The sequence below is a fragment of the Pseudomonas sp. GQ91 genome, assembly GCF_059758795.1.
On sequence record NZ_JCAXED010000002.1, the window covers coordinates 57672 to 515153 of the forward strand.

Annotated in this window: 430 protein-coding genes, 5 tRNA genes, 1 other RNA gene, 5 pseudogenes and 1 riboswitch (2 of these 442 running past the window's edge); of the genes and pseudogenes, 197 read left to right on the top strand and 244 right to left on the bottom strand. The window is 59.9% G+C overall.

Annotation, left to right across the window (positions count from 1 at the left end; translation table 11 throughout):
* From AC6CIA_RS02400 to AC6CIA_RS02420, 5 genes are all read right to left on the bottom strand, one after another.
* Positions 1 to 112, bottom strand: the beginning of a protein-coding gene (locus tag AC6CIA_RS02400; RefSeq protein ID WP_498310467.1) for a FadR/GntR family transcriptional regulator. 548 nt of this gene lie to the left of the window's left edge; the window shows 112 of its 660 coding nt (coding positions 1-112); the start codon lies at positions 110 to 112; its stop codon lies beyond the left edge, outside the window.
* A 411-nt stretch (positions 113 to 523) separates the two neighbouring features.
* Positions 524 to 1288, bottom strand: a complete 765-nt coding sequence (locus AC6CIA_RS02405; RefSeq protein WP_084376198.1) for an amino acid ABC transporter ATP-binding protein — start codon at positions 1286 to 1288, stop codon at positions 524 to 526.
* Positions 1289 to 1299: 11 nt separating this feature from the next.
* Complete coding sequence (locus AC6CIA_RS02410) at positions 1300 to 2397, bottom strand: amino acid ABC transporter permease (protein ID WP_498310468.1); 1098 nt, start codon at positions 2395 to 2397, stop codon at positions 1300 to 1302.
* A gap of 10 nt (positions 2398 to 2407) precedes the next feature.
* On the bottom strand, positions 2408 to 3589 hold the full coding sequence (locus tag AC6CIA_RS02415) for an amino acid ABC transporter permease (RefSeq protein ID WP_084376200.1): 1182 nt from the start codon (positions 3587 to 3589) through the stop codon (positions 2408 to 2410).
* A 65-nt stretch (positions 3590 to 3654) separates the two neighbouring features.
* The gene (locus tag AC6CIA_RS02420) at positions 3655 to 4686 is read right to left on the bottom strand and encodes an amino acid ABC transporter substrate-binding protein (protein WP_498310469.1); all 1032 of its coding nucleotides are present in this window, start codon (positions 4684 to 4686) and stop codon (positions 3655 to 3657) included.
* Positions 4687 to 5031: 345 nt separating this feature from the next.
* Here AC6CIA_RS02420 and AC6CIA_RS02425 point away from each other — a divergent pair, with 345 nt between their 5' ends.
* The 3 genes from AC6CIA_RS02425 to AC6CIA_RS02435 all read left to right on the top strand — a co-directional run bounded on the left by AC6CIA_RS02425 (position 5032) and on the right by AC6CIA_RS02435 (position 8527).
* The gene (locus tag AC6CIA_RS02425) at positions 5032 to 5688 is read left to right on the top strand and encodes an alpha/beta hydrolase (protein WP_498310470.1); all 657 of its coding nucleotides are present in this window, start codon (positions 5032 to 5034) and stop codon (positions 5686 to 5688) included.
* Between the two features lie 96 nt (positions 5689 to 5784).
* The gene (gene rhlB / locus AC6CIA_RS02430; protein WP_498310471.1) at positions 5785 to 7236 is read left to right on the top strand and encodes an ATP-dependent RNA helicase RhlB; all 1452 of its coding nucleotides are present in this window, start codon (positions 5785 to 5787) and stop codon (positions 7234 to 7236) included.
* A 151-nt stretch (positions 7237 to 7387) separates the two neighbouring features.
* Positions 7388 to 8527 carry an NAD(P)/FAD-dependent oxidoreductase gene (locus AC6CIA_RS02435; RefSeq protein ID WP_498310472.1) on the top strand — a complete coding sequence of 380 codons (1140 nt, stop codon included), beginning with the start codon at positions 7388 to 7390 and terminating at the stop codon, positions 8525 to 8527.
* Between the two features lie 130 nt (positions 8528 to 8657).
* Here the strand turns inward: AC6CIA_RS02435 and moaE are convergent, their stop codons facing one another.
* The 5 genes from moaE to AC6CIA_RS02460 form a co-directional block, all read right to left on the bottom strand.
* Positions 8658 to 9107: a molybdopterin synthase catalytic subunit MoaE gene (gene moaE, locus AC6CIA_RS02440; RefSeq protein WP_498310473.1), complete on the bottom strand. Its 450-nt coding sequence runs from the start codon at positions 9105 to 9107 to the stop codon at positions 8658 to 8660.
* A gap of 2 nt (positions 9108 to 9109) precedes the next feature.
* Positions 9110 to 9352 carry a molybdopterin converting factor subunit 1 gene (gene moaD / locus AC6CIA_RS02445; protein WP_498310475.1) on the bottom strand — a complete coding sequence of 81 codons (243 nt, stop codon included), beginning with the start codon at positions 9350 to 9352 and terminating at the stop codon, positions 9110 to 9112.
* Positions 9349 to 9822, bottom strand: a complete 474-nt coding sequence (gene moaC / locus AC6CIA_RS02450; protein WP_084376207.1) for a cyclic pyranopterin monophosphate synthase MoaC — start codon at positions 9820 to 9822, stop codon at positions 9349 to 9351. The genes moaD and moaC overlap by 4 nt, the downstream gene beginning before the upstream one ends.
* Positions 9823 to 9918: 96 nt before the next feature.
* The gene (locus tag AC6CIA_RS02455; protein WP_498310476.1) at positions 9919 to 11313 is read right to left on the bottom strand and encodes a PhoH family protein; all 1395 of its coding nucleotides are present in this window, start codon (positions 11311 to 11313) and stop codon (positions 9919 to 9921) included.
* Between the two features lie 323 nt (positions 11314 to 11636).
* Positions 11637 to 12761 (bottom strand): polysaccharide deacetylase family protein, encoded by a 1125-nt coding sequence (locus AC6CIA_RS02460; protein ID WP_498310477.1) that lies wholly within the window; start codon positions 12759 to 12761, stop codon positions 11637 to 11639.
* 162 nt (positions 12762 to 12923) lie between these two features.
* Between AC6CIA_RS02460 and yaaA the strand changes: the two genes are divergently transcribed.
* The 13 genes from yaaA (at position 12924) to AC6CIA_RS02525 (ending at position 31314) form a co-directional block, all read left to right on the top strand.
* Positions 12924 to 13703 carry a peroxide stress protein YaaA gene (gene yaaA, locus AC6CIA_RS02465; protein ID WP_498310478.1) on the top strand — a complete coding sequence of 260 codons (780 nt, stop codon included), beginning with the start codon at positions 12924 to 12926 and terminating at the stop codon, positions 13701 to 13703.
* A 918-nt stretch (positions 13704 to 14621) separates the two neighbouring features.
* On the top strand, positions 14622 to 15938 hold the full coding sequence (locus tag AC6CIA_RS02470; protein ID WP_498310479.1) for a nucleotide sugar dehydrogenase: 1317 nt from the start codon (positions 14622 to 14624) through the stop codon (positions 15936 to 15938).
* Positions 15939 to 16046: 108 nt separating this feature from the next.
* A complete protein-coding gene (gene alg8, locus AC6CIA_RS02475; protein ID WP_498310481.1) occupies positions 16047 to 17516 on the top strand; it encodes a mannuronan synthase in 1470 nt (489 codons plus the stop codon).
* Positions 17517 to 17566: 50 nt separating this feature from the next.
* The gene (locus tag AC6CIA_RS02480) at positions 17567 to 18736 is read left to right on the top strand and encodes a PilZ domain-containing protein (RefSeq protein WP_498310482.1); all 1170 of its coding nucleotides are present in this window, start codon (positions 17567 to 17569) and stop codon (positions 18734 to 18736) included.
* Positions 18737 to 18738: 2 nt separating this feature from the next.
* A complete protein-coding gene (gene algK, locus AC6CIA_RS02485; RefSeq protein WP_498310483.1) occupies positions 18739 to 20127 on the top strand; it encodes an alginate biosynthesis TPR repeat lipoprotein AlgK in 1389 nt (462 codons plus the stop codon).
* Complete coding sequence (locus tag AC6CIA_RS02490) at positions 20124 to 21608, top strand: alginate export family protein (protein WP_498310484.1); 1485 nt, start codon at positions 20124 to 20126, stop codon at positions 21606 to 21608. Before algK ends, AC6CIA_RS02490 begins: the two co-directional genes overlap by 4 nt.
* 14 nt (positions 21609 to 21622) lie before the next feature.
* On the top strand, positions 21623 to 23200 hold the full coding sequence (algG, locus tag AC6CIA_RS02495) for a mannuronan 5-epimerase AlgG (RefSeq protein WP_498310485.1): 1578 nt from the start codon (positions 21623 to 21625) through the stop codon (positions 23198 to 23200).
* A gap of 11 nt (positions 23201 to 23211) precedes the next feature.
* Complete coding sequence (locus AC6CIA_RS02500) at positions 23212 to 24660, top strand: alginate O-acetyltransferase (RefSeq protein WP_339528835.1); 1449 nt, start codon at positions 23212 to 23214, stop codon at positions 24658 to 24660.
* Positions 24661 to 24668: 8 nt separating this feature from the next.
* Entirely contained in the window at positions 24669 to 25778 is a 1110-nt protein-coding gene (locus AC6CIA_RS02505) for a mannuronate-specific alginate lyase (protein ID WP_498310487.1), read from the top strand.
* 541 nt (positions 25779 to 26319) lie between these two features.
* Positions 26320 to 27852 carry an MBOAT family O-acyltransferase gene (locus tag AC6CIA_RS02510; protein WP_084376217.1) on the top strand — a complete coding sequence of 511 codons (1533 nt, stop codon included), beginning with the start codon at positions 26320 to 26322 and terminating at the stop codon, positions 27850 to 27852.
* Positions 27853 to 27863: 11 nt separating this feature from the next.
* Entirely contained in the window at positions 27864 to 29042 is a 1179-nt protein-coding gene (locus tag AC6CIA_RS02515) for an alginate O-acetyltransferase (protein ID WP_498310488.1), read from the top strand.
* 14 nt (positions 29043 to 29056) lie between these two features.
* Positions 29057 to 29713, top strand: a complete 657-nt coding sequence (locus AC6CIA_RS02520) for an alginate O-acetyltransferase AlgF (RefSeq protein ID WP_498310489.1) — start codon at positions 29057 to 29059, stop codon at positions 29711 to 29713.
* Positions 29714 to 29862: 149 nt separating this feature from the next.
* The gene (locus tag AC6CIA_RS02525) at positions 29863 to 31314 is read left to right on the top strand and encodes a mannose-1-phosphate guanylyltransferase/mannose-6-phosphate isomerase (RefSeq protein ID WP_498310490.1); all 1452 of its coding nucleotides are present in this window, start codon (positions 29863 to 29865) and stop codon (positions 31312 to 31314) included.
* Positions 31315 to 31401: 87 nt separating this feature from the next.
* On the opposite strand, the gene AC6CIA_RS02530 is transcribed toward AC6CIA_RS02525, so the two are convergent.
* On the bottom strand, positions 31402 to 31734 hold the full coding sequence (locus AC6CIA_RS02530) for a hypothetical protein (protein ID WP_498310491.1): 333 nt from the start codon (positions 31732 to 31734) through the stop codon (positions 31402 to 31404).
* A gap of 196 nt (positions 31735 to 31930) precedes the next feature.
* Here AC6CIA_RS02530 and AC6CIA_RS02535 point away from each other — a divergent pair, with 196 nt between their 5' ends.
* Positions 31931 to 32395 carry a multidrug transporter gene (locus AC6CIA_RS02535; RefSeq protein WP_498310492.1) on the top strand — a complete coding sequence of 155 codons (465 nt, stop codon included), beginning with the start codon at positions 31931 to 31933 and terminating at the stop codon, positions 32393 to 32395.
* A gap of 20 nt (positions 32396 to 32415) precedes the next feature.
* Positions 32416 to 33228 (top strand): SDR family oxidoreductase, encoded by an 813-nt coding sequence (locus tag AC6CIA_RS02540; RefSeq protein WP_498310493.1) that lies wholly within the window; start codon positions 32416 to 32418, stop codon positions 33226 to 33228.
* Between the two features lie 147 nt (positions 33229 to 33375).
* On the opposite strand, the gene AC6CIA_RS02545 is transcribed toward AC6CIA_RS02540, so the two are convergent.
* The 4 genes from AC6CIA_RS02545 to AC6CIA_RS02560 are packed head-to-tail and all read right to left on the bottom strand — an operon-like array spanning position 33376 to position 38143.
* Entirely contained in the window at positions 33376 to 34236 is an 861-nt protein-coding gene (locus AC6CIA_RS02545) for an efflux RND transporter periplasmic adaptor subunit (RefSeq protein ID WP_498310494.1), read from the bottom strand.
* Between the two features lie 10 nt (positions 34237 to 34246).
* Positions 34247 to 34447 (bottom strand): DUF1656 domain-containing protein, encoded by a 201-nt coding sequence (locus tag AC6CIA_RS02550; RefSeq protein WP_084376226.1) that lies wholly within the window; start codon positions 34445 to 34447, stop codon positions 34247 to 34249.
* Positions 34437 to 36620, bottom strand: a complete 2184-nt coding sequence (locus AC6CIA_RS02555; RefSeq protein ID WP_498310495.1) for an FUSC family protein — start codon at positions 36618 to 36620, stop codon at positions 34437 to 34439. Before AC6CIA_RS02555 ends, AC6CIA_RS02550 begins: the two co-directional genes overlap by 11 nt.
* An 11-nt stretch (positions 36621 to 36631) precedes the next feature.
* The gene (locus tag AC6CIA_RS02560; RefSeq protein WP_498310496.1) at positions 36632 to 38143 is read right to left on the bottom strand and encodes an efflux transporter outer membrane subunit; all 1512 of its coding nucleotides are present in this window, start codon (positions 38141 to 38143) and stop codon (positions 36632 to 36634) included.
* Between the two features lie 181 nt (positions 38144 to 38324).
* Between AC6CIA_RS02560 and AC6CIA_RS02565 the strand changes: the two genes are divergently transcribed.
* The 5 genes from AC6CIA_RS02565 (at position 38325) to AC6CIA_RS02585 (ending at position 42840) form a co-directional block, all read left to right on the top strand.
* Positions 38325 to 39293, top strand: coding sequence for a LysR family transcriptional regulator (locus tag AC6CIA_RS02565; RefSeq protein WP_498310498.1), 969 nt, complete (start codon positions 38325 to 38327; stop codon positions 39291 to 39293).
* Between the two features lie 207 nt (positions 39294 to 39500).
* Complete coding sequence (locus tag AC6CIA_RS02570) at positions 39501 to 40475, top strand: 2-hydroxyacid dehydrogenase (protein ID WP_498310499.1); 975 nt, start codon at positions 39501 to 39503, stop codon at positions 40473 to 40475.
* Between the two features lie 123 nt (positions 40476 to 40598).
* Complete coding sequence (locus AC6CIA_RS02575; protein WP_498310500.1) at positions 40599 to 41501, top strand: chemotaxis protein CheV; 903 nt, start codon at positions 40599 to 40601, stop codon at positions 41499 to 41501.
* 3 nt (positions 41502 to 41504) lie between these two features.
* Positions 41505 to 41987: a GNAT family N-acetyltransferase gene (locus tag AC6CIA_RS02580; RefSeq protein WP_498310501.1), complete on the top strand. Its 483-nt coding sequence runs from the start codon at positions 41505 to 41507 to the stop codon at positions 41985 to 41987.
* A 106-nt stretch (positions 41988 to 42093) separates the two neighbouring features.
* A complete protein-coding gene (locus AC6CIA_RS02585; protein ID WP_498310502.1) occupies positions 42094 to 42840 on the top strand; it encodes a YkgJ family cysteine cluster protein in 747 nt (248 codons plus the stop codon).
* On the opposite strand, the gene AC6CIA_RS02590 is transcribed toward AC6CIA_RS02585, so the two are convergent.
* Both AC6CIA_RS02590 and AC6CIA_RS02595 read right to left on the bottom strand, forming a co-directional pair.
* Positions 42837 to 43619, bottom strand: coding sequence for a transporter substrate-binding domain-containing protein (locus AC6CIA_RS02590; RefSeq protein WP_498310503.1), 783 nt, complete (start codon positions 43617 to 43619; stop codon positions 42837 to 42839). The two genes, AC6CIA_RS02585 and AC6CIA_RS02590, sit on opposite strands and share 4 nt — an antisense overlap.
* Before the next feature lie 167 nt (positions 43620 to 43786).
* Positions 43787 to 44029: a hypothetical protein gene (locus AC6CIA_RS02595; RefSeq protein ID WP_498310504.1), complete on the bottom strand. Its 243-nt coding sequence runs from the start codon at positions 44027 to 44029 to the stop codon at positions 43787 to 43789.
* A gap of 214 nt (positions 44030 to 44243) precedes the next feature.
* Between AC6CIA_RS02595 and AC6CIA_RS02600 the strand changes: the two genes are divergently transcribed.
* From AC6CIA_RS02600 to AC6CIA_RS02620, 5 genes are all read left to right on the top strand, one after another.
* The gene (locus AC6CIA_RS02600; protein WP_498310505.1) at positions 44244 to 45410 is read left to right on the top strand and encodes an efflux RND transporter periplasmic adaptor subunit; all 1167 of its coding nucleotides are present in this window, start codon (positions 44244 to 44246) and stop codon (positions 45408 to 45410) included.
* Positions 45407 to 48502, top strand: coding sequence for a multidrug efflux RND transporter permease subunit (locus AC6CIA_RS02605; RefSeq protein ID WP_498310506.1), 3096 nt, complete (start codon positions 45407 to 45409; stop codon positions 48500 to 48502). The genes AC6CIA_RS02600 and AC6CIA_RS02605 overlap by 4 nt, the downstream gene beginning before the upstream one ends.
* A 9-nt stretch (positions 48503 to 48511) precedes the next feature.
* Entirely contained in the window at positions 48512 to 49189 is a 678-nt protein-coding gene (locus tag AC6CIA_RS02610) for a heavy metal response regulator transcription factor (RefSeq protein WP_498310507.1), read from the top strand.
* A complete protein-coding gene (locus AC6CIA_RS02615) occupies positions 49179 to 50543 on the top strand; it encodes a heavy metal sensor histidine kinase (RefSeq protein WP_498310508.1) in 1365 nt (454 codons plus the stop codon). Before AC6CIA_RS02610 ends, AC6CIA_RS02615 begins: the two co-directional genes overlap by 11 nt.
* 98 nt (positions 50544 to 50641) lie before the next feature.
* Positions 50642 to 52135, top strand: coding sequence for a sensor domain-containing diguanylate cyclase (locus AC6CIA_RS02620; RefSeq protein WP_498310509.1), 1494 nt, complete (start codon positions 50642 to 50644; stop codon positions 52133 to 52135).
* A 70-nt stretch (positions 52136 to 52205) separates the two neighbouring features.
* Here the strand turns inward: AC6CIA_RS02620 and lpxC are convergent, their stop codons facing one another.
* The 18 genes from lpxC to rsmI form a co-directional block, all read right to left on the bottom strand.
* Positions 52206 to 53117, bottom strand: a complete 912-nt coding sequence (lpxC, locus tag AC6CIA_RS02625) for a UDP-3-O-acyl-N-acetylglucosamine deacetylase (protein WP_029297841.1) — start codon at positions 53115 to 53117, stop codon at positions 52206 to 52208.
* Between the two features lie 112 nt (positions 53118 to 53229).
* The gene (gene ftsZ, locus AC6CIA_RS02630; protein WP_169994570.1) at positions 53230 to 54420 is read right to left on the bottom strand and encodes a cell division protein FtsZ; all 1191 of its coding nucleotides are present in this window, start codon (positions 54418 to 54420) and stop codon (positions 53230 to 53232) included.
* 160 nt (positions 54421 to 54580) lie between these two features.
* Positions 54581 to 55840, bottom strand: coding sequence for a cell division protein FtsA (gene ftsA, locus AC6CIA_RS02635; protein WP_339528855.1), 1260 nt, complete (start codon positions 55838 to 55840; stop codon positions 54581 to 54583).
* Positions 55841 to 55855: 15 nt separating this feature from the next.
* On the bottom strand, positions 55856 to 56722 hold the full coding sequence (locus tag AC6CIA_RS02640; protein WP_339528856.1) for a cell division protein FtsQ/DivIB: 867 nt from the start codon (positions 56720 to 56722) through the stop codon (positions 55856 to 55858).
* Positions 56723 to 56726: 4 nt separating this feature from the next.
* Positions 56727 to 57683, bottom strand: coding sequence for a D-alanine--D-alanine ligase (locus AC6CIA_RS02645; RefSeq protein ID WP_498310510.1), 957 nt, complete (start codon positions 57681 to 57683; stop codon positions 56727 to 56729).
* A complete protein-coding gene (gene murC, locus AC6CIA_RS02650; protein WP_498310511.1) occupies positions 57680 to 59125 on the bottom strand; it encodes a UDP-N-acetylmuramate--L-alanine ligase in 1446 nt (481 codons plus the stop codon). Before murC ends, AC6CIA_RS02645 begins: the two co-directional genes overlap by 4 nt.
* Entirely contained in the window at positions 59118 to 60188 is a 1071-nt protein-coding gene (murG, locus tag AC6CIA_RS02655; protein ID WP_498310512.1) for an undecaprenyldiphospho-muramoylpentapeptide beta-N-acetylglucosaminyltransferase, read from the bottom strand. Before murG ends, murC begins: the two co-directional genes overlap by 8 nt.
* On the bottom strand, positions 60178 to 61401 hold the full coding sequence (gene ftsW, locus AC6CIA_RS02660; protein WP_339528860.1) for a putative lipid II flippase FtsW: 1224 nt from the start codon (positions 61399 to 61401) through the stop codon (positions 60178 to 60180). Before ftsW ends, murG begins: the two co-directional genes overlap by 11 nt.
* Positions 61398 to 62744 carry a UDP-N-acetylmuramoyl-L-alanine--D-glutamate ligase gene (gene murD, locus AC6CIA_RS02665; protein ID WP_498310514.1) on the bottom strand — a complete coding sequence of 449 codons (1347 nt, stop codon included), beginning with the start codon at positions 62742 to 62744 and terminating at the stop codon, positions 61398 to 61400. The genes ftsW and murD overlap by 4 nt, the downstream gene beginning before the upstream one ends.
* A gap of 6 nt (positions 62745 to 62750) precedes the next feature.
* A complete protein-coding gene (mraY, locus tag AC6CIA_RS02670; RefSeq protein WP_339528862.1) occupies positions 62751 to 63833 on the bottom strand; it encodes a phospho-N-acetylmuramoyl-pentapeptide-transferase in 1083 nt (360 codons plus the stop codon).
* The gene (locus AC6CIA_RS02675) at positions 63833 to 65203 is read right to left on the bottom strand and encodes a UDP-N-acetylmuramoyl-tripeptide--D-alanyl-D-alanine ligase (protein ID WP_498310515.1); all 1371 of its coding nucleotides are present in this window, start codon (positions 65201 to 65203) and stop codon (positions 63833 to 63835) included. The genes mraY and AC6CIA_RS02675 overlap by 1 nt, the downstream gene beginning before the upstream one ends.
* Positions 65196 to 66659, bottom strand: coding sequence for a UDP-N-acetylmuramoyl-L-alanyl-D-glutamate--2,6-diaminopimelate ligase (locus AC6CIA_RS02680; RefSeq protein WP_498310516.1), 1464 nt, complete (start codon positions 66657 to 66659; stop codon positions 65196 to 65198). Before AC6CIA_RS02680 ends, AC6CIA_RS02675 begins: the two co-directional genes overlap by 8 nt.
* A complete protein-coding gene (locus AC6CIA_RS02685; RefSeq protein WP_498310837.1) occupies positions 66659 to 68401 on the bottom strand; it encodes a peptidoglycan D,D-transpeptidase FtsI family protein in 1743 nt (580 codons plus the stop codon). Before AC6CIA_RS02685 ends, AC6CIA_RS02680 begins: the two co-directional genes overlap by 1 nt.
* Positions 68401 to 68694, bottom strand: a complete 294-nt coding sequence (gene ftsL / locus AC6CIA_RS02690; protein ID WP_339528865.1) for a cell division protein FtsL — start codon at positions 68692 to 68694, stop codon at positions 68401 to 68403. Before ftsL ends, AC6CIA_RS02685 begins: the two co-directional genes overlap by 1 nt.
* Positions 68691 to 69638, bottom strand: coding sequence for a 16S rRNA (cytosine(1402)-N(4))-methyltransferase RsmH (gene rsmH / locus AC6CIA_RS02695; protein ID WP_498310517.1), 948 nt, complete (start codon positions 69636 to 69638; stop codon positions 68691 to 68693). The genes ftsL and rsmH overlap by 4 nt, the downstream gene beginning before the upstream one ends.
* Entirely contained in the window at positions 69635 to 70090 is a 456-nt protein-coding gene (gene mraZ / locus AC6CIA_RS02700) for a division/cell wall cluster transcriptional repressor MraZ (RefSeq protein ID WP_339528866.1), read from the bottom strand. Before mraZ ends, rsmH begins: the two co-directional genes overlap by 4 nt.
* Before the next feature lie 354 nt (positions 70091 to 70444).
* Positions 70445 to 70798: RNase P RNA component class A (rnpB, locus tag AC6CIA_RS02705), an RNA gene on the bottom strand.
* 95 nt (positions 70799 to 70893) lie between these two features.
* Positions 70894 to 71799, bottom strand: coding sequence for a 16S rRNA (cytidine(1402)-2'-O)-methyltransferase (gene rsmI / locus AC6CIA_RS02710; protein WP_498310518.1), 906 nt, complete (start codon positions 71797 to 71799; stop codon positions 70894 to 70896).
* Between the two features lie 186 nt (positions 71800 to 71985).
* Between rsmI and AC6CIA_RS02715 the strand changes: the two genes are divergently transcribed.
* From AC6CIA_RS02715 to AC6CIA_RS02730, 4 genes are all read left to right on the top strand, one after another.
* Positions 71986 to 73797: a penicillin-binding protein activator gene (locus AC6CIA_RS02715; RefSeq protein WP_498310519.1), complete on the top strand. Its 1812-nt coding sequence runs from the start codon at positions 71986 to 71988 to the stop codon at positions 73795 to 73797.
* Positions 73797 to 74168, top strand: a complete 372-nt coding sequence (locus AC6CIA_RS02720) for a YraN family protein (protein ID WP_339528869.1) — start codon at positions 73797 to 73799, stop codon at positions 74166 to 74168. The genes AC6CIA_RS02715 and AC6CIA_RS02720 overlap by 1 nt, the downstream gene beginning before the upstream one ends.
* Before the next feature lie 105 nt (positions 74169 to 74273).
* Positions 74274 to 74867, top strand: coding sequence for a phosphoheptose isomerase (locus AC6CIA_RS02725; protein WP_003171862.1), 594 nt, complete (start codon positions 74274 to 74276; stop codon positions 74865 to 74867).
* Positions 74864 to 75445: a BON domain-containing protein gene (locus AC6CIA_RS02730; RefSeq protein ID WP_498310520.1), complete on the top strand. Its 582-nt coding sequence runs from the start codon at positions 74864 to 74866 to the stop codon at positions 75443 to 75445. Before AC6CIA_RS02725 ends, AC6CIA_RS02730 begins: the two co-directional genes overlap by 4 nt.
* Positions 75446 to 75513: 68 nt before the next feature.
* Here the strand turns inward: AC6CIA_RS02730 and AC6CIA_RS02735 are convergent, their stop codons facing one another.
* Positions 75514 to 76281, bottom strand: a complete 768-nt coding sequence (locus AC6CIA_RS02735; RefSeq protein WP_339528871.1) for a YiaD family glycine zipper/OmpA-like lipoprotein — start codon at positions 76279 to 76281, stop codon at positions 75514 to 75516.
* 210 nt (positions 76282 to 76491) lie between these two features.
* Positions 76492 to 77136, bottom strand: coding sequence for an MBL fold metallo-hydrolase (locus tag AC6CIA_RS02740; RefSeq protein ID WP_498310521.1), 645 nt, complete (start codon positions 77134 to 77136; stop codon positions 76492 to 76494).
* A 205-nt stretch (positions 77137 to 77341) separates the two neighbouring features.
* On the opposite strand from AC6CIA_RS02740, the gene AC6CIA_RS02745 reads away from it, so the two are divergent.
* The 5 genes from AC6CIA_RS02745 to AC6CIA_RS02765 are packed head-to-tail and all read left to right on the top strand — an operon-like array spanning position 77342 to position 81158.
* On the top strand, positions 77342 to 77938 hold the full coding sequence (locus tag AC6CIA_RS02745) for a paraquat-inducible protein A (protein ID WP_498310522.1): 597 nt from the start codon (positions 77342 to 77344) through the stop codon (positions 77936 to 77938).
* On the top strand, positions 77935 to 78579 hold the full coding sequence (locus AC6CIA_RS02750) for a paraquat-inducible protein A (RefSeq protein ID WP_498310523.1): 645 nt from the start codon (positions 77935 to 77937) through the stop codon (positions 78577 to 78579). The genes AC6CIA_RS02745 and AC6CIA_RS02750 overlap by 4 nt, the downstream gene beginning before the upstream one ends.
* Entirely contained in the window at positions 78560 to 80215 is a 1656-nt protein-coding gene (locus tag AC6CIA_RS02755; protein ID WP_498310524.1) for a PqiB family protein, read from the top strand. Before AC6CIA_RS02750 ends, AC6CIA_RS02755 begins: the two co-directional genes overlap by 20 nt.
* A 17-nt stretch (positions 80216 to 80232) precedes the next feature.
* Entirely contained in the window at positions 80233 to 80790 is a 558-nt protein-coding gene (locus AC6CIA_RS02760) for a PqiC family protein (RefSeq protein ID WP_498310525.1), read from the top strand.
* Positions 80791 to 80813: 23 nt separating this feature from the next.
* Complete coding sequence (locus AC6CIA_RS02765) at positions 80814 to 81158, top strand: hypothetical protein (RefSeq protein ID WP_339528877.1); 345 nt, start codon at positions 80814 to 80816, stop codon at positions 81156 to 81158.
* A 6-nt stretch (positions 81159 to 81164) separates the two neighbouring features.
* Here AC6CIA_RS02765 and AC6CIA_RS02770 read toward each other — a convergent pair whose 3' ends face one another.
* From AC6CIA_RS02770 to AC6CIA_RS02790, 5 genes are all read right to left on the bottom strand, one after another.
* The gene (locus AC6CIA_RS02770) at positions 81165 to 83903 is read right to left on the bottom strand and encodes a winged helix-turn-helix domain-containing protein (RefSeq protein ID WP_498310526.1); all 2739 of its coding nucleotides are present in this window, start codon (positions 83901 to 83903) and stop codon (positions 81165 to 81167) included.
* 214 nt (positions 83904 to 84117) lie between these two features.
* Positions 84118 to 85482: a DUF1329 domain-containing protein gene (locus AC6CIA_RS02775; protein ID WP_498310527.1), complete on the bottom strand. Its 1365-nt coding sequence runs from the start codon at positions 85480 to 85482 to the stop codon at positions 84118 to 84120.
* Between the two features lie 43 nt (positions 85483 to 85525).
* On the bottom strand, positions 85526 to 87418 hold the full coding sequence (locus tag AC6CIA_RS02780; RefSeq protein ID WP_498310528.1) for a DUF1302 domain-containing protein: 1893 nt from the start codon (positions 87416 to 87418) through the stop codon (positions 85526 to 85528).
* 335 nt (positions 87419 to 87753) lie between these two features.
* Complete coding sequence (locus tag AC6CIA_RS02785) at positions 87754 to 89436, bottom strand: fatty acid--CoA ligase (protein ID WP_498310529.1); 1683 nt, start codon at positions 89434 to 89436, stop codon at positions 87754 to 87756.
* 145 nt (positions 89437 to 89581) lie between these two features.
* Entirely contained in the window at positions 89582 to 90211 is a 630-nt protein-coding gene (locus AC6CIA_RS02790) for a LysE family translocator (RefSeq protein WP_498310530.1), read from the bottom strand.
* An 84-nt stretch (positions 90212 to 90295) separates the two neighbouring features.
* Between AC6CIA_RS02790 and AC6CIA_RS02795 the strand changes: the two genes are divergently transcribed.
* The 3 genes from AC6CIA_RS02795 to AC6CIA_RS02805 all read left to right on the top strand — a co-directional run bounded on the left by AC6CIA_RS02795 (position 90296) and on the right by AC6CIA_RS02805 (position 93124).
* On the top strand, positions 90296 to 91261 hold the full coding sequence (locus AC6CIA_RS02795; protein ID WP_498310531.1) for a 2-hydroxyacid dehydrogenase: 966 nt from the start codon (positions 90296 to 90298) through the stop codon (positions 91259 to 91261).
* 31 nt (positions 91262 to 91292) lie between these two features.
* Positions 91293 to 92291: a methyltransferase gene (locus AC6CIA_RS02800; protein ID WP_498310532.1), complete on the top strand. Its 999-nt coding sequence runs from the start codon at positions 91293 to 91295 to the stop codon at positions 92289 to 92291.
* 50 nt (positions 92292 to 92341) lie between these two features.
* Positions 92342 to 92463: riboswitch (yybP-ykoY riboswitch) on the top strand.
* 88 nt (positions 92464 to 92551) lie between these two features.
* Positions 92552 to 93124, top strand: coding sequence for a TMEM165/GDT1 family protein (locus tag AC6CIA_RS02805; protein ID WP_422630750.1), 573 nt, complete (start codon positions 92552 to 92554; stop codon positions 93122 to 93124).
* Between the two features lie 278 nt (positions 93125 to 93402).
* On the opposite strand, the gene AC6CIA_RS02810 is transcribed toward AC6CIA_RS02805, so the two are convergent.
* A complete protein-coding gene (locus tag AC6CIA_RS02810) occupies positions 93403 to 94212 on the bottom strand; it encodes a M48 family metallopeptidase (RefSeq protein ID WP_498310533.1) in 810 nt (269 codons plus the stop codon).
* A 1305-nt stretch (positions 94213 to 95517) separates the two neighbouring features.
* Here AC6CIA_RS02810 and AC6CIA_RS02815 point away from each other — a divergent pair.
* Positions 95518 to 95712: pseudogene (locus AC6CIA_RS02815) on the top strand (HAMP domain-containing protein); the annotation flags it as partial.
* Positions 95713 to 95826: 114 nt separating this feature from the next.
* The gene (locus AC6CIA_RS02820) at positions 95827 to 96570 is read left to right on the top strand and encodes a methyl-accepting chemotaxis protein (RefSeq protein WP_498310838.1); all 744 of its coding nucleotides are present in this window, start codon (positions 95827 to 95829) and stop codon (positions 96568 to 96570) included.
* A 9-nt stretch (positions 96571 to 96579) separates the two neighbouring features.
* On the opposite strand, the gene AC6CIA_RS02825 is transcribed toward AC6CIA_RS02820, so the two are convergent.
* From AC6CIA_RS02825 to AC6CIA_RS02835, 3 genes are read right to left on the bottom strand one after another with little or no spacing between them, the layout of a single operon-like run.
* Entirely contained in the window at positions 96580 to 97200 is a 621-nt protein-coding gene (locus AC6CIA_RS02825; RefSeq protein WP_498310534.1) for an SOS response-associated peptidase, read from the bottom strand.
* Between the two features lie 36 nt (positions 97201 to 97236).
* A complete protein-coding gene (locus AC6CIA_RS02830; protein WP_498310535.1) occupies positions 97237 to 97497 on the bottom strand; it encodes a putative signal transducing protein in 261 nt (86 codons plus the stop codon).
* A 9-nt stretch (positions 97498 to 97506) separates the two neighbouring features.
* Positions 97507 to 97689: a CPXCG motif-containing cysteine-rich protein gene (locus AC6CIA_RS02835; protein WP_084376274.1), complete on the bottom strand. Its 183-nt coding sequence runs from the start codon at positions 97687 to 97689 to the stop codon at positions 97507 to 97509.
* A gap of 144 nt (positions 97690 to 97833) precedes the next feature.
* Between AC6CIA_RS02835 and AC6CIA_RS02840 the strand changes: the two genes are divergently transcribed.
* Both AC6CIA_RS02840 and AC6CIA_RS02845 read left to right on the top strand, forming a co-directional pair.
* On the top strand, positions 97834 to 98997 hold the full coding sequence (locus AC6CIA_RS02840) for a 1-acyl-sn-glycerol-3-phosphate acyltransferase (protein ID WP_498310536.1): 1164 nt from the start codon (positions 97834 to 97836) through the stop codon (positions 98995 to 98997).
* A gap of 189 nt (positions 98998 to 99186) precedes the next feature.
* Positions 99187 to 99393, top strand: a complete 207-nt coding sequence (locus tag AC6CIA_RS02845; RefSeq protein WP_339528890.1) for a hypothetical protein — start codon at positions 99187 to 99189, stop codon at positions 99391 to 99393.
* Positions 99394 to 99534: 141 nt separating this feature from the next.
* Here AC6CIA_RS02845 and AC6CIA_RS02850 read toward each other — a convergent pair whose 3' ends face one another.
* Positions 99535 to 100119, bottom strand: a complete 585-nt coding sequence (locus tag AC6CIA_RS02850; RefSeq protein ID WP_339528891.1) for a YajG family lipoprotein — start codon at positions 100117 to 100119, stop codon at positions 99535 to 99537.
* 195 nt (positions 100120 to 100314) lie between these two features.
* On the opposite strand from AC6CIA_RS02850, the gene AC6CIA_RS02855 reads away from it, so the two are divergent.
* The 3 genes from AC6CIA_RS02855 (at position 100315) to mqo (ending at position 102816) form a co-directional block, all read left to right on the top strand.
* The gene (locus AC6CIA_RS02855) at positions 100315 to 100548 is read left to right on the top strand and encodes a hypothetical protein (RefSeq protein ID WP_498310537.1); all 234 of its coding nucleotides are present in this window, start codon (positions 100315 to 100317) and stop codon (positions 100546 to 100548) included.
* A 552-nt stretch (positions 100549 to 101100) separates the two neighbouring features.
* Positions 101101 to 101277: a hypothetical protein gene (locus AC6CIA_RS02860; RefSeq protein WP_339529024.1), complete on the top strand. Its 177-nt coding sequence runs from the start codon at positions 101101 to 101103 to the stop codon at positions 101275 to 101277.
* Positions 101278 to 102816 (top strand): malate dehydrogenase (quinone), encoded by a 1539-nt coding sequence (gene mqo / locus AC6CIA_RS02865; RefSeq protein WP_498310538.1) that lies wholly within the window; start codon positions 101278 to 101280, stop codon positions 102814 to 102816.
* 102 nt (positions 102817 to 102918) lie between these two features.
* Here the strand turns inward: mqo and AC6CIA_RS02870 are convergent, their stop codons facing one another.
* The 3 genes from AC6CIA_RS02870 to AC6CIA_RS02880 form a co-directional block, all read right to left on the bottom strand.
* Positions 102919 to 103206 (bottom strand): PA4642 family protein, encoded by a 288-nt coding sequence (locus AC6CIA_RS02870; protein ID WP_498310539.1) that lies wholly within the window; start codon positions 103204 to 103206, stop codon positions 102919 to 102921.
* Positions 103207 to 103281: 75 nt separating this feature from the next.
* Positions 103282 to 103749, bottom strand: coding sequence for a WbuC family cupin fold metalloprotein (locus tag AC6CIA_RS02875; protein ID WP_498310540.1), 468 nt, complete (start codon positions 103747 to 103749; stop codon positions 103282 to 103284).
* A 3-nt stretch (positions 103750 to 103752) separates the two neighbouring features.
* Positions 103753 to 104310, bottom strand: a complete 558-nt coding sequence (locus AC6CIA_RS02880; protein WP_339528896.1) for a hypoxanthine-guanine phosphoribosyltransferase — start codon at positions 104308 to 104310, stop codon at positions 103753 to 103755.
* Between the two features lie 162 nt (positions 104311 to 104472).
* Between AC6CIA_RS02880 and upp the strand changes: the two genes are divergently transcribed.
* Together upp and AC6CIA_RS02890 are read left to right on the top strand one after the other, a co-directional pair.
* Positions 104473 to 105111, top strand: coding sequence for a uracil phosphoribosyltransferase (gene upp / locus AC6CIA_RS02885; protein ID WP_339528897.1), 639 nt, complete (start codon positions 104473 to 104475; stop codon positions 105109 to 105111).
* A gap of 2 nt (positions 105112 to 105113) precedes the next feature.
* Positions 105114 to 106388 carry a uracil-xanthine permease family protein gene (locus AC6CIA_RS02890; RefSeq protein ID WP_498310541.1) on the top strand — a complete coding sequence of 425 codons (1275 nt, stop codon included), beginning with the start codon at positions 105114 to 105116 and terminating at the stop codon, positions 106386 to 106388.
* Between the two features lie 123 nt (positions 106389 to 106511).
* Here the strand turns inward: AC6CIA_RS02890 and hisC are convergent, their stop codons facing one another.
* The 10 genes from hisC to AC6CIA_RS02940 all read right to left on the bottom strand — a co-directional run bounded on the left by hisC (position 106512) and on the right by AC6CIA_RS02940 (position 114583).
* Positions 106512 to 107564, bottom strand: a complete 1053-nt coding sequence (gene hisC / locus AC6CIA_RS02895; RefSeq protein WP_498310542.1) for a histidinol-phosphate transaminase — start codon at positions 107562 to 107564, stop codon at positions 106512 to 106514.
* Between the two features lies 1 nt (position 107565).
* Complete coding sequence (hisD, locus tag AC6CIA_RS02900) at positions 107566 to 108891, bottom strand: histidinol dehydrogenase (RefSeq protein WP_498310543.1); 1326 nt, start codon at positions 108889 to 108891, stop codon at positions 107566 to 107568.
* A gap of 124 nt (positions 108892 to 109015) precedes the next feature.
* Positions 109016 to 109651: an ATP phosphoribosyltransferase gene (gene hisG, locus AC6CIA_RS02905; RefSeq protein WP_010213102.1), complete on the bottom strand. Its 636-nt coding sequence runs from the start codon at positions 109649 to 109651 to the stop codon at positions 109016 to 109018.
* 248 nt (positions 109652 to 109899) lie between these two features.
* Positions 109900 to 111165 (bottom strand): UDP-N-acetylglucosamine 1-carboxyvinyltransferase, encoded by a 1266-nt coding sequence (gene murA / locus AC6CIA_RS02910; protein ID WP_498310545.1) that lies wholly within the window; start codon positions 111163 to 111165, stop codon positions 109900 to 109902.
* Positions 111166 to 111188: 23 nt separating this feature from the next.
* Positions 111189 to 111428 (bottom strand): BolA family protein, encoded by a 240-nt coding sequence (locus tag AC6CIA_RS02915; protein WP_339528902.1) that lies wholly within the window; start codon positions 111426 to 111428, stop codon positions 111189 to 111191.
* A 114-nt stretch (positions 111429 to 111542) separates the two neighbouring features.
* Positions 111543 to 111848, bottom strand: a complete 306-nt coding sequence (locus AC6CIA_RS02920) for an STAS domain-containing protein (RefSeq protein WP_498310546.1) — start codon at positions 111846 to 111848, stop codon at positions 111543 to 111545.
* The gene (locus AC6CIA_RS02925) at positions 111845 to 112498 is read right to left on the bottom strand and encodes an MlaC/ttg2D family ABC transporter substrate-binding protein (RefSeq protein ID WP_498310547.1); all 654 of its coding nucleotides are present in this window, start codon (positions 112496 to 112498) and stop codon (positions 111845 to 111847) included. The genes AC6CIA_RS02920 and AC6CIA_RS02925 overlap by 4 nt, the downstream gene beginning before the upstream one ends.
* Positions 112499 to 112509: 11 nt before the next feature.
* Positions 112510 to 112977 carry an outer membrane lipid asymmetry maintenance protein MlaD gene (mlaD, locus tag AC6CIA_RS02930; RefSeq protein WP_498310548.1) on the bottom strand — a complete coding sequence of 156 codons (468 nt, stop codon included), beginning with the start codon at positions 112975 to 112977 and terminating at the stop codon, positions 112510 to 112512.
* Positions 112977 to 113774 carry a lipid asymmetry maintenance ABC transporter permease subunit MlaE gene (gene mlaE / locus AC6CIA_RS02935; RefSeq protein WP_339528906.1) on the bottom strand — a complete coding sequence of 266 codons (798 nt, stop codon included), beginning with the start codon at positions 113772 to 113774 and terminating at the stop codon, positions 112977 to 112979. Before mlaE ends, mlaD begins: the two co-directional genes overlap by 1 nt.
* Entirely contained in the window at positions 113774 to 114583 is an 810-nt protein-coding gene (locus AC6CIA_RS02940) for an ATP-binding cassette domain-containing protein (protein ID WP_339528907.1), read from the bottom strand. The genes mlaE and AC6CIA_RS02940 overlap by 1 nt, the downstream gene beginning before the upstream one ends.
* 287 nt (positions 114584 to 114870) lie before the next feature.
* Between AC6CIA_RS02940 and AC6CIA_RS02945 the strand changes: the two genes are divergently transcribed.
* The 10 genes from AC6CIA_RS02945 (at position 114871) to AC6CIA_RS02990 (ending at position 121878) form a co-directional block, all read left to right on the top strand.
* The gene (locus AC6CIA_RS02945) at positions 114871 to 115845 is read left to right on the top strand and encodes a KpsF/GutQ family sugar-phosphate isomerase (RefSeq protein WP_498310549.1); all 975 of its coding nucleotides are present in this window, start codon (positions 114871 to 114873) and stop codon (positions 115843 to 115845) included.
* On the top strand, positions 115846 to 116370 hold the full coding sequence (locus AC6CIA_RS02950; RefSeq protein ID WP_498310550.1) for a KdsC family phosphatase: 525 nt from the start codon (positions 115846 to 115848) through the stop codon (positions 116368 to 116370).
* Positions 116371 to 116378: 8 nt separating this feature from the next.
* Positions 116379 to 116951 carry an LPS export ABC transporter periplasmic protein LptC gene (lptC, locus tag AC6CIA_RS02955; RefSeq protein ID WP_498310552.1) on the top strand — a complete coding sequence of 191 codons (573 nt, stop codon included), beginning with the start codon at positions 116379 to 116381 and terminating at the stop codon, positions 116949 to 116951.
* Positions 116938 to 117471, top strand: a complete 534-nt coding sequence (gene lptA, locus AC6CIA_RS02960; RefSeq protein WP_339528911.1) for a lipopolysaccharide transport periplasmic protein LptA — start codon at positions 116938 to 116940, stop codon at positions 117469 to 117471. Before lptC ends, lptA begins: the two co-directional genes overlap by 14 nt.
* Positions 117471 to 118196: an LPS export ABC transporter ATP-binding protein gene (lptB, locus tag AC6CIA_RS02965; RefSeq protein WP_084376299.1), complete on the top strand. Its 726-nt coding sequence runs from the start codon at positions 117471 to 117473 to the stop codon at positions 118194 to 118196. Before lptA ends, lptB begins: the two co-directional genes overlap by 1 nt.
* A gap of 185 nt (positions 118197 to 118381) precedes the next feature.
* The gene (locus tag AC6CIA_RS02970; protein WP_339528913.1) at positions 118382 to 119875 is read left to right on the top strand and encodes an RNA polymerase factor sigma-54; all 1494 of its coding nucleotides are present in this window, start codon (positions 118382 to 118384) and stop codon (positions 119873 to 119875) included.
* A 73-nt stretch (positions 119876 to 119948) separates the two neighbouring features.
* Positions 119949 to 120254 carry a ribosome hibernation-promoting factor, HPF/YfiA family gene (gene hpf / locus AC6CIA_RS02975; protein WP_003171804.1) on the top strand — a complete coding sequence of 102 codons (306 nt, stop codon included), beginning with the start codon at positions 119949 to 119951 and terminating at the stop codon, positions 120252 to 120254.
* 10 nt (positions 120255 to 120264) lie between these two features.
* Positions 120265 to 120729, top strand: coding sequence for a PTS IIA-like nitrogen regulatory protein PtsN (gene ptsN / locus AC6CIA_RS02980; protein ID WP_498310553.1), 465 nt, complete (start codon positions 120265 to 120267; stop codon positions 120727 to 120729).
* A 2-nt stretch (positions 120730 to 120731) separates the two neighbouring features.
* Positions 120732 to 121589 (top strand): RNase adapter RapZ, encoded by an 858-nt coding sequence (gene rapZ / locus AC6CIA_RS02985; protein ID WP_498310554.1) that lies wholly within the window; start codon positions 120732 to 120734, stop codon positions 121587 to 121589.
* A 16-nt stretch (positions 121590 to 121605) separates the two neighbouring features.
* The gene (locus AC6CIA_RS02990; RefSeq protein WP_339528916.1) at positions 121606 to 121878 is read left to right on the top strand and encodes an HPr family phosphocarrier protein; all 273 of its coding nucleotides are present in this window, start codon (positions 121606 to 121608) and stop codon (positions 121876 to 121878) included.
* Positions 121879 to 121900: 22 nt separating this feature from the next.
* Here AC6CIA_RS02990 and AC6CIA_RS02995 read toward each other — a convergent pair whose 3' ends face one another.
* From AC6CIA_RS02995 to pmbA, 6 genes are all read right to left on the bottom strand, one after another.
* Positions 121901 to 122794, bottom strand: a complete 894-nt coding sequence (locus AC6CIA_RS02995; protein ID WP_498310555.1) for a ZIP family metal transporter — start codon at positions 122792 to 122794, stop codon at positions 121901 to 121903.
* A 30-nt stretch (positions 122795 to 122824) separates the two neighbouring features.
* Positions 122825 to 123436, bottom strand: a complete 612-nt coding sequence (locus tag AC6CIA_RS03000; RefSeq protein WP_498310557.1) for a superoxide dismutase — start codon at positions 123434 to 123436, stop codon at positions 122825 to 122827.
* Between the two features lies 1 nt (position 123437).
* Complete coding sequence (locus AC6CIA_RS03005; RefSeq protein WP_498310558.1) at positions 123438 to 123881, bottom strand: DUF2753 family protein; 444 nt, start codon at positions 123879 to 123881, stop codon at positions 123438 to 123440.
* Positions 123882 to 123908: 27 nt separating this feature from the next.
* The gene (locus AC6CIA_RS03010) at positions 123909 to 125285 is read right to left on the bottom strand and encodes a class II fumarate hydratase (protein ID WP_498310839.1); all 1377 of its coding nucleotides are present in this window, start codon (positions 125283 to 125285) and stop codon (positions 123909 to 123911) included.
* Positions 125275 to 125670, bottom strand: a complete 396-nt coding sequence (locus tag AC6CIA_RS03015) for a FagA protein (RefSeq protein ID WP_339528920.1) — start codon at positions 125668 to 125670, stop codon at positions 125275 to 125277. The genes AC6CIA_RS03010 and AC6CIA_RS03015 overlap by 11 nt, the downstream gene beginning before the upstream one ends.
* 154 nt (positions 125671 to 125824) lie before the next feature.
* Positions 125825 to 127171, bottom strand: a complete 1347-nt coding sequence (pmbA, locus tag AC6CIA_RS03020; RefSeq protein WP_498310559.1) for a metalloprotease PmbA — start codon at positions 127169 to 127171, stop codon at positions 125825 to 125827.
* Between the two features lie 108 nt (positions 127172 to 127279).
* On the opposite strand from pmbA, the gene yjgA reads away from it, so the two are divergent.
* A complete protein-coding gene (gene yjgA / locus AC6CIA_RS03025; protein ID WP_339528922.1) occupies positions 127280 to 127801 on the top strand; it encodes a ribosome biogenesis factor YjgA in 522 nt (173 codons plus the stop codon).
* 45 nt (positions 127802 to 127846) lie between these two features.
* On the opposite strand, the gene tldD is transcribed toward yjgA, so the two are convergent.
* The 8 genes from tldD to mreB all read right to left on the bottom strand — a co-directional run bounded on the left by tldD (position 127847) and on the right by mreB (position 139047).
* Positions 127847 to 129289 (bottom strand): metalloprotease TldD, encoded by a 1443-nt coding sequence (gene tldD / locus AC6CIA_RS03030; RefSeq protein ID WP_498310560.1) that lies wholly within the window; start codon positions 129287 to 129289, stop codon positions 127847 to 127849.
* Positions 129290 to 129305: 16 nt separating this feature from the next.
* Positions 129306 to 130154 carry a carbon-nitrogen hydrolase family protein gene (locus AC6CIA_RS03035; RefSeq protein ID WP_498310562.1) on the bottom strand — a complete coding sequence of 283 codons (849 nt, stop codon included), beginning with the start codon at positions 130152 to 130154 and terminating at the stop codon, positions 129306 to 129308.
* Between the two features lie 48 nt (positions 130155 to 130202).
* On the bottom strand, positions 130203 to 134018 hold the full coding sequence (locus AC6CIA_RS03040; RefSeq protein WP_498310563.1) for a YhdP family protein: 3816 nt from the start codon (positions 134016 to 134018) through the stop codon (positions 130203 to 130205).
* Between the two features lie 75 nt (positions 134019 to 134093).
* On the bottom strand, positions 134094 to 135551 hold the full coding sequence (gene rng, locus AC6CIA_RS03045) for a ribonuclease G (RefSeq protein WP_339528926.1): 1458 nt from the start codon (positions 135549 to 135551) through the stop codon (positions 134094 to 134096).
* A 69-nt stretch (positions 135552 to 135620) separates the two neighbouring features.
* On the bottom strand, positions 135621 to 136217 hold the full coding sequence (locus AC6CIA_RS03050; RefSeq protein WP_498310565.1) for a Maf family protein: 597 nt from the start codon (positions 136215 to 136217) through the stop codon (positions 135621 to 135623).
* A gap of 51 nt (positions 136218 to 136268) precedes the next feature.
* Complete coding sequence (gene mreD, locus AC6CIA_RS03055; protein WP_498310566.1) at positions 136269 to 136757, bottom strand: rod shape-determining protein MreD; 489 nt, start codon at positions 136755 to 136757, stop codon at positions 136269 to 136271.
* Positions 136757 to 137869 (bottom strand): rod shape-determining protein MreC, encoded by a 1113-nt coding sequence (mreC, locus tag AC6CIA_RS03060; RefSeq protein ID WP_498310840.1) that lies wholly within the window; start codon positions 137867 to 137869, stop codon positions 136757 to 136759. The genes mreD and mreC overlap by 1 nt, the downstream gene beginning before the upstream one ends.
* 140 nt (positions 137870 to 138009) lie before the next feature.
* Positions 138010 to 139047 carry a rod shape-determining protein MreB gene (gene mreB / locus AC6CIA_RS03065; protein ID WP_002555108.1) on the bottom strand — a complete coding sequence of 346 codons (1038 nt, stop codon included), beginning with the start codon at positions 139045 to 139047 and terminating at the stop codon, positions 138010 to 138012.
* 210 nt (positions 139048 to 139257) lie between these two features.
* Between mreB and gatC the strand changes: the two genes are divergently transcribed.
* The 6 genes from gatC to AC6CIA_RS03095 all read left to right on the top strand — a co-directional run bounded on the left by gatC (position 139258) and on the right by AC6CIA_RS03095 (position 144515).
* The gene (gene gatC, locus AC6CIA_RS03070; protein WP_003188556.1) at positions 139258 to 139545 is read left to right on the top strand and encodes an Asp-tRNA(Asn)/Glu-tRNA(Gln) amidotransferase subunit GatC; all 288 of its coding nucleotides are present in this window, start codon (positions 139258 to 139260) and stop codon (positions 139543 to 139545) included.
* A gap of 16 nt (positions 139546 to 139561) precedes the next feature.
* Entirely contained in the window at positions 139562 to 141013 is a 1452-nt protein-coding gene (gene gatA, locus AC6CIA_RS03075) for an Asp-tRNA(Asn)/Glu-tRNA(Gln) amidotransferase subunit GatA (RefSeq protein ID WP_498310567.1), read from the top strand.
* 10 nt (positions 141014 to 141023) lie between these two features.
* Positions 141024 to 142469, top strand: a complete 1446-nt coding sequence (gene gatB / locus AC6CIA_RS03080; protein WP_498310568.1) for an Asp-tRNA(Asn)/Glu-tRNA(Gln) amidotransferase subunit GatB — start codon at positions 141024 to 141026, stop codon at positions 142467 to 142469.
* A 191-nt stretch (positions 142470 to 142660) separates the two neighbouring features.
* Positions 142661 to 143032: a septal ring lytic transglycosylase RlpA family protein gene (locus AC6CIA_RS03085; protein ID WP_498310569.1), complete on the top strand. Its 372-nt coding sequence runs from the start codon at positions 142661 to 142663 to the stop codon at positions 143030 to 143032.
* Between the two features lie 50 nt (positions 143033 to 143082).
* Positions 143083 to 144138, top strand: a complete 1056-nt coding sequence (locus AC6CIA_RS03090) for a calcium/sodium antiporter (protein WP_498310841.1) — start codon at positions 143083 to 143085, stop codon at positions 144136 to 144138.
* Positions 144135 to 144515, top strand: coding sequence for a carboxymuconolactone decarboxylase family protein (locus AC6CIA_RS03095; RefSeq protein ID WP_498310570.1), 381 nt, complete (start codon positions 144135 to 144137; stop codon positions 144513 to 144515). The genes AC6CIA_RS03090 and AC6CIA_RS03095 overlap by 4 nt, the downstream gene beginning before the upstream one ends.
* Here the strand turns inward: AC6CIA_RS03095 and AC6CIA_RS03100 are convergent.
* From AC6CIA_RS03100 to kdgD, 5 genes are all read right to left on the bottom strand, one after another.
* Positions 144512 to 145453, bottom strand: a complete 942-nt coding sequence (locus AC6CIA_RS03100; RefSeq protein ID WP_498310571.1) for an AEC family transporter — start codon at positions 145451 to 145453, stop codon at positions 144512 to 144514. The genes AC6CIA_RS03095 and AC6CIA_RS03100 overlap by 4 nt on opposite strands.
* A 175-nt stretch (positions 145454 to 145628) precedes the next feature.
* The gene (garD, locus tag AC6CIA_RS03105; protein WP_498310572.1) at positions 145629 to 147182 is read right to left on the bottom strand and encodes a galactarate dehydratase; all 1554 of its coding nucleotides are present in this window, start codon (positions 147180 to 147182) and stop codon (positions 145629 to 145631) included.
* A gap of 13 nt (positions 147183 to 147195) precedes the next feature.
* Complete coding sequence (locus AC6CIA_RS03110) at positions 147196 to 148560, bottom strand: MFS transporter (RefSeq protein WP_339528935.1); 1365 nt, start codon at positions 148558 to 148560, stop codon at positions 147196 to 147198.
* 126 nt (positions 148561 to 148686) lie between these two features.
* Positions 148687 to 150132: an aldehyde dehydrogenase family protein gene (locus tag AC6CIA_RS03115; RefSeq protein WP_498310573.1), complete on the bottom strand. Its 1446-nt coding sequence runs from the start codon at positions 150130 to 150132 to the stop codon at positions 148687 to 148689.
* Positions 150133 to 150186: 54 nt separating this feature from the next.
* Positions 150187 to 151098: a 5-dehydro-4-deoxyglucarate dehydratase gene (kdgD, locus tag AC6CIA_RS03120; RefSeq protein ID WP_498310574.1), complete on the bottom strand. Its 912-nt coding sequence runs from the start codon at positions 151096 to 151098 to the stop codon at positions 150187 to 150189.
* A gap of 452 nt (positions 151099 to 151550) precedes the next feature.
* Here kdgD and AC6CIA_RS03125 point away from each other — a divergent pair, with 452 nt between their 5' ends.
* Entirely contained in the window at positions 151551 to 151955 is a 405-nt protein-coding gene (locus tag AC6CIA_RS03125; RefSeq protein WP_498310575.1) for a hypothetical protein, read from the top strand.
* Position 151956: 1 nt separating this feature from the next.
* Here AC6CIA_RS03125 and AC6CIA_RS03130 read toward each other — a convergent pair whose 3' ends face one another.
* The 8 genes from AC6CIA_RS03130 to rplM form a co-directional block, all read right to left on the bottom strand.
* Positions 151957 to 152706 (bottom strand): FadR/GntR family transcriptional regulator, encoded by a 750-nt coding sequence (locus AC6CIA_RS03130; protein WP_498310576.1) that lies wholly within the window; start codon positions 152704 to 152706, stop codon positions 151957 to 151959.
* Positions 152707 to 152868: 162 nt separating this feature from the next.
* On the bottom strand, positions 152869 to 153288 hold the full coding sequence (locus AC6CIA_RS03135) for a ClpXP protease specificity-enhancing factor (RefSeq protein WP_498310577.1): 420 nt from the start codon (positions 153286 to 153288) through the stop codon (positions 152869 to 152871).
* Between the two features lie 17 nt (positions 153289 to 153305).
* Positions 153306 to 153923 carry a glutathione S-transferase N-terminal domain-containing protein gene (locus AC6CIA_RS03140; protein ID WP_084376331.1) on the bottom strand — a complete coding sequence of 206 codons (618 nt, stop codon included), beginning with the start codon at positions 153921 to 153923 and terminating at the stop codon, positions 153306 to 153308.
* A 150-nt stretch (positions 153924 to 154073) separates the two neighbouring features.
* The gene (locus AC6CIA_RS03145; RefSeq protein ID WP_498310579.1) at positions 154074 to 154853 is read right to left on the bottom strand and encodes a cytochrome c1; all 780 of its coding nucleotides are present in this window, start codon (positions 154851 to 154853) and stop codon (positions 154074 to 154076) included.
* Positions 154853 to 156064 (bottom strand): cytochrome b, encoded by a 1212-nt coding sequence (locus AC6CIA_RS03150; RefSeq protein ID WP_084376333.1) that lies wholly within the window; start codon positions 156062 to 156064, stop codon positions 154853 to 154855. Before AC6CIA_RS03150 ends, AC6CIA_RS03145 begins: the two co-directional genes overlap by 1 nt.
* The gene (petA, locus tag AC6CIA_RS03155) at positions 156064 to 156657 is read right to left on the bottom strand and encodes a ubiquinol-cytochrome c reductase iron-sulfur subunit (protein WP_339528941.1); all 594 of its coding nucleotides are present in this window, start codon (positions 156655 to 156657) and stop codon (positions 156064 to 156066) included. Before petA ends, AC6CIA_RS03150 begins: the two co-directional genes overlap by 1 nt.
* Positions 156658 to 156924: 267 nt before the next feature.
* Entirely contained in the window at positions 156925 to 157317 is a 393-nt protein-coding gene (rpsI, locus tag AC6CIA_RS03160; protein ID WP_002555064.1) for a 30S ribosomal protein S9, read from the bottom strand.
* A gap of 14 nt (positions 157318 to 157331) precedes the next feature.
* Positions 157332 to 157760: a 50S ribosomal protein L13 gene (rplM, locus tag AC6CIA_RS03165; protein ID WP_029291908.1), complete on the bottom strand. Its 429-nt coding sequence runs from the start codon at positions 157758 to 157760 to the stop codon at positions 157332 to 157334.
* 248 nt (positions 157761 to 158008) lie between these two features.
* Here rplM and AC6CIA_RS03170 point away from each other — a divergent pair, with 248 nt between their 5' ends.
* Positions 158009 to 159049, top strand: coding sequence for an NADP(H)-dependent aldo-keto reductase (locus AC6CIA_RS03170; protein ID WP_498310580.1), 1041 nt, complete (start codon positions 158009 to 158011; stop codon positions 159047 to 159049).
* Positions 159050 to 159161: 112 nt separating this feature from the next.
* Here AC6CIA_RS03170 and AC6CIA_RS03175 read toward each other — a convergent pair whose 3' ends face one another.
* Entirely contained in the window at positions 159162 to 160298 is a 1137-nt protein-coding gene (locus AC6CIA_RS03175) for an acyl-CoA dehydrogenase family protein (RefSeq protein ID WP_498310581.1), read from the bottom strand.
* Between the two features lie 244 nt (positions 160299 to 160542).
* On the opposite strand from AC6CIA_RS03175, the gene AC6CIA_RS03180 reads away from it, so the two are divergent.
* Positions 160543 to 161439 (top strand): GlxA family transcriptional regulator, encoded by an 897-nt coding sequence (locus AC6CIA_RS03180; protein WP_339529019.1) that lies wholly within the window; start codon positions 160543 to 160545, stop codon positions 161437 to 161439.
* A 130-nt stretch (positions 161440 to 161569) separates the two neighbouring features.
* Here AC6CIA_RS03180 and zapE read toward each other — a convergent pair whose 3' ends face one another.
* The 3 genes from zapE to AC6CIA_RS03195 form a co-directional block, all read right to left on the bottom strand.
* Positions 161570 to 162664, bottom strand: a complete 1095-nt coding sequence (gene zapE / locus AC6CIA_RS03185; RefSeq protein WP_498310582.1) for a cell division protein ZapE — start codon at positions 162662 to 162664, stop codon at positions 161570 to 161572.
* Between the two features lie 79 nt (positions 162665 to 162743).
* Complete coding sequence (locus tag AC6CIA_RS03190) at positions 162744 to 164099, bottom strand: tryptophan--tRNA ligase (RefSeq protein ID WP_498310583.1); 1356 nt, start codon at positions 164097 to 164099, stop codon at positions 162744 to 162746.
* A gap of 24 nt (positions 164100 to 164123) precedes the next feature.
* On the bottom strand, positions 164124 to 164753 hold the full coding sequence (locus AC6CIA_RS03195; RefSeq protein WP_498310584.1) for an alpha/beta hydrolase: 630 nt from the start codon (positions 164751 to 164753) through the stop codon (positions 164124 to 164126).
* Between the two features lie 147 nt (positions 164754 to 164900).
* Here AC6CIA_RS03195 and AC6CIA_RS03200 point away from each other — a divergent pair, with 147 nt between their 5' ends.
* Positions 164901 to 165338, top strand: a complete 438-nt coding sequence (locus AC6CIA_RS03200; protein WP_084376340.1) for a Z-ring associated ZapG family protein — start codon at positions 164901 to 164903, stop codon at positions 165336 to 165338.
* A 201-nt stretch (positions 165339 to 165539) separates the two neighbouring features.
* On the opposite strand, the gene AC6CIA_RS03205 is transcribed toward AC6CIA_RS03200, so the two are convergent.
* The 3 genes from AC6CIA_RS03205 to AC6CIA_RS03215 all read right to left on the bottom strand — a co-directional run bounded on the left by AC6CIA_RS03205 (position 165540) and on the right by AC6CIA_RS03215 (position 169163).
* The gene (locus AC6CIA_RS03205) at positions 165540 to 167258 is read right to left on the bottom strand and encodes an ABC transporter ATP-binding protein/permease (protein WP_498310585.1); all 1719 of its coding nucleotides are present in this window, start codon (positions 167256 to 167258) and stop codon (positions 165540 to 165542) included.
* An 89-nt stretch (positions 167259 to 167347) separates the two neighbouring features.
* On the bottom strand, positions 167348 to 167908 hold the full coding sequence (locus AC6CIA_RS03210) for a response regulator transcription factor (protein WP_084376341.1): 561 nt from the start codon (positions 167906 to 167908) through the stop codon (positions 167348 to 167350).
* Positions 167901 to 169163: an ATP-binding protein gene (locus AC6CIA_RS03215; RefSeq protein ID WP_498310587.1), complete on the bottom strand. Its 1263-nt coding sequence runs from the start codon at positions 169161 to 169163 to the stop codon at positions 167901 to 167903. Before AC6CIA_RS03215 ends, AC6CIA_RS03210 begins: the two co-directional genes overlap by 8 nt.
* 224 nt (positions 169164 to 169387) lie before the next feature.
* Here AC6CIA_RS03215 and AC6CIA_RS03220 point away from each other — a divergent pair, with 224 nt between their 5' ends.
* The 10 genes from AC6CIA_RS03220 (at position 169388) to AC6CIA_RS03265 (ending at position 184322) form a co-directional block, all read left to right on the top strand.
* Positions 169388 to 170104, top strand: a complete 717-nt coding sequence (locus AC6CIA_RS03220; RefSeq protein WP_498310588.1) for an SIMPL domain-containing protein — start codon at positions 169388 to 169390, stop codon at positions 170102 to 170104.
* An 835-nt stretch (positions 170105 to 170939) separates the two neighbouring features.
* Complete coding sequence (locus tag AC6CIA_RS03225; RefSeq protein WP_498310589.1) at positions 170940 to 172565, top strand: ABC transporter substrate-binding protein; 1626 nt, start codon at positions 170940 to 170942, stop codon at positions 172563 to 172565.
* A gap of 303 nt (positions 172566 to 172868) precedes the next feature.
* Positions 172869 to 174473: an ABC transporter substrate-binding protein gene (locus AC6CIA_RS03230; protein WP_339528951.1), complete on the top strand. Its 1605-nt coding sequence runs from the start codon at positions 172869 to 172871 to the stop codon at positions 174471 to 174473.
* A gap of 168 nt (positions 174474 to 174641) precedes the next feature.
* Positions 174642 to 176036: an OprD family porin gene (locus tag AC6CIA_RS03235; RefSeq protein WP_498310591.1), complete on the top strand. Its 1395-nt coding sequence runs from the start codon at positions 174642 to 174644 to the stop codon at positions 176034 to 176036.
* An 80-nt stretch (positions 176037 to 176116) separates the two neighbouring features.
* Complete coding sequence (locus tag AC6CIA_RS03240) at positions 176117 to 177712, top strand: ABC transporter substrate-binding protein (RefSeq protein WP_339528953.1); 1596 nt, start codon at positions 176117 to 176119, stop codon at positions 177710 to 177712.
* A gap of 73 nt (positions 177713 to 177785) precedes the next feature.
* Positions 177786 to 178796, top strand: coding sequence for an ABC transporter permease subunit (locus tag AC6CIA_RS03245; RefSeq protein ID WP_339528954.1), 1011 nt, complete (start codon positions 177786 to 177788; stop codon positions 178794 to 178796).
* 10 nt (positions 178797 to 178806) lie between these two features.
* The gene (locus AC6CIA_RS03250; protein WP_339528955.1) at positions 178807 to 179718 is read left to right on the top strand and encodes an ABC transporter permease subunit; all 912 of its coding nucleotides are present in this window, start codon (positions 178807 to 178809) and stop codon (positions 179716 to 179718) included.
* A gap of 10 nt (positions 179719 to 179728) precedes the next feature.
* Positions 179729 to 180697 carry an ABC transporter ATP-binding protein gene (locus tag AC6CIA_RS03255; RefSeq protein ID WP_498310593.1) on the top strand — a complete coding sequence of 323 codons (969 nt, stop codon included), beginning with the start codon at positions 179729 to 179731 and terminating at the stop codon, positions 180695 to 180697.
* The gene (locus tag AC6CIA_RS03260; protein WP_339528957.1) at positions 180697 to 181668 is read left to right on the top strand and encodes a peptide ABC transporter ATP-binding protein; all 972 of its coding nucleotides are present in this window, start codon (positions 180697 to 180699) and stop codon (positions 181666 to 181668) included. The genes AC6CIA_RS03255 and AC6CIA_RS03260 overlap by 1 nt, the downstream gene beginning before the upstream one ends.
* A gap of 395 nt (positions 181669 to 182063) precedes the next feature.
* A complete protein-coding gene (locus AC6CIA_RS03265) occupies positions 182064 to 184322 on the top strand; it encodes a TonB-dependent siderophore receptor (RefSeq protein ID WP_498310594.1) in 2259 nt (752 codons plus the stop codon).
* A 470-nt stretch (positions 184323 to 184792) separates the two neighbouring features.
* Here the strand turns inward: AC6CIA_RS03265 and AC6CIA_RS03270 are convergent, their stop codons facing one another.
* Positions 184793 to 186376, bottom strand: coding sequence for a peptide chain release factor 3 (locus AC6CIA_RS03270; protein WP_339528959.1), 1584 nt, complete (start codon positions 186374 to 186376; stop codon positions 184793 to 184795).
* A gap of 295 nt (positions 186377 to 186671) precedes the next feature.
* Between AC6CIA_RS03270 and AC6CIA_RS03275 the strand changes: the two genes are divergently transcribed.
* From AC6CIA_RS03275 to AC6CIA_RS03305, 7 genes are all read left to right on the top strand, one after another.
* On the top strand, positions 186672 to 187421 hold the full coding sequence (locus tag AC6CIA_RS03275) for an ABC transporter permease (protein WP_498310843.1): 750 nt from the start codon (positions 186672 to 186674) through the stop codon (positions 187419 to 187421).
* Between the two features lie 20 nt (positions 187422 to 187441).
* Positions 187442 to 188335 carry a glycine betaine ABC transporter substrate-binding protein gene (locus tag AC6CIA_RS03280; RefSeq protein WP_498310595.1) on the top strand — a complete coding sequence of 298 codons (894 nt, stop codon included), beginning with the start codon at positions 187442 to 187444 and terminating at the stop codon, positions 188333 to 188335.
* 14 nt (positions 188336 to 188349) lie between these two features.
* Positions 188350 to 189003 (top strand): ABC transporter permease, encoded by a 654-nt coding sequence (locus tag AC6CIA_RS03285; RefSeq protein WP_498310596.1) that lies wholly within the window; start codon positions 188350 to 188352, stop codon positions 189001 to 189003.
* A complete protein-coding gene (locus tag AC6CIA_RS03290; protein ID WP_084376356.1) occupies positions 189000 to 190157 on the top strand; it encodes an osmoprotectant ABC transporter ATP-binding protein OsmV in 1158 nt (385 codons plus the stop codon). The genes AC6CIA_RS03285 and AC6CIA_RS03290 overlap by 4 nt, the downstream gene beginning before the upstream one ends.
* 477 nt (positions 190158 to 190634) lie before the next feature.
* The gene (locus AC6CIA_RS03295; protein ID WP_498310597.1) at positions 190635 to 191798 is read left to right on the top strand and encodes a type III PLP-dependent enzyme; all 1164 of its coding nucleotides are present in this window, start codon (positions 190635 to 190637) and stop codon (positions 191796 to 191798) included.
* 182 nt (positions 191799 to 191980) lie between these two features.
* On the top strand, positions 191981 to 194506 hold the full coding sequence (locus tag AC6CIA_RS03300) for a PepSY domain-containing protein (RefSeq protein WP_498310598.1): 2526 nt from the start codon (positions 191981 to 191983) through the stop codon (positions 194504 to 194506).
* Between the two features lie 511 nt (positions 194507 to 195017).
* The gene (locus tag AC6CIA_RS03305) at positions 195018 to 195422 is read left to right on the top strand and encodes an endonuclease domain-containing protein (RefSeq protein ID WP_498310600.1); all 405 of its coding nucleotides are present in this window, start codon (positions 195018 to 195020) and stop codon (positions 195420 to 195422) included.
* Here AC6CIA_RS03305 and AC6CIA_RS03310 read toward each other — a convergent pair.
* From AC6CIA_RS03310 to ptsP, 4 genes are all read right to left on the bottom strand, one after another.
* Positions 195364 to 196905: an alkaline phosphatase D family protein gene (locus tag AC6CIA_RS03310; protein WP_498310601.1), complete on the bottom strand. Its 1542-nt coding sequence runs from the start codon at positions 196903 to 196905 to the stop codon at positions 195364 to 195366. The two genes, AC6CIA_RS03305 and AC6CIA_RS03310, sit on opposite strands and share 59 nt — an antisense overlap.
* A gap of 66 nt (positions 196906 to 196971) precedes the next feature.
* Positions 196972 to 198690 carry a PTS fructose-like transporter subunit IIB gene (locus tag AC6CIA_RS03315; RefSeq protein WP_498310602.1) on the bottom strand — a complete coding sequence of 573 codons (1719 nt, stop codon included), beginning with the start codon at positions 198688 to 198690 and terminating at the stop codon, positions 196972 to 196974.
* Positions 198691 to 198701: 11 nt separating this feature from the next.
* Positions 198702 to 199643, bottom strand: coding sequence for a 1-phosphofructokinase (pfkB, locus tag AC6CIA_RS03320; RefSeq protein WP_498310603.1), 942 nt, complete (start codon positions 199641 to 199643; stop codon positions 198702 to 198704).
* Positions 199644 to 202502: a phosphoenolpyruvate--protein phosphotransferase gene (gene ptsP / locus AC6CIA_RS03325; RefSeq protein WP_498310604.1), complete on the bottom strand. Its 2859-nt coding sequence runs from the start codon at positions 202500 to 202502 to the stop codon at positions 199644 to 199646.
* Between the two features lie 294 nt (positions 202503 to 202796).
* On the opposite strand from ptsP, the gene cra reads away from it, so the two are divergent.
* Complete coding sequence (gene cra / locus AC6CIA_RS03330) at positions 202797 to 203792, top strand: catabolite repressor/activator (RefSeq protein ID WP_498310606.1); 996 nt, start codon at positions 202797 to 202799, stop codon at positions 203790 to 203792.
* A gap of 2 nt (positions 203793 to 203794) precedes the next feature.
* Positions 203795 to 204571, top strand: coding sequence for a TatD family hydrolase (locus tag AC6CIA_RS03335; RefSeq protein ID WP_498310844.1), 777 nt, complete (start codon positions 203795 to 203797; stop codon positions 204569 to 204571).
* A 21-nt stretch (positions 204572 to 204592) separates the two neighbouring features.
* On the opposite strand, the gene AC6CIA_RS03340 is transcribed toward AC6CIA_RS03335, so the two are convergent.
* From AC6CIA_RS03340 to AC6CIA_RS03360, 5 genes and pseudogenes are all read right to left on the bottom strand, one after another.
* Positions 204593 to 205306: a methyl-accepting chemotaxis protein gene (locus AC6CIA_RS03340; protein ID WP_422630752.1), complete on the bottom strand. Its 714-nt coding sequence runs from the start codon at positions 205304 to 205306 to the stop codon at positions 204593 to 204595.
* Between the two features lie 144 nt (positions 205307 to 205450).
* Positions 205451 to 206590 (bottom strand): annotated as a pseudogene (locus tag AC6CIA_RS03345) (HAMP domain-containing protein); the annotation flags it as partial.
* 208 nt (positions 206591 to 206798) lie between these two features.
* On the bottom strand, positions 206799 to 207635 hold the full coding sequence (gene ampE / locus AC6CIA_RS03350; protein ID WP_498310607.1) for a regulatory signaling modulator protein AmpE: 837 nt from the start codon (positions 207633 to 207635) through the stop codon (positions 206799 to 206801).
* Positions 207632 to 208195: a 1,6-anhydro-N-acetylmuramyl-L-alanine amidase AmpD gene (ampD, locus tag AC6CIA_RS03355; protein ID WP_498310608.1), complete on the bottom strand. Its 564-nt coding sequence runs from the start codon at positions 208193 to 208195 to the stop codon at positions 207632 to 207634. Before ampD ends, ampE begins: the two co-directional genes overlap by 4 nt.
* Before the next feature lie 61 nt (positions 208196 to 208256).
* Complete coding sequence (locus tag AC6CIA_RS03360; RefSeq protein WP_498310609.1) at positions 208257 to 210440, bottom strand: DUF1631 domain-containing protein; 2184 nt, start codon at positions 210438 to 210440, stop codon at positions 208257 to 208259.
* Between the two features lie 278 nt (positions 210441 to 210718).
* On the opposite strand from AC6CIA_RS03360, the gene nadC reads away from it, so the two are divergent.
* On the top strand, positions 210719 to 211567 hold the full coding sequence (gene nadC / locus AC6CIA_RS03365; RefSeq protein WP_339528974.1) for a carboxylating nicotinate-nucleotide diphosphorylase: 849 nt from the start codon (positions 210719 to 210721) through the stop codon (positions 211565 to 211567).
* 79 nt (positions 211568 to 211646) lie between these two features.
* Here nadC and AC6CIA_RS03370 read toward each other — a convergent pair whose 3' ends face one another.
* The 4 genes from AC6CIA_RS03370 to AC6CIA_RS03385 all read right to left on the bottom strand — a co-directional run bounded on the left by AC6CIA_RS03370 (position 211647) and on the right by AC6CIA_RS03385 (position 214127).
* Positions 211647 to 211952 carry a DUF6388 family protein gene (locus AC6CIA_RS03370; RefSeq protein WP_498310610.1) on the bottom strand — a complete coding sequence of 102 codons (306 nt, stop codon included), beginning with the start codon at positions 211950 to 211952 and terminating at the stop codon, positions 211647 to 211649.
* A gap of 135 nt (positions 211953 to 212087) precedes the next feature.
* Positions 212088 to 212160: transfer RNA gene (locus tag AC6CIA_RS03375), tRNA-Thr, on the bottom strand.
* A gap of 39 nt (positions 212161 to 212199) precedes the next feature.
* The gene (locus AC6CIA_RS03380) at positions 212200 to 213618 is read right to left on the bottom strand and encodes an O-antigen ligase family protein (protein ID WP_498310611.1); all 1419 of its coding nucleotides are present in this window, start codon (positions 213616 to 213618) and stop codon (positions 212200 to 212202) included.
* Between the two features lie 95 nt (positions 213619 to 213713).
* Positions 213714 to 214127, bottom strand: coding sequence for a pilin (locus AC6CIA_RS03385; RefSeq protein WP_498310612.1), 414 nt, complete (start codon positions 214125 to 214127; stop codon positions 213714 to 213716).
* A 250-nt stretch (positions 214128 to 214377) separates the two neighbouring features.
* On the opposite strand from AC6CIA_RS03385, the gene AC6CIA_RS03390 reads away from it, so the two are divergent.
* Genes AC6CIA_RS03390 through yacG form a run of 4 tightly spaced genes read left to right on the top strand, consistent with a single transcriptional unit; the run spans position 214378 to position 217278 of the window.
* A complete protein-coding gene (locus AC6CIA_RS03390; protein WP_498310613.1) occupies positions 214378 to 215586 on the top strand; it encodes a type II secretion system F family protein in 1209 nt (402 codons plus the stop codon).
* A 2-nt stretch (positions 215587 to 215588) separates the two neighbouring features.
* On the top strand, positions 215589 to 216461 hold the full coding sequence (locus AC6CIA_RS03395; protein ID WP_498310614.1) for a prepilin peptidase: 873 nt from the start codon (positions 215589 to 215591) through the stop codon (positions 216459 to 216461).
* Entirely contained in the window at positions 216458 to 217081 is a 624-nt protein-coding gene (gene coaE / locus AC6CIA_RS03400) for a dephospho-CoA kinase (RefSeq protein WP_498310616.1), read from the top strand. The genes AC6CIA_RS03395 and coaE overlap by 4 nt, the downstream gene beginning before the upstream one ends.
* Complete coding sequence (yacG, locus tag AC6CIA_RS03405) at positions 217078 to 217278, top strand: DNA gyrase inhibitor YacG (protein ID WP_003188437.1); 201 nt, start codon at positions 217078 to 217080, stop codon at positions 217276 to 217278. Before coaE ends, yacG begins: the two co-directional genes overlap by 4 nt.
* On the opposite strand, the gene AC6CIA_RS03410 is transcribed toward yacG, so the two are convergent.
* A complete protein-coding gene (locus AC6CIA_RS03410) occupies positions 217275 to 217490 on the bottom strand; it encodes a hypothetical protein (protein ID WP_084376378.1) in 216 nt (71 codons plus the stop codon). The genes yacG and AC6CIA_RS03410 overlap by 4 nt on opposite strands.
* A gap of 63 nt (positions 217491 to 217553) precedes the next feature.
* Positions 217554 to 218243 (bottom strand): energy-coupling factor ABC transporter permease, encoded by a 690-nt coding sequence (locus AC6CIA_RS03415; RefSeq protein WP_498310618.1) that lies wholly within the window; start codon positions 218241 to 218243, stop codon positions 217554 to 217556.
* Positions 218244 to 218480: 237 nt separating this feature from the next.
* Here AC6CIA_RS03415 and AC6CIA_RS03420 point away from each other — a divergent pair, with 237 nt between their 5' ends.
* From AC6CIA_RS03420 to AC6CIA_RS03430, 3 genes are all read left to right on the top strand, one after another.
* On the top strand, positions 218481 to 219110 hold the full coding sequence (locus AC6CIA_RS03420) for a DUF1780 domain-containing protein (RefSeq protein WP_130909238.1): 630 nt from the start codon (positions 218481 to 218483) through the stop codon (positions 219108 to 219110).
* Positions 219111 to 219262: 152 nt separating this feature from the next.
* Positions 219263 to 219436: a DUF3094 domain-containing protein gene (locus AC6CIA_RS03425; protein WP_498310620.1), complete on the top strand. Its 174-nt coding sequence runs from the start codon at positions 219263 to 219265 to the stop codon at positions 219434 to 219436.
* A 60-nt stretch (positions 219437 to 219496) separates the two neighbouring features.
* On the top strand, positions 219497 to 220795 hold the full coding sequence (locus tag AC6CIA_RS03430) for an NAD(P)/FAD-dependent oxidoreductase (protein WP_498310622.1): 1299 nt from the start codon (positions 219497 to 219499) through the stop codon (positions 220793 to 220795).
* Positions 220796 to 220917: 122 nt separating this feature from the next.
* Here the strand turns inward: AC6CIA_RS03430 and AC6CIA_RS03435 are convergent.
* From AC6CIA_RS03435 to rluD, 7 genes are all read right to left on the bottom strand, one after another.
* A tRNA-Pro gene (locus tag AC6CIA_RS03435) sits at positions 220918 to 220994 on the bottom strand.
* Positions 220995 to 221090: 96 nt separating this feature from the next.
* A tRNA-Lys gene (locus tag AC6CIA_RS03440) sits at positions 221091 to 221166 on the bottom strand.
* A gap of 5 nt (positions 221167 to 221171) precedes the next feature.
* A tRNA-Pro gene (locus tag AC6CIA_RS03445) sits at positions 221172 to 221248 on the bottom strand.
* Positions 221249 to 221257: 9 nt separating this feature from the next.
* Positions 221258 to 221333: transfer RNA gene (locus tag AC6CIA_RS03450), tRNA-Asn, on the bottom strand.
* A 407-nt stretch (positions 221334 to 221740) separates the two neighbouring features.
* On the bottom strand, positions 221741 to 224305 hold the full coding sequence (clpB, locus tag AC6CIA_RS03455) for an ATP-dependent chaperone ClpB (RefSeq protein WP_498310624.1): 2565 nt from the start codon (positions 224303 to 224305) through the stop codon (positions 221741 to 221743).
* A 154-nt stretch (positions 224306 to 224459) separates the two neighbouring features.
* Positions 224460 to 225185: a peptidoglycan editing factor PgeF gene (gene pgeF, locus AC6CIA_RS03460; protein ID WP_498310625.1), complete on the bottom strand. Its 726-nt coding sequence runs from the start codon at positions 225183 to 225185 to the stop codon at positions 224460 to 224462.
* Positions 225182 to 226144: a 23S rRNA pseudouridine(1911/1915/1917) synthase RluD gene (rluD, locus tag AC6CIA_RS03465; RefSeq protein ID WP_084376385.1), complete on the bottom strand. Its 963-nt coding sequence runs from the start codon at positions 226142 to 226144 to the stop codon at positions 225182 to 225184. The genes pgeF and rluD overlap by 4 nt, the downstream gene beginning before the upstream one ends.
* 149 nt (positions 226145 to 226293) lie before the next feature.
* On the opposite strand from rluD, the gene AC6CIA_RS03470 reads away from it, so the two are divergent.
* Positions 226294 to 227319 carry an outer membrane protein assembly factor BamD gene (locus AC6CIA_RS03470; RefSeq protein WP_339528984.1) on the top strand — a complete coding sequence of 342 codons (1026 nt, stop codon included), beginning with the start codon at positions 226294 to 226296 and terminating at the stop codon, positions 227317 to 227319.
* Positions 227320 to 227443: 124 nt separating this feature from the next.
* Positions 227444 to 227677, top strand: coding sequence for a PP0621 family protein (locus AC6CIA_RS03475; protein ID WP_339528985.1), 234 nt, complete (start codon positions 227444 to 227446; stop codon positions 227675 to 227677).
* A 52-nt stretch (positions 227678 to 227729) separates the two neighbouring features.
* On the opposite strand, the gene thiO is transcribed toward AC6CIA_RS03475, so the two are convergent.
* From thiO to pilV, 5 genes are read right to left on the bottom strand one after another with little or no spacing between them, the layout of a single operon-like run.
* Complete coding sequence (thiO, locus tag AC6CIA_RS03480; protein WP_498310627.1) at positions 227730 to 228827, bottom strand: glycine oxidase ThiO; 1098 nt, start codon at positions 228825 to 228827, stop codon at positions 227730 to 227732.
* Positions 228828 to 228887: 60 nt separating this feature from the next.
* Entirely contained in the window at positions 228888 to 229286 is a 399-nt protein-coding gene (locus AC6CIA_RS03485; RefSeq protein ID WP_498310628.1) for a type IV pilin protein, read from the bottom strand.
* 12 nt (positions 229287 to 229298) lie between these two features.
* The gene (locus AC6CIA_RS03490; protein WP_498310629.1) at positions 229299 to 229796 is read right to left on the bottom strand and encodes a pilus assembly PilX family protein; all 498 of its coding nucleotides are present in this window, start codon (positions 229794 to 229796) and stop codon (positions 229299 to 229301) included.
* A 28-nt stretch (positions 229797 to 229824) separates the two neighbouring features.
* The gene (locus AC6CIA_RS03495) at positions 229825 to 230529 is read right to left on the bottom strand and encodes a PilW family protein (protein ID WP_498310630.1); all 705 of its coding nucleotides are present in this window, start codon (positions 230527 to 230529) and stop codon (positions 229825 to 229827) included.
* Entirely contained in the window at positions 230526 to 231011 is a 486-nt protein-coding gene (gene pilV / locus AC6CIA_RS03500; protein ID WP_498310631.1) for a type IV pilus modification protein PilV, read from the bottom strand. Before pilV ends, AC6CIA_RS03495 begins: the two co-directional genes overlap by 4 nt.
* 236 nt (positions 231012 to 231247) lie before the next feature.
* Here pilV and AC6CIA_RS03505 point away from each other — a divergent pair, with 236 nt between their 5' ends.
* Entirely contained in the window at positions 231248 to 231829 is a 582-nt protein-coding gene (locus AC6CIA_RS03505; protein WP_498310632.1) for a GspH/FimT family pseudopilin, read from the top strand.
* Here AC6CIA_RS03505 and ispH read toward each other — a convergent pair.
* The 6 genes from ispH to murJ all read right to left on the bottom strand — a co-directional run bounded on the left by ispH (position 231783) and on the right by murJ (position 239296).
* Positions 231783 to 232730: a 4-hydroxy-3-methylbut-2-enyl diphosphate reductase gene (ispH, locus tag AC6CIA_RS03510; RefSeq protein ID WP_339528991.1), complete on the bottom strand. Its 948-nt coding sequence runs from the start codon at positions 232728 to 232730 to the stop codon at positions 231783 to 231785. The genes AC6CIA_RS03505 and ispH overlap by 47 nt on opposite strands.
* Before the next feature lie 160 nt (positions 232731 to 232890).
* The gene (gene fkpB / locus AC6CIA_RS03515; RefSeq protein ID WP_172832089.1) at positions 232891 to 233328 is read right to left on the bottom strand and encodes an FKBP-type peptidyl-prolyl cis-trans isomerase; all 438 of its coding nucleotides are present in this window, start codon (positions 233326 to 233328) and stop codon (positions 232891 to 232893) included.
* Positions 233329 to 233335: 7 nt separating this feature from the next.
* Positions 233336 to 233863, bottom strand: a complete 528-nt coding sequence (gene lspA / locus AC6CIA_RS03520) for a signal peptidase II (protein WP_339528992.1) — start codon at positions 233861 to 233863, stop codon at positions 233336 to 233338.
* On the bottom strand, positions 233856 to 236687 hold the full coding sequence (gene ileS / locus AC6CIA_RS03525) for an isoleucine--tRNA ligase (RefSeq protein ID WP_498310635.1): 2832 nt from the start codon (positions 236685 to 236687) through the stop codon (positions 233856 to 233858). The genes lspA and ileS overlap by 8 nt, the downstream gene beginning before the upstream one ends.
* Before the next feature lie 13 nt (positions 236688 to 236700).
* Positions 236701 to 237639 carry a bifunctional riboflavin kinase/FAD synthetase gene (ribF, locus tag AC6CIA_RS03530; protein WP_498310637.1) on the bottom strand — a complete coding sequence of 313 codons (939 nt, stop codon included), beginning with the start codon at positions 237637 to 237639 and terminating at the stop codon, positions 236701 to 236703.
* 118 nt (positions 237640 to 237757) lie between these two features.
* Entirely contained in the window at positions 237758 to 239296 is a 1539-nt protein-coding gene (gene murJ / locus AC6CIA_RS03535) for a murein biosynthesis integral membrane protein MurJ (RefSeq protein WP_498310638.1), read from the bottom strand.
* A 254-nt stretch (positions 239297 to 239550) separates the two neighbouring features.
* Between murJ and rpsT the strand changes: the two genes are divergently transcribed.
* A complete protein-coding gene (gene rpsT / locus AC6CIA_RS03540; protein ID WP_003215870.1) occupies positions 239551 to 239829 on the top strand; it encodes a 30S ribosomal protein S20 in 279 nt (92 codons plus the stop codon).
* A gap of 183 nt (positions 239830 to 240012) precedes the next feature.
* Here rpsT and AC6CIA_RS03545 read toward each other — a convergent pair whose 3' ends face one another.
* The 5 genes from AC6CIA_RS03545 to rplU all read right to left on the bottom strand — a co-directional run bounded on the left by AC6CIA_RS03545 (position 240013) and on the right by rplU (position 243760).
* Positions 240013 to 240477, bottom strand: a complete 465-nt coding sequence (locus AC6CIA_RS03545) for a CreA family protein (RefSeq protein ID WP_084376400.1) — start codon at positions 240475 to 240477, stop codon at positions 240013 to 240015.
* 16 nt (positions 240478 to 240493) lie between these two features.
* The gene (gene proB / locus AC6CIA_RS03550; protein ID WP_084376401.1) at positions 240494 to 241612 is read right to left on the bottom strand and encodes a glutamate 5-kinase; all 1119 of its coding nucleotides are present in this window, start codon (positions 241610 to 241612) and stop codon (positions 240494 to 240496) included.
* Between the two features lie 123 nt (positions 241613 to 241735).
* Positions 241736 to 242959: an Obg family GTPase CgtA gene (gene cgtA / locus AC6CIA_RS03555; protein ID WP_498310640.1), complete on the bottom strand. Its 1224-nt coding sequence runs from the start codon at positions 242957 to 242959 to the stop codon at positions 241736 to 241738.
* 194 nt (positions 242960 to 243153) lie between these two features.
* Entirely contained in the window at positions 243154 to 243411 is a 258-nt protein-coding gene (gene rpmA, locus AC6CIA_RS03560) for a 50S ribosomal protein L27 (protein ID WP_003176049.1), read from the bottom strand.
* 34 nt (positions 243412 to 243445) lie between these two features.
* On the bottom strand, positions 243446 to 243760 hold the full coding sequence (gene rplU, locus AC6CIA_RS03565) for a 50S ribosomal protein L21 (protein ID WP_003176051.1): 315 nt from the start codon (positions 243758 to 243760) through the stop codon (positions 243446 to 243448).
* Between the two features lie 239 nt (positions 243761 to 243999).
* Between rplU and AC6CIA_RS03570 the strand changes: the two genes are divergently transcribed.
* The 3 genes from AC6CIA_RS03570 to AC6CIA_RS03580 all read left to right on the top strand — a co-directional run bounded on the left by AC6CIA_RS03570 (position 244000) and on the right by AC6CIA_RS03580 (position 245965).
* A complete protein-coding gene (locus tag AC6CIA_RS03570; RefSeq protein WP_084376403.1) occupies positions 244000 to 244968 on the top strand; it encodes a polyprenyl synthetase family protein in 969 nt (322 codons plus the stop codon).
* 209 nt (positions 244969 to 245177) lie between these two features.
* On the top strand, positions 245178 to 245519 hold the full coding sequence (locus AC6CIA_RS03575; protein ID WP_498310641.1) for a zinc ribbon domain-containing protein YjdM: 342 nt from the start codon (positions 245178 to 245180) through the stop codon (positions 245517 to 245519).
* Between the two features lie 188 nt (positions 245520 to 245707).
* Complete coding sequence (locus AC6CIA_RS03580; RefSeq protein ID WP_339528999.1) at positions 245708 to 245965, top strand: PA4570 family protein; 258 nt, start codon at positions 245708 to 245710, stop codon at positions 245963 to 245965.
* 145 nt (positions 245966 to 246110) lie between these two features.
* On the opposite strand, the gene bamJ is transcribed toward AC6CIA_RS03580, so the two are convergent.
* The 4 genes from bamJ to AC6CIA_RS03600 form a co-directional block, all read right to left on the bottom strand.
* The gene (gene bamJ, locus AC6CIA_RS03585; protein ID WP_498310642.1) at positions 246111 to 246728 is read right to left on the bottom strand and encodes a BamJ family beta-barrel-assembly machinery protein; all 618 of its coding nucleotides are present in this window, start codon (positions 246726 to 246728) and stop codon (positions 246111 to 246113) included.
* A gap of 145 nt (positions 246729 to 246873) precedes the next feature.
* Complete coding sequence (locus AC6CIA_RS03590) at positions 246874 to 247362, bottom strand: TIGR00645 family protein (protein ID WP_339529001.1); 489 nt, start codon at positions 247360 to 247362, stop codon at positions 246874 to 246876.
* Between the two features lie 173 nt (positions 247363 to 247535).
* Positions 247536 to 247865, bottom strand: a complete 330-nt coding sequence (locus tag AC6CIA_RS03595) for a PA4575 family protein (protein WP_498310644.1) — start codon at positions 247863 to 247865, stop codon at positions 247536 to 247538.
* 202 nt (positions 247866 to 248067) lie between these two features.
* Positions 248068 to 250506 (bottom strand): Lon protease family protein, encoded by a 2439-nt coding sequence (locus AC6CIA_RS03600; protein ID WP_339529003.1) that lies wholly within the window; start codon positions 250504 to 250506, stop codon positions 248068 to 248070.
* A 264-nt stretch (positions 250507 to 250770) separates the two neighbouring features.
* Here AC6CIA_RS03600 and AC6CIA_RS03605 point away from each other — a divergent pair, with 264 nt between their 5' ends.
* From AC6CIA_RS03605 to AC6CIA_RS03615, 3 genes are all read left to right on the top strand, one after another.
* Positions 250771 to 251259 (top strand): DUF3015 domain-containing protein, encoded by a 489-nt coding sequence (locus AC6CIA_RS03605; RefSeq protein WP_339529004.1) that lies wholly within the window; start codon positions 250771 to 250773, stop codon positions 251257 to 251259.
* A gap of 93 nt (positions 251260 to 251352) precedes the next feature.
* Positions 251353 to 253206: an Lnb N-terminal periplasmic domain-containing protein gene (locus AC6CIA_RS03610; protein WP_498310645.1), complete on the top strand. Its 1854-nt coding sequence runs from the start codon at positions 251353 to 251355 to the stop codon at positions 253204 to 253206.
* Between the two features lie 284 nt (positions 253207 to 253490).
* Positions 253491 to 253988, top strand: coding sequence for a GreA/GreB family elongation factor (locus AC6CIA_RS03615; protein ID WP_498310647.1), 498 nt, complete (start codon positions 253491 to 253493; stop codon positions 253986 to 253988).
* Here the strand turns inward: AC6CIA_RS03615 and gdhA are convergent.
* Both gdhA and ettA read right to left on the bottom strand, forming a co-directional pair.
* Positions 253985 to 255322 (bottom strand): NADP-specific glutamate dehydrogenase, encoded by a 1338-nt coding sequence (gene gdhA, locus AC6CIA_RS03620; RefSeq protein WP_498310649.1) that lies wholly within the window; start codon positions 255320 to 255322, stop codon positions 253985 to 253987. The two genes, AC6CIA_RS03615 and gdhA, sit on opposite strands and share 4 nt — an antisense overlap.
* Before the next feature lie 358 nt (positions 255323 to 255680).
* Positions 255681 to 257345, bottom strand: coding sequence for an energy-dependent translational throttle protein EttA (gene ettA / locus AC6CIA_RS03625; RefSeq protein ID WP_084376414.1), 1665 nt, complete (start codon positions 257343 to 257345; stop codon positions 255681 to 255683).
* A gap of 285 nt (positions 257346 to 257630) precedes the next feature.
* On the opposite strand from ettA, the gene AC6CIA_RS03630 reads away from it, so the two are divergent.
* Both AC6CIA_RS03630 and glyA read left to right on the top strand, forming a co-directional pair.
* Positions 257631 to 261482: a sensor domain-containing protein gene (locus AC6CIA_RS03630; protein WP_498310650.1), complete on the top strand. Its 3852-nt coding sequence runs from the start codon at positions 257631 to 257633 to the stop codon at positions 261480 to 261482.
* A gap of 224 nt (positions 261483 to 261706) precedes the next feature.
* Positions 261707 to 262960: a serine hydroxymethyltransferase gene (gene glyA / locus AC6CIA_RS03635; protein ID WP_339529010.1), complete on the top strand. Its 1254-nt coding sequence runs from the start codon at positions 261707 to 261709 to the stop codon at positions 262958 to 262960.
* A gap of 202 nt (positions 262961 to 263162) precedes the next feature.
* Here glyA and yjiA read toward each other — a convergent pair whose 3' ends face one another.
* The 3 genes from yjiA to AC6CIA_RS03650 all read right to left on the bottom strand — a co-directional run bounded on the left by yjiA (position 263163) and on the right by AC6CIA_RS03650 (position 266581).
* Complete coding sequence (yjiA, locus tag AC6CIA_RS03640; RefSeq protein WP_498310651.1) at positions 263163 to 264122, bottom strand: GTPase; 960 nt, start codon at positions 264120 to 264122, stop codon at positions 263163 to 263165.
* Positions 264123 to 264302: 180 nt separating this feature from the next.
* Positions 264303 to 264500, bottom strand: a complete 198-nt coding sequence (locus AC6CIA_RS03645; RefSeq protein WP_084376418.1) for a YbdD/YjiX family protein — start codon at positions 264498 to 264500, stop codon at positions 264303 to 264305.
* Positions 264501 to 264514: 14 nt separating this feature from the next.
* The gene (locus AC6CIA_RS03650; protein WP_498310652.1) at positions 264515 to 266581 is read right to left on the bottom strand and encodes a carbon starvation CstA family protein; all 2067 of its coding nucleotides are present in this window, start codon (positions 266579 to 266581) and stop codon (positions 264515 to 264517) included.
* Positions 266582 to 266755: 174 nt separating this feature from the next.
* Between AC6CIA_RS03650 and AC6CIA_RS03655 the strand changes: the two genes are divergently transcribed.
* Complete coding sequence (locus AC6CIA_RS03655; protein WP_498310653.1) at positions 266756 to 267124, top strand: PilZ domain-containing protein; 369 nt, start codon at positions 266756 to 266758, stop codon at positions 267122 to 267124.
* 23 nt (positions 267125 to 267147) lie between these two features.
* Here AC6CIA_RS03655 and radA read toward each other — a convergent pair whose 3' ends face one another.
* Genes radA through AC6CIA_RS03670 form a run of 3 tightly spaced genes read right to left on the bottom strand, consistent with a single transcriptional unit; the run spans position 267148 to position 270645 of the window.
* A complete protein-coding gene (gene radA / locus AC6CIA_RS03660) occupies positions 267148 to 268515 on the bottom strand; it encodes a DNA repair protein RadA (RefSeq protein WP_498310654.1) in 1368 nt (455 codons plus the stop codon).
* A 37-nt stretch (positions 268516 to 268552) separates the two neighbouring features.
* A complete protein-coding gene (locus AC6CIA_RS03665; protein WP_498310655.1) occupies positions 268553 to 269092 on the bottom strand; it encodes an ankyrin repeat domain-containing protein in 540 nt (179 codons plus the stop codon).
* Positions 269093 to 269148: 56 nt separating this feature from the next.
* A complete protein-coding gene (locus AC6CIA_RS03670) occupies positions 269149 to 270645 on the bottom strand; it encodes a catalase (protein WP_498310845.1) in 1497 nt (498 codons plus the stop codon).
* Positions 270646 to 270976: 331 nt separating this feature from the next.
* Between AC6CIA_RS03670 and mscL the strand changes: the two genes are divergently transcribed.
* Positions 270977 to 271393, top strand: a complete 417-nt coding sequence (gene mscL / locus AC6CIA_RS03675) for a large-conductance mechanosensitive channel protein MscL (protein WP_339530311.1) — start codon at positions 270977 to 270979, stop codon at positions 271391 to 271393.
* Positions 271394 to 271502: 109 nt separating this feature from the next.
* Here the strand turns inward: mscL and AC6CIA_RS03680 are convergent, their stop codons facing one another.
* The gene (locus AC6CIA_RS03680) at positions 271503 to 272279 is read right to left on the bottom strand and encodes a ferredoxin--NADP reductase (protein WP_339530309.1); all 777 of its coding nucleotides are present in this window, start codon (positions 272277 to 272279) and stop codon (positions 271503 to 271505) included.
* A gap of 473 nt (positions 272280 to 272752) precedes the next feature.
* Between AC6CIA_RS03680 and AC6CIA_RS03685 the strand changes: the two genes are divergently transcribed.
* Together AC6CIA_RS03685 and AC6CIA_RS03690 are read left to right on the top strand one after the other, a co-directional pair.
* The gene (locus tag AC6CIA_RS03685; RefSeq protein WP_498310656.1) at positions 272753 to 273463 is read left to right on the top strand and encodes a helix-turn-helix transcriptional regulator; all 711 of its coding nucleotides are present in this window, start codon (positions 272753 to 272755) and stop codon (positions 273461 to 273463) included.
* 191 nt (positions 273464 to 273654) lie between these two features.
* Entirely contained in the window at positions 273655 to 274779 is a 1125-nt protein-coding gene (locus AC6CIA_RS03690; protein ID WP_498310657.1) for a methyltransferase, read from the top strand.
* A gap of 69 nt (positions 274780 to 274848) precedes the next feature.
* Here AC6CIA_RS03690 and AC6CIA_RS03695 read toward each other — a convergent pair whose 3' ends face one another.
* The 3 genes from AC6CIA_RS03695 to AC6CIA_RS03705 are packed head-to-tail and all read right to left on the bottom strand — an operon-like array spanning position 274849 to position 277479.
* On the bottom strand, positions 274849 to 275016 hold the full coding sequence (locus AC6CIA_RS03695) for a DUF2474 domain-containing protein (RefSeq protein ID WP_498310658.1): 168 nt from the start codon (positions 275014 to 275016) through the stop codon (positions 274849 to 274851).
* Positions 275017 to 275028: 12 nt separating this feature from the next.
* Positions 275029 to 276036 carry a cytochrome d ubiquinol oxidase subunit II gene (gene cydB, locus AC6CIA_RS03700; protein ID WP_339530304.1) on the bottom strand — a complete coding sequence of 336 codons (1008 nt, stop codon included), beginning with the start codon at positions 276034 to 276036 and terminating at the stop codon, positions 275029 to 275031.
* A gap of 3 nt (positions 276037 to 276039) precedes the next feature.
* Complete coding sequence (locus AC6CIA_RS03705) at positions 276040 to 277479, bottom strand: cytochrome ubiquinol oxidase subunit I (protein ID WP_498310659.1); 1440 nt, start codon at positions 277477 to 277479, stop codon at positions 276040 to 276042.
* Positions 277480 to 277823: 344 nt separating this feature from the next.
* On the opposite strand from AC6CIA_RS03705, the gene AC6CIA_RS03710 reads away from it, so the two are divergent.
* Complete coding sequence (locus AC6CIA_RS03710) at positions 277824 to 279065, top strand: MFS transporter (RefSeq protein ID WP_339530301.1); 1242 nt, start codon at positions 277824 to 277826, stop codon at positions 279063 to 279065.
* A gap of 287 nt (positions 279066 to 279352) precedes the next feature.
* Here AC6CIA_RS03710 and AC6CIA_RS03715 read toward each other — a convergent pair whose 3' ends face one another.
* From AC6CIA_RS03715 to AC6CIA_RS03730, 4 genes are all read right to left on the bottom strand, one after another.
* Complete coding sequence (locus AC6CIA_RS03715) at positions 279353 to 281536, bottom strand: xanthine dehydrogenase family protein molybdopterin-binding subunit (RefSeq protein ID WP_498310660.1); 2184 nt, start codon at positions 281534 to 281536, stop codon at positions 279353 to 279355.
* Positions 281533 to 282522: an FAD binding domain-containing protein gene (locus AC6CIA_RS03720; protein WP_339530297.1), complete on the bottom strand. Its 990-nt coding sequence runs from the start codon at positions 282520 to 282522 to the stop codon at positions 281533 to 281535. Before AC6CIA_RS03720 ends, AC6CIA_RS03715 begins: the two co-directional genes overlap by 4 nt.
* Positions 282519 to 283043 (bottom strand): (2Fe-2S)-binding protein, encoded by a 525-nt coding sequence (locus AC6CIA_RS03725; protein ID WP_339530332.1) that lies wholly within the window; start codon positions 283041 to 283043, stop codon positions 282519 to 282521. The genes AC6CIA_RS03720 and AC6CIA_RS03725 overlap by 4 nt, the downstream gene beginning before the upstream one ends.
* Before the next feature lie 105 nt (positions 283044 to 283148).
* Positions 283149 to 283595 (bottom strand): DUF4879 domain-containing protein, encoded by a 447-nt coding sequence (locus tag AC6CIA_RS03730; RefSeq protein ID WP_498310661.1) that lies wholly within the window; start codon positions 283593 to 283595, stop codon positions 283149 to 283151.
* A 211-nt stretch (positions 283596 to 283806) separates the two neighbouring features.
* On the opposite strand from AC6CIA_RS03730, the gene AC6CIA_RS03735 reads away from it, so the two are divergent.
* From AC6CIA_RS03735 to AC6CIA_RS03745, 3 genes are all read left to right on the top strand, one after another.
* Positions 283807 to 285102: an NCS2 family permease gene (locus AC6CIA_RS03735; RefSeq protein ID WP_084376433.1), complete on the top strand. Its 1296-nt coding sequence runs from the start codon at positions 283807 to 283809 to the stop codon at positions 285100 to 285102.
* Positions 285099 to 286178, top strand: a complete 1080-nt coding sequence (gene trmA / locus AC6CIA_RS03740; protein ID WP_498310662.1) for a tRNA (uridine(54)-C5)-methyltransferase TrmA — start codon at positions 285099 to 285101, stop codon at positions 286176 to 286178. The genes AC6CIA_RS03735 and trmA overlap by 4 nt, the downstream gene beginning before the upstream one ends.
* Before the next feature lie 310 nt (positions 286179 to 286488).
* Positions 286489 to 287337, top strand: a complete 849-nt coding sequence (locus AC6CIA_RS03745) for a shikimate dehydrogenase (protein WP_498310663.1) — start codon at positions 286489 to 286491, stop codon at positions 287335 to 287337.
* An 11-nt stretch (positions 287338 to 287348) separates the two neighbouring features.
* Here AC6CIA_RS03745 and AC6CIA_RS03750 read toward each other — a convergent pair whose 3' ends face one another.
* Positions 287349 to 288014, bottom strand: a complete 666-nt coding sequence (locus AC6CIA_RS03750; RefSeq protein WP_498310665.1) for a TetR/AcrR family transcriptional regulator — start codon at positions 288012 to 288014, stop codon at positions 287349 to 287351.
* A gap of 71 nt (positions 288015 to 288085) precedes the next feature.
* Positions 288086 to 289978 (bottom strand): 3-dehydroshikimate dehydratase QuiC, encoded by a 1893-nt coding sequence (gene quiC / locus AC6CIA_RS03755; RefSeq protein WP_498310667.1) that lies wholly within the window; start codon positions 289976 to 289978, stop codon positions 288086 to 288088.
* A gap of 253 nt (positions 289979 to 290231) precedes the next feature.
* Here quiC and AC6CIA_RS03760 point away from each other — a divergent pair, with 253 nt between their 5' ends.
* Complete coding sequence (locus AC6CIA_RS03760; protein WP_498310668.1) at positions 290232 to 291566, top strand: MFS transporter; 1335 nt, start codon at positions 290232 to 290234, stop codon at positions 291564 to 291566.
* Between the two features lie 7 nt (positions 291567 to 291573).
* Here AC6CIA_RS03760 and AC6CIA_RS03765 read toward each other — a convergent pair whose 3' ends face one another.
* Positions 291574 to 292452 carry a DMT family transporter gene (locus AC6CIA_RS03765; RefSeq protein WP_084376440.1) on the bottom strand — a complete coding sequence of 293 codons (879 nt, stop codon included), beginning with the start codon at positions 292450 to 292452 and terminating at the stop codon, positions 291574 to 291576.
* A 369-nt stretch (positions 292453 to 292821) separates the two neighbouring features.
* On the opposite strand from AC6CIA_RS03765, the gene AC6CIA_RS03770 reads away from it, so the two are divergent.
* From AC6CIA_RS03770 to AC6CIA_RS03780, 3 genes are read left to right on the top strand one after another with little or no spacing between them, the layout of a single operon-like run.
* The gene (locus tag AC6CIA_RS03770) at positions 292822 to 293232 is read left to right on the top strand and encodes a hypothetical protein (RefSeq protein ID WP_339530329.1); all 411 of its coding nucleotides are present in this window, start codon (positions 292822 to 292824) and stop codon (positions 293230 to 293232) included.
* A gap of 60 nt (positions 293233 to 293292) precedes the next feature.
* Complete coding sequence (ypfJ, locus tag AC6CIA_RS03775; protein ID WP_498310670.1) at positions 293293 to 294180, top strand: KPN_02809 family neutral zinc metallopeptidase; 888 nt, start codon at positions 293293 to 293295, stop codon at positions 294178 to 294180.
* On the top strand, positions 294180 to 295154 hold the full coding sequence (locus AC6CIA_RS03780) for an alpha/beta hydrolase (protein ID WP_498310671.1): 975 nt from the start codon (positions 294180 to 294182) through the stop codon (positions 295152 to 295154). Before ypfJ ends, AC6CIA_RS03780 begins: the two co-directional genes overlap by 1 nt.
* 39 nt (positions 295155 to 295193) lie before the next feature.
* Here AC6CIA_RS03780 and AC6CIA_RS03785 read toward each other — a convergent pair whose 3' ends face one another.
* The 3 genes from AC6CIA_RS03785 to AC6CIA_RS03795 form a co-directional block, all read right to left on the bottom strand.
* Entirely contained in the window at positions 295194 to 295781 is a 588-nt protein-coding gene (locus AC6CIA_RS03785; RefSeq protein ID WP_498310673.1) for an HAD family hydrolase, read from the bottom strand.
* Positions 295778 to 296647 (bottom strand): acyl-CoA thioesterase II, encoded by an 870-nt coding sequence (gene tesB, locus AC6CIA_RS03790; protein WP_084376443.1) that lies wholly within the window; start codon positions 296645 to 296647, stop codon positions 295778 to 295780. Before tesB ends, AC6CIA_RS03785 begins: the two co-directional genes overlap by 4 nt.
* 78 nt (positions 296648 to 296725) lie before the next feature.
* Positions 296726 to 297295 (bottom strand): GNAT family N-acetyltransferase, encoded by a 570-nt coding sequence (locus tag AC6CIA_RS03795; RefSeq protein WP_498310674.1) that lies wholly within the window; start codon positions 297293 to 297295, stop codon positions 296726 to 296728.
* 76 nt (positions 297296 to 297371) lie between these two features.
* Between AC6CIA_RS03795 and AC6CIA_RS03800 the strand changes: the two genes are divergently transcribed.
* Both AC6CIA_RS03800 and AC6CIA_RS03805 read left to right on the top strand, forming a co-directional pair.
* The gene (locus tag AC6CIA_RS03800; RefSeq protein ID WP_339530281.1) at positions 297372 to 298292 is read left to right on the top strand and encodes a histone deacetylase family protein; all 921 of its coding nucleotides are present in this window, start codon (positions 297372 to 297374) and stop codon (positions 298290 to 298292) included.
* Positions 298293 to 298463: 171 nt separating this feature from the next.
* Positions 298464 to 299696: a TIGR03862 family flavoprotein gene (locus AC6CIA_RS03805; protein ID WP_498310675.1), complete on the top strand. Its 1233-nt coding sequence runs from the start codon at positions 298464 to 298466 to the stop codon at positions 299694 to 299696.
* A gap of 115 nt (positions 299697 to 299811) precedes the next feature.
* On the opposite strand, the gene rhlE1 is transcribed toward AC6CIA_RS03805, so the two are convergent.
* Both rhlE1 and yedA read right to left on the bottom strand, forming a co-directional pair.
* On the bottom strand, positions 299812 to 301143 hold the full coding sequence (gene rhlE1 / locus AC6CIA_RS03810; RefSeq protein ID WP_498310676.1) for an RNA helicase RhlE1: 1332 nt from the start codon (positions 301141 to 301143) through the stop codon (positions 299812 to 299814).
* A 48-nt stretch (positions 301144 to 301191) separates the two neighbouring features.
* Positions 301192 to 302088 carry a drug/metabolite exporter YedA gene (gene yedA, locus AC6CIA_RS03815; RefSeq protein WP_498310677.1) on the bottom strand — a complete coding sequence of 299 codons (897 nt, stop codon included), beginning with the start codon at positions 302086 to 302088 and terminating at the stop codon, positions 301192 to 301194.
* Positions 302089 to 302247: 159 nt separating this feature from the next.
* Between yedA and AC6CIA_RS03820 the strand changes: the two genes are divergently transcribed.
* Together AC6CIA_RS03820 and AC6CIA_RS03825 are read left to right on the top strand one after the other, a co-directional pair.
* Positions 302248 to 302697, top strand: coding sequence for an Lrp/AsnC family transcriptional regulator (locus AC6CIA_RS03820; RefSeq protein ID WP_498310679.1), 450 nt, complete (start codon positions 302248 to 302250; stop codon positions 302695 to 302697).
* Between the two features lie 403 nt (positions 302698 to 303100).
* Positions 303101 to 303409 (top strand): DUF6124 family protein, encoded by a 309-nt coding sequence (locus AC6CIA_RS03825; protein WP_498310680.1) that lies wholly within the window; start codon positions 303101 to 303103, stop codon positions 303407 to 303409.
* Between the two features lie 198 nt (positions 303410 to 303607).
* Here the strand turns inward: AC6CIA_RS03825 and AC6CIA_RS03830 are convergent, their stop codons facing one another.
* The 3 genes from AC6CIA_RS03830 to AC6CIA_RS03840 form a co-directional block, all read right to left on the bottom strand.
* Positions 303608 to 304219, bottom strand: coding sequence for a 3'-5' exonuclease (locus tag AC6CIA_RS03830; protein ID WP_498310681.1), 612 nt, complete (start codon positions 304217 to 304219; stop codon positions 303608 to 303610).
* Between the two features lie 24 nt (positions 304220 to 304243).
* Complete coding sequence (locus AC6CIA_RS03835) at positions 304244 to 304720, bottom strand: LabA-like NYN domain-containing protein (RefSeq protein WP_090221602.1); 477 nt, start codon at positions 304718 to 304720, stop codon at positions 304244 to 304246.
* 120 nt (positions 304721 to 304840) lie between these two features.
* Positions 304841 to 305578 carry a DUF2076 domain-containing protein gene (locus tag AC6CIA_RS03840; protein ID WP_498310682.1) on the bottom strand — a complete coding sequence of 246 codons (738 nt, stop codon included), beginning with the start codon at positions 305576 to 305578 and terminating at the stop codon, positions 304841 to 304843.
* A gap of 170 nt (positions 305579 to 305748) precedes the next feature.
* On the opposite strand from AC6CIA_RS03840, the gene AC6CIA_RS03845 reads away from it, so the two are divergent.
* Entirely contained in the window at positions 305749 to 306411 is a 663-nt protein-coding gene (locus tag AC6CIA_RS03845) for a YciC family protein (RefSeq protein WP_339530261.1), read from the top strand.
* A gap of 71 nt (positions 306412 to 306482) precedes the next feature.
* Positions 306483 to 307571 (top strand): endonuclease/exonuclease/phosphatase family protein, encoded by a 1089-nt coding sequence (locus tag AC6CIA_RS03850; RefSeq protein ID WP_498310683.1) that lies wholly within the window; start codon positions 306483 to 306485, stop codon positions 307569 to 307571.
* Here the strand turns inward: AC6CIA_RS03850 and hrpB are convergent, their stop codons facing one another.
* Positions 307572 to 310079: an ATP-dependent helicase HrpB gene (hrpB, locus tag AC6CIA_RS03855; RefSeq protein ID WP_498310684.1), complete on the bottom strand. Its 2508-nt coding sequence runs from the start codon at positions 310077 to 310079 to the stop codon at positions 307572 to 307574.
* 87 nt (positions 310080 to 310166) lie between these two features.
* Here hrpB and pmcY point away from each other — a divergent pair, with 87 nt between their 5' ends.
* Positions 310167 to 310586, top strand: coding sequence for a periplasmic Zn2+ metallochaperone PmcY (gene pmcY / locus AC6CIA_RS03860; RefSeq protein ID WP_498310685.1), 420 nt, complete (start codon positions 310167 to 310169; stop codon positions 310584 to 310586).
* Positions 310587 to 310602: 16 nt separating this feature from the next.
* Positions 310603 to 311508: a cation diffusion facilitator family transporter gene (locus AC6CIA_RS03865; RefSeq protein WP_498310686.1), complete on the top strand. Its 906-nt coding sequence runs from the start codon at positions 310603 to 310605 to the stop codon at positions 311506 to 311508.
* A 33-nt stretch (positions 311509 to 311541) separates the two neighbouring features.
* Here the strand turns inward: AC6CIA_RS03865 and AC6CIA_RS03870 are convergent, their stop codons facing one another.
* On the bottom strand, positions 311542 to 312390 hold the full coding sequence (locus AC6CIA_RS03870) for a DUF6515 family protein (RefSeq protein WP_498310687.1): 849 nt from the start codon (positions 312388 to 312390) through the stop codon (positions 311542 to 311544).
* A gap of 418 nt (positions 312391 to 312808) precedes the next feature.
* Here AC6CIA_RS03870 and AC6CIA_RS03875 point away from each other — a divergent pair, with 418 nt between their 5' ends.
* A complete protein-coding gene (locus AC6CIA_RS03875) occupies positions 312809 to 313288 on the top strand; it encodes an Lrp/AsnC family transcriptional regulator (protein WP_084376464.1) in 480 nt (159 codons plus the stop codon).
* Positions 313289 to 313597: 309 nt separating this feature from the next.
* A complete protein-coding gene (locus tag AC6CIA_RS03880; RefSeq protein WP_084376520.1) occupies positions 313598 to 313807 on the top strand; it encodes a DUF2788 domain-containing protein in 210 nt (69 codons plus the stop codon).
* Here AC6CIA_RS03880 and AC6CIA_RS03885 read toward each other — a convergent pair.
* From AC6CIA_RS03885 to AC6CIA_RS03900, 4 genes are all read right to left on the bottom strand, one after another.
* Entirely contained in the window at positions 313802 to 314443 is a 642-nt protein-coding gene (locus AC6CIA_RS03885; RefSeq protein WP_498310689.1) for a pseudouridine synthase, read from the bottom strand. The two genes, AC6CIA_RS03880 and AC6CIA_RS03885, sit on opposite strands and share 6 nt — an antisense overlap.
* Before the next feature lie 71 nt (positions 314444 to 314514).
* Positions 314515 to 316014 (bottom strand): AMP nucleosidase, encoded by a 1500-nt coding sequence (gene amn / locus AC6CIA_RS03890; protein ID WP_498310690.1) that lies wholly within the window; start codon positions 316012 to 316014, stop codon positions 314515 to 314517.
* Between the two features lie 99 nt (positions 316015 to 316113).
* Positions 316114 to 317766: an acyl-CoA dehydrogenase family protein gene (locus AC6CIA_RS03895; protein WP_498310691.1), complete on the bottom strand. Its 1653-nt coding sequence runs from the start codon at positions 317764 to 317766 to the stop codon at positions 316114 to 316116.
* 89 nt (positions 317767 to 317855) lie between these two features.
* Positions 317856 to 320225: a hybrid sensor histidine kinase/response regulator gene (locus AC6CIA_RS03900; RefSeq protein ID WP_498310692.1), complete on the bottom strand. Its 2370-nt coding sequence runs from the start codon at positions 320223 to 320225 to the stop codon at positions 317856 to 317858.
* A gap of 285 nt (positions 320226 to 320510) precedes the next feature.
* Here AC6CIA_RS03900 and AC6CIA_RS03905 point away from each other — a divergent pair, with 285 nt between their 5' ends.
* The 4 genes from AC6CIA_RS03905 to AC6CIA_RS03920 all read left to right on the top strand — a co-directional run bounded on the left by AC6CIA_RS03905 (position 320511) and on the right by AC6CIA_RS03920 (position 324029).
* Entirely contained in the window at positions 320511 to 321308 is a 798-nt protein-coding gene (locus AC6CIA_RS03905) for a hydroxymethylpyrimidine/phosphomethylpyrimidine kinase (protein WP_498310693.1), read from the top strand.
* Between the two features lie 18 nt (positions 321309 to 321326).
* Complete coding sequence (gene thiE / locus AC6CIA_RS03910; protein ID WP_339530245.1) at positions 321327 to 321950, top strand: thiamine phosphate synthase; 624 nt, start codon at positions 321327 to 321329, stop codon at positions 321948 to 321950.
* 16 nt (positions 321951 to 321966) lie between these two features.
* The gene (hemL, locus tag AC6CIA_RS03915; RefSeq protein ID WP_498310694.1) at positions 321967 to 323250 is read left to right on the top strand and encodes a glutamate-1-semialdehyde 2,1-aminomutase; all 1284 of its coding nucleotides are present in this window, start codon (positions 321967 to 321969) and stop codon (positions 323248 to 323250) included.
* A gap of 224 nt (positions 323251 to 323474) precedes the next feature.
* Positions 323475 to 324029, top strand: a complete 555-nt coding sequence (locus tag AC6CIA_RS03920; RefSeq protein ID WP_339530242.1) for a tetratricopeptide repeat protein — start codon at positions 323475 to 323477, stop codon at positions 324027 to 324029.
* Between the two features lie 118 nt (positions 324030 to 324147).
* Here AC6CIA_RS03920 and AC6CIA_RS03925 read toward each other — a convergent pair whose 3' ends face one another.
* On the bottom strand, positions 324148 to 324474 hold the full coding sequence (locus AC6CIA_RS03925) for a DUF1820 family protein (protein WP_003236992.1): 327 nt from the start codon (positions 324472 to 324474) through the stop codon (positions 324148 to 324150).
* 132 nt (positions 324475 to 324606) lie between these two features.
* On the opposite strand from AC6CIA_RS03925, the gene miaB reads away from it, so the two are divergent.
* The 8 genes from miaB (at position 324607) to AC6CIA_RS03965 (ending at position 333165) form a co-directional block, all read left to right on the top strand.
* Positions 324607 to 325935, top strand: a complete 1329-nt coding sequence (miaB, locus tag AC6CIA_RS03930; protein WP_498310695.1) for a tRNA (N6-isopentenyl adenosine(37)-C2)-methylthiotransferase MiaB — start codon at positions 324607 to 324609, stop codon at positions 325933 to 325935.
* A gap of 215 nt (positions 325936 to 326150) precedes the next feature.
* A complete protein-coding gene (locus AC6CIA_RS03935) occupies positions 326151 to 327155 on the top strand; it encodes a PhoH family protein (RefSeq protein ID WP_084376474.1) in 1005 nt (334 codons plus the stop codon).
* Positions 327148 to 327621, top strand: coding sequence for an rRNA maturation RNase YbeY (gene ybeY, locus AC6CIA_RS03940; RefSeq protein ID WP_498310697.1), 474 nt, complete (start codon positions 327148 to 327150; stop codon positions 327619 to 327621). The genes AC6CIA_RS03935 and ybeY overlap by 8 nt, the downstream gene beginning before the upstream one ends.
* A 27-nt stretch (positions 327622 to 327648) precedes the next feature.
* A complete protein-coding gene (locus AC6CIA_RS03945; protein ID WP_049711385.1) occupies positions 327649 to 328488 on the top strand; it encodes a CorC family transporter in 840 nt (279 codons plus the stop codon).
* Between the two features lie 14 nt (positions 328489 to 328502).
* Positions 328503 to 330026 carry an apolipoprotein N-acyltransferase gene (lnt, locus tag AC6CIA_RS03950; RefSeq protein WP_498310699.1) on the top strand — a complete coding sequence of 508 codons (1524 nt, stop codon included), beginning with the start codon at positions 328503 to 328505 and terminating at the stop codon, positions 330024 to 330026.
* A 284-nt stretch (positions 330027 to 330310) separates the two neighbouring features.
* Positions 330311 to 331381: a hypothetical protein gene (locus tag AC6CIA_RS03955; RefSeq protein ID WP_498310701.1), complete on the top strand. Its 1071-nt coding sequence runs from the start codon at positions 330311 to 330313 to the stop codon at positions 331379 to 331381.
* Between the two features lie 53 nt (positions 331382 to 331434).
* Positions 331435 to 332409: a hypothetical protein gene (locus AC6CIA_RS03960; protein WP_498310702.1), complete on the top strand. Its 975-nt coding sequence runs from the start codon at positions 331435 to 331437 to the stop codon at positions 332407 to 332409.
* Positions 332410 to 332433: 24 nt separating this feature from the next.
* On the top strand, positions 332434 to 333165 hold the full coding sequence (locus tag AC6CIA_RS03965) for a hypothetical protein (RefSeq protein ID WP_498310703.1): 732 nt from the start codon (positions 332434 to 332436) through the stop codon (positions 333163 to 333165).
* A gap of 150 nt (positions 333166 to 333315) precedes the next feature.
* Here AC6CIA_RS03965 and AC6CIA_RS03970 read toward each other — a convergent pair whose 3' ends face one another.
* Positions 333316 to 334077 (bottom strand): YdcF family protein, encoded by a 762-nt coding sequence (locus AC6CIA_RS03970; RefSeq protein ID WP_498310704.1) that lies wholly within the window; start codon positions 334075 to 334077, stop codon positions 333316 to 333318.
* Positions 334078 to 334182: 105 nt separating this feature from the next.
* Positions 334183 to 334500, bottom strand: coding sequence for a hypothetical protein (locus AC6CIA_RS03975; RefSeq protein ID WP_498310705.1), 318 nt, complete (start codon positions 334498 to 334500; stop codon positions 334183 to 334185).
* 261 nt (positions 334501 to 334761) lie between these two features.
* Between AC6CIA_RS03975 and leuS the strand changes: the two genes are divergently transcribed.
* The 5 genes from leuS to AC6CIA_RS04000 all read left to right on the top strand — a co-directional run bounded on the left by leuS (position 334762) and on the right by AC6CIA_RS04000 (position 340928).
* Positions 334762 to 337368, top strand: coding sequence for a leucine--tRNA ligase (gene leuS / locus AC6CIA_RS03980; RefSeq protein ID WP_498310707.1), 2607 nt, complete (start codon positions 334762 to 334764; stop codon positions 337366 to 337368).
* 90 nt (positions 337369 to 337458) lie between these two features.
* Complete coding sequence (locus AC6CIA_RS03985) at positions 337459 to 338064, top strand: LPS-assembly lipoprotein LptE (protein ID WP_498310709.1); 606 nt, start codon at positions 337459 to 337461, stop codon at positions 338062 to 338064.
* A 39-nt stretch (positions 338065 to 338103) separates the two neighbouring features.
* The gene (gene holA, locus AC6CIA_RS03990; RefSeq protein ID WP_498310711.1) at positions 338104 to 339141 is read left to right on the top strand and encodes a DNA polymerase III subunit delta; all 1038 of its coding nucleotides are present in this window, start codon (positions 338104 to 338106) and stop codon (positions 339139 to 339141) included.
* Positions 339142 to 339376: 235 nt separating this feature from the next.
* A complete protein-coding gene (arfA, locus tag AC6CIA_RS03995; protein WP_498310713.1) occupies positions 339377 to 339541 on the top strand; it encodes an alternative ribosome rescue factor ArfA in 165 nt (54 codons plus the stop codon).
* Positions 339542 to 339602: 61 nt separating this feature from the next.
* Positions 339603 to 340928: a lytic murein transglycosylase gene (locus AC6CIA_RS04000; protein WP_498310714.1), complete on the top strand. Its 1326-nt coding sequence runs from the start codon at positions 339603 to 339605 to the stop codon at positions 340926 to 340928.
* A gap of 131 nt (positions 340929 to 341059) precedes the next feature.
* Here the strand turns inward: AC6CIA_RS04000 and AC6CIA_RS04005 are convergent, their stop codons facing one another.
* From AC6CIA_RS04005 to AC6CIA_RS04065, 13 genes are all read right to left on the bottom strand, one after another.
* Positions 341060 to 341980, bottom strand: a complete 921-nt coding sequence (locus AC6CIA_RS04005; protein ID WP_498310715.1) for a S66 peptidase family protein — start codon at positions 341978 to 341980, stop codon at positions 341060 to 341062.
* 150 nt (positions 341981 to 342130) lie between these two features.
* The gene (lipA, locus tag AC6CIA_RS04010) at positions 342131 to 343132 is read right to left on the bottom strand and encodes a lipoyl synthase (protein WP_339530325.1); all 1002 of its coding nucleotides are present in this window, start codon (positions 343130 to 343132) and stop codon (positions 342131 to 342133) included.
* Positions 343133 to 343157: 25 nt separating this feature from the next.
* On the bottom strand, positions 343158 to 343805 hold the full coding sequence (gene lipB, locus AC6CIA_RS04015; RefSeq protein WP_498310716.1) for a lipoyl(octanoyl) transferase LipB: 648 nt from the start codon (positions 343803 to 343805) through the stop codon (positions 343158 to 343160).
* Positions 343805 to 344080, bottom strand: coding sequence for a DUF493 domain-containing protein (locus AC6CIA_RS04020; RefSeq protein WP_498310717.1), 276 nt, complete (start codon positions 344078 to 344080; stop codon positions 343805 to 343807). Before AC6CIA_RS04020 ends, lipB begins: the two co-directional genes overlap by 1 nt.
* An 83-nt stretch (positions 344081 to 344163) precedes the next feature.
* Positions 344164 to 345321: a D-alanyl-D-alanine carboxypeptidase family protein gene (locus AC6CIA_RS04025; protein WP_498310718.1), complete on the bottom strand. Its 1158-nt coding sequence runs from the start codon at positions 345319 to 345321 to the stop codon at positions 344164 to 344166.
* Positions 345322 to 345504: 183 nt separating this feature from the next.
* Positions 345505 to 346497, bottom strand: a complete 993-nt coding sequence (locus AC6CIA_RS04030) for a septal ring lytic transglycosylase RlpA family protein (protein ID WP_498310719.1) — start codon at positions 346495 to 346497, stop codon at positions 345505 to 345507.
* Complete coding sequence (gene mltB / locus AC6CIA_RS04035; protein ID WP_339530216.1) at positions 346497 to 347507, bottom strand: lytic murein transglycosylase B; 1011 nt, start codon at positions 347505 to 347507, stop codon at positions 346497 to 346499. The genes AC6CIA_RS04030 and mltB overlap by 1 nt, the downstream gene beginning before the upstream one ends.
* A gap of 17 nt (positions 347508 to 347524) precedes the next feature.
* Complete coding sequence (rodA, locus tag AC6CIA_RS04040) at positions 347525 to 348628, bottom strand: rod shape-determining protein RodA (RefSeq protein WP_498310846.1); 1104 nt, start codon at positions 348626 to 348628, stop codon at positions 347525 to 347527.
* Positions 348629 to 348659: 31 nt separating this feature from the next.
* Positions 348660 to 350555, bottom strand: a complete 1896-nt coding sequence (mrdA, locus tag AC6CIA_RS04045; protein ID WP_498310720.1) for a penicillin-binding protein 2 — start codon at positions 350553 to 350555, stop codon at positions 348660 to 348662.
* Between the two features lie 15 nt (positions 350556 to 350570).
* Positions 350571 to 351038 carry a 23S rRNA (pseudouridine(1915)-N(3))-methyltransferase RlmH gene (rlmH, locus tag AC6CIA_RS04050; RefSeq protein WP_003185785.1) on the bottom strand — a complete coding sequence of 156 codons (468 nt, stop codon included), beginning with the start codon at positions 351036 to 351038 and terminating at the stop codon, positions 350571 to 350573.
* Positions 351039 to 351047: 9 nt separating this feature from the next.
* Positions 351048 to 351542, bottom strand: coding sequence for a ribosome silencing factor (gene rsfS, locus AC6CIA_RS04055; RefSeq protein WP_339530212.1), 495 nt, complete (start codon positions 351540 to 351542; stop codon positions 351048 to 351050).
* 69 nt (positions 351543 to 351611) lie between these two features.
* Positions 351612 to 352256, bottom strand: a complete 645-nt coding sequence (nadD, locus tag AC6CIA_RS04060) for a nicotinate-nucleotide adenylyltransferase (RefSeq protein ID WP_498310721.1) — start codon at positions 352254 to 352256, stop codon at positions 351612 to 351614.
* Positions 352256 to 353521 carry a glutamate-5-semialdehyde dehydrogenase gene (locus AC6CIA_RS04065; protein WP_498310722.1) on the bottom strand — a complete coding sequence of 422 codons (1266 nt, stop codon included), beginning with the start codon at positions 353519 to 353521 and terminating at the stop codon, positions 352256 to 352258. The genes nadD and AC6CIA_RS04065 overlap by 1 nt, the downstream gene beginning before the upstream one ends.
* 177 nt (positions 353522 to 353698) lie before the next feature.
* On the opposite strand from AC6CIA_RS04065, the gene AC6CIA_RS04070 reads away from it, so the two are divergent.
* Together AC6CIA_RS04070 and AC6CIA_RS04075 are read left to right on the top strand one after the other, a co-directional pair.
* The gene (locus AC6CIA_RS04070) at positions 353699 to 354382 is read left to right on the top strand and encodes a DNA-3-methyladenine glycosylase (protein WP_498310723.1); all 684 of its coding nucleotides are present in this window, start codon (positions 353699 to 353701) and stop codon (positions 354380 to 354382) included.
* A gap of 146 nt (positions 354383 to 354528) precedes the next feature.
* Positions 354529 to 355845, top strand: a complete 1317-nt coding sequence (locus AC6CIA_RS04075) for a bifunctional DedA family/phosphatase PAP2 family protein (protein WP_498310724.1) — start codon at positions 354529 to 354531, stop codon at positions 355843 to 355845.
* Positions 355846 to 355902: 57 nt separating this feature from the next.
* Here AC6CIA_RS04075 and AC6CIA_RS04080 read toward each other — a convergent pair whose 3' ends face one another.
* The 3 genes from AC6CIA_RS04080 to AC6CIA_RS04090 are packed head-to-tail and all read right to left on the bottom strand — an operon-like array spanning position 355903 to position 357587.
* A complete protein-coding gene (locus AC6CIA_RS04080) occupies positions 355903 to 356490 on the bottom strand; it encodes an LON peptidase substrate-binding domain-containing protein (protein ID WP_498310725.1) in 588 nt (195 codons plus the stop codon).
* A 21-nt stretch (positions 356491 to 356511) separates the two neighbouring features.
* A complete protein-coding gene (locus AC6CIA_RS04085; protein ID WP_498310726.1) occupies positions 356512 to 357228 on the bottom strand; it encodes an LrgB family protein in 717 nt (238 codons plus the stop codon).
* Complete coding sequence (locus AC6CIA_RS04090) at positions 357225 to 357587, bottom strand: CidA/LrgA family protein (protein ID WP_498310728.1); 363 nt, start codon at positions 357585 to 357587, stop codon at positions 357225 to 357227. The genes AC6CIA_RS04085 and AC6CIA_RS04090 overlap by 4 nt, the downstream gene beginning before the upstream one ends.
* Before the next feature lie 283 nt (positions 357588 to 357870).
* Here AC6CIA_RS04090 and AC6CIA_RS04095 point away from each other — a divergent pair, with 283 nt between their 5' ends.
* The 3 genes from AC6CIA_RS04095 (at position 357871) to AC6CIA_RS04105 (ending at position 360909) form a co-directional block, all read left to right on the top strand.
* A complete protein-coding gene (locus tag AC6CIA_RS04095) occupies positions 357871 to 358326 on the top strand; it encodes a MaoC family dehydratase (protein ID WP_498310729.1) in 456 nt (151 codons plus the stop codon).
* Between the two features lie 192 nt (positions 358327 to 358518).
* Positions 358519 to 360237 (top strand): C13 family peptidase, encoded by a 1719-nt coding sequence (locus AC6CIA_RS04100; protein WP_498310730.1) that lies wholly within the window; start codon positions 358519 to 358521, stop codon positions 360235 to 360237.
* A gap of 30 nt (positions 360238 to 360267) precedes the next feature.
* The gene (locus AC6CIA_RS04105; protein WP_498310731.1) at positions 360268 to 360909 is read left to right on the top strand and encodes an oxidoreductase; all 642 of its coding nucleotides are present in this window, start codon (positions 360268 to 360270) and stop codon (positions 360907 to 360909) included.
* A gap of 78 nt (positions 360910 to 360987) precedes the next feature.
* Here the strand turns inward: AC6CIA_RS04105 and AC6CIA_RS04110 are convergent, their stop codons facing one another.
* The 4 genes from AC6CIA_RS04110 to AC6CIA_RS04125 all read right to left on the bottom strand — a co-directional run bounded on the left by AC6CIA_RS04110 (position 360988) and on the right by AC6CIA_RS04125 (position 365228).
* On the bottom strand, positions 360988 to 361272 hold the full coding sequence (locus tag AC6CIA_RS04110) for a YceK/YidQ family lipoprotein (RefSeq protein ID WP_084376502.1): 285 nt from the start codon (positions 361270 to 361272) through the stop codon (positions 360988 to 360990).
* Positions 361265 to 361894: a flavin prenyltransferase UbiX gene (gene ubiX / locus AC6CIA_RS04115; protein WP_084376503.1), complete on the bottom strand. Its 630-nt coding sequence runs from the start codon at positions 361892 to 361894 to the stop codon at positions 361265 to 361267. Before ubiX ends, AC6CIA_RS04110 begins: the two co-directional genes overlap by 8 nt.
* Entirely contained in the window at positions 361891 to 363240 is a 1350-nt protein-coding gene (gene mpl / locus AC6CIA_RS04120; protein ID WP_498310732.1) for a UDP-N-acetylmuramate:L-alanyl-gamma-D-glutamyl-meso-diaminopimelate ligase, read from the bottom strand. The genes ubiX and mpl overlap by 4 nt, the downstream gene beginning before the upstream one ends.
* Positions 363241 to 363311: 71 nt before the next feature.
* Positions 363312 to 365228: a sigma-54-dependent Fis family transcriptional regulator gene (locus tag AC6CIA_RS04125; protein ID WP_498310734.1), complete on the bottom strand. Its 1917-nt coding sequence runs from the start codon at positions 365226 to 365228 to the stop codon at positions 363312 to 363314.
* Positions 365229 to 365518: 290 nt separating this feature from the next.
* Between AC6CIA_RS04125 and exaC the strand changes: the two genes are divergently transcribed.
* The 11 genes from exaC (at position 365519) to AC6CIA_RS04180 (ending at position 377351) form a co-directional block, all read left to right on the top strand.
* The gene (gene exaC / locus AC6CIA_RS04130) at positions 365519 to 367039 is read left to right on the top strand and encodes an acetaldehyde dehydrogenase ExaC (protein WP_084376506.1); all 1521 of its coding nucleotides are present in this window, start codon (positions 365519 to 365521) and stop codon (positions 367037 to 367039) included.
* 210 nt (positions 367040 to 367249) lie between these two features.
* Complete coding sequence (eat, locus tag AC6CIA_RS04135; RefSeq protein WP_498310735.1) at positions 367250 to 368683, top strand: ethanolamine permease; 1434 nt, start codon at positions 367250 to 367252, stop codon at positions 368681 to 368683.
* A gap of 52 nt (positions 368684 to 368735) precedes the next feature.
* Complete coding sequence (locus AC6CIA_RS04140; RefSeq protein ID WP_498310736.1) at positions 368736 to 370130, top strand: ethanolamine ammonia-lyase subunit EutB; 1395 nt, start codon at positions 368736 to 368738, stop codon at positions 370128 to 370130.
* Positions 370127 to 370972, top strand: coding sequence for an ethanolamine ammonia-lyase subunit EutC (eutC, locus tag AC6CIA_RS04145; RefSeq protein ID WP_498310738.1), 846 nt, complete (start codon positions 370127 to 370129; stop codon positions 370970 to 370972). The genes AC6CIA_RS04140 and eutC (AC6CIA_RS04145) overlap by 4 nt, the downstream gene beginning before the upstream one ends.
* A gap of 105 nt (positions 370973 to 371077) precedes the next feature.
* Positions 371078 to 371536, top strand: a complete 459-nt coding sequence (locus AC6CIA_RS04150; protein ID WP_339530181.1) for a GNAT family N-acetyltransferase — start codon at positions 371078 to 371080, stop codon at positions 371534 to 371536.
* 339 nt (positions 371537 to 371875) lie between these two features.
* The gene (locus AC6CIA_RS04155; RefSeq protein ID WP_498310740.1) at positions 371876 to 372535 is read left to right on the top strand and encodes a DedA family protein; all 660 of its coding nucleotides are present in this window, start codon (positions 371876 to 371878) and stop codon (positions 372533 to 372535) included.
* Positions 372536 to 372541: 6 nt separating this feature from the next.
* Positions 372542 to 373354, top strand: a complete 813-nt coding sequence (locus tag AC6CIA_RS04160) for a M90 family metallopeptidase (protein ID WP_498310742.1) — start codon at positions 372542 to 372544, stop codon at positions 373352 to 373354.
* A 111-nt stretch (positions 373355 to 373465) separates the two neighbouring features.
* The gene (gene ppa, locus AC6CIA_RS04165) at positions 373466 to 373993 is read left to right on the top strand and encodes an inorganic diphosphatase (RefSeq protein ID WP_084381889.1); all 528 of its coding nucleotides are present in this window, start codon (positions 373466 to 373468) and stop codon (positions 373991 to 373993) included.
* Positions 373994 to 374219: 226 nt separating this feature from the next.
* Complete coding sequence (locus AC6CIA_RS04170) at positions 374220 to 374996, top strand: LexA family transcriptional regulator (RefSeq protein ID WP_498310744.1); 777 nt, start codon at positions 374220 to 374222, stop codon at positions 374994 to 374996.
* Between the two features lie 370 nt (positions 374997 to 375366).
* Positions 375367 to 376581, top strand: a complete 1215-nt coding sequence (locus AC6CIA_RS04175; protein ID WP_498310746.1) for a tyrosine-type recombinase/integrase — start codon at positions 375367 to 375369, stop codon at positions 376579 to 376581.
* Positions 376582 to 376640: 59 nt separating this feature from the next.
* On the top strand, positions 376641 to 377351 hold the full coding sequence (locus AC6CIA_RS04180; RefSeq protein WP_498310748.1) for a hypothetical protein: 711 nt from the start codon (positions 376641 to 376643) through the stop codon (positions 377349 to 377351).
* 51 nt (positions 377352 to 377402) lie between these two features.
* On the opposite strand, the gene AC6CIA_RS04185 is transcribed toward AC6CIA_RS04180, so the two are convergent.
* Positions 377403 to 378494 (bottom strand): YagK/YfjJ domain-containing protein, encoded by a 1092-nt coding sequence (locus AC6CIA_RS04185; protein ID WP_498310750.1) that lies wholly within the window; start codon positions 378492 to 378494, stop codon positions 377403 to 377405.
* Positions 378495 to 378717: 223 nt separating this feature from the next.
* Complete coding sequence (locus AC6CIA_RS04190) at positions 378718 to 378936, bottom strand: helix-turn-helix transcriptional regulator (RefSeq protein ID WP_498310752.1); 219 nt, start codon at positions 378934 to 378936, stop codon at positions 378718 to 378720.
* 815 nt (positions 378937 to 379751) lie between these two features.
* On the opposite strand from AC6CIA_RS04190, the gene AC6CIA_RS04195 reads away from it, so the two are divergent.
* Positions 379752 to 380720 (top strand): DUF932 domain-containing protein, encoded by a 969-nt coding sequence (locus AC6CIA_RS04195; RefSeq protein WP_498310754.1) that lies wholly within the window; start codon positions 379752 to 379754, stop codon positions 380718 to 380720.
* Between the two features lie 251 nt (positions 380721 to 380971).
* On the opposite strand, the gene AC6CIA_RS04200 is transcribed toward AC6CIA_RS04195, so the two are convergent.
* Entirely contained in the window at positions 380972 to 381289 is a 318-nt protein-coding gene (locus AC6CIA_RS04200) for a helix-turn-helix domain-containing protein (RefSeq protein ID WP_498310756.1), read from the bottom strand.
* 172 nt (positions 381290 to 381461) lie between these two features.
* On the opposite strand from AC6CIA_RS04200, the gene AC6CIA_RS04205 reads away from it, so the two are divergent.
* A complete protein-coding gene (locus tag AC6CIA_RS04205; protein WP_498310758.1) occupies positions 381462 to 382097 on the top strand; it encodes a hypothetical protein in 636 nt (211 codons plus the stop codon).
* 79 nt (positions 382098 to 382176) lie between these two features.
* Here the strand turns inward: AC6CIA_RS04205 and AC6CIA_RS04210 are convergent, their stop codons facing one another.
* The 3 genes from AC6CIA_RS04210 to AC6CIA_RS04220 all read right to left on the bottom strand — a co-directional run bounded on the left by AC6CIA_RS04210 (position 382177) and on the right by AC6CIA_RS04220 (position 386440).
* The gene (locus AC6CIA_RS04210; RefSeq protein WP_498310760.1) at positions 382177 to 385005 is read right to left on the bottom strand and encodes a TrlF family AAA-like ATPase; all 2829 of its coding nucleotides are present in this window, start codon (positions 385003 to 385005) and stop codon (positions 382177 to 382179) included.
* A 191-nt stretch (positions 385006 to 385196) separates the two neighbouring features.
* Positions 385197 to 386078, bottom strand: coding sequence for a Cfr10I/Bse634I family restriction endonuclease (locus AC6CIA_RS04215; protein WP_498310762.1), 882 nt, complete (start codon positions 386076 to 386078; stop codon positions 385197 to 385199).
* Between the two features lie 125 nt (positions 386079 to 386203).
* Positions 386204 to 386440 carry a helix-turn-helix domain-containing protein gene (locus AC6CIA_RS04220; RefSeq protein WP_459743373.1) on the bottom strand — a complete coding sequence of 79 codons (237 nt, stop codon included), beginning with the start codon at positions 386438 to 386440 and terminating at the stop codon, positions 386204 to 386206.
* Between the two features lie 116 nt (positions 386441 to 386556).
* On the opposite strand from AC6CIA_RS04220, the gene AC6CIA_RS04225 reads away from it, so the two are divergent.
* The 3 genes and pseudogenes from AC6CIA_RS04225 (at position 386557) to AC6CIA_RS04235 (ending at position 389196) form a co-directional block, all read left to right on the top strand.
* A complete protein-coding gene (locus AC6CIA_RS04225; protein WP_498310764.1) occupies positions 386557 to 387834 on the top strand; it encodes a DNA cytosine methyltransferase in 1278 nt (425 codons plus the stop codon).
* 133 nt (positions 387835 to 387967) lie between these two features.
* Positions 387968 to 388087 (top strand): annotated as a pseudogene (locus AC6CIA_RS04230) (phage integrase central domain-containing protein); the annotation flags it as partial.
* A 461-nt stretch (positions 388088 to 388548) separates the two neighbouring features.
* The gene (locus tag AC6CIA_RS04235) at positions 388549 to 389196 is read left to right on the top strand and encodes a carboxypeptidase regulatory-like domain-containing protein (protein ID WP_498310766.1); all 648 of its coding nucleotides are present in this window, start codon (positions 388549 to 388551) and stop codon (positions 389194 to 389196) included.
* A gap of 472 nt (positions 389197 to 389668) precedes the next feature.
* On the opposite strand, the gene AC6CIA_RS04240 is transcribed toward AC6CIA_RS04235, so the two are convergent.
* The 3 genes and pseudogenes from AC6CIA_RS04240 to AC6CIA_RS04250 form a co-directional block, all read right to left on the bottom strand.
* The gene (locus tag AC6CIA_RS04240) at positions 389669 to 389815 is read right to left on the bottom strand and encodes a hypothetical protein (protein WP_498310768.1); all 147 of its coding nucleotides are present in this window, start codon (positions 389813 to 389815) and stop codon (positions 389669 to 389671) included.
* Between the two features lie 284 nt (positions 389816 to 390099).
* Positions 390100 to 390231 carry a hypothetical protein gene (locus AC6CIA_RS04245; protein WP_498310848.1) on the bottom strand — a complete coding sequence of 44 codons (132 nt, stop codon included), beginning with the start codon at positions 390229 to 390231 and terminating at the stop codon, positions 390100 to 390102.
* A pseudogene (locus AC6CIA_RS04250) lies at positions 390222 to 390623 on the bottom strand (SOS response-associated peptidase family protein); the annotation flags it as partial. The pseudogene AC6CIA_RS04250 and the gene AC6CIA_RS04245, both read right to left, overlap by 10 nt.
* Here AC6CIA_RS04250 and AC6CIA_RS04255 point away from each other — a divergent pair.
* Together AC6CIA_RS04255 and AC6CIA_RS04260 are read left to right on the top strand one after the other, a co-directional pair.
* Positions 390597 to 390760, top strand: a pseudogene (locus AC6CIA_RS04255) (IS5/IS1182 family transposase); the annotation flags it as partial. The pseudogenes AC6CIA_RS04250 and AC6CIA_RS04255 overlap by 27 nt on opposite strands.
* 49 nt (positions 390761 to 390809) lie before the next feature.
* Positions 390810 to 391118 (top strand): hypothetical protein, encoded by a 309-nt coding sequence (locus tag AC6CIA_RS04260; protein ID WP_498310770.1) that lies wholly within the window; start codon positions 390810 to 390812, stop codon positions 391116 to 391118.
* Between the two features lie 70 nt (positions 391119 to 391188).
* On the opposite strand, the gene AC6CIA_RS04265 is transcribed toward AC6CIA_RS04260, so the two are convergent.
* The 8 genes from AC6CIA_RS04265 to ehuR all read right to left on the bottom strand — a co-directional run bounded on the left by AC6CIA_RS04265 (position 391189) and on the right by ehuR (position 400425).
* Positions 391189 to 392574, bottom strand: a complete 1386-nt coding sequence (locus tag AC6CIA_RS04265; RefSeq protein WP_498310772.1) for an aspartate aminotransferase family protein — start codon at positions 392572 to 392574, stop codon at positions 391189 to 391191.
* Positions 392575 to 392585: 11 nt separating this feature from the next.
* Entirely contained in the window at positions 392586 to 394058 is a 1473-nt protein-coding gene (locus tag AC6CIA_RS04270) for an NAD-dependent succinate-semialdehyde dehydrogenase (protein WP_498310774.1), read from the bottom strand.
* Between the two features lie 133 nt (positions 394059 to 394191).
* A complete protein-coding gene (locus AC6CIA_RS04275) occupies positions 394192 to 394671 on the bottom strand; it encodes an Lrp/AsnC family transcriptional regulator (RefSeq protein WP_498310776.1) in 480 nt (159 codons plus the stop codon).
* A gap of 29 nt (positions 394672 to 394700) precedes the next feature.
* Positions 394701 to 395702: a N(2)-acetyl-L-2,4-diaminobutanoate deacetylase DoeB gene (gene doeB, locus AC6CIA_RS04280; protein ID WP_498310778.1), complete on the bottom strand. Its 1002-nt coding sequence runs from the start codon at positions 395700 to 395702 to the stop codon at positions 394701 to 394703.
* A 3-nt stretch (positions 395703 to 395705) separates the two neighbouring features.
* Positions 395706 to 396896 (bottom strand): ectoine hydrolase DoeA, encoded by a 1191-nt coding sequence (doeA, locus tag AC6CIA_RS04285; RefSeq protein ID WP_498310780.1) that lies wholly within the window; start codon positions 396894 to 396896, stop codon positions 395706 to 395708.
* Between the two features lie 39 nt (positions 396897 to 396935).
* On the bottom strand, positions 396936 to 397928 hold the full coding sequence (eutC, locus tag AC6CIA_RS04290; protein ID WP_498310782.1) for an ectoine utilization protein EutC: 993 nt from the start codon (positions 397926 to 397928) through the stop codon (positions 396936 to 396938).
* Between the two features lie 33 nt (positions 397929 to 397961).
* Positions 397962 to 398933, bottom strand: coding sequence for a hydroxyectoine utilization dehydratase EutB (eutB, locus tag AC6CIA_RS04295; RefSeq protein WP_498310784.1), 972 nt, complete (start codon positions 398931 to 398933; stop codon positions 397962 to 397964).
* 97 nt (positions 398934 to 399030) lie between these two features.
* Positions 399031 to 400425 carry a MocR-like ectoine utilization transcription factor EhuR gene (gene ehuR, locus AC6CIA_RS04300; protein ID WP_498310786.1) on the bottom strand — a complete coding sequence of 465 codons (1395 nt, stop codon included), beginning with the start codon at positions 400423 to 400425 and terminating at the stop codon, positions 399031 to 399033.
* A gap of 282 nt (positions 400426 to 400707) precedes the next feature.
* Between ehuR and ehuB the strand changes: the two genes are divergently transcribed.
* The 9 genes from ehuB (at position 400708) to AC6CIA_RS04345 (ending at position 410234) form a co-directional block, all read left to right on the top strand.
* A complete protein-coding gene (gene ehuB / locus AC6CIA_RS04305; protein WP_498310788.1) occupies positions 400708 to 401565 on the top strand; it encodes an ectoine/hydroxyectoine ABC transporter substrate-binding protein EhuB in 858 nt (285 codons plus the stop codon).
* A gap of 68 nt (positions 401566 to 401633) precedes the next feature.
* The gene (gene ehuC, locus AC6CIA_RS04310) at positions 401634 to 402293 is read left to right on the top strand and encodes an ectoine/hydroxyectoine ABC transporter permease subunit EhuC (RefSeq protein ID WP_339530153.1); all 660 of its coding nucleotides are present in this window, start codon (positions 401634 to 401636) and stop codon (positions 402291 to 402293) included.
* Positions 402290 to 402946, top strand: a complete 657-nt coding sequence (gene ehuD, locus AC6CIA_RS04315) for an ectoine/hydroxyectoine ABC transporter permease subunit EhuD (RefSeq protein ID WP_498310790.1) — start codon at positions 402290 to 402292, stop codon at positions 402944 to 402946. The genes ehuC and ehuD overlap by 4 nt, the downstream gene beginning before the upstream one ends.
* Before the next feature lie 83 nt (positions 402947 to 403029).
* Positions 403030 to 403824 (top strand): ectoine/hydroxyectoine ABC transporter ATP-binding protein EhuA, encoded by a 795-nt coding sequence (gene ehuA / locus AC6CIA_RS04320; protein WP_498310847.1) that lies wholly within the window; start codon positions 403030 to 403032, stop codon positions 403822 to 403824.
* A gap of 157 nt (positions 403825 to 403981) precedes the next feature.
* Positions 403982 to 404614 (top strand): isochorismate family cysteine hydrolase YcaC, encoded by a 633-nt coding sequence (ycaC, locus tag AC6CIA_RS04325; protein ID WP_339530147.1) that lies wholly within the window; start codon positions 403982 to 403984, stop codon positions 404612 to 404614.
* A gap of 444 nt (positions 404615 to 405058) precedes the next feature.
* Positions 405059 to 405301, top strand: coding sequence for an exodeoxyribonuclease VII small subunit (locus AC6CIA_RS04330; protein WP_339530145.1), 243 nt, complete (start codon positions 405059 to 405061; stop codon positions 405299 to 405301).
* Entirely contained in the window at positions 405298 to 406185 is an 888-nt protein-coding gene (gene ispA / locus AC6CIA_RS04335; RefSeq protein WP_498310791.1) for a (2E,6E)-farnesyl diphosphate synthase, read from the top strand. The genes AC6CIA_RS04330 and ispA overlap by 4 nt, the downstream gene beginning before the upstream one ends.
* 110 nt (positions 406186 to 406295) lie before the next feature.
* Positions 406296 to 408194, top strand: a complete 1899-nt coding sequence (gene dxs, locus AC6CIA_RS04340) for a 1-deoxy-D-xylulose-5-phosphate synthase (RefSeq protein ID WP_498310792.1) — start codon at positions 406296 to 406298, stop codon at positions 408192 to 408194.
* A 153-nt stretch (positions 408195 to 408347) separates the two neighbouring features.
* The gene (locus AC6CIA_RS04345) at positions 408348 to 410234 is read left to right on the top strand and encodes a TonB-dependent receptor domain-containing protein (protein WP_498310793.1); all 1887 of its coding nucleotides are present in this window, start codon (positions 408348 to 408350) and stop codon (positions 410232 to 410234) included.
* 272 nt (positions 410235 to 410506) lie between these two features.
* On the opposite strand, the gene AC6CIA_RS04350 is transcribed toward AC6CIA_RS04345, so the two are convergent.
* From AC6CIA_RS04350 to nrdR, 11 genes are all read right to left on the bottom strand, one after another.
* Positions 410507 to 411307, bottom strand: a complete 801-nt coding sequence (locus AC6CIA_RS04350; protein WP_498310794.1) for a cobalamin-binding protein — start codon at positions 411305 to 411307, stop codon at positions 410507 to 410509.
* Positions 411304 to 411723, bottom strand: a complete 420-nt coding sequence (locus AC6CIA_RS04355; protein ID WP_498310795.1) for an MFS transporter — start codon at positions 411721 to 411723, stop codon at positions 411304 to 411306. Before AC6CIA_RS04355 ends, AC6CIA_RS04350 begins: the two co-directional genes overlap by 4 nt.
* Positions 411720 to 412337, bottom strand: coding sequence for a GTP cyclohydrolase II (gene ribA / locus AC6CIA_RS04360; RefSeq protein ID WP_339530136.1), 618 nt, complete (start codon positions 412335 to 412337; stop codon positions 411720 to 411722). Before ribA ends, AC6CIA_RS04355 begins: the two co-directional genes overlap by 4 nt.
* 129 nt (positions 412338 to 412466) lie before the next feature.
* Positions 412467 to 413195, bottom strand: a complete 729-nt coding sequence (locus AC6CIA_RS04365) for a substrate-binding periplasmic protein (RefSeq protein WP_498310796.1) — start codon at positions 413193 to 413195, stop codon at positions 412467 to 412469.
* Positions 413196 to 413233: 38 nt separating this feature from the next.
* A complete protein-coding gene (gene thiL, locus AC6CIA_RS04370) occupies positions 413234 to 414199 on the bottom strand; it encodes a thiamine-phosphate kinase (RefSeq protein ID WP_498310797.1) in 966 nt (321 codons plus the stop codon).
* An 18-nt stretch (positions 414200 to 414217) separates the two neighbouring features.
* Entirely contained in the window at positions 414218 to 414718 is a 501-nt protein-coding gene (nusB, locus tag AC6CIA_RS04375) for a transcription antitermination factor NusB (RefSeq protein ID WP_498310798.1), read from the bottom strand.
* Positions 414715 to 415191 carry a 6,7-dimethyl-8-ribityllumazine synthase gene (gene ribH, locus AC6CIA_RS04380; protein WP_003194576.1) on the bottom strand — a complete coding sequence of 159 codons (477 nt, stop codon included), beginning with the start codon at positions 415189 to 415191 and terminating at the stop codon, positions 414715 to 414717. Before ribH ends, nusB begins: the two co-directional genes overlap by 4 nt.
* Positions 415192 to 415281: 90 nt before the next feature.
* The gene (gene ribBA / locus AC6CIA_RS04385; protein WP_498310800.1) at positions 415282 to 416373 is read right to left on the bottom strand and encodes a bifunctional 3,4-dihydroxy-2-butanone-4-phosphate synthase/GTP cyclohydrolase II; all 1092 of its coding nucleotides are present in this window, start codon (positions 416371 to 416373) and stop codon (positions 415282 to 415284) included.
* 15 nt (positions 416374 to 416388) lie between these two features.
* Positions 416389 to 417063, bottom strand: a complete 675-nt coding sequence (locus tag AC6CIA_RS04390; RefSeq protein ID WP_084379764.1) for a riboflavin synthase — start codon at positions 417061 to 417063, stop codon at positions 416389 to 416391.
* Between the two features lie 34 nt (positions 417064 to 417097).
* Entirely contained in the window at positions 417098 to 418234 is a 1137-nt protein-coding gene (ribD, locus tag AC6CIA_RS04395; RefSeq protein ID WP_498310801.1) for a bifunctional diaminohydroxyphosphoribosylaminopyrimidine deaminase/5-amino-6-(5-phosphoribosylamino)uracil reductase RibD, read from the bottom strand.
* Positions 418231 to 418695, bottom strand: a complete 465-nt coding sequence (gene nrdR / locus AC6CIA_RS04400) for a transcriptional regulator NrdR (protein ID WP_165447488.1) — start codon at positions 418693 to 418695, stop codon at positions 418231 to 418233. The genes ribD and nrdR overlap by 4 nt, the downstream gene beginning before the upstream one ends.
* Positions 418696 to 418833: 138 nt before the next feature.
* On the opposite strand from nrdR, the gene AC6CIA_RS04405 reads away from it, so the two are divergent.
* Genes AC6CIA_RS04405 through trxA form a run of 3 tightly spaced genes read left to right on the top strand, consistent with a single transcriptional unit; the run spans position 418834 to position 420871 of the window.
* A complete protein-coding gene (locus AC6CIA_RS04405) occupies positions 418834 to 419289 on the top strand; it encodes a YbaY family lipoprotein (RefSeq protein WP_339530125.1) in 456 nt (151 codons plus the stop codon).
* On the top strand, positions 419286 to 419966 hold the full coding sequence (locus AC6CIA_RS04410) for a class I SAM-dependent methyltransferase (RefSeq protein ID WP_498310802.1): 681 nt from the start codon (positions 419286 to 419288) through the stop codon (positions 419964 to 419966). Before AC6CIA_RS04405 ends, AC6CIA_RS04410 begins: the two co-directional genes overlap by 4 nt.
* 32 nt (positions 419967 to 419998) lie before the next feature.
* Complete coding sequence (trxA, locus tag AC6CIA_RS04415; RefSeq protein ID WP_498310803.1) at positions 419999 to 420871, top strand: thioredoxin; 873 nt, start codon at positions 419999 to 420001, stop codon at positions 420869 to 420871.
* A 126-nt stretch (positions 420872 to 420997) separates the two neighbouring features.
* Here trxA and AC6CIA_RS04420 read toward each other — a convergent pair whose 3' ends face one another.
* Complete coding sequence (locus AC6CIA_RS04420; RefSeq protein WP_498310804.1) at positions 420998 to 421354, bottom strand: hypothetical protein; 357 nt, start codon at positions 421352 to 421354, stop codon at positions 420998 to 421000.
* 134 nt (positions 421355 to 421488) lie between these two features.
* Here AC6CIA_RS04420 and AC6CIA_RS04425 point away from each other — a divergent pair, with 134 nt between their 5' ends.
* From AC6CIA_RS04425 to AC6CIA_RS04445, 5 genes are all read left to right on the top strand, one after another.
* Positions 421489 to 422106, top strand: coding sequence for a DUF2796 domain-containing protein (locus AC6CIA_RS04425; protein WP_498310805.1), 618 nt, complete (start codon positions 421489 to 421491; stop codon positions 422104 to 422106).
* A 6-nt stretch (positions 422107 to 422112) separates the two neighbouring features.
* Entirely contained in the window at positions 422113 to 422823 is a 711-nt protein-coding gene (locus AC6CIA_RS04430) for an ABC transporter ATP-binding protein (protein WP_339530117.1), read from the top strand.
* 1 nt (position 422824) lies between these two features.
* Positions 422825 to 424090, top strand: a complete 1266-nt coding sequence (locus tag AC6CIA_RS04435; protein ID WP_498310806.1) for an ABC transporter permease — start codon at positions 422825 to 422827, stop codon at positions 424088 to 424090.
* An 11-nt stretch (positions 424091 to 424101) separates the two neighbouring features.
* Positions 424102 to 424620 (top strand): DUF3299 domain-containing protein, encoded by a 519-nt coding sequence (locus tag AC6CIA_RS04440; protein ID WP_084379755.1) that lies wholly within the window; start codon positions 424102 to 424104, stop codon positions 424618 to 424620.
* 116 nt (positions 424621 to 424736) lie between these two features.
* On the top strand, positions 424737 to 425435 hold the full coding sequence (locus AC6CIA_RS04445; protein WP_339530113.1) for an OmpW/AlkL family protein: 699 nt from the start codon (positions 424737 to 424739) through the stop codon (positions 425433 to 425435).
* Positions 425436 to 425548: 113 nt separating this feature from the next.
* Here AC6CIA_RS04445 and AC6CIA_RS04450 read toward each other — a convergent pair whose 3' ends face one another.
* Positions 425549 to 426436, bottom strand: coding sequence for a sugar nucleotide-binding protein (locus AC6CIA_RS04450; protein WP_498310807.1), 888 nt, complete (start codon positions 426434 to 426436; stop codon positions 425549 to 425551).
* A gap of 263 nt (positions 426437 to 426699) precedes the next feature.
* On the opposite strand from AC6CIA_RS04450, the gene AC6CIA_RS04455 reads away from it, so the two are divergent.
* The 3 genes from AC6CIA_RS04455 to AC6CIA_RS04465 are packed head-to-tail and all read left to right on the top strand — an operon-like array spanning position 426700 to position 429729.
* Entirely contained in the window at positions 426700 to 427479 is a 780-nt protein-coding gene (locus AC6CIA_RS04455) for an endonuclease/exonuclease/phosphatase family protein (protein WP_498310808.1), read from the top strand.
* Complete coding sequence (gene clsB, locus AC6CIA_RS04460) at positions 427476 to 428780, top strand: cardiolipin synthase ClsB (protein WP_498310809.1); 1305 nt, start codon at positions 427476 to 427478, stop codon at positions 428778 to 428780. The genes AC6CIA_RS04455 and clsB overlap by 4 nt, the downstream gene beginning before the upstream one ends.
* The gene (locus tag AC6CIA_RS04465; protein ID WP_498310810.1) at positions 428758 to 429729 is read left to right on the top strand and encodes a lysylphosphatidylglycerol synthase domain-containing protein; all 972 of its coding nucleotides are present in this window, start codon (positions 428758 to 428760) and stop codon (positions 429727 to 429729) included. Before clsB ends, AC6CIA_RS04465 begins: the two co-directional genes overlap by 23 nt.
* Here AC6CIA_RS04465 and AC6CIA_RS04470 read toward each other — a convergent pair whose 3' ends face one another.
* The 3 genes from AC6CIA_RS04470 to AC6CIA_RS04480 all read right to left on the bottom strand — a co-directional run bounded on the left by AC6CIA_RS04470 (position 429730) and on the right by AC6CIA_RS04480 (position 432761).
* Positions 429730 to 430488 (bottom strand): alpha/beta hydrolase family protein, encoded by a 759-nt coding sequence (locus tag AC6CIA_RS04470; RefSeq protein ID WP_498310811.1) that lies wholly within the window; start codon positions 430486 to 430488, stop codon positions 429730 to 429732. It lies immediately after the preceding gene.
* Positions 430478 to 431587 carry a DUF3182 family protein gene (locus AC6CIA_RS04475; protein ID WP_498310812.1) on the bottom strand — a complete coding sequence of 370 codons (1110 nt, stop codon included), beginning with the start codon at positions 431585 to 431587 and terminating at the stop codon, positions 430478 to 430480. The genes AC6CIA_RS04470 and AC6CIA_RS04475 overlap by 11 nt, the downstream gene beginning before the upstream one ends.
* A gap of 181 nt (positions 431588 to 431768) precedes the next feature.
* Positions 431769 to 432761: a GlxA family transcriptional regulator gene (locus tag AC6CIA_RS04480; RefSeq protein WP_498310813.1), complete on the bottom strand. Its 993-nt coding sequence runs from the start codon at positions 432759 to 432761 to the stop codon at positions 431769 to 431771.
* Between the two features lie 96 nt (positions 432762 to 432857).
* Here AC6CIA_RS04480 and AC6CIA_RS04485 point away from each other — a divergent pair, with 96 nt between their 5' ends.
* Positions 432858 to 433403, top strand: coding sequence for a cysteine hydrolase family protein (locus AC6CIA_RS04485; protein WP_498310814.1), 546 nt, complete (start codon positions 432858 to 432860; stop codon positions 433401 to 433403).
* 61 nt (positions 433404 to 433464) lie between these two features.
* Here AC6CIA_RS04485 and AC6CIA_RS04490 read toward each other — a convergent pair whose 3' ends face one another.
* Positions 433465 to 435849, bottom strand: coding sequence for a glycoside hydrolase family 31 protein (locus AC6CIA_RS04490; RefSeq protein ID WP_498310815.1), 2385 nt, complete (start codon positions 435847 to 435849; stop codon positions 433465 to 433467).
* Positions 435846 to 437162 (bottom strand): MFS transporter, encoded by a 1317-nt coding sequence (locus AC6CIA_RS04495; RefSeq protein ID WP_498310817.1) that lies wholly within the window; start codon positions 437160 to 437162, stop codon positions 435846 to 435848. Before AC6CIA_RS04495 ends, AC6CIA_RS04490 begins: the two co-directional genes overlap by 4 nt.
* Before the next feature lie 210 nt (positions 437163 to 437372).
* Between AC6CIA_RS04495 and AC6CIA_RS04500 the strand changes: the two genes are divergently transcribed.
* The gene (locus AC6CIA_RS04500; RefSeq protein ID WP_498310818.1) at positions 437373 to 438440 is read left to right on the top strand and encodes a LacI family DNA-binding transcriptional regulator; all 1068 of its coding nucleotides are present in this window, start codon (positions 437373 to 437375) and stop codon (positions 438438 to 438440) included.
* Positions 438441 to 438488: 48 nt separating this feature from the next.
* On the opposite strand, the gene tam is transcribed toward AC6CIA_RS04500, so the two are convergent.
* Entirely contained in the window at positions 438489 to 439250 is a 762-nt protein-coding gene (gene tam / locus AC6CIA_RS04505) for a trans-aconitate 2-methyltransferase (protein ID WP_498310820.1), read from the bottom strand.
* 267 nt (positions 439251 to 439517) lie between these two features.
* Here tam and AC6CIA_RS04510 point away from each other — a divergent pair, with 267 nt between their 5' ends.
* Together AC6CIA_RS04510 and AC6CIA_RS04515 are read left to right on the top strand one after the other, a co-directional pair.
* A complete protein-coding gene (locus AC6CIA_RS04510) occupies positions 439518 to 440765 on the top strand; it encodes an OprD family porin (RefSeq protein WP_498310822.1) in 1248 nt (415 codons plus the stop codon).
* Positions 440766 to 440782: 17 nt separating this feature from the next.
* Complete coding sequence (locus AC6CIA_RS04515; protein WP_498310823.1) at positions 440783 to 442393, top strand: argininosuccinate lyase; 1611 nt, start codon at positions 440783 to 440785, stop codon at positions 442391 to 442393.
* Positions 442394 to 442468: 75 nt separating this feature from the next.
* Here the strand turns inward: AC6CIA_RS04515 and AC6CIA_RS04520 are convergent, their stop codons facing one another.
* Positions 442469 to 443689 (bottom strand): cation:dicarboxylate symporter family transporter, encoded by a 1221-nt coding sequence (locus AC6CIA_RS04520; RefSeq protein ID WP_498310824.1) that lies wholly within the window; start codon positions 443687 to 443689, stop codon positions 442469 to 442471.
* A gap of 120 nt (positions 443690 to 443809) precedes the next feature.
* On the opposite strand from AC6CIA_RS04520, the gene AC6CIA_RS04525 reads away from it, so the two are divergent.
* Positions 443810 to 444712 carry a LysR substrate-binding domain-containing protein gene (locus tag AC6CIA_RS04525; protein ID WP_498310826.1) on the top strand — a complete coding sequence of 301 codons (903 nt, stop codon included), beginning with the start codon at positions 443810 to 443812 and terminating at the stop codon, positions 444710 to 444712.
* 102 nt (positions 444713 to 444814) lie between these two features.
* Here the strand turns inward: AC6CIA_RS04525 and AC6CIA_RS04530 are convergent, their stop codons facing one another.
* Positions 444815 to 445330 carry a single-stranded DNA-binding protein gene (locus tag AC6CIA_RS04530; protein ID WP_020302451.1) on the bottom strand — a complete coding sequence of 172 codons (516 nt, stop codon included), beginning with the start codon at positions 445328 to 445330 and terminating at the stop codon, positions 444815 to 444817.
* 9 nt (positions 445331 to 445339) lie between these two features.
* Complete coding sequence (locus AC6CIA_RS04535; protein WP_498310827.1) at positions 445340 to 446734, bottom strand: MFS transporter; 1395 nt, start codon at positions 446732 to 446734, stop codon at positions 445340 to 445342.
* Between the two features lie 178 nt (positions 446735 to 446912).
* On the opposite strand from AC6CIA_RS04535, the gene uvrA reads away from it, so the two are divergent.
* Positions 446913 to 449747: an excinuclease ABC subunit UvrA gene (uvrA, locus tag AC6CIA_RS04540; protein WP_498310828.1), complete on the top strand. Its 2835-nt coding sequence runs from the start codon at positions 446913 to 446915 to the stop codon at positions 449745 to 449747.
* Between the two features lie 68 nt (positions 449748 to 449815).
* On the opposite strand, the gene bfr is transcribed toward uvrA, so the two are convergent.
* From bfr to rpsE, 12 genes are all read right to left on the bottom strand, one after another.
* On the bottom strand, positions 449816 to 450280 hold the full coding sequence (bfr, locus tag AC6CIA_RS04545; protein ID WP_339530084.1) for a bacterioferritin: 465 nt from the start codon (positions 450278 to 450280) through the stop codon (positions 449816 to 449818).
* Positions 450281 to 450435: 155 nt separating this feature from the next.
* Positions 450436 to 451884, bottom strand: coding sequence for a catalase (locus AC6CIA_RS04550; RefSeq protein WP_498310829.1), 1449 nt, complete (start codon positions 451882 to 451884; stop codon positions 450436 to 450438).
* Positions 451885 to 452122: 238 nt separating this feature from the next.
* Positions 452123 to 452509 (bottom strand): 50S ribosomal protein L17, encoded by a 387-nt coding sequence (rplQ, locus tag AC6CIA_RS04555; RefSeq protein ID WP_003176402.1) that lies wholly within the window; start codon positions 452507 to 452509, stop codon positions 452123 to 452125.
* Positions 452510 to 452550: 41 nt separating this feature from the next.
* A complete protein-coding gene (locus AC6CIA_RS04560) occupies positions 452551 to 453552 on the bottom strand; it encodes a DNA-directed RNA polymerase subunit alpha (protein ID WP_002555464.1) in 1002 nt (333 codons plus the stop codon).
* Between the two features lie 22 nt (positions 453553 to 453574).
* Entirely contained in the window at positions 453575 to 454195 is a 621-nt protein-coding gene (gene rpsD, locus AC6CIA_RS04565; RefSeq protein WP_084379730.1) for a 30S ribosomal protein S4, read from the bottom strand.
* Positions 454196 to 454213: 18 nt separating this feature from the next.
* Positions 454214 to 454603, bottom strand: coding sequence for a 30S ribosomal protein S11 (gene rpsK / locus AC6CIA_RS04570; protein ID WP_002555466.1), 390 nt, complete (start codon positions 454601 to 454603; stop codon positions 454214 to 454216).
* Positions 454604 to 454633: 30 nt separating this feature from the next.
* Complete coding sequence (gene rpsM / locus AC6CIA_RS04575; protein WP_047295790.1) at positions 454634 to 454990, bottom strand: 30S ribosomal protein S13; 357 nt, start codon at positions 454988 to 454990, stop codon at positions 454634 to 454636.
* A gap of 129 nt (positions 454991 to 455119) precedes the next feature.
* Positions 455120 to 455236 (bottom strand): 50S ribosomal protein L36, encoded by a 117-nt coding sequence (gene rpmJ, locus AC6CIA_RS04580; protein WP_002555468.1) that lies wholly within the window; start codon positions 455234 to 455236, stop codon positions 455120 to 455122.
* Between the two features lie 27 nt (positions 455237 to 455263).
* Positions 455264 to 456592 (bottom strand): preprotein translocase subunit SecY, encoded by a 1329-nt coding sequence (secY, locus tag AC6CIA_RS04585; RefSeq protein ID WP_084379729.1) that lies wholly within the window; start codon positions 456590 to 456592, stop codon positions 455264 to 455266.
* Positions 456593 to 457030, bottom strand: a complete 438-nt coding sequence (rplO, locus tag AC6CIA_RS04590; RefSeq protein ID WP_003176407.1) for a 50S ribosomal protein L15 — start codon at positions 457028 to 457030, stop codon at positions 456593 to 456595. It lies immediately after the preceding gene.
* Between the two features lie 3 nt (positions 457031 to 457033).
* Positions 457034 to 457210: a 50S ribosomal protein L30 gene (rpmD, locus tag AC6CIA_RS04595; RefSeq protein ID WP_028621547.1), complete on the bottom strand. Its 177-nt coding sequence runs from the start codon at positions 457208 to 457210 to the stop codon at positions 457034 to 457036.
* A gap of 2 nt (positions 457211 to 457212) precedes the next feature.
* Positions 457213 to 457482: the 3' portion of a 30S ribosomal protein S5 gene (gene rpsE / locus AC6CIA_RS04600; RefSeq protein WP_010566852.1), read on the bottom strand. The gene runs 231 nt beyond the window's last position; only the last 270 of its 501 coding nucleotides appear in the window; its start codon lies beyond the right edge, outside the window — the gene reads right to left on this strand; it ends in the stop codon at positions 457213 to 457215.

The window sequence follows — 457482 nt, forward strand, 5'->3', positions numbered from 1 at the left end:
CGGTGGGCAAACGCTCGCCCACCGCCCATTTGCCTTGGGTGATGCGTTGGCGCAGTTGCTCGAGGGCCAAGTCGACCAGGGAGCGTTTGATAAGGGGGGCGATGGTGGGCATGACGTTATGATTTTCGTCCAATCATAGGATGAATTACCCTGCAGCTTATTCGGACTCGCCCATCAAGGCAACCTGTGGCGAGGGGGCTTGTCACCGTTGGGCTGCGCAGCTGCCCCAAAAAGCCCCACCCAGACCTCCAGTCAAACCGGGGTGACAGGTTTGGGGGCTGCTGCGCAGCCCAACGGGGGACAAGCCCCCTCGCCACAAGAGGTGAGTCAGCCCTGATTGAAACGCCTCATAAGAGGTGAGTCAGCCCTGACTGAAACAGCTTCATAAGAGGTGAGTCAGCCCTGACTGAAACAGCCTCATAAGAGGTGAGTCAGCCCCTGACTCAAACAGCCTCAAAAGAAGTCGTTCAGCCTTGACTGAACACTCTCCTCAGGCTGGGTTTATGCCGACATCACCTGTCGATCAATGCAGGATCTGGCTCAAGAACAGCTTGGTCCGATCATTCTGTGGGTTATCGAAGAAGTCATTCGGCGCCGCCTGTTCAACGATCTCGCCCTTGTCCATGAAGATCACACGGTTGGCCACGGTCCGCGCAAAGCCCATTTCGTGGGTCACGCAGAGCATGGTCATGCCGTCTTCGGCGAGGCCGATCATGGTGTCGAGTACTTCCTTGACCATTTCCGGATCGAGGGCCGAGGTCGGTTCATCGAACAGCATGATTTTCGGCTTCATGCACAACGCCCGGGCAATCGCCACGCGCTGTTGCTGACCGCCGGACAGTTGCCCCGGGTACTTGTGAGCCTGCTCCGGAATACGCACCCGCTCCAGATAGTGCATGGCGATTTCCTCGGCCTTGCGCTTGGGCATCTTGCGCACCCACATCGGTGCCAGGGTGCAGTTCTGCAGGATGGTCAGGTGCGGGAACAGATTGAAGTGCTGAAACACCATGCCGACTTCACGGCGGACCGTTTCGATCTGCTTGAGGTCGTTGGTCAGTTCCACGCCATCCACCACAATGCGCCCTTGCTGGTGCTCTTCCAGGCGGTTGAGGCAACGGATGGTGGTGGACTTGCCGGAACCCGACGGGCCGCACAGCACGATACGCTCGCCCTGTTTGACGTCGAGGTTGATGTCTTTCAACACGTGGAACTGGCCGTACCACTTGTTCACGCCCTGCATCTGGATAATGCCTTCAGGGCTCACAGGCTGTTTGTTTGCTTCGCTCATCGATAGAACTCCTAACGCTTGTGGCCTGTGTCGAGCTTGCGTTCCAGATGCATGGAATAGCGCGACATACCAAAACAGAAAATCCAGAACACCAGGGCGGCGAATACATAGCCTTCAGTGGCCATGCCCAGCCATTTGGGGTCGGCGGCAGCTTGCTTGACGCTGTTGAGCAGGTCGAACAGGCCGATGATGATCACAAGGCTGGTGTCCTTGAACAGCGCGATGAAGGTGTTGACGATACCCGGGATCACCATCTTCAAGGCTTGCGGCAAAATCACCAGGCCCATGCTGCGCCAGTAACCCAGGCCCATCGCGGCAGCGGCTTCGTACTGCCCTTTGGGGATCGCCTGCAAACCACCGCGCACCACTTCGGCCACATAGGCCGACTGGAACAGAATCACCCCGATCAGTGCCCGCAGCAGCTTGTCGAAGTTCATGCCTTCAGGCAGGAACAGCGGCAACATCACCGACGACATGAACAGCACCGTGATCAACGGCACACCGCGCCAGAACTCGATGAAGGTCACGCACACCACACGAATCGCCGGCATGTCCGAACGTCGACCGAGTGCCAGCACGATACCCAACGGCAAGGCGCCAGCGATGCCGACAGTGGCGATCACCAGCGTCAGCATCAGGCCGCCCCAGCGACTGGTGGGGACATTGGTCATGCCGAAAATCCCGCCGTGCAGCAGGTAGAAGGCAATGATCGGGTATAGCACCAGGAACCCCAGGCCGTAGACGGCCTTGCGCGGGAAACGCGAGATGAATAGCGGCGCTGCGCCGATGACCGCCAACCACACGGTCAGGTCGACGCGCCAGCGCAGGTCCACCGGGTAGTAGCCGTACATGAACTGGCCGAAGCGCTGCTGGATGAACACCCAGCAGGCGCCCTCCTTGGTGCAGTCGGCCTGGGTGGTGCCGACCCAGTTGGCGTCAATGACCGCCCAACTGAGAATCGGCGGGACCACCAGGTAGATCAGGTAGAACGCGAACAGCGTCAGCAGGGTGTTAAGCCAGCTGGAGAACATGTTCGCGCGCATCCATGCCACCACGCCGATACTGCTGTTCGGCGGGGGCATGTCGGGTTTGAAAGTATGGGATGTCATGCGCGTTTCCTCACCGTTCGATCAGCGCAATGCGCTTGTTGTACCAGTTCATCAGCAGGGAAATGCTGATACTGATCGCCAGGTACACGCTCATGGTGATGGCAATGACTTCGATCGCCTGCCCGGTCTGGTTCAGCACCGTACCGGCAAACAACGAGACCATTTCCGGGTAACCGATGCCGGCTGCCAACGAAGAGTTTTTTGCCAGGTTCAAGTATTGGCTGGTGAGCGGAGGAATGATCACCCGCAGGGCTTGCGGGATGATCACCTTGCGCAGGGTCGGCCCGTTGCGCATGCCCAGCGAGTGCGCCGCTTCCGTTTGGCCGTGGCTGACCGACTTGATCCCGGAGCGCACGATTTCAGCGATAAACGCCGCCGTGTACACCGTCAACGCCAGGGTCAAGGCCAGCAGCTCTGGAATCAGCACCCAGCCACCCACGAAGTTGAAACCCTTGAGTTCCGGCATTTCCCAGTGCACTGGCGCGCCGAACAGCAGCGCGCACAGCGCCGGGATCGCCAGGAACAGCGCCAGCCCGACCCAGAATTTGTGGAACGGCTGCCCGGTGGCCTCAAAGCGTTTGGTGGCCCAGCGGCTCATCAGTACGATCGCGACGATCGCCAGCACGACGCTGACCACGAACGGCCAGAACCCTTCGGTCACCAAGGCGCCCGGCATGTTCACACCGCGGCTGCTGACAAAGAAGATGTCGCCGACGTTATGCGCGCCGCGCGGCCCCGGCAGGGTCAGGAACACCGCGAAGTACCAGAACAGAATCTGCAGCAAGGGCGGGATGTTGCGGAAAACCTCCACGTACACCGTTGCCAGTTTGGCGATGATCCAGTTCTTCGACAGACGCGCCACGCCGATGATGAAACCGAGAATGGTCGCCAGGATCACGCCGATAAAGGTCACCAACAGGGTGTTGAGCAAGCCGATGACGAAGACGCGGGCATAACTGTCCGCTTCGGTGTAGTCGATCAGGGTTTGGGCGATGCCGAAACCGGCACTGCGCTCCAGAAAGCTGAACCCGGAGGTAATGCCCCGGTGTTCAAGGTTGGTTTGCGTGTTATCGAACAGAAACCAGCCCAATGAGACGACCGCCACAATCGTGACGATCTGAAATACCCAGGCACGCACGCGTGGATCGCTGAGGCTGAGCCTCTGCTTGGGTGCGCCGATTGAATTTTGCATGAAGTGCCCCGCAAGGAATGGAACAGAACATCACCCGGCGGTTGGCCCACCGGGTGATAGAACCATCAGCGCACTGGTGGTGCGTATTGAATGCCGCCGTTGTTCCACAGCGCGTTCAGGCCGCGGTCGATTTCCAGCGGGGTGCTCTTGCCCAGGTTTTTCTCGAACACTTCACCGTAGTTGCCGACTTGCTTGACGATCTGCACGACCCAGTCTTTCGGCAGTTTCAGGTCCTTGCCATACTCACCGTCAGCGCCGAGCATACGGGCGACGTCCGGGTTCTTGGTGGACTTGGCTTCGGCTTCGACGTTCTTCGAGGTGATGCCGGCTTCTTCGGCATTGAGCATGGCGTAGCCAGTCCAGCGCACGATTGCCAGCCACTCGTCGTCACCGTTACGCACGACCGGACCCAGCGGCTCCTTGGAAATGGTTTCCGGCAGAACCACGTAGTCCTTCGGCGCGGCCAGTTTGCTGCGCTGGGCGAACAGTTGGGACTTGTCGGAGGTCAGCACGTCGCAACGACCGGACTCCAGCGACTTGGCGCTTTCATCGGAGGTGTCGAACGTGATCGGGGTGTACTTCAGGCCGTTGCCGCGGAAGTAGTCGGACACGTTCAGCTCGGTGGTGGTACCGGCCTGGATGCAGATGGTTGCACCGTCCAGTTCCTTGGCGCTCTTGACACCCAGTTTGTTGTTTACCAGGAAGCCGATGCCGTCGTAGTAAGTGATGAAGCCCGGGAATTTCAGGCCCATGCCCGCGTCACGGGAGCTGGTCATGGTGGTGTTGCGCGACAGGATGTCGATTTCGCCGGACTGCAGCGCGGTGAAACGCTCCTTGGCGTTCAATTGACTGAATTTGACTTTGGTCGCGTCGCCGAATACCGCAGCGGCTACGGCACGGCAGAAGTCAGCATCGATGCCGAGGATCTTGCCGGTGGCGTCCGGTACCGAGAAGCCCGGCAAACCGTCACTCACACCACATTGCACAAAACCTTTCTTCTGTACGGCGTCCAGGGTTGCGCCCGCCTGGACGAAACTGCTGGCACCCAGTGCCGCGGCCGCGCAAACGATGGCCAGGGTGGATTTCAATACCTTCATTCAAACCTCCAGTTGCTCTTGTTGTGTCGGAGCTTGAGCCCTGCCGCACCCTTATGAGGCGAAATTGACCTGTGTTGGCTTTTTTTGAGGTCAATCGGCATGAAGCTGTCGCTGTAAGTCCAATTGCTATCCCACAAGCGGCAGTCACTGCTAGTGTTACCGCCCGGGTTCAGCGATGACATCAGGGTTCTTATAGCAAGCGCCGTACCAGACTGGCGGCCGAGTCGGTTCAGTCAGAGGTCAATAGAAAAAGTTTCAACCTTGCGACATCTTGTTAACAGATAACCCCGTCGCGCACCGACCCGATGCACTTCATCGGAGCACACGCACATTTATGGAGCAGACATGACCCAGCCCTTGATTCTTCAGCCCTCCAAGCCCGCAGATGCCTGCGTTATCTGGTTGCATGGCCTGGGCGCCGATCGCTACGACTTCCTGCCGGTCGCCGAAGCGCTGCAGGAAACGTTGTTGTCCACCCGCTTTGTTTTGCCCCAGGCGCCGACCCGACCGGTGACTATTAATGGCGGCTACGAGATGCCCAGCTGGTACGACATCAAGGCCATGAGCCCGGCGCGTTCCATCAGCCTGGAAGAGCTGGAAGTATCGGCAAAAAACCTCACCGACTTGATCGACCAGCAAAAAAGCAGCGGAGTAGACGCCTCGCGAATTTTTCTCGCAGGTTTCTCCCAAGGCGGCGCCGTGGTCTTGCACACAGCGTTTCTGAACTGGCAGGGCCCGTTGGGTGGCGTGATCGCCCTCTCCACTTACGCGCCAACCTTCGGCGACGAACTTGAGTTATCCGCCAGTCAGCAGCGGATTCCGACCCTGTGCCTGCACGGCCAATACGATGAAGTGGTGCAGAACGCCATGGGGCGTAGCGCCTATGAGCATTTGAAGACCCGTGGTGTCACCGTCACATGGCAGGAATACCCAATGGGTCACGAAGTGTTACCCCAGGAGATACGCGATATCGGCACCTGGTTGAGCGCACGCCTGGACTGAAAAACACTGTTTATGTAGCCGTATGACAGACGCACTACGCCGCGCCCGATTCTTGCATTACACTGGCCGGCGTATATTCCTTAACCAATTGATGAGATGACCGTGCTCAAAGCACTCAAGAAGATGTTCGGTAAAAGCGAGGCTGAGCCGCTCGCCCCTGTCGCCAGCGTACCCGTCCAAGCGTCCGGTAGCCGCAACGAGGCTAAACAGCCTGTCCGCACCGCTGCCGTTGCTTCGCCAAAAAAGCCGCCAACGCCACCCTCGGCTCCAGCGACCAGCGCCGCGCCTGAAAAAGCCCGCCGCGAGCGTGCGCCCAAGCCGGTGGTGAAGCCGTGGAAACTGGAAGACTTCGTGGTCGAACCCCAGGAAGGCAAAACCCGCTTTCATGATTTCAAGCTCGCCCCGGAACTGATGCACGCCATTCAGGACCTGGGATTCCCGTACTGCACGCCGATCCAGGCCCAAGTGCTGGGCTTTACCCTGGCGGGCAAAGACGCCATCGGCCGTGCCCAGACTGGCACCGGCAAGACGGCTGCGTTCCTGATTTCGATCATCACCCAGTTGCTGCAAACCCCGCCGCCCAAAGAGCGCTACATGGGCGAGCCACGAGCGCTGATCATCGCCCCGACCCGGGAACTGGTGGTACAGATCGCCAAGGACGCCGCCGACCTGACCAAATACACCGGCCTCAATGTCATGACCTTCGTCGGCGGCATGGACTTCGACAAACAGCTCAAGCACCTGGAAGCGCGCCACTGCGACATCCTGGTCGCCACGCCGGGCCGTTTGCTGGACTTCAACCAGCGCGGCGACGTGCACCTGGACATGGTCGAAGTGATGGTGCTGGACGAAGCCGACCGCATGCTCGACATGGGCTTCATCCCGCAAGTGCGCCAGATCATTCGCCAGACCCCACCCAAAAACGAACGCCAGACGTTGCTGTTCTCCGCGACCTTCACTGAAGACGTGATGAACCTCGCCAAACAGTGGACCACCGACCCCTCCATCGTCGAGATCGAGGCGCTGAACGTCGCCAGCGAAAACGTCGAACAGCATATCTATGCCGTGGCCGGCGCCGACAAATACAAACTGCTCTACAACCTGGTCAACGATAACGGCTGGGAGCGGGTGATGGTGTTTGCCAACCGCAAGGATGAAGTGCGACGCATCGAAGAGCGCCTGGTGCGCGATGGGGTCAACGCTGCGCAGTTGTCCGGCGACGTGCCACAGCACAAGCGCATCAAGACGCTGGAAGGCTTTCGCGAAGGCAAGATCCGGGTCCTGGTGGCCACCGACGTGGCGGGTCGCGGGATTCATATCGACGGCATCAGCCACGTGATCAACTTCACCCTGCCGGAAGTGCCGGACGACTACGTACACCGTATCGGCCGTACGGGGCGTGCCGGGGCGGCGGGCGTGTCCATCAGCTTTGCCGGTGAGGACGATTCGTATCAGTTGCCTTCGATCGAAACGCTGCTGGGTCGCAAGATCAGTTGCGAAACACCGCCAACGCACCTGTTGCGTGCGGTTGAGCGCAAACGCCCATAATCAGCCCCGTAGCAGCTGTCGAGCCTTGGCGAGGCTGCGTCAGCGGTCTATCTGACACACTGTCGACGCTGCCTCGCCGGGGCTCGACAGCTGCTACGCAATACCGCTTCAGAGATGGGTCGAAACAAGGGAGATGTTCAAGGAGGCAGGGATGAACCAGGTCGACTACATCATCATCGGTGGGGGCATCGCCGGGGCATCCGCCGGTTACTGGCTGTCGCGGCACGCCCGGGTGATCGTGCTGGAACGTGAGTCGATGCTGGGTTATCACTCAACCGGCCGCTCGGCCGCGTTGTATATTGCGGCCTATGGCACTCCGCAAGTCCGCGCCCTGACGCTGGGCAGCCGCGCCTTCTTTGATCATCCTCCCGCAGAGTTTGCAGAACATCCGTTACTGACGCCCCGCGCCGAACTGCTGGTGGATTTTATCGGTGACCCTGACGAACTGCAGCGCCAATACCTGAGCGCCAAGGCGCTGGTCGCGCAGACCCGCTTGCTCGACGTCGAGGAAGCCATGGCCATGATGCCGATCCTGCGCCGTGAAAAAGTGCATGGCGCCCTCTACGATCCAACGGTCTGCGATATCGATACGGATGCGCTGTATCAGGGTTATCTGCGCGGCATCCGGCGCAACGGCGGCGTCATCCACACCGACCACGACGTCCAGAAACTGAGCCGTGACCCGCAAGGCCAATGGCAGGTGCGCACCTCGCAGCAGCGCTTTTGTGCACCGGTGATTATCAATGCGGCGGGCGCCTGGGCCGATCACATCGCAGAACTGGCCGGCGCCCAGAAAATCGGCTTGCAGCCCAAGCGCCGCAGCGCGTTTGTCTTCGCCCCGCCCGACGGACTGGATATACACGCCTGGCCGGAACTGGCCGCCCTCGACGGCTCGTTCTACATGAAGCCCGACGCGGGCATGTTCCTCGGCTCGCCGGCCAATGCCGATCCGGTTGCGCCCCACGATGTGCAGCCTGAAGAACTGGATATCGCCATGGGCATCTTCCAGATAGAGGAAGCCACCACCCTGACCATCCGCCGTCCAACGCGGACGTGGGCGGGGTTGCGCAGCTTTGTCCACGATGGTGACCTGGTGTGTGGGTTTGATCCGCAGGTGGAAGGCTTGTTCTGGATTGCCGCGCAAGGTGGTTACGGGATTCAGACGTCACCGGCCATGGGCCAGGCGAGCGCGGCGTTGGTGCGCGGTGAAGCGTTACCCAACACATTGGCCGAGTTTGGATTGACTGAAGCACTGTTGTCGCCCAAACGCCTTATCCAGACCCACACCTGACCCAGGTGGGAGCGGGCTTGCTCGCGATGGCGATGAACCAGTCAGCCTATCTTTAGCTGACCCTGCGCCATCGCGAGCAAGCCCGCCCACCTTTGAATCTCGGTTGATTCCAAAACTGGTATCAGGCCTGCTATTTCCAGCGCTCCGCCGCCGCATGGTCGCTGTCCCGGCCGTCTACCCAGCGCGGCCCTTCGGCGGTCTGTTCCTTCTTCCAGAACGGTGCCCGCGTCTTCAGGTAATCCATGACAAATGCGCAGGCATCAAACGCTGCCTGGCGGTGGGCGCTGGCAGCCGCCACGAACACGATGGGCTCGCCCGGCTCAAGGGCGCCGATGCGGTGCAGCACTTCCAGCTTGAGCAGCGGCCAGCGTTGCCCGGCCTCCACCGCGATCTTGCCGAGGGCCTTCTCGGTCATGCCCGGGTAGTGTTCCAAGAACATCCCCGCCACCTCGCGGCCCTCATTGAAATCACGCACATAACCGACAAAGCTCACGACCGCGCCCACCCCGACGTTGGCCGCGTGCATGGCGTTGACTTCAGCGCCGGGGTCGAAGGGTTGGGACTGCACACGGATGGTCATGCTCAGCCTCCGGTCACAGGCGGAAAAAAGGCCACTTCATCGCCGTCAACCAAAGGCTCCTCAAGCGCGCACAGCTCTTCGTTACGGGCGCACATCAGGCCGCTCTCGTTGAGCACCGCAAACGCGGGATCCTTCAGCAAGTCCTGGCGCAAAGCGTCGATGGTGGCGAACTCGCCCTCAACCTCCAGCGAGTCCAGATCCAACGCTTCCCGGTAACGGGCAAAAAACAACACCTGAATACTCATTGCGCATCCGCCTTGAAATGCCCGCTCTTGCCGCCGAGTTTTTCCAGCAGGCGAATGCATTCGATGGTCATGCCTCGATCTACCGCCTTGCACATGTCGTAGATAGTCAACGCGGCGACGCTGGCGGCAGTCAGCGCTTCCATCTCCACACCGGTCTGTCCGGAGAGTTTGCAGCGGGCAACGATATGCACCGCATCATGGCCTTCGGCGCTGAGTTCGACCTTGACGCCGGTCAACATCAGCGGGTGGCAGAGCGGGATCAAGTCACTGGTCTTTTTCGCCGCCTGGATCCCGGCGATCCGTGCCACGGCGAACACATCGCCCTTGGGATGGGCGCCGTCGACAATCATTTGCAGGGTCTCGGGCAACATGCGCACCCGCGCTTCGGCCACGGCTTCACGAAACGTCACGGACTTTTCGGTGACGTCGACCATGTGGGCGCGACCTTGGGAATCGAGATGAGTCAGCACAGGGCCTCCTTGAGGCAGCTATAAAGCGACAAGCTGCAAGCGGCAAGTGAAAAACTCACAGGACCCGCTTGCAGCTTGTAGCTTAAAGCTTGCAGCTCAGAGATGCGACTCTGCGTATTCGGCCAGAATCGAACGTGGGACACCCTGCAGGGCGATGTGCACGCCGTTGGGGAAGTCCTTGAAGCGTTCCGTCAGGTAAGTCAGCCCGGAGCTGGTCGCGGACAGGTAAGGGGTGTCGATCTGTGCCAGGTTGCCCAGGCACACCACTTTGGAACCGGCGCCGGCACGGGTGATGATGGTTTTTATCTGGTGCGGCGTGAGGTTCTGGCATTCATCGATCAGAATCAGGCTCTGCTGGAAGCTGCGACCTCGAATGTAGTTGAGGGATTTAAACTGCAACGGCACTTTGCTGAGGATGTAATCGACGCTGCCATGGGTGTTTTCGTCATCCATGTGCAAGGCTTCGAGGTTGTCGGTAATCGCCCCCAGCCACGGCTCCATTTTCTCCGCCTCGGTGCCCGGCAGGAAGCCGATTTCCTGGTCCAGGCCCTGCACGCTGCGGGTGGCGATGATGCGCCGATAACGCTTGGTGACCATGGTCTGTTCGATGGCGGCGGCCAGGGCCAGGATGGTTTTCCCCGAACCGGCGGCGCCGGTCAGGTTGACCAGGTGAATATCCGGATCGAGCAACGCGTACAACGCCAGGCTCTGGTAGATATCACGCGGTTTCAGGCCCCAGGCTTCCTGGTGCAACAAGGGTTCCTGATGCAGGTCGAGGATCAGTAGCTTGTCGACCTGGATTTCCTTGATCCAGCCGACAAAGCCCTGTTCGTCGACAATGAATTCGTTGATATGCACGGCTGGCAGATTGTCGGTCAGTTGCACCTGATGCCAGGTGCGACCGTGATCCTGGCGGGTCTCGACCTTGCTGACGCGGTCCCAGAACGACCCGGTCATCATGTGATAACCACGGGACAGCATCGACACATCGTCGACCAACTGATCGGTACTGTAGTCCTCGGCGGCGATCCCACACGCCCGCGCCTTGAGGCGCATGTTGATGTCTTTGGTCACCAGCACCAGGCGCAGCGCCTTGTCACGCGCGTGCAGGTCGATCAATTGGTTGATGATTTTGTTGTCGTTGAGGTTTTCCGGAAGCAGGCTATTGGGCTCGCTGCGCTTACTCATCAGAATCGACAGCAACCCCTTGGGCTCGCCTTTGCCACGCTGGATCGGTACACCGATCTCGACATCTTCAGGCGAGGCCTCGCCCAGGGTCTTGTCGATCAGGCGGATGGCCTGGCGGCATTCGGCGGCAACGCTGTGGTGCCCGCTCTTGAGCTTGTCGAGTTCCTCGAGCACGATCATCGGGATGGCGACGTGGTGTTCTTCGAAATTGAGCAGCGCGTTTGGATCGTGGATCAATACGTTGGTATCAAGCACATAAAGGATTGGCTGGTTGGAAGAAGAGTTACGTCCATGATCATCCATACTCGGTCACCTTTGTGGGAGCCAGTCGACGCAATACCACGACAGTGCTGCGCCTCGATTCGACCGCCGAACACACCACGGAGGGAGTCCTGGAAGACGCCACCTGTGTTGCAGGTTTCGGCGATCTGACTTCGTAATACCGCAAAACACATGACAGGAAAAAGCACTTTGACGCTTTTTTGAAGTTTATTTTTCAGGATGACGAATAGCACTAGGCGCAGGGGCATGACCCCGTTAAAGTCGGAAGTCCGCCTGTATCAAATTTCAATGCATTTTTGCCCCGAGAAAGCCTCAGCCCCAACAGGGCCGGGCCTCTAGGTATTTCAGCGAAACGCTTGCCGGCAATCCTGCCAGCCCAGCCCACTTTGCGCTGTCGCGTGCAACAGCCAGGGTAGCGCCACTTGGGCCGTGCCTTGCGTGTCATGAAACAGGATCACCCCGCGCCGCCACAGCAGCATCAAGGTCAGCACCCGATTGGCCGCCTCCTCGGCCTTGAGCAGCCCCGGCTCATCCTGCGAATCGATATCCCATAACGCCACCTGCAACCCCTGCGACTGGAAAAAACCCTGGCTGTCAGCACGGCGCTGGCCGTAGGGCGGACGGAACAACGGCAGGTAGTTTTCGGGCAACAGGTTCTGGGTCAGCGATGCGCTACGGGTAATCGACGACTGCCAGTCGACCCAATGGCTGTGGGAGCGATATTGCCACCCCTGGATACCGACGCATTGCCCTTGATACAACGCCTGCACGTCCGTCGAGGGGTTCTTCTCGACCCGCGTCTGTAGGCTGTTGCCCAGGACGAAGAAGATCGCGTTCATCTTTTGCTTGCGCAGGTAGTCAGTGAGCCAATCGGTATGGCCACCGCTCGCGGTCGGGCCGCTGTCGAAAGTCAGGAGGAACATACGGTCATTGAGTTCATCACCGTTGCGCTCGTGCTCGCCGAAACGGGCGACCTCGCTGCTGATCTGCGGGAACAGCGCGGCCTTGCGCAGTAATTCGTCCAGGTAGCGTTCATGGAAGACACGGCTGGGGCCGGCCCAGCCTATATAGAAAGAATCGTCGCTGACTTCGAACTTGCCGGCTTGTTCACGCAGGTCCTCGAGGTTTTCCACCAGGTAGCAGAATGAGGCGTCCTGCTCGCAGCTTTGCTGGGCGAAATTGTAGCTTTCCAGCAAGCGTTTCCACAGTTGTCGGCGCAGTTCGGCGATAGCGGCCTGGTTGATGATTTTCAGGCCCAGCCGCTGCTTGAGGGTGGGTTCGTCGAGGGTTTCGGTGGTCAGCAACGCGTGGGCGAACATCAGGATTTCCGCGCGGGAAGCGACGTCGAACAGTGCGGGGCTGGTGAATTGTTCGGGCCAGGTAGTGCGGTCCAGGCTGGCGACGTCCTGCGGTGCGGCTTGCGTGGCCAGGCTGAACAGGCAGGCGGATAACAGGAGTGCGATGCGCACGGGGTGGTCTCCATCGTTCGGGGGCGCCCGGGACTATAGCTGATTGGGTCGGCAGGATGGGGCCGGACGAATAGCGCCTATCACCATCATAGGTGGAGTCAAACCGCCCAACCCCCTAGAATCGCGCCCACGCTACACGCCATGATTCCAGGAGACAACTTCATGCTGATGGTGATTTCCCCCGCCAAAACCCTCGACTTTGACACCCCGCCGGCCACTGCCCGTTTCACCCAGCCGCAATACCTCGATCACTCCCAGGAACTGATCGAACAACTGCGCGAGCTGACGCCGGCGCAAATCAGCCAACTGATGCATGTTTCCGACAAGATCGGCGGCCTCAACGCCGCGCGTTTTGGCACCTGGACACCTGCATTCACGCCGGCCAATGCCAAGCAGGCGCTGCTGGCCTTCAAGGGCGACGTCTACACGGGCCTGAATGCCCAGACCTTCACCGACGCCGATTTCAGCTATGCCCAACAACACCTGCGCATGCTCTCGGGCCTGTACGGTGTGCTGCGCCCGTTGGACCTGATGATGCCGTATCGCCTGGAGATGGGCACCAAACTGGCCAATGCCCGCGGCAAGGATTTGTACGCCTTCTGGGGCAGCCGTATCAGCGAATGGTTGAACGAAGCGCTCGCTGAACAAGGCGACGATGTGCTGCTTAACCTGGCCTCCAACGAGTACTTTTCGGCCGTCAAGCGAGCGAGCCTGAAGGCGCGGATCATCAACACCGAGTTCAAGGACCTGAAAAACGGCCAGTACAAGATCATCAGCTTCTACGCCAAGAAAGCCCGGGGCATGATGAGCCGGTTTGTGATTGAAGAACGCATCAATGATCCGGCCCAGCTCACACAGTTCAATGTGCAGGGCTATCGCTTCAATGCCGAGCAGTCCAAGCTGGATAACCTGGTGTTCCTGCGCGATCACGCACCGAAATAAAGCGCCACCGTTCCCGTCGACGCTGCCCCAGTGCACGTGTCGAGTCGCGGTTCTCCTGAACCTCCCGTAGATACCGTTTTGAACTTGGCCGGGCAAGCTCACATTGTGCTCCCGTAGCAGCTGTCGAGCGCCAGCGAGGCTGCGTCGGGAGCGACTCGGATTTACCCCCGCGCCCACGCAAATCGTCAGCAATTTGACGTCAAAAATAATTGTTCAGATTTGATGACTATTCCTTCACTGGACATTCGTCAGTTTTTTTCATAGTGGCACCACTTTTTTTAAACAGTAGTGGCACAAAACTATAACTCCCGCTGAACCCCCTATAACTACACGTTAAAATAACAAGTGCTATCACTATAACACTAGTGCCATCTAGGCTAATATTTCAAGAAATTTCTGAAAACAGGATGAGTGGCTAGGAACTATGTCCCCAGGTGCCGCTCATACCACCGGTAACGATTATCTCTGTGTTCGTACGAGATGACTTACACGGTGACCATCGGTCAGTAACTAAGTTGTCATAACAACTTTTACGCCGCGGTCAAAACACCAGCGTTTAGTTGAGGGCAGGCGATAACAGTTTATTGCTATCTCCTATAAGGCCAAGGCTGAGCTCCCCTAAATGGGTCAGTGACTTAACTCAAGAGCTTGATTTGACTGGATTTTCAGGTCACCTCAAGTCCTTGCAACACTGGCGCCAGGTTCTTCCCTCCAGGAAGGCCGGCTGCATTTCAGGGCAAGCCCCAATAATAAGGCCACGTTGCGCACAACTTGAGTGCATTAGTTAGTCACTCGACTTTAAGTATGCCTGTACAGGGTAGATCGGCGTTTACTCGCTGAACTTTCCGGTGCCTGAGTGACGCTTGAAAACATGAACTCCGCCTTTTAATGGCATGATTTAATACAGAGGTAAATGCGATGCGCATCAGCATATTTGGTTTGGGTTACGTTGGCGCAGTCTGTGCCGGTTGCTTGTCTGCACGGGGCCACGAAGTGGTCGGCGTGGACATCTCCAAGGAAAAGATCGACCTGATCAACGCGGGCAAATCCCCCATCGTTGAACCGGGCCTGGGTGAACTGTTGAGCCAGGGTATTCAGACCGGCCGACTGCGCGGCACCACCAACTTCGCCGAAGCGATTCGTGACACCGACCTGTCGATGATTTGCGTCGGCACGCCGAGCAAGAAGAACGGCGACCTGGAACTCAACTACATCGAATCGGTATGCCGTGAGATCGGTTTTGTGCTGCGCGACAAGGCCACGCGCCACACCATCGTCGTGCGCAGCACCGTATTGCCCGGCACCGTGGCCAACGTGGTGATCCCGATTCTCGAAGACTGCTCCGGCAAGAAAGCCGGTGTCGATTTCGGCGTCGCGGTCAACCCGGAATTCCTGCGCGAAAGCACCGCCATCGCCGACTACGACTTGCCCCCGATGACTGTCATCGGCGAGTTCGACAGCGCTTCCGGCGATGTACTGCAATCGCTCTACGAAGAACTCGACGCGCCAATCATCCGCAAGGACATCGCCGTCGCCGAGATGATCAAGTACACCTGCAACGTCTGGCACGCCACCAAAGTGACGTTCGCCAACGAGATCGGCAACATCGCCAAGGCTGTCGGCGTCGACGGTCGTGAAGTGATGGACGTGGTGTGCCAGGACAAGACCCTCAACCTGTCCCAGTACTACATGCGCCCAGGTTTTGCCTTCGGTGGTTCCTGCCTGCCCAAGGACGTGCGTGCCCTGACTTACCGCGCAGGCTCCCTGGACGTCGAAGCCCCGCTGCTGAACTCGCTGATGCGCAGTAACGAGTCCCAGGTGCAGAACGCCTTCGATATCGTTTCCAGCCACGACAAACGCAAAGTCGCGCTGCTCGGCCTGAGCTTCAAGGCCGGTACCGATGACCTGCGCGAAAGCCCGCTGGTGGAGTTGGCGGAAATGCTGATCGGCAAGGGCTTCGACCTGAGCATCTACGACAGCAACGTCGAATACGCTCGTGTCCACGGCGCAAACAAGGATTACATCGAAGGGAAAATCCCCCACGTGTCGTCCCTGCTCAATTCGGACTTCGACGCCGTGATCAACCACTCCGACGTGATCATCCTCGGCAACCGCGACGAGAAGTTCCGTGCCCTGGCGCAAAACGCACCGCACGGCAAGCAAGTGATCGACCTGGTGGGCTTCATGACCAAGGCTACCAGCGTCAACGGCCGTACCGAAGGTATTTGCTGGTAACGCAAGAGCAGCGGCAAGTTTCAAGCTGCAAGCGGCAAGTTAGAAGCTCTTATCTTGCAGCTTGAAGCTTGCAACTTGCAGCCCTTCTCCACTGCGACGGATGCAAATATGCAAAGGCTAAACCAAGCGACTGGCTGGCTACTGTTTCTGGGGCTTTTGATGTGCCTTGCCCTGATGTTGCCGGCGAGTACATTCGACTCCGAATCGAAGCATTTCATTTTCCTGATTGGCGCCGTCGGTATCTGGCGCTACTCGATGGGTGCCATCCACTTTGTGCGTGGCATGCTGTTCCTGTACGTGGTCTACCCGCACCTGCGGCGCAAAGTGCGCAAGCTGGGCAAGACCGCAGACCCGTCTCATGTGTTCCTGATGGTCACCAGCTTCCGTATCGACGCGCTGACCACCGCGCAGGTCTACAGCTCGGTGATTCGCGAGGCGATCGAATGTGGTTTCCCCACCACCGTGGTCTGCTCGCTGGTGGAAATGTCCGATGAGCTGCTGGTCAAGAGTCTCTGGGAAAAGCTGAACCCACCGAATCACGTGAAGCTGGACTTTGTGCGCATCGCCGGCACCGGCAAGCGCGACGGCCTGGCCTTCGGTTTCCGCGCCATCTCGCGCCACTTGCCGGACGACCGCGCCGTCGTGGCGGTGATCGATGGCGATACCGTGCTCGCCGAAGGCGTAGTGCGCAAGACCGTGCCGTGGTTCCAACTGTTCGGCAATGTCGGCGGGCTGACGACCAATGAGTTCTGCGAAGTGCGCGGCGGCTACATCATGAGCGAATGGCACAAGCTGCGCTTCGCCCAACGCCACATCAACATGTGCTCCATGGCCCTGTCCAAGCGTGTATTGACCATGACCGGACGCATGTCGGTGTTCCGCGCCAGTGTGGTCACCGACCCCGGTTTTATCGCCGACGTGGAAAGCGATTCGCTGCAGCACTGGCGCCTGGGCCGTTTCAAGTTTCTCACCGGGGATGACAAGTCCAGTTGGTTCAGCCTGATGCGTCTGGGCTACGACACGTTCTACGTGCCGGACGCGGCGATCCACACCGTCGAACACCCACCGGAAAAGAGCTTTATCAAAGCCAGCCGCAAGCTGATGTTCCGCTGGTACGGCAACAACCTGCGCCAGAACTCCCGAGCCCTGGGCCTGGGCGTCAAACGCCTCGGTGCCTTCACCAGCGTGGTGCTGTTCGATCAGCGCGTGTCGATGTGGACTTCGCTGCTGGGCCTGACGGTCGCGATCATCGCCACCTTCAAATACGGCGGTGCGTTCATCCTCGTCTACCTGCTGTGGATCGGCATCACACGCTTGATTCTGACCCTGTTGCTGTCGTGTTCCGGCCACACGATCGGCCCGGCCTACCCGATGATTCTCTATTACAACCAGATCATGGGCGCGCTGGTGAAAATCTACGTGTTCTTCCGTCTTGATCAACAGTCCTGGACCCGCCAGGACACCAAACTGACCCGCGATTTGGCCAGCTTTCAACGTTGGTTCAACACCTGGTCGTCTCGGACCATGACCTTCTCCGCCGGCAGCATTTTTGTCGCCGTGTTGCTGATGATGGTCTGACCCTGCCAAGCCTGAATTAACTGAGGAATTACACCGCCATGAATAGCCCAATGAACCCAGCTGTCAACGCCAACGTCGTCCACGAATCCGAAGCCCAGCGCCAACACGCCCGGGTCAAGATCCCAGCCAAACTGCGCTTCTTCGGCGCCGACCGTACGCCCATGGAAGTCCGGGTCATCGACCTGTCTGCTGGCGGCCTGGCCTTTAACGCTGCCCAGCAACCGCTGAAGGTCGGCGATGTGCATAAGGCTCGGTTGCAATTTGTGATCGACAACCTGGGCCTGGCCATGGACGTCGAGTTGATGGTGCGTTCCCACGACCGCCAGACCGGCCGTACCGGTTGCCAGTTCCAGAACCTCGACGCCCAGGACATCTCCACCCTGCGCCACCTGATCACCTCGCACCTGTCCGGCGACATCGTGACCATGGGCGACGTGCTGGCGACGCTGCAGCGGGATAACTTCACCAAGGCACGCAAGGTCAAGGACGGCGGCAGCGGCATGAGTGCGTTCGGTCGCCTGCGCGCAGTGACGTTCAGCCTGGCGATCTTCCTGGTAGGCCTGGCAGCGTTCGGTTTCATCTTCAAATCGGTGTATGGCATGTACTTCGTCAGCCACGCCCAGGCCGGCCTGGTGAGCGTACCCGGAATGAACGTGACCATGCCCCGCGACGGCACGGTGCAAAGCCTGATCAAAGACAACGGCGTCGCAGCCAAGGGCGCGCCACTGGCGACCTTCAGCACGAGCATGCTCGACGTGCTCAAGGGCCATCTGGACGAGGATCAATTGCAACCGGCCAAGGTGGAAGAACTGTTCGGCAAGCAAATGACCGGCACCCTGACCTCGCCTTGCGATTGCGTCGTGGCTCAGCAACTGGTGGCTGACGGTCAATACGCCAGCAAAGGCGACGTGATCTTCCAGTTGGTGCCACGCGGCAGCCAGGCCAATGTCGAGGCACGCTTCACCTATCGCCAGTTTGCCGACGTCCGTCCAGGTACCCCCGTGAGCTTCCAGGTAGCGGATGAAGATCAGGTGCGCACCGGCACCATCGTCAGCAGCACCAGCCTCAACAGTTCCGACCTGTCCTCCGACATCCGCGTGCAGATCAAGCCCGATGCACCGCTGGACAGCGTTTACGCCGGGCGCCCGGTGGAAGTCACCAGCGACCGTGGCCCGTCCCTGAACTGGCTGATCGATAAAGCCATGGCTGCAGGTCTCTAATCATGAACGCCCTTCGAACCTTGCCGGTGCCACTGGCGCTGGCCATCGCCCTGGCCGGTTGCGCCGGCCTGCCTGATCAACGCCTGGCCAACGAAGCGCTCAAGCGTGGCGACACCGTCACCGCCGCGCAGAACTACCAGCAATTGGCCGACCTGGGTTACAGCGAAGCCCAGGTCGGCATGGCAGACATCCAGGTCGGCAGCCGCGACCCGGCGCAGATCAAACAGGCCGAAGCCACCTACCGTGCGGCCGCCGATATCTCGCCCCGCGCCCAGGCGCGTCTGGGTCGCCTGCTGGTGGCCAAGCCCGGCGCCACCGCAGCCGAACACCATGAAGCCGAAAGCCTGTTGAAAAAGGCGTTTGCCAATGGCCAAGGCAACACCCTGATCCCACTGGCAATGCTGTACCTGCAATACCCGCATGATTTCCCGAGCATCAACGCCCAGCAGCAGATCGACACCTGGCGCAACGCCGGTTATCCGGAAGCGGGCCTGGCGCAAGTGCTGCTGTACCGCACCCAGGGCACCTACGATCAACACCTGGATGACATCGAAAAAATCTGCAAGGCCGCGTTGAACAGCACTGACATCTGCTACGTCGAGCTGGCCACCGTCTACCAGAAACGCCAGCAGCCGGAGCAACAAGCCGAGCTGCTCAAGCAACTGGACGCCGGCTACAGCCATGGCACCGTCACCGCGCAGCGGGTAGACAGTGTGGCCCGTGTGCTGGCCGACGCGAACGTGGGCACGCCGGACGAAAAAACCGCCCAGGCGCTGCTGGAAAAAATTGCTCCCGGTTACCCGGCCGCCTGGGTCAGCCTCGCGCAACTGCTCTACGACTTCCCCGAAATGGGCGACGTCGATCAGATGATGAAGTATCTGGACAATGGCCGCGCCGCCGACCAACCGCGCGCCGAACTGTTGCTCGGCAAGCTCTACTACGAAGGCAAGTGGGTTCCGGCCGATGCCAAGGCCGCCGAGGCGCACTTCCAGAAGGCCCAGGGCCAGGAAGTGGCCGCCGATTACTACCTCGGCCAGATCTACCGCCGTGGCTACCTGGGCCAGGTCTACTCGCAGAAGGCACTCGATCATTTGCTGACCGCCGCACGCAACGGCCAGAACAGCGCCGACTTCGCCATCGCCCAGCTGTTTTCCCAAGGCAAGGGCACCAAGCCCGACCCACTGAATGCCTATGTGTTCAGTCAACTGGCGAAAACCCAAGACACGCCACAGGCCAATGAACTGGCTGCGCAGCTGGAAGCACAACTGCCGCCCGCCCAGCGCGCCGAAGGCCAGCGCCTGCTGCAACAGGAACTGGCGGCCCGTGGTGCCCTGACGCAAAACACGCTGCAACTGCACGCCCTGCAAGAAGAAGGCGAGGACTCCCTATGAAACTCAATCCATTCGTCAAGGCCGGTATTGGCCTGACCTTCGCCCTGCTGTGGTCGTGCCCGACCCTGGCGGCCTTGACCGAAGACCAGAACTTCGGCCTGGACGTGAAAATCACCGGCCAGTCCGAAGACGACCGCGACCTCGGCACCCAAGATGGCGGCGACGTCAACGGTATCGGCCTGGACATACGTCCCTGGATCTACGGTGAGCGCGGTAACTGGAGCGCCTTCGCCATGGGCCAGGCCGTGACGTCCAGCGACATCATCGAGACCGACACCCTGCAACAGTCGGATGGCGACAGCACGGAACAATCGAGCAATGACGACCGCAAGACCAAGAAAAACTACCTGGCCCTGCGTGAGTTCTGGGTCGGCTACAGCGGTTTCACGCCCTACCCCGGCGAGATCCTCAAGTTCGGCCGCCAGCGCCTGCGCAACGACGATGGTCAATGGCGCGACACCAATATCGAAGCGCTGAACTGGACCTTCGACACCACCTTGCTGAAGGCCAATATCGGCGCCGCCGAGCGTTTCAGCGAATACCGCACCGACCTCAAGGAGCTGTCCCCGGAGGACAAGGATCGCCAGCACTTCTACGCCGATGCGGCCTACCAGTGGACACCCGGTCATTGGGTGGGCCTGCGCGCCCATCACTCCCACGACAATGGCAAGCTCGACTACCCGCAACCGGGGGTGGCCGCCGATTCGCTGGACAAGCGCGAAAATGGCGACCTGACCTGGCTCGGCATCGAAGCCAACAGTGATGCCTATAACTGGCGCAACACCAACACGCTCAACTACTGGGCGAGCGTCACCGGCATGCAGGGCGAGCGCAGTAACGTCAATGCGCTGAACGCCGACGGCTCGCGCCCCACCAACGCCAAGCGCAACACCGATGTCGACGGCTGGGCCACCGACCTCGGGGTACGCCTGCGCCTTGATCCGCAGTGGCAAGTGGGTGCGGCCTATGCCCGTGCCAGCGCTGACTATGAGCAGAACGGCCTGCAAAGCAACCGCTCGAACTTCACCGGCACGCGTTCACGACTCCACCGTTTCGGCGAGGCATTTCGTGGCGAGATGAACAACCTGCAGTCCATGAGTCTGTTCGGTTCATGGCAAATGAACGACGAGTACGACGCCAGCCTGGTGTATCACAAGTTCTGGCGTGTCGACGGCAACAAGCCCGTTGGCAGCAACGGCATCGATGCGATCGAAAACACCACCGACCCGACCGGCGCGATCCTGTCCAGCACCTCCCTGCCCCTTGAAGACGGCAAGAAAGACCTCGGTCAGGAAATGGATCTGGTGGTGACCAAGTACTTCAAGAACGGCCTGTTACCCGCCGCCCTCAGCCAGTCGATTGACGAGCCGTCGGCCCTGGTGCGTTTTCGTGGTGGTGTGTTCAAACCGGGCGATGCCTACGGCAAGCAAGTCGACTCGTACATGCACCGCGCCTTTGTCGACGTGATCTGGCGCTTCTGATGGGAGCCTGCGCAATGAATTCTCCAGCCCTCAAAGGCTCGGTCAGCCTGCTGGTCGCAGCGATGCTGCTCGCCAGCACTTCGGCCATGGCCAATGTTGAGCCAGCAGTCAAAGCGCCGATCACCGCCAAAGAGCTGCAACAAGCCAAGACCTACACCATCACCAGCCCGCCCACCGCGCCGCTGGAGATGGCCAAGCCGGCGCTACCGGACTTGTCGGGTTATACCGCCGAGGCCGCCGCGGCAAAAATTGTCCGCAGCAAGCCCGGCAAGGTCAGCGTGCGCCGGATGATGCAGGAGCCTGCCCTCAAGGACTTTATCGGTGGCGACAACAAAATGGCCGAATGGGTGGTGCGCCAACATGGCATTCCCCAGGCGATTTTTATCGACGACGGCTACCTGAACCTCAAGGATCTGGCCAAGAAAGTGCCCAAGCAATACCTGAGCGAAACCTCGCCCGGCGTATTTCTGGCCAGGTTGCCGATCGTGGTCGGCGAGAAAGGCATCCTCGAAATCGACAAGCAGACCCAGGAACTGCGCCTGTCCCAGGAAGCCGGTTCGTTCCTGGTCAACGATGGCCAGTTGTTTGTGAGTGATACCAAAATCACGGGCTGGCGCGAGCAAAGCAATGGCCCGGCGACCTTTCGCTCGCCGAAGGAATTCCGTCCGTTCCTGCTGGCCTGGGGCGGCACCGAGACCTATATCGTCAACAGCAAGATGGCCAGCTTCGGCTACGCCAACAGTAAATCCTACGGCGTGAGTATTTCCCAATACACGCCGAACATGGCCAAGGTACTGAAGCGTCCGGAGCCCACCGGCTGGATTATCGACTCCGAATTCTCGGACATGTGGTACGGCTTCTACTGCTACGAAACCGAAGGGTTTGTGATCAAGGGCAGCACCTACAAGGACAACATCGTCTACGGCATCGACCCCCATGACCGCTCACACGGCCTGATCATCGCCGACAACACCGTCTACGGGACGAAGAAGAAGCACGGCATCATCATTTCCCGGGAAGTGAACGACAGCTTCATCTTCAACAACCGCAGCTACGACAACAAGCTTTCGGGCCTGGTGATCGACCGTAACAGCGTGAACAACCTGATCGCCGACAACGAGATCTACCGCAACCATACCGACGGCATCACGCTCTATGAGAGCGGCGACAACCTGCTGTGGGGCAACAAGGTGATCAGCAACCGACGCCACGGTATCCGCGTGCGTAACAGCGTGAATATTCGCCTGTATGAAAATATCGCCATGGCCAACGGCCTGACCGGCGTCTACGGCCACATCAAGGATTTGACCAACACCGACCGCGACATCGCCCTGGACCCCTTCGATGCCCAGGTGTCGCTGATCGTGGTCGGCGGCGAACTGGCCGCCAATGGCAGCGGACCGCTGTCCATCGACTCGCCGCTGAGCATCGAGCTGTACCGCGTATCCATGCTCGCGCCGACCAAAACCAGCGGCATCAGCTTCTCGGGGATTCTCGGCGAACGCCAGGATGAAATTCTCGATCTGCTGGTGCGCCAGCAGAAAGCCGTGCTGATCGACCCTGTCGAACGCCAGACCCAATTGCAGGACTGAGGATGACTTTTATGCACCCACACATGATCAAGCTGCTCAGCCTCTCGGGTTTGACCCTCGGCATTCTGGCTGCCAGCAGCGGCGCGCGCGCCGACACCGTCGCGGCGCCGACGTTTACCGCCGAGCCATGCTGCAACCTGTGCCCGGCCGCCCATGACGCGAAAAACTACACCACGCGCTACCAGCAAAACTTCACCACCCTGGTGCAAGCCCAGGGCGATTGGTTGTTCCGTACCCAGGAAGACCTGCGCACCCAGTTCGAGACCACACCTGCCGGCTACAAACGCTTGCAGCAGTTGCACGACGCGTTCAAAAGCAAAGGTGTGGAACTGGTGCTGGTCTATCAGCCAACCCGTGGCCTGGTGAACCGCAACAAGCTCAATCCGGAGGAAAAAGCCAAGTTCGACTTCGACACGGCGCTGGGCAATTACAAGTCCATGCTCGGCCGCTTTGCGAAGATGGGCTACGTGGTGCCGGACCTGTCGCCATTGACCAACGAGCAACTGCCCGATGAGTTGCCGGCGCATGATTTCTATTTCCGCGGCGACCAACACTGGACCCCTTACGGCGCCCAGCGCACGGCAAAAATTGTCGCGGCCAAGGTCAAACAGTTGCCCGAGTTTGCCGACATTCCCAAGCGCGAGTTCGAGACCAAAAAGTCCGGGCGCATGGGCAAGACCGGCACCCTGCACAACATGGCCGGACAGTTGTGCGGCACCAGCTATGCGATCCAGTACATGGACCAATTCACCACCGAACCCAAGGGTGAAGCGGGCGACGGCGATCTGTTCGGCGACTCGGGCAATCCGCAGATCACCCTGGTGGGCACCAGTCACAGCGGCAAGAACTACAACTTCGCCGGCTTCCTTCAGGAAGAAATCGGTGCCGACATTTTGAACGTCGCGTTTCCCGGCGGTGGCCTGGAAGGCTCGATGTTGCAGTACCTGGGCAGCGATGAGTTCCAGAAGAGCCCGCCGAAAATCCTGATCTGGGAGTTTTCGCCGCTGTATCGCCTCGACCAGGAGACCATCTATCGCCAGATGATGTCGCTGCTGGACAACGGCTGTGAAGGCAAGCCGGCGCAGATGAGCGCCAGCACCACCCTCAAGCCCGGCAAGAATGAGTTGATGGTCAACAGCAAGAACATGGACCTGCGCAACCGTAACCATCAGGTCGACATTCGCTTCGCCGATCCGTCGGTGAAAACCCTGCAAGCCACCCTCTGGTACATGAACGGGCGCCACGAGGACATCAAGATCGATAAACCCGAAACATCCGAGACAGACGGGCGTTTCGCCTTTGAACTGCGCACCGATGAAGACTGGGCCTCGCAAAACCTGCTGGCTGTGGAAGTGCAGGGTCCCGAAGCGGGTGCTGCCGCGCAGAAAGTCGAAGCGAAAATTTGCACACGCAACGTATTCCCTTCCGGTGGTCAACAGACCGCATCGGTCGGGCAATGAGGTTACTTATGCACAAGCTACTGACTCCAACGCTGCTGGGCCTGGCGATGTTTGCCGGCTCGGTGAACGCCGCCGCGCCACTGCGTCCTCCCCAGGGCTACGCCGCACCAATCGAGGCGTTCAAGACCGGCGACTTCAAGGACGGCTGCGATGCAATGCCGACGCCTTACACCGGCCCGCTGCAGTTTCGCAGCAAGTATGAAGGTTCCGACAAAGCGCGTTCGACCCTGAACCTGCAATCGGAAAAAGCCTTTCGCGACAGTACCGCCGACATCACCAAGCTGGAAAAAGACACCAGCAAACGCGTGATGCAGTTCATGCGCGATGGCCGTCCGGAGCAGTTGGAATGCACCTTGAACTGGCTGGTGACCTGGGCCAAGGCAGATGCATTGATGTCCAAGGACTTCAACCACACTGGCAAATCGATGCGCAAATGGGCGCTGGGCAGCATGGCCTCGGCTTATGTGCGCCTGAAGTTTTCCGAGTCGCGTCCGCTGGCCAATCATCAGCAGGAATCCCAACTGATCGAGGCCTGGTTCAACAGACTGGCGGATCAAGTGGTCAGCGACTGGAGCAATCTGCCGCTGAAAAAAATCAACAACCACTCGTACTGGGCTGCCTGGTCAGTGATGGCGACTTCCGTCGCCACCAACCGCCGCGACCTGTTTGACTGGGCGGTGAAGGAATACAAGATCGGCGCCAATCAGGTGGATGCCCAAGGCTTCCTGCCCAACGAATTGAAGCGTCAGCAACGGGCCTTGTCGTATCACAACTACGCCCTGCCGCCATTGTCGATGATCGCCAGCTTTGCCCTGGTCAATGGTGTCGATCTGCGCCAGGAAAACAACGGCGCACTCAAACGTCTCGGCGAAAACGTGCTGGCCGGTGTTAAAGACCCGGAGATCTTCGAGCAGAAGAACGGCGAGGAACAGGACATGAAAGACCTGAAAAAGGACATGAAATTTGCCTGGTTGGAGCCGTTCTGCACCCTCTACACCTGCGCGCCGGATGTGCTGGAACGCAAGCATGAAATGCAGCCTTTCAAGACGTTTCGCCTGGGTGGAGACCTGACCAAGGTCTATGACCCGGCACATGAGAAAGGTGGCAAGGGGTCGTGATGTGCGGGGCGGCTGAAAACCGCCCCTCACCCTAACCCTCTCCCCGGAGGGGAGAGGGGACTGACCGAGGTGAAGGATCAAGGTACTGCAGCCTGAAATACCGAATCGGACTCAGGTTCGAAAGCGAGCCGAACACAGCTTTCGCAAGCAACCTGAAATACCGAGTCGGACTCAGGTTCGAAAGCGAGCCGAACACAGCTTTCGCGAGCGACCTGAAATACCGAGCCGAACCCAGGTTTCGAAAGCGACCGGGATCGGCTCCCTCTCCCCTCCGGGGAGAGGGCGGGGGGTGAGGGGCGGCGTACTGCGAGCTGAAATACCCGGCTGAACTCAGGCTCGCAAGCGACCTGAAATACCGAGCCGAATCCAGGTTTCGAAAGCGACCGGGATCGGCTCCCTCTCCCCTCCGGGGAGAGGGCGGGGGGTGAGGGGTGGATTTCACTGACACTCACCCTCCGTCAGCTACACCACCGCCCGTTTCGACGGGGGGTTTGGGGGGGCCGTTGGCCCTTGACTGTTGGTTAAACGTGGAGAGATCGGGATGGTTTTCTCGTCCAATGTGTTCCTGTTTCTGTTCTTGCCGATCTTTCTCGGCTTGTACTATTTGAGCGGGCAACGCTATCGCAATCTGCTGCTGCTGATTGCCAGTTACGTGTTCTACGCCTGGTGGCGAGTGGACTTCCTGGCGCTGTTCGCCGCGGTGACCCTGTGGAATTACTGGATCGGCCTCAAGGTCGGTGCCGCCGGGGTTCGCACCAAACCCGCGCAACGCTGGCTGCTGCTCGGCGTGGCGGTTGACCTGTGCATCCTCGGCTACTTCAAGTACGCCAACTTCGGCGTCGACAGCATCAACGTAATGATGAAGTCGGCGGGCCTGGAGCCGTTTATCCTGACCCATGTGCTGTTGCCGATCGGCATCTCGTTCTACATTTTCGAGTCCATCAGCTACATCATCGACGTCTACCGTGGCGACACGCCTGCAACCCGCAACCTGATCGACTTCGCGGCGTTCGTGGCGATCTTCCCGCACCTGATCGCAGGTCCTGTCCTGCGTTTTCGCGACCTCGCCGACCAGTTCAACAACCGCACCCACACCCTCGACAAGTTCTCCGAGGGCTGCACGCGGTTCATGCAGGGGTTCATCAAGAAGGTCTTCATTGCCGACACCCTCGCGGTGGTCGCCGACCATTGCTTCGCCCTGCAAAACCCCACGACCGGCGATGCCTGGCTCGGTGCGCTGGCGTATACCGCGCAGCTGTATTTCGACTTCTCCGGTTACAGCGACATGGCCATCGGCCTGGGCCTGATGATGGGTTTCCGCTTCATGGAAAACTTCAAGCAGCCCTATATCAGCCAATCGATCACCGAGTTCTGGCGGCGCTGGCACATCAGCCTCTCGACCTGGCTGCGCGATTACCTCTACATCACCCTGGGTGGCAACCGCAAAGGCACCCTGACCACCTACCGCAACCTGTTCCTGACCATGTTGCTCGGTGGTCTGTGGCATGGCGCAAACATCACCTACATCGTCTGGGGTGCGTGGCACGGCATGTGGCTGGCGATTGAAAAAGCCATCGGTCTCAACACCTCGCCACGCAGTTTCAATCCAGTGCGCTGGGCCTTTACCTTCCTGCTGGTGGTGATGGGCTGGGTGATCTTCCGCGCCGAAAACCTGCACGTCGCCGGTCGCATGTACGGCGCAATGTTCAGCTTTGGCGAGTGGTCGCTGTCGGAACTCAACCGCGCCAACCTCACCGGCCTGCAAGTGGCAACCATGGTGGTGGCGTACGCCACGCTGGCGTTCTTCGGGCTGCGCGACTTTTACCGCAATCGTCCGGCTGAAAAGACCCGGCCTGCCGACCCGAGCCTGATCAAGGCAGTCCCGGGCGACAACCCCGGCAGCATCCAGGAGCCTGGTTTCAGCGTCGGCAGCAACGCCGCCGTGCAACCGGCCTACTGGACCGCCGACTGGCCCCGCTACGCCATGCGCGCGCTGATCCTGCTGCTGTTCGTTGCTTCGATTCTCAAACTTTCGGCGCAAAGCTTCTCGCCGTTCCTTTACTTCCAATTCTGAGGGAGCCGACCATGACCCGTTCATTACGCATCCTCTACACCGCCCTGTTCATGGCCTTGCTGCTGGCACTCGGCGCCTGGTCGATACGCAGTTTCTTCGGTTTCAGCACCAACGCCGAGGCCACCGTACTCAATGGTCGCTGGGCCAAGGCCGTCGAAACTCATTACGACGATGAGTTCCCGATCAAGCGCCTCGGCACCAACCTCTGGGCCGCGCTGGACTACAAACTGTTCAACGAAGGTCGCCCCGGCGTGGTGCTGGGTCGCGATCACTGGCTGTACAGCGACGAAGAGTTCAACCCCACCGCCAATGCCGAGCAGAACCTGCAAGGCAACTACGCGTTGGTCGAAGGCGTACGCCAGACCCTCAAGGCGCGTGGCGTGCAACTGGTGATGGCGATTGTCCCGGCCAAGGTGCGCCTGTACCCGGAGCATCTGGGTGAAGTGCGCCCAGCGAGTATTCATGCCGGTCTTTACCAGGATTTCCACGCCCGGCTTGCCGCCGACAAGATCATCGCCCCCGACCTGCTGGGCCCGCTGCAACAAGCCAAGCTCCACGGTCAGCAAGTGTTCCTGCGCACCGATACGCACTGGACCCCGGACGGCGCCGAAGTGGCCGCCAGACAACTGGCCAAGGTGATCAACGCCAAGACCCTGCTCAGCGGCGAACCCCAGCGGTTTGTGACCGAAGCCGAGTCCACGACACCCCACAAGGGCGACCTGCGGCTGTTTCTGCCGCTGGACCCGCTGTTCGAAAACCTGATGCCGCCCAAGGAGCCGCTGCAAAAGCGCGTGACCCACGCGGTGCAATCCCAGGCGGCCGGTGATGCGGCGTTGTTCGCCGACAGCGAAATGCCGGTCGCCCTGGTGGGCACCAGCTACAGCGCCAATCCCAACTGGAACTTCGTCGGGGCCCTGAAGCAGGCCTTGGGCAGCGAGGTGGTGAACTACTCCGAAGACGGCCACGGCCCGATCCTGCCGATGCTCAGCTACCTGAAAAGCGACGACTTCAAGAACAGCCCGCCGCAGGTGCTGGTCTGGGAGTTTCCTGAACGTTATCTGCCTGTGAACAACGAAATCGGCGATGCCGACCCGCAGTGGGTCGCGCAACTCAAACAAGCCGGTACGCGCCAACAGAACATGGCAATCAACACCGCAAAATCCGAGACGCCCGACCGGGCGCAAAACTGAAAGAGAGGTACACCATGACTTTCACTAAAACTCCTCGTCGTCTCGCCAAGACCCTTGCCCTCGTTGCAGGCATGAGTGTTGTGTCGATGTCCGCCTTCGCCGGTGGCGACGCCGCCCTCTATGGCCCTGTCGCGCCGAAAGGTTCAAGCTTCGTGCGCCTGTTCAACGCCAGCAATCAGGAAGTCAGCGCCACGGTCGGCAACACCGCCCTGAACGATGTCGCCCCCCTGGGCAGCAGTGACTTCAGCTTCCTGCCAGGCGGCGACTACAGTGCCAAGGTCGGCAGCCAGGCCGTGACGGTCAAGCTGGCCGCCGATCATTACTACACCCTGGTCAACAGCGGTAGCGGCCAGCCACAATTGATCGAAGAACCGCCGTTCAAGAACAAACAGAAATCCCTGGTACGCGTGCAGAACCTCAGTGACAAGTCCCTGACCCTGAAGACCGCCGATGGCAAGACCGAAGTGGTCAAGGCAGTGGCCGCCAAGGGCCGCGGCGAGCGTGAAATCAATCCGGTAAAGGTCAGCCTGGCGCTGTTCGACGGCGACAAGAAAGTCGGAGACCTGAAGCCAGTGGCCCTGGAACGCGGTGAAGCGGCGGTACTCTATGTCACCGGCCAAGGCTCCAACCTGTCGCCAGTATGGGTCAAGCGCCCTGTGTCGACGCGCTAACCAGCGGTTGAATTGACGCATTCCCCCTGGTGGGAGCGGGCTTGCTCGCGATGCAGGCGACTCGGTGTCTCAGTTACACCAAGCTGACGCCATCGCGAGCAAGCCCGCTCCCACAGGCTCTAACCCATACAGATTCAAGGAGAAACACCATGATCCCAGTAATCCTTTCCGGTGGTAGCGGCTCACGTCTTTGGCCGCTTTCGCGTAAACAGTTTCCCAAGCAGTTCCTGGCGCTGACCGGCGAACACACGCTGTTCCAGCAAACCCTCGAACGCCTGGTGTTCGAGGGCATGGACGCGCCTATCGTGGTCTGCAACAAAGACCACCGTTTCATCGTCAACGAGCAACTGAGCGCACGTAAGCTCGACACCCAGCGCATCCTCATGGAGCCCTTCGGCCGCAACACCGCGCCGGCCGTAGCGCTGACCGCGATGATGCTGGTCAACGAAGGCCGTGACGAACTGATGCTGGTGCTGCCGGCCGATCACGTACTGGACGATCAAAAAGCCCTGCAACGCGCCCTGGCCCTGGCCACCGTAGCGGCCGAGCGTGGCGAGATGGTGTTGTTCGGTGTACCGGCCACGCGTCCGGAAACCGGTTATGGCTACATCAAGTCGACCAACGATTCGCTGCTGCCAGAAGGCGTCAGCCGCGTGCAGCAGTTCGTCGAAAAGCCTGACGAAAAGCGCGCGGTGGAGTTTGTCAAAAGTGGCGGGTATTTCTGGAACAGCGGCATGTTCCTGTTCCGCGCCAGCCGCTTCCTGGAAGAACTGAAAAAGCACGATCCGGACATCTACGACACCTGCGTGCTGACCCTGGAGCGCAGCCAGCAAGACGCCGACACCGTGACTTTCGACGAAGCCACGTTCGCCTGCTGCCCGGATAATTCCATCGACTACGCCGTGATGGAAAAGACCCAGCGCGCCTGCGTCGTACCACTGAGCGCCGGCTGGAGCGACGTGGGTTGCTGGGCTTCGCTATGGAGCGTCAACGAGAAAGACGTCGACGGGAACGTCAGCAAAGGCGACGTGGTGATCCAGGACAGCCGCAACTGCATGATCCACGGCAATGGCAAGCTGGTGTCGGTCATCGGCCTGGACAACATCGTGGTGGTGGAAACCAAAGACGCAATGATGATTGCCCACAAGGACAAGGTCCAGGGCGTCAAGCAGATGGTCAACACCCTCAACGAACAGGGCCGCAGCGAGACCCAGAATCACTGCGAAGTCTACCGTCCGTGGGGCTCCTACGATTCGGTGGACATGGGCGGACGCTTCCAGGTCAAGCACATCTCGGTCAAGCCCGGCGCGTGCCTGTCGCTGCAGATGCACCACCACCGCGCCGAACACTGGATTGTGGTCAGCGGCACGGCCGAAGTGACCTGCGACGAGAACGTGTTCCTGCTCACGGAAAACCAATCCACCTACATCCCGATTGCCTCGGTACACCGCCTGCGCAACCCGGGCAAAATTCCGTTGGAGATCATTGAAGTGCAGTCGGGCAGCTACCTGGGCGAAGACGATATCGAGCGGTTTGAAGATATCTATGGTCGCTCGACGCCGATCGAACGCGGGGTTTCGGTGAAAACTATCGCGCAGTAACAGTGTCGTACAACAAGCCCCCGTTCAGCCGACTGCGTCCCCTATCCGCAGCCGGTTGAACGGGGGCTTGCTGCTTAAAGCGCGGCGTTATTTCTTTGAACCGAAGTACGTCGACATGCCTTGACCAATCCCGACCATAGCCGCTCCGGCAACTTTCACTTTGTTATTCGCTGAATGCATACCGAACTCGCCGGCGGTTTTCATCGCGGTTCCGAGTTTTGACATGTTCGAGTTAAAGCCGCTGTTGGAACCCGATTGAGGCTTATTTTTCCTGTCCCCCGCCTGCATGATGAACGGCGTTCGGGTATTGCACACCCCCATCAAGAACTGCGCGACGGGCCCTGAGAAGCTGCTTGGTGCTTTGAATGGCGTGGTGTTGATAGAAGAAAGCGGCGCACCGCTGGTTGCTGCAATTGTCATAAAAACCTCTTGATTCCAGATCAGTCAGGCTCGGCATTCCCTGGCCATAGTGTTTCCTTTTACTCTGTGGCAGAAACCCATGCATCGGTTCCACGCCTGTGTGCACACCTGAAAGCGCTCGGCGCCCATACCTCACGGATGGTCAACATCGCCTCTGCACAGGTACGATGGTTCATCCATCCGCGAGGTTGCCTCCATGTTCTTCGGCGTTCTACTGATCATTACCTGGCTGATCCTGCTGCTGCGCTATCCCGCCAAGGCATTGCCAGTATCGCTCGCCGCCGCTGTTGGCCTGGCTTTCGTCGCGATGTGGGTGGTGTGGCTGGACAACCGCGAAGCCTCGCAACTGGCGCGCCTGGAACTGCGCGTCAACTACGCACCTGAAGAATGCCCGGCCGACCGCCCGCTGAAACTGACCCTCAACAACGGCACCGACGTGCCCCTGACCGAACTGCGCTGGCGCCTCGCAGCCTATGCACCGGGCGATACGGTGAACCTGGCGGAAAATGTCTATTCTGCTCCCCGTTATCGTGGCCCCGGCGAATTGCAGGCCGGGGCCAACTGGCAAGACTGCCTGCCGGTGCCGCCACTGCGTCCCGGCTATCGCCCGCAAACCCTGGAGTTTCGCGCCGAGCATGTACAAGGCAGCTTCTCCGACTGACATCGACAAAGGACGGCTTCATGCCCAACGTACTGATCACCGGTTGCTCCAGCGGTATTGGCCGCGCCCTGGCCGATGCCTTCAAGTCCGCCGGTTATGACGTCTGGGCCAGCGCCCGACGTAACGAAGACGTCGCCGCGCTGACCGCGGCCGGTTTTACCGCAGTGCAGTTGGACGTCAACGACGGCGTCGCGCTGCGCCAACTGGCGGAACAACTCGGCGAGCTGGACGTACTGATCAATAACGCCGGTTATGGCGCGATGGGCCCGTTGCTCGACGGTGGCACGCAGGCCATGCAGCAACAGTTCGAGACCAACGTGTTTGCCATCGTCGGCGTGACCCAGGCGCTGTTCCCCGCCCTGCGCCAACGCCGGGGATTGGTGGTGAATATCGGCAGCGTTTCCGGCGTGCTGGTAACCCCGTTTGCCGGCGCGTACTGCGCGTCCAAGGCCGCCGTGCATGCGTTGAGCGATGCGCTGCGCATGGAGCTGGCCCCCTTTGGCATGCGGGTGATGGAAGTGCAGCCTGGGGCTATCGATACCCACTTCGCGAAAAACGCCGGCACCCAGGCTGAATTGTTGATCAATCCACAATCGCCATGGTGGCCAATGCGCGAAAGCATCCGCGCACGCAGTCAGGCGTCCCAGGACAAGCCGACACCCGCCGTGGTGTTTGCCGCAGAAGTGCTCAAGGCCGTGCAGCAGCCATCGCCACCGCGCCTGCTGCGCTCAGGCAACGGCAGCCGGGCATTGCCATTGATGGCGGCGCTGCTGCCCAAGGGTTTGCTGGAAAAAGTGCTGATGAAACGCTTTGGGCTGAATAAAACGTTGTAATGCCCTCGGAGCCAGTGCTGTGCTCTGTAGGAGCGAGCTTGCTCGCGAAAAACCTACATTCAACGCAGCGATGCGCCTGGAATATCTTCGCGAGCAAGCTCGCTCCTACAGGGGATGGATCTGGATCTCGGACGGCAACCCCAACACTCAGTCCAACGTCGGCTCAACCACCACGGTACAGGTAATCCCCGCCGCCAGCAGCACCCCGTCCGGGACCTCGTCAATATGAATCCGCACCGGCACCCGCTGCGCCAACCTCACCCAGTTGAAGGTCGGATTCACATCCGCAATCAACTCCCGACTCTCTGGGTTATCACGGTCGTAGATCCCCCGCGAGATGCTTTCCACGTGCCCTTTCAGGGTTTCGCCACTCATCAACTGCATATCGGCCTTATCCCCGACCTTCACCCGCGGCAGCTTGGTTTCCTCGAAAAACCCGTAGACCCAGAACGAATGCCTATCCACCACCGCCATCTTCGCTTCACCGATACGCGCGTAGTCCCCCCGATGCACATTCAGATTGGTCACATACCCGTCCACCGCCGCCAGCACCTGGGTGCGTTTCAAATTGAGTTCGGCGGCCTCCAGTTGCGCCAACGCATGTTGATAATCGGCCAGCGCAGCGTCGGCGATGTTGCTCGCGTCGTCGCGGTTTTCCCTGGAGATCACCAGGGCGTCGAGGTCGGCACGCCGGTGGGCGTTGAGCTTGCGCATCTGCCACGTGGCCTTGCGTGACGCCACCAACGATTGCGCCTGCTTCACCGCGATCCGGTAGTGCTCGGGATCGATCTGCATCAGCAGGTCGCCCTTTTTCACCAACTGGTTATCCCGCACCGGGACAGCAACCACTTCGCCAGTGACGTCGGCGGCAACGTTGATGATGTCGGCGCGCACCCGGCCATCGCGGGTCCACGGGGTGTGCATGTAGTGGACCCACAGCGTGCGGCCAATCCAGATCGCCAGGGCCAGCACCAACAGGGTCGCGAGCAGGCTGAAGAACTTTTTCATCGGGACATTCTCAACGGTAGACGGTCAGCGACAAGGCGCCGAACAGGCAAACGAACAGGCTCAGGCGCAGCAACGCCGGGTGCCAGAAAAAACGGTACAGGTCAAAACCCGCCAGGAACCGATCCAGCGCCCAGGCGAGTCCTGCCGCGATCAAAAACATCAGGCTCATGCTTGGCATGTAAATGCCATGGAATGCGATTTCACGAGGCATCGGTGGATCCTTCAAGCTTATAAGCCGCCAGCGGCGATTGCGGGTCCAGCAAGGACGTGCGGATAAAGTGCAGGTAGCTTTTCACCCGGCGCAGGGCCGACGTATCGAAGTGCGGGGCGAAAGGTTCGTCGGTGGCCTGCACACGGCTGATGGCGTGATCGACCGCCACCAGCGCGCGCTCAAGATTGCTCTGGCCGGGTTGCAGGAACAGGCGCACCAGCGAGCGGCCCATCACGCGGATCGCCTGGCGCCAGGGCTGGGACTCGGCGTAGGCCGGGTGCACCGGCAGGATCGCCTGCTCCTTGCGCAGTTCAATGATCGCGTGGCCGACCTCCAGCACCACCAACATCCAGCGCAGCAAGTGGCGCTGCACCAACGGCTGGCCGGCCGCCAAGCCATAGGCCTGGTGCAGCAGATCGCGGGTGCGGCTTTCGAAACTCGATGCCAGGCCCTTGAGCTTGCCGCTGATGGCGTAGACCACTTGCTCGCGCAGGTCGCGCTCCAGGCGGCGCCACAGCCACGGACTGTTGGGCGGCAGGATGATCGCACCCGCGGCGGCACACACCAGCATGCCGAGGATCATCGCGATGTAGTCATTGATAAAGCTGTAGGGGTTGTAGATCGTCAGGTTGTCCGGCACCGAACCGGTGCTGAAGAAAATCAGCAAACCCAGGCCGACACCGGCGTATTGCGCTCGTGACGAAAGGAAGGCGCCGAACACAATCACCGGGGCGAGCATCACACACAGCAAGGGGAAACCGTCGATCCAGGGGAACACGAAGAACATTTCGACAAACCCCACCACGGCGCCAATCAAGGTGCCGCAGGCCATCTGGACGGCCATGCGTTTCGGGTTGGGCGTGGCGGCGGAAAGGCCGACGGTCGCGGCGGCGATCAGGGTCATGGTCGCACCGCTGGGCCAGGCAGTCGCCACCCAGTAACTGCCGAGTACGATCAGGATGAACGAGGCGCGAATACCCGAGGCGGCGCAGGCCAGCCAGTTGGTTTTCGGGATAAAGGTATCGTCCCATTGTTCACGCACATGGTGGTGTTCGGCCAAGGAAGCGTGGGTCTGTGCATAGTTGTGCAGATCGTCGACGAAGCGGTAAAGCAGTTCGTAGGCAGTATGAAAGTCCAACTGCTCGGCTTCGCTCGGGTTGCCCTCCTGGAAGCTCGCGCGCAGGCTGCGCACCTTGGCGGGCAAGCCGTCCTTGTAGGCGCTCAGTTGAATCACCAGGCGTGCTGCATCGAGGCTGGTGAGGGCCCGCCCGGAGAATCCGTCGAGCACTTCGGCGAGGTCTCGCAGGCCGGGTTTGATCGCGCCGACCACGTGGTCCGCCGCATCCGTGCGCAGCCGCTGAAGCAACTGATGCAACGCGTTGAAGCGCGTGGTGACGCCCATGAATTCGCTGTTCAGGCGACTGAGACGACCATTACGCCGACGCATGTGCGGGTCTTCAAACACCGTAACGCTGCGCAGCCCTTCCAGCCCCACGGCCTCGGCGATAAAGCGCACGTTGCTGCGTTCAAAACCATCGCGCTGACTTCGCCCGCGCAGGCCGTCGGTGACAAACAGCGCGAACACCCCGAAGCGCTGGTACAAGGCGTTGCGCATGGCGGCGCTGGCGGTTTGCGGCAGGATCGCGGCACTGACCAGGGTCGCGCAGAGAATCCCCAGGGAGATTTCCAGTACGCGCCACACTGCCGCCATAAACGCACCCTCGGGATGGGCCAGGGCCGGCAAGCCGACCATGGCCGCGGTGTAGCCGGCCAGCACAAAACCGTAGGCGCGAAAATTACGATAACGCGCCGCGCCCGCCGAACAGAGGCCGACCCAGATCGCCAATGAGCCGAGGAACAACTCGGTATTTTGCGCGAACAAGGCGATCAGCAGCACCATCACCACCGAGCCCGCGAGGGTACCGAGCAAACGATAAAAGCTCTTGGCAAACACCTGTCCGCTCTGGGGCTGCATCACAATAAACACGGTGATCATCGCGGTGCGCGGTTGCGGCAGCTCCAGGCGCATCGCCAGCCATAAGGTCAGGAACGCCGCGATCAGCACTTTGAAGATGTAGACCCAGGTCACGCCGTCGCTGCGTGCCCAGTCGAAAAAACCACGCTGCCATTCCAGGGAATGCAGCCAACGCAGCGGTGCAGGCAAGGGAGTCATGGGCAACCTGATCAGTGATCAAACACGGCGAATGCCGCCGGGGTCTGGCTCGGTAGGGTTGTGTCGGGAGCCGGAACGTCGTCGCCGGCCCCCAGGCCCCCGCCCAGCGCGGTGACCAATTGGGCATGGGCACTCAAACGCGCGGCCTGGACCTGTTGCTGGATCTGTTGTTGGCGGAACAGCAAGGTCTGGGCATTGAGTACATTGAGGTAGTCGGTGAGGCCGCGCTGGTAGGCGATCATGGCGATGTCGTAGGTTTTCTGTGCCGAAGCCACCGACTGCGCGGCGAAGCCTTGTTGCTTGAACATGGATTCGCGGCGGATCAACTGGTCGGAGATGTCGTTGAGGGCGTTGATCAACGTTTGGTTGTAATGCGCGACAGCGATGTCATAGCCGGCGCTGGCTGCACCTAATTGCCCACGCAGACGACCGCCGTCGAAGATCGGCAAAGTGATCGCCGGACCGACGTTGTAGTTGAATTTCCTGCCGGCCAGAAACGCCAGCACGCCGCCGCCGGTGGCCACGTAACCGAGGCCACCGACAAGATCGACGTTGGGATAGAAACCGGCGTGAGCGACATCGATACCCCGCGCTTGTGCCGCGACTTGCCAACGGCTGGCAACCACGTCCGGGCGCTGGCCGAGCAATTGTGCGGGCAGGCGGGACGGCAGTTTCAGCGGTGCGCCAAGGGACAGGCTGGGGCGTTGCAGGTGCGCGCCGGTCCCCGGGCCTTTGCCGGCCAGCGCCGCCAGTTGATTACGGCTCAGGGCGATTTGTTCGTCCAGGGCGTCCAGTTGGCGGTGGGTTTCGGGCAACGGGGTTTCAGCCTGGCTGACATCGAAGTGCGTGCCAATGCCCGCATTCAGGCGCTGGTTGGCCAGGTCGAGTATCTGCTGTTGCTGGGCCAAGGTAGCCGCGACGATATCGCGATTGGCGTAATGCAACGACAGTTGGATGTACGCGCGCACCACGTTGTTCTGCAATTCGAGCCGTGCCTGGCGCGCTTCGGCGGCGCGCATATGCGCCAGGTCAACCGCACGCTCGCTGGCGTTACGCTCGCGACCCCAGAGATCGAGTGCGTAGCTCAGGCCCAGTGAGGCGTGGTTGTCCCAGGTGCTCGCATCACTTAGCGCGCCGGGTCCGTAGAACTGATCCTCAGGCCAGTTATGGCGTTTGAGGCGGGTGTCGCTGGTGATTTGCAACGCCTCGGCCGACTCGGCAATCCCGGCCATCGCCCGCGCCTCACGCACCCGCGCCGCGGCCATCGCCATGCTCGGACTGTCGTGTGTCGCGAGGTCGACCCAACGGTTGAGTTGCGGGTCACCGTAGGCTTGCCACCATTGGGCGGTGGGCCAGTGGGCGTCCTGCGCGGCGCTCCGGATGGCGTCGTCGGTGACCAGGTGGTCGGCGTTCAGGACCTGGCCCTGAGGGGCAATTCCTGCGTTTGCGATGCAGCCGCTGATGGCTAGCGATAAGGTCCAAACACTGAGAGTCTTCAGCTCTCTGCTGATGCGACGCGGCACTGCGGCGAATTCCTGAGGTGGGTAAAGCAGGTAGGTCGCGCAATTCTAGGGGGTGGGACAGATGCCGATAAGCTGGTATTCCTGTGAATCTTTGTTACCGTTCAAGCGATAATCCGTTGGTAGGGAGCACTGGACGGCGTAACTTTCTGTCACAATTTGTCATCTCCCCTGAGAGCACCCCATGGACACTTTGCAAAACATGCGCGCTTTCAGTTGTGTCGCCGAGGCCGGCAGCTTCACCGCCGCCGCCGCACAACTGGACACCACCACCGCCAACGTCTCGCGCGCGGTCTCCAACCTTGAGGCCCATCTGCAAACCCGCTTGCTCAACCGCACCACCCGCCGCATCGCCTTGACCGAGGCCGGTAAGCGCTATTTGTTGCGCTGCGAGCAAATCCTCGCCTATGTCGAGGAAGCCGAGGCCGAGGCCAGCGACGCGCATGCCCGACCTGCCGGACAGTTGAAAGTGCATACCATGACCGGTATCGGTCAGCATTTTGTGATCGACGCCATCGCCCGCTATCGCCGCACTCACCCAGATGTGACGTTCGACCTGACCCTGGCCAACCGCGTGCCGGACTTGCTGGACGAGGGTTACGACGTGTCCATCGTGCTCGCCAGCGAACTGCCGGACTCCGGATTTGTGTCCCAACGCCTGGGGATCACCTACAGCATCGTTTGCGCCTCGCCGGCCTACGTCAAAGCCAACGGCTGCGCACAACGCCCCAGTGACTTGCTCAACCACGCTTGCCTGCGCCTGGTGAGCCCGGTGATCCAGCTGGACAAATGGGCGTTCAATGGCCCCGACGGCCAGGAAAGCGTCAGCATCAACAGCTCGCCATTTCTGGTGAACTCCGCCGACGCAATGAAGACCGCGATCACCAGCGGCATGGGCGTTGGCCTGTTGCCGGTGTATGCAGCCATCGAAGGCCTGCGCAACGGCACGCTGGTACGGATGATGCCGAACTACCGCTCCCAGGAGCTGAACCTTTACGCCATCTACCCGTCACGCCAGTATCTGGATGCGAAGATCAAGACGTGGGTGGAATACCTGCGCGGTTCATTGCCGGAAATTCTGGCGGCGCATCAGGCTGAATTGGTGGCGTATGAGTTGAGCGGGAATGTGGGCAGCACACGGCTGCCGCTGTAGGCATTGCAAATCAGAGAGCGGGTGATGTGGGAGCGGGCTTGCTCGCGATAGCGGTGTGTCAGCCAGTATTTATGTAACTGACCAACCGCTATCGCGAGCAAGCCCGCTCCCACATAAGCCCGCCCCTGCTGCCACAGAGTAGTTTTGCAGCGTTGGGATAAATGTTAGCTTGCTTGGCATCCCTTCGTGCCGATGAGCCCGCTCCCGATGAAAAAGACTGTTCTTGCTTTCAGCCGTGTCACGCCCGAAATGATCGAACGCCTGCAACAGGATTTCGACGTCATCGCCCCCAATCCCAAGCTTGGCGATATTGCCGCCCAGTTCAACGAAGCGCTGCCCCACGCCCACGGCCTGATCGGCGTCGGTCGCAAGCTGGGACGGGCACAGCTTGAAGGCGCGAGCCATCTGGAAGTGGTCTCCAGTGTGTCGGTGGGTTACGACAACTACGACCTGGCGTACTTCAATGAACGCGGGATCATGCTCACCAACACTCCGGACGTGCTGACCGAAAGCACCGCCGACCTGGCCTTCGCCCTGCTGATGAGCAGCGCCCGCCGGGTTGCCGAGCTGGACGCCTGGACCAAGGCCGGGCAGTGGAAAGCCAGCGTCGGCGCACCGTTGTTTGGCTGTGATGTACACGGCAAGACGCTGGGGATCGTCGGCATGGGCAATATCGGCGCGGCCATCGCCCGGCGCGGACGCCTGGGTTTCAACATGCCGATCCTCTACAGCGGCAACAGCCGCAAGACTGCCCTGGAACAAGAGCTGGGCGCACAGTTTCGCGATCTCGACCAATTGCTGAGCGAGGCCGACTTCGTTTGCCTGGTGGTGCCGTTGAGCGAGAACACCAGGCACTTGATCAGCCATCGCGAGCTGGGACTGATGAAGTCCAGTGCGATTCTGGTGAATATCTCCCGTGGCCCGGTAGTCGACGAGCCGGCGCTGATCGAAGCCCTGCAAAACCGGCGGATTCGCGGTGCCGGACTGGATGTGTACGAGCAAGAGCCCTTGACCGAATCGCCGCTGTTCCAACTGAGCAACGCGGTGACCTTGCCCCATATCGGTTCGGCCACGAATGAAACCCGCGAAGCCATGGCCAATCGTGCCCTGGACAATCTGCGCAGCGCATTACTGGGGGAGCGGCCGCAAGACCTGGTCAATCCGCAAGTGTGGAAGGGCTAGAACACAGACCGGCCGACGTGTTGCAGGAGCGAAAACCAGACGTCCCCTTTCGCTCCTACAGTTTTTCGCACACGCGTCGATAACCCTCTAGAGAGTGTTCCCGCTGATCCACTGAAGGTTGCCATGTCCATCACCAAAGCCCGCGCAGACTCCCTTTCGCTGCTGCTCTTTACCTTGCGCAGCGGCAAGCTGATGGCGATCAACCTGCTCAAAGTCAGCGAAATCATCCCTTGTCCACCGCTGACCAAACTCCCGGAGTCCCACCCGCACGTCAAAGGTATCGCCACCCTGCGCGGTGCCGCGTTGTCGGTGATTGACCTCAGCCGGGCGTTGGGCGAAATGCCTTTGCACGATCCGGACGGCGGTTGCCTGATTGTCACCGACATCAGCCGCTCCAAGCAGGGCCTGCACGTACAGGCGGTGAGCCGGATCGTGCATTGCATGACCACCGACATTCGTCCGCCGCCCTTCGGTTCCGGAGGCAGTCGTGCGTTTATCACCGGCGTGACGCAGGTCGACGGAACATTGGTGCAAGTGCTGGATATCGAAAAAGTCATCCATGCGATCGCCCCAGCCCCCATTGAAGTGGCGCCCACCGACTTGACCATGGAGGAAGCCGAAGTACTCGGTCATGCGCGGATTCTGGTAGTGGATGACAGCCAGGTCGCCCTGCAACAGTCAGTGCACACGCTGCGCAACCTCGGCCTGCAATGCCACACGGCCCGCAGTGCCAAGGAAGCCATCGATTGTCTGCTGGAGCTGCAAGGCACCGCTGACCAGATCAACGTGCTGGTCTCCGATATCGAAATGTCCGAGATGGACGGCTATGCCCTCACCCGCACGCTGCGGGAAACTCCGGATTACCAAAACCTTTACATCTTGCTGCACACCTCGCTGGACAGCGCGATGAACAGTGAAAAAGCCCGCCTGGCCGGCGCCAACGCGGTGTTGACGAAATTTTCCTCGCCGGAACTTACCAAGTGCCTGGTGGTGGCCGCGCAGTCCCTGCCACAGCACGGCCGGTAGCCGATGGACGAACACTTCCAGCTGTTGCGCCGCGACCTCACTGGCCCCCTGCCCGCGCCGCAATGGCCGGCTGGCATTAGCCTGGACCACTACCGCGAAACGCGGGCTGCGGCGATCCACGCGGTGCTGTGCATGGCGCAAGAACAAGGCGGCGGACGTGTGGGTAGCCTGGCGCAGTGGCGTCAACAGTTCGTCACCGATGCCGAGTTCGACCCGAAACTATGCCTGGTCGCCAGCAACGCCCACGGTATTCTGGGTGTAGCGCAATGCTGGACCAGCGCCTTCATCAAAAGCCTGGCTATTCACCCCACGGCCCAGGGGCAAGGCCTGGGCCGTGCATTGTTGTTGCACAGTTTCCTGGTGTTCCAACAGCGCGGCGAGGCCTTTGTCGATCTCAAGGTGCGCGAGTCAAATACCCGCGCCCGTCAGTTGTATGAAAGTGCGGGCATGGTGTTTGTGCTGCGCGATCGGCTGACCGAGGACTGACAGGCTGGCGCATAACTTGCTTCGCACAAGGTCCGTACGGTGGACAGAGGTGTAAACCCGTCACCGCGCCCATGCGCCTTCTGACCTAGCCTGGTGACAGACTCCCATGACCACCACCCACTTTTCCTGCGTAGGATGCGGCAAATGCTGCACCGACCACCATGTCCCCCTGACCCTCGATGAAGCCCGGATGTGGGCGGCGGACGGCGGCAATGTGATTGTCCTGGTGGAAGGTTTCCTGGGTAATGGCCTGGGCCTGCCGCCGCAGCAACGCGAGCATGCCGAACGCCGTTCAGTGGTGGTGCCCAGCGGCACCACCGACGCGTTTGTGGCAATCACCTTTGCCGCCTACAACGCAGGACGCTGCCGGAATCTTGACGAAGACAACCTGTGCCGCATCTATGAGCGCCGCCCGTTGGTGTGCCGCATCTACCCGATGGAGATCAACCCGCATATCCCACTGAACCCCGCCGCCAAGGATTGCCCACCGCAATCCTGGGAACAGGGCCCGCTACTGATCGCGGGCGGCGAGTTGATGGATCTGGAGCTGGCGGCATTGATCCGCCGTTCACGCCAGGCCGACCGTGACGACGTACAGGCCAAGGAGGCGGTCTGCGCCCTGCTGGGCATTCGCACCACGGCGCTCAAGGGCGACGGGTTTACCGCCTACCTGCCGGACATGGGCGCGTTTGCCCAGGCGCTGGAGCTGGCGGCCGATCAGCCGTCGATGGCCAATGAGTGGGTGTTTCATGTGTCGGGCATGGATATTGCCGAACAGATACTGGATGCCGGGGCCCGGATTGCCACTGAGGTGCCGGCCAACTATGCGTTTATCCCGTTGCGCGCGGCTTAACGCCCAGAGGGCGGTGCTTCAAGGCGATAGGGCTGGATGATCCGCTGGTATTCGCCGGACTGCATCAGTTGTGCAAGGGCGCAGTTAAGTTCAGCGCGCAACGCCGTATCGAGCTTGCGCACCGCGATCGCCACACCGTCGCCCAGCAACTCTGCCGAAACCGCCGGGCCCAAGAAGTCGAACGCCAACCCGTCGTCGGTGTCGAGCAGCGCATTCCGAATCTCCACAGTGCCTTGCAAGGTCGCATCGATATCGCCCGCCACCAGGCTGCGCACCAACTCGTCATTGAGCCAGAAACTCTTGACGATCACGCCCTCGGGCGCCCATTTCGACCGGGCAAAGGCTTCGCGATTGCTCCCCAGCAATACGCCGACACGCTTACCCTGGAGCGAGCTTGCGGTGGGCATCAGGCCTGAGGTTCTACGCGCGACCAGACGCGTGGTGAAAGGATAGAGATTATCGGTAAAACTCACCCAGCGCCGTCGTGCGGACGTGGGGGCCATCCCCATGATCGCGTCGAATTGCCGGGCTTCAAGGGCGGGGAAGTTTTCGACAACCACCTGATCAACCCAGATGCATCGCACCTTCAGTTGCATGCACAACGCGTTGCCCAGGTCGATGTTCAGGCCGACCAACCGCCCTTGCGGGTTTCGACTCTGAAAAGGGGGGAATTGCGCGGCGACGGCAAAACGGATTTCGCGCCGTGGCTGATCAAGGGCCGTAGCGACATCCAACGAAAGCACTAGGGCAAGTACTACACAGATGTTTATCAGGGCCATGGGCAACGCCTTTTCTGGAAAGACCAACCTCCCCCCACCCAGCCCCGGAGAATAGAGCCGGGGGAGCAGAGACGGTGCAAGCTTTCAAGAAACGGTCGTAGGCCTACAAGTAGAAATATCAGCAGAAGCCGTAGGCAGCATCTGATCCCGCGTGCGACTTATTAATCTCAGCGTTTACCCATCGAGCGGCGAGTACCCGGAGGCGCCATGCCCGGGGACTTGGTGTGGCCGTTCTTGGCACCGTTTTTGTACCAAGGCTGGGCTGCATTCTTGGCCCCGGCCAGCTCGCCCGGCTTGAAGGGAAACTTGAATGCCGGGATCTCGGTTTTCGCTGCTGTTTCTAGGCTGTCAGCGTCGGCTTGTTCAACGGCTGCGAGCGCGTCGACAAGGGGTTGTGTCGGGGAATTCATGAAAGCTCCGGGGAGTACAAAAAGTGACGCGGACCCGAATTGCGAGTCACGCTGGCGGGAAGTATACCTGCGCAGCCTGAATCTTTGATCATCGCCGTATGAATGGTCGCGCGTTTGCTGACACGGTTGTCAGATAGCGGTCACTTTCCTGACCGGGTCAGCAGGCTATAAATATCCCCCAATCTTTAAGCCTCCTGCCTTGGCGCCTGACAGCATGCACATTCGAAAAAAAACGCTATTGATCGTGGGTGTCATCGTGGTGCTGGCTGTCGTGGCCTGGGCGCTGACCCGACCGGCCAAGACTCGCCTGGCAAGCTCCAGCGCGGTGCCAGTGCGGGTGATAAACGTCGTGGAGCAAGACTTGCCGCGTTATATCACCGGCATCGGTTCGGTGCTGTCGCTGCACAGCGTGGTGATCCGGCCGCAAATCGACGGCATTCTCACCCGTTTGCTGGTCAAGGAAGGACAACTGGTCAAAGCTGGCGATTTGCTCGCAACCCTCGACGACCGTTCGATCCGCGCCAATCTCGACCTGGCCCGGGCCCAACGGGGGGAGAGTCAGGCGCAACTGCAAGTGGCATTGATCAATCTCAAGCGCTACAAGTTGCTGAGTGTCGACGATGGCGTATCCAGGCAGACCTACGATCAACAACAAGCGCTGGTCAACCAGCTCAAAGCCACGATTTTGGGTAACCAGGCGGCTATCGATGCGGCCCAGGTGCAACTGTCCTACACACAAATCCATTCACCCGTCACAGGTCGCGTCGGCATACGCAGCGTGGATGAAGGCAACTTCCTGCGCATGAGCGATGCCCAGGGGTTGTTTTCCGTGACCCAGATCGACCCGATCGCTGTCGAGTTTTCGCTGCCGCAACAGATGTTGCCGACATTGCAAGGCTTGATCACTGCGCAACACCCGGCCAGTGTCGACGCGTACATGGGCGCTGAAACCGACGGCCCAACCGCCGATCTGCTGGGCGAAGGTCGCCTGCGCCTGATCGACAACCAGATCAGCGCCACCACTGGAACTCTCCGTGCCAAGGCCGAGTTCACAAATACTGCGCAAAAACTCTGGCCGGGCCAACTGGTCACGGTGAAGATCCAGACGGCGATCGACAAAGGCACCCTGGTGGTGCCGCCAACGGTGGTCCAGCGGGGCCTGGATTCGCACTTCGTGTACCGGATCAACGGTGACAAGGTGGACATCGTGCCGGTGCAAGTGCGCTATCAGAACAGCGACTTGAGCAGCATCCAGGGCGTACGGGCCGGTGATGTATTGGTCAGCGACGGCCAGTCACGGCTCAAGGCCGGCGTCCGGGTGGAGATCCTCAAGGACCCGCCTCAAGTCATCCAGACCGCCCAGGCCGAGCCTGCGCCATGAAGGGCCAGGGTTCAATCTCCGCCTGGTGCGTCGACCATCCGGTTGCCACCCTGCTTTTGACCTTCGCCCTGGTGCTGCTGGGACTGATCGCCTTCCCGCGCCTGCCGGTCGCACCATTGCCCGAAGCGGAGTTCCCGACCATCCAGGTCAGCGCCCAACTGCCCGGCGCCAGCCCCGACACCATGGCATCCTCAGTGGCCACGCCCCTGGAAGTGCAGTTCAGCGCCATCCCCGGCATGAGCCAGATGACCTCCAGCAGCGCCTTGGGCTCTACCCTGTTGACCCTGCAGTTCAGCCTCGAAAAAAGCATCGACACCGCCGCGCAAGAGGTCCAGGCGGCCATCAATACGGCGGCCGGCAAGTTGCCCAGTGATATGCCCAACCTGCCGACCTGGCGCAAGGTCAACCCGGCGGACAGTCCGGTGCTGATCCTCAGCGTCAGCTCCGACAACATGCCCGGCACCGAGCTGAGCGACTATGTGGAAACCTTGCTGGCCCGTCAGCTCAGCCAGATCGACGGGGTTGGCCAGATCAGCATCACCGGCCAGCAACGCCCGGCGATTCGTGTGCAAGCCTCGCCGGACAAGCTCGCCGCCATCGGCCTGACCCTGGCGGACATTCGCCTGGTACTCCAGCAATCGAGCCTGAACCTGGCCAAGGGCGCCCTGTTTGGACAGAACAGCGTGTCCACCCTGGCGACCAACGATCAATTGTTTCATCCCGAGGAATACGGTGAGTTGATCGTTTCCTACAAGGACGGTGCCCCCGTACAGTTGCGGGATGTAGCGCGGGTGGTGAATGGTTCGGAAAATGCCTACGTGCAGGCCTGGTCCGGCGACTGGCCCGGGGTCAATCTGGTGATCTTCCGTCAGCCGGGCGCCAATATCGTCGATACCGTGGAGCGCATCCAGGCACAACTTCCACGCCTGGAGGCGATGTTGCCCGCGTCGGTGCAGGTCAACGCGTTGTCGGACCGCACCAAGACCATTCGCGCTTCCTTGCATGAAGTGGAAATCACCTTGCTGATCGCAGTGCTGCTGGTGGTCGCGGTGATGGCATTGTTCCTGCGCCAATGGTCGGCCACGGTGATTGTGTCCAGTGTGCTCGGCGTGTCGCTGATCGCCAGCTTTGCCTTGATGTATGTGATGGGTTTCAGCTTGAACAACCTGACACTGGTGGCCATCGTGATTGCCGTGGGTTTCGTGGTGGACGATGCGATTGTGGTAGTGGAGAACATTCATCGCCACCTTGAAGCAGGGCTGGACAGACGCGCAGCGGCAATCAAGGGCGCCGGCGAGATTGGCTTCACCGTGGTGTCCATCAGCTTTTCCCTGGTGGCGGCGTTTATTCCGCTGCTGTTCATGGGTGGCGTGGTAGGCCGGTTATTCAAGGAGTTTGCCCTGACGGCGACTTCGACCATCCTGATTTCGGTGGTCGTGTCCCTGACCCTGGCCCCCATGCTGGCGGCACTGTTCATGAACGCTCCAATACATCGTCCCCACGACCAACCTGGTTTCGGCGAGCGCCTGCAGGCCGGCTATGCCCGACACCTTCGCCGGGCGCTGGCACATCCGCGCCTGATGCTCGGCATCTTTACCCTGACGCTGGGACTGGCAGTCGCCGGCTACGTTTTTATCCCCAAGGGTTTCTTCCCGGTGCAGGACACCGGTTTTATCCTCGGCACCAGCGAAGCCGCCGCCGATGTGTCCTACCCGGACATGGTTGCCAAGCACAAGGCCCTGGCCGAAATCATCAAGGCCGACCCGGCCGTCGAAGCTTTTTCCCATGCCGTGGGCGTGACCGGCAGCAACCAGACCATCGCCAACGGTCGCTTCTGGATTGCCCTGAAAGACCGTGGCCAGCGCGATGTATCCGCCAGCCAGTTTATCGATCGTATCCGCGCCAAACTGGCCAAGGTGCCTGGGATCGTGTTGTACCTGCGGGCAGGCCAGGATATCAACCTCAGCTCTGGCCCAAGCCGCAGCCAGTATCAATATGTACTCAAGAGCAATGACGGCGCGACGCTGAACACCTGGACCCAACGCCTGACCGAAAAACTACGGACCAACCCGGCCTTTCGTGACCTGTCCAACGATCTGCAACTGGGCGGCAGCATCACCCACATCAGCATTGACCGCCAGGCTGCGGCCCGTTTCGGCCTGACTGCCACCGATGTCGACCAGGCGTTGTATGACGCCTTCGGCCAACGCCAGGTCAATGAGTTCCAGACTGAAACCAACCAGTACCAAGTCGTGCTGGAGCTGGACACCGCACAACGGGGCAAGGCCGAAAGCCTGAACTATTTCTACCTGCGCTCACCGCTCAGCGCAGAGATGGTGCCGCTGTCGGCGCTGGCCAGGGTCGATCCGCCGACGTCCGGGCCCTTGTCGATCAGTCATGACGGCATGTTCCCGGCGGCCAATCTGTCGTTCAATCTGGCGGCAGGCGTGGCCCTGGGCGATGCGGTGTTCATGCTTGACCAGGCGAAAAATGAAATCGGTATGCCGAGTACTATCATCGGCAGCTTCCAGGGTGCGGCGCAGGCGTTCCAGAGTTCCCTGGCCAGCCAGCCGTGGTTGATCCTGGCGGCGCTGGTGGCGGTCTACATCATTCTCGGTGTGCTGTATGAAAGCTTCGTCCACCCGCTGACCATCATCTCGACTCTGCCCTCTGCCGGCCTGGGGGCGCTGATCATGCTGTGGCTGTTGGGCCAGGACTTTTCGATCATGGCGCTGATCGGCCTGGTGCTGCTGATTGGTATCGTCAAGAAAAATGGCATCCTGATGATCGATTTTGCCCTTGAAGCCCAGCGCGTCCGCGGGCTGGCGCCTCGTGAGGCGATCTATGAGGCCTGTATTACTCGCTTCCGGCCGATCATCATGACCACCCTTGCCGCGCTGTTGGGTGCCGTGCCGCTGATGCTCGGTTCCGGCCCCGGCGCCGAACTGCGCCAACCGTTGGGCATCGCAGTGGTGGGCGGGCTGCTGGTGAGCCAGGCGCTGACGCTGTTCACCACGCCAGTCATATACTTGTACCTTGAGAAACTTTTCCACAGCCCCAAACCGGCTCTTGGGTTGGCGACCACACATTGAGGCTGGGTCATGCGCGTACTGATTATTGAAGACGAAGAAAAAACCGCTGATTACCTGCATCGCGGCCTGACCGAACAAGGCTATACCGTCGACGTGGCGCGTGACGGTGTCGAGGGGTTGCACATGGCGTTGGAGAACGATCACGCGGTGATCGTATTGGATGTGATGCTGCCTGGCCTGGATGGCTTCGGCGTATTGCGGGCACTGCGGGCGCGCAAGCAGACGCCGGTGATCATGCTCACCGCCAGAGAACGCGTGGAGGACCGCATTCGCGGCCTGCGCGAAGGCGCCGATGACTACCTGGGCAAGCCCTTTTCCTTCCTCGAACTGGTGGCACGCCTACAAGCCCTGACACGGCGTAGCGGCGGCCACGAACCGGTGCAAGTCAGTGTCGCCGACCTGTGGATCGACCTGATCAGCCGCAAGGCCAGCCGTGGCGGGGTTCGTCTGGATCTGACCGCCAAGGAGTTCTCGCTGCTCAGTGTCCTGGCGCGGCGCCAAGGCGAAATCCTGTCCAAGACGGCCATTGCAGAAATGGTCTGGGACATCAACTTCGACAGCGACGCCAATGTTGTCGAAGTGGCGATCAAACGCCTGCGGGCCAAGCTCGATGGGCCATTCGAACACAAGCTTCTGCACACAATTCGCGGCATGGGCTATGTGCTGGAGAACCGCAGTGTCGACTAACTCCATCGCCTTGCGCCTGAGCGGCATGTTTACCCTGGTGGCCCTGGTGATCTTCCTGCTGATCGGCGGCGCGTTGTATCAGCAAGTGGACCGTGGCCTCGGGCTGCTGCCAGGTGCCGAACTGGACGCTCGCTACAGCGTATTGGAGTCCTCGATCACGCGTTTCGGCACACCCGAGCACTGGGTGAAAATGACTGGGAAACTCAAGTTGCTGGGCGAGGAAGACAAGCGCATCCGCTTTTGGGTAGTAAGCAGCGATCCGGCCTATGAATACGGTGCCCCGGATGCGCGGATTCGCAAGGTCGCCGAAGGTCCGACCGGCAAGCGCGATTTGCATCTGCCGGGCTACACTCACCCGTTCAAAGTGCTGGTCAGCCAGTTCCCGGCCAAGGACCAGCGTCCGCCACTACGCTTCATGATAGCCATTGACACCGAGAATTTTCGCCACACCCAACAGCGGTTGCTGGTGGCCTTGATCAGCCTGGCGTTTGTCGGCGTGGCGCTCGCGTCAGTGCTGGGCTTCTGGGTCGCACGAATCGGCCTCAAGCCGCTGATCAAACTCTCGGATGAAGCACAGAAGCTGGCGCCCCCGAAACTCTCCGGACGCCTGCACCTGTCGCCGCTGCCGCCGGAACTCAAGCAATTCGTCAATGCCTTCAACTCTACCCTGGGCCGGGTGGAACTGGCCTACTCGCGCCTGGAATCGTTCAACGCCGATGTCGCCCACGAATTACGCTCACCGCTGACTAACCTGATTGGCCAGACACAAGTGGCGCTGACCCGTGGTCGCTCGGCGGAGCATTATTTCGAAGTCCTGCAATCGAATCTGGAAGAGCTGGAGCGGCTGCGGTCAATCATCAATGACATGTTGTTCCTGGCCAGCGCCGACCAAGGCAGCAAGGCGACCAAACTGATTGACAGCTCGTTGGCTGACGAGGTGGCGACCACTCTCGATTATCTGGATTTCATTCTTGAAGACGCGCAAGTTCGGGTACAGGTGACGGGAGATGCCCAGGTGCGGATTGAAAAAGCGCACTTGCGCCGGGCGCTGATCAACTTGCTGAGTAATGCTGTGCAGCATACAGCGCCGGGGCAGGTTATCGAGGTGTCGATCGAGGTGCAGGAACGTCAGGTCGCGATCGGGGTGACCAATCCTGGAGAACCGATTGCCAGCGAACATCTGCCGCGGTTGTTTGAGCGGTTTTATCGGGTGGATGCTTCTCGCAGTAACAGTGGGGCTAATCATGGATTGGGGTTGGCCATTGTCAAGGCCATTGCGTTGATGCACGGGGGGGATGTGTTTGTGCGAAGTGAAGAGGGTGGGAATACGTTTGGGATTGTTTTGCCGGTTTGATATTGAGGTTCTGAAGATGAATTTTCTTTTTCGCCAATGACTTAATTTTCAACGCGCCGAACTAAACTGCCATCATTGTTACCGCTGAAGTCAGTCCGATGAGTCAACGCCGCGCCCAAAACTTGCCTGCACGCCCGGAGCTATTGTTGATTCTGGGCAGTGGCCTCACTGTCGCGTTGATCATGATCATCATCGCCGTGCTGCTGATCCGCGAGCATGCCAGCACGTTACAGACCGCTCAGCGTTCCACCAACAACATCACCCAACTGATCAATGCAGATGTGCTGCGTAACGTCGAGCTGTATGACTTGGCGCTGCAAGGGCTGATTACAGCGGCGAGCCACGATTTGTCGCAAGTGCCGGCCGAGATTCGGCACCAACTGCAATTCGATCAGTCCATCGCGGCCCCCTACAAGGGGGAAGTCCTGCTGCTCGACAACGCCGGCCAGGTGATAGCCGACTCTTCTACGCTGACGCCCACGCCGCGCAATTTCGTCGACCGTGATTACTTCCAGACCCACCTGAAAAACCCCGAAGCGGGACTGTTCATCAGTCGCCCGTTCAAGATCCACTGCGAATGCGATCAAGTGTGGCGTATTGCATTCAGCCGCCGGGTGACCGGGCCCAATGGCGAGTTTGCCGGCGTTGCCGTGGCGAGCATGCGCCTGGCGTATTTCGACCAGTTGTTCAGCAGCCTGACCATCGGTAGCGGCAATACCATCAACCTGCTGAACAACCAAGGCATTTTGCTGGCCCAGCAACCATTGCTGGAAAGCAACATGATCGATAAAGACCTGAGTTCCCGCCCCAACTTCAAACGCATGTTGCAAGAAGGCAGTGGCAGCTTCAGGGCGGTCTCCGCGACCAGCGACACGTTGCGGCTCTTTACCTTTACCAATGTCGGACAATTGCCCTTGATCGTGGTGGTGGCCTTGTCCAACGACGACGTGTTCGCGGCGTGGAGGCGCGCGGCGTGGCTCACCGCTGGTGCCACCGGTGTGCTGTGTATCGGCCTTTTATGGCTGACTTGGATGTTGCGCCTGGAGCTGCGGCGGCGCTACCGCGCCGAGCAGGTCCTGTCAGAACTGGCAGCCACCGACGCCCTCACCGGCCTGGCCAACCGCCGCATCCTGGACCAGCGGCTGCGCCTGGAATGGGACCGCGCCCAACGCTCCAGCGAACCCTTGGCGCTGTTGATGATCGACGTTGACCACTTCAAGACCTTCAACGACCGCCATGGCCATCAGGCCGGTGACGACGCGTTGCGCAACGTGGCGCGGGTGATCGGCAATCACATCCGCCGTCCCGCCGATCTGGCGGCGCGTTATGGGGGAGAAGAATTTGCGGTGATCCTGCCGCATACCGACGCCAAGGGCGCCCGAGTGATCGCCGAGCATATCCGCGACCGCGTCGAAAACCTGCCCTGGGTGTCGGGAAGCGACGGACCGATTACCGTGAGTATTGGCCTGAGCACCTGGGACAAGCAGGGGCCGCCCTCCCTGGAGCAACTGCTGCTCAGTGCCGACCAGGCGTTGTATGCAGCGAAAAATGCCGGGCGCAACTGCACCGTTGACGCCAGGGCCCCCGGATAAGGGTTTATCCGGAACGAAAAAAAGGCCACCCGAAGGCAGCCTTTAAAAACTAAAGAAAGAGAGTTGTTACTTACACCGCCGCAACGGGACGCATGTAAGAGATCGGTGCGGTGCTGGCATCTTCGAAGGTCACGACTTCCCAAGCGTCTTTCTGCTCAATCAACTTGCGCAGGAGCTGGTTGTTCAGTGCATGGCCCGACTTGAAGCCTTTGAACTCGCCTATCAGGCTATTGCCCAGCAGGTAGAGGTCACCGATTGCATCGAGGATCTTGTGCTTCACGAATTCGTCTTCATAGCGAAGGCCGTCTTCGTTCAGTACACCATCCGCGTCGACCACAATGGCGTTTTCAACGCTGCCGCCGAGTGCGAGGTTGTGCTTGCGCAGGTACTCGATATCACTCATGAAACCAAAGGTACGGGCGCGGCTGACTTCTTTTACGAACGAAGTGCTGGAAAAATCCACGCTTGCACTTTGTGTGCGGTCACGGAATACCGGGTGATCGAAATCGATCTCAAAGCTCACTTTAAAGCCTTCGAACGGGACGAAGGTGGCGCGCTTGTCGCCGTCCTCCACTGTCACTTCCCGCAGAATGCGAATGAACTTCTTGGCTGCGTCCTGTTCTTCCAGGCCGGCAGATTGAATCAAGAATACGAAGGGTCCGGCGCTGCCATCCATGATTGGGACTTCGGACGCGGAGAGCTCGACGTAGGCGTTATCGATGCCCAAACCGGCCATGGCCGAGAGCAAGTGCTCCACCGTGTCCACTTTGACGTCACCGTTGACCAATGTGGTCGACATAGTGGTTTCGCCAACGTTTTCCGCGCGAGCAGGAATCTGCACCACAGGGTCCAGGTCGGCACGAACAAACACAATGCCGGTGTCGACAGGTGCGGGTTTGAGGGTCAGGTATACCTTCTCCCCGGAGTGCAGACCTACACCTGTGGCACGGATAATATTCTTCAGGGTGCGTTGTTTAATCATGGCTTGGACCGCTTCAGCGCAAATTGCGAACTGGTATCAACAAAGGCTGGCGATAATAGCAGACCAGACCTTTGCTGAACACCAATCACCTTCATAGCCCTGATACATTCCATTAATCGGCCTGACGACGCAAGAATGCCGGGATGTCCAGATAATCCAGATCATCTTGCGGATTCGGGCTACGGGATGCCGCAGCACCGGCCTGAGCCTGATTGCGCATCACGGTCGGACGATCCAGGTCACGATAGTTCACCGACGGCAGTTCCTGGCGAGCAGGCGCTGGAGCGGCAGCCGTGGCCTGGCTGGTGTGGACGGTATTGTCGATGACCTTCACAGGCTTCTCGATTTTTGCGCCCAGGCCAGTGGCAACCACCGTCACGTGCAGCTCGTCGCGCATGTCCGGATCGATAACGGTACCGACCTTGACCATCGCGTGCTCGGAAGCGAACGCCTCGATGATGCTACCCACGTCGGAGTACTCACCCAGGGACAGGTCCGGACCGGCGGTGATGTTCACCAGAATGCCGCGTGCACCTTGCAAGTTCACGTCTTCCAGCAACGGGTTGCGGATCGCCGCTTCAGTGGCTTCACGTGCACGGTTCGGACCGCTGGCGCAGCCAGTGCCCATCATCGCCATGCCCATTTCGCTCATCACGGTACGGACGTCGGCAAAGTCGACGTTGATCATGCCCGGACGCTTGATGATGTCGGAGATACCGCGAACGGCACCGGCCAGTACATCGTCAGCCTTGGCGAAAGCCGACAGCAGGCTGGCGTCCTTGCCGAGGATGGTCAGCAGCTTCTCGTTGGGGATGGTGATCAACGAGTCGACGCTTTCGGACAGCAGACGGATGCCTTCATCGGCGATCTGCATGCGCTTGCGGCCTTCGAACGGGAACGGACGGGTCACCACCGCGACGGTGAGGATCCCCATTTCCTTGGCCACTTCGGCAATGATCGGCGCAGCACCGGTACCGGTGCCACCGCCCATGCCGGTGGTGATGAACACCATGTTGGTGCCCTGCAGTACTTCCGCGATGCGCTCGCGGTCTTCCAGCGCGGCTTGACGGCCGACCTCCGGATTGGCGCCAGCACCCAGGCCCTTGGTCACCGCTGTGCCCAATTGCAGGATGGTGCGTGCACCGATGCTTTTGAGGGCCTGGGCATCAGTGTTGGCGCAGATGAATTCAACGCCTTCAATGTTGCTCTTGACCATATGGTTGACAGCGTTGCCACCGCCACCGCCGACGCCGATCACTTTGATGACCGGGCTGGCGGGGATGTTGTCTACGAGTTCGAACATTTTCCCTCTCCTTTCATTTCTCTAGTTTTTTCGCCTACTGCTTACAACGTATTTCATGCTGCTTTTGGTGCTGTAGAAGCTTCAAGTTGCAAGCTACAAGCCGCAGGTTTGAAACCCATACTTCTTGAAACTTGTAGCCTGCAACTTGCAGCTAACTTCGTTAGAAGTTGCCTTTCACCCAGGCTTGCAGGCGCTCCAGCAACGGCGCTTTGGCTTCGTCACTGCTATAGCTTTCGCGGCTGCCAATGCCCGACAGGGAAATGCCGTCGGTCTGCTTTTGCAGGCCGTACAACAGCAAGCCCACACCGGTGGAATAAATCGGGTTGCGCACCACGTCGCCCAGGCCTTTCACGCCATGGGGCACGCCCAGGCGCACCGGCATATGGAAGATTTCCTCGGCCAGTTCGACCGCGCCTTCCATTTTCGAGGTGCCACCGGTCAGCACGATGCCGGCCGGGATCAAATCTTCATAACCGCTGCGACGCAGTTCCGCCTGGATCAGGGTGAACAGTTCGTCGTAGCGCGGCTCGACCACTTCGGCCAAGGCCTGGCGCGACAGTTCGCGCGGTGGGCGGTCGCCCACGCTGGGCACCTTGATGGTTTCACCGGCGCCGGCCAGCTTGGCCAGGGCGCAGGCGTAACGGATCTTGATTTCTTCGGCGTACTGGGTCGGTGTACGCAGCGCCATCGCGATGTCGTTGGTGACCTGGTCGCCGGCAATCGGGATCACCGCGGTGTGCCGGATCGCACCTTCGGTAAAGATCGCGATGTCGGTGGTGCCGCCGCCGATGTCCACCAGGCACACGCCCAGTTCTTTTTCGTCGTCGGTCAGTACCGAGTAGGCCGAAGCCAGTTGCTCGAGGATGATGTCGTCGATTTCCAGGCCGCAGCGACGCACGCACTTTTCAATGTTCTGTGCCGCATTGACCGCGCAGGTCACCACGTGAACCTTGGCTTCCAGACGTACGCCGGACATGCCCAAAGGCTCGCGAACGCCTTCCTGGTTGTCGATCACGTAGTCCTGCGGCAGGGTGTGCAGCACCCGCTGGTCAGCCGGGATGGCCACGGCCTGGGCGGCGTCGAGTACACGTTCCAGGTCTGCCGAGCTGACTTCACGGTCGCGAATCGCGACGATGCCGTGGGAGTTCAGGCTGCGGATGTGATTGCCCGCCACGCCGACAAACGCCGAGTGGATCCGGCAGCCGGCCATCAGTTGCGCTTCTTCGATGGCGCGCTGGATCGATTGCACGGTGGATTCAATATTGACCACCACGCCCTTCTTCAGGCCCCGGGACGGATGCGTGCCGATTCCGACGATTTCCAGCGTGCCGTCGTCCGCGACCTCGCCTACCAGCGCCACCACCTTGGAGGTGCCGATATCGAGACCGACGATCATTTTGCCGCTTTGCACGTTTGCCATGGGTCCTGCCTCTTCTTAATTCTTCGCGACAGCGGGTTGCGCCGCCGTGGGCGCAGCCGGTTCCCGCCAGCCAACGGCCAGGCCGTTGGCGTAACGCAGGTCGATGCTCGCAATGTTCGTAATCTGTTCTTTCAAGGTTTTGTCATAGATGGCGATAAAGCGGCGCATCTTCTCCACCAAGCGGTCGCGTCCCAGCAACAACTCGATGCCCGGGCCGGAACTGCCGGCCCCGGTGGTCAAAAACCAGCTGCCCCGTTCACGCAATTCCAGTCGCGCGATGGAGAAACCCAGTGGCCGCAGCATCTGGCTCAAGTCCTGATACTGCTGCATCACTTGCTGCTGCGCCCGTTGTGGCCCGAACAACTGCGGCAAATGCTCGTAGTTGGCCAGTTCACGCGGGGTGAACGCCTGACCCTGGTTGTTCAACAGCGCTTCGTCACCCCAACGGGCCACGGGCAGTTGTTCTTCCAGGCGGATGGTCACCTGGTCCGGCCACACCCGACGTACTTCGGCATGGGCGATCCACGGCATCTGTTCCAATTCCGAACGCATCCCGGCCAGGTCGACGGTAAAGAAGCTGGCCGCCACAAAAGGGGCGATGCGCTGCTGCACGGCTTGCTGGCTGATGTAGCTCAAGTCGCCCTGCACGCTGATCTTGGTGATCGGGCGGTCGGCGTAAGGCAGCAGACGCTGGGCCCCTTCATAAGTGCCAAAGCCCAGCGCCACCAACAGCACCGGCCAGAACAAGGCCTTGAGAAAAGCAAAATTGGCTTTCGGCAGGCGCGCCGACATCGGCTCCTTGGCCACCATTCGGCTGGCACCACGCGGTACCGGCTTGCGGCCGGGTGCGGGTGGCTGATGACGAAGCGATGCGCCTTGCATGGTGTTAACCCCGCGCCTCAATGCTTGCCGCCAGAATGGCCAGCACCAACTGCTGGAAATCCAGTCCGGCCGCGCGTGCAGCCATGGGTACCAGGCTGTGATCGGTCATGCCCGGTGCGGTGTTGACTTCCAGGAACCAGAAATTCCCTTGGTCATCCTGCATCACGTCTGCCCGCGCCCAACCGGCGATACCCAGCGCCTCACAGGCTTTCGCCGTAAGGTCCATCAATTCCTGCTCTTTGGTTGCGTCAAGGCCGCACGGGATCCGGTACTGAGTATCGGAAGCCAGGTACTTGGCGTCGTAGTCGTAAAAGGAATGGGGTGTGCCCAGCGCGATAGGCGGCAATACCTGGTCACGAAGCGTCGCGATGGTGAACTCGGGACCGGAGATCCACTGTTCCACCAACACTTGCGAATCGTAGGTACTTGCCGCTTTCCATGCGTCGATCAATTCGGCGGCCGAGTTCACTTTAGCCATGCCGATACTGGAGCCTTCATGGGCAGGTTTGACGATCAAAGGCAGGCCCAGTTCCTCGGCGGCGCAAATACAATCGTCTTCACTGCGCAGAACGCTGTGACGCGGGGTCGGAATGCCCAGGCTGTGCCACACCTGCTTGGTGCGCAACTTGTCCATCGCCAGGGCCGACGCGAGAATACCGCTGCCGGTGTAAGGAATGCCTGCGCACTCCAGCAGACCCTGCATGCTGCCGTCTTCACCGCCACGGCCATGCAGGATAATGAACGCACGATCGATTTTCTCGGCCTGCAGGCGCGCCAGGAAATCATCGCCCACGTCGATGCCGAAAGCGTTCACGCCGGCACTTTGCAACGCTTCAAGCACGGCATTGCCGGATTTCAACGACACTTCGCGCTCGGCGCTCTTGCCGCCGAACAACACCGCGACCCTGCCGAAGTCGGCGGGCTGGACGGTGGAAAACAGGGAGCCGTAGTCAGTGCTCATTTCGACTTCCCCTGCGCAGCGGCGAACAGCGGGCTTGCCAGCAGTTTCGGTGCAAGGCCGCCGATATCACCGGCGCCCTGGCACAGCAGGATGTCGCCAGCGCGCAGCAGCGGCTTGACCAGCGGTGCGAGGTCGACACCGCGTTCGATGTAGATCGGGTCCAACTGACCGCGCTGGCGGATGCTGTTGCACAGTTTGCGGCTGTCGGCACCGGGGATCGGTTCTTCACCGGCCGGATAGACTTCCATCAGCAACAAGACGTTGGCGTCAGCCAATACATTCACGAAGTCGTCGTACAGGTCGCGGGTGCGGCTGTAGCGGTGCGGCTGGTAGACCATCACCAGGCGACGCTCCGGCCAGCCGCCGCGCACGGCCTTGATCACCGCGGCCACTTCAGTCGGGTGGTGACCATAATCGTCGACCAGCATCACGTCGCCGCCTTCCACCGGCAACTGACCGTAGACCTGGAAGCGCCGGCCGACACCGGCAAACCCCGACAAGCCTTCGACGATGGCTTCATCGCTGACGCCTTCATCGGTAGCGATGCAGATAGTCGCCAGGGAGTTGAGCACGTTGTGGTTACCGGGCATGTTCACCGATACATCCAGCGGCTCGCGGTCAGGGCGCAACACGGTGAAGAACGTCTGCATGCCTTTCTGGCGCACATTGATCGCACGCACGTCGGCGTCTTCGCTGAAGCCGTAGGTCACGGTCGGACGCTTGACCTGGGGCAGGATTTCACGCACGACCGGATCGTCCAGGCACACCACCGCCAAACCGTAGAACGGCAGGTTGTGCAGGAACTCGACGAAGGTTTTCTTCAACTTGTTGAAGTCGCCGTCATAGGTCGCCATGTGGTCGGCGTCGATGTTGGTCACTACGGCCACCAGCGGCTGCAAGTGCAGGAAGCTGGCATCGCTTTCATCGGCTTCGGCGATCAGGTAACGACTTGAACCCAACTGTGCATTGGTGCCTGCTGCATTCAGCCGGCCACCGATCACGAACGTCGGGTCCAGGCCGCCCGCGGCAAACACCGAGGCGATCAGGCTGGTGGTGGTGGTCTTGCCGTGGGTGCCCGCAACAGCGATGCCGTGGCGGTAGCGCATCAGTTCGGCGAGCATCTCGGCACGCGGCACCACAGGAATGCGGCGCTCGAGCGCAGTCGCGACTTCCGGGTTGGAGGTGTTCACTGCACTGGAAACCACCAGTACATCGGCTTGCGCGGCGTTCTCGGCGCGGTGGCCGATAAATATCTGCGCACCGAAAGACTCCAGCCGCTCGGTGACCGGCGAGGTTTTCAGGTCGGAACCGGAAACCTGATAACCCAGGTTCAGCAATACCTCGGCGATCCCGCACATGCCCACACCGCCGATCCCGACGAAGTGGATGCGACGGATGCGGCGCATTTCCGGTTGCGGCATGGCTTTTTGATTCTCAACCATGGGCCACCTCCAGGCAGATATCGACCACGGTACGGGTGGCATCAGGTTTGGCCAGGCGGCTTGCGGTGCTCGCCATGTTATTGAGTCGTTCCGGTTGCATCAAAACCTCGGTCAGGCGTGCGGCCAAATCGGCGGCGCCAGTCGTTCTTTGCGGCAGCAGGAAGGCAGCGCCCTCCCCGGCCAAATATTCGGCGTTGCGGGTCTGGTGATCGTCGATGGCATGGGGCAAAGGCACCAGCAAGGACGGCAGACCGGCTGCAGCCAATTCACTGACGGTCAACGCACCTGCGCGACAGACCACCAGGTCGGCCCAGCCATAGGCGTGGGCCATGTCGTTGATGAAAGGCTGTACGTTCGCCTCGACCCCGGCATCGCGATAGCGCCCGGCGGTGACTTCATCGTGATTCTTGCCGGCCTGATGGAAGATTTCGGGACGCAGTTCCAAGGGCAGTTGCGACACGGCTTCAGGCAGCAATTTGTTCAGCGGCTCGGCGCCCAGGCTGCCGCCCAGGATCAGCAGATGCGCCCTACGCCCGGTCAGGGCCTGGCGGGCAATATCCATGAACAACTCGGTACGCACCGGATTCCCGGTGGTACGGCGCTTGTCCATGGCAGCAAAGGTGTTCGGGAAAGCCTCGCAAACCCGTGCGGCCAATGGCGCCAACAAGCGGTTGGCGGTCCCGGCAACGGCGTTTTGCTCGTGCACGATCACCGGCACGCCGGCCAAACGCGCCGCAACGCCCCCAGGACCGGTCACGTAGCCGCCAAAGCCCAGTACGCAAACCGGCTTCAGCTCACGGATCACTTTGCGCGCCTGCCAGACCGCGTTGAGCAATACGAATGGCGCCTTGAGCAGGGACAGTTTGCTCTTGCCGCGCAGACCACTGACGTTGATCAAATGCAGCGGCAAACCGGCATTCGGCACCAGTTCATTTTCAATCCCGCGCGGCGTGCCCAGCCAATGCACGCTGTAGCCACGGGCCTGGAACTCGCGGGCACACGCCAGCGCCGGGAACACGTGACCGCCGGTGCCGCCGGCCATGATCAGCACGTTAGCGCCCATGGGTCGGCTCCTCGGCAAAGTCACTTTCGCTGAATTCCATCTCTTCACTGCCCAGGTGGGTGCGACTCTCCCATTCGATACGCAGCAACAAGCCAAGACAGGCGCAGCAAATCACCAGGGAACTGCCGCCATAACTGAGGAATGGCAAGGTCAGGCCCTTGGTCGGCAGCAGGCCGACGTTTACACCGATGTTGATCAGGAACTGGCCGATCCACAGGAACGCCAGCCCGTACGCCACGTAAGCGGCGAAGAATTGCTTGGCCTTTTCGGCCCACAGGCCGATGTACATGGCGCGCACGCACACGAACACGAACAACCCGACAGTGACGAGGGAACCGACCACACCCAGCTCTTCGGCGAGTACCGAGAACACAAAGTCGGTGTGGGCTTCCGGCAGGTAGAACTGTTTCTGCACGCTGTTACCCAAGCCGACACCCAGCCACTCACCGCGCCCGAAAGCGATCAAGGCCTGGGTCAACTGGTAACCGGAACCGAACTGGTCGGCCCACGGATCGGTAAAGGTGATCAGTCGCGCCATCCGGTAGGGTTGCGCCTGCACCAGTATCGTCACCGCGGCGACCGCCAGGCCGACCATCAAGGCAAAGCGGAACAAGCCCACGCCGCCCAGGAACAGCATCGCCGCCGCAGCGCCCATCATCACGACGGTGGCACCAAAGTCCGGTTCCATCAGCAACAGGCCGGCCATGGGCAACAGCACGATGAAGGGCTTGAAGAACCCCATCCAGCTTTCCCGCACCTCTTTCTGGCGACGTACCAGGTAGCCCGCCAGGTAGATCACCACGAAGACCTTGGCGATTTCCGACGGCTGAACGTTAAAGGCGCCAAAGCCGATCCAGCGCATCGAGCCATTCACTTCACGGCCGATGCCGGGAATGATCACCATCACCAGCAGGCCGAACGCCCCCAGCAGCATCAGCCAGCCCAGGCGCTGCCAGGTGGCGATAGGCACCATCATCGTGACAATGCAGGTGCCGAGGCCGATCACCAGGTAAATCAGGTGGCGGATCATGTGGTACAGGGTGTTGCCCGATTGCACGGCGGCCACTTCCGAGGACGCCGAGGTGATCATCACCAGGCCCAGGCCCAGCAATGCCAGGCAGCCGGCGAGCATCGGAAAGTCGAGGTCGATACCACGCCCGGTAATGATCGGCGATGGATAGGGCTTGATGATATTTTTGAGGTCGAGGCTCATGCCAGGTCCTCCACGGCGCGAGCGAACAACTGACCGCGCTCTTCATAATTCTTGAACATGTCGAAACTGGCGCAGGCCGGGGACAACAGCACCGCATCACCCGGCCGGGCCAAAGCACGGCATTGGGCGATGGCGTCATCCAGGGACCGCGCGCGCACCTGCTCAACCGCATCGCCAAGCGCGGCGGCGATCAGGTCGCAATCGCGCCCCATCAGCACCACGGCGCGGCAATGCTCGGCCACCGGACCTTTAAGGTCCTTGAAGTCGGCGCCCTTGCCGTCACCGCCGGCAATCAACACCAGCTTACCGTCGATGTCAGCGCCGAGCCCTTCGATCGCCGCCAATGCCGCGCCGACGTTGGTCGCCTTGGAATCGTTGTAATAACTCACGCCATCCAGGTCACGCACCCATTGGCAGCGGTGCTCCAGGCCGCCAAAGGTGCGCAGGCTCGAGAGCATCGCGTCAAACGGCAACCCCACCGCGTGACCCAGCGCCAGCGCCGCCAAGGCATTGGACTGGTTGTGGGCGCCACGGATTTTCAGTTCGCGCACAGGCATCAGGTTCTGGAATTCGAAGGCCAGGTATTTCTCGCCGCCTTCTTCACGAATGCCAAAGGCCTTGAAATCGGGTTTGCTCAAGCCAAACGTCCAGCACGGCAGGCCTTCACCCATCAGCGGACGGCTCAGGGCATCCTGACGATTGACCACCACCTGGCGTGCGCCGCGAAAGATCCGGTGCTTGGCCAGGTGATACGCCGGCAGGCCGCTGTAGCGGTCCATATGGTCTTCGCTGACATTCAACACGGTCGCCACTTCAGCATTCAGGTGATCAGTGGTTTCCAGCTGGAAGCTCGACAGCTCCATCACGTACAACTCGACGTCGTCGCTGAGCAGGTCCAGCGCCGGCGTGCCGAGGTTGCCGCCCACCGCAACGCGTTTACCGGCCGCGATTGCCATGTCGCCGACCAGGGTCGTCACGGTACTTTTGGCATTGGAGCCACTGATGGCGACGATGGGCGCCTTGGCGTTACGCGCAAACAACTCGATATCGCCGGACAGCTTCACGCCTCGGGCCGCCGCCGCTTGCAGGGCGGGCGTCGCCAATGCCAGGCCGGGGCTCACGTAAAGCTCGTCGGCGCGGCACAAAAACTCGACATCCAGCTCGCCACAACGCACTTCCACGTGCGGGTAGTCACGGCGCAGCGTGACCAGCTCCGGTGGATTTTCCCGCGTATCGGCGACGGCAAACGACGTGCCCCGGTTCGCCAGGAAGCGAACCAGGGACATGCCGCTCTTGCCGAGGCCGACAACGATGCGGAAGTGGTCAGAAGCGATCAGGGACACGCGTTTCTACCTCAGCTTCAGGGTGGCAAGGCCGACCAGTACGAGAATCACGGTGATGATCCAGAAACGGACGATCACACGCGGCTCAGGCCAGCCCTTGAGTTCAAAGTGGTGATGAATCGGCGCCATGCGGAACACGCGGCGCCCGGTCAATTTGAAGGAGGCTACCTGGATCACCACCGACAGGGTTTCCATCACGAACACACCGCCCATGATGAACAGCACAATTTCCTGGCGCACGATCACCGCGATCGTGCCAAGGGCCGCGCCCAGCGCCAGTGCGCCTACGTCCCCCATGAACACCTGCGCCGGATAGGTGTTGAACCACAGGAAACCAAGGCCCGCGCCGATCAATGCGCCGCAGAACACGATCAACTCGCCCGCCCCCGGCACATACGGAATCAACAGGTATTCGGCGAACTTCACGTTACCCGACAGGTAGCAGAAAATGCCCAGGGCGCCACCGACCATCACGGTCGGCATAATGGCCAGGCCATCGAGGCCATCGGTCAGGTTGACGGCGTTGCTGGAGCCGACGATCACGAAGTAGGTCAGCACCACAAAGCCAACGCCCAACGGGATGCTGGCGTCCTTGAGCATCGGCAGGATCAGGGTGGTTTCCACCGCGCTCGGGGCCGTCATATAAAGGAAGATCGCCGCGCCCAGGCCGAATACCGATTGCCAGAAATACTTCCAGCGGCTTGGCAGCCCCTTGGAATTCTTCTCGATCACCTTGCGATAGTCATCTACCCAGCCGATGGCACCGAACAGCAAGGTCACCAGCAGCACCACCCAGACGTAGCGGTTAGCCAGATCGGCCCAGAGCAAGGTACTGATACCGATGGACGACAGGATCAACGCACCGCCCATGGTCGGGGTACCGGACTTTGACAGGTGCGACTGTGGGCCATCGTTGCGCACCGACTGACCAATCTGCAGGCTCTGCAGGGTGCGGATCATCCATGGCCCCAGGAACAGCGACAAACACAGCGCGGTCAGCACACCCAGAATCCCGCGCAGGGTCAGGTACTGAAAGACCGCGAAGCCTTTGTGGAACTGTTGCAGATACTCAGCCAGCAGCAGCAGCATTAATGTTTCTCCGTACTTGAGCCACACAAGGCCACGACGACGTTTTCCATCACCGCGCTGCGCGATCCCTTGATCAAAATAGTGGTGTGTTGTTCTTGTTCGGCCCCAAGCAGGGCCTGGATCAGTTCGGCCTGGCTGGCAAAGTGCTGCGCGCCGGCACCGAAGGCTTTTACGGCGTGGAACATGTTCGGGCCGACGGCGTAAAGGGCGTCGACCTTGCCGGTCGCATAGGCACCGACTTCACGGTGAGCCTGTTCAGCCCAATCACCCAGTTCGGCGATATCGCCAAGGACCAGCACCTTGCGCCCCGCAAAACCATTGAGCAGGTCGATGGCGGCGCAGATCGAGGACTGGTTGGCGTTGTAGGTGTCGTCGATAACGCGCATGCCATTGGATGACAGCTGCGCTACGGTGCGCCCCTTGACTGGCTGCACCGCGCCAAGACCGGTGGCGATACCGAACAGCGACACGCCCAGGACTTGAGCAGCGGCAGCGGCAGCCAGGGCGTTGGCGACGTTGTGGTTGCCCAGCAGGTTCAATTGCACATGTTCCTCGCCTTGCGGGGAATGCAAGGTAAAGGATGGGCAGCCGCGGGCGTCGACACTGATATTCGAGGCATGGAAATCGGCGGCGGCGTTGTCCACCGAGAAACTCGACACCTTGCGGCCGGCAGCACGCGCACGCCAGGTTTCAAAGGCTTTGTCGTCAAGATTGAGGATGGCGGTGCCGCAAGCGTCGAGCCCTTCAAGAATTTCGCCCTTGGCCTCGACGATCTTCTCAGGCCCGCCAAACTCGCCAACATGGGCGGTGCCAGCGTTACTGATAATAGCGACGTGCGGCCGGGTCATGGCTACGGTGTAGGCAATTTCACCGATGCGCGAGGCGCCCAGCTCGATCACCGCCGCCGTATGTTCCGGGGCCAGCTCCAGCAGGGTCAACGGTGCGCCAAAGTCATTGTTCAGATTGCCACGGGTGGCGAGTACCGGTCCGCGCGTACGCAGGATACCCGCCAGCAACTCCTTGACCGTGGTTTTGCCGCTGGAGCCGGTGATCGCGGCAACCGGCTGGGTGAAGGCGTCACGGTTCAGGGCGCCCAGTTGGCCCAGGGCCAGGCGGGTATCGGCCACGAGCAATTGCGGCAATGCCGAGTCAGCGACCTCGCGCTGCACCAGGGCACCGACCGCGCCTTTTGCGGCGACGTCATTCAAATAGTCGTGACCGTCGAAACGTGGCCCGGCCAGGGCAACGAACAGTTGCCCCGGTTTGATCGCACGGCTGTCGATGCTGACGCCCTCAAAGGCGCAATCGCTGGACAACAGGCGGGCCGACAGCGCTTGAGTCAATTCGCTGAACTTCATGGCTTTAAGCATGGGCGGCCTCCCACGCGGTCAAGGCGTGGTCGGCCTCCACCAGATCGGAGAAAGCATGACGTTCGCCGTTGATTTCCTGGTAGTCCTCGTGGCCCTTGCCCGCCAGCACCACCACATCATCGACAGCGGCGCTGGCGATCACTTGAGCGATAGCCGCGCCGCGACCGGCAACAAAGGTCACTTGAGCGGCGTCTTTGAAACCCGCGCGAATGTCGTCGAAGATCCGGCTCGGGTCTTCGCTGCGAGGATTGTCGTCAGTCACCAGCACAGCGTCCGCGAGTCGCTCGACAATTTCGGCCATCAACGGGCGCTTGCCGCGATCACGATCGCCACCGCAGCCGAACAGGCACAACAATTTGCCCTTGGCATGAGGACGCAGGGCCTGCAAGACTTTTTCCAGTGCATCCGGCGTATGCGCGTAATCGACCACCACCAACGGCTGAGTGCCACCACCGAGGCGCTGCATACGACCAGCCGGGCCTTCGAGCCTGGGGAGTACGCGCAGGATTTCGTCCAGGGCGTAATCCAGGCCGAGCAAAGCGCCGATGGCCGCGAGCACGTTGCTCAGGTTGAAACGTCCGAGCAAGGTACTGCGCAAATGATGTTCGCCCTGCGGCGTTACCAGCGTGGCGCGCACGCCTTCATCATTGAATTGGGCCTCGCGGCAATACAGGTAAGCGCTGGAGTCTTCCAGGCTGTAGCTGATCAGGCGCGATTCGCTATTTTCAGCCGCCAAGCGGCGACCGAACTCATCGTCCAGGTTCACCACGCGGCACTTCAGATCATTCCAGCCAAACAGCTTGGCCTTGGCGGCGGCGTATGCCTCCATGGAACCGTGGTAGTCCAGGTGATCGCGGGACAGGTTAGTCATCACTGCCACGTCGAACGCCAGTGCCGTCACCCGTCCCTGGTCGAGGCCGTGGGACGACACTTCCATCGCGACAGCCTTGGCGCCGACCTTCTTCAGGTCAGCCAGGGTCGCCTGGACCGCGATCGGATTGGGCGTGGTGTGCAGGCCGCTTTGCAGCGCGCCATAAAAGCCGCTACCCAGTGTACCGACGATGCCGCAGCGCTGTCCCAGCAGATCAAGGGCCTGGGCCACCAATTGAGTGACGCTGGTCTTGCCATTGGTGCCGGTGACGCCGATCAAGTTGAGCTGGCGGCTGGGATCACCGTAAAAACGTCCGGCGATATCCGACAGCTGTGCCGCCAGGCCCTTGACCGGAATCAAGGGCACATCGGTGATCGGCAACACGGTCGCGCCATCCACTTCATAGGCCACGGCGGCCGCGCCGCGCTGCAAGGCGTCGGCGATGTGAGCACGACCGTCGAACTTGCCGCCCGGCACGGCCAGGAACAGATCACCGGCGCGTACGGTACGGCTATCCAGACTCAATTCGCGAATCAGCAGATCACGTCCAGCGTGGGCGAATATCTTGTTCAGGCTAAGAGACATCAGCCGCGCCCTCCATCGGTTTTTGCGACAGCTGCGGGCGGCCCGGCGTTGGCTTGCTGGGTGGGCGGCAGATCATCCGGGGTAATATTCATCAGGCGCAGGGTGCCGGACATCACTTTGCTGAACACCGGCGCTGAAACCAGGCCACCGAAGTAGCCGGCCTTGCTCGGCTCATCAATGACCACCACAACGGCGTAACGCGGATCGCTCATGGGACCGAAACCGGCGAACAGCGAACGGTAGGAGTTTTCTGCGTAGCCCTTGACGCCCACCGAAATTTTACGCGCGGTGCCCGACTTGCCCGCCACGTGATACGCAGGCACCTTGGCTCGGAACACACCGCGCGGCGCTTCGATGACTTGCTGCAACATCGATTGCACGGTCTTGGCGACGTTTTCCGGGATGACCTGCTCGGATTTCGGCGCCTCGTCCAGATGGATCAAGCTCAGCGGCGTCATCCGACCGTTGTTGGCCAGCACCGCAAAAGCGTGGGCCAATTGGATGGCGGTCACGGACAAGCCGTAGCCGTAGGACAGGGTCGCGGTTTCGGCCTTGCGCCAATCGCGGTAGTTCGGCAGGTTTCCGACGCGTTCGCCCGGGAAGTTAAGGCCGGTCGGCTGGCCCAGACCGATTTTCTGCGCCAACTGGTAAATGGATTCGCCGCCAATATCGAAGGCGACCTTGCTCATGCCGACGTTACTCGAGTTGATGAGGATGCCGGTCAAGTCCAGTACCGGACCTTCGCCGCGAGACACGTCACGAATCGTGTATTTGCCTATCTTCAAGGTATAGGGGAACACCTCGACCTTGTCGGCTGGTTTCCAGCGTCCGGTTTCCAGGGCAGCGCTCATGGAGATGGCTTTCATCGTCGAGCCCGGCTCGAACACGTCGATCATGGCGCGGTTGCGCATCATCGCCGGTTGCAGGTTACGACGGTTGTTCGGGTTGTAGGTCGGCTGGTTGACCATGGCGAGGATCTCGCCGGTCTTCACGTCCATGATCACCAGGCTGCCAGCCTTGGCGCCGTTCTCGATGATGGCGTTACGCAGTTCGCGGTTGGCCAGGTACTGCAGGCGCAAGTCAATCGACAACGCCAAGGGCTTTCCAGCCTTGGCGTTTTTGGTGACCTGCACATCCTTGATCAATCTGCCGCGCCGATCCTTGATGACCTGGCGTTTGCCGGGAACCCCAGCGAGCCACTCATCGTAGGCCAGCTCGACCCCTTCACGACCGCGGTCATCGATATCGGTGAAACCCACCATATGCGCGGTAGTTTCGCCAGCCGGATAGAAACGCCGAAACTCCTCGATGCCATAGACACCGGGGATTTTCAGGTCAAGCACATGCTGGCCTTGTTCGGGGGTCAAGCCACGCACCAGATAGATGAACTCTTTACTGGCCTGGGCTTCCAGGCGCGCCTTCAAGGCTTTCGGGTCCTGATCCAGCGCCGTCGCCAATTCCGTCCATTTGTTTTTGGCGACCTGCAGTTCCTTGGGGTTGGCCCACAAGGTGGTTACCGGCGTACTGACAGCCAGGGGCTCGCCATTACGGTCGGTAATCAGGCCGCGATGCGCGGGGATCGGGATATGCCGCAAGCTACGGGCATCGCCCTGGCTGATCAGGAAGTCCCGATCCACCACTTGCAGGTCGATAATGCGCCAGACAATCGCGCCCACCATCAATGCCAGCAAGCCCAGCACCAGACGGAAACGCCACGGGTAGAGCGCGCCTTCAAGTTTCATCATGGCGCCACCATGCGAACTTCTGCAGCGCCCGGGATATGCATCTTCAATTGTTCAGTGGCCAACACCTCGATGCGGCTGTGCGCCGTCCAGGTGCTTTGCTCGAGAATCAGCCGACCCCATTCCGCCTGCGCCTTGTCGCGCACACTCAATTCCCCGTACAGGGAATTGAGCAATTGGCGGTTCCAGTGGGCGCTGTAGGACACGGCAATCGCGGACAGCAGCACGCCAACGAATAACAGCAACATAAAGAAGCTGCCGCCCGGCAGGGGCTTGGCGAAAAGCCTGCTCACCGTAGCTTCTCCGCGACACGCATGACAGCGCTACGGGCGCGTGGGTTGGCCTTGAGCTCGGCTTCGGAAGCGAACTGCGCCTTGCCATGGATTTTGATTTTCGGCGCAAAGGCCTCGAAACGCACCGGCAGGTTACGTGGCAGGTTGTCGGATTCGCCCTTGACCAGGCGTCGCATGAACAATTTGACGATACGGTCTTCCAGGGAGTGGAAGCTGATCACCACCAGACGACCGCCCACTTCCAAGGCTTCCAGCGCGGCTTCGAGGCCGGCCTCCAGATCGCCCAGCTCGTTGTTGACGTGAATGCGCAGGCCTTGAAATGCCCGGGTGGCCGGGTTTTTACCTTTTTCCCACGCAGGATTGGCGACCTTCAGCACTTCGGCGAGGTCGGCAGTGCGTTCAAAGGGCTGGACTTCCCGGCGCTCGACCACGGCACGCGCCATGCGACCGGCGAAACGCTCTTCACCGTATTCCTTGAACACCCGGGCGATTTCTTCCACTGGCGCGGTGGCGATGAACTGCGCGGCACTGACACCCCGCGACGGATCCATGCGCATATCGAGCGGACCGTCGTTCATGAAACTGAAGCCGCGCTCCGGGTCATCCAGCTGCGGCGAGGACACGCCCAGATCGAGCAGGACCCCGGCCACCTTGCCCGCCATGCCGCGCTCGGCCACTTCGGCACCCAGCTCGGCAAAGCTGCGCTGCACAACGACAAAGCGGCCGTCTTCGGCCGCTAGCGCTTGCCCGGTGGCAATCGCTTGAGGGTCTTTGTCAAACCCGAGCAGTTTACCCTCGGGCCCGAGCTGGCTGAGTATCAACCGACTGTGCCCGCCCCTGCCAAAGGTCCCGTCCAAATAGCAGCCATCCGCGCGTACGGCGAGAGCCTCGACGGCTTCGTCAAGCAGTACGGTGATGTGGTTAAAGCCGCTATCAATAGTCACAGGATCAAATCACGCAGTTCGTCAGGCATGGCGCCCGGTTGTTGAATAGCCGCCAGGTCAGCTGCAGAAACAGCATCCCAGGCACCTTCGTCCCACAGTTGGAACTTGTTCAGTTGGCCTACCAGCATCGCGCGCTTATCCAGGTTGGCGTATTCGCGCAAACGCGGCGGGACCAGGAAACGACCACTGCCGTCGAGTTCAAGATCGACGGCATTACCAATCAGCAAGCGTTGCAGGCGGCGGTTTTCTTCACGCAATGAAGGCAAGGCACGCAACTTGGTTTCAATCAGTTCCCACTCATCGAGGGGGTAGACACACAAACAGGGGTCTACGGCATCGATCGTGATGATTAACTGCCCGGAACTTCGCGAAATGAGCTCGTCACGATACCGGCTCGGCATGGCGAGACGGCCTTTTGCATCGAGACTGATAGCGTTAGCTCCGCGAAACACAGCTGCGTTTCTCCAAATTTTAGCGTTTTACGTTCAAAAAACCCACTTTGTGCCACTTTCCGCCACTTGCGCACACTATAGGAATGCGCCCACCACACCGTCAAGGCGCGGATTAAAGGAAAAGCCTTACAGAACGGAGATTTAGGAGCGTAAAAGGAAGAGAAACGAGAGTTTGGCAATGTTTTTGACTCGACAAGCCAAGACAGCTCAAAGAGTTAAAGCCTGAACTTAAAGTAATTTATTAAGAGTAAGATTTTTTTGGTATTACGAAGACGCGTCTGCCATTGATTTGGCAGGGAGGGATTCTTGCGTTACTACCGGTTTTCTACCCGAGACTCGCGTAGAAGGAAAAAGGTGGAGAGTCGATCTATAAGCCGGGTTCTGTCTTGAACAGTCATTCGTCTACGATGGCCATCACTGGACATCTTTAGCAACCTACCCGGTTCCAGCGCGGGCCACGCCTTGGAACCCTATTTGGTCTTGCTCCAAGTGGGGTTTACCTAGCCACGAACTGTTGCCAGTCGTGCGGTGCGCTCTTACCGCACCTTTTCACCCTTACCGGCACCGAAGTGCTTAGGCGGTTATTTTCTGTGGCACTTTCCGTAGGCTCACGCCCCCCAGGCATTACCTGGCACTTCGCCCTATGGAGCCCGGACTTTCCTCCCCCCCCTAATTTTCATAGAGGGCAGCGACTGTCCAATCGACTCTCCGCCGCGAAGGTTAACGGCACGGCGCCCTCAGGACAAGCATTAAAAGACAGCATTGCCATCACCTTCCGACGTCGTGCAGGTCCAGGCGCGGAACTATTTGTCCTTTTGCTTATCCAGCGCGACCTGATACAGCACGTTCTTGCGCACCCCGGTTATTTCCGCCGCCAGCGCAGCGGCGCGCTTGAGCGGCATTTCCTTGAGCAGCAAATCGAGGACGCGCATGGCTTCGCTGCCCACCGCATCTTCGGATTCCGGCGCTGTCCAGCCTGCGACCAGTACCACGCACTCGCCACGCTGCTGGTTGCTGTCAGCCTCGACGAATTCGCGCAGCGCCTCAAGCGGCAGGCCCTTGAGGGTTTCAAAGGTTTTGGTCAGCTCCCGCGCCAGCAAGGCCAGACGCTCGCCGCCGAACACCCGTTCCATGTCTTGCAGGCACTCAAGAATGCGATGCGGGGCTTCGTAGAAGATCAGCGTGCGCGGCTCCTCCTTTAATAGCTCAAGCCGCGCCCGGCGCCCCACGGCCTTGGCGGGCAGAAACCCCTCGAAAATGAAACGGTCCGACGGCAGGCCCGCCGCCGATAATGCGGCGATCAGCGCGCACGCACCTGGAACAGGGACTACTTTGATTCCCGCAGCGCGCGCCTGACGCACCAAGTGGTAGCCCGGATCGGAGATAAGTGGCGTGCCGGCATCAGAAATCAACGCCACGTCATCGCCGGCGAGCAACCGCGTAATAAAGCGACTGCCCTCTTCACGCTCGTTGTGTTCATGGCAGGCAGCCAATGGCGTGGTGATCCCAAAATGCTGGAGCAACCGCAGGGAATGCCGAGTGTCCTCAGCCGCAATCAATTTGGCTTCGCGCAACACTTTCAATGCCCGCGCACTGATATCGTCCAGATTGCCAATGGGCGTCGCCACCACAAAAAGCGAGCCTGCAGTGGAATTCAAAGGACCCGGAGCAGTCAAAGCGCACACCTCAATGATTGGCAAAAGCCACATTGTAACGCGTAGACGCCAAAAAAATGCGTCACCGAACAGGCGCTCGACCCGCGTGTTTGTTGCGCGCCGTGACGTCCCGCAACATTTACACGATCTAAATCGACGGTTTCATGCCAGTAACATCGCGCCCCGGCCAGTGCTTGGGTACAATTCCACGCTAATTTGATCGGTATCAGGAACACTTACATGATCGCTTGCCTGCGGCTGTTCTCTGCCTTCTGCCTCGCTGCCCTGTTGGCGGCTTGCGCCAGCTCGCCCTCGTCAAGCCTTGGCGAACTCCCACGGACCCCGGATGCCAGTATCGAGCAGTTGCTCGAACAGGCGACTTCGGCCAAGACACCGGAAAAAGCCGCACTGTTGCGCCTGAGCGCGGCGGACATGGCATTTCAGCAGAACAACCCCGGACGTTCCGCGCAGATCCTGGCGCAAGTGCCCATGGACAGCCTGAAACCCGCCGCCCAGGTATTTGCCAGTACCTTGACGGCGGAGCTGGCCATGACCCGCAACCAGCCCAAGGCAGCCTTGACGGCACTGCAGCACCCAAGCCTGCAAAACCTTGCAGAGCTGCCGCCGGAGCAACAGATTCGCACCGGCACCGTGCATGCGCGCGCCTACGAGGCCGATGGCCAGATCATGGCCGCGGCTCGCGAGCGTGTCGCCATGGCCCCGCTGCTGACCGGCGAAGCGGCCGCGCGTAATCATGAGGCGATCTGGACCTTGATCGCTGCCGTGCCTGCCGAGCAGTTGCAAGCCACCGGCAATCCGACCCTGGATGGCTGGATCAGCCTGGTCCAGGCGATCAAGAGCGCGGGTACCCTGGAACAGCAGCAAGCCGCGATCGATACCTGGCGCTCGCAAAATCCTGCGCATCCAGCCGCCGTGAACTTGCCGACGCCCTTGGTCAAGCTCAAGGAACTCGCCAGTCAGCCCCTGAACAAGATCGCCCTGCTGTTGCCCCAGGAAGGCCCGCTGGCGAATGTGGCCAAGGCGCTGCGCGAAGGCTTCATGGCCGCGCACTATCAGGCGGAGCAGGCCGGACAGAAACCACCGGTCATCGAGTTTTATGACACCTCGCGCCTGACCTCCATCGACGACTTCTACAGCAAGGCCCAGGCTGCCGGCGTGCAACTGGTGATCGGTCCGCTGGAGAAGCCGCTGGTCAAGCAACTCAGCGCCCGCGCGCAGTTGCCGATTACCACCCTCGCCCTGAACTACAGCGAAACCGAGCAGGGTCCGCCTCAACTGTTCCAGTTCGGCCTGGCCGCGGAAGACGAAGCGCGCGAAGTATCGCGCCGGGCCCGCGCCGACGGCTTGCACCGCGCCGCCGCCATGGTGCCGAAAGGTGAATGGGGCGACCGCGTATTCAACGCCTTCCGCCAGGACTGGGAAGCCCACGGCGGCACCATAATCGGTGTCGAGCACGTCGACCAACCTGTCGCATTGGCCCAGCAGATCGCTGATTTGTTCAAGCTGCGCCAAAGCGAAGGTCGCGCCAAGAGCCTGCAAAGCACGGTCGGAACCGAGGTGGCTGCACAACCGTCGCGCAGCCGCGATATCGAGTTCATCTTCCTTGCCGTAACGCCACAGCAAGCCCAGCAGATCAAGCCGACCCTGAACTTCCAATACGCGGGCGATGTACCGGTGTATGCCACTTCCCACGTGTTCAGCGCCAGTGGCGACATCAACCAGTACAAAGACATGACCGGCGTGATGTTCTGCGAGACGCCGTGGCTGCTCGATACTTCCAACCCACTGCGCAATCAGGTTGCCGCACAATGGCCACAAGCCAATGGCAGCCTGGGCCGTCTTTTTGCGATGGGCGCCGATGCGTACCAACTGGCACCGCGACTGGGCCAACTCAAGGCGCTGCCGGACACTCGCATTGATGGCCTTTCCGGCAGCCTGGGCATGAGCCCGAGCCAACGGATCGAACGTCAGATGCCATGGGCGCAGTTTGTCAGCGGACAGGTTCAACGCCTGCCTGACACGCCGCGCTGATGCCCCAGCGGACCCGTTCTCAAAGCGGCAAGGACGCCGAACGCCAGGCACTTGAACACTTGCAACAACAGGGTCTGCGCCTCCTGGCGCAGAACTGGTTGTGTAAACGCGGCGAGCTTGATCTGGTCATGCTTGACGGCGATACAGTAGTATTCGTCGAAGTCCGCTACAGAAAACACGCACAATGGGGTGGCGCGCTCGCGAGTATCGACGGGCGCAAGCGTCAAAAGCTGATACTCGCCGCGCAGTTTTTCCTGCTCAGTGAACATCGCTGGGCCGACTCTCCCTGCCGTTTCGATGTGGTAGCCATAGAATGCGCCCCGCACGGAACCGCTGACCTGAACTGGTTGCGCAACGCCTTTGACGGCTGAGCAATACCCAGGCCGGCGCGGATATCTTTACCGCACACTTTTGCTCTTTGCTTTGCGGGCTGCACATTTTTGTGCCAAACAGCCGCGCTACTTAAGGTCACACAGATGGACATGCAATCCCGAATTCGCCAGCTTTTCCAGGCCAGTATCGATACCAAGCAACAGGCGATGGACGTACTTGCACCGCACATCGAGCAAGCCAGCCAGGTCATGGTCAACGCCCTGCTCAACGAGGGCAAAATGCTTTCGTGCGGCAATGGCGGTTCGGCCGGCGACGCCCAGCATTTCTCCTCCGAGCTGCTCAACCGTTTCGAGCGTGAGCGCCCGAGCCTGCCGGCCATCGCCCTGACCACCGATTCCTCGACGATCACCTCGATCGCCAACGATTACAGTTACAACGAAATCTTTTCCAAACAAATCCGCGCCCTCGGCCAACCGGGCGACGTGTTGCTGGCGATTTCCACCAGTGGCAACTCGGCGAATATTATTCAAGCGATCCAGGCCGCACATGATCGTGAAATGATTGTCGTAGCATTGACCGGGCGCGATGGCGGCGGCATGGCCTCGCTGCTGTTGCCCGAAGACGTGGAGATACGCGTCCCGGCGAATGTCACCGCACGTATTCAGGAAGTCCATCTGCTGACGATCCATTGCCTGTGTGATCTGATCGACAGCCAACTGTTCGGGAGTGAAGAATGACCGTTAACCGCCTCAGCCTATTGGCCCTCACGCTGTGCCTCGGCATCAGCGGCTGCAGCTCGGTAATCACTGCGAGCCGCGACACGCCGATCCAGGATGATCGAGGTACCCGCACCTTCGGCAGCAAGATCGATGACTCGCTGATCGAAACCAAGGTCTCCGTCAATGTCGCCAAAGCCAGCCCGGACCTGGGCAACGGGGCGTCGCGCATAGTCGTGACCAGCTATAACGGCGTGGTGCTGCTCGCAGGACAAACCCCGCGCGAAGACCTCAAGACCCAGGCCGAACAAGCCGCCTCAACCGTTCAGCGGGTCAAGAAGGTCCACAACGAATTGCAGGTCATGCAACCCATCACGCTGCTGGCAATCAGCAACGATGCCGTGCTGACCACCAAGATCAAGACGCAGATGCTGGCCGATAGCGCGATTCCCGGATCACGGATCAAGGTCATCACCGATAACGGCATCGTTTACATGATGGGTCTGCTGACCCAGCAGGAAGCCACCCGCGCCACTAACCTGGTGCAAGGTGTCTCCGGCGTACAGAAGATTGTGAAGCTGTTCGAATACATCGACTGATGTAACCGGCAGCCACAAAAAAGGGCGCCGCGCATTGACTGCACGGCGCCCTTTTTCACGTCCTGCGTTTACTGGTACTGCTGGTACGGATTGCCCTGGAACTCGTTGTTTTGCTGGGGGGCTTGCTGCTGGCCAGGCTGACCGTACTGCTGACCCGGGATCGGGCCAAGGTTGACCTCGACGCGACGGTTCTGGGCGCGACCATTGACATCTGCATTGCTGGCAATCGGATTATCCGGGCCGGCGCCACGTGCACTCAGGTTGGTCGGGCTGACGCCCTGGGATGTCAGATAGTTGGCGACGCTCTGCGCACGACGCTGGGACAGGTCCATGTTGTGCTGACGGCTACCGGTACTGTCGGTATAACCCACGATCTGAATGGTGTTCTGGTTGAACTGCTTGAGGGAGCCAGCCAGATTGTTCAGCGGTGTATAGAAACTGCTGGCAATCGCGGCCGAGTCAGTGGCGAAGGTGATATTACCCGGCATGATCAACTTGATCTGATCGCCCTGGCGCTGCACCTCGACCCCGGTATTGGCCATGCTTTCACGCAATTTCTTTTCCTGCTGGTCGGCATAATAGCCGTAACCCGCAGCGCCCATCCCGGCGACGGCAGCGCCAATCAGCGCGCCCTTGCCACGGTTGTCATGGTTAATGGCCGCACCCGCCAATGCACCGGCCAATGCACCGAGTCCGCCGTATTTGGCGGTTTTACTCATGCCTTGTGATCCGTTGTTGGCCTGTCCTTGGCTGCCATCGTAAGGATTAGGGGAAGCACAGCCCGACAACAGGGCTACAGCCGTGGCAACAACAAGCAAACGACGCGAAGTGAACATGAAGAAAGCTCCTACTTTTGCATTCTGTGATGCAGAGGACATTGGCAATGGACCTATGCGGGGTTTGGAACGCGACAAACGGTAAAAATTCCGTGACTGTCCCGCACATGCAGCAAAGATGGCAGCGGCGTGCCTACGAAAACCGTAGCAGACGCCTGCAGAACTCGAGCTGTCTTTTTGCAACAACGCGTCTCGCCCCTCGCCCTGTCATCACGCCCGGACAAATGGGTTTTCGCGCATCTCGTCCCCCAGGCGCGTATCCGGGCCATGGCCAGTCACCACGGTCGCCGTCTCATCCAGGGTATACAGCCGCTGCTTGATGGACCGCACAATCGTCGCTTGATCTCCGCCCCACAGATCCGTACGGCCCACACCGCGCCGGAACAATGTATCGCCAGCAATCAGCAACTTGGCGTCGGCGAACCAGAAACTCATGGAACCGGGTGTATGCCCCGGCGTATGCAAGGCCACGCCGCAGCCACAAGCCAGCGCCTCATCATCCGCCAGCCAGCGATCCGGCGCCGGTACTGGCACGTAAGGCACACCAAACATCTGGCACTGCATTTCCAGGTTATCCCAGAGGAACTGGTCTTCCTTGTGCAGGTGCAGGGTGGCTCCAGTCTTTTCCTTCAACTGCCCGGAGGCCAGGAAATGATCAAGATGCGCATGGGTATGGATGATGCTCACCACTTTCAGACCCAGCGCATCGAGTCGCGCCAGGATCAACTCGGGATTGCCACCAGGATCGACCACGATCGCCTTTTTGCTGATGGAGTCGCCAATGATGGTGCAGTTGCACTGCAGCGGGCCGACGGGGAAGGTTTCGCGGATCAGCGCGGGGGTTGCGGGAGTCATGGGTGAGCCTGCGTGGGTCGTTTGCATGGTGTGGACATAGTAGGCCGGAGCGGCGCAACGATGAACCTTTGAATTGACCTTAATCCGGCGCTTGCACAGAAACAGGCGCCGAGGCCGCCAGCTGCTAAGCTTTTCAAGCGCCTTTCACTCAGTTGAAAACGCTCAATGGAACGCCCAGAGAACCTTAGTGTTTCGAGTGGAGCCTATGGCGAACGATAAACCGTTGATCATTTGTGAGCACTGCGACTGCGTGTATGAAAAAGTCACGCTCGCCAGACATCAGAAAACCCTCTGTAGCCGTTGTTCCGGCGTACTCCAGCGCTATAACGGCCTGTCAGTGGAGCAGCGCCTGGCGTTGACGGTGACCGCCTCGGTGTTATGGATCTTTGCCAATTTCTATCCGGTGATGAGCATCAGCCTGCAAGGCTTGAAGAACAGTGCCACGTTATGGGATTCGGTCGTGGCGCTGAGCTTGGGGCCGATCACCTTTATCGCGCTGGTGGCGGCGATATCCATCATCATCGCGCCGGTCTTTCAGTTGCTGTTGCTCATGTGGGTGTTGAGTTTCGCCTTGGCGGGCAAGCGTTCACCCGCCTTCAAGCCCTGCATGCGCTGGCTGGAAGCGCTCAGGCCGTGGAGCATGCTGGAGGTTTGTCTGCTGGGAGCGATGGTGGCCGTGTTCAAACTGGCGGGGATGCTCGATGTGCTGCCGGGGATCGGTCTCTTCGCGCTGGCCGCCCTCAGTCTGCTGCTGATCCGGATTGCCGGGCGGGATGTCCGGGATCTGTGGGAGACCTTATGAACAGGCCGCCGACCGCAGGCGAACTCAACCTCTGCCTGTGCCATGGGTGCGGGCTGGCGTGCGACATGCGCGATGAGCCTGAAGCATGCGAGCGCTGCGGCGCTGCCTTGCATCGGCGCAAGAGCAACTCCCTGACCCGCACCTGGGCCTACCTGCTCACGGCGCTGGTGCTTTACGTGCCCGCCAATCTATTGCCGGTGATGAACACCACGATGCTCGGTTCAGGCGCTGACAGCACTATCATGAGCGGCGTGCTGGAGTTCTGGCAGCACGGCGCCTGGGATATCGCGGTGATCATTTTCATCGCCAGTATTGCGGTGCCGGGAATCAAGTTCGTGGTGCTGAGCCTGCTGCTGGTGACGGTACAACGCAACAGCCAGTGGGCGCGCAAGGAGCGTTCGAAGCTGTATCGCTTCGTCGAACTGATCGGTTACTGGTCAATGCTCGATGTAATCGTGGTCGCCCTGGTTGCTGCGTTGGTGAAGTTTCAGGCGCTGGGCACCATCGAACCGCGCCTGGGCATTCTGTTCTTTGGCCTGGTGGTGGTATTCACCATGTTGTCGGCCATGAGTTTCGACCCGCGCCTTATCTGGGAAAACCCACACCTTGAGGAGATCGCAGATGAAGTCGCAGACCACTGACGGGCCGCAAGCCCCGGGACAAGCCGCGCTCAAGACCCGTCGCTTCAGCGTGTCACTGGTATGGATCGTGCCGATCGTCGCGGTGCTGGTGGGCCTCTCGCTGGTCGTCCATAACATTCTGCAGGAAGGTCCGACCATCACCGTCACCTTCAAGACCGGCAGCGGCCTGACCGCCAACAAAACCGAAGTCAAATACCGCAACGTGGTGATCGGGCAGGTCACTGGCGTCGCCCTGAGCAATGATCAGAAAAGCGTCAACGCCACCATCAAGCTCGCCAAGCAGGCTGAAAGCTTCACCCGGGAAGATTCGCAATTCTGGGTGGTACGTCCACGTATCGGCGCCGGTGGGGTTTCCGGCATCGACACACTGCTCTCCGGCGACTACATCGGTGCGGATATCGGCCAGTCGAACAGCCGCGCCAAGCAGTTCAAGGGCCTGGAAAACCCACCGGCCATCACCTACGGCGAACCGGGCAAGCGTTTCACGCTACACACCGAGGACCTGGGCTCGTTGGATATCGGTTCGCCGGTGTACTACCGCAAGATTCCCGTCGGGCAAGTCGTGGCCTACGCCTTGGACGCTGACGGCAAGGGCGTGGACATCGACGTATTCATCCATGCGCCCAACGACGTCTACGTCACTGAAAACACCCGTTTCTGGAACGCCAGCGGCATCGACGTGAGCGTCGGCGCCAACGGTTTCGCACTCAAGACCGAGTCCTTGTCGACTCTGCTGGTGGGCGGCATCGCTTTCCGGGCGCCGGACTACAGTCCCAACGACAAACCCGCCGCAGAGGAATACGCCTATGAACTGTTCGCCGATCAGCAAAGTGCCCTCGCACCGCCCAACGGCCAGGCGCAATACCTGAGCCTGCGTTTTGACCAGGCGTTGCGCGGCCTCAAGGTCGGTGCCCCGGTGGAGTTCCTGGGCATCGAGTTTGGCAAGGTGGTTGCCATCAACCTGGATTTCGACGCCAGGAAACGCAGCTTCCCGGTGAATGTCGGCATCGTGATCTACCCGCAACGACTCGGCCAGGCCCATACCAAGATGCTCAAGGTGTTGAATCATGACCCCAACGATGAGGCGGCGGGTGTCCGCCTGATCGGCACGTTCATCGAAAACGGCTTACGTGCCCAGGCACGTAGCGGCAACTTGTTGACGGGCCAGTTGTACATCGCCCTGGACTTCTACCCGAAGGCCGAAAAAGTCACGTTTGACGCAAAGGTACGCCCCGTCAGCATTCCAACCGTTCCGGGCAATCTGGAACAACTGCAGGAAAAACTCGAAGGCATCGTGGATAAAATCAACCAATTGCCTATTGAACGTATCGCCGGAAATCTTGACGGCAACCTCGTCGAACTGCGCAAAGGCCTCGCCCAATTCAATGCCAAGACCCTGCCTGGCGTACAAACCACCTTGGGCGACGTCAGCAAGACCTTGCGATCGGCCAGCGCGACGCTGGCCGAAGACTCGCCGCAGCGCGAACAGTTGACCCAGACCCTGAGCGAGCTTGAACGCATGTCGCGCTCGTTGCGCGAACTCTCGGACTACCTGGGAAGACATCCGGAATCGCTGATTCGCGGCCGCCCCGACAATGCCGCGCCGCGGGATCTGCAAGGGCCACCGCGTAACTGACCACAGGAGCAACCACCATGGTTTTCTCGTTAAGAATCGCGCTGGTCACTACCGGGCTATTGCTGCTCGGGGCCTGTCGCAGCGAGCCGATCCAATTCCATACCCTGACTCCCGCCCACGACGTTACGCCCGCGCAGGGCGCGGAGATCCAGATCGAGAGCATCAGCGTTCCGCCCCAGGTCGACCGGCCGCAAGTAGTGATCCGCCAAGGGGACAGTGGCGTGGCGATTCTCGAAACCCAGTGGTGGGCCGCCAGCCTTGTGGATGAACTGCGCAGCGCCCTGGCCGAGCAACTGACCAGCAGCAACCCCGGGCCTCACGTCTCCGTGCGCCTGGACGTACAGCGCTTTGACTCGATTCCCGGCCAGTACGCGCTGCTTGACGTCAAATGGCGCCTGCGCCGAAGCGGCGCAGACGCACGCCCGCTGCAGACCTGCCGCACAGTACTGCAATCGCCCGCTGGCTCGGGCATCGACGAACTGGTGATTGCCCATCAGAACAACATCAAACGGTTGGCCGCGGTGATTAACCAGGCCGCCGACCATGCAGCGGGTGGCTGTCCTGCCTCGCAGTGAGCAGTGAGCCGACGGGGTGAGCCATGCACAAATTCTGGAAACGCTATGTCCAACTGCTGGACAACGACCTGTGCACCAAGGTCTTCGACAACGTAAAGAACCTGTTGGTGTGCGCTCTGCTTTTTGCCGCGGGTACCGACGCACTGAGTGGAAACTATGAGCTTTTCCTCGGCGTCCTGGCGTCGAATCTGGCGGGATGGGGCCTGATCATCGTGTCGACCCTGCTGATGCTGCTGAACATCAGCGATGGCATCCGCAAACTTGCCAGACTGCGTTATCACCTGTTGCTGCAGATACTGCTGTTTCTGATTTATGCGCTGATCGCAGGACGGGTGGTGGAAATCGTCTGGAGCTTCAGGTCCCTGTAAACTTTCCTAGCCCAGCAACCCCATCTCCTGCGCCCGCGCCACCGCCTGGGTACGGCGCTCCACACCCAGCTTGCTGTTGATATGACTGGCGTGAGTCTTGACCGTATGCAGGGAGATAAACAGCTGGTTGCTGATTTCCTGGTTTGAGAAACCCTGCGCGATCAATTGCAACACCGCCAACTCTCGCCCGCTCAACGACTCGCAGGTGTGCGTGACTTCACTCGACACGCGTGGAGCGACGGTCGGTAACAGTACACACAGGCTTTGTCTCAGCAGGTCATTGGGCGCCAGGCTCAATTGCTCCCGCGTCCAGTCGGGATAACCTTCCAAAATGCGCTGGAAGGGTTGCAACGCACCGCCGCAGGCTGCTTGCAGGGCCTGGGCAAAAACCGCGCGGGCCAATGCGGCCTGGCCGCCATCCAGCAACAACGGTACCTGCTGAGTGAGTGCCATCACCGCAACCATCTGCCGGCCATTGTCTGTGGACTGCCGGGCCAGGGTTTCAAGGCGATGCCGTGCAGCTTCGGATTGGCCGCGCATGGCCTCCAACGCCGCTTGTTGCAGTTCGACATGTTGCGGCAGTTGCGGATGAAACTCCGGAGCGGCGGCGGCCTGGTCGCCGTTATAGGTTTGCCCCAGCCTGGTCAGCCAGGCTTCGGCCAGGTCGGTGCGGCCCTGAGCCAGCCACAACTCACATTTGACCAGGGTGATCATGGCCAAGTAGTAAATCGGCGGCACGTCCCAGATGTGCATCAGCCGTTCCGCCTCGGCCAGTTCGGAAAACGCCTTGGGAAAATCACCACGTCGGCCTTCGAGATTGGCGATCACGCAATGCCCAATCAGCACGCTGATGTCCCGGCAGGCACGCGCTTCGGCGATGCCGGCACGCAGACGCAGCATGCCGGCCTCGGGCTGGCTGCGCATCACCAGCAAATACCCTTCGTACAAGGCCAGGCGCGCTCGCACCGCGTAAAGACGCTGGGGCGCCAGGCCTTGCAAGCGTTGCAGGCCTTCACGCACTTCATCCAGCGCGCGCAGCGTTTCACCCCGGGCTTGCAGTACGCGTGCTCGGTCATAATGGGCCAACGCCTCGAACAGCGGGTTGCCGACCCGCTGCGCCAGTTCCAGCGACTCGCGATTCAGCCCGCGTGCGCGCCACAGGTCGGCGTCGACGATGGCCAGGTTGGACAGCGTCGACAAGCACATCAATCGCTGGCCATAACGTTTCTGCGGCAGGCTTTCCAGTGCCTCGCTGCAATACAACTGAGTCAACTCGCGGTTGCCGCGTCCACGGGCAATGATCCCGCTGAGGGCCAACCACTGGGCCAACATGGATTTCTGGGCAGTGGCCGATGGCGCCGGCAAAAAACGGCTGAGATGACTGGATAACTCTTCCGCCGCATCCAACTGACATGCCAGCCCAAGGGCCCAGCTGTAGAGCACGATCAAACGCGGTGTGCTGATCAACAAACTGTCAGGCAAGTCCATCTTCCAGCGCAGCAGCATGCCGACGTTCTGTTCGGCCAACAGTTGCTCTTCGGAGAGGTTTTGCACCAGGTTGGCCGCCACATCCAGATGACCGGCGCGCAGGGCCTGCTCCACCGCTTCATCCAGCAAACCCTGTGCATTGAACCAGCGACAGGCACGCAGATGCAGGCTGGCGGGTGGCAACATGGCGTTTGGCGAGCGCCGGGTACGCAGCAGATCGGAAAACAGGTGGTGATAACGGAACCAGTGGCCCTGCTCATCCAGCGGCACCAGGAAAACCTGATGGGATTGCAGGTAACGCAAGATTTCCGCGCTGTCATGGGCGTCGCGGATAGCGTCACACAGTTCGCTGCAAAAGCGCTCCTGCACAGCAGTGTCGTAGAGAAAACCCTGCACCTCCGGTGGCAGACAGTCGATCACCTCCTCCAGCAGATAATCGCGGATCAACCCTTCCCCGCCGTGCAAGCCTTGCGGCAAGTCGCCCTCACTGCCGGCTTCGGAGACCGCCAGCAACCAGAATCGCAAGCCAGCGACCCAGCCTTCGCTGCGACGAATCAGATTGTCCAGCGCTTCGCCACGCAATGAGCTGCTGTGGCGATCCAGCAGCGCCAGGGACTCTTCGTGGGTCAGGCGCAGGTCCTGCTCATGCAGTTCCAGCAGATGCCGGGACAGACGCAAGCGCGCCAGGTGCCAGTCGGGGCGCTGACGACTGGTGACCAGCACCAGCACGCCGTCGGGCAAATGATTGAGGAAAAATTGCAGGCAGCGGTCCAGGACCGGCCCCTGGGCCAGATGGTAATCATCCAATACCAGCAACAACGGTGCGCCTGGGGACAGGTGGACAGTTAACTCGTCGAGCAAACCATCCAGCCATTCCTCAAAGGCAAACGGTTGATGGCGCTGACGCATTTTCAACAGCCCCAACGCTTGAGCGCCCAACCGTGGAAAATACTGCTGAAGGCCATCGAGCAGGCGCTCCAGGAAGCGTCCAGGGTCGCTGTCCCGAGGACTGAGCCCCAGCCACAGACTTTGCCAATGAACGGGCAAACTCTGGCAAAACTCTACCGCCAACGAACTTTTGCCGAACCCGGCCGGCGCGCTGATCAGCAACAGTCGCCCCTCCAGGCCGGCGCTCAGGCGCTCGCACAGGCGAGGTCGCAACACGTAGCCATCGGGCAGTGGGGGACGATAGAAGCGCCCTTCCAGAGTGGGAGTTACCGCACTGGCAGGCCCTTGAATTCGGGACAGATCAGTCATCGCCGGGCTCTTGTGGAAGGCTGTGGTCGGCATTGCAGATGTCCGCAGACTATCGCTAAAAACGCGTGCTTTGTAGATTTTTGCGGCTTTTGTCGGAAAAAGACTACAACAAAACATCTCCGTGCCCTGTGGGCGGCAGCGTGCCCGCCAGACCGCAAAAAAAAACGCCCCGAGCGGGGCGTTTTTCCGAGGGTGCGGCCTCGTTTACAACGGGTTAGCGGACACCCTGCTGACGCAAGGCCGCCGGCGTAAACTCGCTGGTGGTAGCAGTGAAACCGAAGTCATAGGCTTTTTTCTCTTCGTTCTTCATGCCCAGTGCCAGGTAGCGGCCGGACTGCAAATCGTAGAGGGTTTCCAGGGCGTACCACGGCACTTGCTTATCATAGTAATTTTCGCCATGGGCTTCAGCGACACGCCACAGTTGACCACGACCATCGTAGTGATCGATCACGGCAGCCTGCCAAGTGTCTTCATCAATGTAGAAGTCACGCTTGGCATAAATGTGCCGCTGACCTTCCTTCAGCGTCGCAACCACGTGCCAGACGCGGCGCAACTCATAACGCGCCAGGTCCTGGTTGATGTGGCCCGCCTTGATGATGTCGGCGTACTTGAGCTTCGGATCGTCGAGTTTGTAGCTGTTGGAGGCGATGTAGATTTCCTTCTTGCCTTCCAGTTTCCAGTCGTAGCGATCCGGTGCGCCGTTGTACATGTCGAGGTTGTCGGACGTACGCAGACCATCGGCAGCGGTGCCTGGACCGTCATAGGACACTTGCGGCGCCCGGCGCACACGACGCTGACCGGCGTTGTAGACCCAGGCTGCACGCGGCTCCTTAACCTGGTCCAGGGTTTCGTGTACCAGCAGCACACCACCAGCCAGACGCGCCGGCGCAGTCACTTCCTGCTTGAAGTAAAACAGGATGTTGCCCGGGTTTGCCGGATCGTAGTCCTTCATTTTGTCGCGAAAGACGAACTGATCCTGGAAGTACACCAGGCTGTACGAGCCATTGGCCTGAGGCGTGGCCTGGGTGACCAGACGCTTCACACTGCCACCGCGGTAGCGTGTGATGTGGTTCCAGATGACCTCCACGCCGCTTTTCGGGATGGGGAACGGGACGGCTGTCTCGAAGTTTTCCAGCCCGTTACCGCCACCTACCAGCTTGGTCGCGGTGGCGTTTTTCTTGATCGAAGCGAATACATCCGCCGGCACGGTGGCCCCGCGATGGGTCGGATACACCGGCATCTTGAAGGTGTCAGGGTAGCGCTTGAACATCGCGTACTGCCCTGGCGCCAGCTGGTCTTTGTACTGCTCGACATTCTGCGCGGTGATGGTGAACTGCGGTTGCTCGCTGGCATACGGGTTGGCCAGGAAGCCCTTGTCATCCACGGCGCCAGCGTTGGTCGGCATCGGTTTCCAGGCCGGAATGGTGCCGGCAGCGTTACCGGCCATTTCCGCGCCCATTGGCGTCAATGTAGTGCCCAGCTTGGCGGCTTCATCCGCCGAGACTGCCGCCATGACGCTGCTGGCCATGATCGACAGTCCTAGCACACCCACGTGCAACAGACTTTTGGTTATTTTCATGTTCTGGTCTTCCTGAAAATACGTACTGCTTGAAAGAGTGTGCTCAGAAGTTCACGCCGGCGCTCAAGGCGACGAAATCGCGATCATCCGTCGTGCTGAAGTCGCCACCAAAGAAGTTGGTGTAGTTCAGGCTGACGGTGTAAGTGTTCTGGTATTCCGCATCGACACCCAGGCTGACCGCCTTGCGACCTTCTTCAAAGTTGGCGCCAGGACCTGGCGAGTAGCCTTTGACGTCATGGGACCAGGCCACGCTAGGCTTGAGGTTGACCCCGGCGAAGACGTCCGGATATTCCCAGATGGCACGGCCACGGTAGCCCCAGGAAGTGGAGGTGGTGAAGCCGTCGTTGTTGCAGTTTTTGGTGATATTGCTGGCGTCAGCACCGGGACCTGCACCGCCGATAGTGCCGGTGTTGAGGATCTGCGCGCAGGTGTTGCGACCGAACGTGTCTGGCAATGCACCGGGACCGAAGACCGGATCACGACCGTAACGGGCGTCAGATTTGCTCTCGAGGCCGCCCACATGAGTAACGCCCAATTCGCCTACCAGTGTCAGGCGACTGGCGCCCATGACCTGGTCAAAAAAGTGCGTCAACGTAGTCTGGAACTGGGTGATTTCCTTGCGACGGTAGCCGTTCAGGTCTTGCCCCTTGGCGCCCCGCAGCACGGAAGCATTCTCGTACGCGCCGCCCAGGTCGCGGACGCCTGCATAGAGGATGTCAGTGGTGTTGAGTTGCACCGGCGCGTTCGGGCGATAGCTCACCTCGCCGCTCCATGCCGTACCGGTAGGCAAGGTGGTAGAGAAGCTCAGGCCGTACAGGCGAATATCTTCGGGGTATTCGATGAAGTACTTGGAGTTACCGGCAATGAACACCGGCGCCAGCGAACCGAAAGCCGGGGCGATGGCGTACGCCGAAGCCGGTGCCGCCGTCGCGCTGAAAATCGGCGCGCGGCTGTGGTAGTTCATGAAGTAAGCGCCGAATTCCGTATCCAGCGGTTCGAAGTTGTAGCGCATCGCAACGCCGAACTGGCCGCTGTCGCGTGCGTCCTTGTCGCCGCCACGACGAACCAGCGTGCCCTCTTCGTTAACGTCCATTCCCATCTGCTCGAATGCCGCGAGCGCGCCGCGACCCGGGGCCGAGGCAGCGATGGTCGAGCGCTTGGCAAGCAGGCGCAGGTTGTCGTCGCAACCATCGGATACCACATCCGGCTGGGAGAAGAACGTCCCGCAGTTATCGGTAACGGTCTGGTCCCACTCCAACTGATAAAACGCTTCCGCCGACAGGTTATCGGTCAGCGATTGCGACACATAGAACATGTTGACCGGAATCAGGCCTTCCTTGATCTCGGCCCCCGGACGACGGAATGCGGACACGTCGATCGGGTTCACGGAGTTGATACCGCCACCGATAAAGGTACTTTCACCCCAGCTCACCACTTGTTTACCAAATCGCACCGAACCCGGCGCATCGGCAATGGAGTAGTTGTGGTAAATGAAGGCATCGAGAATTTGCCCGCCGGAGGACTTGGCGCCCTCTTTGCGGTTGCTGTCGCTGATGTCCTTGAACGGACGGCTTTCGTCCTTGAGTTCAAAGTCATACCAATATTTGCCACGCACAAACACACCGGTATCGCCGTATTTCAGCTCCAGGTCATGGATGCCCTTGAAGATCTTCGAAAACGTTTCCCCACGCTTGAAGTTCAAGTGACCGTCATCGGAGGTCTGGGATAAACCGCTGCCGCCGTTGTTGACGCCGATCAGGTCCTTGTTGGGTTTGGATGTCCCCCAACTGGCGCCCACCGACAGGGACGAATCGAAGCTGCCTTCGATTTCACCGATGTTGAAACTGACGCCGAATGCGGGCCCGGCGAGGGTCGAGGCAAGACTGACCGCCAGAGGCAATCTCGCCCGGCGCCAGAACTGGTTTACTGAGGTCATCGACGCTACTCCATGTGCATTTTATTGTTATGGCAGCGAGCCTTTTCAAACATGCTTGTAACGGCCGGGACACAACGGCCCCAATGCCGGACGAGCGTCGAACCACGATGGCCCGCAACGCCGCACTCTTGAAAAACTCTCGGAGGGACTATAGCCAGCAGGGGGTACCGCTTGATCCCTCTAAAGTGTGATTTGTATCACCAACCCGTCTGCCACAGTCCTTTCGCCACGTCAGCAAGGGCTGACGCGAAAGAGGATGGCTGAAAATCCGCAAATGACAAGTCGAAGGCCTGTGATAGAGCGCTGCCGTGCCCCGAAGGACACGACAGGCAGCCTCAGAGAGTGGAGAGGAATGTGCTGTTATTGGCCTGCCATTCAATGATGTCAACGCGGATACGTTTCTTGTCGAGCTTGCCGACGCTGGTCTTGGGAATTTCCGTAACAATGGCAATCTGACTCGGAATGGCCCACTTGCTCAAGTGGCCCAGTTCGACAAATGGCTTGAGGTGATCCTTGAGCTCGCGCGCACCAATTGCCTGGCCTTCACGCACCACCAGCAGCGCAAATGGACGTTCGCCCCACTGCGGATCGGCCATTCCCACCACCGCTACTTCGCGTACCGCCGGGTGACGGCTGATCAAGTCCTCAAGGGCCAGGGAGGAAATCCATTCGCCACCGGTCTTGATCACGTCCTTGATGCGGTCGCGAATGTCGATCACGCCAAACGCATCGAGGGTGGCGACGTCGCCGGTGTGCATCCAGCCACCGTCCCAGAGTTCGGCGCCCTTTTGCGGTTCGTTGAAATAGCCTTCGGTCAGCCATGGCGCACGCAGTACCAGTTCGCCCTGAGACTCGCCGTCGGCCGGAAGGAAATTACCCTCGGTATCAATAATCGCCGCCTCCACCAAAGGCCCCGGCACGCCCGCCTTGATACGGTAGGTGGTGCGCTCATCTTCGGAGCCCGCCATCAGCTCTTCGTTGAGATGCGCGCAAGACACCAGCGGTCCGGTTTCGGACATGCCGTAGGCAGCGGTCAGTTGAATGCCACGCGCCTTGGCGGCTTCGTAGAGCGAGCGGTTGAGCGCGCTGCCACCAATAACGATTTTCCAGCCGCCAAAATCCACGTGTTGCGCAGCCTTTGCGTTAAGCACCATTTGCAGGATGGTCGGCACGCAATGGGAGAATGTGACCTTCTCCTTGCGCCACAGCTCCACCAGGTATTCCGGATCGTAACGCCCGGGATAGACCTGTTTGAGCCCGAGCATGGTGGCCACGTACGGCAGCCCCCAGGCATGTACGTGAAACATCGGCGTGATGGGCATGTAGACGTCGTTGGTGCCCAGCAACCGCACGCTGTCGACACTGCCCATGATGGTCGCTACGCCGATGGTGTGCAGCACCAATTGACGATGAGTGAAATACACACCTTTAGGGTTACCGGTGGTACCCGTGGTGTAGAACGTGGTGGCCACCGAATGCTCGTCGAAATCCTCGAAGCGGTACTGAGGACTGGCGGCGGCCAGTAATTGTTCGTACTCACCCACCAGGTTGGGCAGGTCGGCGGTTTTTTCCTCGCCATCGGTCAACAACAGAGTGTTGTTGACGCTGGTCAACTGACCGGCAATCGCCTGATAGAGCCCGACGAATTCAGCGTTGACCAGCACAAAACGGTCTTCGGCGTGGTTCATCGTGTAGAGAATCTGTTCCGGCGACAGGCGGACGTTGATGGTGTGGATCACCGCGCCAATCATCGGAATGGCGAACATGCATTCCAGGTAGCGATGACTGTCCCAGTCCATCACGGCCACCGTGTCACCGGCCTTGACCCCGGCCTCGGTCAGCACGTTGGCCAGGCGGGCAACACGCTCGATGAGAGTCGGATAGGTGTAGCGCAGCTTGTCGCGGTAGACGATTTCCCGGGTTTTCTCGTAGCGGGCGCCAGACATCAACAGGCGCTTGATCAACAGCGGGTATTGGTAGGCGCCTTCGGCGGGCGGGATAACACGAGTCTGCAACATACGAATCCCTTTTATGACTGCACGGTCTTGGCTAAAGGATTTGCACTTTAGAGAGCTTGTGCGCAGGCCAAATCAGCCGAAGGAATGATTTGCAGCCCCCGACGAATGCTAGCCTTGAGCCAGCATTCGCTGATTCAGACCACGCCTAGCGCTCGGTGAACACCAGTTTCACCCCAATGGCGATCAGCACCGCGCCCATGGTCCGGTCGAACCAATGGCCCATGCGCGCAAACCCGGCGCGAACCCGTTGCTGGCTGAACAGCATGGCCACCAGGCAAAACCAGACCGCGGTGGCCGTGGCCAGATACACCCCATAACCGGCCTGGATCGCCAGCGGCGTGTGCGGATTGATGACCACCGTAAACAGCGACAGGAAAAACAGCGTGGCCTTGGGGTTCAAGCCATTGGTGACAAAGCCTGCGGTAAACGCACCACGCGCGCTGCGCTCACCGACGTCCCGGGGCAGGTCTTCTTCGCCAGCAGGCAGGGCTGGCCGCGCGCGCAAGGCCTTGAAGCCGATGTACAGCAAGTAGGCCGCAGCCGCCCACTTCAAGGCGTTAAACAGCACGATGGACTGGGACACGATCAAGCCGATGCCGAGTAACGAGTAGCCTACGTGCAGGAAAATCGCCGATCCGACCCCTAACGCTGTCCAGGTGCCCGCGCGGCGCCCGTGGGTCACGCTCTCGCGCACGACCACAGCGAAATCCGGCCCAGGACTGGCCACCGCCAGCAGGTGAATCAGAACCACGGTCAAGAACTCGGTGAGGTACATGCACACTCCAGGAAGTAACTGATTATTTCATCTGATAGGCTCGGCAGATTACGCCTTCATACTCCGTCGCAAAAGGTACAGTTGATGACGAACAATCGCCGCGCCGTCTTCCTCGATCACCCTTCCCTGGACCTCGGAGACCTGGACCTGAGCCAGCTTCGGGCGTCCTTCAGTGACTTGCAGTTGTATGAACAAACCCCACCGGATCAAGTAGTCGAACGCCTGCAAGGCGCCCAAGTGGCAATCAGTAACAAGATCCTGCTGGATGCCCGGACCCTCGCGGCCTGCCCCGACCTGAAGCTGATCCTGATTGCCGCTACCGGCACCAACAACGTCGATCTGGCGGCGGCCCGCGCCCAAGGGATTACCGTCAGTAACTGCCAGGGTTACGGCACGCCATCGGTGGCTCAGCACACGATCATGCTGCTGCTGAACCTGGCCACGCGCCTGAAGGACTACCAGAAAGACGTCGACGCCGGCCTTTGGCAGCAATCCCGTCAGTTCTGCCTGCTGGACTACCCGATTATCGAACTGGAAGGCAAAACCCTCGGCTTGCTGGGCCATGGCGAACTGGGTGGGGCCGTGGCACGCCTGGCGGAAGCCTTTGGCATGCGCGTATTACTGGGGGCAATTCCCGGGCGCCCGGCGCGCCCCGATCGCATGCCACTGGATGAGTTGCTGCCGCAGATCGATGCCCTGACGCTGCACTGCCCGCTCAATGAACACACCCGGCACTTCATCGGCGCACGCGAGTTGGCATTGCTCAAGCCGGGCGCTTTCGTGGTCAACACCGCACGCGGTGGCTTGATCGACGAACACGCCTTGGCAGACGCATTGCGCAAGGGTCAGCTGGGCGGCGCGGCGACCGATGTGCTGAGCGTCGAGCCCCCCACCGCCGGCAACCCACTGCTGGCGGCGGACATTCCGAGGTTGATCGTCACGCCCCACAGTGCCTGGGGCAGCCGTGAAGCCCGGCAGCGCATCGTCGGGCAACTGACAGAAAACGCCCAGGGTTTTTTCAGCGGTACACCGCAGCGCGTCGTCAGTTGATAAACTGCGCTCCTTTTTCAGGGAGCAGCCCATGGATCCGCGCAGTGAAGTACTGCTTCGTCAGGCCGAACTTTTTCAAGGCAACCTGCTATTGGCTGGCTTGCCTGCCGACGACCTGCTCGGTCGCCTGCCCAACGCCCACGGCTGGTGCTGGCATGCCGGCGATCAGGCGGTGCTGGACGCACGCTTCGCCGAGCGCAGCCATTTTGGCGTGAATGTGCCAGGACGGGGGTTCGACTCGGCGGTGGTGTTCCTGCCCAAATCCAAGGACCTGGCCGATTACATCCTCAAGGCTGTAGCCGCGCGTCTGCCGGGGGCCGAGGTGTTTCTGGTGGGGGAAAAACGCGCGGGTATCGAAAGCGCCGCCAAGCAATTGAACGCCTTCGGCAAACCGCGCAAGCTCGATAACGCACGGCATTGCCAGCTGTGGCAAGTCACCGTGGGCAATGCTCCGGCGGCGCCCGACCTGCAAAGCCTGGCCCACGTGTTCGAGGTGCCGCTGGCGGATGGGCCGCTCAAGGTGGTCAGCCTGCCCGGCGTGTTCAGCCATGGCCGCCTGGATCGCGGCACTGCGTTGTTGCTCGAGCATCTGGACAGACTGCCCAGCGGCCACGTGCTGGACTTCGGCTGTGGGGCTGGCGTGCTAGGCGCCGCAGTCAAGCGCCGCTATCCGCATAACACCGTCACATTGCTCGATGTGGATGCCTTCGCCACCGCCAGCAGTCGCCTGACCCTGGCCGCCAACGGGCTGGAAGCCGAGGTGCTGACGGGCGACGGTATCGATGCCGCGCCCATGGGCCTGGACTCGATCTTGAGTAACCCGCCGTTCCATGTCGGGGTTCACACGGATTATTTCGCCACGGAAAACCTGTTGCGAAAAGCACGCCAACATCTGAAAAACGGCGGCGAACTTCGGCTTGTTGCGAATAGTTTCCTGAAGTACCAGGCGTTGATCGAAGAGCATCTGGGCATCTGTGCGGTCAAGGCCGAGGGTCAGGGTTTTCGCATCTACCGAGCCAAGCGCGGTTGACGGGGGTTTGAAAAAGAAGGCTTGCCGAATGGATTTCGGCAAGGCAGAATCCGCTCCGTCCTAGGGGAGTAGTCTCCCACGAGCCACCCGCTCGTCCGGCATACGTCAACATACTTGGTCAGCAGACCATGGCGTATGCGACCCAGGAGTCCGCACAGACGGACCGGGGTCTGACAAGACCTATGACACGCACACCTTACCCGGGGCGGGAAGGCTGTACGTGTCATAGCCGTGTCGACCCGCCCCTGGAAACCTATCTGATGCTGGACTCATTCCTCGTTCCGACTGCAATCGTTGCCTTGGCCGAAATCGGCGACAAGACGCAACTGCTCGCACTGGTGCTTGCCGCACGCTTTCGCAAACCCTGGCCGATCATCGCCGGGATTGTCGCCGCGACCCTCGCCAACCACGCCGCCGCCGGTGCCGTGGGCGCCTGGTTCAGCAGTTTTTTTTCGGATGCGGTATTGCACTGGATCCTCGCCGCAAGCTTCTGCGCCACGGCGCTGTGGACGTTGGTGCCGGACAAGCTCGACGATGACGAAACCAGTACCGCGCGCAAATTCGGGCCTTTCCTGACCACGCTGATTGCGTTCTTCATCGCAGAAATCGGCGACAAGACGCAAATCGCCACGGTAATGCTTGCGGCGCAATATCCGGAGCTGTGGCTGGTGATTATCGGTACCACCGTGGGCATGTTGATTGCCAACGTGCCGGTGGTCCTGGCGGGAAATTTCGCGGCGGAAAAACTGCCGTTGACCCTGATTCGACGCCTGGCGGCCTCGGCGTTTTTCATCCTGGCGCTGGTTGCGGTGTACAAGGCAGTTACGCTTTGACAGACAGATGTTTCGAGGCTGTTGAGGGCTGGCGGGGTGGTGGTTTTGTGTTTGGCTTGAGGACCGCCCCTCGCCCTAACCCTCGCCCCTCTGGGGAGAGGGTTAGGGTGAGGGGCGGATCTCAAGGCCGCCACCTACCGCACTACCACCACCGAACATTCAAAACGTCACCCACAGCCTTCATCTCGCAGTTCAAAAACCTTGAAAGAACCGCTTGTACCAGCGACAAGCCATAGCGCTCCTGCCTTGCCTACGACTTGCAGCTTGCCGCTTACAACTCAACGCGGCTTGTAAAGCGGCATCACCTTCGGAATCGCCGCCCGCAATGAGGCGATCCGGCTGTCGGACGCCGGGTGCGTGCTCATGAACTCCGGTGGCGCGCCTTCCGACGCCTTCGCCATCTTGTTCCACAGCGTGATGGCGGCGTTCGGGTCATAGCCGGCGCGGGCCGCCAGCTCAAGGCCGATCAGGTCCGCTTCGTTTTCATTGCTGCGGCTGTTAGGCAGGGTCATGCCGTAGTTGGCCACGGTATCAGCCAACGCCAGACTGTCCTGGCCCAGGCCGAACAGCGCACCGGCGCCTTGCTTGGCCATCTCGATGCCATAGGCCTTGGACATGGCTTCACGGCCGTGCTCGCGCAAGGCATGCGCAATTTCATGGCCCATGACCGCTGCCAGCTCGTCGTCGGTCAACTTGAGATTGGTGATCAAACCGCTGTAGACAAAAATCTTGCCGCCGGGCCCACAGTTGGCATTCATCTCGTCGCTTTTGATCAGGTTCACTTCCCACTTCCATTGCGCGGCATCCGGCCGGAAGGTGGGCGCCTGGGCGATCAGGCGCTTGGCGATAGCCTGGACGCGCTTGGCATTGGCACTGCTCTTGTCCACCAGGCCTTTGCCGCTGGCCTCACCCAGGGTCTGCTGGTAGGACTGCGCATACATCTGGTCGACTTCCTGACTCGACAACATGCTGAACATGTACTGCTTACGTTCCACCCCGACAGCGCCACCGCTGGTGGTGTTGACCGATTGACAACCGGCGAGCAGCAACGCTGCGCTCAATGCACTTACCGCCAAACACTTCTTCATGAACGCTCTCCCTGAAAACATGGTGCGTATCGTAGGCGCTCCGTTGTATCGGCGCCAGATACACGGACGTTTAACCGCAGAATTTCGGATAGCCCTGCGCCGCGAGTCTGTCTGTTTGCGACACCGCCCGGCATTTTTTAGACCCAAGCCCTCATGTCCTCCCAGCCAGCGGCCGATACAAGAAGGTAGACAATGTCCTCTGTGCCCGGAGCTACCATGAAATTCAAGTCGATTCAGTTTTCTGTCGCGGCATTGGCCGGGGCCATTGTCTTAAGCGTAGTCGGCGCCTTGGTGCTGTACGCATTGTTCGCCGGCGCCCGGACCCAGGAGATGGTGCAAGAGCGCACCCAAGGGCAATTCGAACACATCATCGAACAACGCCTCACGGCCTTGGCGCAAACCCAGGCCTCGCTGATCCAGCGCGAACTGGAAGCCCCGTTGCTAACCGCCAAGGGTCTGGCGACGACCAACGCCCTGATGGGCATGAAAGACGCCAATGGCGCGGCGCCCTTGCAGATCAGCCGTGAACAGTTGATCAACCTGCTGCACGAAACCGTGGTGCGCAACACGAAAATCCTCGGTTCCTACATCGCCTGGGAGCCCAACGCCATCGACCATAACGATGCCAACTACGTGAACAGCCCGGTCGTCGGCATGGATCCGAGCAACGGCCGCTTTATACCTTGGTGGTTCCGCAATCAGGACGGCAGCCTGGGCCTGGAAAAACTCGCCGACCTGACCGACCAGAAAATTCTCTCCACCGGCATCCGCGCCAGCGAGTACTACCTCTGCTCCAAGGAAACCCAAAAACCCTGTGTCATCGACCCTGCGCCCTACCGCGTGGGTAATACCACGGTGATGCTGGCCTCGTTCATCGAGCCGATCATGATTGACGGCACCTTCCAGGGCATCGTCGGCGCCGACCTGTCGGTCAATTTCATTCAGGAAATGCTCACCAGCGCCGACCAGAAGCTGTACAACGGCGCGGGCGAAATGGCGCTGATTTCCAACAACGGCCGCCTGGTTGCCTACACCAAGGACCCCAGCAAACTGGGGGAAAAAGCCAGCGACCTGCTGGACAAGAATGAAGTCGAAAACCTCAGCCAACTGAAGCCCGGCGAAGTGCGCTACGACGTTGATCAAGAGCACGACCACATCGAACTGTTTCTGACTTTTAACATCGGTCAGACCGATGCCCGCTGGACCCTGATGCTGCAACTGCCCTGGAGCGCAGTGATGGCCGACTTGCATCAACTGCAAAACGACCTGGACGCCCAGCGCAAGACCGATATTTTCGGCATGACCATGGTTGGCCTGTTGATTGCCGGCATTGGTCTGCTGGTGATCTGGCTGGTGGGCCACGGCATTGCCCGCCCGCTCAAGCAAATGGTGGCAATGCTCAACGATATCGCCCAGGGCGAAGGCGACCTGACGCGTCGCCTGAGCAGTGACCGTGCCGATGAACTGGGCGCGATCGCCACAGGTTTCAATACGTTCCTGATCAAGTTGCAGGGGATGATCAGCCAGGTGGTAAGTTCGGTGCAGAAAGTCAGCGACTCTTCGGAGCACACCGCTGATATCGCGATCCGTACCAACCAGGGCGTGCACAGACAAATGGTGGAGATTGACCAGGTCGCCACCGCGGTGCATGAAATGACCGCCACTGCCCAGGACGTGGCCCGCAATGCCACCCAGGCGGCCCAGGCCGCGAACCACGCCGACCAGGCGGCGAGCCAAGGCATGCAGATTGTGCGCAATACCTCCACTTTCATTGGCGCGTTGGCTCTCGAAATCGGCAAAGCGGTGGGCGTGGTCCAATCACTGGCCAAAGACAGCGAGAACATCAACGCGATCCTGATTGCCATTCGCGGCATCGCCGAACAAACCAACCTGCTGGCCCTCAACGCCGCGATCGAGGCCGCACGGGCGGGGGAACAGGGCCGAGGATTTGCGGTGGTGGCCGATGAGGTGCGCAATCTGGCACAGAAAACCCAGAAGGCCACCGAAGAAATCCAGACCATGATCCAACAGTTGCAGCAAGGCACGCGAGAAGTGGTGCGGGTCATGGAAGACAGTCAGAATCGCACCGACGAAAGCGTGCAACACGCCGCCAAGGCTGCCGAAGCACTGGAGACCATTACTCAGGCGGTCTCGGTGATCAACGACATGAACACCCAGATTGCCAGTGCGGCCGAAGAACAGAGCGCGGTGGCCGAAGACATCAATCGCAACGTGACCAATATCGGGCAAGTGGCCAACGAAATGGCCAGCGGCGCGGATGAGTCGAGCACCGCCAGCGCGGATTTGACCAAGCTGGCGGAACAGCAGCGTCGCTTGATCAATCAGTTCAAGGTCTGAAATCGCCTCTCAACCCGGCGTCAGGCACTCCGGCCCGTTGAGTCTTGGGTCATTCACCAGGTTGGCCAGCACCCGCTCACGCAACACGGCGGGTTCACTGGCCAACAGTGCCTGCAACGTCTGCAGTGGCGTCTCGGGGTCAAGCCAGGCTTGCTGCCCCGCCGCGTCCAGAATCAACGGTCGACGTTGGTTCTGCGCCGCCTGGGTCACCACCGCCGTGCTCAACCACACCTGTTCCTGTACCGGATAAGCCTCCCAGATCGCCGCGAAGAACAGCGTCGAACCTTCCCCTGGCGTCAACCAGTAAGGCCTTTTACGCTGGGTGCCGCGCCACTCATAAAACCCGTTGGCCGGCAGCAGGCAGCGGCGCAGGCGAAAGGCCTCGCGAAACATCGGTTGCTCGGCCAGGGTTTCGGCGCGGGCGTGGGCCGGCGTGCGGGACAAGTCGGTGAGCCATGGCGGCGTCAGCCCCCAACGCGCCCGCGCCAGGGTGCGCTGGCCCTCGTCCTGACGCTGGATCAACACCGAATCATTCGGAGAAATGTTCCATTGGGCCTGTTGATCCGTCGGAAAGCCCGGCAGGGCGGCAAAGGCAGGATTCCAGCGAAACAGGGCATAACGTCCACACATGGGGCAACATAACTCTTGGATAAACCGGCCGACAGCCTAACAGACCAATACGTCGGGGACGTTGTCAGGGTCGTCGCCTGGCATGGGTTGTGCGCCGATGTAGGCGGTAACCAGCTCACGGGCACAGCTGGCCTGGTGGTTTTCCACCTCTAACCCCAACAGGCCAAAGATCGGCAGCTCGCCGGTGCCGCCGAGCAAATGCCGCCCGACCAAATGCGCCTCGATGCCCTCACTGGCGAGCATCTGTTGCAGCAATTCGCCTTCCATCAGGTTTTCCGGTTCGTAGATTCGCTGCATGGACGCACCCTATTCGTTCTCACTGCGCACGTTAAGCATCCATTCGTCACCGTGCACCTGCAGCTCGAAATTAATCGGCCGGCAACACACAGGACAGTCTTCTATATAGTCCTGATCGCCAGCGGACAGGTCCAATACCGCCTCCGCCAGCTCACCGCAATAAGGACATGTGTACGGCTCGGTTTCCAGCATCGCGGTCTCCCAAGTGACTTGTGCGTATAATCGCCGGTCTATTTGCAGGGCTATTTTCGTTTGATGCCATTTGTTCAGACCGCGCCCTGTCACTTATCGATCCAAACCTTTACTTACCCTAGCCGTTTCTAACAAGAGAGCATGATGGGCGAATTCGATACCATCCGACCTTACAACGACAGCGAAGTCCCGGCAGTGCTGGCCCGTCTGTTCAGTGACAAGGCCTTTCTGGACATCCTGACCCACTTTCGCTTCCCGCGTTTTGCCGGCACCTTCGGCTGGCTGCTCAAGCCGCTGATCGCGCAGAAGCTGCGCCGAGAGTTCGCCGGCGTGACCACCGTCGCCACCTTGCAAGACAAAGTCGAGTTCTACGTCGACCACACGATTGACCGCGCGACCGACGGCGTCACCTACACCGGCGTCGAACAACTCAAATCGGGCATGGCCTACCTGTTTTTGGCCAACCATCGCGACATCGTAATGGACCCGGCCTTCGTCAACTACGCGGTGTACCACGCGGGCTTGCCGACGCCACGCATTGCCATCGGCGACAACCTGCTGCAAAAACCGTTTGTCAGCGACCTGATGCGCCTCAACAAGAGTTTTATCGTACACCGCTCCATTACCGGTCGGCGCGAGAAGATGGCGGCGTATCAGCTGTTGTCGGCCTACATCAACCATTCGATTCGCAACGACGGCCAGTCGATCTGGATCGCCCAGGCCGAAGGTCGCGCCAAGGACGGGGATGATCGCACCGAGTCGGCGATCCTCAAGATGTTCCACATGAGTCGCAAGGATGAGCCGTTCGCTGACGTTATCCAGTCATTGAACCTGACCCCGGTATCCATCAGCTACGAGTACGACCCATGCGATTCGGCCAAGGCACGTGAGCTGTATATCCGCGCCACCACCGGCACCTACAGCAAGGCACCCGGTGAAGATGACGTGAGCATCGCGCTGGGGATTACCGGCTACAAAGGCCGGGTCCACGTCAACTTTGCCCCGCCGATCACCGAGCGTTTCGACGATACCAAGCAGCTCGCGCTCGAGATGGATCGGCAGATTCTCGGCGGTTACCGGCTGTTTCCCGTGCATTACCTAGCGTATGCCCAGTGGAACGACGCCGACCCGCAATTGCAGGTGCCAACGGCCGCCGAGGTGTTCCCGGCGGATGAGTTGGCCAAGGCGAAAGCGGAATGGGAGCGGCGCTTGAATGCGTGCCCGGCCGAGCATCGACCGTATCTGGTGCTGCAATATGCGACGCCGGTGAGGAATCAGTATCGGGTCAAGGCTGGAATCCCCCTGTAATCCAGGGGTTGAACCAGCAAGTCAGCAATGCCTGGTCGATCGCCCACCCGGCGCTCAATGCCGCGAGGTGGGCCGGCGCTCGTCGCGCCCTGGCCCATTGACCGCACATGCAGCGAGTAATTTACCTCGTCACCGGAACGTCACCTTAACAAGCCACTCTGTTGCCCTTCGAACGCCCAGGAGCTTGTCATGCTGCATGCGCAAAACCAGGATCGGCTGTACCTGATCACCCCAAGCGATGAACAAGAAGCGCTGATCGGCGGCCTCGCATTTAATGTTCAGGACCGCCACTGGCTGGTGTATTGCGCCCTCGGCGGACATCAACATGCCGACCTGCCGGAGCTGGACCTGCTGACCGGGGTGAGCATGCTGGATTTCTATATCGAAGCGGCTTGAAACCCGCCGAACAAACGCAAATGGTGCATGGCGTAGCCGCTGACGAGCCCGGCGAGGCTGCGTCGGCGGTGTGTCAGATGTAACGCTACGCAAGGTTTACGGGGATAGCGTGGGGAGATCCCACGTCCCCCGTAAGCCGGATTATTGCGAGCTGAGCAAGCGGCCGATGCTTGGATCCTTGAACAGGCGCGTCAGCGCATCACTCAGCACATCACTGACCAGCTTGGTGTTGGTTTCCTGGTTCGGTGACATGCCGAAACGCTGATTGAGGGAGGCAGCGTAGCGGCCACTGTAGCGACGGGTACCGGCGTTCACGTCGGAACGGAATGTCGCGCCAATCGAGGCTTCAGTCACATACAGCCCATCCTTGGGCGACTGGTATTTCAACTCGGCCAGCGTGATCGTCAGTTGCGGAGCGCCCGGCGAGTTGCCCGGGGTAAAGCCCAGCAGACGCACGGCGGCTTCAGCCTGGGCCTGCAGCTTCGGCAGCAGATCCTCGCCGGTCACCGAAATCAGAGCGGTCTCGGGGTACAAGCCGCCGCGCGAACCCAGGGTCGGCGACGGACGACCATCGACCACCCGCACCGACACCGGTTGACCTTGTCCCACCGGGGCCAACTGCGCGGTGACCTTCGGTTGCGGGCTGAGCTGTTGCGGGCTGTTGGCACAGCCAACCAGGGTCAAGCAGGACACAGTGATCAAACCGAACAGCAGGCGTTGCAACATGCGCTTATCTCCAGAATTCAGGTACCGACAGCCCAGCAGTATAGCGGTGCGCCAGGGCCGGGAACTAGCCACAGTTACAACCTCGGACCCCGGCACGCCGGCAGCGGTTCAGTGTCACCGATATGTCACAGCTATTACACCGTGGTGTCATCCTTGGAAGGCAACCTTGCCTCAATTATCAGGAGGCCAACCATCATGAATTTTCTCTGGAACCTGTTCGCCGCAAAACCTGCCCTCCGGCACTTTGCCTTGCTCGACCCACAAGGCCGCTGCCAGGCATTCAAGCAATGCAACCTGCCACCGGTGGGCGAAGGTTGGGTCGAAGTCGAAGAGATCCGCCTGAGCTGGATGCACCATCCGCTGCCTGCCCGGGCTCGCGTAAGCCCCCGCGCGCCACGGTCAATCAAGCACCAGGCGTTGGCCGCCTGACCGAAAGGCTAATAAAAGTCATAAAACCCGACCATTTACCCAGCGTTCTTCGCTACAATCTCCCCCCGATTATAAGGACGTCTCCTGATCGGGCCTCGCAGCATCGCTAATGCCCCGGTATTAGCTCCCCCGCACCGCCCACAGAGAGCCGCCCACACAGATCGAGTGAAGCTGGCGCGCTGGCTGTTTTTCTGCAAAACCGCCGCCTTTACCGAATCTGCCAGAGCTGCCATTCGCTCGGCCACTTGAGTTTTTGCCCGTCAAGCCGTCTGTCGGCTGTGATGTCGGGCCAGGTGCCAGGCCGGGGCAGCCCTTTTTTGAGGTTCACGTCTTCAAAAGAGCGTGAAAAAACGGGTTTTCACAACTTCACAAGAGTGTGGCGAGCAAATGAATAGTTTTGCGTTTGTACAAGCACCATCAGCGTCTGGCACTGCACCACCACACAGGACCGAGTACTCCCCAGATACCTGGGTTTGAAGCCTGTCCGCTACGGATTTGGTTGCACAATCGGACGCACTTGACCATAAGTCGAATTGCCACAGGCGCCCTTAAATGCGTTCATACGCAGATCAGGCCCGGTCGGCAGCGTCCGCTGAAGTTGCAAAAAATTGCGAAGAATCGGACATGGCGATCCTGGCCATGGGTAACCTGGGGCATTACGTGAATCGCCCCGTCACTCCTGGCAGCCATGCCGTCAATTGGGTGCTGCAGATTTTGGAGACGCGTTAAATGGCGCATAACGAAGCAGTCGACGTAGTACTGGTAGGTGCGGGCATCATGAGTGCCACCCTGGCCGTACTGCTCAAAGAGCTCGACCCCGGCCTCAAGCTGGAAGTCGTTGAGCTGATGGATTCGGGTGCCGCGGAGAGTTCCAACCCGTGGAACAACGCCGGTACCGGCCACGCCGGGTTGTGTGAGTTGAATTACACGCCGCAGGCGGATGATGGCTCCATCGACATCAAGAAAGCCGTGCACATCAACACCCAGTTCGAGGTGTCGAAACAGTTTTGGGCCTACCTGACCAAGAAAGGCACCTTTGGCTCGTCCAAATCCTTTATCAGCGCGGTGCCGCACCTGAGTTTCGTACAGGGCGAAAAGGGTGTTTCGTTCCTCAGGAAGCGCTTTGAAACCCTTAGCCAGCACCATGCGTTCTCGGACATGCACTACACCGAAGACCGTGCGCAAATGGCCGAGTGGATGCCACTGATGATGCCGGGGCGCCCCGCCGACGAAAAAATCGCCGCCACCCGCGTGATGAACGGCACCGACGTCAACTTTGGCGCCCTGACCAATCAGTTGCTCAGTCACCTGACCAGCTCGGCGGATGCCCAGGTCAAGTACTGCAAGCGTGTCACCGGCCTCAAGCGTAATGGCGCGGGCTGGACCGTAAGCATCAAGGACGTCAACAGCGGCAACAGCCGTGATGTGGACGCCAAATTCGTCTTCCTCGGTGCCGGCGGCGCGGCCCTGCCGCTGCTCCAGGCCTCGGGCATCGAAGAAAGCAAAGGTTTCGGCGGCTTCCCGGTCAGCGGCCAATGGCTGCGCTGCGACAACCCGGAAGTGGTCAAGCGGCACCAGGCCAAGGTCTACAGCCAGGCTGCAGTGGGTTCGCCACCGATGTCGGTGCCGCACCTGGATACCCGCGTGGTCGAAGGCAAGAAGTCCCTGCTGTTCGGGCCTTACGCCGGTTTCACCACCAAATTCCTCAAACACGGCTCGTTCCTCGACCTGCCGCTGTCGATCCGTGCCGGCAACATCGGCCCGATGCTGGCCGTGGCGCGGGACAACATGGACCTGACCAAGTACCTGGTCAGCGAAGTGCGGCAGTCCATGGAACAGCGCCTGGAAGCCCTGCGCCGTTTCTACCCTGAGGCGAAAGCCGAGGACTGGCGCCTGGAAGTGGCCGGCCAACGGGTACAGATCATCAAGAAAGACCCGAAAAAAGGCGGCGTGCTGCAATTCGGCACCGAACTGGTGGCGGCGCAGGATGGTTCGCTGGCTGCGCTGCTCGGCGCCTCGCCGGGCGCGTCGGTCACCGTGTCGATCATGCTCGACTTGATCGAGCGCTGCTTCCCGGCCAAGACCAACGGTGAATGGGCGGCCAAGTTGCACGAGATCTTCCCGGCCCGGGAGAACGTCCTGGAGACGGACGCCGAGCTGTACCGCAAGATCAACACGCAAAACAACATCAGCCTGGAGCTGGTTGCCCCTGTAGGAGCGAGCTCGCTTGCGAAAAACGTTAACGATGATGCAGCGCACCTGATTTAACGCGTTGCTCTCAGGTGCTTCGCGAGCAAGCTCGCGCCTACAGTGAAAAGCCAAACGCCCCGGTCTCTTACGAGAACGGGGCGTTTTTTTGGGCTCGGGAAATCAGCCGCGGGCGTTGTCGATCAGTTCGATGTACTCGGCGGCGTTGCGCTGATCCTTGATCACCTCGACGAAGGTCTGGCCATGTTCATCCTTGCCATCCAGGTCCAGGCCGGCTTCCTTGAAAAAACCCAGGAACCGCTCGAAATCGTCGATACGCAAGCCGCGATAGGCCTTGATCAGTTTGTGCAGGGACGGCGAAGTGGCGTCGACAGGCTCGAAATCCAGGAACAGCTTGATCTGCTCGTCACCGATCTCATCACCAATCACCTGTTTCTTATCTTTGCGCATTTCCGACTCCAGCCTGCAGACATTTACACGGGAGAGGAAGTCTACCTGTGAGCCGAAGGCGAGGAAACAGGTGGTTCAAACGAACTGGGCAAGCATCCAGCGTTGATACTCGGCCACTCCGGCATCACCTTCACGCGGCGCCCAACTGGCCAGTTCGCCCTCACCCACCGGACGATACGGCCCGGCCTTGCATTCAAACATCACGGTATCGGGCTCCAGCACCACCAGGCCATGAAATACGCCGGGCGGCAGATCGACACCCTGGCACTCCCCGCCCGCTTGCATCACGCGCTTGGCGAGCACCTCGCCGGTCTCGCTGAAGATCAGCAAACCCAGGCGTCCCTTGAGCACCAGCAAGGTTTCTGCCTTGTCTGCGCTCAGGTGCCGATGGGGCGGCACATAGGTCGCGGGTTGCAGCCCCACGGCCATCCGGTGGCACGGCTCGTCCATTTGATGGAAGTTGTGATGGTGCCGGCCACGGGGGCTGGTTGCGGCTTTCTCGGCCAACTCGGCAAACAGCGATTGATCAAGAAAGCTGGCCATTCATTACATTCCTTTAACCGCGAAAATACCATTGGCGTTGCGCCAGTAGCCTTTATAGTCCATGCCATAACCGAAGATATAACGGTCAATGCACGGCAGGCCGACGAAATCGGCTTTCAACTCCGGGCGGGCCTTGCGGTCGTGGTCTTTGTCGATCAGCACCGCAGTGTGGACCTTGCGCGCGCCAGCGTGTTTGCAGAAGTCGATGATCGCGCCCAGGGTGTGTCCTTCATCCAGGATGTCGTCGATGATCAACACATCGCGGTCGATGAACGACACTTCCGGCTTGGCCTTCCAGAACAGATCGCCGCCACTGGTCTCATTGCGATAGCGGGTGGCGTGCAAATACGAGGCCTCCAGTGGGAACTGCAAATACGTCAGCAATTTGCCGGCAAAAATCAGACCGCCATTCATCACACAGAACACCACCGGATTGGTGTCGGCCATTTCGCGGGTGATGTGCGCGCCCACCTTGGCGATCGCCTCTTCGACTTGCGCTTCGGTGTACAGGCAGTCAGCCTCGTGCATGATTTGACGGATATGCTCGAGATCAGCGGACATGGCGCTCTCCAGGGGTACTGTGGCAAGAAAAGCGGGCGAAGGTACGCTTCTGGGACGCAACGTTCAAGCCTTTATGGACTAACGTACTTGATGTCTATAGGACAACACCCCGAGATAGATTAATCTAGGCCGGTTTTTTTGCCCGCCGCCGGAGCCTTTCCCATGCCCACTCGCGAGATCCGCCACCCGCTGATCCGACACAAGCTCGGCCTTATGCGCCGCGCCGACATTAGCACGAAGAACTTCCGTGAGCTTGCTCAGGAAGTCGGAGCGTTGCTGACATACGAAGCCACTAAAGATTTGCCCCTGGAAAACTACGAGATCCCCGGTTGGGCCGGTCCCGTCCAGGTGGAAAAGATCGCTGGCAAGAAAATTACCGTGGTGCCGATCCTGCGCGCCGGTATCGGCATGCTTGAAGGCGTACTGAGCCTGATCCCGGGCGCCAAGGTCAGTGCCGTGGGCGTAGCCCGCAACGAAGAGACGCTGCAGGCCCACACCTACCTGGAAAAGCTGGTCCCGGAAATCGACGAGCGCCTGGCCATGATCATCGACCCGATGCTCGCCACCGGCAGTTCCATGGTTGCAACCATCGACCTGCTGAAGAAAGCCGGCTGCAAGGACATCCGCGCCATGGTGCTGGTCGCCGCCCCCGAAGGCATCGCCGCCGTCGAGCAGGCTCATCCGGACGTGCAGATTTACACCGCGTCCATCGATGAGCGCCTCAACGAACATGGCTACATCATCCCGGGCCTGGGCGATGCCGGTGACAAGATCTTCGGCACCAAGCAGAAGGACGCGTAAGCATGCAGGATGAATTCAACGACCCGCTTTGGCGCCAGGTTCTGTCTGGCGCACAAATGCTCTTCGTGGCATTTGGCGCGCTGGTGTTGATGCCGCTGATCACCGGTCTTGATCCAAACGTCGCACTGTTTACCGCGGGCCTGGGCACGTTACTGTTCCAGATCGTGACCGGCCGACAAGTGCCGGTGTTCCTGGCGTCGAGTTTTGCCTTTATCACACCGATCATTCTTGCCAAGGGCCAGTTCGGCCTCGCGGCAACCATGGGCGGTGTGATGGCGGCAGGTTTCGTCTACACCTTCCTCGGCCTGGCGGTGAAGATCAAAGGCACCGGATTCATCGACCGTCTGCTGCCGCCCGTGGTGATCGGGCCAGTGATTATCTCGATCGGCCTGGCCATGGCACCGATCGCCGCGAACATGGCGATGGGCAAGTCCGGGGATGGCGCAGAGCTGATTCATTACCAGACCGCGATGATGATCTCGATGCCGGCGCTGCTGACCACGCTGATCGTCGCCGTGTTCGGCAAAGGCATCTTCCGTCTCGTGCCGATCATTGCCGGGGTGCTGGTGGGATTTGCCATGGCGTTCTACTTCGGCGTGGTGGACACGGCGAAAATCGCGGCTGCGCCGTGGTTGGCCCTGCCCCACTTCACCGCACCGGAATTCAACTGGCAGGCGATTCTGTTTATCGTCCCGGTAGCCCTGGCGCCGGCCATCGAGCATATCGGCGGGGTGATTGCCGTCGGCAGCGTGACCGGTCGCGATTACCTGAAAAAGCCCGGCCTGCATCGCACGTTGCTGGGTGACGGGATCGCCACGACCGCCGCAGGCATGTTCGGCGGTCCGCCCAATACCACCTACGCCGAAGTCACTGGCGCGGTGATGCTGACCAAAAGCTACAACCCGAAGATCATGACCTGGGCCGCCGTGTTTGCGATCGGCCTGGCGTTTATCGGCAAGTTCGGCGCACTGCTGCAAAGCATCCCGGTGCCGGTGATGGGCGGGATCCTGTGCCTGCTGTTCGGCTCGATTGCCGCGGTGGGGATGAACACGCTGATTCGCCACAAGATCGACCTGGGAGAAGCGCGCAATCTGGTGATTGTCTCGGTGACCCTGGTGTTCGGGATTGGCGGTGTGCTGATCGGCACCGGGACCGGTCCGGACGACTTCGGCCTGAAAGGCATCGCGCTGTGCGCGGTGGTGGCGATTGGCTTGAATCTGCTGCTGCCGGGCAATGATGGCTGGAAACACAAAAAGCCGGATGAGCCCTTGCTCTGACGAGCAACATCCCTTGTAGGAGCGAGCTTGCTCGCGAAGAACTTGAGGGCGCCGCGTTTATCCCGACTAAACGCGTCATCGTTAACGTTCTTCGCGAGCAAGCTCGCTCCTACAGTAGCTCGGTTATAACTGACCTAAGCCATCGATCAGCGCCTGGTTCTGCTCCGGCGTACCGATGCTGATCCGCAGGAACTGGGCAATCCGCTCCTGTTTGAAGTGCCGCACAATCACTCCTTGCTCGCGCAACTTCGCCGCCAGCCCGGCCGCATCGTGCCGTGGGTGACGGGCAAAGATGAAGTTAGCGGCTGACGGCAAGACCTCAAAACCTTTGTCTTGCAACTGCGCAGTGACTTTCTCACGACTCTCGATGACCCGCTTGCAGGTCTGCTCGAAGTACGCACGGTCGTCGAACGCCGCCGCCGCGCCCGCTATCGCCAGGCGGTCCAGCGGATAGGAGTTGAAGCTGTTCTTGACCCGCTCCAGCGCCTCGATCAGGTCCGGATGACCCACCGCCAGCCCCACGCGCAAACCAGCCAGGGAGCGCGATTTGGAGAGCGTCTGCGTCACCAGCAGGTTCGGGTAACGATCCACCAGGCTGATCGCGGTTTCGCCACCGAAGTCGATATAGGCTTCATCGACCACCACCACCGAATCCGGGCTGGCCTTGAGTATCTGTTCGACCGCCTCCAGCGCCAGCACGCAACCGGTGGGTGCGTTCGGGTTGGGGAAGATGATCCCACCGTTGGGCTTGGCGTAGTCCGCGACGCGGATCTGGAACTGCGGGTCCAGCGGCACCGCATCGAACTGGATGCCGTAGAGGCCGCAGTACACCGGGTAGAAGCTGTAGCTGATATCCGGGAACAGCAGCGGTAGATCGTGCTGGAACAAAGCGTGAAAAATGTGCGCCAGGACTTCGTCGGAACCGTTGCCAAGGAACACCTTGGCCGCGTCGATCGAGTAAAACCTGGCCACGGCCTGCTTCAGCAGGTCGCTGTTGGGATCCGGATACAGGCGCAAGTTGTCGTTCAACTCGGCCTGCATCGCCGCCAGCGCCTTGGGTGAAGGGCCGTAGGGGTTTTCATTGGTGTTGAGCTTGACCAGCTTGGTCAGCCTTGGCTGTTCGCCGGGCACGTAAGGCACCAGGTCCTTGACGAAGGGGCTCCAGAATCTGCTCATCTCAATTACCTTTCTTGTCGTCAAGGATGCGGTATTCGGCACTGCGGGCGTGCGCACTCAGGGATTCACCACGGGCCAGCACCGAAGCGGTCTTGCCCAGTTCCGAAGCACCTTGTGGCGAGCAGAAGATGATCGACGAACGCTTCTGGAAGTCATACACCCCCAGCGGCGACGAGAAGCGCGCGGTGCCGGAAGTCGGCAGCACGTGGTTGGGACCGGCACAGTAGTCGCCCAAGGCTTCGCTGGTGTGGCGCCCCATGAAGATCGCGCCGGCATGGCGAATCAACGGCAGCCAGGCCTGCGGATCAGCCACCGACAACTCAAGGTGTTCCGGGGCGATGCGGTTGGCCACCTCAATCGCCTGCTCCATGTCACGCACCAGGATCAGCGCACCGCGGCCATTGATCGACTTCTCGATGATCGCGGCACGCTCCATGGTCGGCAGCAGCTTGGCGATGCTCGCGGCCACTTTGTCGAGGAACCCGGCGTCGGGGCTGACCAGGATGGCCTGGGCGTCTTCATCGTGTTCGGCTTGGGAGAACAGGTCCATGGCGATCCAGTCCGGATCGGTCTGACCGTCGCACACCACGAGGATCTCCGACGGACCGGCAATCATGTCGATGCCGACCTGGCCAAACACATGACGCTTGGCGGTGGCCACGTAGATGTTGCCGGGGCCGACGACCTTATCGACCTTCGGCACGCTTTCGGTGCCATAGGCCAGCGCTGCCACCGCCTGGGCCCCACCAATGGTGAAGACCCGATCAACCCCGGCAATGCAGGCCGCGGCCAGCACCAGTTCATTGATTTCACCGCGCGGCGTCGGCACCACCATGACCACCTCGGTCACCCCCGCGACTTTGGCCGGGATCGCGTTCATCAGCACCGAAGACGGATACGAGGCCTTGCCGCCCGGCACGTACAAGCCAGCGCGGTCCAGCGGCGTGACCTTCTGGCCGAGCAGCGTGCCGTCGGCCTCGGTGTAGCTCCAGGAGTCCTGTTTCTGTTTTTCGTGGTAACTGCGCACCCGCGCAGCCGCCACTTCCAGGGCTTCTCGCTGGGGCACGGTAATCCGCGTCAACGCCAGCTCCAGGCGCTCGCGCGGCAGGATCAAGTCAGCCATGGAGGCGACATCGAGGCCATCGAACTGACGGGTGAAATCCACCAGCGCCGCGTCTCCGCGCTCGCGCACGGCCTTGATGATATCGAGGACCCGCTGGTTGACCGAGTCGTCGGACACGCTTTCCCAGCTCAGCAGATGATCCAGATGATGGGCGAAATCCGGGTCGGCAGCGTTGAGTCGGGCAATTGCAGTGGACGTGGTCATAGCGAGGGCCTCATAGGATTGGCAAAAACTCAGGCGCCCTGAACTACCGTTCGCTCCGCTTGGGCACCTGAGAATTCTGGCTATGAGGCGGATAGACGGGCGCGACTAAGGCCGCGCGAATGAGTCAACCGCGGTGTCGAGACTCCACTGCCTTGCGCAGGGTGTCGATCAACGCCTGGATTCGGGCGTGTTGCATTTTCATCGAAGCTTTGTTGACGATCAGCCGCGAGCTGATGTCGGCGATGAATTCCTGGGGTTCCAGGCCGTTGGCACGCAGGGTGTTACCGGTGTCCACCACGTCGATGATCTTGTCGGCCAGACCGATCAACGGCGCCAGCTCCATCGAACCGTAGAGCTTGATGATGTCGACCTGACGCCCCTGCTCGGCGTAGTAACGCTTGGCCACATTGACGAACTTGGTGGCCACTCGCAGGCGGCCCTTGGGCTCGACATCACCGACGCGCCCGGCAGTCATCAACTTGCACAGTGCAATGCGCAGATCCAGCGGTTCGTACAGCCCCTGGCCACCGTATTCCATCAACACGTCTTTCCCCGCGACGCCGAGGTCGGCGGCGCCATGTTCAACGTAGGTCGGCACATCAGTGGCACGCACGATCAGCAGACGCACATCGTCCTGGGTCGTGGGGATGATCAGTTTGCGGCTCTTGTCCGGATTCTCGGTCGGCACGATGCCCGCTTCAGCCAGAAGCGGCAACGTGTCGTCAAGGATGCGGCCCTTGGACAGTGCGATAGTCAACATGGGTGTTGTCAGTCCTTCATCAGGCTATTGCTGTCGGGTCGCAATCGGCGCCAGACACAGATCGAGGCCCTTCCAGCCTCGATTTGAAACAAATTCAGCATACCGCTCAGTTAACCGTAAACCCCGACCCGTGGCGAGCGGGCTTGCCCCGCTTTGGGTTGCGTAGCGCCCCCAAAAACAGGACTGCTGCGCAGTCCAACGCGGGACAAGCCCGCTCGCCACAGTGACGGTGCTGCCAGTTCCGGGGACTAGCCCGGTACGCGGCGGATTTTCGCGCCGAGCATCTGCAGTTTCTCTTCGATGCATTCGTAGCCACGGTCGATGTGGTAGATGCGATCGATCAGGGTATCGCCTTCGGCCACCAGCGCCGAAATCACCAGGCTCGCCGAAGCACGCAAGTCGGTGGCCATGACGGGCGCGCCCTTGAGCTTCTCGGTACCGGTGACAATCGCAGTGTTGCCTTCGACCTGGATCTTGGCGCCCATGCGGTGCAGCTCGTACACGTGCATGAATCGGTTTTCGAAGATGGTCTCGATAACCGCGCCGGTGCCTTCGGCAATCGCGTTCAGGGAGATGAACTGCGCTTGCATGTCGGTCGGGAACGCCGGATACGGAGCGGTACGCACGTTCACGGCCTTTGGCCGCTTGCCGTGCATGTTCAACTCGATCCAGTCTTCACCGGTGGTGATTTGTGCACCGGCTTCCTTGAGTTTTTCCAGGACCGCTTCAAGGATCGTCGGATCAGTGTCCTTGACCTTGACGCGACCACCGGTCACGGCAGCGGCGACCAGGTAGGTACCGGTCTCGATACGGTCCGGCATCACCTTGTAGACAGCAGAGTGCAGGCGCTTTACACCGTCGATGGTGATGGTGTCGGTGCCGGCGCCAGTGATATTGGCGCCCATGGCGATCAGGAAGTTGGCCAGATCGACCACCTCCGGCTCGCGTGCGGCGTTTTGCAGGACGCTGCGGCCATTGGCCAGGGCAGCCGCCATCATGATGTTCTCGGTACCGGTCACACTGACGGTATCAAAGAAGAAGTTGGCGCCACGCAGCCCACCTTCAGGCGCCTTGGCCTTGATGTAGCCGCCTTCGACGTCGATGGTTGCGCCCATGGCTTCCAAGCCACGGATGTGCAGGTCCACCGGACGCGAACCGATGGCGCAACCGCCTGGCAATGCCACTTCAGCTTCGCCGAAACGGGCAACCATCGGACCCAGCACCAGGATCGAAGCACGCATGGTTTTCACCAGTTCGTACGGTGCGATCAGGGTCTTGATGGTACGCGGGTCGATTTCGACCGCCAGTTTCTCGTCGATCACCGGTTCGATGCCCATGCGTCCGAACAGCTCGATCATGGTGGTGATGTCGTGCAGGTGCGGCAGGTTGGCCACGGTCACCGGGCCATCGCACAGCAGGGTCGCCGCCAGGATCGGCAGGGCAGAGTTCTTCGCCCCGGAAATGCGGATCTCGCCATCAAGGCGGGCACCGCCGGTAATAATCAATTTATCCATAAGAATCTCGACGCCTTGGGGGCTCAGGTGCGCTCGGCCCAGGCCGCGCGGCTGAAAAATTTCATAGTGACCGCATGGATGCTGCCATCGGTGATCCATGGGTTCAAATGGGCATAGATCTGCTGCTGACGCTTGACCGGGCTCAACGCCGCCAGTTCATCGCTAATCACGTTCAGCTGGAAGTTGCAGCCTTCGCCTTCAACTTCTACGTTCGTTTTAGGCAGCTTTCCTTCAAGGAAGCTCTTAACTTCTAGGGCCTGCATGCTCAACCTCTATCGGCGCCCAGTGCGCACGGGTCGCACATCATACAAAAAAGCCCCGCGCCTGCGAACCCCGCATAGCAGGACTCTGACGGGGGGCTTTTGCACTGATGTGTACTAGGGATGGGCCAGCAACTCGGTCAAACCACTCACCTGAGCGATTTCACGCATGTCATCGGGCAATGCACGAATACTGACAGGTTTGTTGACGGCCGCGGCATCTCGCATGAAACACAGCAGCAACGACAGGCCAACGCTGCTGGATTTCGCCACCGCCGAACAATCCAGCACCAGCGCCGACGCGGTACTGGCGTTGATCAGCGCCTGGCCCTGCTTGCGCAAGGCGGGTCCGCTGCGGTAATCCAGCACGCCGCTCAGGAGCAACTCGCCAGCCTCGCCTTGACGAATAGCCGACTCGGTCATTGCGCCTGCTTCTCTGCGGCGTCTTCGGTCACTTCCTTGGCCTTGGCGACTTCACCGGCCCAACCATCGATGGTTTTGTCCAGGTCGTTGCCATTGCGCTGCATTGCGTCAGAAAACTGGTCACGGAACAACTTGCCGATATTGATGCCGTTGATGATCACGTTGCGCACTTTCCACTCACCGTTGATCTTCTCAAGGGTGTAGGAAACCGGATAAACCGAACCGTTATTGCCCTTGACCTGCATATCGACGCTGGTGCGGTTGCCGGACTCGTCCTTGGCCGGGGAAACCGTGATGCCCTGGTTGTTATATTCCAGCAAGGCATTGCCGTAGAACTGCATCAGGCTGCGCTTGAAGTTCTCCTGGAAACGCTGCATTTGCTCAGGCGTGGCCTTTCGCGAGTACTTGACGGTCATGATGCTGCGGGAAATGCCGTCGGCGTCGACCACCGGGCCCACGATACCGTTGAGGGCGTCGTAGAACTCGCCAGGGCTCTGCTTGTACTTTTCCTTGTTGGCGGCAAGGTCTGCCAGCAACTCTTTGGTGGTTCTATCAATAATGTCATGCGCCGAAGGCGCCGCCACGGCGTTAGCCATCAAGGGCAAGGCTGCCAGCAGCACCAACAGGCCACGTCGCAAGGTAGAGATCATGAACAAACTCCTCATTTGGCGTCTTTGCTAACCGTATTAAGCAGGAATTTACCGATCAGGTCTTCCAGCACCAACGACGACTGTGTGTCATGAATGGTCGAACCATCCTTGAGCAAGCCCTCTTCGCCGCCCACGCTGATACCAATGTACTTTTCACCCAGCAGACCCGCCGTGAGAATGGATGCAGTGGAGTCAGTCGGCAGATTGTCCACCTTCTTGTCCAGTTGCAGAGTCACTCGGCCGGTAAAGCTGTCGCGGTCCAGATCGATTGCCGTGACCTTGCCGATGGTCACACCGGCCATGGTCACTTTAGCTCTGACCGTCAAACCGGCGATATTGTCAAAGTAGGCGTAAAGTTTATAAGTATCGGTAGTCGGGCTGGCCGAAAGGCCGCTAACGCGCAGGGCGAGCAACAGTAAAGCCAGGATGCCAGCCAGCAAGAAAAGGCCGACACCGATTTCCACAGTGCGGTTTTGCATCAGAAATCTCCAAACATCAAGGCGGTCAAAATGAAGTCAAGGCCCAGTACCGCCAGCGAGGCGTACACAACGGTCTTGGTGGTGGCGCGACTGATCCCTTCTGAAGTGGGTTCACAGTCGTAGCCTTGGAATACGGCAATCCAGGTCACTACAAAAGCGAAGACAATGCTCTTGATGATGCCGTTGAGCACGTCACCGCTGAAGGTCACGCTGTTCTGCATGTTGGCCCAGTAGGAGCCTTCGTAGACCCCCAACCAGTCCACCGCCACCCAGGAACCACCCCAGATCCCGACCACGCTGAAAATCATCGCCAGCAGTGGCAGGGAAATGAAACCGGCCCACAGGCGCGGGGCAACAATATACTTGAGCGGGTCCACACCGATCATTTCCAGGCTGGACAACTGCTCGGTGGCTTTCATGTTGCCAATCTCGGCGGTCAGCGCAGAACCGGCCCGACCGGCGAACAACAACGCCGTCACGACCGGCCCGAGTTCGCGCAGCAATGTCAGGGCAACCATCTGCCCGACAGCCTGCTCCGAACCGTAGCTGGAAAGGATATTGAACCCCTGCAAGGCCAGCACCATGCCGATGAACACCCCGGAGACCACGATGATCACCAGGGACATCACGCCCACCGAATGCAGCTGCTTGATCAGCAAGCCAAAGCCACCGCCGATACCGCCGCGCCCCAGCAAGGCATGGAACAGGAAAATCGTCGAACGCCCGAGTACTTCGACAATGTCGATACCGGAACGACCGAAAAGGCGAACCTTCTCGATTAAAGATGTCTTGCGCATCAGCGCTTCCCCAGAAGATCTGAGCGGTAGTCCGCTGCCGGAAAATGAAAAGGCACCGGGCCGTCGGGATCGCCGGTCATGAATTGACGAATGCGCGGGTTGTCCGCGTTCATCAGTTCTTCAGGCGTACCCTGCCCCAGCACCTGGCCATCGCCGACAACATACAGGTAGTCGGCAATGCTCGCGGTTTCCGCCAGGTCGTGGGAAACCACGATACTGGTGATGCCCAGCGCATCGTTGAGCAAACGGATCAGGCGTACCAGCACCCCCATGGCGATCGGGTCCTGGCCGACGAACGGCTCGTCATACATCAGGATCTGCGGATCGAGGGCAATCGCGCGCGCCAACGCGACACGACGCTTCATGCCACCGGAAAGCTCGTCCGGCATCAGCTCGATGGCACCGCGCAGCCCGACGGCTTGCAGCTTCAGCAAGACGATATCGCGGATCATTTCATCAGGCAGCTGGGTATGCACCCGCAGCGGAAACGCCACGTTTTCAAAGACGTCGAGGTCGGTGAACAGGGCGCCGCTCTGGAACAGCACGCCCATCTGCTTGCGCGCATCGAACAGATCACTGCGCGACAGTTGCGGCAGATTCTGGCCATTGACCCACACTTCACCGGCGCTTGGACGCAATTGCATGCCCATCAGGCGCAGCAACGTCGTCTTGCCACTGCCGGAAGGCCCCATGATGCCGGTTACCTTGCCACGGGGAATGCGAATATCGACATTATTGAAAATGCTGCGCGTACCGCGCTTGAAGGACAGGCCCTTCAGCTCGACCGCGTAGGCGTTATCGGCACTCATCTAAACTCCTTGGGATGCAGCCTCTCACTCAGACACCATGCTTGAGACAATTGCTTGCGACAGTTAGACACATGGGCTTCGCGGACCGAACTGGCGGCGAACTATATCACTGCTGACATAAAGCGCCCAAGGCCGGAGCAGAGCTTGTTCAGAAACAGGACAGGTGAAAAAGCGTATTTGCGACGCATCCCGCAGCCCGTGCGAACGAAGCCTGACGAACTTGCGTGAGGGTTTTGATCATTACCGCTATAATCGCCGACTTTTCGTCAGGCTATCCGATTTCACACATGAGCCAATCCAGCGATCTTATCCAATCCGCACAGCGCACCATCCGCCTCGAGCTTGAAGCCGTAGAAGGCTTGCTGGCCCGCATCGACGCAGATTTCGTACGCGCCTGCGAGATGATTCTGGCCAGCAAGGGCCGCGTTGTCGTGGTCGGCATGGGCAAATCCGGCCACATTGGCAACAAGATTGCCGCAACGTTGGCGAGCACCGGAACCACTGCGTTTTTCGTGCACCCGGCCGAGGCCAGCCATGGCGACATGGGCATGATCACCCGCGACGACATCATTCTGGCCCTGTCGAACTCCGGCACCACCAATGAAATCGTCACCCTGCTGCCCCTGATCAAGCGCCTGGGCATCAAGTTGATCAGCCTGACCGGCAATCCGGACTCGACGCTGGCCAAGGCCGCCGAGGTCAACCTGAATGTCAACGTGGCCCATGAAGCCTGTCCACTGAACCTGGCGCCAACCTCCTCGACCACCGCCGCCCTGGTCATGGGCGACGCCCTGGCCGTGGCGCTGCTGGATGCGCGCGGCTTCACTGCCGAAGATTTCGCTTTTTCCCATCCGGGCGGCGCCCTGGGTCGTCGCCTGCTGCTGAAAGTGGAAAACGTCATGCACTCCGGCACCGAACTGCCCAGCGTGCCGCGCGGCACCCTGCTCAAGGATGCGCTGATGGAAATGACCCGCAAGGGCCTGGGCATGACGGCGATCCTGGAAGCCGATGGACGCCTGGCCGGGATTTTCACCGACGGCGACCTGCGGCGTACCCTTGACCGCCCTATTGATATCCACACCGCGACCATCGACGATGTGATGACCCCTCACGGCAAGACCGCCCGCGCCGAAATGCTCGCGGCCGAAGCCTTGAAAATCATGGAAGACCACCGCATCAGCGCGCTGGTGGTGGTCGACACCGATGATCGACCGATCGGAGCCCTTAACCTTGGCGATCTGCTGCGCGCAGGAGTGATGTAAATGAGCACCGACCTGTTGCAACGGGGCAAGGCCATCAAACTGGCAATTTTCGATGTCGACGGCGTACTGACCGACGGTCGCCTGTACTTTCTCGAAGACGGCAGCGAATTCAAGACCTTCAATACGCTCGACGGCCAGGGCATCAAGATGTTGATGGCTTCGGGGGTGCAAACAGCCATCATCAGCGGCAGAAAGACGTCGGTTGTGGAACGTCGCGCACAAAACCTGGGGATTCCTCACCTCTATCAAGGCCGCGAGGATAAACTGGTGGTTCTGGACGAGCTTCTTGGCCAACTGAATCTAAGCTATGAGCAGGTCGCTTATCTGGGCGATGACTTGCCTGACCTGCCAGTGATCCGCCGTGTCGGTTTGGGCATGGCGGTGGCCAATGCCGCGGCGTTCGTGCGCGAGCATGCCCACGGCATTACCCAGGCCCGCGGCGGCGAAGGCGCCGCTCGTGAGTTCTGCGAGTTGATCCTGCGCGCGCAGGGCAGCCTTGAAGCGGCCCACGCCGCCTACTTATAGAGCTATCTATGCTGAGTAAAAAGATCCGTAATTTCCTGATATTCGGGACTATCGCCGTACTGTTCCTGGCGGTCGGCTACTGGAATATCAGCCCGGAACGCTTCCTCGACCAGCCTGTGGCGCAAGTCGACGGCGGCGCCATCGACTATTACGCCACCAACGCCTACAGCGTGCAGTTCCTGCCCGATGGCAAGGTGCAATACGAGATGACTTCGGACAAGGTCGAACACTTGAAGGCCTCGGAGATCACACTGTTGACCAATCCGGACCTGAATCTTTATCGCGGTACCGAGTACCCTTGGCACGTCACCAGCAAGCGTGGCGAAGTCAATCCGGACGGTACCGAAGTGGAGTTGATCGACTCGGTGCGTATCGCGCGCACCGATGCCGAGAATCGCCAGACCGTGATCACCAGCAGTCGCATGACCGTATTCCCGCAGAAGCAATATGCGCAGACCGAGCAAGACGTTAGAATCGACGGCGCTGGCGGTGTATCGACTGGCAAGGGAATGAAAGCGTATTTGAAAGAAAGCAGGATACACCTGCTATCGAACGTAAGAGGACAGTATGAGGCTCGTTAAAACCCTCCCTATTTTGCTCGGTCTGGGCGCAGCACTGGGAAGCGTGAGCGCCTGGGCTCTGCCGAACGATAGCCAGCAGCCGATCCACATCTCGGCTGACGATGCGCAACTGGATGACAAGCGAGGCATCGCGACCTACACCGGTGACGTCGTCATCACCCAGGGCTCGATGAAGATCACCGGCAGCAAGGTGACATTGACCCGCACCGCGGCGGGCGATATCGACGTGGTGACCTCGGTGGGCAACCTGGCGTATTTCGAGCAGCAGCAAGCCGCCTCCGATCCAGGCCCGATGAAAGGCTATGGCCGGACCATTCAGTACCATGCGCAGCAAAACCGCATCGTCCTGATTGACCAGGCCAAGGTGGTCAGCACCGACGGCAACTCCACGGAAGGTGAAAAGATCACCTATGACACCGTGAAGCAGGTCGCCAACGCCGGCCGCGCCAACGGCAGCAACGTCACCACGCCACGTCCACGCATCGACATGGTTATCCAGCCGAAGAAGAAGGCCGAGTAATGGCAACCCTGAAAGCCCAGCATCTGGCCAAGGCCTATAAAAGCCGTCAGGTCGTGCGCGACGTCAGCCTGTCCATCGACAGCGGCCAGATCGTCGGCCTGCTTGGCCCCAACGGTGCCGGCAAGACCACCTGTTTCTACATGATTGTCGGCCTGGTCCAGGCGGATCAGGGCCGTGTACTGATCGACGACCTGGATGTCAGCCACCAGCCCATGCACGGCCGTGCCCGGGCCGGGATCGGCTATCTTCCCCAGGAAGCGTCGATCTTCCGCAAACTGTCGGTGTCCGACAACATCATGGCGATCCTCGAAACCCGCAAGGAACTGGATCGTGACGGCCGTCGCCAGGAGCTGGAAAGCCTGCTGCAGGAATTCCACATCAACCACATTCGCGACAACCTCGGCATGAGCCTTTCCGGTGGCGAGCGGCGCCGCGTGGAAATCGCCCGCGCCTTGGCCACCGCCCCGAAATTCATCCTGCTGGACGAGCCCTTCGCCGGTGTCGACCCGATCTCGGTGGGCGATATCAAGCAGATCATCCATCACCTCAAGGCCAAGGGAATCGGTGTATTGATCACCGACCACAACGTACGCGAGACGCTCGATATCTGCGAAACCGCTTATATCGTGAATGATGGCCAACTGATCGCCGAAGGTGACGCCGCGACGATTCTGGCCAACGATCTGGTCAAGGAAGTTTACCTGGGTCACGAGTTCCGCTTGTAAACACCTTGGTGTCATAGCGCAGCGCCACGGAGCGCGCGAGTCAATAAAAACCTTATTATTTTTATTGTTACCGCGCTCTAGGCAAAGCAACCGACATCAGGCATATAATTTGCTTATGTTTGGCGCTCACGCGCCCTGTCGTGGATGGCGCACTGCGCCGGCGAATAAGGTGTTAAGCCCCTGCCATGAAACCATCGCTAGTCCTGAGAATGGGCCAGCAGCTGACGATGACACCGCAGCTGCAACAGGCCATCCGCCTGCTCCAATTGTCGACCCTGGACCTGCAACAGGAAATCCAGGAGGCCCTGGAGTCCAACCCGATGCTCGAACGCCAGGAAGAAGGCGACGACTTCGATAACGCAGATCCGTTGGCCGACAACATCGAGCAAAAACCCAACGCCGACGTGCAGGAACCGTCCTATCAGGAAACCGCCCCGACGGTGGATAACCTTGAGGAAGGCGAATGGAACGAGCGCATTCCCAATGACCTGCCCGTGGACACTGCCTGGGAAGACGTCTACCAGACCAGCGCCAGCAGCCTGCCCAGCAACGACGATGACGAATGGGACTTCACCACCCGCACCTCCGTCGGCGAGAGCCTGCAGAGCCACTTGCTGTGGCAACTGAACCTGGCACCGATGTCCGACACCGATCGCCTGATCGCCGTGACCCTGATCGATTGCATCAATAACCAGGGCTACCTTGACGAGACCCTCGAGGAAATTCTCGACGCTTTCGACCCGGAACTGGACATCGAGCTGGACGAAATCGAAGCCGTCCTGCACCGCATCCAGCAATTTGAACCGGCGGGCATCGGCGCCCGCAACCTCAGCGAATGCCTGTTGCTGCAACTGCGCCAACTGCCCGCCAAGACGCCATGGCTCACCGAAGCACAGCGCCTGGTCACTGATTACATCGACTTGCTGGGCGGCCGCGACTACAGCCAACTGATGCGCCGCATGAAGCTCAAGGAAGATGACCTGCGCCAGATCATCGAACTGGTGCAAAGCCTCAACCCGCGCCCTGGCTCGCAAATCGAGTCCAGCGAGGCGGAATACGTGGTGCCCGACGTGATCGTGCGCAAGCACAACGAACGCTGGCTGGTGGAGCTTAACCAGGAGTCAGTGCCGCGCCTGCGGGTCAATCCGCAATACGCCGGTTTCGTTCGCCGGGCGGATACCAGCGCCGACAACACCTTCATGCGCAACCAGTTGCAAGAGGCCCGCTGGTTCATCAAGAGCCTGCAAAGCCGCAACGAGACGCTGATGAAAGTCGCCACGCAGATCGTCGAGCACCAGCGCGGCTTCCTGGAGTACGGCGACGAAGCGATGAAACCGCTGGTGCTGCATGACATTGCCGAAGCGGTAGGCATGCACGAATCGACCATTTCCCGCGTGACCACCCAGAAATTCATGCATACCCCCCGGGGTATTTATGAGTTGAAATACTTTTTTTCCAGCCACGTCAGCACCTCCGAAGGCGGCGAATGCTCGTCCACGGCGATCCGCGCAATCATCAAAAAACTGGTTGCCGCGGAAAATCAGAAAAAGCCGTTGAGTGACAGCAAGATCGCTGGTTTACTGGAGGCACAAGGCATTCAGGTCGCCCGCCGAACCGTTGCCAAATACCGCGAATCCCTTGGGATTGCGCCTTCCAGCGAGCGCAAGCGGTTGATGTGACGGGCGGGCCACAGCGTTCCAGTGGCAGGCATTTGCCTGCCGCTTTATGCACTGGCAACGAAGGAGAAGCTGTATGCAAGTCAACATCAGTGGACACCAGCTGGAAGTCACCAAGCCCCTGCGTGAGTACACCGAGAGCAAGCTGAACAAGCTTGCGGGGCATTTTGACAAGATCACCAACGTGCAGGTCATCATGGAGGTCGATAAGCTCAAGCAGAAAATCGAGGCCACCTTGCACGTACCGAACGCCAAACTCGTCGCCAACGCGGAACATGAAGACATGTACGCGGCAATTGACTCGCTGTACGACAAGCTGGACCGCCAACTCATAAAGCATAAGGAAAAGAATCTGCACCTGATGCAAGGTACAGGTCGTTAACTCTCCCCCCATGATCCGACTTGAAACCATCCTGACCCCCGGCCGTTCCCTCGTGAACGCGCCGGGCGGCAGTAAAAAGAAAGCCCTCGAACAAATTGCCAACCTGATCAGTCGCGAAGTGCCTGAGCTGGAGATGCAAGATGTTTACGAGGCCCTGATCGCCCGTGAAAAACTTGGCTCCACCGGTTTTGGCAACGGCATCGCCATCCCTCACTGCCGACTGAAAAGCTGCGAGCTGCCAGTCAGCGCCCTGCTGCACCTGGACGCTCCGATCGAATTCGACGCGATTGATGGTGCCCCGGTAGACCTGCTGTTCGTATTGCTGGTCCCGGAAGCCGCCACCGATGCGCACCTGGAACTGCTCCGGCAGATCGCCAGCATGCTCGACCGCAAGGATGTACGCGACAAATTGCGCAGTGCCGAGACCAATCAGGCGCTGTATCAGGTTGTCCTGGATGAACAAAACGGGCAGTAATCATGCGTTTGATCATCGTCAGCGGGCGTTCCGGCTCGGGTAAAAGCACCGCTCTCAACGTCCTCGAGGACAACGGTTTTTACTGCATCGACAACCTGCCCGCCGGCTTGCTGCCCGAGCTCGCCGAGCGTGCGCTGATCCACACCGAACTGGCGCAACCGCTGGTCGCCGTGTCGATCGACGCCCGCAACCTGCCGAGTCACTTGTCACGCTTCCCGGAACTGCTTGAAGAGGTGCGCGGCAAGCACATTCATTGCGATGTGCTGTACCTGGACGCGGATGAAGAAACCCTGCTCAAGCGCTTCTCGGAAACCCGTCGTCGTCACCCCTTGAGCAGTGCAAATCGCTCGCTGGCCGAAGCCATCGAAGACGAAACCAACCTGCTGGGGCCAATCATTGACTTGGCCGACCTCAAGATCAACACCACCAGCCTGAACCTTTATCAGCTGCGTGATGCCATCAAACTACGCCTGCTGAACCAGCCGGAATCGGGCACCGCCTTTCTGGTTGAGTCCTTTGGCTTCAAGCGCGGCATGCCCGTCGACGCCGACCTGGTATTCGATGTGCGCTGCTTGCCCAATCCCTACTGGAAACCGGAACTGCGCGAGCAGTCCGGCCTTGACCAGCCGGTGGCCGAGTACCTGGCCGCACAGCCGGATGTCGAAGAGATGTTCCAGGACATTTCCAGTTACCTGCTTAAATGGTTGCCACGCTTTGCCGCCAGCAATCGGGCCTATGTCACTATCGCCGTTGGCTGCACCGGTGGGCACCACCGCTCCGTCTACCTGACCGAACGCCTGGGCCAGGTTCTGCAAAAAACTCTCAAGAATGTCCAGGTCCGCCACCGCGACCTTAGCTGAAAGGAACACACCCGCGATGCCCGCTCTGGAAATTGAAATCATCAACAAACTGGGCTTGCATGCCCGGGCGTCGGCTAAGTTTGTCGGAGTCGCGGGTCAGTTTCCTTGCCAGATTCGTGCAGGACGAACCCCCGAATCCATGGTTGATGGCAAGAGCATCATGGCGATGATGATGCTCGCCGCGGGCAAAGGCACCAGGATTCATCTGAAAACGGAAGGCGAGCAGGAAGAAGAAGCAATGGCAGCCTTGGTGGAGTTGATCAATAACTACTTCGACGAGGGTGAGTAACCTCACCCTGGCCGCATCGGCTTCACCCCAACGCCGTATCCATTGTCATCATCAGACAAAACCCGATGCACAACCCCAGGCTCGCGAGCTTGTCATGGCCATTGCGCCGTGATTCGGGGATGACTTCATGCGTGACCACCAAGAGCATCGCCCCGGCAGCCAGCGCAAGGCCCAACGGCAATAACATTTGCGCCAGGCTCACCAGCCAGGCACAGAGAATGGCAAAGACCGGCTCTACCAGCCCGGATGCCGCCCCGATCAGGAACGCCTTGAACCGCGACATCCCCGCCCCTGCCAGCACCAGTGCGATCACCAAGCCTTCGGGCACGTCCTGCAACGCAATCCCCATGGCCAGACTGTCCGCATCAGGCATGCCGCCGCCTGCCGACACGCCCACAGCCATGCCTTCAGGGATGTTATGCGCGATGATCGCAAACACAAATAACCAAATGCGCGGTGGAACCACCGGGTTTTCGGCGGTGCCTACCAGCGTATCCGGACTGGCTCCCGACACCTTGCGATCCACCAGAAACAACCCGAACGCTCCCAGCATGATGCCGAAGCTGATCAGGCCACTGGAGGCCCAGGGCGTCAGCCCCAGTTTTTCGGCGGCGGCAATCCCCGGCACGATCAGTGAAAACGCAGTTGCCGCCAGCATCACGCCAGCACCGAAGCCGAGCAACGTATCACTCACCGCCAACGGCATTCGGCGGATCACCAATACCGGCACCGCGCCGAGTGCGGTGCCCAAGGCACACAGGGCGCCGCCCTGCAGGGCACGCAGCATGCGCGGCTCCAGGTCCAACCAGGCCAGCCCTTGAGCCACCAGCAGTGCGGTGCCTGCCAATAGCAGCAGAGTTCCAAGCATATTTCGAAACATTCGCACGCGGCCGTCGGCCAGTATTTCAGTGCCCATAGTCGACCTTAGGTCTGGTTCCAAGAGAGCTTAAGCAAGGGCCGCCTGATAGCGCTCGGCGACTTCCGGCCAGTTGATGACGCTATAGAACGCGTTGATGTACTCGGGGCGACGGTTTTGATAGCGCAGGTAATAAGCATGCTCCCAGACGTCCAGACCGAGGATCGGTGTATTCCCGCTCATCAATGGGCTGTCCTGGTTGCCGCTGCTTTCAACGACCAAGGTCTTTTGCGGGGTGACGCTCAACCAGGCCCAGCCACTGCCGAAACGGGTCAGCGCGGCCTTGGTGAAGGCCTCCTTGAACGCTTCATAGCCCGCCAACTGTTCGTCGATGGCCTTACCCAGCGCGCCGTCCGGCTTACCGCCGCCGGAGGGCGACATCACCGACCAGAACAGCGAGTGATTGGCATGGCCACCACCTTGATTGATCACCGCCGCCCGCAATCGTTCCGGCAACTGCTGGACGCTGGAGACCAGTTTTTCCACTGGCCAGCCGGCAAACTCGGTGCCCTCGACGGCGGCGTTGAGGTTATTGATATAGGTCTGGTGGTGTTTAGTGTAGTGAATCTCCATGGTTTGCGCGTCGATATGCGGTTCCAGCGCATCGTAGGCATAAGGCAAGGCGGGCAAGGTGTAAGTCATCTCAATGTGCTCCATAGGTAGGGCTGCTGCGGGTCGGCGCAGTCGTTTGCGCCGCGTGATTGCCCAGCAAGCGATAGGTGCGCGGGTATTCGCCGTGCTCACTGATGAAGTTCAACAATTCGACGTAGGTCTTGCTGCTCTGGCGCAACGCCGCTTCGCGCAATGCCGGCTTCAATCGGACGTCCTGCAGGGTGTGCAGCAAACGCTGATGAATGGCACAGAGGTATTCCGCACTTTCTTCCGGCTGATTCAGCCGCAGGTGCAGATCCGCCAGGTTATGGTGCGAAATGACGCAAGCCGCGACGGCTTCGTCGGCATCGCTCCAACGCTCGAATAACACTTGGGCCAAGGCCAACGCCTGCAAGTAATGCTCGCGGGCATCCACCAGTTCGCCTTGCATAAAGCAGTGATTGGCCCTTTCGATCGTGCGTTTCCAGTGCTCCATGGTGAGCCTCCAAAGCAGGGTCGGTGATTACACGCCGCCGGCCGTCAGTTTTTCCGGATCCAGGAGTACTTCCAGCTGGCTGCGGGGTAGATCGGTGTGCTCAAGCGCTACATCAATTACCGGGCGCCCTTGCTGGTAGGCTTTCTTGGCGATTTCGGCGGCTTTTTGGTAACCGATGATCGGGTTGAGCGCGGTGACCAGGATCGGGTTACGCGACAGCGCTTCCTTGAGCTTGGGCTCGTTGACCTTGAAGCTGGCGATCGCCTTGTCGGCCAGCAGACGGCTGACGTTGGCCAGCAACTCCAGACTGCCCAGCAGGTTCTGGGCAATGATCGGCAGCATCACATTCAATTCAAAATTACCCGACTGCCCGGCAACAGTGATCACCGTGTCATTGCCGATCACCTGCGCCGCGACCATGGCGGTAGCTTCGGGAATCACCGGATTGACCTTGCCCGGCATGATCGAGGAACCGGGCTGCAGGCCTTCCAGCTCAATTTCACCAAGCCCGGCAAGCGGGCCCGAGTTCATCCAGCGCAGGTCGTTGGCAATCTTCATCAACGATACCGCGGTGGCCTTGAGCTGGCCGGAGACGGCAACGGCAGTGTCTTGCGAGCCAATCAACGCAAACAGGTTCTTGCCCGGCGTGAATTGCACATGGGTCAAATCGCTCAGCTGCTGGCTGAACCGCGCGGCGAACTCAGGGTGCGCGTTGATCCCGGTGCCCACCGCCGTACCGCCCTGTGCCAGGGCTTGCAAACTCGGCAGCAAGTCCTGCAAATGACCGATATTGGCCTTGAGCTGCTGTGCCCAGCCGTTGAGCACCTGACTCATGCGTACCGGCATGGCATCCATCAGGTGAGTACGGCCGGTCTTGATGAACGGATGCACCTCCTGCGCCTTGCGCTCGATGACCCGCACCAGGTGCAACAAAGCCGGCAGGGTTTGCTCGTGCAGCACCAGTGCCGCACTGACATGGATGGTCGTGGGAATGATGTCGTTGCTGCTCTGCCCACAGTTGACATGATCGTTGGGATTGATCGGTTCGCCCAGCAGGCGGCTGGCCAACGTCGCAATCACTTCATTGGCGTTCATGTTGGAACTGGTGCCGGAACCGGTCTGGAAGATATCCACCGGGAAGTGCTGCACGAAATCACCTTCCAGCAGCCCCTGGGCGGCATCGACAATGGCTTTGCCCTGCGCTTCGCCAATCTGCTTGAGGTCGACGTTGGCCTTGGCCGCCGCGGTTTTTGCCAGGATCAGGGCACGGATGAATTGCGCCGGCATACGTTGATGACTGATGGGAAAGTTGTTCACCGCGCGTTGCGTTTGAGCGCCATACAGCGCGTCAGCGGGTACTTGCAGTTCGCCCATGCTGTCGCGTTCGAGACGGTTAATCATCAGAAGATCCTTGCACCAGGTCAGAGTGGGAAATCGTGGGCAGCAACTCACACGTCGCAAGCTGCCAGGCAAAGGTCTGCCAGCGCTTGAGGCGGCAGGCACAGCGAGAGAGCGCCTCCAGGTCGCGCAGCGGGCGCCAGGCCTGATCCAGGCACAGGGAGCGCCAATGCCAGGGCAACGCCACATCCGTCGCGGTATCGAGCAGCAAGCGGAACGAAGTCTCGGCGATGGTCCACGGATGGGTCGCCGTGCAGCAGGCCAAATAGCGACCTTCGTTCAAATAGTGTTCGATCAGGCGCGGTTCGTCAGGATCGAGCCCACAGCGAATCTGGCGACTCATCCAGCGCCAGCTTTCCAGGTAGGGATCCTCGTGCAGGACAGAACTCATGATCCGCGCTCATTCAGTAATGATATTCATTATTAAATGATATTGAGAATCAAAACAAGCCTGAACTCTGCACGCTTGTCTGTCCTGCGGAATTTCAAACAAAAAAAGCGCGCCACCCAACTGGGTGGCGCGCTTGTAGCTATCGCGTCGAGGTTCAGCTGCCGGCGACGGTCATTCGCTCAATCAATACTGAGCCGGTGCGGATGTTGCTGCGCAGCTCGAGGTCGTTGCCGACCGCAATGATCTGCTTGAACATGTCGCGCATATTCCCGGCGATGGTCACTTCCTGGACGGCGAACTGGATTTCGCCGTTTTCCACCCAGAAGCCGGCCGCGCCACGGGAATAATCGCCCGTCACCATATTCAGGCCGTGCCCCATCAATTCGGTCACCAGCAAGCCGCGCCCCATGCGTCGCAGCAGCGCTGCCTGGTCTTCCTCGCCGTGGGTCACGAACAGGTTGTGCACGCCACCCGCGTTGGCGGTGCTCGGTAAACCAAGCTTGCGCCCGGCGTAAGTGCCCAGCACGTAGGACACCAACTCACCGTTCTCGACGAATGGCTTGGCGTAGGTCGCCAGGCCATCACCGTCAAATGCCGAACTGCCCATGGCACGCATCAAGTGCGGGCGCTCATCAATGGTCAGCCACTCGGGAAACAGCCTTTCACCCAGCGCGCCTTCAAGGAAAGACGACTTGCGATAAAGATTGCCCCCGGAGATCGCCCCCAGGAAGCTGCCGAACAAGCCGCCGGCCAATTCCGCCGAAAACAGCACCGGCACCTCACACGTCGGCACCGGACGCGCGCCCAGGCGACTGGCTGCGCGTTGTGCCGCCCGCTGGCCAATACTCACAGGATCAGCCAGCAATTCACCCTGGCGGCTGACGTCATACCAGTAATCACGCTGCATCTGGCCATTGGCCTCGGCGATCATTACGCAGCTCAAGCTATGGCGCGTCGACGCGTAGCCACCGATAAACCCATGGCTGTTGCCATACACGCGGCAGCCTTGATGGGTACTCAGTGTCGTGCCGTCGGCATTCTTGATCCGGCTATCGGCATCGAACGCAGCCGCTTCACAGGTCAGCGCCTGCTCGATCGCCTGCTCCGGAGTGATGTCCCAGGCGTGAAACAGATCGAAATCCTTCAAGTCGCGCGCCATCAAGGCAGCGTCCGCCAAACCGGATGCAGCGTCTTCAGAGGTGTGCTTGGCAATCGCCAGGGCCGCCGCGACGGTTTCGCGAATCGCTTCCGGACCGCTGGCCGACGTGCTGGCAGACCCCTTGCGTTGCCCCACATACAGGGTGATACCGAACCCCTGGTCACGATTGAACTCAACGGTTTCCACTTCCCGCTGGCGGACCGACGTCGACAACCCTTGCTCAAGGGACACCGCCACTTCACAGGCACTGGCGCCCTGGCGCTTGGCCTCGGCCAGGATCTGCTCGACTTGTTCCTGCAGTGCCGGTAATGCTTGCGGACCGACGCTTTGGGTTGCACTCATGGTTTTCTCCACTCAAATTCTGCTTTCGGTTAAGGCCTTCGAGCGACCGGGCCGGACAAGCGGCCCCCGACTGGTTATCATGGCGGCGTTTCTTTGCGGACTGCCACCATGGTTGATTCTTACGACGACTCCCTCGATGGGGAGAAAAGCAAATCCCAGGTCAAACGAGAGCTGCATGCTCTGGTTGACCTCGGCGAGCGCCTTACAACACTCAAGCCTGACTTGCGTGCAAAACTGCCATTGACCGACGCCTTGCGCCGGGCGCTGGACGATGCGCCCAAGCACACCGCGAATATCGCGCGTAAACGGCACCTGCAATTTATCGGCAAGCTGATGCGCGACCAGGACACTGACGCCATTTTGACCTTGCTCGACCAACTGGATGCCTCCACTCGCCAGTACAACGAACGCTTCCATAACCTGGAGCGTTGGCGTGACCGCCTGATCTCGGGTGATGACGCGGTACTGGAGAAATTCGTCATGGACTACCCGGATACCGATCGCCAGCAACTGCGCTCGATGATCCGTCAGGCCCAGCACGAACTGGCGCAAAACAAGGCGCCGGCCTCCAGCCGTAAACTCTTCAAGTACATCCGTGAGCTGGACGAGACTCAACGCGGCCTGCGCTGATGCTCTTCCCCGGGTGGCGATCTTCGCCACCCGAAGCTCCCTGCCCTACGACCCCGTGCCACCCACGGTGATCGCATCAATCTTCAGGGTTGGCTGGCCGACGCCCACCGGCACCGACTGACCATCCTTGCCGCACGTGCCCACGCCACTGTCCAACGACAGGTCGTTACCGACCATCGACACCTTGCTCATGGCTTCCGGGCCATTGCCAATCAGCGTTGCCCCCTTGACCGGCGCCGTGATCTTGCCGTCTTCGATCAGATACGCCTCGCTGGTGGAGAACACGAACTTGCCGCTGGTGATGTCCACCTGGCCACCGCCGAGGTTGGCGCAGTAGATGCCACGCTTCACCGAGGCAATGATTTCCGCCGGATCGCTTTCGCCACCGAGCATGTAGGTGTTGGTCATGCGCGGCATCGGCAGATGCGCGTAGGACTCACGACGACCATTGCCGGTGCGCGCCACGCCCATCAAGCGGGCGTTGAGTTTGTCTTGCATGTAACCCTTGAGTACACCGTTTTCAATCAAGGTGGTGCATTCGGTCGGCGTGCCTTCATCGTCCACACTCAAGGAGCCTCGACGACCGGCCAGGGTGCCGTCATCGACGATGGTGCAGAGCTTGGACGCAACGCTTTCACCCATGCGACCGCTGTAGGCCGAACTGCCTTTGCGGTTGAAGTCACCCTCCAGGCCATGACCTACCGCTTCGTGGAGCAGGACGCCGGACCAACCGGACCCCAACACCACCGGCAACGTCCCCGCCGGCGCGGGAATCGCTTCCAGGTTGACCAACGCCTGACGCAGCGCCTCACGGGCATACCCCATGGCGCGGTCGTCGGCGAGGAAATAACGATAATCCGTGCGCCCGCCGCCGCCATGCCCGCCACGCTCGCGCCGACCGTTCTGCTCGACAATCACGCTGACATTGAAACGCACCAGCGGCCGCACATCCGCCGACAGGCCACCATCGGTCGAGGCCACCAGGATGCGCTCCCAGACGCCAGCCATGCTCACGCTCACCTGCTGAATACGCGGGTCAAGGGCGCGGGTCGCGGCGTCCACACGCTTGAGCAACTCGACCTTTTCCGCACGGCTGATCACCTCCAGCGGGTTGTCGGCGCCGTACAACTGCGTCACATCCTGGGTACTGAATGCCTGCACGGTACCGTTCTGCCCGGCGCGGGAGATCGAACGCGCGGCGCGGGCGGCCAGCCCCAGGGCTTCAAGGGTGATAGCGTTGCTGTAGGCAAATCCGGTCTTCTCGCCCGATTGCGCACGCACGCCCACCCCTTGGTCGAGGTTGAAACTGCCTTCCTTGACGATCCCGTCTTCCAGGGACCAGGACTCGGAAATCTGCCCCTGGAAATACAGGTCTGCCGCATCGATACCGGGACCGGCCAGGTCACCCAGCACGCTTTGCAGGTTTTCGATGGTCACGCCACCGGGCGCCAGGAGGTGTTCACTGACTGAGGACAACAACTCGCTCATAGGTTTGGCCTTAAATTCATCGTTCTGAAGCAGGCCGCTGTGCGCCCTGCGAGAAAAAGCGCCGGTGGTCCGCCACCGGCATGCGCGCCCGTATCGACGCCTGTTCATTGCTATCGCGTTCGGCCAACAACACCGCTTCGCCCTGATCCTGTTGCGCCAGCACGCGTCCCCAAGGGTCGATGATCGCGCCATGCCCGTAGGTTTCCCGTGGCCCTGGGTGGACGCCACCTTGAGCGGCCGCCAGCACGTAACACTGAGTCTCGATGGCGCGGGCCCGAATCAGCACATCCCAATGCGCCGCTCCCGTTACCGCGGTAAACGCCGACGGCGCGCTAATCAATTCAGCACCCGCGGCACGCAGTTCGCCGTACAGCTCCGGGAAGCGCAGGTCGTAGCAGACCGTCAGGCCCAAGCGCCCTACCGGCGTGTCCGCCACCACCACGCGAGCGCCGTAAGCATAGTCGTCGGATTCACGGTAGCGACCTCGCGCATCCGCCACGTCGACATCGAACAAGTGCAGCTTGTCATAGCGGGCAACCGTCTGGCCTTGCGCGTCGATCAACAACGAGCAGGCATTGGGCTTGGCGTGCGGCTGATCCCATGGTGGCAGCGGCAACGTGCCGGCCACTATCCATAAGTTGAGGTCGCGAGCGGTCTGTTTCAACCACGGCAGGACAGGACCCTCGCCCAAGGCTTCGGCACGCCCGATATCGGCCACATCGCGACGGCCCATCGCGGCAAAGTTCTCCGGCAACACCGCCAGTCGCGCGCCAGCGGCTGCCGCGTGTTCCAGCAGCCGCCAGGCCTGAGCCAGGTTGGCCGGCACATCGCTCTGGCTGACCATCTGAATGACTGCGAAGGTCATGGATCGGCACTCCCTAGAAGGCATGAGGCCATGCTACTCCACAGGCGCTCAGCGTGGTTTTTCAAATGGCTTGTCGAACGTGATTTTCGGGTCTTTCCATGGACCTTCCACCTTGTACTGAACGCTGGCGAAACGCGAAACCCGATCACCGATCAGCTTATCGATCAGGAACAACGCACCGCCAATGGCGGGCGCGCCGACGATCAGCGCCGCAATCGGCAAGTTATTCGTGACCGGCAACGTCACCAACAATTTGGCATCGACGCGATCAGCCACCATATCCAGGGTGCCGTTAAGCTCGAGATTGCTCGAGGGTCCAGTCAGCGTGATGGGTTCACGGGTCACAAACACACCGTCACTCGCGGCCAGCAGTCCTTTGACCCGGTCGTAACTCAAGCCTTTACCCAACAGGTCGGAGAAGTCCAGGCGCAAGCGCCGGCCGATCGAATTGAAGTTCAGCAAGCCAAACACTCGCAACGCCTGGGCGCCGCCCTCCACTTCGACGAACTGACCTTTGCGGAAACTCGCATCCAGACTCCCGGAGAAGCGCTTGGGCCCCACCCAGGCAGGCGATCCCGGCCAGCGCCCGTCGACGTCCAGACGGAAACTCTCACTGGTCACGGTAGGCGCAAAGCCCCAGCCCTTGAGCACATCGGCGATGTTCTTGCCGTTCAGGCGCCCCTTGTACCAACTGCTGCTGGCGCCCGGCGCACCTTCCCAGCCCCCGGCGCCTTTAAGCTGCATGCCCTTGAGACCCAAGTCGAGATTACTGAACGCCAGTCCTTTGGCGGTGGGTCGAACCTTGAGTGACCAGGCTCCGATCAAGTCAGGTCCCTGGAACAACTGATCAACCGCGATATCCAGTGCCGGAATGCCCTTGGGATCAATGTCCGCCAACGGATCTGGCGCATTTTCGTCGGTCTGTACGGTGGGATCGACCGCCGGCAGCTTCACGTACTGCAAATCGACCGCAATCGGCGCGCCCTTGGCATCCGGCAGCCCGACGGTGCCCTTGGCTTGCCGACTGTCGACTCGCAGGCCCCAGGCAGCGGGTTTACGCTCCAGTTGCAGAGTGACCTGATCAAGCTCGGTGCCAAATCCCGTCAACTTGCCGACCTTGAAATCAGCGCCGCTGAGCAGTTGCTTGGCGTCACCGCCCGGGTCATTGCCGGCATAGCGATCCACCAATTTCTTCCAGGGATCGATGTCCAGCTCGGACAAAACACCCCGGATGCGCAGTCCCTTGCCGCCAGGCAGCAAGGCATCGCCATCACCGAGGAACAACTCACCACGCCCCTGGGCAAAATTATCCGCAGGCGCCGCGAAGGTAAAGTTCGCCAGTTCGCCATAATCGAACCAGTAACGCCGTTCTGCGCCTTGCAGGGTCATGCGAAATACGCTGTCGCGGCCTTGATTGGCGGCCACGCCGAAAGGCGCCGGCAAGTCCACCGCCACCCCCTTGAGGCTGGAACTGACCATCAATTGGCTGTCGGCGCCGTCCAGGTCGAGTTGCAGCTGATACGGAATATCGCCGGAGACCGGCAGCGGCTGGCTGACCTTCAGCCAATCGGTGAGGCGCTTGACCGTCACCTGGCCCTTGGCAGCGACCCGGGTGCTGATATGACCGGGTTTGCCATCGGCGAAAATCTGCGCCGTAATCGGACGCTCAAACGCTTGGGCGCTGATGTTCTTGCCGCTCAAGCCCTTGGCACTGTCGAAGCGGAACTCACCCTTGAGCTGGCTCAGGTCCAGCGTCGGCTCGGCCAGTTGCAGCCGCGCCTTGTCGGTCTTGAAGTCGACCACGATCTTCGGATCGGCGCCCTTTTCCAATGGCACATCCAGATTGAGGGCGCCTTGCAGGTTGCCCTCGCCTTTCCAACCGGCAAAGGTCGAAGCCGTGCCTATCGGGGCTTCCTGCAGGATTTTCAGGCCATCTCCCAGCCCACCGGAAAACCCACCGGTAAGCAATAAATGGCTGTCTTGGCCGGCGGGCGCGTGAGGAATATTGACGTAGATATCCTTGACCCGGGTGTCGAGCAATTGGCCTTTGCTGGCCAGAATGCGCACGCCGCTCTCTTCGACGAACACTTCGCCGTCGACCTTGCGGACATGCGGCCAGCCTGGCTGGAACGCCAACTCGGCATCGTGCACGTTGAAGAACAGACTGATATTGCGCGCGGCCGTCACTGCGTCATGGTTCAGTGAGCCCTGATACTGGAAGAAACCTTCGTCGACCGCACCTTTCAGAATCGCAGTGCGCAGCCACTCATCCAGCGCCGGGCTCAACACCGCCGGCAGGTATTTGGAGGTGAAACGTCCGTCGCCATCGACCATGCCGACCCGCAGGTCCATATAGTCTTCCTGGCTATGATCGAAATGCAGGCGAATCAGGAAGTCAGCGGCAATCTTGCCCTCCTCCCCCAGCACCTTGATGTACGGCGCAATCAGCGTGAAACCTTGCTTGTCGAGTTTCCAGGTCAAGCGGGCGTTGGCCTGGATGTATTGCCACGGCTTGGCGAAAATCGGAAACAGATGCAAGGAAAAATCCTTGCTGTCCATGCGCAACTCGCCCTGACCCAGATCGCCACTGATGCTGCCGCTGACGTTGCGGGCGGCGGGCGCGCCGAAATAAGCATCAAACCCCACCCGCTCGAGGTTGGCGGCAAAGCTGACCCGCTGATCGCTGGTGTCCTGAGGACGGTAATCGACCACCACGTTGCGCAGCATGCCGCTGGCCTTGAGGTGTTCGACCGCCGTCGCCGCAGCGTCCGGCAAGGGTGCCAGAGCGTTGAGCAACGGGGTAATCGGGGTCAGGTCCAGGCGATCAGCCTGCAAGCGCCAGGTTTCCTGCGCCGTATCCGTGGCCAGGGTTTGCTGCAACTGTAGGCGCGTCTCCCAACGGGTTTCGCCCAGGTTCATGGCCAGCGAATCGAATAGCACCTTGAGCCCACCTTCGCTGCGCTGCAGGTAAGCGGTCAGGGCCAGATTCTCAATATGTGCGGGTTTGCGCTGGGCATAACGGCCTTTCAGTTGCGCCGCGTTGAGGCGCACAGCGGCGCTTTGGACGGTGCCTTGCCCCCAGGTCAGCCAGAACTCGCCGCCGGCTTTCAGTTCCGTGAGTTTCCACTGTCGGGTCAGTTTCGCCGGAATCCATTGCGCCCAATTACTCTGGGGCATACTCAGGTAAGCCTGGATTTCAGCGTCTTTCCATTGGCTGGCGCGAATCCGGCTGCGTACATTGAGGGCCACAGGCTGACCGTCGGGTAAGGTCATGCGCGCATCGAGGCGCTGTCGCGCAGCACCGGTTTTCAGGCTCAGGCCCACATAGGTCAGGGTCAATGAAGGCTGTTCGAACGGCAGCAAGGTCACTTGGCTGTCGAGCACCGAAACCTGCGCAACCTGCTGCATCCGCTGCAGCAATTGCTCGGGGTCCAGAGGCTGCTCGTCCTGGATTGGCAGGCCTTGCAAGGCCCAATGGCCGTCCTGGTCTTCCTTGACGCTGACCTGCAGGCCGCTGACCTGCAGATGCGCGATACGCACATCCCGCGCCAGCAGGCTGGCCCACAGGTCCGGCACCACTTGCACCTGGTCCAGCCGCAGCGCGCTGCTGCCCTCGCCGATCATCACGTCATGGGCCAACAACAGCGGGGTAAAACCGCTCCAGCGCCCTTCCAGGCTGCCGATGTTCACCGGCATACCGACCGCGGCCTGCGCCTTGCTCTCGATTTCCGCGCGGTATTCAGCCACCAGTGGTGTCAGCTCACGGCCCAGGCTGACATAGACCGCCGCCAATACCAGCAGCAGCGCACAGAGGCCAAGGCCCCAACGGGTCAGTGCGGCAAAAAAGCGTATCAGACGCTCCATGTCAGGCGACCCTCAAGGTAATAGGCGGACGGCAGATCAAGGTCTGCCGGTCTCGTTGAAAAGGACGGATGCGAATCAGAGCAGCACCACGTCGTATTGTTCCTGGGAATACATGGTTTCGACCTGAAAACGAATGGTTCGTCCAATAAAACCTTCCAGCTCCGCGACGTTGCCCGACTCCTCATCGAGCAATCGATCAACCACCTTCTGGTTAGCCAAAACTCTATAGCCCTCGGCCTGATAGGCGCGCGCCTCGCGCAAGATTTCCCGGAAAATCTCGTAGCACACCGTTTCCGGGGTTTTCAACTTGCCGCGCCCCTGGCAACTGCTGCAGGGTTCACACAGCACTTGCTCCAGGCTTTCGCGCGTGCGCTTGCGGGTCATCTGCACCAGGCCCAACTCGGTGATGCCAATGATGTTGGTCTTGGCGTGATCACGCTCCAGTTGTTTCTCGAGCGTGCGCAGTACCTGCCGCTGGTGATCTTCATCTTCCATGTCGATGAAGTCGATGATGATGATCCCACCCAGATTGCGCAGGCGCAGTTGGCGGGCGATGGCCGTGGCGGCCTCGAGATTGGTCTTGAAGATGGTTTCTTCAAGGTTGCGATGACCGACGAAAGCGCCGGTATTCACATCGATCGTGCTCATGGCTTCCGCCGGGTCCACCACCAGGTAGCCACCGGACTTGAGCGGCACCTTGCGTTCCAGGGCTTTCTGGATCTCATCCTCGACGCCATACAGGTCAAAGATCGGCCGCTCGCCTGGATAATGTTCGAGGCGGTCGGCAATTTCCGGCATCAGCTCGGCAACAAATTGCGTCGTGCGCTGAAAGGTTTCCCGCGAGTCGATGCGAATTTTCTCGATCTTGGGGCTGACCAGATCCCGCAGGGTACGCAGGGCCAGGCCGAGGTCTTCATAAATGACGCTCGGCGCGCCGACGGTCTTGATCTGGGCGCCGATCTGGTCCCAAAGACGACGCAGGTAGCGAATGTCCATCAGGATTTCATCGGCGCCGGCGCCTTCGGCGGCCGTGCGCAGGATAAAACCACCGGCTTCTTTGATGCCTTCCGCCGCCACGCAGTCGCTGACCACCTTTTTCAGGCGCTCACGCTCGGCTTCATCTTCGATTTTCAATGAAATGCCGACATGGGCGGTGCGCGGCATGTACACCAGGTAGCGCGAGGGAATCGAGAGTTGCGTGGTCAGCCGTGCGCCTTTGGAACCGATCGGGTCCTTGGTGACTTGCACCACCAGGCTCTGCCCTTCGTGGACCAGGGCGCTGATGCTCTCGACCGCCGAGCCTTCACGCAGGGATATTTCGGAGGCATGGATAAACGCCGCGCGGTCCAGGCCGATATCGACAAACGCGGCCTGCATCCCCGGCAGCACCCGCACGACCTTGCCTTTATAAATATTGCCGACGATCCCGCGCTTCTGGGTACGCTCGACATGCACTTCCTGCAAAACGCCGTTTTCTACCACCGCCACGCGCGATTCCATCGGCGTGATATTGATCAGAATCTCTTCACTCATGGCTGGGTCTCGTTCAGGCGTTTTCACAATAGTGGCCGATCGCTTGGGTGTGGCGCTGAAATACGGCGTTTAGCGCATGGAAAGGTGTTGCCAACAGGGTATGCCGAAATCGGCCAGCAGTTCTGCTGTTTCGCAAATCGGCAGACCGACCACCGCAGAGTAACTACCGTTGAGCCCAGCGACGAACACCGCCGCCAAGCCCTGGATAGCATAGCTTCCGGCCTTGTCCTGAGGCTCCCCGCTGTGCCAATACGTGGTGGCTTCCTGCGCCGAAATCGAGCGAAAGCGCACGCGACTGCTGACCAGGCGCGTCACGCATCGCTGGTCATTCAGCACGGCAATCGCCGTCAGGACTTCATGTTCACGATCAGAAAGGGCCAGCAACATGGCTTGGGCGTCAGCTTGATCCAGAGGTTTGCCGAGGATCTGTCCGTCGAGGATGACCGCGGTATCAGCGCCCAGCACACAAGCTCCGGAAATCTCGGCAAGCGTTGCCAGGCCCGCCTTCGCCTTGCCGCAAGCGAGGCGTTCGACATAGGAAGCAGGCGATTCGCCTATCAACGGTGCCTCATCGATCGGGGCGCTGACCACGCTAAAAGGGACACCGATCTGCGTCAGCAGCTCACGCCGCCGAGGTGAGCCAGAAGCCAGATAAAGCGAACTCATTGCAGACTCTCCCTGTGGGGTTCGATAACCAGGCAGAGCCTCGCAATCCACTCAGTTTATTTTATAGCGACGGCACAGACCACGCAGGCCAAAGCTGATCCAGGGCCACAGCAGCGCACTGACCAAGGCGGGCAAGACCAGCGCCAGCGTCGGTTGGCGGTTGCCGGTCAACGCGCTTAGCCACAGTTGCACCAGTTGGGCCAGACCGAAGATGACCAGGATCACCAGCGACTGTTGCCACATCGGGAACATGCGCAAACGTTGCTGCAACGACAGCACCAGAAAAGTAATCAGGGTCAGGATCAACGCATTCTGCCCCAGCAGCGTGCCATACAGCACGTCCTCCGCCAGCCCGAGACACATGGCGGTAACCATGCCGACCTTGTGAGGCAACGCCAGGGACCAGAACGCCAACAGCAAGGCGAGCCACAGCGGACGCAGGATTTCCATGAATTGCGGCAGCGGCGAGACACTGAGCAGCAGGCCGATGAGGAAGGTCAGCCAGACGATCCAGCCATTGCGCGAATGAGTACCGGCCATTATTCCTCCCTCTGCCGAGTGGTTGCCGGTGCAGGCGCGGCAGATCGGGTGGCGGCTGGCGCGGCTGCGGGCGTAGCCGTTGCGGAGCTGGCCGGGCGGGCGCTGCGCACTTCAGGCCCGGCCGGAGCGGTGCCCGGAGCCGCGGGCGCGGCGGGTGTCACAGGCACAGCAGCAGGCGCCGTCGGTACAGCCGAATCAGCGGCGCTGGCCGGGACTGCAGGCACAATCCCGTTCTGGCGATCTTCCGCTTCCTGGGCCACCGCCGCTTCATTGGCGCGTTCCTCGGGAGTGCGGCTGTCGCTGAACACCAGCAGCAGATAACGGCTGCGATTCAACGCGGCGGTGGGTACGGCGCGCACAATCGCAAACGGCTGGCCGGAATCGTGGACCACTTCCCTGACCGTTGCCACCGGATAACCCGCCGGGAAGCGCTGGCCAAGGCCGGAACTGACCAGCAGGTCGCCTACCTTGATGTCGGCGGTGTCGGCCACGTGACGCAACTCCAGGCGCTCAGGATTACCGGTGCCGCTGGCAATCGCGCGCAGACCGTTGCGATTGACCTGTACCGGAATGCTGTGGGTGGTATCGGTGAGCAACAGGACGCGGGAGGTGTAAGGCATCAGCTCCACCACCTGGCCCATCAGGCCACGGGCATCGAGCACCGGCTGGCCGAGGACCACGCCGTCGCGCTCACCCTTGTTGATGATGATGCGATGGGTAAAGGGGTTGGGGTCCATGCCGATCAGCTCGGCCACCTCGACCTTCTCGTTGACCAGTGCCGACGAATTGAGCAGCTCGCGCAGCCGTACGTTCTGCTCGGTCAGGGCCGCCAGCTTTTGCATGCGTCCCTGCAACAGCAGGTTTTCAGTCTTGAGCTTTTCGTTCTCGGCAACCAACTCGGTACGGCTGCCAAACTGGCTGGCCACGCCTTGCCATAGCCGCTGCGGCAGATCGGTGATCCAGTAGGACTCCATCAGCACCAGCGACATCTGACTACGCACTGGCTTGAGCAGCGTGAAGCGGGCGTCGACCACCATCAGCGCGACCGATAGCACGACCAGCACCAACAGGCGCACGCCCAGCGAAGGACCCTTGGTGAAAAGCGGTTTAATAGGCCGCTCCTCCCAGGCAATTGTTCATGTTATTCATACGGCATCAAACCGGCCTGGATGCAGATTGAAGAAGATAAACGCCAACAGGCAGCACTGCAAAGTGCTGCCTGCGCGCGAAGCATGGGTCAAACCAGGGAATCTTATTCGCTGGAGAGCAGATCCATGGTGTGTTTATCCATCATTTCCAGTGCACGACCACCGCCACGGGCCACACAGGTCAGCGGATCTTCGGCGACGATCACCGGCAGACCGGTTTCCTGGGCCAGCAACTTGTCGAGGTCACGCAGCAAGGCGCCACCACCGGTCAGTACCAGGCCACGCTCGGCGATATCGGAAGCCAGTTCCGGCGGCGATTGCTCAAGGGCGCTCTTCACTGCCTGAACGATGGTGGCCAGGGACTCTTGCAGAGCTTCCAGCACTTCATTGGAGTTCAGGGTGAAGGCACGTGGCACGCCTTCGGCCAGGTTACGACCGCGAACATCGACTTCGCGAACTTCGCCACCCGGGTAGGCGGTGCCGATTTCCTGCTTGATGCGCTCGGCGGTGGATTCACCGATCAGGCTGCCGTAGTTACGACGCACATAGGTGATGATCGCTTCGTCGAAACGGTCGCCGCCCACACGCACGGACTCGGCGTACACCACGCCATTCAGGGAAATCAGCGCGATCTCGGTAGTACCACCACCGATATCCACCACCATCGAGCCGCGAGCCTCTTCAACCGGCAGGCCGGCACCGATAGCGGCGGCCATTGGCTCTTCGATCAGGAACACTTCACGGGCACCGGCGCCCAGCGCCGATTCACGGATGGCACGCCGCTCCACCTGGGTGGACTTGCACGGAACGCAGATCAGCACCCGAGGGCTGGGCTGCAGAAAACTGTTTTCGTGAACTTTGTTGATGAAGTACTGCAGCATCTTTTCGCAGACGCTGAAGTCGGCAATCACGCCGTCTTTCATCGGACGAATGGCAGCAATATTGCCAGGTGTACGACCGAGCATCCGCTTGGCCTCGGTGCCCACGGCAACGACACTTTTCTGATTACCATGGGTCCGAATAGCCACAACCGATGGCTCATTCAGGACGATACCGCGCTCGCGCACGTAAATAAGGGTGTTGGCAGTGCCCAGGTCAATGGAAAGATCGCTGGAAAACATGCCACGCAGTTTCTTGAACATGGGGAAAGGACCCTAGGCAACGCGTGGGTAAAAAAGTGCGGCAAACTCTAACAACGACAGGGATTTTGGGCAAGGCGCCAATATGTTAAATTGGCCGACTTTCTGTGCACCTAACCCCACAATCGCGGCCATATGACCGTAGAAATGCGGTAGTGTTCCGACAATCTAACACACGGACAGCCTCCGTTCTGTTTTCCACTGGAGAATCCCATGGCGCTTGAACGCTCCGACGTGGAAAAAATCGCTCATCTGGCCTCGCTTGGCCTGAATGATGCCGATCTTCCACAGACCACCGCAGCCCTGAACAGCATTCTCGGGCTGGTCGACCAAATGCAGGCCGTGAATACCGACGGCATCGAGCCCTTGGCTCACCCACTGGAAGCCAGCCAGCGCCTGCGCGCAGACGTCGTGACCGAACGCAATAATCGCGAGGCTTACCAGTCCATCGCGCCAGCGGTCGAAAACGGCCTGTACCTGGTTCCGAAAGTCATCGACTAAAGGGAAAGAGCCTGCAATGCATCAATTGACTCTGGCCGAGATCGCCCGCGGTCTCGCCGACAAAAAGTTTTCTTCCGAAGAACTGACCAAGACCCTGCTGGCGCGTATCGCCGAGCTGGACCCCAAGGTCAACAGCTTCATCAGTCTCACCGAAGAGCTGGCCCTGAGCCAGGCCAAGGCCGCCGACACCCGTCGCGCCAACGGTGAGAACGGCGCCCTGCTGGGTGCGCCGATCGCCCACAAGGACTTGTTCTGCACCCAGGGCATTCGTACCAGCTGCGGTTCGAAGATGCTCGACAACTTCAAGGCGCCTTACGACGCCACGGTTGTCGCCAAGCTGGCTGAAGCCGGGGCCGTGACCCTGGGCAAGACCAACATGGACGAGTTCGCCATGGGTTCGGCCAACGAGTCGAGCTACTACGGCGCGGTGAAAAACCCGTGGAACCTGGAGCACGTGCCAGGCGGTTCGTCCGGTGGTTCGGCGGCGGCCGTTGCCGCGCGCCTGCTGCCAGCAGCCACCGCCACCGATACCGGCGGCTCGATCCGCCAGCCCGCCGCGTTCACCAACCTCACCGGCTTGAAACCGACCTACGGTCGCGTCTCCCGCTGGGGCATGATTGCCTACGCCTCCAGCCTCGACCAGGGTGGCCCGCTGGCACGCACGGCCGAAGACTGCGCGATATTGTTACAAGGCATGGCAGGCTTCGATTCGAAGGACTCCACCAGCATCGATGAGCCGGTGCCGGACTACAGCGCCAGTCTCAATACTCCGATCAAAGGCCTGCGCATCGGCCTGCCGAAAGAGTATTTCAGCGCCGGCCTCGACCCGCGTATCGCCGAGCTGGTCCACAACAGTGTCAAGGAACTGGAAAAGCTCGGTGCGGTGATCAAGGAAATCAGCCTGCCGAACAATCAGCACGCGATTCCGGCCTATTACGTGATCGCCCCGGCGGAAGCCTCATCCAACCTGTCGCGGTTCGACGGCGTGCGCTTCGGCTATCGCTGCGAAGACCCGAAGGACCTTACCGACCTGTACAAGCGTTCCCGTGGCGAAGGTTTCGGCCCCGAAGTACAGCGCCGGATCATGGTTGGCGCCTACGCCTTGTCAGCCGGTTATTACGACGCGTACTACCTCAAGGCGCAAAAAATCCGTCGCTTGGTAAAGAACGATTTCATGGCGGCGTTTAATGAAGTCGACGTGATCATTGGCCCTACCACGCCGAACCCGGCCTGGAAGATTGGCGCCAAGAACAACGACCCGATTGCCGAATACCTGGAAGACTTCTACACCATCACCGCCAACCTCGCGGGTCTGCCGGGCCTGTCCATGCCCGCGGGTTTCGTCGACGGCATGCCGGTGGGCGTGCAACTGCTCGCCCCGTATTTCCAGGAAGGCCGCCTGCTCAATGTGGCGCACCAGTACCAGTTGAACACTGACTGGCACACTCGCACCCCTACCGGCTTCTGAGGACAACACTATGCAATGGGAAGTTGTGATCGGGCTGGAGATTCATACCCAGCTCGCCACCCAATCGAAGATTTTCTCCGGTAGCGCCACCACCTTCGGCTCCGAACCGAACACCCAGGCCAGCCTGGTCGACCTGGGCATGCCCGGCGTACTGCCGGTGCTGAACCAGGAAGCGGTGCGCATGGCGGTGATGTTCGGCCTGGCGATTGACGCCGAGATCGGCCAGCACAACGTGTTCGCCCGCAAGAACTACTTCTACCCGGACCTGCCCAAGGGCTACCAGATCAGCCAGATGGAATTGCCGATTGTCGGCAAGGGCCACCTGGACATCCCGCTGGAAGACGGCACGGTCAAACGTGTCGGCATCACCCGCGCGCACCTGGAAGAAGACGCCGGCAAAAGCCTGCATGAAGAGTTCAACGGCGCCACCGGCATCGACCTGAACCGTGCCGGCACGCCGCTGCTGGAAATCGTTTCCGAACCGGACATGCGCAGTGCCAAGGAAGCCGTGGCTTACGTCAAGGCGATCCACGCGCTGGTGCGCTACCTGGGTATTTGCGACGGCAACATGGCCGAAGGCTCCCTGCGTTGCGACTGCAACGTGTCGATCCGGCCAAAGGGCCAGGTCGAGTTCGGCACCCGCTGCGAAATCAAGAACGTCAACTCGTTCCGTTTCATCGAGAAGGCGATCAACACCGAAGTGCGTCGCCAGATCGAACTGATCGAAGACGGCGGCAAGGTGATCCAGCAGACCCGCCTGTACGACCCGAACAAAGACGAAACCCGGGCCATGCGCAGCAAGGAGGAAGCCAACGACTACCGTTACTTCCCCGACCCGGATCTGTTGCCAGTGGTCATCGAGGACGCATTCCTCAATGATATCCGTGCCACCTTGCCCGAGTTGCCGCCGCAGAAACGCGAGCGCTTCCAGGCGCAATTCGGCCTGTCGGTCTACGACGCAAGCGTATTGGCCTCGAGTCGTGAACAAGCGAACTATTTCGAGAAAGTAGTGAGCATTGCCGGCGACGCCAAACTCGCGGCCAACTGGGTCATGGTCGAACTGGGCAGCCTGTTGAACAAACAGGGCCTGGAAATCGACGAAGCCCCGGTCTCGGCCGAGCAGTTGGGCGGCATGTTGCTGCGGATCAAGGACAACACCATCTCCGGCAAGATCGCCAAGACCGTGTTTGAAGCCATGGCCAGCGGTGAAGGCAATGCCGACGAGATCATCGAGAAGCGCGGTCTCAAGCAAGTCACCGACAGCGGCGCGATCTCGGCCGTGCTCGATGAGATGCTCGCGGCGAATGCCGAGCAGGTCGAACAATACCGTGCGGCAGATGAGGCCAAGCGCGGCAAGATGTTCGGTTTCTTCGTCGGCCAGGCGATGAAAGCCTCCAAAGGCAAGGCCAACCCGCAACAGGTCAACGAACTGCTGAAAAGCAAGCTCGAGGGCTGATAACGATGAATGGTCCGGGCGGAATCTCTCTTCCGACCCAGACCCCATGTGGGAGCAGGCTTGTGTGGGAGCGGGCTTGCTCGCGAAGGCGGAGTGTCAGTCGACAGATGTGCTGACTGACTCACCGATTTCGCGAGCAAGCCCGCTCCCACCCAAGCTGCTCCCACATGTGTAATGGGGATATCTTGATAATGAAGCGTCTGCTCGGCCTCTGTGCCCTGTTTTCTCTGTTGACCGGCTGCGCCAGCGGAGTGATCGACCCCGACGGTTACGACCAGACCGGCACCGCGTCCTACTACGGCGCCAGGCACCACGGCAAGAAAACCGCCAGCGGTGAACGCTTCAACCAGCATGCCCTGACCGCCGCCCACCGCCGCCTGCCCTTCGGTACGCGCGTGCGGGTCACTAACCTGACCAACGACAGAACCGTCGTGGTCCGAATCAATGATCGCGGCCCGTACACCCGTGGCCGCCTGATCGATGTTTCCCGCAAAGCCGCTGAACAGTTGGGTATGCTGCGCAGCGGTACTGCGCGTGTACGCGTGCAAGCCCTGAGCAACTGACTGACGGAGCCCTGACCATTTTCGGATTAAACGCCCTCTCGCCGTGGAGCCTGATCGAACTGGCCGGCGGCCTGCTCATGCTGATTGTCGGCGCCGAAGTATTGGTCCGCGCCGCCGTGCGCCTGGCCGCCAGCCTTAAGGTCAGGCCACTGATCATTGGCTTGAGCATCGTTGCATTCGGCAGCAGCGCCCCGCAAATCGTGGTCAGCCTGCAAGCGACCCTGGCCGGCAGCACCGACATTGCGGTCGGCAGTGTGATCGGCAGCAGTATCTTCAACATCCTCGTGATCCTTGGCCTGTCCGCGCTGATCATTCCTCTGCGGGTGTCCCGGCAACTGGTGCGCCTGGATATTCCGCTGATGATCTTCGCCGGCCTGCTGGTCTTCACCCTCGCCAGCAATAAAGAACTGACGCCGGTGGACGGTTTGATCCTGTTGCTGGCCCTGATCGCCTACCTCGGCCTGTTGCTGTACCAGACCCGCCACTCTCGCCGCCCGCGTACGCGCGACACGCTGGTCCAGGCACCGTGGCTGAGCAGTTTGCTGTGGATGATCGGCGGACTGGGGCTGCTGATGCTCGCCGGCCACCTGGTGCTCGGCGCCGCGGTGGAAGTGGCCAGCGACCTGGGCCTGTCCGAACGGGTCATCGGCCTGACCGTGGTTGCCGTCAGCACCTCCCTGCCCTGTCTGGCCACGTCGTTGATCGCCGCCCTGCGCGGCGAGCGGGAGATTGCGGTGGGCAACGTGATCGGCAGCAATTTGTTCAACCTGCTGGGCGTACTGGGTTTCACCGCCCTGGTCGCGCCGTCGGCGCTATCGGTTTCCCCGAATGCCCTGGCCTTCGACCTGCCGGTCCTGCTCGGCGTCATCCTGCTGTGCTTGCCAGTGTTCTATACCGGCTACCGGATTACCCGGGCCGAAGGTTTGCTGCTGCTGGGCCTGTACCTGGCGTATGGGCTGCACGTGATGTCGTTCACCACCGGCATGCCGCTGGCCAACCAGCTGGAAAAGTTGATGCTGTATTACGTCCTGCCGGCGCTGGTGGCGTTCTTGCTGTGCAATTCGCTGCGAGCCTGGTATCGCCACCACAAGAGGGATTCGCAATGACCGAGCAACGGAAATCCGGCGTTGAAATGCGCCGCCAGGTAATGGGTGACGTGTTTGTCGATCGCGCCCTGGGCAACGCCACCGAATTCACCCAACCGCTGCAGGACTTCGTCAACGAACACGCCTGGGGCGGCGTGTGGAACCGGGAAGGCCTGCCGCTGAAAACCCGCAGCCTGATCACGCTCGCCGCCTTGACCGCGCTCAAATGCCCGCAAGAGCTGAAAGGCCATGTGCGTGGCGCGCTGAACAATGGCTGCACGGTCGAGGAGATTCGCGAGGCGCTGCTGCATTGCGCGGTGTATGCCGGCGTGCCGGCGGCGATCGATGCGTTCCGCGCGGCCCAGGAAGTGATCGACAGCTACCAGCCACAAGCCTAGATCCAGCCACCCGCCTGCAATACAAAAATCCCGATATTCGTGGTCACCGCCGCCATCAAGGTGGTGATCACAATAATCGCCGCCGCCAACTCGTGGTTACCCTGTGCCGCACGCGCCATGACGAAACTGGCTGCCGCCGTCGGCGAACCGAAGTACAGAAACAGAATCCCCAATTCCGCCCCGCGAAACCCGAACAACCAGGCGCCGAACGTGGCCAGTACCGGCAGCCAAAGCATCTTCATCAAGCTGGCGCTCAATGCCATGTTGCCGCTTTTGCGCAGGGCCGCCAGGGACAAGGTTCCGCCGATGCAGATCAATGCCAATGGCAATGTGGTATCCGCCAGGTACTGCGCGGACTTTTCCAGCCAACCGGGCAACCCGATCTGGAAATAGGCAAAGGGCGTTGCCACAAGCACACTGATGATCAGTGGATTGGCGAATACACTTTTGCAGATGCTCCACGGGTCGGACTTGATCACCGGGCTGTAGACCGCCAGCACAATGGTCGACAGGGTGTTGTAGAACAGGATCACCAGTGCCGCGAGGATCGCGCCGAGGGAAATGCCGTAATCGCCGTACATGCTGGCCGCCAGCGCCAGGCCGATCACTCCGTTGTTGCCGCGAAAGGCGCCCTGGGCATAAATGCCACGGTCTTCACGCGGGCAACGAACGATCGCCCAGCCCCACGCCACGGCGAAACTCAGCAGAGTGGCAAAGCAAAAGTAGATCAGCAGATCGGGCTGGAGCGCCGAGTGCAGGTCCGCATGGAGAATACCGAGAAACAGCAGCGCCGGCATCGTGACGTTGAACACCAGGGCCGAGGCGGTGTGGATAAAATTGTCATTGATCCAGTTGATGCGCTTGAGCAGCACACCGAGGAACAGCATGGCAAATACCGGCGCGGTGATGGTGAGGGTTTGCAGGAAGATAGCCAGCATGCCGCGGAGAACCTTGGTGAGCGTCGTCAGGTGGCTAATGATAAGCCAGTGGAGGCCGCTGCGTCTGGTCTAGCGCATTCGCGAGCAAGCCCGCTCCCACATTGACCACATTTCTACAGGATGAATACCGTCGAATGTGGGAGCTGGCTTGCTCGCGAATCCAGTCAACCCGGTCTCAAGTAATAGGCGCCGGATTGAACAAGGTGATGTCGTTATACAGCTTGTGCTGCTCGGCCCAGGTCTGCTTCTTGCCGCTGGCGACGTCCAGGTAGTAGTGGAACAACTCCCAGCCCAGTTCCTCGATCGTCGCACGCCCGGTGGCGATCCGTCCGGCATCGATATCGATCAGGTCCGGCCAGCGTTGCGCCAGTTCCGTGCGGGTCGAAACCTTCACCACCGGAGCCATCGCCAAACCATACGGCGTACCACGACCGGTAGTGAACACATGCAGGTTCATTCCCGCCGCCAGTTGCAAGGTGCCACAGACAAAGTCGCTGGCCGGCGTCGCACAGAAGATCAGGCCCTTGCCCTTGACGCGCTCGCCCGGCCCCAGCACGCCATTGATCGCGCTGCTGCCGGACTTGACGATGGAGCCCAGCGACTTCTCGACAATATTAGACAACCCGCCCTTCTTGTTGCCCGGCGTGGTGTTGGCACTGCGGTCGGCCTCGCCCTTGGCCAGATAACGGTCGTACCAGTCCATCTCCCGCACCAGCTCGCGGGCGACGTGCTGATTCTCGGCCCGCGATGTCAGCAGGTAGATGGCATCCCGCACTTCGGTGACTTCTGAAAACATCACCGTCGCGCCTGCCCGCAGCAACAGGTCCGAGGCGTAGCCCAATGCCGGGTTGGCGGTGATGCCGGAGAACGCATCACTGCCACCGCATTGCATCCCCAGGATCAACTCGGACGCCGGCACCGTCTCGCGGCGGCGTTGATCGAGCTTCTTCAGGCGGATTTCGGCCAGTTCCATGATCTGTTCGATCATCTCGGTAAAGCCGTGACTGGAATCCTGCAACCGGTACAACCACGGCTCACTCAGGTCGACGGAGCTGTCGTTGTCGTGCATGACCTGCCCGGCCTGCAATTTCTCGCACCCCAGGCTGATCACCAGGGCTTCGCCGCCCAGGTTCGGGTTGCGCGCCAGATTGCGCACGGTGCGGATCGGGATATAGGCATCCGTTGCCGTAATCGCCACGCCGCAGCCGTAGCTGTGGGTCAGCGCCACCACGTCGTCGACATGCGGATAGTTAGGCAGCAATTCATCCTTGATGCGCTTGACCGCATGATCCAGCACGCCGGTCACGCACTGCACCGTGGTGGTAATCCCCAGGATATTGCGCGTCCCGACGGTGCCATCCGTGTTGCGATAACCCTCGAAGGTGAACCCCTGCAACGGCGCCTGGGCCTCGGGCACCGCGGTAGACAGCGGCAAGCTGTCCAGCGGCGGCGCCGTCGGCATGCGCAGTTGATCTTCCTGGACCCAACTGCCCCGGGGTATCGGCTGCAACGCGTAACCAATGGTCTGGCCGTAGCGAATAATCTCACCGCCTTCGGGGATATCTTCCAGGGTCACTTTATGGCTCTGGGGGATGAAATCCACGGTAACCAGGCCGTCCGGGAACTCGGTTCCGGCCGGAACCCCCTGATCATTGACCACAATCACCACGTTATCGCGCTCGTGCAAACGAATGGAGCGCGGCGAATCGGCATGTTCAATCAACTGCATCACACGGCCCCCTTCAGGAATGCGCTTGGGAAAGATTCGTCACGGCGGCGCCGTTGCTCGGCGGTTCCTTGAGCACCACGCGCTTGATCGGGCCGACGATCACCAGGTAGCTGAACACCGCCACCAGCGCGTTGGCGCCGACAAATACCAACGCCCACTTGAACGAGCCGGTGGTGCTGATGATGTAGCCGATGACAATCGGCGTGGTAATCGACGCCAGGTTACCGAAGGTGTTGAACAAACCACCGCTCAAGCCGGCGATTTGTTTCGGCGAGGTGTCGGAAACCACCGCCCAACCCAGCGCGCCAACGCCCTTGCCGAAGAAGGCCAAGGCCATGAAGCCCACCACCATCCATTCAACATCGACGTAGTTGCAGGCAATGATGCTACTGGAGACCAGCAGCCCGGCAATGATCGGCGCCTTGCGCGCAAACGTCAGGGAATGACCTTTGCGCAACAGATAATCGGAAATCACTCCACCGAGTACACCACCGATAAACCCGCAGATGGCCGGCAGCGAGGCGATGAAGCCGGCCTTGAGGATGGTCATGCCACGGTCCTGCACCAGGTACACCGGGAACCAGGTCAAGAAGAAGTAGGTGATGCCATTGATGCAATACTGGCCCAGGTACACGCCGAGCATCATGCGATTGGTCAGCAACTGGCGGATGTAATCCCATTTCGGTCCGTCGGATTTCTTGCCCCGGGCCTTGTCCTGATCCATGTCGACCATCGCGCCGTTCTCGGCGATGTGCTTGAACTCGGCTTCGTTGATCATCGGGTGTTGGCGCGGACTGTAGATGACTTTCAGCCAGATCATCGAGAACACGATGCCAATCACCCCCATCACGATAAACACGTGCTGCCAGCCGTAGCTATAAACGATCCAACCCATCAGCGGCGCGAACAACACGGTAGCGAAGTACTGCGCCGAGTTGAAGATTGCCGACGCCGTACCGCGCTCGGCAGTCGGAAACCACGCAGCCACGATGCGCGCGTTGCCGGGAAAGGACGGCGCTTCCGCCAAACCCACCAGAAAGCGCAGCATGAACAGCGCCACCACGGCGGTGGAAATGCCGAACTCACCCACATAGCCTTGCAGCACGGTGAACAGCGACCAGGTGAAGATGCTCAGGGCGTAGACTTTTTTCGAACCGAAACGATCCAGCAGCCAGCCACCGGGAATTTGCCCGGCCACGTAGGCCCATCCGAATGCAGAGAAAATGTAACCGAGGGTGACCGCGTCGATGCCGAGGTCTTTTTGCAGGCTGGAACCCGCAATCGCGATAGTCGCGCGGTCGGCATAATTGATCGTAGTCACCAGGAACAGCATGAGCAGGATCAAATAACGCACGTGCGTGGGCTTGGTCGCTTGCATGTAGAGGTACTCCCACTAATTATTTTTTTTGCGGGTAATCGTTATGTGTGGCTTGGTGCCGCCCCCGTAGGAGCGAGCTTGCTCGCTCCTACAGAGAGAAAGCCCCCATGACAGGGGCAATGCGTGTTACGAACCGATGTAGCTGGTTTTCACCACGGTGTAGAACTCTTGCGCATAGCGACCTTGCTCACGCGAACCGTAGGATGAGCCTTTGCGACCACCGAACGGAACGTGATAATCCACACCGGCCGTTGGCAGGTTGACCATCACCATCCCGGCCTGGGAGTGGCGCTTGAAGTGGTTGGCGTACTTCAGCGAGGTGGTGGCAATGCCTGCCGACAGGCCAAACTCGGTGTCGTTGGCCATCGCCAGTGCCGCGTCGTAATCCGCCACCCGCACCACGTTGGCGACCGGGCCGAAAATCTCTTCACGGCTGATTCGCATGGCGGCTTCGCTGTCGGCAAACAGCGTCGGCGCCAGGTAGTAACCTTCGGTGTCGCACGTCAGCACACCACCACCGCTCACCAGCCGCGCACCTTCGCTCTGGCCGATGTCGATGTATTTCAGGTCCTGCTCCAATTGCGCCTGGGAAACCACCGGGCCGATATCGGTGCCGCTTCTCAAGGCGTGACCGACCTTGATCGACTTCATCCGCTGCGCCATGGCCTCGACGAACCGGTCATGAATCCCGGCCGTCACGATAAAGCGACTGGACGCCGTGCAACGCTGGCCGGTGGAGTAGAACGCACTCTGTACCGACAGCTCGACAGCCAGTTTGAGGTCGGCATCATCGAGGATGATCTGCGGGTTTTTGCCGCCCATTTCCAGTTGCACCTTGGCCTGGCGCGACACACAGCTGACAGCGATCTGGCGGCCGACACCGACAGAGCCGGTAAAGCTGATGCCATCGACCTTCGGGCTCTGGACCAGCGCATCGCCGACAACGCGCCCGCTGCCCATCACCAGGTTGAACACACCGTCGGGGAAACCGGCGCGCGAGATGATCTCCGCCAGCGCCCAGGCACAGCCGGGCACCAGGTCGGCGGGCTTGAGCACCACGCAGTTGCCGTAGGCCAGGGCGGGGGCGATTTTCCAGGCAGGGATCGCAATCGGGAAATTCCACGGGGTGATCAAGCCAACGACACCCAAGGCTTCGCGGGTGACTTCGACGTTAACGCCCGGACGCACTGACGGCAGATAGTCGCCGGACAAGCGCAGGCATTCGCCGGCAAAGAACTTGAAGATGTTACCGGCGCGAGTCACCTCACCGATGGCTTCGGGCAAGGTCTTGCCTTCTTCCCGGGCCAGCAGGGTTCCGAGCTCTTCGCGGCGGGCGAGGATTTCGCTGCCGACTTTATCCAGCGAATCATGGCGAGCCTGGATACCAGAGGTCGACCAGGCCGCAAAGGCGGCGCGGGCCGCATCGATGGCGGCGTTGACCTGGGCGACGTCGGCCTTGGCGTATTCACCAATGACATCGGACAACTCCGACGGATTGAGATTGACGCAATAGTCAGCGCCGGCCACCCATTGGCCATTGATGTAGTTTTCGTAACGTTGGACTTGGGACACGAATCTTCTCCTGACGCAAAAGGCCGCTGATTTCTCAGCGGCCTTGTAGGTAAGTTATTGCGGGCCTTGCTTGTCGATCAGCGCGGCCAGGGCTTCGTACTCTTCCGGCAGCAGATCGGTCAGCGGCGTGCGCACTGGACCGGCGTCGTAGCCAACGATTTTCGCGCCAGCCTTGACGATGCTCACTGCATAACCGGCTTTGCGGTTACGAATGTCGAGGTAAGGCAGGAAGAAGTCGTCGATGATCTTGTCGACCGTGGCGTAATCTTCCCGGGCAATGGCGTGGTAGAAATCCATCGCGGTTTTTGGAATGAAGTTGAATACCGCCGAGGAGTACACCGGCACACCCAGTGCCTTGTAGGCAGCGGCGTAAACCTCTGCGGTCGGCAGGCCGCCCAAGTAGCTGAAACGATCACCGAGACGACGGCGGATCGAAACCATCAGTTCGATATCGCCCAGGCCATCTTTGTAGCCGATCAGGTTCGGGCACGTTTCGGCCAGGCGCTCCAGCAGCGGCGCGGTCAGGCGGCAGACATTGCGGTTGTAGACCACCACACCGATGTTGACCGATTTGCATACCGCCTCGACGTGGGCGGCAACGCCGTCCTGGCTGGCTTCAGTCAAGTAATGCGGCAGCAGTAACAGACCTTTGGCGCCCAGACGCTCGGCCTCCTGCGCATACTCGATAGCCTGGCGCGTGGAACCGCCGACACCGGCGAGGATTGGCACGCTGGTGGCACAGGTGTCGACTGCGGTCTTTACCACCTGGGAATATTCACTGGCCGCCAGGGAGAAAAACTCACCGGTGCCGCCAGCGGCGAACAAGGCCGAGGCGCCGTAAGGTGCCAGCCACTCCAGACGCTTGATATAACCCGCCTGGTGGAAATCACCTTGCGCATTGAAATCGGTCACGGGGAAAGACAGCAGGCCGTGAGAGAGGATGGACTTCAGTTCTTGTGGATTCATTATTCGAACACCCTGGATAAAGACAATCAGTCATTGATTGATCATGTCGTACGTCATCGTACAACTATAAAAATATTCGTCAACTGTCTTTCGCTCTGTGGGGCAAATTTTGCTGAACGGCGACGCCTGCGCCGCACTGTTGATCAGTCAGGATCGAGCAACTCTCTGTGGGAGCGCCCTCTCCAGGACTGTATTTGGAGCACTGCGGTGCCGCCAGGAGGTGAATGAGTTGGACGCATGATGGGGGAAGATGGAGTACGTATTGGTTGCTTAAGGACTACACGCCCGATACGCCTTTGCCGGGAAGCGAAGCCGGGGACCGTTTGTCGAAACTGTTATTTCTGACAGTTCAAGACAAGATCGGAGCGGGGGATAAATCTGCTCAGGAACCAGAAGCCTGGCTCCTGAGTTGAACCTCTACCGCTACGGCGGCAACCACAGGAAATTTCATCATGAAAAATCCAGTTCCCGACCTCAATATCCCTATCAGCGGGCCCTTTGATCAGGCAGAGATCAGCCTTGCCGCTTTCACTGGGCCGCTGATACTCCGTATCCCCGACACCGCCAAGCTGTTTCCCGAGGGCTCGGTGTACGCGATCCTGGGACCAGACCCGGAAGATCCGACCTGGTCTGGCGCAGAGGAGAACGGGGTTATGGCGGGCGAGTGGCGTAGCGCTCCACCGCCGGCGGAGGAAGATGAAGGGCAATACGAGCAATTGAAGAACCTTGAAGTCAAGGTGCCTAAATCGGCCTTGGCGCCGTTCGCGAACCAGACGACGCTGCTGCGCTATCAAAGCATCGGAGAGTCCGGCGTGCCGAGCAGCTCGGAGCCGATTTCGCTGACGATCAACCGATGACTCAACTGCCCTGCGCTTGCGCCTCTTCATGGGCCTGACGCAGTCGCTCCCGGCTGTTTGTCAGGTGCAAGCGCATCGCCGCCCGCGCCGCGTCCGAATCCTGACGCTCGATCGCTTCGTAGATTTCTTCGTGTTCGCGGCTCAGGCGCTGCATGTAGTGTTGCTGGTCATCATGCGCCAGGCGCGCCGAGTTCAAGCGCGTACGCGGAATGATGCTGGTGCCCAGGTGGGTCATGATGTCTGTGAAATAACGATTACCGGTCGACAGGGCAATCTGCAAATGGAACTGGAAGTCCGACGCTACCGCATCACTGGCATGCGTCGCGCTTTCGTGCAGCGCATCGAGGGCGGCACGCATGCCGGCCAGTTGCTCATCGCTGCGGCGCGAGGCCGCCAGGCCGGCGGACTCCACTTCCAGGCTGATGCGCAGTTCGAGAATCGCCAGCACATCACGCAAGGTCACCACTGTGGCCGGATCAATGCGGAACCCGCTGGGGCTGGGTGTATCCAGTACGAAGGTGCCAATGCCGTGGCGGGTTTCGACCTGCCCCGCCGCCTGCAATCGCGAGATCGCTTCACGCACGACCGTGCGACTGACCCCATGAGCCTCCATGATCGCCGACTCGGTGGGCAACTTGTCGCCGCGCTTGAGCTGTCCATCACGGATCTGCTCGGACAACACCGTGACCAGTTCCTGGGCAAGGCTGCGACGCTTGCGGGGCATACGCGGGACAGTGTTGGAGTTTTCCATGGGCAGTCAGCTATCTCAGCGATCATAAATGAGCATCATAGCCCAAGGCGGTTGTACGATCACCGTTGGTTATCACTTTAGTCTGCACGATTTGTTTCGCGCAAAAAAATGCCCCGGCACAGCCGAGGCATTTTCAACACGTCGCCACAGGCTCGTGTTCTATCACTTGACCACTTTCAGACTCGGCCGGCCGGTTGGACGCGGAGGCTCGGAATCCGGCGGTGGCCGATCATCGTCATTTTCGAGTTCGATCGCTTCGTCATCTTCAAGAGACGCCTCCAGATCAAACACCATGCCCTGCCCATTCTCACGGGCATAAATCCCCAGGATGGCGCCAACAGGCACATAGAGCGTGTGCGGCACACCGCCAAAACGCCCTTCAAAACTGACCGCTTCATTGTCCATGTGCAGTTGTCGCACGGCACTGGGTGAAACGTTCAGGACAATCTGTCCATCGCTGGCAAAACCTTGTGGCACCTGCACCGCAGGAAACTCGGAATTGACCAGCATGTGCGGGGTGCAATCGTTATCCACAATCCACTCGTAGAGCGCGCGGACCAGATAAGGTCGACTGGAGTTCATCAACGGCTCCTTAAGCCTTAGCGCATGTCGCGTTCGACGCCAGACAGACTCGCCTGGAAAGCCTCACGCGCAAACTGGCGCTCCATGTAGTCAAGCAGCGGCTTGGCAGGCCGCGGCAGTTCAATGCCCAGAATCGGCAAACGCCAGAGTATGGGTAATAGGCAGCAATCCACCAGGCTTTGTTCCTCACTGAGGAAAAAAGGTTTATCCGCAAACAATGGCGAAACCCCGGTCAGGCTTTCACGCAATTCCTTGCGCGCCTGAACCCGGGCAGCTTCTTTGCTGCGTGAATCCAGTATCACATCCACCAGGCCACACCAGTCACGCTGGATCCGATGGATCAGCAGGCGGCTGTTGGCACGCGCCACCGGATACACCGGCAGCAAAGGCGGATGCGGGTAACGCTCATCCAGATATTCCATCACCACGGTCGACTCCCACAACGCCAGGTCACGATCGACCAGGGTGGGCAAGCTGCCGTAAGGGTTCACTTCGATCAGTTTCGGCGGCTGTCGACCGGCCTCCACGCTGATGATCTCGGCGCTGACACCCTTCTCGGCCAGTACGATACGTACTCGGTGGGAATAGTGGTCGGCGGGGTCGGAGTAACAGGCCAACCGGTTGGTCACGCCCATGGCGGTCCTCCTCGCTTGTTGAAATTATGGAAAGCTCAAAAACGAGCGCGCCCAGTGAGCATCTCCCGTAACACCTGGATCAACCAGAGCGTTACCTGTTCAGAGATGTCGCTGGGCGCGCAAGATTAACAGCAATTGCCTACGCTTGGATCAATGCACATCCTTCCAGTATTCACGCTTGAGCAAATAGGCGAATACGAAGAAGAAAGCCAGGTACAGCAACACGTAGGTACCGATGCGCTGATGCTGCAGCTTCACCGGGTTGGCCGAATAGGCCAGGAAGGTCACCAGGTTCTTGACCTTCTCGTCGAACTGCTCTTCGTTCAGCGCACCGGACTTGGGCACGATGGTCAGTTGATCACACGCTTCATGGGTCAGAGGCGTGCCGGTCAACGGGTCATATTGCTTCTTGCCGTCTTCAACGACCTGCACCTGTTTGCAGCCTATTACCTGGCGACCTTGCAGGCCGACCAGCACGTTAGGCATGCCGACGTTCGGGAACACCTTGTTGTTCACACCCCAGGGACGCGTCGGATCTTCGTAGAACGACTTCAGGTAGCCATACAGCCAATCGGTGCCACGCACACGCGCCACCAGGGTCAGGTCAGGCGGCGCCGCGCCGAACCAGGCCTTGGCATCGGCGGATTGCATTCCGATGTTCATGTGGTCGCCGATCTTGGCCCCGGTAAACACCAGGTTCTCGAGCATCAGCTCATGGGGAATTCCCAAGTCATCGGCGACACGCTCGTAACGCTGGAACTTGGCGCTGTGGCAGCCCATGCAGTAGTTGGCGAACGTACGGGCGCCGTCTTGCATGGCAGCCTTGTCAGAAACGTCGATGTCGACTTTTTCCAGTTCCACGCCTGAACCGGCGGCAAGCGACAGGGCCGGCAGGGCAGCAAGAATCAATGCAGCGAATAATTTTTTCATCAGCCAGTCACCCTTTCCGGAACCGGTTTTGTCTTCTCGAGCCGGGTGTAGAACGGCATCAGAATGAAGTAGGCGAAGTACAGGAAGGTGCAGACCTGCGACAGCAGCGTGCGACCCGGAGTCGGCGCCAATACGCCCAGCACGCCGAGGATCACGAACGAAATGCAGAATACCCACAACCAGATCTTGCTCATCCAGCCTTTGTAACGCATCGACTTGACCGGACTCCGGTCAAGCCACGGCAACACGAACAGCACGGCAATGGCCGCACCCATCGCGATTACGCCCAGGAGCTTGTCGGGGATTGCCCGCAAAATCGCGTAGAACGGCGTGAAGTACCAGACCGGGGCGATGTGTTCCGGCGTCTTGAAGGCGTTCGCCTGTTCAAAGTTTGGTTTTTCGAGGAAATAGCCGCCCATTTCCGGGAAGAAAAACACAATCGAGCAGAACACGAACAAGAACACCACCACGCCGACGATATCTTTCACGGTGTAGTACGGATGGAAAGGAATGCCGTCCAGCGGAATCCCGTTCTCGTCCTTGTGCTTCTTGATGTCCACGCCGTCCGGGTTGTTCGAGCCGACTTCGTGGAGCGCCAGGATATGCAGCACCACCAGGCCCAGGATCACGATCGGCAGGGCCACCACATGCAAGGCAAAGAAGCGGTTCAGGGTGATCCCGGAAATCAGGTAGTCACCACGGATCCATTGGGTCAGGTCATTGCCGATGACCGGGATCGCACCGAACAGCGAGATGATCACCTGTGCTCCCCAGTAGGACATCTGGCCCCACGGCAGCAGGTAGCCCATGAAGGCTTCGGCCATCAGCGCCAGGTAGATCAGCATGCCGAACACCCACACCAGCTCACGCGGTTTCTGGTACGACCCGTAGAGCAGACCACGGAACATGTGCAGATAGACCACGATGAAAAACGCCGAAGCGCCCGTGGAGTGCAGCAGGCGCAGGATCGAACCGTACTCGACGTCGCGCATGATGTATTCGACGGAGGCGAAGGCCTCTTCCGCCGACGGCGTATAGCTCATGGTCAGCCAGACACCGGTAACGATCTGGTTGACCAGCACCAGCAAGGCCAGCGAGCCAAAAAAGTAGAAGAAGTTGAAGTTCTTCGGTGCGTAATACTTGCTGAGATGGTCTTCCCACATCTTGGTGGCGGGGAAGCGCGCATCCACCCAATCCATGAACTTGCTCATCACGCGCTCTCCTTATCGACACCAATGACAATAACGTCGTCAGATTCGTAGTTGTGCGGCGGGACTGGCAGGTTCAGGGGAGCAGGCTGGGCCTTGTAGACGCGGCCAGCCAGGTCGTAGTGAGAACCGTGGCATGGGCAGAAATAGCCGCCGACCCAGTCTTTGCCCAGGTCCACGGGCGCCACTTCCGGGCGGAAGGTAGGCGAACAACCGAGGTGGGTACACAGCCCGACCAGCAGCAGAATCTCTGGCTTGATCGAACGCACTTCGTTTTGGGCGTAGGCGGGCTGGTCGGAATTCTTAGACTCGGGGTCAGACAACTGGCCTTCGATCTTCTTCAGATTCCCCAGGATTTCCTCGGTACGACGAACGATGAAGACTGGCTGGCCGCGCCACTCAGCAATCATCTGCTGGCCTGGCTCGATCTTGCTGACATTCACCTTCACCGGTGCACCTGCGGCTTTCGCCTTGGCACTGGGAAACCATGACCCCACGAACGGGACCGCAGCCCCCACCGCTCCTGCAGCACCCACCACGGATGTGGCTGCTACCAAGAAGCGACGCCGGCCTGCATTCACGCCGTCATTGCTCATTCAGTCCTCTCCCATCAGCTTTTTGGCCTGTTAAATCAGGCGTCTACTAAGTATTAAATCTGAACTTATAAAAATTTTGCCGAATGGTAATGAAAAGCCCCACCTCTGACAAGGTAATTACCCGGAGCCCAAGCTCCAAGCCTTGTAGTATAGGGGGTCTACAGATGTGGCAAGTTGTCACAGCGAAAAAACCTGGATAAATCGCAGGCAATAAAAAACGCCCAGCTCCGTGAGGAGGCTGGGCGTTTTCTGGAACGTAAAAGCGAATTAACGCTTCGAGTACTGCGGACGCTTACGCGCTTTACGCAGACCGACTTTCTTACGTTCAACTTCACGAGCATCGCGAGTCACGAAGCCAGCTTTGCGCAGAGCGCCACGCAGGGTTTCGTCGTACTGCATCAGAGCGCGAGTGATACCGTGGCGGATTGCGCCAGCCTGACCACTTACACCGCCACCGATAACAGTGACGTAGATGTCGAACTTTTCAACGGTCTCGGTCAATTCCAGCGGCTGACGAACTACCATGCGGGCAGTTTCGCGACCGAAGAAGTTGTCCAGGGAGCGGTTGTTGATCGAGATGTTACCAGTGCCCGGACGCAGGAAAACGCGTGCGGTTGCGGTTTTGCGACGGCCAGTGCCGTAATTTTGAGTCGCCGACATAATGAACTATTCCGTTAAAACTTCAGTTCTTGGGGCTGCTGAGCAGCATGAGGGTGAGCAGCGCCCGCATAGACTTTCAGCTTGCGATACATGTCGCGACCCAGTGGGCCCTTCGGCAGCATACCTTTGACCGCGATCTCGATCGGGGCTTCAGGCTTCTTGGCAATCAGGCCTTCAAAGTTGGAAGACTTGATACCGCCTGGGAAACCGGAGTGACGGTAGTACATTTTGTCGCTGGCTTTGTTGCCGGTTACACGAACCTGCTCAGCGTTGATGATCACGATGTAGTCACCGGTATCAACGTGAGGGGTGTACTCAGGCTTGTGCTTGCCACGCAGACGGCTGGCGACTTCAGTGGCCAGACGACCCAGGGTCTGACCAGCGGCGTCGACGACAAACCAGTCGCGCTGAACTGTTTCTGGTTTTGCAGTAAAAGTTGTCATTCTTTAATAGCCTCAGGGGCCGCCCTGTAAATTAGACGGCGGATCTTACTGAATAGTGCGTACTTTGACAAGTCAAAGGCAGCCGGATACAGACGCTATCGGGGGCTCGGGTCGGCGCGTCCGTTCAACGGCAAGATTCTTCGGCAGACGGCGCATCACTTCCACTGCAGAAAGAGGTGGGCAATTATGCAGATTGCGAAAAAAAATTCAACCTGCTTTTATGATTGTTTTCCCCGAAGGAGCACCCGATGGATTATCGACAGCTGGGCCGGACCGATCTGAATGTAAGCGCGATCTGTCTCGGAACCATGACCTGGGGTGAGCAGAACAGCGAGGCAGAGGCCTTTGCCCAGATTGAACGGGCCAAAGCCGCAGGCATCAACTTCCTCGACACCGCCGAAATGTACCCGGTACCGCCCAAGCCGGAGACCTACGCCACCACCGAGCGTTATATCGGCAACTACTTCAAAAGCCGTGGCGACCGTGCCGACTGGGTCCTCGCCAGCAAGATCGCGGGCCCCGGCAATACCATCGACCATATTCGCGACGGCCACCTCAAGCACAATCGCAAGCATATCGTCGACGCCCTGGACGCCAGCCTCAAGCGTCTGCAAACCGACTGGATCGACCTTTACCAGTTGCACTGGCCGGAGCGCAGCACCAATTTCTTCGGACAACTGAGCTACAGGCACAAGGACGAACCGGACCTGACGCCACTGGAGGAAACCCTCGAAGCCCTCGACGAACAGGTCAAGGCCGGCAAGATCCGCCACATCGGCCTGTCCAACGAAACCCCGTGGGGCACCATGAAGTTCCTCGCGCTGGCCGAAGCCCGAGGCTGGACCCGCGCCGTGTCGATCCAGAACCCCTACAACCTGCTCAACCGCAGCTTTGAGGTCGGCCTGGCGGAAATCGCCATTCGCGAACAGTGTGGCCTGCTGGCCTATTCGCCGCTGGCGTTCGGCATGCTCAGTGGCAAGTACGAAGGGGGCGCGCGCCCTGCGGGTGGACGCTTGAGCCTGTACAGTCGCTTCAGCCGTTACTTCAATCCGCAGTCAGAAGCAGCGTGCAGCCGCTATGTCGCCCTGGCCCGGGAACACGGCCTGGACCCGGCGCAAATGGCCCTGGCGTTCGTGACGCAACAACCGTTCGTGACCAGCAATATCATCGGCGCCACCACGCTGGAGCAACTCGACAGCAATATCGCCAGCGTTGATCTGAAGCTGTCGAAAGAAGTGCTGGAAGGGATTGAAGCGATTCAGAAGGCTCATCCGAATCCGGCGCCTTGATTGATCTGTAAGCCCCATCGCGAGTAAGCCCGCTCCCACATTTGACGGTATTCACAAATCAAAATGTGGGAGCGGGCTTGCTCGCGATGGCGCCCTCAAAAACACTGAAGATTCAAAGCGCCCGCGCAATGATCTCCTTCATGATTTCGTTGGTCCCCGCATAAATCCGCTGCACCCGTGCATCCGCCCACGCCCGCGCAATCGGGTATTCCCACATGAAACCGTAGCCGCCGTGCAACTGCACGCACTCATCCAGCACCTTGCATTGCAGGTCAGTGGTCCAGTACTTGGCCATCGCCGCCGTGGGCACATCCAGCTTGCCTTGCAGGTGCAGCTCCAGACACTTGTCGACAAACACTCGACCAATCTGCACTTCGGTGGCTATCTCCGCCAGCTTGAAGCGAGTGTTCTGGAAATCGGCGATCGCCTTGCCAAACGCCTTGCGCTCGCGGGTGTAGTCCAGGGTCCATTGCAAGGCCGCTTCGGCCGAAGCCAAGGCCCCGATCGCCACCGTCAAACGCTCCTGGGGCAACTCCTGCATGAGGTAAGCGAAGCCCATGCCGGCCTGCCCCAACAGATTTTCCTTGGGCACGCGCACATCCTGGAAGAACAGTTCGGAGGTGTCCTGGGCCTTCATTCCGACCTTCTCCAGGCGCTTGCCCTTGGCGAAGCCCGGTGTATCGGCCTCAACCAGAAACAGGCTGGTGCCCTTGGCGCCAGCCTTGGGATCGGTCTTGGCCACCACAATCACCAGATCCGCCAGAAAGCCATTGGTGATAAAGGTCTTGGAGCCGTTGATCACATACTCGTCGCCCTCCAGCAGCGCAGTGGTCTTGACCCCTTGCAGATCAGATCCGGCGCCGGGCTCGGTCATGGCGATGGCCGTGACCATCTCGCCGGAGACCAACCTGGGCAGGTACTTGTGCTTCAGCGCCTCGCTGCCGTAATGCAGGATGTACGGCGCAACAATGTCCGAGTGCAGCGAGAAGCCGATCCCGGTCAGCCCCAGGCGACCGATCTCCTCGATCACCACCGTGCTGTAGAGAAAGTCTGCACCAAGGCCACCGTATTCTTCCGGCAGATGAGAGCAAAGCATCCCCGCCTCCCCCGCCTTGCTCCACAGCGCGCGATCAATATGCCCCTGTTTTTCCCATTGCCCATGGAACGGCGCTGCGTCTTTTTCGAGGAACGTGCGCACGCTTTGGCGGAAAAGCTCGTGCTCCGAACTGAACAAGGTTCTGGGAATCATGGGTCACCTGCCTGGATTGTCGGACAAAAACAAGATCACAGAGCCTAAGCGGCATGGCCGACACAGGACACTGGACACATGCGACAAAAAATAAGACGATCCAGCCGTCTGGTGACCACTTTCCCCTATAAGAATAAATGAAATTATGTCTAACCAAATCTCCACGCCCTTGCGGCGCGTCAGCATTTTGGCCATTGATCGGGTCTTCGCTTCAACCCTCATGCAAGCCAAGGATTTCTTCCACCTGGCCAGCCTGCGCTACGGCAAACAGCAAGGCCTGGGCCTCACGCCAGCCTTTGAAACCCGCCTGGTCAGCCCCGACGGGCTACCGGTGTGCAGCTTCAGCGATGTGATCATGCCGGTGGACGGCGCCCTGGAAAACGCCGACATCATCGTGTTGCCGGCGTTCTGGGACGATTTCGATACGCTGTGCAAACGCTACCCGCAGATCCTGCCCTGGCTGCGTGAACAACACGCTCGAGGCGCGGTGTTATGCGGTGAAGCCACCGGTGTTTTCTGGCTCGCCGAAGCCGGCCTGTTGAATGGCAAGGAGGCGACCACCTACTGGCGTTTCTTCAACGCCTTCAGCGAACGCTTTCCCAAGGTCCAGCTCAACCAGGACAAGCACCTGACCGACGCTGACAACCTCTATTGCGCCGGCGGCACCACCTCGGCCTGCGACCTCTATATCTACCTGATCGAACGTTTCTGCGGCGCGAACATCGCCCAGGCCGTGGCCCGCGACATTCTTTACGAAGTTCAGCGCAATTACGCGCCAGGGCGCATCGGCTTTGGCGGGCAGAAACTGCACCAGGACGTGATCATCCTGCAAATCCAGCACTGGCTCGAAGAGCATTTCGCCGACAAGTTCCGCTTCGAAGACGTGGCACGGGAACACGGCATGAGCATCCGCAACTTCATGCGCCGCTTCCAGACCGCTACGGGCGACAAGCCCCTGCACTACCTGCAACGCTTGCGCATCGAGACAGCCAAGGGCCTGCTTTCCGGCAGCCGTAAAAGCATCAAGACCATCAGCTATGAGGTGGGTTACGACGATGCGAGCTTCTTTGCGCGCCTGTTCAGGCAGCACACGGACCTGTCACCGAACCAGTATCGGCAGCAGTTCCAACAAGCCGCGTAACCAAGGACCAGCACGGTAAACAAATGTGGGAGCGGGCTTGCTCGCGATAGCGGTGGGCCAGTTAACGAATAAGTCGACTGCTGCACCGTCATCGCGAGCAAGCCCGCTCCCACATTTGGATCAGCGTGGCTTAGGGTTTGTGCGCCCGCGAGAGGAATTCGTGGGACTGCATTTCCAGCAAGCGACTTAAGGTCCGCTGGAATTCGAAGTTCAAGCGACCGCCGGTATAGAGGTCCTTGAGTTCGACTTCGGCCGAGATGATCAGCTTGACGTTACGGTCATAGAACTCATCGACCATGTTGATGAACCGTCGGGCGATGTCGTCGGTGGTGACGCTCATCTGCTCGACGCCACTCAAGATCACCGCATGGAAGATCTTGCCCAGTTCGATGTAGTCGTTCTGGCTGCGTGGGCCGTCGCACAGTTCGCGAAAGTCGAACCAGGCCACGTCATCACAGGTGCGCAGCGCCCGAATCTCGCGATTCTCGATGATCAACACATCGTTTTCCACCGCCTGAGTGCACTCCGGCGTCAGCGCGCGAAAGCTCTTGCGCAGGCTTTCATGCGCCGTTTCGTCGAGCGGGAAGTGGAACAGTTCTGCTTGTTCCAAGTGACGCAGACGGTAATCCACGCCGCTGTCGACGTTGACGATGTCGGTGTTCTGCTTGATCAGTGCAATCGCCGGCAGGAAACGCGCACGTTGCAGGCCATCCTTGTACAGGCCGTCCGGCACGATGTTCGACGTGGCCACCAGGGTCACGCCGTTCTTGAACAACTCTTCCATCAACGTGCCGAGAATCATCGCGTCGGTGATGTCGGAAACGAAGAACTCATCGAAACAGATCACCCGCGCCTCTTGGGCAAAACGCTTGGCGATGATCGTCAGCGGGTTCTTCTCGCCGTGCAGGGTCTTCATCTCTTCGTGGACGCGCTTCATGAAGCGGTGGAAATGCGTGCGCGACTTTTCCTTGAACGGCAGCGCCTCAAAGAAGGTGTCGACCAGATAGGTCTTGCCCCGGCCCACGCCACCCCAGAAATACAGGCCCTTGACCGGCGTCTGGTCTTTCTTGCCAAACAGCTTGCTGAGCATCCCCGGCTTGCTTTGCGAGGCCGCGACCAAGTCCTCGTACAGGCGCTGCAAATGACGCACCGCCGTTTCCTGGGCAGCATCATGGAAGAAGTCGGGGCGTTTCAGATCAGCTTGATATCGTTCTAGGGGCGTCATAATTTCGTTAGCAAGGCAACAAAAACGGGCCGTCACTGTAACGACGGCCCCGGATAATGGCAATCAACCCTTGGTCGGGTCAGTCCTCGACGGGAGTCAGCGCCACGCGCAAAGCTTCAATGGCGGCATCCCGCGCGGCGCTGTCGGCGAATGCCGGGCTATCGGCCACACACGCACCGTCCAGCCAGACACTGAAGCCCAGCACCTCACTGCGCACATCCAGCGCTTGGCCGGACTGCAATTGCTTGGTCACCGCGCCCGCCGCTTTACCGTCGGCAAAATGCCGTGACAGCAGCAGTTGCTCGCCGTCGGCGGCCAGCAGACGGAAACGGAAACTGCCGTCGTCTTCGCGGAAGCTGACAAAACGTGGCGCTTTCACGGCTTTTTTCTTGCTGCTGGCAGCAACGCTGGTCTGGTTGACGAACGAACGCAGGCCCACCGCTTCACGCAGCTCCTGGAGGAACGGAGCGGCGACGGCCCGGGCTTTTCTGGCCCCGACCAGCAGCAGGTCTTCCATGTCTGACGGACGCGACATCAACTGGTGATAACGCTCACGGGCTTCACCCAATTGACCGTCGAGCAGTTGGAACAGGCGGTTCTTCGCCTCGCCCCAACCCAGGCCGTCGAGCAGTTCATTGCGCAGTTGTTGTTCCTCGGCCTTGCTGGCAAACGCTTCGTACAGCGTGAACAGGTGCGAGCTGTCCGGATCTTTCGCCTCGCCCGGCGCGCGGGAGTCGGTAACGATCCGCGAGATAGCGTCCTTCATGTCCTTGGCACTGGTGAACAACGGGATGGTGTTGTCGTAGCTCTTGGACATCTTGCGGCCATCCAGGCCCGGCAAGGTGGCGACGCTTTCTTCGATCAGCGCTTCGGGCATGGTGAAGAACTCTTTGCCATTGCCGAACAGGTGATTGAAGCGCTGGCCGATATCACGGGCCATTTCCACGTGCTGGATCTGGTCGCGACCGACCGGCACTTTGTGCGCGTTGAACATCAGGATATCCGCCGCCATCAACACCGGGTAGCTGTACAGGCCCATGCTGATCCCCGCATCCGGGTCGTCACCGTTTTCCAGGTTCTTGTCCACGGACGCCTTGTAGGCGTGGGCACGATTGAGCAGGCCCTTGGCCGCCACACAGGTCAGCAGCCAGCTCAGCTCCGGGATTTGCGGGATGTCCGACTGACGATAGAAGGTCACCCGGTTCACATCCAGGCCACCCGCCAGCCAGGTGGCGGCGATTTCCATGCGCGAGCGCTGGATGCGCTGCGGGTCATCGCACTTGATCAGGGCGTGATAGTCGGCCAGGAAGTAGAACGAATCGGCATTGGCATCCTGGCTGGCGAGGATCGCCGGGCGGATGGCGCCGGCGTAGTTGCCCAGGTGCGGCGTGCCGGTGGTAGTGATGCCGGTGAGGATACGGGTACGAGTCGTCATGGGTAATCGCTTGTCAGACTGCTATCAATTCGAAAGGCGTGGCAACACCAGATCCTTGAGATCGGTGAGCTTGCCATGAAAAAAGTGCCCGCATTCTGCCACTTTCAGCAGCTCATGGGGGCGATTCAAGGCCGCGGACCAGTCGTAGACGGCCTGCGGGTCGACCACTTCGTCGGTTTCGGGTTGGATCAGGGTCAACGGGCAACCTTGAGGAAGCACGTCGGTATCGCGCAGGCGCATCACCGCCGCCGCCACCATGAACAGGTGATTGAGTGGCTCACCCTTGGCCTCCAGGCGACCACCGAGACTTGCTGCAACAAATCCGCCGAAGGAAAACCCCAGCAGGGTGATCGGCAAGTCCGGGTGTTTTTCACGCAACCAGGTCGCCGCCGCTTCGGCATCATCCACTTCACCGCTGGCCATGTCGTGGGTACCGGCACTGGCGCCAACGCCACGGTAATTAAAACGCAAGGTGATCATACCGGCATCACGCGCGGTACGTTGCAGGGTCGAAACCACTTTGTTAAGCATGGTTCCACCCTGCACCGGGTTAGGGTGACAGATCAGCGCCAGGCCACGCGGCTCGGGGTGATCCAGGTACAGGGCTTCGAGTTGGCCTACCGGGCCATCGATCAAAACGGGGGTTTCACGCATCAGCAAGGAAGGAACTCCGTGACCTCTCAAGGGGTCGACTCGTCTAGCTAAAAGTCTGTGCATGGCATCATTGCGAGCTTAATCGCGGTATACAGCGCAGGTCCGAGCCGTTAACGTAAAGCAAAGCCGTTTATAGAGGAAGGACTCGTGGAACACTCGCTCTTAGTTTGGTTGTTGCCGACTCTTGCCCTGGTTGCCGGTGTCGCCATTGGATTCCTGGTTGCTCGCCTGCTGCCGAATGCCGCGCCTAACCGCACGCAGCGTCAGCTGGATGACATTCAGGAACGTTTTGACAGTTATCAGAACGAGGTTGTTACCCACTTCAACAGCACCGCGACCCTGGTGAAAAAGCTCACCCAGAGCTATCAGGAAGTACAGGATCATCTCGCCGAGGGCGCCAACCGTCTGGCCCTGGACGACATCACCCGTCAGCGCCTGCTGGCTGCGTTGCATTCCGATGCGGTGCAAACGCCACGCGAACGCCTGACGCCGCCGCGTGAGAATCAGGAGCCGCCTCGGGACTACGCGCCCAAGACGCCCAATGCCCCTGGCATGCTGGATGAGCATTACGGCTTGAAGAAGTAAGTCGCTTCAAGCGATACAAAAGCCCGGCTGATCGCTGATCAGCCGGGCTTTTTATTGCCCCCGCCAGCACCAGCTTACCCCCCGTAGATACCGTCTTGAATCTTGCCGAGCAAGCGCAAATCTCGAGCCATACGTCATCCCGTAACAGCTGTCGAGCTTGCCCGGCCACGTTCAAGACGGTATCTACGAAGGAGTCAGACCTTACGTTTGCTCAAGCAACTGCCCGTGCGCTATCCGCACCTGTCGCCCATGAAAACGCTTGAGACTGCTGCGATGGCCGACGCTGACGATACTCACCCCCGGCAAGCCGTCGATCAGCGCTTGATACAGCATCGCTTCGTCCTCCTCGTCCATCGCCGAGGTGGCTTCATCCATGTACAGCCAGTGCGGTGCGAATAACAGCGCACGGGCAAACCCCAGGCGCTGCTGTTCACCCGGCGACAACAGACGCTGCCAGTGATTGGCCTCGTCCAGCCGGGGAATCAGGTGCGACAAGCGACAGGTTTCCAGGACCTGTGCATAACGTTGCGCGGGATAGGTCTCGCCAGGCTGTGGATAACTCAATACCTCACGCAATGAGCCAATCGGCAAGTACGGCTTTTGCGGCAGGAACAGATAACGCGCCGCCGGCAAACGGATAGTCCCATGACCATCGTGCCACAGTCGCCCCATCGCACGCAGCAACGTACTTTTGCCACTGCCGGAGCGGCCGCCAAGCATCAGGCGCTGTCCCGGTTGCACCGTCAGGTGGGCAGTACCCAGCAACTGGCGCCCATCGGCCAGGTCCAGCCCCAGGTCCTGAATGACCAATTCGCTGCCTTGAACCTGCACCTCGATGGCGGGTGCGCGTCGTTCGTTGTCGCGCATGGCTTGCTGGAAACTCAGCAGACGGTCACAGGTGGCCCGCCAACCGGCAAGGTCTGAATACGCGCTGATAAACCAGCTGAAATTTTCCTGGACGTTGCCAAATGCCGAATTGATTTGCATCAGCTCCCCCAGCTCGATCGTGCCGGAGAAATAACGCGGAGCGGCCACGATAAACGGAAAGATGATCGCAATCTGGCTGTATCCGGCGGTAAAGAATGTCAGGCGCTTGGACACTTTCATGATGTCCCAGAAGTTGTGCCAGACCTTGCCGAACCGCTCGCTCAAACGCTGGTTTTCATTAGGCTCGCCGTTGTACAGCGCGATACTTTCGGCATTTTCGCGGATGCGCACCATGGAAAAACGCAGGTCCGCCTCAAAACGTTGCTGCTGGTTGCTCAACCCGATCAGCCTGCGACCAATCAAATGGGTCAACCCACTGCCGACGACTGCGTAGACCAGCGCGCACCAGAACATATAGCCGGGAATGCTGAAGCCGTAGACCTCGATGCTGCCGGATACGCCCCAGAGAATGATCGAGAACGACACCAGGCTGACCACATTGCGCAGCAGCCCAAGTCCCAGCCCCAGGGTGTTGCTGGTAAAACTGTTGATATCTTCGGAAATCCGCTGGTCCGGGTTATCGGTATAACCGCCCTGCTCCAACTGATAGTAGTTTTTGGCCCCCAGCCAGCGTGCGAAGTGTTTTTCGGTCAACCAGGCCCGCCAGCGGATCGTCAACATCTGCGTCAGGTAGAGGCGGTAAACCGCTCCCAGGATCGCCACCACGGCAATCATTGCGAAATAGCCGATCAGTTGCCAGAACGCCGCCGTGTCCTTTTTTTCCAGGGCGTTGTAGAAGTCTTTGTACCAGTGGTTGATCCACACCGAAATCGCCACGCTGAACAGCGACAGGGCAATCACCGCCAGCAACAACCCCCAGGCTCTGGCCTTCTCTTCACTGCGCCAATACGGCGCGACCATCTGCCAGACCCGGCGAAAAAATCGCCCACGCACCGCATCGTTGACCGCGGAGTACTCGGCGTTCTGACTCATGTTTCAGACCCTGCTGGAGCGTATCGGACCGATCATAGAGGATCGGCCCGGCGCTCCGCGCAGCCTGAAGCAAGTTGTTCAGCTGCCGTTCAGCGACGTACCGGACGCTTCTGCAACTTGCGCTGCAAGGTTCGGCGGTGCATGCCCAGGGCGCGGGCGGTGGCGGAGATATTGCCTTCATGCTCGGTCAGCACGCGCTGGATATGCTCCCACTGCAAGCGATCGACCGACATCGGGTTTTCCGGCACCAGGGTATCCAGGTCGGCATGCTCGGACAGCAGCGCGGCCAGGACATCATCGGCATCAGCCGGCTTGCACAGGTAGTTGCAGGCGCCGCGCTTGATCGCTTCGACAGCGGTGGCGATGCTGGAATAACCCGTGAGGATCAGCACACGCATTTCCGGGTCCAGCTCGAGCAGCTTGGGCAACAGCACCAGTCCGGAGTCACCGTCCATTTTCAGGTCCAGCGCGGCGTAATCCGGCAGGTCGGCCTGGGCGATGGTCAGGCCTTCCTCGGCCGAACTCGCCGTGCTGACGCGAAAACCGCGTCGGCTCATGGCCCGAGCCATGACCCGGGTAAAGGTAGCGTCGTCATCTACCAGCAACAGGTGCGGCAGTTCTTCGCCTTCGACTTGGATCTCGTCACTCATCGATGTCTCCTCGGACGACACGGGGCAGGCGCAGCTCGGTGAGCGTGCCGCCTTCCTCATGGGGGTAAAGTTTCACGGAGCCGCCGGCGCGAGTCACGCTGGCCTTGCTCAAAAACAGGCCCAGGCCGAAACCTTTGCCCTTGGTAGTAAAGAATGGCTTGCCGATTTGTTCGGCAATGGCCAGCGGCACACCGGCGCCGTGGTCGCGAATGCTGATGGTGAGATTTTCCGCATCCCAGTCCAATTGCACTTCCAGCCCCTCCGGGCAGGCGTCGGCGGCGTTGTTCAACAGGTTCAGCAACGCCTGGGTCAAGTCCGGCGGTGGCGCCATGCGCGGCACCGTACCCTGCCCCAGCAGTTGAAAACGGTAACTGGCTTCAGGCCGCATCAGGTGCCAGCGGTTCAGCGCCTCATCCAGCCATTGCGTGACGTCTTGCATATCCACCGCCAGGCGACGATTGGCTTCGGCGGCACGCACCAGTTGCTGCAAAGTCTGCTTGCACTGCTTGACCTGCTCCTGCAGCACCCCGAGATCGTCTTGCAGCGCCGGATCATGGTGATCCTGGCGCATCTCCTTGAGCAACACGCTCATGGTCGCCAGCGGTGTGCCCAGCTCATGCGCCGCGCCCGCGGCCTGGGTCGCGACCGCCAGCAACTGCTGGTCGCGCAAGCCTTCTTCGCGGCGAATGGCACGCAGTTCTTCCTGGCGTCGCAACTCTTCCGCCATGCGGGCGGCGAAGAACGTGATCACCGCGGCCGCCAGCGCAAAACTCAGCCACATGCCGTAGATCTGCAGATTCTCACGGGCGATAGGGAAGGTCTGCAACGGGTAGAACTGTGCCAGCAGCAGGGTGTACAGCGTGAGCGCGATGCCCGACAACACCACCGAATAGCGCCATGGCAGCGTCACGGCGGCAATGGTCAGCGGCACCAGATAGTAGGAAACAAAAGGATTGGTCGAGCCACCGGAGAAATACAACAGCACGCTGTGGATAAACAAGTCACAGGCCAGTTGCAGAGCGTATTCCAGTTCGGTCACCGGCCAGGTAGTACGCAGGCGAATCGCAGTGAACACACACAACACGGTGGAAAAGGCCAGGGTCACGGCCAATTGCAGCCACGGCAATGGCAGCAGCTCGAGCCAGTAGGCAAGTCCAACGGAACCCGCCTGCGCAGCCAGCACCAGGGTTCGGATAAACGTCAGGCGCCAGAGGTTCTGGCGAGTGGCGGAAGTCAATTGCAGAGGGGCGAGCATGAGCTCTCCTGATGAGCGCTCCAGGCGGATCGCACCGAGTATAAACGAAGCAACAGTACAGGCAGCCCGCGTGTGGCTCTTTGACGCAGGTCATGCACGGATGAATGGAAGGTCAGTTTTGACCGTTCGTCGGCACCTTACTCAAGTGTAGAGAGTTTGTAACCCGATGAACCCGACCCACCCGTCTACAGTCTTACCGAACACGATCACATCAAGGAGCTTCCATGACTCGTTTCACTCGCAGTGCCGCCCTTATCGCCCTTGGCATGGGCACCGTCGCCAGCCTGCCCGCGCTGGCGGCCGACACGCTGCATTACAACCAGATTTCCCTGCGGGCCGAAGTCAGCCAGGAAGTGGCTCGTGACCAGATGATCGTCACGCTTTACACCGAGGCCCAGAACACTGATCCGGGCAAGCTGGCCGCCGAGATCACCACGTCCATGAACAAGGCGCTGGCCCAGGCCCGCGAAGTCAAAGGCATCACCTTGCGCCAGGGCAGCCGCAACAGCTACCCGATCTACGACAACAAAAACCAGAAGATCACCGGCTGGCGTGAACGCGCCGAGCTGCGCCTGGAAAGCTCGGACTTTGCCGCGCTGTCCAAGCTCACCGGGGAAATGCTCGGCACCCTGAAGATGGACAGCATGGACTTCGCCATCGCCAACCCGACCCGCAAGGCCAGCGAAGACGCCCTGCTCAAGGAAGCGGTCAACGCGTTCAAGGCGCGCGCGCAACTGGCCACCGATGCGTTGGGCGGCAAGGGTTACAAGATTGTCAACCTGAACTTCAACACCAACGGTTATCCACAACCCTACGCCCGTGGCGGCGCCATGATGATGAAAGCTGAAGCCATGGATTCAGCGCCGACGCCGCAAGTCGAGGCAGGCACCAGTCAGGTCAGCATGAGCGCCGACGGCGTGATCGAAGTCCAACTGCCTTGACCCCAAACGGGTAGGCAATGGCGGTCACCCAGGTGACCGCCTTTTTTTTGCGTAGCGTCGGACGATTGGCGCTGAATGTTCCGCCGCAGGCCAGTGGTCTTATCGTACAAATATTCAGCAAACGCTCTGGAATGCGCGCGAGGCCCGGGCGCTACCAAAAGAAGCAGCGGTTGCACTGGGTATCACCACCAGCCTGCGGACCTTCGTCATGCACAGCCCCGTCAATCCCGCGACCCGCCTGTCGGCGGGAACGCCGTAAATCAGGGCGTCATCGGCGATCAGCGATGCGCTGAATAACAGGTTCGGCGTGCCCCGCCGTTGTGCTGCAGTCGATAGCAGCGCGCCGCTGAAAAAACCTCAACCGACGTCCAGGAAAGCGCGACGGCAAGTCAAATCAAGGTCAATCGCCACGCCCCGCCAAGTGGTATCAGATTTCTTAAAACAACTTTAAAAACAACAGCCTACTGAGCCTGTTCAAGCATTGGCGGTTTTCCCGCCCGCCCCTCCAGACGTCCAGCACTTCCAGATCAGCGCGTGCGGACTGTCCAGGTTCGTTGTCGCGAGTCTGATTAAGTAACAGCCGCGCCCCAGCAAGGTGCACAGAACCGCTCTACTGAGCACTTCAGGTGCATGTCGCGCACCGGAAAAAACCGCAAAAAACACGATTTTGTGTAGAAAGTTATACGAATGCGACATTCTTGTACGTTCGTACCACTGTTTAGGATTTGTAGCCTATCAACATCTTGCAATGGGTATGGGGCCTGCATAAGTATCCGCAGGTCGACTCACGAGGTCGCCCTCACTACCAAAAATGACAACAAATCATGAGGCCAACATGCTTAAACACGCAGTCATTCCGTTTTTAGTCAGCGCCGGTTTAATGGCCGCTGCACCTTTCGCCCAAGCGGCGACTAATCTGGTGTTCTGCTCCGAAGGGAGCCCGGCCGGTTTCGATCCAGGCCAGTACACCACCGGAACAGACTTCGATGCCTCGGCCGAAACCATGTTCAACCGTCTTAGCCAGTTCGAGCGCGGCGGCACCGCCGTGATTCCTGGCTTGGCCACCAAATGGGACGTGTCCGAAGATGGCCTGACGTATACCTTCCACCTGCGCGAAGGCGTCAAGTTCCATACCACCCCGTACTTCAAGCCTACTCGTGAATTCTCGGCTGACGACGTACTGTTCACCTTCAACCGGATGATCAACAAAGACGATCCGTTCCGTAAGGCCTACCCCACCGAGTTCCCGTACTTCACGGACATGGGGATGGACACCAATATCAAGAACATCGAGAAAATCGACGACCACACTGTCAAGTTCACCCTTGGCACCGTGGACGCGGCTTTCATCCAGAACCTGGCCATGAGCTTCGCTTCTATACAGTCGGCTGAGTACGCCGCCCAGCTGTTGAAGGAAGGTAAGCCCCAGGACATCAACCAGAAGCCTGTCGGCACTGGCCCGTTTGTTTTCAAGAGCTACCAGAAAGACTCCAACATCCGTTTCACCGCCAACAAGGACTACTGGAAGCCTGATGACGTCAAGATCGACAACCTGATCTTCGCCATCACCACTGACCCATCGGTGCGTATCCAGAAGCTCAAGAAGAACGAATGCCAGGTCACCCTCTTTCCGCGTCCAGCCGACCTCAAGGCGCTGGAAGCAGACAAAAGCCTGAAAATGCCGCACCAGGCCGGTTTCAACCTGGGTTACATCGCCTACAACGTCATGCCTGTACTCAAGGGCCAGACCGCGCAGAACCCATTGGCTGACCTGCGAGTCCGCCAGGCCCTGGACATTTCGGTGAACAAGCAGCAGATCATCGACTCGGTCTACCAGGGCGCGGGCCAACTGGCGGTCAACGCCATGCCGCCGACCCAGTGGTCCTATGATGAAACCATCAAGGATGCCCCGCACGACGTGGCAAAAGCCAAGGAACTGCTCAAGGAAGCCGGCGTCAAGGAAGGTACCGAGATCACCTTGTGGGCCATGCCGGTTCAACGTCCTTACAACCCCAATGCCAAGCTGATGGCCGAGATGCTGCAAAACGACTGGAAGCAGATCGGCTTGAAGGTCAACATCGTCAGCTATGAGTGGGGCGAGTACATCAAGCGCTCCAAAGGCGGTGAGAACCAGGCCATGATCATTGGCTGGAGCGGCGACAATGGTGACCCGGACAACTGGCTGAACGTACTGTTCGGCTGCGACTCCCTGGCCGGCAACAACTTCTCGAAATGGTGTGACAAGAAATTCGATGGCATCGTGAAAGAAGCCAAGGCTACCTCGGATGTCGCCAAGCGCACCGAACTGTACAAACAGGCGCAACACATCCTCAAAGACGCCGTCCCGATGACACCTATCGCGCACTCGACGGTGTATCAACCCATGCGCAACACCGTGCACGACTTCAAGATCAGCCCGTTTGGCTTGAATTCGTTCTACGGCGTGAGCGTCAGCAAGTAAGGACCATTGACGGCGACGTTCATAACGTCGCCGTTATTGCATCCGCCAAGACCCAAGGAGCCGACCTACATTCGCGACTGCTGCTGTCCTACAGCAGATGACTGCAAATGTACCGTCCGAGCCCTACAAGGTTTGTCTGGTTCTGCGCATTTACCGCCCACCCCTCGGCCCCTAGTGTCGGGGAGGGCAGAGACGCATTGCCAGCATGGCATCTGCTGAGAAGGGATCAGTGTTATTTCCATGTCTTGTGGGACATGGCAACTGCTCACTGACGAAAATGATAAAAATGGATTGGGGATCGTCATGCGCCATACCACCGTTCTATCCGCGATATTCGGCACCGGCCTGCTGGCCGTGGCCTCGCTGGGCCAGGCGGCCGAGAAGAAGAGCCTGGTGTTTTGCTCCGAAGGCAGCCCGGCCGGGTTCGACACCGCGCAGTACACCACCGCCACCGACAACGATGCGGCTGAGCCGCTCTACAACCGTCTGGTTGAGTTTGAAAAAGGCGAAACCGGTGTCGTACCGGCGTTGGCAACCAAGTGGGATATTTCGCCAGACGGTCTGACCTACACCTTCCATCTGCGTGAAGGGGTGAAATTCCACAGCAACAAGGACTTCAAGCCGACGCGCGACTTCAACGCCGACGACGTGTTGTTCACCTTCAACCGCATGCTCGACGCCGACCACCCGTTCCGTAAGGCCTACCCCACCGAGTTTCCATACTTCAACGGGATGAGCCTGAACAAGAACATCGCCAAGGTCGAAAAAACCGACCCGCACACCGTGGTGATGACGTTGAACACGGTGGATGCTGCGTTTATCCAGAATATCGCGATGAGCTTCGCCGCGATTCTATCGGCCGAATACGCCGAGCATTTGCTCAAGACCGGCAAGCCCAGCGACATCAACCAAAAGCCGATCGGCACCGGGCCGTTCGTATTCCAGCGTTACCAGAAAGACTCGCAGATCCGCTATATCGCCAACAAACAGTATTGGGACCCGAGCCGGGTCAAGCTCGACCAACTGATTTTCGCCATCAACACCGACGCCTCGGTGCGCGTGCAGAAGCTCAAGGCCAACGAATGCCAGGTCACCCTGCATCCGCGCCCGGCCGATGTCGAAGCCCTCAAGGCCGACCCGAAACTGCAACTGCTGACCAAGCCCGGCTTCAACCTCGGCTACATCTCCTACAACGTGCGGCACAAACCCTTCGACCAGCTCGAAGTGCGCCAGGCCCTGGACATGGCGGTGAACAAGCAAAGCATCCTGGACGCGGTGTATCAGGGTGCGGGGCAACTGGCGGTCAACGCCATGCCGCCGACTCAATGGTCCTACGACGACACCATCAAGGATGCGGCCTACAACCCGGAAAAAGCCAAGGAACTGCTCAAGGCCGCCGGCGTGAAGGAAGGTACCGAGATCACGCTGTGGGCCATGCCGGTGCAACGTCCGTATAACCCCAACGCCAAGCTGATGGCCGAGATGCTGCAGAACGACTGGGCCAAGATCGGCCTCAAGGTCAAGATCGTCAGCTATGAATGGGGCGAGTACATCAAACGCACCAAGAACGGCGAACACGATGTCAGCCTGATCGGCTGGACCGGCGACAACGGTGACCCGGACAACTGGCTCGGCACGCTCTACAGCTGCGATGCCATCGGCGGGAACAACTACTCCATGTGGTGTGACCCGGCGTACGACAAGCTGATCAAGCAGGCCAAGGTCGTCACCGACCGCGAACAACGCACGGTTCTGTACAAGCAGGCGCAGCAACTGCTCAAGCAGCAGGTGCCGATCACGCCAATCGCCCACTCCACCGTCAACCAGCCACTGAGCGCCAAAGTCGAAGGTTTCAAGGTGAGCCCCTTCGGCCGCAACGTGTTCTCGGGCGTCAGTATCACCCCATAAGAAAATAACCGGATTGCGGAGAGCGAAGCTGTCTCTCCTGCAAACGTGCAGCCTTAATTCGACATTTTACAAAAGGCAAACGTTTGCATTGCTGAAAAGAGTTCCAAACCAATAGCCGGTCCACCTAAAAAGACCGGCATAAAAAAGAGAACCAAAGGAGCTTCACCAATGAAATTGAGCAGCAAAGCGCTTCTGGCCCTGGCCATCAGCAGCATCACGGCAACCGCCTATGCTGAACCTGCAAGCCAGGAATTCGTACCGACCACGTTGGCCAGCGCCAACGCCCAGAGTGGAGCCAACGGCTTCATCGAGGATTTCAGCCTGGGCGGTCAAACGCGTAACTGGTATTCCAATGAGCAGAAGTACCGGGGCGGTACCTTCTCCTATCAGAAGCACGGTCAAACCGTTACCGACCGTCGCCGTGAAAACTGGGTTCAAGGCACCATCATCAACGCAACCTCGGGCTTTACCCAAGGCACCGTCGGCGTAAGCACCGAAGTGGCGGTGTACAACGCCCTGGTTCTGGACCGCAGCAAACGTGACATCAAAGGCGGTTCCAACCGCACCCTGGCTGACTCCAACGGCGATGCCGTAGACCAGTGGAGCAAGCTGGGCCTGGCCAACGTCAAGTTCCGCGTCTCGAACACCACCTTGACCGCCGGTCGCCAGAACTTCAGCAGCGGCATCGTCGACACCATCGGCAACCGTGCGCTGCCATCAAGCTTCCAGGGCGTAAGCATCGACAGCCAGGAATTCAGCAACCTGTCGTTCCAGGGCGGCATTTTTGACCGCGTCTCGCCGCGTACCGAACAGAGCCTGTCGAAATTCCGTACCGAATACGGCAATGGCGCCGAGACCGACAAGGTCTACACCGCCGGCTTGAACTACCAGCCGTTCAAAAGCCTGAAAACCAGCTTCTTCGGCGCCAACGTCAAGGACTTCTGGAACCAGTACTACTTCGGTGCCACCCACCAACTGGGTGATAGCCAAGAGCTGGCACTGACCACCGGTTTCAACTACTACAAAACCGTCGATGAAGGCAAAAAGCTGATGGGGGAAATCGACAACGATACCTTCTCCCTGTCCCTCGGCCTGGCTCACCAAGCCCACAGCCTGACCTTCTCCTACCAGGCCGTGAACGGTAACGAGTACTTCGACTACCTGCACGAAACCAACGGCATCTACCTGGCCAACTCCCTGACGTCCGACTTCAACGGCCCGAACGAGAAGTCCTTCCAGGTCGCCTACGCCATCAACATGGCCGAATACGGCGTACCGGGCCTGAAGTTCAACATCTACTCCGCTCGCGGCTGGGGCATCGACGGCACGCACTACACCGGTAACGGTGGCCGCGCGCAATTCGCCTACGATGGCATTCAGTCCCAGGACGGCGAGAAGCACCAGGAATACGGCGTCGGTGCCGGTTACGCGGTACAGAGCGGCCCGCTCAAGGAAACCGCGATCCGTGCCACCTACGTGGAACACCGTGGCAGCGCGAACCAGTCCGACGGCAGCATCAAAGAGTTCCGCCTGGTAACCACCATCCCGTTCAACATTCTTTAATCAGCACCAGGTAAACGGCGGGCTCGGGAAGAGCCTGCCGTCTACGTTTGTCTGGTCCCATCGATTGCAGAGGGCTCTTGATGAAAATGCTCCCGTTACAAGCTGCCATTGCCGCTGCGCTGTTGAGCGTTGCCATCGGCGTTTCGGCCAAGCCGCTGGTGGTCTGCACCGAAGCCAGCCCGGAAGGCTTCGATCCGGTCCTGTACACCACGGCCGTCACCGCCGACGCTGCCGCCGAAACCATGTTCAACCGCCTGGTGGACTTCAAGCCCGGTACCACCGAGATCGTGCCGGCACTTGCCAAGTCCTGGGATATCAGTGAGGACGGCCTGACCTACACCTTCCACCTGCGCGATGACGTCAAGTTCCACACCACCGCCTACTTCAAACCCACGCGTAACCTGAATGCCGACGACGTGCTCTGGAGCTTCCAGCGTCAACTGGACCCGAAACATCCGTGGCACAACAAATCCACCACCGGCTTTCCCTATTTCGAAAGCATGGGCTTCAAGGAACTGCTCAAAAGTGTCGAGAAGACTGATGACCACACCGTGGTCTTCACCCTGACACGCCCCGAAGCACCGTTCCTGGCCGATGTCGCAATGCCGTTTACCGCCATCCACTCCGCCGAATACGCTGACAAGCTGCTCGCCGCCGGCAAGACCGACGAACTCAACAGCAAGCCGATCGGCACCGGACCGTTCATCTTTACCCGCTACCAGAAAGACGCCCAAGTGCGCTTCAAGGCCAACCCGGAGTACTTCCGTGGCAAGCCGCCAGCCGACCCGCTGATCCTGGCCATCGCCGTCGACAACAATGTGCGCCTGCAGAAACTCAAGGCCAACGAATGCCAGATCGCGCTGTACCCAAAACCCGATGACCTGCCGAGCATCAAGCAAGACCCGAACCTGAAAGTCAGTGAACTGGCGGCCATGACCACCAGCTACACCGCCCTGAATACCACCCACAAGTACATGAGCGACGCCCGCGTGCGGCACGCGATCAACATCGCGTTCGACAAGGCCGGTTACACCGAGGTGCTGTACGGCAAAGGCAACGCGGTGGTAGGCACCGGCCCGTACCCGCCGACGCTGCTGGGCTTCAACGACAAGCTGAAGAACCCGCCCCGCGACCTGGACAAGGCTCGCGCCCTGCTCAAGGAAGCCGGCGTGCCCGAAGGCACCGAATTTACCTTGTTCACGCGCAACGGCGGCGGCCCGACCAACCCCAACCCGATGCTTGGCGCCCAGCGCATGCAAGCGGATTTGGCCGAAATTGGCCTGAAGGTCAACATCAAGGTCATGGAATGGGGCGAAATGCTCAAGCGCGCGAAAGCCGGCGAGCACGACATGGTTTCGGCGGGCTGGGCCGGGGACAACGGCGACCCGGATAACTTCCTCACGCCGAACCTGAGTTGCGACGCAGCAAAAAACGGCGAAAACTACGCCCGCTGGTGTAACGAAGAGTTCCAGGGGCTGATCGACAAGGCGCGCGCCATCGCTGAACCCGCACAGCGCGCCGCACTCTATGAACAAGCGCTGGACGTTTTCGACAAGGACCAACCGTGGATTCCCATGGCGTACCCGAAAATGTTCACGGCCATGCGCAAGAACGTCGAGGGTTATATCCAAAGCCCTCTGACCAACAATAACTTCGCCACCACCCAGGTGAAGTAATAAGAAACGCCCGGCACCCTCGACGTTGACGGTGCCGGACTTGCCTAACCGGCTGATTGAGGTACACAACACGATGTTTAGTTTTATTGCCCGCCGATTGGGGTTATTGATCCCCACGTTCTTCGGCATCACGTTGCTGACTTTTGCGTTGATTCGCATGATTCCCGGCGACCCCGTAGAAGTCATGATGGGCGAGCGCCGGGTTGACCCGGAAATGCACGCCCAGGCAATGGAACGCCTTGGCTTGAACAAACCGCTCTATGCGCAATATCTGGATTACGTCGGCAAACTCGCCCAGGGCGACCTCGGCGAATCCCTGCGTACCCGTACCAGCGTGTGGACCGAGTTCACCGCGCTGTTCCCCGCGACCCTGGAATTGTCCATGGCCGCGTTGTTGTTCGCCGGCATCCTTGGGCTATTGGCCGGGGTGATTGCGGCCTTGAAGCGAGGATCCCTGTTCGACCATGGGGTGATGGGCATCTCCCTGGCGGGATATTCGATGCCGATCTTCTGGTGGGGCCTGATCCTGATCATGTTCTTCTCCGTGAGCCTGGGCTGGACTCCGGTTTCCGGGCGTATCGACCTGCTCTATGACATCGAGCCGCGCACCGGCTTCATGCTGATCGACACGCTGCTGGCCGACGAGCCGGACGCGTTCTGGGATGCCCTGCACCACCTGATCCTGCCGGCCATCGTGCTCGGCACTATCCCGCTGGCGGTGATCGCGCGGATGACCCGTTCATCGATGCTCGAAGTCCTGCGCGAAGACTATATCCGCACCGCCAAGGCCAAAGGCCTGTCGCCGGCGCGCGTGGTGTTCGTCCACGGCCTGCGCAACGCGCTGATCCCGGTGCTGACCGTGGTCGGCCTGCAAGTCGGCACATTGCTGGCCGGCGCGGTCCTCACCGAAACCATTTTCTCCTGGCCCGGCATCGGCAAATGGCTGATCGAAGCCATTGGCGCACGGGACTATCCCGTGGTGCAGAACGGCATCCTGTTAATCGCCTGCCTGGTGATTCTGGTGAACTTCGTGGTGGACATCCTCTACGGCCTCGCCAACCCACGCATCCGTCATCAGCGCTGAGATCATCACCATGACCACACCTACTCCCGCGGTAGCAGTCGATCAAAGCCTGCTGTATCCGTCCCCGTACAAAGAATTCTGGCAAGCCTTCTCCAAGAACAAAGGCGCGGTTGCCGGCCTGTTGTTCATGAGCCTGATCGTGTTTTGCGCGATCTTCGCGCCTTGGGTCGCCCCGCATAACCCCAGCGAGCAATACCGTGATTTCCTGCTGACCCCGCCGTCATGGCTGGAAGGCGGGCAGATCCAGTTCCTGCTCGGCACCGACGAACTGGGCCGTGATTTGCTCTCGCGGCTGATCGAAGGCTCGCGCCTGTCGCTGCTGATCGGCCTGTCGTCGGTGGTGATGTCGCTGATCCCGGGGATCCTGCTGGGGCTGTTCGCCGGCTTCTTCCCGCGCCTGCTCGGCCCGACCATCATGCGCCTGATGGACATCATGCTGGCTCTGCCGTCGCTGCTGCTGGCGGTGGCCATCGTCGCGATCCTCGGCCCTGGCCTGATCAACACCGTGATTGCCATCGCTATCGTGTCCTTGCCGTCCTATGTGCGCCTGACCCGCGCCGCGGTGATGGGCGAATTGAACCGCGACTACGTGACCGCCGCCCGCCTCGCCGGTGCCGGCCTGCCACGCCTGATGTTCATCACCGTGCTGCCTAACTGCATGGCACCGCTGATCGTCCAGGCGACCTTGAGCTTTTCCTCGGCAATCCTCGATGCCGCCGCCCTTGGCTTCCTCGGCCTTGGCGTACAGCCGCCAACCCCGGAGTGGGGCACCATGCTGGCTTCGGCCCGTGACTACATCGAACGTGCCTGGTGGGTCGTGAGCCTGCCGGGCTTGACCATTTTGCTCAGCGTGCTGGCAATCAACCTGATGGGCGACGGCCTGCGCGATGCGCTGGATCCGAAACTCAAGAATGCCGCCTGAGGAGATTCCCATGTCACTGCTAGAAATCAAGAATCTCAATGTCCGCTTCGGCGACAAGACCGCCGTGCCGGTGGTCGATGGCCTCGACATCCGCGTCGACAAGGGCGAAGTCCTCGCGATCGTGGGCGAGTCGGGTTCGGGTAAATCCGTGACCATGATGGCGCTGATGGGCCTGATCGAGCACCCCGGTATCGTCACCGCCGACGCGCTGAACTTCGACGGCAAAGACATGCTCAAGTTGAGCAACCGCCAGCGCCGGCAGATTGTCGGTAAAGACCTGGCGATGGTCTTCCAGGACCCGATGACCGCGCTGAACCCGAGCTACACCGTGGGCTTCCAGATCGAAGAAGTCCTGCGCCTGCACCTGAAAATGTCTGGCAAGCAAGCACGAAAACGCGCCATCGAGCTGCTGGAAAAAGTCGAAATCCCTGGCGCCGCCAGCCGCATGGACGCCTACCCGCACCAGTTGTCGGGTGGGATGAGCCAACGCGTGGCAATCGCCATGGCGATTGCCGGCGAGCCCAAACTGTTGATCGCCGATGAACCGACCACTGCGCTGGACGTGACCATCCAGGCGCAGATCATGGAGCTGCTGCTGGCGCTGCAAAAAGAGCAGAACATGGGCCTGGTGCTGATTACCCACGACCTCGCCGTGGTCGCGGAAACCGCCCAACGTGTGTGTGTGATGTACGCCGGCCAGGCCGTGGAAGTCGGGCAAGTGCCGCAGTTGTTCGACATCCCGGCGCATCCGTACAGCGAAGCGCTGCTCAAGGCGATTCCAGAGCACAGCCTCGGCGCCACGCGCCTGGCCACGCTGCCGGGTATCGTTCCCGGTCGTTATGACCGCCCGCAGGGTTGCCTGCTGTCGCCGCGCTGCCCCTACGTGCGTGACAACTGCCGCACCGAGCGCCCAGCCCTCGATCCGAAAACCAACAGCCTTGCACGCTGCTTCTACCCCTTGAACCAGGAGGTGGCGTAATGGCCGTCGTTCTTACCGCCCGCGACCTGACCCGTCACTACGAAGTGTCCCGTGGCCTGTTCAAGGGCCACGCCACCGTGCGCGCCCTCAATGGTGTGTCCTTCGAGCTGGAAGCCGGCAAGACCCTCGCGGTCGTCGGCGAATCCGGGTGCGGCAAATCCACCCTGGCCCGGGCGCTGACACTGATTGAAGAACCGTCTTCAGGCTCGCTGAAAATCGCCGGCCAGGAAGTCGCCGGTGCCGACAAGGCCCAGCGCAAACAGCTGCGCAAAGACGTGCAGATGGTATTCCAGAGCCCGTACGCCTCGTTGAACCCGCGGCAGAAAGTCGGTGATCAACTGGGCGAGCCGCTGCTGATCAACACCAACCTGTCCGCCGCCGAGCGCCGCGAAAAAGTCCAGGCGATGATGAAGCAGGTTGGCCTGCGCCCCGAGCATTATCAGCGCTACCCGCACATGTTTTCCGGCGGCCAGCGCCAGCGCATCGCATTGGCCCGGGCGATGATGCTGCAACCCAAAGTGCTGGTGGCGGACGAACCGACCTCGGCGCTGGACGTGTCGATCCAGGCCCAGGTGCTCAACCTGTTCATGGATTTGCAGCAGGAATTCAACACCGCCTACGTGTTCATTTCCCACAACCTGGCGGTGGTGCAGCACGTCGCCGATGACGTGATGGTGATGTACCTCGGTCGGCCCGTGGAAGTGGGTCCGAAAGCAGACATCTACGCCCGCCCCTTGCACCCGTACACCCAGGCGCTGCTGTCGGCCACCCCGACCATTCACCCGGACCCGGACAAACCGAAGATCAAGATCGTCGGCGAGTTGCCCAACCCGCTGAACCCACCACCGGGATGCGCATTCCACAAGCGTTGCCCGTATGCCACCGAGCGGTGCAGCACCGAGGAGCCGCTGTTGCGGCCGTTGGATAACCGCCAGGTGGCCTGTCATTACGCCGAGCAATTTGTCATGTAAGGCCCTGTGGGAGCGGGCTTGCTCGCGATAGCATCACTGCGGTGTAACTGATGTACCGAGGTGCCTGCATCGCGAGCAAGCCCGCTCCCACACCAGCCCACTCCCACACAAGCCCCCTGCTACAGGGGAGTGCGGTGATACTGAGTTCTACAGCCCTTCCCGTCAGATTGCGCATCAGTCTGGCGGGGGGGCTTTTTTGCTCTTGCGGTAGGCACAAAGGTCAATGGCCAAAGTGTATAGTTTGTAAATGCAATTTACTTTTATTTGAGAATCAATACCATTCCGAGCCATGGAGCGCACCGGATATGGCTGTCGGCAAACGAAGACCTCGCTGCAGGAAGGCGACTCTGGTGCATCTCACTCAGTTGCCCCCTTCCCTAAAGGACTTTGCGGACATGTCGCCTCGATTCAGGCTTAGCCATTTCTCACTGGCGTTTATCGCCACCCTCTGCGCCCCCGCACTCCTGGCGGACACCCTGGAAAGAGAGCGAGACACAGTGCCGATAGAGGCTACAGAGCTGCCTGTCGACGGCACTTCCCAAGCGTTGGAGCTGGAAGAAACCCGTGTTCTGGGTACCGCTGCCGAAGAACTGAAACAAGCTCCCGGCGTGTCGATCATCACCGCCGAAGACATCAAGAAACGCCCACCGACCAACGATCTGTCAGACATCATTCGTCGCGAGCCCGGCGTCAACCTGACTGGCAACAGCTCCAGCGGCAGCCGTGGCAACAATCGCCAGATCGACCTGCGCGGCATGGGCCCGGAAAACACCCTGATCCTGATCGATGGCAAGCCCTCGACCTCACGCAACGCGGTGCGTTACGGCTGGAGCGGTGACCGGGACACCCGTGGCGAAACCAACTGGGTGCCGGCCGAAGAAGTCGAACGCATTGAAATCCTCCGTGGCCCGGCCGCTGCCCGCTACGGCTCGGGCGCCATGGGCGGGGTGATTAACATCATCACCAAACGCCCCACCGATCAGTTGCATGGCGCGCTGACAACCTACGTCTCGCTGCCCGAGGACGATGCCGAAGGCACGAGCAAACGTACCAACTTCAACCTCAGCGGCCCGTTGAGCGATAGCCTGGCGTTCCGGGTCTACGGCGGCCTGAACAAGACCGACGCCGACGACGCGACGATCAACCAGGCCCAACAGGCCACCGCCGACGGCTTGGTGGCCGGTCGCGAGGGCGTGCGCAACAAGGACGTCAACGGTTTGCTCAGTTGGCAGTTCAGTCCCGAGCAAACCCTGGACCTGGAAGCCAGCTACAGCCGTCAGGGCAACATCTTTGCCGGCGACACCATGCTCAACGGTGGCGGCGCATTCGTCGACAGCCTGGTGGGCAAGGAAACCAGCGTGATTCAGCGCAGCAGTTTTTCCGCCACGCACCGCGGCGAGTTTGACTGGGGCTCGACGCTGGCGTCGCTGTCCCACGACCTGACGCGCAACGAGCGTCTCAACGAAGGCCTCGCCGGTTCCGGCGAAGGCGCGCCGTCCGCCAACGCCGGCCGATTCGAGTCGCGTCTGCGCAACACCCGGGCCAGCGCCGAGGTTAACCTGCCGCTGAGCTTCGGCGCCGAGCAAGTGCTGACCCTGGGCAGCGAATACCTCTACGAATCGATGAACGATGCGGGCTCGCTACGCTCGCAGAGCTACGATCCCGGCACCGGCGGCGTTCCGAACATCCCGGGCTTCAACCGCAACAGCAGCAAAACCACCGCGTCGAGTTACGCGCTGTTCGCCGAAGACAACATCGAGGTGGGCAGCAACACCATCATCACGCCCGGCCTGCGCTTTGACGATCACCAAAAATACGGCGGCAACTGGAGCCCGAGCCTCAACGCCTCGCACCCGTTGACCGATGAACTGAGCCTCAAGGGCGGCATTGCCCGAGCCTACAAGACCCCCAACCTGTATCAGTCCAACCCCAACTATTTGCTATACAGCCGTGGCAACGGTTGCAACGCCGCTGAAGCCAACCTGGATGGTTGCTACCTGGTGGGCAATCCGGACCTGAAACCGGAAATCAGCGTCAACAAGGAAATCGGCCTGACGTTCGACAAGGGCAGCTGGCGTACCAGCGCGACCTACTTTCGCAATGACTACAAAAACAAGATCAACGCCAGCAACACGGCGGCGTTCCGCCTGAGCAACGGTCGCCGAGTGCTGGAGTGGGAAAACAGCGGACCCGCGCTGGTCCAGGGGATCGAAGGCAACCTGTTCATGCGTCTGCGCGACGACCTGGACTGGAATACCAACCTCACTTACATGATCGATTCCAAGGACAAGGACACCGGCGAGCCGCTGAGCGTCATCCCCAAATACACGCTCAACACCACGCTGGACTGGCAGGCCAGCGACCAACTCTCGTTCCAGGTCAGCGGGACCTACTACGGTAAACAGCACGCGCCAACCCTCAACTCACGCAGTGCCAACGACTATGATCGGACGGCCCAGCAGGATGTCGACCCGTACGGTTTGGTGGGCCTGAGCAGCGGCTATGAATTCAACGAGCACCTGAGCGTACGCCTGGGCATCAACAACCTGCTGGACAAGCGCCTGTACCGCAAAGGCAATGCCGACGACGCTGGCGCGCAAACCTACAACGAACCGGGCCGCGCCTATTTTGCTTCGGTGACGGCTTCGTTCTGAGGGTTGGGCGTTTTCGAGCGTTAAAAAATGCAGCGTTGACGGTGACGCCCCTCACCCTAACCCTCTCCCCAGGGGGCGAGGGGACCGAGCGAAGTGTGCTGAGATAATCGGCGACCTGGTAGTTCGAGTCGATTGTGGATTTACAGCTGAGCATGCCCATCATCGGTACACCGAAATGTGCGCAGATAATCTGCGATCTGAAATACCGCGTCGATTATGGATTCCCAACTGAACCCACCGGGCGCTGCATCAGCAGACAATCCATAATCGACTCGGACTACCAGGTCGCCAATTATCTCAGCACACTTCAGTCAGTCCCCTCTCCCCTTGGGGAGAGGGTTAGGGTGAGGGGTGGATCCCAAGACGGCCCCCAGCCTGATGGCCAACGCCCCCCGCTTCCCCCCACCAGCAAAAAAACCGCAAAAAAAAGGCGAAGCCATCACAGCTCCGCCTTTTTCTACCGCCAACCCTTAGTGATGCTCACGGGTCGCACGGAATTTCACGTCCGGCCAGCGCTCTTCCATCAGCGCCAGGTTGACCCGGGTCGGAGCCAGGTAGGTCAGGTGACCACCGCCGTCGACCGCGAGGTTTTCCACGGCCTTGTTGGAGAATTCCTCCAACTTCTTCTTGTCGCTGCAATCGATCCAGCGCGCGGAGTACACGGTGATTGGCTCGTAGGAGCATTCAACCTTGTATTCCTCTTTCAAGCGGCTGGCGACCACATCGAACTGCAGCACACCGACCGCGCCGAGGATGATGTCGTTGCTGCGCTCGGGGAAAAATACCTGGGTCGCGCCCTCTTCCGCCAATTGCTGCAGGCCCTGGCGCAATTGCTTGGATTTCAGCGGGTCGCGCAGGCGCACGCGGCGGAACAGTTCCGGGGCGAAGTGCGGGATGCCGGTGAAACCCAGGCTTTCACCTTCACTGAAGGTGTCACCGATCTGGATCGTGCCGTGGTTGTGCAGGCCGATGATGTCACCGGCGTAAGCCTCTTCCAGTTGCTCACGCTCGGAAGAGAAGAACGTCAAGGCGTCGCCGATGCGCACGTCCTTGCCGGTGCGCACGTGGCGCATCTTCATGCCTTTTTCGTATTTGCCGGAGCAGATCCGCATGAAGGCGATACGGTCGCGGTGCTTGGGGTCCATGTTTGCCTGGATCTTGAACACAAAACCGCTGAATTTCTCTTCGACCGGCTCGACCGTACGCTCGTTGGCGACCCGCGCCAGTGGGCGTGGGGCCCAGTCCACCACGGCGTCAAGCACATGGTCGACACCGAAGTTGCCCAAGGCGGTACCGAAGAACACTGGGGTCAACTGGCCGTCGAGAAACTCTTGCTGGTTGAATGCGTGACAGGCGCCCTGCACCAGCTCCAGTTGCTCGACAAAGCGCTCGTACTCGTCGCCCAGGTGCGCGCGGGCTTCGTCGGAGTCGAGTTTCTCGATGATCTTGGTTTCGGTGCGTTCATGACCGTGGCCGGCGGTGTAGACAATGATGTAGTCGTCGGCCAGGTGGTACACACCCTTGAAGTCGCGATAGCAACCGATCGGCCAAGTGATCGGCGCGGCCTTGATCTTCAGGACGGCTTCGATTTCATCCAGCAGTTCGATCGGATCGCGGATATCACGGTCGAGTTTGTTGATAAAGCTGACAATCGGCGTGTCGCGCAGACGGCAAACGTCCATCAGTGCGATGGTCCGTGGCTCAACGCCTTTACCACCGTCGAGGACCATCAGGGCCGAGTCCACTGCGGTCAGGGTGCGATAGGTATCTTCAGAGAAATCTTCGTGGCCCGGGGTGTCGAGCAGGTTGATCATGTGCTCGCGATACGGAAACTGCATGACCGACGTGGTAATGGAAATACCCCGCTGCTTCTCCATTTCCATCCAGTCGGAGGTGGCATGGCGGTCGGATTTGCGCGACTTCACCGTGCCGGCCACTGCGATCGCCTTGCCCATCAGCAAAAGCTTCTCGGTGATGGTGGTCTTACCGGCATCGGGGTGGGAAATAATGGCGAAAGTGCGGCGTTTCGCGACTTCGGCGGCCTGGTGGGTCATGGGAAATCGCCTGGCAGGTGAGTCAAAAAAGGGCGGCGAGTATAGCCTAAACCCAGCACACCGGACCACCGTTCACCCGGTTGGGGGTGGCTAAATACTGCCAAGTGTGGAACCTTTTAAAAGGTAGAGACGTCCACTCCCCCTGCTACCGCACTCGTAACAGGGGCTGAAAAATCAGCAAGTTAGCCTGACGAGGCTGCGCTCATGGCTCGATCTCATGCCGCTTTGCCGGTATTGACGAGCTGCATTTCGCGACCACATTCCGAGGCAGCCAGAAATGGCATGCCACGACGCAATGTGCTCGCCGACTGAAAATAGGAGTCCGCCTGTGGCTATTCGCTATGGCAAAGGGCTGATAGGGGGAGCGGTTGTCGTCGCCCTTCTGGCCCTGCTGGTCCACTGGATCGGCATCAACACGATCGAACTGTACCGCGACGATTTGTTGTTTTACCTGCAAGCTCACCTGATTCTCGTCCTTGTCTCCATGCTCGCTGCGCTGATTGTGGGGATTCCCGCCGGTATCCTGCTTAGCCGACCGAATATGGCCGCACGCGCAGAACGCTTCATGCAGATCTTCAATATCGGCAATACCGTTCCTCCCCTGGCCGTACTGGCCATCGCCCTCGGTGTCCTCGGCATCGGCAGCGGCCCCGCCATTTTTGCCCTGTTCCTCGCCTCCTTGCTGCCCATCGTGCGCAACACCTACGAAGGCCTGAAAAACGTCCAGGGTTCCCTCAAGGAAGCCGCCACCGGCATCGGCATGACCCCGCGCCAGGTGCTGTTTCGCGTCGAGTTGCCGAACGCCGTGCCGATCATCATCGGCGGTGTGCGCGTGGCGCTGGCGATCAACGTCGGTACCGCACCGCTGGCGTTCCTGATTGGCGCCAACAGCCTGGGCAGCCTGATTTTCCCCGGCATCGCCCTGAACAATCAGCCGCAACTGCTGCTCGGCGCCGCGTGCACCGCGTTGCTGGCGTTGCTGCTCGACGGCCTGGTGACCCTGGCCAGCCGTCTCTGGCTGGAACGTGGGCTGCGTCCGTCTTAAGGCTTGGCAAAGGAATCAACATGAAAAAACTGACTTTGATAGTGAGCTGCATCCTGCTGCTGGCCGGCGTTGCGCAAGCCGCTGAAAAACCGCAGATCCGCATCGGCGCCCGGGTGTTCACCGAACAGACCCTGCTGGCCGAAATCACCGCGCAGTACCTGCGAACCAAGGGTTATGCCCCGCATGTCACCGGCGGCCTGGGCAGCAACCTGGCGCGCAGTGCCCAGGAAAGCGGGCAACTGGATTTGCTCTGGGAGTACACCGGCGTGTCGCTGGTGGCTTACAACCATGTCGATGAAAAGCTCAACAGCGAACAGTCCTACGCTCGAGTAAAAGAACTCGACGCGAAAAAAGGCCTCGCCTGGCTATCGCCTTCGCGTTTCAGCAACACCTACGCGCTGGCCTTGCCGGAGAAGGTGGCCAAGCAATACCCGCATATCAACACCATCAGCGACCTGACCCAAGCGCTGGCCAAGGACACCCAAAAGAATCACCTGGTCGCCCTGGATACCGAATTCGCCAACCGCTCCGACGGCCTGGACGGCATGGTCAAGCTATACGACATGAACCTGTCCCGCGAAAACACGCGCCAGATGGACGCTGGCCTGGTCTACACCGCACTGCGCAATGGCCAGGTGTTTGCCGGTCTGGTGTACACCACCGACGGACGCCTCAGTGCTTTCAAACTGAAGTTGCTGGAAGACGACAAGCACTACTTCCCGGACTACACCGCCGCCCCGGTGATTCGCCAGGCCTACCTCGACGCCCATCCGCAACTGGCGGCCGAGCTCAAACCCCTGGCGGAACTGTTCGATGACGAAACCATGCGCCGGTTGAATGCACGGGTCGACGTCGATCATGAAAGCCCTTCCGCGGTTGCCGCCGACTTCCTGCGTCAACATTCGCTCAACTAATTAGAGGAGAAGACATGGAATTTCTGAACGCCTTTTCCCATCTCGATTGGGCCCTGGTCCTGCACTTGACCGGCCAACACATCACGCTGGTAGGCATCGCGGTAATCTTCGCGATTGTCGTTGGCGTGCCGTTGGGGGTGCTGATGACACGCTTCCCCACATTGGCCGGTCCACTGCAAGCCAGCGCCACCGTGCTGCTGACGGTGCCGTCCATCGCCCTGTTCGGCCTGCTGCTGCCGTTCTATTCCAAGTTCGGCCAGGGCCTGGGGCCATTGCCGGCAATCACCGCGGTGTTTCTCTACTCGCTGCTGCCGATCATGCGCAACACCTACCTGGCCCTGACCGGCGTGGAGCCGGGCATTCGCGAAGCCGCCCGCGGTATCGGCATGACCTTCGGCCAGCGCCTGCGCATGGTCGAGTTACCGATTGCGGTGCCGGTGATCCTCGCCGGTGTGCGCACCGCCGTGGTGATGAATATCGGCGTGATGACCATCGCCGCCACCATCGGCGCTGGCGGCCTGGGTGTACTGATTCTGGCTTCCATCAGCCGCAGCGACATGTCGATGCTGATCGTTGGCGCCGTGCTGGTCAGTCTCCTGGCGATCTTCGCCGACCTGCTTCTGCAATGGCTGCAACGCTCGCTGACTCCAAAAGGACTGCTCAAATGATCGAACTTCAAAACCTGACCAAGACTTTTCAAAGCAACGGCAAGACTGTTTCTGCCGTCAACGACGTAAGCCTGACCGTCAACGAAGGCGAGATTTGCGTATTCCTCGGCCCGTCGGGCTGCGGCAAGAGCACCACGCTGAAAATGATCAACCGCCTGATCAAGCCGACCTCGGGCAAGATTCTGATCAACGGCGAAGACACCACCGACCTGGATGAGGTGACCCTGCGTCGCAACATCGGCTACGTGATCCAGCAGATCGGCCTGTTCCCCAACATGACCATCGAGGAAAACATCGTGGTCGTGCCGAAACTGCTCGGCTGGGACAAGCAGAAATGCCACGACCGCGCCCGCGAGTTGATGAGCATGATCAAACTGGAACCCAAGCAATACCTGCATCGCTACCCGCGTGAACTGTCCGGCGGCCAGCAACAGCGCATCGGCGTGATCCGCGCCCTGGCGGCTGACGCCCCGTTGCTGCTGATGGACGAGCCGTTCGGCGCGGTCGACCCGATCAACCGCGAGATGATCCAGAACGAGTTCTTTGAAATGCAGCGCGCCTTGAACAAGACCGTGATCATGGTCAGCCACGACATTGACGAGGCGATCAAGCTCGGCGACAAGATCGCCATCTTCCGCGCCGGCAAACTGTTGCAGATCGATCACCCGGACACGCTGCTGGCGCACCCTGCCGACGAGTTCGTGAGCAACTTCGTCGGGCAGGACAGCACCCTCAAGCGCCTGCTGCTGGTGAAAGCCGAAGACGCGGCGGACAACGCGCCCTCGGTGAGCCCGGAAACTCCGGTGGCCGACGCCCTGGAATTGATGGACGAACATGACCGTCGCTACGTGGTGGTCACTTGCGCCGAGAACAAGGCGCTGGGCTATGTAAGACGTCGCGACCTGCACCGTCAGACCGGTACTTGCGGCCAATACCTGCGCGAGTTCAATGCCACCGCCGCGTTCGACGAGCACTTGCGCATCCTGCTGTCACGGATGTACGAGTTCAATCGCTCGTGGCTGCCGGTGATGGATGCCGAGCGGGTCTTCCTCGGGGAGGTCACCCAGGAGTCGATTGCCGAGTACCTGAGTTCCGGCAAGTCCCGTGGCGGCAAGACCAGCATCGTATCGCCCGCCGAAACCGCCCTGGCCTGATCCGACACCACTCGGTTAAAAACTGTGGGAGCGGGCTTGCTCGCGAAAGCGCTGTATCAGTCACTGAAATATTGACTGACAGGTCGCCTTCGCGAGCAAGCCCGCTCCCACATTTGGATCCCTGGTGTGTCAGTGAAATCCCACCCATTTGCCCCAACCGGGGAACATCATTCCGTCACACCTGTCGGTTACATAAGTAGCTGCACGCTATCGCGCGACGAACGCGTGCAAAAACGCGACATTTTTAGTTGATCCCTGGCCCATCAAGCCCTAAAGTTCGCGCCGAACGTCCATGCTGGAAACGATCCATCCGGCTCAAGTACTGACGACGAGACAGCAAGGCCAAGGGAAGCGTGATCCCGTGGCCTTTTTGCTTTCGGCGACATGCCTTGGGAAGTAGGCGAACCAAAGTGGGGATACGGAGGACGTTCATTTGCACCCATTGCTAATTTCAGTTTGCCCTTAGGAGTTCCCAGCATGTCGATCAACGTCGAAGATTATTTCGCGCGCGCCACCTTTGACAAAATGAAGGCGTTCGCCGACAAGCAAGAAACCCCGTTCGTGGTCATCGATACCGCGATGATCAGCCAGGCCTACGATGACCTGCGCGCCGGTTTCGAATTCGCCAAGGTGTACTACGCGGTCAAGGCCAACCCGGCGGTCGAGATCATTGACCTGCTGAAAGCCAAAGGCTCGAGCTTCGACATCGCCTCCATCTACGAGTTGGACAAGGTGATGGAACGTGGCGTCAGCGCCGACCGTATCAGCTACGGCAACACCATCAAGAAATCCAAGGACATCCGCTACTTCTACGAGAAGGGCGTGCGCCTGTTCTCCACCGACTCCGAAGCCGACCTGCGCAACATTGCCAAGGCCGCGCCGGGCTCGAAAGTCTATGTGCGTATTCTCACCGAAGGCTCGACCACGGCTGACTGGCCGTTGTCGCGCAAATTCGGCTGCCAGACCGACATGGCGATGGACCTGCTGATCCTGGCCCGCGACCTGGGCCTGGTGCCTTACGGCATCTCGTTCCACGTCGGCTCGCAACAGCGCGACATCAGCGTCTGGGACGCCGCCATCGCCAAGGTAAAAGTGATCTTCGAGCGTCTGAAAGAAGAAGACGGCATCCACCTGAAGCTGATCAACATGGGCGGCGGCTTCCCGGCCAACTACATCACCCGCACCAACACCTTGGAAACCTACGCCGAGGAAATCATCCGCTTCCTCAAGGAAGACTTCGGCGACGACCTGCCGGAAATCATCCTGGAACCGGGCCGTTCGTTGATTGCCAACGCCGGTATCCTGGTCAGTGAAGTGGTGCTGGTGGCACGTAAATCCCGCACCGCCGTCGAGCGCTGGGTGTACACGGATGTGGGCAAGTTCTCCGGCCTGATCGAAACCATGGACGAAGCCATCAAGTTCCCGATCTGGACCGAGAAGAAAGGTGAGATGGAAGAAGTGGTCATCGCCGGTCCTACCTGTGACAGCGCCGACATCATGTACGAAAACTACAAGTACGGCCTGCCGCTGAACCTGGCCATCGGTGATCGTCTGTATTGGTTGTCCACCGGCGCCTACACCACCAGCTACAGCGCGGTTGAGTTCAATGGCTTCCCGCCGCTGAAATCTTTCTACGTGTAAGCGCAACGCCACGCTGCAAGAAAAAAAGCCCGTGATCTTCACGGGCTTTTTGTACCTGCTTAACGCAAAAGCCCCGCGCATCGGATGCCCGGGGCTTTTGTGTGTAAAAAAGAACGTTTCTCGACAACTCACGGCATAATGCGCGCCGTGAAATGTCATCCAGATCAGCGAGGCGCTCCGACGTGTTGAAGAAAACCCTATTTCAGTTGCACTGGTTTTTCGGCATTAGCGCCGGGCTGGTGTTGGCCTTGATGGGGATCACCGGAGCCTCGGTCTCGTTTCAGGATGAAATTCTGCGGGCGCTCAATCCGACGGTGTTGACCGTCGAAAAACGTCCCGCTGGCGTACTGCCGCCCGCCGAACTGGTGCGCACGCTTGAAGCCAGCGAAGGCAAGACCGTGTCCATGCTGTGGGTGGAAAGCGAGAGCAGCAACGCCGCCCGGGTATTGTTCACGCCGCCACCGGGTGAACGCCGGGGTCAGATGCGCTACTTCGATCCGTACACCGGCGACTACATGGGTGACGCCGTGGGCCAGGACGTCTTCGACTTCCTGCTGCAACTGCACCGTTTTCTGGCGATGGGCGAAACCGGCCAACGCATCACCGGCGCCTGTACGCTGATCCTGATTTTCTTCTGCCTGTCCGGGCTGTATCTGCGCTGGCCGCGCCAAGTGGCAAGCTGGCGCGCCTGGCTGACGCTGGACTGGCGCAAAAAAGGCCGTAGCTTCAACTGGGACCTGCACTCGGTGTTCGGCACCTGGTGCTTGTTGTTCTACCTGCTCGCCGCACTCACTGGCCTGTCCTGGTCCTACGAGTGGTACAGCAAAGGCCTGACCCGATTGCTGTCGGACGCCCCGCAAAGCGAACGGGTACGCCAGCGCGGTCCGGCACCTGCGGGCCCCGCGCCCACCGCCAACTACGAGGCGATGTGGAGCAGCATCTACAGCAACGCCGGCCCGGACTTGAGTGCCTACAACATCCGCATGCCAGCCGTCGCCGGACAACCGGCCACGGTCTACTACCTGCTGCAGAACTCGCCGCATAACCTTGCGCGCAACCAGCTCAACCTCGATCCGGCCACCGGCGACGTCAACAGCCATGCCCGCTACGCCGAAAAAAGCCTCAAGGCGCAGTTGCTGACCAGCCTCTACGCGCTGCATGTCGGCAGCTATTTTGGTCTGCCCGGCAGGATCATCGTCACTCTTGCCTCGCTGTGCATGCCGCTGTTCTTTATTACCGGCTGGCTGCTGTACCTGGATCGCCGTCGCAAAAAACGTCAGGTTCGCGATGCGCGCGAAGGCCTCGCAGAGAACCACAGCAGTGCGCCGGCCTGGTTGATCGGGTTCGCCAGCCAAAGCGGCTTTGCCGAACAACTGGCCTGGCAAACCGCCGGGCAATTACAAGCCGCCGGGCTGCCGGTGAAGGTGCAATCGCTTGGCTCCGTCAGCGAGGACGACTTGCGTCAGTCGGCACATGCACTGTTTGTCGTCAGTACCTTCGGCGATGGTCAGGCGCCTGACAATGCTCGCGGGTTTGAACGCAACATGTTGGGCCGCGACCTGCCGCTCAAAGACTTGAGTTATTCGGTGCTGGCCTTGGGGGATCGCCAATATGAGCACTTCTGCGGTTTTGCCCGACGCCTGCATTTCTGGCTGATCAATCAAGGCGGCAACGCGCTGTTCGCGCCGATTGAAGTCGACAGCGGGGACCAAGACGCCCTGCTGCACTGGCAACACCAGTTGAGCCAAATCACCGGCCATGCGCCGACGGCGGCATGGGCCGGCGCCCGTTACGAAAGCTGGACGTTGAGCCAACGTACCTTGCTCAATCCCGACAGCAGTGGCTCGGGTGTTTACCTGCTCGGGCTTACGCCACCAGGCCCACGGGACTGGCTGGCAGGAGACCTGGTGGAAGTCCTGCCGCGTAATGGTTCCCAGGCCATCGAAGGTTTTCTCGCAGGCCTGGGCATCGCCGACAGTGACACAGTGGTGATCGATGGCCTGGCCCAGAGCCTCGAATACGCCCTGGCCAGCCGCCAGTTACCGGGCAACCGCGCGCATTTGGTCGGCCTGCACGCCCAAGCGCTGGTGGATGCGCTGGTGCCGTTGGGCATGCGCGAATACTCCATCGCTTCGATTGCCAGCGAGGGTGTGTTGGAGCTGATCGTACGCCAGGAGCGTCATGCCGACGGCAGCCTGGGCCTGGCCTCGGGCTGGCTCACCGAACAGGCGCCAGTGGGTTCAGCGATCAGCCTGAAGCTGCGGCGTAATAGCGGTTTCCACCTGCCCGCTGAGCCCGTGCCATTGATTCTGCTCGGCAACGGCACCGGCCTCGCCGGCTTGCGCAGCCTGCTCAAGGCACGGATTGCCGACGGCCAGCAGCGTAACTGGCTGTTGTTCGGCGAACGTAACATCGCCCATGACTACCTCTGCCAGGATCAACTGCAAGGCTGGCTGTCCAGCGGTGACCTTGCGTTGCTGGACCTGGCGTTCAGCCGCGATCAAGCGGAGAAGATTTACGTTCAGGATCGTTTGCGTGAATCTGCCGAAGTGCTGCGCAAATGGCTGGCGGAAGGCGCGGCGATCTATGTCTGCGGGAGTTTGCAGGGGATGGCGAATGGGGTGGACCAGGCCCTTGTGGATATTCTGGGTAGCGAGGCCGTGGAACGACTGATTGAGCAAGGGCGCTATCGGCGGGATGTGTACTGACCTCCCCCCTCACCCTAACCCTCTCCCCAAGGGGCGAGGGAACTGACCGAAGTGTGCGAAGAAATTTCGCGACCTGAAAGTCCGAGTCGATGATGGATTCAACACCGCCTGCAAACATCCTCTTACTATTGAGACCGGGGACATCGTTTACACCTTTACTGGCTCGATACGCGCAGACGATCAATGATTTGCGTGGATCCTCGGTCGCGGGGCTGACGCCGTAACGCTGGCTCAATGGGCGCTTTTTGTACCCGGTTTGTACCTACCCTAACCCTCTCACCAGAGGGGCGAGGGAACTGACCGAGGTGTGCGAAGAAATTTCGCGACCTGAAAGACCGAGACGGTTAAGGATTCAGCGCAGTACGTTCAGGTCGATGTATGTTTCAAACATCCCCCAATCGGCCCCCTCTACCCTCTGGGGAGAGGGTTGGGGTGAGGGGGGCGATTTCAGCCAGTTCCATAATCCCGACTACACTCAAATCTCGCCTAAACTTCACAAGGACCGTGAAGCATGCCAACCCGCCCCACTCCCAACCAACGCCAGTTCGCCAAACACCTGCGCACCCATCAGACCGACTGTGAACAACGTCTCTGGCAACAACTGCGTTCCCGCCAAATCGCCAATCTCAAGTTTCGCCGCCAGGTGCCCTGCCCGCCTTACATCCTCGATTTCTACTGCGTCGAGAAAAAACTCGCGATAGAACTGGACGGCGGTCAACATTACGATCCACTGCACATCACCTATGACCAACGCAGGACCCACTATCTGCACCAGCAAGGCATCCAGTTACTGCGCTTCAGCAATCTGCAAATCCTGCAGCAAATGAACGCCGTCCTCGAACAGATCCTGCACACCGTCACACCGGCTGCAGCTTCTGCTCAAACACCGAGACCCCATCCAGATCGCGCAAAATAACCGTCAACTCCGCCGTCTGCCCGTCGATCTGCACTTCACCGAAGAACTGAAACCCGGCAAACGGCGAGGTGTTTTGCGCCGGTGGGGCTTTCTCGAATACCACCTCCGGACCAAAGGTTTTATCCAACGGATTAGGCCCAAAGCTGCCGGCGTTCAACGGCCCGGCGACGAACTCCCAGAACGGTTCAAAGTCTTGAAACGCCGCACGCTCCGGGTGGTAGTGATGCGCGGCGCAATAATGCACGTCGGCGGTCAACCACACATAGTTACGCACTTCCTGCGCCCTCAAGAACCCCAGCAGTTCGGCGATTTCCAGCTCGCGGCCCTGGGCCGGGCCCGGGTCACCGTTGGCGACCGCTTCCCAGCGCGGCACGCCGGGGCTGACTTCGCCATCGGGCACACCCAGGCCGATCGGCATGTCGGCGGCGATCACCTTCCACTGGGCTTTGGAGGCCTTGAGTTCGCGCTTGAGCCAGTCCAGTTGCGCGCGCCCCAGGAAGGGTTTGGCAGCGCCAAGATTATCGTCGTTGGCGGTGCGGTAGCTGCGCATGTCGAGCACGAACACGTCCAGCAACGGCCCATAACTGAGCTTGCGATAAATGCGCCCGCCCTGGTCGGCGCTCTGCAAGCGCATCGGCGCGTATTCCAGCCAGGCCTGGCGCGCGCGGCCGACCAAGGTGTTGATGTCCTTGGTCTGGTAACGCTCATCCAGTTGCTTGCCGGGCGACCAGTTATTGATCACTTCATGATCGTCCCACTGCCAGATCTGCGGTACTTCGGCGTTGAAACGCCGGAGATTGTCGTCCATCAGGTTGTAGCGGTAGTTGCCACGATATTCATCCAGGGTTTCGGCGACTTTGCTTTTGGCTTCGGTGGTGAGGTTGCGCCAGATGCGCCCGCCTTCGGTGGGCAGTTCGGCCGGCACCGGACCGTCGGCGTAGATGGTGTCGCCACTGTGGATAAAAAAGTCCGGCAGGCGCAGGCGCATGGCTTCGTAGATGCGCATGCCCCCGATGTCCGGGTTGATACCGAAACCTTGGCCGACGGTGTCGCCACTCCAGACAAAACGGATATCGCGGCGCTGTTGCGGCACGCTGCGCAGGTGGCCGAACCAGGGTTCGCTGGCCACGCCGGTCTGGGCATCTTCGAAATACACGCGGTAGAAAATCGCCTGGTCAGCGGGCAATCCGCTGAGTTCGACGCGGGCGGTGAAGTCACTGCGGCTGTCTGCCAGGGGCGAAACTGCCTTGCGCGGGTTGCTGAATACACTGCGTGTGTCCCACTCCACGACCATGCGTGCCGGGCGGTCGCTGCGGCTCCAGATCATCGCCCGATCACCCAGCAAGTCGCCCGACTGCACACCGTCGGTGAGTTGCGGCCGGTCCTTGACCGAGGCAATCACCGCCGGTGCCAGGCCTGGCAGCAACAGGCCGGCACCCACGACTTGCATTACGCGGCGGCGGCCGAGATCAAAGTGGCTCATGCAGTTTCCCTCGATGGATCAAAAGAGAAACTTAAGCATGCGCCGATGAAGCGGATGTGACAGTGCTCAGGCGTTGGCCGGGGCGACGCCCAGCTCGACCGCTTCAGGACGCTTGATCAAGGCATACACCAACCCGGTCAACAGGCTGCCGGCGACAATCGCCAGCAAATACAACAGCGCATGATTGATCGCATTCGGGATCAGCATCACAAACAAGCCGCCGTGGGGCGCCATCAGCTTGCAGCCGAAATACATCGACAACGCCCCGGTGAGTGCGCCCCCGGCAATGCTCGCCGGGATCACCCGCAACGGGTCCTTGGCGGCAAACGGAATCGCGCCTTCGGAGATAAAGCACATTCCCAGGATCAGCGCAGCCTTGCCGGCTTCACGTTCGGTCTGGGCAAACTTGCGCCGTGCCAGAAAGGTGGCGATGCCCATGCCAATCGGCGGCACCATGCCGGCGGCCATGGTGGCGGCCATCGGCGCGCCACTCTGGGCCGCCAGCAAGCCCACGGAAAACGCATAGGCCGCCTTGTTGATCGGCCCGCCCAGGTCGACGCACATCATCCCGCCCAACAGGATACCCAGCAGCACCGCATTGGCCGTACCCATGTTGCTGAGGAAATCCGTCAGGCCGACGAGCATCTTCGCCACCGGCGGCCCCACCAGATAAATCATCGCCAGGCCGGTGAACAAGCTCGCCAGCAACGGGATGATCAGGATTGGCTTGAGCGCTTCCAGACTCTGCGGCAAACGCACCGCGCGGGTGATCAGTTTCACGCAGTAGCCAGCCAGGAAACCGGCGAGGATCCCGCCGATAAACCCCGCGCCCAGGGTGCTGGCCAGCAGGCCACCAATCATCCCGGGCGCCAGGCCGGGACGGTCGGCAATCGAGTAGGCGATATACCCCGCCAGCAACGGCACCATCAACATGAAGGCCTGGTCGCCGACGCTTTTCAACGCCGCCGCCAACGTGCCTGGTTCTTCAAAGGCATGAATGCCGAAGACAAACGACAGGGCGATCAACAGACCACCGGCCACCACCATCGGCAACATGTACGACACGCCGGTCAGCAGGTGCTTGTAGACGCCGGTTTTCTCGGATTTGGCCGGCGCACCGCTGGCTGCGCTTTCCTGCACACCCTCGGCGAGGGCTTTATTAAGGATCGCTTCCGATTGCTTGAGCGCAACCCCGGTGCCACAGCGGTAGATTTTCTTGCCGGCAAACCGCTCGGTGGCCACATCGATATCCGCCGCCAGCAGTACCACGTCGGCATCGCGGATGGCCTGCGGACTCAAGGGCGTACGGGCGCCCACGGAGCCTTGGGTTTCCACCTGCAAGTCATAACCCAGGCGCTTGGCGGTTTGTTGCAAGGCCTCGGCGGCCATGAAGGTGTGCGCCACGCCCGTCGGACAGGCGGTGATTGCCACGATGCGTGGTGCAGTGCGCGCAGCGTGCGGCGCTTGGGAAGCGACGTAGACTTGCGCTTCATCGGCGCCTCGACGCAGCACCGCCTCAACGTCCTGCAGCGCCTGCGCCGGGGTGCTCTGGAATACTCGCTTGCCGACAAAACGCTGCATATCCACCGGCGTGCTGCTGACCAGCAAGACCCATTCGGCGGCGTCAATCGTGGCCTGCGACAACTCACGCTCGGGATGCTGGGCGTCCACCACCTCGACGCTGGTGCTCCAACCCTGGCGCTGCGCGGCAGCGTCCAACAAGCGGGCGCACAGCACACTGGTGACCATGCCGTTGGGACAGGCGGTAACTATGGCTAAATTCATCACAAACCCTCTTATTGTTCTGTCAGCGTGCGCACAACGACGCCGCTTTCGAGGCGCGCCAACTGCGCGTCATCGCTGATGCCAAAACCGATCTGCGTCACGGCCATGGCGGCAATCGCCGTGGCGCGGCCCAGGGTCTTTGCGGGTTGATCCGACTCGAGCAAACCGTGCAGCATCCCGGCCAGCAACGAATCACCCGCGCCAACCGTGCTGGCCACCCTGACCTGCGGCGGTGTCGCGTGCAGCGCAGTGCCAGGACTGAACCAATTGACGCCTTCCGCACCGTGGGAAATCACCACATGCTCGACACCTTGCCGGTGCAAGCGCTCAGCGGCCAGCGCCTGTTGCTCGACGGTGTCGGTCGGGCAATCCAGGGCCTCGGCCAATTCGGCGGTATTGGGTTTGATCAACCACGGGCCGGCCGCCAGACCGGCACGCAGGGCATCTCCGCTGGTGTCCAGCGCAACTTTCAAACCCAGGTCCTTCAATTGCAGCAACAACGTGAGCAACCACTGCGCACTGACACCGCGAGGCAGGCTGCCGGCGACCACCACTGAGTCATGCCCCGGCGCAATCCGCGCCAACTCATCGAGCAACGCCTGCTGGGCCTGCGCGCTGACCAGCGGGCCCGGCGCGTTGACGTCAGTCACCCGGCCGTCCTGCTCGGCAATCTTGATATTGCTGCGGGTTTCGCCCGGCACGCGGACAAACGCATCGACAAAACCGCGACGGGCGATCAAGGCCTCGAACGCCTGGGGATTGTCCTGCCCAAGAAAGCCGCTCACGGTCACCTGGTGCCCGAGGTCGGCCAGCACCTGGGCCACATTCACGCCCTTGCCGGCGGCGTGAGTAAGCAGGGTTTCACTGCGGTTGACTTCGCCCGGCTGCAGGCGCGTCAGGCGTACGGTCAGGTCCAGCGCCGGGTTCAGCGTCAGGCTTAAAATCCTTGCCATTTACACGGCCTCCACAAGGGCTCGCACTTCGGCGGGCGAACCCACCATCAGGGCTTTTTGCGCCAGGCCCCGGGCCTCGCTCAGACTGAATTCACGGACCCGCGCCTTCACTTCAGGAATACTGCGGGCCGACACGCTCAACTCATCCACGCCCAGGCCGACCAACACCGGCACGGCCAGCGGGTCCGCCGCCAATTCACCGCATACCCCAACCCATTTGCCGTGGGCATGCGCAGCGCGCACGGTGATGTCGATCAACTGCAAGACCGCCGGGTGCAGACCATCGGCCTGGGCCGACAAGCTCGGATGGCCGCGGTCGATGGCCAGGGTGTACTGGGTCAGGTCGTTGGTGCCGACGCTGAAAAAGTCCACCTCCCTGGCCAGTACCGGTGCCAACAAGGCCGCCGACGGCACTTCGATCATGATCCCCAGTTGCAAGTCCGCGACCGGGATTTCCTGGCGCAGCCGCTCGGTCATTTCGCGGGCCTGGCGCCATTCATCGACGCTGCTGACCATGGGAAACATGATGCGCAGTGGGCGGCTGTCCGCCGAGCGCAACAGGGCACGCAGTTGCGCTTCCATGATGTGCGGGCGTTGCAGGGTCAGGCGAATGCCGCGTACGCCGAGGAACGGGTTTTCTTCCTTGGCAATCGGCCAGTAAGGCAACGGTTTGTCGCCACCGACGTCCAGGGTACGCACCACCAGCGGCCGCCCCGCCAGGCCGTCAAGCACACGGCGATATTCGGCTTCCTGGGTGGCCTCGTCCGGGACTTGTGGATGAGCCATGAAAATCAGTTCGGTGCGCAGCAGGCCAATGCCTTCGGCGCCCTGCTCCACCGCCGCGGCGACACCTGCGCTCTCGCCAATATTGGCAAACACTTCGACGGCATGCCCGTCGCGGGTCAGGGCCGGCTCATGGCGCTGGGCGGCGGCGGCGGCGAGGCGTTGCTCGCGGCTGTCGCGCTCTTCGCTGGCGCGCTGCAAGGTGCCAGCATCGGCATCCACATGCAGGCGCCCCCGCTGGCCGTCCAGCAACAGCGGCGTACCCGGTGCCAGCAGCAACACCGCGGCGCCTGCGCCTACCAGCGCCGGGATGCCCAGGGCACGGGCAACAATGGCGCTGTGGGCGGTGGCGCCGCCGCGCGCGGTGAGAATCCCGGCGACCCGCGTCGGGTCCAGGCGGGCCACGTCCGAGGGACCGACTTCATCCATCACCAGAATGTAGGGTTCGTCAGGTTCTTGCGGCGTATCGACACCACATAACTGCGCCAGCACCCGACGGCCAATGTCCCGCAGATCGGCGGCGCGCTCGGCGAGCAAGGCATCCTGCAAGGACTCCTGCTGTTTGGCGGCAGCCTCGATCACACTCATCCAGGCCGCTTCGGCGCTTTCGCCTTGTTTGAGACGCGTGTCGACGTCGTCGGTCAACTCCGGGTCGTCGAGCATTTCCTGATGCGTGATGAAAATTTCCCGGATGGCCTTGGCGCTACTGCGCTCGATCAGACCCTGGATATCGCGGCGCACCTCGGCCAGCGCAGCTTGCAGGCGCTCGCGTTCAACCCCGGCCGACTCGCCGCGCAGCGGATACTCGAACGGCTGCAACACCTGAATATGCGCCGGGCCGATAGCGATGCCGGGGGCCGCGGCGATGGCCTGGACCAGGCTGCCGGACGCCGGCGCGCTGATCAGCGGCTCGACCTCGAGCACTTCAACCACGCTGCTGACCGTCGGCAACGGCTCGACGTCTTCACCCAGACCTGCCTCTACCGCCGCCAACAAAGCCGGCAAGGCATCGGCAGCGATTCCGGGTTCAGCGACAAACTCCAGCACCTGGCCGCGACGGGCGCCGAGGCTGAGCAACTTGCTCAAGCTTTTCACCGACACCGCAGCACCCGGCCCGTCGACAATGCGTACACGGATGTCACCCTCAAAGTTCTTCGCCAATTGCGCGAGGATCTTCGCCGGACGGGCGTGCAAGCCGTGGGCATTCGCCAGGGCGATACGCGCGCTCGGCCAATCGGCGGGCAATTCACCGCCCAGCACTTCGAGGACCGCGCGGCTGCTGGTGGCGCGCCCCAGTTCCTGACCCCGTCCTTCAATCAGCAACGCACACAAGCGTTCGAGCAACGCTTGGTGGGCTTCGCCAAGGCTGGCCAGGCAGAACAGGCCGTTCAACGGCTGCCCCAGGTAACGCATGGGTTTATCCGGGGTGACGAAGGCGAGGCCCGGACGCTTGACCGTTTGCTCGCTGTGCAGCCACCACAGGCCATCCCCCAACGGCAAGGCTTCGACCTGTTGCAACACGGCGGCAAACCCATTGCTCACGCAGTCGGCTTGGCGTAACAACCGCGCGCCGCGCCAGACCAGTTCTTCGAAATCATCCGCCGAGACGCCCAGGCCAATCATCTGCGCATCCAGGGCCAGCTCTTGCGGCGCGCCTTGCAGCAGTTTGAGCAGCCCTTCGGCCGAGCTGGCGCGCGACAGCGCCTGGCCCAGATCGGTCTCGCCAAGGGCACGGGTCAACAGTTGCAGCAGACGCAGGTGTTCATCGGATTTGGCGGCAATGCCAATCGCCAGATAGACGATCTGGCCATCGCCCCAGTCCACTCCGTCGGGGAACTGCAGCAAACGCACCCCGGTGGTGAATACCTGGTCGCGGGTTTCCGGGGTGCCGTGGGGAATCGCAATACCTTGGCCAAGAAAGGTCGAGCCCTGGGCTTCACGGGCTTGCAAGCCCTTCAGATAACCCTCGGCAACCAGGCCGTCGGCGACCAGATTGTCAGCCAGCAGTTGCAAGGCAGCAGATTTATCCACAGCCACCTGGCCCATGGATATCTGCTCTACGGTGAGCTCGAGCATGCCTTTCTCCTAGTTAGTGCGACGTGCGCACTAGGTATTGTTTTGAATAAAACAGGGTAAACGGGTTCAATAACGACTGACTGAGCGGTCAGATGGCAGTGACCGTCCTGTGGCGAACATCGTAAAAATACCCTTGCTGAAACGTTTAATCTAGAATTTATGGCAGATTACTTGTTAATTCTGCATCCTTGAAGCACCGCTCGGCGCTTGTCGTGCGACATTAGTCGCCTGCAGTAATCGGTTACGATTGGCCAAAATGTCGGGGCAAGCTCCAAAAAACAAGGAATTCCCGGTTTGAAACTCAGTGATATCGCTCGTCTGGCCGGTGTCTCAGTCACCACCGCCAGCTACGTCATCAATGGCAAGGCCGCACAACAACGGATCAGCAGCGCGACCGTTGAACGCGTGCGCGCGGTGGTCGAGGAACATGGCTTCACCCCCAACCCTCAGGCCGCCGGACTGCGCAGCCGACACACACGCACCTTGGGCTTTATCCTGCCGGACCTGGAAAACCCCAGTTACGCACGGATCGCCAAACTGCTGGAGCAAGGCGCACGGGCGCGTGGCTATCAATTACTGATCGCCAGCTCCGACGACGACGCCGACAGCGAGCGCCAGTTGCTGCAACTGTTCCGCGCCAGGCGCTGTGATGCGTTATTCGTTGCCAGTTGCCTGCCCGCCAGCGATGACAGTTATCGCGAACTGCAAGCCAAAGGCCTGCCGGTGATTGCCATCGACCGGGTCATGGAGTCTACGCAGTTTTGCTCGGTGGTCAGTGATGACCGCCAGGCCTGCCAGCTATTGACCAGCAGCCTGCTGCAGCCGCGGCCTCGGCAGATCGTGCTGATCGGCGCCCATCCGGAGCTGAGCATCAGCCAGGAGCGCGCCGCCGGTTTCAAGCAAGCGCTCAAAGACTTCGAGGGTGAAGCGCTGATCGAACACGGCGAAGCCTTCAGCCGGGAGTGTGGCCGCCAACTGATGGAGGAATTGCTGCAGCGCCTCGGCCACTTGCCGGAAGCGCTGGTGACAACCTCCTATGTCCTGCTGCAAGGGGTGTTTGACGCCTTGCATGATTTTCCGCTCAAGTCCCGGGCACTGCGCCTGGGCACCTTTGGTGACACCCAGTTGCTGGACTTCCTGCCGCTGCCGGTCAACGCCATGGCCCAACAACACTCGTTGATCGCCGATACCGCCTTGCGCCTGGCGCTCGCCGCGATTGAAGAACAGCAGTACCAGCCCGGCGTCCACGCCATTGGCCGGACGTTCAAACAGCGAATCCACGAGGCCTGATGGTGGACCTGGTCGACAGCCACACGCACCTCGACTTCGAGGATTTCGACGCCGACCGACCTGCTGTCCTCCGCCGCAGTCGCCAATTGGGCGTGCGGCGAATGGTGGTGTTGGGGGTCTATCAACGCAACTGGCAACGGTTGTGGGACCTGGTGCGCGAGGACGCGGACCTATACGCGGCGTTCGGCTTGCACCCGGGGTACCTGGATGAGCACCGCCGCGCCGATATCACCGAGCTGGGTGACTGGCTGACGCGTCTCAAAGGCCATCGACAACTGTGCGCGGTGGGCGAAATCGGCCTGGATTATTTCCTCGAACAACTGGACCGCGAACGCCAGCAAGCGCTCTTCGAAGCCCAACTGCAACTGGCCGTGGACTTCCAGCTGCCGGCCTTGCTGCATGTACGGCGCAGCCATGCCGCGACTATCGCCACCCTCAAGCGTATCCGCCTGCCACGGGGCGGCATCGTCCATGCCTTCGCCGGCAGCCAGGAAGAAGCCCGCGAATACATCAAGCTCGGTTTCAAATTGGGCCTGGGTGGCGCCGCGACCTGGCCGCAGGCCTTGCGCATGCACAAGGTCATTGCCCAACTACCGCTGGAGTCGGTGGTGCTGGAAACCGACGCGCCGGACATGGCGCCCGCCATGTACCCCGGCCAGCGCAACAGCCCCGCTCACCTGCCGGACATCTGCCACGCCCTGGCCGAACGGATGGCCATCAGCCCTTCAGTGTTGGCCGAAGCGAGCACCCGCAATGCCTGCGAAGTGTTCAACTGGTAACTGCCCTACAAAGCCCCACGTTCACACCCGAAACGCCCCGATCAACTGCTTCAGCTCGATCACCTGCAATGACAATTGCCGGCTGGCCTCTTCGGTCTGATGGGTACCCTGGGCCGCGTGCTCGCCGGCGCGATTGATTTCGACGATGTTCTGGTCGATGTCCTGGGCCACCGCCGTCTGCTGTTCCACGGCGGCGGCGATCTGCTGGTTCTGATCGACAATCATGCCCACCGCGCCCAGGATATTTTCCAGGGCCGACTGGACTTTTTCCGACTGCCCGACGGTGCCATTCGCCATTTGGTGGCTGCTGCCCATGGCCTTTACCGCCGCCCCCACGCCACTGTGCAACTTGATGATCATTTGCTCGATTTCTTCGGTGGATTGCTGGGTACGTCGTGCCAGGGTCCGCACTTCATCCGCCACCACCGCAAAACCACGTCCCTGCTCACCCGCCCGCGCCGCCTCGATGGCGGCGTTGAGCGCCAGCAGGTTGGTTTGCTCGGCAATGCTTTTGATCACCTCCAGCACCGTGCTGATGGATTGGCTATCGATCGCCAGCTGGTTGATGACCAGCACCGATTGATCGATCTCGGACGCCAGTCGCGCAATGCTGCCTTGCTGGGATTGCACCAGGCCACGACCGTTGAGGGTTTCATCATTCACGCTGTGGGCGCTGCTGGCAGCCGCCGCCGCGCTGCGCGCCACTTCGTGGGCCGTCGCCGACATCTGGTTCATGGCAGTGGCCACTTGTTCAATCTGGCTGCGCTGACTGGACACCGCCTGGTTGCTGCGAGCCGAAACCGATTCCACCTGTCCGGCCTGGTGCTCGACTGCCTGGATGGTTTGCCCGACTCGCTCGATCAGGTCATGGATCTTCGCCACGGTGCCGTTGAAGACCTGCCCCAGATCCCCCAGCTCGTCGCGGCTGTCGGCCCTGAAGCTGACCGTCATATCGCCCGCCGCGACTTTATCCATCATTGCCCCCAAACGCCGCAGGGTGGTGAGGGTGGAGGCATAAAATCCGCCGTACAAATAGACGATCAGCAAAAATACCGCCGCCAGGGCTGCCACCAGCAACACCATGTGCGTGCGGTTCTGCGCCAGGCGTTGTTGCAGTTGCTGGTCAAGGAAGGCCAGCGTCGCATCATCCAATTGATAGGTCTTGGCCATCAGCCCACTGACGTTGTCATAAAAACCCTGCCACGGCGCATCCAGGGTTTCAGCCATCACCACCTGCTCTTCAAACAGTTCGCTACCTTGCTTGAGGCTGGCCTGGCTGGCCTGGGCCAAGGCATCCAGCTTGGCATGGGCGCTCTTGCTGGCGCCCAGGGCGTCCTGCAACTTCAAACCGTATTCGGCGTGAAGCTTTTCCAGTTGTTGCAACAACTCGTCAAAGCGCGTGCTGGCCGATGAGTTGAGAAAGCCCTGGCCCAGGGAGGACGCGCCCATCGCCCGGCCCTCGCCCAGGGTTTGCGTGACTTGCGGGGTGATGCTGGTGATCAGTTCGCTCAGTTGCCGCAGGTCACTTTGCGAGTCGCGGCTCAGGCCCGACTGGCTGGCGATGATCTGGCTGAACATCTGAGCCTTGTTGAGCAGCTTGCCGATCAGCGCGCTTTTACTCAGCAGGGAAGATTCCGCTTGCTGGGCCTGGAAGGCGGCGATCATTTCGTCACGTTTGCCATCAAATACCGCGACTTGCTCCGCATCGGTGGTCATGGCCTGCAACCCCTGCATGCGTCCCAGCACGCTTTGCTCCAGCGCGCTGATTTTGCTTTCTATATCGCCGGCCTTGCCCGATTGCCCGAGGGTCGCGTTGATCTGCACCTGATTGTTGAGGGTCTCCAGGTCGCGGCGCAGGGCCAGGCTGCTGCCCAACAGGTCCAGGCTCTGCAATTCGATCTGCGTGCCCTGGAATTCACGCCAGGAATCGCGCACCAGATAGTAATTGGTCACCAGCATCGGCAGGAAAAACAACACGCTGATCAGACTGAACTTCATGCCGAAGCTCAGGCGATTCATCAATGCGATGGCGGGATAGAGCAAGCTCTTCACAAGTGGACTCCCTTTTGTCTTATTTTTATTGAGGCGCAGGGCGGCGGCAGATTGCCACTATTTGGCATGCTGTCTGTATAGCTTAAATCGGCGGGGAGTTTTGTAACTTAAGGTTAACGCGCAGGAAAAATCAGTCATTCCCCAGGAAATACCAGGGAATGACAGTTAAACGGGGTCAGGGCAAGACCGTCCAGATGGCAAATCCGGCGTACCACAGCACCGCGGCACGCAGGAGCAGCTCCCAAAGACGATCCAGGCTGTTGATGCCGTCGACACCCACCACCGGTGGGGGAATCTCGCCAGCAGCCAGCCCGACTTTTTCCACCAACTGTGCCGCGCTGATGTCCCAGCTCAGCAGCTCATGCAACATGACGCGGCTGACCGCGACGAAATTGCCCACCAGGGCGAAACTTGCGGCCAACAGCCGTACCGGCAACCAGTCAAAGGCGTGACGCAACTGCTCGGCACGCTCCGCCACCAGCGGATTTTGCGCATGCTCACTGGCCAGCGCCAGCAAACGATAAGCCAGGGCCGCCACGGGGCCTAACAGGAAATACCAGAAAATCACCGCGAAGAAACTCTGATAGGCCTGCCACAGCAAGTGGCCCTGAACCTTTTCCAGCAGTTGTTCGCCACTGTCGGCGTCGATCCCCAGGTCGCGTTCGGCCACATGCTCCGCCGCCTGCAAATCTCCACGGCGCCAGGCATCGCGAAACGGCCCCAGCCCGGCGAGCAGGTCGCCGCGCCCCAGGCTGTAGATCACCACCAACAGGTGTACCGGCAGCGCCAGCAATCCGTAGGCCACCGGCTCCAGCACCAGCAACAACAGGCCCAACAGCATCACGGGCAACAACACCAGCAGCACCAGGATCAGCCAAGGTTGCATGCCCAGGCGCGGGCTGGATTCAAGCCTGGCCAGTTCGTGCAACCAGCCAGCGTCACGTTGTACCCGCTGGCGCAAGGCCGAGAATTTCTCGATCCACACCGCCAGCACCAACACCAGAAAACTCATTGTGCGCTCCCTCCATCCTGCAAGGCGTCGCGAAAACGCGCCCAATCAAAAGCCGTTCCAGGATCGGTCTTGCGTCCCGGGGCGATGTCGCTATGGCCACAAATGCGCTGGCGCGTGATATTCGGGTAGGTCGTCAGCAACTGACGACTCAGTTCGATCAACGATTGGTACTGGGCGTCGGTAAACGGCTGGTCGTCCGTGCCCTCAAGCTCGACCCCCAAGGAAAAGTCATTGCACGTCTCACGCCCTTCGAAGCTCGACACCCCCGCATGCCAGGCTCGCGCCAGGCAGGACACAAACTGGGTTACCACGCCATCGCGCTCAATCAGAAAATGCGCCGAGACTCGTAGGTCAGCAATACTTTCAAAGTAGGGATGTTCCGTGACATCCAGGCGATTCTGGAAAAACTCCTGCACTTTGCCAGTGCCGAACTGCGCCGGAGGCAAGCTGATGTTGTGTACCACCAACAAGGAAATCTCGCCGTTCGGGCGTTCGTTGAAGTTGGGCGATGGGCAATGACGGATGCCCTGGCACCAACCACTGGCGGGGTCCAACTGCATACAGGTTCCTTGAACGAGACTGGGAACACTCAGTATGCCGCGATCAGCACCGTGGTTGCGATCATTTGACGCTATTGAGCTGTCGCAGATTGCCGATCACCGACGCCAACGCCCGATCAAACAGCAGCGCATCATCCAGGGTTCGCACCCCGCCCCGCTTGAACTCCAGGGCCAACTGCAGGCAGGTTTTCTCCAACACCTTGAGGCCCGTCCGGTTTACAAAAATATACTTGCCCGTCGGTTCGATAATCGCCGTCAGCTTGCAACGCAGGGTGTTTTCCTCGTCTTCCTGAAATTCGACCCAACTGCCGATGTGCAATTGCCGGGCCTTGCGCAGGTCGGGGTCATCCTCCGACAAGCTCAGCGTCTCGGCAGGCGGCGCGGGGCTGCACACCATGCCCTCGCGCACCTCCACCAGTGCGCCGCCCGAACTTGACGCGTGCGCCGCCGCACCGCCCTGGAACGACTGAACATGCAGCGCTTGCAACTGGATGAAAAACTCACGGGACATGAACGGGTCGACGGCCGCCTCGTTCAAGCCATCGCGCAAGGACTTGAGCAGCGCCGGCAATTGCTCCAGCAGGTGGCGCCCGGCCTGCGTGTCCTCGCTCAAGCTGACACTCCAGATCAACTCGTCCATGGCCTGCAGAGCCGCCTGCCATGCCGGCGAATGTTCACCGTGCTTGAGACAAGCCACCAGCAACACCTGGCTCCAGGCATGTTGCAGAAACTGCACCATCACCTGCGGCAACACCTTGCCCAACAACCGCTGGTTCAGTGCTTCAGCGACACGCCGACGCGCCTGTTCGGTACGGGCGCGGCCCTCTTCAGCGTCACGGGTGCGCTGTTCGAGCAGTTCACTGCGGCGTCTTTCGTCTTGGGTAAACACGGTGAATTCTTGCAGCAGTCGAGAGAAAATCGCCGGGTCGTCGCCAAACTCATTCAACAGGCACTGGACCACTTGCTCGATGCGCAGATACAGGCTGTCGCGCTGATAGTCGTCACGCTTGGCCCAACCCAGGGCGGCCGCGCCGATTTCATTCAGCAAGCGCCGCGCAGGGTGGCTGCCACGGCTGAAGAAGCTCTTGTCCAGCACGGCCACTTTCAGCATCGGAATCTGCAGGCGGGCAATCAACGCTTTGAGGGAATCGGGCAACGTAGAATCATCGAGGATGAATTCGAACAGCATCGCGATCAGGTTGATCACATCTTCATCCGCCTCCTCCACCACCCGCGATTTACCGCTCTTGACGCTGACGCGGGTGAGCAACTGCTCCAACTGGCCGCGCAGGTCAAAATCGTCCTCGACGGCAGGCTCCGGCACGTATTGCTGTAAATGAGACAGCAGACGCAGCAGGTCGCGGGTCGAGATCGGCTGAGCCTGGGCACTCGCCTCCAGGGTCGGGGCCACACTGCCCCGCACCGCCAGCAGCAACTCTTGCAGGGCGGCGAATGCCTGCTGCTCGGCGTCATCCACCGAGTGCTCATCCCGGGGCGCGACCTCGATGGCCGGGCTGACCCGGCTGGAGCGTTCACCGGGACGCCGCGATGGGACAGCCTTGAGTTCGGGCAATACACCGGTGGCGATCAACAGTTGATTGGCTTCGCCGTACAGATGATCGGCATCGCTGAGCACGTACTTTTCAAACAGCTTGAGAATGATCAGTTTGACCCGGATCTCGACGCCCAGGCTCCGCCCCGCGCGCAGGAAGTAATCACAGAGCATTGCCGGTCCGAGGGGATTTTCGCGGTCTTCCAGTCGTTTGCCCAGCACCGCCCCCAACCGGGCCGTCAACTGCCCAAGGGCGAGGCCGTCACGGTGCATGACCCTGCCCAGCATGGCCTCCAGCGCCACGGCTTTCTCCAGGTCGTCGGCGAACGCGCCAGGCGGTGCCTCATAGGAGACCTTTGGCAGCAATTGCAGCTCGCCCTGCCCGGCCTGTCCCAGATTGGCGAACGCTTCGAAGAACTGCTGCATGAAGCCACGCTCGAAATTCTTGCGCTTGAGGCGCAGGTCGCGCATGGCTTCAAAGAAAATGCCGTGATCGACGTTGTTCCTGGCCTTGTCGGCCATTTCGAACAGGGTATCGTCGGCGTTATCGAACAGCTCTTGCAAACCTCGATCAAGCTGCTGCGCCGCCTTGTCACGAACCTGGAGCAATATGACCGGCAGGCGGGCGAGCGGCGACGGCGTTGTCTGTGCGACGAGCTTGTCGATCGGCACCACCTTTCCGTCATTGTGCATCCTGGCCTCCTGAAACGGCGGGGTTCGGTCTTGCGGAAAATCGCTACAAACGCCAACAAAAACCAGCGCACTTCACAACTTACTGGATATCACCAGGACGTCAAAGCTATGACGCCAATCCCAAGGCGCCGATTATCTTGCAAATAGGCCAGGTCGCGCCAGCAAACTCTGCACTTGCCGCGCAATAAGGCCGCCCCGGCCATTTGGCCCCGTCTCGCGCCTTGGGTTAGGCGCCGCCATGCCCCTATAATCGGGCCACTTTGTTTGTGGAGCCCGTTATGCCGAATCTATGCCTCGCCGACCTGACCGCCGAAATCGAAGCCAACGTGCGCCGCGCATTGCTGGAGGACATCGGCAGCGGCGACATCACCGCGCAGCTGATTCCGGCCGAACGGCTGGCCAAAGCCACGATCATCACCCGCGAGGCCGCCGTCATCAGTGGCACCGCCTGGGTCGATACCGTGTTCCGTCAGCTGGATCCGCGTGTCGCCGTGCATTGGCAGGTGCGCGATGGCGAGCGCGTCAGCCCCAATCAGGCGTTGTTTCACCTCGAAGGGCCCGCCCGCTCACTGCTTACCGGAGAACGTAGCGCATTGAATTTCCTGCAGCTGCTGTCAGGTGTGGCCACGCGTGCGCAGTATCTGGCGGACTTTGTTGCCACCACCCAGGTCAAGTTGCTGGACACCCGCAAGACCTTGCCGGGTCTGCGCCTGGCGCAAAAGTACGCGGTCACTTGTGGCGGTTGCCACAATCACCGCATCGGTTTGTACGATGCCTTCCTGATCAAGGAAAACCATATCGCCGCCTGCGGGGGCATTGCCCAGGCCATCAGCGCCGCCCACAAGATCGCCCCGGGCAAACCGGTGGAAGTCGAAGTGGAAAGCTTGCAAGAGTTGCGCGAAGCGCTGGCGGCGGGTGCCGATATCATCATGCTGGATGAGTTGAGCCTGGACGATATGCGCGAGGCCGTACGGTTGAACGGCGGCAAGGCCAAGCTGGAAGCCAGCGGCGGAATCAACGAAACGACGCTGCTGCCAATTGCCGAAACCGGCGTGGACTACATCTCGATCGGTGCGATGACCAAGGATGTGAAAGCCGTGGATTTGTCGATGCGACTTAGTATTTGAAGACAGTGAGCTACAAGCTACAAGCTACAAGAGGGTCGAGCGACACTTGCGGCCTGGAGCTTGAAGCGTGTAGCTGCCCTCAAACCACCAGATTGTTCATCTCGCAGTACTCGTTCCACTCGACACCCAGCACTTCTGCGGCCTCTTTGTGCAAGACCAGGCGCGCGGCTTCGAACTCTTCCGGCGTGGAGGTGTACTTGAGGGTCAGTTCCCAAGGCTGCAAGCCCTGGCTCTCGGCCTCGTCTTCGAATGCCCACTGGATCTGGTCGCGCTGGTCATCGGCGCTCAGATCCTTGATTTCTTCCTTAAGTTGCGGCAATTCCTCGAGGTATTTATCGAGGGCCGCCTGGTGCCGAACTTCCTGGGTCATGTCTGTCGTGGTCATGTCGTTCTCTTAGATCAAGGAATGGGGATGCATCTGGGTCATCAAGGTTGCGCAGATACAAAAGAACGGGCATGAATACCGGTTCGTCTGGCCTTCAGAACCATTCTGGGATCATCTGAAAACTGTGTTGCCTTATGCCCGAGACAGGAGTCGAACCTGCGACCTTCGCGTTACGAGTGCGCTGCTCTACCAACTGAGCTACACGGGCGGTGGGCTAAAGCTAGCATTGCCTTGGACGTCCGGCAACTCAGCGCGCTTCGGGGGCGATAACGCCTTGGGCCCAGAAGCGTGGCTGCAGATGCGTTTGGGCATGGTCGATATAATGCTGGTTGCGTTCAGTGGTGTGAGGCAGGTCCCGGCACCCCACACCTATCAGCCCGGCCACTGCCAGGACCGTCAGCACTCGCCATGCCCGATGCAACAGCGGTATCGCCCCGCTGGCCGGGGTTCGTTGCGGGTGCAGCGCCATCAGCCAGCCAACGACCAGCGCCAGCCATAATTGCGAGTTGGGCATTACGATCACGCCATCGACCATCGACTGGCTCAGTGCGCCGATCAACGCGGCAAATAGGCACAGACGCATTCGGTCCGCCGATACCTGCGTCTGTGCACGCTGTCGCAGCACCCGCAGCGTCGCCCAAAGCCCGCGCAATGCGAGGATCAGCACACACAAGGTCGAGGGTACGCCCCACTCACTGGCCCATTGCAAAATCGCCTGATGCGGATGGGTGGCGACAGGGTTGGCGATATCGGCGAAATGCATCGGCCCGAACCCCAATAACGGACGTTCGCGAATCATCTCCCAGGCTTGCCACCAGATAACTTCGCGACCCGAAAGGCTGGCCGTCAGGCGTTCTTGCGCAACGTTGAAAGCCTGTATCCCCAGTTGCTGCGCCAGCACACTGAATAACAGCCAGTAAAAAAACAGGCCGCCGCCCAGCGCCGCCAATTGCCAGGCGACCCAACGACGGCCCCAGACGCCCAAAAAAACCAGAACCATCGCGGCGGCGCCCATGCCGAGCCAGGTACCCCGAGTGCCACCGCTGATCGCGATCAACCACCAGCTACACAACAGCGCAAAAACCAACCCGCGCACAACCCGTGAGGTCGTGGGCAGCAGCAACGGCAGCGCGAGCAAGGGCAAGGTAAAGGTCTGGAACTGGCCATAAAAGCGCTTATTCGAAAAGCCCGAAAGCAGCCGGTCCATATCCAGTGTCGACGCCTCGCCGGTAAACGTCAGCACAGCAGCGTGACCGTACTGAAGACTTTTGATCAAGCACAACAACAGCACAAACAGCATCAGCCTCCGGTCGAGGGCTTCGTCGCCATTGCGCCGCACCCTCGCGAAGGCTGCGGCAATGGCCCCACAGGTGATCAGCAGCGCCCATTCGGTCAACGCCCAGAGCGGCTGGTGGGCCAACCACGAAGACACCAGGCCCAACCCGAGAATGATCACCAGACCGCTGGCGGTGGGTCTATCTACCAGTCGTTGCCCGCAGCGGGCGGCGCCCCCCGACAGCCCATAAAGCAGCGCGCACAACCCGAGACCGATCTGCACGCTGCGTTGCCAGTCGTGGCCGCTGAAAGAGGGCGTGATGCACAGCATCAACAAAGCCAATGCCACCGTCAGAAACACGTGTCCTCGGTGCTGCACGGATAACGTCATGGGCGGCGTCTACTTATTTGTGGGGGGTTGGAAGAGCCAGGCATCAGCTTGCTTGCGTTCGATCAACGCAACCCACGCATGCCCGGCTCAAACCGTCATGCACCGTCAGCCGTACAGCCTTTCGCCGCGTATTGCTCTTCGACCGTGGTGACACACTTCCAGCCATCGGTGGCACTGCGGGTCAAGGTGATGGCCTTGCCCTGGACGGGGGCTGGCGCATCGAGGATTTCACAGGCAATCGAGCCCGCGCCGCTGGCCACGTCCGCGGCCACGGTAATCGCACAATTGGCTGTCGGACTGGTGCCGCCGATCAATGCCAGCGTCGGAACTGCCCCCTGGTTAAAGGTGTCCTCGAATCCAGCCTTCAATGCCGAGATTTCCGCCAACCCAGCGGTAAATTTCGCCTTGGCCTGGTGTTTGGTATACATGGGCAGGCCGATGGTGGCCAAAATGCCAATGATCGCTACGACGATCAACAACTCGATCAGGGTAAAACCTTTCTGACGCATCGCTCTCACTCTCCAGAATAAAACAGCATCGCCGGGCGCATCCTGCGCTCGGCTCTCAGCAGCCGCGCCAGTGTACTCATCCAGGCCTGGGCATTCCTTCACAAGACGCACAATCTGACATTTTTCCAGCCGGCGAACCGCTGACGAACACCCGCGCCTGACTAAGCTGTAAAGCTTCACCAGCCCCCGTACGGTAGCGCGCAATGAATGATTTGACCTTCCACAAGCCGAGCACCGGCAAAGCCAAGCCATGAGACACCCGCCCACGATCTACTCTTGGGAAGGCACCCTGCGCAACGGTCGTAAAGTATCGGGCGAGACCAACGGCCACAATCCCGCACTGATCAGGGCACAGCTACGCCGCCAGGGCATCCTCCCCGGGAGGATCCGGGCGAAAACGAACCTCTTCTCGAGTCTCGCGAGCCCCATCCGACCCGCCGATATCGCGCTCTTCACCCGGCAACTGGCCACGCTGCTGAGAGCCGGAATCCCCATGCTGCAAGCATTCGATATCATCGGTGACGGTTTCGACAACCGACACATGCGCGTATTGGTGCAGGCGCTGAAGCAGGACATCGCCGCCGGTAGCAATCTGTCTCTCGCCCTGCTGAAAAGACCACGGTACTTCGATACATTGTATTGCAACCTGATCGCGGCCGGCGAACAGGCCGGCGCGCTCGAAACCCTGCTGGAACGCGTAGCGATCCACCTGGAAAAGAGCGAGCAACTCAAGGCCAGGATCAAGAAAGCCATGACCTATCCGTTGGTGGTCCTGATCGTAGCCATCGTCGTCAGCGGTATTCTGCTGATCCACGTCGTGCCGCAATTTCAAGGGCTGTTTGCCGGCATCGATGCGCCCTTGCCGGGTTTCACCTTGACGGTTATCGCGCTGTCCGCGTTCATCCAGCATGCCTGGTGGATGCTGCTCATGGCGGTGTTTGCCGGTGTTTTCAGCCTGCGCCACGGTTATGCTCACTCACCCGGATTTCGCTTATGGCTGGATGCCAGTTTGTTGAAAGTGCCGCTGGCAGGCACACTGCTGAAAAAGTCGGCCGTGGCCCGTTATGCGCGCACGCTCTCGACGACTTTTTCGGCCGGGGTGCCGTTGGCGCAAGCATTGGATTCGGTGGCAGGCGCCACCGGTAACGGATTATTCAAACAGGCAATCAAGCGTATGCGTGAAGACGTGGCCACAGGAATGCAATTGAGCCAAGGCATGGCCGCCAGCGGTCTGTTTCCCGGCATGGCAATTCAGATGACAGCCATCGGCGAGGAGTCCGGTACCCTCGATCGCATGCTGGAAAAGGTCGCCAGTCACTACGAGGCGGATGTCGATAACCTGGTGGACAGCCTGACCAGCCTCATGGAGCCCCTGATCATGGTGGTGCTCGGCGGTATTGTCGCAGCCTTGGTAATCGCCATGTACCTGCCGATCTTCCAACTCGGCACGGCATTCTGAACATGACACTGAGCCAATTGCTGAGCCTGCAACCCTGGGTATTCATAGCCACCGCGCTGGTGCTCGGCTTGATCGTCGGCAGTTTCCTCAATGTGCTGGCGTGGCGCCTGCCGACCATGCTGGAACGGGATTGGCGTGCCCAGGCCCGTGACATCCTCGGACTTGATCCAGAGCCGGTCGGCCCGCCCTACAACCTGATGCACCCCAACTCCTGCTGCCCACATTGCGCCCAACCGATTCGCCCCTGGGAAAATATCCCGCTGCTCAGCTATATGTTGCTTAAAGGTCGCTGCGCGCATTGCAAAGCCCCCATCAGCGCGCGCTACCCCCTTACCGAACTGGCTTGCGGGTTGATCTCGGGGTTTATTGCCTGGCATTTCGGTTTCGGTTGGACGGCAGGCGCCGTGTTGCTGTTGAGCTGGGGGTTGCTGGCCATGAGCCTGATTGATGCCGATCACCAGTTGTTGCCCGATGTACTGGTTCTGCCCCTGCTTTGGCTCGGGCTGATCCTCAACTCCTTTGAGCTGTTCACCTCATTGCCAGACGCACTGTGGGGCGCCGTCGCCGGCTATCTGAGCCTGTGGTCGGTGTTCTGGGTGTTCAAGCTGATCACCGGAAAGGACGGCATGGGACAAGGGGACTTCAAACTACTGGCAATGCTCGGTGCCTGGGGCGGCTGGCAAATCCTGCCGATGACACTGTTGCTGGCTTCGCTGGTCGGCGCCATATCGGGGCTGGTCCTGCTGCGTCTGCGCGACGCCCAGACGTCCACGCCGCTACCTTTTGGCCCTTATCTGGCCACTGCCGGCTGGATTGCATTGCTCTGGGGTGGTCAAATAACCGACTTCTATTTGCAGTCTGTCGGTTTCAGATGACCACTTCTGTTGTAACACCCTGGATTCTCGGCCTCACGGGCGGCATCGGCAGCGGTAAAAGCGCAGCGGCCCAGCATTTCATTGACCTTGGCGTCGATCTGATCGACGCCGACCACGCTGCCCGTTGGGTCGTGGAGCCCGGGCGGGCGGCGCTGGCGAGCATTGCCGAGCATTTTGGCGTCGAGATCCTGCTGCCGGACGGCCAACTGAATCGGGCGGCCTTGCGCAAGCGTATATTCGAAGCCCCGCAAGAACGCCTCTGGCTGGAAGCCTTGCTGCATCCGCTGATTGCCGAAGAGATTCGCAGTCATCTGGCTCGTGCCCGATCGCCCTATGCCATTCTGGTCTCGCCGTTGCTGATCGAATCCGGTCAGTACAGCATGACCCAGCGCATCCTGGTGATCGATGTGCCGCAATCACTGCAGATTCAGCGTACCCTGCAGCGCGACGGCATCAGCGAAGACCAGGTGCAGGCAATTCTCAAGGCTCAGTCCAGCCGGGAAGACCGCCTGAACCATGCCGATGACGTGCTGGTCAATGACCAGGACCTCGCCTGGCTGCACAGCGAGGTCGAGCGACTGCACCACTTTTACCTTACTTTGCGTGGAGGCCGATCATGAGCCAACCCTTGACCGTCGACTGCCCAACCTGCGGCGCCCCCGTGGAATGGAAAGCGACCAACCTCAACCGTCCGTTCTGCTCGGACCGCTGCAAATTGATCGACCTGGGTGCCTGGGCCGCTGAAGAACACAAGATTCCCGTCGCCCCGGACGCCGAAGACGAACTGTTCTCCGAAGACCTGCCACCGCGTCATTAAGGCCGCATAAAGGCATATTCCTGCTGGTCGTCGAGGTTTTCCGCAAGGTACTGCAACTCATCGGCCAGGTCCTCGAAACTGCGTACGCCCTTGCTCTGTTGCACCACTGCACTGAGCAGGGCCCGCAAGGTCAAACCCGGGTCAAAACCGATTTCCTGTGCCGCATCCTGGCTTCTGCGCAACTCCTGCCGTGCCCATTCGTACACACTCATGATCATGCTCCTGAAAATTTGGTGAAGCATGCGACCACTTGCACCTCCAGGATTTGATTTGGATCAAGGGTGCGAATCGTCGTCCTTCCAGGGCGCCGAGAGGTAGCGTGTGCGATTGAAGGTCTCCAGCCACTCCGGGCAAAAGACCACCAGCGCACTGATCACCACGCCATTGATGAACGCCTCGGGAAAGATGATCAGCCATAAGTAACCGACGAAATCCTCGATCCACTCCGGCATCGCGAAACGGCCGTCCAGCCAAAGCAGACCGAGGCCCGCCAATAGGCACAACAGCGCCGAGAGTGCCGCGGCAAAAAAGCCCGAGCAGAAGATGTACACGAACGGATTGCGTGGCTGAGCCCGTTCCACCAGCACCGCGCACGCTTCAGTCACCAGCACGGGCAGCAGAATCAGCAACAGGCCATTGATCCCGACCGCTGCCAGGTCCTGCCGACCGAGTGCAACCAGCCCCATCTGTGCCGCCAACCCGCCGACAATAGCCAGAGGCCAGTCGAGCAACAGGGTCACGGCGGTCATGCCGATAAAATGATAAGACACACCCGTGTCGAAATCCCGGCGCACCAGCCACAGCATAAACAGCGCGAACACCGTGCCGAACAACAAATGCTGGCGCCGCCGGTCAGAAAACAGCTCGACCCAAGGTGAATGCAGGATCGCCCACATCACCACCGGTGCATATAACAGCCAGCCAATGCTGAGGGTTTCCGGTGCAAGGACGGTGGCGCTGATCACGGCTGCAACGACTCCAATGGCTGGCGCAAGTGAGTGGCCGAATCGCATTCGTCCCGGGGCACCCGTTGCGCTCCGACTGCAACCGCCCGGCCCCCCGGCGACAAAAGACTCAGAAACATCACAACAGAACACTTCACTGCGAACTCCTTGTGCAAAGCCACCGACCGAGTGGCAGTTTACACCGAGCTTTTGCAGCAGGACTTCCTGCAGTCATCATTTGAACGCTAAGCTTGGGCCATGGATGACTCAGATTATTTGCGCCTGCTGACCATAGCGGCCGAACAAGCCAATGCGTTCCTGTCCAATGCCCGCAAATGGGAGCGTGAGCGTTGGGTCTGCCAGCGTCTGCTGCAAGGATTGAATGTGCCCTACCGCGCCGAAGAATTTCATGCTGCCGGGCAAGAGCCGCCGGACGTGCTGTTTCGCGACGCCAGCTTCGAGGTGTTTTTTGTTCTAGACGAGGGCCGGCGCCTCAACGACGAATGGCGCGACGAGCTGCTACGCCGACGCAGTGCTTTCTCCTTGAGCCAACTGGTGCGGCGCGAGGCCAAACCCAAGCGCATCCCCGCCCATGAATTTCTACTGCGCCTGGCCCCGACCTTGCGCAAGAAAGCCCACAACTATAAAGAGCGCGGCATGGACCTCGCAGAGCTGGACATCGTCGCGTTCGCCAGCCTCAAGCGCGAAGTACTGGATCTGAACAGCCATTTCCCGCCCCCCACCGAATACTTGCGCCAGGGTTGGCGCTCGCTGTCCCTGGTCGGCCCGACATTCGCCAGGGTGCTGTTCGCGCATCCCGACGCTCCGGACTTTTTGCGGAATAATCTGGGACGCAGCATCGTCTTTGATGTCGGCATCAGCCTTTGAGCCAAGCGCCCACATGGCGAAATGCCAAGCCTGGTGATACAAAGAGCAGGCAATTTTCCCTGCCGACTGCCAAAGAACGAAAGCCGCAAGGTTCAACGGCTATGCTTGTGTAACGTTCGCCGCCTTTGCAACGTCTACCTGACGAGGCCCTTATGACCAGCCGCCTGAACCCCGACGACCAACAGCATGTCGAAGAGTACCTGCAACTGTCCCAGCACCAGGTCGAGCGCAAGCCTTTCCGGCCGTGGCTGCTCCTTGGCGTGATCCTGATGGTGGTGATCGGACTGGGTCTTTTGAGCCGTTTCCTGAGTTACCTGACGCTATGAGCTGCCTTGCGCTCGCTCGGGTAATTGCACCGATTTCCTTTAGCCTTGCGAGATATCCCCATGACCCATCGTATTATTATCGTCGGCGGCGGCGCCGGCGGCCTGGAGTTGGCTACCCGCCTGGGCAAGACTCTGGGCAAGCGCGGCACCGCCAGCATCACGCTGGTGGACACTAACCTGACCCACATCTGGAAACCTCTGCTGCATGAGGTCGCCGCCGGCTCGCTGAACTCCTCGGAAGACGAACTCAACTATGTCGCCCAGGCAAAATGGAACCACTTCGAGTTCCAGCTGGGGCGCATGAGTGGGCTTGATCGTGAGCAGAAGAAAATCCAATTGGCCGCGACCCTCGATGAGGAAGGCCGGGAACTGGTGCCCGCACGCGTCTTGAGTTACGACAGCCTGGTCATTGCCGTCGGCAGCACCACCAATGATTTCGGCACCGAAGGCGCGGCCCAGCACTGTCTGTTCCTGGACACGCGCAAGCAAGCCGAGCGTTTCCACCAGCAATTGCTCAATCACTACCTGCGCGCCCATGCCGGGCAAACCGATACGGTGGAGCAAATCAGCGTAGCGATCGTGGGTGCCGGCGCCACTGGCGTCGAATTGGCCGCCGAACTGCATAACGCCGCCCATGAACTGGCAGCCTATGGCCTGGACCGGATCAAGCCGGAAAACATGCATATCACCCTCATCGAAGCCGGCCCGCGAGTCCTGCCGGCCCTGCCGGAGCGTATCAGCGGGCCTGTGCACAAGACCCTGGAGAAGCTCGGAGTCACGCTGATGACCAACTCGGCCGTGAGCGAAGTCACCGCCGACAGCTTGATCACCAGCAGCGGCCAAGTGATTCCAGCCAGCCTCAAGGTCTGGGCCGCCGGTATCCGCGCGCCGGCGTTTCTCAAGGACATCGACGGCCTGGAAACCAACCGCATCCATCAACTGCAGGTACTGCCGACGCTGCAGACCACCCGCGACGAAAACATCTTCGCCTTCGGCGACTGCGCTGCCTGCCCTCAACCGGGCACTGATCGCAACGTACCGCCACGCGCGCAGGCAGCCCATCAGCAGGCGTCGCTGCTGGCCAAGTCGCTGAAACTGCGTATTGAAGGCAAGACACTGCCCACCTACACGTACACCGACTACGGCTCACTGATCTCGCTGTCGCGTTTTTCGGCGGTGGGTAACTTGATGGGCAACCTGACGGGCAGCGTGATGCTGGAAGGCTGGCTGGCACGGATGTTTTATGTGTCGTTGTACCGCATGCACCAGATGGCGCTGTACGGGGTCTTTCGCACCGCGATGCTGATGCTGGGAAGCAAGATCGGCCGGGGCACCGAGCCGCGTCTCAAGCTGCACTGATACCACGGTCCCGGATGGGACTCGGTCAATGTGGGGGCTTGCTCCCACATCTGATCTGCGCTGCTTTCAGGACGTACAGGCAAAAAAAATCCCCGTATCTGTCGATACGGGGATTTTTAATATGGTCGGGGTAAGGGGATTCGAACTCCTGACATCCTGCTCCCAAAGCAGGCGCGCTACCGGACTGCGCTATACCCCGGTAAAAAAAAGGCGACCTTTTCAAGTCGCCTTCTTCGATCAGCGCTTTTGGCCTCTGATCTTAAGATTCGATTCCAGTGTTAACTGGTCTCAAAAATGGTGGGTCGTGTGGGATTCGAACCTACGACCAATTGGTTAAAAGCCAACTGCTCTACCAACTGAGCTAACGACCCAAATATGGTCGGGGTAAGGGGATTCGAACTCCTGACATCCTGCTCCCAAAGCAGGCGCGCTACCGGACTGCGCTATACCCCGGTTTGAAATTGGCTCCGTGACCAGGACTCGAACCTGGGACCCAATGATTAACAGTCATTTGCTCTACCGACTGAGCTATCACGGAACTACATATTTCAAAGTACTACTTTACTGCCTACTGCCTTCTCTTCGACCCGTCAGTATCGCTACGTTCATGTCTCTGAGGCGCGCTATTCTACAATCTTAAAAACCCCTGTCAACCCTTTAAATTGCTTTTAAGACAATGATTTGCGCTTGTTTCGGATTTCTTCTTGGGGAGAAGAAACCCGTGGGCTGACGTTGCTGCGGGGCGCACTTTACAAGCCTTTGCCTTACAGTTCAACGCCCTATCGAAAAAAAGACCCTGCTACGCGGCAATACGGTTGTAGGAGCAAGGGGCGCGCCTAGCCGTTGCTCGCGAAAAACCTAAACGATAACGCAGCAATGCTTGAGTAACGCGGCGCTCTCAGGTTCTTCGCGAGCCAGCTCGCTCCCACAATAACCCCGGCAGTTTCAGTGGAAAACGATTTCGTCGTTCTCAACCGTCGCTGTCACGCTGGTGCCTGGCATGAAGCTGCCCGACAGAATCAGCTGGGCCAGCGGGTTCTCGATCCAGCGCTGGATCGCACGCTTCAACGGCCGTGCGCCATACACCGGGTCGTAACCGACCGCGATCAGCTTGTCCAACGCCTCTCGGCTCAGCTCCAGGGACAACTCGCGTTCGGCCAGGCGGCTGCGCAGGCGTCCCAACTGAATCTCGGTAATGCCGGCGATCTGATCCCGCGCCAGAGGCTCGAAGATCACCACTTCATCGACCCGGTTGATGAATTCCGGGCGGAAGTGAGTGGTCAGCGCATCCATCACCGCCGCACGCTGGGCTTCACGATCCCCTACCAGTTCCTGGATCTGTACCGACCCCAGGTTGGAGGTCATCACGATCACCGTATTCCGGAAATCCACGGTGCGTCCGTGGCTGTCCGTCAGACGGCCATCTTCCAACACTTGCAGCAACACGTTGAACACATCCGGGTGAGCCTTCTCGACCTCATCCAGCAGAATGACCGAGTAAGGCTTGCGGCGTACCGCTTCGGTCAGATAACCGCCTTCTTCGTAACCCACATAGCCTGGCGGCGCCCCGATCAGGCGAGCCACGGAATGTTTCTCCATGAACTCGGACATATCGATACGCACCATGGCCTCTTCGGTATCGAAAAGGAACTCCGCCAATGCCTTGCACAGCTCGGTCTTACCCACACCGGTCGGGCCGAGGAACATGAACGAGCCGCTCGGACGGTTCGGGTCGGACAAGCCGGCCCTGGAACGCCGTACCGCGTTGGACACCGCCACCACGGCCTCTTCCTGGCCGATGACGCGCTGGTGCAACAGACTTTCCATCTTCAGCAGCTTGTCGCGCTCGCCCTCAAGCATTTTCGACACCGGAATGCCGGTCCACTTGGACACCACCTCGGCAATTTCTTCCTCGGTCACCTTGCTGCGCAGCAACTGGTTTTCGCTGTGACCGTGCTGGTCGACCATTTGCAGGCTGCGCTCCAGGTCCGGAATCACCCCGTACTGCAATTCGGCCATGCGGTTCAGGTCGCCTTTGCGGCGGGCGGCTTCCAGTTCCTGACGTGATTGCTCGATCTTCAGCTGGATCTGCGCGGAACCCTGTACTTCGGCTTTTTCCGAGGTCCAGATTTCCTCGAGGTCCGAATACTCACGCTCCAGACGGACGATTTCTTCCTTGAGTTTTTCCAGGCGTTTCTTGGCCGCGTCGTCGTCCTCTTTTTTCAGCGCCTGGGATTCGACTTTCAGTTGAATCAGGCGCCGCTCCAGGCGATCCAACACTTCCGGCTTGGAGTCGATCTCCATGCGGATGCGACTGGCCGCCTCGTCGATCAAGTCGATGGCCTTGTCCGGCAACTGACGGTCGGTGATATAGCGATGGCTCAGCTTGGCCGCCGCAATGATCGCGCCGTCGGTGATTGCCACCTTGTGGTGGACCTCATAGCGCTCTTTCAGGCCACGCAGGATCGCGATGGTGTCTTCTTCGCTGGGCTCTTCCACCAGGACTTTCTGGAAGCGCCGCTCCAACGCAGCATCTTTCTCGATGTACTGGCGATATTCGTTGAGCGTGGTAGCACCGACGCAGTGCAGCTCGCCGCGCGCCAGGGCGGGCTTGAGCATGTTGCCGGCATCCATGGAACCTTCGCCTTTACCGGCGCCGACCATGGTGTGCAGTTCGTCGATAAACAGAATGATCTGCCCTTCCTGCTTCGACAATTCATTCAGCAGGGATTTCAGGCGCTCTTCGAACTCGCCACGGAACTTCGCACCGGCGATCAACGCCCCCATGTCCAGGGAGAGCAGGCGCTTGCCCTTGAGGCCGTCCGGCACTTCACCATTAATGATGCGCTGGGCCAGGCCCTCGGCAATCGCGGTTTTACCCACGCCGGGCTCACCGATCAACACCGGGTTGTTTTTGGTACGGCGCTGCAGGACCTGAATGGTGCGCCGGATTTCATCGTCCCGGCCGATCACCGGGTCCAGCTTGCCGTCTTCGGCGCGCTTGGTCAGATCGACAGTGTATTTATCCAGGGCCTGACGGGACTCCTCATGATTGGGGTCGTTCACCGCCTCGCCGCCACGCAGATTGTTGATGGCGTTTTCCAGGGCTTTTTTGCTCACGCCTTGGCCCAGCAACAGCTTGCCGAGTTTGCTGTTGTCATCCATGGCGGCGAGCAACACCAGTTCACTGGAAATGAATTGGTCGCCCTTCTGCTGGGCCAGGCGGTCAGCCTGATTGAGCAGGCGCGCCAAATCCTGGGACATGTTCACGTCGCCCGTGGGATTCTGGATTTTCGGCAGTTGATCGAGCTCTTTGCTCAATTCCTTGCGCAGGCTGTTGACGTCGAAGCCCACCTGCATCAACAGGGGCTTGATAGAACCACCCTGCTGCTCGAGAAGCGCCTGCATCAAGTGCGCAGGCTCGATGGCCGGATGGTCGAGGCCAACCGCCAGTGATTGTGAGTCCGATAACGCCAATTGTAATTTGCTGGTTAAACGATCAATACGCATTAGTCACCTTCCTTTTGAGCAGGCCGGAGCTATGTAGGAGCGAGCGTGCTCGCGAGAAACACATCCTGAATGAAGAAACCTGCCAGATGCCCTTATAGATGGGGTGGATTCTGGAAGAATCAAGCGAGCGATGCTTGATATGGATCAGCAGAGTCTAGCGTTCGAGCCAGATAAGGGAGGCAAATCGACCGGTGCGAGGACTGCGACGGTAAGAAAAGAAGCGCGGGTCGTTCACGGTGCAGAAACCGCCACCGTAGACCGCCGTTATTCCATGAGCAGCCAGGCGCAGACGCGCCAACTGATAGATGTCGGCCATGAACTTGCCCGGGGCCTGGCTGGGGGCGAAGGCTTGCGAGGTTTGCGGATGCCGCCGCATAAAGGCTTCACGCACTTCCGGGCCAACTTCGAAGGCCTGCGGACCGATGGCAGGGCCCAGCCAGACCAGCACTTGGTCAGGCTCAACCTGCAGAGAGTCGACCGTCGCCTCCAACACACCCGCCGCCAACCCCCGCCAACCGGCATGGGCGGCGGCGACGCGGGTACCGTCTCGCGTGCAAAACAAGGCCGGCAAGCAGTCCGCGGTCATCGCCGTGCACGCGATGCCCGGGGCGCTGGTCCAACTGCCGTCGGCTTCGGCAATCCGGCCAGGATCGGCTTCGACCACGTTGACACCATGAACCTGGCGCAGCCAGGCCGGCTGGATATTGAACGCGTCGGTGAGACGGCGACGATTCTCAAGGACGGCCTCAAGGCGGTCCTCGACATGGTCGCCAAGATTGAGGCTGTCGAACGGCGCCAGACTGACGCCGCCCGCACGCGTGGTGACACAGGCTTTCACCCCGATAGGCGCAGGCCAGTCAGGAATCAGCCAGTCACTCACCCGACAAACGCCTCGCGATCCTGCTTGAGCAGCGACAACAACCAGACAAAATCGTCCGGCAGTGGCGATTCCCAGCTCATTCGCTTACCGCTCGTCGGATGATCCAGTTCCAGGAAGCGTGCATGCAAGGCCTGGCGCGGGAATGTCTTGAGCGATTCAACCATGGTCTGACTGGCCGCTGGCGGAATGCGGAAGCGGCCGCCATAGGCCGGGTCGCCGACCAACGGAAAGTTGATGTGCGCCATATGCACCCGAATCTGGTGGGTCCGGCCGGTTTCCAGCTTGACCCGCACATGGGTGTGGGAGCGGAAACGCTCCAGCACGCGGTAATGACTGACAGCCTGTTTGCCGCCCTCCATCACCGCCATGCGCTGGCGCTGCTGGCCGTGGCGACCGATGGGCGCATTGATCTTGCCACCGGCCACGACCACACCGATCACGATGCATTCGTAGATCCGGCTGACGCTGCGGCTTTGCAGTTGTGTTACCAGCTGCGTCTGCGCCTGAATGGTCTTGGCCACCACCATCAGACCGGTGGTGTCCTTGTCCAGGCGGTGGACAATGCCGCAGCGCGGGACATTGATGATGTCCGGCACATGGTGCAACAGGGCATTGAGCAAAGTGCCATCAGCGTGCCCGGCCGCCGGGTGAACCACCAGGCCCGCGGGTTTGTTGATGACCAGGATGTCGTCGTCTTCATAGACGATATCCAGCTCGATGTCCTGGGCAATCCATTCTCCCTGGGCTTCCTGCTCGGCAGTCAGCTCCAGGATCGCACCGCCATGGACTATGTCTCGCGGGCGGATAACCGCTCCATCCACAGTCAGGCGGCCGTCTTTGATCCAGGCGGAAAGGCGCGAGCGCGAGTGCTCAGCGAATAATTGTGCGGCGACTTGATCGAGGCGTTGGCCGCCCAATTCGGACGGCACCTCTGCGCGAAGTTCAATTTTATCGGACATGCTCAGACTAGGCGTGGCACAGCCTTTGGTTTCGGCTGCGCGCTTGTGGTTAAATACGGCGTCTTTTGCCCCGAGGCTTTCAACGGGGCACTCATCATAACAGGACGGCCCCGCCCAAGACAGCGGCCGTCATAGGGACGCAAGCCGCCATGCAAGTGAAACACCTGCTGCTGATCGCCATCCTCGCCATGACTGCTGCTTGCTCGTCAACCAAGGACGTCGTTGACGAAAACCTCAGCGAAGTCGAGCTGTACCAGCAAGCTCAGACCGATCTGGACAATAATAGCTACACCAGCGCTACCGCCAAGCTCAAGGCGCTGGAGTCGCGTTACCCGTTTGGCCGCTATGCCGACCAGGCCCAGCTCGAGCTGATCTACGCCAACTACAAGAATGCCGAGCCGGAAGCTGCCAAGTCCGCCGCCGAGCGTTTTATCCGTCTGCACCCGCAGCACCCGAACGTGGATTACGCCTACTACCTCAAGGGCCTGACCTCGTTTGACCAGGACGTCGGCCTGCTGGCGCGCTTCCTGCCGCTGGACATGACCAAGCGTGACCCCGGTGCCGCTCGCGACTCCTATAACGAGTTCGCCCAGCTGACCAGCCGCTTCCCCAACAGCCGCTACGCTCCAGACGCCAAGCAGCGCATGATCTACCTGCGCAACCTGCTGGCGTCCTACGAAATCCATGTGGCGCATTACTACCTGAGCCGTCAGGCCTATGTAGCAGCCGCCAACCGTGGCCGCTACGTAGTGGAAAACTTCCAGGAAACCCCGTCGGTGGGCGACGGCCTGGCCGTGATGACCGAGGCCTATCAGCGCCTGCATCTGGACCAACTGGCGGCCACCAGCCTGGAAACCTTGAAACTCAACTACCCGGATCATCCGAGCCTGCAGGACGGCCAGTTCGTCCCACAGGTTGCCGAAGCGGACAACCGCTCGTGGTTGAGCAAATACACCCTGGGCCTGATCGAATCCCGTCCACCGCTGCCACCGGGCGAAACCCGTGCCAACCAGGACGTGATCAAGCAGTACCAGGATGCCAAGGACGCCATTCCTGCGGAATTGAAACCCCAGGATGAAAACGGCGACGTGATTGAAGAGCAGGAACCCGAAGCGCTCGGCAACAATGAAGACCGCTCGTGGTTCAGCTACATGACGTTTGGCGTCTTTGACTGAGACCGCTCGGCAACATCAAAAAGGAGCCCGCGAGGCTCCTTTTTCATGCCGCGACTGTATGGCCCTGTGCGGCGACGGCGTCCTTGGCTAAACTGGCGCATTCCCTGTCGAGAAGCTACCTCCCATGGTTCGTCTACTGTTCTGGATTGCCCTGATTGCCGCCGCGATATGGCTGTGGCGCCGGCTCAAGCGTCCTGCCTCCACGCAACAACGGCCCAACGAGCAAAGCGCGGCGCCGATGGTGCGCTGCTCGCACTGCGGCGTGCACCTGCCCCAGGATCGGGCGCTGAGCCAGCGTCAAGAGTGGTATTGCACCCAAGCGCACCTGGAACAAGGCCCCAGATCCATCGAGCGTTGAAATCAACTGCCGGAGCGAGTACAGCCGCTCCGGGCCTGATGGATGCCGCCGGTTAAATCCGTCCGGCCGGCGCATAAGGTGCGGGATCAATGATTGGCTGGCGCCCGAGCAGCAGATCCGCAAATAACTCGCAGGACGCCGGCGCCAGTACCAATCCATTGCGGTAATGCCCGCAGTTGAGCCATAACCCTTCAAAGCCAGGCACCTCGCCGATGTAAGGAATACCTTGCGGCGATCCAGGCCGTAATCCCGCCCAATGCCCCACGACCTCGGCATCAACCAGGGCCGGAATCAACTCTACAGCCGACACTTTCAGGCTTTCCAGGGCATTTTCGGTCGGCGTCTTGTCGAAGCCTGCATGCTCCAGCGTGCTGCCAATCAGAATATGCCCATCGCGGCGCGGAATGGCATAACGCCCCTTTGCCAGAACCATGCGCGAAAGAAAATCCGGCGCACACTTGTACAAGATCATCTGCCCCTTGACCGGCTCCACCGGCAACACGAGGCCAAGGCTGTTCAGCAGTTCCCCACTCCAGGCGCCAGCCGCAAGGACCACATGCTCGCCGCGTATCTCGCCAGAGGCGGTATTGACCCCGACAATCCTCTCACCCTCGCGAATGAACCCTTCTACCGCGCACTGCTCATGAATCGTCACACCGGGCAAGGCCAGCAACGCAGCCTTGAGGGATTTGACCAACCGTGGGTTTCGTACGTTAGCCACATCCGCCATGTAAATGGCCCGGGAAAATCCAGGGCCCAGTACCGGGACGGCATCACGGGCTGCTGAAACATCCACCGGACTCAACGGCCGGCCTTCGCGAACAGCCCAGGCGAGCGCCTCGGCCTCATCCTCCAGATCCAGCCAGTACAACCCCGTGGTATGCACCTCCGGATCGACGCCCGTGGCCGCGAAGAGACGCTCGGCCAACTGTGGATAAAAATCCTGTGACCAATGCGCCAACGCAGTGACTGCCGGGCTGTAGCGCCACGGGTACAACGGCGAAACAATCCCGCCACCCGCCCAGGACGACTCTTGCCCCAGCGCCGAACGGTCAAGCAAAGCCACCGCCTGTCCCTGGGTCGCCAGATTGAATGCCGTCAACAACCCGATAACACCGCCACCGACAATCACTGTTTGCTGCTTAGTCATTATTTGATCCAGCCAATAAAAAGAAAGTGCGCTGCAGCCCCCTTCGTAGCTCCAATGCCTTCATCGCCCCCAACACTCTTGGCGGGTTACGCCAGGTTCCGCACCCGGATTGGTTCGCGCTCCGCTACTGGTCAAGCTGAAGTCACCACATCGGTCACCCGCCATTGCGCTGGTGAACGGCGTAGCGATCAAGCTGAAGTCCTGCGCATTCAACATCACCGTGATTCTATAGCGATCGTTACCAGCGCTGACGCCCGTTGCATCAATAAAAGAGCCATTTCTCAGGTAATGCCGCTCCAGACGCTGTGCTTGTTCGGTAAGTAACCCGACGATTTCCGTGCGATACACCTTTTTCATGTGGGCGATGTAGCCGGGATAGGCCACTCCAGACAAGGTGGCGATGATCGCCAGCGCAATCAATAACTCGATCAGGCTAAATCCGTTGCGGATACTGTTCATTGCGCAGCCCACCTAGTGAAGTTGTCGCCACAAGACTCGTCGGAATCGCTCACCCCTCGCATCCCCGGGGAGTACCCGGGCATAGACCGTCTCCAGCACCGTGCGCGAGTGGCCGCTGACCCCTACAGCGGTGACCCGATACAGAGTCGCCGGGGTCTCTGGCGGCAAATGCGCCTGCCCCACTCCGCGCCCCAGGTTCTGAATGCCGTAGACCCCTTGCTTCATACCGACCCAACTGACCGCCGAGACCGGATCGACACCCGGAACGCCGACCGAAATCGATTCGCGAGGTGGCGCACAGCTGACCTCGGTCAGGCAGGGAGGCAGCTCAAACCCTGGCGCCTGTATGGCGGACTCGCCAAAGCGGAGCCCGCTTTCCGCGGCCTGAAAGGACTGGTTGCGGTGCCTGAGACTGCCAGCGAGTTTTTCCTGCACAGTGGCGCCTTGCATCGAAGACATGCCAATCAGCGTCAACAACAGCAAAAGCACCAGGCTGATCAGCAAGACCATGCCTTTCTGCCCTGCTGCCGCGCGCCCGCTATTCAAGACGATTACGCAGGGCGGCTACCATGCCGTACGTCTGGTCTCGGACATGGCCGCCTGGATCCTCGAGGGTCAGCACCACTCGAACACTACGGATCAGGGACGGGTCATCGGGCTGGCTATCGTACCGCGCCACCACACCGGACTCCGGCGCAGCTGCGACCCCGAAACTGAGTTCAAACGTGCGCACGTTATCCACCAGCACGACCTTGGCCGGAAACGCGGGAGTACTGAGCTTCAATTGACCCGACTCAAAGGTGTAGGTCAGCTTACGAATGGGAAAACTGATCTGCCCTGCTTCCGGCTTGGGTGATCCCGCATAGGCTCGGGCACTTTCGACGCAATTGGACAGCACCGTCCAGTCAGGCTTGCTGCCCTGGACGCCAACATCCGCGGTGACCAGCGTCAGGCTGGTTGAGCCGCCCTCGGCGAACCAGCCGACGGGCCGGGAGAAATCCACCGGCGCATCGCTGATGGATGGGAGCGCCATGCAACCGAACATGCCTGCCAGGCGAATTTCCCGGATCATCTTGCTCAGGATAAATCGCGCATCATCCTGCAGGAACGCCGATGCATGCTGGCTGGCATAAATACTCCGGGCTGCAAGTGACACCTGGATAGCCGCCAATATCACGAGCAGCCCCAAGGCCAGCGTCAATAGCAACTCAACCAGCCCAAAACCCGAATTCGCACGGCTCATTGCGCCGGTCTCGGGTCGACGGCAATACGGCTGGCAAGCACGAAGGTTTCTCGGGCCTCGCCGACGCTGGCCCCCCGGGCGTCATCCCAACTGATGCGGATGCTGACCTCTCGCTGACTGACGGCAATCGAGCCTTTGGCGGTTTTTCCCGCAAAACCGCTGACATTCGCTTCAAAGTCGTGCAAATCCACATCCCGCACACTCGCCGTCGACGCAAGGGCGGGGGCAACGCCGTGATTTTCCCACGCGTAGTCCGCGCCAGCGTTGGCGCGAATCCGGTCGAGCATGTCATAGGCGATAAAACTCGCCTGACTGATCATTCGGGAACTGTCGGTGTACTTGAGCGCATTCAGCTGGACCGCGGCCGCTCCCAGCAAGCCGACGCCGAGGACCAATACCGAAACCAACACTTCAATCAAACTCATACCTGCCTGCCCGGGGGCGACAGATACAGCACAAGAGCTTACCGGGCACGCATTCATTACCATCGTCATCCATGTCGAAGGTCATCAAATAAGCAGGAGTGGCCCCGCTCACCCAAGACTAGCGTTGCTCAGCCAGCCGCGCAGCCCCACGGAATAACGCGAAATACTTTGGCCAGGAAGGCCATCATTCAACACGCTGACTTCGACGCTATAACTGTGACTGTCATCTGACCGCCCGTCTTTTTCAGGTTTGGCCAACACCAGGTGACAGAACGTCCACGGAGGGACGACGCATGAGGCAACGAGGTTTTACCTTGATCGAACTGCTGTTCGCTTTGGTATTGAGCGGTTTCCTGGCTCAGTTGGCGGTACCCGGCTTCAAGAGTCTGCTGGAATCACAACGACAGCAGAGCGCCGCGCAAACACTGGCTGGCGGCCTGCGCTACGCGCGTACGGAGGCAATTGCGCGCAATCGAAGCGTGATTATCCACGCGCTGGACGATGACTGGAGCCTGGGCTGGAAAGTGATAGTGGACTTGAATGGGCGCGGTCACCTGGACGATGCCAACCCGATATTGCTGGAGCGTCAGGACAGCGGACGCATACCGATTGTGGGCAATACACCGGTGCGGACCCAGATTCGCTTCAGCGCCCTGGGTGAACCGCTATTATCGACAGGCGGTTTCAGGGCCGGCACCGTGCATGTCTGTGCAACCGAGCAGCCGTTGAGTCTGTACCAGGTGGTGCTGGCGCCCAGCGGGCGTATCAGCCTGCGCAGTGACAAGACCGAGCAGGCGTTATGCCGGAGTTATGTGGGTGGCCTGAACCTCAGAGCAGCGAACGAACCCGCAGCTCCTTGGGCATGGAAAAGGTGATGTTTTCCTCGCGCCCCGCCAGCTCATCGGCGCCTGTTGCGCCCCATGCCTGCAGTTGCTGGATCACACCACGCACCAGGACTTCCGGAGCCGAAGCCCCGGCGGTGATACCGATACGCTGGATGCCATCGAACCAACCGCGCTGCAAATCTTCGGCGCCATCGATCAGGTACGCCGGGGTGCCCATGCGCTCGGCCAGTTCCCGCAGACGGTTGGAGTTGGAACTGTTGGGACTGCCCACCACCAGCACCACGTCGCACTCATCGGCGAGTTGCTTGACGGCATCCTGGCGATTTTGTGTGGCGTAGCAGATATCGTCCTTGCGCGGCCCGCCAATGGCAGGGAAACGCGAACGCAGGGCATCGATGACGCGACTGGTGTCATCCATGGATAACGTGGTTTGCGTCACGAACGCCAACCTTTCAGGGTTTTCCACCTGCAACGCGGCGACGTCTTTTTCGTCCTCTACCAGGTAAATCGCACCACCATTGCCGGCATCGTACTGCCCCATGGTGCCTTCGACTTCCGGATGGCCGGCATGGCCGATCAGGATGCATTCACGGCCGTCGCGACTGTAGCGCGCGACCTCGATATGCACCTTGGTCACCAGCGGGCAAGTGGCGTCGAAGACTTTGAGGCCACGGCCTGCAGCCTCGGTACGCACAGCCTGGGAAACCCCGTGGGCACTGAAGATGACAATCACGTCATCCGGGACCTGATCCAGCTCTTCGACAAAGATCGCACCACGCGCGCGCAGGTCTTCGACCACGAATTTGTTGTGGACCACTTCATGACGCACATAGATGGGCGGTCCGAAAACTTCCAGGGCACGGTTGACGATTTCGATCGCCCGGTCCACGCCCGCGCAGAAGCCACGGGGGTTGGCGAGTTTGATTTGCATACTGTGCCTCGTGTCTTGCGCGCGAAAATTCAATGCGCCCCCGTTGCTGTAGGAGCGAGCTTGCTCGCGAAAAACGTTAACGATAACGCGTTTATCCAGATTAAACGCGGCGTCCTCAGGTTTTTCGCGAGCAAGCTCGCTCCTACAGGGGGCAGGTCAATCAGATTGCTTTAACGTCGATGATTTCAACATCAAAGGTCAAGGTTTTACCGGCCAACGGATGGTTGAAGTCGACGGTCACCTGAGCGTCATCAAACGTTTTGACCACGCCCGGCAACTCGGTATTCGCCGCATCATTGAAGATCACCAGCAGGCCTTCCGACAAGTCCATGTCCTGGAACTGCGAGCGCGGGATGATCTGTACGTTCTGCGGGTTGGGCTGGCCAAAAGCGTTTTCCGGCAGGATCTGCAGGGTGCGTTTGTCGCCGGCCTTGAAACCGAACAGTGCCGCTTCAAACCCCGGCAGCAGGTTGCCGTCGCCGACCTTGAAGGTCGCCGGCGCCTTATCGAACGTGCTGTCGACCGTGTCGCCATTCTCCAGGCGCAATGCGAAATGCAAAGTGACTTCCGTGTTCTGACCGATGCGTTGCTCGGCCAATACCTGTTCAGTCATGAACGGTCTCTCCGGTTTTTTTGCTTTTGAACATATCCAGCGCCAGCATGATCGCACCGACAGTGATCGCACTGTCGGCAAAGTTGAACGCCGGGAAGTACCAACGGTTTTGCCAATGCACCAGGATGAAGTCGATCACATGGCCCAGGGCAATGCGGTCGTACAGGTTACCCAGCGCACCGCCGAGCACCAACGCCAGCGCAACCGCAAGCCAGGTGTCATCACGCCCCAGGCGCTTGAGCCACACCACCAGCACCGCACTGACAACGATGGCGATCAGGGCGAACAGCCAGCGCTGCCAACCGCCGCCATCAGCGAGGAAGCTGAAAGCGGCGCCGGTGTTGTAGGCCAGGGTCCAGCTGAAGTAGTCGGGAATGACCACGATCTGCTGGAACATTTCCAGGCTGCCCTCGAAGTGAGCCTTGCTGACCTGGTCGATGACCAGCACCAGCAGGCTCAGCACGAGCCAGCCCAAACGCCCGAAACGACCGGCTGAATCAGTCCCGGATGGATTAGGCATAGTGACGGACCTCGCCGGCGCCGCTGATGTTGTCGACGCAACGACCGCAGATTTCCGGGTGCTCCGGGTTCACCCCGACGTCTTCACGGCAGTGCCAGCAACGGGCGCACTTGGCGAAGGCCGATTTGACCACTTTGAGCTTGAGACCCGGCACCTCGGTCGCCACCGCATCGGCCGGAGCCTGGGCGAATGGCGCCAGGCTGGCGGTCGAGGTGATCAGCACGAAGCGCAGTTCGTTGCTCAGCTTGCCCAGATCAGCAGTCAGGCCGTCCTCGGCGAACAGCGTGACTTCGGCCTGCAGGTTGCCGCCCACGGCCTTGGCCGCACGCTGGACTTCCAGTTCCTTGTTCACCGCGACCTTGACCGCCATCACGCCTTCCCAGTACTCGCGGCCCAGTTCGAAGTCGGCCGGCAATTCGCTCAGGCCTTCGTACCAGGTGTTGAGCATCACGGACTCGTTGCGCTCGCCCGGCAGGTACTCCCACAGCTCATCGGCGGTGAACGCCAGGATCGGCGCGATCCAGCGCACCAGCGCTTCGGAGATGTGATACAGCGCGGTCTGCGCCGAACGGCGAGCCTTGCTGTTGGCGCCGGTGGTGTACTGGCGGTCCTTGATGATGTCGAGGTAGAAACCACCCAACTCCTGCACGCAGAAATTGTGGATTTTCGAGTACACGTTCCAGAAGCGGTATTCGCCGTAATGCTCCTGCAACTCGCGTTGCAGCAACAAGGTGCGGTCCACCGCCCAACGGTCCAGGGCGAGCATGTCCTCGGCCGGCAGGAGATCGGTGGCCGGATTGAAACCGGTCAGGTTCGACAGCATGAAACGTGCGGTATTGCGGATACGCCGGTAGGCATCGGCGCTGCGCTGCAGGATCTGCTCCGAAACTGCCATCTCACCCGAGTAGTCGGTGGAAGCCACCCACAAGCGCATGATATCGGCGCCCAGGGTGTCGTTGACCTTTTGCGGGGCGATCACGTTGCCCAGCGACTTGGACATCTTGCGACCGTTCTCGTCGACTGTGAAACCGTGGGTCAGCAACTCGCGGTACGGTGCGTGATCGTCGATCGCGCAACCGGTCAGCAAGGACGAGTGGAACCAACCACGGTGCTGGTCAGAGCCTTCCAGGTACAGGTCCGCACGCGGACCGCTCTCGTGGCCCATCGGGTGCGAACCGCGCAGGACGTGCCAGTGCGTGGTGCCCGAGTCGAACCAGACGTCGAGGGTGTCGCTGATCTTGTCGTATTGCGGCGCTTCATCGCCCAGCAGTTCGGCGGCGTCCAGCTTGAACCAGGCTTCGATGCCTTCCTGTTCGACGCGCTGGGCCACCACTTCCATCAGCTCGACGGTACGTGGGTGCAGCTCGCCGCTTTCCTTGTTCAGGAAGAACGGGATCGGCACGCCCCAGTTGCGCTGGCGGGAGATGCACCAGTCCGGACGATTGGCGATCATCGAGTGCAGGCGTGCCTGGCCCCAGGCCGGGACGAACTGGGTGTCTTCGATGGCTTTGATCGCGCGCTTGCGCAAGGTCTCGCCGGCGACCGGCTCCTTGTCCATGCCGATGAACCACTGCGCCGTCGCGCGGTAGATCAGCGGGGTCTTGTGGCGCCAGCAGTGCATGTAGCTGTGGCTGATGGTTTCGGTGTGCAGCAGCGCACCGACTTCCGACAGTTTTTCAACGATTGCCGGGTTGGCCTTGAAGATGAACTGGCCACCGAAGAACTCCAGCGACGGCGAGTAGACGCCATTGCTTTGCACGGGGTTGATAATGTCGTCGTTGACCAGGCCGTATTGCTTGCAGATCACAAAGTCGTCCACGCCATACGCGGGCGAGCAGTGAACCACGCCGGTGCCGGCGCCCAGCTCGACGTAGTCAGCCAGGTAGATCGGCGACAGACGGTCATAGAACGGGTGACGGAAATTGATCAGTTCCAGCGCCGCACCCGTGGTCGTGGCAATCACCGCGCCCTGCAGGTTGTAGCGGGTCAGGCAGGCTTCGACCAGTTCTTCGGCCAGCACCAGCAGGCGATCACCGACATCCACCAGGGCGTAGGTGAACTCGGGGTGCACGTTCAACGCCTGGTTGGCGGGAATGGTCCACGGGGTGGTGGTCCAGATCACGATGGCGGCAGGCTTGGACAGGCTCGCCAGGCCAAAGGCTGCGGCCAGCTTGGCGTCGTCGGCAATCGGGAACGCCACGTCGATGGTCGAGGACTTTTTATCTTCGTACTCGACTTCCGCTTCAGCCAGCGCCGAACCGCAGTCAAAGCACCAGTTCACGGGCTTGAGGCCCTTGAACACGAAACCGCCCTTGACGATTTCGGCCAAGGCGCGAATTTCACCGGCCTCGTTCTTGAAGTTCATGGTCTTGTAGGGATTGGCCCAGTCACCCAATACACCCAGGCGGATGAATTCGGACTTCTGCCCTTCGATCTGCTCGGAGGCGTAGGCACGGCACAGTTCGCGAGTCTTGTCGGCGCCCAGGTTCTTGCCGTGGGTCACTTCGACTTTGTGTTCGATGGGCAGGCCGTGGCAGTCCCAACCCGGGACATACGGCGCGTCGAAACCCGCCAGGGTTTTCGAGCGGATGATCATGTCCTTGAGAATCTTGTTCAGCGCATGACCGATGTGAATCGTGCCGTTGGCATAAGGAGGGCCGTCGTGCAGGACGAATTTCGGACGATCCTTGCCAATTTCGCGCAACTTTCCGTACAGGCCAATACTGTCCCAGCGCTGCAGGATCTGCGGTTCGCGCTGTGGCAGGCCGGCCTTCATTGGGAAGGCGGTGTCCGGAAGGTTTAGCGTGGCTTTATAGTCGGTCATTTAAGGCTCTTCGTTAGCGATGGGCGCTAGGTGCGGCTAGTGCACGGGCGGCGGCGACATCCGCATTGATCGCCGTTTTCAGCGCCTCCAGGGAGGCGAAACGCTGCTCTTCACGCAGCTTTTGGTGGAAAACCACGGTCAAACGCCGGTCATACAAATCCCCGGCAAAATCCAAAAGGTGAACTTCCAGGTGGGCCTTGCCATCACCTGCAACCGTAGGCCTGACGCCTATGTTGGCGACTCCCGGCCACACTTGGCCGTCGATGTCGACACTCACCAGATACACCCCGGTCAGCGGCACACGACGGCGCTTGAGTTGCACGTTGGCGGTCGGCGTGCCCAGTTGGCGCGCCAGCTTCTGACCGTGCAAGACCCGTCCGGCAATCCGGAACGGACGACCGAGCAAGCGCTCGGCCAAATCAAAGTCGGCAGCGGCCAGGGCATTCCGCACCTGGGTACTGCTCACGCGCAGGCCGTCCAGTTCAACGGTTTGCGCGGCTTCGACGGTAAAACCCTGGGCGCTGCCGGCATGTTGCAGGAAATCGAAATCCCCGACCCGGTCGCAACCAAAGCGGAAATCGTCACCGACCTCCAGATGCTGCACCCCCAAGCCATCAACGAGGATACGATCAACGAACTCGGCGGCGCTGAGGCTGCGCAAACGCTGGTTGAAGGCCAGGCACAGAACGCGGTCCACGCCCTCCTCGGCCAGCAGTTGCAACTTGTCCCGCAGGCGCGCCAAACGTGCCGGCGCCGTCTCGGGGGTGAAAAATTCGCGGGGCTGTGGCTCAAAAATCACCACGCAGCTGGGCACACCCAACTCGACCGCGCGCTCGCGCAGCCGGGCCAGGATAGCCTGGTGGCCACGGTGAACACCGTCAAAGTTGCCAATAGTGGCGACGCAGCCCCGATGCTCGGGGCGCAGGTTGTGAAGACCTCGAACCAGCTGCATAACGCGCTTCTTGCTCATAAAGTGGTCGATTATAACCACACCCGGCCCCGGACGACAGGCAACAGCGCAGGGCAAATGGGTTGAATCGAGAAAACAGGCGGCTAATTGCCGCTTGTCATCAATTCAGCGCCTTGCGATTGAAGTCCCGCAGACGGAAACCCATCAAGAGCAGCATGCCAAAGTACACCACGACACCGGCCACCACCAACAGCCCCAAACGCGCGAAACGCTCCAGCATATGGCCTTGGTCCCAGGCGGGCATCAGTTGCATCAGCCCCAGCAATACCGCCGACATCACCGCCACGGCCACCAGCAATTTAAGGGCAAACATCCCCCATCCTGGCTGCGGCTGAAACATTTGCTGTTTGCGCAACTGATAAAACAGCAGGCCCGCGTTGATACATGCGCCGACACTAATGGCCAGGGCCAGGCCGGCATGCGCCAGCGGCCCGATGAAGATCAGGTTGAACACCTGCGTGACCACCAGGGTGAAGATCGCAATCTTTACCGGAGTCCGAATGTTTTGCTGGGCATAGAAGCCCGGCGCCAGGACCTTGATCACGATAATCCCCAGCAGCCCCACCGAATAGGCGATCAACGCACGCTGGGTCATTGAGGCGTCGAACGCGCTGAACTGGCCGTACTGGAACAAGGATACCGTCAGCGGCTCGGCCAGAATCCCCAGGGCCAGGGAGCACGGCAGCACCAGCACAAAGCACAGGCGCAGGCCCCAGTCGAGAATCCGCGAATATTCATGCCGGTCCTGGTTGGAGTAAGTCCGCGCCAGGGTCGGCAGCAAGATAGTGCCCAGGGCCACGCCCAGCACACCGGATGGCAACTCCATCAGGCGGTCGGCGTAATACATCCACGACACCGAGCCTGAAACCAGTAATGAGGCAAAGGCGGTGTTGATGATCAACGAGATCTGGCTGACCGAAACCCCGAGAATCGCCGGCAACATATTTTTCATCACACGCCAGACCCCGGTGTCCTTGAGGTTCAGGCGCGGCAACACCAGCATGCCGATCTTTTTCAGGTGCGGCAGTTGATACAGCAGTTGCGCCAGGCCACCCGCCAGGACAGCCCAGCCCAGCGCCATGACCGGTGGATCGAAGTATGGCGTCAGGAACAAGGCAAAGATGATCATGCTGACGTTGAGCAGGGTCGGCACGAACGCGGGCACCGAGAAACGATTCCAGGTATTGAGGATCGCCCCCGCCAGCGACGACAGGGAAATCAGCAATATATAAGGAAAGGTCACCCGCAACAGATCAGTGGTCAGGGCGAATTTTTCCGGCGTATTGGCAAACCCTGGAGCCGTGGCCCAGATAATCCAGGGTGCGGCAAGCATGCCGGCGATGGTCACCAGCATCAGCACCAGGGTCAGCAGGCCCGACACATAGGCAATAAAGGTGCGGGTTGCCTCCTCGCCCTGCTGGGTCTTGTATTCCGCGAGGATCGGCACGAACGCCTGGGAAAAAGCGCCCTCGGCGAAGATCCGCCGCAACAGGTTGGGCAGCTTGAAGGCAATAAAGAAGGCGTCCGTGGCCATGCTCGCGCCAAAAATACGCGCGATTAGGGTGTCACGCACAAACCCCAGAACCCGGGAAATCATCGTGATAGAGCTGACGGCGGCCAACGACTTGAGCAGATTCATTGAAAGAGTTTTTGCCTATAGATAAAGAGAGGCGAACAAAGCGCCTACATATGCGATACTGCGCGCCTGCAAAACAGCACAGAGCCAAAGCTCGCGAGTTTACAGGTCAAGCGCCGGAAATAAATCACCCGCCTCTTCAGATCGACCACTCAGCAGTTCGCATCAGCCGCCCTTGACAAGACTTCAACTCATCGGCATGATTCGCGGCCTATTTTGTTTGCTATTTCCTAAAAAGTCTTTCGAGGAGCTCGACGGTGGCCAACACACCTTCCGCCAAAAAACGTGCAAAACAGGCTGAGAAGCGTCGCAGCCACAACGCCAGCCTGCGTTCCATGGTTCGTACCTACATCAAGAATGTAGTTAAAGCCATTGACGCAAAAGACGCTGAAAAAGCTCAAGCTGCTTACGTTCTGGCCGTGCCAGTTATCGACCGCATGGCCGATAAAGGCATCATCCACAAGAACAAGGCTGCTCGCCATAAAGGTCGCCTGAATGGCCACATCAAGGCTCTGAACCTTGCTGCTGCAGCCTAAGCGATAAGCGTGTTAAAAAACCGACCCCAGGGTCGGTTTTTTATTGCCCGGGATTTAACAAACACCCCAAAACAAATGTGGGAGCGGGCTTGCTCGCGATGGCGGTGTACCAGTCGACATCTCAATTGACTGAGCCACCGCCATCGCGAGCAAGCCCGCTCCCACATACGGCGAACCGAGTACTTATTGCGCAGTCGGCCACGGCAGGATCGGAATTGCCGTCACCGCATTCTGCGGACTGCCTTCGATCAGGCGATCGCTGTAGACCAGGTACACCAGGGTATTGCGCTTCTTATCAAGGAAACGCACCACCTGCATGGTCTTGAACACCAGCGACGTGCGCTCCTTGAACACCTCGTCGCCATCCTTCAATTCGCCCTTGAAGCGAATCGGCCCCACCTGACGACAGGCAATCGACGCCTCGGCGCGATCCTCCGCCAAGCCCAGACCGCCCTTCACCCCGCCAGTCTTGGCACGCGACAAATAGCAGGTCACGCCGTCGACCTTGGGATCATCAAACGCCTCGACGACGATCCGGTCATTCGGCCCGACAAACTTGAACACGGTAGACACCTGACCCACCTCTTCGGCCGAGGCCAACAACGGCATTGCCAGCAGCAACCCGAACAACCCCTTCATTACGCGCATCAAGTCTTCCTTCCCCTTACACCAGAATCAGGTTGTCGCGATGAACCAGTTCAGGTTCCGCCATATAACCCAACAGACCGACAATCGATTCAGACGACTGCCCAATGATTTTCTGCGCCTCAAGCGCACTGTAGTTGGCCAGGCCACGGGCGATCTCACGACCGTCCGGCGCCACGCACACCACCATCTCGCCTCGCCGGAAACTGCCCTGGACCAGTTTGACCCCCACCGGCAGCAGGCTCTTGTTGCCCTGGGACAGCGCCGCGACCGCGCCCGCATCCAGCACCAAGGTGCCACGGGTTTGCAGATGCCCGGCCAGCCACTGCTTGCGCGCCGCCAGCATGCCGCGCTCCGGGGACAACAGCGTGCCGATGCGCTCACCCGCCTTGAGGCGATCCAGCACACGCTCCAGGCGCCCGCCAACGATGATGGTGTGCGCACCGGAACGCGCAGCCAGGCGCGCCGCACGCAGCTTGGTCTGCATGCCACCTCGCCCCAGGGCACCACCGACACTGCCCGCCACCGCATCGAGCGTCGGATCATCGGCGCGCGCTTCGTAAATCAACTGGGCGTCGGGATTGTTGCGCGGATCGGCATCGAACATGCCATCGCGATCCGTAAGGATCACCAGCAGATCAGCCTCCACCAGGTTGGCCACCAGCGCCGCCAGGGTATCGTTGTCGCCGAAACGGATTTCGTCGGTCACCACCGTGTCGTTCTCGTTGATCACCGGGATCACCTTGAGGTCGACCAGTGCGCGCAGGGTGCTGCGGGCATTGAGATAGCGCTTGCGGTCGGACAGGTCATCATGCGTCAGCAGAATCTGCGCCGTATGCCGGCCATGTTCGGCGAAACTGGACTCCCAGGCCTGCACCAGGCCCATCTGACCAATCGCCGCCGCCGCCTGCAGCTCGTGCATCGCGCTGGGTCGCGCGGTCCAGCCGAGGCGGCTCATCCCGGCGGCAACCGCCCCGGACGACACCAGCACCAACTCGACACCCGCCTCATGCAAGGCCACCATCTGCTCCACCCAGACGCTCATGGCCGCTCGATCCAGCCCCTTGCCATCCGCCGTCAGCAGCGCACTGCCGATCTTCACGACCCAGCGTTGCGCACCCGTCACCTTGCTCCGCATCATCTTCAACCTTAGATTGAGGCCAGCGCGACCCAGCGCTGCCCATAACGTTATTCGTGACTACCGATTTCCAGATACCAAAACGCCGCTCGATTGAGCGGCGCTTAAGTTTACTGCAACGAATCAGTCGCGCACGTAAATGATTTCCGGACCGTCTTCATCATCCACATCATCTTCGTCCCAGTCGTCGTCGCCGATATCATGGACCGACTTCACGCCGCTGCGGCGCAGGGCACGCTGGTCATCCAGAGCCTGCAACTGAGCACGCGCCTCGTCTTCGATGCGCTGATCGAGCTCGGCGAGTTCGGCCTTGAACACCGGATCGGCGGCCAAACGGTCGGCACGGTCTTCCAGGTAACGCATGATGTCGCGGGTCAGGCGCTCGGTACCTTCCTTGGCGATCGCCGAGATCACGTAGACCGGCCCCGTCCACTCCAGGCGATCAACGATTTCCTTGACCTGCTCTTCGTGCTCTTCTTCAAGAATCTGATCGCACTTGTTCAGCACCAGCCAGCGATCACGCTCGGCCAGGGACGGACTGAACTTGGTCAGCTCGCTGACGATCACTTCGGCGGCATCCGCAGCGCTGGTGTCATCCAGCGGCGCCATGTCGACGAGATGCAGCAACAAGCGCGTACGGGACAAGTGCTTGAGGAAGCGAATCCCCAGGCCGGCACCGTCGGAAGCCCCTTCGATCAAGCCCGGGATGTCGGCCACGACGAAGCTCTTCCAGCGATCGACGCTGACCACACCCAGGTTTGGCACCAGCGTCGTGAACGGATAGTCGGCCACTTTTGGCTTGGCCGCCGATACCGAGCGGATGAAGGTACTTTTGCCAGCATTCGGCAAACCCAGCAGGCCGACATCAGCCAGTACTTTCATTTCCAGCTTGAGGTCACGCTGCTCGCCCGGCTTGCCCGGCGTCGTCTGGCGCGGCGCACGGTTGGTGCTGGACTTGAATCGGGTGTTGCCCAGACCGTGCCAGCCGCCCTGCACCACCATCAACTTCTGCCCGGCCTTGGTCAGGTCGCCGATCACTTCCTGGGTCGCGGAGTCGATCACCGTGGTGCCGACCGGCACACGCAGGATCAGGTCCTCACCTTTTTTGCCGGTGCAATCGGTGCTGCCACCGTTAGAGCCACGCTCGGCATCAAAGTGACGGGTGTAACGGTAGTCCACCAGGGTGTTGAGATTTTCGTCGGCCATCATGTAGATGGAACCGCCATCACCCCCATCACCACCGTTAGGACCACCGTTTTCGATGAACTTCTCGCGACGGAAACTCATGCAACCGTTACCGCCGTCACCAGCTTTTACTCGGATCGAAACTTCATCAACGAACTTCATAACAAAACGCCTCTCGCCGCATGGACGAGCTTAAAAAACCAAGACATAAGACTCTTGCAAAAATGAGCGCAGCGACCTCAAGCAACGACCGCAAATCCCGCTGCCTTCGCCCATCACAAACAGCTTTGCAAGAGACTCACCCCACAAACGAAAAAGCCCCGTCGCAAGACAGGGCTTTTCCAGCGATCTCGCAATTAAGCTGCGACAACGCTCACGTAACGGCGGTTGAACGCGCCCTTTACTTCAAACTTGATCACGCCTTCGATTTTCGCGAAGAGGGTGTGATCCTTACCCATGCCAACACCGTAACCGGCGTGGAATTGGGTGCCGCGCTGACGCACGATGATGTTGCCCGGAATGATTTTCTGGCCGCCATACATCTTCACGCCAAGGCGTTTGGCTTCTGAGTCGCGACCGTTACGGGTACTACCACCAGCTTTTTTGTGTGCCATGAGTCAATTCTCCTAGTGAGGAATTAGGCTGAAATTAAGCCTGAATACCGGTGATTTTGATCTCGGTGTACCACTGGCGGTGGCCCATACGCTTCATGTGGTGCTTACGACGACGGAACTTGATGATACGGACTTTATCGTGACGACCTTGGGAGATCACTTCAGCCACAACGGTAGCGCCAGCAACAACTGGAGCGCCGATGTTCACGTCATCGCCATTGGCGACCAACAGAACGCGATCAAAAGTAACGGATTCGCCGGTAGCGATTTCCAGTTTTTCGATCTTCAGGTATTCACCTGGGGCGACCTTGTATTGCTTGCCACCAGTAACGATTACTGCGTACGACATGGTATTTCTCCGATAATCCTGCTCACCCAGCGCTTTATAAGAAGAGGTATTGGCTGGCATGGCTGCATGGGATGGACGTCCCGTATGCAATTGCGTAAGGCAGGTGCTGCCCAGGAAGTTCAGGGTGCGCGATTGTACGCAAGCAATCGACGCCTTGCAAGTAGCCGCCTATCGCGCCTTGACACTCGCGGGCGCGGGTCCTAGCATGCCGCGCAACCCTTCTGGAGCGACTGTCGCTGATGCAACCCCAAGCTTTCTACCGCGCGGTGGCGGACGATTTTAGCGCCGTCGACGGCATCATCAAGAAGCAACTGACTTCTAAAGTGCCGCTGGTCTCCAAAATTGGCGACTATATTACCTCGGCCGGCGGTAAACGCCTGCGTCCTTTATTAGTGCTGTTGTGCGGCAAGGCCCTGGGCCGCGAAGGCGACGACCTGCGCCTGCTGGCCGCCACTATCGAGTTCCTGCATACCGCGACCCTCTTGCATGACGACGTGGTCGACATGTCCGGCATGCGCCGTGGCCGCGAGACCGCCAATGCCATGTGGGGCAACGCACCCAGCGTACTGGTGGGCGACTTCCTGTACTCGCGCTCGTTCGAAATGATGGTCGAACTGGGCTCGATGCCGGTGATGAAGATTCTTTCCCAGGCCACGCGCATCATCGCCGAAGGCGAAGTCTTGCAACTGTCCAAAGTGCGTGACGCCAGCACGACCGAAGAAACCTACATGGAAGTGATTCGCGGCAAGACCGCAATGCTCTTCGAAGCCTCGACCCACAGCGCCGCCGCCCTGTGCGGCGCGACCGCCGAGCAGGCCGAAGCCCTGCGCACCTTTGGTGACCACTTGGGCGTGGCCTTCCAATTGGTGGACGACCTGCTCGACTACCGCGGCGACGCTGAAACCCTGGGCAAGAACGTCGGTGACGACCTGGCCGAGGGCAAGCCCACGCTGCCGTTGATCTACACCATGCGCGAAGGCACGCCGGAACAGGCGGCACTGGTGCGCAAGGCGATCCAGAAAGGCGGTATCGAAGACCTGGAAAGCATCCGCGCCGCCGTCGAGGCGTCGGGGTCGCTCGACTACACCGCGCAACTGGCCCGCGACTATGTGGCGCGCGCAATCCAGTGCCTGGAAGCCCTCCCAGCCAGCGAATACCGCGATGCACTGGTCGAGCTGAGTGAGTTTGCAGTCGCACGTACTCACTGAGCACTATCTGCGAACACGGGCTTGTGTGGGAGCGGGCTTGCTCGCAAAAGCGGAGTGTCAGTCAATATCTTATAAATTGACCCAGCGCTTTCGCGAGCGAGCCCGCTCCCACATTTAGAGCGCCTTACCCGTTCAAGACCGCGCCCCGCCCTGCTATAAACCCTATATAATGTGCGACTTTTAGCCATCCTGAAACTCAAGGAGCCTTAGTGAGCACATTGCCACCCTGCCCGAAATGCAATTCCGAATACACCTACGAAGATGGCGCCCAACTGATCTGCCCGGAATGTGCCCATGAGTGGTCCGCCAGCGGCGAACCCGAAGCGGCCAGCGATGCAGCCGTGAAGAAAGACTCGGTCGGCAACGTCCTGCAGGACGGCGACACCATCACCGTGATCAAGGACCTCAAGGTCAAGGGCACCTCGCTGGTGGTCAAGGTCGGCACCAAGGTCAAGAATATCCGCCTGTGCGATGGCGACCACGATATCGACTGCAAGATCGATGGGATCGGCCCGATGAAACTCAAGTCCGAATTCGTCCGCAAAGTCTGACTGTACTGCCACCCTCTCGTGCCCTGCGCGAGAGGGCGCTTCCCCGCGTCAAATCCTCTCAAGTAGTAAAAGGCCAGCCCTTTTGCCGCGCACAATCCCTACACAGAAAAACCAGGAATTCACCAATAGGGACTTGCTATTCTACGAATAAGAATTATTCTCATTGAATCCCTCAAGGAGATGTGACCATGACTTATTTGATAGATGCCTGGCTGGACCGTCCACACCCCTACCTGCGGATACTTCATCGGGAGACCGGGGAAGTCTGTGCGGTGCTCGAAGAAGACGCGTTGAATGAACTGCAGGCTCAGGGCGACCTGGACGTCAATGGGCTGAGTTCCAGTGAACCGGGGGTGCTGAAGGAGGTGGTGCGCAATCTGTTTCTGTTCTGCTATGCCCGAGCATTGCGCCCGGTGACAGAACTCAATGGCAAGTTTCATCCATGAGCGACCCTGAAAGCCCCTGTAGGAGCGAGTTTACTCGCGAAGAACGTCAACGATAACGCGCCCATTCTGGATGAACGTATCGCACTCGGCTCTTTGGCGGGCAAGCCCGACTCCTACATAACGCCAGGGCAACAAGCAGCAGGTCTTACAGAACGTCGAGCAGCTCGACGTCGAATACCAGAACGCTGTGCGGCGGGATGCTGCCAACGCCTTGAGCGCCGTAAGCCAGTTCGCTCGGCACGTACAGACGCCATTTGCTGCCGGCATTCATCAATTGCAGGGCCTCGGTCCAACCAGCGATCACGCCGCCGACCGGGAATTCCGCAGGCTGGCCACGCTCGTAGGAGCTGTCGAAGACAGTGCCGTCGATCAATGTACCGTGGTAGTGAGTACGCACCTGGTCTTCACGGCTCGGCTTGGCACCGTCACCCGCCGTCAGCACTTCGAATTGCAGGCCGGAAGCCAAAGTAGTGATGCCTTCACGCTTGGCGTTTTCAGCCAGGAACGCCAGGCCGGCGCCGGCGGCAGCTTCAGCCTTGGCAGCGGCTTCGGCTTGCATGATGTCGCGGATCACCTTGAAGCTGGCCGCCATTTGCTCTTGATCAACACGGCTCGGCTTGCCGGCGAAGGCGTCGGTCAGGCCGGCCAGGATTGCCTCCAGGCTCACGCCCGGGGGCGGGTTGTCGCGCAGTTGGTCGCCCAACTGGCGGCCAATGCCGTAGCTGACACGGGTTTCGTCGGTGGACAGATTGACTTCGGACATTCAAGGGCTCCGCTGTAGGACAACTGCAAAACCTGCAAAACGCGGGATTCTGCGCGTCATCCAAACTAAAAGGGCGAGCAGACTAGCACACTCGCCCCACGCTTGATGAGCCCAAGACACTGCGCCAGGAAGCGCCCGGCGCTGATCAGTGTTTGGTTACTTTATCCAGATAACCCATGGCAAACGCCGAAATCACAAACGTCATGTGAATGATCACGTACCACATCAGGTGCTGAGGATCGACGTTCTTGGCATCCATGAAGATCCGCAGCAGGTGGATGGAGGAGATCGCCACAATGGAGGCCGCCACTTTCATCTTCAACGACGAAGAGTCCATGGTGCCCAACCAGTTGAGCTTCTCCTTGCTGTCATCGATATCCAGTTGCGAGACGAAGTTCTCGTAGCCGGAAATCATGACCATCACCAACAGTCCGCCGACCAGGGCCATGTCGATCAACGACAGGAGTACCAGAATCAGCTCCGACTCGGCCATCGCGAAGACATTGGGCAGCAGGTGAATCACTTCCTGAAAGAACTTCAGCGCCAGCGCCAGCAGCCCGAGCGACAGGCCGAAATAGATCGGTGCCAGCAGCCAGCGCGAGGCGTACATTGCATTTTCGATAAAACGTTCCATTGAATCTCACACAGCGTGGCTAGAAATGCTGGCGAGTATATCAGTCGCGCACAGTGCCCAGAACCACCCGAAAAACTGACCTGCAACACTTTTATGCCCAGCGCAGCGCGCTGAACACCGTGCAGTATGGTTCGAGGTGACGCAGGACAAGCCTGAGACAAAAAATCGCCGGTTCAGGAGTGAATATCGCTCAGCGCCCTCGCCCGTCCGCCATTGAGCTGTCGCAGGTGCGCCTGCAGATGCAAACACCATATCTGCGGGTCATCCGCCAGCACGTAGCCATGCAACAGCAGGCTCTGCACCACGGATTCAAGGATATGTTCAGCCACGAACGACCCATGAAAGGGACCTTGGGACCTGATGGTCGAGGGTTGCTCGCCGGTCATGCCGGCGGCAAACAACAAGGTCCACATGCCGGCTTCCCCCGCAAGGGGACGAATGGAGCATTCAATTCGGGTGACCAGGCCCAGGCACTGGCGAGTGAGGCAAAGGTTGCGCGGCATGGCGGCGACCCTCGGCAGATCGGCATTCAGCCTCTCGAAGGACGAGACTGTTTCTATCCAGCGACTCCTGTGGATATCCCTTGAGCTGAGAATAGAAGAAAACCCGTACAAACCAAGGACGCAGAGACCAACGGCGACCTTGTCATGGGCTATCGGGTCAAAAATATGACGAGGGGAGCCACTCCCCTCGCCCTGCAACCCATCAACTCGGCTTGGCTTCGGCCAATGCCTGCTGCGCCAGTTCCTTTTCCGCTTCCTTGAGGTCTTCCTCGCTGATCATCTCGGCAATCGCCCGCAAACGCTCCACGACCCGCGCATTGACGGTGCCCTCCGGGAATTGCCCTTCCTCATCCGGTTCACCGGCCGGCTCGCCCACCAGCAAGCTCAAGGCCTCGTCGGCCTGGCGCACCGCGTAGATATGAAACTGTCCGGCCCGAACCGCTTGCAAGACCTTCTCATCCAGCATCAGCGTCGCGACGTTCGCCTGGGGAATGATCGCCCCCTGCTCACCGGTCAGGCCACGCGCCTCGCAAAGACGGAAGAAACCCTCGATCTTCTCGTTGACCCCGCCCACCGCTTGCACTTCACCGAACTGGTTGATCGAGCCGGTGATCGCAAAGCACTGTTTGAGCGGCGTCTTCGACAGCGCCGAAATCAAGGTGCAGGCCTCGCCCAGGGATGCGCTGTCGCCATCGACGTAGCCGTAGGACTGCTCCAGGGCAATGCTTGCGGAAATCGCCAGAGGAAATTCCTGGGCATAACGGCTGCCCAGGTAACCGGTGAGGATCATCACGCCTTTGGAGTGAATCGGCTGCCCGAGGTTAACTTCGCGCTCGATATCGACAATGCCGCTGCCCCCCGGATACACCGTGGCGGAAATCCGCGCCGGCACGCCAAAGGCCGAATCGCCCACCTCGAGCACCGTCAGCCCGTTGCACTTGCCCACCGCCGCGCCCGCGGTGTCGATCAGGATCACCCCCGCGAGCATATCGTCGAGAATCCGTGCCGATACACGCCCGGTACGTGTGGCCTTGGCCTTGAGCGCCCGCTCGATATGCCCGGCATCGGTCATCTCATCAGCCGCCAGGTGACGGATGAAATCGGCCTCGCTGACCAACTGGAACAGATCACCAATACGTGCCGACAGCCGCCCCTGATGCTCCGCCAGGCGTGCACTGTAGGTCGCCAGGCGCGCCACCGCATCCGACGTCAATGGCGCCATGCCTTCTTCCGAAGTGCGGGTCTTGAGCAACTGGGCAAACTGCTCCAGGCTTTCGTCGACCATCGGGATGTCTTCATCGAAATCCACCAGCACCCGGAACATTTCCTGGAAGTCCGGATCCAGGTCTTGCAGCGTGTAGTACAACGAACGGGCCCCGATGATGATGACTTTGACGTTCAACGGGATCACTTGCGGGTTGAGCGTCACGGTGGCCAGGCGGCCCAGCTCACCGAGAGGCGACTCCATCTTCAACTTGCGCGACTGCAAGGCGCGCTTCAGAGCGTCCCAGACAAACGGTTCACTGAGCATTTTTTCGGCTTCCAGGATCAGGAAGCCGCCGTTGGCGCGATGCAATGCACCCGCGCGCAATTGCCGGTAGGTGGTGTAGAGCGCGCCCTGGTCGGTGCTGTATTCGATACGCCCGAACAGGTTGTCGTAGGTCGGATGCGGTTCGAACACCACCGGCGCGCCGCCATTGCTCGGGTGACCAACCACCAGGCTCGGACAGTACTGTTCCTCCAGCAACTTGCGGGCCTGGGCGTCGGTTTTTGCATCGTCCACCAACTGTTCGACCACGGTTTTCAGCAGATAAACCTGCATCGCTTGCAGGTAGCCGCACACGCCGGCGTTTTCCGCGTACTTCTCCGACAACGGCGCCAGCAATGGCTGCAAGGCCAGGGTGATGGTTTCCTCGTTGAATTGGCGTATCTGGTTGTTGGACTCGCGCTTCCATTGCGGCAGGCTGGCGAGTTCTTCGTTGAGGCGTTCTTCAAGTTCCGAAATATCGGTGTGGAAACGCTCGCGATCGACCTCCGGCAACTGCGAGAACTCGGCCTCGTCCAGCGCCTTGCCATCGAGCATCGGCGTAAACGCAATATTGGAGCTGTCGCGGTACAGCGCTACGTCTTTTTCCAGGGCCAGGCGCTCGATCACGTCCAGGGCTCGGTCATAACGCTGATTGAAGGAACGGTCGATGGCGCTTTTGCGCTGTTGATAGGTCGGGTGCTCGAACACCGCCGGGAAGGTCGCCACCAGGTTATCGATCAGCCCGTTGATATCGGCGATGAACGCCGCCGCTCCGCCCGCGGGCAACTCCAGGGCCCGGGGTTCGCGAGGTTCGTCGAAATTATTCACATAGACCCAGTCCGCCGGGGTCTGCAGGCGTTTGCCTTCGGCCTTGAGATAGCGTTTGACGAACGAAAAGCGGCCGGTACCGGGCTCGCCCATGACAAATACGTTGTAACCGGGACGTGGCATGGCCACGCCGAACTGCAAGGCTTCGACCGCACGTTCCTGGCCAAGCACACCGCGAAAGGGCTCCAAATCATTGGTGGTCGAGAAGCTGAACTGTTCAGCGGAAAAAGGACGAGTCAGCGCTTCGGGCGCTAGACGCAAGCTGGCAGCTACAGGATCAGGCATCGGGCTTCCTTACATCAGGCGGGGCAGATGACGGCATTCTGGCGCCGCGTATGGCTGGCTGGCAAGGCACGGTTTAGGGAAAGCATAGACACAAGCCGCCTCCTGTAAAAAACACCCATTCGCCGATTGTTTTACAAAAACTCACGGAACCCTTGGTTCATGCCTAAACTCAAAACTGCGCGGGATGGACTAATAACCGTCCCCTAGGGCGCTAGAGGCGCCTGAATCCTTGTCCATTGGTTTGCACACAAAGAGAACAAAGCTATGAAACGGATCCTTCTCGGTACTCTCTTCACCGTCGTCTCCCTCAATGCAATGGCTGAAGCGCCAGGTGGCCCGAACTGCGGTTGGGGCAACATGCTGTTTGAAGGCCAACGTGGCACCCCCGCCCACTTCCTGGCCTCCACCACCAACGGCACTTCGGGTAACGCCACCTTCGGCATGACCTCGGGCACTAACGGTTGCAGCACCAACAGCGCGCTGTCTTACGGCGGCAAATCGTGGATTGCCATGAATGGCATGATGAACGAGCTGTCCGAAGACATGGCCAAAGGCAATGGCGAAGCACTGACCACCTATGCCGTGGTGCTGGGTGTCGCTCCTGAAGATCGCGACCACTTCGCAGCAGTGACTCACGAGCACTTCCAGCAGATCTTCAGCAAGGCTGACGTGACCGCAGAAGATGTGCATTCCAACACCCTCGCTGTCCTGAAAGGCGACGCCCGTCTGGCGAAATACGCCACCCAGGCTTAAGCTCGACCTACCCGCGCCTTGCGAGGCGCGGGTTTTGTTTTTTGGACCTGCCCCCCCTTCGGGTCTTTATTTATTCCGACTTAAGTTGCCCCTATGCTCAAACGCTTTGCCTGGCTGGCACTCTTCACCTGCGCCCCGCTGTACGCGGCGCCGCACCTTGATGATCAACGTTTGCAGCAACTGGCCAACGACCCGTTCTGGCTGTCGCTGGGGCACTACGAAAGCGGCAAGATCAGCGGCTGGCGCAGCTATGTCAGCGACCAGCGATTCTTCCTTGCCAAAGACGGCGCGCATCATCCGGACGCCGAACTGAAGGCTACCGTGCAAGCGCTCTACGCGCCGGCCAGTCTCGGTGAAAAACACGCCCAATGCGTTTACCCGGCACGCACCCGCTGGCTCAAGGAGCAGTTGCAACTGACTGACTTGCCCGCCGCGGACTGCAAGGAATTCAAGCAATGGTTCAAGGACGTCGCGCCCCACAGCGCGGTGATGATCTTCCCGGCGGCGTACCTCAACAGCCCATCGTCGATGTTCGGACACACTCTGCTGCGCATCGACCAGGCTGACGTGCAGAGCAACAACACCGCCCTGCTCAGCTACGCAATCAACTTCGGCGCCTATATCGAAGGCTCTGACAACAGCCTGCTGTACGCCTGGAAAGGCCTGATGGGCGGCTATCCCGGACTGTTCGCGCTAGTGCCGTACCAGGAGAAACTCTCGGAATACCGCAGCCTGGAAAACCGCGACCTGTGGGAATACCGGCTGAACCTGACCCAGGTCGAAACCGAGCGCATGGTCGAGCACGTGTGGGAACTCAAGCAGATCCAGTTCGACTATTTCTTCTTCGACGAAAACTGCTCTTACCGTCTGCTGGAGCTGCTGCAAGTGGCGCGCCCCGGCCTGCGCCTGACGGAACAGTTTCCGCTGACAGCCATTCCCACCGACACCGTCAAAGCCGTGAAAGACGCAGGCCTGGTGGAAAAAATCGATTACCGCCCCTCCCGTGAGCGCGAGTTGCTGGAGCGTGCCAAGCCGCTGGACAGTGACGAGCAGCAATGGGTGCTGAAGATCAGCGACGACCAGAAACAGCTGCAGGACCCGACCTTCAAGGCCCTCGCCAAAGAACGCCAGGCCTTGATCATCGATGCGGCCTATCGCCTCGGCCGCTACCGCGCCAATGGGCTTGAACGCGACCCTGAACGCTCCCAGCGCAGTTTCGAACTGCTGCGGGCCATCAATCAGAACCCGGCTCCAAACCTGCAAATCGAACGTCCGGGCCTGCCCGAGAATGGCCATCAGTCGCGCACCTGGCAAGCCGGTATCGGCACCCGGGGCGACAAGGCATTCGGCGAATACGGCCTGCGCATGGCCTACCACGACCTCAACGACAACGCCGAAGGCTTCCCCTTGGGCGCGCAGATCGAAATCCTGCAAATGAAACTGCGCCAGTACGAAGGCAACAACTGGCAATTGCAGCAATTGGACCTGGCGACCATCCGCTCATTGACGCCGCGCAACGAGCTGCTGCAACCGTTGTCCTGGCAAGTCACCGGAGGCCTTGAGCGTGTACCGGGCAAACATGACGACGAAACCCTGGTCAGTCACGTCAACGGCGGTGCCGGCGGCACCTGGCAATTGCGGGACGACATGCTCGGCTTCGCCCTCGGTACCGTGCGCGTGGAGCATAACAACGACTTCAGCGAGTTCATCTCCCCCGCCGCCGGTTTCAACACTGGCCTGTTGTGGAAAAATCCGCTGGGCAACCTCAGCCTGGAAGCCAAGGGCGACTTCTTCACCAATGGCGAAGTGCGGCGTAGTATCAGCCTGAATCAACAGTGGGAAGTGTCACGCAATCTTGGCGTGCGCTTGAGTGCGCAACGTGAGTTCAGCCATTTGGCGACCCCGGTCAATGAAGTGATGCTTGAGGTGAAGTGGTATCACTACTGACCCAGTTCTCAGGTCCAGCACAAATATAAATGTGGGAGCGGGCTTGCTCGCGATGGCGGTGGATCAGTCACCGAAAATATCGACTGGTCCACCGCCATCGCGAGCAAGCCCGCTCCCACATTGGGTTCGCATTTATTCCGCCACATCCCGCTGGGCTCTTACGGCATGGCCATTACTTGCACCGACCTTGAACACGTGTTCAGCCGGGCGTGAGTCGCTTTCAGACATCCATCGAAACTAATCACCTGCGACCATGGCCCAAACTCCATTGCAGGAGAAACGTCATGAGTCGAGCTTTCGTCAACGAAGACAGCGCCGCTGCCCAGGCCAACCAGCCGGTGGAGCGCCAGGTCAGCACGCAACCCAACCATCTAACCGCCCACGGGCTGGGGCAGTTACAGGCCAGGGTGGCGCAGTTGCAACACGAACATGCCCAAGAGTCGGCCAAGGGTGAACAGGCGGACAAACAACGCTTGGCCGACCTGGAGCGGGATTTGCGTTATTTCAACCAGCGGCTGCACAGCGCCCTCGTCGTCGCCCCGGCCACTTCCACCGAAAAAGTGCAGATCGGCAGTTGGATCACCTTTGCCAACGAACAGGACGAACAGCAGCGCATTCAACTGGTGGGCGAAGACCAGGCCGATGCCGCCTTGGGCCTGATTAACTGGGGCTCACCGTTGGGCAAGGCGCTGCTGGGTGCACAGGTCGGTGACGAGGTGCTGTGGAAGCGCCCCGTCGGTGATCAATTGATCGAGATCCTGCGGATTGAACCCGAGGCTTAAACGATACCCTGGGCCAGCATCGCATCCGCGACTTTCACAAAGCCCGCGATGTTCGCGCCTTTCACGTAATTGACCCGACCGTTTTCTTCACCATAGTGCACGCAGGCATGGTGGATCGACTGCATGATGTTATGCAGCTTGCTGTCCACTTCGCCAGCGGTCCACAGCAGACGCATGGCGTTCTGCGACATTTCCAGACCGCTCACCGCCACACCGCCCGCATTGGAAGCCTTACCCGGTGCGAACAGAATGCCGGCGTCGATGAAGGTATCCACAGCCTCAAGGGTAGTGGGCATGTTGGCGCCTTCCGCCACGCAGACACAGCCATTGCGCAACAAGCTGCGCGCAGCGTCGGCGTCCAGTTCGTTCTGGGTCGCGCATGGCAGGGCGATGTCGCACGCCAGTTCCCAGGGCGTCTGGCCGGCGCGAAACTCCAGGCCGAAGCGCGACGCCAACTCACTGATGCGCCCGCGCTGGATGTTTTTCAGCTCCAGCACCGCTGACCATTGCGCTTCGGTCAAACCACTTTCGCTGTAGAGGGTGCCCTCGGAATCGGACAAGGAAATCACCTTGCCGCCCAAGTCCATGACCTTGCGCGCCGCGTATTGCGCCACGTTACCGGAACCTGAAATGGCCACGCGTTTGCCGTCGACACTTTGCCCCTGGCGCTTGAGCATTTCTTCAGCGAAATAAACACAGCCAAAACCGGTGGCTTCCGGGCGGATCAGACTGCCGCCGTAGCTCATGCCCTTGCCGGTCAGGACCGAAGTGAACTGGTTGCTCAGGCGCTTGTACTGGCCGAACAAAAAGCCGATTTCCCGGGCGCCCACGCCGATATCGCCGGCCGGCACGTCAACGTCCGCGCCGATATGGCGATACAGCTCACTCATGAACGCCTGGCAGAAACGCATGACCTCAGCGTCGCTCTTGCCCTTGGGATCAAAGTCCGAGCCGCCCTTGCCGCCGCCCAGGGGCAGCGACGTCAGGCTATTCTTGAAGGTCTGCTCGAAGGCGAGGAATTTCAGCACCCCGAGATTCACCGAGGGATGGAAGCGCAGGCCACCTTTGTACGGGCCGATGGCGCTGTTCATCTGGATACGGAAGCCGCGATTGACCTGGACCTTGCCGTGATCATCCACCCACGACACGCGGAAGGTAATGGCGCGTTCCGGTTCGCAAATGCGCTCCAGGATGCCCGAGGCCAGATAGTGGGGGTTGGCTTCAAGAAACGGCCACAGGCTACGTAGGACTTCTTCAACGGCCTGGTGGAACTCGGGCTGATCCGGGTCACGTTTTTTGAGGCGGGCGAGGAAGGATTCAACGGATTCGATCATGAAAAGTCTCGGCAAATTATTGTCGTTAGCGAAGATTTGAGCCGGACTTTAACAACTCGCCACGCACCGCGACAGGGCAAAATGTCGCATTTGTGAATTCAAATGGTGCATTGGATATAAATAAGTTAGCTTTTTGAGCGTTATTGCACCTGAATGGGGATGCCAAGAGCCGATCGCGCACCAATAGACAAACCGCCTTCGCGAGCAAGCCCGCTCCCACATTTGACCGAGTTGCCGAGGAGTACACGAGCAAATGTAGGAGCGGGCTTGCTCGCGAATGAATCCAACCCGGTCCACCTGAAAAATCGAAAAAAAAAGCGGAGCCCAAGGCTCCGCTCTTTCAACTCACCGACCTGAATCAGGCCAGTTTCTTGTGTCGCACACGGTGCGGCTGGGCAGCGGCTTCGCCCAGGCGCTTCTTGCGATCCGCTTCATACTCGGTGTAGTTACCTTCGAAGAACACCGCTTGCGAGTCGTCTTCGTACGCCAGGATGTGCGTGGCCACGCGGTCAAGGAACCACCGATCGTGAGAAATCACAATCGCGGCGCCCGGGAAGTCCAGCAAGGCCTCTTCCAGGGAACGCAGGGTTTCGACGTCGAGGTCGTTGGACGGTTCGTCGAGCAGCAGGACGTTGCCGCCCTCCTTCAGGGTCAGGGCCAGGTGCAAGCGACCACGCTCCCCGCCCGACAGGTCCTTGACGAACTTCTGCTGGTCGCCGCCCTTGAAGTTGAAACGGCCGACATAGGTGCGCGACGGAATTTCATAGTTGCCGATGCGGATCTGGTCGGAACCGTCGGAAATCTGCTGGAACACCGTTTTGCTGCCGTCGAGGTCGTCACGGCTCTGGTCGACACAGGCCAACTGCACGGTTTCACCGATCTCGATGCTGCCCGAGTCCGGCGTTTCCTTGCCCATCAACATGCGGAACAAGGTCGATTTACCGGCACCGTTACCGCCGATCACGCCGACGATGGCGCCTTTAGGCATGGCAAACGACAGGTTGTCGATCAGCACGCGATCGCCATAACCCTTGCTGACGTTCTTGAATTCGATGACCTTGTCACCCAGGCGCGGACCGGCCGGGATGTAGATCTCGTTGGTTTCGCTGCGCTTCTGGAACTCCTGCGACTGCATTTCTTCGAAGCGCTGCAGACGTGCCTTGGATTTGGACTGGCGGGCCTTGGCGCCTTTGCGCACCCATTCCAGCTCTTCCTTCATGGCTTTTTCGTGGGCCGATTGTTGCTTGGATTCGGCAGCCAGACGGTCGGACTTGGCTTCCAGCCAGCCGGAGTAGTTGCCCTCGTAAGGGATACCGGCGCCACGGTCGAGTTCCAGAATCCAGCCGGCAACGTTGTCCAGGAAGTACCGGTCGTGCGTGATCGCGACCACGGTGCCCGGGAAGTCGTGGAGGAAATGCTCCAGCCAGGCGACGGAGTCGGCGTCCAAGTGGTTGGTCGGCTCGTCGAGCAGCAGCATGTCGGGAGCCGACAGCAGAAGGCGGCACAGGGCCACACGACGTTTCTCACCACCCGACAAGTGCTCGACCTTGGCGTCCCACGCGGGCAGGCGCAGCGCATCGGCGGCCACTTCGAGTTGGCGCTCCAGGTTATGGCCGTCGCTGGCTTGCAAGATGGCTTCCAGCTTGGCCTGTTCGGCGGCCAGTTTATCGAAGTCGGCATCTTCTTCAGCGTAAGCGGCGTAGACCTCGTCCAGGCGGGCCTGAGCGTTCTTGATCACGCTGACCGCTTCCTCGACCACTTCACGCACAGTCTTGGTCGGATCGAGGATCGGCTCTTGCGGCAGGTAGCCGATGTTCAGGTCTGGCATCGGCCGAGCTTCGCCTTCAAACTCGGTATCGACACCTGCCATGATTTTCAGCAGCGTGGATTTACCCGAACCGTTGAGGCCGAGCACGCCGATCTTGGCGCCAGGGAAGAAGGACAACGAAATGTTTTTCAGGATTTCCCGCTTCGGCGGAACAACTTTGCCCAGCCGATGCATGGTGAAGACGTATTGAGCCATGGTGAACCTAGCGTCAGTGACTGATGAATTAAGCGGGCGTAACCCGTGCCAGGCCATGCGCGGCGAGGGCCGTTGATGATTATCAATGCCTGCGTGCGGAAAGAGCCTGATTGTCTGGGGCTGGAACGCCCTCGCGTAACCGGCAAAGCTACCTGAATGCGCCTGACCCGTCCAGCCAAGCGGGGCTGGCACTTTGCCACAACACAAGGCATGCTAGCCGCCCTTCGGGCGTCCGGCTTATAGTGCACGTCGCGCGCCAATCCAGCCAAACCGCAGGATCACAGCTTGACCAACGTAACAAAGCCAAGTCCCCTGCGCGCAGCCCACATTGCGCCGGGTACGCCCCTGCACGGAACCCTCAAGGGCGCATTGGCGACGCTGGTCTTGTTGCTGCTCGCCCTATTGTTCTGGCAACTGCTGGACCAATTGCAGCAGAACCAGAAGAACCAACAGCAGCACACCATAGACCACAGCGCCGACCTGGCCGAGAAAATCAGCCTGAACATGGCCCTGAGCGCGCAGATCGCCCTCAACCTGCTGCCGATTGTCGAGCCCCCGGGCGACCTGGAGCAGCAACAAGCGCTGATGCGCACCCTGCAACGTTCCTTGCCAGAGTTGCGTAGCCTGGCCCTGCTTGCCCCCAGCGGCGCGATGATCCGCGACACCGCCGATGACAGCCTGGACAGTGCCTGGCTCGAAGAACTGGTCAAGCGCAGCCACGGCCAACCTTATTATTTGAGCAACAACAACGATGGCAGCGTGATCTATCTGCTGCTGCATCAGCCCAGCGGCGGCGCCAAGCTGTATTGGGCGCTGCGCCTGACGCCCAACTACCTGACCAACCTGACCCAAGAGGATGAGTACTGGCAGCGGCCGATGTGGATCGTCGAAAACCACGTCAACCACCGGATCATCAGCCGGGACAGCGGCATGCCAGTCCAGTCGCCGGCCTCCCTGACCCCGGACGAACTGAACAAAACCGTGCTGGTCACCCCCTTGAGTAAAAGTGACTGGCAACTGCGCGGGCTGTTTGATCGCGCCGCAGTGCTCGAACAACTGCTGCCCGCGTTTATCGGCAAATGCCTGCTGGGCCTGGCCTTCTCGCTGATCCCGGTGATTGTCCTGCTCAACATGCGGCGCCGCCAGCGCCAGGTCAACGAAGGCCGGCGGCGCTACCAGGATATTTTCGATGGCACCGGCGTGGCCTTGTGTGTGCTCGACCTGTCAGGTCTGCCAGGCCTTTTCGAAAAGACCGGGTTGAACAGCCGCGAGCAGTTGCAGGAGTGGCTGCAAAACAGCCCCGGGCAACGCCAGCAACTGCTCAAGGAATTGCGCATCACCGAGGTCAACCAGGTGGCTGTGCGTCTGCTCAATGTGGCGTCCTGCGAGCAAGCCTGGGAGCGCCTGATCGACGGCGGCCCGCTGCAACACATCGCGATTGGCGACCAAGTGCTCGAGGCGGTACTCACCCAGCAGAAACAGTTGGAGCTGGAGATTCAGCTCAGCGACATACAGGGCAACCCCCAATACCTGTGGCTGGTCATGCGCCTGCCCGAAGAGCAGCATGACTATAAGGCCGTGATCCTCAGCATCAGCGACATTACCAGCCGCAAGTTGATCGAACTGTCACTGGTCGAACGCGAAGGGTTCTGGTCGGACGTAGTGCGCACCGTGCCCGATCACCTGTATGTGCAGGACGTCATCAGCCAGCGGATGATTTTCAGCAACCACCATCTTGGGCACACCTTGGGCTACAACAAGCCCGAGCTGCAGCAGATGGGGGAGTACTTCTGGGAAATCCTGCTCCATCCCGAAGACGCCATGGAGTATCACGACCTGCGCCAGCAACAGCGCAGCGCCGGATACAGGAGCCAGTTGCAATGCCAACTGCGCTTTCGCCACCGCAACAATCAATGGCGCTGCTTTGAAATCCGCGAGCAGGCCCTGGCGCGAGACAAGAACGATCAGGTCACCCGCATCATTGGCGTGGCCAAGGACATTACCGACCAGATCGAAGCCAGCGAGTCCCTGCGTGACAGCGAGCAGCGCTACCGCATGCTGGCCGAAAGCATCAGCGATGTGATCTTTTCCACCGACAGCAAGCTGGCCCTCAACTACGTCAGCCCGTCAGTGAATGCCGTGCTGGGCTATGAGGTCGACTGGATCTTCAAGAATGGCTGGCAATCGACTATCGCCAACCCACAACAACTGATGGGTATCTACACCCTGATAGAACGCGTCAGCCGCGCCCTGGACAAACCCGAGGCCCTGGCGTTGCTACGCGACGACGTGCAGACCCAAGTGTTTCTGTTCGACTGCCTGCGTGCCGATGGGCGCAAGGTGCCGATCGAACTGCGGCTGGTACTGGTCTGGGATGAACAGGGTACGTTCGAAGGCATCCTCGGGGTGGGTCGCGATATCAGCCAGCAACGCCGCGCCGAGAAAGACCTGCGCATGGCGGCCACGGTATTCGAACACTCGACCTCGGCGATCCTGATCACCGATCCGGCCGGGTATATCGTGCAGGCCAACGAGGCGTTCAGCCGGGTCAGTGGCTATGCCGTGGCCGATGTGCTCGATCAATTGCCGAACATGCTGACCGTCGACGAGCAGCAGGAAGCCCACCTGCGTTACGTCCTCAAGCAATTGCACCAGCACAGCACCTGGGAAGGTGAAGTGTGGCTCAAGCGGCGCAGCGGCGAGCATTATCCGGCCTGGGTCGGGATCACCGCCGTGTTCGATGACGAGGGCGACCTGGCCAGTTATGTATGTTTTTTCAGCGACATCAGCGAGCGCAAGGCCAGCGAACAGCGCATCCACCGCCTGGCCTACTATGACGCCCTGACCCACTTGCCGAATCGGACCCTGTTCCAGGATCGGTTGCACACCGCGTTGCAGTCGGCGGAGCGGCAAAAGTCGTGGGTGGTCTTGATGTTCCTCGACCTGGACCGCTTCAAGCCGATCAACGACTCCCTGGGCCACGCCGCCGGCGACCGCATGCTCAAGGAGATGGCCACCCGCCTGCTCGGCTGCGTGGCTGAAGACGACACCGTGGCGCGCATGGGCGGCGATGAGTTCACCCTGCTCCTGCAGCCCCGCACCAGTCGGGAAATGGCGTTGAACCGGGCGATTCACGTGGCCGAGCAGATTCTCGCCAGCCTGGTGAAGCCCTTTGTGCTGGAAGGCCGTGAGTTTTTTGTCACCGCCAGCATCGGTATCGCACTGAGCCCTCAAGACGGCAACGAATTGAGCCAGTTGATGAAAAACGCCGACACCGCGATGTACCACGCCAAAGAGCGTGGCAAGAACAACTTCCAGTTCTACCAGGCCGACATGAACGCCAGTGCGCTGGAGCGCCTGGAGCTGGAAAGCGACCTGCGCCATGCCCTGGACCAGAACGAGTTCGTGCTGTATTACCAACCGCAATTCAGCGGCGACGGCAAACGCCTGACCGGTGCCGAAGCCCTGTTGCGCTGGCGTCATCCGCGCCGGGGACTGGTGCCGCCGGGGGATTTCATCCCGGTACTGGAAGAACTGGGGCTGGTGGTGGATGTGGGCGACTGGGTGATCGGCGAGGCGTGCCGCCAACTCAAGACCTGGCACCAGAACAAGGTGCGGGTACCCAAGGTCTCGGTGAACATTTCGGCGCGGCAATTCTCCGACGGTCAATTGGGCAGGCGGATCGCCAATATCCTCAAGGACACCGGCCTGCCACCGGCTTGCCTGGAACTGGAATTGACCGAAAGTATCCTGATGCGCGAAGTCAATGAAGCGATGCAGATCCTCGCCAGCCTGAAAAACCTCGGCCTGAGCATCGCTGTAGACGACTTCGGCACCGGCTACTCATCGCTCAACTACCTCAAGCAATTTCCCATCGACGTGCTGAAAATCGACCGCACCTTTGTCGATGGCCTGCCGTCCGGTGAGCAAGATGCGCAGATCGCACGCGCCATTATCGCCATGGCTCACAGCCTGAACCTGGCGGTGATCGCCGAAGGCGTGGAAACCCACGAACAACTGGACTTCCTGCGCGAACACGGCTGCGACGAAGTCCAGGGCTACCTGTTCGGGCGGCCAATGCCTGCGAACCGGTTCGAGGCGCAGTTCTGTAATGATGCCCTCTTCATGTTTGACTGACATTCGGTTGTGAGACCAATGACCCCTTCGCGAGCAAGCCCGCTGCCACGGGGGAATGTATTTCAAATGTGGGAGCGGGCTTGCTCGCGAAGGCGGCGGCACATACACCGCCCATCATCCAGATGAGCCCCGCTTGTCCGCGACATGATGTCCTTTCATATGTCTTCTAAAACCCATTGAGTTAGAATGCCCTCCTTTTCTGCCCCCGATCCTTGAGGACCGCCATGTTCAGCCGTGATTTGACTATTGCCAAGTACGACGCCGATCTCTTTGCCGCCATGGAGCAAGAAGCTCAGCGCCAGGAAGAGCACATTGAGCTGATCGCTTCGGAAAACTACACCAGCCCTGCGGTAATGGAGGCTCAAGGTTCGGTTCTGACCAACAAATACGCCGAAGGTTATCCGGGCAAGCGTTACTACGGCGGTTGCGAGTTCGTCGACGTCGTTGAACAACTGGCCATCGACCGCGCCAAGGAACTGTTCGGCGCCGATTACGCCAACGTCCAGCCACACGCCGGCTCCCAAGCCAACGCGGCCGTTTACCTGGCCCTGCTGCAAGGTGGCGACACCATCCTGGGCATGAGCCTGGCCCACGGTGGTCACCTGACCCACGGCGCCAGCGTTTCCTCCTCCGGCAAGCTGTACAACGCCGTTCAATACGGCATCGATGCCAACGGCCTGATCGACTACGACGAAGTCGAGCGCCTGGCGGTCGAGCACCAGCCAAAAATGATCGTAGCCGGTTTCTCTGCCTACTCGCAGATCCTCGACTTCCCACGTTTCCGCGCTATTGCCGACAAAGTGGGCGCCTACCTGTTCGTCGACATGGCTCACGTAGCGGGCCTGGTCGCCGCCGGCGTCTACCCGAACCCGGTGCCTTTCGCTGACGTGGTGACCACCACCACCCACAAGACCCTGCGCGGTCCACGTGGCGGCCTGATCCTGGCTCGCGCCAACGCCGAGATCGAGAAAAAGCTCAACTCCGCCGTATTCCCGGGTGCCCAGGGCGGCCCACTGGAACACGTGATCGCCGCCAAGGCCATCTGCTTCAAGGAAGCCTTGCAGCCTGAGTTCAAGACCTACCAGCAACAAGTGGTGAAAAACGCCAAGGCCATGGCCTCCGTGTTCATCGAGCGCGGTTTTGACGTGGTCTCCGGCGGTACTGAAAACCACCTGTTCCTGCTGTCGCTGATCAAGCAGGACATCTCCGGCAAAGACGCGGATGCCGCTCTGGGCAAGGCGTTCATCACCGTGAACAAGAACTCGGTGCCGAACGACCCACGCTCGCCGTTCGTCACCTCGGGCCTGCGCTTCGGCACCCCGGCCGTGACGACTCGCGGCTTCAAGGAAGCCGAGTGCAAGGAACTGGCTGGCTGGATCTGCGACATCCTGGCCGACCTGAACAACGAAGCGGTGATCGATGCCGTGCGTGAGAAGGTCAAGGCTATCTGCAAGAAGCTGCCGGTGTACGGCGCGTAATTACAGTCGCCTGAATAAGAAGCCCGGCGCCTGCGCCGGGCTTTTTTATGTCGATATGAATTCGAAATGCCGTTGACATATGGGAGCGGGCTTGCTCGCAAAGGCGGTGGATCAGTCAGCTTATTTGTGTCCGACACACCGCTTTCGCGAGCAAGTCGAATCGTCGCACCACCGCTCCCACCTTTGCTGATCGTATTTCAAATCAGGCTTGATGAACCTTTGCAAAACCCTGGCGAATCTTGTCTTCCGGCAACTCATCGGCAATAAACACAATCACACTTTCCCGCGTCTCGCCTTCGGCCCATGCGGTGTCCCAGTCGAACCCGTAGAGCTTCAGCACGCCCTGAAACACCATGCGCCGGTCTTCTCCAGCGATGTTCAGCACACCTTTATAACGCAGCAACTGTTTACCGTGGTCTTCCAGCAATTCATTCATGAACTCGCTGAGGCGGTCGATATCCAGCGGCTGTTCGGTGCGCAGCACCAGGCTGGAAATGCGATCGACGGACGGCGCCTGGCGGACCGGGCGCAGGCTCATGCCGGCGTTGAGATTGAAGCCGCGCACATCCAGCAGTTCGGCGAGGTCGATCTGGCCGTGTTGCACCACGCGGATTGGCGCGCGGCGGTTGATGCGGGTCAGGCGTTCGCTGAGGGCCTCGAAGGCGGCGTCGTCCACCAGGTCGCGCTTGCTGACCAGCAACCGGTCGGCAAACCCGATCTGCGCCTGGGCGATGGTCTGGGTCAGATGATGCTCGGCATGGGCCGCGTCCACCAGCGTAATGATGCCGTCGAGCAGGTAACGCTCGCGCAGTTCCTCATCGATAAAAAAGGTCTGGGCCACCGGCGCCGGATCGGCCAGGCCGGTGCATTCGATCACCAGGCGATCAAAGGCAATTTCGCCACTGTCCAGGCGCTCCAGCAGCAGGTACAGGGCTTTGGTCAGGTCGGTGTGGATGGTGCAGCACACGCAACCGTTGGACAGGGTCATGACTTGCACCGGCTCATCGCCCAACAGTTGGCTGTCGATGCCGGCATCGCTGAATTCGTTTTCGATCACGGCAATCTTCAAGCCGTGCTCGGTCTTGAGCAGGTGACGCAGCAAGGTGGTCTTGCCCGCACCGAGAAAGCCGCTGAGGACTGTGACGGGAATGGGAGAGGACAAAGAGATTCTCCTTGAGGGAACACAGAAACCAATGTGGGAGCGGGCTTTATGTGGGAGCGGGCTTGCTCGCGATGCAGGCAACTCGGTCTATCTGGTATACCGAGGTGATGCTATCGCGAGCAAGCCCGCTCCCACACAAGCCCGCTCCCACAGTAAATCACAGCCAGCCCGAGTACCGGGTCAACAGCACTTGGGCCCACCCTTGCCGCCGTAACGGGCCTCCTGGCGTTCCCGGAAGAACGCCTCGTAGTCCATCATCGGCTTGTCCGGGTGTTTGGTTTGCATATGCTCGACGTAGGTGTCGTAGTCGGGCATGCCGACCATCAGGCGCGCGGCCTGACCGAGGTATTTACCGAGGCGACTCAGGTCATTGAACATCGTTGAACCCTCTATTACGCGTCCGGAACCGCCTGGAAGGGCGACTCTTTATCCGTGCGTTCCTTATTGCCCCAGGCGGCGACGCCGACCTTGAGCGCATAGAACAGGATACTGAACACCACGAACAGGAACAGCACCGTCAACGTCGCGTTGGTGTAGGCGTTCCAGATCACGTGCTGCATCTGTTCGATACTCTTGGCCGGAGCCAGGATCTGCCCGCTGGCCAACGCATCGCTGTACTTCTTCGCCAGCGACAGGAAGCCGATCGCCGGGTTGGCGTCAAACAGCTTGATGAAGCCTGCGGCGGTGGTGCAGATCAGCAGCCAGATGGCCGGCAACATCGTCACCCAGATATAGCGTTGGCGCTTCATTTTGATCAGCACCACGGTGGCGAGCATCAGTGCGATACCGGCCAGCATCTGGTTGGAAATACCGAACAGCGGCCACAAGGTGTTGATCCCACCCAGCGGATCGATCACGCCCTGATACAGCAAGTAGCCCCACATCGCCACGCAGCCGGCAGTCGCCACCAGGTTGGCGGTCCAGGACTCGGTGCGCTTGAGCGCCGGGACGAAAGAGCCGAGCAGGTCCTGCAGCATGAAACGCCCGGCACGGGTGCCGGCGTCGACCGCGGTCAGGATAAACAGCGCTTCGAACAGGATCGCAAAGTGGTACCAGAACGCCATGGTGTTTTCACCCGGCAGCACACTGTGCAGAATCTGCGCGATACCCACCGCCAGGGTTGGCGCACCGCCGGCGCGGGCCAGAATGGTGGTTTCACCGATGTCATTGGCGACCGCTTGCAGCGCGTCCGGGGTAATGGCAAAGCCCCAGCTGCTGACGGTTTGCGCGACTGTCACCACATCGCTGCCGACCACCGCGGCCGGGCTGTTCATGGCGAAGTACACACCAGGCTCGATCACCGAGGCGGCAACCATCGCCATGATGGCCACGAACGACTCCATCAACATGCCGCCGTAACCGATGTAGCGCGAGTGGGCTTCATTGGCCAGCAGCTTGGGCGTGGTGCCCGAAGAGATCAGCGCGTGGAACCCGGACACTGCACCACAAGCGATGGTGATGAACAGGAACGGGAACAGACCGCCTTTCCAGACCGGGCCAGTACCGTCGACAAACTGGGTCAGCGCCGGCATTTTCAGCTCTGGCATGGTGACCAGGATACCGATAGCCAGAGCGACGATGGTGCCGATCTTCAGGAAGGTCGACAGGTAGTCACGTGGGGCCAGGATCAGCCAGACCGGCAATACCGCGGCCACAAAACCGTAACCGACCAACATCCAGGTGATCTGGATTCCGGTGAACGTGAAGGCCTCGGCCCACACAGGATCAGCGGCAATCTGCCCACCCAGCCAGATCGAACCCAGCAGCAGCAACACCCCGATGATCGAGATTTCGCCAATCCGCCCCGGACGGATGTAGCGCATGTAAACGCCCATGAACATCGCGATCGGGATGGTCGCCATGACCGTGAATATGCCCCACGGACTTTCGGCCAGGGCCTTGACCACGATCAGCGACAGCACCGCGAGGATGATGATCATGATCAGGAAGCAGCCAAACAGCGCAATGGTCCCGGGAATGCGGCCCATTTCCTCGCGGACCATGTCCCCCAGGGATCGACCGTTACGACGCGTGGAGAGGAACAGGATCATGAAATCCTGCACCGCGCCCGCCAGCACCACGCCGGCAATCAGCCACAAAGTGCCGGGCAGATACCCCATCTGCGCCGCCAACACCGGGCCGACCAACGGGCCTGCGCCGGCAATCGCCGCGAAGTGGTGACCAAAGAGAATGTGTTTGTTGGTCGGCACATAGTCCAGACCGTCGTTGTTGACCACCGCGGGGGTCGCCCGCCGAGGATCGAGTTGCATCACATGATTAGCGATGAACAGGCTGTAGTAACGATAGGCCACCAGATAAATGGCGACTGCCGCAACGACAATCCACAAGGCGTTGATCGCCTCGCCTCGCCGCAAGGCCACTACGCCCAGGGCGCACGCACCTACAATTGCCAGCACCAACCAGGGTAAATGGCGTGCCAGGCTATTATTATTTTTCATTTTTATATTCCAGCCAGGTTGGACAGAAAGAAAGCCAGCCCGAGTTTAGCTTGCCCTGCTCCAAAGGCCACCCCCCTACGTTGGTCTAGAGCCTTGGAAAGACGAAAAAAGCGGAAATAATCGCTCGCGGATGGCGCGGGACTACACTCTATTGACCTAACCGAGGGTTTGACCATGAGCGAACAGCCGTCAGATCGACGCCGTTTTCGGCGGATTGCCTTCGATGCCAAGACCGAGCTTCAGCAAAACGGCCAGGAATGGCCAGTGCAACTGGTGGATTTATCGCTGAAAGGGCTGCTGGTGCGACGTCCGTCCCCCTGGCTGGGAAACGGCGCCGAACCCTTCGATGTCGATATCCATCTGGATGACGATACCGATGTGCAGATGCAAGTGCGCTTGACCCATGACGACCATGGGCAATTGGGTTTTGTCTGTGAGCATATCGACCTGGACTCCATCAGCCATTTGCGCAGGCTGATTGAATTGAACCTCGGCGATCCGGAGGAACTGGAGCGGGAGCTAGGCGCCTTGCTCGAAATCTGACCAGCCTTGCAGGTGCGGCGGTGTTACTCGAACAACGCATCCAACGCCTGCTCCAGACGCGTGACCGCGATAATCTGCAACCCCGGCGGCGCCTCTTTCGGCGCATTGCCCTTGGGCACGATGGCCCTTTTGAAGCCGTGCTTGGCGGCCTCCTTGAGACGCTCCTGACCGCTGGGCACCGGGCGCACTTCGCCCGACAGGCCCACCTCGCCAAACACCAGCAGATCGTGAGGCAACGGCCGATTGCGCAGGCTCGACATCACCGCCGCCATCAGCGCGAGATCGGAGGCGGTTTCCAATACCTTGACCCCGCCCACCACGTTGAGGAACACGTCCTGATCATGGGTCGGAATCCCGCCATGGCGGTGCAATACCGCCAGTAGCATCGCCAGACGATTCTGATCCAGGCCCAGGGTCACGCGGCGCGGGTTGGCCAGGTGGCTGTCATCGACCAGCGCCTGGACTTCCACCAGCATTGGCCGAGTGCCTTCCCACGTCGCCATCACCACGCTGCCCGGGACTTCTTCCTGCGCCCGCGTGAGAAAGATCGCCGACGGGTTGGAGACCTCTTTCAGCCCCCGGTCGGTCATGGCGAACACACCCAGCTCATTGACTGCGCCGAAACGGTTTTTCACCGCCCGCAACAGACGCAGCCGACCGTCCGATTCCCCTTCGAAATACAACACGGTGTCGACCATATGCTCCAACACTCGCGGCCCGGCCAGCGCGCCCTCCTTGGTCACGTGGCCCACCAGGAAAATCGCCGTGCCGCTCTGCTTCGCATAACGCACCAACAGCGCTGCGCTCTCGCGCACCTGGGAAACACCGCCCGGCGCGGATTGCAGCTGTTCGGTAAAAATCGTCTGGATCGAATCGATCACCATGACCTTGGGTTTTTCCAGGCGGGCGGTGGCGATGATGCTTTCGATGCAGGTTTCGGTCATGACCCGCAGTTTGTCCTGGGGCAAGCCCAGCCGACGGGCGCGCATCGCCACTTGCTGCTGGGATTCCTCGCCCGTGACATACAGCGCCGACATGCGGCTGGCGATGCTGCACAGGGTTTGCAGGAGGATGGTGGATTTGCCGATGCCCGGATCGCCGCCGATCAGTACCACCGAACCGTCCACCAGGCCACCACCGAGTACCCGATCCAGTTCACCGGATGCGGTGGAAAAACGCGGAATCTCTTCGACGCTGACTTCGGCCAGGGTCTTGATCTGGGCCTGTTGGCCCGTCCAGCCGGAACGACCGCTGGGCGCCGCTGCGCCACCGCTTTCCACCAGGGTTTCAGTGAGGGTGTTCCACGCGCCGCATTCACCGCATTGGCCAGCCCACTTGGGAAAGGTCGCGCCGCACTCCGTGCAGCCGTACATGCGCTTGGCCTTTGCCATCGTCGAGAATCTCCAACCGAAAAACCGCGATGATAGCTCAGCGTGGCGCCACAGTACGGATTTCACCGCGGGCTAATCGTGAAGCGCTGTTACCCAGCGGATCCTCGACGTTTAAGTCGGCGCCCTTGGCCTTCAACGCCTCGAGTAACTCGACGCGCTTGAACAGCCCGGCATACATCGCCGCCGTCTGCCCGGCAGCATTGCGCTGGTCGGGATTGCAGGGGGTCGCCAGCAAACGCCGGGCGATGCTCAGCTCACCCTTGAAAATCGCGCCCATCAGCGCCGTGTTGCCGCGCAGGTCCTGGACGCAAGCATCGGCGCCAGCCGCCAGCAAATGCTCCACATACGCGCCTTGGCCGTGGTAGGCCGCGAGGATCAGCGCGGTATAGCCCTTCTCGTCCTGGGTATTGAGTGAGTAACCGGATTCGATAAAGGTGTTGAGCATTTCCACGTCGCCCCGACGGGCGGCATCGAAGTAATAAGTCTGCAGTTGCGCCTTGACCGCCTGCGGATCGGCGGATTCGGCCTGCACGCTGAATGTCAGCAGGGCGGCAAGTAAACCGAGATAGATACGCATGGGGCTTCTCCTGTACGTGTCGACGCCCGGCACCGGGCGTCGACAGCCATCAACGGTCAGTCGGTGAGCTTTTCAGCCAGCGCCTTGACCCGCGCCAGGTCACCTTTGGCAACCTTGGTCACGCCCGTGCCGTACTCCGGGTCGGCCTTGTACAGGAACGACAGGATGATGTGCTTGCTCGCTTCATCGGTGGTCGCCAGGGAGCCGCCAAAGTTTTCGATCAAGTCCTGGCGTTCCTTTTGGCTGTAGGAACGGTACAAATCGCCCGCCTGCTTGAAGTTCTGCTCACGCTGAATCTTCGCCTGCTGCGTGCTGCCCGACACGGCCATCTGGCTGTAGCGTGCGCTTTGCGGCTCTTCCCGAGGAGCCAGGCGGCTTGGCTGGTAGTTCACGCCGCTGGTGGTTTTGCCGAGGTTCATCGCGCCATCCTGGTTGCCGTTGTTGACGGTGACCCGTGGCGCGTTGATCGGCAGTTGCAGGGCATTGGCGCCCAATCGGTACATCTGTGTATCAGCGTAGGAAAAAACCCGGCCTTGCAGCAGACGATCTTCCGACGGTTCAATGCCCGGCACCAAATTGGCCGGCGCCATGGCCACTTGTTCGGTTTCCTGGAAAACATTCGCCGGGTTGCGGTTCAACACCATTTGTCCAACTTTGCGCTCTGGCACGCCCGGCCAGATTTTAGTGGCATCCAAAGGATCGAAATCAAACGCGGCAAGCTCTTCAGGCTTGAGTACTTGCACGTACAAGTCCCACTTGGGGAAGTCGCCCTTATTGATATGCGTGACCAAGTCGTTAGTCATGTGGCTGTAATCACGGCCCTGGACTTCAACCACTTGTTTCGGGTCAAGATTGTTCAGGCCTTGCAGACTCTTCCAGTGGAACTTGACGTAATGAACCTGGCCTTTGGCATTGATCAACTTGTAGGCATGTACACCGTTGCCATCCATCTCCCGGTAACTGGCGGGAGTGCCGGCGTCCGAGTACAGCTCGGTCAGCGTGCGAGTGGCCTCCGGAACATGCGAGAAGAAGTCGAAACGGCGCGAGTCATCATCCAGGTTAGTGCGCGGATCGGGTTTGAAAGCATGCACCATGTCCGGAAACTTGATGGCGTCGCGGATAAAAAACGTCGGGAAGTTATTGCCGACCAAGTCCCAATTACCGTCGGCGGTATAGAACTTGGTCGCAAAACCGCGAGGGTCGCGCAGGGTTTCCGGGGAATGGTTGCCGTGGACCACCGCGGAGAAGCGCACAAATACCGGTGTGGTCTCGCCTGCCGCAAAGACTTTGGCCTTGGTCAGGTCAGTCAGGTTGTCGGTTACCGTAAACGTGCCATGAGCCCCCGTACCCCGGGCATGAACGACGCGCTCAGGAATGCGCTCGCGGTCGAAACGTTGCAGTTTCTGGATCAACTGCACGTCTTGCAGGAGGACCGGCCCGGTCGCGCCGGCCGTTTGCGAGTTCTGGTTGTCGCCGACCGCCGCGCCATTATCCCGGGTCAGGTTGGCCGCTTGCACAGACAGCGTTACCAGGCTGACGGTAGCAATCACCATCAGCTTTCGCGCAGCAAAAGGCCTGCGACTCATAAGGTTGTTCATCAGCAATTCCTCTGGTTGTTGTGTGCACTTAAAGGAGTGCTTGTCAGAGGCTAGTGACCTGGGCGCAAGAAGATAAATAGAAAACCCTGAACACCCTAATATAGAAAAAAAGCTGGTAATTCACTGAAATGACGGATATTTCGCGCGCGATTGATGGCACTTTGCAAACTATTTGCGTTTTAATGTGTCGATAGCACCGAACAGTGTTAACCGTTGTATCGGGCAAGCCTGGCCATACTGATTTACACTGGATTTCATCTTTCTCAACTGTAACAAGGAATAACCTATGGGCGTGATCAGTGAGTTCAAGGCCTTCGCGGTCAAAGGTAATGTGGTCGACATGGCGGTCGGTATTATCATCGGCGCCGCCTTCGGCAAAATTGTTTCTTCCTTTGTGGGCGACGTGGTGATGCCTCCCATCGGTCTGTTGATCGGCGGTGTGGACTTCGGGGACCTTGCCATTACGCTCAAGGCAGCTCAGGGCGATGTTCCTGCCGTTGTCCTGGCCTACGGCAAGTTCATTCAGAGCCTCATTGACTTCGTGATCGTGGCATTCGCGATTTTCATCGGTGTAAAGGCCATCAACCGCCTCAAGCGCGAAGAAGCCGTGGCACCCAGCCTGCCACCGGTACCCACCAAGGAAGAGGAATTGCTGGGCGAGATCCGTGATCTGCTCAAGGCTCAGAACAACAAGCCTCTGTAGCTGAGCGGCGGTTTAGAGCGGCTGCGATGACGGGTTGGGGTTGGTTTGTGACCATACCAACCCCAACCCAGGCTGATGCCCGACAATCCCACAGGCCAAGCGCCTTTTTCTACCAGTAGTTTTCCACCGCAACCTGCCCTGGCCGACGGCTCAGGCTCAATTGCATGTCCCTCTGTTTAAGCAGTTGACGGGTGTCATCGATCATCTGCGGGTTGCCGCAAATCATCACCCGTGAATGCTCCGGGGTCAGCGCAACACCCGCGGCGCGTTCCAGCTCGCCGTTTTCGATCAACGTGGTGATGCGCCCATTCAATGCGCCTGGATGCTGCTCGCGGGTGACGATGGGCAGGTAGGTCAGTTTATGGGCATGTTCGGCGAGGTATTCGCGTTCGCCCAACTCTCTGATCAACGCTTGATAAGCCAGCTCCCTGGCTTGCCGAGCGCTATAGACCAGGACGATCCGCTCGAACTTTTCCCACACCTCGAAATCCTGCAGGATCGACAGAAACGGTGCGACGCCGGTGCCGGTCCCCAGCAACCACAGATCCCGGCCATCGACAAACCGGTCCAGCGTCAGAAAGCCGGTGGCCTGACGTTCGACCAACAGTTCATCACCCACGCGCAAGCGACTCAACTCACTGGTGAATTCCCCCCCAGGAACCACGATGGAGAAAAAATCCAGGTACTCATCAAACGGCGACGACACCACGGAGTAGGCTCGCCATACCAGGCTCCCGTCACTTTTGGCCACCCCCAGGCGCACGAACTGTCCCGCGCGAAAGCGGAAGCCGGGATCTCGAGTGGTCCGTAAGGTAAACAGGCCAGGGGTCAGCGATTGCACGTCAATCAAGGTCTGTCGGGTGTATTTTTCGGCACTGGCGGTCATGGAGGGCTCCGTTTGGCTGGTGGCCCTAGTATCCCTCAAAAGGCAATGGGTTAAACACCTACATCAAGCAATGGCATTTAAACGCAATGTTTAACAACTAATTCCGGCGAATGTGAAAACTTCGTGAAACGCAAAATACGCCGGTCAGACTTAGAGCAAACAGTCTAACTAAAGGTGATATCAATATGATTTCACCTGCAACAGTTTTGCTATATAAGTTAATCCCATAACGGCTATTAGTTCTGCATAGTGCCTCGCCGCAGTTGCATTCCCTCGAAGATAAGCCCTTAAAAAACCTGAATAAAACTAACCCGCACGATTTTTCTCAATACCTGTCTCGCGAAAAAACACGCATAACGTGGCCCTGGCTAAGAGCGAAAATTCCCACGCGCAATTCAAACCATGTCCTACACTGCGCTGTACAAAATGGATCTAACCCACTCCACCTGAGTGCGACTCATGGAGAGTTTCCGATGGTCAAATGGCGCAACACCCGTCCCCCAAAACTGGAAGCGGAAAGTGAAGTGACAACTATGTTTGAAGCTGCCCTGAACATTACGTATGAGCTAGGCTTCGACTACTGCGGCTTCACAATGGGCGCTAACGTGCTCTATCGCTCCAACAAGAACGTTCATCTCAATAACTATCCAATTGAATTGAATAAAGCCTATAAACAAGAAAAGTACTTCGAGATGGATCCGCTCGTAGCTCACTGTAAAGACAGCGTGCTCCCTATTGTCTGGGAAGAAAAAACCTTTTCTGCCGTGCCTGACCTGTGGGCTCACGTACATTCCCACGGTTTGAGTTTTGGCTGGGCGCAGTCGGTGCATGACGTCAGGGGCCTTTTCAGCATGATCAGCCTGAGTCGGCGCGCAGGGCCGGTACAAGCAGAAGAACTGTATGAGAAAGCCGGCCAGGTACTGTGGATGTGTCACGCCCTGCATACGGTCGTCGCCAAAACCTTCGTCGGTGACGCGCCCGTGCAGCCCGCTCACAAGCTGACAGCACGCGAGACCGAGATACTGCAATGGTCGGCGTTGGGCAAGACGGCTTCCGATATTGCGACGATTTTGTGCCTGTCAGAGCGCACCGTCGGCTTTCATGTCAGCAGTTCGATGAAGAAGCTCGGGGTCAACAACAAGATTGCCGCCGTCATCACTGCCGTGAAACGCGGCTTGTTTTGATCCACGACCGTTAGGGAACCTGATCTACACCGGTTAAAACACAGCATGTAATCCTGTCGAAAAAAACGTAATATTTACCGTCAGTTCTGAGTGATGACGCCTCTACACACCCGGCGTCGCAGTCCACTCAGAGGGTCCCTCCTGCTGCCCATTGCGGCGTCACCCGTCGATTATCCAGAGTCTCCCCCGCCATGCCCCTGCTCCACAGCCCCTTCGCCCAACTCGATCTGATCCGCCAGCCAGAGCAGCCCAATGAACCGCTGCAAGCCTTCGATGCCGCCGACGAGTACTTGCTGAGCTACCTGGCCGAGCAACAGCCAGCAGCCGCGACTCGCGTACTGGTGCTCAATGACAGCTTTGGCGCCTTGGCGGCCAGCCTCGAGGGGCATGTGCAGGTCACCAGCAGTGGCGACTCGTTCCTGGGGGCCCTGGCCCTGCAGCAGAACCTGCTGCGCAACGGCAAGGCGTTCGATGCCGTCGCGCTGGTACCGGCGAGTCAGGTATCCGACGGGCCTTTCGATCGCGTGCTGATCCGTGTGCCAAAAACCCTGGCGCTGCTGGAGGAGCAATTGATCCGCCTGCAAGGTCAACTGGCGCCTGGCGCCGAGGTGATCGCCGCAGCGATGGTCAAGCATCTGCCGCGTGCCGCCGGTGAATTGCTGGAGCGTTACATCGGACCGATGCATGCATCACTGGCGGTAAAAAAAGCGCGATTGTTGATCGCCACCCTGGCTGACCGTCCACCAGCCGTATCGCCCTACCCCACGCGCTATCGCTTGGACACCCCGGCCATCGAGCTGCTCAACCACGCCAATGTGTTCTGCCGCGAGGGCCTGGACATCGGCACCCGTGCCTTCCTGCCCCATTTACCGCAAAACCTGGGCAGCGCCCACGTAGCGGACCTGGGTTGCGGCAATGGGGTATTGGCCATCGCCAGCGCCCTGCAAAACCCCGACGCTCGGTACACCTTGGTGGATGAGTCGTACATGGCCGTGCAATCGGCCGCCGAGAACTGGCAGGCGGCGCTGGGTGAGCGGGCCGTGACCATTCGTCCCGGCGATGGCCTGGCCGATCAAGCGCCGCAATCCCTTGACGTCGTACTGTGCAATCCGCCGTTCCACCAACAGCAGGTAGTCGGCGACTTTCTCGCCTGGCGCATGTTCCAGCAGGCCCGTGAAGCCTTGGTGGTCGGCGGTGCGTTGTACATCGTGGGCAACCGCCACCTGGGTTATCACAGCAAGCTGGCGCGGCTGTTTCGCGGCGTCGAACAGGTCGCAGCCACGCCGAAGTTTGTGATCCTCAAGGCACGCAAATAAAACCAGGACAAAAAAAACCCTCCGCAAGGAGGGTCATGAAACCGTGCCGCAAGGCAACGGGATGGGCTATCAGTGGGTGCTCAAGCCCGCGGCGTTCATGAACATGCGCATCAGGCTGGCCACCACGAACAAGGCCAGGACGCTGCCGGTCCAGATCATCGTCAGCCAACCCACGCGTTGCCAGAGCGGCTTTTTCTCGGCCTGCTTTATATCGTCCAGCGAAGGTTTACCGGGCATGGGGCGGTCCTCCTAGTGATAACCGTCTTCGTGAGTCACCTTGCCGCGGAACACGTAGTAGCTCCAGAAGGTGTAACCCAGGATGAACGGGATGATGAACAGTGTGCCCACCAGCATGAAGCCTTGGCTTTGCGGCGGCGCGGCAGCGTCCCAGATCGAGATCGACGGCGGCACGATGTTCGGCCACAGGCTGATACCCAAGCCGCTGTAGCCGAGAAAGATCAGCACCAGCGTCAGCAGGAAGGGTGTGTAATGGGCGTTACGCGCCACCGCGCGCACCAGGCCATACATGGTCACCAACACCAGAATCGGCACCGGCAGGAACCAGAACAGGTTCGGCAGGGTGAACCAGCGCGAGGCGATTTCCGGGTGGGACAGCGGCGTCCAGAGACTGACGATACCGATCACCGCCAACACCACGAAGGCCAGCGGCCGCGCCAGGTCGTGCATTTGCTCCTGTAACTTGCCTTCGGTCTTCATGATCAGCCAGGTGCAACCCAACAGCGCATAGGCGACGATCAGCGCCACGCCGCAGAACAAGGTGAACGGCGTGAACCAGTCCAGTGAACCGCCGGCGAACTGCCGGTCGACCACCGGGAAACCGTCGATAAACGCCCCCAGCGCGACGCCCTGGAAGAAGGTAGCGGTCAGCGAACCGCCGATAAATGCCTTGTCCCACAGGTGACGCTTGTGATCCTTGGCCTTGAAGCGAAACTCAAAGGCCACGCCACGGAAGATCAAGCCGATCAACATCAGGATCAGCGGCAGGTACAACGCCGAGAGCACCACCGAGTAGGCCAGCGGGAACGCGCCGAACAGCGCCGCGCCCCCGAGCACCAGCCAGGTTTCGTTACCGTCCCAGACCGGGGCGACGGTGTTCATCATCACGTCACGGTCGGTCTTGCCCGGAATGAAGGGAAAGAGAATGCCAATCCCCAGGTCAAAACCGTCCATGACCACGTACATCATGATGCCGAAGATGATGATTACGGCCCAGATCAGCGGAAGATCAATACCCATGACTCAATTCCCCTTGTTCAGACTGTCGCCATCATCGGCATCGCCGCTGTCATCGGCCGCCGACAGTGGCCGCGCGGGTGTGCGCTTCTGTCCTGGACCGCCATGCGCCGGCTCGGTGATGTCGTGGGTAACCGGGCCTTTGCGCACCAGGCGCATCATGTAGCCGAGGCCGGCACCAAACAGCGCGAAGTACACCACCACAAACAACACCAGCGTAATACTCATCTGCGCCAGGCTATGGTTGGAGGACGCATCCGCCGTGCGCATCAGCCCGTAGACCACCCACGGCTGACGCCCGATTTCAGTGGTGAACCAGCCGGCGAGGATCGCGATCAATCCCGACGGCCCCATCCATAGCGCCAGGTACAGGAACGGTTTGCTGCTGTACAGCCGGTCGCCCTTGCGCAGCCAGAGCGCAAGCAGACCGGTGAAAATCATCAGCAAGCCGAGGCCGACCATGATCCGGAACGACCAGAACACGATGGTCGAGTTCGGTCGGTCCTCAGGCGCAAACTCCTTGAGGGCCGGCACCTGCTTGTCCAGGGAGTGAGTGAGAATCAGGCTACCCAGGTACGGGATTTCCACCGCGTATTTGGTTTTTTCGGCCTGCATGTCCGGCCAGCCGAACAGAATCAGCGGGGTCGGCTCGTTGCCAACGTTCTCCCAGTGACCTTCAATCGCGGCGATTTTTGCCGGTTGATGCTTCAGCGTGTTGAGACCGTGGAAGTCACCGACCACCGCCTGGATCGGCGCGACAATCAGCGCCATCCACATGGCCATCGACAGCATGGTGCGGATCGCCGGGTTGTCTTTGCCCCGCAGCAAGTGCCAGGCCGCCGAAGCGCCGACGAAGAACGCCGTGGCGACGAAGGCCGCGATCGACATGTGCAGCAGGCGGTAAGGGAACGACGGGTTGAAGATCACCGCCAGCCAGTCCACCGGGATCACTCGCCCATCAATGATTTCGAAGCCCTGGGGAGTTTGCATCCAACTGTTGGACGCGAGGATCCAGAAGGTCGAAATCAGCGTGCCCACGGCCACCATGACCGTCGCAAAAAAGTGCAGCTTGCGCCCGACCTTGTTCCAGCCGAACAGCATCACCCCAAGAAAACCGGCTTCGAGAAAGAACGCAGTGAGCACTTCATACGTCAGCAGCGGCCCGGTGATCGCACCGGCGAAGTCCGAAAAGCGGCTCCAGTTGGTACCGAACTGGTACGCCATGACCAAACCGGAGACCACGCCCATGCCGAAGTTGACCGCAAAGATCTTCGACCAGAAATGGTAGAGGTCGCGGTACGTGTCGTTGTGGGTCTTGAGCCACAGGCCTTCCAGCACCGCAAGGTAACTGGCCAGGCCGATGGTGATGGCCGGGAACAGGATGTGGAATGAGATGGTGAACGCGAATTGGATTCGGGCGAGATCTAGTGCCTCCAAACCGAACATAAGTCTTCCTCTGTCAGGTAATTCAGGCTGCTGGCTGATGGGCCTGCACCCACTGCCCCCACGGATATGGAGTGTGGCGAATTGCAATTCGTTCTTTTTATTACCGACCACGTAGGGAATCTGGCCAAGTGGCCGCCCGATCAACGCCGAAACCGGCATTGATCTGGATCAAGCATCGATAAAAGAGTAGTCCCATTCTCCGGATTGCACTGTGTGGTCTTTTGCCGCGTGACAGGTTGCCTCAGTCAAGTGGGTGTCTTGCCAAGGGTAGGTTGGATCTCGCAACTATTTGTTACACGCAGATGCTAACCTCGCTCTTCCTCACGCTCAGTCCAGTCTTTCCGATGCCCAGTGAACCCGAGTTGCTGTTACGTCACCACCGCCCTTTCATCGCGTTCTGGCTGGCGCGGATCTTTACCGCCAGTGGTTTCCAGATGCTCACGGTGGCCATCGGCTGGAACCTCTATCAACTGACCGGCAATGTGCTGGACCTGGGCCTGGTGGGCCTGGTGGAGTTCGTGCCACGGGTGTTGTTCATGCTGCACACCGGGCATGTCGCCGACCGTTATGAACGACGCAAGGTCGCCGCCATCTGCCAGACGCTCCAGGCGATGATTGCGTTGTCGCTGGTGATTGGCAGCCTGACGGGCAATATCACCCGCGAAATGATCTTCATCCTGGCGTTCCTGTTGGGCGCCGCCCGTTCCTTTGAAATGCCCACCACCCAAGCCTTGCTGCCCAGCATCGTGCCCAGCGCACTGTTTCCTCGGGCCGTGGCCGCCGCGCAGTCGGCTCAACAATCGGCAACCATTGTCGCCCCGGCCCTCGGTGGTCTGCTGTATGCCTTTGGCAGCACCTGGGTATATGGCCCGACCGTCGTGTTGTACCTGATCGCCTGCGTGCTGACCCTGAACCTGCCTGCCCGTCAAATGCCCCTGAACAAAGGCAAGGCGACACTGGATTCGTTGCTCGCCGGCATCCGCTTTATCCGCAGCCGGCCTGACATCCTCGGAGCCATTTCCCTCGACCTGTTCGCCGTGCTGTTGGGCGGCGCAACTGCATTGCTGCCGGTGTTCGCCAAGGACATTCTGTTGACCGGCGCCTGGGGTCTTGGCCTGCTGCGCTCGGCGCCGGCGGTGGGCGCACTGTTGATGTCGTTGTGGCTGGCGCGCTTTGCCGTGGATCGCCACGTCGGGCGCGTGATGTTTACGGCCGTGGGCGTATTTGGCGTGGCGACCATTGCGTTCGGGCTCTCCACCTCATTCTGGTTTTCCCTGGCGGTGCTGGTGGTGCTGGGCGCGGCAGACATGATCAGCATGGTCATTCGCGCCTCGTTCGTGCAGTTGGAAACCCCCGATGAGATGCGTGGCCGGGTCAGTGCGGTCAATGGATTGTTCATCGGCGCTTCCAATCAGTTGGGCGAATTTGAATCCGGCGTCACCGCGCACTGGCTGGGCACCGTGCCTGCCGTGGTGTTGGGTGGTGTCGGTACGCTGCTGGTGACCGGGGTCTGGATCAGACTGTTCCCGAGCCTGGCCAAGCGTGATCGCATGCATACGCCGGTTGAAGACTCGCGGTTGGCTTGAGGCCGACTGAGACTTGGCTGAGATCGATCAGTCAAGAGATGAAGATCCTTGGGACGTGTCGAGCTTGAGCCATGTTGCGTGGACCGCCCCTCACCCTAACCCTCTCCCCAGAGGGGAGAGGGGACTGAACGGGAAATATTGGCAATCTATGGCAACCTGAAAAAGCAGCTTTGAATCCATAATCAAAACGGTTTTTCAGGTCGCAAATTTTCTCAGCCCACTTCGGTCTGTCCTCTCGCCCCTCTGGGGAGAGGGTTAGGGTGAGGGGCTACCGCCAACGCGCACGTTTACAACACCTTATCCAGCGTAATCGGAAACTCCCGTACCCGCTTACCCGTAGCATGATAAATCGCATTCGCCACCGCCGCCGCGACCCCGACTATGCCAATCTCACCGACGCCCTTGGAGCCCAGCGCATTCACAATCTCGTCGTGTTCCTCAACGAAGAGCACGTCAATTTCGCCGACATCGGCATTCACCGGAATGTGGTATTCAGCCAGGCTGTGATTCATGTAACGCCCCAACTGATGGTCGACCTGAGTCTCCTCATGCAAGGCCATGCCAATCCCCCACACCACGCCACCCAAGATCTGGCTACGGGCCATTTTCGGATTGACCACCCGCCCGGCCGCCACCGCGCTGACCACCCGACTGACCTTGATGGTGCCCAGGTCTTCATCCACCCGCACCTCGACGAACACCGCCGAATGCGTGGCCGAGGCATAGCCTTTGCGGCGCTCGTCCGGTTCGCTGTCGACCTGCACTTCCAGGCACTGCTCGCCGCTGTCACGCACCAATTGCGCCAGGTCAATGTGCTGCTCGCCGGCGTGCAACTGAGCATTTTCAAAGCGCGCCGACTGCGCCTCGCTAAAGGCCGGATATGTCTTGCGGGCCACCGTCAGCAGTTTTTCATTCAAGGCTTCACAGGCTTGCTGCACCGCCGTGCCGACCGACGACACGGTAAACGAACCGCCTTGCAGCGGTGCCGTGGGCAGTGACGAGTCACCGAGGATAAAGCGCACATCGTCCATCGCCACGCCACAAGTCTGCGCCGCGATCTGGGTCATCACCGTGTAGGTGCCCGTGCCGATGTCGGTGGTCGCACTGCTCACCGTGAGTTTGCCCTCGTGATCGATCGAGGCCTTGGCGCTGGCCTTCATTTGCATCGCCTCCCACACCCCGCCCGCCATGCCCCAGCCAATCAACTGGCGGCCCTCGCGCATGCTGCGCGGTTCCGGGTTGCGCTGACTCCAGCCAAAACGCTCGGCGCCTTCGCGGTAACACTCGCGCAAGGCTTTGCTGGACCAGGGCTTGTCTTCGTTCTGATTGCGTTCGGCATAGTTGATCAGGCGCAACTGCACCGGATCGATGGCCAGGGCACAGGCCAGTTCATCCATCGCGCACTCCAGGCCAATCAACCCGAGGGCGGCGCCAGGGGCACGCATATCCAGCGGAGTGAACACGTCCAGCGGCACCAATTTGTAGGTCAGTTGCACGTTGTCGCAGTGATAAAGCATGCCGCTCCATTCCACCACGTGCTCGCTGAAGTCCTCGAAACGCGATGTCTGGCCAATGGCGGTATGCCCCATCGCCAGCAACCGACCATTTGCCGCCGCGCCTATTTGCAGGCGCTGCAAGGTGCGCGGGCGATAGCCGAAAGTGAACATCTGCTGACGAGTCAGGGTGACCCGTACCGACCGCTTCAGCGCCAGTGACGCCATCACCGCTAGCGGCAATTGGTACTGCGGGCGCAAGCCGGAGCCAAATGCCCCGCCAACGAACGCGGCGAAAACCCGGACCTGGCTTTTATCCAGGCCAAATACTTTCTGCACGTAGGCCTGGCAGTTTTGCGTGCCCTGGGTCTTGTCGTGGATATGCAGCGTGCCGTCCGCCTGGTACAGCACGGTACTCGCGTGCGGCTCCATCGGGTTGTGGTGTTCGATGGGGGTGCTGTAGTGCAAATCCAGGTGGATGGCAGCGCCGGCCCATTCGGCCTGAAAGTTGCCACGCGGCTTGGGCAGTTCCTGAGGCGACGGATGAGCCTGCTCACGTAACGCGAGCAGGTCGGTTTCAGCGGCTTCGCGTTCATACTCGATGCGCACCAGCGACCCGGCATGGCGCGCCAGCTCCAGGTTATCGGCAATCACCAGGGCCAACGGTTGACCGCTGTACAGCACGCGATCGTTGTAGAGCGGACGGAACGGCGAGCCGTCGGCGGCATCGGCATCGGCGTAGCTGTCGTCATAGCTGGCCAGCCTGGGCCGGTTGAGGTGATCGAGCACCATCACCACGCCCGGCAATGCCAACGCCTGTGAAGCGTCAATACGCAGCACACGGCCCTTGGCGATGCTGCTGGACACTACGCTGCCGTGCAGCAGGCCCTCTTCAGCAAACTCACCGGCGTAACGGGCCTGACCGGTGACCTTGAGCAGACCGTCGACCCGGTCCAACGGTTTGCCGATGGCACTCATGAGCGATCTCCCGCAACTGCAGCATCGCTCAAGGCGCGAATGATCGCCCGGCGTGCCAGTTTGATCTTGAAGGCGTTGTGTTCAAGGGGCCGGGCATCCTGCAACAGCGCCTCGGCCGCCGCGCTGAAGGTCTCGCGACTGACGGGTTGCCCTATCAAGGCCGCTTCCACCGCGCGGTCACGCCACGGTTTGTGGGCGACACCGCCCAAGGCCAGGCGCGCATCGCGGATCACCTCGCCGTCCAGCTGCAGCGCGGCGGCGACCGACACCAGGGCGAAGGCATAAGAGGCACGGTCGCGGATTTTCAGGTAATGACTGTGAGCCGCCAGATGGTCGGCGGGCAATTCAATGGCGGTGATCAGTTCATCATCGGCCAGTTGGTTGTCTCGCTGTGGCGCATCGTCCGGCAGCCGGTGAAAGTCGGCAAACTCAATCACCCGCGCGCCGCCACGCCCTTGCACATGCACGCGTGCTTCCAGTGCGGCCAGGGCCACGCACATGTCCGACGGGTGTGTGGCGACGCACTGCTCGCTGGCCCCGAGGATCGCGTGGATACGATTCAAACCGTGCCGTGCCGGGCAGCCGCTGCCAGGTTCGCGCTTGTTGCACGGCACGGCGGCGTCATAGAAGTAATAGCAGCGCGTGCGCTGCAACAGGTTACCGCCGGTGCTGGCCATGTTGCGCAGTTGCGGCGAAGCACCGGCCAGGATCGCCTGGGACAGCAGCGGGTAACGTTGTTCGATCAAGGGATGCCACGCCAGGTCGGCATTGCTCACCAAGGCGCCGATCATCACGCCACCGGCCGGCGTCTGCTCAATCTCGCGCAGTGGCAGCCCGGTAATGTCGATCAGGTGCTCGGGGTGGCTGATGTTCTCTTTCATCAGGTCCAGCAGGTTGGTGCCACCGGCAATGAAACGCGAGGTCGCGCTGCTCAGCGCCACGGCTGCCTGTACATCGGCGGGTTTGCTGTAGTGAAAGGGATTCATTGCTCACCTCCCGACGCTCGGCACGCCGGCAACGCTTCTTGCACTGCATCGCGAATATTGTTGTAGGCACCGCAGCGGCACAGGTTGCCGCTCATCAATTCCTGAATCTGCGCCGCATCATGGGCACGGCCTTCTCGAGCCAGGCCTATCGCCGAACAAATCTGCCCGGGGGTGCAGTAGCCACACTGGAACGCGTCGTGCTTGATGAAGGCCTGCTGCATCGGGTGCAACGTGTCGCCAGTGGCCAACCCTTCGACGGTGGTCAATTCGGCGCCGTCGCACATGACCGCCAACGTCAGGCAGGCGTTGATCCGCTTGCCATTGAGCAACACGGTGCAGGCGCCACACTGACCGTGGTCGCAGCCTTTTTTACTGCCGGTCAGGTCCAGTTGCTCACGCAACAGATCCAACAGCGTGGTCCAGGGCAACACCTCCAGTTGGCGGGCTTGACCATTGAGGACCAGGTTAATCGAATGTCCGACAAACGGCTTGGCCGCCGCGCCAGTAGGGATCGCGCTCATAAACACCTCACGGTTGGTGTGCATTCGCGGCGTTCTCGGAAGTCGCCGTCTTAGCGGTACGACTTCGAGGGGTTATGAGCGTTCAAGGGAATTGATGGACGGGAATCAGCGGATGGAGAGCACAGCGCTCAGGGTATTGCGCGGCGCATTGATGGAGGTGTTGCTGTAGCGGAACGAGCCTTGGGCCCGCACGTCCAGCTCAAACACATAGACATAGCCCATTAAGGTCCCCGCGCCATTGCACGCCTGGCTGATGGAGCCCACCTGGCAGACCGCCGTGCTCCGGCCCGCCAGCCGCGCGCCGTCGAACGAGGCCACGGAGTTGTTGCCGATGCCCAGTTCCTTCACGTAGACCTTGGTGGGTCCGCGATGCGCACACAGATGGGTACTCTCCGCCCGTTCGGGGATGACCTCCGTGCAATTGGCCGACTCGACCTTGAACACGCGCACCTCGCTCAAAGCCGGTGCAGGCGCGCCCCACGCCGGTGCCGGTCCCAGCCACAGGCTGACGCAGGCAAACGGAGCTAGACTCCACGCGATGGCTTTTTTCATGCTTTTAATGACCCACGGCTGAACGTCGGGCAAGTATGCCCCAAGGCCACACTCAACAAAACCGAGGCCGGGTGCCACAGGCCCGCGACCTGCTGGTATGATGCGCCGCTTTTTCCGATCCTCTCTCGAAAACACGCGGCGCCTGGCGCAGTTTGTGCTTTGACTTTGAGGTCAACAAATAACGGCGCCGAGCGCGCCACAGGGAGCAGGCATGCTGGAAAAGCTGTTTCAACTCAAGGCCCACGACACCAACGTGCGCACCGAGATTCTCGCGGGCATCACCACCTTTCTGGCCATGGCCTATATCCTGTTCGTCAACCCGAGCATTCTCGGCGAGACCGGCATGGACAAAGGCGCCCTGTTCGTCGCCACCTGCCTGGCTGCCGCCATCGGCTCGGCGATCATGGGCCTGATCGCCAACTACCCGATTGCCCTGGCGCCGGGCATGGGCTTGAACGCCTTCTTTACCTACACCGTGGTCCTGCACCAGGGCCACACCTGGCAAGTGGCGTTGGGCGCGGTCTTCGTTTCCGCCGTGCTGTTCTTCCTGCTGTCGATCTTCCGCATCCGCGAATGGATCATCAACAGCATCCCGCTGCCGCTGCGCTCGGCGATTGCCGCCGGTATCGGCCTGTTCCTGGCGCTGATCGCCCTGCAAAACGCGGGCATCGTGATCAGCAATCCGGCGACCATGTTGAGCATGGGCGATCTGGCCAAGCCGGCGCCGGTTCTCGCCACGCTGGGTTTTGCCCTGATCGTTGCCCTGGAAGCCTTGAAGGTTCGCGGCGCCGTGCTGATCGGCATTCTGGCGGTCACCATCGCCTCGATCGTGCTGGGCTTCACGCCGTTTGGCGGAGTGATGTCGATGCCGCCTTCCCTGGCCCCGACCTTCCTGCAACTGGACATCGCCGGCGCCCTCGATATCGGCCTGATCAGCATCATCTTTGCCTTTCTGTTCGTTGACCTGTTCGATAACTCCGGCACCCTGATCGGCGTCGCCAAGCGCGCCGGCCTGATGGGCAAGGACGGCCACATGCCGAAAATGGGCCGCGCGCTGATCGCCGACAGCACCGCCGCCATGGCCGGTTCCCTGCTGGGCACCTCGACCACCACCAGCTACATCGAGTCCGCGGCCGGCGTGAGCGCCGGGGGCCGCACCGGCTTGACGGCCATCGTGGTGGCGATCCTGTTCCTGCTGGCGTTGTTTTTCTCGCCGCTGGCCTCCAGCGTACCGGCCTTTGCCACCGCGCCAGCGTTGCTGTTCGTGGCGGTGCTGATGACCTCGGGCCTGGCGGAAATCGACTGGGACGACATTACCGTTGCAGCGCCGGTGGTGATCACTGCCCTGGCGATGCCCTTCACTTACTCCATCGCCAACGGCATTGCCTTCGGTTTCATCGCCTGGACCGGTATCAAGCTGCTTTCGGGCCGCTACCGTGAACTGAACCCGGCGCTGGTGATTCTGTCGCTGCTGTTTGTGATCAAGCTAGGCTGGTTCCCCGCATGACTTTTGATGCTGCAAGTTACGCCCTGCAACTGCAAGACAAGGTCACGCGCCTGCGTGACCTGCTCGCACCGTTCGACGCGCCCGAGCCACAGGTTTTCGACTCACCGTTGCAGAACTTCCGCCTGCGCGCCGAGTTCCGCCTGTGGCGTGAAGCAGGTCAGCGTCACTATGCGATGTTCTCCCAGGACGACAAGCGCACGCCGATTCTGATCGAAGCGTTTCCCATCGCAAGCACCCGCATCAACCAGTTGATGCCGCAGCTCAAGACGGCCTGGCAAGCCAGCGCCGCATTGAGTCACAAGCTGTTCCAGGTCGAGTTCCTGACCACCCTGGCCGGCGACGCGATGATCACGCTGTGCTATCACCGCCCGCTGGACGAACACTGGCACGCGGCGGCCAAGCAGCTTGCCGCCGATCTGGACGTCAGCATCATCGGCCGCTCGAAGGGCAAGCGCGACGTGATCGGCCGCGATTACGTGGTGGAGAAGCTCGAGGTCGGCGGCCGTACCTTCAGTTACCGCCAGCCGGAAGGCGCGTTCACCCAGCCCAACGGCACGGTGAACCAGAAAATGCTCAACTGGGCCTATGAAGCCCTGGGCGATCGCGGCGACGATCTGCTGGAGTTGTACTGCGGCAACGGCAACTTCACCCTGCCGCTGGCAACCCGTGTGCGCAAAGTGCTGGCCACCGAGATCAGCAAGACCTCGGTCAACGCAGCCCTGAGCAACCTCGATGAAAACGCTGTGGATAACGTCACACTCGTGCGCTTGTCCGCCGAAGAGCTGACCGAAGCCTTGAACGAAGTGCGGCCGTTCCGTCGCCTGCACGGCATCGATCTCAAAAGCTACGCGTTCGGCAGTGTATTCGTCGACCCGCCGCGTGCTGGCATGGACCCGGACACTTGCGAACTGACCCGACGCTTCGAGAACATCCTGTACATCTCCTGCAACCCGGAAACGCTGGCGGCGAACATCGCGCAACTGCACGACACACACCGTGTTACCCGGTGCGCCCTGTTCGACCAGTTCCCGTGGACCCACCATATGGAATCGGGTGTGCTGCTGACCCGTCGGTAATCCGCGCCGGAGCTGGCTCGCCAGCTCCGGCAACACCTGGGGTGTCCGGCCGCGCGGGTGGCCATCGGCGCAAGCCGCTTTACAGCACAGCAAGGCGTTGGTCCTTGCCATTCAGCGTTCGATAATCGAACGATTCTCCAGCGCTCGCCGCCGCCTCGATTGACCAAATTAACCATTCAGTACATTTTGTCTCTCTCGATAAAAACAACCGTGGAGACTGCCTCATGGCACCTATCGTGCTGCTGCTCAATGGCCCCCTCGGCGGCCGCACCGCCACACAATCTGGCCTCAAGCTGAAAGGGCGTGAACAATGAATGCGCGCATTCTCGCGGGCCTGATCGGTTCGGGTATCCAGGCTTCGCGCACCCCGGCCCTGCATGAACATGAAGGCGACGCCCAAGGCATGCGCTACCTGTACCGCTTGATCGACCTGGATCAACTGAACCTGGACAGCAGCGCCCTGCCCGACCTGCTCAAAGCCGCCGAGCAGATGAACTTCACCGGGCTGAACATCACTTACCCGTGCAAGCAACTGATCCTGCCGTTGCTTGATGAGCTGTCAGCCGAAGCACGCGCGATTGGCGCGGTGAACACCGTGACCTGGCAGGCCGGCAAGCGCATCGGTCACAACACTGACTGCCTGGGTTTTGCCGAAGGGTTGCGTCGCGGCTTGGGCGATACAGCGCGCAAGCGCGTGGTGCAGATGGGCGCAGGCGGCGCCGGGGCTGCAGTGGCGCACGCGCTGCTCGGTGAAGGCGTGGAACAACTGTGTATTTTTGATCTGGACAACAACCGCGCCCAAAGCCTGGCCGACAACCTCAACCAGCATTTCGGCGCCGGTCGGGCACAGGCCGGCAACGACCTGGGCAACGCCATGGCCAAGGCCGACGGCCTGGTCAACACCACGCCCGTGGGCATGGCCAAACTGCCGGGTACTCCGGTGCCGGCGACGCTGTTGCGCCCAGCGCTGTGGGTGGCGGAAATCGTCTACTTTCCGTTGCAAACCGAACTGTTGCGCGATGCGCGGGCCTTGGGTTGCCGCACCTTGGACGGTGGGCATATGGCGGTGTTCCAGGCGGTAAAAGCGTTTGAGTTGTTCAGCGGCGAAGTGGCGAATGCAGAACGGATGCTCGAGCACTTCCAGCGTATGAATAACTGACGCCGGATCGTTCAAGCCTGCAAGTAGCGCAATACCGACTCACAAATCATCGCCCGATGACGTTGTTTGACCGCCTCATCCGACAACTCGATCTGAAAAATCTCACTGAACGTATGCCGGTTGGAGACCCGGTAAAAACTGAACGAGTTGATCAGCAAATGCACATCCAGCGGCTCCAGCCCTTCGCGGAAGAGGCCCAGCTCGGCGCCCCGGCGCAAGGTGGCGCCGAGTGCCTCGAGGATGTTGCTGTTCATCGCCTTGATCGAATCCGAACGCTTCACGTATTCGGCGTTGTGGATATTCTCGATGCTGACAATACGCACGAAATCCACGTTCTGGTCGTGATGATCAAAGGTGAACTCCACCAGGCGCCGGATCGCCTCACGCGGCTCGAGCGCGGTGAGGTTCATCCGGGTTTCGGTGTTGCGAATATCCCCGTAGAGCTTTTCCAGCACCTCGACGTATAACTGCTCCTTGCTGCCGAAGTAGTAATAAATCATGCGCTTGGACGTGTGGATGCGCTCGGCGATGGCATCCACGCGCGCCCCGGACAGCCCCTGCTGGACGAACTCGACAATGGCCTCTTGAAGAATGTTCTCGCGGGTCTTTTCCGGGTTGTTCTTACGGCTTTTGCGCGGAGCCTGGGACCCGGCGGACAGTTCGGAAGTCGACGTCATGTTGCACTCACGGCCATTGATGCTAGCCGTGATTATGGAGTGGCGCGTCCCACGAAGGAAGGGGCAACCCCCTACAACCTGGCTTGGCGCGGCGCGCCGCTGCGGGACTTGGCCATGGCCGCCAGACGTACCGCCACGTTGGCCGCGCCGTAACCGGAATAACCGTGCTTGCGCTGGATGATTTCGAAGAAAAAGCGCCCTTCGAAAGGCTCGGTGTACACGTGAAACAACTCACCGCCCTGGGCGTCACGGTCGTATAGGACGTTGTAGTACGCCAGCTCGCTGAGGAATTGCTCGTCGAAATCAAACCGTGCCGCCAGGTCATCGTAATAGTTGAGCGGTATATCCAGCAGCGGTACGCCAGCCTCTTTGGCGCGGCTCACTTGCGCGAAGATATCCGCGCACTCAAAGGCAATGTGATGCACCCCGGAGCCACGATAGCTGGAAAGCGCATGGGAAATCGCCGTGTTGCGGTTCTCGGAAATATTCAGCGGCAGGCGGATCGAACTGCAGCGGCTGCGCAAGGCGCGGCTTTTTACCAGGCCATAAGGGTCGGGCAACACCACTTCATCATCGGCCTCGAAATCCAGCAGGCTCTTGTAGAACAGCACCCAGCTGTCGAGGCTGTCGGCCGGCAGCGCCATGGCCATATGGTCGATACGCAACAAGCCCCCGCTGTCGGCCGTTGCAGAGTGCAGGTTGAAGTCAGTGTCGTAGCGTCTTTCCTGATCATCCACCAGATAAATCAGGCTGCCGTCGGGAGCACGTACCGCCGCCAGTTCCCGTTCATTGGGACCGACCAGACCGCGATACGGCTGGCCCTTGTAGGCCACCGCGCGCTGCAGGGCCTTGGCGCTGTCCTTGACCCGGATCGCCGTGGCGCACAACGACGGGCCATGGGCCTCGAAAAAGTTGTGCGCAAACGAATAAGGCTCGCAGTTGAGGATCAGATTGATATCGCCCTGTCGCAACAAGCTGACGTTCTTGGAACGATGCTGCCCCGCGTTGACGAACCCCAGGCGCTGCAACCATTGCGCAAGCTTGGCAGCGTGGCTTTCATCGACGGCAAATTCGAGGAATTCGATGCCGTCATAGGCGCTGGCGGCCGGGGTATCAAACAGCAGATCGACAGGTTTAGCCTCGCGTTCAAGACGTTGACGGGTCTTCTCTTCCAGGTACAGCAGTGAACGCAAACCATCGGCGGCATTGGCCCGGGTCGGCGCGGCCCGGAAACCGTCATTGAAAATTTCCAGGGACAGCGGACCGGTGTAGCCACTCTTGATAATCGGTGCGAGAAAACCTGCCAGGTCAAATTCGCCCTGGCCGGGGAAGCAGCGGAAATGCCGGCTCCACTCCAGCACGTCCATGGCCAGGATCGGCGCATCGGCCATTTGCACGAAGAAGATCTTGTCACCGGGGATATCGGCGATGGCCGTGGGATCGCCCTTGAGCGACAAGGTATGAAAACTGTCCAGCAACACGCCAAGACTGGGGTGATCTATCTCACGCACCAGGCTCCACACCTGTTGCCAGGTATTGACGTGTCGGCCCCAGGCCAGCGCTTCGTAACCGATACGCAGGCCGCGACGCCCGGCGTGTTCGGCCAACAGGCCCAAGTCATCGCGCAGGATCGAATGCTCGCCCGTCGAGTCCGCCGACGTATTACTGCACACCAGCACCAGGTCGGTGCCCAGCTCCTGCATCAGGTCAAACTTGCGCTCGGCCCGCTCCAGGTTGCGCGCCAGGCGTTCACGGCGACAGCCTTCGAAATCGCGAAACGGCTGGAAGAGCGTGATGGCGATGCCCAGGTCGGCGCACCTCTGCTTGATTTCACGCGGGCTGCCGTCGTAATACAGCAAGTCGTTTTCGAAGATTTCCACGCCATCAAACCCGGCCGCGGCGATGGCTTCGAGTTTCTCCGGCAGAGTGCCGCTCAGCGAAACGGTGGCGATGGAACGTTGCATGGACTGACTCCCGGCCATTGAGGCTGATCTTGCTTGAAGCAAATTATTGGCCGCACACTAAAGCACAGCAATGCAAAATGTACGAACCGGTTAGTTTTAAGTGCGATTATCGAACACAATGACGGTTGGCGAATTGACGATTTTTTAGTCACTGCGCACCATCGACTGTGCATCCAGGACCACGTTCAATGGGCGCCCTGAATGATCAAGACCCAGAACACACCATAAGAATTTCAAAAAACGGGTACCTCTCATGCCAACGCAAAACTCCGCCATGGCCGCGCGCCTCGGCAACCCGGACGCGGCCATCGGCGACAAGATCCGTGACGCCCTCGCCGTCGGTAAAACCCGCTGGGGCATGTTGGCCCTGGTGTTTTTCGCCACCACCCTGAACTACATCGACCGTGCCGCCCTCGGCGTCATGCAGCCGATCCTGGCCAAGGAAATGAGCTGGACGGCGATGGATTACGCCAATATCAACTTCTGGTTCCAGGTCGGGTACGCCATCGGTTTTGTGCTGCAAGGTCGGTTGATCGACCGGGTCGGCGTCAAGCGCGTGTTCTTCTGCGCAGTCCTGCTCTGGAGCATCGCTACGGGCGCCCACGGGCTGGCAACCTCGGCGGTGGGTTTTATGGTCTGCCGCTTTATCCTCGGCCTGACTGAAGCGGCGAACTACCCGGCCTGCGTCAAGACCACCCGCCTGTGGTTCCCCGCCGGCGAGCGCGCGGTGGCCACCGGTATCTTCAATGCCGGTACCAATGTCGGCGCCATGCTCACGCCGATGCTGTTGCCGTTGATTCTCCACGTGTGGGGCTGGCAGGCGGCGTTCCTCTGCATGGCGGCATTGGGCGGGATCTGGCTGGTCTTCTGGGGGTTGAAGTACTACAACCCGGAAGAGCACCCGAGCGTCAAGCAATCGGAATTGGACTACGTGCAACAGCACAGCGAGCCCGAACAGCCTCGCGTGCCATTCAGCCGCATCCTGCGCATGCGCGGCACCTGGGCTTTCGCCATTGCCTACTCGCTGACGGCGCCGGTGTTCTGGTTCTACCTGTACTGGCTGCCGCCGTTCCTCAACCAGCAATACAACCTGGGCATCAACGTGACCCAGATGGGCATCCCGCTGATCATCATTTACCTGACGGCGGACTTCGGCAGCGTCGGCGGCGGGATCCTCTCCTCGTTCCTGATCGGTCGCGGCATGCAGCCGATCAAGGCGCGATTGCTGTCGATGCTGCTGTTTGCCTGCTGCATCGTCGGCGTCATCCTCGCCGCGGGCGCCAGCCAGTTGTGGGTTGCGGTGTTTGCCATCTCCCTGGCCATCGGCGCGCACCAGGCCTGGACCGCCAATATCTGGAGCCTGGTGATGGACTACACGCCCAAGCACATGATGAGCACGGTATTTGGTTTCGGCGGGATGTGCGCGGCCATCGGCGGAATGTTCATGACTCAGATCGTCGGCCATATCCTGACCGTGACCAACAACAACTACACCGTGCTGTTCACCCTGATCCCGGCGATGTACTTCATCGCGCTGACCTGGATGTACTGCATGGCCCCGCGCCAGATTCCCACCGTCGAGGCCTGAGTCAAACTCAACGCCGCCGCTGCTGCCAGGCAGCGGCCAGGCCGCTCAAGCAAATCACCCCGATCCCGACCACGGTGGTCAGGTCCGGGGTGTGATTGAACACCAGCCATCCCAACAACCCCGCAAACACGATCTGGCAATAGCCGAACGGCGCCAGCAACGCCGGGGCCGCCACGCGGAATGCCTTGGTCAGCATCAGGTGCGCGGTCATGCCGCAGGTGCCCAGCGCCAGCATCAACACCGCGTGGCGCCAGCTCGGCACCTGCCAGAAGAACGGCACCAGCGCGCTCATCACCAGGGTGTTGCACAAGCCGGCGAAGAAGTTGCTGGTGGTGGGGCTGTCGTACTGACTGAGGGTGCGGGTCAATAGTTGGTAGAAGCAGAAAAACAATGCCGACGTCAGCGGCAGAAATACAGCAGGCGTAAACAGTTCACCGCCCGGGTGAACGATGATGATGACCCCGACAAAACCGCAGATAACCGCCAGCCACTGGCCGCGCGTCACATGTTCGCCCAGCAGTGGCACCGACAATGCCGTCACCAGGATCGGCGCCAGAAAGTTCACCGCCGTTGCTTCGGCCAAGGGTATGTAGTGCAGCGCCGCGGTAAAAAACAGGCTGGTGCCCAACAGGCACAACGCCCTGGCGATTTGCCATAATGGCCGCTTGCTGCGCAGCACCCGCAAGCCTGATTGCGGCAGGAAGATCCCGGCCATCAGCAGTGTATGCACCATATACCGGGCCCACACCACCATCACGATCGGGTAGAACCCGGCCAGGTATTTGGACAGGGCATCGTGGCTGGAGAACAGGAATGTCGCCACCACAATCAGCAGAATGCCTTTGAGGGGATGGTTGACGCCGGAAAGTGGAGTGCTGAGGGTCATTGAATTCTCGCGCGCGACAGGCTGAAATGACCACCCAGAACGGTGGCATTCAACCGGTTAATCTAGAACCGGTCGCAGGTCTACCTCAAGAGCATAACCAAACACCGGGCGAACAGCTAATGTCGATCAGTTAAGCGAATGAGGCACCCTGTAGGAACGAGGGGGGGCGCCTAGCCCTTGCTCGCGAAAAAACGTCAACGATAACGCGTGCCTTCTGGATAAACGCGGCGCCTTTGAGTTCTTCGCGAGCAAGCTCGCACCTACAAGATCGGCATTAATACAAACAGCGCACTAAATTGCAGGAATCGAGTCCAACGCTCCACGCCCGCCAGCCATTGCGCGCATTTCCACCAAGGCCTATCCCTTATGATGAGAAAAACCCTGTTTATCCTCTCCACCCTGGTGCTCCTCAGTGCTTGCGATAAAGAGCCGCAGGTCAGCCAGCCGCAACCGGCGTCGGTACAAGCCACCCTGGTGCCGGAAGTCTTGCCTACCGACAAATGGGTCGGCCAATGGGTCGGCGTTGAAGGCCTGAGCCTGACGGTCAACAAAGATCAGAGCATCGGCCGCGGGCATTATCTGCTGACCATGCGCTACGGCCTCGACGCCGATGCGTCAGGCACCTTCAAGGGCGTGGCCACCGAAGAAGGCATCAGTTTTACCCGTCCCGATGGACCGCAATTGCTGCGCGCTGGCGACGGCGTAGCCACTGGCTTGAAGTGGCTGACCGAGAAAAAAGATTGCCTGGTGGTCAATACCGGCGAAGGCTATTGCCGTTAAAACGACCATACTCACTCACGATTATTGCGCCTACAGCACGCACACCAAGAGGATTGCCACATGCTATGGAAAAAGGGCCGACGCAGCGACAACGTGGTCGACGCGCGTAACAACGGCGGCGGTGGCGGCGGTATGCGCTTTGGCGGTGGCAAGGGCCTGAGCTTGACGGCCATCGTGCTGATCGTCGGCATCGGCCTGCTGACCGGCCAGGACCCGATGCAGATCCTCGGGCAATTGAGCGGTCAAATGACCGAGCAAGCCCCTTCCGTCAGCCCGCAAACGCGCCAGGCACCACCGGCCAACGACGAGCAGGCCGAATTTGTCCGCGCCGTGCTGGGCGATACCGAAGACACCTGGGGCCAGGTGTTCAAGGAAAACGGCCTGACCTACAAGAACCCCAAGTTGATCCTGTTCCGTGGCCGGGTGAACTCCGCCTGCGGTGGCGCGACGTCCGCCAGCGGCCCGTTCTATTGCCCGGCTGACCAACAGGTGTACATGGACCTGGATTTTTTCCGGGAAATGTCGCAACGCTTCCAGGCCGCCGGTGATTTTGCCCAGGCCTACGTGATCGCTCACGAAGTCGGCCACCATGTGCAGACTCTGCTCGGGATCTCTTCGAAGATTCAGGCGGCGCGCCAGCAAGGTCGCCAGATGGAAGGCGACGGTGGCCTGCTGGTACGCCAGGAGCTGCAAGCCGACTGCTTCGCCGGGGTCTGGGCCAATCGTGCGCAAAAGCGCCTGAACTGGCTGGAACCCGGGGATATCGAAGAAGCGCTGAATGCGGCCAATGCCATCGGCGACGATCGGTTGCAGCAGCAGGGCCAGGGTCGTGTGGTGCCTGATTCGTTCACCCACGGCACCTCGCAACAGCGGGTACGCTGGTTCAAGACCGGTTTTGCCCAGGGCCAGATCACCCAATGCGACACCTTTTCGGCCACCCGTCTTTGATGAGCAAGCGCTGGGGCTTACTGCTGGGTTTGATGCTGGCCGGGTCTGCCACCTGGGCCGCCGAACAGACGGTCAAGGTGCTCAGCCCCGCGCGCTTTGCGCTGCAGGCGGGCGACTTGAGCATCGGCCTCAGCCAGGATTGGCGCCAGCCACTGCCACAGATCAGCCGCGCCGTGATTATCATCCACGGACGCCTGCGCAACGCTCAGTCCTACTTGCGAAGCGCTGAAGACGCCGCGCGGCATGCAGGCCAAAGTGCCAGTACGTTGCTAATCGCCCCGCAGTTTCTCAACGACGCCGACATCAAGCGCCACCGCTTGGGCGACACGCTGCTGCACTGGCAGGGCAATCACTGGATGGCCGGCGAGTCGTCAATCGGGCGTGGCCAGATCAGTTCTTATGGCGTCCTGGACCAGATCATCGAGCACTTGGGCAATCGGCAACTGTTCCCGGGCCTGAAAGAAATCGTGGTCGCCGGCCATTCCGGAGGCGGCCAGGTGGTGCAGCGCTTTGCCTTGACCGGGCATGATCACCCGACCCTGAGGGCCGCGGGGATCAGCCTGCGCTATGTGATCGCCAACCCTTCTTCCTATGCGTACTTCAGCCCACAACGCCCGGTGAAGTTCGAGCCGGCCAGTTGCGTGGGCTTCAATGAGTGGAAGTACGGCATGCAGCACCTGCCGGCCTACGCCAATGGCCGCAGTCACGAAGAACTGGAAACGGCCTACGCAGCCAAAGACATTACCTACCTGCTGGGCCAGCAAGACACCGACCCGAACCACCCGGCGCTGGACAAAAGCTGCGCCGCCGAGGTGCAAGGCGCCTACCGGTTGATTCGCGGGCAGCATTATTTCGACTACCTCAAACAACGCCATCCGCAGATACAGCAGAAGCTGATTGAAGTCCCGGGGGTGGGCCATAACGGCGACAAAATGTTCACTTCGCCTGAAGGCCAAGCGGCCTTGTTCGACTAATCCCCCAGACAAAACCCAATCAAACAGGAGGTGCCTGGTTTAGAGCATCCGTTGCAACGCCGCGCAATCCTCGGCATGCCAATCCGCCAGCTCCGGCCATGGATTCTCCGGCAGGTTGACCAGGACCGTCCTGGTCCCCGCCGCACGGCCGCAGTCCAGGTCAAAACGATAATCACCGACCATCACCATCTCGGCGGGCGCCACGTCCCAGGCTTCGGCCAGTTTCAACAGGCCACCGGGATCCGGCTTGGGAGGCGCATCATCACGCCCCAGCACATCCTCCACCGCAAAACAGTCCGCCAAGCCAATCGCTTGCAGCGTCACGTGGGCCAGTTCCCGAGCGTTGCGGGTCAGGATGCCCAGGCGGCAACCGCGCTCAGCCAGCGCCCGCACCAACGCCACCGCACCTGCGGCGGGCCGCGAGCCGAGGGCCAGTTCGCGCTCATGCTCCAGCAACCATGCATGCTTGGCGGCCGCGATGTCCGCCGGCAACGCTGCCAGATGCGTGAGGATGTCGTCGGTCGCCGGAATATCCAGCGCCACGCGAATCGCCGCAAAATCATGGACCGCGACCGTCAGCGTGCCGTCCATGTCGAACACCCAGTGTTTAACGTGCTTCAGGCTCATGCCCAATCCTTGCGATGGCGAATCAACCCTTCCTGGGTCACCGACGCCACCAATTGACCCGCGCGGTTGTACACGCTGCCACGGGAGAACCCCCGGGAATTGCCGGCCCACGGGCTGTCCATGGCGTAGAGCAACCAGTCGTCGGCACGCAGGTCGGCGTGGAACCACAAGGCATGGTCGAGGCTGGCCACTTGCATGTCTTTCTGCCAGACCGTCTTGCCATGGGGCAGCAACGAGGTGGTCAGCAAGCCGAAGTCCGAGGCGTAGGCCAGCAGGTATTTATGCAAGGCAGGCAAGTCGGCCAGGGCTCCGTCGGCGCGGAACCACACATATTTGACCGGATCCGCCGGCTGCGGGTTGTACGGGTCCTTCTCGGTCACCGGCCGCACTTCAATCGGCTTGGGGCAGAGCAATTTGTCGCGCATGTGTTCAGGAATCAGGTGCGCGCGCTGGCGAGTCAGCTCCAGTTCCGACGGCAGGTTCTCCGGCCCCACTACCACTGGCATGGTGGTCTGGTGTTCAAAACCTATTTCATCGTACTGAAACGATGCGCTGCAGGTGAAGATCGGGTTGCCCTTCTGGATCGCCGTCACCCGCCGCGTGCTGAAACTGCCGCCGTCGCGTACCCGGTCCACCTGATAGACCACCGGCAGCGCGGCATCGCCAGGGCGCAGGAAGTAACCGTGCAACGAATGCACATGTCGCGCTTCCTCAACGGTCTGGCTGGCCGCCGACAGCGATTGCCCCAACACCTGACCGCCGAACAGTTGGCGAAAGCCCAGGTCCTGGCTGCGACCACGAAAGAGATTTTCCTCGATCGGTTCCAGGGTCAGCAAGTCGACCAGATCTTCCAACACTTGGCTCATTCAAACTCTCCTCACACAAAGCAGTACCGCGCAGTCTTGGCTGCGGCGGGCGAGATTATCGGGCATCGGGCGGTCTGCTTATCCATGCAGCGTATCCAACCACTGGCCGCGGGTGATGCGATACAACACATGATGGCGCAGCGGATCGTCCGCCGCGAGCTTGGGGTGTACAAAATCCGCCGCCGGATCGTAATGCATGCCGATGGCCTGCATGACTTTCTGTGACGGCTGGTTGGTCTGGGCAGTGAAGGCCACCACCTCATCCAGTTGCAACCGGTCAAATCCACAGCGCAAGGCCGTCCACGCCGCTTCGCTGGCATACCCCAGGCCCCAATGTTCGCGAGCCAGGCGCCAGCCAATCTCGACCGCCGGGGTGAAGGCTGCGTCAAAGCCGACGTTCATCAGCCCGGTCAGACCGATAAACGCGCCGCTGTCCTTGCGCTGCAGGGCCCACAAACCAAAACCAAACTCGGCGAAATGCCCCCGGATGCGCCCGATCAACGCGGCGCTTTCCAGTCGACTCAAGTGGGCCGGAAAATAACGCATCACCTGCGGGTCCGCGCACATGTCGGCAAACGTCGAGAGATCGCTATCGCGCCATTGGCGCATCACCAGCCGTGCGCTTTCCAGTTGCAGTATCGGCTCCATGATTCGCCCTCCCCTGACATGTGCGTGAGTGTACAGCGCTGTTAAGATCCTTCGTTGGTTCCCGTCAGAAATCGCCATGCCTTTGCCATTGATCTACCACGACGACTACAGCCCCGCGTTCCCGGCGGACCACCGCTTTCCCATGGACAAGTTCCGCCTGCTGCGCGATCACCTGGTGGACAGCGGCCTGACCCTGGACAGCCAACTGCTGCGCCCAGCGCTGTGCCCCAGCGAGATTCTCGCCCTGGCCCATGAACCCGGTTATATCGAACGCTACATGAGTGGCGAGTTGTCCCGCGAAGACCAACGGCGCCTCGGCCTGCCATGGAGCGAAGCCCTCGCCCGGCGTACCGTGCGGGCGGTGGGCGGTTCCCTGTTGGCCGCCGAACAGGCGCTGGAGCACGGGCTGGCCTGTCATCTGGCGGGCGGCACCCACCACGCGCATTACGACTACCCGGCGGGATTCTGCATTTTCAATGATCTGGCGGTGATCAGCCATTACCTGTTGCAAAGCGGTCGGGTGCACCGCGTGTTGATTTTTGATTGCGACGTGCATCAAGGCGACGGTACCGCGCGCATCCTTCACGACACACCGGACGCTATTACCGTGTCCCTGCACTGCGAAAAAAACTTTCCCGCCCGCAAGGCCAAGAGCGACTGGGATATCCCGCTGCCCATGGGCATGGGCGATGCCGATTACCTCAAGGTGGTGGACGATGCCCTCAATTACCTGCTGCCGCTGTATCAGCCGGACCTGGTGCTGTACGACGCCGGTGTCGATGTCCATCAGGACGACGCGCTCGGCTACCTCAAACTGACCGACGCCGGCCTTGCCGCCCGTGACGAAAGCGTGATGCGCCATTGCCTGGGCCGCGACATCCCGGTGGTCGGGGTGATCGGCGGTGGCTACAGCAAGGATCGCCAGGCCCTGGCGCGCCGCCACGGCATCTTGCACCACAGCGCGCAACGGGTCTGGACGTCATCAGGGTGTCACTGAGTTGTGGGTGTTACCCACAATGACTGTGGAACGGCCTGTGGATAACCTGAGCGAAAGGTCCTACAAGCAAGGCGCTACATAGCCTGCAGGACGCTGTACGTTTTTTGATCAGGCATCCGTGGCGTCCTCGGGTAGAATACTCGGCCTATTTCGCCGAACCGTAGTCACGCCATGCCCCAGACCCAAGCCCAGCCGCATCACGTGACGATCATCGGCGGCGGTCCCGCCGGACTGATGGCCGCCGAAGTCTTGAGCCAGGCCGGGGTGCACGTGGACCTGTATGACGGCATGCCGTCGGTGGGGCGCAAGTTCCTGCTGGCGGGCGTGGGCGGCATGAATATCACCCACTCCGAACCTTACCCGGCATTCTTGTCGCGCTATGCCGAACGAGCGCCGAATATCGCGCCGCTGCTGCGCCAGTTTGGCGCCGAAGCCTTGTGCGAATGGATTCACGGTCTGGGCATCGAAACCTTTATCGGCAGCTCCGGGCGAGTATTCCCCACTGACATGAAAGCCGCGCCGTTATTGCGCGCCTGGCTCAAGCGCCTGCGCGATCAAGGCGTAGTTATCCACACCCGCCACCGCTGGCACGGCTGGAATGCTGACGGCAGCCTGCTTATCCACAGCCCCGAAGGCGAGAAAAACCTGCGGGCGGAGGCGCTGGTGCTGGCGCTGGGCGGCGGCAGTTGGGCGCGACTGGGTTCGGACGGTGCCTGGCTCAAGCTGCTGGAAGACCAAGGGGTGCCCTACGCACCGCTGCAACCCAGCAACTGCGGCTTTGAGGTGTCGGCCTGGAGCGACTTGATGGTCAGCAAATTCGCTGGCGCACCGCTGAAAAATATCGCCATCGGCTTGGCGGATGACACGCCGCGCCTTGGCGAATGCGTGCTCACCGCCACGGGCATCGAGGGCAGCCTGGTCTACGCGCTGTCGGCGCCGATTCGTGAAGCGATCAATCGCGACGGCTCAGCGACGGTGCATCTGGACCTGCTGCCAGGCAAACCGTTGCAAAAAGTCCAGGCAGCGCTCGCCAAGCCACGCGGTTCACGCTCGATGAGCAAGCATCTGCACAGCCAGTTGGGAGTGGACGGGGTAAAAGCCGCACTGTTGCGAGAGCTGGCGCCCGCCGGGCATTTCAGCGATCCACTGCAATTGGCCGCCGACATCAAGGCGCTACCGCTGACACTGGTGAAACCCCGCCCGCTGGACGAAGCCATCAGCACCGCTGGCGGCGTGCCGTTTGAAGCGCTGGATGAACGCTTGATGCTCAAGCAAATGCCGGGCGTATTCTGCGCCGGGGAAATGCTCGACTGGGAGGCACCGACCGGCGGCTACTTGCTGACGGGGTGTTTTGCCAGCGGGCGAGCCGCAGCGCGCGGCATGTTGGAGTGGCTGAAGCGCTGAAACCTGCGGTAAGTTCAAATCCGCTTTCGCGAGCAAGCCCGCTCCCACATTTGGAATGCATGCTCATGTGGGAGCGGGCTTGCTCGCGATGAGGCCCTTAAAGACACCGCAACACTTACTTCTTCTTACGCGGCCCGGTGTTAAACACCGGCACCTTGCGCACCGGCTTGATCGACGGTTCCGCCACCGCCACTTCGCCACTCTCCACCCACTTGCCGAGGTTGCGTTTGCCGCCCCCGGAGGCCTTGGGTTTCTTCGGCTTCTTCGGTTTCTTCACCACCTGGCCGCTGGCATCGGTATCCGGTACCCGGTGCTCAGGCTCGAAGTCCTGTTCCATGTGCCGGGTCAATGTCTGGCGGGTCAGCATCTCGATGGCCGACAGCATGTTCACTTCATCGGCACACACCAGGGAAATCGCCTCGCCGGTATTGCCGGCACGCCCGGTACGGCCGATGCGGTGAATGTAATCCTCGGCCACGATCGGCAGGTCAAAGTTGACCACCAACGGCAAATCCTCGATATCCAGGCCACGGGCCGCCACGTCGGTGGCCACCAGAATCTGCACATCGCTGGCCTTGAAACGATCCAATGCGCGCTGGCGGGTCGCCTGCGGCTTGTCACCGTGAATGCCGTCGGCGTTGATCCCCAAGCCCTGGAGTTTGTCTACCAGCGCATCCACGCCGTTGCGGGTCTTGGCGAACACCAGCACCTGCTTCCACTTGCCCTTGCGCATCAGGTGCACAAACAGCTCCGGCTTGCGCTTCTTGTCTACCGGCACGACCCATTGCTTGACGGTGTTGGCGGCGACGTTACGCGGGCTGACTTCGATGCTCAGCGGATCATTGAGCATCTGCCCGGCCAGCAGGCGGATGTCATCGGAGAACGTAGCGGAGAACAGCAGAGTCTGGCGCTTTTTCGGCAGCATGCGGTAGATGTTCGCCAGTTCTTCGGAGAAACCCAGGTCGAGCATGCGATCGGCTTCATCGAGCACCAGGGTTTGCAGCTGATTGAGTTTCAGCGCGTTCTGGCGGAACAGGTCGATCAGGCGGCCAGGCGTGGCGACCAGGATGTCAACGCCCTTGCGCAGCTTCATCATCTGCGGGTTGATGCTCACGCCGCCATACACCGCGTAAGTGCTCAACGGCAGGTTTTGCGCGTATTCGGCGACGCTGGCGTGAACCTGCTCGGCCAGTTCGCGGGTCGGGCACAGGATCAGCGCGCGCACCGAGTTGGCGGTGACTTTCGGCCCTTCCATGGTCAGCAGTTGCAGCAGCGGCACGGCGAAGCCAGCGGTCTTGCCGGTACCGGTCTGGGCCGCGGCCATCAGGTCGCGACCGGCCAGTACCGCCGGAATGGCTTGCGCCTGCACCGGCGTCGGGGTCTGGTAGCCAAGCGTCTCAAGGGCGCGCAGCAAGGGTTCGATCAGGCCAAGGGTGGCGAAAGTCATGTGTTTACCGTAGGAAAAATTCAGCGCAAGGTCGCAATGCGCGGCAGTTTACCTTATTTCCGGCTTCGGCTTGCGCCACTGGGGCAGGCTGATCAGCAACACTGCGCTGATGATCACCAGCATCGCCAGGGCTTCTTCGATGCCGATACTCTCACCGACAAACACAATCCCCAGCAACACCGCCACCGCGGGGTTGACGTAGGCATAACTGGTGGCCGCCGCCGGGCGAACATGCTTGAGCAGGTACATATAGGCGTTGAAGGCGATGATTGAACCAAATACGGTCAAGTACGCCAGCGCCAGCCAGCCTTCCAGCGGCGGCATGGCGGGCAGGTGCTCGCCCTTGAGCGCGCTACCGATCAGCAGCACAACGCCTGCGATCAGCATTTCAGCGGCGCTGGCCATCGCGCCCTGGGGCAGCGGCAGGTGGCGGCTCCACACCGAGCCAAAGGCCCAGGACGCGGCGGCGAATAACAGCAAGGCCGCGCCCAGCGGACTCGATTGCAGGTTGGACCCCATGTTGAGCATGGCAATGCCGATAATCCCCAGGGTCACCCCGGCCCACTCCAGACGCGTATTACGCGCGCCCCAGAAATAACCGCAGAGCAAGGTAAACAGCGGCACCGTCGCCACCGCCAAGGCCGCCACGCCGGAAGTCACCCCGGTGTGCTCGGCCACACTGACCGCGCCATTGCCGAAGGTCAGCAGCAAAATGCCGATCTTGCCCGCGGCCTTCCACTGCTCCCAGGTCGGCGCCGGCACACCGCGCCAGCGCAAGTAGCCATACATCAGCGCGCCCGCCACACAGAAGCGGATCCCCGCCAGCAACAACGGCGGCCAATATTCGACGCCAATGCGAATCACCAGGTAGGTGGATCCCCAGATGACATACAACGCAAAAAAAGCAGCGATCAGGGGTAAGGGAAAACGACGGGGGCCAGGCATGGGCAGCTCTGCGGCAGAACAAGGGATAGCTATTTTAGAAATCCGCGCCAGCAAACATAAGTTACAAAACCTGTTTAAAATGCCCATACACTTTTTAAATCATGCTTGTCAGGGCTATAAGCCTTGCATTCAAAAGCCACCCGCGCAGAGGGCCTTATCATGGACAAATACGACCGCATGCTCCTCGGCGCCCTGCTGGAGGATGGCCGCGCCACCTACGCGCAATTGGCCCGCAGCGTAAACCTCTCCGCCCCGGCCGTGGCCGAACGGGTGGCCAAGCTGGAAGCCAGCGGCGTGATTACCGGTTACCAGGCCAAGGTTGACCTGTCCAAGGTCGGCTTGCCGATCCAATGCGTGATCGAACTGCGCCTGACCAATCACGGCAACCAGAAAGTCTACGACGCCCTGGCCGAAATCCCCGAACTGACCGAATGCCACCGCGTAACCGGCGATCCCTGCGTGATCGTGCAGGCCGCGGTGGGTTCGATGCCGGAGCTGGAAAACCTGATTAATCGGTTGGCCAAGTTCGGATTCAGCAAGACCTCGATCATCTTGTCGAGCGCGATAGAGCGGCGAGTGCCGCTGGGGCAGCTGGAGCGCCGTGCTTGAAGTTGAGCCGATATCGATGCCATTGCGGTCGAGTTCAAACGATTGCTGTGTGAAGATCACTTTCCTGCATAACGTAGTCCATGTACGTAGATGACAGGCGAAATGTTAGGTCGCAACACATGGCGCTAGGTTGGCGAAGCGAAAAACCAGAAAGGTCCGACACCCCGACGGGGCTGAGCCTACTGACTGTTCAGAACGAGCGTAAAGGCCGTCACAAAGAGTAGATGCTTCAGTGGCCAGCCAGATCGATCCCTTTCATTTGCGGGACGTTTCCTAGCGAGCTTTCCAACCTTGCTCTGCCTGACGGCCATCGCTAATGTGCTCCGCGTCATCGGCCCTTCGATGACCGGGAGTGCAAGTCCGAATTTACGAGAAGGAGCGTTAAAGATTCCGGAGATTCATCATGGCCAAAGCAACCACCGCTCCAACTGATACCCACGCAGAACTCCTCAGTGAAATCGCCCAGCTCAATCGCCGAGCCATTGACTACTACCGCAAAGCCTGCGCCCCGGATGCACCCACCTTCATTTTGAATGACAACCTGAGCTTCGAAGATGCCCTCGCCCATGCGGCGGATTTGCTGCATTGCGCGATAGAGACTGCACACGCCTCGGGTGAGTCGGTAAATGCACAGCAGCGAGCAGTGATGTATTTGGTGGAAATGGCGAAGGGGGTGGTGGATCGGGCGCTGGACTGCGTAAGTCCACGCTGACGTGACGAACGAACTTTTAATCGCAAGGGTCACGTTCGCCACACATCCTGTGGCGAGGGGGCTTGTCCCGTTGGGCTGCGAAGCAGACCTCCTAAAGACAATTGCAGCGTATCAGGCAGTATTCAGCGTTTGGTTTTGGGGCTGCTACGCAGCCCAACGGGACAAGCCCCCTCGCCACAGATAGGTGCTGCGTCGGGGTCAGAACCCGCGATGTTTCTTCAAATGATCATTGATCTTCGCCGCCGGGACTTTCTGCAAGCTGCACAGCAAGTCATGGGACAGTTCACGCAGGCCGTGGGCACGACGCAGTTCCTGTGCCAGGTGGGCGGTCAGGTTGGCGGCCATTTCCGCATCCGCCATCGCCCGGTGAGCCTTGCCGGTGTGGGGCAGTTGGGCAAAAGCGTTCAAGGTGCCGAGTTTGTGGTTGGGTGCGCTGGGCATCAGGCGCCGCGCAAGCAGCAGCGAACAGGCGAACTTCTGCAGGCGGGTGCGGCGGATCAAGCCCAGTTCGAAATCCCAGAACTTCTGGTCGAACGCGGCATTGTGGGCCAACAGCGGCGTGGTGCCGACAAACTCATTGACCTCGTTCATCACCCGCTCGGCCGGTGGCGCGCTGCGCAGCATGGCATTGCTGATGCCGGTCAGTTGCTCGATAAAACCCGGCACCCGCACGCCTGCGTTCATCAGGCTCTGATAACGGTCCACGATCTGGCCCCGCTCGAGGATGACCACGGCGATTTCCGTGGCCCGGCAACTGCTGCTCGGCGAGATGCCAGTGGTTTCAAAGTCGATGACCGCTATACGTTCCAAACCTGTTCCAACTCCGTCTAAAAACTATTTGAGCAACAACGCGCCCTCGATCGGCACATAGCGGCTGGCGGCACGAATCAACGAATTGGCCGTCAACCCCGGCACTCCATAAGCCACGGCCTCGACGCCATGCTTATGAATGATGCGGTCGAGCAACATGTCGAAATCGCCATCACCGGAGGCCAACACCACTTCGTCGACATTCGCGGCGGCATCCATGATGTCGATGGTGATGCCCACGTCCCAGTCACCTTTGGCCGAGCCATCGCTGCGCTGGATGTAAGGCTTGAGCTTCACGGTGAAGCCGAGGTTGCGCAGGATCTGCTGGAATTGCTGCTGCTTGCTGTCGCCACGGTCGATGGCGTAGGCATACGCCTCGACAATCTGCCCGCGCTGGCTGATATCCGCCCACAAGGCGGCGTAGTTGAAATGGCAGCCATACGCCTGGCGCACGGTGTAGTAGAGGTTCTGCACATCGGCGAACACTGCAATTTTTTTCACCGGGCATCCTCATGGCACTGGCGGACGCACTGGCCCGCAAAGGCCGTCAGTATGCCAGCCAAGCGCAGGTTTTCGAGAAAAATCAGACCGGGGCGACAGCGCGCCCCGGTTCAGCGTGGATCAGACGAAGGAATCGTCGTCACCAAAGAAGGAAGAATCATCGGCATAACCGCTGTCGGCGAAGCTGTCGGAGTCGTTGCCGTAGCTGTCATTGTCGGCGACACGTGGCTCGTCATTGCCCCAGCCGCCGCTGTCACTGGCGGGCGCCGGCTCTTCGCGGATGATTTCTTCCACCACCTGCGGCTGCTGAGCGTGGCTGAACAGGCTGCTGATACCTTGGGCCAGCATCACCCCACCGGCCACACCGGCAGCGGTTTTCAGTGCGCCGCCGAGAAAGCCGCCGCCCATGGGCGCTGCCTGTGGCTGAGGTTGCGGGTAATTCTGTTGCGGCGCAGGCTGGCTGTTAAACCCAGGACGCGCGGGTTCACGCCAACCGCCGCCCGACGAGGGCGGCGCATTGGGCGAAGGTTGCGAGTCGCGGGAACCGCCGCCAAAGATACTCGACAAAAACCCGCCGCTGCTCGAGGCCGGTGGCGGCGTCGGGGCTTTGCTGCGTTGCAGTTCAGCCTGCAACTGCTGGATCTGTTGTGCCTGCTGCTTGTTCTGCGCGTCCAGGCTCTGGATAGCCGCTTCCTGCACCAGGATCGCCTGGGTCATGAAATACCCGGCGTCGGGTTGGCGAGTCATGTGCTCCTTGATCCGCGCTTGCGCCTGGGCGTCGCGGGGGCCTGAGTCCGTTTCGGCTTGCTGCAACCGTGAAAACAGTCCATCGATCAGGGTTTGCTCTTCGCTGTTCATGGCGACCTCGTTAGATTGCCGGTAGAAATCCGCGTCCTGCCCGGAACGGGCAAGGTACGTTTCAAGTAATGGGGCTGGCGACGAGGCTTTCAATGGTCTTTACCCAAGGTTTACGTTTGTGGGTGATCGGTTAAAGTGTGCACCTGCTTTTTCGGCCTGTGATGATCTTGATGAATCCGTTGAACGTTCTGCGCGACTCCTTCTACTTTTTCCAGCGCAACTTGGGCGCCATCGTGCAGTTATGCCTGCCGCTGGTGATTGTCGAGGCGATCCTGCAACAGGTGCTCGAGCATTCGCTGGGCGAAGATGCGTTTGCCGGCTACGGCGTGATCGTCGGGCTACTGGTATACCCGCTGTACACCGCAGCACTGATCCTGTTCCTCGACGCCCGCAGCCGTGGCGAGTCGCCCCGCACCATGGAGGTGCTGGCCATGTCGCTGGCCCTGTGGCCACGCTTTGCCCTGCTGACGGCCATGAGCACGTTGCTGATTCTCCTGGGGCTGTCGCTGTACTTCCTGCCGGGGCTCTGGCTGATGGTGACGCTGGCCTTTGCCGAGTACCTGCTGGTACTGCGCGGCATGCCGGCGCTGACGGCCATGAAGGAAAGCTTCCGTCTGACCCGTGGGCATTTTCTGCGCATCCTGGTTTGCCTGTTGTGCGTGATGACCCCGTTATGGCTGCTCAAGGGCGCCAGCGTCGCGGCCTGGCCCGACCTGGAAAACCCGCTGCTGGCGGTCCTGATCAATAGCGCCCACAGCTTCCTGCAGCTGTTTACCAGCGTAGTGCTGTTCCGTTTGTTCATGCTGATCGCCGGTGATGCCGACGCACAATGACGTGGCCCTTGGGCTGCGGGGCGCCCTCGGTTATGCTCCGAACCTGTCCTGCAGCGCCATAAGGCGAGCCGATGACCCGTTTACTGCGTATCACCCTGCTAAGCCTGCTGATCCTCGCCGGCTTGCTGACCGCCCTGATCTACAGCCTGACCTGGCGTCCTGACGACAAGCAAACCCAGCCTGTCAGTTGCGTCGCCCCACGCGCGCCGACCCTGTTGCCGGGCCAGGCAATCAAGGTGATGACCTGGAACGTGCAATATCTGGCGGGCAAGAACTATGTGTTCTGGTACGACACGCCGGACGGCAGCGGCCCGGACGAGCGTCCCACCGTCGAAGACATGGCCTTCAGCCTCGACGAAGTGGCGCGGGTGATCCGTGACGAACAACCCGACATCCTGCTGTTGCAGGAACTCGACGAAGACGCCAAGCCCTCCCACTACCAGGACCAACTGGCATTGCTCCAGGAGCGCCTGGTTGACCTCTACCCGTGCAGCGTCCAGGCCTTCGACTGGAAGTCCGATTTCGTCCCTGACTGGCATATCTTCGGCAGTGTCGGACGCAAGCTGGTGACGTTGAGCCGCTACCAGATCGAACATGCCGAGCGCCTGCAACTGCCGGTGGCCTCGGCCAATCTGATCAGCCGCCAGTTCCAGCCCAAACCTGCGTTGCTGCTCAGCTATCTGCCATTGAGTGACGGCGGCCAACTGGCCGTGCTGAACACCCGCCTGGACAGCACGACGCCGGGTCACAGCGCGATCCGCGAGCAGGTACAAATGACCGTCAAGCTGTTGGACAAATTCGAAAGCCGTGGCACGCCCTGGCTGATCGGTGGCGACTTCAACCTGTTGCCCCTGGGTCAGTTCCTGCGCCTGGATGCCAGCAAACGCGGGCAATACTCGCCGGACAGTGAGCTGCATCTGCTGTGGGACAAATACCCGATGATCCCTCGCAACAGTCAATCCAGCGGGATCGATCGGGCCCAGTGGCTGACGCACTTCCCCAACGACCCGAGCCTCGACGGGCCGGATCGCACGCTCGACTATCTGTTCTACAGTCCGCGCCTGAAGCGCGTTGAGGCACGAGTGAGGCAGAGCGACACCCTGCGGATCTCCGATCACTTGCCGGTGATAGCGCGCTTCCTGCTACCGGCGGCGCAGTAATTACTTTCTCGGTTTGATCCGCGCCGTGGCCTCCGCCACCAGCGGATCATCCGGCCAGTAGTGCTTTGGATATCGCCCCTTCAAATCCTTCTTCACCTCGGCGTAGGTACTGCGCCAGAAGTTCGCCAGGTCCTGGGTCACTTGCACCGGTCGCCGCGCGGGCGATAACAGGTGCAGCTTGACCACCTGCCGCCCGCCGGCGATGCGCGGGGTATCCGCCAGTCCGAACAATTCCTGCAAGCGCACCGCCAGAATCGGCGGCTGTTCGCTGTAGTCCAGACGCACCGACGAACCCGACGGCACTTTCAGATGATGGGGCGCCAACTCGTCCAGTCGTTGAGGCAGCGGCCAGGGCAGCAGGTTATGCAGGAAGCTGGATATATCCAGGTTGGCAAAATGACTCAGGCGCGAGACCTTGCCCAGATACGGCATCAGCCAGTCTTCCAGGCTGGCGAGCAACGCGCTGTCACTGACGTCGGGCCATTCACTGTGCTTGCCGGCGTCCAATTGGCGCAACAACATCACTCGCGCCTGCCATTGGCGCAGCTCCGGGGTCCAGGGCAGGAGTTCCAGGCCTTTGCGCCGCACCAGATGGACCAGCGCCTGACTGCGGGCGGCTTCGTCGAGGCCGGCCAGCGGCTCACGGCTGAGCACCAGTTCACCGACCTTGCGTTGGCGCTCGGCGCGCAATACGCCTTCGCGTTCGTCCCACTCCAGTTGGTCGACGCAGCGCACCTGCTCGGCCAGCACCGACTCGAACAACCCCGGATCGAAGTCCGCCGCCAGGTAGATACGCTCTTCACGCTGCCCTTGGCGGCTGCCCAGTTCGGCGATGACCAGCCACGGTTGCTTCATCAAGCTATCGGCCTCGCCAAACAGCGCTGCACGCCCGTTGGCCAAGCGATATTCGGCGCCACCGGGACGACGTTGCTGGGCGACACGGTCCGGATAAGCCAGCGCCAGCAAGGCCCCCAGCCACCGCGGATGCTCAGGATCCGCCACCGCCTGCTCGGCCTTGCCACGCAGGTAACTGCGATATTGTCGCGCCAACTGCCTGGCGCGTTGTACTCCACCTTGCGTGCCACGGGCACGCTCTGCGCCGGACAGCAATGCCAGGCGACTGTGCAGGTCGGCACCCGCGCCGCGTAAAATATCGCGCTCGCCGAGCAGCGCGGCGACATCACACGCCATGTTCGCCAGGCCCAGATCCTGACCACGCAACAGCAAATGAGCAATCCGTGGATGCGCCGGCAAGACCGCCATTTTCTGGCCGTGGGCAGTCAGCGTCGCCGCCTGCAACGCACCGAGACGCTCAAGCAAGTCCTGAGCCTGGGCGTACGCGGCGGCTGGTGGCCGATCCAGCCAGACCAGTTGCGTCGGCGTCACCCCCCAGCGCGCCAGTTGCAGCGCGAGGCCAGCCAGGTCCGCCGAGAGCATTTCCGCGTTGCCATAGGCCGCCAACGCCTCGTGCTGATCCTCTGACCACAAGCGATAACACACGCCCGGCTCCAGCCGCCCCGCGCGACCGGCACGCTGGGTGGCGCTGGCACGGGAGATGCGCTGGGTGTCGAGTCGGGTCATGCCGCTGCCAGGGTCGAATCGCGGGACCCGCGCCAACCCGGCATCGATCACCACGCGCACGCCATTGATGGTCAAACTGGTCTCGGCGATGTTGGTGGCCAGCACCACTTTGCGTTTGCCCGCTGGCGCCGGATCGATGGCCGCCCGTTGTGCCGTCAGGTCCAGCTCGCCATGCAACGGGCATAGCAGCACATCCGCGCGATCGCCCAGCGCCTCCGCAAGTTGCTGGTTGACCCGGCGAATCTCCGCCTGACCCGGCAGGAAAACCAGCACGCTGCCGGTTTCATCGTGCAAGGCGTCGAGAATGGTCTGCACCACGCGAGGCTCGATAAATTCACCCGGCTGGAACGGCCGCCCCCAGCGCATCTGCACCGGGTACATACGCCCTTGGCTACGCAGCACCGGCGCATCGTCCAGCAGTGCGGCGAGGCGTTCACCTTCGAGGGTGGCGGACATCAAAAGGATTTTCAGCGGCTGCTCGTCGCGAAACAGGTCGCGGCCATTGAGGCTCAAGGCCAGCGCCAGGTCAGCATCGAGGCTGCGCTCATGAAACTCATCGAAGATCAGCAAACCCACGCCGTCCAGCGCCGGGTCATCCTGCAGGCGGCGGGTGAGAATGCCCTCGGTGACCACTTCGATACGGGTCGCCGGACCGACTTTGCTGTCCAGGCGAATCCGGTAGCCGACGGTTTCACCGACCTTTTCCCCCAACTCACTGGCCAGGCGTTCGGCGGCGGCGCGGGCTGCCAGCCGACGAGGTTCAAGCATCAGAATGGTTTGCCCGGCCAGCCAGGTTTCATTCAGCAGCGCCAATGGCACCCGCGTGGTTTTACCGGCGCCGGGCGGTGCTTCGAGCACGGCTTCATGGCGCATCGCCAAGGCGTCACGCAGGGCGGGTAAAACATCATCGATTGGCAACGAATTCATACTGGCTCCAAAGCAGAGCGGCGAGTATAACGGCGTCATCCAGCAGATCTGGCATATAGTCCCCATAACATTGTGCAGGAGAGTCCCATGCGTATTGCTTCACGTGTCATCGGCGGTGTTCTGGCCGTTACCCTGCTGAGCCAACTGACGGCCTGCGGTTCGATTTTCTACCCTGATCGTCGTGGGCAGATCGACGGCAAGATCGACCCGACGATCGCCGTCCTCGACGCCCTCGGCCTGCTGTTCTATGTCATTCCCGGCCTGATCGCCTTTGGCGTCGACTTCGCCACCGGGGCGATTTACTTCGCGCCGGGCGAGACCGCACACGTGGCGCCAGACAAGTTGCAGGAAGCCATTGGCGCCGACGGCAAGGTCGATAACACCAAGCTGCAAACCATCATCCAGAGCGAAACCGGCCGCAGCCTGCCGCTGGATGACCCGCGCCTGATCCAGTTCAAGGGCAGCGTCGAGCAACTCGCCCTGCTGGGCCTGCAACCCGTCGCCTGAAGGATTTGAACGCCTCATGACCAGCAGTTCCGAACACGCCCGGTTATTGCGTCTGGCCACCCGCGCCTCGGTGGGCGTGGCCTGTGTGTTGATTGTCAGCAAAGCCATCGCCTGGTGGCTGAGCGGCTCCGTGAGCATGCTCGCCGGGCTGACCGACTCGTTGCTCGACGGCGTGTCGTCGCTGCTCAACTTGCTGGCGGTGCATTACGCCTTGCGCCCGGCCGATGACGATCACCGTTATGGGCATGGCAAGGCGGAGTCCCTGGCGGGCATGGCACAGGCATTGTTCATCGCGGGCAGTGCGATTCTGATCGCCGTGCAGGCCTTCCAGCGCTTGCAACACCCGGAACCGGTGGGCGCGCCGTGGCTGAGCATTGCGGTGATTGTGCTGTCGCTGGCGTTGACGGTGGCGCTGCTGATCCTGCAGCACCGGGTGATTCGCGCAACCGGCTCGAACGCGGTGCGCGCCGATTCACTGCATTACCGTTCGGACCTGCTGCTCAATGGCAGCATTCTGCTTGCGCTGGTGTTTGCCGGGTTGGGCTTTCACCAAGTGGATGCCTGGTTTGGCCTGGGAATCGCGGTCTACATTTTGTGGAGCGCGCTGCTGATCGCCAAGGAAAGCTTCTCGGTGCTGATGGATGAAGAACTGCCGACCGAGGTCAGCCAGCACATGCTGGAACTGGCCTGTGGGGTGCCCGGCGTACTCGGCGCGCATGACTTGCGCACGCGGATTTCCGGCAACCACTGGTTCGTGCAGTTGCACCTGGAGTTGCCCGGGGAGTTGAGCCTGTCAGTGGCCCATGGCATCAGCGACCAGGCCGCCGAGGCCATCCATCACGCTTATCCGCGCGCCGAAGTGCTGGTACACGCGGATCCTTGCGGATCAGCTACAAGCGGCAAGTTACAAGCTTCAAGCTGAGGCAAAAAGCGTGTAACTTGCCGCTTGCCGCTGCTACTGCCGCACCTGATAACCCCGACTGCCCAGACAGTCGCCCTGGGCCTGGCGATAGGTTTGCACCACCGCCGGGGCCGGCGCATACGTGACGGTCTGGGGGTCAAAACCGCTTTGCTGTACAGCCCAGCGATAACAATCGTAACCATCCTGCCGCACTTGCGCCGGCGATTGACCATTGGCCGGGTAAGCCACCACGTCATAACCGTTGCCCTGAGGCGCAGGCGGCCGCGGCAGGCTGGCCACCGGCGGCTGCACCACCACGTATTGCTGGCTGTTGGCTTCGTAGGTGTAATAGGCGCCGGCGGCAAGAAAAAACAGCGTACTGCCGACCCACACTTCCCGCGCATAGTCGGGCAGGTAACGCACCCCAATTCCGTATGGCGGCGTGACGACCACGTAACGCGGACCTTGGGGGCGATACCAATAACCGTCCGAGAAAAAGTAATCCTGGCCGCGATACGGCACGCGGTAGTTGCGATCGGGAAAACGATCCACGATGTAGCCCGGCCGATGTTGCGGGCCAGGTCCCCAACCATTGCCGTGCCCATTGGGACGGCCCGGCCAGCGGTGGTCATTGGGATGACCGTCATAACCAGGACGCGAGCCAGGTCCGCCGGCGTCCCAATGCGGGTTGTGCTCATTGCGCCGCGGAATGTCACGGTAGTTGCCGTGACGCGGCTCCTGGGTCTGGCGTACCGAATCGGGACGGCTCTGGATCGGCAGGTTGCTGCCGCCTTGCGGACCTGGGCCCTGGCGCGGTGAATTATCCCGCTCGTCGGCCATCACCTGCGCGCCGACGCTGACCATCAGCAAACCAACACCCGCCAAACGCCAGATGCGCTTCATGCTATTCCTCACTGCGGATTAGGGCCTGTAGCCAAGACTGGAAAAGCCTTGCCCGATTCTGAGACAGGTTATCAGTCACGAGAACAATTTTCGCAGGACAAAAAGAAAAGGGGCGACCCGTCGGTCGCCCCTTGAGAACTTCATCCTGGCTCAACGCTTTTGACGTTGGCTCACCTCACGCCGCCTTGTGGACAGTGTGCAGCCCGGGGGCCGGCGCAACCCGGTGGGGTTGGCGGGCCGCAGCCGGCCTGATTCGGCGGGCTGCAGTGGATGTATGTCCGGGCAGTGATTCTGTGGGTAATCATAGGCGTGAAGCCTCGATAGATGATTGCGAAGATTGCGTCAATAAACAGTGCTTGCGCAATTTTTAACCCTGGATAGATAATTCGCAGCAATAGTTATGACAAAGGCCAGCCCCATGAGCAAACTTGACCGATACGACCTGAGTATTTTGGCGGAATTGCAGCGCGACGCGAGGATCTCCAACCAGGAGTTGGCCGAGCGCATCGGCCTGTCGCCTTCGCCCTGCTCGCGCCGGGTCAAGCAATTGGAGGACGACGGCTACATCGCGCGCCAGGTCGCGTTGCTGGACCGCAAGATGCTTCGCCTGAGCCTCACGGCCTACGTGCTGATCGGCATGGATCGTCACACGCCGGAGCGTTTCGAAAACTTCGAGGCGGCCATTCGCACCTTGCCGCAAGTGCTGGAATGCAGCCTGGTCACCGGAATGGACGCCGACTATCAGTTGAAGGTCGTGGTACCGGACATGGATCACTATCAGAAGTTGCTGCTCGGGCACTTGACCCGGATCGACGGCGTCACCAGCGTACGTTCAAGCTTCGTTCTGAATCAGGTGCTCAACAGCACCGAGCTGCCATTGACCCACTTGCGCACCTGATTGCCCTGCTTGCTGCAGGTACAACCCTGTGGAATGGGATTGTCTGTGGCGAGGGGGCTTGTCCCCCGTTGGGCTGCGCAGCAGCCCCCAAAAAAAAGAATGCGGTGTATCAGGCACTCCTCAGCGGCTGGTTTGGGGGCTGCTGCGCAGCCCAACGGGGGACAAGCCCCCTCGCTACAGGGCCACAAGCCTTGACCGCACAGCATTCCGCACCTGGGTGTGCGACGTACCGACGCAGGTCAATGGTGGGCGTGTTGCGTTGCCTTATACTTCACGCCTGCCTCTGCCGGAACTTACCCGATGAATTCGATTGATCCCGTCCTGTTCGAAGAGTGGATGATGACCGGCCTGGTCACCATCCTGATCATTTTCATGGGCTTTATCGTCTGGGACCTGGCAAAGAAATCCAAGGCCGGACGCTTTGGCTCGTTGATTCTGTTCTTCGTGCTGGGCCTGGGCGTGGCGGCTTTCATCATCAAAAGCGTGGTGATCGGCCTGATCGAAACCGGGGCGTTATAACCGCGCCGGCACTTGCCGATATTGGCCCTGGTCAAGGCCTTCAATCGACCAGTCGCCAATTTTCACCCGAACCAGGCGCAAGGTCGGCAAGCCCACGGCTGCGGTCATGCGCCGTACCTGTCGGTTGCGACCTTCGCGAATCACCAGTTCCAGCCAATACGTCGGGACGTTTTTACGAAACCGCACCGGCGGGTTGCGCGGCCACAACTGCGGCTCGTCCAGTAGCCGGGCTTCAGCCGGCAACGTCATGCCGTCGTTGAGTTCCACGCCCTCACGCAGGCGTTGCAGATGGGCCTCGGTAGGCTCGCCCTCCACCTGCACCCAATAGGTTTTCGCCAATTTGTGTTTTGGGTCGGCAATCCGCGCCTGCAACTGGCCATCATTGGTCAGCAGCAGCAGACCTTCGCTGTCCCGATCCAGGCGTCCAGCGGGATAGATACCGGGGATATCGATGAAATCCTTGAGCGTCGCCCGCCCTTCTCCGTCGCTGAACTGGGTCAGCACATCGAACGGCTTGTTGAACAGGATCAGCTTCGGCTCGGCCGGTGGCGCCTTGGCGACACGGCGTGGGGCTGACGAGGATGGCGGACGTTTCACAGCCGGTTGGCGGGAAACGGGACGGGCAGGACGGGACATGGCAAAGGAACATCTAACGGTCAGGACCGACCATGCTAGTGGCCTGACCGTTAAATAACCATCCCAACCGCTTAGCGGAATGGCGGCTCGTCGAAGCTGCGCAGTTTGCGCGAGTGCAACGAGTTGAGCTGGGTGCGCAACAGGTCCACCGCCGCGATGCCAATCTTCAAGTGCTGGCTGACGGCTCGCTCATAGAATGCATTGGCCGAACCTGGCAACTTGATTTCACTGTGCAGCGGTTTGTCCGAGACACACAGCAAGGTGCCGTACGGCACCCGCAAACGGTAGCCCTGGGCTGCGATCGTGCCGCTTTCCATGTCCACCGCCACGGCGCGGGACAGGTTGATCAACGGTCGTTCCTGGGCCCAGCGCAGCTCCCAGTTGCGGTCGTCGTAGGTCAGCACGGTGCCAGTGCGCAGGCGCTTTTTCAGCTCGTCGCCCTTCTCGCCCGTCACGGTGGCCGCCGCCTGCTGCAGCGCGAGCTGCACTTCAGCCAGGGCCGGGATCGGAATATTCGGCGGTACTACCCGGTCGAGAATCCCGTCACGACGCATATAGGCGTGAGCCAGCACGTAGTCGCCAATGGTCTGGGATTGGCGCAGGCCGCCGCAGTGCCCAATCATCAGCCAGCAATGCGGACGTAGCACGGCGAGGTGATCGGTGATGTTCTTCGCGTTGGACGGGCCGACACCAATGTTCACCAGCGTCACGCCATGGCCGTCACTGGCCTGCAAATGGTAGGCCGGCATCTGATAGCGGTGCCAGACCACGCCCGCGGCAATAGCAGACGCTTCGCCATGGTCCATGTTCTTGTCGATGATGACGTTGCCCGGCAACACCATGCGAATAAAGCGCGGATCGCTGCGCAGTTGCTCCAGGCCATGGACGATGAACTGGTCGACATAGCGATGGTAGTTGGTCAGCAGGATCCACGGTTGCACATGGCGCCAGTCACTGCCGGTGTAATGCACCAGGCGTCGCAGGGAGAAGTCGACACGGGCCGCATCAAACAGTGCCAGCGGCAGCGGATCGGTGTTTTCCCAGTCGTAGAGACCATCGGCAATACCATCGGTGGCGGCCGACAGGTCGGTACTCGGAAACACCCGCGCCAACACCGCAGCGGTCACGCCGGAGCCGGCCAGTTCGTCACCCTGCTCTACCACGTACGGATAAGGGATATTCTGCTGGCTGACGCCGACTTCCACCGTGACGGTGAAGTCATGCATCAGCGGCACCAGTTGTTCGAGCAGGTATTTGCGAAAGGCCGACGGATGGGTGACGGTGACGCTGTAGGTGCCCGGCAACTGAACCTTGGCATATGCCCGAGTGGTCTGTGGGACTTCACCGTGGCAGTGATAAGTCAGGCGCAGTTCCGGGTAGCGAAACAACGCGCGTTCTTCTGCGTCTGGTTCGACGCGGTCCTTGAGGTAGCGCTTGAGCGCTTGATTGAGCGCACCCGTCGCGCGCTCGTGAAGAGCCGCCAGCCGATCCACGGCTTCTTCAGCGGTTTGAACGACAACAAAAGCTTCGGTCACGGTAAGCATCCTGTGTGCTGACTTGCAGGTGTTCATCTTGCCTGTATCGTTGCCAGACGCAAACTTAGAATTAGCATGCCGCCAATCCATGTGGGAGCGCGCTTGCCCGCCCCCACATTTTTGGATTGCGTTTATTCAGAGGGCCTGGGGCGTGGAGCGGGCGACGATAGCCTGCACCTCCACACCTCGCGGCAAGGTGCCATAGACCCGTCCCGACGACTCACCCAACCGGCTGGCAATAAACCCGTCACTGACACTGGCATTGCCCGCCTCCAGCAACAGCTTGGCCTGCAACGCCAGTGCAATATCCTCGGTCAGTTGTCGCGCGCGGTACTGAATGTCCTGAGTATCCATAAACGCCGATTTCAACTGCTCAATGTGCCGAGCCAGGCGTGTATCGCCATGCCCGTCCCCCAGCTCGACAAACAGGGTTTCCAACACGCCGGGCTCTTTCGACAGCGCCCGCAGCACATCCAGACACTGCACGTTGCCGGAACCTTCCCACGTCGAATTGACCGGCGCCTCACGGTACAAGCGCGGCAAGATGCTGTCCTCGACATACCCGGCGCCGCCCATGCACTCAGCGGCTTCGTTGATCATCGCCGGGGCACGCTTGCAGATCCAATACTTGCCCACCGCCGTCACCAACCGCGCGAACTTGGCTTCCTGCTCGTCGCCCAGGTGGTCCAGCGCCCGCCCCATGCGCATGCTCAAGGCCAGGGCCGCTTCGCTTTCCAGGGCCAGGTCGGCCAGCACGTTTTGCATCAACGACTGCTCACTGAGGACACGCCCGCCCACCGCACGATGCGCGCAGTGATGGCTGGCCTGGGTCAACGCCTGGCGCATCAGCGCACTGGAGCCGACCATACAATCGAAGCGGGTCATGGCGACCATCTCGATAATGGTCGGCACGCCACGCCCTTCCTCGCCAACCATCCACGCCAGGGCTCCGCGAAACTCCACTTCGCTGGAGGCGTTGGAGCAATTGCCGAGTTTGTTTTTCAGGCGCTGGATATAGAACTGATTGCGGGTGTCATCCGGACGCTGACGCGGCAGCAGGAAACAGGTCAGGCCTTTGTCGGTCTGGGCCAGGGTCAGGAACGCATCGCACATCGGCGCTGAGCAGAACCACTTGTGTCCCACCAGCTCGTAGGACTGGCCCGGACCACCTGCGCCGACCGGATAGGCGCGGGTGGTATTGGCCCGCACGTCGGTGCCGCCCTGTTTCTCGGTCATCGCCATGCCAATCGTCGCGCCCGCCTTGTGGGCAATGCCGACGTTGCGGGGGTCGTAGTCGGTGCTGAGGATTTTCGGCAGCCAGGTGTCAGCCAGATCCGGCTGCAGGCGCAACGCCGGCACGCAGGCAAAGGTCATGGTCAACGGGCAACCGGTACCCGCTTCGGCCTGGCTGTGCAGGTAAGTCATGGCCGCCCGAGCGACATGGGCGCCGGATTGCGGATGAGCCCAGGGCAACGACGGCAAGCCATGTTCAACCGCGGTACGCATCAATTCGTGATACGCCGGATGAAACGTCACCAGGTCAATCCGATGCCCATAACGGTCATGGCTGTTGAACACCGGCTTGTTCTCGTTCGCCAGAAAACCCGCCGCCATCAACGGGCCGCCAGCCAGCGCACCGTAAGCGTCGATGCGTTCCTCGGCCCAACCCGCGCCAAAACGCCGGGACCATTCCTGCAAGGGCAGATCCAGGCGATACAGATTGGCGCCGTCGAGGGACGGTGGCTGGTTGGTGACGTCGTGGGTTTCGGCGAACGAGTGCAGATTCATGACGGGCCTCCTGGGAAAAGGCCGTGGTGATTCATGGCCTGATTTTCAGTTAAGCACCCCCGCCGCGCTTAAAAAAGTGACATACACGCCTAACTGCCGGCGCTTTCACCCTCTATCGGGCAGAGCAAGCGACGCTGCAACACCGCCTGCAATGCCTCGAAACGTACCGGTTTGACCAGTTTTTCGGTGATACCAACACCATGACACCGCTCACGTGCCAGGCTTTCCAGGGACCCACTCAAGGCGATCACCGGCAACTCGCCACAGCCCGGCAATGCACGCATCTGGCAACACAGAGAAAATCCGTCCTGCGGCATGTCCAGCAGCACCGCATCAAACGTCTCATCCTGCAACATCGTCAGCGCTGCAGGCGCGCTGTCGACGACCTTTACCCGATACCCCAACTTGAGCAGCATGCCGCGCACCACCCACTGGGCAACGCTGTTGTCGTTCACCAGCAGTAGCGTACAGTCCTGGGGCGTCCGTCGCGCATCGACAGTGCGCACTGGTTCAGGCGGCACAGCGACAACCGTCAGTTCCAACTGGAAACGGCTGCCCTTGTTGGGCTCGGAATGATGAGTCAGGCGCCCGTCGAGCAATTCGATCAGTTGCCGGCAGATCGCCAGGCCAATACCCAGGCCACCGTATTCGCGGGTCGTCGAACCATCGAGCTGGAAGAAACGCTGATACAGCGCCGCCTCGTCCAGATGAGCAAAGCCAATGCCGGTATCGCTGACAATAAACGTCAAGCGCAGTTGGCCCTGCGCATCGGGCAGCCCAACCACGCGCACGCGCACCACGCCTTCGTGGGTGAACTTGAAGGCGTTGTCCAGCAGACACTCGAGACATTGCACCAGCTTGTCGGCATCGCCGTGCAAGCGATCCGGCAGCTCGTCCGCGACATCAATGGAAAACGTCAGGCCCTTGTTCAACGCAGGGGCCAAAAATTGTTGGCGCAAAGTGTCGAGCACACCGCGCAGGCTGAACACCTGTGACTGGGCTCTGACGCGACCCGCCTGCAATTCGGTCAGCGTGAGGATACCGTTGACCATGCGCATCATGTCCCGGGCCGAGCCGGCAGCCGTCTGTTGATAGTGTGCCAGCTCGCCGGCAAGCGGCACGGTTTGCATCAACTCCAGGGATCCGATGACGCCGTTCATCGGAGTACGCAGCTCGTGGGTCAAGGTGGCGAGGAACTCGTCTTTCAACCGATTGCTGTGGGCCAATTGCTGGTTGAGCATTTCCAGTTTCTGGCTGGCGTCGAAGAGAATTTGCGCCTGCTGTTCACGCATCGAGTTGATACGGTCGGCCAGGGCCAAAGACAGCAACGCCACTTCGATGGCCGAACCGATCTGGCTGGAATACATGGTGAGAAACACATTCGGCAGGTAGCCGAGCACCATCATCGTATTCACCACCCCGCCAATCAGGAACGCCGTCCAGGCAATGATGAAGTAACGCGCCACCCGCTGGCCGCGGCACCAGGCGATGATGCCCGCGACAAAAATACTCACGGAAAAAATCAGCGCCAGGCCGGTTGCCAGGCGCAGGGCCAAGGCATAGCTGGTCATCAGCGACAACAACATCACCACCGCGCCGCTGCCCACCAACACCAGCAATACACGGTCAGTCCAGCGGCTATAGACCGCGGTGTGCAGAAAGCTGCGGGCAAACAGGCTGCCGAACAACGCCGATGCGCCAATCAGAAACGGCGTCGCGGCATTTGCCCACCACGGGTTGTCAGGCCAGAAATACTCCACCGCCGCGCCGTTCACCGAGAGCTGGTACATGCCGAACGAGGCAATATAGAAGATGTAATAAAGGTAGCTGGTGTCGCGCACGCTGAGGTAGATGAACAGGTTGTAGACCAGCATCCCCAGCAACACACCGTAGATCACGCCCAGTACATACAGGCGCACCGGCTGTTCTTCGAGGTACGCAGTACTCGACCAGAGGGTCAGCGGTACCTGGATCGAGCCTTCGCTTTGCAGGCGCAGGTAAAGGGTTTTCTGATCGCCGGGATCGAAGTCGACATTGAACAGGTAATTATTCTGGCGAATCTCACGACTTGAAAAGGGCAACGCGTCTCCCGTACGCCCGGCCAAGCGATAGCCGCCCGCGTTGTCGGGTACGTATAACTCGAGATGATCGAGGGGCGGATAGGCCAGCTCCAGCAACCAGCTACGCCGGGCATCGGGATCCTTGGGAACGTAATGCAGGTCGACCTTGAGCCAGAACACCGAACGCGAATAGCCGGCATTCAGCGTGGCTTTTTCATGGGGGATGTACCGACTGGCGAATGCAGCTGAGCGTGCTTCTTCAGGGCTGACTCTGCCACTCGGGTCTTCGAGCACTTGCATGTCAAGGCCCAGGGGAAGGCTTTGCGTGAGTTCATTGAACTCGACTGCACCGGCCAACATCGGCAGCCCGCACAAGAGAAACATCAGCAGATAGCGCATAGAGCCCCAGCGTGGCCTGTCCGGTTATGTCAAAAAGCCCCCCAGTCCTTTTGAGAAGACGTATACCGGCGATACTGTAATTATTTGGATCCACTCTAGCATAGCCGGTAAAGGCCAAAAGACACCATTGAAATAATTCTTGAAAGGCTCTAACGCGGGTCTTTCAGGCAGTTTCGTATTGATCAAAAATGATATCAATACGCCACCCAGCAGACACACTCTCCCTGAAATTCACGCGCTGCCCGACAGCCACGCAAAAAGCGTTTGGTGGTAAGCTCGCGCACCATGAATATCTACAGCTCTCGCCCTGTTGTCCTCTGTCTCTCCGGCCATGATCCCAGTGGTGGCGCCGGCCTGCAGGCAGATATCGAAGCCCTGCTCGCCCAAGGCTGTCATGCGGCCCCGGCCGTCACTGCGCTGACGGTCCAGAACACGGTCAATGTCAGCGATTTCCGCGTCCTCGATCGCGACTGGGTATTGGCTCAGGCCAACGCCGTGCTTGGCGACTCCGACGTGGCGGCGGTCAAACTGGGCATGCTCGGTTCCACCGCGATGGTCGACACCGTGGTCGAACTGCTGAAGGAGCACCCGCATCTACCGGTGGTCTGCGACCCGGTCCTGCGCGCCGGTGGTGGCGGCAGCCTGGGCAGGGACGAGGTCGGCTACGCGATGCGTGAGCGGTTATTGCCGTTGTCGTTGATTGCCACGCCCAACCTGCCCGAAGCACGCATCCTCGCCGACTTGCCCGAAGGCACGGCAGACGAATGCGCCGAGCAGCTGCTGCCGTTTATCCGGCACCTGCTGATCACCGGCGGTCACGGCGACGAGCAGGAAGTCCACAATCGCCTGTATAGCCGCGACGGTACCCGCCGCACATTTACCTGTCAGCGCCTGCCCGGCAGCTATCACGGTTCCGGTTGCACCCTGACCAGCGCCCTCGCCGGCCGTCTGGCCCAGGGCGAACGGCTGGACAGCGCCGTGGAGTCTGCCCTCAATTACACTTGGCGGACCCTGCGTGACGCCGAACAACTCGGCCAGGGACAGTATGTGCCTCGTCGTTTGCCGCTGGATTTCTGCTCGTAATATCAAGAGGCCTGTCCGATGAAACTACGTGGCCTTTACGCCATTACCGACAGCCAACTATTGGCCGGCAAGTTCCTCACCTACGTCGAAGCGGCCTTGGACGGTGGCGTGACCTTGCTGCAATACCGCGATAAAAGCAGCGACGAGGCGCGCCGCCTGCGTGAAGCCGAAAAACTGCGCGACCTGTGCTCACGCTACAAGACCCAGTTGATCATCAATGATGACGCCGAGTTGGCTGCACGCTTGGGCGTCGGCGTACACCTGGGCCAGACCGACGGCCCACTGACCCCGGCCCGGGCGTTGCTGGGGCGTGGGGCAATCATCGGCGCCACCTGCCACAGTCAGATCGAGCTGGCCGAACAGGCCGCCAAGGAAGGTGCCAGTTACGTCGCCTTCGGCCGCTTCTTCAATTCCACCACCAAACCCGGCGCGCCGGCGGCCACCGTTGAGCTGTTGAGCGAGGCTCGCGCCCGGCTGCACGTGCCGATCTGCGCGATCGGTGGCATTACCCTGGAGAACGCCGAACCGCTGGTGGCCCATGGCGCCGACCTGCTGGCGGTAGTCCACGGCCTGTTTGGTGCTGACAGCGCCCAGGAAGTGACGCGCCGCGCCCGCGCCTTCAATGAACTCCTCAAATCCTGAATTCAGAGAGCCCCCCATGTCTCGTTCCGAAACCCTGTTTGCCAACGCCCAGAAACACATCCCCGGTGGCGTGAACTCGCCGGTGCGCGCTTTCAAAAGCGTGGGCGGCACGCCGCTGTTCTTCAAGCACGCCGAAGGCGCCTACGTCACCGACGAAGATGACAAGCGCTACGTCGACTATGTCGGGTCCTGGGGGCCGATGATCCTCGGCCACAGTCATCCGGACGTGCTGGACGCAGTGCGCAAGCAATTGGAACACGGCCTGTCCTACGGCGCCCCGACCGCCATGGAAACCGAGATGGCCGATCTGGTCTGCGCCATCGTGCCGTCGATGGAGATGGTCCGGATGGTCAGCTCCGGCACCGAGGCCACCATGAGCGCGATTCGTCTGGCCCGTGGCTTTACCGGCCGCGACAGCATCATCAAATTCGAAGGTTGCTACCACGGCCACTCCGACAGCCTGCTGGTCAAGGCCGGTTCCGGCCTGTTGACCCAAGGCGTACCGAGTTCGGCCGGGGTGCCGGCGGCGTTTGCCAAGCACACGCTGACTTTGCCCTTCAACGACATCGCCGCCGTCGAGCAGATGCTCGGCGAAGTCGGTCAGGAGGTGGCGTGCATCATCGTCGAACCCGTGGCCGGCAACATGAACTGCGTACCGCCAGCGCCTGGCTTCCTCGAAGGTCTGCGTGAACAGTGTGACAAGCACGGCGTCGTGTTGATTTTCGATGAAGTGATGACCGGCTTCCGCGTTGCCCTCGGCGGCGCCCAGGCACATTACGGCGTCACGCCGGACTTGAGCACCTTCGGCAAGATCATCGGCGGCGGCATGCCGGTCGGCTGCTTCGGCGGCAAGCGCGAGATCATGCAGCACATCGCACCGCTGGGCCCGGTCTACCAGGCCGGCACCCTGTCCGGCAACCCGCTGGCCATGGCCGCGGGCCTCACCACCTTGCGCCTGATCAGTCGCCCTGGCTTCCACGCCGAACTGGCCGACTACACCACGCGCCTGCTGGACGGCCTGCAACAACGTGCCGATGCGGCGGGCATACCGTTCGTCACCACACAGGCCGGAGGCATGTTTGGCCTGTATTTCAGCGGTGCCGACGACATCGTGACCTTTGACGACGTAATGGGCAGCGATGCCGGTCTGTTCAAACGCTTCTTCCACTTGATGCTGGAAGGCGGCGTTTATCTCGCGCCGAGTGCCTTTGAGGCGGGCTTCACCTCCATCGCTCACGGTGAAGCCGAGCTGAAACTGACCCTTGACGCTGCTGAACGCGCCTTCGCCGCCCTGAAATAAGCCGGCTAAAACCTGACGTCGCCCATGGCGGCGTCAGATTTGCTACCTTGCTTACAGATTTTTCCGCCTTTTTTCGAGAAATCACCTGTAATTCGGCGGATAACGTGCCCATGCAGCAGAAAAACGAGTAAAGACTTTGTAAGCAGTGGCCTGCTTATTTCATAATGCGCGCTTATTGGATCACCCTGTGATTCACACGCCCCGTCAGAGGTAAGTCGATTCCCATGAAACGCACCGGCCGCACCCTGGTACTGGGCTGCCTGTTGCTCCTTCAGCCGCTGCTCGCGCAAGCACAAGCAGGCGGCAACTCGTTGTTGATCCCGGCGATGGGTCGTTGCACCCTCGATACTCAGCCCGAAAGCCAGGCGCAGGCACTGAGCGCCTGTCAGACGCTGGCCGACAGTGGGGATGCGCAAGCGCAATACGAGTTGGGTGAATTCTTCCACGACAGCAAAAATCCTTCCCACGACCTGAACAAGGCCTTGAGCTTCTTCGAGAAAGCCTCGCTGCAGGGGCACGCTCAGGCGCAATTCCAGCTGGGCAGCATGTTCTTCCACGGCGAAGGCGTGGCGGCCAATAACGTCCAGGCGTATATCGTGCTGAAAATGGCGGCGGTCAACGGCGCTGAAGAGGCACTGGACACCGCTGACGAGGTGGCCGAACAGATGCAGCGCGATGAGCTGGAAGTGGCGACTCAGGTGCTGGGACAGATCTTCCGCAACTACCTGCAGGAACTGCAGAGTGCGGACGGGCGCTCGCCGTTCTCACCTCTACCTTGAGTCTTCAGCGCCTCTGACGGCCCTTTCGCGAGCAAGCCCGCTCCCACGTTCGACCGAGTTCCACCTGTGGAATGTGGGAGCGGGCTTGCCCGCGAAGGGTACGACGCGGTCTCAAACCCTACTTTTCAGGCATCGGCATCGGAAACGGCATGACGTTGCTCACGCCACGCGCTTCACTGATCTTCGGCGTGCCAAGGCGCTCGACTTCATCGATGCGCACGATCGAATGCATCGGCACGAAACTGCGTACCACGCCTTCAAACTGGGCCTTGAGCTTTTCCTCGCCCGGATCGACGACCAACTGCGTGCGCTCGCCAAAGACGAACTCTTCCACTTCCAGGAAGCCCCACAGATCACTTTGATAGATCTGCTTGGCGTACATTTCGAACACCTGGCCCTGGTTAAGGAAAATCACCTTGTAGATTGGAGCTTCACGTTTGGTCATGGGGGACGAGTAACACATCGGGGATATAAAAGAGGGCGCGAACTATAGCATGGCACCCGATGCACAGTGCTAGGAACCAATGGGCATGCCCCCTATAATGCGCGGTTCTTTACCACCAGTTGACGATCCCCCATGGCCAAGAAGCTTTACATCGAAACCCACGGTTGCCAGATGAACGAGTACGACAGCTCGCGCATGGTGGATCTGCTGGGCGAACACCAGGCCCTGGAAGTCACCGCCCGCGCCGAAGATGCCGACGTGATCCTGCTCAATACCTGCTCGATCCGCGAACGTGCCCAGGACCGCGTCTACTCGCAACTGGGGCGCTGGCGCGAATTGAAACTGGCCAACCCGGACATGGTGATCGCCGTCGGCGGTTGCGTGGCCAGCCAGGAAGGCGCGGCGATTCGCGACCGCGCGCCCTATGTCGATGTGGTTTTCGGCCCGCAAACCTTGCACCGGCTGCCGGAAATGATCGACGCGGCCCGCATCAGCAAGCTACCGCAGGTCGATGTGTCGTTCCCGGAGATCGAAAAATTCGATCACCTGCCCGAACCGCGCATCGACGGCCCGAGCGCGTATGTGTCGGTCATGGAAGGCTGCAGCAAGTACTGCACGTTCTGCGTGGTGCCTTATACCCGCGGTGAAGAGGTCAGTCGGCCGTTTGACGATGTGCTGTCGGAAATCATTCACCTGGCCGAAAACGGCGTGCGTGAAGTGACCTTGCTCGGGCAGAACGTCAACGGCTATCGCGGCCTGACCCACGACGGGCGTCTGGCGGACCTGGCGGAGCTGATACGCGTGGTGGCGGCGGTCGACGGCATCGAGCGGATTCGCTACACCACTTCACACCCGCTTGAGTTCTCCGACAGCCTGATCCAGGCCCACGCCGAGGTCCCGGAGCTGGTCAAGCATTTGCATTTGCCGGTGCAATCGGGCTCGGACCGTATTCTTTCGGCGATGAAGCGCAACCACACTGCCCTGGAATACAAATCCAAGCTGCGCAAACTGCGCGCCGCCGTGCCGGGGATCTGCATCAGCTCGGACTTTATCGTCGGTTTTCCCGGCGAGACCGAGAAAGATTTCCAGCAGACCATGAAGCTGATTGAAGACGTCGGTTTCGACTTTTCCTACTCCTTTGTTTACAGCCAGCGTCCGGGCACCCCGGCCGCCGATCTGCCGGACGAAACCCCGGAAGAGCTGAAGAAAGAGCGCTTGAACGCGCTGCAGCACCGCCTCAACCAGCAGGGTTTTGAAATCAGCCGACAGATGGTCGGCTCGACCCAGCGCATCCTGGTCACCGATTACTCGAAAAAAGACCCGGGCGAGTTGCAGGGGCGGACGGAGAACAATCGAATCGTTAACTTCCGTTGCGACAACCCGACCTTGATCGGCCAGTTCGCCGACGTGCACATCGACGCGGCGCAACCGCACTCGTTGCGCGGCTCGTTGATCCAGTAAATGCGCCTCCCCGTAGGAGCGAGCTTGCTCGCGAAAAACTCAAGGACGGCGCGTTTTCTCATAATACCCGCGTTATCGTTGTGGCTTTTCGCGAGCAAGCTCGCTCCTACAGGATTGGCCACGGCGAAAATGCGCCGTTTAAGTGCTTTCGTACACCGACGGCTGGCGTTATTCTCTCTTTCATATCCATTGCCAAAGGGCGGCTAAAAGCGACCTTGAACGCACCGACAGTAGAACCCCATCGTTTCCTCCTCGAGCCTTTTGAGGCTCGCCGTTTCGCCAATCTGTGCGGACAGTTCGACGAGCATTTGCGCCTGATCGAACAACGCCTGAGCATCGAGATCCGCAACCGCGGCAATCAGTTCGAGCTTATTGGTGAACCCCAACACACCACGTCGGCAGAAAACCTGCTGAAGCGCCTCTACCGTGAAACCAAAGGTAGCGAGCTGTCACCGGAAACCGTGCACCTGTATTTGCAGGAATCGGCGGTGCAGGAACTGGCCAACAACCCGGTGGCCGAAGCCAGTGTGTCGTTGCGCACCAAAAAAGGCATGATCCGCCCACGCGGCTTGAATCAGCAGCGCTACGTCAAGGAAATTCTCGGTAACGACATCAACTTCGGCATAGGCCCGGCCGGTACCGGCAAGACCTATCTGGCTGTCGCGTGCGCGGTGGACGCCCTGGAGCGTGAGCAGGTGCGACGCATCCTGCTGGTGCGCCCGGCGGTGGAAGCCGGCGAAAAACTCGGCTTTCTGCCCGGTGACCTGGCGCAGAAGATCGATCCGTACCTGCGCCCGCTCTACGACGCGCTCTATGAAATGCTCGGCTTTGAATATGTGGCCAAGCTGATCGAGCGTCAGGTGATCGAGATTGCCCCGCTGGCTTACATGCGCGGTCGCACCTTGAACAACAGCTTCATCATTCTCGACGAGAGCCAGAACACCACCGTCGAGCAGATGAAGATGTTCCTGACCCGTATCGGCTTCGGCTCCACCGCCGTGATCACCGGCGACATCACCCAGGTCGACCTGCCCAAGGGCACCAAGTCGGGCCTGGCCCAGGTGATCGAGGTGCTCAAGGATGTGCCGGGGATCAGCTTCACTCATTTCATGCCCAAGGACGTGGTGCGCCACCCGCTGGTCCAGCGCATTGTCGAAGCTTACGAGCGCTTTGAACATCGCGACGACGGATTGTCCAAGGACGCCCGCCGCGATGCTTGAGCTTGATCTGCAACTGGCTACCGAAGCGCCCGCCCCCAGCGAAGAGCAATTCCGTACATGGTGTGCGCTGGCTTTGCGCCAGCGCAGCGCCGACTCGGAGCTGACCATCCGTCTGGTGGACGAACCCGAAGGCCGCGAACTGAATCACACCTGGCGCCAGAAAGACTACGCGACCAATGTGTTGTCATTTCCCGCCGATGTACCCGACGAATTCCTGGATATCCCGCTGCTGGGTGACCTGGTGATTTGCGTCGCGGTGGTGGAACGCGAAGCCAAGGAACAAAACAAGGAACTTGAGGCCCATTGGGCCCATCTAGTCATCCACGGCTGCTTGCATCTTCTGGGTTACGACCATATAGACGATGAAGAAGCTGAAGAAATGGAAGCGCTGGAACGAACGTTGCTTGCAGAATTGGGTCACCGTGATCCCTATGCCGACGACGAATACCAATCAACACTCAACTGAAACAATCAAGGATTTAGAGTAATCGCTATGAGCGAAGACCGATCGAGCAACGGGCAAAAGTCATGGCTGGGCAAGATCACCCAGGCTTTTGCCCACGAGCCGAAAAACCGCCAGGAGCTGCTGGAGCTGCTGCGCGAGGCCCATCAGAACAAACTGTTGGACAGCGAAGCGCTGGCCATCGTCGAAGGCGCCATCCAGGTTGCGGACCTGCAAGTACGGGACATCATGGTCCCGCGCTCGCAGATGATCAGCATCAAGGCGACCCAGACCCCGCGGGAATTCCTCCCGGCGGTCATCGACTCGGCGCACTCGCGCTACCCGGTGATCGGTGAAAGCCATGACGATGTCATGGGCGTCCTGCTGGCCAAGGACTTGCTGCCGCTGATCCTCAAGGAGAACGGCGACAACTTCAACATCAAGGACCTGCTGCGTCCCGCGACTTTCGTACCTGAATCCAAGCGCCTGAACGTGTTGCTGCGCGAATTTCGCGCCAACCACAATCACATGGCCATCGTGATTGACGAATACGGCGGTGTCGCGGGCCTGGTTACCATCGAAGACGTGCTGGAACAAATCGTCGGCGACATCGAAGACGAGCATGACGTCGAAGAAGACAGCTACATCAAACCGCTGCCCAGCGGTGATTTCCTGATCAAGGCGCTGACGCCTATCGAGAACTTCAACGAGTTCTTCGACAGCGAGTTCTCCGACGATGAATTCGACACCGTCGGCGGCCTGGTGATGAGCGCGTTCGGACATCTGCCCAAGCGCAATGAAACCACGGAAATCGGCGCCTATCGCTTCCGCATCCTGAATGCCGATAGCCGCAGGATTCACCTGATCCGCCTGACACCTATTGCCCGTTAACGCCAAGGACTGATATGCGCCGTCTGACTGCCCCCGGCTGGCCCGGTAACCTGCTGGCCGTGGTGGCCGGCGCCATCACCACCCTCGCGCTGGCGCCGTTCGACATCTGGCCGCTGGCGCTGGTGGCGGTCGGGTTCTTCTACGCCGCACTGCGTGAACTGACACCCCGCCAGGCCTTGGGCCGTGGCTGGTGTTTCGGTTTCGGCCTGTTTGGTGCCGGCACCAGTTGGATCTACTACAGCATCCATCATTTCGGCGGCGCGTCGGTACTGCTGGCCGGGCTGTTGATGTTGGCGTTCACCGCGGCAATTGCCCTGTTCTTTGCGCTTCCGGCCTGGCTCTGGGTCCGCTGGATCCGGCGCAATGAAGCGCCATTGGCCGATGCCTTGGCGTTTGCCGCATTGTGGGTGGGCCAGGAAGCGTTTCGCGGCTGGTTCCTCACCGGCTTCCCGTGGCTGTACTCCGGTTACAGCCAGCTTGACGGCCCTCTTGCGGGGTTGGCGCCGCTGGGCGGTATCTGGCTGATTTCCTTCGCCCTGGCATTGACCGCCGCGCTGCTGTGTAACGTGCCGCGCTTGCTGGCCGCCAGGCGCAACCTGTTTATCGGCGCCGGCCTTCTGCTGTTGGTCGCGCCGTGGGCGGTTGGCCTGGCGCTCAAACACCACGCCTGGACCAGCCCCGCCGGCGCGCCGCTGACAGTGGCGGCGATTCAGGGCAATGTCGAACAAAGCATGAAGTGGGACCCGGACCAACTCAGTGCGCAACTGGCGCTGTACCGTGACATGAGCTTTGCCTCCAAGCGTGTCGACCTGCTGATCTGGCCGGAAACCGCAGTCCCGGTACTCAAGGAATCCGTCGAGGGCTACCTCGGGATGATGGGCAAGTTCGCCGCTGACCGGGATTCGGCGCTGATCACCGGGGTGCCGATTCGCCAGGAGCTGCACCAGCAGAAACGCTACTTCAATGGGATCACCGTGGTCGGCGAAGGCGATGGCACGTACCTGAAACAGAAGCTGGTGCCCTTCGGCGAATACGTGCCACTGCAAGATATGCTGCGCGGATTGATTGCCTTCTTTGACTTGCCCATGTCGGACTTCGCCCGCGGCCCGTCGGACCAGGCGCTGCTGCAGGCCAAGGGTTATCAGATTGCGCCGTATATTTGTTACGAAGTGGTCTACCCCGAGTTCGCCGCCAGCCTCGCCGCTCGCAGCGATCTGCTGCTGACCATCAGCAACGACACGTGGTTCGGCACCTCCATCGGCCCCTTGCAGCATCTGCAAATGGCCCAGATGCGTGCCCTCGAGGCCGGCCGCTGGATGATCCGCGCCACGAACAACGGCGTCACCGGCCTGATCAACCCGTTTGGCCAGATCACCCAGCAGATCCCGCAATTCGAACGCGGTATCCTCTACGGTGAAGTCGTGCCAATGCACAACCTGACGCCGTACCTGCAATGGCGCTCATGGCCACTGATCATCCTGTGCCTGGGCCTGTTTGGCTGGGCGTTGCTGGCGGGCAGGATGGCAAAAACCGTCTGAGAACGGTACACCGAACAATGCGCGAGTGCGCGCATCGCTTTCGAAACGGCCTGGGCGCACTTGCCCAGGCTTTCGAGGCGTTCCCACAGTCATCCGACAGGAAAAAGGACCGGGGATCACGGATGAAAACCCGCAGCACTCAGACTATTCCTATAGCGCTCGATTGAAATCGAGTATTGCCTTGTTACGCACTGACCCGCCGCAACCGGAACCGAGCACCGCGAGACACCACTGAATAACAGCTTTCGGCAATGCTGTTATATCTACTCGGATGGTGTAAAAAAATGCTCGCGAATAAACTCTCGACCGCCGCTTATCCCGCCTCTCAAACGCACGTCCCTTATGCGCCACAAGAGCAAGCGTATCGTTCAGCAAGTAACATACAGAATAAAAACAGCTCGCCTCACTATCTTTTTGGCACTGATACGCCCCCCAGAAACACGCCGGCGCAGCGTAGCCCCCAGGTGACAACAGGGGAACTCTCAGCGCTGCTCTCAACACTTGAGCGGGTGCTTGGCTTATTGAAAAACATGCTTAAAAGCGACCCGCCCAATCCACCGGCTTCAATAACAGTGCCTACGCCAACGCCAACACCTTCTCCAGCACCATTACCTTCTCCAGCACCTGCTCCAGCCCCATTACCGGCTCCAGCCGTAGTTCCCACACCTGTGCCCGAACCCAAGGTGACGGTACCCGCCACGCCCCATGCCGAATTTCTGTCGTCAAAAAGCATCGGGGAAAAACCTGCGGATATCTGGAAAGGTCTTGTTGCCGTCTATGAGAGTTATCCCTGGATGGGATCGAAGGACCACGACGACTACGTGGCGGTCATCAAGGTTGCCATGAGTGCGTTGGGGCAAAGCCCCTTGAGTGTATTCAAAGAAGTTTCACCGGTCGCGGGTGGCTATAACATCACCATGAAAGACAATTTCAAATTGTATATCACGAACGATGAACTCAGGCAGGCCTCCCAACGCGCCAAGTTTGCCGGAACCGATGAAGGAATGCTTAAAGATGCGCGTTTTCTGTTTGCCACCATGATGAAGCGCAGGCAGGTTGATTTCGACACTAAAGAAGGTAACAAAAATTATGCCGCGAAATATATAGGTGATGATTTCGGCGCAGCACTGTCAACGGCAAACGATGGCATTAGCGGTCTTGCAGGCCTGGAACTCCTCGGTTTGCAGTACAACTTGGATCATCGCTTCTCACAGGATGTCGGAGATGAGATCGCCGTACCCGCGATGAAAAGATTCGGCATTAAACGCGGCATGATCACGCAAAACTCCATGGACTACTATGGGCATAAAATCGCAGTACCTCGTGGAATAGAAGTATTTACAGTAATCCCTTAACTGCGCAGAACTCCATCTGCTTTTTACACGCGATCCAACAAAGAATATTTAATATGAATATATCTTCGACTTCGGCACACCTATACCCTATCCAACACCAATATGGACCGGCGGAGAAGGGACTTCGCAGTACTGCTGAATCACTGCCATCGGTGGTGTCACGCGATGTACAGCCACAGGTGACATGGGATGCCACTGCTCAGAAAGAATTGAGCGAGACCCTGGCAAAGATGTTCCAGATGCTCAAGAACGCGCTTGAGCAACTGACTCAGCGGCTAGGCGAAAAGGTGTTGCCGCATCATCCAGAACAAGACGTCGACCTTAGCGTTCCTGACGTTGCACCGGCACCGGTAAATACGCAAACGCAGGTGCCGCAGGTCAGTGTGGCCAAGCTTACAGCGGCAGGGGTAAAGAACGACGATCCTCTATTGTCGAGCAAACGCAACGGTGAAAAACCCGACGATGTGTTTATGGGCGTCTATGCGCCAAGACCGTACCTGGGAGAGCGAGAAATCGCCCCTACTGTCGATACGTTCAAACTGCTGATGATGAAGTACGGGCAAAGCCCGACCGATATTTTTCAGAACCTGCAAACGTCCGGCGATGGCTACGATATCACGTTCCGGGACGGCTTCGAACTGCACATCTCTCGAGAGGAACTGGCTCTTGCCGCACAACATACAAGATTCTCGGGCAATGACAGTGGAATGATCAAAGACGCAAACTTCTTGTACGGGGCCTATATCAAACGCCAACAACTTGAAAAAACCGAATTCGATAACATGCGCGGAAATAGCTTCACCGCTGCCCTGATGCTTGACGCACGCACCCCAACTCCAAAAAAAGTGCTTGAAGGGATGGGTATGGCTAGCAACATGCGCCATGTCATGGCAGGTCTCACCAAAAACCCAGTGGTGTTGATCGGTAGCAATGCCGGCGGATTTTCTATTGACGGAAAATTTGCCAAAGAAGGAAAGTACGGTTTCTCCGATGACATCGCCCAGAAGTGGGCCTACGAACTGGTCTAACGTATACATTTAAAGGCAGAAAACATGAAAACATTTTTTAATCAGACCCCGCCCAGCGCCGTGCCCTACGACAACAAGACCGTCAACAAACATCATATGGATGATTACGATAACTTCGACGGTTTTTTCGATAGTCGTTTAAATCCTGCGAGTCGATATATCAGCGGAACCATTTCAAACGCCGGAGTGAAGCCAGAAGATATCTGGGGTGAATTTTATCAGGGCCAGGAAGGGAACTGCGTGACGGTCTCGGCGATCAAGGCTACGATGATGAAGTTCGGACATAACCCCCATGGTATTTATCAGAAAATCGAGAAAACCAGCGATGGTTTTAAAGTTACCATGAAGGATAACTTTACACTCGACATCAGCCACGACGAGCTACAACAGGGAATAAAAAACTCATCATTCAGGGGCTATGGCCCTGTGCTGTCCAATGCCAACTTCTTATATGCAGTCAGCGCCAAGCGCGCACAACTTGAAAATAATGACGGCTGGGCCAGGTCAAGTTTCGCTGATGGCATGCTGAGCTTGAATGATGGCGAATACGTGGGCGAGGCCCTGACGCGCCTAGGCCTCGCCAGCCATGTCAGTTCAGCGACCGTTCAAGAGTTGATAGATGGCGCGATCGGCACCTTGGCCGATGCCAGGCACTCCGTCGCGGTAGTGGATGGTTATATCGATTTATGGGGGACTAAGGAAAAACTCGCGGACTCCCCTTGGCGCAGCGCCTCGGCGGCTCTCAAGCTGACCTAAACCAAACGTCCGGCAACATCGGCAACCTGTTTGCCGATGTTGCCGGCCGCTGCGCTTTCAAGCGCTAGCCATCGACGCTACGAACGCTTTTCAGCCCTTGAAATCATACAGTCATTTCAATCGAGCGGACGGGATCGGCGCGGGTATGGCTTACCGGTAAAACACCCGATACCCCACCTGCCCCGCCGCTTCGTTGAGCAATTGCCCGCTTTGCCACACCGATTTGAACTCCGGCATCCAGCCGCCCAGCGGCCGCGCATTGTCTGCGCCGAGGAACCCGACGGGGGCCGGCACCACGGCGAAGCCTGCCTTTTCGAAGCTCCAGACCGCACGTGGCATGTGCCAGGCCTGGGTCACGACCACCACGCGCTTGATGCCCTCGGGCAACAGGATCTGTGCGCTCAATTGCGCATTTTCCCAGGTCGTGCGGCTGCGTTCCTCCTTCCAGCGAACATTCACGCCAAAGTCATCGCGCAGCGACACCGCCATCAGCTCTGCCTCACTGGGCGGTGTGCCGTAGTGCAGGCCGCCCGTGGTCAGCAGCGGCAAGCCCGAAGCCTTGGCCAATCGGGCCGCGTAACGCTGGCGTTCAAGACCGATGCCGGTGGGCTGGTCGGTGCCCCACGCCGGATCGCCGCGCTCCCGCCCCGAACCCAACACCACAATGGCATCGGCCCGCTGTGCCAGGCTCGCCCATTCATCGGGGGCCAACGGCGGCTCGGTCTCCAGGGCCTTTGCGCCCCATTGCACCACCACCGGCAGGCTCATCAGCCACATCCCGCCCAACCCCAGGGCAAAGCACACCGCCGCCAGACGCGGGCGACTGCGACGAAACCACCAGGCAAATGCCAACAACAGCAACAGAATGCCGGGCGGCAAGAGCAATTGTTTAATGAAATAGCGAATAGGCATCGAGCATCTCCAAAGATGCCCGAAGCCTAAGGTGTAACGGGGTTTAGCGACAATCTTTAGAAGATTGAAAGAGGTACCGGGTAACGCTGATCAGGCTAAAAGGTGCTACTTGAAGCGCACGGCGCGGAGTTTTTCCGGGCCGCGGCCAGCCGATACGTCCTTGAGCCATATCACTTTGGCCGAGCGTGCAGGCTCACTGGTTGGCGGGGTGGCCAGCCAGCGCGGCGCCGTACGTTCGTTCAAGTCCAGATAGGCCTTGATCACTTCAAACTCCGCAGGGCTCAAGCCCCGCAGTTCCAGCTCATCGGGTCGCTCATCACGCAATCGACCCGCGGTTCTTGCCACATCCAGTGCTCGACCCAGACGATCGATCAGTCCTTCGTAGACTTCCGGTTTCGTTAACATTCGCTGCGAATCGACCATCCCTCACCTCATTGAAGATAAGACTCACTCCCCAATAAATAGCGTAGCTGCGCTAGCGAAACCGACCGGGCGCCGCGACCAACGGCCAGCGGTGCGCAATCAGGGTTTCCCTCGATAGAGTGGGGTCATGTATGCTACGGCGCTTCCTGTAACTCCACTTCCAGCAGTGGTTTGGGCACAGACACGCGGTTTTCGGCGGCGTTCTTCCCGAGCATTGCATTGAAGAGGATTAGGCCACCCCTATTCAGTTCAAAAGTAGCCATGCACGAACACTATCAGCCCCGTGAAATAGAAAACGCCGCCCAGTCGTTCTGGGACGAGCAAAAGTCCTTTGAAGTCAGTGAACAGCCAGGCAAGGAGACCTTCTACTGCCTGTCGATGTTCCCTTACCCCAGCGGCAAGCTACACATGGGGCACGTGCGTAACTACACCATCGGCGACGTGATTTCCCGCTACCAGCGCATGCAAGGCAAGAACGTCCTGCAACCCATGGGTTGGGACGCCTTCGGCATGCCGGCGGAAAACGCCGCGATGAAGAACAACGTCGCGCCCGCCAAGTGGACCTACGAAAACATCGCGTACATGAAGACCCAGTTGCGCAGCCTCGGCCTGGCGGTGGACTGGTCCCGCGAAGTGACGACCTGCAAGCCGGACTACTACCGCTGGGAGCAATGGCTGTTCACCCGCCTGTTCGAAAAAGGCGTGATCTACCGCAAGAACGGTACCGTGAACTGGGACCCGGTCGACCAGACCGTCCTGGCCAACGAACAGGTGATCGACGGTCGCGGCTGGCGTTCCGGCGCGCTGATCGAAAAGCGCGAAATCCCGATGTACTACTTCAAGATCACGGCTTACGCGGATGAACTCCTGTCGAGCCTCGACGACCTGCCGGGCTGGCCCGAGCAAGTCAAGACCATGCAACGCAACTGGATCGGCAAATCCCGTGGCATGGAAGTGCAGTTCCCGTACAACGTCGACTCGATCGGCGAAACCGGCACCCTGAAGGTTTTCACCACCCGTCCGGACACCTTGATGGGCGCGACTTACGTCGCCGTGGCCGCTGAGCACCCGCTGGCAACCCTCGCCGCGCAGAACGACCCTGGGCTGCAAGCGTTCATCGCCGAATGCAAAGGCGGCAGCGTCGCCGAAGCCGACGTCGCCACCCAGGAGAAAAAGGGCCTGCCGACCTCGTTGTTCGTCGAACACCCGCTGACCGGCGAGAAACTGCCCGTATGGGTCGCCAACTATGTGCTGATGCACTACGGCGATGGCGCGGTAATGGCCGTGCCTGCCCACGACGAGCGTGACTTCGAGTTTGCCACCAAGTACAACCTGCCGATCAAGTCCGTGATACGCACCAGCGCCGGTGATACCAACCCGGCGCCATGGCAAGAGGCCTACGGTGAACACGGCACCTTGATCAACTCCGGCGAGTTCGACGGCCTGGACTTCGTGGGCGCTTTCGACGCCATGGAAGTGGCGCTGATCAAGAAGAACCTCGGTGCCTCGCGCACCCAGTTCCGCCTGCGCGACTGGGGCATCAGCCGCCAACGCTATTGGGGCTGCCCGATCCCGATCATCCACTGTGAAACCTGCGGTGACGTGCCGGTGCCGGAAGATCAATTGCCGGTGGTACTGCCTGAAGACGTGGTGCCGGATGGCGCCGGTTCGCCATTGGCACGCATGCCCGAGTTCTACACGTGCACTTGCCCGAAATGCGGCCAGCCTGCCAAGCGTGAGACCGACACCATGGACACCTTCGTCGAGTCCTCCTGGTACTACGCCCGTTACGCCTCGCCGCACTATGAAGGCGGCCTGGTCGAGAAATCGGCGGCCGACCACTGGTTGCCGGTCGACCAGTACATCGGCGGGATCGAACACGCCATTCTTCACCTGCTCTACGCACGCTTCTTCCACAAGCTGATGCGCGACGAAGGCCTGGTGAGCTCCAACGAGCCCTTCAAGAACCTGCTGACCCAGGGCATGGTGATCGCCGAGACTTACTACCGTCGCGAAGCCAACGGCGCCTACACCTGGTTCAACCCCGCGGACGTCGAGCTGGAGCGTGACAGCAAAGCCAAGGTCATTAGCGCCAGACTGAAGTCCGACGGCCTGCCGGTGGAAATCGGCGGCACCGAGAAGATGGCCAAGTCGAAGAACAATGGTGTCGACCCACAGTCGATGATTGACCAGTTCGGCGCAGACACCTGCCGCCTGTTCATGATGTTCGCCTCGCCGCCCGACATGAGCGCGGAATGGTCCGACTCCGGCGTTGAAGGTTCGCACCGTTTCCTCAAGCGTGTCTGGCGTCTCGCCCACAGCCATGTCAGCCAAGGCCTGCCGGGTAAACTCGACACGGCGTCCTTGACCGACGACCAAAAGCTCATTCGCCGCAGCACCCACCTGGCTATCAAGCAAGCCAGCCAGGACGTGGGCCAGCACCACAAGTTCAACACCGCCATCGCCCAGGTGATGACGCTGATGAACGTGCTGGAAAAAGCGCCGCACGCCACCGAACAGGATCGCGCCCTGATTCAGGAAGGCCTGGAAACCGTCACCTTGCTGCTGGCACCGATCACACCGCACATCAGCCATGAACTGTGGAAGCAGTTGGGCCACGACGCTGCCGTGATCGACGCCGGCTGGCCGGTGGCAGATGACAGCGCCCTGGTGCAGGACACCCTGCAACTGGTGATTCAGGTCAACGGCAAACTGCGCGGCCAGATCGATATGCCCGCCAGTGCCAGCCGCGAAGAAGTCGAAGCTGCCGCCCGCGGCAACGAGAATGTGCTGCGCTTTACCGAAGGCCTGACGATCCGCAAAGTGATCGTGGTGCCCGGCAAACTGGTCAATATCGTCGCTAGCTAATCGGACCGGGCGCCGGGATACCAACCCCGGCGCCGAACCAAACCTCCAGGGCCGCGATACGGCCCACATGGTTTCAAGGGGAGCAACAAAATGATCAAACGCAACTTGCTGGTGATGGGTCTTGCTGTTTTGCTGAGCGCGTGCGGCTTCCAGCTACGCGGCACCGGCAGCACTGAACTGGCGCTCAAGGAACTCGACGTCAGCGCTCGCAACGCCTACGGCGAGACCGTGACTCAACTGCGTCAGGTTCTGGAAAACAGCGGCGTCAACGTCTATACCGGCGCGCCTTATAAGCTGGTTCTGGTCAACGAGAGAGAGACTCAGCGTAACCTCAGCTACGCCAGCGCCGGGCGCGCGTCGGACCTCGAACTGAGTACCGAACTCGATTTCGAAATCCGCGGTCATAATCAACTGATGCTGCTCAGCGACAAACTGCAAGTGCAGAAAGTCATCAGCCGTGATGGCAATAACGTGGTCGGTACCGACTCGGAAAGCACCCAGGTACGCAGTGAAATACGCCGTGAGCTGGTGCAGCGCATGGTCCTGCGTCTGCAACTGCTGAGCCCGGCCCAACTGGATGCCCTGCAGCAAACCGCCGACGCCAAGGCCCAGGCCGAAGCCGATGCGCTGAAAGCGGCGCAAGAGTATGAAAACAGCGTGCCAAAACAATCGCCTGTTGAAGTACCTGTCGAGTAAGCCAGGCGGGGCGCGTCCAGCGCCCCGTTCGCCACGCCTATGAAACTCGCCCCCGCTCAACTCGCCAAGCACCTGCAAGGTGGCCTCGCGCCCGTCTACATTGTCAGCGGTGATGATCCGCTGTTGTGTCAGGAGGCCGCCGACGCCATTCGCCAGGCCGCTCGCCAGCAAGGTTTCGATGAACGCCAGGTGTTCAGCGCCGACGCCAGTTTCGACTGGGGTACGCTGCTGCAAGCCGGGGCGAGCATGTCACTGTTTGCCGAAAGACGCCTGCTGGAACTCCGCCTGCCTTCGGGCAAGCCCGGTGACAAGGGTGCCGCGGCATTGATGGAATACTGCGCGCGTCCAGCCGAAGACACGCTGCTGCTGATCAGCCTGCCCAAACTCGATGGCAGCGCGCAGAAAACCAAATGGGGCAAGGCCCTGGTGGAAGGGCCACACACCCAGTTCATTCAGATCTGGCCGGTAGACAGCAACCAATTGCCGCAGTGGATTCGTCAGCGCCTGTCGCAATCCGGGCTCACCGCAAGCCAGGACGCGGTGGAGCTGATCGCCGCCCGCGTCGAGGGCAACCTGCTGGCCGCCGCCCAGGAAATCGAAAAGCTCAAGCTGATGGCCGAAGGTGGGCAGATCACCGTCGAAACCGTACAAGCGGCCGTGGCCGACAGCGCACGCTTTGACGTATTCGGCCTGGTGGACGCCATCCTCAATGGCGAAGCCGCCCACGCCTTGCGCATGCTCGAAGGGCTACGCGGCGAAGGGGTGGAACCGCCGGTGATTCTCTGGGCCCTGGCCCGAGAGCTGCGTCTGCTGGCCAATATTGCCCTGCAATACAGTCAGGGCACGCCGCTGGACAAGGCCTTCAGCCAGGCCCGACCGCCGGTGTGGGACAAACGCAAACCGCTGATGAGCAAGGCCCTGCAACGCCACTCGGCACAACGCTGGGCGCAATTGTTGCTGGAAGCCCAGCGGATTGACGCGCAGATCAAAGGACAGGCGGCGGGCTCGCCGTGGATGAGCTTGAGTCGCTTGTCGCTGTTGATGTCCGGCCAGCGCCTGGCACTCCCCGCCGAATAACCCTCTCTCATAAACACCACGAACCCAATGTGGGAGCGGGCTTGCTCGCGAAAGCGGTCTGCCAGCCACTCTATATGCTGACTGAACCACCGCATTCGCGAGCAAGCCCGCTCCCACATTTTGACGGTGTGTGCATTCGGGTCTTTTATATTTCCGACACATCGCCGGGCTTTACAGCGGCAGAACTTCGGCAGATGATTCGCACCGCACCACCCTTCCCCATGAGAGAACCATCATGAGCAAAAAGCCATCCAAGCATGGCCCCAACAAGGCCAAATCGATTATCGCCCAGCCATTGTTCCGCAGCCGCCAGGAACGCACCGGCAAGGGCAAAGGCAGCTACCGCCGCGAAGCCTTCCAGTCTGATAGCTGGGAGGCTTCTTACTTTCTGGCTGCCTGAAGGCAAGTGCCCCTCCGGCATGATAAGGTCTGCACCTGATTCGTATTTCCTGGACCTGTGCATGCCCTCTAGTCTTTCCCGTCGTTGGCACCTTCGCCAACTGATCGCTGCCTCCAGCCTCATTCTGTTAGTCGCCTGCGCCGAAAAACCTACCGCCGCGGACGCTCAGCCCCTGCCCACGCTCCAGACCGCGCCGGTCACCGCACCCGCCGTGGTTGCGCCCCTGGCCGTGACCAACCTGGATATCCAGCCTACCCAGACCTTCGCCGAATGGCAGGCCGGGTTTCGCGTCGAGGCGTTAAAGGCAGGAATCACACCCGCCGTGTTCGATAGCGCATTCGCCAATGTCAGCCCTGACATGGCGGTGATTCGCGCCGACCGCAGCCAACCGGAGTTTTCCCGCCCGGTGTGGGAATACCTCGACGGCGCGCTGTCGCCGGTGCGCGTGCGCAATGGCAAAATCCTGCTGATCAGGCATGCCGCCATCCTGCAAAGCATCGAGCAACGTTACGGCGTTGATCGGCAGATGCTGGTCTCGGTGTGGGGCATGGAAAGCAACTTCGGCCAGTTCCAGGGCAACAACTCGGTGATCCGCTCCCTGGCGACCCTGGCCTATGAAGGCCGCCGCCCGGCATTTGCCCAGGCGCAGCTGCTGGCCGCGCTGCAAATCATCCAGCACGGTGACATTCCAGCCGAGCAGATGCGCGGCTCGTGGGCCGGGGCGATGGGGCAGACCCAGTTCATCCCGACCACCTACAACACCCACGCGGTGGATTTCGACGGCGACGGTCGCCGCGATATCTGGAACAGCTCCGCCGACGCCCTCGCCTCGACTGCGCACTACCTGCAAAGCTCCGGCTGGCAGAAAGGCCAGCCCTGGGGCTTTGAGGTGCAGCAACTGCCGGTGAGCTTTGACTACGCCCTGGCCGATGGCGTGGTGCGCAAACCGGTGGGCGAATGGCTGAAGCTCGGCCTGCAGGTGCCGGCCGGCGCCAGCATCCCGCCGAACGTCGAACACCTGTCCGCCGCCTTGCTGCTGCCCGCTGGCCATCGCGGCCCGGCCTTCCTGGTACTGGATAACTTCCGGGCGATTCTCAAGTACAACAATTCGTCATCCTACGCCTTGGCCGTAGGCCTGCTGTCGGAACGGTTCGGCAGTGGCGGTGTGATCAGTGGCGCTTGGCCAAAAGATGAGCTGCCGTTGAGCCGTTCACAGCGTATCGACCTGCAGACGGCCTTGAGTGCCAAGGGTTATGACGCGGGCAACCCGGACGGGATTATCGGCGCCAACACCCGCAAAGCGATACGTGCGGCGCAACAAGCGCTGGGCTGGCCGGCAGATGGGTATCCGACGGTGAAGTTGTTGGAGTCACTGCAGAACCGCTAGACCGGCTTATGGCGACGACCACTCTCGGGAGCAAGCTCCCTCCCACATTTGACTGCATTCCAAAAGATGTACGCGGTACACATGTGGGAGGGGGCTTGCTCCCGATAGCACCATGACAGGCGCCGACTATTTCAAGGCCTGAACACGACATCCTGCTCCAACACCAGCTGCTGCTCCCCCGCATCCAACCTCACCCATGCGCCCATCGGCAGCGTCAGGTTCGGATCGCAATGCCCGCTGCGCCAGCCGGACAGCACCGGAATGCACAACGGTTCAAAAGTCTGCTTGAGCAGGCGCTCCAGCGCGACACTGTCCACGCCTGCCACGTCCCCTACCAGCACACCGGCGACCTGAGCCAGCTTGCCCGCCAAACGCAGGTGCGTCAGCAAGCGGTCAATGCGATAGATCGGTTCGTTGACGTCTTCGATCAGCAGGATGATGCCTTCGGCGTCAATTTCGTAAGGCGTGCCCATGACCGCCGCGATCATCGACAAGTTGCCGCCCAGCAAGCGTCCGCTGGCGATGCCGGGTTCGATCGTGGTCAACGGGTAGGCCACCGGGTGCATCAACTCACTGCCGGCGTTCAGCTGGCCGCGCAGCAGGCTGAACAGTGAGGACTCGGTAGGCTGTTGTTTGTCGCCCAGCAGATCGGCATTGAGCATCGGTCCGTGGAAGGTCACGAAACCCGCGTAGCGGCTGATTGCCAGGTGTAACGCCGTGATGTCGCTGTAGCCTACAAATGGCTTGGGATTGGCGCGCAGCAGTTCGAAATCCAGGCTATCAAGCAGGCGGGGTGTGCCGTAACCACCGCGCAGACTGAAAATGGCATCGATTTCAGGGTTGGCGAAGGCTTTGTGGAGGTCGTCGAGGCGGACTTTATCGCTGCCGGCAAGGTAGCCGTCGCGCTCATAAACACCCGGGTAGATGCGCAGGTCGTAGCCACGGGCGCGCATCCATCGGCCCGCTTTTTCAACATCCAGTGCGGCGGGGCCGGCGGGGGCGATCAGGGCGATGGTGCCTTCGGCGCGAAGGGCAGGTACGGCAGCGGTCATCCACGAGTCTCCCTAACGAGTGCAAAACGAAATGTGGGAGGGGGCTTGCTCCCGATGGCGGTGTGTCAGTCAGCACGTCTGATACTGATACACCGCCATCGGGAGCAAGCCCCCTCCCACATTAGACCTGCGGTGTTGCGCAAATCCTTATCAGGAAACCAGGCTAGCCTTGACCAGTTTCGCTTGTTCGTCGGCGTGGTACGAGGAACGTACCAAGGGGCCCGACGCCACGTTCTTGAAGCCCATCTTGTAACCTTCCTCGGCAAACCAGGCGAAGGTGTCCGGGTGCACAAAACGCTGCACCGGCAAGTGGCTGCGGGACGGTTGCAGGTACTGGCCAAGAGTCAGCATGTCGATGTCGTGCTCGCGCATGCGCTGCATGACTTCAATGACTTCTTCGTCGGTTTCGCCCAGGCCCAGCATCAGCCCGGATTTGGTCGGGATGTGCGGCATCATTTGCTTGAATTTCTGCAGCAGGGTCAGCGACCACTGGTAGTCCGACCCAGGACGCGCGGCCTTGTACAGACGCGGCACGGTTTCCAGGTTGTGGTTGAACACATCTGGCGGCTCGGCAGCCGTGATTTGCAACGCCACGTCCATCCGGCCGCGGTAATCCGGAACCAGGGTCTCGAGCATCACGTTCGGCGACAGCTTGCGGATTTCGCGGATGCAGTCGGCAAAGTGCTGGGCACCGCCATCACGCAGGTCATCGCGGTCCACCGAGGTGATCACCACGTACTTGAGGCGCAGGTCGGCAATGGCGATGGCCAGGCTTTCCGGCTCGTTGACGTCGAGTGGTTTCGGCCGACCGTGGCCAACGTCGCAAAACGGGCAACGGCGGGTGCAGATATCCCCCATGATCATGAAGGTCGCGGTGCCGCCGGAGAAACACTCGCCCAGGTTCGGGCAAGAGGCTTCTTCGCACACGCTGTGCAGCTTGTGTTTACGCAACAGCGCCTTGATCCGATCGACTTCCGGCGAGACCGGGATGCGCACGCGAATCCAGTCGGGCTTTTTCGGCAACTCGGTGGTCGGAATGATCTTCACCGGGATGCGTGCAACCTTTTCGGCGCCGCGCAGCTTGACGCCGGCTTCCACCTTGGCACGCGGGGCCGGGGCCGGACGCTCGGTGATGTCCAGCGTCGGGATCATGGTTTGCACAACATCAGTAGTCATATCAGTCGATTCCGCCCGTCAGGGTCGTCTGCTCAGCATAGTCGAGGTGTTTGACGAGCTGCGCGCGCAGCCGGGCACTTACCTCGGCAAATTCTATCGGTGCTGCATGATCGCACAACTGGGTCATGGCCAAACCGGCGTAACCACAGGGGTTGATCCGTTGGAACGGTGCCAGGTCCATGTCCACATTCAGGGCCAGGCCATGAAAGGAACAGCCATGCCGGATCCGCAGCCCCAGGGAGGCGATTTTCGCGCCATTGACGTAGACGCCTGGCGCGTCGGGCTTGGCGACGGCCGTCACGCCATAACTGGCCAACAGCTCGATCAGGCAGGTTTCCATGCGACTGACCAGCTCGCGCACGCCAAATCCCAGCTTGCGCACGTCCAGTAGCAGATACGCCACCAGTTGTCCGGGCCCATGGTAAGTCACTTGGCCACCTCGGTCGACCTGCACCACCGGAATATCCCCCGGCAGCAACAGGTGCTCGGCCTTTCCGGCCTGGCCCTGAGTGAACACCGGCGGGTGTTCCACCAGCCAGATTTCATCGGCCGCCGAGCTGCCGCGTTCGTTGGTGAAACGCTGCATGGCATGCCAGACAGGCTCGTAAGCCATCCGGCCGAGCTCGCGAAAGCCCAGGACCTCTGGCATCACAGCACCATGTGTACGAAACCGGTGGCTCGCAATTCGCTGTTGATGTTGTAGAGCTGGTCTTGATCGGTCGCCAGAATATACAGCTGGGTCGTGGTGTACTTGCCCGTGCTGCTTTGACGCTCGACCGTCAGTCCAAGATTGATCTCGGCGTGTTTCGAGACGATCGAAATCACCTTGGCTTCATGGCCCACGCCGGTATCGCAGATCACTTTGATCGGATAATCGGTCTGCGGGAATTCGATCTTTGGTGCCTGTACTTCTTTATCGGTCATGGCAACAGCCTCGTAAGCGGTAAGCCGCGGCGACGAGCAAAGCCCCGCGTCGGATCAACGCGGGGCTTTGCGGGTGCACACAATCAGTTGAACAAGCCGTAGAAGAATAGACGAATGCTATCCCACACGCGGCGGAAGATACCGCCTTCGTCAACGGCGTCAAGCGCGATCAGATCGGCGCTGTGGACAACCTTGTCGTCCAGTTTCACTTCCACTTTGCCGATCACGTCGCCCTTGGCGATAGGCGCGATCAGTTGCGGGTTCATGGTCATGCTGGCCGCGAGCTTTTTGAGCTGGCCCTTAGGCATGGTCAAGGTCAGGTCTTCAGCCAGACCGGCCTTGATTTGACGCTCGGTACCCTTCCACACCGGGGCCTGGGCCAGCTCGGCGCCCTTCTGGTAGAACGTCTGGGTTTCGAAGAAACGGAAACCGTAGGTCAGCAGTTTCTGGGTTTCAGCCGCACGCGACTGCTCGCTGTTGGTGCCGAAAACCACGGCGATCAGGCGTTGGCCGTCACGTACCGCCGAGGACACCATGCAGTAGCCGGCTTCTTCGGTGTGACCGGTCTTCAGGCCGTCGACGGTCTTGTCACGCCACAGCAACAGGTTGCGGTTCGGCTGCTTGATGTTGTTCCAGAAGAACTCTTTCTGGGAGTAGATCGCGTAGTGCACCGGATCGACACGGATGATCGCGCGAGCCAGGATCGCCATGTCGTGGGCCGACGAGTAGTGATCAGGGTTTGGCAGGCCGGTCGGGTTCATGAAGTGGCTGTTGGTCATGCCCAACTCGGCCGCGGTCTTGTTCATCATGTCGGCGAACGCATCTTCGCTGCCGGCAATGTGCTCGGCCAAGGCGACGCTGGCGTCGTTACCGGACTGAATGATGATGCCGTGCAGCAGGTCGCTGACCGACACCTGCGTACCGACCTTGATGAACATCCGCGAGCCGCCGGTGCGCCAGGCGTTCTCACTGACCGTCACCGGGTCGCTTTCACCGATCTGGCCGCGACGGATTTCCAGGGTCGCGATGTAGGCGGTCATCAGCTTGGTCAAGCTGGCCGGCGGCAGGCGCTGGTCACCATTGTTCTCGACCAGCACATTGCCGCTGGCGGCATCCATGAGCACGTAGGACTTTGCAGCCAGTTGCGGCGCCGCTGGCACCATGTCGACAGCCCAGGCAGCGGGCGCGATGATCAGCGGGACAAGCAGGCACAGGCGTTTGGCTAAGGTGGTGATGTTCATCCGTCTCTCGAGATTGCTTATGGAAACTTGCCCTCGCGGGCAAAACGAGTGAGACAACCCGTCGCCAGGCTGTCGCGTGTTCAGTTGCCAGCTCAACCCTTGCCTTCGGGTTTTTTATTGTTCAAGAGCCTGCAACCAGGGCCCGGGCTCGCGTACGTGCCTGGACCATCAATCCGCTACTATTTACTCCGCGCTGACCACGCTGGGCAGGCCCAGGTTGGCCAATCGAACGCTGTTCTGCACTTGGGCAACCTCGCCCGGCGAGCCAATCGGCCCCAGGCGCACGCGATGCAGGGTCTGCTGATTACGCACGATGGAACTGATGAATACCGGCGCGCTGACCATCCCGCTGAGCTTGGACCTTAACAGTTCTGCCGCGTCAGGGTTGGCGAAAGCGCCCACTTGCAGGTACTGGCCTCCCGCCGCGCTGCCTTGCGCGGCTTGCGGCACGGCCACCACCGGCGCGGCATGTTGCTGCGGCGGCGGTGTCCATTGCTCGACCTTGCCCGTCGAGGCGGTGATCTGCGGCTGCGCGGCTTTCGGTTCGTTGAGCATCAACGGTGCCGGTTTCCCACGCTGGGCCCAGTATTGTGCTGGGTCGATACCCTCGACCTTGACCCGGGCGGTGCCGCTTTCGGCATAGCCAAGTTTCTTCGCCGCCGCGTAGGACAAGTCGATGATGCGATCCGAATAGAACGGACCACGGTCGTTGACCCGCAGGATCACCACGCGGTGGTTGTCCAGGTTGGTCACCCGCACGTAGGCCGGCAGCGGCAAGGTCTTATGCGCCGCGCTCATGCCGTAGAGGTCATAGACCTCGCCGTTGGCGGTGTTCTGGCCGTGGAACTTGGTGCCATACCAGGACGCGGTGCCTGTCTGCACATAATTCTTGGAGTCTTGCAGCGGGAAGTAGGTCTTGCCCAATACGGTATAGGGATTGGCCTTGTAAGCCCCGGTGTGCAGGGTCGGCGTGGCATCCGGGATGCGTGAGACGTCGACGTCCCACCACGGCGCGCCGTCCTTGTGGGCACGGTTGATATCCAGGCCCGGCGCCGAACGCACGGCGGTGCTGGACTTCTGCGCCGGCGGGCGACTGGTGGAGCAACTGACAACCAGCAAGGACAACGCGGCAAACGCCACCAGCTTGAGCGGTTTATTGATCGGCGATACCCGCATTACTTGACGCCCCGTGCTTGAACCAGCTTGTCTGACAGCTGATGCACGGCCATTGCGTACATCACACTGCGGTTATAACGCGTGATTGCGTAGAAATTCTTCAACCCCATCCAGTATTCAGGGCCGTCCGCGCCTTCCAGGCGAAAAGCCGTGACGGGCATATCATCGCGCAGCGCATCATGACTTGACCAGCCCAGCGCTCGCAACTCCCCGACGGTCTTCACCGGTTCGATCCCCTGGGTCAGGCCTTCATCGGCACGCTCACCGGTGACATCGGCGCGAATCACCACCGGCTCGCCACCGACCCAGCCATGCCGTTTGAAATAACTGGCAACGCTACCGATGGCATCATCGGGGTTGCTCCAGATATTGATATGGCCGTCACCGTCAAAATCCACCGCATACGCGCGAAAGCTGCTGGGCATGAACTGTGGCAAGCCCATTGCGCCGGCATAGGAGCCCTTGAGGGTCATCGGATCGACTTGCTCTTCACGGGCCAGCAACAGGAACTCACGCAGTTCCTTGCGGAAAAATTCGGCGCGAGGCGGATAGTCGAAGCCCAGGGTCGACAACGCATCAATCACGCGAAAATTGCCGGTATTGCGCCCATAAAAGGTTTCAACGCCGATGATCGAGACGATCACCTGGGCCGGCACGCCATATTCCTGTTCGGCGCGGGCCAGCACCGCCTCGTGCTCGCGCCAGAAGTCCACACCCCGCGCCACACGGGAATCGGTGAGGAACATCGGACGATAATCCTTCCACTGTTTGACGCGTTCGGCGGGACGGGAAATAGCGTCGAGAATCGACTGTTTGCGCTGCGCCTCACGAAACACACCCATCAGCTGTTCGCCGGCGAAACCGTAGTCACGCGTCATCTCACCGACAAACTCGGCAACCTGGGGCGAACCGTCATAGTCACCGGCCAGCGTTTGCTGCGAAGCGCCGAAAGCGCCCAACAAACCCAGGCAGGACGCATAGCGGGCAGCCCAGCCGCGCATTACTTGCATTGACATCTTCACCTTATTCAAACCTGCGCGATCCACTTGCGATGGGTATGGATCGACATCAAAACCCCAAACGCTGACAGCAATGTCACCAGCGAAGTTCCGCCGTAGCTAATGAATGGCAACGGCACCCCCACCACCGGCAACAAGCCACTGACCATACCGATGTTGACGAAAACGTAAACAAAAAAAGTCATTGTGAGCGCACCGGCAAGCAATTTACCGAACAGCGTCTGCGCCTGTGCGGTAATCACCAGGCCTCGCCCGATCAGCAACAGGTAAATCAGCAACAGCGCGCAAATGCCTACCAGGCCGAACTCTTCGCCCATCACCGCAATAATGAAGTCAGTGTGGCTTTCCGGCAGAAAGTCCAGGTGCGATTGAGTCCCCAGCAGCCAGCCTTTGCCAAACACGCCACCCGAACCAATGGCCGCCTTCGACTGAATGATGTTCCAGCCGGTGCCCAACGGATCACTCTCGGGGTCGAGGAAGGTCAGCACCCGCTGTTTCTGATAGTCGTGCATGAAAAAGAACCACATGGCCACCGCCAGTGGGATCGCAGCCACCAGCACGCTGAGGATCCAGCGCCAGCGCAGACCGCCCATGAACAGCACGAACGCGCCACCGGCGAGAATCAGCAGGCCGGTACCAAGGTCAGGCTGGCGCACGATAAGAATAAAGGGAATGCCGATCAGCATCAGACTGACCGCGACATGCTTGAGTTGCGGTGGCAATGTTCGCTTGGAGAGGTACCAGGCGATCGTCGCGGGCATCAGGATCTTCATGAATTCCGACGGCTGGAAGCGAATCACCCCTGGAATATTGATCCAGCGCGTCGCCCCCATGGCGTTGTGACCCATGACGTCCACCACCACCAGCAGCAACACGCCGACGACGTAGCTCAACGGTACCCAGCGCGCCATGAAGCGCGGCTCCAGCTGCGCAATCACCACCATCGACAACAGGCCCAGACCGAACGAGGTGGCTTGCTTGATCAGCAAATCCCAGTTCTTGCCGCTGGCCGAATACAGCACGAACAGACTCCCGGCGGCCAGGGTCAGCAGCAGAATCAGCAACGGACCATCGATGTGCAAGCGCTGCAACAACGTGGCGCGGCGACGCATGACATCCTCGCTGGAGAGGATGCGGTCAAAGTTACTCTTCACTGGCCGTAGCCTCCGCACTTGAAGGGCTGGCAAACTCAGGCTTGAGCTTGCCCTCCGCGTCCAGTAACCAGGCGTCCATGATCTGACGCACGACCGGAGCCGCCACGCCGGAACCGGATTCGCCGTTCTCGACCATCACCGCCACGGTGATTTTCGGGTTATCGGCCGGGGCAAATCCAACGAACAAGGCGTGGTCGCGATGGCGCTCCTGAACCTTGGAGCGGTCGTAGCGCTCACCCTGCTTGATCGCAACCACCTGGGCCGTACCGCTTTTGCCGGCAATCCGGTATTGCGCGCCGATTGCCGCCTTGCGCGCGGTACCTCGGGCGCCATGCATCACTTGCTGCATACCGTGATTGACCTTGGCCCAGTCGGACGGATCGCGCAGCACAATGTCCGGGATCGGATTTTCATCCACCGGCGCTTCCCCCTCGATGGTCTTGGCCAGGTGCGGACGGATCCACTTGCCCTTGCTCGCCACCAACGCTGTAGCCTGCGCCAGTTGCAGCGGTGTGGCCTGCATATAACCCTGGCCAATCCCGAGGATCAGCGTTTCGCCGGGGAACCAGGCCTGGCGCCGGGTGGCGCGCTTCCATTCCCGCGACGGCATCAGGCCGGACGACTCTTCAAACATGTCCAGCGAGACTTTCTGACCGAGACCGAACTTGCGCATGTAGGTCGACAGGCGATCAATGCCCAGCTTATGGGCCAGGTCATAAAAGTAGGTGTCGTTGGAACGCATGATCGCCGTATCCAGGTCCACATAACCGTCGCCCGAGCGGTTCCAGTTACGGTATTTGTGATCGTAGTTGGGCAACATGTAGTAACCGGGATCGTAGACCCGGCTGGAAGCGGTGATGACGCCGGCATCGAGGCCGGCAATCGCCACGGCGGGCTTGATCGTCGAGCCCGGAGGATACAGGCCGCGCAACACCCGGTTGAACAGCGGCCGGTCGATGGAATCACGCAACTCGGCGTACGCCTTGAAGCTGATCCCGGTGACAAACAGATTGGGATCGAAACTCGGCTGGCTGACCATCGCCAGTACTTCGCCGGTATTGGGATCCAACGCGACCACCGCGCCACGGCGCCCGCCCAAGGCCATTTCCGCGGCTTCCTGCAGCTTGATGTCGAGGCTCAGGACAATGTCCTTGCCGGGAGTCGGGTCGGTGCGCTTGAGCACGCGCAGCACACGGCCACGGGCGTTGGTCTCGACCTCCTCGTAACCGACCTGGCCATGCAGCTCGGCTTCATAGAAACGCTCGATGCCGGTCTTGCCGATATGGTGGGTGCCGCTGTAGTTGACCGGGTCGAGGGTCTTCAGCTCTTTCTCGTTGATCCGCCCCATGTAGCCGACGGAGTGCGCAAAGTGCGCGCCTTGCGGATAATGACGCACCAACTGCGCCACCACTTCCACACCCGGCAGGCGGAACTGATTCACCGCGATCCTGGCGATTTGCTCTTCGGTCAGCTCAAACAGAATCGGCACCGGCTCGAATGGCCGACGCCCCTGCTTCATGCGTTTCTCGAAGATCGCCCGGTCGTCCGGCGTCAACTCCAGCACCTCGACAATCACATCGAGTATCTCTCGCCAGTCGCCGGCCCGTTCGCGGGTCACGCTCAGACTGAAACTGGGTCGGTTATCCGCTATCACCACGCCATTACGGTCGAATATCAAGCCACGGGTCGGCGGAATCGGTTGCACATGCACCCGGTTGTTTTCCGACAGCGTGGAGTGATAGTCGTACTGGATCACCTGCAGGAAATACAGGCGGGCAATCAACACGCACATCAGCGTGACCACCGCGACCGCACCGAACACGACTCGACCGCGCACCAGGCGTGCGTCTTTCTCGTGGTCCTTGATGCGGATCGGTTGGGTCATCAGGCAGGGCGCAGATTATTTGTGATAAGGGTGCCCGGACAGAACTGTCCAGGCGCGATACAGCTGTTCACCGATCAGAATCCGTACCAGCGGGTGGGGCAACGTCAGGGGCGACAGCGACCAGCGCTGATCGGCCCGCGCGCACACTTCCGGCGCCAGCCCTTCGGGGCCACCCACCATGAAGTTCACCGTGCGCGAATCCAGGCGCCAGCGATCCAGCTCCACCGCCAACTGCTCGGTGCTCCAAGGCTTGCCGTGCACCTCAAGGGTGACAATCCGCTCATTGGGGCCGACCTTGGCCAACATGGCTTCGCCTTCCTGACGGATGAAGCGCGCCACGTCGGCGTTCTTGCCGCGGGTATTGAGCGGTATTTCCACCAGTTCCAGCGCAAGCTCGGATGGCAGGCGCTTGGCATATTCATGCCAGCCTTCCTCCACCCACTTGGGCATGCGAGAACCGACAGCGATCAGACGCAGGCGCACAGCCGTTCCTTATTCCTGGTCTTTGTTGAGCTTGTCGAAGTGCGCGTGACCGACTTCAGGGCTGTGGTGCTTGCCATCGGCGGCACGGCTCTGCTCGGCACCTTTCCACAGGCGCTCGAGGTCGTAGAACTGGCGGGCGTTGGAGGTCATCATGTGCACGATCACGTCGTCCATGTCCAGCAGGACCCAGTCGCTGTCGCCCTTGCCTTCTTCACCCAGCGGCTTGACGCCCTGGGCTTTGACGGCTTCGCGGACCTTGTCCAGCATCGCGCCGATCTGGCGGTTGGAAGTACCGGTGGCGATGATCATGAAGTCGGTGATGCTCTGCTTGTCGCGCACGTCCAGGACTTGAATGTCCTGGGCCTTCACATCTTCCAAAGCGGCCACGGCAACCTTCACCAGCGCTTCGCCGACGAGTTCAGGGCCGGTGTGTGCTTCTACTGGCAGCGGCGCGCTTTTGAACGTGCCTTTGCGTTTAACTTTGCTTACGTCTTTGTTCGTCATAAAAAACTCGTTTTGCTCATATGTTCGGGCGCTCGCTGCACGACTGTTCGTGCGTTCAAGCGCGCCTTTTCAGTTCGACGCACGGTAAAGCCCGTGCGCATCGATGTAGGCCAGGACCGCGTCAGGCACCAGGAAACGTACCGACTTCCCGCTGGCCAGCAGTTGACGGATCTGGGTGGCGGACACCGCAAGCGGGGTCTGCCAGACGAATGCAATATTCCCGTTCGGCCCGGTCAGGGCCAAGGGGTCACTTACCGACCGCGCGGCCAGCAGGTTGCGCAGGGCATCCGGCGGTTCGCTGTCGGCATCCGGGCGTTGCAGCACCAGGATGTGGCAATGCTGGAGCAACTCTTCCCAGCGATGCCAAGTGGGCAGGCCGCAAAAAGCGTCCCAGCCCAAAAGCAGAAACACCTGGTCATTGGCAGCCAACTCGGCCCGCGTCTGTTCCAGGGTGTCGATAGTGTAGGACGGTTTATCGCGCTTGAGTTCGCGGTCGTCCACCACCAGCGGCGATATACCGGCAACGGCACATTCGACCATCGCCAGCCGATCAGGCGCCGACACCTGAGGCGCATCGCGATGCGGTGGCCTGGCATTGGGTATCAGGCGCAGCTCATCGAGTCCAAGGGCGTCCGCCACTTCAAGGGCACTGCGTAAATGACCGATGTGTACGGGATCGAAGGTGCCGCCAAGCAGCCCGATGCGTTTAGCCATCAAGTGCGCACATGACCGTCGCCGAAGACCACGTACTTCTCGCTGGTCAAGCCTTCCAGGCCCACCGGACCGCGGGCGTGGAGCTTGTCGGTGGAAATGCCGATCTCCGCCCCGAGGCCATACTCGAAACCGTCGGCAAAGCGCGTCGAGGCGTTGACCATCACCGAAGCCGAATCCACTTCGCTGAGGAAACGTCGCGCATCGCTGAAATGCTCGGTGACGATGGCATCGGTGTGCTTGGAGCCGTAGGTGTTGATGTGTTCGATGGCCTGATCCAGGTCGTCGACAATGCGGATCGACAGGATCGGCGCCGTGTATTCGGTGTACCAGTCCTGCTCGGTGGCCTCGATCACGTCGGCACCAAGCAATGCCCGGGTGCGCTCGCAACCGCGCAGTTCAACCCCCTTGTCACGGTAAATAGCAGCCAGCGGCGGCAATACGCGCTCGGCAATGGCGGCATGCACCAACAGGGTTTCCATGGTGTTGCACGGCGCATAGCGGTGCGTCTTGGCGTTATCGGCGATGCGAATCGCCTTGTCGAGGTCGGCCGCGACGTCGATGAACACGTGGCAGACACCGTCCAGGTGCTTGATCACAGGCACTTTGGCATCGCGACTGACACGTTCGATCAGGCTCTTGCCGCCGCGCGGCACGATGACATCAACCCATTCCGGCATTGTGATCAGCGCGCCAACGGCGGCGCGGTCGGTGGTTTCGACCACCTGCACCACTTCGGCCGGCAACTCGGCCACGGCCAGGCCCTGCTGAATGCACGCGGCAATGGCACGATTGGAATTGATGGCCTCGGAACCGCCACGCAGGATGGTGGCGTTGCCGGACTTCAGGCACAGGCTTGCGGCATCAATGGTCACGTTCGGCCGCGATTCATAAATAATGCCGATCACGCCCAGGGGCACGCGCATCTTGCCCACCTGGATGCCCGAGGGCAGGTAACGCATATCGCGGATTTCACCGATGGGGTCAGGCAATTTGGCCACCTGACGCAAACCTTCGATCATGTCGTCGATACGTGCCGGCGTCAGCGCCAGGCGATCGAGCAATGCCGGTTCCAGACCATTCGCCCGGCCATTGGCCAGGTCCTGCTCGTTGGCCGCCGTAAGCGCCGCGCGCGAGGCGTCCAGCGCATCGGCAGCCGCCATCAGGGCACGGTTCTTCTGCGCGGTGCTCGCACGGGCGATCAACCGCGAGGCCTGACGGGCAGCGCGACCCAGGCGGGTCATGTAGTCAAGAACGGACTCAGTCATGGTCTGGTGGGGTCTTGGCAAAGAGGAAAGCGGCAGATTATAGCTGTCACGTCGCCCTACGGACAGCGGTGAGGGGCGGATGGTCGAAATGAACTGTAAAAACTCGACGTTCAGCGGTGATTAAGGCTGAACTTGATATCATCCTGTCACATTTGGCCGCGGTAACCCGTCAACGTCATGACCAGTTTTTCCTCCCCTGCCCCCGGCAACGCCCTGCCCGACTGCTTTTTCGACCGCGACGCGCAACAGCTCGCAAAGGATTTGCTGGGCAAAGTCATCCGTCATCGCGTCGGCGATTTGTGGCTGTCAGTACGCATTATTGAAACCGAGGCCTATTACCTGGCCGAAAAAGGCAGCCATGCGTCCCTCGGCTACACAGAAAAGCGTAAGGCTTTGTTTCTGGATGGCGGCCACATCTATATGTACTACGCCCGTGGCGGCGACTCGCTGAACTTCAGCGCCCAGGGCCCGGGCAATGCGGTGCTGATCAAGTCGGCCTACCCTTGGGTGGATGAGACGTCAGGGCCGGACAGCCTGGCGCAGATGCTGCTGAACAACCCGGATGCCAGCGGCCGGCCGCGCCCGCCCCACAAGCTCTGCGCCGGACAGACGCTGCTGTGCAAAGCCCTCGGCCTGAAGGTGCCGATGTGGGACGCCCAACGCTTCGACCCGCAGCGATTTTACGTCGAAGACGTAGGCCAGGCGCCTGCGCAGATTATCCAGACCACACGCCTGGGTATTCCCGGCGGTCGGGATGAACACCTGATGTATCGCTTCGTCGATGCCGACTTCGCGCCCTACTGCACACGGAACCCGCTGCGACGGGGCCAGGTCGAAGGCCGCGATTACTGTTTGATTTGAAATCTGCCTGCCTCTGTAGGAGCGAGCCTGCTCGCGAAGATCGTCAACGATGACGCGAAAAATCTGGCACCCGCGGCATCCTCAGGTTTTTCACGAGCAAGTTCGCGCCTACAGCGGCGGGTGTCACCCCAGATGGAGTTGATTGTATGGGCCAATGGCTCGATGGCATTACCGGTTGGCTGACCCTTAACCCGCAATGGCTGGCTGCCGCGGTCTTTATTGTGGCCTGCGTGGAGTGCCTGGCCATTGCCGGGCTGATCGTGCCAGGCACGGTGCTGTTATTCGCGATTGCGGTACTGGCCGGCAGCGGCGCGCTGTCCCTCAGCGAAACCCTGTTGCTGGGCATGATCGGCGGATTGCTGGGCGATGCGATCTCCTACTACCTGGGACGACATTTCCACCAGAACATCCGGCGCTTGCCCGGCCTGCGCCACCACCCCGAGTGGATGAGCAGCGCCGAGGCTTATTTTCAAAAGTACGGGATCGCCAGCCTGCTGGTTGGCCGCTTCATCGGCCCGCTGCGGCCGATGCTGCCCATGGTGGCCGGGATGTGCGACATGCCGTTCCCGCGCTTCGCCGCCGTCAGCGTGCTGGCCGCCGCCGGCTGGTCGGTGGCCTACCTGCTGCCGGGCTGGGCCACGGGCGCGGCGTTTCGCCTGCCGCTGCCCGAAGGGTTCTGGCCCGAGGCCGGCGTCGTCGCCGCCTGTCTCGCCGTGCTGCTGGGGGTGAGCCTCAACAGTAGCCTGCGCGGTCATCGCCGGGCCACGTTATGGACCGGCTGCGCCAGCCTGGTCTTGTTGATCGCGATGTTTATCGGCTATCCCCACTTGAACCACTTTGACCAAGGCTTGATGGCCCTGATCCAGGAGCACCGTGGCCCGGCCCTGGACCAGGCCATGGTGATGATCACCCAACTGGGCGAGTTCAAGAAAATGTTCGTCGCCAGTGCGGTATTGACCGGCTTGTTGCTGCTGGCACGGCAATGGCGCCACGCAATCTTTGTCGGTGTCACCTTGCTCGGCGCGGCGTTGATCAACACCGGCAGCAAGCTGTTTTTTGCCCGTGGTCGCCCGGAAATCCTCACCGACCCGCTGACCAGTTTCAGCATGCCGAGTGGCCATGCGTCCGGCTCGTTTGCGTTTTTCCTGGCCCTGGCAGTGCTCGCCGGCCGTGGCCAGCCGACCCGGATGCGCCTGACCTGGCTGCTGCTGGGCGCGATCCCCGCCGCCGCCATTGCACTGTCGCGGGTGTACCTGGGCGCGCATTGGCCATCCGACATTCTGGCCGGCACCTTGTTGGCGATGACCGTGTGCGCCTTCAGCTTGACCTTGAGCCAGCGCCAAACCCCGCTGCCGCCGATGGCGCCGAAGGTCTGGTGGCTGATCTTGCCGGCGTGCGTGGCCGTGCTCGGTTTTTTTGCACTGACCGGTACCTCCCATGCCCTGCTCAGGTACGCGTATTAATCCAAGCCGACCCCAGCCAATCGCCGGAGGCCGGGCGCCTCCTGTGCCGGACGGGATTCAGAACAGCTCGCCCTGCAACTCATCCAGCAACAGTTGAATCGCATCCAGGCGTTGTTGCGGGTCATCGAGTTGCAGCAGGTCGACTTTGTCGGCTTCGGTGAAAGGCAAGAGATACGCCAGTTGATTGCCCAATGCCTGCTGCCCTTGCGCGTCGGAGCCCATGTCGAGCGCGGCGACCATCGGGTGCTCGGCCAGCGCCTGGAGCAATGCCAGCAAGTCGGCGTCCTCCTCCTCGAGCGGCTGCTCGGGCGCGTCTTCCAGCCACTGCACCTCGGCCACCAGCAATTGGTCGCGCTGAACTTCGGCCTCAAGCACGCGGAACCTGCGGCCGCCCTCGACACGAATCCCCAGCAAGCCGTTGTCCTGCTGCTTGAAGTCGCGGATCAGCGCCTCGCAGCCGACCTGCGCGTAGCCCTCCGGCGCCTGTCCGACTTCGGCGCCATCCAGAATGCACACCACGCCGAAGCTTTCGCCTTTCTTCATGCAGCGACTGATCATGTCCAGGTAGCGCGCCTCGAACAATTGCAGGTCAAGGGCGCAACCGGGAAACAGCACCGTATTGAGAGGGAACAACGCCAGACTCATAAAGGCTTCCTTAAACCCGACTTAAACAACGATTGAGACCGCCAACGGCAGAAACACCGCCGTCGCCACGCCCATCAAACTCATCGCCAGCGCCGCGAAAGCACCGCACTCTTCGCTTTCCTGCAGGGCCACCGAGGTACCGACCGCATGCGCGGTCATGCCCAGCGCCATGCCGCGCGCTTCCGGGCTGTGCACGCCGAGGTGCGACAGCAACGCTGGCCCGACCATTGCGCCGACCACCCCGGTGATCAGCACAAACACCGCCGCCAGCGCCGCCACGCCACCAATCTGCTCGGCCACCAACATCGCGATAGGCGAGGTCACCGACTTGGGCGCCATGGTCATCAACACCATGTGCTCGGCCCCAAACCCCCAACCCAGCCATATGCACAAACCGGTCGCCAACACGCCACCCACCACCAGCGTAGTAAAAACCGGCCAGAACAACTGACGAATTCGTCGCAGATTCAAATACAGCGGAACCGCCAGCGCCACCGTCGCCGGGCCCAGCAGGATGCCCATGATCTCGGTGCTCTCGCGATATTCGGCGTAGCTCAGGCCGCAGCTCAGCAGTACCCCGATCACCAGCAGCATTGAGACCAGCACCGGCTGCAGAAAGATCCAGCGGGTTTTCTCGTAGGCCGCCAGCACCAGTTGGTAAGCACCCAGCGTAATGCCGATACCGAACAACGGATGATGGATCACCGAGGCCCAGGCTCCCTGCCAATCGAAAATCATTGCCCTTGCTCCTTGTGGGCCTGACGCTTGACCAGCTTTTGCATCAAGACCCCGGCAAAGCCCATGGCAATCACCAGCGACAACACCAACGCACCGACGATGGCCCAGAAGTCAGCCAAGATGTCCTTGGCGTACACCATCACGCCCACGGCAGGCGGCACCAGCAGCAACGGCAAATAACGCAACAGGCTGCCCGCCGCCAGGTTCAACGGTTCGCCGACTTCACCGCGCCACATCAGATAGGCCAGTAACAGCAGCAGGCCGACAATCGGTCCCGGCATAACCGGCAGGAACAAATGATTGATGGCGGTGCCGAGCAATTGAAACAGCACCAGCCATGTCAGGCCGCGTAATAGCATCCGTCTTCTCCCCGAAAGCAAGCGCGCATTATAAGCACGCACGCGCTATGAAACGGCATTCGCCAAAAGCATGGAGGGTTGACCGGGTCCGTGGCCCATGATGATCTACAGTGGTTCTCTGCAAACCTAAAACAACAACACCCTCCACCTGTAGGAGCGAGCTTGCTCGCGAAAGTCGTCAACGATAACGCGGGCATCCAGACAGCACGCAGTGACATCGGTTTTTTCGCGAGCAAGCTTGCTCCTACAGGGGGAGTCAATAGATGAGTCAAGGAGAGTCGCAATGCCTTCGGTACCTGTAGCGCAGCTCAACGATTATGTCGGCAAGGAACTGGGACGTTCCGAATGGTTCAAGATCGACCAGGAGCGCATCAACCTGTTCGCCGAAGCCACCGGCGACTATCAGTTCATCCATATCGACCCGGTGAAAGCCGCCCAGACGCCGTTCGGCAGCACCATCGCCCACGGTTTTCTGTCGCTGTCACTGATGCCCAAGCTGATGGAAGACCTGCTGATCATGCCCGAGGGTCTGAAAATGGCCGTCAACTATGGCTTGGACAGCGTGCGCTTTATCCAGCCGGTCAAGGTCGACTCCAATGTGCGCCTGGCCGTCACGCTCACCGACGTCACCGAGAAAAAACCCGGCCAATGGCTGTTCAAGGCCACCGCGACCCTGGAAATCGAAGGGCAGGAGAAGCCAGCCTATATCGCTGAATCGTTGTCGCTCTGCTTCGTGTAAGGCACAGCCGATCACGGCAGGAGCAGGCTTGCTCGCGTAAAACCCAATGCCGCCGCGTGCTGTCTGGATGCCCGCGTTGTCGTTGAGGATTTTCGCGAGCACGCGCGCTCCTACGGGTCCATCATTCACAGACCACTAGGTATAGCTTCCCCCGCTGCGGCATACTCGGCGCTCAATTACCCGGATCCCGCTATGCGCTCACTCGCCCCACTTGCTCTCGCTTTGTTGCTCACCGCTTGCGGCGACGGCGAATCCCTGCTGCCGCCCGATGCACGGCTGCCAGACGGCGGGCGTTATCGTGGGGATCTGGTCAACGGCCTGCTGCAAGGCCAGGGCCGGGTCGACTACCCCAACGGCAGCTGGTACGCCGGGCAGTTCGACAAAGGCCAGTGGCACGGCCAGGGTGAATGGCATGGCAGCAATGGCGAAGTCTATAAAGGTCAGTTCCAGCATGGCCTGTTCGATGGCCAGGGCAGCCTGACCACCGCCGCAAACAGTTACGTCGGCGGCTTCAAACAAGGCCGGCGCAACGGTGAAGGCACCCTCCAAGAGGGCCAGATGAGCTATCGCGGCGAATTCAAGGATGACCAGTATTCAGGTCTCGGCCGCCTGGAGCTGGCCGACGGCAGCCAATACCAGGGTCAATTCGCCCACGGCAAACCCAATGGCGAAGGCCAGCGCAACGACGACAGTGGCAATCTGTTCAGCGGGCATTTCGTTAACGGCCAACTCGAAGGCAACGGCATCTTCAACAGCGCCGAGGGGGACATTTACGTCGGCCACTTCAAGCAGAACCAGCTTAACGGCAAGGGCCGCTACGAAAACGCCGACGGCGACGTCTGGGTCGGCGAGTTCAAGGAAGGTGTCTTGAACGGTAAAGGCGAGTTGATCGGCAGCGACGGCAGTCATTATGCCGGTCGGTTCAATGACTGGCGCTTCAGCGGAAAAGGTCGCTTGAACCTCAGCGACGGCAGTTTCTACGTGGGCGGTTTTGACAATGACAGTTACCACGGCCAGGGCACCCTGGTGCTCACCGACGGCACGGTGCAAGCCGGGACCTGGGCCAATGGCATGCGCGTGCGCGACGCCGATGGCAAGCTGTTGCCCGACGCACTGGAAGTCGGCGTGCTGGCCCAGGGCCGTTTGCTTGACGCCGCGCTCGCCGCCGTGCCCGCGTCCACCCCGGCAGTGGAGCTCTACACCCTGACACTGGCCGGCGACGGCAAGCAAAGCGTGTTTCTGCGTGAAGCCGATTACGTCAGCAACCTGTTGAATATCCGTTTCGGTGCCCGCGGCCAGATCCGCCTGGTCAACCACCGCGACTACATCGCCGAGCGCCCGATGGCCACCCGCGAAAGCCTGCGCCGCGCGGTGCAGACGCTGGCCGAGCGCACGGGGCCCGAGGACCTGGTGTTCATCTACATGACCAGCCACGGGACCCACGAGCATGAGCTGGTGCTCGAGCAGCCACGCATGGAGCTGGCCGACTTGCCGGCCGACGAACTGGCAAGCGTGATGGCGCCGCTCAAGAACCGCGACAAGATCATCGTGATATCCGCCTGCTACTCCGGTGGTTTCATCCCGGCGTTGAAAGACCAGCACACACTGATCATGACGGCTTCACGCGCCGATCGTGTGTCGTTCGGCTGCTCTGAAGAAGCCGACTTCACCTACTTCGGCGAAGCGCTGTTCGCCCAGGCCTTCAATCAGACCGACAATTTGCAGCACGCCTTCAAGTTGGCGCAACAGCATGTGGCCGAACGCGAAATGGCTGACAACTTCGAAGCCTCCGAACCACAGATCTGGGCCCCCAAAGGTGTCATTGCCCGCTGGCAATTATTACGCAAACAGCAGGCACGAAAGGCGCTGGAAAGCGTCTCTATAACTAACAAGGATGCCAAGAGCAACTAAGCTGACACTGTATCAAGGGGGAGAACCATCATGTACTTGACGCCTCAGCATATATTGCTTGCGGGAGCCTCGGGCTTGACCGGGGAACATCTGCTGGACCGCCTGCTCAACGAACCGACTGTCACCCGCGTGCTGGCTCCCAGTCGCAAGCCGCTGGCGGAACACCCGCACCTGGAAAACCCCGTGGGCGACCCGGCGCTGATCCTGCCGCAACTGAGCGGCCAGGTCGATATCGCCTTCTGCTGCCTGGGCACCACGCTGAAAAAAGCAGGTTCGGAACACGCCTTTCGCGCGGTCGACCTGGACCTGGTGGTGGCGTTCGGCAAACGCGCGCGGGAAATGGGCGCACGGCATCTGATCGTCATCAGCGCGATTGGCGCGGATCCGACATCCTCAATTTTCTACAATCGGGTCAAGGGCGAGATGGAGCAGGCCCTGAAAGCTCAGGACTGGCCACAACTGACCATCGTCCGCCCATCACTGTTGCTCGGCGACCGCCTCGAACCGCGCCTCGCCGAACAATTGGCGGGACCGTTGTCGCGCTTGATTCCGGGCAAGTATCACGGCATTGAAGTCTGCGAACTGGCCCGAGCCATGTGGCGCCTGGCGCTGGAAGAGCAGGATGGGGTGCGAATTGTCGAGTCGGATGAGTTGCGCAAGCTCGGCAAGTAACCCGGTTTAAAGACCTGGAAAATGTGGGAGGGGGCCAGCGCTCTCCCACATTGTCTTGTGTTGCCCTGAAGATCCTGTCTAGAGCCCACCTGTGGCGTTGAAGCCAACGCCTATCACCGTCAACACCGACAGCGGCAACAATAAAGTGTCGAGCAACGCGCTGGCCGGCAGGTCTAGGCCTGGGTAACTCGGCGCCTCGGCACCAAAACGGTCCATGGCACAACAGCCACCCTGCATCGCATACAGATCCAGGCGCGTCCCCGCGTAGACCACCGGCGCGCCGGGTTTCGCGGCGTCCAGGGTCCGAACGCTGGCGCAGCCGGACAGCTGCAGCGCCAGCACCACCAGCAATGCTCTATTCATCACTGCTTAAATGATGCTCGCCCCAACGCGGCAGCATGTCCTGGGGAATATTCAGCAGATTGAGGATTCGTGCGACCACAAAATCCACCAGGTCATCAATGGTCTGCGGCTGGTGATAAAAGCCGGGAGATGCCGGCAAAATGGTCACGCCCATATTCGACAACTTAAGCATGTGCTCCAGGTGAATACTCGAATACGGCGCCTCGCGTGGCACCAGAATCAACTGGCGACGCTCCTTCAACGTCACATCCGCCGCGCGCTCGATCAGGTTGTTACACGCGCCCGTAGCGATGGCCGACAACGTCCCGGTGGAGCACGGCACCACCACCATGGCCGCCGGCGCCCCGGAACCGGAGGCCACCGGCGACATCCAGTCTTCCTTGCCATAGACCTTGATCTGCCCCGCCGCCGCACCGGTGTACTCGGTGAGGAACGCCTGCATCATCTGCACCTTGGGCGGCAGCGCGACATCGGTTTCGGTGGCCATCACCAATTGCGCGGCCCGGGAAATCAGGAAATGCACTTCGCGGTCTTCGCGCACCAGGCAATCGAGCAGGCGCAGGCCATACGGCGCACCCGAGGCGCCGGTCATGGCCAGCGTGATGCGTTCCGGTCCGTTCATTGCAGGGCCTCGGCGAGCTTGCCGTGCAGGCCGCCGAAACCGCCGTTGCTCATGATTACCACGTGGGTGCCGGGCCGGGCCTGGCTCTTGACCCGCGCGATGATGCCTTCCAAAGAGTCGCTGACAATCGACGGCACGCTGCAGAGCCCGGCGATGGCCGCCAGATCCCAGCCCAGATTGGCCGGTGCGTACCACACCACCTGGTCCGCATCATTGACACTTTCCGGTAAGCCGTCGCGGTGCGCGCCCAGCTTCATGGAGTTGGAACGCGGTTCGATGATGGCAATCACCGGCGCATCGCCGACGCGTTTGCGCAGACCGTCGAGAGTGGTGGCAATCGCCGTCGGGTGGTGGGCAAAGTCGTCGTAGATGGTAATCCCATTCACTTCAGCGACTTTTTCCATGCGCCGCTTGACGCTCTTGAACGCGCTCAACCCCGCAATGCCCATGGCCGGCGTCACGCCGACATGACGAGCGGCCGCCAGGGTTACCAAGGCATTGGCAACGTTGTGCTGGCCGGTCATGTCCCACTCCACCACGCCCTGGGCGACGCCTTCAAACAGCACTTCAAACCGCGAGCCGTCCTCGCTCAGCAGCTTGACCTGCCATTGCCCGCCCGCGCCGGTGGTTTGCACGGGCGTCCAGCAGCCCATGTCAATCACGCGCTGCAAGGCCGGCTCGGTGGTCGGATGGATCACCAGGCCTTCGCTGGGAATGGTGCGCACCAGATGGTGAAACTGCCGCTCGATGGCCGGCAAATCGGGAAAGATGTCGGCGTGATCGAATTCCAGATTGTTCAGGATTGCCGTGCGTGGACGGTAGTGAACGAATTTGGAGCGTTTGTCGAAGAAGGCGCTGTCATATTCATCGGCCTCAATCACGAAGAACGGCGTGTCCCCCAGGCGCGCGGAGACCGAGAAGTTCTGCGGCACACCGCCGATCAGGAAACCGGGGCTCATGCCCGCGTGCTCCAGCACCCAGGCCAGCATGCTGCTGGTGGTGGTCTTGCCGTGCGTGCCGGCGACCGCCAACACCCAGCGCCCCTGCAATACGTGATCCGCCAGCCATTGCGGGCCAGACACATAAGGCAAACCTTTGTTCAGCACGTATTCGACGGCAGGGTTGCCGCGCGACATGGCGTTGCCGATCACCACCAGATCCGGGACCGGCTCAAACTGCGCCGGGTCGTAGCCCTGGGTCAGCTCAATGCCCTGAGCCTGCAACTGCGTGCTCATGGGTGGATAAACATTGGCATCGGAGCCGGTGACATGATGCCCCAGCTCTTTGGCCAGGACCGCCATCGAACCCATGAAGGTGCCGCAAATACCGAGAATGTGAATGTGCATAGTCGACCTCGTAAAACATCGAGGCAGGTTAGCGTAGGGTGGGAAAGTTCGCACTCTTTAGCTGACAGAACTCAACGTGCAATCCCATGTTTACGCAGCTTGCGATACAACGTATTGCGGCTGACCCCAAGTTGTTGCGCGGTGTGGGTCATGTGCCAGCGTTGTTGTTCCAGGGCATTGAGCAGCGCCAGGCGCTCGGCATCGTCCAGTGGCGAGTCCGCGGGCTGATCGATGACGGCCGCTGCCGGTCGGGCCTGGCGAATCATCAGCGGTAAATCCTCAAGGCCCACCTGGCCCTCGTCACACAAGGCGGCCAAGGTGCGCAGCACCGTGCGCAACTGCCGCACATTGCCCGGCCAGTTGAACGCCAGCAACGCCTGCCGCGCCGCGCGATCGAGTTGCACCGGCTGGTCGCCCGCTTCTTCTGCGAGGATAAAATCGAGCAACTGCGATTTGTCGCTGCGTTCGCGTAACGCCGGCAAGGCGATTTCCAGACCGTTGAGCCGGTAGTACAAATCCTCGCGGAAGCTGCCGTCCCGGACCCGTTCCAGCAGATTGCGGTGAGTCGCGCTGACCACCCTGACGTTGACCGCCTGCGGCTCACCGCCAATGGGCACCACCAGACGGTCTTCCAACACCCTTAATAGACGGGTTTGCAAGGCCAGCGGCATGTCGCCGATTTCGTCGAGGAATAACGTGCCGCCGTCGGCCTGTTGCAACTTGCCGCGCATGCCTTCCTTGCGCGCCCCGGTGAAACTGCCGCCGCGATAGCCGAACAGCTCACTCTCGATCAGGCTTTCCGGGATGGCTGCGCAGTTCAGGGCGACGAACGCCTGCTCGGCACGCTGGCTGGCGTGGTGCACGGCTTTGGCAAAGGCTTCCTTGCCGGAGCCGGTTTCGCCGTTGATCAACAGCGGCACGTCGCGCTCAAACACCCGCAGGGCCTTGCGAAAATCCTCTTGCAGCGCCGCGTCACCCAGGCAGATGCCCGGTAAACGTGGCCGCTGTACCTTCGCCGGCGCCGGCGCGGGCACGCTCGGGCTCGACGCGCGACGCTGCTCGCCGCGTAATAGCGCAAACAGGCTGCGCCCGTCACGCGTGCGCAGCGGCCAACTGGCGCTGGGGTTCGCAGTGGCGCGCCCGAGCAGGTCATCGAGCGTGCAATCAAAGAACATTTCCACCGGCAGCCCGAGCAAACGCCCGCGTGGCTGGCCCAGCAGGTTTTGCGCGCTCTGATTGAGCGCACAAATCCGCCCTTCGCCATCGAATGCCAGCAGCCCTTCGCTGAACAGCCCGACGGACTCGGCCTGCAGATGAAAGCGCAACAGCCAGTGATGTTCGAAGTGGCGCAGGAAATAGCAGCTCTCGATCATCTTCGCCGAGAGGTTGACCAACGCCATGGTGTGGAACTGGCTCTGGCGGGAAACCGCTTCGCGGGCCGAGGATACGTCCAGCACTGCCAGCAGTTCGCCATGCGGATCGAACACCGGGCTCGCGGAGCAGGTCAGCCCGGTATGTCGGCCACGGAAGTGTTCATCGCGATGAATGGTCAGGGCCTGGCGCTCCACCAGGCAGGTGCCGATGCCGTTGGTGCCTTCGCAGGCTTCGCTCCAGTCAGCGCCGAGCCACAGTCCGGCGCGTTCGAAAATCTTGCGCTCGCTGGGGGCGGTGACGCAATTGAGGATCACCCCGCGCGCGTCGGTCAACAGCACCGCGTGACCGGCCCCGGAAAGCTGTTGATGCAGGCTGTTCATTTCAGTGCCGGCAATCTGCAACACCTGCTGCAGGCGCTCGCGGCTTTCCAACAGTCGACCGTGCTCCAGCACCGTGGGCGCGATGGTCAGCGCCGGGTCGAGGTGGTAATCCTCCAGGCAACGCAGCCAGGAGCGGGCAATCGACGGGTCGCTGCCAGGGCCGTGCAACGGATCCTGGCCACGGGTCACGGTCAGCACTTGCTGGGCATGGCGACTGAAATGATCGTTGTGCATGTTCTTGTTGTTCTCCTGTTGCGCGAGACATACCGCGGACCGGGACGCCCAGCATCCTCCAGGCCCAGGCGCTTTGCAATCCCGACTCGACCCACCGGTCACAGGCTGTATCGCTTATGGCACACACTGTCACAGCGACTGTATCAGGGCTGTCACAGCCACCCCCTGCAACACGGTTCAAGCCCTTGATTTACCTGTGTTGCAGGGCGCTGGCCCGACCTTTGCTCTACGCTTTATCAAGCGCAGCAGCGCTGCACTCCAATAAACATAAAAGCCAGGAGATACCCACCATGCGTTACGCACACCCCGGTACTGAAGGCGCTATCGTTTCGTTCAAGGCCAAGTACGGTAACTTTATCGGTGGCGAATTCGTCGCGCCGGTCAAAGGCAACTACTTCACCAACACCTCGCCGGTCAACGGCAAGCCTATCGCCGACTTCCCCCGCTCCACTGCCGAAGACATCGACAAGGCGCTGGACGCCGCGCATGCCGCCGCGGATGCCTGGGGCAAGACCTCGGCCCAGGACCGTTCGCTGGTGCTGCTGAAAATCGCCGATCGCATCGAGCAGAACCTGGAACTGCTGGCCATCACCGAAACCTGGGACAACGGCAAGGCCGTGCGCGAAACCCTCAACGCCGACATTCCCCTGGCCGCTGACCACTTCCGTTACTTCGCCGGTTGTATCCGCGCCCAGGAAGGCAGCAGCGCCGAGATCAACGAACACACCGCCGCCTATCACTTCCACGAGCCGCTGGGCGTGGTCGGGCAAATCATCCCGTGGAACTTCCCGCTGCTGATGGCTGCCTGGAAACTCGCGCCGGCCCTGGCCGCCGGCAACTGCGTGGTGCTCAAACCGGCCGAGCAAACGCCGCTGGGCATCAACGTGCTGATGGAACTGATTGGCGACCTGTTGCCACCGGGCGTGCTGAACGTGGTGCACGGTTTCGGCAAGGAAGCCGGCGAAGCGCTGGCCACCAGCAAGCGCATCGCCAAGATTGCCTTCACCGGCTCGACGCCCGTGGGCTCGCACATCATGCACGCGGCGGCCGAGAACATTATTCCGTCGACCGTCGAGTTGGGTGGCAAGTCGCCAAACATCTTCTTCGCCGACATCATGCAGGCCGAACCGCAGTTCATCGAAAAAGCCGCTGAAGGCCTGGTGCTGGCGTTCTTCAACCAAGGCGAAGTCTGCACCTGCCCGTCGCGCGCGTTGGTGGAAGAGTCGATCTACGACGACTTCATGAAGGTGGTGATGAAAAAGGTCGAGCAGATCAAGCGTGGCGATCCGCTGGACACCGACACCATGGTCGGCGCCCAGGCGTCCGAACAGCAGTTCGACAAGATCCTCTCCTACCTCGAAATCGCCAAGGGTGAAGGCGCCGAGCTGCTGACCGGCGGCAAGGTCGAGAAACTCAGCGGCGACCTGGCCACCGGCTATTACATCCAGCCAACCCTGCTCAAGGGCACCAACCAGATGCGAGTGTTCCAGGAGGAAATCTTTGGCCCGGTGGTCAGCATTACCACGTTCAAGGATGAGGCCGAAGCGCTGGCGATTGCCAACGACACCGAGTTCGGCCTGGGTGCCGGCCTGTGGACCCGCGACATCAACCGCGCTTACCGCATGGGCCGGGCGATCAAGGCCGGGCGTGTCTGGACCAACTGCTATCACCTGTACCCTGCGCACGCGGCGTTCGGTGGTTACAAGAAGTCCGGCGTTGGCCGTGAAACCCACAAGATGATGTTGGATCACTATCAGCAGACCAAGAACCTGCTGGTGAGCTACGACATCAATCCGCTGGGTTTCTTCTAATCCCGCAAGTCCCACTCTCACATTTGAAAGGCAATTAAATGTGGGAGCGGGCTTGCTCGCGATAGCGGTGTGGAAGTCACTACCAAGTTGCCTGACCCACTGCTATCGCGAGCAAGCCCGCTCCCACATGTGGAACTTCATCAGTAGTTGCGACGTGCATTCGGCATACATCCGCCGAGTTAAAACAATAAAAAGAGAAGGTAACTCCTCATGCCACACGAACCGACCGGCTCTTCCGTCGACTTCGAAAAAGTCGATTCCGAATACTTCCAACAACGTGAACTTAAAAAAGGCGCCGCCGGCTGGGTACTTTTAGTTGGCCTCGGCGTGGCTTATGTAATTTCCGGCGACTACGCCGGCTGGAACTTCGGCCTCGCCCAGGGCGGCTGGGGCGGGATGTTCCTGGCGACATTGCTGATGGCCACCATGTATTTATGCATGTGTTTTTCGCTGGCCGAACTGTCTTCCATGATTCCTACCGCGGGCGGCGGCTACGGCTTTGCCCGCAGTGCATTCGGGCCCTGGGGTGGGTTCCTCACCGGCACCGCAATCCTGATCGAATACGCCATCGCCCCCGCCGCCATCGCCGTGTTTATCGGCGCTTATTGTGAGTCGCTGTTCGGCATAGGCGGCTGGATGATCTACCTGGCGTTCTACATCATCTTTATCGGCATCCACATTTTCGGGGTGGGTGAAGCGCTGAAGCTGATGTTTATCATCACCGCCGTCGCGGCGATCGCCCTGGGCGTGTTTCTGGTGGCGATGGTGCCGCACTTCAACGTCGCCAATCTGTTGGACATCCCCGTGACGCAAGCCCAGGGCGCCAGCAGTTTCCTGCCGTTCGGCTATGTCGGTATATGGGCCGCGATCCCCTATGCGATCTGGTTCTTCCTCGCCGTCGAAGGCGTGCCGCTGGCGGCCGAGGAAACCAAGAACCCGAAACGCGACCTGCCACGCGGGCTGATCGGCGCGATTGTGTTGCTGACCAGCTTCGCGCTGCTGATCCTGGTGATCGCACCGGGCGGTGCCGGCACGCTGGCGCTGGTCAAGTCCGGCAACCCGCTGGTGGAATCCCTGGCCCTGGCCTACGGCGGCTCGACCTGGATGGGCAGCTTCGTCAACCTGGTCGGCCTGGCTGGGCTGATCGCGAGTTTCTTCTCGATCATCTACGCCTACTCGCGGCAGATTTTCGCCTTGTCCCGCGCCGGTTACCTGCCACGCAAACTGTCGCAGACCAATAAGAGCAAGGCGCCGGTCCTGGCCCTGGTGATCCCCGGCATCATCGGTTTTGGCCTGTCACTGACCGGCCAGGGTGACTTGCTGATTCTGGTGGCGGTGTTCGGCGCAACCATTTCCTACGTACTGATGATGGCTGCGCACATCACCCTGCGCATCCGCCGCCCCAAAATGGACCGTCCATACCGCACGCCGGGCGGGATCTTCACCTCGGGCCTCGCCCTGGTGCTGGCCTGCATCGCCGTGGTGGCGGGCTTTCTGGTGGATCCGCGGGTAGTGATTGGCGCGGCGATCATCTATGGAGTATTAATTGCTTACTTTGCTTTCTACAGTCGGCATCACTTGGTAGCAGGCACGCCGGAAGAAGAATTCGCGGCAATCCAGGCCGCAGAGGCCGCCTTGCACTAAACGCCGTCAACCACGGCGCGGGCCCATGCCCGCGTCGTCATGGAGAGTCTGTATGGCAAGCTTTTCCCACGCGGTCGGTGCATTGACCTACCGTTTTGACAGTCTCAAGGACGTGATGGCCAAGGCCAGTCCCGCCCGCTCCGGAGACTTCCTCGCGGGCGTCGCCGCGCAAAACGATGGCGAACGCGTCGCGGCGCAAATGACCCTGGCCAATATTCCCTTGAAGCACTTTCTGCAAGAAGTGCTGATCCCCTACGAAAGCGACGAAGTCACCCGGCTGATCATCGACACCCACGACAAGCAGGCGTTTGCGCGGGTCAGCCACCTGACCGTCGGCGGCCTGCGCGACTGGCTGCTCAGTGACGCGGCCGACGAACACAGCCTGCGTGCACTGGCGCCCGGCCTGACCCCGGAAATGGCCGCCGCCGTGTCAAAGATCATGCGCGTACAGGACCTGGTGCTGGTGGCGCAGAAGATCCGTGTGGTGACCCAATTTCGCGGCACCCTGGGCCTGCGCGGGCGCCTGTCGACGCGCCTGCAGCCCAACCATCCGACGGATGAGCCGGCAGGCATCGCGGCGAGCATTCTCGATGGCCTGCTCTACGGCAACGGCGACGCCATGATCGGTATCAACCCGGCCACCGACAGCATCGCCTCGATCTGCGCCATGCTGGAAATGCTCGACGCCATCATCCAGCGCTATGAAATCCCGACCCAGGCCTGCGTGCTGACCCACGTCACCACCTCGATCGAAGCCATCAACCGTGGCGTGCCCTTGGACCTGGTGTTTCAGTCGATTGCCGGCACCGAGGCCGCCAACGCAAGTTTCGGCATCAACCTGAACCTCTTGCAGGAAGGTTATGACGCGGGCTTGAGCCTGAATCGCGGGACACTCGGGCAAAACCTGATGTATTTCGAGACCGGCCAAGGCAGCGCGCTGTCGGCCAACGCGCATTTTGGCGTCGACCAGCAAACCTGCGAGACCCGGGCTTATGCGGTGGCGCGACACTTCAAGCCCTTCCTGGTCAACACCGTGGTCGGCTTTATCGGCCCGGAATACCTGTACAACGGCAAGCAGATCATCCGCGCCGGCCTTGAAGATCACTTCTGCGGCAAGCTGCTGGGCGTGCCCATGGGCTGCGACATCTGCTACACCAACCATGCCGAAGCCGATCAGGACGACATGGACACCCTGCTGACGCTGTTGGGCGTGGCCGGGATCAACTTCATCATGGGCATCCCCGGCTCCGACGACATCATGCTCAACTACCAGACCACCTCATTCCACGACGCGCTTTACGCCCGGCAAACACTGGGTTTGAAACCGGCCCCGGAATTTGAACAGTGGCTGGCGAAAATGGGCATCTTCACGCAGGCCGACGGCAAGGTGCGGTTTGGCAACAACCTGCCACCGGCCTTCCGCCAAGCCTTGGCGCAATTGGGATGAAGGAGCCTCCAGTGCAGATCGACACGCCTGAAAACAGCACCGATAACCCGTGGCTGGAACTGCGACGCCTGACCCCGGCGCGCATTGCCCTGGGCCGCACCGGCACAAGCATTCCGACGGGCGCGCAACTGGACTTCCAGTTCGCCCACGCCCAGGCCAGGGATGCCGTGCACCTGCCTTTCGATCACGCAGGCTTGAGCAGCCAAATGGCCGAGCGCGGCCGCGACAGCCTGTTGCTGCACAGCGCCGCCAGCGATCGCCACAGTTACTTGCAACGCCCCGACCTGGGGCGACGCCTGAGCGCTGAATCGGCCCAGACCTTGCGCGATTACGCCAAGGCCAATCCCGGCGGCGTGGACCTGGCGGTGGTGGTGGCCGATGGTTTATCGGCGCTGGCCGTGCATAAGCACAGCGTACCGTTCCTGACACGCCTGGAAGAACATACCCACGCTGAAGGTTGGTCACTGTCGCCGGTGATCCTGGTAGAACAAGGGCGCGTGGCGGTGGCCGATGAAGTCGGCCAGTTGCTGGGGGCGAAAATGGTGGTGATCCTGATCGGCGAGCGTCCGGGCCTCAGCTCGCCGGACAGCCTGGGACTGTATTTCACTTACAACCCCAAGGTCGGCTTGACCGATGCCTACCGCAACTGCATTTCCAATGTGCGCCTGGAGGGCTTGAGCTACGGTATGGCGGCGCACCGCTTGCTGTATCTGATGCGCGAGGCCTGTCGGCGGCAGCTGTCAGGGGTCAACCTCAAGGATGAGGCGCAGGTTCAGACGCTCGAATCAGATGATCCGGATCTGATGAAGGGTAATTTCCTGCTTGGCCCACGGCAGGACTGATCCCGGCACGATTGCGCTTTTTTGTCGCTTTAGGCAGCATCGGGTAACGGCCGCCCGAGTAATGGACCGTTTGCCGTCGTATTCCTATAGAAGTTGAGGCCTTGCATGCGGATTACTCAAGCGACTCTGGAACACCTGGATCTGTTGACGCCATTATTCGTCAAATACCGCGAGTTCTACGGTGCGCTGCCGTTCCCCGATTCGTCCCGGGGTTTTCTGGAAAAGCGTCTGCGCCGCAAGGAATCGGTGATCTACCTGGCCCTGCCGGACGATGATGACAACAGACTGCTCGGTTTTTGCCAGCTCTACCCGAGTTTTTCCTCGCTGTCGTTGAAACGGGTGTGGATCCTCAATGACATCTACGTCGCCGAAGATGCCCGCCGCCAACTGGTGGCGGACCACCTGATGCGCGCCGCGAAGAAAATGGCCAAGGAAACCCACGCCGTACGCCTGCGGGTGTCCACCAGCAGTGACAACGACGTGGCGCAAAAGACCTATGAATCCATGGGATTTCGCGAAGATACCGAGTTCAAGAACTACACGCTGCCGATCAGCGAGGACTGATCCGCGTCAGTCGCGGGTTGCGCTCCACGAAGCCGTTATAGAATGTCAGCGGGGCTGCGCCAGGTCTGTGTCGCCTCGCAAGGGCACGACAACGCTCCGGGCGCGCGGGGCGTTTGCACCGACGCTGGCTGGGTGTGACTCAAGACGGCCTCTACCGGAAGCCGTTCCCGCGACGAGCGAACGACATTCCCCGCTACAAAACCGCCACGCATTGCAACATTCAACCCGTATAATGCCGGCCTTTCAGGGTTGTAAGAAATACGGCATACCCATGTAGCCTTATTGCCCGCAGCTTCCGCACAGGCCCGCTGAGTCAGGCCGTTCACACAGGTGCCACCCATGGATTTCAACCCGCTCGACCTTATCCTGCATCTCGATGTTTACCTCGACCTGCTGGTAACCAACTACGGTCCGTGGATCTACGCCATTCTGTTTCTGGTGATTTTTTGCGAAACCGGCTTGGTGGTCATGCCATTCCTGCCGGGTGACTCGCTGCTGTTCATCGCCGGCGCCGTGGCGGCTGGCGGCGGCATGGACCCGGTGCTGCTGGGCGCTCTGCTGATGCTCGCGGCGATCCTTGGCGACAGTACCAACTACGTGATCGGGCGCACCGTCGGCGAACGCTTGTTCAGTAACCCGAACTCGAAAATCTTCCGCCGTGACTACCTGCAGAAAACCCACGATTTCTACGACAAGCATGGCGGCAAGACCGTGACCCTGGCGCGCTTCCTGCCGATCCTGCGGACCTTCGCGCCGTTCGTCGCCGGCGTTGCGAAAATGCCCTATCCGCGCTTCTTTGGCTTCAGTGTGCTGGGCACCATCCTTTGGGTCGGCGGCCTCGTCACCCTCGGTTACTTCTTCGGTAACGTGCCGTTCATCAAGAAAAACCTGTCGTTGCTGGTGGTGTTCATCATCCTGCTGTCGCTGGTCCCGATGATCATTGGCGTGCTCCGCAGCCGCATGGCGACCCGTACCTCGTCCGAAGCCAAGCCGCACTGACCGGCGATGTGGTCCCTCAGCGCCTGGCGCCGCCGGCGCATCCTGGCCAAGCACCCGATTGCCGATGAGACCTGGCAACGGGTGCGCCGCCACCTGATCTTTCTCGATGGCATCAGCATCGAGCAAGATCAGTGGCTGCGTGAAGCCTGCGTGCTGTTCCTCGCCGAAAAACACCTTACCGCCCTGCCCGGCGTAGAACTGCACCAGGAACAACGCCTGTTGCTCGCCGCCCAGGCGCAACTGCCGCTGATGAGCCTCGGCGATCTGGAGTGGTACCAGGGCTTCCATGAGATCGTGCTGTACCCCGACGATTTCCTCAGCCCCCAACGTCATCGCGATGCCAGCGGCGTGGAGCATGAATGGGACGGCGAGCACAGCGGCGAGGCCTGGCAACAAGGTCCGGTCATCCTCGCCTGGCCTGGTGTACTGGCGAGCGGGAACTGGGAAGGCTACAACCTGGTGATCCATGAACTGGCGCACAAACTCGACATGCTCAACGGTGACGCCAACGGCCTGCCACCGCTGCATGGCGACATGGATGTAAAGGCCTGGGCCCGCGTGATGCAGAGCGCCTTCGATGACCTCAACCGTCAGCTCGACCACAACCCCGACGCCGCCACGGCCATCGATCCCTACGCGGCGGAAAACCCCGCCGAGTTCTTTGCCGTCACCAGTGAATACTTTTTCAGCGCCCCGGATTTGCTGTCCGCCAGTTATCCACAGGTGTACGAGCAACTGAGCCACTTTTACCGCCAGGATCCGCTGGCGCGCCTCACCCAACTGCAGGCCCACGACCCGCGCTATCAGACTGAAGGCTAACGACCGTACGACGTCTGGCGCGTGGCATCGGCGCAGGAATATGCCTATAATCGCCGCCACTTTATAGGCCAATCCGGCCAAATTTCTGGTCAACTACGGGGGCAACGCCCAATGAGCTACAGCAAGATTCCGGCTGGCAAAGACCTGCCGAACGACATCTACGTCGCCATCGAGATTCCGGCCAACCACGCGCCGATCAAATATGAAATCGACAAAGACAGCGACTGCCTGTTCGTTGACCGTTTCATGGCCACCCCGATGTTCTACCCGGCCAACTACGGTTTCATCCCTAACACCCTGGCTGACGACGGTGACCCCCTCGATGTGCTGGTAGTGACGCCTTACCCGGTCACCCCAGGCTCGGTTATCCGTGCTCGCCCGGTCGGGATCCTGAACATGACCGACGACGGCGGCGGCGATGCCAAAGTTATCGCAGTACCACACGACAAGTTGTCCCAACTGTATGTCGACGTGAAGGAATACACCGACCTGCCGCCACTGTTGCTGGAACAGATCAAGCACTTCTTCGAGAACTACAAAGACCTCGAAAAAGGCAAATGGGTGAAGATCGATGGTTGGGGCGACGCAGACGCAGCCCGCGCCGAGATCATGAAGTCGGTAGCCGCCTACAAAGGCTGATACCTGCTTCCCGTTGCACCGGCAATCCAAAAAAGCCCCGCTCACCCGGGGCTTTTTTTGTGGGAAAGATTTAAACATTTAGTTCACGAATTAAACAAAGCGCTCAACTCCGTTTAACTAAGGAAAAGATCACCCGGGCTTGGCCCTCAATAAGGAAACACCTACATACGGCCCCTCAACGCTTCGTTTATTTGTTCTATTTTCCCGGTCAGTAAACTCTGCTTTTATGAATACATCAGGTGATCGTTTAAGAATATTACTTCGGGAAGTTAATCTTTCCGCGTCCGACTTCGCCAAGAACCGCAACGTCACGCCCCAGCACGTGAACAATTGGTTCAAGCGCGGCGTGCCCATGGCCCGACTCAATGAAATCGCAGAACTGTTGTGCGTCACCAGCCGCTGGCTGCGCACGGGCGAAGGCCCCAAACACCCACCCGTCAACTTCCAGCTGGAAAACGCCGACGCTGGAGGTTCGACCGCCAACACCCGTGAAGATAACGGCAACTACCTGACCGGTCCGGCCTCAGGCCCGGAAAACATCGACGTCAAGATCCCCCTCCATCCGGCCTTCAACCCTCAAGAGAGCATCCGCCTCTCACTGCAAACCCTGGAAACCCTCAACGTCAGCCCGGAACGCGCCCTCGGCGCCTACATGCTCGGCAACAGCATGATCGATATCATCCAGGACGGCGCCACCCTGGCCATCGACCGCGGCCGCACGCAAATCATCGACGGCGAAATCTACGCCCTCGAACACGACGGCATGCTGCGCATCAAATACCTCTACAACCGCCCCGGCGGCGGCTTGCGCCTGCGCAGCCACAACAACAGCGAACACCCCGACGAATTCCTGACTTACGAGCAACGTTTTGAGCAAAACCTCAAAGTCATCGGCTGGGTATTCTGGTGGTCCACCCTCAACAACCGCCGCCCACCCGTGCCGCTGGATGAGCATTTATCGGGCTGGAACCGCTCTAAATCGGATCCGGAGATGGGAAACTGAGGTGAATGTGGTTATCATGCGCCGCACATTTGGCAGGGGTTGGCATAAAGCCGATCCACCCTGCCCGGCGACGCGGAGGAGTTCCCGCCGATGCCCCTACTACTCAGCCAGGTGAAAGCCCGGATGAACGATTGAAGGCTGGCGAGGCTTACCAAAAATAAGCTGAACCCGTCCCCGAGAAGCCGGCCACAAGCCGGCTTTTTAATTGTCCGAAATAATCCTATCCCATCCAAGAATCTTCCTGATAGCTTAGCTATTCCGGGGCTTTCAGGCATTCCCCTGTCCGATGGTGTTCAACGCCATTCGACCTCATCCGACGATGAAGTGGGGGGACAGGTGGGGGGACAGAGCGGACGACAGGGGAAATCCAATGGGTAAGCTGAATCCGAAACAAGTCGAAAACCTGACCGAACCCGGCACCTATGAAGATGGTGATGGGCTTCGCTTGGTCGTTAAACCTACCGGGCGTAAATCCTGGCTACTTCGCTTTCAACTGGCGGGGCGCCGTAGGGAGATGGGCTTGGGCTCATTCCCTGAGGTAAGTCTCAAGAAGGCCAGACAAGACGCCAGCGCTAAACGCACCCAATTGAGTGATGGCATAGACCCATTAGCCGCTCGCGACATAGAGCGCGCAGCTCAACGGGAAGCCCAGCGAGCAAGTGAAGCCAAGCAACTGAAGTTCGAGACCCTAGCAACGGAATACCGTGATGCTCACGGCGCGGCCTGGTCGGAGAAGTGGCGTAAAGGGTGGCTGCGGAAGCTGGAGCTGTATGCGTTTAATCACATAGGCAAGCTGTCAGCCGAAGACATCGGTACTCCCGAAGTGCTCAAGGTGCTGCAACCTATCTGGGCTACCAAAACACGAACCGCCGATGAGGTACGTGGGCAAATTGAGCAAGTTTTGGACGCTGCCAAGGCACGCAACCTGCGACAAGGGGAGAACCCTGCTCGCTGGCGCGGGCATTTAGACAATCTGTTGAGCCGTGCTGAAAAGAAGAAGGCCCGGAAGCGCGAGCACTTTGAAGCGTTGCGCTGGCAGGATGTGCCGGATTTGATGACAAAACTCAGGGCAAACTCCACGCCTCCGTCTTGGGCCGCTCAACTGTTGATCATGACCAGCGCACGCGCGCACATGGTCAGGTTCGCTCGTTGGGATGAGTTTGATCTAGAAGCTGGGACTTGGTCGCTGCCAGGTGAGCGAATGAAGATGCGGGTAGCTTTCGTAATTCCGCTTGCAGAGGAAGTCGTAAAGCTGGTGAAGAGCATTCCACGAGATGAGGGAAGCGCCTTTCTATTCCCAGGCCAGGGCAAGACAGGAGTCATGCACGCAAACGCAGTACGGACGCTCCTGCATGGCATGGGATACGAACACATCACCCGACACGGCTTTCGATCCTCCTTTAGAGACTGGGCCGGTGAATGCACTCACTACCCACGGGAGGTTTGCGAGATGGCTCTGGCGCATGATGAGCGTGACCAGACTGAAGGGGCGTACTCTCGCTCAGATTTTCTAGACAAACGCAGAGCATTGATGACCGACTGGGCAAGCTTTATGGGAAGCAAAACCAGCGACACAGCGGGATAGCAAATTTTGGCAAACAGCAATCAAAACTAATTATGCGCTCAAAAAAACCAGGACTTTAGATGCCGACCATTGACAAAAGAGTAGCCGTACCGAAGCCTAAACAGAATGAAACAACGGGGCTAGGCGTAACTAAAAACTTTTATCAAGCACTAGCCCACCGAACTCCACGTGACGCAATTGAAAAGAATTTCCAGTTACTTGATGAGAGCACTAAGCTCATCGACAAGAAAACTAATTTCAACCGACTCAAAAAAGAAATAGAAAACGACATAAAAATAAATTCTGAGTTCACCAACAAAATTGAAGTTCTTTGGATAAACCACACGCTAGAGCTCGCAAAGAACCCTTATGAGTACTTTTATCACGCCTCGCTTACGCTGACTATAATGGCGACCCTAGCTGTGGAAGAGGGAGAAACGGAAAAGGCCTGGTCTTATATTGCCGAGGCCTTGTTTCTAAGCGGGGCACTCGCAGAAAAAGAGGTGGCAATAATCCGACAAGAAAAAAATCAATCCAAGAAAACAAGCAACTCAACTGGCGGAATAAAAGCAGCCAAACGTCATGACGCTATAAAGCTGCTAATCAAAGAGCTGTTAACAACGAAACGATCAACGAGTAAATGGACCACAGCAAGAGATGCAGTCAACTCAATTTTGGGAGAGGTTCAATCAAGTGAAAAGTTTACCCTTTCAGGGGACAACGCTGATAAAACCATAAGAAAATGGATTATCCATGATGATATGTTCAAAGAGTTTGGATTTAAATTCTGATCTTCACCTCATAAAAAACAACTCAAGCCAGTGATAGGCTTGAGTTGTTTTTTATGAGGCTTGAACCAGTGACCTGGGCCTACCCATCTTCTTAGCAGGTAATTTAGGCGCTAATCCCTTGCCGAGCGCTCGAGATTTTCCAGGAAGTACCATTCGCAAATAATAGTCGGGCTTCGTTAAGTAAGAGGCAGCCAGCATCAAGTTTTCGCGCTTTTTTTGATCATGATGCTCTACAACTCCAATTCCGCAGTCTCTATAAAGATGTTTCTTACGATTACAATTAAAGTAAACACCATCACCTTTTGTAACCTCGCCGACCCAGATCTCCCCTGCCCGCTTGGCCCACATAACATCTTCCTGGACCTGAGAACCGTCGAAAAACAACATCAAGTGGTAGTGATAAAACTTATCCAGGCCATACTCCAACTTCCAAACAAAACCGACCATCTTATCTTTTGCAACATTATTTAGAACCTTAAAAAACCCCACTCTATCTTTACTTACATCCCTATGCTCAACTTCTTTTTCGACGTCTATATCTGCTAGCGTCCTACTGTATCCGAGATCAAGACGAACAACCATAAGCCGCGAATAAACTGAGAACATCCCGTTTATATATCTTTTAACCTCAATAAAATTCTTATCCGCAGCACGACGGAAATTTCTTAATTTAGCCTTAAATCTCTCCATCTTACCTAAGCGCCTAAGCTCTTCAATAGCTGTATTTAGGGTAGCCACAGACAGGGTAAGGTTTGGTACAAGCTTACCCCTTAGCTCCCAAGCCAAGTTATTAAGCTCAAGCTTGTAGGCAACATCAAAGAAGATAGAAACATACGGATTAAATTCATAGTACGGGAAATTCTTGGACACCAACTTAAGCTCAGCCTGTAGAAGATTAATGAACTTAACTCCGAGCTCACTCATCTTCAATCTATGACCACCGGATCGACCAATCGGCACCACATAAAACAAAGGACTCTTAGTCGATATTATTTTTTTCAACACTTTTTCTATCGTGCAAATATAATCTGCAACATGCCACTCATCACCTAGCACACGAGCAGCTAATTCTCCCCCACCCGCATTACTCCCCGCCGTCTTATAACAAGATGCAAATAGCGCCATTTCATTTTCTGAGTACATGGCCAACCCCATTCCTTCCGACTGCTATCAAGATTAGTTTTATAGACGTATTTCTTTTATTCATATTAACAATAACAAATGAACCAGAACTCTCCTGAAGGCTTATGCCTATAGCGGTGGCGCTTCGACTGGTAAATTGTTAGTAAATACTAATAGCTAAAAAATTTATAACTTAAAGAGTTAGTGCCATAGCCCACCCCCTCGATCAACTCGATTTACCGTATCAACAGCTAGGGCGATTGCCTATCCATTCGTTCAGCGAGGATTCGATCCAACCTACGGCAGAGGTCCCTATTTTCACGGGTTTAGGGAATGAAGCATCGTAGCGAGGAGAGCGATTGTTGAGCCGATCATAAATGGTTGAACGTGAGAGCCCCAAACGCTCACGGACCTGTGTGAGCCTCAAAATTCTGGCGGTTGGTGGGGTATCTGAACTCATCATTTGCCTACCTTCGTGTCGTTGCGGAGAGAAAACTCTACCGGCACATCAACAGGCGTGGTTGTGCTCTTCTCGAATTAAAAAAATACACGATTTGGGCCATTGGAAATGAGATACGAGGCCATCATCACGAGGCAGCAAATCCTTGCCCCCTAACTCCCCCCTCCCCACCACCGGCCAACGAAGTCGATAGCTTCAGATCTGGCCCAGCGTTGCTCAACACCCATCTTGCAATGCTAGAGCTCGGTTGTTGCCCAGAACCGATCCAAGCAACAACGCAAAAAAAATCAGCCATACATCATGAACAGGAGAGTCCAAGTTTTTGGGCATCCTCGTCGGCAACCAACCTGCAAAGAGCAGGCCTCTCAAGACCTATTTGTCCATTCAACAGGAGCACAGGCATGCCACTCAGTTGCCCATCATGCAGTACAAATCCAAGAGCTTCGAACACACCCTCTCGGAAAATTTTCTCAATTATTTCGCTGGCTGGTGCCACGTTGCAGGCTATCGCTGACGGAAAGGACGGGAAATCTAAGCTGAGCAGAATCAGCCCATTCACCGGGTTCGCTGGAGCTTTCCTGCACGCACTTTCGAGGGAAGCTGCCAGCTTTACCGACGCAAATAACAGCGTTCAAAACACGCTATCTCCCACTGCCTGCCAAAGCTGCTTGAACCTCGCCAGACACCGTTAAATCCGGGCTGGGCCCTAAGTCTCACCAGCTCCATAACGTTTCCACCTCCCGTTAAAAAATACGCCACCGTCGCCCCTATGAGTCTGTATGGAGGATGAGCTGTGGCAATAACTTTAAGGACATTGCATGACACACCTTATCGAACACATGGCGTACAGCGGTGCAGCACCTTGGCACGGCTTGGGCTCCAGTCTTTCGCCGAAGCAACCTCTGGAGATATGGCAGCGAGAAGCCGGAATGAGCTGGCAGATCGAGGAAAGCCCCGTACATTTCAAAGCCGATGCCGTCGGACACCTGAGCACGATTCACTCCTTTTCAGAACAGAAAGTCCTTTATCGTTCCGACACAAAATCTCCGTTGTCGGTGGTTTCCAGTCGTTATCAAGTGGTCCAGCCTGGCGAAGTGCTGGAGTTCTACCGAGATCTCACTGAGGTATCAGGGTATGAGTTGGAAACGGCAGGTGTATTGAAAGGAGGCCGCAAATTCTGGGCTCTCGCCAGAACCGGCCAAGCGACCACACTCAAAGGAAACGATCAGGTGAACGGCTATCTGCTGCTGGCAACCTCTTGTGACGGCACACTAGCCACCACGGCAACGCCCACCAGCATTCGTGTGGTTTGCAACAACACACTGGCGGTTGCATTGGATGGAGCCACACACGCCATCAAGGTCCCACACAGCACACGTTTTGTTCCACAGACAGTGAAGAAACAATTGGGCATCACCGTCTCGCAATGGGCCGAATTCATGTACCGAATGAACATGCTCGCCGCACGCAAAGTACAGTGGCATGAAGCTATGGGCTTTTTCATGGAAGTACTGTGTGACACCGGCTCTGGGGACCCCATCCCCGAAGTGCTGCCAAATAAACGAGCGATGGAAAAGGTGCAAAGCCTGTACGAAGGAAAGGGCCGAGGGGCGGATCTGGAATCCGCTCGGGGCACCGCATGGGGTCTGTTGAACGCAGTGACTGAATACGTTGATCACGAGCGCAGGGCCAGGAGCTCGGAGTACCGGGTAGATTCAGCCTGGTTCGGTCAGGGTGCGACAATAAAACAACGCGCCCTCGACTCGGCTCTTCGATTGGTAGCCTAACGCTGCTTTCCACAACAACTGCTTGAGCACTCTCTGCTCAAGCAGCTTTATACCTGAAGGAAATCGCGATGAATGTAATACGCTTTATCGGTCTACTTTTTGTGTTTTTCGGAATACTGGCGAGCTGTGCCTTGGCAGTTTTGCTTGTGTTCATCCTAGCGCGCTTTTGGCCATTGCTGATCGCGGTGGTGGTCTCATGCGTAATATTTGAAGTTATAGCAAGAAAGGCCGGCGACCCGGCATTTACAAAATTAGTCTGAGGGCTTAGCGACAAGCAACTCATCCAGCCGGTTCATTAGCTCCACACGCCCCAACGCATGAAGCTTATGAAACTTGACCAGAAATTCTGCCTCATCATCCTCAACGGCATAAAAAAATGCTGCCGGTACGTTGAGCACCTTGCTCAAACGCTCGACAAAGTCAGGAGCTGGAACCCGCTTTCCCAGCTCATAGCGATTCATGCGAGTACTCGCAGACATCTCATCCAGACCAGCATCCAAACCTAACCGCTCCTGCGATAAGCCTGCCTGCACGCGGGCCTGCTTGATGCGCTTTCCCAAGACTGACATGCACACAACCCATTTGCCAAAACGGCATCGTGATTGCTTGTCTTTCGCTCGATACTACCGTTTTGGTAGTATCGGGATTAGCGTCGCACCTCAGCGGGTCTCTGAGACAAGGCAAACCCCTCGGATATGCATCAAGACTTCGCTCATTTTTAACTTTACAAGGAAGACTCCCATGAAACGCTCAGCACTTGTCCTGCTCCCTTTTTTGATGATTCTTGGCAGCGCAGCACAGGCTCAAGACGATGTAGCAGCTTGTACTCTAATTCGGATAGACCAGTATTATGGGCTCAAAGAATGGGATTGCCGCGTCCCTAATACCCCGGTCCGGATCAGCAACGTCTACACAGACCAGCAAGGCCAGCAACGTGTTGAGAGCATAAGCAGTCAACAAAATGCGATGTGTGACGATCAGGGAGTTTGTTCAAACTCGGGGAATTTTGCGGGAAATGCGCCAGCGGGAAGTTATCACTATACTTTTGGCTGGTATTTGGGAACTGACACTCAAGGTAATCCAGTATCGTATAAAAGTGGAACAGGACCGGGATTTGGCGGAAAACACTTCGCAGCTGCTGAAGCAGCTAAAGATACTAAATCAGTTAAGACTCTTCCCGATGTGGTTTGCATGCCGACTGCCAGCTTTAATTGCTCAATTGACGACAAAGAAATAGAAGATGAAGACTTACCTAAATATCTTCCGATAGTAAAAGAGCAAGACGTCAAGAACGCTGGCGGGAGCTGTCAAAGCATCCCATTATGCTACGATAAAAGCATGATCCTTCTGGGATTAAACCAAAAGTACTTTAAGTAGATTAATTTCCAAAAAAATCCCAAGACGACATCCAGTGCATAATAACACGTGGCTATCACGCGTTATTATGCACATTAAATTACCCAATTTTCCTTAAACGTAGGTATCTCCGCTGAAATGCGTCTTCTCCCCCTTCCATAACTTTACAGATCTCTTCTCGCATTGGTTTATCTTGCAAAGACCCTGCCTGACTAACAAAACATTGATGATTAAAGTCAAGCACATGAATCATTTCAGCATCGCCATTTACCACAATATTCGGATTATGCGTAATAATAATCAATTGTCGACGCTGCTTGTTAGCACGAATTTGTTGTACCACTAACTCATAAATCAAATGGTTATCTAAATCGTCTTCAGGCTGATCTAAAATCAATGGTTCATCACCATGAGCTAACAAAAATGCGAGCATTGCTGCGGCCCTCTGACCAGCCGATGCTTGTCCAATCGACTGGAAATCTTTCCCGTTTCCTTTTCGACTATACTCAACCTGCAAACCGTCCTCAGGAAACCAGCATGAAATGTGATTTATAAGCTCGGGCCGCTTTGCAAGCTCGCTTGTTAGGTACTTATTAAACCAGCTACTAAACTCATTCTTACCACGACAAGCCGAGATCAAACGGTTTTGCACTTTTCTAACTGCATCTTCAATTTGCTGCGTAGCTGGAGTCATCGGTGTATCAAGGAGATCAGCAGCGAGCAGCAGATCAGCGACAATACCTTTAGCCGCTGAGTCACCTTGCGACTCAGCATAAATATCATCTTTAAACCTATCTGGCACCCCAAGCAAATCGCGCAACGAGCGATCCATGGCTAAGGGGTCACGACTATAAGGAATCAGTTTTATTCTAACAAAATGATTATCTGCTAGCGTGTCCTGCAAAAACTGAGCTCGTTTATCGCTAACCGCACGCCGCGCGCTCCATACCTCATCCATCTGGAGCTTTGCACGCGCCATCAAGTCGTCAAACTGCTTTTTCAGCTCATTTAAGCGACTAGCTTCTGCATCAAGTCGTTGACGCTCCTGTACTAGACGGCCGTACTCACTCGGATCGTTAACGCCTTGAGTCTGCAAATCTGTTTTTAACGCGTCATATTCTTCTTTTGCTTTTTCAACTCTTACTTGCCATCCGCTCTGCAAAAGTTGCTCTCTCAAAGCACCATTATCATCATCCAATTGCCTAGCGATAGCCTCTAACTGCGTATGGGCGTGCATAACGGACGCCGCCAATTCGCTGACAACACCTAACGCATCCGCATCAATGATCGGATCGAACCCACCAACAGGTAAATCATCCGTAAATAGTCCTCTGGCAACCTCGCGTAAATTTTCTGCCAGTTCATCAACACTATCAAATTGCTTATCCAGCTCTCTAGACTGTCGGCTGGTTCGTTGATAAGCCTTTAGTATTTCCGCATGACCACTGGACTCAAAGCGCGCCAACTTACGCTGTACATCTTGCAATGACTGATTAAGTGCATCACGTCCTTTTAGACTGACATTTAGCTCTCGCAATTTTGCACAAGTACTGAAAAAACCACTAGCAGCACTTTCTAGTAAATCCTTAGCACTAGCAGTTTCGGCCGCCTCGTCAATTACCTTCAACAAAGTTTGCTGACTTTCACCAGCTAACGCAGCAATTTGCCCCTGACTGAATAGCTTTATGGGAAAACGCTGTTCTGTAACAGCTTGATTCTCAGAGTTTATCCATTCACCCTCTATCCAGTCTTCGACATTTTGTCCTTGGCCATCTTGTCGCCACAACAAATTATGGCGGATGCCATCACGGCTAAGTGTAATTTTTATATTAGTAGCTGCGAGCAAACCTCCAAGCTCGTTGCGACTCTTGGCAACTTTGTTAAAGCGGGTAAACGTTTCACTAGGGTCGCCGCTCGCATCAAGCTCACGCTCCCTCCTAAACGCAAGCCGCAGCGAATGTACCACTGTGGACTTGCCCGTGCCTCGACCGCCAACTATCGCATTGAAATAAGGGTTAAACTCTAATCTGATAGGTTTATTGCTACGCCCCATGAAACGAGCATCGGCTACTTCTATTGCTTCAACAAAGTGTTCTGGTCTATCAAATGGTGAAAAGGGTTCGATATCATCACTTCGGCGAACTGAAATACCTTGGCCATCCAACAGCGCCAACCTCAGACCTTCCAGCGACGGCTTAGCCATCTTGATCCAAGTATATCGTGAGCCTGGTACAGCAGGCCCTCGGAAGGTGTGACAGTCAGAACCAATCACTTCAGCCCAGTTCAATTTTGCCTGGGTGTATGCAGAGGGCTTGGGGGTCGCGGGGGTCAACACCTCCATAGCAAGCACGCCAGGATTGCTCAGTAGGAGTTCTATCGTTTGATGATCGAGAGCAGACTGGGTCGAGCCTTCTGTCTTGAGTTGGAGTAACCCCTTACTAGCATCGGCATGCGCTGGAATTGGTAGAGCGCCGGCGTCTAGCACCGCCTGTACTACGTCCGCTGCACTACGCCGGGTTACGCCATCACTATCCCCCTTCGTACCGCTGTAATCGACCTTGCCTAAGAGAGAGTCAATATCACTGCTGGTTGCATCGATATTAAAAACTGCTAACAGATGGAAACCACCGTTAACAGAAAGCTCCACCCCTGGGAACAGGTGTAGCTCGCGAAATCCGTCAGGAGGATCGACCCGCATGCTCGCGTAAGCAGTCTTTAGCTTGTCGACCCAGGCCCCACTGTTGTGATCAGTGACCGCAACGCAGTCGATACCGGCCGACATGTATTTAAGAAGCCACTGGTCAGGCGTCAGCTCATCAGCAGTCCCCATCGCACGCTGCCAAGCATCCGTATCCTTGGATGCGGGAGTATGGGTATGGAAATCGAATTTCCACCAGCGAGCGCCGGGATAAGTCCATTCAAAGCTCATTAAACGTCCTCGATCCTTGGAGCTGAGCCTGACCTCAGCTGATTATTCGACGTTAAGAAATATACGATAACGTTCGGAAAATCGCCGATGCATCAACGTAAAAAATAGAAAGCAAGTACCTTCGATTCATTGCTATGGCTGACTAAGGATATCTACAGGCCTCCCCAGCGCAGAATCGCACCGCGTAATATCTAAAGGTGAAAAAGCGGAAAATCATCAAGAATTGATTGCGCCGAGTCGCGAGGCGATGTCGCTAGGTAAAGTACATCGACCGCTTTAGTAGGGGTTCCTCCCCTTGCAAGCGAAATCAAAGATGCAGCTTTATAATGCCGAACCACATCCGCACCTTCAAACGAGTTCAGGTGAGCATAAAACCTAAAGGCCGCACCCTTTAGCACTACTTCAATTAAATACTTTAGTACATTAGCTTCGAAGAGAGGCTGATATAAACGATCACTCCTAGTGGTTCTTTTTACAGCGACTGCAAACAAGAAACCTGTCGACTCAATCCTCCCCTCTAAAAGCTTATGTGCATTCTCTAGCTTTACTAAATTGACCACGCTTAAACTTTCGGCAGGTTCAGTAAAACATGATAATTCTGGGGGAAGTGGGAACGGAAGGCGGACGCCGACTATATCTGGGCTAGACAACCCTAATGCCAAACCTCGAGCGCTCAGAGCCGCCTCATGAGCCAAGATACTACTGCGAATCTCTGGGCGAAATAGCTTAGTTGCATCGTACCCTCGCGGGAGTTTTACAACCGCAATTTTTCGAGTGGGAGTAGGAACGGCCTGGATTGGTTTTGTGAAGTTCGTGGATCCCCAAACACCTGAGTCCATAAAGTTGTTCCAAGCAGCAGCTGCGTTCCAGAACGCACCGGCCTCTAGCAGTTCAAATACGTCCCCCTCCACTTTTGCAATAGCTGAGGTTTTAACGTCAAAGTCACTACCAAATAGTGCTTCACCAGCTAAGGTCGCATTTCTAGTAAACTGTTTGAGATACTCACCGAATGAACGCGTCGGGTCGGGGTCATTATCACACCCTGGCATGAAATCTGTGAAAGTACAGTTCATTGCGGCCATCTGACGAAACCGAAATTTAGTATCTCGCCCTCTAACCGTATTTACACGCCTGTCTTCAAAACACTTTCCAAAAGGGCAGTTTATGCAAACCGTAGCGTGATCGAATGAGTATGGCATCAGCCTTCCTTAGCGTGCGCTATTTCGCGGGCGGTAGCAAAAATCACGTCTAGGTCACTACCAAGAGCCGTCGCAATTTTTTGCATAACGAGGAGTGTCGGATTGCGCGCACCGCGCTCCACGCCACTGATGTAGGTGCGATCAATATTTGCTCTGTTGGCTAGCTCTTCCTGGCTGAGGCGCAAAAGTTCTCTGTGCCGACGGATGGCTAGACCGAAGTAGTCCGCTAGATTCATGGCGGAAAGCTACTGCCATGTCGATTAAGAGACCACGGACTATGAGTCACATAGGGTGTACAGATAGGTTTGATCCAGCTACTGTGGGCTATTGATTGATTTACGCGGTAGAGAAGATGCCTAAAAGTCACCCCGTTACGCCGGCACCAACCACAGTGATAGCGCCAAACCTAACGCCTACGGCGGTTTCCTTGTTTTCAGGATGCGGCGGCTTCTGCGAGGGTATAGAAAGCGCTGGCACAAAAATTCAGGTCGCGGTAGAGCTCGATAAATTTGCTTGTGAGACCTATCGACACAATTTTCCGAGCACGCCATTATTCGAAGGCGATGTTCACGGTTTCTTAGCTGATGACTCATCGCACATTCAAGATTACCGACTGAGCCAGGTTGACCTCGTTTTCGGGGGGCCTCCTTGCCAAGGCTTTAGCCAGATAGGCCAAAGAAAGTTAGATGACGAGCGAAATGAGCTCTATAAACAATACACCCGAATAGTTGACACACTCCGTCCACGGGTCTTCTTTATGGAGAACGTGCCCAATCTTGCGCTCATGAACAAAGGCTACTTCAAACGTTTAATTTTGGAAGAATTCGCGAGCCTTGGTTACAGCAACGCAGTGATGCTTCAGCTTTCAGCTGACGATTTTGGCGTGCCTCAAACTAGGCAGAGGGTGATATTTGTCGGCACTCGCGACGAAGATAAATTCCCTTTCGATCTTTATTCTTTTTGCGAGACGACGCTAGACGCATACCGAGTTGATAAAGTTGTTACCGTTAGCGAAGCGATTGGTGATTTGCCAGATGAAATCGTCCATAGCGGTGAAATTTTAGAGTACCCAAAAACATCTAAACCATCACAATTCATGAAAGACATGAGACTGGACTACGATGGCCCGCGCTATTCCAAGGCGCTTAAGAAAAAACGCGGATTAGGTAAAAATAAAGCAGCGCTGCACAACCACCACACCAAAGAAATTCAAGCTCGCAGAGCCAATCTTATTTCCTTGCTCAAGCCTGGAATGAAAGCGAACAGCCTCCCCAAAGAAATTTGGGACGGTAAGCGGCCGGAAAAGTGGAGGAGATTGCACCCAAACCAACCGTCGCACACCATTCTGGCTCAGATGCACCGAGACATGAGTGAGTGGATCCATCCACACGCAAACAGGTGGATTACAGTTCGAGAAGCTGCACGCCTACAGTCATTCCATGATGGCTTCGTTTTTGTTGGCAGTGAGTGGCAACAGTTAAAACAGATTGGTAATGCCGTGCCTCCGTTGCTTGGGTATGCCTTGGGCAAGCTGTCGCAACGCATTCTTTCTGTACTTGATGGGGAACAGCTCGCCACCAGATCCCTACAATCACCGACCGTTCAATCTGAGCTATTGATTCCAGCTTGAAAGGTTACGCGCGCGCGGCCACTGGGGGGACAAATGGGGGGACAAAACAAACTACAACATTAAACCCCAGTAAAATAAGGAAGAAAATCGATAACAACGCCGGCCACAAGCCGGCTTTTTAATGCCCGAAATAATCCTATCCCACAAAACACGAACCGCCGATGAGGTACGTGGGCAGATTGAACAGGTTCTGGATGCCGCCAAAGCACGCAACCTACGAGAGGGTGAGAATCCTGCTCGATGGCGCGGACACTAAACCGCCCCACGTCACTTCGAGATGCTCAATGGCCGACCGGTAGTTTCGACGGGTGTTTTCCACTAGCAGTTCATCCATTGCGTAGGGTCTTACTTGCCCTTCAACTGCAGTTGGTATTGCTGCTTCTACAGGCGGCTGCATTGACTGCCATGCTGGTGTACACCCGGCCCCCTTGGCCGCGCCCCACGAAGCCGCCGCCCCCGTAATTGCAAAAGGACATTAGCCCATATGTGCTAATTTCCCCTCCCGTCCAGCGACAATATAATGCCAACCCATCACCTGTTCTTCTCAGCACCGCCGTTTTGCGGCGCGGGCGGAGTAATCGCGCTGCAGGCCCAGTGCATCAAGCAGGAAACCGGTAGCCCCTGACCACCCAGGTTCGCGGCGACCACCAGCATCTGCGCCGTACTGGAAATATGTTGCGCGAACACTACAACTTCTTGAAAGGTTCTGAACCTATGCGTTCTCGCTTATTCATGCTGGCAGGCGTGTTCCTGCTCACCTGTGCCTTGAGTGCCTGCGCGCCACGTCAGGGACGAACCCTAGACGATTACCCGCCAGTAAAGATCCCCACCGTGCAGTATCCCGACGCCCCCTTCGACACCCAGGTCGCGCGCGCCGCCCTGCAACCCGGCACCGCAACACTCACCGGCAAGTTCTGCATCGTCGGCAACGACGGCATCGAGGACAGCCGCGACGTCAAGATCTATCTCTACCCGGTCACTCCGCATTTGCAGGCGTGGCATAAGTTGCGCGGGTCCCAGCCCGAAGGCGCACCGGTGAGCATGGTCCCCGAGGCCGTGGCCGTGCATCGAGTGACCCGGACCAACGGCGACGGCATCTTCCAGTTCAGCGGTTTGAAATCGGGCCGATACTTCGTCCAGGGCCAGGACATGGTATACGGCACCAGCCGCTGGAACGAGTTCGTGGGCACCGGCCAGAGCAACACCAACTACGGTCCGGTGACCACCCACTACTACGCCGAGCGCAGTTCGACCTCTTCGTCTTCGGGCATGCTGGACGACTTCGTCGAACTCGCCAATGGCGAGAACAAGAAGCTGACCATGACCAACTATCCCCTGCTCATCCCGTGCCGGACCTGGTAGCGGCCTCTAGCACTGCCGCCCTGTGAGCGAACGCCATTAATCGCTCAGGGCTTTGTGAGTTTTCCGTGACAATTCAAGTCAGGTGAGGAATGCCGATTGCATCCCAGTCTTGAGGTTGGGACAGATAGCCCATTGGATATAGGCGCTTCCGATCAGCCAATCATGGTGAGACTGGGCTGAGATTGGCAATCAGCGGCCGAGGTTGTGATAACCCGCTTCGTCCACCTCCGCGATTGATTGAAAGAGCGCCTTGGCTTTCGGTATATCTTGCGGCCCCCCTCGGCCGCTTTCGTACATCAGAGCGAGTACGTTTTTGCAAACCAGGTCCCCGCCGTTACTGCGTTTGCGGATGTACACGATCGGTTCAGCGGGGATGAGGGTTTGATCTAAATAGTTCGAGCAACGCATGCTTGCAAAGGGGTCACCCGGTGAGCCGGGCAGCACAGCAACTACTGCGTTGCCCGGTGAAAACTTACCCCTCTTCCCAATGAATGTACGGGATAGTGCAGCCGTCATCTGCGCGACATGGCTCATTGAAAGGATTTTTGTCAACGGCTAGCGCATTGGCGCCGAAGCCTAAAGCCAGCAAAGCGGAAAAAAGAACGATGTGCAGTTTCATAGGGTTCTCCTTGAGCAACATTGCTCGCCTAAAGCATAGAACTAAACCCTGCACGTCGAAAACGCTTGACCTCACTCATGACCTACAGCGGTCTATAGCGCCAATCCAAAACAACCTGGTCAACGCTCAGGCACGGCTTGTTGTGATCGAGGCACCGGGTGTTCAAGGAAAATGCCATGGAGCAATCGCAAATGTTGATCCGGTTCGTCCCTCCGTTAACCGTGACACGCCTAATCACCAGTCCAAGAGGGTCTTATGCCATCTAAAGGAGGGGGTAGCTCCTATTAGTCCTTGTCTCGCAGTTCTTTTTCAATGTCGGCCAGGTTTTGTGCAAACGCCTGATCAAGTAGGCTCGGTTTCTTTTTCCAAGGTTTGGTTTCGGGCTCCAGCTCAGCAGCGTAAAGCCTGAAATCCATTTACCTGATCGCCACTCGGGTTCATAGATGGCTGCTGCAGGAATAATGCAGTGTTGCGCCTTTCGCCAGGCGGAGCGAAAAGACGGTTTTTCTCTGGCAGTCTCCGATCGGCAATTGTAGGTGCACCGAGCAATTTTTGTGTCCTTACTCCAGAACGGAACCAGTCCAAACGAGCCTGACAACACCTCAAGCGTTGCCGGCGAATCAGCGTTGACCTCAACGTCTTCGACGCCGCGGATGAAAGGCCCGATGTATCCTGGCCACAGGTCCAGATTGCCCCGTTCATACGGCTCGATGCCGAACGTTTCAGCCACCAGCTGTGGCACCGGAGCCTCGTCATGGCTAGCCCAACGCACGTTGGATAGGAGCGCCGTGTGAAGCGCTGGGAGCATGGGTTGTAGTCGACGCGTTGCTGGTTCGGCTAGAACATGATCCCGCTATGATGAGGGTTCGTCGCCAGACCGTTGAACATCCGTTTGGAGCGCAAAAATACTGGATGGGTAGTACCCACTTCCTGACCAAAACCCTGGGGCCCAAAAGATTATTACTCGGCATGGCTGCCCGCAGGCACCTATGAATTGAGCGACCTTGGCTCGCGTCGCGGCGTGATGGGGCCTTATTCGAAACCCCTGCGTTTTAACGTGACCAAGGGCCAGATCAATTACCTGGGTGAGATGACCTACGGCTGCCCACTCGCTGCGCACCCCGCCGCTATCTATGGCGTGAAGAACTGCGGCATCCTTGCGTTAGCAACCTGCACGGTCGACTACCCCAGCATTGCAATATGCGTGGTAGACCGACAGGAACAGACGGTTCGAACCTTCATGAAGCAGCACCCGCAGTATTCCGAACTTCCGGTCAAATCGGCAGTGATGTCGACTCATTGAGAAGGCGCATCAGCCTGATGGGTCAGCCCCTGTTTCGGCAACTGACCCACCGCCCCTCCGCGCTTTTGCTTTAGCCCAACACCTCACTCGCCACCTGATCAATCGCGCCTTTTGTAATATCAACGATCAGGTCGGCTTCCGCCTCGGTCAGTATCAGTGGCGGGGCGAAGCCGAGGATGTCGCCGTGGGGCATCGCGCGGGCGATCATGCCGCGTTCCAGGCAGGCGGCAGATACTTTAGGGCCGACTTTGAGTGCTGCGTCGAACGGGGTTCGCTGTTCGCGGTTGGCCATGAATTCGACGGCGGCGAGCAGGCCGTCGCCGCGGACTTCGCCGACCAGTGGGTGGCCTTCGAGGGTTTCGCGCAGGCGACGGTTGAGGTAGTTGCCGACTTGGTCGGCATTGGCGGTGAGGTTTTCGCGCTCGAGGATGTCGAGGTTGGCCAGGGCCGCGGCGGCGCAGATCGGGTGGCCGGAGTAAGTCCAGCCGTGGCCCATGGCGCCTTCGGCGGTGGAGGCTGTTTCGATCACGCTCCAGACTTTTTCGCCAATGATCACTGCGGATAACGGGGCGTAAGCGCTGGTCAGGCCTTTGGCGGTGGTGATCAAGTCGGGGCGCATGCCGTAGCGTTGGCTGCCCATTTTCGAACCGAGACGACCGAAGGCGCAGACCACTTCGTCGGCGATCAACAGCACGTCGTATTTGTTCAGCACCGCTTGTATCGCCACCCAATAACCGGCGGGAGGGACGATGATGCCGCCGGTGCCCATCAGCGGTTCGCCGATGAAGGCGGCGACGGTGTCGGGGCCTTCGGCAAGGATCATTTTTTCCAGTTCATCGGCGCAATGGCGCACGAATGTCGCTTCATCCATGCCGGCCGGGGCCTTGCGATACCAGTGGGGGCAAACGGTGTGTTTGATGCCTTGTTCCGGCAGGTCGAAGTGCTGATGGAACGCCGCGAGGCCGGTGAGGCTGCCGGTCATGATGCCCGAGCCGTGGTAGCCGCGATCACGGGAGATGATTTTCTTTTTTTGCGGGCGGCCGAGGACGTTGTTGTAGTAACGCACCAGTTTGATCTGGGTTTCGTTGGCGTCGGAGCCGGACAGGCCGTAGTAGACCTTTTTCATGCCTTCGGGTGCCCACTCCATGATGCGGCTGGACAGTTCGATGATGGCCTCGCTCGAGTGGCCGACGTAGGTGTGATAATAAGCCAGCTCCTTGGCCTGTTTGTAGATGGCATCGGCGACTTCGGTGCGGCCGTAGCCGATGTTGACGCAGTACAGGCCGGCGAAGGCATCGATGAATTCGCGACCTTCGTGATCGCGGATGCGAATGCCGGAAGCGCTTTTGATGATGCGCCCCTTGAGTGCGCCACTGGCGTGGTCATGGGCGTGGGTCGAAGGGTGCATGAAGTGCGCGCGGTCTTGTTCGAACAGGGTTTCGAGGTCATGGCTCATGGCGGGTCTCCTTAGAACTGGCCTTGGTGGTGCAGGCAAAAGTATTTGGTGTCGACAAAGGCTTCGAAGCCCTCGGTGCCGCCTTCACGGCCCAGTCCCGAGGCTTTCATGCCGCCGAACGGGATTGGATGACCGGTAAACTTGACGCCATTGACGGCCACCATCGCGTGGTCGAGACGGCGGATCAGCGGATAGATCAGGTCCAGGCGGTTGGAACAAATATAGGCAGCCAGACCGTATTCGGTGTCGTTGGCCAGGGCGATGGCTTGCTCGATGTTGTCGAACGGCATCACGCCGGCGATGGGCGCAAAGTTTTCTTCACGGTAGATGCGCATCTGCGGGGTGACGTCGGCGAGCACCGTGGGCTGGTAGAACAAGCCGCCCAATGCATGTGCTTCGCCGCCCACCAAACGTCGAGCCCCCAGGCGCAAGGCGTCGGCCACGCGTTCGGCGGTCGCCTCGAAAGCGGCCTGATGCATCAACGGCCCGACTTCCACGTCTTGCTCCTGCTCCCCGAGCAGCGCCGGGCCGACCCGTAGTTCGCGCACGGCGGCGGCAAAGCGGCTGAGAAACGCCGGGTAAATCGAGCGCTCGACCATGATCCGGTTGGCGGCGCAGCAATCCTGTCCGGAGGTCTGGAACTTGGCTTGCACGGCGACGTTCACCGCGAGCTCCAGGTCGGCATCGGCACAGACAATAAAAGGCGCATTGCCACCCAGTTCCAGGGCGACCTTTTTCACGTCCTGGGCCGCCGCTTGCAACACCAGCTTGCCGACCCGGGTCGAGCCGGTGAAGCTGACGGCACGCACGCGGCTGTCCTGCACCAGGGTTTGCATGACCATCTGCGGCTCACCCAACACCACGTTGAATACGCCCGCCGGGAAGCCTGCCTCTTCAGCGAGTTGCGCCAGCGCCAACGCTGAATAAGGGGTTTCATGGGCCGGTTTGATCACCACCGTGCAACCGGCCGCCAACGCCGCGGCGGCTTTGCGGGTGATCATGGCGGAAGGGAAATTCCAGGGTGTCAGCAAGGCGCAGACGCCGACCGGCTCCTTCAACGTGCCCAACTGCGCACCGGCAATATGACTGGGAATGTGCTGGCCGTAGAGGCGCCGTGCTTCTTCGGCGAACCACGGGATAAAGCTCGCGGCATAGGCGATTTCGCCACGGGACTCGGCGAGGGGTTTACCTTGTTCCTGGCTGAGAATACGCGCCAGGTCTTCCTGGTGTTCAAGGATCAGACTTGCCCAACGTCGCAGGATTATGCCGCGGGCCTCCAGGCTCTGTTGGCGCCAGCTGGCAAAGGCGCGGTGTGCGGCGTCCACGGCGGCGGTGATTTGCGGTGGGTCGAGCATCGGAACATGGCCGATCAGCTGCTGATTGCCCGGGTTGTGCACCGCCACGCTGTGGCCGCTGTGACTGTGGACCCAATGGCCGTCGACATAGCACAGGGCCTTGAATAGCAATGGGTGTCGGTATGTCATGGTGGTCGCTCCAAACCGTTGGCGTGGAACCATGCTAGGGCAGCCGCGCCTTGGGGTTCTGGCGTTTGACCGGTGCCTGGCAGGTGATTTTTCCTGAATGGACGCCGGTAAACAGTGGCTTTTGCGGTGAGCCCTAGAGCGCCTGCGCCAGCTCGACGGGCAACGCCCCCGAGGTCTTGATGGTCTTGGTAACGATGTAAGTGAAGTAGCGTTCGATGCCCAGGTCATCGAGCAATAGCTGGTCGATGAAACGTTGGTAGTGATCAATGTCCGGGGCCTGGATCATCGCCATGTAGTCGACACCGCCGCCGGTGGCGTAACAGAAGGCCACTTCGCTGGCGTCGTGCATCCGTTGCTCGAAGCGCCGCATGTCCTGGGCGGTGTGGCGGGCCAGGGAGATTTCCACCAGCACTTGCTGGCTTTTGAACACAGCGTTCCAGTCGATCCGGGCGCGGTAGCCCTTGATCAGGCCCAACGCCTCCAGTTTGCGCACCCGTTCCCAGGCCGGGGTGACCGACAGGTTGATGGCCTCCGCCAGGCTCGACTTGGTAATGCGCGCGTCCTCGGCGAGGATGCGCAGGATTTTCAGGTCATAGCGGTCGAGTTTGTGCATGGGCCGCGGGTCTCCACAACGATCAAGTTTCAGCTCAGTACGTCGGCAATCACCGCCACGGTGTCTCCGCACTGCACCAACCCCGGAAAATGCCGCGCCGCCAACACGCCACTGCGCGCCGCGCGGTATTCCACCGCAGCAACGCCGCTGCGGGTGGCGTCGTACACGCGGGCGATCACATCGCCCTGGCGCACCGTGTCGCCCAGGTCCCGGCACATTTCCAGCAGGCCGTCGTGCTCGCTGGTAATAAAGCAGTCGGCAGCCGGCATATCGAGCAGCCGGGACTCCTGGTATTCGATTTCGCCCTGGAGAATTCCGGCATGCACCAGCAGGTTGCGTACCCCGCGCTCGGCGATTGCCACGCTGCGCGCCGTGGACGAACCGCCGCCGCCCAGTTCTGTGGTGACAAAGACTTTGCCCTGGCTTTCGGCGGCGGTGTCGTACATCGCCCCGGCGTCCAGCTCCAGCATGCGCATGCTGTAGGGCGCGTTGAACGCACGCATCCCGGCTTCGCATTGGGCCTGCTGCTGTTTGTCTGCCAGCACATGACAAGCGGCGAATGGCAGAAAGTCCAGGGTGCGACCACCGGAATGGATATCCAGCACGATATCGGCCAGCGGCAGCAGCGTGCGGGTGAAGTAGTCGGCGATTTTCTCGGTCACGCTGCCGTCCGGCTTGCCGGGAAAGCTGCGGTTGAGATTGCCTTGGTCGACGGGTGAAGTACGTCGGCCGGCGTGAAAGGCCGGCGTGTTCATGAACGGCACAATGATCAATCGCCCACTGACGTCAGCCGCGCTCAGGCCCTGGGCCAATTTGCTCAGGGCCACCGGACCTTCGTATTCGTCGCCATGATTGCCACCCGTGAGCAACGCGGTCGGCCCGCGCCCATGCTGGATCACGGTGAGTGGAATCATCACCGCGCCCCAGGCCGAGTCGTCGCGCGAATAAGGCAATTTGAGAAAGCCGTGCTGCACGCCGTCACGGGTGAAATCCACGGTGGCGCTGATGGGGTTTTCAGGCAAGTCGCTCATGGTTCAATCCTTGACGAACAGTTGGCGTGGCACATTGCACAGCGTCTCGACCCCGGTGTCGGTGATCAGAATGCTTTCGGTGATTTCCAGGCCCCAGTCATCCATCCACAATCCAGGCATGAAGTGGAAGGTCATGCCCGGCTGCAACACACTCGTATCGCCAGGGCGCAAGCTCATGGTGCGCTCGCCCCAATCCGGCGGATAACTGATGCCGATCGGGTAACCACAGCGACTGTCTTTGTGGATGCCGAATTTTTCCAGCACCTTGAAAAACGCCACGGCGATATCACCGGTGGTATTGCCGGGCTTTGCGGCTTCGAGACCGGCGGCAATGCCCTCGACCACCGCTTTTTCACCCTCGATAAAGTGCTGCGGCGGTTTGCCCAGGTAGATCGTTCGGGACAACGGACAGTGGTAACGCTTGTAGCACCCGGCAATTTCAAAGAAGGTCCCGGCGCCGTTCTCGAACGGCGTATCGTCCCAGGTCAGGTGCGGTGCACTGGCGTCGGCGCCGGTGGGCAACAGCGGCACGATGGCGGGATAATCGCCGCCATGCCCGTCGGCGCCAAGGATCCCGCTGCTGTAGATCTCGGCCACCAGTTCGTTTTTGCGCAGGCCCGGCTCGATGCGCTCGAAGATACGCCCGTGCATGTTTTCGACGATGCGCGCGGCGATACGCATGTAAGCGATTTCCTGCGGCGACTTGATCGCCCGCTGCCAATTCACCAGCCCCGCGGCGTCGATGAAGGTGGCGTTCGGCAAGTGTTTTTGCAGCGACAGATAAGCGGCGGCGCTGAAGTAATAATTGTCCATTTCCACGCCGATATTCAGCGTGTCCCAACCCCGGGCGCCGATGACTTCCCGCGACAGATAGTCCATCGGATGACGTTCCCGGGACTGCACGTAGATGTCCGGGTAACCGACGATGTTCTGGTGCTGCATGAACACCGTGCGCTTGGCACCGTTGGCATCCTGGCCGCGACCGAACCAGACCGGCTCGCCGTCCAGGGCCACCAGCACACATTGGTGCACATAGAACGACCAGCCATCGTAGCCCGTCAGCCAGGCCATGTTGGAAGGGTCGGTGACCAGCAGCAGCTCAATGCCCTGCCCTTGCATGGCCTCACGGACCTTGGTCAGGCGCTGGGCGTATTCCGCTCGTGCGAACGGCAGGTTGACGACTATCTGAGACATGCACATGCCCTCTGATAAATGACGCAGGAATGAAATGAATCAACTGGAAAACTGCACACCCTTGCCGGCCGCACGCGCACGTTCGAACGCCAGATTAGCCATGGCCGTGTCCTGAGCGCCGGTGCCCGTCAGGTCGCACAAGGTGATTTGCGCCGCATCGGTGCGACCGGGTCGCTGGCCTGCCAGGACCTGCCCCAGTTCCGCCAGGCGCGACTCGTCGAGCCTGATCCCGGCCGCCAGGGCATGGTGCAGTTCGCCGAGGATCCGGGTCTGGCTCAAGCGATCCGCCACATAGCGATCGACCCTGGCCAGAACCTGGGGCGCAATTTCGTTTTTGTGTTCGGCGTCGGAACCCATGGCGGTGATGTGCAGACCGCGACGCAAGTGGTGCGCCTGGATCAAGGGTTCACGGCTTGGGGTACAGGTGATAGCTATGTCCGCGTCGGCCAGCGCCTCCTCGATGCTGGCGCAGGCGACCACCAGCAGCGCGCTACTGCGTGACAGCCCGGCGCAGAAATCCTGCGCCTTGGCGCCGTCCCGTGCCCAGACGCGCACCTGTTCAATCGGTCGCACCAGACGCAACGCTTGCAACTGCAACGCCGCCTGCTCGCCACTGCCAATCAGTGCCACGCTGCGACTCTCAGGCCGCGACAAACAGCGCGCCGCCACCGCGCCGGCGGCGGCCGTACGCACCGCTGTCAGGTAGCCGTTGTCCAGCAACAACGCGTCCAATAACCCGGTGCGCGCCGACAACAGCATCATCATGCCGTTGAGGCTTGGCAGGCCGAGTCCCGGGTTGTCGAAAAAGCCGGGACTGACCTTGATCGCGAACCGCTCCAGGCCCGGCAGATACGCCGTCTTCACGTCCACTTCGCCATTGTGTTCCGGGATGTCCAGACGCAGGATCGGTGGCATGGCGACGGCCGCCGTGGCGAGCAGCACGAACGCCTGTTCGATGGCCTCGATACTGGACAAGTCCAGGTCGACGCAGGCACGCAGATCGGCTTCGCTTAGCAGGCTGACTTGACTCATCGACAGGGTGCTCCCGTTGGTTATTGTGGTGATTTACGCGTCAAGACCATTGAGCACACGCAGGTGCTGATCGCTGTCGACGTTACGCCCGCTGACCACCACCACAATCGGCCCACGCGGCTCGATCAGCCCCTCGAGCAACGCCGCAATGCCAACCACTGCCGCGCCTTCCAGCACCAGCCGTTCGTGGCGATAGGCGTGGCGCAGGGCATTGGCGATGGCGGATTCGCTGAGCAGGTGCAGGTGATCGCAAAGATCACGGGTCATGTCGAAGGTGTAGCGATTGTCCAGGCCGATGCCGCCGCCCAGGGAGTCGGCGAGGGTCGACACCTCTTCGACTTCCAGTGGATGGCCTGCCGCCAGGCTGGCGTGCATGGCCGCGCCACGCTGCATGCTGATGCCGTGGGTGACAATCCGCGGATTGGCGCTTTTGATCGCCAGCGCGACACCGGCGAACAGCCCACCGCCGGACAACGGCACGAGGATTTGCGCCACGTCGGGCAGTTGTTCGAGAATTTCCAGGCCCAGGGTGCCCTGGCCGGCGATGATCGCGGGATGATCGAACGGCGGCAGCAAGGTCGCGCCCTGTTCGTTGGCAATGCGCTCGGCTTCACGCTGGGCATCGTCCTGGGAGTGGCCGACGATACACACCTCGGCGCCCAGTTCACGAATGGCCTGGACCTTGTTTTCCGGCACCCGGTGCGACAAGCAAATGCTGGCCTTGACCCCTTGCCGGGACGCGGCGTAAGCCAGGGCGCGACCGTGGTTGCCGGTCGAGGCCGTCACCACGCCACGCGCCTTTTGCTCGGCATCGAGTTGCGCCACGGCATTGCTCGCACCGCGCAACTTGAAGCTGCCGGTGATCTGCTGGGATTCAAGCTTGAGGTACACCGCCACGCCCATCCGTTGGGACAAACTCGGCGAATACTCCATGGCGGTACGCCGCACCTGCGATTCGATCCGCTGGCGAGCGAGGTAAATATCGTTTAGCTGCAACGCTGACATGACCGCCTCCCACAGGGGTAGTGGACGCAGTCTAAGAGGGCTGGATTGTCGCGATGAATGTACTAGGGCAATTTAACCGACAAACTTTTCGGCGCGCTCAAAAGTCATGAATCTGCGGGTACTGGTTGAATATTTCACGCATGCCGATTAACGCCTCGCGCATTTCGTCATCACTGCATTCGGCGCCGACACACAGCCGCACAGCGCGCGGTCGCGGGGTGCCACGCACCGTGAAAGGGTCGGGTGAAGTGACCGCAATGTGTTTATGACGCAGCGCCCGCACCAGGCTATCGACCTCCCAATGAGCGGGTATCCCGACCCACGCATTCAACGCGTAGGGGTGCTGGCCCAGCAGGTAATCATCCAGGTATTCGCTGACCATCGCCTGGCGCCCGGCCAACAGCTTGCGTTGCAGACTGACCAAGGCGTCGGCGCGCCCGTCGCGAATCCAGCGCGCCGCAATCTCCGAGACCATCGGCGTCGCCATCCAACTGTTGACCCGCAGGATACTTTCAGTGCGCAGCGCCAGGCGCTTGGGCACCACCAGATAGCCGATGCGCAGGCCGGTGAGCACCGACTTGGTCATGCTGGTGCAATAGAACGACAGTTCCGGCAGGTAATGACTGATCGGCGGTGCGCGCTTTTCGTCCAGCAGCGGACCGTAGACGTCGTCCTCGATGATGTGCACGCCGAAACGCCGGGCGATATCGGCAATCTCGCGGCGACGGCTGTCGGGCATCAGGCTGGTGGTCGGGTTGTTCAGGTTCGGCGTGCAGACCAGCGCGGTCACCCGCTCATTGCTGCACATGTCTTCGAAATGCTCCGGGTCGATGCCCTGCCGGTCGGTCTCCAGCCCCTTGAGGGTAAAACCCAGCACCTGGGAGTTGCCGATCACGCCATGATCGGTGAGCCCTTCACACAGCACCACATCATCGGGGCCGGCCAGGGATGCCAGGGCCAGGAAGATCCCGTGGGCGGCGCCATTGGTGATCAGGATGTCATCGCGCTCCACCCGCAGCCCCTGACGGCCGATCCAATGCATGGCGGCGTCTCGGTGAGCCTCGAAACCGGCGATCGGACGAAAGGCATGAATCCACGGCTGGTCGTCTTCCGTGCTGAGTTCACGGCAGGTCTCGCGCCAGGCCTGATCGTGCTCGCGGGTGTGCAAGATACGCGTGATGGAGAAGTCCACCAGGGCCCGCTCGGGGCTGTCGAGGATATAGGTCGCGACCCGGTCGCTCATACGCCGCGAGACAAAACTGCCGCGGCCGACCTCGCAGCGCACCAGGCCTTGGCGCTCCAGTTCCTTGTAGGCATTGGTCACGGTTTGCACGCTGATGCCCATGGCATCGGCCACGTGGCGTTGCGGCGGCAGGCGCTGATCGTTGGCCAGCACGCCCTGCTCGATGTCGTCGGCGATTGCCTGCACCAGTATCTTGTATTTTGACTCGCCGCTGCGGGCGATCTGCAGGGCTGCTTTCCAGGTGTCCATCGGCGCTAAAACCCGCGTAGGTGCCAGTGCGCACAGCATCCCGCGAGAATCCGTACAACGCAATTGTCCTAGTGCAATGCCATGATGGCCGGGGCTTTTGTATGCTCGGTCCAAGGTCGATGCAGGGGCCGCTCGTCAAGCCCCCCATAACAACACCAATCGCCCTGTACCGGTGCGCTGCGTGGTTCATGCAATCAGCCCTTGTACGCTTTGCTCTTGTAACACTGCCTCCTACCACAGAGCCGTCGACGACGGGTCCACAAGAAACAGGAGATTTTACCGATGAGCAATTCCACCTCCCGTACTTCCCCCGCGTGGCGCTGCCTGTTCGTGGCTGGCACGATGCTCGGCGTGGCCATCAGTGCCCAGGCCGCCACCACCCTGGAAACCATTCAGAAAAACAGCAGCATCCGCATCGGCTATGCCAATGAAACGCCTTTTGCGTTTACCGAGACCGACGGCCGGGTGACCGGTGAATCGCCGGAAATCGCCAAGGCGATCTTCGCCCAGATGGGCATCAAGCAGGTCAATGGTGTGTTGACCGAATGGGGCGCGTTGATCCCGGGCCTGCGCGCCGGGCGTTTCGATGTGATTGCCGCGGGCATGTACATCACCCCGGCACGCTGCAAGCAAGTGCTGTTCACCGACCCGCAGTATCAACTGCCGGACGCTCTGCTCACCGCCAAGGGTAATCCGCATAACCTGCACAGCTATGAAGACATCGCCAAAAACCCCGAGGTAAAACTGGCGATCATGGCGGGCACGGTGAACCTGGCTTATGCGCGGGACTCGGGGGTCAAGGACGCACAGATCCTGCAAGTACCGGACACCACCGCGCAATTGCAAGCGGTGCGCGCCGGGCGTGCCGATGCCGCCGTGGGCACTCAACTGACCATGAAAAACCTGGCCGCCAAAGGTGGCGAAAAGGTCGAGGCGATCACCGAATTCAAGGATGACCCTTCGCACATTGGCTACGGCGCCCTCGCCTTCCGCCCGGAAGACAAGGCGCTGCGGGATGCAGTGAATGCCGAGCTGAAGAAATGGCTGGGCTCCGAAGAACATCTCAAGGCGGTTGCACCTTTCGGCTTCGACAAATCCAACCTGACCAGCAAAACCGCTGCTGAGCTCTGCGCTCAATAGTCGAAACAGGCATGGCGCCACGGCGTGGTGCCTATTTTTCTGCTTAATCCGACTGGCCAGGTTGAACCATGGGTGAATTACTTCCGCTGTTGATACAAGGCGCCTGGGTAACGCTCCAGGTGACATTCCTCGGTTCGCTGCTGGCGATTGTCACGGCGATTCTTGCGGCGCTGGGGCGCATGTCGCCCTGGCGACTCCTGCGCTGGTTTTCCATTGCCTACATCGAAGTGTTTCGCGGCACCTCGCTGCTGGTGCAGTTGTTCTGGCTGTTTTTCGTGCTGCCACTACCCCCGTTCAACATCGCGCTGAGCCCCTACAGCGTGGCCGTCGTCGGTCTCGGCTTGCACATCGGCGCTTACGGCGCGGAAGTCATGCGCGGAGCAATCAGCTCGGTGGCCAAGGGTCAGTACGAAGCCTCCACCGCGCTGAATTTCAGCCGCTACACGCGCTTTCGCCGGATCATCCTGCCCCAGGCCTTATTGGCGGCAATCCTGCCGGGGACCAACCTGCTGATCGAACTGCTGAAAAACACCTCGCTGGTGTCACTGATCACCTTGTCCGACCTCAGCTTTCGCGCCCGGCAGTTGGACCAGGCCACCTTCCAGACCCTGGAAATCTTCAGCCTGGCGCTGCTGATGTATTTCATCCTGGCCCAGGCCATCAATTTTGGCATGCGCCATGTTGAACGGCGCCTGGCCCGCGGGCGGATGCGTGGAGGTCTGTCATGACCTTGTTCGACTGGAGCTATGCCTGGCAAATCCTTCCCGACCTGCTGCGGGCCTCGCTCAACACCCTAGGTATCACCCTGATCGGTTTTCTGATCGCCATTGTGCTCGGCCTGTTCCTCGCGATCGGTCGACGCAGCCGACGGCTCTGGCTGTCCTGGCCGGCCACCGCAGTCATTGAGTTCATTCGCAGCACACCGCTGCTGATCCAGGTGTATTTCCTGTACTACGTGCTGCCCAACTACGGTGTCAGCATGAGCGCCATGCAGGTCGGCATCCTGGGCATCGGCCTGCATTACGCCTGCTACATCGCCGAGGTTTATCGCGGCGGTCTCGATGCGGTGCCGCGCGCCCAATGGGAAGCGGTGACGGCGCTGAACATCGCCCCGTACAGCGCCTACCGCAACATCATTCTGCCGCAGGCTTTGCGGCCGATCCTGCCGCCATTGGGTAACTACCTGGTAGCGATGCTCAAGGATACGCCGGTGCTGTCGGCAATTACCGTGGTGGAAATCATGCAACAGGCCAAGAACATCGGTTCCGAGAACTTCCGTTACCTGGAACCGATCAGCATGGTCGGGCTGTTTTTCCTGATCCTGAGCATCGGCCTGGCTTATCTGGTACGGCGCCTTGAAGCGCGCCTGGAGCTACGCTAATGACTTCTCGAATGTCTTCGACACCCAGCGACCTTTTCCAGTATCACGCCCCGTCACCGTTGCAGCCGCAGGAGGCCCCGGCCATGCAGGCACTCAAATCCGTCAAACCGATCGTCAGCTTCCAGAACGTTACCAAGCGCTATGGCAGCTTTACCGTCCTCGACCGCTTGAACCTGAATGTCAGCCCCGGCGAGAAGGTCGCGATCATCGGCCCCAGCGGCTCAGGCAAATCCACATTGCTGCGGGTATTGATGACCCTGGAAGGCATCGATGACGGCTCGATCAGCATCGAAGATGACCTGCTGACCCACATGCCTAACCGCAACGGTGTGCTGGTGCCGGCCAACGACCGGCATATCCGTCGCGTACGCGGCAAGATCGGCATGGTGTTCCAGAGCTTCAACCTGTTCCCGCACATGACGGCGCTGCAAAACGTCATCGAAGCGCCGGTGCAAGTGCTCGGCATGAAAACCGCAGAAGCCCGCGAACGCGCGGCGGACCTGCTCGAACTGGTGGGCCTGGGCAGCAAGCTGGAACATTATCCGTCGCAACTCTCCGGCGGCCAGCAACAACGCGTGGCGATTGCCCGTGCGCTGGCGATGCGGCCCAAGGTCATGCTGTTCGACGAAGTGACCTCGGCGCTCGACCCAGAACTGTGTGGCGAAGTGCTCAACGTCATTCGCCAGCTGGGCAGCGAACACAACCTGACCATGCTGATGGTCACGCACCAGATGGGTTTCGCCCGGGAGTTCGCGGACAGGGTGTGTTTTTTCTACAAGGGACAGATTCACGAACAGGGGACGCCGACGCAGATTTTCGAACAGCCGCAACAAGAGCGCACCTGCGCGTTTCTGAGTGCGGTGAAGGAAGCTAATTAATCAGCAGCCCGCTGAAACCGAGGGTTCCCTTTCAATTGTCTCGTTTTAGTTGACAGTATTACCTGTTTCGCCCCATTTATCCCTCATCGTCCACCGCTTAATCTGTGCCCATGTTGAACGCAACGCCCTACCCACTTAGACAAAAAAGGATTCAACCATGAGCACTCCAACTTACAACCGCTTGAACAAAGACGACGCCATCGTGCTGCTGGTCGATCACCAGACCGGGCTGATTTCGCTGGTACAGGACTTCTCGCCCAACGAGTTCAAGAACAACGTGCTGGCCCTGGCTGACCTGGCCAAGTTCTTCGAACTGCCGACCATCCTCACCACCAGTTTCGAACAAGGCCCCAACGGCCCGCTGGTTCCGGAGCTGAAAGAAATGTTCCCGGACGCGCCGTACATCGCTCGCCCAGGCCAGATCAACGCCTGGGATAACGAAGACTTCGTCAAGGCGATCAAGGCCACCGGGCGCAAGCAGATCATCATTGCCGGTGTGGTGACGGACGTGTGCGTGGCGTTCCCGACACTGTCGGCGCTGGCGGAAGGGTTTGAAGTGTTTGTAGTGACCGATGCTTCGGGCACCTTCAACACCACGGTGCAGCAAGCCGCCTGGAGTCGCATGACGCAAGCGGGCGCGCAAATGATGAACTGGTTCTCGGTAGCCTGTGAGCTGCACCGCGACTGGCGCAACGATATCGAAGGCCTGGGCAACCTGTTGTCGCAGCGCATCCCCAACTACCGCAACCTGATGAACGGCTACGCGGCGCTGACTGCACGTCAGAACTAAGCCTGCCACCTTGACGGAAGCTTGCACAGCCGCTGTGGCGAGAGAACTTGTCCCAATGCCGTTCAGTCAAGCAAATAGCGACCACTGTAGGAGCATCGGTATCTACACAACTTTCAGAAGCTGACGAATGTCCCTGTGGCGAGCGGGCTTGTCGGAACGCCGCATCGCCCGCGCTGGGCTGCGAGCAGCCCCAAAAACCAGCCGCTACGGAGTCTCTGATACACCGCATTCGGCTTACTGGGGCTGCTTCGCAGCCCAACGCGGGCGATGCGGCGTTCCGACAAGCCCGCTCGCCACAACAGTCCTAACTGAACGGCATTGGGGCTCGCCGGAGCCCCCACCGTCGAATCACTGGCGAGAGCGACTGAACCTTGTCGCTCATTTGCCCCTCCACCCCCTATCTGCTAGTGTCGCGCCCGTTTACCGTCAACCGGAATAGCCGCCATGGCCCGCAAAAAAGTTGCACTCGATTTCGAACAATCCCTCGCTGATCTGCAAACCCTGGTCGAGCGTCTGGAGAACGGCGAGTTGTCGCTGGAAGACTCGTTGACGGCGTTCGAGCAAGGCATCGGTCTGACCCGTGATTGCCAAAGCGCGCTGGCGCAGGCCGAGCAGAAGGTTCAGGTGTTGCTGGAGCGTGACGGGGAGTTGGCCGAAGAACCTTTCGACGCGGAACAAGCTGAATGATCGACGTCTATCAAGCCAGCAGCCAGGCCCGTGTCAACGCGGCGCTGACGCCGCTGTTTGTTGCGCCAAGCCCCGAATTGCAGCGTCTGTATGAAGCCATGCGCTACAGCGTGATGAACGGTGGCAAGCGTATACGGCCATTACTCGCCTATGCGGCCTGCGAGGCGCTGGGTGCCGCAGCAGAGCAAGCCAACGGCGCGGCCTGTGCGGTGGAGTTGATTCACGCCTATTCCCTGGTGCATGACGATTTGCCGGCGATGGACGATGACGACCTGCGTCGCGGCCAGCCCACCACCCACAAGGCGTTTGACGAAGCCTGTGCGATTCTGGCCGGTGACGGCCTGCAAAGCCTGGCATTCAGCGCACTGCTCGACCCGCGCTTGAGCGACGTCAATGCCGAGATCCGTTTGCGCATGGTCACCGCGCTGGCCATGGCCGCCGGCCCTGCCGGCATGGTCGGCGGCCAGGCAATTGACTTGGGTTCTGTCGGCCTCAAGCTGGATCAGCACGCCCTGGAATACATGCATCGCCACAAGACCGGCGCGTTGATCGAGGCCGCCGTGCAGCTTGGCGCCCTGGCCAGCGGCCGGGCCGAAGCCGCGCCATTGGCGGCATTGCAGACCTACGCCCGCGCCATCGGCCTGGCCTTCCAGGTGCAGGACGACATTCTCGACGTGGAAAGCGATACCGCGACCCTCGGCAAACGCCAAGGCGCCGATATCGCGCGCGACAAGCCGACCTATCCTTCGCTGCTCGGCCTGGAAGCGGCCAAAGCCTACGCCCTCGAGCTGCGCGACCAGGCGCTGGACGCCCTGCGACCTTTCGACGCGGCGGCCGGGCCGTTGCGTGACCTGGCGCGGTATATCGTCGAACGCCGCCACTGACTGCTGCGCTCATCTGGGCTGCATATCGGCCAAGTTCGGCGCTCCGCGTGGGCAGTTTGCGATGCTTGAGGTAAACTGCCGCCTCTTCTATACCTATAACGATTCGCCTGATGCCCACGACGTTTCAAGAGATTCCCCGCAAACGCCCGACCACGCCCCTGCTCGACCGTGCTGTCACGCCGGACGGCCTGCGTCGTCTGGGTGAAGCCGAGCTGGAAACCCTGGCCGATGAATTGCGCCTGGAATTGCTCTACACGGTCGGCCAGACCGGTGGGCATTTCGGTGCCGGCCTTGGCGTCATCGAGCTGACCATCGCCTTGCATTACGTCTTCGACACCCCGGACGACCGGCTGGTGTGGGACGTCGGTCATCAGGCCTATCCGCACAAAATCCTCACCGGACGCCGCGAGCGCATGGCCAGCCTGCGCCAGAAAGACGGCATCGCCGCCTTCCCGCGTCGTTCCGAGAGCGAATACGACACCTTCGGCGTCGGCCACTCCAGCACCTCGATCAGCGCAGCGCTGGGCATGGCGATTGCCGCCCGCCTGCAAAACAGTGATCGCAAGGCGATTGCCGTGATCGGTGACGGCGCGCTGACCGCCGGCATGGCGTTCGAAGCGCTGAACCATGCGCCCGAGGTGGATGCCAACATGTTGGTGATCCTCAACGACAACGACATGTCGATCTCGCGCAACGTCGGCGGGCTGTCCAATTACCTGGCGAAGATTCTGTCCAGCCGCACCTACGCCAGCATGCGCGAAGGCAGCAAAAAGGTGCTGTCGCGTCTGCCCGGCGCCTGGGAAATCGCCCGCCGGACCGAAGAATATGCCAAGGGCATGCTGGTCCCCGGGACTCTGTTCGAGGAACTGGGCTGGAATTACATCGGCCCTATCGACGGCCATGATCTGCCGACGCTAATTGCCACCTTGCGCAACATGCGTGACCTCAAGGGTCCGCAGTTCCTGCATGTGGTCACCAAAAAAGGCAAAGGCTTCGCCCCGGCGGAAGTCGACCCGATCGGTTACCACGCCATCACCAAGCTCGATCCGCTCGACGCGCCGGCCGCCACGCCGAAGCAAGCCAGCGGACCGAAGTACTCCGGTGTGTTTGGCGAATGGCTGTGCGACATGGCCGCCGCCGACGCACGCCTGGTGGGCATCACCCCGGCGATGAAGGAAGGCTCCGATCTGGTGGCGTTCAGCGAGCGCTTCCCGCTGCGCTATTTCGACGTGGCGATTGCCGAACAACACGCGGTGACCTTCGCCGCCGGCATGGCCTGTGAAGGCGCCAAGCCGGTGGTGGCGATCTATTCCACGTTCCTGCAGCGCGGCTATGACCAGTTGGTGCATGACGTGGCGGTGCAGAACCTCGACGTGCTGTTCGCCATCGACCGTGCTGGCCTGGTGGGCGAAGACGGCCCGACCCATGCCGGTAGTTTCGACTTGTCCTACTTGCGCTGCATCCCCGGCATGCTGGTGATGACCCCGAGTGACGAGAACGAACTGCGCAAGATGCTCAGCACCGGCCATCTGTACAACGGCCCGGCCGCCGTGCGCTACCCGCGCGGCAACGGTCCGAATGCACTGATTGAAAAGGATCTGGAGCCGATCGAAATCGGCAAGGGCATCGTCCGTCGCCAAGGTCAGCGTGTGGCCTTGCTGGCCTTCGGCGTGCAACTGGCGGAAGCCCTGAAAGTCGCCGAGAAGATCGACGCGAGCGTGGTGGATATGCGTTTCGTCAAGCCGTTGGACGAAGCCCTGGTGCGCGAGCTCGCCGCCGGCCATGAGTTGCTGGTGACCCTCGAAGAAAACGCGATCATGGGTGGCGCCGGCGCGGCGGTCAGCGAGTTCCTGGCACGCGAGAATATCCTCAAGTCGGTGCTGCACCTGGGCTTGCCGGATATCTACGTCGAACACGCCAAGCCGGCGCAGATGCTCGCCGAGTGCGGGCTGGATGAAGCCGGTATCGAGGCGTCGGTTCGCGAGCGTATGGCCTTGCTCGGCCTGTAGCCCGGCCCCCGGTAGAACCCGGATCAAATAGTGGGAGCGGGCTTGCTCGCGATAGCGGTTATCAGACACATCGGTGCTGGATGTGCCACCGCGATCGCAGGCAAGCCAGCTCCCACATTTGTTTTGTATTGCTTCGAAAGCCATGGATAGCCCATGAAATATCTTCGCGTCGCCGTCCCACTTCTGTTGTTGCCCGCCCCGCTCCTGTTTGCCGATACCCGCGACGCGGCCCTGAAGCTGCCCGACGTGGTGATCAGCGCCAACCGTCAGGTCCAGGCGCGCAATGACAGCAGTGCCGCCAATACGGTGTTCACCCGGGCCGACATCGAGCGCCTGCAACCCTCCAGCGTCAGCGACCTGCTCAAGCGGGTGCCGGGTGTGCAGGTCTCACAGACGGGCGGTCGCGGGAGCCTCGCCAGTATTTACATTCGCGGCACCAAATCGGCACAAAGCCTGGTGCTGGTGGATGGGCAACGCATCGGCAACTCGACCTCCGGCGACAGCAACTTGCAACACCTGAACATTCAGCAGATCGAGCGCGTGGAAGTACTGCGCGGGTCGCGCTCGGTGATCTACGGTAGCGATGCGATTGGCGGCGTGATTCAGATTTTCACCCGCCGCAGCAGCGAATCCGGCCTGCAACCGCGCCTGCACCTGGGGTTTGGCAGCCATCAGAGCTGGGAACGCAGCCTGGGCTTGTCCGGTGGTAACGAGCAAACCCGCTTCAACCTCGGTGCCAGCCTGGATGACACCCACGGGATCAATCGCACCCAGACGTCGTACCCCAGCGACGGCGACCATGATGCCTATCGCAATCAGTCGATCAGTTTCAGCCTGAGCCATGCCTTCAATGACGACCTCGAAGCGGGGTTGAATGTGCTGGATAATCGCGGCAAAAGCGAGTTCGACAATCCGTTCGGACGCTATGACGCAAATTATCGGGTTTTCCAGCAAACGCCCTACAGCGAATTCAGCGTAAGTGGCGTCAGCAGTTATGTCGATGCGCGCATCAACGACGCATGGACCTCCCGGATAGAGTTGGGCCACAGTGAGAACCGTGAAAAAACCCTCGACAAACTCAGTGAGGACCGTAGTGTGTTCAACACCTATCGCAACTCGCTGAACTGGCAGAACGACCTGAGGCTCAATCCACAGAACGGCCTGATTCTGGGCGGCGACTGGTACGAAGACCAGGTCAACAGCAGCACACCGCTGGCCGAAGACAGTCGCTGGAACCGTGCAGCGTTTATCCAGCACCGCTTTGAAGGGCAGTTTTTTTCCACCGAGCTGGGCCTGCGCCGCGACCAGAACCAGCAATTCGGCGGCCAGAACAGTTGGAGCGGCACGCTCACCCTGCCCCTCAACCCGGACAATGACCTTTTGTTGAGCTACAGCGAGGGCTTTCGCGCGCCAACCTTCAACGACCTCTACTACCCGAACGACAATGGCTTTAAAAACAGCAACCCGGATCTGCAGCCCGAGACCTCGAAAAGCTATGAAGTGCAGTGGCGCAGCCAACTCAGCGACACCCGCCGATTGGAAGCCTCGCTGTACCGAACCGATATCAAGGATGCCATCGTGTTCGGTAGCGACGGCCCGCAAAACGTTGCGTCGGCGCGTATCAATGGTTTCGAGGCAGCACTCAAGCAAGAGCTGCTGGGTTGGCAGAGCAGCCTTGGACTGGCAATCATCGACCCTCGCGACCGCGACAGCGGTTACACCCTGACGCGTCGCGCCCGGCGCACCCTGAGCCTGGACCTCGATCGCCAGTTCGAGCAATTCGCCGTCGGCGCCAGTTGGCAAGCCGTCAGCGGCAGCTACGACGACCCGAAGAATCAGCAGCGACTGGGCGGTTACGGGCTATTGGGATTGCGCGGCAGTTGGGAAGTCAATCCCGAGATCAAGCTGGACCTGAAGCTCGATAACCTGCTCGACAAAGACTACAGCCGGGCGCTGTATCAGCACCAAGGCATGCAGTATGGCTACCGGGAAGAAGGTCGTGCGCTGATGCTCGGTGTGACCTGGACGTCACAACGCTAAGCCTCAACGACCTAGGCATCTACCCAACTGTCAGAAACTGACGATTTCTCTGTGGCGAGCGGGCTTGTCGGAACGCCGCATCGCCCGCGTTGGACTGCGAAGCAGTCCCAGTAAGCCGAATGCGGAGTATCAGATACTCCGCATTCGGCTGGTTTTGGGGCCGCTTCGCAGCCCAAAGCGGGCGATGCGGCGTTCCGACAAGCCCGCTCGCCACAACAGCTCTACCTGCCAGGAGTTAAGCGTTGAGGCAAAATTGTGTAGATACCTATGCCTCAACGGCCAGGGTCAAGCACTTCACACAACCTGGCCACAGCCTCGACCATCTGCCCGCTGGGCCGTTCCAGCCCCTTGTCCGGGATGATCAGCAAGCGCGCCTGCTCTACGGCCGCGACCTGCGGCCAGGCGTGCCAGGCATTCAGCTGCATTTGGTCAGCCGCCAGAATCACCTCGGGATTGCGCTGCAACACCGACTCGATACTGACCTGCGGCGCGGGCAGCTTCAGGTCGTCGAATACATTGCGCGCCCCGCAGACGCCCAGCGCATCACTGATGATCTGCGCACCGCCCACGGTATACAGCGGCGGATTCCAGACTTGATAGAACACGCGCAATGGCTCGGCCCGCTGGTACTGGCGGCGCAGCCCGGCAACGCGCTGGCGCAACTGCGCAGCCAATTGTCGGCCCGCCTCGGCACGCCCCAGTTGCCGGGCGATGGCTTCGACCTGGCCGCTCAGTTGCTCCAGGCTATGCGGTTCGGCGACGTAGACCGGGATGTTCAGGCGTTGCAGTTGCTCGCGCTGCGCGGGGCCGACGCTACCGGGCCAGAGCAATACCAGATCGGGCTTGAGGCTGAGCAGTTGCTCCATGTTCAACTGCCCGTAGCGACCCACCGATTGCACGTTCGCCAGCGCCGCGGGCCGCTCGCCGCCGTCGAGGACGCCCACCAGCAGCTTGGCGGCCCCCAGTTCAACGACGATTTCAGATAAGGACGGGGCGAGGCTGACCACCCGCTCAAATGCCGTTGCCGACGCGCTCGCGGCCAGCAACAGCAGCGCCAGCCAGACGCGCGTCATCCCAGCTGACGCGGGATGCGGTACAGGTAGAACAACACCAGGGTCGACAGCGCCAACAGGAACAGCGGCACCGCTTCCAGGCCGACAAATACTGCCAACGCACCGATCCAGGCGGGGAACGCCGCCACCAGCAACGCCGCGCGCCGCCGGGCCGCCAACGCGATCCAGGCGGCGGGCTCTTCGGCGGTGTCGAGGGCTTTGCCGGTGGCGATCAACGCGTGTTTATAAGGGTGAAAAAAGCGCAGGCTGGCGAACATAGAAGCGGCGCCGGCGATAAAAAACGGCATCGCCAACATCGGCAGCAACGGCTCGCTCTTGCCAAACAGCATATTGATCACGAACAACGGCAGCAGCGCCAGCGCCAGGTACTGCCACCAGTTGACCGACAAGCGCCGTTTGACCTGGCCGCGCGTCACGCCCGGTCGACCTCGCCCTGGTGCTCGTTACCCATCATATGATCGAGCTTGCTGGCCTTGGTCGCCAGATAGAGCTTGTTGTGCGGATTGTGACCGGTGTGCAACGGCACACGTTCGGCGACGGTGATGCCCATGTCGGTCAAGGCCTTGACCTTGCGCGGGTTGTTGGTCATCAAGCGCAGGGATTGCACGCCCAGATGCTCGAGCATCGGCAGGCAGATGGCGTAGTCGCGCTGATCAGCAGCGAACCCCAGGCGCTCGTTGGCTTCCACGGTATCGGCGCCACCGTCTTGCAGTTCGTAGGCGCGGATCTTGTTCAGCAGACCAATGCCACGGCCCTCCTGACGCAAATACAGCAATACGCCACGGCCTTCACGGGCGATGGCCTGCAAAGCGGCTTCCAGTTGCGAACCGCAGTCGCAGCGCTGGCTGAACAGCGCGTCACCGGTCAGGCATTCGGAGTGCAAGCGCCCCAGAACCGGGGCACCGTCGGCGATATCGCCCAGGCTGAGCACGACATGTTCGCGGCCGGTGGCTTCTTCAAGAAAGCCATGCATGGTGAACGTGGCAAAAGGGGTAGGCAGCTTGGAAGCGGCGACGAAAACGACGGGCACCGTGTGCTCCTGATTTCAGATTTCACAGAGGCGGGCATTGTAACAGCAGGTTCCTACAGACGCTTAAGCTGAATTATCGCTGATAAAGATCAATCGGTTCGATTGGCCTTTGTCTGGGTTCTATGGGCGTCAGAATGGATACGGCTGCTCCCATTGCTCGAAGATCGGTTTCAATTCGCCGTTTTTCACCAGCGTGCCCATGCGGGCGTCAAACAATGCCATCAGCGCCCGCCCCCGCGGATTGTCGGTAAAGCCGAGGAACAACGGCAACTCGGTCACCCGCGTGAGCCTGAAGACAGACGGGTCCGGGGCCTGGCCCAGGATGTATTGCGCTTCGTCCAGCGCTTCAATGTAGAAATCCGCCCGGTCATGCTGGAGCATCGACAAGATGCCACTGCGCCGCTCGACCTGGTTGAAACGCCGAATGTTCGGCAAGTATTTCTCGTACCGATAGCCGCGCACCCAGGCCAGACGGTAATTGCCCAGGGTCGCCAGGGTCGGCGTCGGACGGCTCGCCAGCCCCAGGGCGTAGACGGCGTCGAAATCAAAGTGCCAGTGCGGATACAGCACGCCCTCGACTTCATCACGGTAAGCGCCGACCCAGGCGTCGACTTCACCGCGCCGGGCCAGGCCGACCGAACGGGTATAGGGCATGGTCTGGACGACGACCTTGACCCCGGCCGGCTGGAACACTTTGCGCAACACATCCCAGGCCAGGCCGCTGCCATCGGCGTTGGTGTAATCCGTCCAGATTTCACTGGCGAGGCGAATCTCGCCAGGCACCGCGCGGACTTCATCGGCCCGTACCGAGCAGTTGAATACACAGAGCAATATCAATAAACAGTGACGAACAACCATAACCACGACCTCAGGTAGAACACGGCAGGATGGAGGTGTCAGTGCGTTTCGCGAAAATGCTGATAGCCACGAATCACCGGGGTAATGTCCAGTCCGGCGGAGTCCACCAGCGCCACCCCTTGACCTTGCTCCACCCGTCCGACCACCTTGACCGGCCAGCCACTGTCCAACAATGGCGCCAACTCGGCCGGCGGCAGCGTGAACAGCAGCACATAATCGTCACCACCGCTCAAGGCCGCGGACCGGGACTCATCCGCGCCAAGAAACGCCAGCAGCTCCGAGGATAAGGGTAGTCGTTGTTGCTCAATCACCAAGCGTAGTGCTGAAGCCTTGGCGATATGCCCACAGTCGGCCAACAAGCCGTCAGAGATGTCCATGGCTGATGTAGCCTTGCCCCGCAGCGCCAAACCCAGGGCCAGTTGCGGTTGTGGCGACCAGTAATGGGCCAGCAGCGGCTCGGCAATCGCTGGCGGCGCGGTACGCTGGTTGAGGACCAGCGGCAAGGCGCCGGCGGCGTTGCCCAGATCCCCGCCGACACACAATAAATCCCCCGGCTGTGCGCCACCGCGGGTCAAGGCCAGGCCGCTCGGGACGCGACCAAACACCGTGACGGTCAGGCTCAACGGCCCACGCGTGGTATCGCCTCCCACCAGGCCTACGCCACAGCGCTGAGCCATGGCGTTCAAGCCCTGGGCATAGCGTTGCAGCCAATCGGCCGAAACCGTGGGCGTGGTGAGTGCAAGGGTAAAGGCCAGCGGGTTGGCGCCCATGGCCGCCAAGTCGCTGACCGCCACGGCCAGCGAGCGCTGGCCGAGCAGGAAAGGATCGCAGGGGTCGGCAAAATGCACGCCGGCCACCAGGGTATCGGTGGAAACCGCCAACTGCTCCCCGGCAGGGAGCGCCAGCAAGGCGCAGTCATCACCGATCCCCAAGGCAATGCCTTCGCCGCCTTGCGCACAGGGCGCGGCGGCAAAGTACTTACGGATCAGCTCAAACTCGCCCATCGGGGCCCCCAGCGCGAATCAGCGCTTGTAGGCCTTCACTTCGGCTTCACGCAGGCGTGGAGCGAGCTTGTCGAGCACACCGTTGACGAACTTGTGACCGTCGGTCGAACCGTAGACTTTCGCCAGTTCGATGCCTTCGTTGATCACCACGCGATACGGCACGTCGACGCGCTTGAGCAGTTCCCAGGCAGACAGACGCATGACGCACAGCTCGACCGGATCCAGCTCTTCAATGGTCAGGTCCAGGCAGGGCGTCAGCGCGGCATCGATCTCGCTCAGGTTGGCATGCACACCGTGCAGGATGTCGTGGAAATAGGTCTGGTCGGCGAAGGTAAAGTCATTGTCGACGCGAAACTGGGCTTCGATTTCGTTCAGCGAAGCACCCGCCAGGTGGCGCTGGTACAGCGCCTGGGTCGCCAACTGACGCGCAGCGCGACGCTTTTCCTGCTTGGACGGCTTGCCGGCGTCCGCGGGGCGTGGCTCGCGCGGGTTGAAACGATCGCTTTCGTCGCTAATCACTTGGCCTCCAACTGCGACAGCAGGCTGACCATTTCCAGGGCGGACAGCGCCGCTTCAGCGCCTTTGTTGCCGGCCTTGGTGCCGGAACGCTCGATGGCTTGCTCGATGGAATCAACGGTCAGTACGCCAAAGGCGACCGGTACGCCGAACTCCATGGATACCTGGGCCAGGCCCTTGGTGCATTCGCCGGCCACGTATTCGAAGTGCGGGGTACCGCCACGAATGACCGCGCCCAGGGCGATGATCGCCGCATACTCACCCTGCTGGGCAACTTTTTGCGCCACCAGTGGAATTTCGAAGGCGCCGGGGGCGCGGATCAGGGTGATATCGCTTTCGCTCACACCGTGGCGAACCAGGGCGTCCACGGCACCGCTTACCAGGCTTTCAACCACGAAGCTGTTAAAGCGGCCAACCACCAGGGCATAGCGGCCCTTGGGGGCGATGAAGGTACCTTCGATGGTCTTCAGGGTCATTCGACAAATCTCTTAAAGAGCCGGGACGCGTTCATTACGCGTCCCTTAGTGATATTTGAACCGCGAACAAGGGGCTGAAATCGCCGGCCTTTATTCGGAGGGCACGTATTCTACAACTTCCAGGTCGAAACCGGATATCGCATTAAATTTCATCGGCGCGCTCATCAGGCGCATTTTGCGCACGCCGAGGTCGCGAAGGATCTGCGAACCGGCGCCGACGATGCTGTAGGTGGTCGGTTTTTTCACCGGCACCTGGTCAGCGGTTTCGCGGATATGCGCCAGCAATACGTCACCATCCACCGGGTTGCCCAACAGCAGCACCACACCGCTGCCCGCCTCGGAAACCGCGGCCATGGCGGCTCGCAGGCTCCAGCGTCCCGGCTGCTTGACCATCAACAGGTCGCGCAACGGGTCCATGTTGTGCACGCGCACCAGGGTCGGTTCTTCCGCGCTGATGGTGCCCAGGGTCAGTGCCATGTGCACGTCGCCTTCCACCGAATCACGGTAGGTCACCAGGTTGAATTGTCCCAGTTCGCTGTCCAGCGGCTGCTCGGCAATCCGCTGAACGGTACGTTCGTGGATCATCCGGTAGTGAATCAGGTCGGCAATGGTGCCGATCTTGATGCGGTGTTCAGCGGCAAAGGCTTCCAGCTCCGTGCGACGGGCCATGGTGCCGTCGTCGTTCATCACTTCGCAGATCACTCCGCTCGGCTCGAAACCGGCCATGCGCGCCAGGTCGCAGGCCGCTTCGGTGTGGCCGGCGCGCGCCAGGGTGCCGCCCGGCTGGGCCATCAGCGGAAAGATATGGCCCGGGCTGACGATGTCTTCGGCCTTGGCGTCTTTCGCGGCAGCCGCTTGCACGGTGCGGGCGCGGTCGGCGGCGGAGATACCGGTGGTCACGCCAGTGGTGGCTTCGATCGATACGGTGAACTTGGTGCCAAACCCCGAACCATTGCGCGGAGCCATCAGCGGCAGCTTGAGCAGCTCGCAGCGCTCGCGGCTCATGGGCATGCAGATCAGGCCCCGTGCGTGCTTGGCCATGAAGTTGATGTGTTCAGGCTGGCACAGCTCGGCGGCCATGATCAGGTCGCCTTCGTTCTCGCGGTCTTCGTCATCCATAAGGATGACCATCTTGCCTTGGCGGATGTCTTCAACCAGTTCTTCGATGCTATTGAGCGCCACGCGGCACCCCCTTGGTCAGGATTTCAGGTAGCCGTTGGCGGCCAGAAAACTTTCGGTGATGTTACCTGGCCCCTGTAAAGAGTCAGGCTCCGCGGCCTTGTCGCCCATCAGCAGGCGCTCCAGGTAACGGGCAAGCAAGTCCACTTCCAGGTTCACCCGGCGTCCTGGCTGATAAGACGCCATGATGGTTTCGCTCAGGGTGTGGGGAATGATGGTCAGCTCAAACTCGGCGCCATTCACGGCATTCACGGTCAGACTGGTGCCGTCGACGGTGATCGAGCCTTTGTGGGCGATGTACTTGGCCAGTTCTTTCGGCGCACGGATGCGAAACTCCACGGCGCGCGCGTTTTCGCTGCGGGCCACCACTTCGCCTACGCCGTCGACATGACCGCTGACCAGATGCCCGCCGAGACGGGTGGTCGGGGTCAGGGCCTTTTCCAGGTTGACCGGGCTGCCGGCCTTGAGGTCGTTCATCGCCGTGCAGTCCAGGGTTTCGCGGCTGACATCGGCGGCAAAACCGTTGCCAGGCAACTCGATGACGGTCAGGCACACACCGCTGACGGCGATGCTGTCGCCCAGCTTGACATCGCCGAGGTCGAGCTTGCCGGTTTCAACCAGCAGGCGAACGTCGCCGCCTTTGGGGGTCATGGCGCGGATGCTGCCGATGGATTCGATAATGCCGGTGAACATGCAGTCCTCCTGGGGGCTCGGCGCAGGCCGGAAATTATACGCCCGCTGCTGGCACAGGAATGGCAGTGACTCGCCAGTCGTCGCCTACAGCGCGCATTTCAGTGATCTTGAGTTGGGGGCCGTCCGCGAGCTTCTCAAGCGGCCAATCCAGCAACGGCCGGGCAGCGGAACCGAGGAACTTGCCGGCGACGAATATCACGTATTCGTCCACCAGGCCTTGCTGGGCCAGCGCGCCGGCCAGGCTTGGACCGGCTTCCACCAGCACTTCGTTGACGCCCCGGCCAGCCAGCGCAACCAACGCCGAGCGCAGATCCACTTGGCCTTCGACACCGGGCACCACCAGACACTCCGGGCCCGTCGGGTATTGGTTGTCCGGCGTTACACAGGTGATCACCAGCGCCGGCCCGGCCTTGAAGAACGGCGCATTCAACGGTACGCGCAGGCGACCGTCAATCAATACGCGCAGCGGTGGCCGGGACATGGCCAGCGCGGTGGTCGCCTCATCCAGCCCCAGCTCGGCGGCGCGGACGGTCAAGCGCGCGCCATCGGCCAGCACCGTGTCGGCACCGGTCAGCACCACGCTGGCCTGGGCCCGCAGGCGTTGCACGTTGGCGCGTGCCGCCGGGCCGGTGATCCATTGGCTTTCGCCGCTGGCCATGGCCGTGCGACCGTCCAGGCTCATGGCCAATTTGACCCGCACAAACGGCAGGCCGTGTTCCATGCGCTTGATGAAACCTTGATTGAGCAGCCGTGCCTCGGGTTCAAGTACGCCACTGCGGACCGCGATTCCGGCCTGAGCCAGACGCTGCAAGCCACGTCCGGCGACTTCCGGGTTCGGGTCCTGCATCGCCGCCACGACGCGGCCGACACCGGCGTTGATCAACGCATCGGCGCACGGCGGCGTGTGACCGTGATGGCTGCAGGGTTCCAGCGTCACGTAGACCGTGGCGCCACGGGCCTGACCGCCAGCGGCGCGCAGGGCATGGACTTCGGCATGGGGTTCGCCGGTGCGCACGTGCCAGCCTTCACCGACCACCTGCCCGTCGCGCACGATTACGCAACCCACTCGCGGGTTCGGATGAGTGGTGTACAGGCCCTTGCGCGCCAATTCCAGGGCACGCGCCATGTAATGAGCATCGAGGATCACTTGTTCAGCGGACAGACCATTCATTCTTTAACCGGCTCACGGGCCAGGCGGTCGATTTCTTCACGGAACTCATTGAGGTCCTGGAAGCGTCGATACACCGAGGCGAAACGGATATAGGCGACTTCGTCGAGCTTTTGCAGCTCGGCCATCACCAGTTCTCCAACGACCAGGGATTTGACCTCGCGCTCGCCGGTCGCCCGCAGCTTGTGCTTGATATGCGCCAGCGCCGCTTCCAGCCGCTCGACACTCACCGGGCGTTTTTCCAGGGCGCGCTGCATACCGGCGCGCAGTTTGTCTTCGTCGAAGGGCTGACGGCTGCCGTCGGATTTGATCAGACGCGGCAGCACCAGTTCGGCGGTTTCGAAGGTGGTGAAACGTTCACCGCAGGCCAGGCATTCACGCCGGCGACGCACTTGATCGCCCTCGGCGACCAGACGCGAGTCAATGACCTTGGTGTCGTTGGCACCGCAGAAGGGACAGTGCATGGTGGCAGGCAACAAAAAATGGGAGGGCCATGGTAGCGCATCCCCGTCGCAAGACAAGCCATAGCCTTTACGGTATATAGGCTGACTATTATGTTTTTATCTTAAGATCACTGATTTTTCGCGTTTTTGGAGCCGTACATGCCGCTACGACCACTCGTTCTACTCACTGTGCTCAGCCTTATGGTCGCCTGCAGCAGCGAAGCGCCAAAACCCGCCGCGCCGCAACCTGCGCCCCAACAGCAGAAAAAAATTCCCGGCCAGGAACCCCTCGGGCCGTTGCCGGCGTATCAGCGTGAAGTCAGCGGCACCCTCACTGGCGTGCCCGCCGGGGCCGAAGTCGAGTTGGCATTGCTGGTGATCGATGAACGCGATCGGCCGCAAAAACTGCTGGCCAGCAGCGTGCTGATCGGCAACAACAAGCCCTTGGCGTTCCGCTTGCGCTTCAACCCGCAGGCATTTCCAACGGGCGGCCGCGTCGAACTGCGCGGTCGTGCCAGCCAGTCCGGCCAGTTGATCCTGCACCTGCCGGCGGTGCGTATCCAGCAAGCGATCACCCAGACCACCGGGCCCTTGCAACTCGTCCGCGCCCCATGACGCCACCGCTGGACCTGCAACGCGCCTTGAGTGAGTTGATCGGTGACGCACAGCTGCTGGCCTGCGCGTTGCCCGATACCGAGTTGTCGTTGTGGCTGCTGGACGCCGATAACATGGACCGCGCCTTCAGCCCCGAAGAAACCCGGCGCATTCTGCATGAGCCGCCCTACTGGAGCTTTTGCTGGGCCAGCGGCCTGGCGCTGGCACGCTATCTGGCGGCCAATCCCACGTGGGTAGCGGGCAAGCGGGTGCTGGATTTTGGCGCGGGTTCCGGGGTTGCCGGGATTGCCGCAGTTAAAGCCGGCGCCCTGGAAGTGGTGGCCTGTGACCTCGATCCCCTGGCGTTGGCAGCCTGCCGGGCGAACGCAGCGCTGAATGGCGTGGAGCTGGGTTATTCGGCCGATTTTTTTGCCGAAGCGGATCGCTTTGACCTGATTCTGGTCGCCGATGTGCTGTACGACCGGGCAAACCTGCCACTGCTGGATCAATTCCTCACACGTGGGCAGCAAGCGTTGGTCGCCGATTCGCGGGTGCGGGATTTTCAACACCCCGATTACCAGCGCCTGGGAATACTCGATGCGCTGACCTTGCCGGACCTGGCCGAGCCCTGGGAGTTTCGCAAGGTGAGTCTGTATCATTCGCGACGCGCTTTCAGCCAACCCCGCCAGCCCTTATAGTTGCTCCATTCCCGCGTTCTTCGAGATACCCCATGAGTGAGCCAACGCCGTACATCTTTGACGCCACGACTGCCACCTTCGACCAGGCGGTTATCGAGAACTCCTTCCACAAGCCGGTGCTGGTGGATTTCTGGGCCGAATGGTGCGCGCCGTGCAAGGCGTTGATGCCGCTGCTGGCGCAGATTGCCGAGAGCTATCAGGGCGAGTTGCTGCTGGCCAAGGTCGATTGCGAGGCCGAACAGGACATCGTCGCGCGCTTTGGCATTCGCAGCCTGCCGACGGTGGTGCTGTTCAAGGACGGCCAGCCGGTGGACGGATTTGCCGGGGCGCAACCGGAGTCGGCGGTACGGGCGATGCTCGAACCGCATGTGCAGATGCCCGCGCCGGCTGCAGCTGACCCGCTGGAACAGGCCCAGGCGCTGTTCGCCGAGGGGCGTATCAGTGATGCCGAAGCCGTCCTGGTGACCTTGCTCGGGGAAGACAATAGCAACCCCGGCGCACTGATTCTCTACGCTCGCTGCCTTGCCGAGCGCGGCGAACTGGGCGAAGCGCAGAGCGTGCTCGATGCCGTCAAAAGCGACGAACACAAGGCCGCCCTCGCCGGCGCCAAGGCGCAGATCACCTTCCTGCGTCAGGCCACTGACCTGCCCGACGCCGCCGAACTGAAAAGCCGCCTGGCGCAAAATCCGCAGGATGATGAAGCGATGTATCAACTGGCGGTGCAGCAGTTGGCACGCCAGCAATACGAAGCGGCGCTGGATGGCCTGCTCAAGCTGTTCATCCGCAACCGCAGCTACAACGAAGGCCTGCCCCACAAGACCTTGCTGCAGGTCTTCGAGCTGTTGGGCAACGACCATCCGCTGGTGACGGCGTATCGCCGCAAGTTGTTCGCCGCGCTGTATTGAGTGACAACCGCCTGTGGCGAGGGGGCTTAAGGCTTTTTTTTGTAGGAGCGAGCTTGCTCGCGAAAAACTTATAGGCGCCGCGTTTATCCAGGAAGCACGCATTATCGTTGACGTTATTGGGGGCGCTTAAGAGGCGGTGTCGATCCAGCTGTAGAGCGGCGTATCACCACCGCTGGCCACTTTGACCTTGGCACTATGGCGCAGGCGCACTAACAAGCGCTTGCCCGCCGACGCGCTGCCCGTCAACCGCTCGAGTTGATCCGATAATTCCAGCCCGCTGAGCTGCCCGGCCTGGCGCAGCAAATCCTGGGCGGCCTGCCATTGGGCGTCATCCTGGTTGGCCGGCGGCGCTGCGCCGACAGGTTCGGCACCGGCCGGTTTGACCGTCTGCAACTGCACGCCCAGCCGGGCCCAATCGCCGTCGTCCAGTTCCAGGGTCAAGTCCACGGGCAGCTCACCGATGGTTCCACGAATTCGCAACATTGCTCGTCCTCCAGAATTTTTCTGACAAGCATGCTCCCATGTGCCTTGCGCAACGCCAAGCAGACGGTCAAACTCTCGACTCTTTTGTTATAAGATCACATAACAAAATTTTCATTATTGCCTGGAGTCCTGCTATGCGCCGCCTGTTGCTCGCTTTGCCGTTTGCCCTGCTGCCCTTGGCCATCGCTCAAGCCGCTGACGCACATGACCACGATCACGACCACGATCATGAACACGCCAGCCTCGGTGCCCACGAACACGGCGTCGGACGCCTCAACGCGGTGCTGGATGGCCAGTCCCTGGAGCTGGAGCTGGAAAGCCCGGCCATGAACCTGGTGGGTTTCGAGCACCAGGCCACCACTGACGCCGACAAGGCCAAGGTCGCCGCCGCACGCAAACAACTAGAACAGCCGCTGGTGCTGTTCAGCCTGCCCAAGGCGGCCGGTTGCGTGATCAGCAGCCAGGAGCTCAACAGCCCGTTGTTTGGCGACAAGCCCGATGCGGATCATGAGCATGACGACCACGCCACCGATGGCAAAGGCGCCGCGGCCGAAGAACATCATCACGATCACAGCGAAATCCACGCTCACTACCAGTTCACCTGCGCCACGCCGACCGCGCTGAAGAACCTCGACCTGGCGAACCTGTTCAAGACCTTCCCCGCCACCCGGAAAATTCAGGTACAACTGATCGGCCCGAGCGGCCAGCAAGGCGTTGAAGCGACGAGTGCCGCCACCACTCTCAAGTTCTGAGTTCACATGACCCAAGCACTGATCGAACTGTCCGACCTGGGTTTTAATTGGCCCGGTCATCCCCAGTTGCTGGACATTCCGGCATTTCGCCTGGAGCCGGGGGAAACCCTGTTCCTCAAGGGTCCCAGCGGCAGTGGCAAGACCACGCTGCTGGGGCTTCTGGGAGGTGTGCAAAAGCCCACGGCGGGCAGCATCCGCCTGTTGGGCCAGGAGTTGACCGAGCTGTCGGCCGGTGCGCGGGATCGTTTTCGCGTGGACCATACCGGCTACATCTTCCAGCAGTTCAACCTGCTGCCGTTTCTCTCGGTACGCGAGAATGTCGAACTGCCGTGCCATTTCTCCACGTTGCGGGCACAACGCGCGAGCCAGCGCCACGGCAGCGTCGATCAGGCCGCCGCGACCTTGCTCGCGCACCTGGGCCTCCAGGACCAGGATTTGCTGGAGCGCCGCGCCGACTCGCTGTCCATCGGCCAGCAGCAACGTGTTGCCGCCGCCCGCGCATTGATCGGCCAGCCGGAACTGGTGATCGCCGACGAACCCACTTCGGCCCTCGACTACGACGCACGCGAAGCCTTCATCCAATTGCTGTTCGCCGAATGCCGCGAAGCCGGTGCCAGCCTGTTGTTCGTCAGCCATGACCAGAGTCTGGCGCCGCTGTTCGACCGCAACCTGTCGCTGGCCGAACTCAATCGCGCCGCCACCCCGCTCGAGGTTTGAGATGTATTTGTTTCGACTAGCCATGGCCAGCCTGGCTAACCGCCGCTTTACCGCGATCCTCACCGCATTCGCCATCGCCCTCTCGGTCTGCCTGCTGTTGGCGGTGGAACGCGTACGCACCGAAGCGCGCGCCAGTTTTGCCAGCACCATCAGTGGTACCGACTTGATCGTCGGCGCCCGCTCAGGCTCGGTCAATCTGCTGCTGTACTCGGTATTTCGCATTGGCAACGCGACTAACAATATTCGCTGGGACAGCTTCGAGCACTTCGCCGCCAACCCGCGGGTGAAATGGGCGATCCCGATTTCCCTCGGCGATTCCCATCGGGGTTATCGCGTGATGGGCACCAACGCATCGTATTTCGAACACTACCAATACGGGCGCAAACAGTCTCTGGAATTGGCCAGCGGCCGCGCGTTTGCCAGCGATCCCTTCGAGGTGGTGCTCGGCGCCGAAGTGGCCGACGCGCTGCATTACAAACTCGGCGACAAGCTGGTGCTGGCCCACGGCGTGGCCGTGGTCAGCCTGGTCAAGCACGATGACAAGCCCTTCACCGTGGTCGGCATTCTCAAGCGCACCGGTACTCCGGTGGATCGCACGTTGCATATCAGCCTGGGTGGCATGGAAGCGATTCACATCGATTGGCATAACGGCGTCCCGGCCCAGGGCAAGGGCCGCATCAGTGCCGATCAGGCGCGCAACATGGACCTCACGCCCCAGGCAATCACCGCCTTCATGCTGGGTTTGAACAACAAGATTTCGACCTTTGCCCTGCAGCGCGAGATCAACGAATTTCGCGGTGAACCGATGCTGGCGATCCTTCCGGGAGTGGCGTTGCAAGAGTTGTGGAGCATGATGGGCACCGCCGAAAAAGCGCTGTTCGTGATTTCGTTGTTTGTGGTGCTGACCGGTTTGATCGGCATGCTCACGGCGATTCTCACCAGCCTCAACGAACGCCGCCGGGAAATGGCGATCCTGCGCTCGGTCGGCGCACGCCCCTGGCATATTGCGAGCTTGCTGATTTTCGAAGCGTTCGCGCTGGCGTTGTCCGGCGTGGTGGCGGGCGTCGCGCTGCTCTACGTGTGCATCGCCGCCTCCCGTGGTTACCTGCAAGCCAACTATGGCCTGGATTTGCCACTGTCACCGCCCAGCCAATATGAATGGACGCTGTTGGGCGGTATCCTCGTCGCAGCCCTGCTGATGGGCAGCGTGCCGGCATGGCGCGCCTACCGACAATCCTTGGCCGATGGGCTATCTGTGCGTTTATGAGGAAGTTTTCGATGCGCCGTTTGCTGTTCGCGCTGTTAGTGCTGGTGGCCCTGCCAACCTGGGCCGACGAGCCTCGGGCTTTGTCGTGGCAGGAAATGATTCCGGCGGATGCGCCGGCGGAAATCCCCAACATGCAGCCGCTGCACGACCTGTCGAACATGGCCGACGCACTGTCCGCCGAAGCGGCCCCCGCGGCGAAACAGGATTTGCCCGACGCGCCGGTGGTGCCGCAACTGGACGGCCAGCATATCCGCCTGCCCGGTTATATCGTGCCGCTGGAAGTCAGTGAGGAAGGCCGCACCACGGAGTTTCTGCTGGTGCCGTATTTCGGTGCCTGCATCCACGTTCCACCGCCGCCGTCGAACCAGATCGTGCATGTCAAAAGCGAAATCGGCGTGAAGCTGGAGGAGCTGTACCAGCCGTACTGGATCGAAGGCCAGATGCAGGTCAAACCGTCCACCAGCGAACTGGCGGATGCCGGCTATCAGATGGATGCCGAGAAAATTTATGCCTATGAGCTGCCGGAGTAAGGGCCCGGCGGCGAATTTTCATTAGCTTGCTATTTCATTGAGCTGCGTCAAAAGCTCAAGCCCGGCGATCTTTACCATTGGACACAGCCAACTAAAAACGTCCTTTGGAGCCCCCCATGCACAAGTCACTGCTCAGCGCCTCCCTCTTCGCGCTTGCCCTCGCCGCCCCCCTCGCCCACGCCTTCGAAGCCGGCGACATTCTGGTTCGCGCCGGTGCGATCACGGTCAACCCGAAAGCCGACAGCGGCAGCGTCAAGGTTGACCAAGGCCCATTGGCCGGGACCAATCTGGGCGGCAAGGCGACCATGAGCAGCGACACTCAGTTGGGCCTGAACTTCGCCTACATGCTCACCAACCACGTCGGTATCGAACTGCTGGCGGCCACGCCATTCGAGCATGACGTGAAAATCAAGAACACCGCCCTCGGCGCCGCCAACGGCAAGCTCGGCACCCTCAAGCACCTGCCACCGACCCTGAGCGTCGTGTACTACCCGCTGGACAGCAAGTCGGCGTTCCAGCCTTATGTCGGTGCTGGCATCAACTACACCTGGATCTATGACGAGCACGTCGGCAGCCGCGCCGAACAAGCCGGCTTCAGCAACTTCAAGGCGGAAAACTCCTGGGGCTGGGCCGCGCAGATCGGCATGGACTACATGATCAACGACACATGGCTGATCAACGCCCAGGCGCGCTACATCGACATCAGCACCAAAGCCACCGTCGACAACAACGCCCTGGCCGCCGGTACTCGCGCCAAGGTCAATGTGGATGTCGATCCGATGGTTTACATGGTGGGGATTGGTTACAAGTTCTAAAAGCCGCCCGCTACGCAAAAGGCGCCTGATACAAGGTAATGCCCATCAGTTAAGCCAACCTCCTGTGGGAGCGGGCTTGACTGATCGGTATCAGCCTGATGCAGGCGCCTTTTTCATTGGCCGTGCCGATAGAAGCGGTCGAGCAACGCCGGCAGGCCCGCCCGCCAGGCCCGCGGCTTGATGCCGAAGGTGTGGAGGATTTTCTTGCAGGCCAGCACCGCATGTTGCGGTTCATCGGCGGCGTCCGGCCGGGCGGCGTGAGCCTGCGGCGTGGGGGATTCGACCGCCAGCGCATGGAAGTTGCGCGCTTCGCTGAGGATCGCCTGGCCCAGCGCCACTGGCGTGGTCGCTTCTTGCCCGGCGTAGTGATAGGTGCCCCACAGCGGCGCCGCGCAATCGAGCTGCTTGAGCACGGAAATAATCACCCGCGCCGCATCGTCCACCGGCGTCGGATTGCCCCGTCGGTCATCGGCCAGCAACAACTCCTGCAGTGTCTCGGCACGTGCCAGGAAACGCCCGAGCGTGCCGTCGATGCTGTCATCGAGCAGCCAGCCAAAGCGCAACAGCACATGCTGCGGACAGGTGGCGCGCACACTTTGCTCGATCCGCCATAACGCCTGCCCGCGCAAGCCCAGCGGCACCGGTTCGTCTTTTTCGCTGTAGGCCGTGGCACGCGAGCCGTCGAACACCCGATAGCTGGAGGGTTGCAGCAAGGTGATGGTGTGATGCTGACACAGCTCGGCCAGCCGCTCGACCGCCTGTTCCTGCGCGGCCAGACGAGTCTCGTTGACCGCTTCCGCCTGGAACCAGTCGAAGTAATAGGCGAGGTTGATCAAGGCATCGGGACGGGTGTCGTCGAGCAATTGGGTGAGGCTGGCGGCATCCCAGCCGTCCTGAGGCGGGCGCGGGGCGAGGAAGCCGATGTCTTCCTCCGCACCGAGGCGAATCAGCGCCTGCCCAAGGGCATTCCCGCCGCCCAGTAACATAAGGCGCATTCGCATAGATTGAGCAGGCCCGGTCTGTTTGGAACGATGGCTATTATCGACAGGCGGATAAGCCGTGTCGTGGGTATTTTCCAGATCGTGGCATTTTGCGGGTTTGTAGCGCAACCGTCACTTATAAAGTGCCTTGGCCCGTGAGCGCCCTTGGGGCCGTCGCTTTGCCACTGGAGGCGTGCCGTCCGTAGGACCATCGAAACTTTCTCTGGAAAATCACAGTCAGCCTTAAACGGAGGTCATTCGACACATCATCCAGAGGAGCCACCATGGCTGCGATTCCAGAATGGGTGCCTGTCACGCCCAGCGCCGCCATCACGCGCTTTACCGTGTTGACGGTCAACACCCACAAGGGCTTCACCGCCCTGAACCGACGGTTCATCTTGCCGGAGCTGCGCGAAGCGATTCGCAGCGAGGCCGCCGACGTGGTGTTCCTGCAGGAAATCCACGGCACCCACGAGCGTCATCCCCAGCGCTACAGCAACTGGCCGAGCATGCCCCAGTATGAATTTCTCGCCGACAGCATCTGGCCGCAGTTCGCCTACGGGCGCAATGCGGTATATCCCCATGGCGATCATGGCAACGCGCTGCTCTCGAAATTCCAGATCATCCAGCATGAAAACCTCGACATATCCCAGAGCGGCCATGAAAGTCGCGGGCTCTTGCACTGCGTATTGCGCCTGCCCGGCAGCACCAAAGAGCTGCATGCCATCTGCGTGCACCTGGGATTACGGGAAGTGCATCGCCAGCAGCAGTTGAAGCTGTTGGCGCGGCGCATCAGCGAGATCCCCGACGACGCACCGTTGATTGTCGCCGGCGATTTCAACGACTGGCGCCAGCAGGCCGACCTCAGCCAGAGCGGCCTGCACGAGGTGTTTGCGCACGCCCATGGCAAGCACGCACGCACGTTCCCCGCGCGGCTGCCGCTGCTGGCGCTGGACCGCATCTATGTACGCAACCTCAAGGCGCATCGACCGCATGTGCTGGCGTCCCGTCCCTGGTCCCATCTGTCAGACCACGTGCCCCTGTCAGTGGAGGTCGAACTATGAACAGTGCCCCCGTGGAAAAAGTCGCGGTGGAGCACATCGCCACCGATCAGCCGCCGCAGGAAGCCAACACCCGTGACCTGGACTACGGCTGGCAGCCTGGCAACCAGATTGAACTGCTGGAAAACGGCGAGGCGTACTTTCCCAAGGTCTTCGATGCGTTGCGCGAGGCGCGCCGGGAAATTCTGCTGGAGACCTTTATTCTGTTCGAAGACAAGGTCGGCCACGAGCTGCAAGGCATTCTGATCGAGGCGGCGCAGCGCGGCGTGAACGTGGTGGTCAGCCTCGACGGCTTTGGGTGCGGCGAACTGAGCCCGGGCTTTCTGGGTGAACTGGCCGCGGCCGGGGTGTCGGTGCAGATCTTCGATCCAGCCTCCAAGACCCTGGGGTTTCGTACCAACTGGTTCCGCCGCCTGCACCGCAAGATCGTGGTGGTCGATGCCACTGTCGGGTTTATCGGCGGGATCAACTTTTCCGCCGATCACCTGGGGGATTTCGGTCCCGAGGCCAAGCAGGATTACGCGGTGCAGGTGACCGGGCCGGCGGTGGCGGATTTACACCACTTCGCCTTGGCGCAAAGCGGCCGCCAGGTGCGCACGCGACGCGGCTGGCGGCGCCGGGAACAACGCCCGGCGCTCTGGGCCCCGGGTGAAGGTGATGGTTTGGTGCGGCTGATCTACCGCGACAACCTGCAACATCGCTCGGACATCGAAGAAGCTTACCTGCACGCCTTGCGCAAGGCACAACACCGGGTGGTGATTGCCAACGCCTATTTCTTTCCGGGTTATCGCTTGCTGCGGGAAATCAGGAATGCGGCCCGACGGGGTGTGCACGTACAACTGATCCTGCAAGGCGAACCGGACGTCATGCTGGCCAAGCTGGCGGCGCGCATGCTTTACGACTATTTGCTCAAGGAAGGCGTGGTCATCCACGAATACTGCCAGCGGCCGCTGCACGGCAAGGTGGCGCTGGTGGACGATCACTGGAGCACCGTGGGTTCGAGCAATCTCGACCCGCTGAGCCTGTCGTTGAACCTGGAAGCCAATGTGCTGATTCATGACCAAGGCTTCAATCAACAGCTGTATGAACGCCTGGAAGTGTTGAGCAAGAACCATTGCAAGACCATGCCGGAAAACCGCACCCCACGCGGCTGGCTATGGCGGGTCACCGTGGGTTTTGTGGTGTTCCATGTGTTGCGGCATTTCCCGGCCTGGATCGGCGGGCTGCCCGCGCATAAACCGCGCTTGAAACCCTTCATCCAACAGCCTCGGAGCCAGGATCATGACCCAAGCCCACGCGGCTGACAGTAGACAACCAGGGTTTTTCGCGCGCTGGAAAAAGCCCCTGACCATTGCTTTTTTCCTGCTGCTGATCGTGCTGTTCACCCTGCTCGCCCGGCGTATCGACTGGAGTGAAGTGCTCGCGACCCTCAGCGACTTCAAACTGCGGACCTTGCTGATCGCGGCCGGGCTGACCCTGTGCAGCTTCCTGGTATATGCATGCTTCGACTTGATCGGTCGCACCTATGTGCGCCAGCCCTTGCGCTGGAAACAGATCCTGCCGGTAGGGTTCATCAGCTACGCGTTCAACCTCAACCTCAGCGCCTGGGTCGGCGGTATCGCCATGCGCTATCGGTTGTATTCACGACTGGGTGTCAGCAACGGCAATATCGCGAAAATCCTTGGCTTGAGCCTGGCCACCAACTGGTTTGGCTACATGACCCTGGCCGGCGCGGTATTCAGCAGCGGCCTGGTGACACTGCCGCCGGGCTGGAAACTCAGCAGCGGCGCATTGCAAGGGGTCGGCGTTCTACTGCTACTGGCCAGTTTGAGCTACCTGGCGGCCTGCCGTTTTTCCCAGCGCCGGTCTTGGTCGGTGCGGGGCATCGAGATCAGTTTGCCGTCCTTGCGCATGGCGCTGCTGCAGCTGGCCCTCGGGGCGCTGAACTGGTCGCTGATGGCGGCGGTGATTTTTACCTTGTTGCCGAAAAACCTGGAGTATCCGGTGGTGCTGGGCGTGTTGTTGATCAGCAGCATCGCCGGGGTGGTGACGCATATTCCCGCCGGGCTCGGCGTGCTGGAGGCGGTGTTTATTGCGCTGCTGCAGCATGAAGCATCACACGGCAGCCTGCTGGCCGGCTTGATTGCCTATCGGGCGATCTATTTTATCTTGCCGCTGCTGGTGGCGCTGGTGATGTACCTCGGCGTGGAGGCCAAGGCCAAGGCACTGCGGGTGAAAAAGACACCCTCTTGATCAATCCTGGGACTGGATAATGCTCAAACGCTCGCCCACCACCATTTCGGTGACCCAGCTCACCAGGATCGAGGTGTAGGCCTGCTGTGACACCGGGTCACTCAACGAATGGTCGGCGCCGTCGATGATCCGGTGGGTCAGGGAATGGGTCTGCTGGCAGGCTGCCCGATAACTCATGATGGTGGCGTGGGGCACATGATCATCGGTTTCCGATTCGACGATCAGCACATCACCGGTAAACGCCGCACACGCGTGTAACGCGCGGTTGGTCTGCGCGTTTACCAGGGTGCTGCGGTAATCGAGCAAATCGACTTTATCCAGGTCGCGCTTGGGTGTATGCCATTTCTCGTCGCGGTACAGCGCCGGCACCCGCAGCGCCAGCCAGCGTACCGGGCGCAACGAGGTGAGGATCGCCGACAGATAGCCACCGTAACTGGTGCCCACCACCGCCACCGCCGAGGTGTCGATGGCCGGGTGTGCCAGCAATCGATCGTAGGCCGCCAGCAGGTCGCGCAGATTGTCCTCTCGGGTGACCCGCGACAGCGGAATGCCATTGTCGGCATGTCCGCGCAAGTCGAAGGTCAGGCACACGCAACCGAGCCCGGCGATACCTTTGGCGCGCTCCAGATCGCGCTCCTGGCTGCCGCCCCAGCCATGCACAAACAACACGCCCGGCACCTTGGATTTGGGGCTGAGGAAGGTGCCGTTCATCTGCTCGTCGTCGATTTCGATAGTGATGGTTTCGCTTCTAGCCGTCATAGGATTTGACCGTTACATATTTGAGAAGGAAGTCACTGTTGTCTGCCGGTCCTCGATAAACCTCAATGGCACCGGCGGGCAAGGCCTGCTCGACATAGGTCTCCACGGATGCCACGCGAACCGCCTTCAGCCCGGGATTGTCGATAAAGCTTTGCAGCGCCGCGACTTCAGCGCCGCTGGCGCCGCCCATGCGCCAGGACTGCTCCAGCACCCCACTCCGGCGTTGCCCTTCAGCATCCAGGCCCTGGGCAATGTCGTAATTGCGCCGGGAGGCATAAAAACCAGGATAGGCCTCATCTGCCGCGTTATCGAATGTCTGGGCCTGATTGATGGCCAAACGCACATCATCCGGCAGCTCAAGGGCGAGCAGATCTTCGTAGTAACCCTGGACCACCAGCAGCTCGGAACCGCCATAGACGGCTTCACCCTGTCCGTCCTCGGTCAGGAACTGTTCACCGCAGTAACTGAAGACATGACCGCCGATAAAACTCTGGCCGACGCTGTGGGTCACCACTTCTTGCAAGTCCTGCTCCAGCACCACGCCTTCGCTGAACAGCTGCGCGGCATCGGGCCGAGCGAGTATGGCCTCGAATTCGTCGAGGCTACGTACCACTTCCTGACCGCGCCCGGCACAGGCATGCACCGGTTTCAGACGCATCGGGCCGCCATATAACACGTGCGTGGCCGCGTCGAGCGCATCCTGCAGGGCAAACACGCTCAGGCCGTCCAGCACCACCCCGCGCACGCGTTCGGAAAACAACGGCGACCAGCCCTCGGGCGCAATCGCGTCGCTACTGCGCAGGCCATGGCTGATAGCCTTGGTGCAGATGAAATCGTAATCGACATACCCGCCCCACAGGTCTTCCGGCCCCTTCACCCCGAGGGACAACGCCTGCGCCGGTCCCACAAGGGTCTGGGTCGGCAATAAATACACAGCCAGATGGGCATGTTGCTCGGCGCTGTAGCTGCCGCCGAACTCAAGCCCGAGCGTGCGCGCCAGCCAACGGGCGAGCTGGAGGTTGGTGTTCACTTCATGGAGCGGCGCCGTCGGACAAACCGAATGGGCGACGATGAGGTTCTTGCGCTGAGTCGAGTTCATGCAGCCCCCTTGGCGATCCAGCCAGGTATGTAGGCTGGAAGCTGCAGGGATCAGGCCAAACCTGAGAAAGACCGAGGAAGCCGACACAAATCAAACAGATGCGGGGCACGTGATAGCACTTGGCCCGTTTGCTTATGCACGATGCGCCAGCCGTGACGCGGCAATTTGCACGATCCAGGACTCACTGCTTGGCGCCAGCGGGGATCACACCAAACCGGTTGCGGTAATCACTGGGCGCAAGGCCGGTGATTCTCTTGAAGATCTCGCGCAACGCATTCGGGTCCTGATACCCCACGGTCCAGGCAATGTGGTCGATGGTCGAGTGGGTGAACTCAAGCATCTGCCGGGCTTTCCCGACCCGCAGGTGCTGGCAGTACTCGGTGGGTTTGAGGCCCGTGGCGCAACGGAAACGGCGCAAGAAGGTGCGTTCCTCGAGCCCGGCCTGCCGGGCCATGTCCGGCAGCGAGACATTCACCGCGCCGCAGCCTTGCAGCCAGTGCTGGACCTTGAGGATCGCGGCGTCGCCATGGCTGAAAATCGGTGCGAAGTTGCTTCCACACTGGCTGGCGCTGGCGCTGTGCTCAATCACCAGAAAACGCGCGGTGCTCGCGCCGATGCTGGGCCCCAACACGCGTTCCACCAGGCGCAGCCCCAGATCGGACCAGGCCATCAGCCCGGCGGTGGTGATCAAGTCACCATCATCGACCATCGGTTTGTCGGCTTCCAGGCAGACTGCCGGGTAACGGGCTGCGAAGGACTCGGCCGAGGACCAATGGGTGGTGGCGCGACGGCCATCAAGCAAACCACTGCGTGCGAGCATGATCGATCCGATGCACACGCCGCCCAACACTGTACCGCCCGCATGTTGGCGCCGCAGCCAGTCCAGCAGCGCCGGCGGTGCCTGTTCTTCATGAAACTCGGCAATCGACGGCGGGACCAGAAGCGCCATCAGGGGCTGATCGGCCCCCGCAAGGCTGGCAAAGACCCTCGCAGGTATACCGTCGGGATCGACTTGCCAATGGCTCACGCGCAACAACGGCAACTGCTCGGCCTGGTGTTCGGCGGCGATCCGATTGGCCACCCCAAACAAGTCCGTCAGGCCATGGACCGCGGCCATCTGCGCGCCGCTGTAAATCAACACGCCCAGCTCGATAATCGAGCGCTCCAGAGCCATTGTCAGTTTTCCCCCCGCTATTGTCGGTGTGGCCAATCCCCAAGCCCTGCGCCAGCCACGATACTGAACGCATCAACCCATCACGAGGCAACCTTCATGGCCAAGCAAGCACTCATCCTAATCGATATCCAGAACGACTACTTCCCCCAGGGCAAATGGCCACTTGACGGTGTGGAAGCGGCGGCAGACAAAGCACAGCGACTCCTCAAGGCATTTCGCCAGGCCGGCGATGCGGTGATCCATGTGCGCCATGAGTTCACATCGCAAGACGCGCCTTTCTTCACGCCAGGCTCGGAAGGCGCACATTTGCATCCCAAGGTGTTGAACGAACACAACGAGCCGGTGGTGCTCAAACACTTCGTGAATGCGTTTCGCGAGACCAACCTGCGCGAACTGCTGGAGCAACGCAGCATCACCGATCTGGTGGTAGTCGGCAGCATGAGCCACATGTGCATCGATGGGGTCGTGCGGGCAGCGGCAGACCTGGGTTACAAGGTCACGGTGATCCACGATGCCTGCGCCACGCGCGACCTGGAGTTCAACGGCGTGACCATCCCGGCGGCCCAGGTGCATGGTGCTTATATGGCGTCATTGGCGTTTGGTTATGCGAGCGTAATCTCAGCGGACGAGTTCCCTGAATAAACTTCGGTGATGATTTTGTGAGTCTGCCCTCCGGGTTCGGGAGGGCACGACTTTTCAGGGATCAATGAAGTTGAGGGTGCGCTATTTCGGCCAACTTTAAAGTGCCGCCGCGATTGCCATTTATTCTCAAGACTCGCGCATCCGCTGACTTCAAGGACACCTCAAGCTGCTCCCAGGCTGGACAAAAATCCCCTGTTTTAGATACCTGCACATCAATGAAATCCAGGCCATATTCGATGGTCCATCTGATCACCAGGCTACTTCCGTTTTCCCACCCATGACTGATGCCGTCATCTTCAAATAACACGCCACTGGCGGAGCCTGACGGTGCCGGAAAAATCACCAGTTCGCGATACCGATCAAGGGAGCAATCATTAAGCTTGTGACATTCACCGGTGGGTATCGCGGCGCCTCCTCGCACCAGCAAGGGCAAGCGTTCCAAAGGCGCATCCAGGGAAACGTACTGGCCACCTTCGTGCCATTCCCCTGTATGCCAGTCGCACCATCCCGTCGCATTCAGCGGTAGCCACACCGCGCGCTCACGTGCACCTTGCTCTACAACGCTGGCGACCAGCACGTCTCTGCCCAGAAGAAATTCGTCGTTTTCCTCGAACGTTCGAGGGTCGTCCTCGTGGTCAAGAAACGTAGGGCGCAAAATGGGCTCATCCTCGTTACTGGCTTGCCACAGCAAGGTATAGAGATAAGGCATCAACCTGTATCTGAGCCGAATGGCATCACGCACCGCATCGGTAACCGCGGGGTGCATCCATGGCTCATTAACCGTGCCATCGTCGTTCCAGGAGTGGATGGTGAAGCGGGGATGCATCACCCCGTTCTGGACCCAACGAACGAACAGTTCGGGATCCGGTTTATTACCGCAGAACCCACCTACATCGTGCCCCACGTTGTATAACCCCGACAGGCTCATGCCCAGCCCCATTCGAGTGTTGTAGCGGATCGTTTCCCAGTGGGTCCGGTTATCACCGCTCCAGGTCTGAACATAGCGCTGCATGCCGGCGCAACCTGAGCGTGAGATGAGGTAGGGACGTTCGGAAGGCGAGAACCGCTGTTGTGCCTCTAAAGACGCTCTCATCATCAGCAATGCCATGACGGGCCGGATATGTTTGATGGCTATCTCGCGCCCGAAGCCATGGCAACGTGCCTCGCCGTCCCACACTTCAAATTCATTGTTATCGTTCCACGTACAATCAATCCCCAGCGCCAAAAGTTGTGACGTGACATTTGACTGCCACCAACCAACAGCGTCCGGGTTGGTGAAGTCCAGATGGGAACCTTCATCGTCCCAGAAGACCGACCGCTCTGGCACGTCGTGCTCCGAGTCGGTAATGAACAGCTTTTGATTGGCTACCTCGAGGTAGCGCGGATGGTCCTGCAAAAGACAAGGCTTTATGTTGGCAATCAGTCTGACCCCGGCATCACGGTATGCCTGGGCCAGCGCCTTGGGGTCCGGAACTTTTGCATGATTCCAGTTGAACACATAGCGCTTTTCGCCAATGGACGTATACCCGGACGACAGTTGAAATGAGTCACAGGGAATAGCGTGCTGACGGCAGAGATCAAGAAACGCCAGCAATTGTTCCTGGGCATTGTCGGCATCGGTGTAATGCATGGTTGAGCCGCTGTAACCCAGACTCCATTTAGGTAGAAACAGGGTGCGTCCGGTCAGACGCACGAAAGACTTCGTCACGTCGAGTATGCGTGGGCCCGCCAGTATCCAGTAATCGAGGTCCCCGGCGTCTGCGGTGTACCGGCGATAGGGCCGGTGATAATTATCCAGCTCGTTGCCCAGATCAAATACGCTGGTGTTCAGGTTGTCATAAAACATCCCGAAGCTTGCGTGTGCCTGATGCGTGATAACAAAGGGAATATGCTTGTAGAGCGGGTCGGTACTCGCTGCGTTATAGCCCATTGCGTCCAGATTACGCATTTCAAAACGCCTGCCGGTGCGATTCAAATCGCCGGTTTTTTCGCCAAGCCCGTAGTAGCGATGCTCAGGCGCGCGGAGCTGATAATGCTCGACGCCTTCGCCATGGGCGTTAAGCGAATAGGCACCGGTGGGCCGATCCGAGACCAATGGCCTGAAGGTTTGGCCATCATGCAATTCCCACTGTAGCCACAGTGGATGATTCACCGTGACGCGTAGTTTTTTGGTCGTGAGCACCAGTCGGTCCTGGAACTCTTCGAGCCGGTACGCGGGCAACGAGAAATCAGCTAGCGACTCGCGAGGCCGGCCTTCCCAGGCCACGTCTGCCTGAGGCGCAATACTCCAGGTGCGGTCCAGCGCCAAGGTGCCTGCGCGCAGGAGCAGAACACGCGCTAAACCTTCTTCGAGAATATAGATTCTGAATAGGTGTCGACCCTCGACCAGCAGCTCGATATACCCTTGTTCCTGAGCCTGTAACTTCCATACCTTAAGTGACTTCATCGTGCACGCACCGCTTTAGCGTTGGAGGTTCTGTCTGCGATAAACAAAATCATGAAAAATGCACCTATAAAATCAAAGAGCCCCATGGCAATGAACAATGGGTTAAAGCCTATTTTGTCCACGCTGACTCCGATGATCAGCGAGAAAATGAAACTGGCAATCCAAGCGCATGAACCGCGCATGCCGTTAACAGTTGCCAACTCATCTCGATCAAAGGTTTCAACTACCAAAGCACTCAACATGCAGGAAATAATTTGGTGGCCAAAACCTCCGACTGAAATAAGCGCAATCGCCACATAAGGGTCTTCCACCTGTGTCATCACCGCCAACGAGAACATCAGAAACGCGCCAGTGATTGAACTGGCGACGATTGAGTTCACCCGCGTGCATTTGAAAACCCGATGGTACGCACGCGATAGATAACCGCTTGCGATACTGCCCAGGTCCGCCGCCAGAAAGGGTACCCAGGCAAACAGCACAATTTGCTTAAGGTCCATCCCTCTTTCGTTGGCCAGGTACAGCGGCACCCAAAAACTCATGACGGCCCACGCGGGCTCTGCCATGAAGGCGGGCAGCGCAATACCGTAGAACCGTTTATCTCGGCCAATCTTTTTCAGCGCTTTAAAAAAAGGCATTTGCTGGCCGGTCTTTTCGCCGTCTTGTTGAATATGCGCTAACTCATTGGGCGATAAGCGAGGGTGGATATCAGGAGCGTGGTAGAGCCCTCCCCAGAGGGCAGCCCACAGCAGGCCGATCCCCCCGGAAATCAAAAATGCGCCCTGCCACCCCAGAGAGACATGAGCCAGATAAATGATGGGAGGGGCGAGCATGGCGCCCAAGGAAAATCCGACCCCTGCCCAGCCTGCTGCGATAGGCCGTTCTTTTTTAGGAAACCAATCCCCGATCGCTTTGGCATTCGCGGGCGTGGCAGCGGCCTCCGAGGCCCCCATAAAAAACCGCAGGATCGCCAGATGTACCCAACTTGCCGCCCCGGCATGCAACAGGCACATCACCGACCATATGACGGCGCATACCACAAAGCCAAGTTTGAGCCCGATAGCATCGATCAACCATCCGCAGACGGGTTGGAAAATTGTATAGGCGAGTTGGAAAGCGGCAACGACCCACGAGTATTGTTCAGTTGACATGCTAAACGTGGTTTTCAGTTCCGGTGCCAAGATGCCCAATGAGTTGCGGGTTATATAATTGACGGTGACCCCCAATAAAAACAGGGAAAGCATCCACCAACGTAAGTGCGGGATGAATTTTCGCTTGGCCGAAAGTCGAGCATTGCGTTCGATATCGATAGTCATCAATTCTTCGCCTGTACCGGATGTCCCGGCGTCTTGTTTTTATTTGAAGAATCAACGCTATGGCAACGGCTTATGAAACGTACAGCAGCAAAAATGTATAAATTTACATTCTCTTCCTCGACGGCTTGGGACATGCCCAAAAACGCTAGGATTGTCAGCGTTTTCCTGCTATGAAAGTTTTTCCATAAATTGTCTCAATGGATAGCCGCGGTGGGAAAATTACACATTGCTGAAATCGCGGCGCAGACGGGCCTGTCCATAGCGACGGTGTCGCGGGTGCTGGCCGGAAAATCCAATACCAGCGCGGCCACGAGACAAAAAGTGTTGGCTGCGGCTCGTCAGCATGGCGTGATGGAAGACCTCGCCAATGGTCGCTTTCTGCTCAATGGGCTGACGCTCTTCGCGCCCTCGCGGGCCTTTAACGTACGCTCTGATATCTTCTACTACAAAGTTATCCAGGGCATCACACAGGCGGTCGCGCAGCATGATGTTCGAGTTCGCTACTGTGAGCTCGAAGAGGTCGATAGCGATGCCTTGCTGTTTCTGGAAAAGATGAATCAGAAGGACACCCATGCCGCGATCCTGATTGGTATTGATGATCCGCACATTCACCAACTTGCAGCCGACCTCAGCAAGCCGGTTGTGCTGATCAATTGCATTGACCGCAGCATGCGCCTGCCCTCGATATCACCCGACCATTTTTTGATCGGTCATTTTTCGATTAATTATCTGTTTCAGATGGGCCACCGAAATGTATTGACCCTCCAGTGTCTCAGGCGCTACACGATGGACCTTCGAATGCGGGGAATTCGTGAGGCATGGAAAGAGCAGAATCTCGAGTTTGTCGAAGCAAACCATCAAATAATTGCCGAAGGTTTCGGCAGTGCTGAATCTGAAGCGCGGGTGGCCGCCTTCATGGAAAATTGCGCACCGGACGATCGACCGACGGCCATCCTGGCCGGAGGCGACTTTATGGCGGCCGGGGCAGTTAAAGCGCTCCAGAATGTTGGCTTGAGGGTTCCCCAGGATGTTTCAGTGATGAGCATGGACGGCTTCAATCTGGCGGACGTCAACGATATCCCGCTCACCACGCTTCACGTGCCCCGGGATGAATTAGGCGCAGAAGCGATAAGGGTCTTGAGACAGCAGCTCTTTGAACCGCGCGCTCCTCGCGGCAATCTCCTCCTCGGCGGACGACTCATCACCGGCAGCTCAGTGCGCCGTATCAAGCACAGCGCCAAGCAAACGCCGGTCTATCAGAAGCTGATCTATGATTGATCAAGCGGCTAAAGCGGCGGTCTGACCGCCACTTGCACGCCCGCCACCTTAACGTGTGGCGAGGATGAACAGCCGTGGAAAGGGCAATAACACCGTGCCGTCGGCCAGGGCCGGATAGGCCTCGGTGATCCGCGCCAGATAGCTGTCGAGGAATGCGCTTTGCTCGGCATCGCCCAGTGGCGCCAGGAACGGGCGCAATGCCGAAGCCTTGAACCACTCCACCACCGCGCGATGGTCACTGAGCGGATGATGATAGGTGGTGCGCCATACGTCGACGGTGGCGCAGTGCCGGCCCAGCAGCTCGAAGTAGTAGCTCGCGGCGTGGCGCTCGTTGTGCTTGACCGTACCGATCTTGCCCGCCCAGCGGGCGTCTGCCGCCACTTCACGCGCCAAGGCGTGGGCCGGCTCATTGAGATTGTCCGGGGTTTGCACGGCCAATACGCCTCCAGGCGCCAGTTGCTCGACCAGGTGCGGATACAGCGTGGCGTGGTCCGGCAGCCATTGCAGCGAAGCATTGGCGAAAATCACATCGACTTTTTGCGCTGGATTCCAGGTACCGATGTCGGCCAGTTCGAAGTGAAGCGCGGGTAACCTTTCGCGTGCGCTGACCAGCATGTCTTCGGAGCTGTCGATGCCGGTCACGGCTGCATTGGGGAAGCGCTGCGCCAGGATTTCAGTGGAGTTACCGGGGCCACAACCCAGGTCGACTGCGGCGCGCACAGCCATTTCCGGGATCGCCGCAACCAGATCCCGCACGGGCCGGGTACGCTGTTGTTCGAACATCGAATACTGTTTGGCGGACCAGGTCATCAGTGGATTCCTTCTTCGCTGCGGGATAGCGGCACAGCCTAGATCTAATGACGCGTCAGGACAAACTTCAGGGCTGCGGCGCTACGGATAAAGTCGGCATGCGTGATGGCGTGCACGACAGACATATTCAGAACATATCAACCTGACACTTTCTATATATTTTCAATCTGAAGACCAAATCGTTAGCCTGCGCTAGCCGGGCGCGCCTCCCTGTCGCCGCTCAGCAACACAATTCTAAAAACAAGCAGCAGCCAACGGGAAACAACAATGAATAAATCCCCTATTGCCCTGGGCCTCACTTCGGCCACCCTGGGTTTGACCCTGGCGTTCCCCTCTTTCGCGGAGGCGGATTTTTTCAAGGACAGCAAGGCTGACCTGGAACTTCGAAACTTCTACTTCAACAGCGACTATCACCAGGATGGCGCCAGGCAGTCCAAGCGCGATGAATGGGCCCAAGGCATGATCCTGAACTATCAGTCGGGGTTTACCGAGGGGCTGGTGGGCTTCGGTATCGATGCCAGTGGGTTACTGGGGTTGAAGCTCGACTCCGGTCCCGACCGGCAGAACAGTGGCCTGTTGCCGGTAGGCGATGAAAAAGCTCCAGACAGCTACAGTCGCCTGGGCGCGGCGGCCAAGGTACGCATTTCCAAGTCAGTGTTGAAAGTCGGCACCCTGGAGCCAAGACTGCCCATCGCCCTGTCAAACGACAGCCGTCTGCTGCCCCAGACCTTTCGCGGCACTCAGTTGAGCAGTCAGGACATCGACGGCCTGACCTTCAACGCCGGGCGCCTGACGAGCAACACCCTGCGCAACGTCAGCGGCCATGACGACCTCGAAGTCGCCGGCAAAGGCATCAAGGGGGCGACGCCCAGCGACAAATTCGACTTCGCCAGCGCCAGCTACAAGTGGACCAAACACCTCACCACCGGCTACCACTACGCCAGCCTCGAGAATAACTACAAGCAACACATCTTCAACCTGTTGCACACCCTGCCCTTGGGCAAGTCGCAATCATTCAAGACCGATCTGCGCTACGCCGACTCCAATAAGGCGGGCAACACTAACGTCGACAACCAAGCTTTCGGCGCCCGGTTCACTTACAGCATTCAGGGCCACTCGTTCGGCGCTGCCTACCAGCGCATGAAAGGTGCTACCGGGTTTCCACACTTGGATGGCACCGATTCCTACCTGGTCAACTACGTGATGGTCTCGGCGGACTTCGCCAGTCCGGAAGAGCGCTCCTGGCAAGCGCGCTATGACTATGACTTCGCGGCCATCGGCTGGCCCGGGCTGACTTTCATGACGCGCTACCTCAAGGGTGACAACTTCGAGCGTTCCCGTGGCGTGGAAGGCACCGAGTGGGAGCGCGACACCGACATCGGCTATGTGTTTCAGAGCGGTACGCTGAAGAATCTCGGCGTGAAATGGCGCAACGCAACCTACCGAAGCAATGGCTCAGGCAACGACGTTGACCAGAACCGCTTCATCGTCAGCTACACCCTGCCCCTGTTGTAATTTTTCGGAGCCTTGCCGTGAATACCAAAAAGACTTTGATCCATCTCGCCGTCGCCTTCGCGCTGCTCAGCAGCTACGGCGCCTATGCCGCCGACACCGGCCAACTGCCGTGCAACACCACTGAACAATGCGCGGCCCAGGCGGCGAAAATCGGTGCCACACCGGACACGTCGCAGACGCAGCGCAAGACCAAGGGCGACCCCACCCAAACTCAGTTCGCCTGGCTCAACCGCATCAACAAAGCCTCGATTGTAATGCTGACCGAAGAGCGTATCGTCACGCCCCAGATGGGCCGCAAGATTGCCGGCGGCGTGCGCCACGCCATTGACCAGGCCGACCAGCCTGGCGGCAAGCGCCCCAGCGATGTGCTGCAACTGGAAAAGATCATGACCGACAAGATCGGTCCCGAAGCCTCGCTGATTCACTCGGGCCGCAGTCGCCAGGACATGCTCGCCACCTACCGCCTGGCCAACCTGCGAACTCAAGTGCTGGCCTACAGTGGCGCCTTGAATGCCACTCGCCAGCGCATCCTGGCCCTCGCGGAAAAGAACGTCGACACCCTGGTACCGGCCTACACCAACGGCGTACAGGCCATGCCCATCAGCTATGCCCATTATTTGCTGGCGTTTGAAGCAGCGTTTGAGCGCGATGGCCAGCGCATCCGCGAACTCTATGCCCGCCTTAACCTGAGCCCCATGGGCACGGCAGTCCTGGCAAATTCTGCTTACCCGTTGAACCGCGAGCGCCTGGCCCTGTTACTGGGCTTCGATGGGGTAAGGGAGAACTCACTGGACTCCAGCCAGGTCTCCACCTATGACATTCCGATCGAGGCCGCCAACCTCGCGGCATCCTCAGCGATTCGCGTCGGGGCGATGATTGGCGATATCCATACTCAATATCACCAGATCCGTCCGTGGTTGCTACTGGATGAACAGTCCACCTACACCAGCAGCGCGATGCCACAGAAACGTAACCCCGGATTGCTGATGCGCACCCGTGAAGCGGCCTCGAATGTGGTGAGCCAGGCACAAGGCGTGACACTGCGTGCCCATAACGTCACCACGGGAATGACCGATTACAAGTTCGCCTTCGATTCGCTGGGACTGTTCCGCTCCACCGCCTCCATGTTCAAGAACCTGGATGCGGTGCTGGACGCCTTGCAGGTCAACCCGCAGCGGGCGCTGGAGGAACTGGAGTCGGAGTGGACCACGTCCATGGAGCTGGCCGACACGCTAGAGCGTCAATACAAGGTGCCGTTCCGAATTGGCCACAGCTTCGCTTCGCTGATCGTGACTGAAGCACGCAGCAACGGCACCACGCCGAAAACCTTCGCCTACGCGGATGCGCAGAAGCTGTATCGCCAGGCCGCGGACAAATACAAATGGGCGCCCAACACACTGCCACTGGATGAGGCTGCCTTTCGCGCAGCGCTGTCGCCCACCACCATGGTCAAGACCCGCAAGGGCACGGGAGGACCGCAGCCCGAAGAGGTCAAGCGCATGCTGGTTGAAGCCCGCAAATCCCTGGACAGCGACCAGCAGTGGCTGGCCGAGCGTCGGGTGAAGCTGATGAAAGCCGAAGGTGATCTGGATAAGGCTTTCGATAAGCTGGCCAATAACCAGCATTAAAATGCGATCAATCCGTGGGACGGGGCTTGCTCCTTCCCACTGTTGAGCCGCTGGGTGCTGAAAGATGAAGCACCTTCAGCTCGCCAACTCGCGGCGCAACACCTCACGATCAACCGCTCCCTGCCATCTGCAAATCGCCAGGCACGCCACGCAATTGCCCAGCACATTGGTCAAGGAGCGGCACTTCATCAGTCGCTCCACGCCCAATAACAAGCCGACCCCTTCCACCGGCACCAGTTGCAGAATGTTCAAGGTGGCGATCAACGTAAACAAGGCGGAACCGGCCACACTGGTCGAGCCCAGTGACGTGAACAAACAGATCAGCAACACCGTCAACAGCTCCGGCACGCCAATTTCCACACCTGCCAGATGCGCCAGGAACATGAACGCCGTGGTCAGGTAAATATTGCTGCCGGACAAATTGAAGGTATAGCCGGTGGTCAGTACCAATCGAACCAACTTTCGCTCACAGCCCAACGCCTCAAGTTTCCCGACAAACCCCGGAAGTGCCGCAACCGAAGATCCGGTAAACACCACCAACAGCAACTCTTCTTTCAAATATATAATCAACCGGGATAATCGAACACCTACCCACTTCGTGATCAGCGCCAATACACCCACAATAAAAACCGCACTCGCCAGGTAAATAACCAGAATAAATTTCAGCAACGGCAATATCGATTCCATACCATATTTCCCCACCACAAACGCCATGGCGCCAAAGGCTGCCAGCGGGGCAAACTTCAAGATAATCCGCAACAGGCGAAACAGCCCTTGTACGGCAACTTCCATATAACCCAGACAACGATTGCCGACAGCGCCCCCGCGACCGATCAACAATCCGCAGAGCAGTGCCAGGAACATCACTTGCAAGACCAGGCTTTGGGAAAAAACCTTGTAGACACTGGACAAAACAGATGTCATCGACAGTTCATGCAGATTTTCACCGAGGACTGCCGGGGCTGCTAAAGGGTCTGAGACCAGCGATTGATCCAGCCCGAACAACAGCCCCGCCGCCATGCCCAGCGCCAGCGCGGCAAGGGACATCAGTTGAAAATACACAACGACCCTGGTCACCATGTGGCGATGTTTCTGCTCACGCCGAATGCCGGAAACCCCAGTGCATACCAATACAAACAAGAGAAACGGCATCACTGCCCCCACCAACTTGATGAAGGCATCACTGAGCGGTTTCATATCGATAGCCAAGGCCGGGTAAATCCAGCCCAGCATAATGCCCAGCACAATGGCAATCACGATGGGCAATGTTCCGTGCCTGGCAGATAGAGAGTTCATTCAGGCTCCGTGGCACTTTTTAATTATTGTTATTGTGGTGACAAGCCACTTTCGGCATATTGCTCGCCAACGGTCGATTCAAGCTCCGAATAATAAAGTCTTGCCACGGGATATACCACCATGGAACTTCGCCATTTACGCTATTTCATCATGGTGGCCGAAGAACGCCATTTCACCCGCGCCGCCGCCCGCCTGAACATGCAACAGCCGCCTCTCAGCCAACAGGTTCGCGCGTTGGAGCAGGAACTGGGGTTCGACCTGTTCAAGCGTCACGCCAAAGGCGTCGACCTGACGGCTGGCGGCCTGGTGTTCCTCGAAGAAGCCCGCACCCTTCTCGCCCGTCTCGAACAGGGTTGCCGCAAGGCCTACCGAGTTGCCCACGGCATCGAAGGGACCTTGGTCATCGGCTTCACCAGCTCCACCGCCGCGCATCCGCTGATACCGAAAATCATCCGGGCCTACCGCGAACGGTACCCCGGGGTGGAGCTCTCTCTCAATGAAGGGAGTGCGCGGGAAGTGACCGAGGACACCCTCGAAAAACGCATCGACATCGGCATTCTCCGCGCCCCGGTAAGCGGAGCCCAGGACTTGACCTATCACCCTCTGCTCAGCGAAGAAATGTTGCTCACCCTGCCCATCGGGCATCCATTGTTCAAAGGGACCGACGTCAGGATCAGCATCCATGACCTCAAGCATGAACGCCTCATTCTCGTGCGCCGCCCCGGCGCGCCAGGCATGTATGCCAGCCTGATCGAGGCTTGCCGGAACGCAGGCTTTGAGCCGACGATCGCCTTTGAAGTCGAACGCATGCTGACCAACGTCAGCCTGGTAGCGGCCGGCGAAGGGATCTCGGTAGTACCGGCGTCGATGCGCGGTGTGCATAGCGAAAGCGTGGTGTATTGCCGAATCAGCGACGCTCAACCGGAACTGGTGGCACCGATCAACCTTGTGCGACGCACGTTCAATCCGTCGACACCGTTGCAGAACTTCATAGACCTGGCGCAGACGCTGGCAGAGGTTTAACGCAAGCGCCAAGACCGACCGCCGCGGTGTTTCAGGCAGAAAAAAAGCCCAGCGTCCCTTGGGGAAGCTGGGCTTTTTTAGCAAATCGGTGGTAGCTGTTTCTTAGAACGGAATATCGTCATCAAAGCTGTCGAAATCCTGAGCCGGTTGCGGTGCTGCCTGCTGTGGCGCTGGACGCGACTCACGCTGTGGCTGCTGGCTTGGCTGCGGACGGGACTGCTGTGGACGCGGCGCCGAGTTGGACATGCCGCCCTGGCCCTGTTGGTCGCCTTGTGGACGGCCGCCCAGCAGTTGCATGGTGCCTTGCATGTCGACCACGATTTCAGTGGTGTAACGCTTGATGCCGTCTTTTTCCCACTCGCGGGTTTGCAGTTTGCCTTCGATGTAGACCTGCGAACCTTTGCGCAGGTATTCACCGGCGATCTCTGCAACCTTGCCGAACATCGACACACGGTGCCATTCGGTTTTCTCGACCTTCTGGCCGGTTTGCTTGTCGGTCCACTGTTCGCTGGTCGCCAGACTCAGGTTGGTCACGGCGTTACCGTTAGGCAAGTAGCGAACTTCGGGATCCTGGCCGCATGTACCGACCAATATGACTTTGTTAACCCCACGGGCCATAACGTTCTCCTAGGCTGGGCGCGCTGTCGGCACTGGGTTGACCAACTGCTCGAGCGTCGCGCGATCCAATAATTCGGTGTCCAATTTGATGTAAATCGCAGCTTCTTCTGCGATCACTACTGCATCCGTCACTCCGACGACGGCCTTCAGGCGCTCGACCAGGCCGACTTCGCGGATCGCTTCAGGCGATAACGGCAAGCGCAGGCTCGTCACATACGGAGGTTCGCGCATGGTAACAGCAAAGGCCAGCCAGAGGGCAGCCAGACCTGCGCATCCGAGGAACACAACCGATAAACCGCCATGCTGAAACATCCACCCGCCCATGATGCCGCCCAGCGCGGAACCGAGGAACTGGCTGGTGGAGTAAACCCCCATCGCCGTGCCCTTGCCGCCGGCCGGTGAAACCTTGCTGATCAGCGACGGCAACGATGCTTCAAGCAGGTTGAACGCGGTGAAAAACACCACCGTGCCGATGACCAGGGCGCGCAGGCTGTCGCCGAACTGCCAGAAGAATAGCTCAGTGAGCATCAGTGTCGCGACGGCGCCCAGCAGAACTCGTTTCATTTTGCGTTTCTTCTCGCCATAGATAATGAACGGGATCATGGCGAAGAACGAAATCAGCAGCGCGGTGAGGTACACCCACCAGTGCTGCTCTTTGGGCAGCCCGGCTTTTTCCACCAGGGCCAGGGGCAATGCGACGAAGCTGCACATCAGCATCGCGTGTAATACGAAGATACCCAAATCCAGACGCAGCAGGTCAGGATGCTTGAGGGTCGGTAATAAATCCTGCCGGGCGACGCCGGACTCCCGGTGCTGGAGCGTCCCGGTGGAGCGCGGGACCATCCAGGCAACGATCACGATACCGAACAATGCCAGGCCGCCCGTGACCAGGAACAGCCCGTGCAGGCCGAAGGCACGTGTCAGCAACGGGCCAACCACCATGGCCACGGCGAACGACAGGCCGATGGTCATGCCGATCATGGCCATGGCCTTGGTGCGATGCTGTTCGCGGGTCAGGTCGGACAGCAGCGCCATGACCGCCGCGGAAATCGCCCCGGCACCTTGCAGGATTCGTCCGGCAATCACGCCCCATATCGAGTCGGACTGAGCCGCAAGCACGCTGCCCAGGGCAAAGACGATCAACCCCAGGTAAATCACTGGCCGCCGGCCGATGCGGTCGGAAACAATCCCGAACGGAATCTGGAAAATCGCCTGGGTCAGGCCATAAGCACCAATGGCCAGGCCGATCAATGCGGGGGTCGCTCCTGCGAGATCCATCCCATAGGTCGCCAGCACCGGCAACACCATAAACATGCCAAGCATACGGAACGCGAACACCAGGGCCAGACCACTGGCCGCTCGGGTCTCGCCGCTACTCATGCGTTCGCTGTGGGGATCGTGCATGGAAAAACCTCGTGTGAACCGGCGGCGATTCTACCAGTCCCATCGATTGAGAGGGTATATGCGGCGCTTTGCCGCGCAGGTTTCATGTAAGGCTGCACCCGGCACTTTGACAGTGTATATTCATCCAGTCTTTAGCCGTATACTCCCGCATTATTTAAGCCCGCCGTGCGAGGCCATCTTGGACAAGATCCTGATTCGTGGGGCTAGAACCCACAACCTGAAGAACATCGACCTGACCCTGCCCCGGGACAAACTGATCGTCATCACCGGCCTGTCGGGGTCCGGCAAGTCGTCCCTGGCGTTCGACACCCTGTATGCCGAAGGCCAGCGCCGCTACGTGGAGTCGCTGTCGGCCTACGCCCGGCAGTTTCTGTCGATGATGGAAAAACCTGACGTCGACACCATCGAGGGCCTGTCGCCGGCGATTTCCATCGAACAGAAATCCACGTCGCACAATCCACGCTCCACCGTCGGCACCATCACCGAGATCTACGATTACCTGCGCCTGCTGTACGCCCGCGTCGGGATTCCGCGCTGCCCGGATCACGATATCCCGCTGGAAGCCCAGACCGTCAGCCAGATGGTCGACCTGGTGCTGGCGCAGCCGGAAGGCGCCAAGCTGATGCTGCTGGCGCCGGTGATTCGCGAGCGCAAGGGCGAACACCTGTCGGTCTTCGAAGAACTGCGGGCGCAAGGTTTCGTGCGGGCGCGGATCAACGGCAAGCTGTACGAGCTGGACGAAGCACCGAAGCTGGACAAACAGAAGAAGCATTCCATCGACGTGGTGGTCGACCGCTTCAAGGTGCGTGCAGATCTGCAACAGCGCCTGGCGGAGTCGTTCGAGACCGCGCTGAAACTGGCGGACGGTATCGCCCTGGTGGCGCCGATGGACGACGAGCCCGGCGAAGAAACCATCTTTTCCGCACGCTTCGCCTGCCCGATTTGCGGGCATGCCATCAGCGAGCTTGAACCGAAACTGTTCTCCTTCAATAACCCGGCTGGCGCCTGCCCGACCTGCGACGGCCTGGGGGTGAAGCAGTTCTTCGACATCAAGCGTTTGGTCAATGGTGAGTTGACCCTGGCCGAAGGGGCGATACGTGGCTGGGACAGGCGTAACGTCTACTATTTCCAGATGCTCGGCTCTCTGGCCGCGCACTATAAGTTCAGCCTTGAGGTGCCCTTCAAGGCGCTTCCGGCGGAGCAGCAGAAAGTTATCCTGCAGGGCAGCGGTTCGCAGAACGTCGACTTCAAATACTTGAACGACCGCGGCGATATCGTCAAACGCTCGCACCCGTTCGAAGGCATCGTGCCGAACCTGGAACGGCGCTACCGCGAAACCGAATCGGCCAGCGTTCGTGAAGAACTGGCCAAGTTCCTCAGCACCCAACCTTGCCCGGATTGCCGGGGCACTCGCCTGCGTCGTGAGGCGCGGCATGTGTGGGTCGGTGAAAAGACGCTGCCGGCGGTGACCAACCTGCCGATCGGTGATGCGTGCGAGTACTTTGGCGTACTCAAGCTGACGGGACGCCGGGGGGAGATTGCCGACAAGATCCTCAAGGAAATCCGCGAGCGCCTGCAGTTCCTGGTCAATGTCGGCCTGGACTACCTTTCGCTGGATCGCAGCGCAGATACCTTGTCCGGCGGCGAAGCCCAGCGGATTCGCCTGGCCAGCCAGATCGGCGCCGGCCTGGTGGGCGTGCTCTACATTCTCGACGAACCGTCCATTGGCCTGCATCAGCGCGACAATGATCGCCTGCTGGGCACCCTGAAACATCTACGCGACATCGGCAACACGGTGATCGTGGTCGAGCACGATGAAGACGCAATTCGCCTGGCGGACTATGTGGTCGACATCGGCCCGGGCGCGGGTGTGCATGGCGGCAATATTGTTGCAGAAGGCACCCCGGCCGAGGTCATGGCCCATCCCGACTCGCTGACCGGCAAGTATCTGTCCGGCCGGGTCAAGATTGCGGTGCCGGCCAAGCGCACCCCGCGCAACAAGAAGCTGGCACTGCACCTCAAGGGCGCACGTGGCAACAATCTGCGCAATGTCGACCTGGAGATCCCGCTCGGCCTGCTGACCTGCGTGACCGGCGTATCCGGCTCGGGTAAGTCGACCCTGATCAACAACACGCTGTTCCCGTTGAGCGCCACCGCCCTGAACGGCGCGACCACGCTGGAGGCCGCCGCTCACGACAGCATCAAGGGCCTGGAACACCTGGACAAGGTGGTCGATATCGACCAGAGCCCGATTGGACGGACGCCGCGCTCCAACCCGGCGACGTATACCGGCCTGTTCACGCCGATTCGCGAGTTGTTCGCCGGCGTGCCGGAGTCGCGCTCCCGCGGCTACGGGCCTGGCCGTTTTTCGTTCAACGTCAAGGGCGGGCGCTGTGAGGCCTGCCAGGGCGATGGCCTGATCAAAGTGGAGATGCACTTTCTGCCGGACATCTATGTGCCGTGCGATGTGTGCAAGAGCAAGCGCTATAACCGTGAAACCCTGGAGATCAAGTACAAGGGCAAGAACATCCACGAAACCCTCGAAATGACCATCGAGGAAGCCCGGGTGTTTTTTGATGCGGTTCCGGCGCTGGCGCGCAAGCTGCAGACACTGATGGATGTCGGCCTGTCCTACATCAAGCTCGGTCAATCGGCGACGACGCTGTCGGGCGGTGAAGCGCAACGCGTGAAGCTGTCTCGCGAGCTGTCCAAGCGTGACACCGGCAAGACCCTGTACATTCTGGACGAGCCAACCACCGGACTGCACTTCGCGGACATTCAGCAATTACTGGACGTGCTGCACCGCTTACGCGACCACGGCAACACCGTGGTTGTGATCGAGCACAACCTGGACGTGATCAAGACCGCCGACTGGTTGGTCGACCTGGGGCCGGAAGGCGGTTCCAAGGGTGGCCAGATCATCGCGGTGGGTACGCCGGAGCAAGTCGCCGAAATGCCACAATCGCATACCGGTTATTACCTGAAACCCCTGCTGGAGCGCGACAAGGCCTGACTCGTCAGGCCCATGAAAAAGCCCCTGTCACTTTCTCGGCGACAGGGGCTTTTTTGTAGCTGATGGAATCAGAATTGCGATTGCAGGTAATTCTCGAGGCCGACCAGCTTGATCAGACCCAACTGCTTTTCCAGCCAATAGGTGTGATCTTCTTCGGTGTCGTTGAGCTGGACCCGCAGGATTTCCCGGGTGACGTAATCGTTGTGCTGCTCGCACAACTCAATGCCCTTGCACAGGGCGGCGCGGACTTTGTATTCCAGGCGCAGGTCAGCGGCCAGCATCTCCGGTACGGTGCTACCGGTATCCAGGTCGTCAGGACGCATGCGCGGCGTGCCTTCGAGCATCAGGATACGGCGCATCAGTGCGTCGGCGTGTTGCGCCTCTTCTTCCATTTCGTGATTGATGCGCTCGTAGAGCTCGGTAAAGCCCCAGTCTTCGTACATCCGCGAGTGAATGAAATATTGGTCACGAGCTGCCAGTTCGCCCGTCAGCAACGTGTTGAGGTAATCGATTACGTCGGGGTGACCTTGCATCGCCCTAAATCTCCCTGCTTGAAAGTCTGTAGTTTGAACCATGACGACTTGCAGGTCACGAGACGAACGGCAGAAAAGTGAAGATTTTCAGAGAAAAGTAGCCGAAATAACGCAAAAACCGCCCAAATGAGGGCGGTTCTGCTTATCACTTAGAGTTAGTTAAGCGATACACCCAGCGCCGTTGCGATTCCTTCTCCATAAGCGCGATCGGCCTTGAGAAAGTGTTGCAATTGACGCTGGATCACATCGCTGGAAACTCCGTCCATCGCGCCGGCGATATTGTTGATCAACAGCGTTCTCTGCTCATCATTCATCAGGCGAAACAGCGCTCCGGCATGGCTGTAGTAGTCGGTATCCTCGCGATGATCGTAACGATCAGCCGCCCCGCCAAGTGCCAAGGCGGGTTCGGCATATTGCGCAGCCTGCTTCGGAGCATCGGCGTAGCTGTTTGGCTCGTAATTCGGAGCCGCGCCGCCGTTGCCGCCAAATGCCATGGAACCATCGCGCTGGTAGCTGTTGACCGGACTGCGCGGCGCATTCACCGGCAGTTGCTGGTGATTGGTGCCCACCCGGTAACGGTGAGCATCCGCGTAGGCGAACACACGGCCTTGCAGCATGCGGTCCGGTGACAGGCCGACACCTGGAACCATGTTGCTCGGACCGAAGGCCGCCTGCTCTACTTCAGCGAAGTAATTCAGCGGGTTGCGGTTCAACTCCAATTCGCCGACTTCGATCAGTGGAAACTCTTTCTGTGACCAGGTCTTGGTCACATCGAACGGGTTTTCGTAATGTGCATTGGCCTGAGCCTCGTTCATGATCTGGATGCAAACACTCCATTTCGGGAAATCACCCCGTTCGATCGCACCAAACAGATCACGCTGCGCGTAATCCGGATCCGTACCCGCCAGGCGCGCCGCGTCGGCCGGCGTCAGGTTCTTGATACCTTGCTGGGTCTTGTAGTGCCACTTTACCCAATGACGCTCGCCGCGGGCGTTGATCAAGCTGTAAGTGTGGCTGCCGAAGCCGTGCATGTGACGGTAGCCGTCCGGAATACCACGATCCGAAAACAGAATGGTGACTTGGTGCAGCGCTTCAGGGGAGTGCGACCAGAAATCCCACATCATCTGCGCGCTTTTCAGATTGCTTTGAGGAAGGCGTTTTTGGGTGTGGATAAAATCCGGGAATTTCAGCGGGTCACGGATAAAGAACACCGGGGTGTTGTTGCCCACGATGTCCCAGTTACCTTCTTCGGTGTAGAACTTCAACGCAAAGCCGCGCGGATCCCGCTCGGTGTCGGCCGAACCGCGCTCGCCACCCACGGTGGAGAAACGCAGGAAGGTCGGAGTCTGTTTGCCAACGGACTCGAAGAGCTTGGCGCTGGTGTATTGAGTGATGTCCCGGGTGACAGTGAATGTCCCGTAGGCGCCCGAACCTTTGGCGTGCACACGACGCTCTGGGATATTTTCACGATTGAAGTGAGCGAGCTTCTCGATCAGGTGAAAATCATCGAGCAGCAACGGGCCACGTGGGCCCGCGGAACGGGAATTCTGGTTATCCGCAACGGGAGCACCGCTGGCGGTGGTAAGGACTTTATTCTGGCTCATGCTCAACTTTCCTTAGGTCGGACTTGGAACTGCCGGCTAATCGGCTTGGAGGAAGTATTGATCATCAATATGAAGACTACTAATTCATTAAACCGTAGGCATCAATAGAAAATAACTACCAAGGCTCCCGCCGCCCATCGTGCCAATCACCACCGCTGGAAACGTGTACACGACGCGCTTTTATCACGCGCACAAAAAACCGGGCGCTAGGCCCGGTTCTTCGTTGCAGACTGTCGTCTTACTCGGCGGATACAGCTTCGCCGGCAGTAGCACGATCAACCAACTCGACGTACGCCATAGGCGCGTTGTCGCCAGCGCGGAAACCGCACTTGAGGATGCGCAGGTAGCCACCCTCACGGGTAGCGTAACGCTTGCCCAGGTCGTTGAAGAGCTTACCAACGATAGCTTTCGAGCGAGTACGGTCGAAAGCCAGACGGCGGTTAGCCAGGCTGTCTGTCTTGGCCAAAGTGATCAGCGGCTCAGCAACGCGACGCAGTTCTTTAGCTTTCGGCAGTGTAGTTTTGATCAGCTCGTGCTCGAACAGCGACACCGCCATGTTCTGGAACATGGCCTTGCGGTGCGAGCTGGTACGGCTCAGGTGACGACCACTTTTACGATGACGCATGGTTCATTCCTTACCAAACTCACGTTCGGTGATTACGACGATCAGGCAGTCGCCTTGTCGTCCTTCTTAAGACTTGCAGGCGGCCAGTTGTCGAGGCGCATGCCGAGGGACAGACCGCGGGAGGCCAGAACGTCCTTGATTTCAGTCAAGGATTTCTTGCCCAGGTTCGGAGTCTTCAACAGTTCTACTTCGGTACGCTGAATCAGGTCGCCGATGTAGTAAATGTTTTCCGCCTTAAGGCAGTTAGCCGAACGTACAGTCAGTTCCAGATCGTCAACCGGGCGAAGCAGGATCGGATCGATCTCGTCTTCCTGCTCGATTACCACTGGTTCGCTGTCACCCTTGAGGTCGACGAACGCAGCCAACTGCTGTTGCAGAATGGTTGCAGCGCGGCGGATAGCCTCTTCAGGATCCAGAGTACCGTTGGTTTCCAGATCAATAACCAGCTTGTCCAGGTTAGTACGCTGCTCGACACGGGCGTTTTCCACCACGTATGCGATACGGCGAACCGGGCTGAACGAAGAGTCAAGCTGCAAGCGACCAATGCTGCGGCTTTCGTCTTCATCGCTCTGACGCGAGTCGGCCGGTTCATAACCACGACCACGAGCTACGGTGAGCTTCATGTTCAGGACGCCGTTAGACGCCAGGTTAGCGATTACGTGATCGGGGTTAACGATCTCGACATCATGATCCAGCTGAATATCGGCAGCGGTAACCACCCCCGAACCCTTCTTCGACAAGGTCAGCGTAACTTCGTCACGGCCGTGCAGCTTGATAGCCAGACCTTTAAGGTTCAACAGGATTTCAATTACGTCTTCCTGTACACCTTCGATGGCGCTGTACTCGTGGAGCACACCGTCAATCTCGGCCTCGACTACTGCACAGCCGGGCATTGAGGACAACAGGATGCGGCGCAGCGCGTTGCCCAGGGTGTGGCCAAAACCACGCTCGAGAGGCTCGAGAGTGATCTTGGCGCGGGTTGGACTGACAACCTGCACATCAATGTGGCGGGGTGTCAGGAACTCATTTACCGAAATCTGCATGGATGCACCTATTTTCTAGCCCTTACTTGGAGTAGAGCTCGACAATCAGGCTTTCGTTGATGTCGGCGGACAGATCACTGCGAGCAGGAACGTTCTTGAAAACGCCCGACTTCTTCTCAGTGTCTACTTCTACCCATTCTACGCGGCCACGTTGGGCACACAGATCGAGAGCTTGGACAATGCGAAGTTGATTTTTTGCTTTCTCGCGAACAGCAACCACGTCACCAGCACGAACCTGGTAGGACGGAACGTTTACGGTCTGACCGTTAACGCTGATCGACTTGTGCGATACCAGCTGACGGGATTCGGCACGAGTAGAACCAAAGCCCATACGGTATACAACGTTGTCCAGACGGCATTCGAGCAGTTGCAGCAGGTTTTCACCGGTTGCACCTTTCTTGCCAGCAGCTGCCTTGTAGTAGCCGCTGAATTGACGCTCGAGAACGCCGTAGATACGACGGACCTTCTGCTTTTCACGCAGTTGGGTGCCGTAATCGGACTGGCGACCGCGGCGTTGGCCGTGGATACCAGGTGCTGCTTCAATGTTGCACTTCGATTCGATCGCGCGCACGCCGCTCTTCAGGAAGAGATCGGTGCCTTCGCGACGAGCGAGTTTGCATTTTGGACCAATGTAACGAGCCATTCTTTACGATCTCCTGGATTACACGCGGCGCTTCTTCGGCGGACGGCACCCGTTGTGCGGGATAGGCGTCACGTCGGTGATGCTGGCGATCTTATAGCCACAGCCGTTCAATGCACGGACAGCGGACTCACGACCTGGACCTGGACCCTTGACGTTGACGTCAAGGTTTTTCAGGCCATATTCCAGCGCAGCTTGACCAGCACGTTCAGCAGCTACTTGAGCAGCAAACGGGGTGGACTTGCGGGAACCGCGGAAACCCGAACCACCGGAGGTAGCCCAAGAAAGCGCGTTACCTTGACGGTCGGTGATGGTCACGATGGTGTTGTTAAAAGAAGCATGGATGTGGGCGATGCCATCAACCACTGTCTTTTTAACTTTTTTACGAGGACGAGCAGCAGGTTTTGCCATGATTAATTTCCTGTCGATTCGCTGGGGCGATTACTTGCGGATCGGCTTACGCGGACCTTTACGGGTACGCGCGTTAGTCTTGGTACGCTGACCGCGTACTGGAAGACCACGACGATGACGCAGACCGCGATAGCAACCGAGGTCCATCAAACGCTTGATTTTCATGTTGACTTCGCGACGCAGGTCACCTTCAGTGGTGAACTTCGCCACTTCGCCACGCAACTGTTCAATCTGCTCGTCGCTCAGATCCTTGATCTTAGCAGCTGGGTTTACACCAGCGTCTGCGCAAATTTTCTGCGCAGTTGTGCGACCAACACCATAGATGTAGGTCAGCGAGATAACAGTGTGCTTGTTATCTGGAATGTTAACGCCTGCAATACGGGCCATTCAGTGGGACTCCAATTGACAGCTACCTACGCCCCGGAAGCCAAGAAATAGGGCGCGAGATAATATCGCTGTAATAACAAATAATCAACCCGGTAGCGCACTAGCTACCGGGCTTCAAGCGGATCACACTCAGCCTTGGCGCTGTTTGTGACGCGGTTCCGCGCTGCAAATTACTCGAACAACACCTTCGCGGCGAATAATCTTGCAGTTACGGCACAGCTTTTTCACCGATGCACGAACTTTCATCACCAACTCCTCGAACCTTATGGGTACTCAGCGCAACATGCCGCTGCCGTAACCCTTCAGGTTGGCTTTCTTCATCAGGGATTCGTACTGGTGCGAAACGAGGTGCGATTGTACTTGGGACATGAAGTCCATCACAACCACGACCACGATCAGCAACGAGGTCCCGCCAAGGTAGAACGGAACGTTTGCCGCAACCACCAGGAACTGGGGAAGCAAACATACGGCCGTCATATAAAGAGCACCGAACAGGGTCAAACGAGTCAAAACGCCATCAATGTAGCGCGCCGACTGCTCGCCCGGACGGATACCCGGAATAAAGGCACCGGACTTCTTCAGGTTTTCCGCTACGTCTTTCGGATTGAACATCAACGCCGTATAGAAGAAGCAGAAGAAAATAATCCCTGCACTAAACAGCAGAATATTCAACGGCTGACCAGGAGCGATCGACTGCGAGAGGTCCTGCAACCAGCCTAGACCATCAGACTGACCGAACCAGGCCCCCAGCGAAGCCGGGAACAGCAAAATGCTGCTTGCGAAAATGGCCGGGATAACACCGGCCATGTTCACTTTCAAAGGCAAATGGCTAGTCTGTGCAGCAAACACCTTACGGCCCTGCTGACGCTTGGCGTAGTGAACAGCGATACGACGCTGACCACGCTCAATGAACACCACAAAACCGATAATCGCTACTGCCAGCAGACCGATGGCAACCAGGGCGAAGATATTGATATCGCCCTGACGCGCAGACTCGAAAGACTGCCCTATTGCCCTCGGAAGACCGGCGACGATACCTGCGAAAATCAACATCGAGATACCGTTGCCAACTCCACGCTCAGTAATCTGCTCACCCAGCCACATCATGAACATCGCGCCAGCCACAAACGTGGTTACCGCAACGAAATGGAAGCCAAAGTCACCAGTGAACGCTACGCCCTGCCCCGCCAAGCCTATGGACATGCCAATAGCCTGGACGAGAGCAAGAGCGACAGTGAGGTAGCGGGTGTACTGGCTAATCTTGCGACGACCAGCTTCACCTTCCTTCTTCAACTGCTCCAGCTGCGGGCTCACGGCGGTCATCAGTTGCATGATGATCGATGCCGAGATGTACGGCATGATCCCCAGTGCAAAGATGCTCATCCGTTCCAGCGCGCCGCCGGAAAACATGTTGAACAAGCTAAGAATGGTCCCCTCATTCTGTCGAAACAGGTCTGCGAGTCGGTCCGGGTTGATACCTGGAACCGGGATGTGTGCGCCTATTCGGTAGACGATAATCGCCAGGAACAGAAAACGCAGACGAGCCCAAAGTTCAGACATACCGCCTTTGCCGAGCGCTGAGAGAGCACCTTGCTTAGCCATTTATTCCTCGAACTTGCCGCCAGCTGCTTCGATAGCCGAACGCGCACCTTTGGTGGCGCCGATTCCCTTGCCGATAGTGACAGCGCGAGTCACTTCACCGGACAGCATGATTTTCACACGCTGTACGTTGACGTTGATCACGTTGGCATCTTTCAGGGTCTGCACGGTAACGATGTCGCCTTCCACTTTGGCCAGCTCGGACAGACGCACTTCTGCGCGATCCATGGCTTTCAGGGAAACGAAACCGAACTTCGGCAGGCGACGATGCAGCGGCTGTTGACCGCCTTCAAAGCCTGGAGCGATGGTGCCACCGGAGCGGGAGGTCTGACCTTTGTGACCACGGCCACCAGTCTTACCCAAACCGCTACCGATACCACGGCCCGGACGATGCTTTTCGCGACGGGAACCCGGCGCTGGACTCAGATCATTGAGTTTCATCGATTAACCCTCGACACGCAGCATGTAGTAAGCCTTGTTGATCATCCCGCGATTCTCGGGAGTATCAACGACTTCTACAGTGTGACCGATGCGACGCAGACCCAGACCCTTAACGCACAGTTTGTGGTTAGGGATGCGGCCGGTCATGCTTTTGATCAGCGTTACTTTTACGGTAGCCATGATCAGAAGATCTCCTGGACGCTTTTGCCACGCTTGGCGGCAATGGATTCAGGGGATTGCATAGCCTTCAAACCTTTGAAAGTGGCGTGAACCACGTTTACCGGGTTAGTCGAGCCGTAGCACTTGGCCAGAACGTTCTGAACGCCAGCAACTTCGAGAACGGCACGCATAGCGCCGCCAGCGATGATACCGGTACCTTCAGAAGCAGGCTGCATGTACACCTTCGAAGCGCCGTGGGCGGACTTCATTGCGTACTGCAGAGTGGTGCCGTT

Coding starts and splice junctions, on each gene's coding strand:
- AC6CIA_RS04330 (WP_339530145.1), top strand. CDS start 405,059: ATGGCCCGCAAAAAAGTTGCACTCGATTTCGAACAATCCCTCGCTGAT.
- ehuB (WP_498310788.1), top strand. CDS start 400,708: ATGAGCAATTCCACCTCCCGTACTTCCCCCGCGTGGCGCTGCCTGTTC.
- AC6CIA_RS03260 (WP_339528957.1), top strand. CDS start 180,697: ATGGCCGTCGTTCTTACCGCCCGCGACCTGACCCGTCACTACGAAGTG.
- AC6CIA_RS03795 (WP_498310674.1), bottom strand. CDS start 297,295: ATGGAGCCGATACTGCAACTGGAAAGCGCACGGCTGGTGATGCGCCAA.
- ampD (WP_498310608.1), bottom strand. CDS start 208,195: ATGCAGTTGGACCCCGCCAGTGGTTGGTGCCAGGGCATCCGTCATTGC.
- AC6CIA_RS03265 (WP_498310594.1), top strand. CDS start 182,064: ATGTCGCCTCGATTCAGGCTTAGCCATTTCTCACTGGCGTTTATCGCC.
- AC6CIA_RS03425 (WP_498310620.1), top strand. CDS start 219,263: ATGACCAGCCGCCTGAACCCCGACGACCAACAGCATGTCGAAGAGTAC.
- AC6CIA_RS03680 (WP_339530309.1), bottom strand. CDS start 272,279: ATGACCGCCAGTGCCGAAAAATACACCCGACAGACCTTGATTGACGTG.
- AC6CIA_RS03140 (WP_084376331.1), bottom strand. CDS start 153,923: ATGGGCGTGACCAACCGGTTGGCCTGTTACTCCGACCCCGCCGACCAC.
- rluD (WP_084376385.1), bottom strand. CDS start 226,144: ATGTCCGATAAAATTGAACTTCGCGCAGAGGTGCCGTCCGAATTGGGC.
- AC6CIA_RS04180 (WP_498310748.1), top strand. CDS start 376,641: ATGCCGACCATTGACAAAAGAGTAGCCGTACCGAAGCCTAAACAGAAT.
- moaD (WP_498310475.1), bottom strand. CDS start 9,352: ATGAGTATTCAGGTGTTGTTTTTTGCCCGTTACCGGGAAGCGTTGGAT.
- cydB (WP_339530304.1), bottom strand. CDS start 276,036: ATGGGTATTGATCTTCCGCTGATCTGGGCCGTAATCATCATCTTCGGC.
- AC6CIA_RS03230 (WP_339528951.1), top strand. CDS start 172,869: ATGCGCCATACCACCGTTCTATCCGCGATATTCGGCACCGGCCTGCTG.
- AC6CIA_RS03475 (WP_339528985.1), top strand. CDS start 227,444: ATGGTTCGTCTACTGTTCTGGATTGCCCTGATTGCCGCCGCGATATGG.
- AC6CIA_RS02785 (WP_498310529.1), bottom strand. CDS start 89,436: ATGTTGCAGACTCGTGTTATCCCGCCCGCCGAAGGCGCCTACCAATAC.
- AC6CIA_RS02715 (WP_498310519.1), top strand. CDS start 71,986: ATGATCGCTTGCCTGCGGCTGTTCTCTGCCTTCTGCCTCGCTGCCCTG.
- mraY (WP_339528862.1), bottom strand. CDS start 63,833: ATGCTGCTGCTGCTGGCTGAGTATCTGCAACAGTTCCACAAAGGCTTC.
- AC6CIA_RS03220 (WP_498310588.1), top strand. CDS start 169,388: ATGACTCGTTTCACTCGCAGTGCCGCCCTTATCGCCCTTGGCATGGGC.
- AC6CIA_RS03360 (WP_498310609.1), bottom strand. CDS start 210,440: ATGCACAATGACGGAAAGGTGGTGCCGATCGACAAGCTCGTCGCACAG.
- AC6CIA_RS03340 (WP_422630752.1), bottom strand. CDS start 205,306: ATGAACCAGATGTCGGCGACGGCCCACGAAGTGGCGCGCAGCGCGGCG.
- AC6CIA_RS03920 (WP_339530242.1), top strand. CDS start 323,475: ATGAAACGCACCGGCCGCACCCTGGTACTGGGCTGCCTGTTGCTCCTT.
- AC6CIA_RS03760 (WP_498310668.1), top strand. CDS start 290,232: ATGCCAACGCAAAACTCCGCCATGGCCGCGCGCCTCGGCAACCCGGAC.
- AC6CIA_RS04430 (WP_339530117.1), top strand. CDS start 422,113: ATGACCCAAGCACTGATCGAACTGTCCGACCTGGGTTTTAATTGGCCC.
- rpmJ (WP_002555468.1), bottom strand. CDS start 455,236: ATGAAAGTTCGTGCATCGGTGAAAAAGCTGTGCCGTAACTGCAAGATT.
- rpmD (WP_028621547.1), bottom strand. CDS start 457,210: ATGGCTACCGTAAAAGTAACGCTGATCAAAAGCATGACCGGCCGCATC.
- AC6CIA_RS04065 (WP_498310722.1), bottom strand. CDS start 353,521: ATGACTGAGTCCGTTCTTGACTACATGACCCGCCTGGGTCGCGCTGCC.
- AC6CIA_RS02585 (WP_498310502.1), top strand. CDS start 42,094: ATGACCACCACCCACTTTTCCTGCGTAGGATGCGGCAAATGCTGCACC.
- AC6CIA_RS02880 (WP_339528896.1), bottom strand. CDS start 104,310: ATGTCCGCTGATCTCGAGCATATCCGTCAAATCATGCACGAGGCTGAC.
- AC6CIA_RS04465 (WP_498310810.1), top strand. CDS start 428,758: ATGACCCAAGCCCACGCGGCTGACAGTAGACAACCAGGGTTTTTCGCG.
- AC6CIA_RS03150 (WP_084376333.1), bottom strand. CDS start 156,064: ATGAGCAAGTTCATGGATTGGGTGGATGCGCGCTTCCCCGCCACCAAG.
- AC6CIA_RS04350 (WP_498310794.1), bottom strand. CDS start 411,307: ATGACGCGCGTCTGGCTGGCGCTGCTGTTGCTGGCCGCGAGCGCGTCG.
- AC6CIA_RS03750 (WP_498310665.1), bottom strand. CDS start 288,014: ATGACGTCGACTTCCGAACTGTCCGCCGGGTCCCAGGCTCCGCGCAAA.
- AC6CIA_RS04455 (WP_498310808.1), top strand. CDS start 426,700: ATGGCTGCGATTCCAGAATGGGTGCCTGTCACGCCCAGCGCCGCCATC.
- AC6CIA_RS03840 (WP_498310682.1), bottom strand. CDS start 305,578: ATGAACAGCGAAGAGCAAACCCTGATCGATGGACTGTTTTCACGGTTG.
- AC6CIA_RS03420 (WP_130909238.1), top strand. CDS start 218,481: ATGGATGACTCAGATTATTTGCGCCTGCTGACCATAGCGGCCGAACAA.
- AC6CIA_RS02875 (WP_498310540.1), bottom strand. CDS start 103,749: ATGGCCAGCTTTCTTGATCAATCGCTGTTTGCCGAGTTGGCCGAGAAA.
- AC6CIA_RS03905 (WP_498310693.1), top strand. CDS start 320,511: ATGAATATCTACAGCTCTCGCCCTGTTGTCCTCTGTCTCTCCGGCCAT.
- AC6CIA_RS04470 (WP_498310811.1), bottom strand. CDS start 430,488: ATGACGGCTAGAAGCGAAACCATCACTATCGAAATCGACGACGAGCAG.
- nrdR (WP_165447488.1), bottom strand. CDS start 418,695: ATGCACTGTCCCTTCTGCGGTGCCAACGACACCAAGGTCATTGACTCG.
- AC6CIA_RS03215 (WP_498310587.1), bottom strand. CDS start 169,163: ATGCTCGCCCCTCTGCAATTGACTTCCGCCACTCGCCAGAACCTCTGG.
- AC6CIA_RS02575 (WP_498310500.1), top strand. CDS start 40,599: ATGTCCATCACCAAAGCCCGCGCAGACTCCCTTTCGCTGCTGCTCTTT.
- AC6CIA_RS02510 (WP_084376217.1), top strand. CDS start 26,320: ATGGTTTTCTCGTCCAATGTGTTCCTGTTTCTGTTCTTGCCGATCTTT.
- AC6CIA_RS03225 (WP_498310589.1), top strand. CDS start 170,940: ATGCTTAAACACGCAGTCATTCCGTTTTTAGTCAGCGCCGGTTTAATG.
- AC6CIA_RS03125 (WP_498310575.1), top strand. CDS start 151,551: ATGAAAAATCCAGTTCCCGACCTCAATATCCCTATCAGCGGGCCCTTT.
- AC6CIA_RS03100 (WP_498310571.1), bottom strand. CDS start 145,453: ATGCTGGCTATCTTCCTGCAAACCCTCACCATCACCGCGCCGGTATTT.
- AC6CIA_RS03985 (WP_498310709.1), top strand. CDS start 337,459: ATGATCAAACGCAACTTGCTGGTGATGGGTCTTGCTGTTTTGCTGAGC.
- mrdA (WP_498310720.1), bottom strand. CDS start 350,555: ATGACCCAACCGATCCGCATCAAGGACCACGAGAAAGACGCACGCCTG.
- ileS (WP_498310635.1), bottom strand. CDS start 236,687: ATGACCGACTATAAAGCCACGCTAAACCTTCCGGACACCGCCTTCCCA.
- AC6CIA_RS02995 (WP_498310555.1), bottom strand. CDS start 122,794: ATGGGCACTGAAATACTGGCCGACGGCCGCGTGCGAATGTTTCGAAAT.
- hisG (WP_010213102.1), bottom strand. CDS start 109,651: ATGTTGACTATCGCACTGTCCAAGGGCCGCATCCTTGACGACACGTTG.
- AC6CIA_RS03730 (WP_498310661.1), bottom strand. CDS start 283,595: ATGAAAAAAGCCATCGCGTGGAGTCTAGCTCCGTTTGCCTGCGTCAGC.
- AC6CIA_RS04020 (WP_498310717.1), bottom strand. CDS start 344,080: ATGACCGATAAAGAAGTACAGGCACCAAAGATCGAATTCCCGCAGACC.
- AC6CIA_RS02535 (WP_498310492.1), top strand. CDS start 31,931: ATGTTCTTCGGCGTTCTACTGATCATTACCTGGCTGATCCTGCTGCTG.
- garD (WP_498310572.1), bottom strand. CDS start 147,182: ATGCAGTTGATTGAACATGCCGATTCGCCGCGCTCCATTCGTTTGCAC.
- AC6CIA_RS02425 (WP_498310470.1), top strand. CDS start 5,032: ATGACCCAGCCCTTGATTCTTCAGCCCTCCAAGCCCGCAGATGCCTGC.
- AC6CIA_RS02565 (WP_498310498.1), top strand. CDS start 38,325: ATGGACACTTTGCAAAACATGCGCGCTTTCAGTTGTGTCGCCGAGGCC.
- ptsN (WP_498310553.1), top strand. CDS start 120,265: ATGATCCGACTTGAAACCATCCTGACCCCCGGCCGTTCCCTCGTGAAC.
- doeB (WP_498310778.1), bottom strand. CDS start 395,702: ATGAGCGACTTGCCTGAAAACCCCATCAGCGCCACCGTGGATTTCACC.
- bamJ (WP_498310642.1), bottom strand. CDS start 246,728: ATGTCCGAAGTCAATCTGTCCACCGACGAAACCCGTGTCAGCTACGGC.
- rsfS (WP_339530212.1), bottom strand. CDS start 351,542: ATGACGAACAAAGACGTAAGCAAAGTTAAACGCAAAGGCACGTTCAAA.
- arfA (WP_498310713.1), top strand. CDS start 339,377: ATGAGCAAAAAGCCATCCAAGCATGGCCCCAACAAGGCCAAATCGATT.
- thiL (WP_498310797.1), bottom strand. CDS start 414,199: ATGGGCGAGTTTGAGCTGATCCGTAAGTACTTTGCCGCCGCGCCCTGT.
- lptA (WP_339528911.1), top strand. CDS start 116,938: ATGAGGCTCGTTAAAACCCTCCCTATTTTGCTCGGTCTGGGCGCAGCA.
- thiE (WP_339530245.1), top strand. CDS start 321,327: ATGAAACTACGTGGCCTTTACGCCATTACCGACAGCCAACTATTGGCC.
- AC6CIA_RS03095 (WP_498310570.1), top strand. CDS start 144,135: ATGACCGAGCAACGGAAATCCGGCGTTGAAATGCGCCGCCAGGTAATG.
- AC6CIA_RS02735 (WP_339528871.1), bottom strand. CDS start 76,281: ATGTTCACTTCGCGTCGTTTGCTTGTTGTTGCCACGGCTGTAGCCCTG.
- AC6CIA_RS04550 (WP_498310829.1), bottom strand. CDS start 451,884: ATGAGCCAGAATAAAGTCCTTACCACCGCCAGCGGTGCTCCCGTTGCG.
- AC6CIA_RS04535 (WP_498310827.1), bottom strand. CDS start 446,734: ATGCACGATCCCCACAGCGAACGCATGAGTAGCGGCGAGACCCGAGCG.
- AC6CIA_RS02520 (WP_498310489.1), top strand. CDS start 29,057: ATGACTTTCACTAAAACTCCTCGTCGTCTCGCCAAGACCCTTGCCCTC.
- AC6CIA_RS03250 (WP_339528955.1), top strand. CDS start 178,807: ATGACCACACCTACTCCCGCGGTAGCAGTCGATCAAAGCCTGCTGTAT.
- AC6CIA_RS03290 (WP_084376356.1), top strand. CDS start 189,000: ATGATCGAACTTCAAAACCTGACCAAGACTTTTCAAAGCAACGGCAAG.
- exaC (WP_084376506.1), top strand. CDS start 365,519: ATGCGTTACGCACACCCCGGTACTGAAGGCGCTATCGTTTCGTTCAAG.
- AC6CIA_RS03495 (WP_498310630.1), bottom strand. CDS start 230,529: ATGAGCCGTGCGAATTCGGGTTTTGGGCTGGTTGAGTTGCTATTGACG.
- AC6CIA_RS02505 (WP_498310487.1), top strand. CDS start 24,669: ATGCACAAGCTACTGACTCCAACGCTGCTGGGCCTGGCGATGTTTGCC.
- AC6CIA_RS04225 (WP_498310764.1), top strand. CDS start 386,557: ATGCCTAAAAGTCACCCCGTTACGCCGGCACCAACCACAGTGATAGCG.
- AC6CIA_RS02820 (WP_498310838.1), top strand. CDS start 95,827: ATGGTGGAGATTGACCAGGTCGCCACCGCGGTGCATGAAATGACCGCC.
- rpsD (WP_084379730.1), bottom strand. CDS start 454,195: ATGGCTCGTTACATTGGTCCAAAATGCAAACTCGCTCGTCGCGAAGGC.
- ybeY (WP_498310697.1), top strand. CDS start 327,148: ATGCTTGAGCTTGATCTGCAACTGGCTACCGAAGCGCCCGCCCCCAGC.
- mlaD (WP_498310548.1), bottom strand. CDS start 112,977: ATGCAAAACCGCACTGTGGAAATCGGTGTCGGCCTTTTCTTGCTGGCT.
- AC6CIA_RS02945 (WP_498310549.1), top strand. CDS start 114,871: ATGAGCCAATCCAGCGATCTTATCCAATCCGCACAGCGCACCATCCGC.
- AC6CIA_RS02410 (WP_498310468.1), bottom strand. CDS start 2,397: ATGACATCCCATACTTTCAAACCCGACATGCCCCCGCCGAACAGCAGT.
- AC6CIA_RS03205 (WP_498310585.1), bottom strand. CDS start 167,258: ATGAGTCAGAACGCCGAGTACTCCGCGGTCAACGATGCGGTGCGTGGG.
- AC6CIA_RS02480 (WP_498310482.1), top strand. CDS start 17,567: ATGAACCCAGCTGTCAACGCCAACGTCGTCCACGAATCCGAAGCCCAG.
- ubiX (WP_084376503.1), bottom strand. CDS start 361,894: ATGAACGGACCGGAACGCATCACGCTGGCCATGACCGGCGCCTCGGGT.
- ehuA (WP_498310847.1), top strand. CDS start 403,030: ATGCAGGCACTCAAATCCGTCAAACCGATCGTCAGCTTCCAGAACGTT.
- kdgD (WP_498310574.1), bottom strand. CDS start 151,098: ATGAATCCACAAGAACTGAAGTCCATCCTCTCTCACGGCCTGCTGTCT.
- AC6CIA_RS04140 (WP_498310736.1), top strand. CDS start 368,736: ATGGCAAGCTTTTCCCACGCGGTCGGTGCATTGACCTACCGTTTTGAC.
- ispH (WP_339528991.1), bottom strand. CDS start 232,730: ATGCAAATCAAACTCGCCAACCCCCGTGGCTTCTGCGCGGGCGTGGAC.
- AC6CIA_RS03800 (WP_339530281.1), top strand. CDS start 297,372: ATGCCTTTGCCATTGATCTACCACGACGACTACAGCCCCGCGTTCCCG.
- ypfJ (WP_498310670.1), top strand. CDS start 293,293: ATGCTATGGAAAAAGGGCCGACGCAGCGACAACGTGGTCGACGCGCGT.
- AC6CIA_RS03845 (WP_339530261.1), top strand. CDS start 305,749: ATGAATCCGTTGAACGTTCTGCGCGACTCCTTCTACTTTTTCCAGCGC.
- yacG (WP_003188437.1), top strand. CDS start 217,078: ATGAGCCAACCCTTGACCGTCGACTGCCCAACCTGCGGCGCCCCCGTG.
- AC6CIA_RS03305 (WP_498310600.1), top strand. CDS start 195,018: ATGCCAACCCGCCCCACTCCCAACCAACGCCAGTTCGCCAAACACCTG.
- AC6CIA_RS03385 (WP_498310612.1), bottom strand. CDS start 214,127: ATGCGTCAGAAAGGTTTTACCCTGATCGAGTTGTTGATCGTCGTAGCG.
- AC6CIA_RS02595 (WP_498310504.1), bottom strand. CDS start 44,029: ATGAATTCCCCGACACAACCCCTTGTCGACGCGCTCGCAGCCGTTGAA.
- AC6CIA_RS02780 (WP_498310528.1), bottom strand. CDS start 87,418: ATGACCTCAGTAAACCAGTTCTGGCGCCGGGCGAGATTGCCTCTGGCG.
- ehuD (WP_498310790.1), top strand. CDS start 402,290: ATGACCTTGTTCGACTGGAGCTATGCCTGGCAAATCCTTCCCGACCTG.
- AC6CIA_RS03605 (WP_339529004.1), top strand. CDS start 250,771: ATGAAACGGATCCTTCTCGGTACTCTCTTCACCGTCGTCTCCCTCAAT.
- AC6CIA_RS04270 (WP_498310774.1), bottom strand. CDS start 394,058: ATGACATACCGACACCCATTGCTATTCAAGGCCCTGTGCTATGTCGAC.
- AC6CIA_RS04560 (WP_002555464.1), bottom strand. CDS start 453,552: ATGCAGATTTCGGTAAATGAGTTCCTGACACCCCGCCACATTGATGTG.
- murJ (WP_498310638.1), bottom strand. CDS start 239,296: ATGAATCTGCTCAAGTCGTTGGCCGCCGTCAGCTCTATCACGATGATT.
- AC6CIA_RS02760 (WP_498310525.1), top strand. CDS start 80,233: ATGGTTTTCTCGTTAAGAATCGCGCTGGTCACTACCGGGCTATTGCTG.
- AC6CIA_RS02570 (WP_498310499.1), top strand. CDS start 39,501: ATGAAAAAGACTGTTCTTGCTTTCAGCCGTGTCACGCCCGAAATGATC.
- ettA (WP_084376414.1), bottom strand. CDS start 257,345: ATGGCTCAATACGTCTTCACCATGCATCGGCTGGGCAAAGTTGTTCCG.
- AC6CIA_RS02835 (WP_084376274.1), bottom strand. CDS start 97,689: ATGCTGGAAACCGAGCCGTACACATGTCCTTATTGCGGTGAGCTGGCG.
- rpsI (WP_002555064.1), bottom strand. CDS start 157,317: ATGTCGGCGACTCAAAATTACGGCACTGGCCGTCGCAAAACCGCAACC.
- yjgA (WP_339528922.1), top strand. CDS start 127,280: ATGGTTGATTCTTACGACGACTCCCTCGATGGGGAGAAAAGCAAATCC.
- AC6CIA_RS02795 (WP_498310531.1), top strand. CDS start 90,296: ATGACGAACAATCGCCGCGCCGTCTTCCTCGATCACCCTTCCCTGGAC.
- rplO (WP_003176407.1), bottom strand. CDS start 457,030: ATGAAACTCAATGATCTGAGTCCAGCGCCGGGTTCCCGTCGCGAAAAG.
- mpl (WP_498310732.1), bottom strand. CDS start 363,240: ATGCACATTCACATTCTCGGTATTTGCGGCACCTTCATGGGTTCGATG.
- AC6CIA_RS03875 (WP_084376464.1), top strand. CDS start 312,809: ATGAGCAAACTTGACCGATACGACCTGAGTATTTTGGCGGAATTGCAG.
- AC6CIA_RS03665 (WP_498310655.1), bottom strand. CDS start 269,092: ATGCGTATCTATCTCGGTTTACTTGCCGCCCTGCTGACATTCAGCGTG.
- AC6CIA_RS04200 (WP_498310756.1), bottom strand. CDS start 381,289: ATGTCAGTCTTGGGAAAGCGCATCAAGCAGGCCCGCGTGCAGGCAGGC.
- AC6CIA_RS03380 (WP_498310611.1), bottom strand. CDS start 213,618: ATGACGTTATCCGTGCAGCACCGAGGACACGTGTTTCTGACGGTGGCA.
- AC6CIA_RS03595 (WP_498310644.1), bottom strand. CDS start 247,865: ATGCCGCGCAACCTTTGCCTCACTCGCCAGTGCCTGGGCCTGGTCACC.
- AC6CIA_RS03705 (WP_498310659.1), bottom strand. CDS start 277,479: ATGTTCGGTTTGGAGGCACTAGATCTCGCCCGAATCCAATTCGCGTTC.
- AC6CIA_RS03175 (WP_498310581.1), bottom strand. CDS start 160,298: ATGATTCCCAGAACCTTGTTCAGTTCGGAGCACGAGCTTTTCCGCCAA.
- mltB (WP_339530216.1), bottom strand. CDS start 347,507: ATGCAAGTAATGCGCGGCTGGGCTGCCCGCTATGCGTCCTGCCTGGGT.
- AC6CIA_RS02800 (WP_498310532.1), top strand. CDS start 91,293: ATGGATCCGCGCAGTGAAGTACTGCTTCGTCAGGCCGAACTTTTTCAA.
- AC6CIA_RS04420 (WP_498310804.1), bottom strand. CDS start 421,354: ATGTTGCGAATTCGTGGAACCATCGGTGAGCTGCCCGTGGACTTGACC.
- AC6CIA_RS03690 (WP_498310657.1), top strand. CDS start 273,655: ATGCCCCTGCTCCACAGCCCCTTCGCCCAACTCGATCTGATCCGCCAG.
- ampE (WP_498310607.1), bottom strand. CDS start 207,635: ATGAGTTTTCTGGTGTTGGTGCTGGCGGTGTGGATCGAGAAATTCTCG.
- thiO (WP_498310627.1), bottom strand. CDS start 228,827: ATGACTAAGCAGCAAACAGTGATTGTCGGTGGCGGTGTTATCGGGTTG.
- AC6CIA_RS02645 (WP_498310510.1), bottom strand. CDS start 57,683: ATGAGCACTGACTACGGCTCCCTGTTTTCCACCGTCCAGCCCGCCGAC.
- AC6CIA_RS03170 (WP_498310580.1), top strand. CDS start 158,009: ATGGATTATCGACAGCTGGGCCGGACCGATCTGAATGTAAGCGCGATC.
- AC6CIA_RS04210 (WP_498310760.1), bottom strand. CDS start 385,005: ATGAGCTTTGAATGGACTTATCCCGGCGCTCGCTGGTGGAAATTCGAT.
- ftsZ (WP_169994570.1), bottom strand. CDS start 54,420: ATGTTCGAACTCGTAGACAACATCCCCGCCAGCCCGGTCATCAAAGTG.
- upp (WP_339528897.1), top strand. CDS start 104,473: ATGCCCACTCGCGAGATCCGCCACCCGCTGATCCGACACAAGCTCGGC.
- AC6CIA_RS02620 (WP_498310509.1), top strand. CDS start 50,642: ATGAGTCAACGCCGCGCCCAAAACTTGCCTGCACGCCCGGAGCTATTG.
- AC6CIA_RS04510 (WP_498310822.1), top strand. CDS start 439,518: ATGAATAAATCCCCTATTGCCCTGGGCCTCACTTCGGCCACCCTGGGT.
- AC6CIA_RS03970 (WP_498310704.1), bottom strand. CDS start 334,077: ATGCCTATTCGCTATTTCATTAAACAATTGCTCTTGCCGCCCGGCATT.
- hemL (WP_498310694.1), top strand. CDS start 321,967: ATGTCTCGTTCCGAAACCCTGTTTGCCAACGCCCAGAAACACATCCCC.
- bfr (WP_339530084.1), bottom strand. CDS start 450,280: ATGCAAGGTCACCCCGACGTAATCGATTACCTCAACACGTTGCTGACG.
- AC6CIA_RS04110 (WP_084376502.1), bottom strand. CDS start 361,272: ATGAATAGAGCATTGCTGGTGGTGCTGGCGCTGCAGCTGTCCGGCTGC.
- yaaA (WP_498310478.1), top strand. CDS start 12,924: ATGCTGATGGTGATTTCCCCCGCCAAAACCCTCGACTTTGACACCCCG.
- AC6CIA_RS04100 (WP_498310730.1), top strand. CDS start 358,519: ATGCGCTCACTCGCCCCACTTGCTCTCGCTTTGTTGCTCACCGCTTGC.
- AC6CIA_RS03135 (WP_498310577.1), bottom strand. CDS start 153,288: ATGAACTCCAGTCGACCTTATCTGGTCCGCGCGCTCTACGAGTGGATT.
- AC6CIA_RS03240 (WP_339528953.1), top strand. CDS start 176,117: ATGAAAATGCTCCCGTTACAAGCTGCCATTGCCGCTGCGCTGTTGAGC.
- AC6CIA_RS03670 (WP_498310845.1), bottom strand. CDS start 270,645: ATGGTGATTGCTACCGTCAGCCTGGTAACGCTGTCTGTGCAAGCGGCC.
- AC6CIA_RS02830 (WP_498310535.1), bottom strand. CDS start 97,497: ATGCAGCGAATCTACGAACCGGAAAACCTGATGGAAGGCGAATTGCTG.
- AC6CIA_RS03295 (WP_498310597.1), top strand. CDS start 190,635: ATGTCGATCAACGTCGAAGATTATTTCGCGCGCGCCACCTTTGACAAA.
- tam (WP_498310820.1), bottom strand. CDS start 439,250: ATGACCTGGTCCGCCAAACAGTATTCGATGTTCGAACAACAGCGTACC.
- mreB (WP_002555108.1), bottom strand. CDS start 139,047: ATGTTCAAGAAACTGCGTGGCATGTTTTCCAGCGATCTTTCCATTGAC.
- AC6CIA_RS04425 (WP_498310805.1), top strand. CDS start 421,489: ATGCGCCGCCTGTTGCTCGCTTTGCCGTTTGCCCTGCTGCCCTTGGCC.
- AC6CIA_RS02790 (WP_498310530.1), bottom strand. CDS start 90,211: ATGTACCTCACCGAGTTCTTGACCGTGGTTCTGATTCACCTGCTGGCG.
- pfkB (WP_498310603.1), bottom strand. CDS start 199,643: ATGGCAAGGATTTTAAGCCTGACGCTGAACCCGGCGCTGGACCTGACC.
- dxs (WP_498310792.1), top strand. CDS start 406,296: ATGCCCACGACGTTTCAAGAGATTCCCCGCAAACGCCCGACCACGCCC.
- AC6CIA_RS02740 (WP_498310521.1), bottom strand. CDS start 77,136: ATGACTCCCGCAACCCCCGCGCTGATCCGCGAAACCTTCCCCGTCGGC.
- AC6CIA_RS03695 (WP_498310658.1), bottom strand. CDS start 275,016: ATGCCCGGTAAACCTTCGCTGGACGATATAAAGCAGGCCGAGAAAAAG.
- AC6CIA_RS02770 (WP_498310526.1), bottom strand. CDS start 83,903: ATGACTGATCTGTCCCGAATTCAAGGGCCTGCCAGTGCGGTAACTCCC.
- AC6CIA_RS02720 (WP_339528869.1), top strand. CDS start 73,797: ATGCCCCAGCGGACCCGTTCTCAAAGCGGCAAGGACGCCGAACGCCAG.
- AC6CIA_RS02685 (WP_498310837.1), bottom strand. CDS start 68,401: ATGAAACTTGAAGGCGCGCTCTACCCGTGGCGTTTCCGTCTGGTGCTG.
- yedA (WP_498310677.1), bottom strand. CDS start 302,088: ATGCCTGGCCCCCGTCGTTTTCCCTTACCCCTGATCGCTGCTTTTTTT.
- AC6CIA_RS03900 (WP_498310692.1), bottom strand. CDS start 320,225: ATGCGCTATCTGCTGATGTTTCTCTTGTGCGGGCTGCCGATGTTGGCC.
- AC6CIA_RS03210 (WP_084376341.1), bottom strand. CDS start 167,908: ATGAGTGACGAGATCCAAGTCGAAGGCGAAGAACTGCCGCACCTGTTG.
- AC6CIA_RS02730 (WP_498310520.1), top strand. CDS start 74,864: ATGACCGTTAACCGCCTCAGCCTATTGGCCCTCACGCTGTGCCTCGGC.
- AC6CIA_RS03485 (WP_498310628.1), bottom strand. CDS start 229,286: ATGAACAGTATCCGCAACGGATTTAGCCTGATCGAGTTATTGATTGCG.
- miaB (WP_498310695.1), top strand. CDS start 324,607: ATGGCCAAGAAGCTTTACATCGAAACCCACGGTTGCCAGATGAACGAG.
- AC6CIA_RS03545 (WP_084376400.1), bottom strand. CDS start 240,477: ATGCGCGTAATGAAGGGGTTGTTCGGGTTGCTGCTGGCAATGCCGTTG.
- AC6CIA_RS04160 (WP_498310742.1), top strand. CDS start 372,542: ATGTGGTCCCTCAGCGCCTGGCGCCGCCGGCGCATCCTGGCCAAGCAC.
- hrpB (WP_498310684.1), bottom strand. CDS start 310,079: ATGAATTCGTTGCCAATCGATGATGTTTTACCCGCCCTGCGTGACGCC.
- AC6CIA_RS04530 (WP_020302451.1), bottom strand. CDS start 445,330: ATGGCCCGTGGGGTTAACAAAGTCATATTGGTCGGTACATGCGGCCAG.
- AC6CIA_RS03195 (WP_498310584.1), bottom strand. CDS start 164,753: ATGCGTGAAACCCCCGTTTTGATCGATGGCCCGGTAGGCCAACTCGAA.
- AC6CIA_RS03780 (WP_498310671.1), top strand. CDS start 294,180: ATGAGCAAGCGCTGGGGCTTACTGCTGGGTTTGATGCTGGCCGGGTCT.
- ribH (WP_003194576.1), bottom strand. CDS start 415,191: ATGACCCTGAAGACCATCGAAGGTACCTTCATCGCCCCCAAGGGCCGC.
- amn (WP_498310690.1), bottom strand. CDS start 316,014: ATGAACACCTGCAAGTCAGCACACAGGATGCTTACCGTGACCGAAGCT.
- AC6CIA_RS03870 (WP_498310687.1), bottom strand. CDS start 312,390: ATGAAGCGCATCTGGCGTTTGGCGGGTGTTGGTTTGCTGATGGTCAGC.
- lspA (WP_339528992.1), bottom strand. CDS start 233,863: ATGCCTAATCCATCCGGGACTGATTCAGCCGGTCGTTTCGGGCGTTTG.
- nadC (WP_339528974.1), top strand. CDS start 210,719: ATGCCGAATCTATGCCTCGCCGACCTGACCGCCGAAATCGAAGCCAAC.
- AC6CIA_RS04265 (WP_498310772.1), bottom strand. CDS start 392,574: ATGAGCCATGACCTCGAAACCCTGTTCGAACAAGACCGCGCGCACTTC.
- leuS (WP_498310707.1), top strand. CDS start 334,762: ATGCACGAACACTATCAGCCCCGTGAAATAGAAAACGCCGCCCAGTCG.
- ycaC (WP_339530147.1), top strand. CDS start 403,982: ATGAGCACTCCAACTTACAACCGCTTGAACAAAGACGACGCCATCGTG.
- AC6CIA_RS03015 (WP_339528920.1), bottom strand. CDS start 125,670: ATGAGTTCTGTCCTGCACGAGGATCCCTACCTGGAAAGCTGGCGCTGG.
- AC6CIA_RS03275 (WP_498310843.1), top strand. CDS start 186,672: ATGTGCTCGCCGACTGAAAATAGGAGTCCGCCTGTGGCTATTCGCTAT.
- AC6CIA_RS03765 (WP_084376440.1), bottom strand. CDS start 292,452: ATGACCCTCAGCACTCCACTTTCCGGCGTCAACCATCCCCTCAAAGGC.
- AC6CIA_RS03390 (WP_498310613.1), top strand. CDS start 214,378: ATGAGACACCCGCCCACGATCTACTCTTGGGAAGGCACCCTGCGCAAC.
- AC6CIA_RS04275 (WP_498310776.1), bottom strand. CDS start 394,671: ATGCACAAACTCGACCGCTATGACCTGAAAATCCTGCGCATCCTCGCC.
- mlaE (WP_339528906.1), bottom strand. CDS start 113,774: ATGCGCAAGACATCTTTAATCGAGAAGGTTCGCCTTTTCGGTCGTTCC.
- AC6CIA_RS03685 (WP_498310656.1), top strand. CDS start 272,753: ATGGTCAAATGGCGCAACACCCGTCCCCCAAAACTGGAAGCGGAAAGT.
- ispA (WP_498310791.1), top strand. CDS start 405,298: ATGATCGACGTCTATCAAGCCAGCAGCCAGGCCCGTGTCAACGCGGCG.
- AC6CIA_RS02470 (WP_498310479.1), top strand. CDS start 14,622: ATGCGCATCAGCATATTTGGTTTGGGTTACGTTGGCGCAGTCTGTGCC.
- rsmI (WP_498310518.1), bottom strand. CDS start 71,799: ATGTGGCTTTTGCCAATCATTGAGGTGTGCGCTTTGACTGCTCCGGGT.
- eutC (WP_498310782.1), bottom strand. CDS start 397,928: ATGAGTCAAGTCAGCCTGCTAAGCGAAGCCGATCTGCGTGCCTGCGTC.
- AC6CIA_RS02920 (WP_498310546.1), bottom strand. CDS start 111,848: ATGACCGAGTCGGCTATTCGTCAAGGCGAGGCTGGCGAGTTGCTCCTG.
- murG (WP_498310512.1), bottom strand. CDS start 60,188: ATGGGCGCTAACGTGCTGATCATGGCCGGCGGCACCGGCGGTCACGTG.
- AC6CIA_RS04390 (WP_084379764.1), bottom strand. CDS start 417,063: ATGTTCACCGGCATTATCGAATCCATCGGCAGCATCCGCGCCATGACC.
- AC6CIA_RS04025 (WP_498310718.1), bottom strand. CDS start 345,321: ATGAACATCACCACCTTAGCCAAACGCCTGTGCCTGCTTGTCCCGCTG.
- ftsW (WP_339528860.1), bottom strand. CDS start 61,401: ATGAGCCTCGACCTCAAAAATATCATCAAGCCCTATCCATCGCCGATC.
- eat (WP_498310735.1), top strand. CDS start 367,250: ATGCCACACGAACCGACCGGCTCTTCCGTCGACTTCGAAAAAGTCGAT.
- tldD (WP_498310560.1), bottom strand. CDS start 129,289: ATGAGCGAGTTGTTGTCCTCAGTCAGTGAACACCTCCTGGCGCCCGGT.
- rhlE1 (WP_498310676.1), bottom strand. CDS start 301,143: ATGACTTTCGCCACCCTTGGCCTGATCGAACCCTTGCTGCGCGCCCTT.
- AC6CIA_RS04490 (WP_498310815.1), bottom strand. CDS start 435,849: ATGAAGTCACTTAAGGTATGGAAGTTACAGGCTCAGGAACAAGGGTAT.
- AC6CIA_RS02855 (WP_498310537.1), top strand. CDS start 100,315: ATGAATTTTCTCTGGAACCTGTTCGCCGCAAAACCTGCCCTCCGGCAC.
- AC6CIA_RS02765 (WP_339528877.1), top strand. CDS start 80,814: ATGCACAAATTCTGGAAACGCTATGTCCAACTGCTGGACAACGACCTG.
- AC6CIA_RS04485 (WP_498310814.1), top strand. CDS start 432,858: ATGGCCAAGCAAGCACTCATCCTAATCGATATCCAGAACGACTACTTC.
- AC6CIA_RS04345 (WP_498310793.1), top strand. CDS start 408,348: ATGAAATATCTTCGCGTCGCCGTCCCACTTCTGTTGTTGCCCGCCCCG.
- AC6CIA_RS03270 (WP_339528959.1), bottom strand. CDS start 186,376: ATGACCCACCAGGCCGCCGAAGTCGCGAAACGCCGCACTTTCGCCATT.
- rpmA (WP_003176049.1), bottom strand. CDS start 243,411: ATGGCACACAAAAAAGCTGGTGGTAGTACCCGTAACGGTCGCGACTCA.
- AC6CIA_RS03190 (WP_498310583.1), bottom strand. CDS start 164,099: ATGACGACTCGTACCCGTATCCTCACCGGCATCACTACCACCGGCACG.
- AC6CIA_RS04105 (WP_498310731.1), top strand. CDS start 360,268: ATGTACTTGACGCCTCAGCATATATTGCTTGCGGGAGCCTCGGGCTTG.
- rplU (WP_003176051.1), bottom strand. CDS start 243,760: ATGTCGTACGCAGTAATCGTTACTGGTGGCAAGCAATACAAGGTCGCC.
- mscL (WP_339530311.1), top strand. CDS start 270,977: ATGGGCGTGATCAGTGAGTTCAAGGCCTTCGCGGTCAAAGGTAATGTG.
- AC6CIA_RS04445 (WP_339530113.1), top strand. CDS start 424,737: ATGCACAAGTCACTGCTCAGCGCCTCCCTCTTCGCGCTTGCCCTCGCC.
- AC6CIA_RS02860 (WP_339529024.1), top strand. CDS start 101,101: ATGCGTTCATACGCAGATCAGGCCCGGTCGGCAGCGTCCGCTGAAGTT.
- AC6CIA_RS03280 (WP_498310595.1), top strand. CDS start 187,442: ATGAAAAAACTGACTTTGATAGTGAGCTGCATCCTGCTGCTGGCCGGC.
- secY (WP_084379729.1), bottom strand. CDS start 456,592: ATGGCTAAGCAAGGTGCTCTCTCAGCGCTCGGCAAAGGCGGTATGTCT.
- AC6CIA_RS02810 (WP_498310533.1), bottom strand. CDS start 94,212: ATGAAGAAGTGTTTGGCGGTAAGTGCATTGAGCGCAGCGTTGCTGCTC.
- AC6CIA_RS04150 (WP_339530181.1), top strand. CDS start 371,078: ATGCGGATTACTCAAGCGACTCTGGAACACCTGGATCTGTTGACGCCA.
- AC6CIA_RS02640 (WP_339528856.1), bottom strand. CDS start 56,722: ATGCAAGGCGCATCGCTTCGTCATCAGCCACCCGCACCCGGCCGCAAG.
- AC6CIA_RS03710 (WP_339530301.1), top strand. CDS start 277,824: ATGCCCAGTGAACCCGAGTTGCTGTTACGTCACCACCGCCCTTTCATC.
- gatC (WP_003188556.1), top strand. CDS start 139,258: ATGGCGCTTGAACGCTCCGACGTGGAAAAAATCGCTCATCTGGCCTCG.
- rodA (WP_498310846.1), bottom strand. CDS start 348,628: ATGCGTCGCCGCGCCACGTTGTTGCAGCGCTTGCACATCGATGGTCCG.
- AC6CIA_RS04185 (WP_498310750.1), bottom strand. CDS start 378,494: ATGTACTCAGAAAATGAAATGGCGCTATTTGCATCTTGTTATAAGACG.
- hpf (WP_003171804.1), top strand. CDS start 119,949: ATGCAAGTCAACATCAGTGGACACCAGCTGGAAGTCACCAAGCCCCTG.
- AC6CIA_RS02405 (WP_084376198.1), bottom strand. CDS start 1,288: ATGAGCGAAGCAAACAAACAGCCTGTGAGCCCTGAAGGCATTATCCAG.
- AC6CIA_RS02890 (WP_498310541.1), top strand. CDS start 105,114: ATGCAGGATGAATTCAACGACCCGCTTTGGCGCCAGGTTCTGTCTGGC.
- moaE (WP_498310473.1), bottom strand. CDS start 9,107: ATGACCATCCGTGTGCAGTCCCAACCCTTCGACCCCGGCGCTGAAGTC.
- AC6CIA_RS04075 (WP_498310724.1), top strand. CDS start 354,529: ATGGGCCAATGGCTCGATGGCATTACCGGTTGGCTGACCCTTAACCCG.
- ribF (WP_498310637.1), bottom strand. CDS start 237,639: ATGCAGCTGGTTCGAGGTCTTCACAACCTGCGCCCCGAGCATCGGGGC.
- AC6CIA_RS02435 (WP_498310472.1), top strand. CDS start 7,388: ATGAACCAGGTCGACTACATCATCATCGGTGGGGGCATCGCCGGGGCA.
- AC6CIA_RS02605 (WP_498310506.1), top strand. CDS start 45,407: ATGAAGGGCCAGGGTTCAATCTCCGCCTGGTGCGTCGACCATCCGGTT.
- AC6CIA_RS03945 (WP_049711385.1), top strand. CDS start 327,649: ATGAGCGAAGACCGATCGAGCAACGGGCAAAAGTCATGGCTGGGCAAG.
- mreD (WP_498310566.1), bottom strand. CDS start 136,757: ATGGCCGGTACTCATTCGCGCAATGGCTGGATCGTCTGGCTGACCTTC.
- AC6CIA_RS03785 (WP_498310673.1), bottom strand. CDS start 295,781: ATGAGCCTGAAGCACGTTAAACACTGGGTGTTCGACATGGACGGCACG.
- AC6CIA_RS03470 (WP_339528984.1), top strand. CDS start 226,294: ATGCAAGTGAAACACCTGCTGCTGATCGCCATCCTCGCCATGACTGCT.
- AC6CIA_RS02970 (WP_339528913.1), top strand. CDS start 118,382: ATGAAACCATCGCTAGTCCTGAGAATGGGCCAGCAGCTGACGATGACA.
- AC6CIA_RS04095 (WP_498310729.1), top strand. CDS start 357,871: ATGCCTTCGGTACCTGTAGCGCAGCTCAACGATTATGTCGGCAAGGAA.
- AC6CIA_RS03825 (WP_498310680.1), top strand. CDS start 303,101: ATGGCCAAAGCAACCACCGCTCCAACTGATACCCACGCAGAACTCCTC.
- AC6CIA_RS03865 (WP_498310686.1), top strand. CDS start 310,603: ATGACCAGCAGTTCCGAACACGCCCGGTTATTGCGTCTGGCCACCCGC.
- AC6CIA_RS02580 (WP_498310501.1), top strand. CDS start 41,505: ATGGACGAACACTTCCAGCTGTTGCGCCGCGACCTCACTGGCCCCCTG.
- rng (WP_339528926.1), bottom strand. CDS start 135,551: ATGAGTGAAGAGATTCTGATCAATATCACGCCGATGGAATCGCGCGTG.
- AC6CIA_RS03035 (WP_498310562.1), bottom strand. CDS start 130,154: ATGACCTTCGCAGTCATTCAGATGGTCAGCCAGAGCGATGTGCCGGCC.
- AC6CIA_RS02825 (WP_498310534.1), bottom strand. CDS start 97,200: ATGTGTGGACGTTATGCCCTGTTTCGCTGGAATCCTGCCTTTGCCGCC.
- AC6CIA_RS03050 (WP_498310565.1), bottom strand. CDS start 136,217: ATGAGTTCGCTTTATCTGGCTTCTGGCTCACCTCGGCGGCGTGAGCTG.
- AC6CIA_RS02805 (WP_422630750.1), top strand. CDS start 92,552: ATGCTGGACTCATTCCTCGTTCCGACTGCAATCGTTGCCTTGGCCGAA.
- AC6CIA_RS04125 (WP_498310734.1), bottom strand. CDS start 365,228: ATGCACAACGATCATTTCAGTCGCCATGCCCAGCAAGTGCTGACCGTG.
- pilV (WP_498310631.1), bottom strand. CDS start 231,011: ATGAATGCGTGCCCGGTAAGCTCTTGTGCTGTATCTGTCGCCCCCGGG.
- AC6CIA_RS04405 (WP_339530125.1), top strand. CDS start 418,834: ATGCCGCTACGACCACTCGTTCTACTCACTGTGCTCAGCCTTATGGTC.
- nadD (WP_498310721.1), bottom strand. CDS start 352,256: ATGGCTAAACGCATCGGGCTGCTTGGCGGCACCTTCGATCCCGTACAC.
- AC6CIA_RS02420 (WP_498310469.1), bottom strand. CDS start 4,686: ATGAAGGTATTGAAATCCACCCTGGCCATCGTTTGCGCGGCCGCGGCA.
- lipB (WP_498310716.1), bottom strand. CDS start 343,805: ATGCCAGAGGTCCTGGGCTTTCGCGAGCTCGGCCGGATGGCTTACGAG.
- hisC (WP_498310542.1), bottom strand. CDS start 107,564: ATGAGCAGATTCTGGAGCCCCTTCGTCAAGGACCTGGTGCCTTACGTG.
- eutC (WP_498310738.1), top strand. CDS start 370,127: ATGAAGGAGCCTCCAGTGCAGATCGACACGCCTGAAAACAGCACCGAT.
- pmbA (WP_498310559.1), bottom strand. CDS start 127,171: ATGAGTGCAACCCAAAGCGTCGGTCCGCAAGCATTACCGGCACTGCAG.
- AC6CIA_RS04215 (WP_498310762.1), bottom strand. CDS start 386,078: ATGAACTGTACTTTCACAGATTTCATGCCAGGGTGTGATAATGACCCC.
- proB (WP_084376401.1), bottom strand. CDS start 241,612: ATGCGGAGCAAGGTGACGGGTGCGCAACGCTGGGTCGTGAAGATCGGC.
- AC6CIA_RS03255 (WP_498310593.1), top strand. CDS start 179,729: ATGTCACTGCTAGAAATCAAGAATCTCAATGTCCGCTTCGGCGACAAG.
- ehuR (WP_498310786.1), bottom strand. CDS start 400,425: ATGGACACCTGGAAAGCAGCCCTGCAGATCGCCCGCAGCGGCGAGTCA.
- alg8 (WP_498310481.1), top strand. CDS start 16,047: ATGCAAAGGCTAAACCAAGCGACTGGCTGGCTACTGTTTCTGGGGCTT.
- AC6CIA_RS02540 (WP_498310493.1), top strand. CDS start 32,416: ATGCCCAACGTACTGATCACCGGTTGCTCCAGCGGTATTGGCCGCGCC.
- AC6CIA_RS03655 (WP_498310653.1), top strand. CDS start 266,756: ATGAGCGAACAGCCGTCAGATCGACGCCGTTTTCGGCGGATTGCCTTC.
- AC6CIA_RS04240 (WP_498310768.1), bottom strand. CDS start 389,815: ATGAAACTGCACATCGTTCTTTTTTCCGCTTTGCTGGCTTTAGGCTTC.
- AC6CIA_RS02850 (WP_339528891.1), bottom strand. CDS start 100,119: ATGTTGCAACGCCTGCTGTTCGGTTTGATCACTGTGTCCTGCTTGACC.
- AC6CIA_RS03925 (WP_003236992.1), bottom strand. CDS start 324,474: ATGACCAAACGTGAAGCTCCAATCTACAAGGTGATTTTCCTTAACCAG.
- AC6CIA_RS02545 (WP_498310494.1), bottom strand. CDS start 34,236: ATGAAAAAGTTCTTCAGCCTGCTCGCGACCCTGTTGGTGCTGGCCCTG.
- AC6CIA_RS02990 (WP_339528916.1), top strand. CDS start 121,606: ATGCCCGCTCTGGAAATTGAAATCATCAACAAACTGGGCTTGCATGCC.
- AC6CIA_RS04435 (WP_498310806.1), top strand. CDS start 422,825: ATGTATTTGTTTCGACTAGCCATGGCCAGCCTGGCTAACCGCCGCTTT.
- holA (WP_498310711.1), top strand. CDS start 338,104: ATGAAACTCGCCCCCGCTCAACTCGCCAAGCACCTGCAAGGTGGCCTC.
- AC6CIA_RS03000 (WP_498310557.1), bottom strand. CDS start 123,436: ATGACTTACACCTTGCCCGCCTTGCCTTATGCCTACGATGCGCTGGAA.
- AC6CIA_RS02675 (WP_498310515.1), bottom strand. CDS start 65,203: ATGCTTAAAGCCATGAAGTTCAGCGAATTGACTCAAGCGCTGTCGGCC.
- AC6CIA_RS03040 (WP_498310563.1), bottom strand. CDS start 134,018: ATGGAGCGTCTGATACGCTTTTTTGCCGCACTGACCCGTTGGGGCCTT.
- AC6CIA_RS04080 (WP_498310725.1), bottom strand. CDS start 356,490: ATGAGTCTGGCGTTGTTCCCTCTCAATACGGTGCTGTTTCCCGGTTGC.
- AC6CIA_RS03955 (WP_498310701.1), top strand. CDS start 330,311: ATGCTCGCGAATAAACTCTCGACCGCCGCTTATCCCGCCTCTCAAACG.
- trmA (WP_498310662.1), top strand. CDS start 285,099: ATGACTTTTGATGCTGCAAGTTACGCCCTGCAACTGCAAGACAAGGTC.
- AC6CIA_RS02925 (WP_498310547.1), bottom strand. CDS start 112,498: ATGATCTCTACCTTGCGACGTGGCCTGTTGGTGCTGCTGGCAGCCTTG.
- AC6CIA_RS04155 (WP_498310740.1), top strand. CDS start 371,876: ATGGATTTCAACCCGCTCGACCTTATCCTGCATCTCGATGTTTACCTC.
- AC6CIA_RS03850 (WP_498310683.1), top strand. CDS start 306,483: ATGACCCGTTTACTGCGTATCACCCTGCTAAGCCTGCTGATCCTCGCC.
- clpB (WP_498310624.1), bottom strand. CDS start 224,305: ATGCGTATTGATCGTTTAACCAGCAAATTACAATTGGCGTTATCGGAC.
- AC6CIA_RS02940 (WP_339528907.1), bottom strand. CDS start 114,583: ATGAGTGCCGATAACGCCTACGCGGTCGAGCTGAAGGGCCTGTCCTTC.
- AC6CIA_RS02415 (WP_084376200.1), bottom strand. CDS start 3,589: ATGCAAAATTCAATCGGCGCACCCAAGCAGAGGCTCAGCCTCAGCGAT.
- AC6CIA_RS04030 (WP_498310719.1), bottom strand. CDS start 346,497: ATGCGGGTATCGCCGATCAATAAACCGCTCAAGCTGGTGGCGTTTGCC.
- AC6CIA_RS03085 (WP_498310569.1), top strand. CDS start 142,661: ATGAAGCGTCTGCTCGGCCTCTGTGCCCTGTTTTCTCTGTTGACCGGC.
- AC6CIA_RS03590 (WP_339529001.1), bottom strand. CDS start 247,362: ATGGAACGTTTTATCGAAAATGCAATGTACGCCTCGCGCTGGCTGCTG.
- AC6CIA_RS03975 (WP_498310705.1), bottom strand. CDS start 334,500: ATGGTCGATTCGCAGCGAATGTTAACGAAACCGGAAGTCTACGAAGGA.
- ehuC (WP_339530153.1), top strand. CDS start 401,634: ATGGGTGAATTACTTCCGCTGTTGATACAAGGCGCCTGGGTAACGCTC.
- AC6CIA_RS03600 (WP_339529003.1), bottom strand. CDS start 250,506: ATGCCTGATCCTGTAGCTGCCAGCTTGCGTCTAGCGCCCGAAGCGCTG.
- AC6CIA_RS02845 (WP_339528890.1), top strand. CDS start 99,187: ATGCTGCATGCGCAAAACCAGGATCGGCTGTACCTGATCACCCCAAGC.
- AC6CIA_RS03430 (WP_498310622.1), top strand. CDS start 219,497: ATGACCCATCGTATTATTATCGTCGGCGGCGGCGCCGGCGGCCTGGAG.
- AC6CIA_RS02950 (WP_498310550.1), top strand. CDS start 115,846: ATGAGCACCGACCTGTTGCAACGGGGCAAGGCCATCAAACTGGCAATT.
- AC6CIA_RS03505 (WP_498310632.1), top strand. CDS start 231,248: ATGAGGCAACGAGGTTTTACCTTGATCGAACTGCTGTTCGCTTTGGTA.
- AC6CIA_RS03720 (WP_339530297.1), bottom strand. CDS start 282,522: ATGAATCCCTTTCACTACAGCAAACCCGCCGATGTACAGGCAGCCGTG.
- AC6CIA_RS04365 (WP_498310796.1), bottom strand. CDS start 413,195: ATGGTTGTTCGTCACTGTTTATTGATATTGCTCTGTGTATTCAACTGC.
- AC6CIA_RS04410 (WP_498310802.1), top strand. CDS start 419,286: ATGACGCCACCGCTGGACCTGCAACGCGCCTTGAGTGAGTTGATCGGT.
- AC6CIA_RS02750 (WP_498310523.1), top strand. CDS start 77,935: ATGAACAGGCCGCCGACCGCAGGCGAACTCAACCTCTGCCTGTGCCAT.
- AC6CIA_RS04090 (WP_498310728.1), bottom strand. CDS start 357,587: ATGCTATTACGCGGCCTGACATGGCTGGTGCTGTTTCAATTGCTCGGC.
- AC6CIA_RS03895 (WP_498310691.1), bottom strand. CDS start 317,766: ATGAATCTGCACTCGTTCGCCGAAACCCACGACGTCACCAACCAGCCA.
- AC6CIA_RS02915 (WP_339528902.1), bottom strand. CDS start 111,428: ATGCAGGCCCTAGAAGTTAAGAGCTTCCTTGAAGGAAAGCTGCCTAAA.
- AC6CIA_RS02680 (WP_498310516.1), bottom strand. CDS start 66,659: ATGTCTCTTAGCCTGAACAAGATATTCGCCCACGCTGGACGTGATCTG.
- AC6CIA_RS04520 (WP_498310824.1), bottom strand. CDS start 443,689: ATGAACTCTCTATCTGCCAGGCACGGAACATTGCCCATCGTGATTGCC.
- AC6CIA_RS02610 (WP_498310507.1), top strand. CDS start 48,512: ATGCGCGTACTGATTATTGAAGACGAAGAAAAAACCGCTGATTACCTG.
- mqo (WP_498310538.1), top strand. CDS start 101,278: ATGGCGCATAACGAAGCAGTCGACGTAGTACTGGTAGGTGCGGGCATC.
- AC6CIA_RS04440 (WP_084379755.1), top strand. CDS start 424,102: ATGCGCCGTTTGCTGTTCGCGCTGTTAGTGCTGGTGGCCCTGCCAACC.
- AC6CIA_RS03725 (WP_339530332.1), bottom strand. CDS start 283,043: ATGAGCGCGATCCCTACTGGCGCGGCGGCCAAGCCGTTTGTCGGACAT.
- ppa (WP_084381889.1), top strand. CDS start 373,466: ATGAGCTACAGCAAGATTCCGGCTGGCAAAGACCTGCCGAACGACATC.
- AC6CIA_RS03735 (WP_084376433.1), top strand. CDS start 283,807: ATGCTGGAAAAGCTGTTTCAACTCAAGGCCCACGACACCAACGTGCGC.
- quiC (WP_498310667.1), bottom strand. CDS start 289,978: ATGCAACGTTCCATCGCCACCGTTTCGCTGAGCGGCACTCTGCCGGAG.
- rpsK (WP_002555466.1), bottom strand. CDS start 454,603: ATGGCAAAACCTGCTGCTCGTCCTCGTAAAAAAGTTAAAAAGACAGTG.
- AC6CIA_RS03715 (WP_498310660.1), bottom strand. CDS start 281,536: ATGAGTGCCATCGGCAAACCGTTGGACCGGGTCGACGGTCTGCTCAAG.
- AC6CIA_RS02745 (WP_498310522.1), top strand. CDS start 77,342: ATGGCGAACGATAAACCGTTGATCATTTGTGAGCACTGCGACTGCGTG.
- algG (WP_498310485.1), top strand. CDS start 21,623: ATGAATTCTCCAGCCCTCAAAGGCTCGGTCAGCCTGCTGGTCGCAGCG.
- lptC (WP_498310552.1), top strand. CDS start 116,379: ATGCTGAGTAAAAAGATCCGTAATTTCCTGATATTCGGGACTATCGCC.
- AC6CIA_RS04475 (WP_498310812.1), bottom strand. CDS start 431,587: ATGAACTCGACTCAGCGCAAGAACCTCATCGTCGCCCATTCGGTTTGT.
- AC6CIA_RS03110 (WP_339528935.1), bottom strand. CDS start 148,560: ATGCAAGCGACCAAGCCCACGCACGTGCGTTATTTGATCCTGCTCATG.
- AC6CIA_RS02590 (WP_498310503.1), bottom strand. CDS start 43,619: ATGGCCCTGATAAACATCTGTGTAGTACTTGCCCTAGTGCTTTCGTTG.
- AC6CIA_RS04480 (WP_498310813.1), bottom strand. CDS start 432,761: ATGGCTCTGGAGCGCTCGATTATCGAGCTGGGCGTGTTGATTTACAGC.
- AC6CIA_RS03315 (WP_498310602.1), bottom strand. CDS start 198,690: ATGAATTTAGCCATAGTTACCGCCTGTCCCAACGGCATGGTCACCAGT.
- AC6CIA_RS03235 (WP_498310591.1), top strand. CDS start 174,642: ATGAAATTGAGCAGCAAAGCGCTTCTGGCCCTGGCCATCAGCAGCATC.
- AC6CIA_RS03410 (WP_084376378.1), bottom strand. CDS start 217,490: ATGAGTGTGTACGAATGGGCACGGCAGGAGTTGCGCAGAAGCCAGGAT.
- AC6CIA_RS02550 (WP_084376226.1), bottom strand. CDS start 34,447: ATGCCTCGTGAAATCGCATTCCATGGCATTTACATGCCAAGCATGAGC.
- AC6CIA_RS04450 (WP_498310807.1), bottom strand. CDS start 426,436: ATGCGAATGCGCCTTATGTTACTGGGCGGCGGGAATGCCCTTGGGCAG.
- AC6CIA_RS04245 (WP_498310848.1), bottom strand. CDS start 390,231: ATGGATTTCAGGCTTTACGCTGCTGAGCTGGAGCCCGAAACCAAACCT.
- ptsP (WP_498310604.1), bottom strand. CDS start 202,502: ATGCTCGAGCTCACCGTAGAGCAGATATCCATGGGCCAGGTGGCTGTG.
- AC6CIA_RS02755 (WP_498310524.1), top strand. CDS start 78,560: ATGAAGTCGCAGACCACTGACGGGCCGCAAGCCCCGGGACAAGCCGCG.
- murC (WP_498310511.1), bottom strand. CDS start 59,125: ATGGTTGAGAATCAAAAAGCCATGCCGCAACCGGAAATGCGCCGCATC.
- AC6CIA_RS04235 (WP_498310766.1), top strand. CDS start 388,549: ATGCGTTCTCGCTTATTCATGCTGGCAGGCGTGTTCCTGCTCACCTGT.
- tesB (WP_084376443.1), bottom strand. CDS start 296,647: ATGAGCCAAGTGTTGGAAGATCTGGTCGACTTGCTGACCCTGGAACCG.
- AC6CIA_RS02840 (WP_498310536.1), top strand. CDS start 97,834: ATGGGCGAATTCGATACCATCCGACCTTACAACGACAGCGAAGTCCCG.
- pmcY (WP_498310685.1), top strand. CDS start 310,167: ATGCGTATTGCTTCACGTGTCATCGGCGGTGTTCTGGCCGTTACCCTG.
- AC6CIA_RS02525 (WP_498310490.1), top strand. CDS start 29,863: ATGATCCCAGTAATCCTTTCCGGTGGTAGCGGCTCACGTCTTTGGCCG.
- AC6CIA_RS02870 (WP_498310539.1), bottom strand. CDS start 103,206: ATGCGCAAAGATAAGAAACAGGTGATTGGTGATGAGATCGGTGACGAG.
- AC6CIA_RS03745 (WP_498310663.1), top strand. CDS start 286,489: ATGAATGCGCGCATTCTCGCGGGCCTGATCGGTTCGGGTATCCAGGCT.
- doeA (WP_498310780.1), bottom strand. CDS start 396,896: ATGTCTCAGATAGTCGTCAACCTGCCGTTCGCACGAGCGGAATACGCC.
- AC6CIA_RS04195 (WP_498310754.1), top strand. CDS start 379,752: ATGACACACCTTATCGAACACATGGCGTACAGCGGTGCAGCACCTTGG.
- AC6CIA_RS03805 (WP_498310675.1), top strand. CDS start 298,464: ATGCCCCAGACCCAAGCCCAGCCGCATCACGTGACGATCATCGGCGGC.
- AC6CIA_RS02725 (WP_003171862.1), top strand. CDS start 74,274: ATGGACATGCAATCCCGAATTCGCCAGCTTTTCCAGGCCAGTATCGAT.
- petA (WP_339528941.1), bottom strand. CDS start 156,657: ATGAGCAATGACGGCGTGAATGCAGGCCGGCGTCGCTTCTTGGTAGCA.
- lpxC (WP_029297841.1), bottom strand. CDS start 53,117: ATGATTAAACAACGCACCCTGAAGAATATTATCCGTGCCACAGGTGTA.
- AC6CIA_RS03820 (WP_498310679.1), top strand. CDS start 302,248: ATGGACAAATACGACCGCATGCTCCTCGGCGCCCTGCTGGAGGATGGC.
- lptB (WP_084376299.1), top strand. CDS start 117,471: ATGGCAACCCTGAAAGCCCAGCATCTGGCCAAGGCCTATAAAAGCCGT.
- AC6CIA_RS03570 (WP_084376403.1), top strand. CDS start 244,000: ATGCAACCCCAAGCTTTCTACCGCGCGGTGGCGGACGATTTTAGCGCC.
- lnt (WP_498310699.1), top strand. CDS start 328,503: ATGCGCCGTCTGACTGCCCCCGGCTGGCCCGGTAACCTGCTGGCCGTG.
- AC6CIA_RS03130 (WP_498310576.1), bottom strand. CDS start 152,706: ATGGAAAACTCCAACACTGTCCCGCGTATGCCCCGCAAGCGTCGCAGC.
- AC6CIA_RS03645 (WP_084376418.1), bottom strand. CDS start 264,500: ATGTTCAATGACCTGAGTCGCCTCGGTAAATACCTCGGTCAGGCCGCG.
- AC6CIA_RS04205 (WP_498310758.1), top strand. CDS start 381,462: ATGAAACGCTCAGCACTTGTCCTGCTCCCTTTTTTGATGATTCTTGGC.
- AC6CIA_RS03615 (WP_498310647.1), top strand. CDS start 253,491: ATGAGTCGAGCTTTCGTCAACGAAGACAGCGCCGCTGCCCAGGCCAAC.
- AC6CIA_RS04525 (WP_498310826.1), top strand. CDS start 443,810: ATGGAACTTCGCCATTTACGCTATTTCATCATGGTGGCCGAAGAACGC.
- ribD (WP_498310801.1), bottom strand. CDS start 418,234: ATGAATGGTCTGTCCGCTGAACAAGTGATCCTCGATGCTCATTACATG.
- AC6CIA_RS02455 (WP_498310476.1), bottom strand. CDS start 11,313: ATGGATGATCATGGACGTAACTCTTCTTCCAACCAGCCAATCCTTTAT.
- hisD (WP_498310543.1), bottom strand. CDS start 108,891: ATGACCACGTCCACTGCAATTGCCCGACTCAACGCTGCCGACCCGGAT.
- gdhA (WP_498310649.1), bottom strand. CDS start 255,322: ATGATCGAATCCGTTGAATCCTTCCTCGCCCGCCTCAAAAAACGTGAC.
- cgtA (WP_498310640.1), bottom strand. CDS start 242,959: ATGAAGTTCGTTGATGAAGTTTCGATCCGAGTAAAAGCTGGTGACGGC.
- rapZ (WP_498310554.1), top strand. CDS start 120,732: ATGCGTTTGATCATCGTCAGCGGGCGTTCCGGCTCGGGTAAAAGCACC.
- AC6CIA_RS03650 (WP_498310652.1), bottom strand. CDS start 266,581: ATGAAAAATAATAATAGCCTGGCACGCCATTTACCCTGGTTGGTGCTG.
- ftsA (WP_339528855.1), bottom strand. CDS start 55,840: ATGGCAAACGTGCAAAGCGGCAAAATGATCGTCGGTCTCGATATCGGC.
- radA (WP_498310654.1), bottom strand. CDS start 268,515: ATGGCAAAGGCCAAGCGCATGTACGGCTGCACGGAGTGCGGCGCGACC.
- AC6CIA_RS03395 (WP_498310614.1), top strand. CDS start 215,589: ATGACACTGAGCCAATTGCTGAGCCTGCAACCCTGGGTATTCATAGCC.
- trxA (WP_498310803.1), top strand. CDS start 419,999: ATGAGTGAGCCAACGCCGTACATCTTTGACGCCACGACTGCCACCTTC.
- AC6CIA_RS04220 (WP_459743373.1), bottom strand. CDS start 386,440: ATGAATCTAGCGGACTACTTCGGTCTAGCCATCCGTCGGCACAGAGAA.
- gatB (WP_498310568.1), top strand. CDS start 141,024: ATGCAATGGGAAGTTGTGATCGGGCTGGAGATTCATACCCAGCTCGCC.
- AC6CIA_RS02555 (WP_498310495.1), bottom strand. CDS start 36,620: ATGACTCCCTTGCCTGCACCGCTGCGTTGGCTGCATTCCCTGGAATGG.
- rplM (WP_029291908.1), bottom strand. CDS start 157,760: ATGACAACTTTTACTGCAAAACCAGAAACAGTTCAGCGCGACTGGTTT.
- glyA (WP_339529010.1), top strand. CDS start 261,707: ATGTTCAGCCGTGATTTGACTATTGCCAAGTACGACGCCGATCTCTTT.
- AC6CIA_RS02490 (WP_498310484.1), top strand. CDS start 20,124: ATGAAACTCAATCCATTCGTCAAGGCCGGTATTGGCCTGACCTTCGCC.
- AC6CIA_RS04175 (WP_498310746.1), top strand. CDS start 375,367: ATGGGTAAGCTGAATCCGAAACAAGTCGAAAACCTGACCGAACCCGGC.
- AC6CIA_RS03490 (WP_498310629.1), bottom strand. CDS start 229,796: ATGGTCTTGCTGATCAGCCTGGTGCTTTTGCTGTTGTTGACGCTGATT.
- AC6CIA_RS03770 (WP_339530329.1), top strand. CDS start 292,822: ATGAGAAAAACCCTGTTTATCCTCTCCACCCTGGTGCTCCTCAGTGCT.
- zapE (WP_498310582.1), bottom strand. CDS start 162,664: ATGACGCCCCTAGAACGATATCAAGCTGATCTGAAACGCCCCGACTTC.
- AC6CIA_RS02500 (WP_339528835.1), top strand. CDS start 23,212: ATGCACCCACACATGATCAAGCTGCTCAGCCTCTCGGGTTTGACCCTC.
- AC6CIA_RS02530 (WP_498310491.1), bottom strand. CDS start 31,734: ATGACAATTGCAGCAACCAGCGGTGCGCCGCTTTCTTCTATCAACACC.
- algK (WP_498310483.1), top strand. CDS start 18,739: ATGAACGCCCTTCGAACCTTGCCGGTGCCACTGGCGCTGGCCATCGCC.
- AC6CIA_RS04000 (WP_498310714.1), top strand. CDS start 339,603: ATGCCCTCTAGTCTTTCCCGTCGTTGGCACCTTCGCCAACTGATCGCT.
- AC6CIA_RS04190 (WP_498310752.1), bottom strand. CDS start 378,936: ATGATGAGTTCAGATACCCCACCAACCGCCAGAATTTTGAGGCTCACA.
- AC6CIA_RS04085 (WP_498310726.1), bottom strand. CDS start 357,228: ATGATTTTCGATTGGCAGGGAGCCTGGGCCTCGGTGATCCATCATCCG.
- AC6CIA_RS03885 (WP_498310689.1), bottom strand. CDS start 314,443: ATGTCCCGTCCTGCCCGTCCCGTTTCCCGCCAACCGGCTGTGAAACGT.
- gatA (WP_498310567.1), top strand. CDS start 139,562: ATGCATCAATTGACTCTGGCCGAGATCGCCCGCGGTCTCGCCGACAAA.
- AC6CIA_RS03370 (WP_498310610.1), bottom strand. CDS start 211,952: ATGACCACGACAGACATGACCCAGGAAGTTCGGCACCAGGCGGCCCTC.
- AC6CIA_RS02600 (WP_498310505.1), top strand. CDS start 44,244: ATGCACATTCGAAAAAAAACGCTATTGATCGTGGGTGTCATCGTGGTG.
- rpsM (WP_047295790.1), bottom strand. CDS start 454,990: ATGGCCCGTATTGCAGGCGTTAACATTCCAGATAACAAGCACACTGTT.
- AC6CIA_RS04495 (WP_498310817.1), bottom strand. CDS start 437,162: ATGACTATCGATATCGAACGCAATGCTCGACTTTCGGCCAAGCGAAAA.
- rplQ (WP_003176402.1), bottom strand. CDS start 452,509: ATGCGTCATCGTAAAAGTGGTCGTCACCTGAGCCGTACCAGCTCGCAC.
- rhlB (WP_498310471.1), top strand. CDS start 5,785: ATGACCGTGCTCAAAGCACTCAAGAAGATGTTCGGTAAAAGCGAGGCT.
- eutB (WP_498310784.1), bottom strand. CDS start 398,933: ATGTCAGCGTTGCAGCTAAACGATATTTACCTCGCTCGCCAGCGGATC.
- lipA (WP_339530325.1), bottom strand. CDS start 343,132: ATGATCCCGACGCTGGACATCACCGAGCGTCCGGCCCCGGCCCCGCGT.
- AC6CIA_RS03285 (WP_498310596.1), top strand. CDS start 188,350: ATGGAATTTCTGAACGCCTTTTCCCATCTCGATTGGGCCCTGGTCCTG.
- AC6CIA_RS02775 (WP_498310527.1), bottom strand. CDS start 85,482: ATGAAAATAACCAAAAGTCTGTTGCACGTGGGTGTGCTAGGACTGTCG.
- AC6CIA_RS03610 (WP_498310645.1), top strand. CDS start 251,353: ATGCTCAAACGCTTTGCCTGGCTGGCACTCTTCACCTGCGCCCCGCTG.
- AC6CIA_RS03310 (WP_498310601.1), bottom strand. CDS start 196,905: ATGAGCCACTTTGATCTCGGCCGCCGCCGCGTAATGCAAGTCGTGGGT.
- AC6CIA_RS04070 (WP_498310723.1), top strand. CDS start 353,699: ATGACCAGTTTTTCCTCCCCTGCCCCCGGCAACGCCCTGCCCGACTGC.
- clsB (WP_498310809.1), top strand. CDS start 427,476: ATGAACAGTGCCCCCGTGGAAAAAGTCGCGGTGGAGCACATCGCCACC.
- AC6CIA_RS03145 (WP_498310579.1), bottom strand. CDS start 154,853: ATGAAAAAATTATTCGCTGCATTGATTCTTGCTGCCCTGCCGGCCCTG.
- coaE (WP_498310616.1), top strand. CDS start 216,458: ATGACCACTTCTGTTGTAACACCCTGGATTCTCGGCCTCACGGGCGGC.
- AC6CIA_RS03960 (WP_498310702.1), top strand. CDS start 331,435: ATGAATATATCTTCGACTTCGGCACACCTATACCCTATCCAACACCAA.
- AC6CIA_RS03245 (WP_339528954.1), top strand. CDS start 177,786: ATGTTTAGTTTTATTGCCCGCCGATTGGGGTTATTGATCCCCACGTTC.
- AC6CIA_RS03005 (WP_498310558.1), bottom strand. CDS start 123,881: ATGGAGCACTGGAAACGCACGATCGAAAGGGCCAATCACTGCTTTATG.
- AC6CIA_RS03965 (WP_498310703.1), top strand. CDS start 332,434: ATGAAAACATTTTTTAATCAGACCCCGCCCAGCGCCGTGCCCTACGAC.
- AC6CIA_RS03580 (WP_339528999.1), top strand. CDS start 245,708: ATGACTTATTTGATAGATGCCTGGCTGGACCGTCCACACCCCTACCTG.
- AC6CIA_RS04170 (WP_498310744.1), top strand. CDS start 374,220: ATGAATACATCAGGTGATCGTTTAAGAATATTACTTCGGGAAGTTAAT.
- AC6CIA_RS02515 (WP_498310488.1), top strand. CDS start 27,864: ATGACCCGTTCATTACGCATCCTCTACACCGCCCTGTTCATGGCCTTG.
- AC6CIA_RS04005 (WP_498310715.1), bottom strand. CDS start 341,980: ATGACCGCTGCCGTACCTGCCCTTCGCGCCGAAGGCACCATCGCCCTG.
- murA (WP_498310545.1), bottom strand. CDS start 111,165: ATGGATAAATTGATTATTACCGGCGGTGCCCGCCTTGATGGCGAGATC.